The organism is Methylomonas sp. PHL2-19 (assembly GCF_059331595.1).
Genome location: NZ_CP196839.1, coordinates 4,093,530 through 4,554,902, shown reverse-complemented (window position 1 = coordinate 4,554,902; position 461,373 = coordinate 4,093,530). Strand labels below are relative to the sequence as shown.

General features: G+C 52.2%; 420 protein-coding genes, 9 tRNA genes, 4 pseudogenes and 1 CRISPR repeat array (2 of these 434 running past the window's edge). Of the genes and pseudogenes, 208 read left to right on the top strand and 225 right to left on the bottom strand.

Annotated features, from left to right (window positions below):
• Positions 1-2,773, top strand: partial view of a DUF3683 domain-containing protein gene (locus ACR02O_RS20985; protein WP_494522352.1) — the 3' portion only. 1,139 nt of this gene lie to the left of the window's left edge; 2,773 of the gene's 3,912 nt are visible here — the last part of the coding sequence; its start codon lies beyond the left edge, outside the window; it ends in the stop codon at positions 2,771-2,773.
• Positions 2,774-2,916: 143 nt separating this feature from the next.
• On the opposite strand, the gene ACR02O_RS20980 is transcribed toward ACR02O_RS20985, so the two are convergent.
• The 9 genes from ACR02O_RS20980 to aqpZ form a co-directional block, all read right to left on the bottom strand.
• A tRNA-Gly gene (locus tag ACR02O_RS20980) sits at positions 2,917-2,992 on the bottom strand.
• A 12-nt stretch (positions 2,993-3,004) separates the two neighbouring features.
• Positions 3,005-3,078 (bottom strand) — tRNA-Cys (locus ACR02O_RS20975).
• Positions 3,079-3,126: 48 nt separating this feature from the next.
• Positions 3,127-3,202, bottom strand: a tRNA-Gly gene (locus ACR02O_RS20970).
• 50 nt (positions 3,203-3,252) lie between these two features.
• Positions 3,253-3,798: a hypothetical protein gene (locus ACR02O_RS20965; protein ID WP_033157127.1), complete on the bottom strand. Its 546-nt coding sequence runs from the start codon at positions 3,796-3,798 to the stop codon at positions 3,253-3,255.
• Between the two features lie 467 nt (positions 3,799-4,265).
• On the bottom strand, positions 4,266-4,868 hold the full coding sequence (locus ACR02O_RS20960) for a hypothetical protein (protein WP_494522351.1): 603 nt from the start codon (positions 4,866-4,868) through the stop codon (positions 4,266-4,268).
• Positions 4,869-4,885: 17 nt separating this feature from the next.
• Positions 4,886-5,398 carry a hypothetical protein gene (locus ACR02O_RS20955; RefSeq protein ID WP_494522350.1) on the bottom strand — a complete coding sequence of 171 codons (513 nt, stop codon included), beginning with the start codon at positions 5,396-5,398 and terminating at the stop codon, positions 4,886-4,888.
• A complete protein-coding gene (locus tag ACR02O_RS20950; RefSeq protein WP_494522349.1) occupies positions 5,380-5,646 on the bottom strand; it encodes a hypothetical protein in 267 nt (88 codons plus the stop codon). The genes ACR02O_RS20955 and ACR02O_RS20950 overlap by 19 nt, the downstream gene beginning before the upstream one ends.
• A 223-nt stretch (positions 5,647-5,869) precedes the next feature.
• Positions 5,870-6,124, bottom strand: coding sequence for a hypothetical protein (locus ACR02O_RS20945; protein WP_458138214.1), 255 nt, complete (start codon positions 6,122-6,124; stop codon positions 5,870-5,872).
• Between the two features lie 176 nt (positions 6,125-6,300).
• Positions 6,301-6,990, bottom strand: coding sequence for an aquaporin Z (gene aqpZ / locus ACR02O_RS20940; RefSeq protein ID WP_458138213.1), 690 nt, complete (start codon positions 6,988-6,990; stop codon positions 6,301-6,303).
• Positions 6,991-7,291: 301 nt separating this feature from the next.
• Here aqpZ and ACR02O_RS20935 point away from each other — a divergent pair, with 301 nt between their 5' ends.
• The 12 genes from ACR02O_RS20935 (at position 7,292) to ACR02O_RS20880 (ending at position 17,911) form a co-directional block, all read left to right on the top strand.
• The gene (locus ACR02O_RS20935; protein WP_458138212.1) at positions 7,292-8,098 is read left to right on the top strand and encodes an NAD(+)--dinitrogen-reductase ADP-D-ribosyltransferase; all 807 of its coding nucleotides are present in this window, start codon (positions 7,292-7,294) and stop codon (positions 8,096-8,098) included.
• Positions 8,095-8,970, top strand: coding sequence for an ADP-ribosyl-[dinitrogen reductase] hydrolase (gene draG / locus ACR02O_RS20930; RefSeq protein ID WP_494522348.1), 876 nt, complete (start codon positions 8,095-8,097; stop codon positions 8,968-8,970). The genes ACR02O_RS20935 and draG overlap by 4 nt, the downstream gene beginning before the upstream one ends.
• Before the next feature lie 206 nt (positions 8,971-9,176).
• Positions 9,177-10,109: a hypothetical protein gene (locus ACR02O_RS20925; protein WP_319960495.1), complete on the top strand. Its 933-nt coding sequence runs from the start codon at positions 9,177-9,179 to the stop codon at positions 10,107-10,109.
• A gap of 177 nt (positions 10,110-10,286) precedes the next feature.
• Complete coding sequence (gene acpP / locus ACR02O_RS20920; RefSeq protein ID WP_013820083.1) at positions 10,287-10,520, top strand: acyl carrier protein; 234 nt, start codon at positions 10,287-10,289, stop codon at positions 10,518-10,520.
• 90 nt (positions 10,521-10,610) lie between these two features.
• Complete coding sequence (gene fabF, locus ACR02O_RS20915) at positions 10,611-11,855, top strand: beta-ketoacyl-ACP synthase II (protein ID WP_458138210.1); 1,245 nt, start codon at positions 10,611-10,613, stop codon at positions 11,853-11,855.
• A 27-nt stretch (positions 11,856-11,882) separates the two neighbouring features.
• Positions 11,883-12,704, top strand: a complete 822-nt coding sequence (gene pabC, locus ACR02O_RS20910) for an aminodeoxychorismate lyase (RefSeq protein ID WP_458138209.1) — start codon at positions 11,883-11,885, stop codon at positions 12,702-12,704.
• Between the two features lie 2 nt (positions 12,705-12,706).
• Positions 12,707-13,696: an endolytic transglycosylase MltG gene (gene mltG / locus ACR02O_RS20905; protein ID WP_308441626.1), complete on the top strand. Its 990-nt coding sequence runs from the start codon at positions 12,707-12,709 to the stop codon at positions 13,694-13,696.
• The gene (gene tmk, locus ACR02O_RS20900; protein WP_033157116.1) at positions 13,693-14,319 is read left to right on the top strand and encodes a dTMP kinase; all 627 of its coding nucleotides are present in this window, start codon (positions 13,693-13,695) and stop codon (positions 14,317-14,319) included. The genes mltG and tmk overlap by 4 nt, the downstream gene beginning before the upstream one ends.
• On the top strand, positions 14,319-15,320 hold the full coding sequence (locus tag ACR02O_RS20895; RefSeq protein WP_458138208.1) for a DNA polymerase III subunit delta': 1,002 nt from the start codon (positions 14,319-14,321) through the stop codon (positions 15,318-15,320). The genes tmk and ACR02O_RS20895 overlap by 1 nt, the downstream gene beginning before the upstream one ends.
• Before the next feature lie 4 nt (positions 15,321-15,324).
• Positions 15,325-15,678 carry a PilZ domain-containing protein gene (locus ACR02O_RS20890; protein ID WP_033157114.1) on the top strand — a complete coding sequence of 118 codons (354 nt, stop codon included), beginning with the start codon at positions 15,325-15,327 and terminating at the stop codon, positions 15,676-15,678.
• 48 nt (positions 15,679-15,726) lie between these two features.
• The gene (locus tag ACR02O_RS20885) at positions 15,727-16,527 is read left to right on the top strand and encodes a TatD family hydrolase (RefSeq protein ID WP_033157113.1); all 801 of its coding nucleotides are present in this window, start codon (positions 15,727-15,729) and stop codon (positions 16,525-16,527) included.
• 250 nt (positions 16,528-16,777) lie between these two features.
• Positions 16,778-17,911 (top strand): methyltransferase, encoded by a 1,134-nt coding sequence (locus ACR02O_RS20880; protein WP_458138207.1) that lies wholly within the window; start codon positions 16,778-16,780, stop codon positions 17,909-17,911.
• 1 nt (position 17,912) lies between these two features.
• On the opposite strand, the gene ACR02O_RS20875 is transcribed toward ACR02O_RS20880, so the two are convergent.
• From ACR02O_RS20875 to ACR02O_RS20835, 9 genes are all read right to left on the bottom strand, one after another.
• On the bottom strand, positions 17,913-18,776 hold the full coding sequence (locus ACR02O_RS20875; protein ID WP_171696422.1) for a glycosyltransferase family 2 protein: 864 nt from the start codon (positions 18,774-18,776) through the stop codon (positions 17,913-17,915).
• Between the two features lie 85 nt (positions 18,777-18,861).
• Positions 18,862-19,629: a hydroxyacylglutathione hydrolase gene (gloB, locus tag ACR02O_RS20870; RefSeq protein ID WP_458138206.1), complete on the bottom strand. Its 768-nt coding sequence runs from the start codon at positions 19,627-19,629 to the stop codon at positions 18,862-18,864.
• Between the two features lie 130 nt (positions 19,630-19,759).
• A complete protein-coding gene (dxs, locus tag ACR02O_RS20865) occupies positions 19,760-21,622 on the bottom strand; it encodes a 1-deoxy-D-xylulose-5-phosphate synthase (protein ID WP_458138205.1) in 1,863 nt (620 codons plus the stop codon).
• 2 nt (positions 21,623-21,624) lie between these two features.
• A complete protein-coding gene (locus ACR02O_RS20860) occupies positions 21,625-23,256 on the bottom strand; it encodes a copper resistance D family protein (protein ID WP_458138204.1) in 1,632 nt (543 codons plus the stop codon).
• Between the two features lie 5 nt (positions 23,257-23,261).
• Positions 23,262-23,621, bottom strand: coding sequence for a copper resistance CopC family protein (locus tag ACR02O_RS20855; protein ID WP_033159609.1), 360 nt, complete (start codon positions 23,619-23,621; stop codon positions 23,262-23,264).
• A gap of 10 nt (positions 23,622-23,631) precedes the next feature.
• Positions 23,632-25,017: an aspartate aminotransferase family protein gene (locus tag ACR02O_RS20850; RefSeq protein WP_064036956.1), complete on the bottom strand. Its 1,386-nt coding sequence runs from the start codon at positions 25,015-25,017 to the stop codon at positions 23,632-23,634.
• A gap of 83 nt (positions 25,018-25,100) precedes the next feature.
• Entirely contained in the window at positions 25,101-25,805 is a 705-nt protein-coding gene (locus ACR02O_RS20845) for a phosphorylase family protein (protein WP_033159607.1), read from the bottom strand.
• Complete coding sequence (gene shc / locus ACR02O_RS20840) at positions 25,802-27,760, bottom strand: squalene--hopene cyclase (RefSeq protein WP_458138203.1); 1,959 nt, start codon at positions 27,758-27,760, stop codon at positions 25,802-25,804. The genes ACR02O_RS20845 and shc overlap by 4 nt, the downstream gene beginning before the upstream one ends.
• 9 nt (positions 27,761-27,769) lie before the next feature.
• The gene (locus ACR02O_RS20835; protein WP_033159605.1) at positions 27,770-28,861 is read right to left on the bottom strand and encodes a phytoene/squalene synthase family protein; all 1,092 of its coding nucleotides are present in this window, start codon (positions 28,859-28,861) and stop codon (positions 27,770-27,772) included.
• 439 nt (positions 28,862-29,300) lie between these two features.
• Here ACR02O_RS20835 and hpnH point away from each other — a divergent pair, with 439 nt between their 5' ends.
• From hpnH to ACR02O_RS20820, 3 genes are read left to right on the top strand one after another with little or no spacing between them, the layout of a single operon-like run.
• Entirely contained in the window at positions 29,301-30,404 is a 1,104-nt protein-coding gene (gene hpnH, locus ACR02O_RS20830; protein ID WP_494522347.1) for an adenosyl-hopene transferase HpnH, read from the top strand.
• Positions 30,405-30,451: 47 nt separating this feature from the next.
• Positions 30,452-31,057 (top strand): ABC transporter substrate-binding protein, encoded by a 606-nt coding sequence (locus ACR02O_RS20825; protein ID WP_101053361.1) that lies wholly within the window; start codon positions 30,452-30,454, stop codon positions 31,055-31,057.
• Positions 31,058-31,078: 21 nt separating this feature from the next.
• Positions 31,079-32,107: an MlaA family lipoprotein gene (locus tag ACR02O_RS20820; protein ID WP_494522346.1), complete on the top strand. Its 1,029-nt coding sequence runs from the start codon at positions 31,079-31,081 to the stop codon at positions 32,105-32,107.
• A 32-nt stretch (positions 32,108-32,139) separates the two neighbouring features.
• On the opposite strand, the gene ACR02O_RS20815 is transcribed toward ACR02O_RS20820, so the two are convergent.
• The 4 genes from ACR02O_RS20815 to ACR02O_RS20800 form a co-directional block, all read right to left on the bottom strand.
• The gene (locus ACR02O_RS20815; RefSeq protein WP_101053357.1) at positions 32,140-32,655 is read right to left on the bottom strand and encodes an adenine phosphoribosyltransferase; all 516 of its coding nucleotides are present in this window, start codon (positions 32,653-32,655) and stop codon (positions 32,140-32,142) included.
• A 15-nt stretch (positions 32,656-32,670) separates the two neighbouring features.
• Positions 32,671-34,530, bottom strand: a complete 1,860-nt coding sequence (gene dxs, locus ACR02O_RS20810; protein WP_129871349.1) for a 1-deoxy-D-xylulose-5-phosphate synthase — start codon at positions 34,528-34,530, stop codon at positions 32,671-32,673.
• A 118-nt stretch (positions 34,531-34,648) separates the two neighbouring features.
• Positions 34,649-35,542: a (2E,6E)-farnesyl diphosphate synthase gene (gene ispA, locus ACR02O_RS20805; protein WP_033157107.1), complete on the bottom strand. Its 894-nt coding sequence runs from the start codon at positions 35,540-35,542 to the stop codon at positions 34,649-34,651.
• A complete protein-coding gene (locus ACR02O_RS20800; RefSeq protein WP_033157106.1) occupies positions 35,535-35,768 on the bottom strand; it encodes an exodeoxyribonuclease VII small subunit in 234 nt (77 codons plus the stop codon). The genes ispA and ACR02O_RS20800 overlap by 8 nt, the downstream gene beginning before the upstream one ends.
• Before the next feature lie 676 nt (positions 35,769-36,444).
• On the opposite strand from ACR02O_RS20800, the gene ACR02O_RS20795 reads away from it, so the two are divergent.
• On the top strand, positions 36,445-36,942 hold the full coding sequence (locus tag ACR02O_RS20795; RefSeq protein WP_033157105.1) for a phage tail protein: 498 nt from the start codon (positions 36,445-36,447) through the stop codon (positions 36,940-36,942).
• A gap of 234 nt (positions 36,943-37,176) precedes the next feature.
• Entirely contained in the window at positions 37,177-39,066 is a 1,890-nt protein-coding gene (parE, locus tag ACR02O_RS20790; protein ID WP_033157104.1) for a DNA topoisomerase IV subunit B, read from the top strand.
• A gap of 44 nt (positions 39,067-39,110) precedes the next feature.
• On the opposite strand, the gene ACR02O_RS20785 is transcribed toward parE, so the two are convergent.
• Positions 39,111-39,623, bottom strand: a complete 513-nt coding sequence (locus ACR02O_RS20785; RefSeq protein ID WP_033157103.1) for a hypothetical protein — start codon at positions 39,621-39,623, stop codon at positions 39,111-39,113.
• A 242-nt stretch (positions 39,624-39,865) separates the two neighbouring features.
• Here ACR02O_RS20785 and ACR02O_RS20780 point away from each other — a divergent pair, with 242 nt between their 5' ends.
• Positions 39,866-40,705: a CvfB family protein gene (locus ACR02O_RS20780; protein ID WP_033157102.1), complete on the top strand. Its 840-nt coding sequence runs from the start codon at positions 39,866-39,868 to the stop codon at positions 40,703-40,705.
• 54 nt (positions 40,706-40,759) lie between these two features.
• On the opposite strand, the gene ACR02O_RS20775 is transcribed toward ACR02O_RS20780, so the two are convergent.
• From ACR02O_RS20775 to ACR02O_RS20760, 4 genes are all read right to left on the bottom strand, one after another.
• On the bottom strand, positions 40,760-41,242 hold the full coding sequence (locus ACR02O_RS20775; protein ID WP_174843446.1) for a cytochrome P460 family protein: 483 nt from the start codon (positions 41,240-41,242) through the stop codon (positions 40,760-40,762).
• A 239-nt stretch (positions 41,243-41,481) separates the two neighbouring features.
• Positions 41,482-42,030 carry a formaldehyde-activating enzyme gene (fae, locus tag ACR02O_RS20770; protein WP_033157100.1) on the bottom strand — a complete coding sequence of 183 codons (549 nt, stop codon included), beginning with the start codon at positions 42,028-42,030 and terminating at the stop codon, positions 41,482-41,484.
• Positions 42,031-42,082: 52 nt separating this feature from the next.
• Complete coding sequence (locus tag ACR02O_RS20765) at positions 42,083-42,739, bottom strand: pyridoxamine 5'-phosphate oxidase family protein (protein WP_033157099.1); 657 nt, start codon at positions 42,737-42,739, stop codon at positions 42,083-42,085.
• 129 nt (positions 42,740-42,868) lie between these two features.
• Positions 42,869-43,555, bottom strand: a complete 687-nt coding sequence (locus tag ACR02O_RS20760) for a DUF4336 domain-containing protein (protein WP_051670071.1) — start codon at positions 43,553-43,555, stop codon at positions 42,869-42,871.
• A 361-nt stretch (positions 43,556-43,916) separates the two neighbouring features.
• Between ACR02O_RS20760 and ACR02O_RS20755 the strand changes: the two genes are divergently transcribed.
• On the top strand, positions 43,917-44,960 hold the full coding sequence (locus ACR02O_RS20755; RefSeq protein WP_494522208.1) for an IS110 family RNA-guided transposase: 1,044 nt from the start codon (positions 43,917-43,919) through the stop codon (positions 44,958-44,960).
• 105 nt (positions 44,961-45,065) lie between these two features.
• On the opposite strand, the gene ACR02O_RS20750 is transcribed toward ACR02O_RS20755, so the two are convergent.
• The 5 genes from ACR02O_RS20750 to gshA form a co-directional block, all read right to left on the bottom strand.
• Positions 45,066-45,305 carry a hypothetical protein gene (locus ACR02O_RS20750; protein WP_033157098.1) on the bottom strand — a complete coding sequence of 80 codons (240 nt, stop codon included), beginning with the start codon at positions 45,303-45,305 and terminating at the stop codon, positions 45,066-45,068.
• A 328-nt stretch (positions 45,306-45,633) separates the two neighbouring features.
• Positions 45,634-46,014: a hypothetical protein gene (locus tag ACR02O_RS20745; RefSeq protein ID WP_129871350.1), complete on the bottom strand. Its 381-nt coding sequence runs from the start codon at positions 46,012-46,014 to the stop codon at positions 45,634-45,636.
• Positions 46,015-46,018: 4 nt separating this feature from the next.
• A complete protein-coding gene (locus ACR02O_RS20740) occupies positions 46,019-46,468 on the bottom strand; it encodes a hypothetical protein (protein WP_033157096.1) in 450 nt (149 codons plus the stop codon).
• A gap of 139 nt (positions 46,469-46,607) precedes the next feature.
• On the bottom strand, positions 46,608-47,330 hold the full coding sequence (locus tag ACR02O_RS20735; RefSeq protein WP_494522345.1) for a phosphoadenylyl-sulfate reductase: 723 nt from the start codon (positions 47,328-47,330) through the stop codon (positions 46,608-46,610).
• 4 nt (positions 47,331-47,334) lie between these two features.
• Positions 47,335-48,921 carry a glutamate--cysteine ligase gene (gene gshA / locus ACR02O_RS20730; protein WP_033157094.1) on the bottom strand — a complete coding sequence of 529 codons (1,587 nt, stop codon included), beginning with the start codon at positions 48,919-48,921 and terminating at the stop codon, positions 47,335-47,337.
• A 241-nt stretch (positions 48,922-49,162) separates the two neighbouring features.
• On the opposite strand from gshA, the gene recQ reads away from it, so the two are divergent.
• Positions 49,163-51,295 carry a DNA helicase RecQ gene (recQ, locus tag ACR02O_RS20725; protein ID WP_033157093.1) on the top strand — a complete coding sequence of 711 codons (2,133 nt, stop codon included), beginning with the start codon at positions 49,163-49,165 and terminating at the stop codon, positions 51,293-51,295.
• Here the strand turns inward: recQ and ACR02O_RS20720 are convergent.
• The 3 genes from ACR02O_RS20720 to ACR02O_RS20710 are packed head-to-tail and all read right to left on the bottom strand — an operon-like array spanning position 51,264 to position 52,471.
• Positions 51,264-51,728 carry a DUF1249 domain-containing protein gene (locus ACR02O_RS20720; RefSeq protein WP_033157092.1) on the bottom strand — a complete coding sequence of 155 codons (465 nt, stop codon included), beginning with the start codon at positions 51,726-51,728 and terminating at the stop codon, positions 51,264-51,266. The genes recQ and ACR02O_RS20720 overlap by 32 nt on opposite strands.
• 2 nt (positions 51,729-51,730) lie before the next feature.
• Positions 51,731-52,135, bottom strand: coding sequence for a 6-pyruvoyl trahydropterin synthase family protein (locus ACR02O_RS20715; protein WP_458138197.1), 405 nt, complete (start codon positions 52,133-52,135; stop codon positions 51,731-51,733).
• Between the two features lie 36 nt (positions 52,136-52,171).
• Positions 52,172-52,471 (bottom strand): PilZ domain-containing protein, encoded by a 300-nt coding sequence (locus tag ACR02O_RS20710; RefSeq protein ID WP_033157090.1) that lies wholly within the window; start codon positions 52,469-52,471, stop codon positions 52,172-52,174.
• Between the two features lie 249 nt (positions 52,472-52,720).
• Between ACR02O_RS20710 and ACR02O_RS20705 the strand changes: the two genes are divergently transcribed.
• The 6 genes from ACR02O_RS20705 (at position 52,721) to ACR02O_RS20680 (ending at position 59,524) form a co-directional block, all read left to right on the top strand.
• Positions 52,721-53,734, top strand: coding sequence for a tryptophan--tRNA ligase (locus ACR02O_RS20705; RefSeq protein ID WP_458138196.1), 1,014 nt, complete (start codon positions 52,721-52,723; stop codon positions 53,732-53,734).
• A 106-nt stretch (positions 53,735-53,840) separates the two neighbouring features.
• Entirely contained in the window at positions 53,841-54,599 is a 759-nt protein-coding gene (locus ACR02O_RS20700; protein ID WP_458138195.1) for a YdcF family protein, read from the top strand.
• Between the two features lie 91 nt (positions 54,600-54,690).
• Entirely contained in the window at positions 54,691-56,508 is a 1,818-nt protein-coding gene (locus ACR02O_RS20695) for an ABC transporter ATP-binding protein (RefSeq protein WP_458138194.1), read from the top strand.
• Between the two features lie 347 nt (positions 56,509-56,855).
• Complete coding sequence (locus tag ACR02O_RS20690; RefSeq protein ID WP_494522344.1) at positions 56,856-57,902, top strand: IS110 family RNA-guided transposase; 1,047 nt, start codon at positions 56,856-56,858, stop codon at positions 57,900-57,902.
• A gap of 253 nt (positions 57,903-58,155) precedes the next feature.
• Positions 58,156-58,842, top strand: coding sequence for a DUF5677 domain-containing protein (locus tag ACR02O_RS20685; protein WP_494522343.1), 687 nt, complete (start codon positions 58,156-58,158; stop codon positions 58,840-58,842).
• 109 nt (positions 58,843-58,951) lie between these two features.
• Entirely contained in the window at positions 58,952-59,524 is a 573-nt protein-coding gene (locus ACR02O_RS20680) for a GNAT family N-acetyltransferase (RefSeq protein ID WP_494522342.1), read from the top strand.
• Between the two features lie 294 nt (positions 59,525-59,818).
• Here ACR02O_RS20680 and ACR02O_RS20675 read toward each other — a convergent pair whose 3' ends face one another.
• The 4 genes from ACR02O_RS20675 to ACR02O_RS20660 all read right to left on the bottom strand — a co-directional run bounded on the left by ACR02O_RS20675 (position 59,819) and on the right by ACR02O_RS20660 (position 66,240).
• Positions 59,819-60,307 carry a peroxiredoxin gene (locus ACR02O_RS20675; RefSeq protein ID WP_458138191.1) on the bottom strand — a complete coding sequence of 163 codons (489 nt, stop codon included), beginning with the start codon at positions 60,305-60,307 and terminating at the stop codon, positions 59,819-59,821.
• Between the two features lie 232 nt (positions 60,308-60,539).
• Positions 60,540-61,970 carry a TolC family protein gene (locus ACR02O_RS20670; RefSeq protein ID WP_494522341.1) on the bottom strand — a complete coding sequence of 477 codons (1,431 nt, stop codon included), beginning with the start codon at positions 61,968-61,970 and terminating at the stop codon, positions 60,540-60,542.
• Positions 61,960-65,133 carry an efflux RND transporter permease subunit gene (locus tag ACR02O_RS20665; RefSeq protein ID WP_033157084.1) on the bottom strand — a complete coding sequence of 1,058 codons (3,174 nt, stop codon included), beginning with the start codon at positions 65,131-65,133 and terminating at the stop codon, positions 61,960-61,962. The genes ACR02O_RS20670 and ACR02O_RS20665 overlap by 11 nt, the downstream gene beginning before the upstream one ends.
• A gap of 21 nt (positions 65,134-65,154) precedes the next feature.
• On the bottom strand, positions 65,155-66,240 hold the full coding sequence (locus tag ACR02O_RS20660) for an efflux RND transporter periplasmic adaptor subunit (RefSeq protein WP_033157083.1): 1,086 nt from the start codon (positions 66,238-66,240) through the stop codon (positions 65,155-65,157).
• Between the two features lie 454 nt (positions 66,241-66,694).
• Here ACR02O_RS20660 and ACR02O_RS20655 point away from each other — a divergent pair, with 454 nt between their 5' ends.
• From ACR02O_RS20655 to ACR02O_RS20630, 6 genes are all read left to right on the top strand, one after another.
• Positions 66,695-67,369 (top strand): response regulator, encoded by a 675-nt coding sequence (locus tag ACR02O_RS20655; RefSeq protein WP_101052184.1) that lies wholly within the window; start codon positions 66,695-66,697, stop codon positions 67,367-67,369.
• Positions 67,362-68,759: a sensor histidine kinase gene (locus tag ACR02O_RS20650; RefSeq protein WP_415880032.1), complete on the top strand. Its 1,398-nt coding sequence runs from the start codon at positions 67,362-67,364 to the stop codon at positions 68,757-68,759. The genes ACR02O_RS20655 and ACR02O_RS20650 overlap by 8 nt, the downstream gene beginning before the upstream one ends.
• Positions 68,760-68,858: 99 nt before the next feature.
• On the top strand, positions 68,859-69,485 hold the full coding sequence (gene can, locus ACR02O_RS20645) for a carbonate dehydratase (RefSeq protein WP_458138185.1): 627 nt from the start codon (positions 68,859-68,861) through the stop codon (positions 69,483-69,485).
• 169 nt (positions 69,486-69,654) lie between these two features.
• A complete protein-coding gene (locus ACR02O_RS20640; RefSeq protein WP_458138184.1) occupies positions 69,655-69,966 on the top strand; it encodes a hypothetical protein in 312 nt (103 codons plus the stop codon).
• A 116-nt stretch (positions 69,967-70,082) separates the two neighbouring features.
• On the top strand, positions 70,083-70,439 hold the full coding sequence (locus ACR02O_RS20635; RefSeq protein WP_458138183.1) for a hypothetical protein: 357 nt from the start codon (positions 70,083-70,085) through the stop codon (positions 70,437-70,439).
• 47 nt (positions 70,440-70,486) lie between these two features.
• A complete protein-coding gene (locus ACR02O_RS20630; RefSeq protein ID WP_458138182.1) occupies positions 70,487-70,912 on the top strand; it encodes a hypothetical protein in 426 nt (141 codons plus the stop codon).
• 76 nt (positions 70,913-70,988) lie between these two features.
• Here the strand turns inward: ACR02O_RS20630 and rpiA are convergent, their stop codons facing one another.
• The 3 genes from rpiA to ACR02O_RS20615 form a co-directional block, all read right to left on the bottom strand.
• Positions 70,989-71,666 (bottom strand): ribose-5-phosphate isomerase RpiA, encoded by a 678-nt coding sequence (gene rpiA / locus ACR02O_RS20625; protein ID WP_458138181.1) that lies wholly within the window; start codon positions 71,664-71,666, stop codon positions 70,989-70,991.
• A 92-nt stretch (positions 71,667-71,758) separates the two neighbouring features.
• Positions 71,759-72,787 carry a UDP-3-O-(3-hydroxymyristoyl)glucosamine N-acyltransferase gene (lpxD, locus tag ACR02O_RS20620; protein ID WP_033157076.1) on the bottom strand — a complete coding sequence of 343 codons (1,029 nt, stop codon included), beginning with the start codon at positions 72,785-72,787 and terminating at the stop codon, positions 71,759-71,761.
• A gap of 8 nt (positions 72,788-72,795) precedes the next feature.
• Positions 72,796-75,024, bottom strand: a complete 2,229-nt coding sequence (locus ACR02O_RS20615; RefSeq protein WP_494522340.1) for a spermidine synthase — start codon at positions 75,022-75,024, stop codon at positions 72,796-72,798.
• A gap of 223 nt (positions 75,025-75,247) precedes the next feature.
• Here ACR02O_RS20615 and ACR02O_RS20610 point away from each other — a divergent pair, with 223 nt between their 5' ends.
• From ACR02O_RS20610 to ACR02O_RS20600, 3 genes are all read left to right on the top strand, one after another.
• Positions 75,248-75,592 (top strand): hypothetical protein, encoded by a 345-nt coding sequence (locus ACR02O_RS20610; protein ID WP_336643868.1) that lies wholly within the window; start codon positions 75,248-75,250, stop codon positions 75,590-75,592.
• Between the two features lie 252 nt (positions 75,593-75,844).
• A complete protein-coding gene (locus tag ACR02O_RS20605; RefSeq protein WP_033157073.1) occupies positions 75,845-76,153 on the top strand; it encodes a hypothetical protein in 309 nt (102 codons plus the stop codon).
• Positions 76,154-76,277: 124 nt separating this feature from the next.
• Positions 76,278-77,531, top strand: a complete 1,254-nt coding sequence (locus tag ACR02O_RS20600) for a glutamate-5-semialdehyde dehydrogenase (protein ID WP_033157243.1) — start codon at positions 76,278-76,280, stop codon at positions 77,529-77,531.
• Positions 77,532-77,579: 48 nt separating this feature from the next.
• Here the strand turns inward: ACR02O_RS20600 and ACR02O_RS20595 are convergent, their stop codons facing one another.
• The 4 genes from ACR02O_RS20595 to ACR02O_RS20580 all read right to left on the bottom strand — a co-directional run bounded on the left by ACR02O_RS20595 (position 77,580) and on the right by ACR02O_RS20580 (position 81,224).
• Positions 77,580-78,512, bottom strand: a complete 933-nt coding sequence (locus ACR02O_RS20595) for a hypothetical protein (protein ID WP_033157072.1) — start codon at positions 78,510-78,512, stop codon at positions 77,580-77,582.
• Positions 78,513-78,781: 269 nt separating this feature from the next.
• Entirely contained in the window at positions 78,782-79,231 is a 450-nt protein-coding gene (locus tag ACR02O_RS20590; RefSeq protein ID WP_165786281.1) for a hypothetical protein, read from the bottom strand.
• Between the two features lie 120 nt (positions 79,232-79,351).
• Positions 79,352-79,777: a VOC family protein gene (locus ACR02O_RS20585; protein WP_494522339.1), complete on the bottom strand. Its 426-nt coding sequence runs from the start codon at positions 79,775-79,777 to the stop codon at positions 79,352-79,354.
• Between the two features lie 82 nt (positions 79,778-79,859).
• Entirely contained in the window at positions 79,860-81,224 is a 1,365-nt protein-coding gene (locus ACR02O_RS20580; RefSeq protein WP_494522338.1) for a cytochrome P450, read from the bottom strand.
• Positions 81,225-81,628: 404 nt separating this feature from the next.
• Here ACR02O_RS20580 and ACR02O_RS20575 point away from each other — a divergent pair, with 404 nt between their 5' ends.
• The 5 genes from ACR02O_RS20575 to csb2 all read left to right on the top strand — a co-directional run bounded on the left by ACR02O_RS20575 (position 81,629) and on the right by csb2 (position 89,978).
• Positions 81,629-82,600: a helix-turn-helix transcriptional regulator gene (locus ACR02O_RS20575; protein WP_494522337.1), complete on the top strand. Its 972-nt coding sequence runs from the start codon at positions 81,629-81,631 to the stop codon at positions 82,598-82,600.
• A gap of 462 nt (positions 82,601-83,062) precedes the next feature.
• The gene (cas3g, locus tag ACR02O_RS20570; RefSeq protein WP_494522336.1) at positions 83,063-85,855 is read left to right on the top strand and encodes a type I-G CRISPR-associated helicase/endonuclease Cas3g; all 2,793 of its coding nucleotides are present in this window, start codon (positions 83,063-83,065) and stop codon (positions 85,853-85,855) included.
• On the top strand, positions 85,852-86,706 hold the full coding sequence (gene cas8g2, locus ACR02O_RS20565; protein WP_165786280.1) for a type I-G CRISPR-associated protein Cas8g2: 855 nt from the start codon (positions 85,852-85,854) through the stop codon (positions 86,704-86,706). Before cas3g ends, cas8g2 begins: the two co-directional genes overlap by 4 nt.
• The gene (cas7g, locus tag ACR02O_RS20560) at positions 86,703-87,854 is read left to right on the top strand and encodes a type I-G CRISPR-associated RAMP protein Csb1/Cas7g (protein WP_101052170.1); all 1,152 of its coding nucleotides are present in this window, start codon (positions 86,703-86,705) and stop codon (positions 87,852-87,854) included. The genes cas8g2 and cas7g overlap by 4 nt, the downstream gene beginning before the upstream one ends.
• 3 nt (positions 87,855-87,857) lie before the next feature.
• Positions 87,858-89,978: a type I-G CRISPR-associated protein Csb2 gene (gene csb2 / locus ACR02O_RS20555; RefSeq protein WP_101052169.1), complete on the top strand. Its 2,121-nt coding sequence runs from the start codon at positions 87,858-87,860 to the stop codon at positions 89,976-89,978.
• 5 nt (positions 89,979-89,983) lie between these two features.
• Here csb2 and ACR02O_RS20550 read toward each other — a convergent pair whose 3' ends face one another.
• Positions 89,984-90,328, bottom strand: a complete 345-nt coding sequence (locus tag ACR02O_RS20550; RefSeq protein WP_201799019.1) for a type II toxin-antitoxin system PemK/MazF family toxin — start codon at positions 90,326-90,328, stop codon at positions 89,984-89,986.
• Entirely contained in the window at positions 90,325-90,633 is a 309-nt protein-coding gene (locus ACR02O_RS20545; RefSeq protein WP_033157063.1) for a ribbon-helix-helix protein, CopG family, read from the bottom strand. Before ACR02O_RS20545 ends, ACR02O_RS20550 begins: the two co-directional genes overlap by 4 nt.
• Positions 90,634-90,706: 73 nt before the next feature.
• On the opposite strand from ACR02O_RS20545, the gene ACR02O_RS20540 reads away from it, so the two are divergent.
• The 4 genes from ACR02O_RS20540 (at position 90,707) to ACR02O_RS20525 (ending at position 99,583) form a co-directional block, all read left to right on the top strand.
• Positions 90,707-90,910, top strand: a complete 204-nt coding sequence (locus ACR02O_RS20540) for a hypothetical protein (RefSeq protein WP_033157062.1) — start codon at positions 90,707-90,709, stop codon at positions 90,908-90,910.
• 24 nt (positions 90,911-90,934) lie between these two features.
• Positions 90,935-92,656 (top strand): CRISPR-associated endonuclease Cas4/Cas1, encoded by a 1,722-nt coding sequence (locus ACR02O_RS20535; protein ID WP_033157061.1) that lies wholly within the window; start codon positions 90,935-90,937, stop codon positions 92,654-92,656.
• Positions 92,656-92,952 carry a CRISPR-associated endonuclease Cas2 gene (gene cas2, locus ACR02O_RS20530; protein ID WP_033157060.1) on the top strand — a complete coding sequence of 99 codons (297 nt, stop codon included), beginning with the start codon at positions 92,656-92,658 and terminating at the stop codon, positions 92,950-92,952. The genes ACR02O_RS20535 and cas2 overlap by 1 nt, the downstream gene beginning before the upstream one ends.
• Positions 92,953-93,161: 209 nt before the next feature.
• A CRISPR array of direct repeats spans positions 93,162-95,360; the repeat unit is 36 nt; unit sequence GCATTCCCCGGCCTCCCGCCGGGGCCTCATTGAAGG.
• A 326-nt stretch (positions 95,361-95,686) separates the two neighbouring features.
• On the top strand, positions 95,687-99,583 hold the full coding sequence (locus ACR02O_RS20525; RefSeq protein WP_494522335.1) for a PAS domain S-box protein: 3,897 nt from the start codon (positions 95,687-95,689) through the stop codon (positions 99,581-99,583).
• A gap of 32 nt (positions 99,584-99,615) precedes the next feature.
• On the opposite strand, the gene ACR02O_RS20520 is transcribed toward ACR02O_RS20525, so the two are convergent.
• Complete coding sequence (locus tag ACR02O_RS20520; protein WP_494522334.1) at positions 99,616-99,891, bottom strand: hypothetical protein; 276 nt, start codon at positions 99,889-99,891, stop codon at positions 99,616-99,618.
• On the opposite strand from ACR02O_RS20520, the gene ACR02O_RS20515 reads away from it, so the two are divergent.
• Positions 99,890-101,152: an alpha/beta hydrolase gene (locus tag ACR02O_RS20515; RefSeq protein WP_494522333.1), complete on the top strand. Its 1,263-nt coding sequence runs from the start codon at positions 99,890-99,892 to the stop codon at positions 101,150-101,152. The two genes, ACR02O_RS20520 and ACR02O_RS20515, sit on opposite strands and share 2 nt — an antisense overlap.
• 105 nt (positions 101,153-101,257) lie before the next feature.
• On the opposite strand, the gene ACR02O_RS20510 is transcribed toward ACR02O_RS20515, so the two are convergent.
• The gene (locus ACR02O_RS20510) at positions 101,258-101,881 is read right to left on the bottom strand and encodes an NUDIX domain-containing protein (RefSeq protein ID WP_319961257.1); all 624 of its coding nucleotides are present in this window, start codon (positions 101,879-101,881) and stop codon (positions 101,258-101,260) included.
• On the bottom strand, positions 101,878-102,987 hold the full coding sequence (locus ACR02O_RS20505; protein WP_319961256.1) for a PQQ-dependent sugar dehydrogenase: 1,110 nt from the start codon (positions 102,985-102,987) through the stop codon (positions 101,878-101,880). Before ACR02O_RS20505 ends, ACR02O_RS20510 begins: the two co-directional genes overlap by 4 nt.
• 112 nt (positions 102,988-103,099) lie before the next feature.
• On the opposite strand from ACR02O_RS20505, the gene htpX reads away from it, so the two are divergent.
• Positions 103,100-103,975 carry a protease HtpX gene (gene htpX / locus ACR02O_RS20500; protein ID WP_494522332.1) on the top strand — a complete coding sequence of 292 codons (876 nt, stop codon included), beginning with the start codon at positions 103,100-103,102 and terminating at the stop codon, positions 103,973-103,975.
• Positions 103,976-104,017: 42 nt separating this feature from the next.
• Positions 104,018-104,245 (top strand): DUF2835 domain-containing protein, encoded by a 228-nt coding sequence (locus ACR02O_RS20495; RefSeq protein ID WP_033157240.1) that lies wholly within the window; start codon positions 104,018-104,020, stop codon positions 104,243-104,245.
• 173 nt (positions 104,246-104,418) lie between these two features.
• Here the strand turns inward: ACR02O_RS20495 and ACR02O_RS20490 are convergent, their stop codons facing one another.
• Together ACR02O_RS20490 and ACR02O_RS20485 are read right to left on the bottom strand one after the other, a co-directional pair.
• A complete protein-coding gene (locus ACR02O_RS20490; protein ID WP_494522331.1) occupies positions 104,419-104,928 on the bottom strand; it encodes an RNA polymerase sigma factor in 510 nt (169 codons plus the stop codon).
• A gap of 258 nt (positions 104,929-105,186) precedes the next feature.
• Positions 105,187-107,721 carry a TonB-dependent siderophore receptor gene (locus ACR02O_RS20485; RefSeq protein ID WP_494522330.1) on the bottom strand — a complete coding sequence of 845 codons (2,535 nt, stop codon included), beginning with the start codon at positions 107,719-107,721 and terminating at the stop codon, positions 105,187-105,189.
• A 326-nt stretch (positions 107,722-108,047) separates the two neighbouring features.
• Here ACR02O_RS20485 and ACR02O_RS20480 point away from each other — a divergent pair, with 326 nt between their 5' ends.
• Both ACR02O_RS20480 and ACR02O_RS20475 read left to right on the top strand, forming a co-directional pair.
• Complete coding sequence (locus ACR02O_RS20480) at positions 108,048-108,293, top strand: type II toxin-antitoxin system Phd/YefM family antitoxin (protein ID WP_494522329.1); 246 nt, start codon at positions 108,048-108,050, stop codon at positions 108,291-108,293.
• A 5-nt stretch (positions 108,294-108,298) separates the two neighbouring features.
• Entirely contained in the window at positions 108,299-108,706 is a 408-nt protein-coding gene (locus ACR02O_RS20475) for a type II toxin-antitoxin system VapC family toxin (RefSeq protein ID WP_494523477.1), read from the top strand.
• 51 nt (positions 108,707-108,757) lie between these two features.
• On the opposite strand, the gene ACR02O_RS20470 is transcribed toward ACR02O_RS20475, so the two are convergent.
• From ACR02O_RS20470 to ACR02O_RS20455, 4 genes are all read right to left on the bottom strand, one after another.
• A complete protein-coding gene (locus ACR02O_RS20470) occupies positions 108,758-109,816 on the bottom strand; it encodes a FecR family protein (RefSeq protein ID WP_494522328.1) in 1,059 nt (352 codons plus the stop codon).
• 48 nt (positions 109,817-109,864) lie between these two features.
• Complete coding sequence (locus ACR02O_RS20465) at positions 109,865-110,386, bottom strand: RNA polymerase sigma factor (RefSeq protein WP_033157047.1); 522 nt, start codon at positions 110,384-110,386, stop codon at positions 109,865-109,867.
• A 286-nt stretch (positions 110,387-110,672) separates the two neighbouring features.
• The gene (locus ACR02O_RS20460; protein ID WP_494522327.1) at positions 110,673-111,179 is read right to left on the bottom strand and encodes an RNA polymerase sigma factor; all 507 of its coding nucleotides are present in this window, start codon (positions 111,177-111,179) and stop codon (positions 110,673-110,675) included.
• 322 nt (positions 111,180-111,501) lie between these two features.
• Complete coding sequence (locus ACR02O_RS20455; protein ID WP_494522326.1) at positions 111,502-113,949, bottom strand: TonB-dependent siderophore receptor; 2,448 nt, start codon at positions 113,947-113,949, stop codon at positions 111,502-111,504.
• A gap of 229 nt (positions 113,950-114,178) precedes the next feature.
• Between ACR02O_RS20455 and ACR02O_RS20450 the strand changes: the two genes are divergently transcribed.
• Positions 114,179-114,469: a BrnT family toxin gene (locus tag ACR02O_RS20450; RefSeq protein WP_494522325.1), complete on the top strand. Its 291-nt coding sequence runs from the start codon at positions 114,179-114,181 to the stop codon at positions 114,467-114,469.
• The gene (locus ACR02O_RS20445) at positions 114,456-114,761 is read left to right on the top strand and encodes a BrnA antitoxin family protein (protein ID WP_415880060.1); all 306 of its coding nucleotides are present in this window, start codon (positions 114,456-114,458) and stop codon (positions 114,759-114,761) included. Before ACR02O_RS20450 ends, ACR02O_RS20445 begins: the two co-directional genes overlap by 14 nt.
• 22 nt (positions 114,762-114,783) lie before the next feature.
• Here ACR02O_RS20445 and ACR02O_RS20440 read toward each other — a convergent pair whose 3' ends face one another.
• Genes ACR02O_RS20440 through ACR02O_RS20430 form a run of 3 tightly spaced genes read right to left on the bottom strand, consistent with a single transcriptional unit; the run spans position 114,784 to position 116,468 of the window.
• On the bottom strand, positions 114,784-115,749 hold the full coding sequence (locus tag ACR02O_RS20440; RefSeq protein WP_494522324.1) for a FecR domain-containing protein: 966 nt from the start codon (positions 115,747-115,749) through the stop codon (positions 114,784-114,786).
• Between the two features lie 6 nt (positions 115,750-115,755).
• Positions 115,756-116,265 (bottom strand): sigma-70 family RNA polymerase sigma factor, encoded by a 510-nt coding sequence (locus tag ACR02O_RS20435; protein WP_494522323.1) that lies wholly within the window; start codon positions 116,263-116,265, stop codon positions 115,756-115,758.
• A 35-nt stretch (positions 116,266-116,300) separates the two neighbouring features.
• Entirely contained in the window at positions 116,301-116,468 is a 168-nt protein-coding gene (locus ACR02O_RS20430) for a hypothetical protein (protein ID WP_494522322.1), read from the bottom strand.
• A gap of 206 nt (positions 116,469-116,674) precedes the next feature.
• Here ACR02O_RS20430 and ACR02O_RS20425 point away from each other — a divergent pair, with 206 nt between their 5' ends.
• The gene (locus ACR02O_RS20425) at positions 116,675-117,967 is read left to right on the top strand and encodes an MFS transporter (RefSeq protein ID WP_494522321.1); all 1,293 of its coding nucleotides are present in this window, start codon (positions 116,675-116,677) and stop codon (positions 117,965-117,967) included.
• Positions 117,968-118,123: 156 nt separating this feature from the next.
• Here the strand turns inward: ACR02O_RS20425 and ACR02O_RS20420 are convergent, their stop codons facing one another.
• The 4 genes from ACR02O_RS20420 to ACR02O_RS20405 form a co-directional block, all read right to left on the bottom strand.
• Complete coding sequence (locus tag ACR02O_RS20420) at positions 118,124-118,333, bottom strand: hypothetical protein (protein WP_494522320.1); 210 nt, start codon at positions 118,331-118,333, stop codon at positions 118,124-118,126.
• 34 nt (positions 118,334-118,367) lie between these two features.
• A complete protein-coding gene (locus ACR02O_RS20415; RefSeq protein ID WP_415880065.1) occupies positions 118,368-118,892 on the bottom strand; it encodes a hypothetical protein in 525 nt (174 codons plus the stop codon).
• Between the two features lie 76 nt (positions 118,893-118,968).
• Complete coding sequence (nhaD, locus tag ACR02O_RS20410) at positions 118,969-120,411, bottom strand: sodium:proton antiporter NhaD (RefSeq protein ID WP_494522319.1); 1,443 nt, start codon at positions 120,409-120,411, stop codon at positions 118,969-118,971.
• A 127-nt stretch (positions 120,412-120,538) separates the two neighbouring features.
• Positions 120,539-121,075, bottom strand: coding sequence for a MarR family winged helix-turn-helix transcriptional regulator (locus tag ACR02O_RS20405; RefSeq protein WP_319961251.1), 537 nt, complete (start codon positions 121,073-121,075; stop codon positions 120,539-120,541).
• A gap of 665 nt (positions 121,076-121,740) precedes the next feature.
• Here ACR02O_RS20405 and ACR02O_RS20400 point away from each other — a divergent pair.
• From ACR02O_RS20400 to ACR02O_RS20390, 3 genes are all read left to right on the top strand, one after another.
• Positions 121,741-123,231: an HAD-IB family phosphatase gene (locus ACR02O_RS20400; RefSeq protein ID WP_494522318.1), complete on the top strand. Its 1,491-nt coding sequence runs from the start codon at positions 121,741-121,743 to the stop codon at positions 123,229-123,231.
• A 637-nt stretch (positions 123,232-123,868) separates the two neighbouring features.
• Positions 123,869-125,275, top strand: coding sequence for a H(+)/Cl(-) exchange transporter ClcA (clcA, locus tag ACR02O_RS20395; protein ID WP_494522317.1), 1,407 nt, complete (start codon positions 123,869-123,871; stop codon positions 125,273-125,275).
• The gene (locus ACR02O_RS20390) at positions 125,272-126,501 is read left to right on the top strand and encodes a cation:proton antiporter (RefSeq protein WP_494522316.1); all 1,230 of its coding nucleotides are present in this window, start codon (positions 125,272-125,274) and stop codon (positions 126,499-126,501) included. The genes clcA and ACR02O_RS20390 overlap by 4 nt, the downstream gene beginning before the upstream one ends.
• Before the next feature lie 42 nt (positions 126,502-126,543).
• Here ACR02O_RS20390 and ACR02O_RS20385 read toward each other — a convergent pair whose 3' ends face one another.
• The 10 genes from ACR02O_RS20385 to ACR02O_RS20340 form a co-directional block, all read right to left on the bottom strand.
• Complete coding sequence (locus ACR02O_RS20385) at positions 126,544-127,893, bottom strand: glycoside hydrolase family 5 protein (RefSeq protein ID WP_494522315.1); 1,350 nt, start codon at positions 127,891-127,893, stop codon at positions 126,544-126,546.
• A gap of 183 nt (positions 127,894-128,076) precedes the next feature.
• Entirely contained in the window at positions 128,077-130,032 is a 1,956-nt protein-coding gene (locus ACR02O_RS20380) for an alpha-amylase family glycosyl hydrolase (protein WP_494522314.1), read from the bottom strand.
• A gap of 166 nt (positions 130,033-130,198) precedes the next feature.
• The gene (locus ACR02O_RS20375; protein WP_494522313.1) at positions 130,199-131,053 is read right to left on the bottom strand and encodes an HAD-IIB family hydrolase; all 855 of its coding nucleotides are present in this window, start codon (positions 131,051-131,053) and stop codon (positions 130,199-130,201) included.
• Positions 131,054-131,068: 15 nt separating this feature from the next.
• The gene (locus ACR02O_RS20370; protein ID WP_494522312.1) at positions 131,069-133,207 is read right to left on the bottom strand and encodes an HAD family hydrolase; all 2,139 of its coding nucleotides are present in this window, start codon (positions 133,205-133,207) and stop codon (positions 131,069-131,071) included.
• A gap of 193 nt (positions 133,208-133,400) precedes the next feature.
• A complete protein-coding gene (locus ACR02O_RS20365) occupies positions 133,401-134,483 on the bottom strand; it encodes a cation:proton antiporter (protein WP_494522311.1) in 1,083 nt (360 codons plus the stop codon).
• Between the two features lie 14 nt (positions 134,484-134,497).
• Positions 134,498-135,913: an OpgC family protein gene (locus ACR02O_RS20360; protein WP_494522310.1), complete on the bottom strand. Its 1,416-nt coding sequence runs from the start codon at positions 135,911-135,913 to the stop codon at positions 134,498-134,500.
• 241 nt (positions 135,914-136,154) lie between these two features.
• Entirely contained in the window at positions 136,155-137,153 is a 999-nt protein-coding gene (locus ACR02O_RS20355; RefSeq protein WP_494522309.1) for an HD-GYP domain-containing protein, read from the bottom strand.
• Between the two features lie 8 nt (positions 137,154-137,161).
• Complete coding sequence (locus ACR02O_RS20350; RefSeq protein WP_494522308.1) at positions 137,162-140,899, bottom strand: response regulator; 3,738 nt, start codon at positions 140,897-140,899, stop codon at positions 137,162-137,164.
• A 564-nt stretch (positions 140,900-141,463) separates the two neighbouring features.
• The gene (locus tag ACR02O_RS20345; protein WP_033157035.1) at positions 141,464-142,681 is read right to left on the bottom strand and encodes an MFS transporter; all 1,218 of its coding nucleotides are present in this window, start codon (positions 142,679-142,681) and stop codon (positions 141,464-141,466) included.
• 84 nt (positions 142,682-142,765) lie between these two features.
• Positions 142,766-143,878, bottom strand: coding sequence for an NADH:flavin oxidoreductase/NADH oxidase (locus tag ACR02O_RS20340; protein ID WP_494522307.1), 1,113 nt, complete (start codon positions 143,876-143,878; stop codon positions 142,766-142,768).
• A 214-nt stretch (positions 143,879-144,092) separates the two neighbouring features.
• On the opposite strand from ACR02O_RS20340, the gene ACR02O_RS20335 reads away from it, so the two are divergent.
• The 5 genes from ACR02O_RS20335 to ACR02O_RS20315 all read left to right on the top strand — a co-directional run bounded on the left by ACR02O_RS20335 (position 144,093) and on the right by ACR02O_RS20315 (position 148,292).
• Positions 144,093-145,331 carry a glutamate-5-semialdehyde dehydrogenase gene (locus ACR02O_RS20335; protein WP_494523476.1) on the top strand — a complete coding sequence of 413 codons (1,239 nt, stop codon included), beginning with the start codon at positions 144,093-144,095 and terminating at the stop codon, positions 145,329-145,331.
• Complete coding sequence (nadD, locus tag ACR02O_RS20330; protein ID WP_494522306.1) at positions 145,331-145,972, top strand: nicotinate-nucleotide adenylyltransferase; 642 nt, start codon at positions 145,331-145,333, stop codon at positions 145,970-145,972. The genes ACR02O_RS20335 and nadD overlap by 1 nt, the downstream gene beginning before the upstream one ends.
• Positions 145,973-146,314 carry a ribosome silencing factor gene (gene rsfS, locus ACR02O_RS20325; RefSeq protein WP_101051849.1) on the top strand — a complete coding sequence of 114 codons (342 nt, stop codon included), beginning with the start codon at positions 145,973-145,975 and terminating at the stop codon, positions 146,312-146,314.
• A 114-nt stretch (positions 146,315-146,428) separates the two neighbouring features.
• On the top strand, positions 146,429-147,121 hold the full coding sequence (locus ACR02O_RS20320) for a hypothetical protein (RefSeq protein ID WP_494522305.1): 693 nt from the start codon (positions 146,429-146,431) through the stop codon (positions 147,119-147,121).
• Positions 147,111-148,292 carry a flagella assembly protein FlgT middle domain-containing protein gene (locus ACR02O_RS20315; RefSeq protein ID WP_494522304.1) on the top strand — a complete coding sequence of 394 codons (1,182 nt, stop codon included), beginning with the start codon at positions 147,111-147,113 and terminating at the stop codon, positions 148,290-148,292. Before ACR02O_RS20320 ends, ACR02O_RS20315 begins: the two co-directional genes overlap by 11 nt.
• On the opposite strand, the gene ACR02O_RS20310 is transcribed toward ACR02O_RS20315, so the two are convergent.
• Together ACR02O_RS20310 and ACR02O_RS20305 are read right to left on the bottom strand one after the other, a co-directional pair.
• Entirely contained in the window at positions 148,282-148,788 is a 507-nt protein-coding gene (locus ACR02O_RS20310; RefSeq protein ID WP_033157028.1) for a glutathione peroxidase, read from the bottom strand. The two genes, ACR02O_RS20315 and ACR02O_RS20310, sit on opposite strands and share 11 nt — an antisense overlap.
• Positions 148,789-149,082: 294 nt before the next feature.
• The gene (locus ACR02O_RS20305; protein WP_494522303.1) at positions 149,083-149,778 is read right to left on the bottom strand and encodes a hypothetical protein; all 696 of its coding nucleotides are present in this window, start codon (positions 149,776-149,778) and stop codon (positions 149,083-149,085) included.
• Positions 149,779-150,536: 758 nt separating this feature from the next.
• On the opposite strand from ACR02O_RS20305, the gene ACR02O_RS20300 reads away from it, so the two are divergent.
• From ACR02O_RS20300 to ACR02O_RS20285, 4 genes are all read left to right on the top strand, one after another.
• Positions 150,537-151,247, top strand: coding sequence for a PEP-CTERM sorting domain-containing protein (locus ACR02O_RS20300; protein ID WP_494522302.1), 711 nt, complete (start codon positions 150,537-150,539; stop codon positions 151,245-151,247).
• Positions 151,248-151,531: 284 nt separating this feature from the next.
• A complete protein-coding gene (locus ACR02O_RS20295; protein ID WP_494522301.1) occupies positions 151,532-153,349 on the top strand; it encodes a S8 family serine peptidase in 1,818 nt (605 codons plus the stop codon).
• Between the two features lie 219 nt (positions 153,350-153,568).
• Entirely contained in the window at positions 153,569-155,356 is a 1,788-nt protein-coding gene (locus tag ACR02O_RS20290) for a S8 family serine peptidase (protein ID WP_445366808.1), read from the top strand.
• A 270-nt stretch (positions 155,357-155,626) separates the two neighbouring features.
• Positions 155,627-156,394: an HAD family hydrolase gene (locus ACR02O_RS20285; RefSeq protein WP_494522300.1), complete on the top strand. Its 768-nt coding sequence runs from the start codon at positions 155,627-155,629 to the stop codon at positions 156,392-156,394.
• Between the two features lie 10 nt (positions 156,395-156,404).
• On the opposite strand, the gene ACR02O_RS20280 is transcribed toward ACR02O_RS20285, so the two are convergent.
• Genes ACR02O_RS20280 through ACR02O_RS20265 form a run of 4 tightly spaced genes read right to left on the bottom strand, consistent with a single transcriptional unit; the run spans position 156,405 to position 160,421 of the window.
• A complete protein-coding gene (locus ACR02O_RS20280; RefSeq protein ID WP_494522299.1) occupies positions 156,405-157,586 on the bottom strand; it encodes a molybdenum ABC transporter ATP-binding protein in 1,182 nt (393 codons plus the stop codon).
• A 55-nt stretch (positions 157,587-157,641) separates the two neighbouring features.
• Entirely contained in the window at positions 157,642-158,070 is a 429-nt protein-coding gene (locus ACR02O_RS20275) for a TOBE domain-containing protein (protein ID WP_033157025.1), read from the bottom strand.
• Positions 158,071-158,127: 57 nt separating this feature from the next.
• Entirely contained in the window at positions 158,128-158,898 is a 771-nt protein-coding gene (gene modA, locus ACR02O_RS20270; RefSeq protein WP_319961226.1) for a molybdate ABC transporter substrate-binding protein, read from the bottom strand.
• A gap of 26 nt (positions 158,899-158,924) precedes the next feature.
• On the bottom strand, positions 158,925-160,421 hold the full coding sequence (locus ACR02O_RS20265; protein WP_494522298.1) for an alginate export family protein: 1,497 nt from the start codon (positions 160,419-160,421) through the stop codon (positions 158,925-158,927).
• Between the two features lie 218 nt (positions 160,422-160,639).
• On the opposite strand from ACR02O_RS20265, the gene ACR02O_RS20260 reads away from it, so the two are divergent.
• From ACR02O_RS20260 to ACR02O_RS20245, 4 genes are all read left to right on the top strand, one after another.
• A complete protein-coding gene (locus ACR02O_RS20260) occupies positions 160,640-161,479 on the top strand; it encodes a TOBE domain-containing protein (RefSeq protein ID WP_171696338.1) in 840 nt (279 codons plus the stop codon).
• Positions 161,480-161,733: 254 nt separating this feature from the next.
• Entirely contained in the window at positions 161,734-162,309 is a 576-nt protein-coding gene (locus ACR02O_RS20255) for a hypothetical protein (protein ID WP_171696337.1), read from the top strand.
• Positions 162,310-162,344: 35 nt separating this feature from the next.
• Positions 162,345-162,653: a rhodanese-like domain-containing protein gene (locus tag ACR02O_RS20250; RefSeq protein WP_033157021.1), complete on the top strand. Its 309-nt coding sequence runs from the start codon at positions 162,345-162,347 to the stop codon at positions 162,651-162,653.
• Positions 162,654-162,663: 10 nt separating this feature from the next.
• The gene (locus tag ACR02O_RS20245) at positions 162,664-163,371 is read left to right on the top strand and encodes a dinitrogenase iron-molybdenum cofactor biosynthesis protein (RefSeq protein ID WP_033157020.1); all 708 of its coding nucleotides are present in this window, start codon (positions 162,664-162,666) and stop codon (positions 163,369-163,371) included.
• 89 nt (positions 163,372-163,460) lie between these two features.
• On the opposite strand, the gene ACR02O_RS20240 is transcribed toward ACR02O_RS20245, so the two are convergent.
• On the bottom strand, positions 163,461-164,108 hold the full coding sequence (locus ACR02O_RS20240) for a DUF2959 domain-containing protein (RefSeq protein WP_494522297.1): 648 nt from the start codon (positions 164,106-164,108) through the stop codon (positions 163,461-163,463).
• 375 nt (positions 164,109-164,483) lie between these two features.
• Here ACR02O_RS20240 and ACR02O_RS20235 point away from each other — a divergent pair, with 375 nt between their 5' ends.
• Positions 164,484-164,645 (top strand): hypothetical protein, encoded by a 162-nt coding sequence (locus ACR02O_RS20235; RefSeq protein WP_165385922.1) that lies wholly within the window; start codon positions 164,484-164,486, stop codon positions 164,643-164,645.
• Between the two features lie 231 nt (positions 164,646-164,876).
• Here the strand turns inward: ACR02O_RS20235 and ACR02O_RS20230 are convergent, their stop codons facing one another.
• Positions 164,877-166,187 (bottom strand): replication-associated recombination protein A, encoded by a 1,311-nt coding sequence (locus tag ACR02O_RS20230; RefSeq protein ID WP_494522296.1) that lies wholly within the window; start codon positions 166,185-166,187, stop codon positions 164,877-164,879.
• An 88-nt stretch (positions 166,188-166,275) separates the two neighbouring features.
• Here ACR02O_RS20230 and accA point away from each other — a divergent pair, with 88 nt between their 5' ends.
• The 17 genes from accA (at position 166,276) to ACR02O_RS20145 (ending at position 183,292) form a co-directional block, all read left to right on the top strand.
• Positions 166,276-167,250, top strand: a complete 975-nt coding sequence (accA, locus tag ACR02O_RS20225) for an acetyl-CoA carboxylase carboxyl transferase subunit alpha (protein ID WP_033158825.1) — start codon at positions 166,276-166,278, stop codon at positions 167,248-167,250.
• A gap of 66 nt (positions 167,251-167,316) precedes the next feature.
• Positions 167,317-168,645: a tRNA lysidine(34) synthetase TilS gene (gene tilS / locus ACR02O_RS20220; RefSeq protein WP_494522295.1), complete on the top strand. Its 1,329-nt coding sequence runs from the start codon at positions 167,317-167,319 to the stop codon at positions 168,643-168,645.
• Between the two features lie 31 nt (positions 168,646-168,676).
• Positions 168,677-168,871 (top strand): hypothetical protein, encoded by a 195-nt coding sequence (locus tag ACR02O_RS20215; protein ID WP_101051834.1) that lies wholly within the window; start codon positions 168,677-168,679, stop codon positions 168,869-168,871.
• Positions 168,872-168,873: 2 nt separating this feature from the next.
• Positions 168,874-169,071, top strand: coding sequence for a hypothetical protein (locus ACR02O_RS20210; RefSeq protein ID WP_033158828.1), 198 nt, complete (start codon positions 168,874-168,876; stop codon positions 169,069-169,071).
• Between the two features lie 13 nt (positions 169,072-169,084).
• Entirely contained in the window at positions 169,085-170,557 is a 1,473-nt protein-coding gene (locus ACR02O_RS20205) for a diguanylate cyclase domain-containing protein (RefSeq protein ID WP_494522294.1), read from the top strand.
• A 128-nt stretch (positions 170,558-170,685) separates the two neighbouring features.
• Entirely contained in the window at positions 170,686-172,323 is a 1,638-nt protein-coding gene (pyrG, locus tag ACR02O_RS20200) for a CTP synthase (protein WP_494522293.1), read from the top strand.
• Between the two features lie 12 nt (positions 172,324-172,335).
• Positions 172,336-173,169 (top strand): 3-deoxy-8-phosphooctulonate synthase, encoded by an 834-nt coding sequence (kdsA, locus tag ACR02O_RS20195; protein WP_205453532.1) that lies wholly within the window; start codon positions 172,336-172,338, stop codon positions 173,167-173,169.
• 9 nt (positions 173,170-173,178) lie between these two features.
• A complete protein-coding gene (eno, locus tag ACR02O_RS20190) occupies positions 173,179-174,462 on the top strand; it encodes a phosphopyruvate hydratase (protein ID WP_458138142.1) in 1,284 nt (427 codons plus the stop codon).
• Between the two features lie 102 nt (positions 174,463-174,564).
• Positions 174,565-174,834, top strand: coding sequence for a septum formation initiator family protein (locus tag ACR02O_RS20185; RefSeq protein ID WP_101051831.1), 270 nt, complete (start codon positions 174,565-174,567; stop codon positions 174,832-174,834).
• Between the two features lie 3 nt (positions 174,835-174,837).
• Positions 174,838-175,533 (top strand): 2-C-methyl-D-erythritol 4-phosphate cytidylyltransferase, encoded by a 696-nt coding sequence (gene ispD, locus ACR02O_RS20180; protein ID WP_458138141.1) that lies wholly within the window; start codon positions 174,838-174,840, stop codon positions 175,531-175,533.
• Positions 175,530-176,003: a 2-C-methyl-D-erythritol 2,4-cyclodiphosphate synthase gene (gene ispF, locus ACR02O_RS20175; protein ID WP_445366795.1), complete on the top strand. Its 474-nt coding sequence runs from the start codon at positions 175,530-175,532 to the stop codon at positions 176,001-176,003. The genes ispD and ispF overlap by 4 nt, the downstream gene beginning before the upstream one ends.
• A gap of 141 nt (positions 176,004-176,144) precedes the next feature.
• Positions 176,145-176,432, top strand: coding sequence for a hypothetical protein (locus tag ACR02O_RS20170; protein ID WP_101051828.1), 288 nt, complete (start codon positions 176,145-176,147; stop codon positions 176,430-176,432).
• Between the two features lie 206 nt (positions 176,433-176,638).
• The gene (gene truD / locus ACR02O_RS20165; protein ID WP_458138140.1) at positions 176,639-177,676 is read left to right on the top strand and encodes a tRNA pseudouridine(13) synthase TruD; all 1,038 of its coding nucleotides are present in this window, start codon (positions 176,639-176,641) and stop codon (positions 177,674-177,676) included.
• 111 nt (positions 177,677-177,787) lie between these two features.
• Positions 177,788-179,938, top strand: a complete 2,151-nt coding sequence (locus tag ACR02O_RS20160) for a type I secretion system permease/ATPase (RefSeq protein WP_458138139.1) — start codon at positions 177,788-177,790, stop codon at positions 179,936-179,938.
• Between the two features lies 1 nt (position 179,939).
• Positions 179,940-181,298: an HlyD family type I secretion periplasmic adaptor subunit gene (locus ACR02O_RS20155; RefSeq protein ID WP_458138138.1), complete on the top strand. Its 1,359-nt coding sequence runs from the start codon at positions 179,940-179,942 to the stop codon at positions 181,296-181,298.
• A gap of 21 nt (positions 181,299-181,319) precedes the next feature.
• Positions 181,320-181,967, top strand: coding sequence for a response regulator transcription factor (locus tag ACR02O_RS20150; RefSeq protein WP_165786264.1), 648 nt, complete (start codon positions 181,320-181,322; stop codon positions 181,965-181,967).
• A complete protein-coding gene (locus ACR02O_RS20145) occupies positions 181,964-183,292 on the top strand; it encodes a TolC family outer membrane protein (RefSeq protein ID WP_051670413.1) in 1,329 nt (442 codons plus the stop codon). Before ACR02O_RS20150 ends, ACR02O_RS20145 begins: the two co-directional genes overlap by 4 nt.
• Positions 183,293-183,440: 148 nt before the next feature.
• Here the strand turns inward: ACR02O_RS20145 and ACR02O_RS20140 are convergent, their stop codons facing one another.
• The 5 genes from ACR02O_RS20140 to ACR02O_RS20120 are packed head-to-tail and all read right to left on the bottom strand — an operon-like array spanning position 183,441 to position 189,404.
• Positions 183,441-183,629, bottom strand: a complete 189-nt coding sequence (locus ACR02O_RS20140; RefSeq protein WP_276308146.1) for a formate dehydrogenase subunit delta — start codon at positions 183,627-183,629, stop codon at positions 183,441-183,443.
• Positions 183,630-183,656: 27 nt separating this feature from the next.
• On the bottom strand, positions 183,657-184,496 hold the full coding sequence (gene fdhD, locus ACR02O_RS20135) for a formate dehydrogenase accessory sulfurtransferase FdhD (RefSeq protein ID WP_033158840.1): 840 nt from the start codon (positions 184,494-184,496) through the stop codon (positions 183,657-183,659).
• 14 nt (positions 184,497-184,510) lie between these two features.
• Positions 184,511-187,363 carry a formate dehydrogenase subunit alpha gene (gene fdhF / locus ACR02O_RS20130; protein WP_101051824.1) on the bottom strand — a complete coding sequence of 951 codons (2,853 nt, stop codon included), beginning with the start codon at positions 187,361-187,363 and terminating at the stop codon, positions 184,511-184,513.
• 20 nt (positions 187,364-187,383) lie between these two features.
• Positions 187,384-188,928 carry a formate dehydrogenase beta subunit gene (locus ACR02O_RS20125; protein ID WP_033158842.1) on the bottom strand — a complete coding sequence of 515 codons (1,545 nt, stop codon included), beginning with the start codon at positions 188,926-188,928 and terminating at the stop codon, positions 187,384-187,386.
• Positions 188,928-189,404 (bottom strand): formate dehydrogenase subunit gamma, encoded by a 477-nt coding sequence (locus ACR02O_RS20120; protein ID WP_033158843.1) that lies wholly within the window; start codon positions 189,402-189,404, stop codon positions 188,928-188,930. The genes ACR02O_RS20125 and ACR02O_RS20120 overlap by 1 nt, the downstream gene beginning before the upstream one ends.
• A 238-nt stretch (positions 189,405-189,642) precedes the next feature.
• Between ACR02O_RS20120 and ACR02O_RS20115 the strand changes: the two genes are divergently transcribed.
• Entirely contained in the window at positions 189,643-189,846 is a 204-nt protein-coding gene (locus ACR02O_RS20115) for a (2Fe-2S)-binding protein (RefSeq protein WP_458138134.1), read from the top strand.
• 83 nt (positions 189,847-189,929) lie between these two features.
• Here ACR02O_RS20115 and ACR02O_RS20110 read toward each other — a convergent pair whose 3' ends face one another.
• From ACR02O_RS20110 to ACR02O_RS20090, 5 genes are read right to left on the bottom strand one after another with little or no spacing between them, the layout of a single operon-like run.
• Positions 189,930-190,910: a peptidylprolyl isomerase gene (locus ACR02O_RS20110; protein ID WP_415880105.1), complete on the bottom strand. Its 981-nt coding sequence runs from the start codon at positions 190,908-190,910 to the stop codon at positions 189,930-189,932.
• Between the two features lie 14 nt (positions 190,911-190,924).
• Positions 190,925-191,188, bottom strand: coding sequence for a BolA family protein (locus tag ACR02O_RS20105; protein ID WP_020482975.1), 264 nt, complete (start codon positions 191,186-191,188; stop codon positions 190,925-190,927).
• Entirely contained in the window at positions 191,185-191,487 is a 303-nt protein-coding gene (locus ACR02O_RS20100) for a YciI family protein (RefSeq protein WP_494522292.1), read from the bottom strand. The genes ACR02O_RS20105 and ACR02O_RS20100 overlap by 4 nt, the downstream gene beginning before the upstream one ends.
• Positions 191,487-192,029, bottom strand: a complete 543-nt coding sequence (locus tag ACR02O_RS20095; protein ID WP_033158845.1) for a septation protein A — start codon at positions 192,027-192,029, stop codon at positions 191,487-191,489. The genes ACR02O_RS20100 and ACR02O_RS20095 overlap by 1 nt, the downstream gene beginning before the upstream one ends.
• A 26-nt stretch (positions 192,030-192,055) precedes the next feature.
• Entirely contained in the window at positions 192,056-192,385 is a 330-nt protein-coding gene (locus tag ACR02O_RS20090) for a hypothetical protein (RefSeq protein WP_494522291.1), read from the bottom strand.
• A gap of 112 nt (positions 192,386-192,497) precedes the next feature.
• Between ACR02O_RS20090 and ACR02O_RS20085 the strand changes: the two genes are divergently transcribed.
• The 4 genes from ACR02O_RS20085 (at position 192,498) to ACR02O_RS20070 (ending at position 196,221) form a co-directional block, all read left to right on the top strand.
• Complete coding sequence (locus tag ACR02O_RS20085; RefSeq protein WP_171696314.1) at positions 192,498-192,803, top strand: DUF1244 domain-containing protein; 306 nt, start codon at positions 192,498-192,500, stop codon at positions 192,801-192,803.
• A complete protein-coding gene (locus ACR02O_RS20080) occupies positions 192,800-193,531 on the top strand; it encodes a class I SAM-dependent methyltransferase (protein WP_494522290.1) in 732 nt (243 codons plus the stop codon). Before ACR02O_RS20085 ends, ACR02O_RS20080 begins: the two co-directional genes overlap by 4 nt.
• Positions 193,532-193,594: 63 nt before the next feature.
• The gene (locus ACR02O_RS20075; RefSeq protein ID WP_494522289.1) at positions 193,595-195,319 is read left to right on the top strand and encodes an SPOR domain-containing protein; all 1,725 of its coding nucleotides are present in this window, start codon (positions 193,595-193,597) and stop codon (positions 195,317-195,319) included.
• Between the two features lie 2 nt (positions 195,320-195,321).
• Positions 195,322-196,221: a 5'-nucleotidase gene (locus tag ACR02O_RS20070; RefSeq protein WP_033158850.1), complete on the top strand. Its 900-nt coding sequence runs from the start codon at positions 195,322-195,324 to the stop codon at positions 196,219-196,221.
• Here ACR02O_RS20070 and ACR02O_RS20065 read toward each other — a convergent pair.
• Positions 196,199-197,707 carry a cyclic-di-GMP receptor FimW-related protein gene (locus ACR02O_RS20065; RefSeq protein ID WP_033158851.1) on the bottom strand — a complete coding sequence of 503 codons (1,509 nt, stop codon included), beginning with the start codon at positions 197,705-197,707 and terminating at the stop codon, positions 196,199-196,201. The two genes, ACR02O_RS20070 and ACR02O_RS20065, sit on opposite strands and share 23 nt — an antisense overlap.
• A 102-nt stretch (positions 197,708-197,809) precedes the next feature.
• Between ACR02O_RS20065 and lnt the strand changes: the two genes are divergently transcribed.
• Genes lnt through ACR02O_RS20050 form a run of 3 tightly spaced genes read left to right on the top strand, consistent with a single transcriptional unit; the run spans position 197,810 to position 200,918 of the window.
• Positions 197,810-199,366: an apolipoprotein N-acyltransferase gene (lnt, locus tag ACR02O_RS20060; protein WP_494522288.1), complete on the top strand. Its 1,557-nt coding sequence runs from the start codon at positions 197,810-197,812 to the stop codon at positions 199,364-199,366.
• Between the two features lie 45 nt (positions 199,367-199,411).
• Positions 199,412-199,870 (top strand): alkaline phosphatase, encoded by a 459-nt coding sequence (locus ACR02O_RS20055; RefSeq protein ID WP_494522287.1) that lies wholly within the window; start codon positions 199,412-199,414, stop codon positions 199,868-199,870.
• Positions 199,821-200,918, top strand: a complete 1,098-nt coding sequence (locus ACR02O_RS20050; protein ID WP_494522286.1) for an alkaline phosphatase — start codon at positions 199,821-199,823, stop codon at positions 200,916-200,918. Before ACR02O_RS20055 ends, ACR02O_RS20050 begins: the two co-directional genes overlap by 50 nt.
• Before the next feature lie 598 nt (positions 200,919-201,516).
• On the opposite strand, the gene ACR02O_RS20045 is transcribed toward ACR02O_RS20050, so the two are convergent.
• Complete coding sequence (locus tag ACR02O_RS20045; RefSeq protein WP_020482963.1) at positions 201,517-201,645, bottom strand: hypothetical protein; 129 nt, start codon at positions 201,643-201,645, stop codon at positions 201,517-201,519.
• A 556-nt stretch (positions 201,646-202,201) separates the two neighbouring features.
• On the opposite strand from ACR02O_RS20045, the gene ACR02O_RS20040 reads away from it, so the two are divergent.
• The 3 genes and pseudogenes from ACR02O_RS20040 to ACR02O_RS20030 form a co-directional block, all read left to right on the top strand.
• On the top strand, positions 202,202-202,366 hold the full coding sequence (locus tag ACR02O_RS20040) for a hypothetical protein (protein ID WP_494522285.1): 165 nt from the start codon (positions 202,202-202,204) through the stop codon (positions 202,364-202,366).
• Between the two features lie 288 nt (positions 202,367-202,654).
• A complete protein-coding gene (locus ACR02O_RS20035; RefSeq protein ID WP_494521800.1) occupies positions 202,655-203,926 on the top strand; it encodes an IS256 family transposase in 1,272 nt (423 codons plus the stop codon).
• Between the two features lie 39 nt (positions 203,927-203,965).
• Positions 203,966-205,150 (top strand): annotated as a pseudogene (locus ACR02O_RS20030) (IS256 family transposase); the annotation flags it as partial.
• A gap of 190 nt (positions 205,151-205,340) precedes the next feature.
• On the opposite strand, the pseudogene ACR02O_RS20025 reads toward ACR02O_RS20030, so the two are convergent.
• From ACR02O_RS20025 to ACR02O_RS20010, 4 genes and pseudogenes are all read right to left on the bottom strand, one after another.
• A pseudogene (locus ACR02O_RS20025) lies at positions 205,341-206,382 on the bottom strand (IS481 family transposase).
• A gap of 136 nt (positions 206,383-206,518) precedes the next feature.
• Positions 206,519-207,073, bottom strand: a complete 555-nt coding sequence (gene rimI / locus ACR02O_RS20020) for a ribosomal protein S18-alanine N-acetyltransferase (protein WP_458138124.1) — start codon at positions 207,071-207,073, stop codon at positions 206,519-206,521.
• Between the two features lie 4 nt (positions 207,074-207,077).
• Positions 207,078-207,884 carry a uracil-DNA glycosylase gene (locus ACR02O_RS20015; RefSeq protein WP_494522284.1) on the bottom strand — a complete coding sequence of 269 codons (807 nt, stop codon included), beginning with the start codon at positions 207,882-207,884 and terminating at the stop codon, positions 207,078-207,080.
• Positions 207,885-207,897: 13 nt separating this feature from the next.
• Positions 207,898-209,442: a 2-isopropylmalate synthase gene (locus ACR02O_RS20010; RefSeq protein ID WP_033158855.1), complete on the bottom strand. Its 1,545-nt coding sequence runs from the start codon at positions 209,440-209,442 to the stop codon at positions 207,898-207,900.
• A gap of 417 nt (positions 209,443-209,859) precedes the next feature.
• On the opposite strand from ACR02O_RS20010, the gene ACR02O_RS20005 reads away from it, so the two are divergent.
• Entirely contained in the window at positions 209,860-210,675 is an 816-nt protein-coding gene (locus ACR02O_RS20005; RefSeq protein ID WP_458138122.1) for a capsular polysaccharide synthesis protein, read from the top strand.
• Positions 210,676-210,724: 49 nt separating this feature from the next.
• Here the strand turns inward: ACR02O_RS20005 and ACR02O_RS20000 are convergent.
• The 8 genes and pseudogenes from ACR02O_RS20000 to ACR02O_RS19965 all read right to left on the bottom strand — a co-directional run.
• Positions 210,725-211,226 (bottom strand): annotated as a pseudogene (locus tag ACR02O_RS20000) (IS5 family transposase); the annotation flags it as partial.
• Between the two features lie 129 nt (positions 211,227-211,355).
• Positions 211,356-212,180: a CHAD domain-containing protein gene (locus ACR02O_RS19995; RefSeq protein WP_458138121.1), complete on the bottom strand. Its 825-nt coding sequence runs from the start codon at positions 212,178-212,180 to the stop codon at positions 211,356-211,358.
• A gap of 3 nt (positions 212,181-212,183) precedes the next feature.
• Entirely contained in the window at positions 212,184-212,924 is a 741-nt protein-coding gene (gene pssA / locus ACR02O_RS19990; RefSeq protein ID WP_033158857.1) for a CDP-diacylglycerol--serine O-phosphatidyltransferase, read from the bottom strand.
• Positions 212,925-213,166: 242 nt separating this feature from the next.
• Positions 213,167-213,607, bottom strand: coding sequence for a DUF6678 family protein (locus tag ACR02O_RS19985; protein ID WP_458138120.1), 441 nt, complete (start codon positions 213,605-213,607; stop codon positions 213,167-213,169).
• Positions 213,608-213,729: 122 nt separating this feature from the next.
• On the bottom strand, positions 213,730-214,509 hold the full coding sequence (locus ACR02O_RS19980; RefSeq protein WP_458138119.1) for an outer membrane protein OmpK: 780 nt from the start codon (positions 214,507-214,509) through the stop codon (positions 213,730-213,732).
• Between the two features lie 66 nt (positions 214,510-214,575).
• Positions 214,576-215,592: a ketol-acid reductoisomerase gene (ilvC, locus tag ACR02O_RS19975; RefSeq protein WP_033158860.1), complete on the bottom strand. Its 1,017-nt coding sequence runs from the start codon at positions 215,590-215,592 to the stop codon at positions 214,576-214,578.
• 32 nt (positions 215,593-215,624) lie between these two features.
• A complete protein-coding gene (gene ilvN / locus ACR02O_RS19970) occupies positions 215,625-216,116 on the bottom strand; it encodes an acetolactate synthase small subunit (protein WP_101051816.1) in 492 nt (163 codons plus the stop codon).
• On the bottom strand, positions 216,117-217,853 hold the full coding sequence (locus ACR02O_RS19965) for an acetolactate synthase 3 large subunit (RefSeq protein WP_033158862.1): 1,737 nt from the start codon (positions 217,851-217,853) through the stop codon (positions 216,117-216,119). It abuts the gene before it with no gap.
• Positions 217,854-218,119: 266 nt separating this feature from the next.
• Here ACR02O_RS19965 and ACR02O_RS19960 point away from each other — a divergent pair, with 266 nt between their 5' ends.
• From ACR02O_RS19960 to ACR02O_RS19925, 8 genes are all read left to right on the top strand, one after another.
• A complete protein-coding gene (locus ACR02O_RS19960; RefSeq protein WP_458138117.1) occupies positions 218,120-219,547 on the top strand; it encodes a DUF3375 domain-containing protein in 1,428 nt (475 codons plus the stop codon).
• Between the two features lie 720 nt (positions 219,548-220,267).
• On the top strand, positions 220,268-221,383 hold the full coding sequence (locus ACR02O_RS19955; RefSeq protein ID WP_458138116.1) for an N-acetylmuramidase family protein: 1,116 nt from the start codon (positions 220,268-220,270) through the stop codon (positions 221,381-221,383).
• A 2-nt stretch (positions 221,384-221,385) separates the two neighbouring features.
• Positions 221,386-221,982 carry an SH3 domain-containing protein gene (locus ACR02O_RS19950; RefSeq protein WP_494522283.1) on the top strand — a complete coding sequence of 199 codons (597 nt, stop codon included), beginning with the start codon at positions 221,386-221,388 and terminating at the stop codon, positions 221,980-221,982.
• Between the two features lie 264 nt (positions 221,983-222,246).
• Complete coding sequence (locus ACR02O_RS19945) at positions 222,247-222,879, top strand: DUF4194 domain-containing protein (RefSeq protein ID WP_458138115.1); 633 nt, start codon at positions 222,247-222,249, stop codon at positions 222,877-222,879.
• A 175-nt stretch (positions 222,880-223,054) separates the two neighbouring features.
• A complete protein-coding gene (locus ACR02O_RS19940; RefSeq protein WP_494522282.1) occupies positions 223,055-226,432 on the top strand; it encodes an ATP-binding protein in 3,378 nt (1,125 codons plus the stop codon).
• The gene (locus tag ACR02O_RS19935) at positions 226,429-227,637 is read left to right on the top strand and encodes a Wadjet anti-phage system protein JetD domain-containing protein (protein ID WP_101051813.1); all 1,209 of its coding nucleotides are present in this window, start codon (positions 226,429-226,431) and stop codon (positions 227,635-227,637) included. The genes ACR02O_RS19940 and ACR02O_RS19935 overlap by 4 nt, the downstream gene beginning before the upstream one ends.
• A 2-nt stretch (positions 227,638-227,639) precedes the next feature.
• On the top strand, positions 227,640-228,440 hold the full coding sequence (locus ACR02O_RS19930) for a 4'-phosphopantetheinyl transferase family protein (protein WP_240348225.1): 801 nt from the start codon (positions 227,640-227,642) through the stop codon (positions 228,438-228,440).
• A gap of 272 nt (positions 228,441-228,712) precedes the next feature.
• On the top strand, positions 228,713-229,129 hold the full coding sequence (locus ACR02O_RS19925) for a hypothetical protein (protein ID WP_225893035.1): 417 nt from the start codon (positions 228,713-228,715) through the stop codon (positions 229,127-229,129).
• A gap of 98 nt (positions 229,130-229,227) precedes the next feature.
• Here ACR02O_RS19925 and ACR02O_RS19920 read toward each other — a convergent pair whose 3' ends face one another.
• Together ACR02O_RS19920 and ACR02O_RS19915 are read right to left on the bottom strand one after the other, a co-directional pair.
• On the bottom strand, positions 229,228-229,896 hold the full coding sequence (locus ACR02O_RS19920; RefSeq protein WP_458138111.1) for a response regulator: 669 nt from the start codon (positions 229,894-229,896) through the stop codon (positions 229,228-229,230).
• Complete coding sequence (locus ACR02O_RS19915) at positions 229,893-231,245, bottom strand: histidine kinase (RefSeq protein WP_458138110.1); 1,353 nt, start codon at positions 231,243-231,245, stop codon at positions 229,893-229,895. Before ACR02O_RS19915 ends, ACR02O_RS19920 begins: the two co-directional genes overlap by 4 nt.
• Before the next feature lie 193 nt (positions 231,246-231,438).
• On the opposite strand from ACR02O_RS19915, the gene ACR02O_RS19910 reads away from it, so the two are divergent.
• Together ACR02O_RS19910 and ACR02O_RS19905 are read left to right on the top strand one after the other, a co-directional pair.
• Positions 231,439-231,591, top strand: a complete 153-nt coding sequence (locus ACR02O_RS19910; RefSeq protein WP_171696295.1) for a hypothetical protein — start codon at positions 231,439-231,441, stop codon at positions 231,589-231,591.
• On the top strand, positions 231,588-232,100 hold the full coding sequence (locus ACR02O_RS19905) for a DUF2380 domain-containing protein (protein WP_458138109.1): 513 nt from the start codon (positions 231,588-231,590) through the stop codon (positions 232,098-232,100). The genes ACR02O_RS19910 and ACR02O_RS19905 overlap by 4 nt, the downstream gene beginning before the upstream one ends.
• 70 nt (positions 232,101-232,170) lie before the next feature.
• Here ACR02O_RS19905 and rpsI read toward each other — a convergent pair whose 3' ends face one another.
• The 8 genes from rpsI to def form a co-directional block, all read right to left on the bottom strand.
• On the bottom strand, positions 232,171-232,560 hold the full coding sequence (gene rpsI, locus ACR02O_RS19900; RefSeq protein ID WP_033158870.1) for a 30S ribosomal protein S9: 390 nt from the start codon (positions 232,558-232,560) through the stop codon (positions 232,171-232,173).
• Between the two features lie 15 nt (positions 232,561-232,575).
• On the bottom strand, positions 232,576-233,004 hold the full coding sequence (gene rplM / locus ACR02O_RS19895; RefSeq protein ID WP_020482941.1) for a 50S ribosomal protein L13: 429 nt from the start codon (positions 233,002-233,004) through the stop codon (positions 232,576-232,578).
• Positions 233,005-233,077: 73 nt separating this feature from the next.
• Complete coding sequence (locus ACR02O_RS19890) at positions 233,078-234,439, bottom strand: sigma-54-dependent transcriptional regulator (protein WP_033158871.1); 1,362 nt, start codon at positions 234,437-234,439, stop codon at positions 233,078-233,080.
• Positions 234,436-236,592 carry a sensor histidine kinase gene (locus ACR02O_RS19885; RefSeq protein ID WP_458138108.1) on the bottom strand — a complete coding sequence of 719 codons (2,157 nt, stop codon included), beginning with the start codon at positions 236,590-236,592 and terminating at the stop codon, positions 234,436-234,438. Before ACR02O_RS19885 ends, ACR02O_RS19890 begins: the two co-directional genes overlap by 4 nt.
• The gene (locus tag ACR02O_RS19880; RefSeq protein WP_458138107.1) at positions 236,574-237,140 is read right to left on the bottom strand and encodes a DUF4390 domain-containing protein; all 567 of its coding nucleotides are present in this window, start codon (positions 237,138-237,140) and stop codon (positions 236,574-236,576) included. Before ACR02O_RS19880 ends, ACR02O_RS19885 begins: the two co-directional genes overlap by 19 nt.
• Positions 237,115-238,410 (bottom strand): 16S rRNA (cytosine(967)-C(5))-methyltransferase RsmB, encoded by a 1,296-nt coding sequence (gene rsmB, locus ACR02O_RS19875; RefSeq protein WP_458138106.1) that lies wholly within the window; start codon positions 238,408-238,410, stop codon positions 237,115-237,117. Before rsmB ends, ACR02O_RS19880 begins: the two co-directional genes overlap by 26 nt.
• Positions 238,407-239,333: a methionyl-tRNA formyltransferase gene (gene fmt / locus ACR02O_RS19870; protein ID WP_458138105.1), complete on the bottom strand. Its 927-nt coding sequence runs from the start codon at positions 239,331-239,333 to the stop codon at positions 238,407-238,409. Before fmt ends, rsmB begins: the two co-directional genes overlap by 4 nt.
• 12 nt (positions 239,334-239,345) lie before the next feature.
• Complete coding sequence (def, locus tag ACR02O_RS19865; protein ID WP_458138104.1) at positions 239,346-239,849, bottom strand: peptide deformylase; 504 nt, start codon at positions 239,847-239,849, stop codon at positions 239,346-239,348.
• A gap of 280 nt (positions 239,850-240,129) precedes the next feature.
• Between def and ACR02O_RS19860 the strand changes: the two genes are divergently transcribed.
• The 4 genes from ACR02O_RS19860 (at position 240,130) to topA (ending at position 245,141) form a co-directional block, all read left to right on the top strand.
• Complete coding sequence (locus ACR02O_RS19860; RefSeq protein ID WP_458138103.1) at positions 240,130-241,161, top strand: LysM peptidoglycan-binding domain-containing protein; 1,032 nt, start codon at positions 240,130-240,132, stop codon at positions 241,159-241,161.
• A gap of 68 nt (positions 241,162-241,229) precedes the next feature.
• Positions 241,230-242,327 (top strand): DNA-processing protein DprA, encoded by a 1,098-nt coding sequence (gene dprA / locus ACR02O_RS19855; RefSeq protein ID WP_458138102.1) that lies wholly within the window; start codon positions 241,230-241,232, stop codon positions 242,325-242,327.
• 8 nt (positions 242,328-242,335) lie between these two features.
• Positions 242,336-242,803, top strand: coding sequence for a Smg family protein (locus tag ACR02O_RS19850; RefSeq protein WP_458138101.1), 468 nt, complete (start codon positions 242,336-242,338; stop codon positions 242,801-242,803).
• Positions 242,804-242,819: 16 nt separating this feature from the next.
• Positions 242,820-245,141, top strand: coding sequence for a type I DNA topoisomerase (gene topA, locus ACR02O_RS19845; protein WP_458138100.1), 2,322 nt, complete (start codon positions 242,820-242,822; stop codon positions 245,139-245,141).
• 2 nt (positions 245,142-245,143) lie between these two features.
• Here the strand turns inward: topA and ACR02O_RS19840 are convergent, their stop codons facing one another.
• The gene (locus ACR02O_RS19840) at positions 245,144-245,602 is read right to left on the bottom strand and encodes a DUF192 domain-containing protein (protein WP_458138099.1); all 459 of its coding nucleotides are present in this window, start codon (positions 245,600-245,602) and stop codon (positions 245,144-245,146) included.
• Positions 245,603-245,671: 69 nt separating this feature from the next.
• On the opposite strand from ACR02O_RS19840, the gene ACR02O_RS19835 reads away from it, so the two are divergent.
• The 15 genes from ACR02O_RS19835 (at position 245,672) to ACR02O_RS19765 (ending at position 263,168) form a co-directional block, all read left to right on the top strand.
• Positions 245,672-245,755 (top strand) — tRNA-Leu (locus ACR02O_RS19835).
• A gap of 108 nt (positions 245,756-245,863) precedes the next feature.
• Positions 245,864-247,159, top strand: a complete 1,296-nt coding sequence (tig, locus tag ACR02O_RS19830) for a trigger factor (RefSeq protein WP_415880132.1) — start codon at positions 245,864-245,866, stop codon at positions 247,157-247,159.
• A 46-nt stretch (positions 247,160-247,205) separates the two neighbouring features.
• Positions 247,206-247,811, top strand: coding sequence for an ATP-dependent Clp endopeptidase proteolytic subunit ClpP (clpP, locus tag ACR02O_RS19825; protein ID WP_171697797.1), 606 nt, complete (start codon positions 247,206-247,208; stop codon positions 247,809-247,811).
• Positions 247,812-247,914: 103 nt separating this feature from the next.
• Positions 247,915-249,192 carry an ATP-dependent Clp protease ATP-binding subunit ClpX gene (gene clpX / locus ACR02O_RS19820; RefSeq protein ID WP_020482927.1) on the top strand — a complete coding sequence of 426 codons (1,278 nt, stop codon included), beginning with the start codon at positions 247,915-247,917 and terminating at the stop codon, positions 249,190-249,192.
• 172 nt (positions 249,193-249,364) lie between these two features.
• Positions 249,365-251,782 carry an endopeptidase La gene (gene lon / locus ACR02O_RS19815; RefSeq protein WP_458138098.1) on the top strand — a complete coding sequence of 806 codons (2,418 nt, stop codon included), beginning with the start codon at positions 249,365-249,367 and terminating at the stop codon, positions 251,780-251,782.
• 207 nt (positions 251,783-251,989) lie between these two features.
• On the top strand, positions 251,990-252,262 hold the full coding sequence (locus ACR02O_RS19810) for an HU family DNA-binding protein (RefSeq protein WP_020482925.1): 273 nt from the start codon (positions 251,990-251,992) through the stop codon (positions 252,260-252,262).
• A gap of 13 nt (positions 252,263-252,275) precedes the next feature.
• A tRNA-Val gene (locus ACR02O_RS19805) sits at positions 252,276-252,351 on the top strand.
• A 6-nt stretch (positions 252,352-252,357) separates the two neighbouring features.
• Positions 252,358-252,434, top strand: a tRNA-Asp gene (locus tag ACR02O_RS19800).
• Positions 252,435-252,532: 98 nt separating this feature from the next.
• On the top strand, positions 252,533-254,401 hold the full coding sequence (locus ACR02O_RS19795) for a SurA N-terminal domain-containing protein (RefSeq protein WP_458138097.1): 1,869 nt from the start codon (positions 252,533-252,535) through the stop codon (positions 254,399-254,401).
• Positions 254,402-254,760: 359 nt separating this feature from the next.
• The gene (gene fabV, locus ACR02O_RS19790; RefSeq protein WP_494522281.1) at positions 254,761-255,951 is read left to right on the top strand and encodes an enoyl-ACP reductase FabV; all 1,191 of its coding nucleotides are present in this window, start codon (positions 254,761-254,763) and stop codon (positions 255,949-255,951) included.
• A 174-nt stretch (positions 255,952-256,125) separates the two neighbouring features.
• Positions 256,126-257,979 carry a peptide-binding protein gene (locus tag ACR02O_RS19785; RefSeq protein ID WP_494522280.1) on the top strand — a complete coding sequence of 618 codons (1,854 nt, stop codon included), beginning with the start codon at positions 256,126-256,128 and terminating at the stop codon, positions 257,977-257,979.
• Between the two features lie 15 nt (positions 257,980-257,994).
• Complete coding sequence (locus tag ACR02O_RS19780) at positions 257,995-259,071, top strand: ABC transporter permease (RefSeq protein WP_494522279.1); 1,077 nt, start codon at positions 257,995-257,997, stop codon at positions 259,069-259,071.
• Positions 259,064-260,245 (top strand): ABC transporter permease, encoded by a 1,182-nt coding sequence (locus ACR02O_RS19775; RefSeq protein WP_494522278.1) that lies wholly within the window; start codon positions 259,064-259,066, stop codon positions 260,243-260,245. The genes ACR02O_RS19780 and ACR02O_RS19775 overlap by 8 nt, the downstream gene beginning before the upstream one ends.
• Entirely contained in the window at positions 260,242-262,215 is a 1,974-nt protein-coding gene (locus ACR02O_RS19770; RefSeq protein ID WP_494522277.1) for an ABC transporter ATP-binding protein, read from the top strand. The genes ACR02O_RS19775 and ACR02O_RS19770 overlap by 4 nt, the downstream gene beginning before the upstream one ends.
• A 59-nt stretch (positions 262,216-262,274) precedes the next feature.
• Entirely contained in the window at positions 262,275-263,168 is an 894-nt protein-coding gene (locus tag ACR02O_RS19765; protein WP_494522276.1) for an AbiTii domain-containing protein, read from the top strand.
• A gap of 1,035 nt (positions 263,169-264,203) precedes the next feature.
• Here the strand turns inward: ACR02O_RS19765 and ACR02O_RS19760 are convergent.
• The 9 genes from ACR02O_RS19760 to ACR02O_RS19720 form a co-directional block, all read right to left on the bottom strand.
• Positions 264,204-265,598: a sigma-54-dependent transcriptional regulator gene (locus ACR02O_RS19760; RefSeq protein WP_494523475.1), complete on the bottom strand. Its 1,395-nt coding sequence runs from the start codon at positions 265,596-265,598 to the stop codon at positions 264,204-264,206.
• A 91-nt stretch (positions 265,599-265,689) separates the two neighbouring features.
• A complete protein-coding gene (locus ACR02O_RS19755) occupies positions 265,690-267,114 on the bottom strand; it encodes a sensor histidine kinase (protein WP_494522275.1) in 1,425 nt (474 codons plus the stop codon).
• 58 nt (positions 267,115-267,172) lie between these two features.
• Positions 267,173-268,195, bottom strand: a complete 1,023-nt coding sequence (locus ACR02O_RS19750) for a PIG-L deacetylase family protein (protein WP_494522274.1) — start codon at positions 268,193-268,195, stop codon at positions 267,173-267,175.
• A gap of 20 nt (positions 268,196-268,215) precedes the next feature.
• Positions 268,216-268,371 carry a carbohydrate porin gene (locus tag ACR02O_RS19745; protein WP_458139187.1) on the bottom strand — a complete coding sequence of 52 codons (156 nt, stop codon included), beginning with the start codon at positions 268,369-268,371 and terminating at the stop codon, positions 268,216-268,218.
• Between the two features lie 77 nt (positions 268,372-268,448).
• Positions 268,449-268,775: a P-II family nitrogen regulator gene (locus ACR02O_RS19740; protein WP_033157971.1), complete on the bottom strand. Its 327-nt coding sequence runs from the start codon at positions 268,773-268,775 to the stop codon at positions 268,449-268,451.
• Positions 268,776-268,784: 9 nt separating this feature from the next.
• A complete protein-coding gene (locus ACR02O_RS19735; protein WP_494522273.1) occupies positions 268,785-271,853 on the bottom strand; it encodes an efflux RND transporter permease subunit in 3,069 nt (1,022 codons plus the stop codon).
• Positions 271,854-271,874: 21 nt separating this feature from the next.
• On the bottom strand, positions 271,875-273,044 hold the full coding sequence (locus tag ACR02O_RS19730; protein WP_494522272.1) for an efflux RND transporter periplasmic adaptor subunit: 1,170 nt from the start codon (positions 273,042-273,044) through the stop codon (positions 271,875-271,877).
• A 19-nt stretch (positions 273,045-273,063) separates the two neighbouring features.
• Complete coding sequence (locus tag ACR02O_RS19725) at positions 273,064-274,410, bottom strand: TolC family protein (protein ID WP_494522271.1); 1,347 nt, start codon at positions 274,408-274,410, stop codon at positions 273,064-273,066.
• 405 nt (positions 274,411-274,815) lie between these two features.
• The gene (locus ACR02O_RS19720; RefSeq protein WP_494522270.1) at positions 274,816-276,684 is read right to left on the bottom strand and encodes a sigma-54-dependent Fis family transcriptional regulator; all 1,869 of its coding nucleotides are present in this window, start codon (positions 276,682-276,684) and stop codon (positions 274,816-274,818) included.
• Positions 276,685-276,952: 268 nt separating this feature from the next.
• Between ACR02O_RS19720 and ACR02O_RS19715 the strand changes: the two genes are divergently transcribed.
• From ACR02O_RS19715 to msrQ, 7 genes are all read left to right on the top strand, one after another.
• Positions 276,953-277,231 (top strand): BufA1 family periplasmic bufferin-type metallophore, encoded by a 279-nt coding sequence (locus tag ACR02O_RS19715; protein WP_445366736.1) that lies wholly within the window; start codon positions 276,953-276,955, stop codon positions 277,229-277,231.
• Between the two features lie 134 nt (positions 277,232-277,365).
• Positions 277,366-278,247 carry an MNIO family bufferin maturase gene (gene bufB / locus ACR02O_RS19710; RefSeq protein ID WP_494522269.1) on the top strand — a complete coding sequence of 294 codons (882 nt, stop codon included), beginning with the start codon at positions 277,366-277,368 and terminating at the stop codon, positions 278,245-278,247.
• Entirely contained in the window at positions 278,231-279,007 is a 777-nt protein-coding gene (locus tag ACR02O_RS19705) for an HvfC/BufC N-terminal domain-containing protein (protein ID WP_494522268.1), read from the top strand. The genes bufB and ACR02O_RS19705 overlap by 17 nt, the downstream gene beginning before the upstream one ends.
• A 3-nt stretch (positions 279,008-279,010) precedes the next feature.
• Complete coding sequence (locus ACR02O_RS19700; RefSeq protein ID WP_494522267.1) at positions 279,011-279,532, top strand: DoxX family protein; 522 nt, start codon at positions 279,011-279,013, stop codon at positions 279,530-279,532.
• Positions 279,529-280,251, top strand: coding sequence for an SDR family NAD(P)-dependent oxidoreductase (locus ACR02O_RS19695; RefSeq protein ID WP_494522266.1), 723 nt, complete (start codon positions 279,529-279,531; stop codon positions 280,249-280,251). Before ACR02O_RS19700 ends, ACR02O_RS19695 begins: the two co-directional genes overlap by 4 nt.
• Positions 280,252-280,297: 46 nt before the next feature.
• A complete protein-coding gene (gene msrP / locus ACR02O_RS19690; protein WP_494522265.1) occupies positions 280,298-281,230 on the top strand; it encodes a protein-methionine-sulfoxide reductase catalytic subunit MsrP in 933 nt (310 codons plus the stop codon).
• A 3-nt stretch (positions 281,231-281,233) separates the two neighbouring features.
• Positions 281,234-281,863, top strand: a complete 630-nt coding sequence (gene msrQ, locus ACR02O_RS19685) for a protein-methionine-sulfoxide reductase heme-binding subunit MsrQ (RefSeq protein ID WP_494522264.1) — start codon at positions 281,234-281,236, stop codon at positions 281,861-281,863.
• A 435-nt stretch (positions 281,864-282,298) separates the two neighbouring features.
• On the opposite strand, the gene ACR02O_RS19680 is transcribed toward msrQ, so the two are convergent.
• The 6 genes and pseudogenes from ACR02O_RS19680 to ACR02O_RS19655 form a co-directional block, all read right to left on the bottom strand.
• A complete protein-coding gene (locus ACR02O_RS19680) occupies positions 282,299-283,000 on the bottom strand; it encodes a hypothetical protein (protein WP_445366728.1) in 702 nt (233 codons plus the stop codon).
• Between the two features lie 138 nt (positions 283,001-283,138).
• Entirely contained in the window at positions 283,139-283,444 is a 306-nt protein-coding gene (locus ACR02O_RS19675) for a hypothetical protein (RefSeq protein WP_445366727.1), read from the bottom strand.
• A gap of 26 nt (positions 283,445-283,470) precedes the next feature.
• Positions 283,471-284,352: an HAD-IC family P-type ATPase gene (locus ACR02O_RS19670; protein WP_445366726.1), complete on the bottom strand. Its 882-nt coding sequence runs from the start codon at positions 284,350-284,352 to the stop codon at positions 283,471-283,473.
• 28 nt (positions 284,353-284,380) lie between these two features.
• Positions 284,381-284,599: pseudogene (locus ACR02O_RS19665) on the bottom strand (cation-transporting P-type ATPase); the annotation flags it as partial.
• A gap of 50 nt (positions 284,600-284,649) precedes the next feature.
• Complete coding sequence (locus ACR02O_RS19660) at positions 284,650-285,363, bottom strand: DUF2490 domain-containing protein (protein ID WP_494522263.1); 714 nt, start codon at positions 285,361-285,363, stop codon at positions 284,650-284,652.
• 150 nt (positions 285,364-285,513) lie between these two features.
• Entirely contained in the window at positions 285,514-287,160 is a 1,647-nt protein-coding gene (locus ACR02O_RS19655) for a SulP family inorganic anion transporter (protein ID WP_445366724.1), read from the bottom strand.
• Positions 287,161-287,486: 326 nt separating this feature from the next.
• Between ACR02O_RS19655 and ACR02O_RS19650 the strand changes: the two genes are divergently transcribed.
• Together ACR02O_RS19650 and ACR02O_RS19645 are read left to right on the top strand one after the other, a co-directional pair.
• The gene (locus tag ACR02O_RS19650) at positions 287,487-290,060 is read left to right on the top strand and encodes a YbcC family protein (RefSeq protein WP_445366723.1); all 2,574 of its coding nucleotides are present in this window, start codon (positions 287,487-287,489) and stop codon (positions 290,058-290,060) included.
• Positions 290,057-291,934 carry a proton-conducting transporter transmembrane domain-containing protein gene (locus ACR02O_RS19645; protein ID WP_494522262.1) on the top strand — a complete coding sequence of 626 codons (1,878 nt, stop codon included), beginning with the start codon at positions 290,057-290,059 and terminating at the stop codon, positions 291,932-291,934. Before ACR02O_RS19650 ends, ACR02O_RS19645 begins: the two co-directional genes overlap by 4 nt.
• 508 nt (positions 291,935-292,442) lie before the next feature.
• Here ACR02O_RS19645 and ACR02O_RS19640 read toward each other — a convergent pair.
• The 5 genes from ACR02O_RS19640 to ACR02O_RS19620 all read right to left on the bottom strand — a co-directional run bounded on the left by ACR02O_RS19640 (position 292,443) and on the right by ACR02O_RS19620 (position 297,580).
• Positions 292,443-292,748 carry a hypothetical protein gene (locus ACR02O_RS19640; RefSeq protein WP_494522261.1) on the bottom strand — a complete coding sequence of 102 codons (306 nt, stop codon included), beginning with the start codon at positions 292,746-292,748 and terminating at the stop codon, positions 292,443-292,445.
• A gap of 271 nt (positions 292,749-293,019) precedes the next feature.
• Positions 293,020-294,747, bottom strand: coding sequence for a bifunctional protein-serine/threonine kinase/phosphatase (locus tag ACR02O_RS19635; RefSeq protein WP_494522260.1), 1,728 nt, complete (start codon positions 294,745-294,747; stop codon positions 293,020-293,022).
• A gap of 28 nt (positions 294,748-294,775) precedes the next feature.
• On the bottom strand, positions 294,776-295,075 hold the full coding sequence (locus ACR02O_RS19630; RefSeq protein WP_494522259.1) for a hypothetical protein: 300 nt from the start codon (positions 295,073-295,075) through the stop codon (positions 294,776-294,778).
• Between the two features lie 80 nt (positions 295,076-295,155).
• Positions 295,156-296,631, bottom strand: coding sequence for a NarK family nitrate/nitrite MFS transporter (locus ACR02O_RS19625; protein ID WP_494522258.1), 1,476 nt, complete (start codon positions 296,629-296,631; stop codon positions 295,156-295,158).
• 607 nt (positions 296,632-297,238) lie between these two features.
• Positions 297,239-297,580: a zinc ribbon domain-containing protein YjdM gene (locus ACR02O_RS19620; RefSeq protein ID WP_494522257.1), complete on the bottom strand. Its 342-nt coding sequence runs from the start codon at positions 297,578-297,580 to the stop codon at positions 297,239-297,241.
• Between the two features lie 857 nt (positions 297,581-298,437).
• On the opposite strand from ACR02O_RS19620, the gene ACR02O_RS19615 reads away from it, so the two are divergent.
• The 13 genes from ACR02O_RS19615 (at position 298,438) to ACR02O_RS19555 (ending at position 308,136) form a co-directional block, all read left to right on the top strand.
• Positions 298,438-298,629, top strand: coding sequence for a hypothetical protein (locus ACR02O_RS19615; RefSeq protein ID WP_033157950.1), 192 nt, complete (start codon positions 298,438-298,440; stop codon positions 298,627-298,629).
• 161 nt (positions 298,630-298,790) lie between these two features.
• Positions 298,791-298,982, top strand: a complete 192-nt coding sequence (gene csrA / locus ACR02O_RS19610) for a carbon storage regulator CsrA (protein ID WP_020482891.1) — start codon at positions 298,791-298,793, stop codon at positions 298,980-298,982.
• 10 nt (positions 298,983-298,992) lie between these two features.
• Positions 298,993-299,083 (top strand) — tRNA-Ser (locus tag ACR02O_RS19605).
• Between the two features lie 56 nt (positions 299,084-299,139).
• Positions 299,140-299,216, top strand: a tRNA-Arg gene (locus ACR02O_RS19600).
• Positions 299,217-299,239: 23 nt separating this feature from the next.
• Positions 299,240-299,315, top strand: a tRNA-Asn gene (locus ACR02O_RS19595).
• A gap of 264 nt (positions 299,316-299,579) precedes the next feature.
• The gene (locus ACR02O_RS19590; protein ID WP_494522256.1) at positions 299,580-302,000 is read left to right on the top strand and encodes a DEAD/DEAH box helicase family protein; all 2,421 of its coding nucleotides are present in this window, start codon (positions 299,580-299,582) and stop codon (positions 301,998-302,000) included.
• A complete protein-coding gene (locus ACR02O_RS19585; RefSeq protein WP_494522255.1) occupies positions 301,997-303,124 on the top strand; it encodes a restriction endonuclease subunit S in 1,128 nt (375 codons plus the stop codon). Before ACR02O_RS19590 ends, ACR02O_RS19585 begins: the two co-directional genes overlap by 4 nt.
• A complete protein-coding gene (dinD, locus tag ACR02O_RS19580; protein WP_494522254.1) occupies positions 303,121-303,978 on the top strand; it encodes a DNA damage-inducible protein D in 858 nt (285 codons plus the stop codon). Before ACR02O_RS19585 ends, dinD begins: the two co-directional genes overlap by 4 nt.
• A 24-nt stretch (positions 303,979-304,002) precedes the next feature.
• Positions 304,003-304,233, top strand: coding sequence for a hypothetical protein (locus tag ACR02O_RS19575; protein WP_033157925.1), 231 nt, complete (start codon positions 304,003-304,005; stop codon positions 304,231-304,233).
• Positions 304,234-304,620: a type II toxin-antitoxin system VapC family toxin gene (locus ACR02O_RS19570; RefSeq protein ID WP_319962893.1), complete on the top strand. Its 387-nt coding sequence runs from the start codon at positions 304,234-304,236 to the stop codon at positions 304,618-304,620.
• A gap of 8 nt (positions 304,621-304,628) precedes the next feature.
• Complete coding sequence (locus ACR02O_RS19565) at positions 304,629-306,560, top strand: class I SAM-dependent DNA methyltransferase (RefSeq protein ID WP_494522253.1); 1,932 nt, start codon at positions 304,629-304,631, stop codon at positions 306,558-306,560.
• A gap of 182 nt (positions 306,561-306,742) precedes the next feature.
• Positions 306,743-306,931 carry a hypothetical protein gene (locus ACR02O_RS19560; RefSeq protein ID WP_033157922.1) on the top strand — a complete coding sequence of 63 codons (189 nt, stop codon included), beginning with the start codon at positions 306,743-306,745 and terminating at the stop codon, positions 306,929-306,931.
• Positions 306,932-307,578: 647 nt separating this feature from the next.
• Positions 307,579-308,136, top strand: coding sequence for a DUF2799 domain-containing protein (locus tag ACR02O_RS19555; protein WP_165385930.1), 558 nt, complete (start codon positions 307,579-307,581; stop codon positions 308,134-308,136).
• 157 nt (positions 308,137-308,293) lie between these two features.
• Here the strand turns inward: ACR02O_RS19555 and ACR02O_RS19550 are convergent, their stop codons facing one another.
• From ACR02O_RS19550 to ACR02O_RS19535, 4 genes are all read right to left on the bottom strand, one after another.
• Positions 308,294-308,422, bottom strand: a complete 129-nt coding sequence (locus ACR02O_RS19550) for a hypothetical protein (protein WP_256438968.1) — start codon at positions 308,420-308,422, stop codon at positions 308,294-308,296.
• Between the two features lie 169 nt (positions 308,423-308,591).
• The gene (locus ACR02O_RS19545; protein WP_033157921.1) at positions 308,592-309,704 is read right to left on the bottom strand and encodes an inorganic phosphate transporter; all 1,113 of its coding nucleotides are present in this window, start codon (positions 309,702-309,704) and stop codon (positions 308,592-308,594) included.
• Positions 309,705-309,714: 10 nt separating this feature from the next.
• Positions 309,715-310,344 (bottom strand): DUF47 domain-containing protein, encoded by a 630-nt coding sequence (locus ACR02O_RS19540; RefSeq protein WP_033157920.1) that lies wholly within the window; start codon positions 310,342-310,344, stop codon positions 309,715-309,717.
• A 129-nt stretch (positions 310,345-310,473) separates the two neighbouring features.
• Positions 310,474-311,919 carry a flavin monoamine oxidase family protein gene (locus ACR02O_RS19535; protein ID WP_494522252.1) on the bottom strand — a complete coding sequence of 482 codons (1,446 nt, stop codon included), beginning with the start codon at positions 311,917-311,919 and terminating at the stop codon, positions 310,474-310,476.
• A 196-nt stretch (positions 311,920-312,115) separates the two neighbouring features.
• Between ACR02O_RS19535 and ACR02O_RS19530 the strand changes: the two genes are divergently transcribed.
• Positions 312,116-313,498, top strand: a complete 1,383-nt coding sequence (locus tag ACR02O_RS19530) for an ethanolamine ammonia-lyase subunit EutB (protein ID WP_494522251.1) — start codon at positions 312,116-312,118, stop codon at positions 313,496-313,498.
• Between the two features lie 2 nt (positions 313,499-313,500).
• A complete protein-coding gene (eutC, locus tag ACR02O_RS19525) occupies positions 313,501-314,277 on the top strand; it encodes an ethanolamine ammonia-lyase subunit EutC (protein ID WP_494522250.1) in 777 nt (258 codons plus the stop codon).
• Between the two features lie 281 nt (positions 314,278-314,558).
• On the opposite strand, the gene ACR02O_RS19520 is transcribed toward eutC, so the two are convergent.
• Positions 314,559-315,209 carry a hypothetical protein gene (locus ACR02O_RS19520; RefSeq protein ID WP_494522249.1) on the bottom strand — a complete coding sequence of 217 codons (651 nt, stop codon included), beginning with the start codon at positions 315,207-315,209 and terminating at the stop codon, positions 314,559-314,561.
• A 350-nt stretch (positions 315,210-315,559) separates the two neighbouring features.
• Here ACR02O_RS19520 and ACR02O_RS19515 point away from each other — a divergent pair, with 350 nt between their 5' ends.
• The 3 genes from ACR02O_RS19515 (at position 315,560) to ACR02O_RS19505 (ending at position 319,757) form a co-directional block, all read left to right on the top strand.
• Positions 315,560-317,347, top strand: coding sequence for an alkaline phosphatase D family protein (locus ACR02O_RS19515; RefSeq protein ID WP_494522248.1), 1,788 nt, complete (start codon positions 315,560-315,562; stop codon positions 317,345-317,347).
• 223 nt (positions 317,348-317,570) lie between these two features.
• The gene (locus ACR02O_RS19510; protein ID WP_319962902.1) at positions 317,571-318,479 is read left to right on the top strand and encodes a hypothetical protein; all 909 of its coding nucleotides are present in this window, start codon (positions 317,571-317,573) and stop codon (positions 318,477-318,479) included.
• Positions 318,480-318,590: 111 nt separating this feature from the next.
• Entirely contained in the window at positions 318,591-319,757 is a 1,167-nt protein-coding gene (locus ACR02O_RS19505) for a hypothetical protein (RefSeq protein WP_494522247.1), read from the top strand.
• Positions 319,758-319,814: 57 nt separating this feature from the next.
• Here the strand turns inward: ACR02O_RS19505 and ACR02O_RS19500 are convergent, their stop codons facing one another.
• The 13 genes from ACR02O_RS19500 to ACR02O_RS19440 all read right to left on the bottom strand — a co-directional run bounded on the left by ACR02O_RS19500 (position 319,815) and on the right by ACR02O_RS19440 (position 330,658).
• Positions 319,815-320,264, bottom strand: coding sequence for a hydrogenase maturation protease (locus tag ACR02O_RS19500; RefSeq protein WP_494522246.1), 450 nt, complete (start codon positions 320,262-320,264; stop codon positions 319,815-319,817).
• Positions 320,261-321,772: a Ni/Fe hydrogenase subunit alpha gene (locus tag ACR02O_RS19495; RefSeq protein WP_494522245.1), complete on the bottom strand. Its 1,512-nt coding sequence runs from the start codon at positions 321,770-321,772 to the stop codon at positions 320,261-320,263. The genes ACR02O_RS19500 and ACR02O_RS19495 overlap by 4 nt, the downstream gene beginning before the upstream one ends.
• Before the next feature lie 11 nt (positions 321,773-321,783).
• Positions 321,784-322,323: an NADH-quinone oxidoreductase subunit B family protein gene (locus tag ACR02O_RS19490; RefSeq protein ID WP_033157914.1), complete on the bottom strand. Its 540-nt coding sequence runs from the start codon at positions 322,321-322,323 to the stop codon at positions 321,784-321,786.
• Positions 322,313-323,152 carry a 2Fe-2S iron-sulfur cluster-binding protein gene (locus ACR02O_RS19485; protein ID WP_494522244.1) on the bottom strand — a complete coding sequence of 280 codons (840 nt, stop codon included), beginning with the start codon at positions 323,150-323,152 and terminating at the stop codon, positions 322,313-322,315. Before ACR02O_RS19485 ends, ACR02O_RS19490 begins: the two co-directional genes overlap by 11 nt.
• A gap of 1 nt (position 323,153) precedes the next feature.
• Positions 323,154-324,935 (bottom strand): NAD(P)H-dependent oxidoreductase subunit E, encoded by a 1,782-nt coding sequence (locus ACR02O_RS19480; RefSeq protein WP_494522243.1) that lies wholly within the window; start codon positions 324,933-324,935, stop codon positions 323,154-323,156.
• A gap of 333 nt (positions 324,936-325,268) precedes the next feature.
• A complete protein-coding gene (locus tag ACR02O_RS19475) occupies positions 325,269-325,532 on the bottom strand; it encodes a hypothetical protein (protein ID WP_494522242.1) in 264 nt (87 codons plus the stop codon).
• 156 nt (positions 325,533-325,688) lie between these two features.
• On the bottom strand, positions 325,689-325,895 hold the full coding sequence (locus tag ACR02O_RS19470) for a hypothetical protein (RefSeq protein WP_494522241.1): 207 nt from the start codon (positions 325,893-325,895) through the stop codon (positions 325,689-325,691).
• A gap of 64 nt (positions 325,896-325,959) precedes the next feature.
• Positions 325,960-327,012 carry an ACR3 family arsenite efflux transporter gene (gene arsB, locus ACR02O_RS19465; protein WP_494522240.1) on the bottom strand — a complete coding sequence of 351 codons (1,053 nt, stop codon included), beginning with the start codon at positions 327,010-327,012 and terminating at the stop codon, positions 325,960-325,962.
• 21 nt (positions 327,013-327,033) lie between these two features.
• On the bottom strand, positions 327,034-327,480 hold the full coding sequence (locus ACR02O_RS19460) for an ArsI/CadI family heavy metal resistance metalloenzyme (protein WP_494522239.1): 447 nt from the start codon (positions 327,478-327,480) through the stop codon (positions 327,034-327,036).
• Between the two features lie 138 nt (positions 327,481-327,618).
• Positions 327,619-329,430, bottom strand: coding sequence for an arsenical pump-driving ATPase (gene arsA / locus ACR02O_RS19455; RefSeq protein ID WP_494522238.1), 1,812 nt, complete (start codon positions 329,428-329,430; stop codon positions 327,619-327,621).
• A 17-nt stretch (positions 329,431-329,447) separates the two neighbouring features.
• Positions 329,448-329,804: an arsenite efflux transporter metallochaperone ArsD gene (arsD, locus tag ACR02O_RS19450; protein WP_494522237.1), complete on the bottom strand. Its 357-nt coding sequence runs from the start codon at positions 329,802-329,804 to the stop codon at positions 329,448-329,450.
• Positions 329,805-329,822: 18 nt separating this feature from the next.
• Positions 329,823-330,302, bottom strand: coding sequence for an arsenate reductase ArsC (locus tag ACR02O_RS19445; RefSeq protein ID WP_101051724.1), 480 nt, complete (start codon positions 330,300-330,302; stop codon positions 329,823-329,825).
• Positions 330,299-330,658: an ArsR/SmtB family transcription factor gene (locus ACR02O_RS19440; RefSeq protein ID WP_494522236.1), complete on the bottom strand. Its 360-nt coding sequence runs from the start codon at positions 330,656-330,658 to the stop codon at positions 330,299-330,301. Before ACR02O_RS19440 ends, ACR02O_RS19445 begins: the two co-directional genes overlap by 4 nt.
• A 189-nt stretch (positions 330,659-330,847) precedes the next feature.
• Between ACR02O_RS19440 and ACR02O_RS19435 the strand changes: the two genes are divergently transcribed.
• The 3 genes from ACR02O_RS19435 to ACR02O_RS19425 all read left to right on the top strand — a co-directional run bounded on the left by ACR02O_RS19435 (position 330,848) and on the right by ACR02O_RS19425 (position 335,244).
• Positions 330,848-332,488: a choice-of-anchor I family protein gene (locus tag ACR02O_RS19435; RefSeq protein ID WP_494522235.1), complete on the top strand. Its 1,641-nt coding sequence runs from the start codon at positions 330,848-330,850 to the stop codon at positions 332,486-332,488.
• Between the two features lie 209 nt (positions 332,489-332,697).
• Positions 332,698-334,311 (top strand): alkaline phosphatase, encoded by a 1,614-nt coding sequence (locus ACR02O_RS19430; protein WP_494522234.1) that lies wholly within the window; start codon positions 332,698-332,700, stop codon positions 334,309-334,311.
• A gap of 183 nt (positions 334,312-334,494) precedes the next feature.
• On the top strand, positions 334,495-335,244 hold the full coding sequence (locus ACR02O_RS19425) for a hypothetical protein (RefSeq protein WP_494522233.1): 750 nt from the start codon (positions 334,495-334,497) through the stop codon (positions 335,242-335,244).
• Positions 335,245-335,334: 90 nt separating this feature from the next.
• Here ACR02O_RS19425 and ACR02O_RS19420 read toward each other — a convergent pair whose 3' ends face one another.
• Both ACR02O_RS19420 and ACR02O_RS19415 read right to left on the bottom strand, forming a co-directional pair.
• Positions 335,335-337,110 (bottom strand): bifunctional metallophosphatase/5'-nucleotidase, encoded by a 1,776-nt coding sequence (locus ACR02O_RS19420; protein WP_494522232.1) that lies wholly within the window; start codon positions 337,108-337,110, stop codon positions 335,335-335,337.
• Positions 337,111-337,122: 12 nt separating this feature from the next.
• A complete protein-coding gene (locus ACR02O_RS19415; protein WP_494522231.1) occupies positions 337,123-337,677 on the bottom strand; it encodes a hypothetical protein in 555 nt (184 codons plus the stop codon).
• 853 nt (positions 337,678-338,530) lie between these two features.
• Here ACR02O_RS19415 and ACR02O_RS19410 point away from each other — a divergent pair.
• The gene (locus ACR02O_RS19410) at positions 338,531-339,145 is read left to right on the top strand and encodes a hypothetical protein (protein ID WP_494522230.1); all 615 of its coding nucleotides are present in this window, start codon (positions 338,531-338,533) and stop codon (positions 339,143-339,145) included.
• 385 nt (positions 339,146-339,530) lie between these two features.
• Here ACR02O_RS19410 and ACR02O_RS19405 read toward each other — a convergent pair whose 3' ends face one another.
• From ACR02O_RS19405 to ACR02O_RS19395, 3 genes are all read right to left on the bottom strand, one after another.
• Positions 339,531-340,175, bottom strand: coding sequence for an energy transducer TonB (locus ACR02O_RS19405; protein WP_494522229.1), 645 nt, complete (start codon positions 340,173-340,175; stop codon positions 339,531-339,533).
• Between the two features lie 345 nt (positions 340,176-340,520).
• Positions 340,521-341,489, bottom strand: coding sequence for a FecR family protein (locus ACR02O_RS19400; RefSeq protein WP_494522228.1), 969 nt, complete (start codon positions 341,487-341,489; stop codon positions 340,521-340,523).
• A 73-nt stretch (positions 341,490-341,562) separates the two neighbouring features.
• Positions 341,563-342,081 (bottom strand): RNA polymerase sigma factor, encoded by a 519-nt coding sequence (locus tag ACR02O_RS19395; RefSeq protein WP_494522227.1) that lies wholly within the window; start codon positions 342,079-342,081, stop codon positions 341,563-341,565.
• Between the two features lie 575 nt (positions 342,082-342,656).
• Here ACR02O_RS19395 and ACR02O_RS19390 point away from each other — a divergent pair.
• Positions 342,657-345,041, top strand: a complete 2,385-nt coding sequence (locus tag ACR02O_RS19390; RefSeq protein WP_494522226.1) for a TonB-dependent siderophore receptor — start codon at positions 342,657-342,659, stop codon at positions 345,039-345,041.
• A 427-nt stretch (positions 345,042-345,468) separates the two neighbouring features.
• Here the strand turns inward: ACR02O_RS19390 and ACR02O_RS19385 are convergent, their stop codons facing one another.
• The 4 genes from ACR02O_RS19385 to ACR02O_RS19370 form a co-directional block, all read right to left on the bottom strand.
• Complete coding sequence (locus ACR02O_RS19385) at positions 345,469-346,008, bottom strand: hypothetical protein (protein ID WP_494522225.1); 540 nt, start codon at positions 346,006-346,008, stop codon at positions 345,469-345,471.
• A gap of 323 nt (positions 346,009-346,331) precedes the next feature.
• Positions 346,332-348,857 carry an ExeM/NucH family extracellular endonuclease gene (locus ACR02O_RS19380; RefSeq protein ID WP_494522224.1) on the bottom strand — a complete coding sequence of 842 codons (2,526 nt, stop codon included), beginning with the start codon at positions 348,855-348,857 and terminating at the stop codon, positions 346,332-346,334.
• A 252-nt stretch (positions 348,858-349,109) separates the two neighbouring features.
• On the bottom strand, positions 349,110-349,904 hold the full coding sequence (locus ACR02O_RS19375; RefSeq protein ID WP_033157894.1) for a UDP-2,3-diacylglucosamine diphosphatase: 795 nt from the start codon (positions 349,902-349,904) through the stop codon (positions 349,110-349,112).
• Entirely contained in the window at positions 349,901-350,122 is a 222-nt protein-coding gene (locus ACR02O_RS19370; protein WP_494522223.1) for a hypothetical protein, read from the bottom strand. Before ACR02O_RS19370 ends, ACR02O_RS19375 begins: the two co-directional genes overlap by 4 nt.
• 72 nt (positions 350,123-350,194) lie before the next feature.
• Here ACR02O_RS19370 and phoU point away from each other — a divergent pair, with 72 nt between their 5' ends.
• Positions 350,195-350,923 (top strand): phosphate signaling complex protein PhoU, encoded by a 729-nt coding sequence (gene phoU / locus ACR02O_RS19365; RefSeq protein WP_171694553.1) that lies wholly within the window; start codon positions 350,195-350,197, stop codon positions 350,921-350,923.
• 95 nt (positions 350,924-351,018) lie between these two features.
• Here the strand turns inward: phoU and ACR02O_RS19360 are convergent, their stop codons facing one another.
• Positions 351,019-351,792 (bottom strand): ParA family protein, encoded by a 774-nt coding sequence (locus ACR02O_RS19360; protein ID WP_033157892.1) that lies wholly within the window; start codon positions 351,790-351,792, stop codon positions 351,019-351,021.
• A gap of 58 nt (positions 351,793-351,850) precedes the next feature.
• Complete coding sequence (locus ACR02O_RS19355) at positions 351,851-352,339, bottom strand: zinc ribbon-containing protein (RefSeq protein WP_020482673.1); 489 nt, start codon at positions 352,337-352,339, stop codon at positions 351,851-351,853.
• A 91-nt stretch (positions 352,340-352,430) separates the two neighbouring features.
• Here ACR02O_RS19355 and leuS point away from each other — a divergent pair, with 91 nt between their 5' ends.
• From leuS to holA, 3 genes are read left to right on the top strand one after another with little or no spacing between them, the layout of a single operon-like run.
• Positions 352,431-355,019 (top strand): leucine--tRNA ligase, encoded by a 2,589-nt coding sequence (gene leuS / locus ACR02O_RS19350; RefSeq protein ID WP_494522222.1) that lies wholly within the window; start codon positions 352,431-352,433, stop codon positions 355,017-355,019.
• Positions 355,020-355,041: 22 nt separating this feature from the next.
• Positions 355,042-355,545, top strand: a complete 504-nt coding sequence (locus tag ACR02O_RS19345; RefSeq protein WP_240348239.1) for an LPS-assembly lipoprotein LptE — start codon at positions 355,042-355,044, stop codon at positions 355,543-355,545.
• Between the two features lie 2 nt (positions 355,546-355,547).
• Positions 355,548-356,576 (top strand): DNA polymerase III subunit delta, encoded by a 1,029-nt coding sequence (holA, locus tag ACR02O_RS19340; RefSeq protein WP_494522221.1) that lies wholly within the window; start codon positions 355,548-355,550, stop codon positions 356,574-356,576.
• 53 nt (positions 356,577-356,629) lie between these two features.
• Here holA and pepA read toward each other — a convergent pair whose 3' ends face one another.
• The gene (gene pepA / locus ACR02O_RS19335; RefSeq protein WP_319962486.1) at positions 356,630-357,454 is read right to left on the bottom strand and encodes a flocculation-associated PEP-CTERM protein PepA; all 825 of its coding nucleotides are present in this window, start codon (positions 357,452-357,454) and stop codon (positions 356,630-356,632) included.
• 556 nt (positions 357,455-358,010) lie between these two features.
• On the opposite strand from pepA, the gene cysK reads away from it, so the two are divergent.
• The 3 genes from cysK (at position 358,011) to ACR02O_RS19320 (ending at position 359,949) form a co-directional block, all read left to right on the top strand.
• Positions 358,011-358,961 carry a cysteine synthase A gene (gene cysK / locus ACR02O_RS19330; RefSeq protein WP_415878889.1) on the top strand — a complete coding sequence of 317 codons (951 nt, stop codon included), beginning with the start codon at positions 358,011-358,013 and terminating at the stop codon, positions 358,959-358,961.
• Positions 358,962-359,101: 140 nt separating this feature from the next.
• A complete protein-coding gene (locus ACR02O_RS19325) occupies positions 359,102-359,518 on the top strand; it encodes a YeeE/YedE family protein (protein ID WP_494522220.1) in 417 nt (138 codons plus the stop codon).
• Positions 359,519-359,532: 14 nt separating this feature from the next.
• Positions 359,533-359,949 (top strand): DUF6691 family protein, encoded by a 417-nt coding sequence (locus ACR02O_RS19320; protein ID WP_494522219.1) that lies wholly within the window; start codon positions 359,533-359,535, stop codon positions 359,947-359,949.
• Positions 359,950-359,973: 24 nt separating this feature from the next.
• Here the strand turns inward: ACR02O_RS19320 and ACR02O_RS19315 are convergent, their stop codons facing one another.
• From ACR02O_RS19315 to ACR02O_RS19285, 7 genes are all read right to left on the bottom strand, one after another.
• Positions 359,974-361,332, bottom strand: a complete 1,359-nt coding sequence (locus ACR02O_RS19315; RefSeq protein WP_494522218.1) for a DASH family cryptochrome — start codon at positions 361,330-361,332, stop codon at positions 359,974-359,976.
• Between the two features lie 61 nt (positions 361,333-361,393).
• Positions 361,394-361,939: a glutathione peroxidase gene (locus ACR02O_RS19310; protein WP_240348241.1), complete on the bottom strand. Its 546-nt coding sequence runs from the start codon at positions 361,937-361,939 to the stop codon at positions 361,394-361,396.
• Positions 361,940-362,010: 71 nt separating this feature from the next.
• A complete protein-coding gene (gene ureG / locus ACR02O_RS19305) occupies positions 362,011-362,628 on the bottom strand; it encodes an urease accessory protein UreG (protein WP_319962491.1) in 618 nt (205 codons plus the stop codon).
• A 240-nt stretch (positions 362,629-362,868) separates the two neighbouring features.
• Positions 362,869-363,912 carry an IS110 family RNA-guided transposase gene (locus ACR02O_RS19300; protein WP_494522208.1) on the bottom strand — a complete coding sequence of 348 codons (1,044 nt, stop codon included), beginning with the start codon at positions 363,910-363,912 and terminating at the stop codon, positions 362,869-362,871.
• Positions 363,913-364,197: 285 nt separating this feature from the next.
• Positions 364,198-364,872 (bottom strand): urease accessory protein UreF, encoded by a 675-nt coding sequence (locus ACR02O_RS19295; RefSeq protein WP_494522217.1) that lies wholly within the window; start codon positions 364,870-364,872, stop codon positions 364,198-364,200.
• Positions 364,862-365,293 carry an urease accessory protein UreE gene (gene ureE / locus ACR02O_RS19290; protein WP_101051699.1) on the bottom strand — a complete coding sequence of 144 codons (432 nt, stop codon included), beginning with the start codon at positions 365,291-365,293 and terminating at the stop codon, positions 364,862-364,864. Before ureE ends, ACR02O_RS19295 begins: the two co-directional genes overlap by 11 nt.
• A gap of 406 nt (positions 365,294-365,699) precedes the next feature.
• Entirely contained in the window at positions 365,700-367,367 is a 1,668-nt protein-coding gene (locus ACR02O_RS19285; RefSeq protein ID WP_101051695.1) for a hypothetical protein, read from the bottom strand.
• Positions 367,368-367,925: 558 nt separating this feature from the next.
• On the opposite strand from ACR02O_RS19285, the gene ACR02O_RS19280 reads away from it, so the two are divergent.
• Complete coding sequence (locus tag ACR02O_RS19280) at positions 367,926-368,282, top strand: hypothetical protein (protein WP_494522216.1); 357 nt, start codon at positions 367,926-367,928, stop codon at positions 368,280-368,282.
• A gap of 85 nt (positions 368,283-368,367) precedes the next feature.
• Positions 368,368-368,937: a hypothetical protein gene (locus tag ACR02O_RS19275; protein WP_494522215.1), complete on the top strand. Its 570-nt coding sequence runs from the start codon at positions 368,368-368,370 to the stop codon at positions 368,935-368,937.
• Between the two features lie 94 nt (positions 368,938-369,031).
• Here ACR02O_RS19275 and ureC read toward each other — a convergent pair whose 3' ends face one another.
• From ureC to ACR02O_RS19225, 10 genes are all read right to left on the bottom strand, one after another.
• Positions 369,032-370,735 (bottom strand): urease subunit alpha, encoded by a 1,704-nt coding sequence (ureC, locus tag ACR02O_RS19270; RefSeq protein WP_494522214.1) that lies wholly within the window; start codon positions 370,733-370,735, stop codon positions 369,032-369,034.
• The gene (locus tag ACR02O_RS19265) at positions 370,732-371,049 is read right to left on the bottom strand and encodes an urease subunit beta (protein WP_494522213.1); all 318 of its coding nucleotides are present in this window, start codon (positions 371,047-371,049) and stop codon (positions 370,732-370,734) included. The genes ureC and ACR02O_RS19265 overlap by 4 nt, the downstream gene beginning before the upstream one ends.
• A gap of 9 nt (positions 371,050-371,058) precedes the next feature.
• Positions 371,059-371,361 (bottom strand): urease subunit gamma, encoded by a 303-nt coding sequence (gene ureA / locus ACR02O_RS19260; RefSeq protein WP_026601519.1) that lies wholly within the window; start codon positions 371,359-371,361, stop codon positions 371,059-371,061.
• Between the two features lie 470 nt (positions 371,362-371,831).
• Complete coding sequence (locus tag ACR02O_RS19255) at positions 371,832-372,995, bottom strand: HEPN domain-containing protein (RefSeq protein ID WP_071155234.1); 1,164 nt, start codon at positions 372,993-372,995, stop codon at positions 371,832-371,834.
• A 723-nt stretch (positions 372,996-373,718) separates the two neighbouring features.
• Entirely contained in the window at positions 373,719-374,564 is an 846-nt protein-coding gene (locus ACR02O_RS19250; RefSeq protein WP_494522212.1) for an urease accessory protein UreD, read from the bottom strand.
• A gap of 21 nt (positions 374,565-374,585) precedes the next feature.
• Complete coding sequence (locus ACR02O_RS19245; protein WP_494522211.1) at positions 374,586-374,897, bottom strand: GIY-YIG nuclease family protein; 312 nt, start codon at positions 374,895-374,897, stop codon at positions 374,586-374,588.
• 195 nt (positions 374,898-375,092) lie between these two features.
• A complete protein-coding gene (locus tag ACR02O_RS19240) occupies positions 375,093-375,866 on the bottom strand; it encodes an ABC transporter ATP-binding protein (RefSeq protein ID WP_494523474.1) in 774 nt (257 codons plus the stop codon).
• Positions 375,866-376,675 (bottom strand): urea ABC transporter ATP-binding protein UrtD, encoded by an 810-nt coding sequence (gene urtD / locus ACR02O_RS19235; protein ID WP_494522210.1) that lies wholly within the window; start codon positions 376,673-376,675, stop codon positions 375,866-375,868. The genes ACR02O_RS19240 and urtD (ACR02O_RS19235) overlap by 1 nt, the downstream gene beginning before the upstream one ends.
• Complete coding sequence (gene urtC / locus ACR02O_RS19230) at positions 376,672-377,796, bottom strand: urea ABC transporter permease subunit UrtC (RefSeq protein ID WP_494522209.1); 1,125 nt, start codon at positions 377,794-377,796, stop codon at positions 376,672-376,674. Before urtC (ACR02O_RS19230) ends, urtD (ACR02O_RS19235) begins: the two co-directional genes overlap by 4 nt.
• Positions 377,797-378,130: 334 nt before the next feature.
• Positions 378,131-379,174, bottom strand: coding sequence for an IS110 family RNA-guided transposase (locus ACR02O_RS19225; RefSeq protein WP_494522208.1), 1,044 nt, complete (start codon positions 379,172-379,174; stop codon positions 378,131-378,133).
• Between the two features lie 427 nt (positions 379,175-379,601).
• Here ACR02O_RS19225 and ACR02O_RS19220 point away from each other — a divergent pair, with 427 nt between their 5' ends.
• Positions 379,602-379,853 (top strand): hypothetical protein, encoded by a 252-nt coding sequence (locus tag ACR02O_RS19220; RefSeq protein WP_494522207.1) that lies wholly within the window; start codon positions 379,602-379,604, stop codon positions 379,851-379,853.
• Between the two features lie 177 nt (positions 379,854-380,030).
• Here the strand turns inward: ACR02O_RS19220 and urtB (ACR02O_RS19215) are convergent, their stop codons facing one another.
• From urtB (ACR02O_RS19215) to fmdA, 10 genes are all read right to left on the bottom strand, one after another.
• A complete protein-coding gene (gene urtB / locus ACR02O_RS19215; RefSeq protein WP_494523473.1) occupies positions 380,031-381,695 on the bottom strand; it encodes an urea ABC transporter permease subunit UrtB in 1,665 nt (554 codons plus the stop codon).
• Between the two features lie 155 nt (positions 381,696-381,850).
• Positions 381,851-383,149 carry an urea ABC transporter substrate-binding protein gene (urtA, locus tag ACR02O_RS19210; RefSeq protein ID WP_319962504.1) on the bottom strand — a complete coding sequence of 433 codons (1,299 nt, stop codon included), beginning with the start codon at positions 383,147-383,149 and terminating at the stop codon, positions 381,851-381,853.
• Between the two features lie 26 nt (positions 383,150-383,175).
• Entirely contained in the window at positions 383,176-384,426 is a 1,251-nt protein-coding gene (locus tag ACR02O_RS19205; RefSeq protein ID WP_458138019.1) for a putative porin, read from the bottom strand.
• 448 nt (positions 384,427-384,874) lie between these two features.
• On the bottom strand, positions 384,875-385,564 hold the full coding sequence (gene urtE / locus ACR02O_RS19200) for an urea ABC transporter ATP-binding subunit UrtE (RefSeq protein WP_445366519.1): 690 nt from the start codon (positions 385,562-385,564) through the stop codon (positions 384,875-384,877).
• Positions 385,565-385,610: 46 nt separating this feature from the next.
• Complete coding sequence (urtD, locus tag ACR02O_RS19195) at positions 385,611-386,354, bottom strand: urea ABC transporter ATP-binding protein UrtD (protein ID WP_319962507.1); 744 nt, start codon at positions 386,352-386,354, stop codon at positions 385,611-385,613.
• A complete protein-coding gene (gene urtC / locus ACR02O_RS19190; RefSeq protein ID WP_458138018.1) occupies positions 386,351-387,505 on the bottom strand; it encodes an urea ABC transporter permease subunit UrtC in 1,155 nt (384 codons plus the stop codon). Before urtC (ACR02O_RS19190) ends, urtD (ACR02O_RS19195) begins: the two co-directional genes overlap by 4 nt.
• Positions 387,506-387,516: 11 nt before the next feature.
• On the bottom strand, positions 387,517-388,434 hold the full coding sequence (gene urtB / locus ACR02O_RS19185; RefSeq protein WP_319962509.1) for an urea ABC transporter permease subunit UrtB: 918 nt from the start codon (positions 388,432-388,434) through the stop codon (positions 387,517-387,519).
• A gap of 105 nt (positions 388,435-388,539) precedes the next feature.
• Positions 388,540-389,790: an urea ABC transporter substrate-binding protein gene (urtA, locus tag ACR02O_RS19180; RefSeq protein ID WP_458138017.1), complete on the bottom strand. Its 1,251-nt coding sequence runs from the start codon at positions 389,788-389,790 to the stop codon at positions 388,540-388,542.
• Between the two features lie 103 nt (positions 389,791-389,893).
• Positions 389,894-390,250, bottom strand: a complete 357-nt coding sequence (locus ACR02O_RS19175) for an FmdB family zinc ribbon protein (RefSeq protein WP_319962511.1) — start codon at positions 390,248-390,250, stop codon at positions 389,894-389,896.
• 26 nt (positions 390,251-390,276) lie between these two features.
• Complete coding sequence (fmdA, locus tag ACR02O_RS19170) at positions 390,277-391,500, bottom strand: formamidase (RefSeq protein ID WP_319962512.1); 1,224 nt, start codon at positions 391,498-391,500, stop codon at positions 390,277-390,279.
• Positions 391,501-391,773: 273 nt separating this feature from the next.
• Here fmdA and ACR02O_RS19165 point away from each other — a divergent pair, with 273 nt between their 5' ends.
• The 3 genes from ACR02O_RS19165 to ACR02O_RS19155 all read left to right on the top strand — a co-directional run bounded on the left by ACR02O_RS19165 (position 391,774) and on the right by ACR02O_RS19155 (position 396,999).
• A complete protein-coding gene (locus tag ACR02O_RS19165; protein ID WP_319962513.1) occupies positions 391,774-392,535 on the top strand; it encodes a hypothetical protein in 762 nt (253 codons plus the stop codon).
• A gap of 160 nt (positions 392,536-392,695) precedes the next feature.
• On the top strand, positions 392,696-396,073 hold the full coding sequence (locus tag ACR02O_RS19160; protein ID WP_494522206.1) for a hybrid sensor histidine kinase/response regulator: 3,378 nt from the start codon (positions 392,696-392,698) through the stop codon (positions 396,071-396,073).
• On the top strand, positions 396,070-396,999 hold the full coding sequence (locus tag ACR02O_RS19155) for a response regulator (protein WP_458138015.1): 930 nt from the start codon (positions 396,070-396,072) through the stop codon (positions 396,997-396,999). Before ACR02O_RS19160 ends, ACR02O_RS19155 begins: the two co-directional genes overlap by 4 nt.
• 69 nt (positions 397,000-397,068) lie before the next feature.
• Here ACR02O_RS19155 and fabG read toward each other — a convergent pair whose 3' ends face one another.
• The 6 genes from fabG to ACR02O_RS19125 all read right to left on the bottom strand — a co-directional run bounded on the left by fabG (position 397,069) and on the right by ACR02O_RS19125 (position 401,655).
• Complete coding sequence (gene fabG / locus ACR02O_RS19150) at positions 397,069-397,797, bottom strand: 3-oxoacyl-ACP reductase FabG (RefSeq protein WP_458138014.1); 729 nt, start codon at positions 397,795-397,797, stop codon at positions 397,069-397,071.
• Positions 397,790-398,746 (bottom strand): ACP S-malonyltransferase, encoded by a 957-nt coding sequence (fabD, locus tag ACR02O_RS19145; RefSeq protein WP_458138013.1) that lies wholly within the window; start codon positions 398,744-398,746, stop codon positions 397,790-397,792. Before fabD ends, fabG begins: the two co-directional genes overlap by 8 nt.
• Positions 398,747-398,748: 2 nt before the next feature.
• Entirely contained in the window at positions 398,749-399,717 is a 969-nt protein-coding gene (locus tag ACR02O_RS19140; RefSeq protein WP_458138012.1) for a beta-ketoacyl-ACP synthase III, read from the bottom strand.
• Positions 399,714-400,742 carry a phosphate acyltransferase PlsX gene (gene plsX / locus ACR02O_RS19135; RefSeq protein WP_319962519.1) on the bottom strand — a complete coding sequence of 343 codons (1,029 nt, stop codon included), beginning with the start codon at positions 400,740-400,742 and terminating at the stop codon, positions 399,714-399,716. Before plsX ends, ACR02O_RS19140 begins: the two co-directional genes overlap by 4 nt.
• Positions 400,743-400,952: 210 nt before the next feature.
• Positions 400,953-401,135: a 50S ribosomal protein L32 gene (rpmF, locus tag ACR02O_RS19130; RefSeq protein ID WP_033158926.1), complete on the bottom strand. Its 183-nt coding sequence runs from the start codon at positions 401,133-401,135 to the stop codon at positions 400,953-400,955.
• Position 401,136: 1 nt separating this feature from the next.
• The gene (locus tag ACR02O_RS19125) at positions 401,137-401,655 is read right to left on the bottom strand and encodes a YceD family protein (RefSeq protein ID WP_494522205.1); all 519 of its coding nucleotides are present in this window, start codon (positions 401,653-401,655) and stop codon (positions 401,137-401,139) included.
• A gap of 69 nt (positions 401,656-401,724) precedes the next feature.
• Between ACR02O_RS19125 and ACR02O_RS19120 the strand changes: the two genes are divergently transcribed.
• A complete protein-coding gene (locus tag ACR02O_RS19120) occupies positions 401,725-402,303 on the top strand; it encodes a Maf family protein (protein ID WP_494522204.1) in 579 nt (192 codons plus the stop codon).
• Between the two features lie 43 nt (positions 402,304-402,346).
• On the opposite strand, the gene ACR02O_RS19115 is transcribed toward ACR02O_RS19120, so the two are convergent.
• The 10 genes from ACR02O_RS19115 to ACR02O_RS19070 all read right to left on the bottom strand — a co-directional run bounded on the left by ACR02O_RS19115 (position 402,347) and on the right by ACR02O_RS19070 (position 410,390).
• Positions 402,347-403,210, bottom strand: a complete 864-nt coding sequence (locus tag ACR02O_RS19115; RefSeq protein ID WP_494522203.1) for an HDOD domain-containing protein — start codon at positions 403,208-403,210, stop codon at positions 402,347-402,349.
• Entirely contained in the window at positions 403,211-403,786 is a 576-nt protein-coding gene (locus tag ACR02O_RS19110) for a lytic transglycosylase domain-containing protein (protein WP_033158930.1), read from the bottom strand.
• A 24-nt stretch (positions 403,787-403,810) separates the two neighbouring features.
• Complete coding sequence (gene purT, locus ACR02O_RS19105) at positions 403,811-405,007, bottom strand: formate-dependent phosphoribosylglycinamide formyltransferase (protein WP_494522202.1); 1,197 nt, start codon at positions 405,005-405,007, stop codon at positions 403,811-403,813.
• Entirely contained in the window at positions 405,004-406,596 is a 1,593-nt protein-coding gene (locus ACR02O_RS19100; protein ID WP_494522201.1) for a MutS-related protein, read from the bottom strand. Before ACR02O_RS19100 ends, purT begins: the two co-directional genes overlap by 4 nt.
• 32 nt (positions 406,597-406,628) lie before the next feature.
• Positions 406,629-407,612, bottom strand: a complete 984-nt coding sequence (hemH, locus tag ACR02O_RS19095) for a ferrochelatase (RefSeq protein ID WP_494522200.1) — start codon at positions 407,610-407,612, stop codon at positions 406,629-406,631.
• 2 nt (positions 407,613-407,614) lie between these two features.
• A complete protein-coding gene (gene folE, locus ACR02O_RS19090) occupies positions 407,615-408,160 on the bottom strand; it encodes a GTP cyclohydrolase I FolE (RefSeq protein ID WP_033158934.1) in 546 nt (181 codons plus the stop codon).
• 39 nt (positions 408,161-408,199) lie between these two features.
• Positions 408,200-409,204: a tRNA dihydrouridine(20/20a) synthase DusA gene (gene dusA / locus ACR02O_RS19085; protein ID WP_494522199.1), complete on the bottom strand. Its 1,005-nt coding sequence runs from the start codon at positions 409,202-409,204 to the stop codon at positions 408,200-408,202.
• Between the two features lie 129 nt (positions 409,205-409,333).
• Positions 409,334-409,507: a hypothetical protein gene (locus ACR02O_RS19080; protein ID WP_494522198.1), complete on the bottom strand. Its 174-nt coding sequence runs from the start codon at positions 409,505-409,507 to the stop codon at positions 409,334-409,336.
• A 181-nt stretch (positions 409,508-409,688) separates the two neighbouring features.
• Positions 409,689-409,997 carry a hypothetical protein gene (locus ACR02O_RS19075; RefSeq protein ID WP_494522197.1) on the bottom strand — a complete coding sequence of 103 codons (309 nt, stop codon included), beginning with the start codon at positions 409,995-409,997 and terminating at the stop codon, positions 409,689-409,691.
• Positions 409,998-410,201: 204 nt separating this feature from the next.
• Complete coding sequence (locus ACR02O_RS19070; RefSeq protein ID WP_494522196.1) at positions 410,202-410,390, bottom strand: hypothetical protein; 189 nt, start codon at positions 410,388-410,390, stop codon at positions 410,202-410,204.
• A 695-nt stretch (positions 410,391-411,085) separates the two neighbouring features.
• Here ACR02O_RS19070 and ACR02O_RS19065 point away from each other — a divergent pair.
• From ACR02O_RS19065 to ACR02O_RS19050, 4 genes are read left to right on the top strand one after another with little or no spacing between them, the layout of a single operon-like run.
• On the top strand, positions 411,086-412,105 hold the full coding sequence (locus tag ACR02O_RS19065) for a hypothetical protein (protein WP_494522195.1): 1,020 nt from the start codon (positions 411,086-411,088) through the stop codon (positions 412,103-412,105).
• Positions 412,102-412,560 carry a hypothetical protein gene (locus tag ACR02O_RS19060; protein ID WP_033158938.1) on the top strand — a complete coding sequence of 153 codons (459 nt, stop codon included), beginning with the start codon at positions 412,102-412,104 and terminating at the stop codon, positions 412,558-412,560. Before ACR02O_RS19065 ends, ACR02O_RS19060 begins: the two co-directional genes overlap by 4 nt.
• The gene (locus ACR02O_RS19055; RefSeq protein WP_494522194.1) at positions 412,557-415,205 is read left to right on the top strand and encodes a response regulator; all 2,649 of its coding nucleotides are present in this window, start codon (positions 412,557-412,559) and stop codon (positions 415,203-415,205) included. The genes ACR02O_RS19060 and ACR02O_RS19055 overlap by 4 nt, the downstream gene beginning before the upstream one ends.
• Positions 415,206-415,247: 42 nt before the next feature.
• A complete protein-coding gene (locus ACR02O_RS19050; protein ID WP_494522193.1) occupies positions 415,248-417,035 on the top strand; it encodes a sigma 54-interacting transcriptional regulator in 1,788 nt (595 codons plus the stop codon).
• Positions 417,036-417,041: 6 nt separating this feature from the next.
• Here the strand turns inward: ACR02O_RS19050 and lolA are convergent, their stop codons facing one another.
• Both lolA and mrcB read right to left on the bottom strand, forming a co-directional pair.
• Entirely contained in the window at positions 417,042-417,668 is a 627-nt protein-coding gene (gene lolA / locus ACR02O_RS19045; RefSeq protein ID WP_445366498.1) for an outer membrane lipoprotein periplasmic chaperone LolA, read from the bottom strand.
• Between the two features lie 2 nt (positions 417,669-417,670).
• A complete protein-coding gene (gene mrcB, locus ACR02O_RS19040; protein ID WP_494522192.1) occupies positions 417,671-419,998 on the bottom strand; it encodes a penicillin-binding protein 1B in 2,328 nt (775 codons plus the stop codon).
• Between the two features lie 159 nt (positions 419,999-420,157).
• Between mrcB and ACR02O_RS19035 the strand changes: the two genes are divergently transcribed.
• Both ACR02O_RS19035 and ACR02O_RS19030 read left to right on the top strand, forming a co-directional pair.
• On the top strand, positions 420,158-421,411 hold the full coding sequence (locus ACR02O_RS19035) for a glutaredoxin family protein (RefSeq protein WP_494522191.1): 1,254 nt from the start codon (positions 420,158-420,160) through the stop codon (positions 421,409-421,411).
• Between the two features lie 86 nt (positions 421,412-421,497).
• On the top strand, positions 421,498-421,767 hold the full coding sequence (locus tag ACR02O_RS19030) for a PilZ domain-containing protein (RefSeq protein WP_020482610.1): 270 nt from the start codon (positions 421,498-421,500) through the stop codon (positions 421,765-421,767).
• Here ACR02O_RS19030 and ACR02O_RS19025 read toward each other — a convergent pair whose 3' ends face one another.
• Both ACR02O_RS19025 and queG read right to left on the bottom strand, forming a co-directional pair.
• Entirely contained in the window at positions 421,768-422,289 is a 522-nt protein-coding gene (locus ACR02O_RS19025; protein WP_494522190.1) for a putative metalloprotease CJM1_0395 family protein, read from the bottom strand. It lies immediately after the preceding gene.
• A 233-nt stretch (positions 422,290-422,522) separates the two neighbouring features.
• Positions 422,523-423,602 (bottom strand): tRNA epoxyqueuosine(34) reductase QueG, encoded by a 1,080-nt coding sequence (gene queG / locus ACR02O_RS19020; RefSeq protein WP_494522189.1) that lies wholly within the window; start codon positions 423,600-423,602, stop codon positions 422,523-422,525.
• Between the two features lie 238 nt (positions 423,603-423,840).
• Between queG and ACR02O_RS19015 the strand changes: the two genes are divergently transcribed.
• From ACR02O_RS19015 to ACR02O_RS18990, 6 genes are all read left to right on the top strand, one after another.
• Complete coding sequence (locus ACR02O_RS19015) at positions 423,841-424,536, top strand: DUF3047 domain-containing protein (protein ID WP_084153484.1); 696 nt, start codon at positions 423,841-423,843, stop codon at positions 424,534-424,536.
• Between the two features lie 2 nt (positions 424,537-424,538).
• Positions 424,539-425,501 carry an arsenosugar biosynthesis radical SAM (seleno)protein ArsS gene (gene arsS / locus ACR02O_RS19010; RefSeq protein ID WP_458137999.1) on the top strand — a complete coding sequence of 321 codons (963 nt, stop codon included), beginning with the start codon at positions 424,539-424,541 and terminating at the stop codon, positions 425,499-425,501.
• Positions 425,502-425,525: 24 nt separating this feature from the next.
• Complete coding sequence (locus ACR02O_RS19005) at positions 425,526-427,676, top strand: dihydrolipoyl dehydrogenase family protein (protein ID WP_494522188.1); 2,151 nt, start codon at positions 425,526-425,528, stop codon at positions 427,674-427,676.
• Between the two features lie 3 nt (positions 427,677-427,679).
• A complete protein-coding gene (locus ACR02O_RS19000; RefSeq protein WP_494522187.1) occupies positions 427,680-428,297 on the top strand; it encodes a TIGR04282 family arsenosugar biosynthesis glycosyltransferase in 618 nt (205 codons plus the stop codon).
• Positions 428,298-428,617: 320 nt separating this feature from the next.
• Complete coding sequence (locus ACR02O_RS18995; RefSeq protein WP_033158946.1) at positions 428,618-428,953, top strand: DUF1508 domain-containing protein; 336 nt, start codon at positions 428,618-428,620, stop codon at positions 428,951-428,953.
• A gap of 56 nt (positions 428,954-429,009) precedes the next feature.
• The gene (locus ACR02O_RS18990) at positions 429,010-429,627 is read left to right on the top strand and encodes a hypothetical protein (RefSeq protein ID WP_494522186.1); all 618 of its coding nucleotides are present in this window, start codon (positions 429,010-429,012) and stop codon (positions 429,625-429,627) included.
• Positions 429,628-429,684: 57 nt separating this feature from the next.
• On the opposite strand, the gene ACR02O_RS18985 is transcribed toward ACR02O_RS18990, so the two are convergent.
• Both ACR02O_RS18985 and ACR02O_RS18980 read right to left on the bottom strand, forming a co-directional pair.
• Positions 429,685-430,197 carry a YgjV family protein gene (locus ACR02O_RS18985; protein WP_494522185.1) on the bottom strand — a complete coding sequence of 171 codons (513 nt, stop codon included), beginning with the start codon at positions 430,195-430,197 and terminating at the stop codon, positions 429,685-429,687.
• Positions 430,198-430,240: 43 nt separating this feature from the next.
• The gene (locus tag ACR02O_RS18980) at positions 430,241-431,983 is read right to left on the bottom strand and encodes an NAD-dependent malic enzyme (protein WP_494522184.1); all 1,743 of its coding nucleotides are present in this window, start codon (positions 431,981-431,983) and stop codon (positions 430,241-430,243) included.
• A 269-nt stretch (positions 431,984-432,252) separates the two neighbouring features.
• Between ACR02O_RS18980 and ACR02O_RS18975 the strand changes: the two genes are divergently transcribed.
• The 3 genes from ACR02O_RS18975 (at position 432,253) to ACR02O_RS18965 (ending at position 434,442) form a co-directional block, all read left to right on the top strand.
• Positions 432,253-433,599, top strand: coding sequence for a peptide MFS transporter (locus tag ACR02O_RS18975; RefSeq protein ID WP_494522183.1), 1,347 nt, complete (start codon positions 432,253-432,255; stop codon positions 433,597-433,599).
• Between the two features lie 359 nt (positions 433,600-433,958).
• The gene (locus tag ACR02O_RS18970; protein ID WP_458137992.1) at positions 433,959-434,144 is read left to right on the top strand and encodes a hypothetical protein; all 186 of its coding nucleotides are present in this window, start codon (positions 433,959-433,961) and stop codon (positions 434,142-434,144) included.
• Complete coding sequence (locus ACR02O_RS18965; RefSeq protein ID WP_458137991.1) at positions 434,131-434,442, top strand: type II toxin-antitoxin system RelE/ParE family toxin; 312 nt, start codon at positions 434,131-434,133, stop codon at positions 434,440-434,442. The genes ACR02O_RS18970 and ACR02O_RS18965 overlap by 14 nt, the downstream gene beginning before the upstream one ends.
• A 94-nt stretch (positions 434,443-434,536) precedes the next feature.
• Here ACR02O_RS18965 and ACR02O_RS18960 read toward each other — a convergent pair whose 3' ends face one another.
• Complete coding sequence (locus ACR02O_RS18960) at positions 434,537-435,649, bottom strand: hypothetical protein (protein ID WP_494522182.1); 1,113 nt, start codon at positions 435,647-435,649, stop codon at positions 434,537-434,539.
• Positions 435,650-435,773: 124 nt separating this feature from the next.
• Between ACR02O_RS18960 and ACR02O_RS18955 the strand changes: the two genes are divergently transcribed.
• Complete coding sequence (locus ACR02O_RS18955; RefSeq protein ID WP_458137989.1) at positions 435,774-435,974, top strand: toxin-antitoxin system, antitoxin component, Xre family protein; 201 nt, start codon at positions 435,774-435,776, stop codon at positions 435,972-435,974.
• Positions 435,952-436,302, top strand: coding sequence for a type II toxin-antitoxin system PemK/MazF family toxin (locus tag ACR02O_RS18950; RefSeq protein WP_458137988.1), 351 nt, complete (start codon positions 435,952-435,954; stop codon positions 436,300-436,302). The genes ACR02O_RS18955 and ACR02O_RS18950 overlap by 23 nt, the downstream gene beginning before the upstream one ends.
• Before the next feature lie 208 nt (positions 436,303-436,510).
• Here ACR02O_RS18950 and ACR02O_RS18945 read toward each other — a convergent pair whose 3' ends face one another.
• The 4 genes from ACR02O_RS18945 to ACR02O_RS18930 are packed head-to-tail and all read right to left on the bottom strand — an operon-like array spanning position 436,511 to position 439,984.
• Entirely contained in the window at positions 436,511-436,957 is a 447-nt protein-coding gene (locus ACR02O_RS18945) for a hypothetical protein (RefSeq protein ID WP_458137987.1), read from the bottom strand.
• A gap of 6 nt (positions 436,958-436,963) precedes the next feature.
• Positions 436,964-438,559, bottom strand: a complete 1,596-nt coding sequence (locus tag ACR02O_RS18940) for an RHS repeat-associated core domain-containing protein (RefSeq protein WP_494522181.1) — start codon at positions 438,557-438,559, stop codon at positions 436,964-436,966.
• A gap of 60 nt (positions 438,560-438,619) precedes the next feature.
• Positions 438,620-439,663, bottom strand: a complete 1,044-nt coding sequence (locus ACR02O_RS18935; protein ID WP_494522180.1) for a methyltransferase domain-containing protein — start codon at positions 439,661-439,663, stop codon at positions 438,620-438,622.
• Positions 439,664-439,699: 36 nt separating this feature from the next.
• A complete protein-coding gene (locus tag ACR02O_RS18930; protein WP_458137983.1) occupies positions 439,700-439,984 on the bottom strand; it encodes a hypothetical protein in 285 nt (94 codons plus the stop codon).
• Positions 439,985-440,388: 404 nt separating this feature from the next.
• Here ACR02O_RS18930 and ACR02O_RS18925 point away from each other — a divergent pair, with 404 nt between their 5' ends.
• On the top strand, positions 440,389-441,486 hold the full coding sequence (locus ACR02O_RS18925; protein ID WP_458137750.1) for an IS5 family transposase: 1,098 nt from the start codon (positions 440,389-440,391) through the stop codon (positions 441,484-441,486).
• A gap of 326 nt (positions 441,487-441,812) precedes the next feature.
• On the opposite strand, the gene ACR02O_RS18920 is transcribed toward ACR02O_RS18925, so the two are convergent.
• Complete coding sequence (locus ACR02O_RS18920; protein WP_458137982.1) at positions 441,813-442,253, bottom strand: cupin domain-containing protein; 441 nt, start codon at positions 442,251-442,253, stop codon at positions 441,813-441,815.
• A 345-nt stretch (positions 442,254-442,598) separates the two neighbouring features.
• Between ACR02O_RS18920 and ACR02O_RS18915 the strand changes: the two genes are divergently transcribed.
• Both ACR02O_RS18915 and ACR02O_RS18910 read left to right on the top strand, forming a co-directional pair.
• Complete coding sequence (locus tag ACR02O_RS18915; protein WP_458137981.1) at positions 442,599-443,255, top strand: methyltransferase; 657 nt, start codon at positions 442,599-442,601, stop codon at positions 443,253-443,255.
• A gap of 115 nt (positions 443,256-443,370) precedes the next feature.
• A complete protein-coding gene (locus ACR02O_RS18910; RefSeq protein ID WP_192394207.1) occupies positions 443,371-444,078 on the top strand; it encodes an endonuclease/exonuclease/phosphatase family protein in 708 nt (235 codons plus the stop codon).
• A 77-nt stretch (positions 444,079-444,155) separates the two neighbouring features.
• Here the strand turns inward: ACR02O_RS18910 and ylqF are convergent, their stop codons facing one another.
• Positions 444,156-445,103 (bottom strand): ribosome biogenesis GTPase YlqF, encoded by a 948-nt coding sequence (ylqF, locus tag ACR02O_RS18905; RefSeq protein WP_458137980.1) that lies wholly within the window; start codon positions 445,101-445,103, stop codon positions 444,156-444,158.
• 275 nt (positions 445,104-445,378) lie between these two features.
• Between ylqF and gap the strand changes: the two genes are divergently transcribed.
• Together gap and pyk are read left to right on the top strand one after the other, a co-directional pair.
• Positions 445,379-446,392: a type I glyceraldehyde-3-phosphate dehydrogenase gene (gene gap / locus ACR02O_RS18900; protein ID WP_020482577.1), complete on the top strand. Its 1,014-nt coding sequence runs from the start codon at positions 445,379-445,381 to the stop codon at positions 446,390-446,392.
• An 8-nt stretch (positions 446,393-446,400) separates the two neighbouring features.
• Positions 446,401-447,834, top strand: a complete 1,434-nt coding sequence (pyk, locus tag ACR02O_RS18895; protein ID WP_033158956.1) for a pyruvate kinase — start codon at positions 446,401-446,403, stop codon at positions 447,832-447,834.
• Positions 447,835-447,900: 66 nt separating this feature from the next.
• Here pyk and uvrD read toward each other — a convergent pair whose 3' ends face one another.
• Complete coding sequence (gene uvrD, locus ACR02O_RS18890) at positions 447,901-450,066, bottom strand: DNA helicase II (RefSeq protein ID WP_494522179.1); 2,166 nt, start codon at positions 450,064-450,066, stop codon at positions 447,901-447,903.
• A 101-nt stretch (positions 450,067-450,167) separates the two neighbouring features.
• Between uvrD and ACR02O_RS18885 the strand changes: the two genes are divergently transcribed.
• Complete coding sequence (locus ACR02O_RS18885) at positions 450,168-450,404, top strand: YgaP family membrane protein (protein WP_101051651.1); 237 nt, start codon at positions 450,168-450,170, stop codon at positions 450,402-450,404.
• A gap of 61 nt (positions 450,405-450,465) precedes the next feature.
• Here ACR02O_RS18885 and ACR02O_RS18880 read toward each other — a convergent pair whose 3' ends face one another.
• Entirely contained in the window at positions 450,466-450,906 is a 441-nt protein-coding gene (locus ACR02O_RS18880) for an FxsA family protein (RefSeq protein WP_494522178.1), read from the bottom strand.
• A 72-nt stretch (positions 450,907-450,978) separates the two neighbouring features.
• On the opposite strand from ACR02O_RS18880, the gene cutA reads away from it, so the two are divergent.
• From cutA to xrtD, 11 genes are all read left to right on the top strand, one after another.
• Positions 450,979-451,296, top strand: coding sequence for a divalent-cation tolerance protein CutA (cutA, locus tag ACR02O_RS18875; protein WP_494522177.1), 318 nt, complete (start codon positions 450,979-450,981; stop codon positions 451,294-451,296).
• The gene (locus ACR02O_RS18870; protein WP_458137977.1) at positions 451,278-453,497 is read left to right on the top strand and encodes a protein-disulfide reductase DsbD; all 2,220 of its coding nucleotides are present in this window, start codon (positions 451,278-451,280) and stop codon (positions 453,495-453,497) included. The genes cutA and ACR02O_RS18870 overlap by 19 nt, the downstream gene beginning before the upstream one ends.
• On the top strand, positions 453,494-454,021 hold the full coding sequence (locus ACR02O_RS18865) for a TlpA family protein disulfide reductase (RefSeq protein ID WP_494522176.1): 528 nt from the start codon (positions 453,494-453,496) through the stop codon (positions 454,019-454,021). Before ACR02O_RS18870 ends, ACR02O_RS18865 begins: the two co-directional genes overlap by 4 nt.
• A 114-nt stretch (positions 454,022-454,135) precedes the next feature.
• A complete protein-coding gene (gene aroQ, locus ACR02O_RS18860; RefSeq protein WP_101051646.1) occupies positions 454,136-454,597 on the top strand; it encodes a type II 3-dehydroquinate dehydratase in 462 nt (153 codons plus the stop codon).
• Positions 454,587-455,027 carry an acetyl-CoA carboxylase biotin carboxyl carrier protein gene (accB, locus tag ACR02O_RS18855; protein ID WP_171694616.1) on the top strand — a complete coding sequence of 147 codons (441 nt, stop codon included), beginning with the start codon at positions 454,587-454,589 and terminating at the stop codon, positions 455,025-455,027. The genes aroQ and accB overlap by 11 nt, the downstream gene beginning before the upstream one ends.
• 20 nt (positions 455,028-455,047) lie before the next feature.
• Positions 455,048-456,391, top strand: coding sequence for an acetyl-CoA carboxylase biotin carboxylase subunit (gene accC / locus ACR02O_RS18850; protein WP_458137975.1), 1,344 nt, complete (start codon positions 455,048-455,050; stop codon positions 456,389-456,391).
• A 65-nt stretch (positions 456,392-456,456) separates the two neighbouring features.
• A complete protein-coding gene (gene prmA, locus ACR02O_RS18845) occupies positions 456,457-457,341 on the top strand; it encodes a 50S ribosomal protein L11 methyltransferase (protein ID WP_458137974.1) in 885 nt (294 codons plus the stop codon).
• Between the two features lie 4 nt (positions 457,342-457,345).
• Positions 457,346-457,990 (top strand): zinc-ribbon and DUF3426 domain-containing protein, encoded by a 645-nt coding sequence (locus ACR02O_RS18840; protein ID WP_458137973.1) that lies wholly within the window; start codon positions 457,346-457,348, stop codon positions 457,988-457,990.
• A 6-nt stretch (positions 457,991-457,996) separates the two neighbouring features.
• Positions 457,997-459,193 carry a class I SAM-dependent rRNA methyltransferase gene (locus tag ACR02O_RS18835; protein WP_494522175.1) on the top strand — a complete coding sequence of 399 codons (1,197 nt, stop codon included), beginning with the start codon at positions 457,997-457,999 and terminating at the stop codon, positions 459,191-459,193.
• A 179-nt stretch (positions 459,194-459,372) separates the two neighbouring features.
• Complete coding sequence (locus tag ACR02O_RS18830; RefSeq protein WP_171694620.1) at positions 459,373-459,900, top strand: hypothetical protein; 528 nt, start codon at positions 459,373-459,375, stop codon at positions 459,898-459,900.
• Positions 459,901-460,085: 185 nt separating this feature from the next.
• Positions 460,086-461,373: the 5' portion of a VPLPA-CTERM-specific exosortase XrtD gene (gene xrtD, locus ACR02O_RS18825; RefSeq protein WP_494522174.1), read on the top strand. 314 nt of this gene lie beyond the right edge of the window; only the first 1,288 of its 1,602 coding nucleotides appear in the window; its start codon is at positions 460,086-460,088; its stop codon lies off the right edge, out of view.

Below are 461,373 nucleotides of genomic sequence, written 5' to 3'. Positions count from 1 at the left end.
TAAGGACGTGACCGACAAGTTTCTCGGGGGGTTGCCCGGTATTCAAAAAGAGGGTTGTGACGGCATTATCACCTCCGCACGCTGGATTCTGCACGAAATGCCGCCGGTTAGCCGCACGTTTTGTCTGGAATTCTTCGGGCAGGTGCGCGAGGCGGTGCCTTCTATCGTCGAAATTCGCGATTACCTGGCGGATTTGCCGAAAGAGGGCGCTAGCCGCGTGATGCTGGCTGGTTTGGAGCATCTGGACGAACGCTACGTCAAAGCAGTCGGCTATGCCACCAAAGCCAAACGCCACGGCCGGCCGAAAATGGTGCTGATCGGCGACATTGTCGGTGACGATGAAAACCAAGTCGCGATGGCGGCGTCCGAAGTTGTGCGCATATGTAATGCGCGCGGCGCCGAGGGCTTTATCGCCGTGAACCCGGAAACCCGCAAGAAATTCTGGCTGGATCGCGGCCGCACCGCGGCGATTGCCCGGCATACCAATGCCTTCAAAATCAACGAAGACGTGGTGATTCCGCTGCCGAGGATGGGCGATTATTGCGACGGCATCGAGCGCATCAACATCGAATTGTCACTGAATAATAAATTGCGCTTATGCAGTGCCTTAATTGAGCTGCTGGGCGGCGACTTACCGCTTAGAGCCTACGAAGAAGGCGTGAATAAAGCCGAATTGTTGGACGAGCGTCGGGCCTTGGCGTTGGATGCGGTAGACACGGTAAAGCAGCGCTGGCAATGGATTTACGATAATTTGGATTTGCCGTTGGCCGAAGCCGAAAAAGCCTTCGCGTCACAAGGTATCCAGGCCGGCGAACTGAGCAATCGTGCCGTCGAGCCGATTTTGTTTCATCGCTTGCAGGATAATTCGTTACGGGTGTCGTGGAAGCTGGAATTGCTGCCACGCTTGCGGGAAATTTTCGAAGGCGATAACTTCCGGCCCATCGTCGAGCGCATCGAGGCTTTGCATAAAGAGGTGCTGCGCGGTCGCGTATTCGTGGCTCTGCACATGCACGCCGGTGACGGCAACGTGCATACCAATCTGCCGGTCAACTCCGATCATTACGAAATGCTGCAAGAAGCCAATGCTGCCGTGGCGCGGATCATGGCCCTGGCGCGTTCATTGGGCGGGGCGATTTCCGGCGAACATGGTATCGGCATCACCAAATACGAATTCTTGACCGAGGACGAGTTGGCGGATTTTCATGCCTATAAAAACCGCATCGATCCGGAAGGGCGTTTTAATCGCGGCAAGTTGATGCCGGCTGCCGATTTGCGTTCGGCTTATACCACGTCGTTTAGTTTGATGGGTTTTGAGTCCTTGATCATGCAGCAAAGCGATATTGGCGCGATTTCCGATTCGGTGAAAGACTGTCTGCGTTGCGGCAAGTGTAAACCGGTCTGCGCCACGCATGTGCCGCCGGCCAATTTGTTGTATTCGCCGCGCAATAAGATTTTGGCGACTTCATTATTGATCGAAGCGTTTTTGTACGAAGAACAAACCCGGCGCGGGATTTCGATTACCCATTGGAAGGAGTTCGAAGACGTCGCCGACCATTGCACGGTCTGCCACAAATGCTTCAATCCATGTCCGGTGGACATCGATTTCGGCGATGTGTCGATGAATATGCGCAATCTGCTGCGCAAGATGGGCAAGCAAAGTTTCAACCCGGCCAAAACCATGGCCATCGCATTTTTGACGGCGTCCAACCCAAACACTGTCAAAGCGATGCGCACGGCGATGATTGATTGGACCTACAAGGCGCAACGCATCGGCAATACGCTGTTAAAACCGTGGAGCAAAGCGCAGATCGCGCAGCCGCCTGCCACGGTCGGCAAGCCGCCAGTGCGCGAGCAGGTGATTCATTTCATGAATCGGAAAATGCCTGGCGATTTACCGACCAAAACCGCGCGGGCGCTACTGGACATCGAAGACGGGCAGATTGTGCCCATCATTCGCGATCACGCTAAAACCCGCACCGATTCAGAGGCGGTGTTTTATTTCCCCGGTTGCGGTTCGGAGCGTTTGTTCTCGCAGGTCGGATTGGCGACGCAGGCGATGTTGTACGAGATTGGTGTGCAAACTGTGCTGCCCCCTGGCTATTTGTGCTGCGGCTATCCGCAACGCGCCGGCGGGCAGTTTGATAAGGCGCAGAAAATTACCACTGACAACCGGGTGTTGTTCCACCGGGTAGCCAATACTTTGAATTATCTGGATATTAAGACCGTGGTGGTCAGCTGCGGTACTTGCCAGGACCAGTTGCAGGATTATGAATTCGAGAAAATATTTCCCGGTTGCCGCCTGATCGATATTCACGAATATCTGCTGGAAAAAGGCGTGCGCTTGGAAGGCGTGAATGGCGCGCGTTATCTATATCATGACCCGTGTCATAGTCCGTTCAAGCAGCAAGACCCGATCAAAGTGGTCAATCAGTTGATTGGTGCGCCGGTTGTTAAATCTGAGCGTTGTTGCGGCGAGTCGGGTACTTTGGCTGTGGCGCGGCCGGATATTTCCACGCAGATTCGTTTTCGTAAGGCGGAAGAATTGCAGAAAGACACGGCTAAATTACGGTTAGACGGCTACGACGGCGCGGTGAAGATGTTGACCTCCTGTCCCTCGTGCATGCAAGGCTTACAGCGGTTCGAAGACGAAGTCGAGCAAATGGAAGTCGATTACATCGTCGTGGAAATCGCCAAGCATGTGTTGGGTGATAACTGGATGACCGGGTATTTGGATCAGGTCAGCAAAGGCGGTATTGAGCGGGTTTTGGTGTGAGTTAAAGAATTGGTTAGCCGGCGATTCTTCAGCCGGCTTTGCCATTTGTACGTCGTAAAAACTGGCTTTTACACCAGTCCGCAAGCTGTGGTTTGCTTATCTTCAGGCAATAAAAAGCCGCGATAAATCGCGGCTTTTAAATTTGGAGCGGGAAACGAGACTCGAACTCGCGACCCCGACCTTGGCAAGGTCGTGCTCTACCAACTGAGCTATTCCCGCAAAATATAGTAATGGAGGCTGCGACCGGAATCGAACCGGTATATACGGCTTTGCAGGCCGCTGCATAACCATTTTGCTACGCAGCCTTTATAAGGACAATAAAAAAGCCGCGATTTGCCGCGGCTTTTCAAATTTGGAGCGGGAAACGAGACTCGAACTCGCGACCCCGACCTTGGCAAGGTCGTGCTCTACCAACTGAGCTATTCCCGCTTGGCTTACTATCCTGCGTATTATAAAAAGATATTTTTTTGTGTCAACAGTTATTGCAGGTTTATTGCCGAAGTCCAGGCTTTTCGGCCCTGGCATTCGCCGGATTCAGTGATCTCAACTTCCGCCCACAGAACATTTTTGTCGGTGGTGTCAGCTTGAGATTGAATCAGTTTTACAGGGGTGTTAAGCGGCATGTGTTTGCAAGCGCCGTCGCGGTCATTTTCTTCGGTATCATCGTAAGCGGCCATGGAGCCGGGAACGGAGACCAATCTTACAGTTGCATTTGGATCATAAGTGTTGGGGCTTTTCAACACGTAGTTCTGACCGGGAACCATGGCTTTGGCTTGGTGAACAGGCAATTTGGCATCGGAGCCACCACCAAAAATCAAGGCGACCAAGACCAGCGCCGCAGCGCCCACGCCGCCAAAAAATACTTTAGGATTGGATTCTTTTAGTGCCAACAGGTTAGCGACAATATTTCCGGCCGCATCTTTTGCCGCTACGGCGGAATCAGCGGCTGAACTTGTTTCCGGTTGCTTAGGCTCTTCAGCTTGATTTTGGGCTTCAGTCTCGTTGTTGTTTTCGTCAAGGCTCATGCGATGTTTCCTCTTAAGCTAGTTATTATTATGGTTAAGTGGTTAAAGTTACCACGCCGTTCGAACATTTCAAGCATTCATTTTTTTAGTCATTGGGTCGTATCTTAAGGGGAACTGTAGCAAAAATGAACAGGCTGGGATAAAAAAGCTAATTGGATCGCTGGTTTGCTGTCTTTGCATGGGGTTGGTCGATGTGATTGTCCTGTTCGGAGTTACCGGTTTATATCTGGATTCTTTGACAGTGCTTGTTGTGGTACTCGGGGTTGTGATGATAGGAGTCAGATCTTTTTTGGTCCGATCATGAATGCGATTTTTGCTTTGACTTGTTTTTTTGGAGGCTATCTCGATGGTGTGTTTTTTGACTAATCGGGAGTTGGCTAAGGTTGTGGAGGCGGAAGAGTACGCTGGACTGGTTAATCTATCAATCTTGGAGGAAAACTGGTTTTCCTCCAAACCAATCTGCGGTCCTATTTCGATACCCAAGTTTCACCTTTTGCTTCTTCAATGCTTTTTCTAAAAAGGCTCAAAATATATTGTTTGTAAGTGTCGTTTTTCCAATCCACATCCATCGTTGATACCGCGCTTATCCATACATCCTTATTTGGCCTGTTGTAAAACCAATAGAATTCATTATCAAAGATCATGTTTTTAATCTTCTTTGGATAGATTTTAATTCGCTGAAGAATTTTGGCATCCTGTTCCGGAGAGTTATAAAAATACAAGGATATAATGCCGCCATAGCAAGTAAAATTTGCCAGGTTTTCATCTTTGGAAAGACAGGCTTTTTCAATAATATTTAGTGTTGTTTCTAAGGCATGAGAGGAGGAAATGGATTGGAGTGTTTTTTTTCCTTCCATAACCTCGTTATAAGCTTTCAAACATTGCTTGTCATTATATTGAATGCATCTATTTAAAATGTCTAATGTTTTAGGAAAGTCCAGGCCAAATTTGGCGAGATATATTTGCTCAAAGGATTTTGGTAAAAGAAGTTCAAGATTTTTTTGTTCGGTATTTACAGCATCGCAGCTGAAGCTAAGTATTAAAAACAGCGCGAAAATGATGGTTTTCACAAGGACTGTTATATACATTATTTGTATTCCGTCCAGTCTGGGTTACCGAGTGAAGTGGGTGTTTTTTCAATCCGTTCCATTATATTTGTTATGTTAGATGGAGTATCGACAACGCCAAAATCGATTTTATTTTTTGCCCCCGCGCTAGCTACGCCGAAAACTCCATTCCAGGTTTTTGCGAAGCCTTCGGTATAGCATCCATAAAACTTTGAAACCTGCTTGGGTTTTTTGATGAACTTCTTAACTAGGGCGCTATTTTTTAAAATATCTGCTTTATATATCATATCAGTAGCAAAGGCAGCCGCTTGACATGCCGAATTATGAGTAAGCGCTAGCATTAATCCATCCCCGCTAGCATGTCCGCTATACCAAACCCGGCTAATAGAGTTATCGCTCAGTGATAGCAGATAGCTCCAAAAGTCTTCTGGTTGATTAATTCCTTTGTATTGAATGCTGTAGGTTTTAGCAATAGTTTGAATTTTATTTATATAGCTGGTGCCGCCCGCTGCTATTAATTTATCTGTTGCCATTTTTCGGATACTGTGTAAGTTATATCCGTCATCCTCCTTTTCTTCGGCTTTGGTGATAACTGAGTCAGCTTTTTATAAGGCGGCTCGTATAATACCCAATGAATCAACTCCTTGGGTTGTTTATTGTACAAGTTCTTCATCGCAGCCAACTGTAATGGCACAATATAATTTGACCAACGCTGGTCATGAGCTTTATCACAACCCATAAATAAACCTGGGCCGCCAATCAATATAACAAAGTTTTCCATTTTACTTTTCCAATATTATTTGAGTGTTATTTTGTGCAGTGTATGTAGCAAGTAATGATGCAGTGTCTGTGCATCGCCCTAACCAGGGTGATATACAAGGCAGGTTCGAGTCGCCTGCTCAAATACGCTTTGTTATTGAAGCTCTTCCGGGTGGAAGTAGAAATATTCAAAGCGGGGCGTTTTTTACCTTATTTAATTCGAATCTAAAAACCGGGTATTTCCCTTAAAGCGCCACAGAAACGCATTGAAAGCTTTTCTTGTCCTCGCTCCCGTCGCTTAGCAGTATGATCTGGTTTTCATTATTCGGAAAAAAGAACGCGGCTTGGATATTCAGCTCTTCGAGATCGGCGGGATTTCGCGTCAGATGGTCGAGCACGCTTAGTTCGTTGTCTTCGTCGTCCGCAGTGATGAAGTAGCCGTCATTTAGCGCAATTGCGCCGGATACATTTGATCGGCCTTTGTAGATTTTTGTATCCATATCAGAATCGCTGGCGAAATGTTGATTTCAAGATAGCTGGCCGGCTGGCGATGCCTGATTAATCCGGCCCTAATATTGTCACTGACGCGCAGCAGGTAGCCCTGTTGCCAAAATGGATTCCCGCTTTCGCGGGAATGACGAAGGCTTGCTGAACCGCGCTGAAGTAAGCTCGGGGGTTACTCGTCCGGGCTGCTGATAAAGCGATAAATCAATGCGCCCAAAACCGCGCCAATAATCGGCGCCAGCCAGAACAGCCAAAGTTGTGCCAAGGCCCAATCGCCGACATAAACCGCCACACCCAGACTGCGGGCCGGATTGACCGAAGTGTTGGTGACCGGAATGCTGATCAAGTGAATTAAGGTCAGGCCCAAACCAATCGCGATAGGTGCCAGGCCGGCCGGGGCTCGGGTATCGGTGGCGCCGAGGATGATCAGTAAAAACATCATCGTCATGACCACTTCGGTAATCAACGCGGAGAGCAGGGAATAGCCGCCCGGCGAATGTTCGCCGTAACCGTTGGAGGCAAAACCTGCGGACACATCGAAACCGGCCTTGCCGCTGGCGATTAAATACAACACGCCGCCGGCGGCAATCGCGCCGATCACTTGCGAAACGATGTAAGGCAACAATTGATTGGCCGGAAAGCGGCCGCCCATCCACAAACCAACCGATACGGCCGGATTGAGGTGGCAACCCGATATATGGCCGATGGCATAGGCCATGGTCAGCACCGTCAAGCCGAACGCCAGCGAAACGCCAAGCAAGCCGATGCCCACATTCGGAAATGCGGCGGCTAATACCGCACTACCGCAGCCACCAAGAACCAACCAAAATGTCCCGAAGGACTCGGCTACATACTTTTTCATATGACTCTCCCGTGTGTTGTTATAGTTTTGCCTGTTATTGACCACTTATTTTTTGTTTAATAATCAATCGGCTAGCGCACTGTATTCCGGGTCTTTGTGTGATGTCAATCACAAAAAACGGCTAGATTCTTGCTTGGCGCTTGCTATTTTCAGCTAGCTACCCGGTTGCGTGGAATCGCGAGTGTTTTGTGGCACCGGCAATTCCGGAAGAATAGTTCGGGAAAGTTTATTTCGTATGGCTAATTTCCCTATTCGATGTGAGAATTAGGGCTTATCTGATTGCTCGACATTCTTCCACCTCGTGCCCGATATTTCCCAATACAGCCACAGCACCAATTTGATCGGCATGGCGACGGCTTGCGTGGCTAGCCATCTGTTTAACGACTATCCCAAACCTCTGCACATCGCTGGCACCCGCGAGTCGGCGCCGGGGTTGTTCGAGCAGTTGGCCGGCCAAACTACCTTGGCCGAATGTGGGCGCATATTTCAAGACTATATGTGCGTGGTATTCGGCTTCGAAACCGAGCAGCGTTTGCGCGACGATGCCGAGGGTAGGCGGCGTTATCGCAATAGCTATTTACGCTTGATTCAGGATTGGGGCTTGGATTCCAACAATGCGCAGGGGGCGGTGCTGAAGGGCTGGGTGGAGAGCCGCTTCGGTTTGTTTCCCAATTATCACAAGCACCAGCTCAATAGTTTTGTCAGCAAGGACTGGATAACCTACATCGAAGAAAAGATGAACAGCCGCTATCACAACAATTGCATCTACATGCAGCTGGATTTGCTGTACGAGTTTTGCCAGTGGGTGATCGAGCGTTTCCAGGTGCCGGCTGCCACTCACAAAATACTGTATCGCGGCGTCAATGCCTTGGACGATTGGGTCGTTACCGAGCAAGATAAGCAGCACAAGATCGTCCGCTTCAATAGTATCGTCTCGTTTACCGACCGCAGCACCATCGCCAGCGAATTTGGCGGGTATGTATTGGAAGTGGCGGTGCCGATGGTGAAACTGGTGTTTTTTAACGACTTGCTGCCGCACCACGCCTTGCGCGGTGAAGCCGAGTATTTGGTGATAGGCGGCGACTACCGCGTCAAGGTATTGCGATGAACGAGCAGTTAATGAATCGGGCCCTGGGTGCTTACCTGGGTTTTGCTTGCGGTGACGCATTGGGGGCGACGGTGGAGTTCATGTCGCCCAGGCAAATTCAACGGCGTTACGGCGTGCACACCGAAATGATAGGCGGCGGCTGGCTGGGTTTGGAGCCGGGGCAGGTGACAGACGATACGCAAATGTCGCTGGCCTTGGGGCGAGCCATCATTGAGCATCAAGGTTGGAATTTGAAGTCTGTGGCCGACAATTTTCTCGCCTGGTTGGAAAGCGATCCGCCGGATGTGGGCAATACTTGCCGACGCGGCCTCGTGCGGTATCGTGATGAAGGTGTATTGATGGGGTTGCCGCGTGAAGATGACGCCGGTAACGGCGCCTGTATGCGTAATTTGCCGGTGGTGTTGGCGACGCTAAATCGGCCGGATGATTTCGAATTATGGAGTCTGGAGCAGAGCCGCATCACCCATAACAATCCATTGTCCGACGCTGCTACGCTGGCATTGGGTCGAATGACTAACCGGTTGATTCATGGACAACCTGTTGAAGTCTGTTTGCTGGAGGCCAAACGCTTGATCAACCAATACAGCGAATTTGCCTACCACCCTTATCCGAGTAAAGCCTCGGCCTACATCGTCGATACCACGCAGACGGTGCTGCATTATTTCTTCAATACCGATAATTTCGAATCCTGCCTGATCGCTACGGTGAATCAGGGCGGTGATGCGGATACGACGGGGGCCTTGGCCGGGATGTTGGCAGGGGCCAAGTATGGATTGGCGCAGATTCCGGAACGGTGGTTGGGCCAATTGGATAGTCGGGTGGGTGCAGAAATACGCGGGCAGGTAGCGGCACTTATCAAGATGAATAACTGATAAGCACGCCGGCGGTTTTTGTGTCGTTAAATATGCAGATGGCTTGTCGTTAACCAAGTTAGTATGGTTATGTGGATAGTAAGCTGATTTCCGGTCGAGGCCGAGGATTGTTGTCGACTCAGAACAAGCTGGTTGGGTGCGTTATTTCCTGATTCGCGGCAATCGGCCTAGAATAGCCGGCTCATATCTACTGTCATTGGTCATCGATGAAAGATAAATCGTTTACTTTCGAACAAATTCATATCGAAGTCGCCCGCAATGCATCTGACGATTTCAACTTGTTTCACGACAAGCATAAATGGCTGCAGGTCACGCACAACCCGTTTAAAGGCCCGATCGTGCTGGGCTTTCAGTTAAATACTTTGATCGAATATCAGATGCGCTTATACCGGGAGGCGCATCACGAAGACCAGATTATCGCCGACAATCAGCTGCGTTTTAGTAATTATCAGATCATCTTTGTTAATGCCTTGCGGCCGCGGCAAGAGATGACGCTGGATATTAAAAAGACCTTGATTGCGACAATACCCGAGCTGACTTTGACCAATCGCATCGCGATCAAGTCGCAAGGCAAAACCATTTTGCTCGGTTATAAAAAAGAAACCAAACAGCCTTTGTTTTTAGCGGATACCGATTTAAGCGGCCTGCCGGATTTGAATGCGCTACCCGATAAAACCGTGGTGCCCGGCACCGAGTTTTTTTTAAAGCGCAAGTGGATGAATAACGGCAACGTGAAGAACTTTCTGTCGGGTTCGTTTGCGGAACAGTCGGATTATTTCGATGAGTTGTTGCAGGTGGCGCAGTATCCGGAAGTGTTCCCCTGCAGTTTGACGTCCGGCGCGTTGCTGGAGAAGGCGCAGTTGGAAAACCACGACTTCAAACGCAATCCGATGGTATACACCTCTCACGACATTTCAGTGGATCGCGTGCATCTGGCGACTTTGAAAAACAACGACAAGCTGCATATTCTGGTCAAGCAACTGCCGGAGTCCCCGGATAAAACCCTGAATCACACCAGTATCATGCTGCGTACCTACGAATGTTTTGGCGTGTTGGAGAACAAAGCGGTTTTGTTCCGGATCAAACTGAATTTGGTGCCTTTGGAAGAAATTATTAAAAATTTGAGCGGGAAAACATAGCCTCAGGCCGCGAATCGCCTAGTCGCGGGCGAATGTTGTGAATTTTTTGGAACATAAAGTATAATCCGCGCTGTCGTTAGGCAAGGCCAGTGACGAGATTGCAAATTCAATTAATACAACACTAAAGATAAGGTAAGTGCTCGCAGTCAGGCATTTGCATTGTTCGAGGAAAAAAATATGAGTAATATCGAAGAACGAGTAAAAAAGATTGTCGCAGAACAATTAGGCGTAAAAGAAGAAATCGCGAACGATGCGTCTTTTGTTGACGATCTTGGTGCTGATTCTTTAGACACAGTTGAACTCGTCATGGCTCTGGAAGAAGAATTCGAATGCGAAATTCCAGACGAAGAAGCTGAAAAAATCACCACAGTCCAATTGGCTATCGATTACATCAACGCCAATCTGCAGTAAGTTGTTTCCAAAAGTTAGTGGGTGCTTGCCATCCACTAGCCGGTTTATCTCCCTTCTCTGGTTGTCTTCTTTTTTTACCGGTAGTTTACTGTGAGCACACGTCGAGTTGTTATAACGGGCTTAGGCGCCATTACGCCGTTAGCCAATAATGTTGCCGATACCTGGGATGGCATTGTCAACGGGAAGAGCGGCATTAGTCCGATCGATTCATTTGACATATCCCCTTTTGCAACGACGTTCGGCGGTGTCATCAGAAATTTCAATATCGGCGACTATATTGCCGAGAAGGATGCCAAGCGCATGGACGGTTTCGTGCATTACGGCATTGCAGCGGGCTGCCAGGCGATTGAGGATTCCGGTTTTGAAGTCACCGAAGAAAATGCCGAGCGGATCGGTGTGGCTATCGGCGCCGGCATCGGCGGCATTACCGGTATTGAAGAATGTTATGCCACCTACGTGGCCGGCGGACCAAGACGGATTTCGCCTTTCTTTGTGCCGGGCAACATCATTAATATGATTTCCGGTAATCTGTCGATCAAATATGGTTTGAAAGGCCCCAACTTTGCCATCGTCACCGCCTGTTCGACGGGTACGCATAATATTGGCGACGCGGCAAGGCTGATCAAATACGGCGATGCCGATGTGATGGTGGCCGGCGGTGCAGAGCGCTGCACGACCTCGCCGACCGCGATGGGAGGATTTGCTTCGGCAAAAGCCTTGTCGCGCCGTAATGACAGCCCTACCACTGCTAGCCGACCCTGGGACCGTGACCGTGACGGTTTCGTACTCAGCGACGGCGCCGGTGTAGTAGTCCTGGAAGAACTGGAGCATGCCAAGGCGCGCGGGGCGAAAATTTACGCGGAGCTGGTTGGCTACGGCATGAGTGGCGACGCATACCATATTACCTCGCCGTCTGAAGGTGGCGAAGGCGCTGCGCGTTGTATGCGCAACGCGATGCGTGATGCTAAAGTTAATCCTGAAGACGTGCACTACATTAATGCCCACGGCACCTCGACGCCGGCTGGGGATATTGGTGAAACGCATGCCATGAAGTTGGCGCTAGGCGATCACGCTTATAAATTGGCCGTCAGTTCCACCAAGTCGATGATCGGTCATTTGCTAGGCGCGGCGGGTGGCATCGAAGCGGTATTGACGGCATTGGCTATCCAGCACCAAATCGCACCACCCACCATCAATTTGGAAAATCCCGATCCTGAGTGCGATCTGGATTACGTCCCGAATATCGCCAGAAACATGCAGATCGATGTCGCTATTTCCAACTCGTTTGGCTTTGGCGGTACCAATGGCTCTCTGGTTTTCAAACGTTACCAATAAGCGCTTCCGCTTCCGCAGTGTCTGGCTATGTTTTTATTAAACGGCGAGCACAGACACTGTGTCGATGTTTCTGACCGAGGTTTTCAATACGGCGACGGTCTGTTTGAGACCATCGAAGTCTTGCAGGGCAAGCCGCTGTTTTTTGACCGGCACCTAAAACGCTTGGCCGAAGGCTGTCGGCGATTGCTGATCCCGATGCCGGATAGCGCCTTGCTTGATGCTGAAGCCCGGCAATTGAGCAAATCCAGCGAGCGGGCCGTGCTGAAGTTGATCGTGACGCGCGGCAGCGGTGGTCGCGGTTACCGGCAGCCAGAGCAAGTTATCCCTACCAGGCTGTTCAGCCTACATCCTTACCCCGATTATCCCCTTCAGTTCCAAACAGATGGCATCGCCGCGCGTTTTTGCGAGCAGCGTTTGTCTTTGAATCCGAGCTTGGCCGGTATCAAACACATGAATCGACTCGAGCAAATTTTAGCCAGAGCGGAATGGCAAGATGATTCAATTCAAGAGGGTTTGATGTTGGATACTCAAGACCGGGTCGTGGAAGGCACGATGAGTAATCTATTCATCGTCAAGTCAGGCAGTTTATACACGCCGCCGCTAGGGCAATGTGGTGTTGCGGGTATTGTGCGGCAGTTGATTATGGCGTTCGCGCAGTGCAGCAAGCTACCGTTGTTTGAGCAAGCAATCGATCAAACTGCCGTTTTGCAGGCTGACGAGCTATTTGTCAGCAACTCGGTAATCGGTATCTGGCCGATTAAACGGCTGGAAGCGCAAGTTTTTAGTGTCGGCGCCATCACCCGGCGCTTGCAAGACTTGCTCAACGCAGCCCGCATGGCAGAGGTATAGCAGTGTTTAGAAGCATTATCGCATTTACATTATTGATGGTATTGGGTTTGGTGTCGATTTGGGCCGGCATGCACTATCAACTGATTCTAAAAAAGCCGGTCGTCATGACCGAAACCGTGATTGAAATTAAAAAAGGCGATACGCTGGAATCGGTGGTGAAAAATCTGCGTGCCCAGCAGGTGACGGTGAATCGCTTATGGTTTCGGTTGTTTGCCTATCGGAAAAATCTCGACCATTTGTTGAAGGTGGGTGAGTATGTGTTAGCGAAAGGTTCTACCGCCGCCGACATTCTGCAACAATTGACCGATGGTAAAACCCGCAAGTATTCGATTACGTTTCCGGAGGGTTGGTCCTTTAAGCAAATGTTCAATACCATCAAAAACAACCCCAACCTGCAACACACGCTGACCGATAACCAATTGGAAGACCTGATGGCGCAAATCGGTTCGGATAAGAATCATCCGGAGGGTTTGTTTTTTCCCGACACCTATTTCTTTGAAAAAAATACCTCCGATGTCGATTTGCTTAAGCGTGCGCATGATCGCATGCAAGCGGTGTTGAACGAAGAATGGCAAAAACGCGATGACGGCGTGCCCTTGGAAAACCCTTACGAGGCGTTGATTTTGGCGTCTATTGTCGAAAAAGAGACCGGCGCCGGCGAAGAGCGCAGAAAGATCGCCGGGGTATTTGCGCGGCGTTTAAAGAAAGGCATGTTGTTGCAAACCGATCCTACCGTCATTTATGGCATGGGCGACGATTACCATGGCGATATCCGGCATAAAGATTTGCGCGAACCCACACCCTACAACACCTATATCATCGAAGGCCTGCCGCCCACACCGATTGCAATGCCGGGCAAGCAGGCGATAGTAGCCGCCTTGCACCCGGATAATAGTGATGCTTTGTTTTTTGTCGCCCGCGGCAATGGCCGCCATGCGTTTTCTTCGACCTTGGCTGAACACGAAAAATACGTCGATCAATATCAACGATGACACACGGACGATTTATTACGCTGGAAGGTGGAGAAGGCGTTGGCAAGTCCACCAATCTGCAATTTATCAAACAGCTGCTGGAAGAACGAGGCATCCCGTTGGTACTGACCCGCGAGCCGGGTGGTACCGGCATTGCCGAAAAGATTCGCGGGATTTTGTTGGAACGGCAAGCGGAAAGTTTGACCGAGCAAGCCGAGTTGTTGTTGGTGTTCGCGGCTCGCGCTCAACATATTCAACAAGTGATCTTGCCGGCGTTGCAGCAAGGGCAGTGGGTGGTGTGCGACCGTTTCACTGACGCTACTTATGCGTACCAGGGCGGAGGCCGCCATATGGATCTACACACCATAGCCTGGCTGGAAAACACCGTGCAGGGCACGCTTCGGCCGGATTTGACCTTTGTCCTCGATGCGCCGATAGAAATCGGCATGCAGCGCGCCAAGCATCGGGGCGAACTGGACCGGTTTGAAACCGAACAGTTAGCGTTTTTCGACCGAGTCCGGCAAGCATATTTGCAACGTGCCGCGACGGATTTGCGTCGTTACAAAATTATCGATGCCAGTTTGCCGCTCAGCGAGGTGCAACAGCAGTTGCGCCTTGAGTTGGCAGGCTTGTGGGCCGATTGATGTCTACCCAAATGCAGGTTTACCCCTGGCAACAGGATAATTGGCGGCAGTTGCACGGTTATATCGAGCAACAACGCATCCCGCAAGCCTTGTTATTTTCAGGTGCGATCGGTCAAGGCAAGCGGGATCTGGCCGGATACTACGCCCGAACTTTGTTGTGCCATGCGCCGCTAACCGATGCGAGTGCGTGTGGTCATTGCGTTGCTTGTAAATTATTCGATGCACAAACCCATCCCGACTTTCTGACGATAGAACCTGACGAACCGGGCAAGGCCATCGGTATCGACAAAATCAGGCAGTTAATCGTCAAGCTGGCGTTGAAGCCGCAATATGACGATGCCTACCGCGTGGTGATTATTCAGCCGGCCGACGCCTTGAATACGGCTTCGGCGAATGCGTTTTTGAAATGTCTGGAAGAGCCGACCGAACGCACGTGTTTGTTGTTGATCAGCGAGCAACCGAGCCGTTTGCCGGCGACGATTCGCAGTCGTTGCCAGAAAGTCGATTGCCTAACCCCCGCCCACGAACTGGCAATCACTTGGTTGCGGCAGCAGCGTGTCGGAGAGCAGGCCGATCTGCTCTTAACTCTGGCCCAAGGCTCGCCGCTATTGGCTCAGCAATACGCCGAACTCAATATGATTCAGCTCCGGCAGCAGTATTTCGACGCCTGGTTGCAAGTGGCACAAGGCAAAGAGAATCTGTTAACCGTCGCCGAATTCTGGCAAAAGCAGGAAAAGATTGATTTGGCCGTGGTGTTACGCTGGATGGCAAGCTGGGTCGCTGATATTGTTAAATGCGCTTACCGGGCGGAATCGCTGGAACTTGCCAATCCGGATCTGAAAAATGCCTTGCAAGCCCTCGCCCAGCGGCTAGAATTGAAACGCCTCTATCGGTTTTACGATAATGTGCTTACCACCAAGTCGCAATTGAACACGCAACTTAATAAACAATTGATGGTCGAGCAGCTATTGATTAGCTGGTCGCAACTGAATAGACACTAAGCGTATGGCAGAATCAGCAGCACCCAGACAAGGTATCCTGTCCTTATCGATCAAGGATAAAAACGCGCTGTATGCGGCGTACATGCCCTTCGTGAAAAATGGCGGCTTGTTCATCCCGACCAAACGCGAATACGAGATGGGTGAGGAAGTGTTCATGTTGCTGAATTTAATGGACGAAACTGAACGCTTGCCGATTGCCGGTAAAATTATCTGGAAAACGCCGTCCGGCGCGGAAGGCTATCGCGCCGCCGGTATTGGCGTGCAATTCAGTGATCAGGATGGTGGTGCTGCGCGCAATAAAATCGAAACCTATCTGGCCGGTGCATTAGAATCTGATCGCTCCACGCACACCATGTAAACACTTTTGCGGGCGGACTTTGCCGCTTGTCTTTACTTTTCTAAACTCATGTTCATCGACTCCCACTGCCATCTTGATCGTATCGACTTGGCGCCCTACGCTAATGATTTCAATACCTTCATGCAAGCGGCACGCGCGGCCCAGATCAGCCATATGCTGTGTATTGCTATCGATATGGAAGCCTATCCGGCTATGCTGGAGCAAGTCATGCCGTATTCGGACATCTCCTTGTCGGTGGGCGTGCATCCAAATGTTCATGATGGGCGTGAGCCCACGCTGGATGACTTGCTGCAGTTGGCCGATAACGAAAAAGTGATCGCCATTGGTGAGACGGGGCTGGACTATTTTCGTAGCGAGGGCGATTTGGAATGGCAGTTTCAACGGTTTCGCACCCATATCGCCGCCGCCAAGACACTCAACAAGCCTTTAATTATCCATACTCGCGAAGCTGGGCAGGATTCCTTGGATGTGTTGCGGCAAGAAGGCGCGGACCAAGTGGGCGGGATTATCCACTGTTTTACCGAGGATTGGGCTTATGCGGAAAAAGCATTGGATTTGAATTTCTATATCTCTTTTTCGGGCATCGTGACCTTCAAGAACGCGGAAGCCATCAAAGATGTGGCGCGTAAAATACCAGCCGACCGTTTTCTGATTGAAACCGACTCACCGTATCTGGCGCCGGTGCCGTATCGCGGTAAACCGAATTATCCGACCTATGTGCGCTACGTGGCGGAACATATTGCGGATTTGCGCGGAACCTCTGTCGAAGCCATTGCCGAGCAATCGACCGAGAACTTTTATCGCCTGTTTGCCGGATCTTCGGCCGATAAGCTACGTCGGGCTAGCTAAAAAAAACGACCGGGTCCATGTTGCGATGGACCGGCCGTTCGGAGAGGTGGGGTATAACTCTCATTCCCCATAGGGGCGCATACAAGAGTTGCTTGCAGTTTACTGAAGCGACACTGTCCTGAAAATGTGGCATTTTGCCGCGTGGCAAATTGTCGCTGCCCTGGCGGTTAACCTAATTCCTTGAAGTGCCGTCATGACATCTATCTACCTTTTATGCCCTGGGGTATAGCAACTTTATTTTTCTCGGAATATGGATCTGGAATTAGCTAGTCCGCTAGGAGTTTTTCAACTCCAGCGCTTACCTTTTCGCAAAAATGAACTGCTGCGGGCTTGGGATGCTGCTGACGAATATCTGTTAAATCACCTGGCTGCCGCAGGTATTGCCGAGCATGGCAGTATCGTCATCCTCAATGACAGCTTCGGTGCGTTGGCAGTTTCGCTAAGCGCTTACCGGCCAACCGCTATGTCCGATTCCTGGCTTTCGCAGCAGGCGACACGTATTAATCTGGCATTGAATCGCATAGACCACGAGCGAGTGCGCTTGTTGGATAGCCTGTCGCTACCGGAAGCGGACATTGATTACCTACTGATTAAAATCCCCAAAACCATGGCTTTGCTGGAGTATCAATTGCATAGGCTTAAACCGTTGTTGAAGGCTGATTGTCGGGTAATCGCTGCCGGTATGGTAAAGACCTTACCGCCAAACACCTGGAAATTGCTGGAGCGCTTGGTCGGGCCCACGCAGCCCTCTTTGGCGGTGAAAAAAGCTAGACTGATTTTTGCCAGTGTGGATCAAAATCTGCAACTGCCGGAAAACCCTTATCCCACGCGCTATCAGTTGGAGAATAGCGATCTTTCGGTCTGCAATCACGCCAACGTATTTTCTCGCGATAGCCTGGATATAGGCACCCGTTTTTTATTGGAGCATCTGCCGCAAAACTCCGAGTACCGAGATTTTATCGATTTGGGTTGTGGTAACGGCATCGTCGGCGTGATGTTGGCAAAACAAAACCCAAATGCGCGAATAGGGTTTATCGACGAATCGTTTATGGCTATCGCCTCGGCCAAAGAAAATTTTGCGGCGGCTTTTGCCGATAGTCGGCAGGCCGATTTTTTAGTTGCCGACTGTTTGAGCGATTACCCGGAGAACAGTGCAGACTGCATAGTCTGTAACCCGCCGTTCCATCAACAGCACACCATAGGCGATCATATTGCCTGGCAGATGTTCCGGCAGGCACATAAGGTCTTGCGTAAGGGCGGTGAGTTACGGGTAATCGGTAATCGCCATTTGAACTATCATCTGGCGCTAAAGAAATTATTCGGCAATTGCCGGCAGGTGGCTGCAAATGCCAAGTTCGTGATTTTCAGCAGCGTGAAGGTTTGAGTTATTCGATATTTTTATAATGTAAGGATGAAATCTGTTCGGAAACGATGCCGATCAGAAAGATAAACAAGGACGACAAAAACAGTACCGCGCTCATATTGGTAAATCGGTTTTCGGTAAAATAAGTGTAGCCGTAATAGCCGGCGCCCAAGCTAAATACTATGCTGCTGATGGGTAAAAACAGCCGCATGGGTGAGAACAGCACCCCAATCCGTAAGATAATAATAAAAAATCGAAAACCGTCATGCATCAGCCGGATATGGCTTTTGCCGCTGCGTTTGCCGGCGTGGATAGGAATGTAGGCTACCGGGAAGCCGGAACGAAAAAACGCCATTGTGCTGGTGGTCGGATAAGAAAAACCGTTGGGTAAGAGGTAAAGAAATTTGCGGAATTTGTTGGCTCGGGCCGCACGAAATCCGGACGTAAGATCTTCTATTTTGTGCCCGGTCATCACTGATGCCAGCTTATTGTAGAACTTATTCGCCAGACGTCGGAATAATGAGGCATGGCTACCGGCGTTTCGGGCACCGACCACCATATCGTAGCCGTCGTTCAGTTTGTTAAGCAACGCCGGAATGTCGCCGGGGTCGTGTTGGCCATCGGCATCCATAAACACCAAAATATCGTTTTTTGCATGTCTGGCTCCGGTTTTAATCGCCGCACCGTTGCCCATGCTGTAAGGATGATCAATCACTGTGACACCGGCCGCGCGAGCGATGGCGGCAGTATCGTCCGTCGAGCCATCGTTTATCAGCAGAATCTCCGCATCAGGGTACAGCAGATGTAACATCGGTAAAAAGGACGGCAGATTTCTAGACTCGTTTTTCGCGGGGATGACGATGCTGATCGAGGGGATGTTATTCATGAAAATCCAAAGGTTGGCAAGGAAACATGCCGAAATGTGGACAACAGTCTAGCAGAATTAAAGGGTATCGACAGCTGGGGTCGATTTATCGAAACTGGTCTTTCAATAGGCGTAATTGCCTGAAAACCGCCAAGTCGGATTGGTCTGTCATGCCGATATTATTGCGAATACCTAGATCATCTGCCCTAAAAAAAGGGTTAGTTGCTAGTTCCAGGCCGATAGTCGAAGGAAGGGTGGGGCGGTTTTGTTGACGAAGTTCGGCGACTTGATCGATCCGCTGCCGTAGCTGCGGATTATCGGCATCGACTGACAGCGCAAAGCGGCCATTCGCGGCGGTATATTCGTGCGCGCAGTAGACGCGGGTTTCGGCCGGCAAGGCTTTCAGGTTTTCCAACGAATACCACATCTGTTCGGCGCTGCCTTCGAACAATCGGCCGCAACCCAGCGAAAACAAAGTGTCGCCGCAAAACAAAGCCTGGCTATCGGCGCTGTAATAAACGATATGCCCTACGGTATGGCCGGGTGTGTCGATGACCTGAAAGCACTGATTGCCGAGTTTAACTACATCCCCGTCGCCGAGCAGTATGTCAATGCCGGGGATACGCGCCTGGTCGGCTGCCGAGCCAACGATCTTGCAGCCGGTTTGCTGCTTGAGTTGTAAATTGGCGCCTGTATGGTCGCTGTGATGATGGGTATTAAAAATGTAATCAAGTTGCCAGCCTTGTTGCTGAAGTGTATCCAGCACCTGCTCGGGAACAGCTGGATCGACCACAGCTGTTTTGCCGCTGTTTGATTCGTGCAGCAGGTAAATATAATTATCGGTTAGGGCTGGGACGATAAGAATACTCAACATGGTATGAAGCCTAGCCTCGCTCAATAACGAAGTCTAACAACTTATCCGCACCTGTTTTCAATTTGCAGTGTGGGATTCTTAACCGGCAAGACGCATCAGTGCTAGAAGCTGATACGTCCATATCCGATATTTACGCACAAACCGCCTGAATCTTAGCCAAGATACCCTTCGTATCCAGGCCGCATAATGCCAGCAATTCCTCGCGGCTGCCTTGCTCGACGAAGCGATCCGGCAGGCCGATGTTCAACACCGGCATCAGAATGTTCTGTGCCTGCAAGAACTCGTTCACCGCACTGCCGGCACCGCCGGCAATCACGTTCTCTTCGACCGTGACGATCACATCGTGACTTTTCGCCATCTCTAAAATCAAGGCTTCATCCAACGGTTTCACAAAGCGCATATTCACCACCGTCGCGCCCAGCTGCTTGCCGGCTTCCACTGACGGTGTCACCATGCTGCCCCAGGCCAGAATCGCAATGCGGCTGCCTTGATGGCGGATTTCGCCCTTGCCGATGGGGAGTTCGGTCAAGGCCTTATCGACCGTGGCCCCCGGCCCCTTGCCGCGCGGATAGCGCACCGAAGCCGGGCCATGGTGCTTGAAACCGGTGGTCAGCATCTGCCGACACTCGTTCTCATCGGCCGGCGCCATCACCAGCATATTCGGAATACAGCGCATATAACTATAATCAAACGCCCCGGCATGGGTCGGACCGTCCGGTCCCACCAGGCCCGCTCGATCTAGAGCAAACAACACATCCAGATTCTGTAAAGCGACATCGTGGATCAACTGATCGTAAGCCCGTTGCAAGAAGGTCGAATAAATCGCCACCACCGGCTTCGCGCCCTGACAGGCTTGACCGGCCGCCAAGGTCACCGCGTGCTGCTCGGCAATCGCCACATCGAAATAGCGTTTCGGAAACTGCTGGGAAAATGCTACCAGACCTGAGCCTTCGCGCATCGCCGGGGTAATCCCCAGCAGCCGCTCATCCTGTTTGGCCATATCGCACAGCCAAGTCCCGAATACTTCTGTATAGGTCGGATGCGGCGACGGTGCGGCTTTGGGTAAATAATCCTTGCTCGGATCGAAAGCCGGTACCCCATGATAGGCCAAGGGATCTTTCTCCGCCGGTGCATAGCCTTTGCCTTTCTTGGTGACCACATGCAAAAACACCGGCCCGGATAAATCCTTCAACTTCTCTAAAGTCGAAACCAACATCGCCACATCGTGGCCGTCGATCGGCCCGAAATAATTAAAGCCCAACTCCTCGAACAGCGTGCCCGGCACAATCATGCCCTTAACATGCTCTTCCGTCTTCCGGGCTAATTCCCACACTGACGGCATACTGGCCAAAGCCTTCTTACTTTCCTCTCGTACAGAGGAATAAAACTTGCTCGACAACACCTTGGTCAGATAATTATTCATCGCGCCTACTGGGGGCGAAATCGACATATCGTTATCGTTCAGAATCACCAACAGATTGGCATTCACATCGCCGGCATGATTCATCGCCTCATAAGCCATCCCGCCGGTGATCGAACCGTCACCGATGATCGCCACCATCTTCTTATCTTCCCCGCGCAACTGCGAGGCAATCGCCATGCCCAGCGCCGCGCTGATCGACGTTGACGAATGACCGACCCCAAACGCATCGTACTCGCTCTCCGTCCGACACGGAAACGCCGACACTCCACCCAAGGTGCGAATCGTCGGCATCCGTTCTTTCCGCCCCGTCAAAATCTTATGCGGATAAGCCTGATGTCCCACATCCCAGACCAACTGATCCGAAGGCGTATCGAACACATAATGCAGCGCCACCGTCAGTTCCACCGTGCCCAGGCCTGCCGAGAAATGGCCGCCGGAGATACTGACGGTATGGGTCAGATAGCGACGCAACTCATCGGCCAGCGGCTCCAGTTGTTCAGGCTTCAGGGCCCGAACGTCGGCGGGGGTCTGGATGGTGTCTAGTAACGGAAATTCGTTAGTCTGTTTCATGATCAGTACAGGGGTTCACGATAGAACATCAGGATGACGCCTATCTGGAATAAAGCGAACACTGAAATAAATCCGGCTACGTTTTTACCGGGCGAATCTAATTTGAGTTCCAGCCAGCGGCCGCAAGCCAGGATCAGCGAGAATACGCCCATCATGGTATGGCCGACCTGAATCAGGAAGGCGGTTTTTGCCTCGAAACCGACATGCGAATGCGCCAACAGCATCATGCCGCCAAATGCCGCCAGCAACGGAAACATGTAAGGCATGAAGCCGCTGTTATTGTTGAGGCGGGCGCGCACTTCGATCAAGCCCAATACGAATACCAGTAAAGTGGCGATACGATGTTGCAGAATCTCGCCGTTGTTAAAGGTACTTTCCCAGAAACCGATAGGACCGAGCGGCCAGCTTTCGGCGTCGCTGCGGAAAAACAGGAACACGCCCAATGCCATGAAACCCACCGGCCAGAAACGGGCCCAACGGTGGAAGCGATCAGAAAACGACAGCATCGCGAAGAAGCTCATGGTCGCCAGGAAGATGCCGGAAATGTTGTGGTTGTAATCGGACCAGGCGGTAGCGGCTTCCGACGGGATTTGGCCGACGATGGCCACCCGTCCGGCTTCGCCGGCAATCAAGGCTTCGTGAGTCGGTGATTCCCAACGCGGTACGCGCGGATGGAACATGTTCAAGACTTCTTCGAAACTTGCCGTTAAATGCGGAATGTCGACTGCGGGCGGTTGCGAGGCCAAACTGGCGGCAGTGAACAGGATAGTCAGCAGTATCAGGGTTTCCGCTTCGATATAATAGGGTACGCGCGCGGTAAGAGAATACAGGCTGCGGCTGGTGAAATAGGCATTTACGGCTTGCCGGTTCAACCAGGCAAAGCCCAATGCCAGGCCCAGCATGATGATTTTTACCAATAACAGATTGCCGTAGCCTGCGCCGATGAAGCCTTGGAAAGTGCGGATGTAATACCAGGCTAGCGGTGTGCCGGTGACCAGCAATATGACGACTGCGCCAATGCCCACTGCCGAGAAGCGTTTCAGCAATAAAGGCCAAACTTCAACGGCTATGGCATTACGTTTTTTCAAGCCCCATAACGTCAGAATTTGAAATATGCCGCCCACCCAAGTGGCCGCAGCGATCTGATGCGTGACAGTTAACGTCATTAACAGGCCGCGATCCTCCAAACGACTCGCGCCGTGTACCAGCCAAGCTGCGGAAATGACCAGCGGCACAATAATCGCCGTGGACAGCACCCAGAATTGTTTGGAGCGTGGATTGCTTTTTAACGCTTGCCGGATGAACACCGCCAAAATAAAAGCGCAGGTAGCGCGCGCTAAACCGGCCTGGAATTGCACGGTTTGGAAAAACGCCGGGAACGGCGATTTGCCCAAGGTCACGGCCATCAGCCATATTTTCAGGCCGATTTTCGACAATTGGGTGATGACCAGGGCTTTACTGCCGAAATGAATCAGGTTGACGGTTTTGCTCAGTAAGGCCGAGTTATACAGCGCTTCTTCATGCCAGGGGCGCAGGACTAACAGTCCCCACAGCAAGCCACCGATGGTGATGGAATAAAACGTGAGATCGACGCCGCCTATCAGTGAGTCTAAATAATTTGCAATGCCTTCCATGCGGATCACTTAGCCTGTTTGACAAAAAAACGCAGCAGGTCTTCGCTGAGATGGCCGTCGGCGGCGAAGATTTTTAATTTGATGGCATATTCGCCGGGTTCCAAGGCTGGCAGATGCAGCAAGACTTGGCCGGGTTTTTCGCCCGGCGTGGCCGTAATGGTTTGCATTTTATCCCCGGCACTGACCAGGAATACTTCCGATAAATCCAATTCCACTTTGGAATTGAACGATAATTCCACGTCACTGGCCAGATTGACCGGCACGGGTTTGAGTTTTAAAGAATTGTGCGTGACAACGGCGTGGCCGAAAGCGCTGTTACTGGCGACCAGTGCCAAGGCGAACAAAGCGGGTTTGAAAAAATTCATGTAGGGCACCTTATTTTTTGTTTTTCAGGGCATGGCCGGCCAGGTTTTTACCCAGCGTCCAGATCGAACCGGTGACGTTATGCGTATCGGCGATGGTTTTTTCCACGGAATTGACGATCCAATCGCGGTCTTTTTGAGTCAGCGTCAGCGGCGGTAAAAATTTGACCACGTTCATGCCGTGGCCGGCCACTTGTGCCAGTACTCGGTGTTCCTTGAACAGCGGGATCAGGATCATCTGGCAGAATAGGCCTTTGTTGGCTGCTTCCAGCATGGCCCAAGCGGCTTTCAATCCCAAGCTTTTCGGGGCATGGAATTCGATGGCAATCATTGAACCTTTGCCGCGCGCTTCTTTCAGAAATTCGTATTTCGGCGCCATCGCGTTGATGGTGGCTATGATGTCTTCACCGACTTTAGCGCTGTTTTCCACCAGTTTTTCTTCGTGAACCACATGCAAGGCAGACAAGCCGGCCGCCATTGCCATATTGTTTTTCGAGAAGGTTGAACCATGCACGACGGCTCGGTCCATGCGGTTGAACACGGTGTCCATGATATGGGTGGTCATGGCGACGCCGCCGACAGGGATGAAGCCGCCGGACAAGGCTTTTGCCATCAAAATCATGTCCGGTTTAACGCCCCAGTGCTCGATGGCCCAGAACTTGCCGGTGCGGCCTATGCCGGTCTGGATTTCGTCGGCCACGAACAAGGTGCCGTATTTTTTGCACAAGCGCTCGACTTCCGGCAGGTAGTTATCGTCCGGAATGTTGACGCCTTTACCTTGTATCGGTTCGACAATGAAGGCCGCCACATCTTTGCTGCTCAAGGCTTGTTCCAATGCGGCCAAGTCATTGAACGGCACCGAAGTGCATTCCGGTAACAGTGGGCCGAAACCTTCGCGGAAGATGTGTTCGCCGGTCAGTGACAATGAGCCCATCGTCAGGCCGTGGTAGCCGTGGTCGCAATGGACGATGCGCGAGCGTTTGGTGGTGTAGCGGGCGAATTTGATCGCCGCTTCGACGGCTTCGGTACCGGAATTGCAGAAAAACATTTTTTCCAGATTGTCCGGGCAGGTCGCCAGAATTTCTTTGGCCAGCAGACCGCTGAGCAAGGATACATCCATCTGTACCAGGCTGGGTAATTCCAGCGTCAGGGTTTCTTGCAGAGCTTTGATGATGGTCGGATGGTTGCGTCCCATCGCAAACACGCCGAAACCGCTCAGCAAGTCCAGGTATTCGTTACCGTCTTCGTCGTAAAGATATTGGCCGATCGCTTTTTTATAGTTTCTGTCGTAACCAATGGTACGTAAGACGCGCACCATCTGGTTGTTAAGATAATGCTCATGCAGGTCGAATTTCTCGTCGAAATGCTGAGTAAAAAGATCGGCAATGCTAAAAGACATGTAATACCTCGTAAGTGCTTGGTCTATTTCCGGATTACGCTATGTTCCCGCTGCTTAACCCTTCAATAATTCACGGTTTTCTGCTAAAAAACGATGATTTCGTTTAGTTGTTTGGCAATGATTTTCAAGGTTTTTTGCGCGGCATGAAAATGTAAGCCCAACTTGATGAGGCTGGGCGCTTCCCATGGGTGGGTTGCCAAAAAACGCAAGAGTTTGCTGGTTTCTACCTGCCCCTGGCCATTTAAGGCTTGAGTAACCGCTTGGGGTAGGCTCATGCTTACCGGATCGGCAATCGTACGAATTGCTAAGCAAGGTAAGTTTGATTGCTCGGCAATTTTGGCCATGGCGCAGCTTTCCATGTCCAAGGCAATCGCACCGGTTTGTCGGTATAGTTTGTGCTTATCGCTACTGTTGCTGACGATATGGCTGCTTTCAGCCAACTTACCATTGGAAATCGGAAACTGCTTATCCAGCAACTCATGCAGACGCTTACGCCAGCGGGGATCAGTATCGAACACCTGTTGTTGCTCCGATAACAACTGCTCGGCCAGCATCAGATCGCCCGGTTTCAATTGCGGCGACAATGCGGCTGCGCAGCCCCAACTGATCAGTTTTTTAGCGCCTTTGGCGATTAACAGGCGCGTGGCCCGCTCCGCATTGACCGGTCCGGCACCGGCAAATGCCAGGAGAATGTTGTCGGCGATTCTGACGCAATCACCCTGGACCAATTTTAGGCGGGTCAGGGTGGAGAGCTCTTCCGGTAAGGCAACAAGAATTCCTATGGTCACTGTTTGGCTAATTCGTTACGGTATCTAGCCAATGCCCATAATGGGAAGAACTTGTCATAGCCGTGATACTTCAAATAAAACACCTTTGGAAAGCCTGGTGCGGTAAAGCAGGGGTCATTCCAAACCCCGTCCGCCTGCTGGCTGCGCAGCAAGAAGTCGATGCCGGCTTTGACTTCCTGGCTGTGGACTTCGCCGGCGGCGATCAAGCCCAACACGGCCCAAGCGGTTTGGAAGGCGGTGCTGAAATGGTAGCGGCCGCGAAATTTCTTATCGTCGTGATAACTCAGGTTGTCTTCGCCCCAGCCGCCGTCTTTGCGTTGGACGCTTTTTAGCCAGGCCGCAGCTTTAGTGTACATCGGGTCGGTTTTCGGAACATCGGTTTGCTCCAGGCCCAGCAAGGCAGACCAGGTGCCGTAAATATAATTGGTACCCCAGCGGCCGAACCACGAACCGTCGGCTTCCTGATCGCCGCGGATGTATTCGATAGTGCGTTTCAGGGCTGGTAAATATTCGTCGTGATCCTTCGCCACTCGGGCCATCAACATCGCGCAGCGGGCGCTGACGTCTACAGTCGGTGGGTCGAGCAGGGCGCCGTGGTCGGCGAATGGAATTTCGTTCAGATAGTAATAGGTGTTGTCGACATCGAAAGCGCCGTAGCCGCCGTTTTGCGATTGCATACCGACAATCCAGCGTGTCGCTCTGTGAATGGACTCGTCCAATTCAGGCAGATTGGAGTCTGCCATCGCAAAGCCAACAACCGCTGTATCGTCGACATCGGGGTAATGCGGATTGGCGAATTGAAACGCCCAGCCGCCACCGGCCAGATTAGGGCGGCGAACGCGCCAATCACCCGGTTCGTCAGACAGTTGTACGCTCTTGAGCCATTCGTAAGCTTTGCTTAGTTGCGGAGCGTTAGCGGTTTTGTCGGATTCCTGCAGAGCCAATGCCGCCAGTGCCGTATCCCAAACTGGCGATAAGCAGGGTTGGCAATAGGCGTAGTCATCTTTGATAACCAGCAGTTTATCGATTGATTGGCGAGCGATCACCACGTTAGGGTGATCGGCTGGAAAGCCCAGTAACAACATGGCTTGGTAGGCGTTAACCATGGCGGGGAATATGCCGCCCAAACCATCCTCGCCATTCAGGCGTTCGGTAAACCAATCAACGGCTTTTTGAATGGCGTGTTCGCGCATGCGTTGTGGAATCAACGGCTCGGTGACGCGGCCCAGTTTATCCAGGCCCAGGAAGAATTTATTCAGCAGAGTCCGTTCCGGAAAGTAATGTTTTTCCTCGTCCGGATGAACGACAAACAATTCCAAGACGTTGACCTTGTGCGGATTTTTGGCTTTAGCCTTTAGGGTGCACATGATGAACAGCGGTACCATCACGGTGCGCGACCAATAGGATACTTTGTCCAGATGAAACGGAAACCAGCTGGGCAGCAGCATAATTTCCACAGGAATATACGGCACCCCGCGCCAAGGTAATTGTTCGAATATCGCCAGTGCGATTCGGGTGAAGACGTTGGCGCGCGCTGCACCGCCTTGGCTGAGTATCCAGTCGCGTAATTTGACCATATGCGGCGCATCGATGGCGTCGCCGGCCATTTTTAAGGCGTAATAAGCTTTGACGCTACCGCTGATGTCGCCAGGGCCGCCGGTAAATAGCGGATAGCTGCCGTCTTCGGCCTGGCGGCTGCGCAGGTAAACGGCCATTTTGCGCTGCAATTCTTCGTCGATGTCGTCCAGATAGTGCATCATCATGATGTATTCGGACGGGATAGTGCAGTCGGCTTCCAGCTCAAATACCCAATAACCTTCCGGGCTTTGCAAGCTGAGTAGTTTGGCTTGGGCGCGTTCGATGGCGGCATGCAGTAAGCCAAGGCCGGCCGTTTTGCCGGTATTGGCATTGCTGATGTCTTGGCTGCTGGTATCTATATGGGCTTCAGTAAACATAGTGATTCCTTATTGTCCAGTGTGCGATATAGGTGAATAGTGCCAATCCGGCGATTTCAAATTACGGCTGGTCAGGTTAAACAGTAGGGATAGCAGCAAATTGCTGCGCACGGTCAATTTGGTCGCGACAATAGTGGCTTTCACACTATTGCGGCTGATTTTGACCTGATTCGATTCGTTGAAATTAAGGTTTGCCTTGATTTTCTTCAAGGTCAGTACGGCCATGCCCAGCGCCCAAAGGCAAAAGTTGCGGATGCCGGTTTCGTGGCTGGGCAGGAGCTGGGTGTAAGTTAATGCATTTTGCAAGTGCCCGTGAGCGATAGCCACCAGATGGCTCAGGCCGAGGCGGAAACGCTCGTCGTCGGTTTCCGGCGTCAGTTCGGCCAGATTGAAGCCGGTTTCGGTGAAAATGTCTTGCGGTAACCAGCACACGCCGCGTTTAGCGTCATCCCAAATGTCTTTCAGGATATTGGTCATTTGCAGGCCTTGACCAAAGGAGACTGAGAGTCTTAATAGTTCTTCGCGATGTGCGGCGATTTCCGGGGAATAATGGCAGAACAACTTTGCCAGCATCTCACCGACGCAGCCGGCTACGTAGTAGCAGTAGTCGTCCATGTCTTTCAGGGTTTTCAAGCCGGCATGTAAATCCAACGCCTGATAGACCGGCATGCCGTTCGCCATCGTTTCCACGCAACACGCCAGGGCTTCTATTTGCGGAGCGTCCAGTGAGCGGGTTATGGCAATCACGCGAGGCACCAGCTGGATCAGGCTATGTTCGGCCGGAATGGTTTGCTCCGAGAGCAGTGGAGCCAGCTCGGCGCTGAATACATCTGCGTTATTGCCGGTCTTGACTATGTCTATAAAAGCGCTGCAAAAGTATTTCTTTTGTTCGGCGCTAAGGGATATTTCGTCTTCTATGGTGTCGACAATCCGGCATAGCAAATAAGCATTCGCCACAGCCGGATACAGTTCATCCGGGAGTTGCGGGATAGTTAGCGCAAACGTGCGCGACACGCCTTCAAGCAAGGTGGCTTGCAGTTCGGCGTCGGCTAGTTGTCTGAGCAACTCCGGATTATTGATTAGTGTTTGAGATCCGTTCATCTGTATCAAGGCTAACTATTAGTTGCCCAAATGATAGACTGTTTGTTGGTGTTTTGCAAAGTGATGTTGCTTTATGGCAAATTTGTCGAAATGGTGCAGGCAAAAGCAATATATGAGTTGGTGTTTCTGATCTTTGTTGTTGTTTTAGAAAAATAATTATGGTTTTTTAGGGGTTAGGCTTTTTTGTGGTTGCTAAGCGGCTTTGTGTGGCTTTCAGGAAATGTGCGCATGTTCTTGTTGTTTTTTGCGTATTTTATCTGGAGTATGTTGTTGGAAAGTGGTATTCTGACCACATCTAATTGTGCGCCTCGAGCCTAATTGATGGTCTAAATTGGCCGCAGCAGGTGTCACTTCTAGGATGGTTATCGGTTTGCGGCTGTTGTTTTTTTGTAACAGCCGTGGTCGCTGGATGTCGTGATAGATTTTGGAGAATAATGCTGTGAGTGTTCCTTTACGTCAGCAATTGGCTGTAGGTAGTTATCTGATCAAGCAAAAGATCAAAGGTGTAAAAAAATATCCTTTGGTTTTGATGCTGGAGCCCCTGTTCAGATGCAATTTAGCATGCGCGGGCTGCGGTAAAATCGATTATCCCGATGAAATTCTCGACAAGCGGCTTTCTGTTGAGGAATGTTTGGCTGCGGTTGATGAATGTGGTGCGCCGATGGTGTCCATTCCAGGCGGCGAACCCTTGATTCATAAAGAAATGCCGCAGATTGTGGCCGGTATCGTTGCTAGAAAGAAGTTTGTTTATCTTTGCACCAATGCCTTGCTGTTAAGAAAACGAATTAACGATTACACGCCATCGCCTTATTTGACCTTTTCCGTGCATCTGGATGGTTTAAAAGAGCGGCATGATACTTCCGTTTGCCAGGAAGGCGTTTTCGACATCGCTGTCGAAGCGATCAAATTAGCCTTGAGTAAAGGTTTCAGGGTTACCGTCAACTGCACCCTGTTCCAAGGTGAAACCCCGGAAGAAGTGGCGGAGTTTTTGGATTACGCGATGGAGTTGGGTGTAGAGGGCGTCACTATTGCGCCTGGATTCAGCTACGAGCGCGCGCCTAAGCAGGACGTGTTTATTAAAGGTCTTGACGTTAAAAACCTGTTTCGCGGTATTTTCAAAATCGGCAAGAACCGTAAGTGGAAATTGAACCATTCGTCGCTGTATTTGGATTATCTGGCCGGCAATCAGAATTACGACTGTACGCCATGGGGTAATCCAACGCGCAACGTATTCGGCTGGCAAAAACCTTGCTATTTGTTGGCTGACGAAGGTAATGCTAATTCTTTTCAAGAGTTGCTGGATGACACGCCTTGGGACAAATACGGTACGGTGAAAAATCCTAAATGCGCTAATTGCATGGCGCATTGCGGCTACGAAGCAACAGCGGTTGAGGATACCTTGGCGCATCCATTGAAAGCTTTGTGGGCAGCGGTGCGTGGTCCCAAAACCTCCGGCGAAATGGTTGCTGAAAAGCAGCCTGAGTTTGTTGCTTCTTTCAAAAAGTCGGCAATTTCCGAGATTCCGGTAAAAGTAGAGTCTTAAGACTAACCCTGTAAGTCATCCTCAATTAACAGGTTTTTATAACGATTATGTTTAAAAAATTGTATTTCAGTCTTAGTTTGCTAATGCTTGTCTGTCTGTCGTCCTTGGCTAATGCTGAAGAGATTTCTGCTCGTCAGGTTGTCGAAGAGTTTCAAAATCAGCTGCTGAGCGTAATGAAAGCCGGCAAAGAGCTTGGCTTTCAAGGGCGCTACGACAAACTGGATGTGGCGGTAAAAAAGAGCCATGATTTGCCTAAAATCGCCAGAATCGTGGTGGGCAAGCAATGGGAAGAGTTGACAACGGAGCAGCAGAATAAACTGGAAAGCGTATTCAGCAAGCTTAGTGTGTCGGCATATGCTCATAACTTTAAAGACTATTCGGGCGAATCGTTTACCTTTGCTTCTGAAGAGGAGACCGGTAGGGGGGGTGTGGTGATTCATACCAACTTGCATATTCCCGGCGAAAAGGATGTCAAGTTCGATTATATGATGAAGAAAAAAGACGATGGCTGGCAAATTATCAATATAATAGCCGATGGCGTCAGTGATTTGGCATTGAAAAGATCGGATTACACTAGTGTATTAAGCCGTGATGGTTTTGATGCCTTGATCGTTAAAATCACTGAGAAAATTGAAAGTTACGCAAAGCAATAAGTTTGTTAGGAATCGTCAGTAATGTATAGCCCTCGTTATCAAGGCAGCAGCCAGGCATCCCTGTTTTGGGTGGTGTTATTTTCAAGCGCATTATCGGTAACCGGGTGTGCTACCACGGATAAGCATCCGGTCGATGCTAACAGAGCGTCTAAAGCTAAGTCAGACGCAGCGGATCCTTACGAGGGATTCAATCGCTCCATGTACGGTTTTAACATGGGCTTGGATAAGCATTTGCTGAAGCCTATCGCTAATGGGTATAAGACTGTAACGCCTAATTTCATGCAAACTGGAGTTAGCAATTTTTTTACCAATCTTAAAGGTATCAATGTTGTTTTGAACGATGTTCTGCAAGGTAAGTTTGAACAAGGGGCTTCCGATACTGGGCGGTTCCTGACCAATTCCACGGTGGGTCTGCTCGGTTTGTTTGATGTGGCCAGCGATCTAGGCTTGCAAAATAATGTTGAGGATTTTGGGCAAACGCTCGCGGTCTGGGGGGTCGATCAAGGCCCTTATTTGGTGCTGCCGGTTTTGGGGCCGACTACGGTGCGTGACGGCGCGGCAATTGTGGTGGATAAAGCCGCCAATCCAGGAACTTACGTGCCGGGTACCGGTATTGTAGAAGGGATTAACGATAGGGCGAATGCCGAAGGCGCGTTGAATTTTATCGACGAAGCAGCGTTGGATCCTTATGTGTTTACCCGTGAGTCATTTTTGCAATATCGCAAGAACCTGATTAATGACGGCAAGAGTAATTCGACTGACTACGATCTCGATATAGACGCGGATGTCGATGTTGGTGAAATTTCTTCAGCAAAGCCTAAAGAAACTAGTGCGACGCAAAAACCAAAAGCCGATACGGCCAAAAAACTACCCGGTCACGTGCAAAATGGCATTGAGGTAGTTCCTGGCAATGTAAAGCCCAGTAGTGCGGCGTTCGATAGCATGTCCAAATCGTTCGATAATGCTGCTTTGGAATTTGAAAAAGCCTCCGACAAAATGGACCAAATGAGTAAAAAAAAAGACCGCTTAATCGCCGTTAAATTTGTTTGAAGAGACGCAGGGAGGCGTCTCTGTAGTATTTCTCAGTAATGTAGCAAGGCATGCACTTCGTAGTTACCCAGTTTTTCCCGCCCTTGTAAGAAATCCAGTTCCACCACAAAAGCACAGGCTACCACGGTAGCGCCCAGCTTTTCGATCAGTTCGCAACTAGCCTTGGCGGTGCCGCCAGTGGCCAATAGATCGTCGATCAACAACACCTTGTCGTTACTGTCCACTGCATCGATATGCACTTCCAGTTCAGCCGAGCCGTATTCCAGGTCGTAAGAAACGCTTTGTACATCATAAGGTAGTTTGCCGGGTTTGCGGAGTGGGATAAACGGAATACCCAGTTCCCAGGCCACCAGCGAACCGAAAATAAAGCCGCGTGCTTCCATGCCGGCCACTGCGGTGATGTCGCGGCCTAAGAAAGGATGTAGCAGTTGATGGACCGCTAGACGTAATGTGGCTGGGTCTTTGACCAGTGGTGTTATATCTTTGAAGATAATGCCGGGTTTTGGAAAATCCGGAATATCCCGAATCTTGTTTCTCAATCTCTCCATTTCTAACCTCCAGATTTACGCACAAACCGCCTGAATCTTAGCCAAGATACCCTTAGTATCCAGGCCGCATAATGCCAGCAATTCCTCGCGACTACCTTGCTCGACGAAGCGATCCGGCAGGCCGATGTTCAACACCGGCATCAGAATGTTCTGTGCCTGCAAGAACTCGTTCACCGCACTGCCGGCACCGCCGGCAATCACGTTCTCTTCAACCGTGACGATCACGTCATGGCTTTTCGCCAGCTCTAGAATCAAGGCTTCATCCAGCGGTTTCACAAAGCGCATATTCACCACCGTCGCGCCCAGCTGCTTGCCGGCTTCCACTGACGGTGTCACCATACTGCCCCAGGCCAGAATCGCAATGCGGCTGCCTTGATGGCGGATTTCGCCTTTGCCGATGGGGAGTTCGGTCAAGGCCTTATCGACCGTGGCCCCCGGCCCCTTGCCGCGCGGATAGCGCACCGAGGCCGGGCCTTTGTGCTTGAAACCGGTGGTCAGCATCTGCCGGCACTCGTTCTCATCGGCCGGCGCCATCACCAGCATATTCGGAATACAGCGCATATAACTATAATCAAACGCCCCGGCATGGGTCGGACCGTCCGGCCCCACGAGACCCGCTCGATCCAGGGCAAACAGCACATCCAGATTCTGCAAAGCGACATCGTGGATTAACTGATCGTAAGCGCGTTGTAAAAACGTCGAATAAATCGCCACCACCGGCTTGGCCCCCTGACAGGCTTGACCGGCCGCCAAGGTCACCGCATGTTGCTCGGCAATCGCCACATCGAAATAGCGTTTCGGAAACTGCTGGGAAAACGCCACCAAGCCCGAGCCTTCGCGCATCGCTGGGGTAATCCCTAACAGCCGCTCATCCTGCTTGGCCATATCGCACAACCAAGTGCCGAACACTTCCGTATAGGTCGGGTGTGGCGAAGGCGCGGCTTTAGGTAAATAATCCTTGCTCGGATCGAAAGCCGGCACCCCGTGATACGCCAACGGATCTTTCTCCGCCGGTGCATAGCCTTTGCCTTTCTTGGTGACCACATGCAAAAACACCGGCCCGGACAAATCCTTCAACTTCTCTAAAGTCGAAACCAGCATCTCCACATCGTGGCCGTCGATCGGCCCGAAATAATTAAAGCCCAACTCCTCGAACAAAGTACCCGGCACAATCATGCCCTTCACATGCTCTTCTGTCTTACGGGCCAGTTCCCACACCGACGGCATACTAGCCAAGGCCTTCTTACTCTCTTCCCGTACCGACGAATAAAACTTGCTCGACAACACCTTGGTCAGATAATTATTCATCGCCCCCACCGGCGGTGAAATCGACATATCGTTATCGTTCAGAATCACCAACAGATTGGCATTCACATCGCCGGCATGATTCATCGCCTCATAGGCCATCCCGCCGGTGATCGAACCGTCGCCGATGATCGCTACCATCTTCTTGTCTTCCCCGCGTAACTGCGAAGCAATCGCCATGCCCAGGGCCGCGCTGATCGACGTCGACGAATGACCGACCCCAAACGCATCGTACTCGCTCTCCGTCCGGCACGGAAACGCCGACACCCCGCCCAAGGTGCGAATCGTCGGCATCCGCTCTTTCCGCCCCGTCAAAATCTTATGCGGATAAGCCTGATGGCCCACATCCCACACCAACTGATCCGAAGGCGTATCGAACACATAATGCAGCGCCACCGTCAGTTCCACCGTGCCCAGGCCAGCCGAGAAATGGCCGCCGGAGATACTGACGGTATGGGTCAGATAGCGACGCAACTCATCGGCCAGCGGCTCCAGTTGTTCAGGCTTCAGGGCCCGAACGTCGGCGGGGGTCTGGATGGTGTCTAGGAGCGGGAAATCAGAGGCTGTCATGGGTTAAAAAATTCCTTTATATGTTTGCGCCGCAATATTCCGCGCCAGCCCAGTAGACGCAAGCGGAAAACCGGAAGGATTGTGGCGCAAGAAGTATAAATCGTGCAGTTCGCTACGCTTAGTGTGTACGTTCGATGATATACAGCGACAAATCGCGTAACAAATCCGCTTCGCTGCCAAAGCCGGCTAGGCTGGCGACGGCTTGTTCATGCAGCTCCTGAGCTTTTTCCTTGGCGCCGGCCATTCCCAACAGTGCCGGGTAAGTCGGTTTGTCGTTATCGACATCTTTCCCTTGGGTTTTACCCAGTGTAGCGGTGTCGCTTTCAACATCCAGAATATCGTCTTTGACTTGAAAGGATAGGCCTATGCATTTGGCGTAGTGATCCAGTTTTTTTGCGACTTCGGCATCGAGATCCGGTTTGGATAGCGAAGCCAGATTGACGCTGGCGCGAATCAACGCGCCGGTCTTGTGGATGTGCATGTTTTCCAGTTCCGGCAGAGTCAGCTTGCGGCCGACAGAACCCAAGTCGATGGCTTGGCCGCCAACCATGCCTTGCGAGCCGCTGGCGCGGGTCAATGCCGCGATCATTTTGACTCGGGCTTCCGCGCCCGCTTGAATGGCTGGGTCGTTGGCTAATATGTCAAAGGCCAGTGCTTGCAAGGCATCGCCTGCCAAAATCGCAGTGGCTTCATCGTAAGCCTTATGACAAGTCGGTTTGCCGCGGCGTAAGTCGTCGTTGTCCATCGCCGGCAAATCGTCATGAATTAAAGAGTAAACATGGATAAATTCCACCGCGCAAGCCTGAGCGTCCAGCTGGTCTTCACTCAAGCCCAAGGCTTGGCCGGTGGCATAAGTCAGCAACGGGCGAGTGCGTTTGCCGCCGTCCAGTACGCTGTAACGCATGGCTTGATGCAAGGTTTGCGGCAGAATGTTCTCGCCGGGTAGCCGGGCGTCCAACGCCCGTTCGACGCGGTTCTGGCAGGCGGTAAGGTAGGCTTTTAAGTTACTCATCGGTGAATGGCTCCAAAGTTTGCTGGCCGTTTTTTTCTAATAAAATTTGGACTTTCTGCTCGGCGTCTTGCAGTGCTTGCTGGCAGGTACGAGTTAGTCTGATGCCGCGTTCGAAGGATTTTAAGGATTCTTCCAGGGAAATATCGCCGCGTTCCATCAGCTCGACCAATTTCTCCAGTTCTTCCATCGCTTCCTCAAATTGGGATGCGTTTTTACGTCTCGACATATTATAAAGTGGCTTGCGGTGCTCAAAAAATGACCAAGCATTATAGTATGAATTGCTCTGCCATTGAGTTTGGATTGCATCTGTTGTTTTCGATTTAGTGGCAGCAATTCGGTTCGTTCAGTTGTTCGCTAATACTGAGGCGTCAGCGGCTGCAGTTACAGTGACATTTTTGAGGTTGCCCAGGTTTGCCTGGATTCCAAGGCTCCAGCTTCCCGAGCCATTCACGTGCTCCGAACCTAAACACTTAGCGGGGGGGCATCCGAAATGTCACGTTGCAATTATCCCTATCCCGTGTCCACCTGAACCGCTCTCCGCTTACGCCCTTATGCGATAGCTTTTACGCCGCTCGGTACGAACCGTTCGCAAGCCAGACCAATTAACCTTTCGAAGTTTTACGATATTTCGTGCAAAAAACGATATGCCGTGGGCGATAGGCTGTATTAGCGGTGCTGTTTGTCGATGGCGGTTTAAAAATAATTGTTTTTATTCAATGGTTTATTTTGTTGTTACTTGGGTTTTTGGAAAGTGGCATTCCATTTGCCATTACAAGTCGAAGTTCATCGATTTTTACGACAGATTGTTTAAACATCGGATCGGTGGCTTTCTTCTAAACCAAATTATCGAACCGTTCGGCCGCCGTTTAGGCGCACCGAATCAAACTTTTTGAGGATATATCATGAAAACAACCAGCCGTTTTATCAGCGTTTTATTCGGTGCAGTCGTGGTCTCGTCAGCCAGCGGCGGCGCCGTTGAGAATGTCATAGACAATTCCGCCCCGTTGGTTTATTACGAATTCAGCGCCGGAGGAGTCACCACTTATTTCACCGATTGCAAAGGCATGGGTTCGCAGAACGAAGTGGAGCAAACCAGGGTTAGTGCGCGGGGAGAGAACCTTACAGTTAAGATACCCGGACGCTTATCGGCTAAAAATATTACCTGCAGTAAAGGTTTGACCAAGTCGATGGATCTCTGGACTTGGCGACAACAGTTTGTCAGCGGTAGGTCGGGCCGGTCGCGGGTCGATGCGACGCTGATAGCCTATGACCAGGCGATGACGCCCATCGCGGAGTGGAGCTTCAATGGCTTGTGGCCTGCTGCTATCGATTTCAACGAAACAACGTCCGGCAAAGAAACCATTGTGTTCGCCGTCGACCAAGTTCTACGTATGCGCTGATCGAAACCGGGGCTGGCGCCAAACAGTTGGCTTGTCGTCAAAAATCGGTGGCGGCGCCCTGGAAAACGGCGTGGGTCCGGCTTTTCCAGTGCTTAGGTAATTTCAGATGGCGCTTACGGAAGTCGAGGCATGGTGAGCCGGTTGATGAGGACCGGTGTTCCGGAGCCTCTCTGGCGCGCGTTGCTGACATATAATGGTCAGCCGACACACTGTTATTTCCTATTACGAGACATCATGACCCAAGAATATAACGCGGCCGCCATAGAAGTACTGAGCGGCCTGGACCCGGTGCGCAAGCGCCCCGGTATGTATACCGATACAACCCGCCCCAACCATTTGGTGCAGGAAGTGGTGGACAACAGCGTGGACGAAGCCTTGGCCGGCCACGCCGATACCATCAATGTTGTACTCTATAAAGACGGCTCGGTGCGGGTGGATGATAACGGCCGCGGCATGCCGGTGGACATACATCCCGAGCAGGGCATTCCCGGCGTGGAAGTGATCCTGACCCAACTGCATGCCGGCGGTAAATTCTCCAACAAAAATTATCAATTTTCCGGCGGTCTGCACGGTGTCGGTGTGTCGGTAGTGAATGCCCTGTCGGAAAAACTGCTGGTTGAGATCAAGCGTGGCGGCGGTGTTTATCAAATGGCGTTCGCCGGCGGCGACAAGGTTGGCGAGCTGCAGCAAAGCGGTACGGTCGGTAAAAACAACACCGGTACTAGCGTGCATTTTTGGCCGGACGGTAAATATTTCGATTCCAATCGGGTATCGGTCAGCAAGCTGAAACATGTGTTGCGCGCCAAGGCCGTGTTGTGTCCGGGCTTGAAAATTATTTTAAATTCCGAACTCAGCGACGAACAATTCGAATGGTGCTACCAGAACGGCTTGCAGGAATATCTGCTGGACCGGGTCGGCGACGCCGAAATCTTTCCGCAACCGCCGTTCATGGCCAACATGGCGGCCAGCAACGAAGCGGTGGAGTGGGGCATAGTTTGGACGCCGGACAGTTTGCCGGAAACCATCGCCGAAAGTTATGTGAATCTGGTGCCGACTGCCCAAGGCGGTACTCACGTCAACGGCTTGCGCGCCGGCTTGACCGAAGCGATGCGTGAGTTTCTGGATTTTCGCAATCTATTACCGCGCGGGGTGAAAATTGCCCCGGAAGACGTTTGGGAAAGCTGCCATTTTGTATTGTCGGTAAAACTGGAAGACCCGCAGTTTTCCGGGCAAACCAAGGAGAGGCTGAGTTCGCGCGAATGCGTGACCTTTGTATCCGGCGTCGCCAAGGATACGTTCAGCCTGTGGCTGAATCAGCATCCGCAGGAAGGCGAAAAGATCGCCGAAATCATCCTGGCTAGCGCCCAGAAACGCCTTAGAGCAGGCAAAAAAATCGTCCGCAAGAAAATCACCAGCGGCCCGGCTTTGCCCGGCAAACTGGCGGATTGTTCCGGACAGGACTTGAGTCGCACCGAACTGTTTTTGGTCGAGGGCGATTCGGCCGGCGGCTCGGCCAAGCAGGCGCGGGACCGAGAATTCCAGGCCATCATGCCGTTGCGCGGTAAAATTCTGAACACCTGGGAAGTCGATTCCGGCGAGGTGATGGCATCTCAGGAGGTACACGACATCGCGGTGGCGCTGGGTATAGAGCCGGACAGCAACGACCTGCAAAATCTGCGTTACGGCAAGATCTGCATCCTGGCCGATGCCGATTCCGACGGTAACCACATTGCGACTCTGATTTGCGCGCTGTTTTACCAGCATTTCAATGCCTTGGTCAGAGCAGGGCATGTGTTCGTCGCCATGCCGCCGCTGTACCGGATCGATGTCGGCAAGAAGGTATTTTACGCGCTGGACGAATCGGAGCGCTTGGGCGTGTTGGCGCGCATCGAAGCCGAAAAACTCACCGGCAAGATCAACATCCAGCGCTTTAAAGGCTTGGGCGAGATGAATCCCTCGCAATTGCGGGAAACCACGATGAATCCCGACACCCGCCGCCTGGTGCAGTTAACGGTAGCCGAAAACGACGATACCCGCGAACAGATGGATCTGTTATTGGCGAAGAAGCGTGCCGGCGATAGGAAAAGCTGGCTGGAAGATCGGGGTAACTTAGCGCAAATATAAGCGACACTCTGGCCGGAGTTAGAGGGCTCCGGCTGGCTTGACCGTCAAATATCCATCAACAGCATTGGAATGCCGTAGGTCAGTATGAAGTAACTAAATGCGTAAACTACGCTGACGCTGGTTGGGTAACTGAAGAAAGCCCGAAAAATATAGCTGACGATAGAGATATACCAGACAACCAAAAACACCGCGATGCCTATGCCAATTTCTTCGCGGTAGATATGGTGTTGCAATACCAGCCAATAGTCGAGAGCCTCGGCAGCGACAGCCAAGGTCATGATGAAATTCTCGCAGACGAAAATCGAGGTATACAGCTGATTAAAACAGCCCCATTTTTTTTCCATCAGCAATAAGATCGCCACCGAGCCGAAAGCCATGACGGTGCGGCCCAAAACTTCCAATGTGCCGTCCGCCGGATCGGAGATCAAGCCTTCAACAATCATCCCGGAAATCAGATAGAACGCCACGTTTTTCCACATAAACGAGTTGGGCGGGACTAACTCGGAGGGGTTGTTCAGAAACCAGCAAGAGGATAGATACTTCAGCAGTAGATTCATAGTCGACACTTATATTCGATAAAAGCAGGTTTTATCGAATTGAAAAAACCGTCCATTATAGACGGGCGCTAGCATAACGGGGTTTTGACTTCGTTTTAGGTGCGTATTTGGAGTATAAGGTGCCGCCGTTTAAGGAGATGCAGCCTGCGGTTTTACCGATTCGTTTGTATAATAGCCCTTCATTTCTCCGCGTGTGGCCAGCAAGTGCCAACGCTCATGCCCAATCAAACTCCGGAACCTTCATGATCGAACTAGGCAAATTCAACACTTTAACCGTCGTCAGCCAACGTGATAATCAGTATGGTCTGGATGGTGGGGCGCTTGGCGAGATTGGCTTGGCGGACAAAGATGCTGCGGATAATCTAAAGGTTGGCGATACTGTAAACGCCTTTGTCTTCATTGACGGTAAGAATCAAACTATCGCTACCCTGCAAACGCCGCTTGCGCAAGTCGATCAGGTAGCTTGGTTAAAATGTATATCGCTCAGCCATGCCGGTGCGTTTTTGGGATGGGGATTGCCCAAGGATTTGTTGTTACCGTTCAGCGAACAGAAGGGGAAAGTCGTCGAAGGCCGTTCTTATCTGGTGCGTCTGTTTTTAGACGAAAACAACCGCATCGCCGCCACGATGATTTTGGACGATTTCATTCAGGATCAGGCGTTTTATTACAAAGACGGTCAGGCGGTGCAACTCATTATCGCCGACGAAACCGACTTGGGTTTTAAAGCGGTGGTGGATAATCAATATTGGGGCGTGTTGTATAAAAGCGAGACTTTTCAGCCCTTGCAAAAAGGCCAGTCATTGACCGGCTATATTAAAAAAGTCCGCCCCGACAATAAGCTGGATTTGGTCTTGAGCCAGGAAAAATACGGCCAGAAAGTCGATGCCACGTCTGAGAAGATTTTGACGATACTGGCGAAGCGCGGTGGTTATGTGGCGCTAACCGACAAAAGTGCGCCGGAGATTATTTACGACACCTTTGGCGTCAGTAAAAAAGTCTTCAAGCAGGCCATAGGCGGCTTGTATAAACAACGGCGGATCGTCATCGAAGAAACCGGTATCCGTTTGGTCGATCAAGCTTAAAGAAAATGGAGAGACGCAATAGTTTGCGTCTCTCCCGAGGATCAGCTTTAGAGACTAAGGCCGATATTGCGAGAACACGTAATCGGTTTTTTGCTCCGATGCATGGCAGGCAAAGCAAGAAGTGCCGCCGTCTTTCACCAGCCGTTCGGTTTTGCTGTTGCCGGCAAAACCTTCAAAGCCCCAGCCGCCGGTCGCGGCAAATTTTTTCGCGTCTTTCAGCATCACGCCCACCAGCTTGCGTTCGCCTTCCTGGATGGTTTTATCCTTTTCCTGATATTGCAACAAGTCGAACACCAACACCGAGCCGTCTGCGTACTTACCGGTTTTCAAACCCGCTTCCGCTTGTTTATTGGCGTAGACATGGTGCAAGCCTTGAAACGGATTCTCCAGGGCGTGGCCGGGTTGAATCAGCATGCTTTTAGCGTGCAGCCAGTTGCGATAGCCCTCCGGAAACGGTACGGCCTGATCGGCCGCAAACGCGGTAAAGGCAACTGTGCCTAGCAGGCCCGCCATCAACAACGAAATGCTTTTTTTCATGATCGTATCCCCCATAAAAAGTAAAGACCCTATAATTTCGAATCGAAACTATAGGGTCTTTTTAAGCGGGTTTGCGGATTTTGTCAAACAAATAGTGATGCGCTATTAGTTTGCTTGGCGAAGCGCGGCTGAATAGTAGGTGCGGTGTTAAGCGGGAATGGCGGTTAAGACGAAAGCAGGGGAGGGAAAGATGGCGTGGCGTTGGGCTGCAAAGGCTTGCAACCCAAGTGACCAGCTAATTAAATCTTACCGTCCAACCCCATCTGAAAATATTTATGGGTGATTTTTTCTTGGTTTTCCAGCAGCCAATCAATATCCGGCGTGTTGGTCATGGCTTTATGAATGGCTTTGGCCATGGCCTCGCGGTGGATGTTGAACAAAATTTGATGATCCAGCTTGTCATCTTTGATCACGCTGGGATTCAACCATACCGAGCAAATAATCCCCAAGTCGTTGGCTTTTTCTTTGGGAATATCACCCGCGCGCACGGCATCCAATACGCCGTTAGCAATCGCTGCCTGCACGGTGCCCATTAAAATATTGGTATAACGGCTGTTCTTGACAGTGACCTTGCTGACCATCAGCGTGACCGGGCGCACCTGAATATCGGTATTTAAAATCGCGAATACCCGGGTGTGGCCCTGAACTTGATCGCCGGTTAAAGTGGCAATCGCGGTGCCGACCGGTCCGTCCAGTTCGCCGATGATGATTTCCGGTTCTGCCGCCGTACCGGCTGGGCCGCCCGCTACCAAGGCTTCGCCGGTGCGCATAATGATTCTTTCGCTCATGTGGGTCTCCAAATGTATGTTGAGGTTAGTAATTTTCCGGAGGGAGGGGGAGCTAGGCGTCACGGCTCAACACCATCGCCCCGTATTCTTCCGGTGTGATTATGCCGCCCAGACTTTCTGCAGCGTGACTATCGCAAGCCGGCAACACATCCTGCACCGCATCAATACGCTTCCATTGCGGCAACGGCGTGTCTTGATGGGCTTGCGGCACGTATTTCGAGCTGGCAAGCCGGCTCATGCGGTGGATATAACGCGGACAGTTGATGAATATCTCGCTAATCGCCACCCGCACCATCAGCTCGGCGCCAGGGTATTCGGCCAGCAGCGGATCGTTGGCTTCAATGCGGGCGTCGCCATGCACCCGAATCCGGTGCGGGGTTTCGAAGTCGATGAACAGCATGCCGATTTTCGAGTTGCCGTTGATATTGCCCATCGACAAAAACATGCCATTGCCGTCGTAACTGGGGAACGCCAGTTCCTGGGGATTAACCACCTTCACCAAGCCGGGATTGCCGCCCTTGTAAGAGCAAGTCGGGTAACCGCGCTGGTCTATCGTAGTCAGAAAGAAAAAATCCCGGCTCTCAATAAACGGCTGATGCTGCTCGCTGACTTGCTGTTCAACGATCATTTGTTCCAAACGATCCGCGAGCTTGACGGTGTCGTGTTGAGATTGCAATTGGCGGTGCTGCGGGCTGTAAAAGTCGCTCATGGGCGATGCTCCTTGATGGGATGGTGCGGCGATTCTAACAGGAATGCTGGTTAGTCAGGTTTTGCGGTTGCAAGAAACGGAACGCCTGGTCGGATTGCTACGAGGAGCGTGGGAACAATAAAAAACGCCTTATTTTCTCAGCCAATTGAACGCCGCGCTTAATTTGCGTTTGGCGTCGTTTTCGATGATTCGGTCATGAGCCAGCACAATCCGCTCAACATCCAACGCCAGCAGCGCATCGACCGAGCGCGCCAATGCGGTTTTATCTTTAACCAACAGTTTCATGGTTCGCGACATTGCCAGTTGATCGTAGACGCCGAGCAGTCTCGCTACAACGCGCGCTAATCCGATGTGTTCAGCGCCGAAGCAAAATAGCAGGTCGGTAAGAATCAAAGTACCCGTTGTGCTGTGAAACCAAGCCGTCTCGTTAATGATGGGTAGGCCTTCCACAAATACGGGGATTAATTCGGTCGTCCAGGCCGGCTTTTCCAATGGTGACAGCACCGGGTAAGCGCTAAGGTCCGGCCGCTTTTCCGCTAACCCTGGCGCGATATAGCCTTCGGCATTCGGGAACGCCTTCATGAATGGCGTAAAAAACAGGTGGTGGCTCTTGTTCGGTGCCAGCACATAACGCACTGGGCCGATTTCGGCAATTTCAGTCACCAGTTGGGCTGACGGCTCGATCGGCGAATGCACCCAAATCGATCCGTCCCGCAGTTTGACGAAAGTGGCTCTGGTGCTTAGATTTAACGGACCGAATTGAATGGCTTGCTGTGCATACCAGATTTGGCCGGGAACGAGAGTTTTTAGGACCACTTGAGCTTGGGGGGCTGGGTAAATCTGGATATGCTAAAAGACGAAAAGTACGATGTCAAAGCCTTGAATGGACTAGAAGAGTTAGTCCGCGTGGGCACAAAAACCGTGCCCACCCTTGTATGATGAATTTTAACAACCGATAGCCCAGAAAAACCGATTAAGCTGTGATTGTTCATTGGGAGGCCGTCCCACCCTGAGGACTGGTAGTTTACCAGAGCCTGTCGTGTAGATTGGCCCCCGCCCTATTCACCCATACCGTGGAGTATCCGAGGCTTAGAGCCTGCATACACAAGGAAGGTAGGTGCATGTGCAGGGTCGGGAACCGGTGAATAGTGTACTTCCCTTTAAACTGTATTTAAAAATGATGATGACGAACCGCTCGCTCAACACCCCCGCTGAATCTGTCCATCGCCTGTTTGCCGGCGTGGATGTCGGCGCCGACGAATTGGTTTTAGTGATCCGCAAGAACGGCAAGCCGTTCGACCCGCAAAAATATGCTAATACTCGTAGCGACCGTGCGCGTCTGGTGAATAAGTTGATCAAATTACCCGGCATCAAGGTCTGTCTGGAAGCCACCGGTATTTACCATTTCGATCTTGCTATTGCGCTACACGACGTCGGTGTACCTGTGATGGTGGTCAATCCCAAGGCTTCGCATCACTTCGCTAAGGTATTGATGAAAAACAGTAAAACCGACGCCGTCGATGCCAACACCTTGGCCGAATATGTCGAGCGCATGGATTTCGTCGCCTGGACTCGTCCTTCGAATCAAGCGCTGGCTTTGCGCGGCTATGCTCGCCGTATCGACGCGCTAACCGGTCAGAAGGCCGCCGCGAAAAATCATCTACATGCGCTGAGTGCGACCGAGGAAACGCCGAAGGCCCTACTACGCGATGCCAAATTGGCGATTAGTCAGCTGGAAAAACGCATCGATACGTTGGCTGGCGAGGCGCTGGCGTTGATCGACCAGCATCCGGAACTGCAACGAATATTCGACCTGTTGACCGGCATCAAAGGCATTGCCCAAACCAGCGCCATTGCCTTGATGGGCGAACTACTGCTATTGCCGCCCAACCTGTCGCATCGCGAATGGGTCAAGTTTGCCGGACTCGATCCCAAGGCCTTTGAGTCGGGCAAAAGCGTACACAAGAAAATGCGGCTATCCAAGGCCGGTAACCGGCATATTCGTTCGGCGTTGTATATGCCGGCCTTGAGTGCCAAACAGCACGATCCGCATGTGCGAGCGTATTTCCAGCATTTGATCGACAACGGCAAGAAACCTTTGCAAGCCGTCTGCGCCGTCATGCGTAAATTACTGCATGCGATCCATGGCATGTTGAAGCACGATCAGCCGTTCGATAACACACGGTTTTATGCCATCCCTGAATCCATCATCGCCGAGTAAAAAATGATGAAATTTGTTGCTTTTGAACAGAGTATCTACGCAGCTGGTTTTACAGTTGGATGACGCAGAGCGTATGAACGATAAATTAAAGTTAAGTTAGTCTATTCAAGAAAGTAGCTTCAAAAACATGACCACGGTGAATACCAAATTAACCCCGATTGTCCACTTGAGCGTCTTAAACTCCTGTTCCGTGTAGATTTGATATTTCAGCATCTGTTTCTGTACAAAATGCAGACGGTTTTCCTTGCTGTGCTGTTGGATGGCTTCCACAGCTTTGAATGCTTTACACTCGCTGACGCCAGCATTTTTAAGCAGTTCGTAGACTTCTGTGGCGATCTTTGACATGTTTTAACTCCGAAATCGTGCAGGGTTTTCTCCCGTATGCCGCGCCGAGTACCGCAGCTTTCGCCGGGAACAGCCCGAAGGGGCGATGCAGGGATGCATCGCGTTGCCGAAGGGGCAGGAAGCCCCTTTCGGCAACCCCCGGCGAAAGCGAGGAACGCAGGGCATAAGCGGCATCCGGGTGTCTTTTCTTTTGGATACTTTTCTTTGGACAAGCAAAGAAAAGTATCTCGGCTGTCGGTCCGAGAACCGACATTAAATTCAGCTTCGCTTTAGCGAAACATATTTCGAAGGAATGGATCGTATATGGCATTTATTAAGACATTTTGCTCTAAATTTCATCATCTAGGAGATCATCCAAAAGGTTATCAATTCCCGCAGATTTCTCTCTTACTGTATTCATCAAATCAATTAAAGCAGGCGAGTGGTCAGCACATTCCCATAGAACTCTGTCTTGGGCATCAAGGACAGCAAATACAATTCTTTCAGACCAGTAAAAAGACTCATTTTCAGGGTAGAAACTTTGATATCGTTGCTGATAAATTGCAACATATTTGTCTTTGTATTTTGCTTCAAAATATATTGGAACAATATCATCTGTACCTCTTGTGATAGAACTAGGAGGGTCTTTTATATTCCATTGGATTTTATTTTCATTGGTAAATCTAATTAATTTTGTTACCAACTGGGTTGCTTTGCTATGAAAACTCATTATGTCAATCCCATTGAGAATCTTTGACTAATTGTTGAAGGCTTGTGACTACAGTATTTAGATCAGTATATAGACTCCAGCCCTTATCTTCTGTAATTTCCGAAATACTGGATTTGAATACCATATATTTTCTAGGTTGAAGTTTCCTTAGAAATTCGTTAATTTTCTTTTGTTCTTCAATAGGTAGTTTAGTTTTGATATTTTCAAGTAGGGCTTTAACTTTTGCAAACATTTCTAAGGCTGGTCGTTCATTCGTAGACCAAGTTTTAAGTCTATTCGAAATCTCGGATGTGGCTTTTTCCAACTCTTTGGTAATAGTCGGAAGTCGAGCTCTACGCAAGAATGATCTACGAATGGTACGCGCCTCAAAAAATAGAAAAATAGTGATTATTAGACCGATAATAGAGCTTATCGAGCTAATATCTATAATCCATTGGGGGAGTAAGCTGTTCAACTAATTTGTCTCCAAGAACGCCTATTTGTTAATTGTAAAAATGCTAATTATCACAGTTAGAGGGGGCAGAATTAGGTAGCCGAGTTTTGTCAAAGTGATTAGCCAGAGATGCCAATCGGCTTACTCATGGCTCCATAGATTACGGCTTAACATTCCCCCCATGCAACCCACATTCCTTCTTCGCTGCATCCTCCCACCACCAACGTCCCGCGCGCTCGTGCTGATTAGGTAAAACCGGCCGGGTGCAAGGCTCGCAGCCGATGCTGATATAGCCGTGTTGGTGGAGTTCGTTGAACGGTACCTGATAGGCTTCGATGTAATCCCACACCTGCGCGGATGACCAGTTCAGCAGCGGGTTGAATTTGATCAGCTGTTTGCCGGGGGCCGAGAAGCCGGCGTCCAGTTGTACTTCCGGGATGTCGCCGCGGGTGTCCAGGCTTTGGTCTTTGCGTTGGCCGGTAATCCAGGCGTCTAGCGTCGCCAGCTTGCGCTTCAATGGCTCTACCTTGCGGATGCCGCAGCATTGTTGGTGACCGTCTTCGTAAAAACTGAACAGGCCTTTTTCTTTCACAAAGGCATCCAGTTGTTCGCGATCCGGACTCAAGATGTCGATGTTGATGCCGTAATGCTTGCGCACTTGTTCCATGAAACGGTAGGTTTCCGGATGCAAGCGGCCGGTATCCAATGAAAACACCTGGATGTCTTTTCTGATTTGCAAGGCCATGTCGATCAGCACGACGTCTTCTGCACCGCTGAAAGAGATGGCAATGTTATCGAAATTAGCCAGTGCGGCTTTTAAGATGGTGCGCGGATTTTTACCTTGCAGCTCGGATTGGGCGGTGCTTAAGTCGAATTCAGTCATGGATTTAGCTCTGGGCAAAGTAACGGGATAAATACTCGTCAAAGTCCAACTTGTCGTTGGCTTCGATGTCGGCTTGTTTTTGCAGGGACGCGGCAGCCATGTCCTCGAACTGCCTTTGGGTTTCATCGTCCAGCGGTTCGGCGTTGAAATAATGTTTATGCAAGGCCGAGGTATTGCTGGCAAAGCAGCCAAATTCCTGGCCATTTTCACGCATGCAGGCCAGGATGCGGGCTGACGGCGTCAAGGCCGGATTGTCAACGACCGCCAACTGGTGTTGCAAAGCCAGTTGATAGGGGCGTTCCAGGCTGCCTCTGTCCAGCACCGCGCAGATCGGTTGCATGGCGTACAAGATGCTGTGCGCCCATTGCTGTAAGGTGACGGTTTCGCCGTTGCGGTTTAATTGCAAACCGGGGCGGCGGCCTTGATTGGCGACCAGCAATTGGTTGCTGTTGTTAACCTGGAATTCGTCCGGGCCTTGCGGCGGGCTGTCCTGCAATAAACAATACAGTAAGAAGGCCTCGACAAAGCGGGCGGTGCTTTCGTCGATGCCGATCGGATTCAGCAGATTCAAATCCAGCGAGCGCATTTCCACATACAGCACGCCGCGCCGTTTCAGCGCCAGCGTCGGCTTCTCGCCGGATTTGGCGATCTGCTTGGGGCGCATGGTGCTGTAAAACTCGTTTTCGATTTGCAGAATGTTGGCGTTCAGCTGTTGGTACTCGCCGTCCACTTTCACGCCGATAGCTTCGTAGTCCGGATAAGGGGTGTTGATGGCTGCGCTTAGGCTGTCCACGTAGCCGTCCAGCGAGTTGTAATCGATCTTCAAGCCCGCCTGGTTCTTGCTCTTGTAACCGATGTCGCTCATGCGCAGCGAGGTCGCATAGGGGTGGAACACGGTGTGCTCGTCAAACTCCTTGAATTGCTCCATCAATTGCGGGCGGCTTTTGAAAAAAGTTTTGCAAATCGCCGGCGAGGCGCCGAACAGATACAAAATCAACCAGCCTTGGCGGTGGAAGTTACGGATCAAACCGAAATAAGCGTTGGAGATAAAGTCTTCCAGGCCTACCGTGCAGCCGCTTTGCTGGTACAGCGCCGGCCACAACGCTTCCGGCACCGAATAATTGAAATGGATGCCGGCGATGGCTTGCATGGTGCGGCCGTAACGGTGCCACAAACCTTTACGGTAAACGTGCTTCATCTTGCCGATGTTGGATTTGCCGTACTCCGCGATGGGGATGCTCAAGTCGCCGTCGATACCGCAGGGCATGCTGGTGGCCAGCAGCATTTCCTCGCCTAGATGCGGGTAGACAAACTGGTGGAGCTGGTGCATGTAGTCCAGGGTTTGGCGGATGTCGGCAAACGGCGGAGTGATGAATTCCATCAGCGCTTCCGAATAATCGGTGGTGATGTAAGGGTGGGTCAATGCCGAACCGAGCGCCGTGGGGTGAGGCGTTTGGGCGATCTCGCCATGCTCGGTGATGCGCAGGCTTTCTTTCTCGATGCCTTTCAGGCCTTGTTTTAACAGGTATTGTTGATCGTTATCGATCAAATATTTAAGACGGTCGGGTAAACGGCAGTAAGTAATGAGCATAGAAAATTAGGCGCCTTCCGCGGCTTGGGTAAGCGCGGCATTATATAGGGTGGATTTTGAATTGTTGAAATCGGCGTGCTGTACATTGAATTAAGGAGATTGGGGATGTGCGTTACTATTTCAAGGCGTAGAAGGCCGTAGCGGATTTCGCATGGATCGGGCGGTTGCGGATGATGGCCTGATCTATGGTCTAATACCTCGACAACTTTTTTGCCGGTTTAGATTTAGCAAGTAATGATTTATGACCAATAACCCCGCCCTGCAAACCCTGCGTAGCGTGTTCGGCTACGACAGTTTTCGCGGCCAGCAGCAACAGATTATCGAACAATTGATCGGCGGCCGGGATGTGTTGGTATTGATGCCGACCGGCGGCGGCAAGTCCTTGTGCTATCAGATTCCGGCCCTGGTGATGGACGGCGTCGGCATCGTCATTTCGCCGCTGATTGCGCTGATGCAAGATCAGGTCAGCGCCTTGCATCAAGTGGGCGTGCGAGCGGCCTATTTAAATTCGACGCTGGCGCTGGAGCAGGTGCGCGAGATCGAACAGAAGTTGCAGAACGGCGAGTTGGATTTGCTGTACATTGCCCCTGAGCGCTTATCCAACGCCAGAACCCAGGCCTTGTTCGCCCGCTGCAAGATCGCTTTGTTTGCCATCGACGAGGCGCATTGCGTATCGCAATGGGGCCACGATTTTCGCGCCGATTATTTGTTGTTGTCGGTGTTGCACGAACAGTTTCCGCAAGTACCGCGCATCGCTTTAACCGCCACAGCGGACGAGCGTACCCGCCAGGAAATCATTACCCGGCTGGCGCTGGAACAGGCTCAGGTGTTCGTCAGCGGTTTCGACCGGCCGAATATTCGCTATCGGATCATTCAAAAAGACAATGCCCGTCAGCAATTATTGACCTTTATCCGCAGCGAACACCCCGGCGACACCGGCATCGTTTATTGCTTGTCGCGTAAAAAAGTCGAGGAAACCGCCGAGTGGCTGAACGGTAAGGGCTTGAAAGCCCTGCCGTATCATGCCGGCATGGAGCATAGAGAGCGGCAGAAGAATCAACACCAGTTTTTGATGGAAGACGGTTTGATCATCGTCGCCACCATTGCTTTTGGCATGGGCATAGACAAGCCTAACGTGCGCTTCGTGGCGCATCTGGACTTGCCGAAAAGCGTGGAAGCCTATTATCAAGAGACGGGCCGGGCCGGCCGCGACGGCCTGCCGGCCAACGCCTGGATGGCTTACGGCTTGCAGGACGTATTGACGCTAAGGCAAATGCTCGGTTCATCCAATGCCGACGAGGCGCACAAGCGGATTGAATTGCACAAACTGGATGCGATGCTGGCCTTGTGCGAAATGGTCAGTTGCCGGCGGCAGGCGCTGCTTGGCTACTTTGGTGACGTTCTGGAGCAGGGCTGCGGCAATTGCGATACTTGCCTGGAGCCGGTGGAAACCTGGGATGGCAGCGTTGCCGCGCAGCAAGCCTTGTCGTGCATCTATCGCACCGGCCAGCGTTTTGGCGTGACCTATTTGATTGATGTGTTGCTGGGCAAAAGCGACGACCGGATGCGCCAGTTCGGCCATGACAAGCAGTCCACCTTCGGGATCGGTAAAGCGCTGGACGAAAAACAATGGCGCTCGGTGTTTCGGCAATTGGTCGCCAAGTCTTTGGTGGAAATCGATTTCGAAGGTCACGGTAGTTTGAAATTGACCGACGCCTGCCGGCCGGTGTTGCGGGGTGAGCAAACTTTGATGTTGCGCAAGGATGCGCAGATCGCCAAGACCCGCCGCGAAAAACCCGAAAAACGCCAACCGGGTGGCGCGGCGGACAGCGCCTTGTGGAATGCTTTGCGAGCCAAACGCAAAGAATTGGCCGACGAGCAGGACGTGCCGCCCTATGTGATTTTTCACGATGCGACTTTGATGGCGATGGTCGATGCTCGGCCGCGTAATCATCAGCAATTGAGCATGTTGTCCGGTATCGGCCAACGCAAACTGGAATTATACGGCGATGAGTTTTTGGCGGTGTTAGCCCAATTCGACGACGAGCCGCCGGTGTCAGCCACCGACACGGTTGCGGAAAGTCTGGATTTATTCAGATTGGGCTATAGCGTCGAGCAAGTGGCGAAACAGCGTGGCCTGAGCGAGGACACGATTTACAATCACATGGCCAAAAGTCTGGAACTGGGGCTGGTGGCGCTGGGCGATGTGTTGAGCTTGTCGCCGGCGGAAGTCAGTGAAATCGAAGCGGTGTTGTTAAGCTTGCCGGAAGAACAACGCAATGCCTTGAAGCCGGTCTACGAGCAACTGGGCGGCGCTTACAGTTACGGCGTGTTGCGTTGTGTCAGAGCGGCTTTACAGCAGCAGCTTGGTTGAGTTTGTCGTGCGTGAAGCGGTAATCAGTCTTAAGGCAATGATCCAGCCACTTTTGCAGGAAATAGTTTAAGCGCCATTTGTAGTTTCTGATTTCCACTAGACTGCCGGGATCTTGGTAAACCTTATCGACTGTCGGCCGGTCAATGTCGCGCAGCACTTCCGCCAATTGCGCATCCAGATAAATCCGAATTTTCACCGCCGGCACGATGTGCTCTGACAGTTGTTGGTCGAAGCAATGGCTAAGTTCTATCGTCAAGGTGTAGGGGTTACGCTCCAGCACTTGCAGATACAGCGCCGGTTTGTTTTGAGTCAGGCCCACGGCGGTTTTATCAAAAGAGCGCAGATTCGGAATCAGCCTGAACAACTTCTGATAGTTGGATTCGCAGATCTTTTCCAGACACAGCGCGGTATTGACCGGTTGTACCAAGCTCATGCTTAGTCTTCCCGATAACAAGCATTGGCGCTGGCGGTTTCCCACAACACCACTTGATCGACATTAAAGCCTTGTTGTTTGACGTGCTGGTAAATCATCTTGCTCAACACTTCGGCGGTGGGATGTTCGTCGATAGCCAAAAACTGCTCGTTGTTGGCGACCAGGGCCGGAATGATAGGGTCGTCTTTATGCAGCAAAAAGTTGTGATCCAGCACCTTATTGATAAATCTATCCACACAGTCTTTCACGTCGGAAAAATCGCAGACCATGCCCTGTTCGTTGAGGCTGTTTTGTTTGATGGAGATGCTGGCTTTGACGCTGTGGCCGTGCAGGTTGCGGCACTTGCCCGGATGGTTCATCAGGCGGTGGCCGTAGCAAAAATAAACTTCTTTGGTAATGATATACATAGCGTGCTACGTCCTTGTCAGGAATGGATGCTGTCCTTAATTGCCTTTGATGCTTTTGATTGAGGCGGCTATTTCAAAGCTGCCGTCGCCTTGTTTGACGCTGCGCACCACTTCGATGAAGGCCGTCATCGGCGGGGTGATTTGGGTTTTCGGCATGATGCTGACTTCCATGGCTAAACCGACATCGAACGGCCGGTTGGCAATAAACGAGACGCCGGCGCCGCTGAGCGTTGTGCATTTGCCGGTACTGACCTCGCTGGAATCGGCCAGCTTATAGGTAATGTCACAGTCCACATCCATACGGATGTAATCGCGTTTTTCATCATGATTCAGCATTGGCTTCCCCCGATTCGGATTGGCAGTGGTTGGGTAAAAAATCAGTCGCAGGGAGTTTACTATAAAAATCCGCCGCTCTGGGTAGGAAATAGTGGCTCATATTGCCGGAATCAGCGGATTTTTTGGGCGAGCTGTGATGCAGTTGGCATGCAGGCAATTGCCAGGTTCGGCGGTTTTATTGCCTGACTAAGCCAGGCGATTTGTGTAAAATTCCGCCACTTTTTCATTACAGACAGCGTAGGCAGCAGCATGAGTAAATCCATTGTCCTTACCGGTATCACCACCACCGGCACGCCGCATCTTGGCAATTACGCCGGGGCGATCCGGCCGGCGATCAATGCCAGCAAAGACGAGCAGGTCAGACCGTTTTATTTCCTGGCCGATTACCATGCCCTGATCAAATGCAACGAGCCTGCCAGGGTCAAGCAATCCAGCCTGGAAATCGCCGCCACCTGGCTGGCGCTGGGATTGGATACCTCCAACGCGGTGTTTTACCGCCAGTCCGATGTGCCGGAAATTCTGGAACTGACTTGGATGCTGACTTGCGTGACTGCCAAGGGCTTGATGAACCGCGCGCACGCCTATAAAGCCGCCGTCGCCGAAAACGAAGAAACCGAAGGTAATGATCCGGACAAAGGCATCACCATGGGCTTGTTCAGTTATCCCATCCTGATGGCCGCCGATATTTTGATGTTCAACGCCAATAAGGTGCCGGTGGGCAAAGATCAAATCCAGCACATCGAAATGGCCCGTGACATCGCCAGCCGCTTTAACCATATCTATGGCGAGCATTTCGTGTTGCCGGAAGCGGTGTTGGACGACAACGCGGCGACCTTACTGGGCCTGGATGGCCGCAAGATGAGCAAAAGCTACAACAACACCATTCCACTATTTGAGCCGGAAAAGAAGCTGCGCAAGCTGATCAACAAGATCAAAACCAATTCCCTGGAACCCGGCGAACCGAAAGATCCGGAAGGCTGCACGCTATTCGGTATCTACCAGGCATTTGCGAATCAACATGAACTCGATGCGATCCGTCAGCGCTATGCGGAAGGCATAGGCTGGGGCGAGATGAAGCAGGTGTTGTTCGAGAAAATCAACGATGAAATCGCCCCGGCTCGCGAGCGTTACGAAGCCTTAATGGAAGCGCCGGAGCATATCGAGCAGCAATTGCAGGAAGGCGCCGAGAAAGCCCGCGCCATCACTCGGCCGTTTATCAATACCTTGCGGGAAGCGGTGGGTATTTCCAGATTGGCGATATAACGGCGCTAAGCCTTAGAGACGCAAAATCTTGCGTCTCTAACTCACTCCTAATGTGGTTTGTCTATAGCCATATTGACTGATACTTGCTCAAGGATGATCGTGTCCCATGTCCATCATCGCTATCTACTTTATCAAGCTGCTGTTGTTGCCGCCAACCTCTTTGGCGATGCTGGCGCTGGTTGGCTTGCTTCTGCGCAAGCGTAAATGGGGGAAGAACATGGCGATAGTCTGTCTGGCACTGTTGTGGTTATTGAGTTTGCCGATTGTGGTTAAGCACTGGGCCATGCTCTGGGAACGGGTTCCGCCTCTTTCTACCGAAGCCGTGCAGCAATTCAAACCTCAGGCTTTGGTGGTGATAGGCGGCGGCATTGAAACGTCTGCACCGGAATATCCAGGGCAGGTCACTTTACATGTCAGAACCTTGCTGCGTGTGCGCTATGCTGCCAAGTTGGCCGGGCAACTGGATCTGCCGATTTTGGCGTCCGGGGGCGGTATGCTGGAACCGGATGACATTCCCGAAGCGGATTTGATGGCGCAAACCTTGCAGAGCGAGTTTAAAATTCCCGTGGCCTGGCGGGAGCCGCGTAGCAGGAATACCGCCGAAAATGCCCGTTTCAGCCGCGAGCTGTTAAAAGAGTTTGGCATCAATAAGATTGTTCTGGTCACCCAGGCCTACCATATGCCGCGCGCTGCTTTGGAGTTTCGCAAAGCCGGTTTTGAGGTATTGCCCGCGCCGACGGCCTTTATCGGCCACGCCGGCGAATCCCGCTGGCTGGATTGGTTGCCGTCTGCAACAGCCTGGTCCAACAGTTTTCTGCTTGCGCACGAAATGGTCGGTATGTGGTGGTATCGAATTCGTTACTGAGATAACGCTGCTCCACCTGGTCCTTTCATCAACGGCGCGGCCGCCGGGCAATTGGCTATAATGGCCGCCAGCTTTCTTACCTGACGCCATCATGTCCAAATCGCCCACCAAGGAAGGTCTCCGCCGCGCCGCGGAAGCGCCGCCGTTACCCGCCAACCCTTGGCGTTTTATCCTGTTTTGCTTGAAGCCGTTCCGCTGGCTGCTGCTGTTGATGCTGATACTGGAAACCGGTCAGGCCGCCGGCAGCATTCTGGTGCCGTATGCGATCAAAGCCTTGATGGACGCGGTTGCCAACCAGCCCGTGCCAGTGGGCGATTGGCTGGAGACTTTCAAGCAACCCTTGCTGCTGCTCGCCGGCCTGAATCTGGCCGAGATTATTTTCAGCCGCAGCAGCGGCGCGGTGCTGATCATCATGGGGCCGCGCTTGCGGCAAGGCACCGCACGTTCTTTATTTGCCTATCTGCAAAACCACGCGCCGCGCTACTTTGGCAACCATTTCGCCGGCGCGCTGGCGCATCGCATCAGCGAAACCGCGATGAGCGTCAATCACACCACCTGGTCCATCATCTGCGATTTCTGGCCGATAGCCGTGACGTTTACGGTGTCGGTCACGCTATTGCTGGGTGTGCATCAGGGCTTGGGCTTGTTCGTGGCCGGCTGGGTTTTGATGTATGTGTTGATTTCGTATTGGCTGGCAACCCGCTGCCAACCTTACGCACAGGATTTCGCCGCTACCCGCAGCATGGTCAACGGCAAGATCGTTGATGCGGTGACGAATATTCTCAACGCCAAATTGTTCGCCCGCTTGCAGCACGAACGCGAATACCTGGACGGCTTTTTGGATACCGAATTAAAAAGCGCCCGCCGCACCTTTTGGTACATGGAGCGGGTGCGTTGGTTTCAATTTACCGCTGCGGCCATTTTAAAGATCGGCACCATCGGCTACGCCTTGCAACTTTGGCAGGCCGGGGAAATCAGCGTCGGCGCGTTTGCCATGAGTACCGGCTTGGCGATTTTGGTGATCGGCGACGCCCGCAATCTGAGCCGGCGCTTTCTGGAGTTTTTTGAATACGTCGGCAACGTCGCCAACGGTGTGGACACCATCATCCAAAGCCACGAAATCATCGACCTGCCGGACGCCAAACCTCTGCACATCAGCCAAGGCCGCATCGAGTTTAAAAACGTCTGCTTTAGCTACGAGCCGGGCCGGCAGGTGTTCGATCAATTAAATGTGGTAATCGAGCCGGGGCAGCGGGTAGGATTGGTCGGCTTCTCGGGTTCCGGTAAATCCACCTTTGTGAACTTGATTCTGCGCAACTTTGAGCCGCAAGCCGGGCAGATTCTGGTCGACGGCCAGGATATTTTGTTGGCGACCCAGGATTCCTTGCACGCGCAAATCAGCCTAATTCCGCAAGATCCCAGCCTGTTTCACCGCAGCCTGAAGGAAAATATCGGTTACGGCCAACTGGATGCCGACGACGCGCAAATCAGCTTCGCCGCCAAACTGGCACATGCCGAAGAGTTTATCGCGGCGATGCCGGAAGGCTACGAATCGCTGGTAGGCGAACGCGGCGTGAAACTGTCCGGCGGCCAACGCCAGCGCATCGCCATCGCCCGGGTGATGTTGAAAGACGCGCCCATCCTGATCCTGGACGAAGCCACCTCCAGCCTGGATTCCGTTACCGAAAAAACCATCCAGGAAAACCTGGAGCGGGTCATGGGCCGCAAAACCGTCATCGCCATCGCCCACCGCCTCTCCACCATCGCCCATCTGGACCGGGTGTTGGTGTTCGATCAAGGCCGGATAGTCGAGGACGGTAGTCATCAGGAGTTGCTGGACAAGCAGGGCTTTTATTACCGGCTGTGGACCATGCAGGCCGGTGGTTTTTTGCCGGATGAGGTGGTTTAGTTGATTGAAATTGGAAATCAAAAGGGTGGGCTATGCTGTTGTGCCCACCGTTTCATCGGTGCAAGGTTAGTTCCGCGTAGGCACAAAAGGCGTGCCCAACCTTGTATGATGAATTTTAACAACCGATAGCCCAGAAAAACCGATTAAGCTGTGATTGTTCATTGGGAGGCCGTCCCACCCTGAGGACTGGTAGTTTACCAGAGCCTGTCGTGTAGATTGGCCCCCGCCCTATTCACCCATACCGTGGAGTATCCGAGGCTTAGAGCCTGCATACACAAGGAAGGTAGGTGCATGTGCAGGGTCGGGAACCGGTGAATAGTGTACTTCCCTTTAAACTGTATTTAAAAATGATGATGACGACGAACCGCTCGCTCAACACCCCCGCTGAATCTGTCCATCGCCTGTTTGCCGGCGTGGATGTCGGCGCCGACGAATTGGTTTTAGTGATCCGCAAGAACGGCAAGCCGTTCGACCCGCAAAAATATGCTAATACTCGTAGCGACCGTGCGCGTCTGGTGAATAAGTTGATCAAATTACCCGGCATCAAGGTCTGTCTGGAAGCCACCGGTATTTACCATTTCGATCTTGCTATTGCGCTACACGACGTCGGTGTACCTGTGATGGTGGTCAATCCCAAGGCTTCGCATCACTTCGCTAAGGTATTGATGAAAAACAGTAAAACCGACGCCGTCGATGCCAACACCTTGGCCGAATATGTCGAGCGCATGGATTTCGTCGCCTGGACTCGTCCTTCGAATCAAGCGCTGGCTTTGCGCGGCTATGCTCGCCGTATCGACGCGCTAACCGGTCAGAAGGCCGCCGCGAAAAATCATCTACATGCGCTGAGTGCGACCGAGGAAACGCCGAAGGCCCTACTACGCGATGCCAAATTGGCGATTAGTCAGCTGGAAAAACGCATCGATACGTTGGCTGGCGAGGCGCTGGCGTTGATCGACCAGCATCCGGAACTGCAACGAATATTCGACCTGTTGACCGGCATCAAAGGCATTGCCCAAACCAGCGCCATTGCCTTGATGGGCGAACTACTGCTATTGCCGCCCAACCTGTCGCATCGCGAATGGGTCAAGTTTGCCGGACTCGATCCCAAGGCCTTTGAGTCGGGCAAAAGCGTACACAAGAAAATGCGGCTATCCAAGGCCGGTAACCGGCATATTCGTTCGGCGTTGTATATGCCGGCCTTGAGTGCCAAACAGCACGATCCGCATGTGCGAGCGTATTTCCAGCATTTGATCGACAACGGCAAGAAACCTTTGCAAGCCGTCTGCGCCGTCATGCGTAAATTACTGCATGCGATCCATGGCATGTTGAAGCACGATCAGCCGTTCGATAACACACGGTTTTATGCCATCCCTGAATCCATCATCGCCGAGTAAAAAATGATGAAATTTGTTGCTTTTGAACAGAGTATCTACAAGGCTTTAGCGCCTAGAAGCCAAGTGCCAGGGATGGTATAGTTTTCTCTAAGTTTATGGGTGTCGTATTTTTCACCGCCACTTGTAATGTTAAATTTCCACTCACACTAAAAATCAATCATTTGAGCGCAAACAGTAAGAGTTATGCGTTAAATGCGCCCGTTTATTTGACAACTGATGTCATAGCTTACGTTAGTGATCACGTTCATACATCATGACAACTGCCACAACAGCACTGGACGAATTGGTTAGCTTCTTGAATGAGCAGGTTGCGCGACTCATTGCTGCATCTGAAATTGATGCTGTGGGGCAATTGGACCTGAGGGATGAAATTGCCCGCCAGCAACTAAGCCGCACAGCAGAACTAGTGCGCGGAGCTGCTGCATTGGGTGCTAACCATAATGCTGCTTGCTTAGGCATTATGGGGCGCTGTCTACTTGAGCAACTGATCACAGTCCTCTGGGCTATCCGTTCGATTGAAAATGCTCAAGAACATCAGAGCTCGGCAACTGCAGAACTCGCCAAAGCGCTCAAGATCAACTTGAAGGCCGGAACGGCAAAAATCAAGAACAGGCATACAGGAGAAGAAGCTACCGCAGAGTTTCTAGAAACCGAGCAAATGAAAAACATTCCCAAACGGAGGAGCTTAGAAGAGTTAGCCAGGGAAGCTGAGGTTTCGGATTTGTACACGGTCTTCTATCGGTTCATGTCACTAGAGACGCATGGCCATCATGACGTGTCTACGGAAGTCTCAGATCCAATCTCTCTATGCGAAATGCATCTCCAAAGCATTGGTGCTATCAGCCGAGCAATTGGGCAGGCCTGCGTTTGGTGGCTTTTGCATCGGAGCGGGCCAGACAATGAATCCATACGTGATGTTTTGGGGCTCAATAGCAAGTAGCCTCGATGGAATCGAGGTTTCGAAGGCCAATATCCTGCAATTGCCAATATGTGTTTGGTGGTCGTTAAGCCGACGCCCTCGATTCCGCTGACGCTGCATCGAGGCTACAATGGCTCATCGCTACGAAAAGATAGACTGGCAAACAACAACAACCTTATTCGTGATCTCGCCCATGTCGATACGTCTTGCTATTCCGGCCGATGCAAAAGCCATTGGTCAAATTCGCGTAGCGGCTTGGCGCGCTGCTTACCAGCCGTTCATGCCATCGGAGTTCTTGGCGTCATTAGATCCTTACGCAAACCTGGACGCACTAACAGAACGGTTAACTAATCCAACCAGAGAGTTCATGGTGTTCGTCGCCGAGGACAAAGGCAATACGGTTGGCTTTTCAATCATCGGCGCACCTCGCTATCCGACACAGGAGCTGACTGTTGAACTTTGGGCGCTCAATGTGTCGCCAGCCCATTGGCGCCAAGGATTAGGGAGAAAACTCGTTGATCATTCAGTGGCGGAATCATTCAATTTAGGTTTTGCCGGCATCGAGCTGTGGTGCATCAAAGGCAATTCCCCAGCCGAAGCCGCGTATGCGGGTTGTGGTTTTACACTCACCGATAAAGAGCGCACATCGTCGGCATTGACGGGACATTCATTGCACGAAGTTTTTTACTCAAAGATACTCTAAGATCACTTCGAAATGGATGTGACAGTAAAGTAACCGTCCACGCTGCTATCTAAAACAAGTAGCCTCGATGAAATCGAGGTTTCGAAGGTTATCTCCTCCCAATTACAGACAAGAGTTTGGCGGTCGGTAAGCCGACTTCCTCTTTCAGGGCTGTGGAAGTGTTGAACAGCGTTCGTGATTGCTCATGGGTGGAAATTTGGTATGAGATAAGCGCTATTTCTGGTCGGCTTGGCTGGTGGGATTCAATCTAGTAGGTCGGGATAGGCATAAGCCGCAACCCGACCTAGTCATCTTTTATGCCTCAGCCGGCGCGTTCAAGCCCTTGATAATATCCAACACCGCCTGCGCATGTCCTTCATGGTTAACACCATACATGGCTTCGATCAGTTTGCCGTCTTTGCCGATGATGAAAGTCGAGCGGACGATTTTCCATTTTTTCACGCCGTCTTTTTCCACTTCCTGCCAGACGCCGTAAGCTTCGCACAGGTCGCCGGAGGTGTCGGCCAGCAGTTGTACGTTCAGGCCGTATTTGGCGATGAAGTCGCGGTGGCTTTGGCAATCGTCTTTGCTGACGCCGATGATCACGGTGTCCTGGGCGTCGAATTCGCCGGCTAGCGCGGTAAAGTCGTTGGCTTCAATGGTGCAGCCGGGGGTGTCGTCTTTGGGATAGAAGTACAACACCACATTTTTTTCATCTTTGTAATCGGAAAGATAAATCAATTTATTGTCTTGATTGGCGGATCTAAAAAAAGGCGCTTCCTGGTTTTTTTGTAATTGTGACATGCGATTCTCCTCTTGTTTTTGGCCGGATAAGTTCCAGCACGCGGGCTGTTGGCATCGATTTAAAGCGGCGCCAGGTTTTTACGACCGGCGTCGTTGAAACCGAAAGGCTCTGCTGTAAAAGGCTGCTCTCGGCGATTATGAACCAGGTTTCCGGCGGCATCTACCACAAATATGGTGAGATTAAGGTTGACTGCAGTGCCGGGGTAACTTGAGTCTATCTCAACAAAATGCATTATGACTGCCAACCGCCGCCCAGCGCTTTGTAAAGTTCTACCATGGCGCTAATCTGCTTTTGCTTGGTTTCGATCAGTTCTTTTTTGGCTTCCAAGGCGTCGCGTTGCGTCAGCAATACTTCCAGATAATCGGCGCGGGCCGATATGAACAACTGGTTGGCAACGTCGATTGATTTCACCAAAGAATCGACTTGCTGGCGTTTGAGCTGGTAGTTTTTGTCCAGGTTATCGATGTTGGACAGTTGATTGGCGACTTCAGCATAGGCATTAATGATACTTTGCTCGTATTCATAGGCCGCCTGCACCTGCTTGGCGTTGGCGTTTTTATATTCGGCGGTAATCGCGTTTTTGTTGACCAGCGGTGCCACCAGTTCGCCGGCGACCATCGCCGCCAATGATTCCGGCGTGTTGATCAGATATTTCAAGGCAAAGGCTTGAAAGCCGACGCCGGCCTTGATGCCGAACGACGGGTAGAAATTAGCCCTGGCAACGTCGATATTCAGGTCGGCAGCCTTCAATTCCAGTTCGGCTTTGCGGATGTCCGGCCGGTTTTGCAACAGCTCCGACGGCAAGCCGGCGCTCAACGCCTTGGGCTTGATGCTCATGAAACCGGCCGACGAACGTTTGATAGGCTGCGGGGTTCGCCCCAGCAAGGTGTTGATACGGTTTTCTACAACGGTAATCTGCTGCTCGATTTCATATTGCCTGGCCTGGTTTTTCGCCACCTCGGCTTCGTAACGCTTCACTGCCAACGTATTGGTGCGCGCATAAATCTGCAATTGCCTGACTACCAGCAAGCCATTCTGCTGCAGCGCGATGTTTTGCTGCAAATTTTCCAACTGGTTATCCAGGGCCAGCAGTTCGTAATAGGCATGCGCCACTTCCGCGACCAGATGAGTCAACAGGAAATTACGGCCTTCACCCGAAGCCATATATTCGTAGACCGCTACCTGGGTGGCGTTCCTGAGCTTCTTCCAGACGTCGATTTCCCAAGTCGAGAACAAACCGAATTGGTAGTCGCCGAGGAAAGCCGGGAAGGCCTGGCCTTTGGCAATCTCCAAATTTTCTTCGACCGCGCCGTTGCGGGTGTGCTTTGCGGTTTTCTCGCCGCTTGCCGCCGCGCCAAGTTTGACGAAGGGCAAATATTCCCCTTTGCGGGCCTGGATTTCGTTTTCGGCGATGCTGATGCGTTGCAGTGCGATGTTGATTTCCTTGTTATTGGCAACGGCGGTATCGATCAAGCTCAGCAGATGCGGATCGTCGAAAAATTCTTGCCATTTCACGGTCGCAGAACTGGCCTGCTCAATGACTCCCGGCTTGAATTGGTCGGGCAGCTGCTTATCCGCCATCTTGGTGGTCATGTCCGGAATGCCGCAAGCTTGCAGCAGCAAGCCGGCTGCCACCGTTGCGGCTAAACATTTAATACTCATCGTCGTCTCCATAGTGATAATGCTCGGTTAACGGTTCGACGTCTTCGTTTTTGACCAATGACTTACCTTCGATTAGGTTGGCGAACAGGTAATAAAGCCCAGGGATCAGCACCACGCCGAACACGGTACCGAACAACATGCCGCCCAGTGCCGAGCTGCCTATGGTGCGGTTTCCGACCGAGCCGGCGCCGGTGGCCACCACCAAGGGGATCAAGCCGGCGATGAAGGCGAACGAGGTCATTAAAATCGGCCGGAACCGCGCCCTCGCGCCCTCAATGGCCGCGTCTTTGACCGACATGCCCTGGCCGTGTTTTTGCACCGCGAATTCGACGATCAATACCGCGTTCTTGCCCAGCAAGCCGATCAACATCACCAAGCCGACTTGGGCATAAATGTCATTGGCTAGCCCCAACGCTTTCAACAGAAAGAACGAACCAAAGATGCCGGCCGGCAACGAACACAACACCGCTAGCGGCAACACGAAGCTTTCGTACTGCGCCGCCAATACCAGATAAACGAACATCAACACTACGCCGAAGATGATCAGCGCTTCGTTGCCGCGCGCCGCTTCGTCAAACGACAGGCCTTCCCAGGCAATGTCATAACCGCGCGGCAAGGTTTTGGCCGCCACGTCCCGCACCGCGTCAATTGCCTCACCGGTGGTGTAACCAGCCGCCGGCTCGGCACGGATCGCTGCCGAGTTGTACAGGTTATAGCGGGTAATTTCGTTTGGGCCCTGGCGCTGCTTGATGGTCATGAACGACGAATATGGGACCATTTCACCGGCATCGTTTTTGACGAAAAACTTCAAAATGTCCGACGGAAACCGGCGAAACTCCGGCGAAGCCTGGGCATACACCTTGAAAAAGTTGTTGAAGCGGATAAAGCCCTGCTCATAAGTACTACCGATCATGATGTCCAGGTTTTCCATCGCCTTATCGATGGACACGCCTTTCTGCATCGCCAGTTGGTTATCGATGACCAGTTCGTATTGCGGGTAATTGGCAGCGTAAAACGTGAACAGTCCGGTCAATTCTTTGCGCTTGCCCAGCGCGGCCATAAAGTCCTGGTTGATCTTGTCGAACTTTTGATAATCGACATCTTCGGACTTATCCAGCAGACGTAAGGCCAGACCGGACGCCGCGCCGTAACCCGGCACCGGCGGCGGTTCGAAAAATTCGATCAAGGCGCCAAAATCCTTGGTTTTTTCCTCCAGTTCTCGAATCACGTCGTGCACCGACATTTTACGTTGCGACCAATCCTTGAGATTGATGATGCAGGTGCCGGCATTGGAACCGCGGCCTTCGGTCAATACTTCGTAGCCGGCCAGCGACGATACCGATTGCACACCGTCTATCGTCGTTGCCACACTTTGCAGCTGGCGCGCAACCTGGTTGGTCACTTCTAGCGTTGAACCGGGTGGGGTCTGGATAATGGCGTAAATCATGCCTTGGTCCTCACCGGGAATGAAACCGGCCGGCAAGGTTTGATTGACGAGAAAAATGCCGAACGAGAATCCACCCAAAGCCAGCAAAGTGACAATGCGCCGAGCCACCACGACGTTCAGCACTTTAACGTAGCGGCCGGTGACTTTTTCGAACAGATAGTTAAAACCGTCGATGAACAGGCCAATCGGGGTTCTGCGCTTCGGCTGGCCGTGGGTGTTTTTCAAAATCATCGCGCACAAAACAGGCGCCAACGATAAGGCGACAATCGCGGAAATCACGATGGACGATGCCATCGCAATCGAGAACTGCCGATAAAACACCCCGACCGGGCCCGACATGAAGGCAATCGGCACAAACACCGACGTCATGACCAAGGTGATCGCGATAATCGCGCCGCCAATTTCGCCCAAAACTTTTTGCGAGGCGACGTAAGGTGTGACGTGTTCCGCTTCCATCTTGGCGTGTACCGCCTCCACGACCACGATGGCGTCATCGACGACGATACCTATCGCCAGGACCAACGCAAACAGCGTGATCAGGTTAATCGACAAGCCAAAAGCCGACATCACCGCGAACGAGCCGATCAACGATACCGGCACCGCCAAAATCGGAATCAAAGTCGAACGCCAGTCGCCCAAGAAGATGAACACCACCAAGGCCACCAGCACGAATGCCTCGCCCAAGGTATGCAGGACTTTCTCTATCGAGGCATCGAGGAAGCGGGACACGTCGTAATCGATTTCGTAATCCATGCCTTCCGGAAACGAGGCTTTCAATTCCTCCATTTTGGCTTTGACGTCCTCGATTACCTGGCTGGCGTTGCTGCCGTAGTTTTGCTTGAGCACAATCGCCGCCGACGGGAACGAATCTTTGTTGGAATAAATATCGTAAAATTCGCTGCTCAGATCGACCTTGGCGATGTCTTTTAAATGCAGAATTTCGCCTTCCGAATTGGCGCGGATGATGATGTTTTCGTACTGCTCGGGTTTGTTATAGCGGCCTTGGTACACCAGCACATATTCTTTGGATTGGGCGGCGATACCGGTGCTTTGCCCAATTCGGCCCGGCCGGCCGATGATGCTCTGCTTGCCTATCGCGTCCATCACCTCGTCGATTGACACCTTGTAAGCGCGCATCCGGTCCGGATTCAGCCAAACCCGCATCGCGTATTGACGGCTACCCAAAATCTTGGCCTGAGCGATGCCGAACACCCGCTGAATTTCCGGGATGACGTTGACGTTGGCGTAATTGAACAGAAATTTCTCGTCGGCGTTCTTGTCCTTGCTGTACAAATTGACGTACATCAGCATGCTGGGTTGCACCCGTTCAACGACGACGCCTTCCAGTTGCACCAGCTTCGGCAACCGGCTCATCACCTGATCCAGGCGGGTCTTGACGTTGACCATTGCCAGGTTGGGATCGACGCCCAAGCCAAAAATGACTTGAATCGTCGCTTCGCCGGCGCTAGTCGCGTCCGAGACAATGTACTTCATACCCGGTACACCGTTGATTGCCCGTTCGATGGTGATCAGCGACGATTGCACTAACACGTCGGCGCTGGCACCGGGAAACGCTAACGAGACAATGACCCGCGGCGGCGCAATATCCGGGAACTGCGAGATGGGTAAGGATTTAATCGACAGCGTGCCCATGAACAGAAACAACAGCGACAATACAATGGCCATCACCGGGCGTTTGATAAAGATATTAAACATGGCTTATCCCCGACTGGCGAATTACTCGGTATACAATTCCAATTCGGAACGAATTTTTTCCGGCGGAATTAAATTAATCTCCACTTTTTCGCCGGCGTGGACCTTGCGCAACCCCTCTAATAGCACCTTGTCGTCGTCTTTCAAGCCCTCTTTTATAATAAATAAATGCGGCAATTCGGCTTCGATTTTGACTAGCCGTTGCTCCAATTTTCCCTCTGGATTAACGACATAAACGTAGGTTTTGTCGAGAATATCGAAGGTGGCTTTTTGCGGAATTAACAACGCATTTTTATAAGGCTTTGTCATTAATATGGTGCCGGTTTCGCCGTGTCTTAGAAGTTTATCCGGATTGGCAAAAGTGGCGCGAAATTCGATATTGCCGGCGGTATTGTCAAAATCAGCTTCTATGGTTTCTATAATACCGTTCTGATTGTAAACTTGGCCGTTGGCGAGCTTTAATTGCACCTTGGTTCGGGCGTCTTCATCCTTGTGTAATTTATAATCAAGATATTCCGCTTCCGGCACATTAAAATAAACCCACAATTTACTGATATCCGATAATGTGGTTAATAAGGCGCCGTCTTCCAGTAAGCTGCCGGTCCGCACATCCAGATGATCCATGATGCCTTCGAATGGCGCATTAATATTGGTAAAACCCAAATGGGTTTCCGCCAGCTTCACTTCCGCGTTAGCCTTGTCCAGCTTGGCTTTCGCCAAGGCTAGCTCATTGGGTGAGACGATTTTTTGATCTGCCAAACCCTTGGTGTTTAGGTATTCGATATTTATCGCATTGGCTTCGGCCTGGGCTTTTAATAATTCGGCCTGGTAAATATTTGGCATAATTTTGAACATCGGTTGGCCTTGATGAACCAACTGCCCTTCATCGACAAATATATTCTGCACATAGCCCCGTTCCAATGCGCGAATTTCAATATGTCGAAATGCGTGAATCTGGGCAACATACTCCTTAGTTACCGCAGTATCTTCGCGTAGCGGCATGGTCGCTTCCAGTTTGGGTATTTCTTCTGGATGCTCAGTATCGGAGTGATTGCATCCGCTTATTAAAGCGGCCAATAATCCCATAAATAAAGTTGTTTTATATTTCATTTTAAACTGCCTAATTTACAATACGTATAAAATATCTATTATTAATCTTTAATTTAATAGAGCGAATTAAGCCTGCGACTGAAATAAACGTAAAATATTCATTTGAAATCGACTAGATTTGAGCAAATTCGATGCCAGTATTTTTTTGTGCTATTGATCAGTGAATAAATACCAGCAACGTATAGGGGATTTACCTTTGGTCTTAGATATAGCGTGAGTTAGAGGCGCAAATACTCCGATTTAAGGGTGTTTGATTTTTGATAAGCTTTAAGCTCCTAGATTGGTTGTCTGGTTGAAATCCACCGGCCAAAGGTTTGCAGTCCGGCAGGTTGGGGGTTTCGTGATAAGGTTTTCAAACATGACTGTGTTCTTGGATACCATGGAGCGACGCCTGGCGCGCGGCTCACCCTGTTGATACCCGCAGTCATTAACCTTTCAAGATAGGAAACAAAGCATGCGAATTTTATTAGTCGAAGATGACGCCGCATTGGGGGACGGCTTGTCGCGAACCCTGAGCGATTGGGGCTTCGACACTACGCTGGCCAAGACCGGGAATTACGCCGGTAGCGCGCTGATGACGCAACCCTACGATCTGGTGATTCTGGATTTGGGCCTGCCTGACATCGACGGACGGGAGGTATTGCGGCAGTTACGGGCGCGCAAATCGGTGATCCCGGTGTTGATATTGACCGCCCGCGATGCGCTGAACGATAGGGTTAGCGGTCTGGAACTGGGCGCCGACGATTACATGACCAAACCCTTCGAACTGCGGGAGTTGGAAGCCAGGGTCAGGGCGTTGTTGCGCCGCAGTCACGGCGGCTTTAATCATGACATTCGTTTCGGGGCATTGACTTTGGATACCCGCAATCAGCAGATCAGCGCCAACGACATGCCGATGGCGCTGCCGCCGCGGGAATATGGCGTATTGGAGGCCTTGCTGTTGAGCAGCGGCCGGGTGGTCAGCAAGGACAATATTGCGCAACGGCTGGCGGCCCATGCCGAGGAACTGGCCGACAATGCCATCGAAGTGTATGTGCATAGGCTGCGCAAGCGTCTGGAACCCTTGGGGATCAATATCAGAACCCTACGCGGGCTGGGTTATCTGCTGGAGAAAAGTCAGGATGAATAAACCGCAAAGTCTTAGGGCCCAGCTGCTTTCCAAGCTGACTTTGCCCCTGCTTTTCGTGGTATTGCTGGATGCCGCTGCTTCTTATTTCGTGGCGATGCACTATACCGATCTGGCCTACGACCGCTGGTTGCTGGATTCGGTGAAGTCGTTGACGCAAGAGGTGCATGCCCAACAAAACCACGTCACTTTCGAATTGCCGCCCATCGCTGTCGAAGTATTTCGTTGGGACGACGTCGATAAAACCTTTTTTAAAGTGGAGTCGCAAGCAGAGGGCTTCATGGCCGGCGACGCCGACTTGCCCAGTCCAGCGATTAACACGTTAACCAGTAATGAACCGTTTTTTTCGAACGGCGAGATAGCCGGCCACGAAGTGCGGATTGTTTCGGTGCTGACCACGCCGACGCCAAGCTCGGAGCACGTGTTGGTGTCGGTGGCGGAAACTCTGAACAAGCGCCGCAGCATGATGACCGAGATTTTACTGGCCGTGGTGCCGCCACAATTTTTGCTGCTGTTCATCGTCGGTTTTCATGTCTGGACCGGCGTTAATCGCGGGCTCAGGCCGCTGAACGATCTGGCGGCGCACCTGGCCGAGCGTTCGGCTCGCGACTTTAATCCGATCCTGGATGCCGACGTGCCCTTGGAAGTACGCTCGCTGACGCATACCATCAACGATTTATTGCAACGGCTGGGTTCGACCTTAATCACCCAACAGCGTTTCATCGAAAATGCCGCGCATCAACTGCGTACACCGCTGGCAGGTCTAAAATTACAGGCCGAGCGTGCTCTCGGTGCCGACAACCCGGAAGCGATGAAAGCGGCGCTTGGACATATCAAAAATGCCGCCGACCGCGTTGCTCATCTCAGTACTCAATTGCTGGTTCTCGCCCGGTCGGAATCGGTGTCGCACAGTGCTCCGGAATTCAAACCGGTCGATTTGGTCAAGCTGGCACGGGAATCGTGCATGGATTGGGTGACCAGGGCTTTGGATCGCAATATTGAACTGGGATTCGACGCGCCGGATGCCTCCGTGATGGTCGCCGGCGACGCGGTCTTGTTACGCGAATTGCTCAGCAATCTGTTGGACAATGCGATTTGCTACGGCAACAGCGGCGGGCATATCAATGTTGGCGTTCGGGCCTTGCCGCATGTGGTGCTGATTGTCGAGGACGACGGTCCCGGCATTTCGATGTTCGAGCAGGAGAAGATTTTCGAACGCTTTTATCGAATCCAGGGCAGCCAAGGGGAGGGTTGCGGTTTGGGTCTGGCCATCGTCAAAGAAATTGCCGATTTGCATGCGGCACGGGTCACGGTAGTCAGTGGCGGCCAGGGTAGGCAGGGTACTCGCTTCGAGATTGTTTTTAATGCTGACGAAAGTGTATTAAATAGTTAGCAGATGCTTTTGGGATAGCCAGCCGTTCTTTGAAAGGTTGATGAAAGGTTAAGCCGTTAATTTAGCCTCACCATCAACTCAGTAAGGAATGTGCGTGCCATGCCCAACAAACTGCTTTTAGAAAACAGAGCCTGGTCTCAACAACTGGTAAACAGAAATCCGGACTATTTCCTCAATTTGGCCAAGGAGCAACGTCCCGAGTTTTTATGGATAGGTTGTGCCGATAGCCGGGTGCCGGCGGAGACCGTGGTCAACGCTCAGCCGGGGGAAATTTTTGTGCATCGCAACATCGCTAACCAAGTCGTTACCACCGACTTTAATTGCCTCAGTGTGTTGCAGTACGCGATTGAAGTGCTGAAAGTCAAACACGTGATTGTCTGCGGCCATTACGGTTGCGGCGGCGTTAAAGCGGCATTGCAAGCGCAAAATGTCGATTTGGCGATCACCAATAAGTGGCTGATGCATATCAAGGATGTCTATCGTCTGCATATGGACGAGTTGGATCATATCAATCCGGAGAAGCAGCTCGACCGGATGGTTGAGTTGAACATTATCGAACAGGTGTATCGCCTGGCGCATACCTCCATCATCCAATCGGCCTGGAAACAGGGCCATAAACCAACCGTGCGCGGCTGGGTGTATGGGCTTGACGATGGCTTGATTGAAGAGCTGATCAAGCTTGACCATAACACCCCGATCAACTCCATTTACCGTTACGCGGCTTGATTACGGCTGCTTTTTAAACAAAAAACCAGCGTTTGCAATGGCTAACTGATAGGAAGAAAGGCAATGGTGTTGCTATTAAGATAGCGATTCGCTATCTTAATGACGTGTGAAGGGGCATTTTCAAAAATCAAAACTGGGTCAGGCCAGATAACAACAGGAGCCGCAATTCATGTTTATTCCATTAGCTTCGGGAAAAAGCGCTGCACGGATAAGTGCCGCGTATTTAATCAGCGTTAGTTTGCTGATGTCCGCTTGTGCAACTAGGGAAGATGCCGAGTATCCCCATGCTGTTGGTGTGAAGACTGTCTTATCCACTGTGGCGTCATCCACAACGGCCGCTGACAGCACATCTTCGACGCCGCAAGTTAACGCACTTGCCGCAACGCTTACTCCGCATTCCGACGATATGCTGCAATCCTTTGGGCGAGCGTCGATGAAGATGGATCAATTGCATCCGCAAAAGGGCGAATGGAGTTTCTAACTTTTTTACTCCCTCGTACCTTTGCCGAATCAGGGAGTTGGTGAAGAGTGATTGTAAAAACAGCACATTGCATTAGAAAACATTGTGATCACAAATAATAAGAAAGGAGACCATCAATGAAAACTAAACACTTAGCATCGCTACTGATTGCCGTCGGATTGCTGTCTGCTTGTGCGACAGAGTCTGGCCCCAAGCCGCAAAGTTGGGCAAAAGCGGTACAGACCGCTGATACCCGAGATGCACATATACGTCTTGCAGATCATTACGAAGATGTGGCTAAAACGCTGGATGCGGACGCCCAGGAAGAGCGAGAAATGCTGGATCAATATATAGCCAAACCCTGGAAGTATGGAAAACGCATTCAGGATTTGAAGGCGCGCGCTGACGCGATGGTCAGAGATTTGGAGATGGCAGCTAAAGAAAGCAGGCAAATGGCGGAATACCACAGGCAGATGGCCGCGGAAGAACGCTAACCAGCCTGTTTTCACGTGTCTTCGAATCTAAATCCTGGAGAATTGAGATGATTAAAGAGCATCTTGACTTGGTTATCGTCGGGCTGATCGCGCTATCAATCGCCATGTATGACATGGTGATTGATTTGTTTCTGAATGTGCTGCATCTGTGTTTCGAGCTACTGCATTTTCTGTACGAATGGTTCGAGCTAGGTATAGAGCACACGGTTGAACACCTATTTCATACCTCCCGGCACGGTAGCCAGATCGTCACGTTCTATATTCTGTTATTGATCGCCAGTTTGTTGTTGTACGGCTTATGGCGGCTTATGCCGCGCCTGTGCCGGAAGTGTGTAGAGTGTTTGCGGTTGACTTGGGAGCGCCGAAAAACCGAATGCCACTATTACTGGTTGTCGCTGCCTTTGCTGAATAAAGTGAAGCTGATTTCCACGGCAACCGGGGTTTTTAGTTTGACGTTTTATTTCGTAACGTGAGGGTAAACCGCCGAATGGGTGATAACTTACCTATTCGGCGGGATTGCTTGGGGAGGCAGTTGTCAGCTCGCTGGCACTAAGCCCACTGCTCTTCAACCAGGCCGTCTTGACCGCAGAATACTGCGCGGGTCAGGCCGCAGAAAATGCCGTGTTCGACAATGCCCGGAATGGCATTCAGCTGCTCGTTCAGGGTTTTGCCGTCCGGATTGGATTCGAACGCCACGTCCAATACCAGACTGCCGTGTGAGGTAACCACCAATCCGTCTTGATTGGCAGTTTGCCGCAACGAGCCTTGGCCGCCAATCGCCGCAACACTGCGTTGCACCAGTCGCCAGGCAAATGGGCTGACTTCTATCGGAATAGGGAATTTCTCGCCGATGCGTTTGACTTTTTTGCTGGCATCAATCAACACCAGAAACTGATCCGCAGCCTTGGCCAACAATTTTTCTCGCACCAGGTCGTAACCGCGGCCTTTCAGCAAAGTCAGGTCGGGGCTTACCTCGTCCGCGCCATCGACATATAAATCCAAGCCGTCGATATGTTCCATGCCGAGTAAGGACAAGCCCAGTTGTTTGGCTTTATTGGCGCTAACCACTGAACTGGAAACCACCTTGAACTGCAGGCCTTCCTCATTTTGCCGACGCGCCAGCGCTTCGATGAAAAAATTGGCGGTGGAACCGGTGCCCAGTCCCACTATCATGCCCGGTTTGACATGTTGTACCGCGTGTTCCGCGACCCGCTGTTTGTCGTTCATGATTCTGTCCTGTTGAGTGGTATAGAAATGTGCCAAGTTGTAGGGGCGAATTGATGCGCTTTGGGCGATTTAAAGCGCCCCTACAAACCTGCTTACTCTTCCAGTTTGAGCACCCGCGCTTCCAGCGCCTTAAATTTTTGCAGCAACTCCGGCAATTTGGCCAAAGCGGCCAATTCTTTCCAGGCCACTTTGCGATCCTTGGCCGGGCTGCCGAACACTTGCGCGCCGGGATCGATGTCGCCGGAGATGCCGCTGCGGGCCATCACTACCGCCCGCGCACCGATTTTGACGTGGTCTGCCACACCGGTGCTGCCGGCTAAAATCGCGCCGTCTTCGATGGTGCAAGAGCCGGAGATGCCGGACTGGCCGCAGATAATCACATTGCGGCCGACGATATTGTTGTGACCGAGCTGTACCAGGTTGTCGATCTTGCTGCCCCAGCCGATTTTAGTGGCACCCAGCGCACCGCGGTCGATACAGGTGTTGGCGCCGATTTCGACGTTGTCGGCAATTTCCACATGACCGACGTGCGGTACTTTCACGTGCTGGTTGTCTCGGAATTTATAGCCAAAGCCATCGGCACCGATTACCGCGCCGGCGTGAATGATCACGTTGTTACCGATGATGCTGTGGTCATAGATGACAGCATTGGGGTGGATATGGCAGTGCTTGCCTATCATCACATGATTGCCGATGCGGGCGCCGGCTTCGATAGTGCTGCTGTCGCCGATGCTGCTTTGTTGGCCCACGGTAGCGAACGGCCCGACATGTACGTCAAAACCCAAAGTCGATGTTTCAGCCAACACCGCATGCTCGGACACTTGGCGTTTAAACACCGGTTCCGGGTGCAGCAGTTTTACCGCATTTAAAAAGCTGATTTCCGGGTCTTTGCAGACCAACAAGGTCAGATTTTCCGGAATCTCGCCATCTAGCAATTGTTCGGCGATAAAGCAGGCCGAGGCCTTGGAGTCTTTCAAATATTTTTTGTATTTACCGTCGCTAAGCACGGTGACTTGATGCGGGGTGGCTGACATGATGTCGGCCGCAGAATTAATAAAAGTGGTCGAGTCGCCGCCCTGGGCGGTGGCGCCGCAACGTTGGGCAAGATCCGTAATGAGCATGTCCTATCCTATTTCCAAATGCCAATAATATGAGTGAAGTCGTCGGTCCAAGGCTGCAGACCGAACGTCAGCGGCAGTTTCTGCCAATGCCCGAGCCGGCTTTGCTGCAAGCGTTGCAGGCGCTCGGGCTGTTTCGCGATCACTACCCAGTCGGTAGCGATGACCAGAGGGACATCGGTTTCCGGTTTAAATTCCTGCAACAAGGCCGCCAAATGCAATTGGTTGACATGATCGGCCATGACTTTTTTCAAGGCCAGATGGCGGTTGGTGATATGAAAGGCCAGCAAACCGTTGTCCTTCAGCTTGCTGAAGTATAGCTGCAAAGCCTCGCGCGTCAGCAGATGCGTGGGTACGGCATCCGAGCTGAAGGCGTCCATGATCAATAAATCGAAGCTGCCGTCGGCTTCCTTCAGTAGCGATTGCCGGGCATCGCCGACGATCATTTCCGCCTGCTTGTTGCAGCGGCTTAGGTAGGTAAACCAGGCCGGGTTTTGCGCGACTTCCACCACCAGTGGATCGATTTCATAGAATTTCCACAATTGGCCTTCCTTGGTATAACAGGCTAGGGCGCCTGCCCCCAAGCCCACCGCGCCGATATGCCAATGCTGATTTTCGCCGTCAAATTCCGCAAACAATTGGCCGATGGGGCCGGGGCGGCTGTAATAGGTTAATGGTGTGGTGACGTTGGCTGCGGTCAGGCGTTGCGCGCCGTGTTTGGTGGTGCCGTGGTACAACTCGCGGACTGTTTCCGGCCGCTGGTTTTCGTCGGGGATAATGGTGTCGCGCACCGACATCACCCCGAAAAAGCTGCGTTCCTGATAAATAGTGTTAGAGGCCATGCTGTGCAAGCCCAGCGTGAACAACAAAATCACCCCGGTCAACGCGCCCAAACCGATAGGGCTATGCCTTAGCGAATAACTCAGGCCGGCCAACAAAATCAGCGCGCCGCCGATCAAGTCCAGATAATCGAACAACTGTTGGGTAGTGAAATAAACCGTCAGGCCGGTGATTAAAACCAACACCGGGAAAATCGGCTGCAAAAACCAACGGCCGTTGAAAAAACCGGGGCGCAACAGCAAGGCGGCGACGATCATGATCGGATATTCGTAAACCGCGTTAAAGATAAACGGTGCGACGAAAGTATTGAACAAACCGCCCAACATGCCGGCGAAAGACATCACCAGATAAAAGCGGGTCAGATATTGCGGATGCGGCCGGCTTTTAGCCAGTTCGCCGTGGCAGACCATCACCGCCAGGAAGAAGGCCAGCAAATGCAGGATCAAATCCAGCCAGTAGGGCAATGTGGCCGGATTAATGAAGGAATATGCGATGAATACCGTCAATACTGCCGGTTGTGCAGCCAGCATCCAGGGTCGGATACGCTCGGCCCAGGTACTGAATACCAGGATGAAGGTCAGCAAATACAAGGTCAGCGGCACTATCCACAGCAAGGGTACGGCGGCGATGTCGGTGCTGATGAACTGCGTCAAGCCCAGTAGCAAGCTGGACGGTACGAAAGCCAGCGCCAGCCAGCGCAACTGCTCTAGCGTCGATGGCGGCTCGATGCCGGCATCGCTTAACACTTCGTCGTCTGCGTTCTCGGCTTGGCTGCGCCAGAAGCTGAGCGCGCAAACGACAATTAACGCGCAGAGGCCAATATAGCCGCCGCTCCAAATCAGTCTTTGGTTCGCCAAACCCAAATTCGGCTCTATCAAAAAGGGATAGCTCAATAAAGCCAACAGGCTGCCGGCATTGCTAGCGGCGTATAAGTAATAAGGGTCGTCGCTGCTGTGGTGGCCGCTATGCGAAAACCACTTTTGCAACAAAGGCGCAGTGGTGGATACCACGAAGAACGGTAGGCCGATAGCCAGAAACAAGGTCCACACCAGCCATAAGGTAGGGTCGCCTTCGGTGGGTGGTGCGGCATCCTGCGGCAGCGCCACGGGTAGTGCGATCACGCTGAAAACCAGCAAGGCGGTGTGAATCTGTATCTGCCGTTGACTGCCCAACCGCGAACTCAACCAATGCGCATACAAGTAGCCTAGAAACAGCAGCGTTTGGTAAAACACCATGCACGTGTTCCACACCGCCGGCGTGCCGCCCAGCAGCGGTAGCAATAGCTTGCCGAACATTGGCTGCAACACGAACATCAGTGTGGCGCTGATAAACAGCGTGGCGGCGAATAAAATGACGGGTGATATCAAAGGTTTGGCGGTGGGCTGCGGAGTGTTATTCATTGTAATTATGCGAGTTCCGTACGTGTCCTGGCCCAATGATAAAGCATTTGGCTTTTAAAGTGGTTTTGGATGAGGTTGGGCTGGTACTTTGGATATCGAACCGATCCGGTCTTTTACGACTCTTATTTGATCGACTGGTATATGTTGAAGCAGTTCGCCCTTAGGATCACACGAAACTATAACTCTATCGATTTGGGCGGATATACTAATCTCCTTCAGCCATTTGTCAGAGCAACATTCTATGAGGCAAGGATTAGACGATCACGAAGCTTGGCTTGATACTTTAGATAAAAAGCTATTTGTCTCGAACAGCGAGGTCAAAGTTGAATTTGATAACCCAATCTGTTTCCCGCTTGATGAATGTACAGACCTGAAAGACCTTAAGGGAATGGCTCGCACTCTAAGGTCTGTTCTCTCATGTAACGAAACACCTTTACCTCGCAAATATTTGATCGAACGATTTTTGAGACTCGTGATCCGTGAAAATAGACTACCTACAACAGTAGAAAAGGCCATGCGAGAATTGAGAATAGATTGGAATATTTCGAATGAATATCAAGATTGGTAATTGCTGTGGTCAGTAGGATGCGGTAAACACGGTGTACCGCATTGATCGCGATTGGTGCGTTTCTTAATTCACCCTACTTACTGGGAAGAGGGCATTCATTGCCATAGATGGTAAGCTTCTAGCTATCCATGCCATTTGGATTTCGACATTCCCCGCGTGCCCTTGGGTATGCCGAAATGATGATTTTGAGGATGAGCGACGCATTCAGCTGGAGCAGCTTGCGAAAAAGGAATATCTTTAGGACAGAAATAAATGAAACCTCTTGAACCAAAAATTTATATTCTCAAAGTATTTTTCAAGCAGTCCGATTTTCTGCAAGTTAAGCGTTTATGCAGTGATCTTGGGATTATGCCGGAGAATACAAATGAGATTGGTGAGGATGACTGGGGGCATCGCGGTTATCTTGAGCTGTGGTTTCAAGAGGTTACCGACAAAAGCATCACTTTGCATATTCAAAAACAGCGGAATAAAACTGCAAAAAAGTACATGGAAAATCTGCAACAATTTTTTGACGACTTGTATTCTCTGGAATATGTTGAATATCTAGTTTATCTAGATTAGTTGTTAATGAATAGATGTGGTAATCAATATCCATCGCACGGTATTTAAAGGCCTGGTTAATATTCCTGCGTCAGATAAAACCGATCAATATCAGCAGTTTGAAAAACAATTTTCCTTAAAAAACATGACTACCAACACCATCCAAACCATCGCCCAACAAAGTCGCGCCGCGTCGCGCCAATTAGCATCAGCGTCCGAATCTGCGCGCAATCTGGCTCTGGCGAAAATGGCCGAAGCGCTGGACTTGGTCAGGCAGCGAGTGCTGGAGGTCAACGCCCAGGAAATCGTCAAAGCCCGCGAAGAAGGCCAATCGGATGCCATGGTCAAGCGCCTGACGATAGACGACAAAACCTTTGATTACATGCTGTCGCGCCTGAAAAAAGTGGCGCAATTGCCGGACCCGTTAAACCGGATACTGACCGGGCATACCAATCCGGCCGGGCTGCGGGTTTACAAAAAATCGGTGCCGCTCGGCGTGATCGGCATCATTTACGAATCGCGCCCCAACGTCACCACCGATGCCGCCGGGGTGTGCATCAAAAGCGGTAATGCGGTGATTTTGCGCGGTGGTTCGGAAGCCTTGCAAACCAACGCGATACTCACCGATGCGATGATAGCCGGCGCGGTTGCTGCCGGTCTGCCGGAACATGCGATACAGATCATCCGCACCCCCGGCCACGAAGCGGTGGGCGAGTTGCTGAAAATGGACGAATATATCGACGTGCTGATTCCGCGCGGCGGCAAAGGCTTGATCAAGCGCATCGCCGAAGGCACGCGGATTCCGGTTATCAAGCATTACGACGGCATTTGCCACCTGTATCTCGCTACAGATGCCGATCCGGAGCAAGCCGTCGCGCTGGCGGTCAATTCCAAATGCCAAAGTGTGCAAGTCTGTAACGCACTGGAAACCTTGCTGGTGGACAGTGCATGCGCCGCACAACTGTTGCCGTTGCTGCACACCGCATTTGCCGAAAACCGCATCGAACTGCGCGGCTGCGAACAAACCCAAAAGCTGTTGCCCGGTGTTGTTCCAGCGATGGAAGAAGACTGGCATAGCGAATACCTGGCGCCGATACTGTCGGTGAAGGTCGTGGACGGCATTCAACAAGCCATAGACCATATCAACCGCTACGGTTCCGGCCATACCGACGGCATCGTCACGCAAAGCCTGAGCTTGGCCCGGCAATTTGAAGAGCAGGTGGATTCGGCGTCGGTGATGATTAACGCCTCGACTCGTTTGTCGGGCGGCGGCGATTACGGTTTGGGATCGGTGGTGGGTATCAGCACCGATAAACTCCACGTGCGCGGCCCGGTCGGGCCGGATGAACTCACTACCTACAAGTGGGTGGCGTATGGGGATGGACATTTGCGCGGCTAGGTAGCAAAGCTAGAGACCTGTCCGCGATGTAACTATAGGAAATGCCGATTATTTTTCTATCCTTAAACCAATACCCATGTGATCGGTAACAGCCGCTGTATATCTGCCGCCGCCGCTTACCGGCGTCGATTGCGACAGGTAGACGACTTCCGCCAATTTTAGGCTAGTCGTGTTAAAAACGGCTACATCGTATTTTTTGGTGGCCGTGCTGTTAGTGCCTTCAAAGCTGCGTTGATGCGAGTCGAAGGGGTTTATGCTGCCACCGGGGTGGGCGTCGCTAAATTTGATGCCCAACGCTCGGCTAAGCACTCTGGCGGTAAAATCGTTGGTCGGCTGATTCGTATCGCCCATTACCACGTCAATCGGCCCCAGTCCGGCTTGAATCACCACGCTGTTAATTTTTTGGTAATAGCTCATCAGGCTATTTTCATCTTTGGCGATGGAATTTGGCACGTGTACGAATACCACGATGATGTTGTAACACGCTATCGCCAGCCAACCGTCGCCTTCGCCCAGAAACTTGTTGGCCGCATCTTTAGTGGAATGGACGCTAAAGCAATTACAAGCCTTGGCAGGCGAGGATGTATGAATCAATTGCCCGGCGTTACTATGCAGGGATGTCCAGTCCGAATGGCTGCTGTCCAGTTCGCCGCATACCAGTAAATCGGCGCCGCCGAAAGCGCGTATCAGGTTTTGGTAAATTTGCCGGACCTTATTGGCAACCATACTCGAAAAACTGTCGTTGCTGTGTTGGCCTTTATCCATGTATCCGGACGACGCTGTCGAACGCAATTCGGCCGGACCTTGTACCGGAATGTCCGGCGAAATATCGGGCGCGGTCGGCAGAACCAGATTCCAGGGCGCCGAATTTTGCGCCATATGCTCATGTGTCATTCTCGTGAAGTACTGAGAATTGGAGGCGCTGATACCGTGCTCGGAACTGGAGTTAGAGTTAAGGGATTGGTACGCAATAATCGGCATGTTTAGGTCCTTAAATCCGCTGAGATTTTGTTTGGAAGCAAAGAGAATATCGCGCTGAGATAGATCAATGAGGATATTGTCCGCCGATGGTAGCAGTTTGTCAGGCGGCTCTCAACAGCCTGTTTGGCGGCATGGATAACCGGTCTTTGCGCAAATGGATTAACCGGGACTTTGCAGTCCGGAGCCTTTGGACCACGCCGCAATCCGGTATAGCCGCTGTGCTCCCGCCTGCGCGGGAGCGACGATATTGGCCTGGGCCGGATTAATAATCAGTTTTCGCCTCTACTGATATTATGCTGATGCTCAATAGATTCGGTTAAGTTATAGCCGTTGTCATTAAATAAATCGCCGGTAAAAAACAAGCGCATATCAATAATCCAGCCTATTTTTCTTTGTTTGTTATTTTCGACAATAATAGTCGCCAGCTTTTGGTTGTTATCAATAACCTGCGTCACAATGGTCTTTGGATAATCAGGATCTTCTTTTAAAGCGCCTGATACTATGCGCTGAGCCGATTCTATGGTTAGTATCTGGGTGATGTTAGGGGTTGCCGAGTTTTTATCGTTTATTAACGATTGCGCTTTAAAATAACCAATATCGTAAGCCAGTTTGGCAATCAGGCTAATGACAATAGCCACGCCCCAAACGGACAGGCCAATTTTTAATCGTCTTCTAACGCGAGGATGAGATAGTCTTTGCAGAAAAACTCTAAATTTCATTTTGATGTGATTATCCGGCCTTATCGGCCACTATTGAATATTAATGGTTGCAGTTTTTGCCCAATAACGCACGAGCAACTGATATAACGCCAGTGCAAGGCGGGTTATTGGAATCTTTGTTTAGTTCGGCAGTTGCACAAAGCCGTGTTGGTCGATTGGAAAAAAAGGATTGAAACAAACTTCCCAAAGAAAGCCGTCAGGGTCGGAAAAATAACCTCTGAAGCCGCCCCAAGCCGCTTTTTCGCCAGGACGAACCAGCTTTCCCCCAGCCGAAACCGCTTCAAGCAAGGTAGTGGTAACGTCTTCCGCCGATGCAACGTTGTGGGCCAGCGAAAACCCGGGAAAACCTGAGCCATTGGCCGATACCATCGCATCGTCTGCTAAAGCTTCGCGGCCGAACAACGCAAATGCCAGGCTCCCAACCTGGAAGAATGCCACTTCCTGCTGGCTGCCGGACGATTCTTGCCAACCCAGCGCCTTATAAAAACGCCGGCTTCTATCCAAGTCGGCTACGCCTAGTGTGACAAAACTAATGGTCTGTTTCATGACGCTCCCTGTTATTTAAAAAAGCCGTCTAGTCGGCCCGCGCGGCGCCGACTAGCTATAACCGTCAGCGCAGACCGTAAGCTTAACCAATTGGTTCCACTCTGCCAACAACCGGACGGTCCGGTTTCAGCGTAACGCTGAATGCTTCCTTGACGGAAATGTCGGTTTCAAACGTAAATGCCTTGAAAAAACTGGCTATGACCAACAGCATTTCCAGCTCCGCAAAATGACGCCCTATGCAATTATGCAAACCGCCGCCGAACGGAAAAAAGGCGTACTTGTGTCCGCCGGGCGTCGCGGTTTCCAGAAATCTGTCGGGATTAAACTCGTCCGGGCAGACCCAAAGCCTGGCGCTATGGTGAGTGGTGTGCATGCTCAATAACACGATGGTACCGGCGGGAATCGCATAATCGCCCAGCTCTATGTCCTGAATGGTTTGCGTGGACAGCGCCGACGTGGGCGGATACAGGCGCAGGGTTTCGTACAACGCGGCTTTGGTATAACTCAGCTGGCCCAAGTGCGCCGAGCTTAAAGTTTCGTTCGGCAAGCCGCGGATTTCGGCGGCGATCTTGTCGCGTACCTCCGGATGCCTGCCGGTTAAATAAAAAAACCACACCAAGGTATTGATGGTGGTTTCCTGACCGGCGAAGAACAGATTGACGGCTTCGTCTTGCAGCAAATTGTCGGGCATCGTGTAACCGGTGCTCCGGTCGCTGGATTGCATTAACTGCAATATCAGACTTTGTCCCGGATTCGTCCGCGTCTGCGCAATTTCCGCACCGATAAAAGTTTGCAGATAGTTCACGGCGGCGAGATAACGCTTGGATTTTAGCGGGATGAAGCGCTTCAAGCGGCGGCCAAGCACAATTTCGCTGCCCAACTGTACCGGCAGCTCCTGGCAGATGATTTCAATCACCTTGATCAGCTCCGCGCCGTTGCTCAACTGATCCACGGACTTGCCGAGCAGGATGCGGATGAAAATCCGCTGAATCAGCCACTTAATCGCCGTGCTTAAATCAACTTGGCCGGACGCCGCCTTTTTCAACTCTTCAGCCATCGCCGCCGCTTCTTCGACCATGATCAACTCATAGTTTTTAACCGTGTCCTTGGTAAACAACGGTTGCATCAAGCGGCGCTGTTTACTCCAAACCTGGCTTTCGCTATTGACCAAGCCGTTACCGAACAGCGATTTCTTGGCGCCATAAAGAAAATTACGGTTCAACTGGCCCTTGCCCTCCAGATTGAAAATCTGCTCTATATATTCCGGGTCGCAGACGAACAGAATTTTTCTGCCCAACAGCCGTCCCAACACCAGCTCGCCGTATTGCTTATGAATCCGGGCCAGCGTCGCCAGCGGCCGCCAGATCAACTGCATCATCGGTAAAAGCACCGAATGTTCCGGTGGCGATGGCTTTCTCGAGCGCTTTAAAGAAGTCGTGTTTTCCATGGTTTCAATTGATCCTGGATCGCGATATTAACGAGCATTCAGCCCGCATCAGTAGGTTAAGGCGGTGACCTTGAAGCCCCCCTATTTTGCAAGTGGCTGGTCTATGAGGAGAGTACAACAAGGTTAACGCTTTGTTGAGCCCATTTTCACCTGCGTCTCCCAAAGAGCAAGGGCAATGCCAGTGCTTGAATGTCTTAGGCTAGCTCGTCGGCAAGGCATCGCCTTGCTGGAAAAGGATGCGCCTGCGTTATCGCCCCGAGAAGTTTAGCGGCTTATCGTATCCATGCCGCTAGCTTTACCGGGTTTGGACGAACTCAGTCCGGCCCGCAAAGGTCAGCCCGGTCACGATTGAAAAACTGGTCTAAGCTGTTAGTGAAAAATCATCAGGGATAGAGATTTCCGCCATGCAACACCTCGACAAGATCGTCAAGCTTCACAGAGTACTCAAGCACCGGCGCACGCCGATTTCCGGACCGCAAATAGACAAAGAACTGGGTTGCTCCAAAGCCACGCGCCAGCGCTTGGTGGACGACTTGCGCGACCGTTTGAACGCGCCGCTGGTCTGCGACCGCCGCGCCGGCGGCTACTACTACGACCGTGACGACCCGCGCTATCCTTTCGAACTGCCCGGCATCTGGCTCACCGCCGCAGAACTGCAAGCCCTCATCGCTTGCCAACACCTGCTCGGCAACCTGGCGCCGGGATTATTGCAAAATGAAATCGGCCAACTCCGCGACCATCTGCAAAAGCTGCTGGACCGCTCGCCGGGCGTCAAAACCCCGCAATTGGGCCGCATCAAAATCCGCAGCCAAGCCTACCGCAGCCGCAACGACGACTTGTTTCTGACGCTGGTTCAAGCCCTATTCAATCAACAACGGCTAATCATTCATTACCACGCCCGCAGCGACGACCTAACCAGCGAAAGACCGGTATCGCCGCAAAACCTGGTTTTGTACAAAGACAACTGGTACCTCGACGCCTACTGCCACCAGCGCAACGAACCGCGTACCTTCGCGCTGGACCGCATCAGATCGGCAACCGCCAGCGGCGAACCGGCGCAACTGCTGGACCCGGCCACGCTGCAACAACATTTTGGCTCCTCCTACGGCATCTTCGCCGGCACGCCCAAACACACCGCCATCCTCAATTTCTCCGCCAAAGCCGGCCGCTGGGTCGCCGACGAAACCTGGCACAGCCAACAAGAATCCGAGTGGCTAACCGACGGCCGCTACCAACTGCGCATCCCCTTCAACCGTCACGAAGAGCTACTGATGGATATTTTGAAATACGGCGCCGAGGTGGAGGTAGTGGAGCCGGGGTTTTTGCGGGAGTTGGTGGTTAACGAGATAGCGAGGTTGAAGGATATATATTTTTAAAAATCTTTTCTCTTGAACTATTTTTGCATTTATCGTTATCTTGACCTATCATCTCACACGAACCCACTCAAGTACCGGAGGATTACGTGTTCAAAAAAGCTTTGGATTTTCTTATGGACTTCATCTTCGAGAAGTTGAAAGGCAATCCCAAAACCAGCTCTGGCAATGACGAAATCGAGATAAATATTTCGGTCAAGCTCAAATAGCCATTCTTTGATTCAGTTCTGAATCATCTACTGCCCCAGGATTTATGCAAGGAGGTTCTTGCCTTGGGCCTCATTGAAGCAAGAGCAGAGATTTTTATCCCTTCAGTCTCTGATTTATTTTCCGTGGCACTTAGGTGCCACGGCCTCATAGGCATTAACTTAAAAAATAAAAATTCTCGGTATCGGGTTTTGAGACCGAGACGTTGTAAGTTAGAACGCAGAGCACCCACGCATTAACCACCAAACTAGGTACGGTATGGCTATTGACGAAAAATTAGAGACGTATTTTCAAGAAATAACCAACTTTCCGATGTTGCGCTGGCAACGCCGGTTATTTCGCGAATTGACTGAAAACCGTTTGCGGGAGGCTCTGGATTTACCGACCGGCTTAGGTAAAACCTCGGTCATGATTTTGTGGTTGTTGGCGCGAGCCGTTAATCCGGCATTGCCCAAGCGGCTGATTTATGTGGTTGACCGGCGGGTGGTGGTCGATCAGGCCACAAAAGTTGCCGAGGACTTACAAGAAAAACTAAAACAATTGCCGGAACTAAAGGCATGGCTTGGTCTAGGTGAAAAAGAACCCCTAGCCGTCTCGACTTTGCGCGGTCAATTCGCCGACAACCGCCAATGGTTGGCCGATCCGACCAAGCCGGCGATCATCGTCGGCACCATCGACATGATAGGCTCGCGCTTGCTGTTCGAAGGCTATGGCGTCTCGCGCAACATGCGCCGCTACCATGCCGGCTTTCTGGGCGCCGATAGTTTGTGCGTGTTGGATGAAGCGCATCTTTGTTTGCCGTTCCAAGCCTTGTTGCAGAGCATTGGTGCCGATAAAACGCTACATCCAATCGACGGTAAGCAGTCTTTGATTCCGCCTTTTAAATGCTTGTCGCTGTCGGCCACAGGCAAACGAACCGACAATCAGGCCTTTGGCTTGGAAGACGAAGACTACACCGACAGCGAAGTCGTCAAACGTTTAAATGCCAAAAAAGAACTTTCTCTCGAAATCGGAAACGAAGGCGATCCATTGCCGGAGCTGCTAAGCGAAAGCGCTTGGCAACTCAAAGACAGCGGCAAGCGGATTTTGATTTTTTGCCACAAACGGGAACACGCTCAAAAAATCAAGGACGATCTGGATAAGCGCATCAAGCAAGACAAAGCTAATCACCAAACCAATCTGCTGGTTGGCGGCTGCCGGGTGGAAGAACGGCGAACTTTGGCCAATTGGCTGACGGCCAAGGGCTTCCTAGCCGGAGATCAAGCTCCACCCGATACCGTCGCCTTTTTAATCGCGACTTCCGCCGGCGAAGTCGGCATCGATCTGGATGCCGATCACATGGTGTGCGATTTGGTGGCTTATGAGCGCATGGTGCAGCGGTTTGGCCGGGTCAATCGGCGCGGCGAGAAGCAGGCGCAAATCAAGGTGATTGCCGTACCGCCGAAACAGCCCAACATCAAGCGCCCGCTAAATCCGGATTTAATCGAGCCGCAACCGCCTGCAATTCCGCCGGAAAACGCCGATAAAACGCTGCTGAAGCAATACAAACAAGACCAAAAAGCCTTCGAGAAGGCACAAAAAGACTATTTGAAAGCGCAAGAAGATTACGCGCAGCAACTCGCCGCTTACCAACAATCGACCAAAGCATTTCAAAGTTACCAGGCGCAACTTGGCGTCATAAAGCGATTAGAAGCTGATGCCAGCCCAGGTGCAATTGTCGCGTTAAAAAATGCCATCCCCGTTGACGAATTAAATCGTGCGCTTTCGGAAGAACCTTTGCGACCTTCGTTAACCCGCGCTGTAGTCGATGCGTGGTCAATGACCTCGTTGGAACAGCATAGCGCTCGCCCGGACATTCAACCTTGGCTGCGCGGCTGGCAATCCAGCGATGAACCTGAAACCACGCTGGCGTGGCGCGAATGCTTACCCTGGCGCGAAAGCGATACCTTACCGAATGCGGCTGAAGTGGAAGTCTTTTTCGAAAGCGCGCCGATTCATCTGAGTGAAACGCTCGAAATACCAGTTCGCGAGGCAATGAAAACCCTGCTCAAACGCGCGCAAAAACTATTGAAGGAAAACCAGCAGGATTCGGATAAGCCGGCACTGATAGTCCTTAACCGATCCGGCGAATTGATGCGTAACAGTGCCTTAACGCTCCGGCAACTAGCGGAACAAAGCACCGACGAGTTGAAAGTATTGCTGACAAATCGCCATGCCGTCATCGCGCGCTGGTTAGGTGGCCTTAAAGACGGCCTGCTAAACGACGCTGCCGACAGCGAGGAGTTAACGACACTCGACTACCAGTGGACTGGTGACTTGCAAACAACCATTGGTTATCGAATTCAAAACGATGCCGAAGCAGAGCAGGACAACGCCGATTGGCATACCGTTTACCGTTTCATCGCCAAAACCGACACGGAAAGCGATGCGGCGGAAATTTGGCGAATCCAGGTTTATCGCGGTGCCAATTCCCAACGCCAGGGCGATCCGGCTGTTTCGCGATTCACACAAAGCCTGGAGAAACAGCACGAATTAGCGGGCCGGGAAATGGCGGCGATTGCTCAAGGCCTATCGCTCTCTACGGAATTTGTCGATTTGATCGTCGCAGCCATGCGCCGCCACGACCTGGGTAAACAGCGTGACCTTTGGCAAACCGCGATGAATGCGCCGCAAGACGGCCGCCCCTACGCTAAAACCTTGGGCGGTGGCAATCCGCGCCTGCTAGCAGGCTATCGGCACGAATTCGGTTCATTGGCGGATGTCGCCAACGATGCCGAACTGAACCAGCTACCTGCCGAGTTACAGGATTTAGCCCTGCATCTGATCGCCTCCCATCACGGATACGCCTGCCCGGTGATTGCGCCGGTCGATCCGGGCGCGCCGCCGTCGGTTTTGGCCGAACGGGCGCAACAAGCGGCGCTACGTTTTGCCCGCCTGCAACGACAATGGGGGCCATGGGGCTTGGCCTGGTGGGAAGCGGTGTTTCGTGCCGCCGATCATCGCGCCTCGCAAATCAGCGACGAACAAGCGGAAATGGAGGGCAAGGCATGAGTATTTACGCAATACCGGTTGATTTGACCAACCCCGGCCAAGTGTTGGCATGCATGGGTTTTTTGGAGGCATCCGAAGCCTTGTTGGGCTATACCGAAGCGCGTTTCGATTGGCAACCGGCAACCGGTACACAGTTTCAGTTGAGAACGGAAATTTCGGAGAATCCATTTACCGACGTGCTTGCTTTTTTGGTCGATGCCAAAGCCATTGCCATTGCGCCCCGGGATTGGCTGGTGCCAAGCAAAATAACCGAATTCACGATTGCCGATACCTTTCCCGCGCTTGAGGCCGACGCAACTTCGCTACCGATCCTGTTACGAGACGCAACGGGGCATAGTGCTTTGTTAAGCCATTGGGCCGATGGCGGCGTGGATGAAACCTTCAAGTTGTATGCCGGCAATCGTAGCGCGCAGAAAATCGCCAACGACATGTTGCGGGAAATTACCACGCTCTGGAACACGAGGCACGACGCACTGTTACTCGATCCGCTCAATGTGCTGTGCAGCATGGGCGGCAGTTTCAATTTCGACCCGAGAGGCGCATGGATGGGCCTGGATGTCGGTTACTCGATTAACGATCTGAAAAGCGTTAAAGAGCTGGAGCAAAAAGTTGTTGCTTCGCCAGTCGTCGAGTTAATGGCGGCATGGGGGCTACAAAACGCTCGTCCATTTGAGCTGTCGCTACGCCAATACCGCTATGCCGTTTGGAACGACTGGTTGCCACCACAATTGGCTCGGCCTGCTTTGAGCGGGCAACTGCCTATGGCGCGCAAGCGTCAATACCAATTCGCGCTCGATTTGTCGGGCAAAAACAAAATCGTCTGTTACGCCATTCAGGAGAATACGCCATGAGCCAAACCCAAGCACTCAGCCACGACATCATCGACCAATGGGCGGACAATCCCAAAGGCCCGGTGGCATTGATACTCAAGCAAAAACTGTTGCCGGTGGACGGCGAAGGTGGCGTGATTTTTCCGCCCACCTACGCCGATATTGGTTACTCGATAGACACCTTGTCGGACGGCACTAAAGTCGCGCAAATCGACTCTGTACCTTCGCAGGCCAACCGCAGCGAACCGGTCTTTATGGATGAAGAGTACAAACAGTTGGTGCCGCAAATTGAAATCAACTTGGGCAACAAGGACGACCCGGAACGCAAGGTTTCGATTCTGGAACTGGCGCACCGGGCCGGTGATGCCGTGGTCAGGTCCACCGACAAATTGGCCGGCGAAATCGACGAGGCGTTTAAAACCCTGTTACGAACGCATAACGCCGTGCCACTGGCAAAACTGGCGCCGACTTCGTTGGTCTTCGGCGCCTGGGATTCCAGAGGCACCCAAGTCAAACGTCCGCGCTTGATTCGCTCCATTATCCGTGCCGAGGATGTGGAAGTCTTACACAATGCTTCGCAGTACAACAGTGTTTGGAAGTTATTAGACGACAACCAAAAAAAGGCGCTCTCTGAAGAAGCAAAAAAACAAAAAATGAAATTATCTGATAAAGGCTATAACGACGTGCCTGCCGTTTTCCGCAAAACCAATTTACCTAAATTGACCAGAGACGGACATTTCAACGATGACGCGAGGACACTAGGCGGCATTATTGCCCGTGGCCCCATTACCCGCCAGGTCACCATCAACCTGATTGCCTTGCAATCGATCAAAGGCGACAGCGAAGAATCCACCCGGCAACTAAAACGCTATTTGCTCGGCTTGGCACTGGTCGCCGCGACGGCCGAAACCGAACTGTATTTGCGCGAAGGCTGTTTGTTGCGTTGCGCCGATGACGCGGACATTTGGGAAGCGGTGGCCAGACGCGGCGCTTCGCAGTTTTATAGCTTGTCGGCGGATCAAGAACGCTTGCTGATTAAAGATTACGCGGAGCAAGCGGCGGCTAACTTCGGCATCGAACAACCGGAAAAGACCTACCAATTCAACATCAAAAAAGCCAAGGAATTACTCGCGAAAAAAGAAGAAGCGGACAGCGATGCCGGAGACTAAGCCATGAACGATCAAGCCTTGCTTATTTCCGTTCGCTTGTTGGATGACCGCTATCACGGAAACGGCACTTGGCCGCCGTCGCCCTTCAGGTTGTTTCAGGCCTTAGTCGCGGCGGCTTTTACCGGCCGCACCGTTTCCGACGCGGAGGCAGCGGCGTTGCGCTGGTTGGAACAATTGCCGCCGCCGGTGGTACTGAGTCCAACTTACCAGCAATCGGCATTGACCACTTATTACGTACCGCGTAACGGCGCCGATGCGCAACAAGGCAATTTGGCGGCGGCCGCGAAAAAGCGCGATGCCAAGCTAGCCAAGCCTTGGCTGTTCGAGAGCCAACAGCCGTTGCATTACGTGTGGTTCTTTCCCGAGCCAGCCGAGGAAGCACAAACACTGGCTGAACTAAGCGAACGCCTGTATCAGCTTGGTCGTGGCGTCGATATGGCGTTTGCCTGGGCGGAGCAACTCACTGCCGATCAAGCCAAACAAATCATTGTTCAACATGCCGGTCCGGTGTTTAGACCTACGCCGCAAGGCGTCAGTGATACGCTGGATTGTCCGATTCCCGGCCAATCGTTCGATTCCTTGTTAACCCGTTACCAAGGCCAATTAAAACGACTGCGCAACGGCGAATTTCACAAGCCGCCGCTACCGATATTCCAGCCCACCGGCTATAACTGCCCATCGTCGTTGCTGTTATTCGACATTCAAAATGAAAAAGGTGCGTTGACCGCGCAAGCTCTAACCGATGCGGGCCGACTAACCCAGCGTTTGATAGAACTGGCAAAAAATCGTTTGAAGCCGCATTTTCCGGAGTACTCCGAACGTCACTTGGCCGGCATTGGCGCTAACGACGCGGACAAAGCCTTGCGCATTCGCGTGATTCCGTTGCCGTCGATAGGTCATGAACACACTCAACCCGACATTCGCCGGGTGTTGGTCGAAGTGCCGGCCGATTGCCCGCTGCAATTGGCTGACGTTGAATGGGCATTCGCCGGCTTGCCGCTGGAAGTCGATCTGGAAACCGGGGAAATCCTCACCTCATTAGTAAAATCCATCGACCGCAAAATGCTTGACTACTACGGTATAGGCAAGCAAAAAGCAGCGCATGTTTGGCGAACCGTGACGCCGGTTGTCCTGCCGCTTGAACAGAGTCTTACAGCCCAATCCGGCGCCGAGCGGGTTTTGAAACAAAGCCAATTGCATCACGCCGCTCGTCAAGCGTTGCGGCATTGCGGCATTACCGCGCCGGCGCAAATCCTAAGAATTCAACGCGAACCTTTCGACAGCACCGGCACCTTGGCCGAGGATTTTGCGTTCCAGCGCTTCGATCGCTCTCGGCTTTATCATCTGGAGCTGGTGTTTCCCGAGCAGGTGGCCGGCCCGCTGGTCATCGGTAACGGACGCTATGTTGGACTCGGTTTACTGCGGCCAGCGGCCGAGTCGCATCGTTCGGTTATAAGCTTTGGCATCAATCCAAGCAATCGACCGACGCTGCAAAGTCGGTCGGACATGCTGCAAGCCGTTCGTAGAGCGTTGATGAGCTTGGATCGGCAATTGTTCGGGCAAGCAAGCCGCCTAATCTCCGGTCATGAAAAGGACGGTTCCACTGCCCGCTCCGGGAATCACCGGCATATTTTTTTAGCGGCGCATGACAACGATGGCGACGGTTTGCTGGACCGTTTGCTGGTCGTGGCTCCTTGGGAGGCCGACCGCAACGCCAAACCGGCGAGCACCGAGCGGGAACGCTTCGAAAGGGTGGTTAGCCGATTGACGACTGTTCGGGCCGGTGCGTTGGGAGTTTTCGACTTGCAAATGCAGGGCGACAGGCCTAACCAAAACGATCCACTGATGGGTTCGGTAAGACGCTGGAAAAGTATCTCTGCCTATCGGCCCACCCGCTGCCCTAAAACGTTAGCTCAAGCGGACGAAACCATACGCGCCGATGCGGTTAACGAATGCCTTCGCCGTGGTTTACCCGAACCCAAGGTGGAAATTTTGAGTATGCGCCAAGGCCCCAAAGGCGGCATCAAAGCCCGTCTCTGTCTAAGTTTTGCAGTCGCCGTCAACGGACCGCTGTTACTTGGCAAAGACAGCCACGAAGGCGGCGGATTGTTCGGAGCGGACTGATGTTCTCACCACAACCCCATCACCCCGCGCAAACTCTTCTCCACCGCCGCCAGTTCCTCGGCGGTGACGGTGGCGAGGGGGCCTTCGCCGAATCGGGAGCGGTCGATGGCGCGCAGTTGTTCGGCCATAACGTAACTGGCGGCTTTCAATCGGCCTTGCGGGGCAATCGGTATCCGCAACGGCGCCAGGTTTGGTCGAAACTGGCTGGTCAGCGGCACCACCACGATGGTGGGCAGGCCGCCGGTAATCAGCGTATCGTCCTGCAACACCAGCACCGGTCTAATTTTGCCGATTTCGGCGCCCTTGTTGGGGTTCAGATTGGCGGTCCACACCTCGCCGCGTTTCATCATTCCCACCATTTTTCGTCGGGGTTTATGCCGGCGGCGCGTTCATCAGCAATTATTCGGTCGAGACCATCGTCCACCGCGTCGAAATCCGCGGCAATTTGTAGCGCTTCCGCTCTGGCTTGCGGATCGTTGGCCAAGGCGCGCGCCGCGGCCACCATTTCCGCCATAAACCGCTCGCGTTCGCGGCGGGCCAAGTATTCGGTGATCGCCAGGCGGGCGATTTCCGATTGGCTTTTGCCTTCCAATTGGGCTTCGGCTTTGAGGTTGGCTTCCACATCGTCGGGTAAACGCAGGCTGATGGCGGGCATGGCGGGCTCCTTCAAAAGACAAAATGACAGACAAATTGTATGACAAAACGTATAACAAGCCTGGTTTTTTAACATGTGCGATGCAACGACAAGCGATTGGCCCGAAGACGCGCCTGTGCCCTTAGATCATCCGGAGATTCCGCCGTTAATCCTTGAAGCCGTTTTACAGTATTGGCAACCGGGGTATGTCTTGCATCGAATGGTCACAAAGCAAGGCTTGGAGTGGTGGCTGCTCGATACCGAAGGCGGGTTGATCGAAGCGTTTTGGCTTAACTAAATTTTAAGAGCAATCGAGCGAATCATGTCCGACGACCAAGTACCCATCCAGCTAGAGCTACCGCTACCGTTCCCGGAGCTATCCGGCGACATGCCCTTGTTGCCGGCGCGGATGATCAACGAATACCAGTACTGCCCGCGCTTGGCTTATCTGGAATGGGTGCAGGGCGAATGGGCGGCGTCGGCGGACACCGTGGAAGGCGACCACGCACATCGCCGGGTGGATACGCCGTCCAAAAGCTTCCCGGAAGCGGACGAGTTGGAGGAAACCGATAAGCTGCATGGCCGCTCTATCACGTTATCGTCTAACCGTTTGGGTCTGATCGCCAAGCTGGATTTGATTGAAGCCGAGGATGGCTTGGTCACGCCCATCGATTACAAACGCGGTAAACGTCCGCATGTGGCGCGCGGCGCTTACGACCCGGAACGGGTACAGCTTTGTGTGCAAGGCATGGTGTTGCAGGAACACGGTTATGTCTGCGAGGAGGGCGCCTTGTACTTTGTGCAAAGCCGCGAGCGGGTGCGGGTGGCTTTCGACGAAGAATTGAAGCAACTCACTGCCAATGCCATCAACGGTTTGCGCTTGATTGCCGCCGGTGGCCATATTCCGGAACCCTTGCAGGACAGCCCCAAGTGTTCGGGCTGTTCGCTGGTGGGTATTTGTCTGCCGGACGAAGTCAATTACCTGCGCCACGCCGACCTCGAACCCCGGCCGCTGGCGGTGATGCGCGACGAAGCATTGCCGGTTTACGTGCAAGCCTGGAAGGCCAAGATCGGCAAAAAGGGCGAGGAGCTGGAAATCAGCATCGACGACGACAAGGTGCAAACCGCGCGGCTGGTGGACACTTCGCAAGTGGTGGTAATGGGCAACGTCTACATCACTACGCCGTGTTTGCAAGACCTGATGAAGCGCGAGATTCCGGTCAGTTGGCACAGCTACGGCGGCTGGTTTGTCGGCCACACCATCGGCACCGGCCATAAGAATGTCGAGTTGCGCACCGCCCAGTACAAAGCCAGTTTCGACGACAAAACCTGTCTGGCGATAGCACGCAACCTGGTGCGCGCCAAAATCCAGAATTGCCGAACCCAGGCCCGGCGCAATTGGCGCGCCGACGAGCCGGTGGAAATGTTGCTGGAACCGCTGAAGTCCCTGGCCGACAAATCGCAACGTGCGCTGGATTTACCGCAATTGTTGGGTATCGAAGGCGCGGCGGCGGCCTTGTATTTCGGCGCGTTCGATAAATTGATCAAAAAGCCGGACGACAGCAAACAGATGAGTTTTGACTTCAACACCCGCAACCGCCGCCCGCCCACCGATCCGGTCAACGCCTTGCTGTCGTTTGCGTATGCCATGCTGGTACGCACCTGGACCATGAATCTGAGCGCGGTTGGCCTGGACCCGTATCGCGGCTTTTACCACCAACCGCGTTACGGCCGCCCGGCGTTGGCGCTGGATTTGATGGAACCGTTTCGGCCCATCATCGCCGATTCCACGGTATTGCAAGTCATCAATAACGGCGAAGTGCGGCCCACCGACTTTATCTGTGCCGCCGGCAGCGTGGCCCTGAACGAGGGCGGCCGCAAGCGCTTCATCACCGCCTTCGAACGGCGCTTAAGCCAGGAAATAACCCATCCCATCTTCGGCTACAAGGCCAATTATCGGCAGGTGTTCGAGATTCAGGCGCGCTTGTTCGGCCGCTATTTGCTTGGCGAATTGCCGGAATATCCCAACTTCACCACCCGCTGATGGCTGCCCTCGAACACCTGTATATCGTGACTTACGACATCAGCGATACCAAACGCTGGCGGCGGGTGTTTCGGCTGATGAAAGGTTATGGCGATTGGCTGCAATTGTCGGTGTTTCAATGCCGGCTGAGTCGTAAGCGCCATGCGGAATTAATCGCGCTGTTGGATGGCATCATCCATCATAGCGACGACCATGTTCTGATCATCAATGTCGGGCCGGCGGAAACGGTGAAGCCCTCGGTGGTCAGTTTGGGGAAGGATTTCGATGTGGTGGAACGTCAGCCGGTCATCGTCTGATGTGGATTTTCCGCCGCCGCTTTGCGAGCGCTGTAGTGGCGCGCAAAAACCGGTCAGCTCTCGCAAGCTGGCAGCTCTTTAACAATCAAACACTTAGCAAGTTGGATTGGCGCGGCGCAAACTTTTCCGCTAAAGTTGAGCGGCCGTTTTACGCAGTCCTCGCAAACGGCCCGCGCAGGCCGCGCCAATCATGGCCTCCAGCCCGCGCTGCATTCCCCGGCCTCCCGCCGGGGCCTCATTGAAGGGCACTGGCCCGCATCTTGAAGACATAGGCGCCATTGGCATTCCCCGGCCTCCCGCCGGGGCCTCATTGAAGGAGGACAACAACGCAAAAAGTAAGCAGGTCAATTCCAGGCATTCCCCGGCCTCCCGCCGGGGCCTCATTGAAGGACCTTGATGCACTCCCGAAACGACCGACCGACCGACGCATTCCCCGGCCTCCCGCCGGGGCCTCATTGAAGGCAGGCTGACGGTGCTATAAAAGCCCTTAATTCAGCTTGCATTCCCCGGCCTCCCGCCGGGGCCTCATTGAAGGTACCGGCACCAGGGCGACCAGTAACAACAATCAACTGCATTCCCCGGCCTCCCGCCGGGGCCTCATTGAAGGTTCCGTTGTATAAGTCGGCGACGATACACGTTAAGGCATTCCCCGGCCTCCCGCCGGGGCCTCATTGAAGGGATGTTAATCGTCACATGCTGAGCAGGGCTGCGCCGGCATTCCCCGGCCTCCCGCCGGGGCCTCATTGAAGGTTGATGTTGCGCTTGGCTTCGTAGAGATCGTCGAACAAGCATTCCCCGGCCTCCCGCCGGGGCCTCATTGAAGGTGCCGATTCGTCGCTTAGGCCTTTTGTGTCCGGAAGCATTCCCCGGCCTCCCGCCGGGGCCTCATTGAAGGACTCCGTGCCGTTGTCGGCGATTGATCCGCCAAATAGCATTCCCCGGCCTCCCGCCGGGGCCTCATTGAAGGACAACATCATCAACGATACCGCGCAAGCGCTGAATATGCATTCCCCGGCCTCCCGCCGGGGCCTCATTGAAGGCAACCGCCAATTTACCGCCAGACATATCGGTATTATGCATTCCCCGGCCTCCCGCCGGGGCCTCATTGAAGGGATTTAACCATCACCGATATTTTACGCAGCGACGAGGCATTCCCCGGCCTCCCGCCGGGGCCTCATTGAAGGAAACATGTTCGTGATCCTGTGTCGGATGGGGTGAAGGCATTCCCCGGCCTCCCGCCGGGGCCTCATTGAAGGTTAGGGGCATAAATTAACGATTGACCAAGTCTTGCGCATTCCCCGGCCTCCCGCCGGGGCCTCATTGAAGGCTTAGTTTTTGATGGGTTTTCGCCGTCCTTGGGCTGCATTCCCCGGCCTCCCGCCGGGGCCTCATTGAAGGCCCTTCTCTCGTGCTGGATACCGGTTCGGCTTGGTTTGCATTCCCCGGCCTCCCGCCGGGGCCTCATTGAAGGAGCTTAGGACTTGGTTTGCGCGTTTGGCATGATAAAGCGCATTCCCCGGCCTCCCGCCGGGGCCTCATTGAAGGATGAAGGCGCGGCCATTCGAAATCCCGAAAGACATGCATTCCCCGGCCTCCCGCCGGGGCCTCATTGAAGGCTGCGAATATCGGTAATCACCCCGCCCGCCGAAATAGCATTCCCCGGCCTCCCGCCGGGGCCTCATTGAAGGGTAAGCCAAATCTTGCGCGTCGGGCTGACGGAACATTGCATTCCCCGGCCTCCCGCCGGGGCCTCATTGAAGCATGAAAACGGCGTCTTTTTCGCCAGTAACTGTGTTGAGCATTCCCCGGCCTCCCGCCGGGGCCTCATTGAAGCTTACCGGTGCATGTTCTGTTGGTGCCGGCTCGTTATGCATTCCCCGGCCTCCCGCCGGGGCCTCATTGAAGCACATAGCCCAGGCCGATAATCGCCAGCTTTACCGGCGCATTCCCCGGCCTCCCGCCGGGGCCTCATTGAAGCTCGTCCGGTTTGGCGCTGAATTTTGCCTCCAGTGCGCATTCCCCGGCCTCCCGCCGGGGCCTCATTGAAGCTAGCCCGCGCGGTGTCCGGCGAAGCGGGCGTACCGGCATTCCCCGGCCTCCCGCCGGGGCCTCATTGAAGCATGTGCGCCGATAGTAATGGCGTTTGGGCGCGTCGGCATTCCCCGGCCTCCCGCCGGGGCCTCATTGAAGCTCCAAGCTCGAGCCCTAGGTAAAAATCACCTAACGAGCATTCCCCGGCCTCCCGCCGGGGCCTCATTGAAGCAACGGCGGTGCAATCAACGATAACAGTCTATGCACAAGCATTCCCCGGCCTCCCGCCGGGGCCTCATTGAAGCTCAGATACAGCAGTTGGCAACAGCAGTATATGCCTTGCATTCCCCGGCCTCCCGCCGGGGCCTCATTGAAGCATCGGTCCTGTCTGGCGAATCGAACCCCATAACCCAGGCATTCCCCGTCTTCCCGCCGGAGCACTCAGCCCGAACGGCATACCCGTGATAAATAGGGCCGGGTCAATAATCCAAGCGTATTCCCCCCAACCATCTACCTGCTGCCAGCATTTAATTCCACATAAAAAGTGGCTAAACCTTACGCTGTTTGGGCTAGCTGCTATGTTTAGTTGTATCGGATTTAGAGAATCCAAATGCGGGTTATGCGTTAGCTAACGGATACGGGGCGACGGTATGTCGTTCAAGTTCCCTAAATCGTGCAAATCACTATTACCGATCTTCCTGCCATGAATGACATTCTAAAGTTCCTGACCGACAATAATTTTATGCCGCATGGCTATTGCCTGAGCTGGTCGCCGGGTTTGTTGTGGACCTTCGTGATTAGCGATGGCTTGATATTCCTGTCCTACTTTTTGCTGCCGGTTGCCTTGGGTTATTTCGCGCGGCATCGGCAGGATTTTCCGTATGTCCGGGTGTTGTGGTTGTTTGTGGTGTTCATTCTGGCCTGCGGTACGACGCATCTGATGGATGTCGTGGTGATTTGGGAACCACTTTACGGACTCGATGCGTTTGCCAAAGTGGTGACGGCGATAGTTTCGGTGATAACGGTGGCGGTGCTGATACCGCTGATTCCCAAAGCGCTGCAATTGCCCAGTCCGGCGCAGTTACGCGAGGCCAACGCCCAGTTGCAGCAGGAAGTGGCCGAACGTGAGCGGGTCGAGCAGGCTCTGAAGGCGGCGAACGTATTGCTTGAGCAGGGCTTGGTGGCGGAACGTACCCAGTTGGCGGCGCTGGTCAATTCTTCCGACGATGCGATTATCGGCAAAAATTTGGACGGAATCGTTACCAGTTGGAACCCCGCGGCCGAACGTATTTTCGGTTACAGCGCCGTTGAAATTATTGGTCAGCCGATCACGCTGCTGTTTCCCGCCGAACTGGTGATCACGGAAGCCGACTTGCTCCAGCGGATTTTAAACGGCGAGCGGATCAGCAATTACGAAACCCAGCGGGTGCGTAAAGACGGCAGCCGGATCGAGGTCGCCTCGACGATTTCGGCTATCAAAGATGGCGACGGCAAGGTCATCGGCGCGTCGAAGATCGTCCGCGACATCACTGAGCGTAAGCGTATCAAGGCGGCGCTGCGGGAAAGCGAAGCTAATTTCCGTAAATTGTTCGATGTGGCGCCGGTGCCGATGGCGCTGGTCGCCGCCGACGGTACTATGCTGGCTTTGAACCAGTCTATTGCCCGGACCTTTGGTTATACCTTGTCCGACATCCCAACCGTCGAGGATTGGTGGCAGCATGCGTATCCCGATCCGGTTTACCGGCAAACAGTTTTCGACACCTGGCAGAATTTGCAGCAGCGCGCGGCCGAGCAGCAGGCACCGATAGAATCTCACGAATATCAAGTGACCTGTAAAAACGGCGACGTGCGCACCGCCATCATCTCCGGGGTGACGATAGGCGACAATTTACTGGCAACGTTGATGGACATCACCGAGCGTAAGCGTGCGGAGGAGACGCTGCGCAAATTATCCTTGGTAGTCGAGCAAAGCCCGGAGAGCATCGTTATCACCGACCTGGATGCGCGCATCGAATACGTCAACGAAGCCGTGATCCAGACCACCGGCTACACGCGCTCCGAGCTGTTGGGCCAAAAAGCCAGTCTGTTTAAATCGGGCAAAACCAAGCCGGAGTATTTTGCGGTGCTTTGGGATAATTTGACGCACGGCCGGTCCTGGCAGGGCGAGTTTATCAATAAGCGCAAGGATGGCCGCGAGTTTGTGGAATCGGCTATCGTGGCGCCGATTCGCCAGCAAGACGGGCGGATTAGCCATTACATGGCGATCAAGGACGACATCAGCGAGAAGAAGCAGATGCTCCTAGAGTTGGAGAGCTATCGCGAGCATCTGGAAGAATTGGTGGTTGAACGCACCGAACAATTGGCCGATGCGATGCAAGCAGCGGAAGTGGCCAATGTGTCGAAAAGTGCATTTTTGGCGAATATGAGCCACGAAATCCGCACGCCGATGAACGCGATTATTGGTTTGACGCATTTGCTGCAAAACACCACGCTGGATGCCAAGCAACGTGAACAGCTGGCGAAAATTTCGGTCGCTGCCCAGCATTTGCTGGGCATCATCAACGACATTCTGGATTTCTCCAAGATCGAAGCCGGCAAATTGGTGTTGGACATCGGCGATTTCGATCTCGACCAGGTTTTCAAAAGTTTGAACGACCTGATTTGCGACCGCGCCGCCGAGAAAGGTTTGGAAGTGATTAACCGTATCGACCCGGCGCTACCGGCGGTGTTACGCGGCGATGCGCTGCGGCTGGGACAAATTTTGCTCAATTTTGCCAGTAATGCCGTCAAGTTTACCGACGCCGGACACATCGTGTTTCGGGCTAAATTGCTAGCCAAAAATCCGGTGGGGATTGTGGCTCGATTCGAAATCAGCGACACCGGCATCGGCATGAATGCCGAGCAATGCAGCCGTTTGTTTCAAGCCTTCGAACAAGCCGATTCCACCACGTCGCGGCGTTTCGGCGGCACAGGTTTAGGCCTAGCCATCAGTAAGCGTCTGATCGAAATGATGGGCGGCACGGTGGGTGTGCAGAGCAACTTGGGGCAGGGCAGTACGTTTTGGCTGGAATTGCCGTTCGAGTATGCGGTGGGTTCTGCGCTGCAATTGCCTAAGCCGGATATTCGTAAAGGTTTAAAAGTATTGGTGGTAGACGATGTGGCCGAGGCCCGCGAAGCCATCGCCCACATGCTGACGCGGTTCGAGGCGCGGGTGAGCGTCGCCGATTCCGGTTTGGCGGCCGTGCAACAGGTTGCCGATGCCCGGCAAGCCGATGCACCGTTCGATCTGGTGCTGATGGACTGGATGATGCCGGGGGTGGACGGCATTCAAACCGCGCGCCGGATGGGCGAAATCCTCGGCGAGGCCTTACCGAAAATTGTCTTGGTGACCGCCTATAGTTACGACGGCAGCGCCGAGGACTTGTACAGCGTCGGGATTGTGGGGCATCTTGCCAAACCGGTGACGCTGTCGGCCTTACACGATACGATTGCCGGCGTGCTGTCGGGATGGCGGCAAAAAGCGCCCGCGGATGCGCGGCATCCGGATTTATCCCGCCTAAAAGGCCGACGGGTGTTATTGGCCGAAGACAATCTGATCAATCAGGAAGTGGCGTTGGAGTTGTTGCAAGACGCCGGTTTGGTAGTCGATTTGGCCGAAAACGGCCGGATCGCTTGCGATATGGCCGCCAAACAGTTGTACGACCTGATTCTGCTGGACGTGCAAATGCCGGAGATGGATGGTATGGCCGCCAGTCTGGCGATCAGGCGTATGCCGGGGCGGGAAAAGACGCCGATATTGGCCATGACCGCCAATGCCTTCGACGAAGATCGGCGCGCCTGTCTGAGCGCTGGGATGAATGACCATATTCCCAAACCGGTGAATCCGGAGGTGCTGTACGACGTGATGTTACGCTGGATGCCGCCTTTGCCGCCCAGCCCGCCTGCCCGCGGTCATAAAACCCCGGATGAGCAAAACGACGGCAACGCGGCGCTGCTCGAGCGTTTGGCGAACATTCCGGGCCTGGATTTGCAGGCCGGTTTACACAATCTGCAACACAAGCTGCCGTTTTATTTGCGCCAGTTACGCCATTTCGCGCAGCGGCATGCAGCCGAAGTCGACAATATCCGGCATTTATTGGCGGTGGGCGATGGGGAGTCCGCACAAAGAGCCGCGCATTCCTTAAAAAGCAGTGCCGCAACCTTGGGAATAACCCACATCCGGGAGACCGCCGAGGGTATTGAGATCACGTTAAAACAGCGCGCGGCCGCAGCGGCCGAGTCCTTGCAAATTCCGCTCAAACAATTGACGGAGCAACTCTCCTGGTTTATTGCGCAGATTCTCGATGTGTTGCCGGCTGAACCTGCGCTTCAAGACATTTCGCCGCCCACCTATTCCGAGGAAGCGCTGCGTGCGGTGGTCGAAGGCCTGCGGATATTACTGGAGGAGGGCAATATTCAATCGCAAGTTTATGTACAAAACCATCGGGAGCAATTACGGCAAGCTTTTGGCGACGAGGGTGTCGCATCGTTGCTGCGGTATGTCGAGGCGTTTGCTTTCGACCAAGCCTTGGATGTTTTGCGGCGCGATCCGCATCTTTAGCCGGCTCAGACGGGTTTACCCATTTTTACAATTTACCTGCGCCGCTTGATACCGCTGTCGGCGATAATGCCGCTCTCGAACCTGTCGCCGATTTTTTGCCGGAGTTGCAAAGTCATGTCCCAAGCTAATAAATTTTTTATGAATCCGGCCCTGTTTATCACGGGTATGCCGTTCCGGCTGAGTGCGTCCAAGCCCAGGCGGCGGCGTCCTTCGATAAACTCCGTACCTTCAAGGGCATTAAGGCTAACGGGATTTGAGGGCTGGGTTAGCCATAAAGCGTGCCGATTGCTGTTGGCCGGTGCGCTCATGCTGTTAGCGGCTTGTTCTTCCAGGCCGCCGCTGCCCAGTCAGGAAGATCAGCAAGAAAAATTGAGTGAAATATTGAGCAATGGCGGCTACAAAACCGCGCGGAATTTTCCGGTGGATGTTACGCACGACGTCTGGATTTATCAGCAAACGGAACTGGAAGTAGAGCTGGTCGGGCCGAGTGCGCCGGGAAGCTATCCGTTGATTATTTATCTACCCAGCTTGGGCGAAGATGCTAAAGCCGGGCGTTTGTGGCGGGAAACCTGGGCCAAGGCCGGCTATCTGGTGTTTAGCATGCAGCCGATGCCGGTCAGCCAAGCCTTGAAGGCCTTGGAGGCGGAGAGACGCTTCGATGATCCGGAGGAGATTCCGGACGACGAAAATGCGGAGCTGGCGGATGAAAATATGGCGTTGCGACCTGAGCCGACTAGCGGCGGTTGGTTTGGTGACAAGCCTCGTCGGCAATCGCGGACGGCTAGGGAAAGCGAATTGCGTTATGTCGGTCATCAATACTTTGGCGTGGAGAATCTGAAAACCCGCTTGGCGCAACTATTTTGGGCCTATGCGCAACTGCAAACGCGCGCCGGCTTACGACAACCTTTGTATGCGTCTGCCGATTTCAGCAAGGTGATACTGGCGGGCTACGACCTGGGTGCGCAAACCGTGACGGCAGCCTTGGGCGAGAATTTTGGTAGCGGTTTGCCGCGCGCAGACCAATTGAAGCCGGTGGCTGCGATGGTGTTGAGTCCGTCGGTGGATTTGGCGGAAGGCAACGTGCGCAGCCGGTTTCAAGCTTTGCGTCTGCCGATGCTGACGATTACCGGTAGCGAGGATAACGATCCTTACGCGATTAGTTCCGCCGCCGTGCGTACGGCGGTTTGGGAACAGGCCCCGGCCGGCGGCAAATATCTGTTGTTATTGCGCGGCGCCGGGCATCGCTTGCTGTCAGGCAATGAGTTGGGTGGGCGGTTTGGCTTAAGCGGGGTGCGGCGCGGAGACTTCGGCATGGATTCCGGCGGCGGTCCGGGCGGACATAGTGGCGGCGGGCGGCGCGGCATGAGCGCTGGCGGTGCAGGCGGCGGCTTATTTGGCAAAACAGAGCGCCGCGATCCTAACTTGGGTTATAAACAAGTGGCAGCCATCGCCAGTGTGTCCAGCGCATTTTTGGATATGCTGATTAAAAAAGACGAGTTTGCCCAAGCCTGGCTGAATGAAAAAGCCGGCAAATGGCTGGATAGGGCAGGTACTTTACAAGCGCGATAGCCGGCAAAACCTGGGCGTATCGCCTGTTGGCTTTGCCAGTGGACGCGGGCTAAAGTTTGCCCGACCGCTGTGTTTTGCGGACTAGAGCCCGGTTCACTGTGGCAGTTACCACGCGGGCGAATTAAGTCCGGCCAACCAGCGGGCACGTAATTGCTCACGATGAATATACAGCCATTGAATGGCAAGGATGGGGATGCCGGATTCGATCTTGCCGTCTTCCAGCATTTGAAATGCCTCGTCGAATTTGACGGCTGTGACGCGAATGTCTTCATCTTCCTCGTCCAGGCCGTGAATGCCGCCGACCCGGCTGCTATCGACCCGGCCGCAGAACAGGGTAATCCACTCCGATGAGCCGCCTGGGGTGGTGAAGAACTGTTTGATTTCGATCAGTTCTAAAATCTCGCAGCCGGCTTCCTCGCGCGCTTCGCGATAAGCGACGTCTTCAGCGGTTTCACCTGCTTCAATCGCACCGGCCACAATTTCCAGCTGCCAAGCCCGTTCGGGTTGCAGGACCGCGCCGACGCGGAATTGTTCTATCAACACCACTTCGTCGCGGTCCGGATCGTACAGCAGCACGGCCACGCAATTGCCGCGGCGGAACAATTCGCGCTTTAAAGGGGGGCTCCAACCGCCGTTGAACAGCGTGTGTTTCAGGGTGTATTGCTCCAGCCGGAAAAAGCCTTCATACACTACCTGCGTATCCAGTATTTGAAATTGTTTGTCGCTCATCGGCCGTAGCTTACCCGGTAGATGACGCCCAAACTGTCGTCGCTGATCAATAAGCTGCCGTCCGGCATTTGCAGAATGTCGTTCGGCCGTCCCAGTACTTGGCCGTCCGCTGTCAGCCAACCGCTGATGAAGGGTAGTTCGTTATAGGCTTGGCCTTCGCGGAATTTGACCACATTGACCTGGTAACCTTGCGGCACAGTGCGGTTCCAAGAGCCATGTTGGGCGACGAATAATTGCCGGAAATAAGTGTCCGGAAATTGTTTGCCGGTATAAAAACGCATACCGAGCGGGGCGATGTGGGCTTTATATTTCCAGGCAGGCGCTTTAAATTTGTAGCATTGTTTATCGCCGATATACTCGGGGTCGGCAAGGGTGCCGGCGTGGCAATAAGGGAAACCGAAATGCTCGCCTTTTTGATTCCATTCGTTCAATTCGTCGGGCGGTAAGTCGTCGCCCAGATAGTCGCGGCCGTTGTCATTGAAAAACAGATGGCCGCTGCGGGTTTCCCAATCGAAACCCACGGTGTTGCGAATGCCGCGCGCCAGGATTTCCATATCGCTGCCATCCGGGTCCATGCGAATCAGCGAGCCGTAAATCGGTTTGTCCGGGTCGCAGACGTTACAAGGCGCGCCGACGGCGGTGTATAACTTGCCGTCGGGTCCGAAGCGCAAATATTTCCAGCCATGGTGGCGGTCGGAGGGAAACTGGTCGAATACTGTGACTGCTTTGGGCGGGCTGGCCAAACGCTGGCCAACCTCGTCGAAACGAATGATGCGGTGAATTTCAGCGACATATAACGTGCCGTCTTTGTAAGCCACGCCATTGGGTAGATTGAGCTGTTGAATGATCAGATATTTTTGTTCGGCAACACCGTCGCCATCCTTATCCTGTACCGCATAGACGCTGCCTTGCCGGGAACCGACGTAGACCACGCCATTGTCGCCCAGCGCCATTTGCCGGGCGTTGGGAACGTCGTCGGCGAATATTCTGATATTAAAACCCGGCGGCAGGCGCAATTGTTTTAGCACGGCTTCTTGTTCGGGGGTGGCTGCCAGGCATAGCGGTGTAGCGGCAAACAGCATCAATAGCGACTTTATAATTCTCATTTTTATGTCCCTCAAGTAAACTTTGGCAGATGTTAACACTCTATAGCCTTGAATTTAATCTTTGGGCTCCCCAGATTAAACCCACTTTATAACAACACAGGAAAGTTACGCCATGATGAGAATATTGCTGTTTTTGGCTACCAACGTGGCCATTATGATTGCGATCAGCATCATATTTAGTATATTTGGCTTGCAAGGCGCACTGGATGCTCAAGGCGTCAACTTGAACATCGAAGGCCTGCTGGCGATGTCGGCGGTTATCGGTATGACCGGTTCGGTGATTTCATTGTTCATGTCCAAATGGTCGGCTAAAAGCTCAATGGGAGTGCATGTCATCGAGCGGCCGCAAAATCAAACCGAACAATGGTTGATCAGCGTGGTCGAGCGCCAAGCTCGTCAGGCTGGAATCGGCATGCCGGAAGTGGGTATCTTCGATGCGCCGGAAGCCAACGCCTTTGCCACCGGCGCCAACCGTGACAATGCCTTGGTGGCGGTCAGTACCGGTTTGCTGCGCAGCATGAATGCCGATGAAGTGGAAGCAGTGGTCGGCCACGAGATTAGCCACGTCGCCAATGGCGATATGGTGACGATGGCCTTGATGCAAGGCGTGGTAAATACCTTCGTGTATTTCTTTGCCACCATCATCGGCTATGTGGTGGATCGGGTCGTATTTAAAACCGAACGCGGTTACGGTCCGGCGTATTACGTGACGCAAATGGTCGCGCAAATCGCCTTGTCGATTTTGGCTTCGATGCTGGTGATGTGGTTCTCCCGTTACCGCGAATTTCGCGCCGATGCCGGTGGTGCCAACTTGGCAGGTCGGCAAAAAATGATAGGTGCGTTGCGCGCCTTGCAACGTGCGCATGAACCCGCCGAATTGCCCGGCGAATTGGCGGCATTTGGTATCAATGGCGGTGGCGTGCAACGCTTGTTTATGAGCCATCCGCCTTTGGAAGAGCGCATCGCCGCTTTGCAAAACATGCGTTAGAACGCTCCCTTGCCGCGCCGGGTCAACCGGCGCGGCTTTTTTATGGCTAATCAATTCATACGCTTCAAACTTGATTTAAGTTACGACCAATATCTCGCGGTCTATCAAGGCGTCGCCAAAACCGTGGTGACGATTGCCGATGACGGCCGGCGCATCGTCTTTCCTGCCGGCAATATTCAGCGGTATCTAAGCAAATCCGGCATCCAGGGCCATTTTGAAATGGAGTTGGGGGCGGGCAATAAGTTTGTCGGCATCAAAAAGCTGGCGTGACGGCTTAAATCTTAGCCATGTTCGCGTTAATCGTTGATGTCGTCCCGGCGGACTGGCGGGACCCGGAGACCACCGAGAGCACTGGATTTCGGCAATCCATGCCAATGACGGCGTTGACGATCCTTCAATGGCTAACGCAAACATTGCTTAAATCTTTCCGCTATCCCCTCAAGTTAACCATCATCCAAGTTCGCGCCGGCCAACATGCGTCCGGTTTGGTACAGCACCCGCTCGACCTGGCGCTCCGAGATCTGTAATTCGGCGGCAATGTGCTGATGGCGCTTGCCGTCTAGCCGACGCAAGCACCAGATTTGCCGATTGAGCGCGGGTAAGCCGCGCAGCCAGTTTTCGGCTGCCAACCATTGCTGCTCGCCTTGCACCATCCGCTCAGGTAAAGGACAGGGACATTGCCAGTCCTGGTCCAACGCCCCGCCGTCCCGTGCTTGTTGCCGGGCTTGGCTGCGCAGATAATCCAAAGCCAGATTGCCCGCCACCCGGTACAGAAATGCCCGGCAATTGGTGATGGCATCCTGCCCTGCATAGTCGGCAATATGCAAAAAGGTATCTTGCAGCAAGTCGGCTGCCGCCTCCCGGCAATTGACCTGGCGCAGCAGAAATTGCTGCAGCTCGGTTTGGTGGCGTAAATACGCGGCAGTTAAGGATGGATAATGATCGTTCAACATTGGGCATGCCTAATTTTGCCGCATTTATAGCTGTACGTTGACGCTCGTGAGCACCGAGCGACTCTATTCGGTTGGTGAGCAAGCCACCGGCAACCTAACAGTGATTTAAAAATGATCCCTTCCTGATGGGCGATCAGTAGGGTGGATAAGCAGTGCGCATCCACCAAGATTGCCGGATAATTTTCTTTTTTGCGGGGCGTAGGTTGGGGTGAGGTAACGAACCCCAACACGACAACTACTGTCCTCAACGGTACATGGTCAGTATTCTAATTTTACAGACCCCATAACTGTGATTGGCTCACTCGGTAAATTCCAAGCACGATTTGCATAATAAGGTGCTCCGGTAAAATAATATCTTTTATCAAAAATATTATTTACATTAAGCTGCGTAGTTAGTTTTGTTGGGCCAATATTCGTTGTATAACCTGCAAAGGTATCTACCCTCACATATCCTGGTAATTTATAGCTATTTGCATTATCTCCTTCACGAGTTCCGGCAAGATAGCTACCAATACCTACACTTAAGCCTTTTAACGATGATTGTTGAAAAGCATATTTTAACCAAGCGCTTCCAGAATGTTCCGCAACATTAGGCAAACGCTTTCCAATATTATTTCCGGGCGCCCCACCGTCGGCTGTAATGCGTGCATCCGTGAAAGCGTAACTGGCAATAAGGCTAAGTCCGTCTGATAAACGACCGGCGATGTCAACCTCAATTCCTTGACTACGAGCCGCACCAATTGTGTCGTAAATTCCGCCATCACTAACAAGTGTCAGTACATTCTTTTTATCAATATGGAAATAAGCAGTACTTGTTGTTAAGTTTCCATCAAACCATTCTGTTTTAAACCCAGCCTCATACTGTTCGGTAGTTTCTGGCTTTAATGGCTGTCCATTTCCAGACCTTCCATTATTTGTTCCAAATCCTTCTGTCCTATTACCGAATACAGATAGCCATGTCCATGGGCGATACAGAACACCTACACGCGGGCTAAAGAATCCCTCATTTTGCTTTGCCAATGCAATGTTATTAAAGCTCGGTACGTAGCCATTGTAGTTGCCATTTATATCCTCTGAATTTGTATATGAATTAGATGATCCTGAGGCAAGATGTGCCCAATCATAACGACCACCTCCTAATATTTGTAATTTGTCATCAAATAAGGAAATTTGATCTTGGAAATAAAGGCCATACCAAGATGTTTGACTAACGTAGAAATTGTTTGGATGATTGATTCGCTGATTTTCATAAGCGTTGAAATCTAAATTTGGATAAGTTGGGCTATAAAGATTCACTCGGGAGAATGCAAAGCTTCCTCCGCCAAAATCTCCCGGCATTTTATACGGGCTATCGAAAGGCGCATTTGTAGCGCTGAATCCAAAAAAACCACCCGATCTTGTTTCATCAGAATAATAATCACCTCCCAATAAAACGTTATGATTTACTTCGCCTGTTTTAAATTTACCGTTCAAATTAAAATAGGTAAGGTAGGTTTCTTGTGAGTCATCAGTAAATTGAGACCCTCGCCTTACCTTCATCGGATCAGCACCTTGCTCTAATAAAGGCTGAAAAACTGCCACTAAGACTTTACGGTAATGCAAATTAGCCCAGTTGCCGACAAAGCCATTTTGTATCTTCCAGTTATCATTAAATGAATGAGACCAATTAAAATCTAATAAAGTGCTGTCACTTGGGTCTTCGTTAAATTTAAATCCTGGCTGCCCATAATTGGTATTAATTGGAACATTAGCTACCCGATTGCCAATTGCAGGAATACCTGTGTCATAAGGTAGTTTTCGATCCGTGTATTCAAGGCTTAAATTGAATTCGGTTTTGTCACTGGCTTGCCAATGCAATGCCGGTGCGACAAAAATCTGATTTTGACTAACAAAGTCACGAAAAGAATTCCTATCGGTATAGCCAAAATCCATACGATAGGTTAGTGACTTGTCACCAGTCAGGGGGCCAGTTGCCTCCGCAACAGTGCGGTAAAAATCATAAGAACCGAATTGCTGTTGCAATGAATAGTGAGCTTCATCCCGTGGCTTTTTAGTTACAACATTAACCATACCGCCGGGCTCAACCCTACCGTACAACATCGCCGCAGAACCTTTCAAAACCTCAACTTGTTCTACGTTGGCCATATCAGTATTGAAGTTTGAAATTCTTTGCCCGTTTCTAAATCTTGTATAACGTGTACCAAAGCCGCGAATCACGAAATCTTGCCCATTGGCTTCACCGTTCCACACACGCTGAACACCACTTACATTTTTGGTGGCGTCTTCAAGTATTGTCGCCTGTTGGTCACTTAATACTTGCTGAGGAACGACTTGGACGCTTACGGGAGTATCCATCAAGGGCTTATCGGTCTTTGTTGCAGTAATGGAATTTCCGACTAAATAGCTTTCAGTCGAATCATAAACCGCCTTCCCAGCAACCGTCACCGCCGGCAAAGTCGATGCAGCATTGCTTCCGGTTTCTGCAGCCTTAACTGCCACCGCATCCTCCGCCGTAAAGGTATAGGTCAACCCCGTGCCGGCCAGTAACTTTTGCAAGGCTTCCCGCGCGGTAAAGTCACCTTGAATGCCGCTGGTTTGCTTGCCTTTCAGCGCGTCACCATCACTAAAGATTTGGATGTGGGTTTCCGTTGCCAGTGCTTTCAAGGCATCACTCATGCTTTGCGAGGCAATGCTCAGGTGATGGGTCTGCGATTCGGCAAGTGCTGTGCCGGTTGCAGACAGGATTGCCAGTGCCAGCAGGCTGCGACGCGGTTTCCATGTGAATTTTTTCATTCTTGATCCTCTGGTTGCTGAAAGGTCTGTGCCGTTTATTCCGGCTCACTAAGTAAGACAGCTCAGCTTCGAAAATCTGGTCAGCTTGGCTTAGGAGTTTTGAAAAAATTTTGTTTGGTATTTGTAGTCAATGCGTGATTAATGATTCGACTTAGGAACGCCAACCAACGCAAGTCTTTCATCGTTACCAACAGTTTTATTTGCGTTGACCAATGAAGCCAGGCAACGGTTTATGGCTACACATGTTTTGATGGTTGTTTAGCGTTTTGACACACCATTTTATAAAGCTCATACTCATAACTGGTATGACTGGACAGGAGAGATAGATGCATACTTGGCAATTACAAGAGGCGAAGAGCCGATTCAGCGAGGTGGTGGAGCTCAGCCTGAAAGAAGGCCCACAACTGGTGACTCGACGCGGTGAAGAGGCTGTTGTCATCTTGGCCGTTGACGATTATCGGCGCTTAAGCGGTCAATTGCCGCGTTTGAAGGACTGCCTGTTCAATGCGCCACGCGGTGAGGCCTTAGTGTTGGAACGATCCACAGAAGTGATTCGGGATCTGGCTTTGTGAAATATATGTTGGATACTTGTGCGTTCTCTGAGCTAGTCAAGAGTAAGCCCGATGCCAAAGTCCTACAGTGGTTTGAAGCTAGCAAAGCGCACGAGCTTTGCATCAGTGCGATGACTTTGGCTGAATTGCAGCGTGGTGTGAACCGGTTGCCAGAATCAAAGCGCCGATCTGAGCTTACGCTATGGCTACAAGAGTTGGAGATCGGTTTTGAAGATCGAATTCTGGTATTTGACACTAGGGTTGCAAAGGTGTGGGCGCAAATGACGGTTGAGGCAGAGGCACAAGGGAAATCTCTAGCTGCCTTTGACTCGATCATTGCCGCGACTGCCCGAACGCATGGCTGTCGATTGGTTACTCGTAATGTTCGAGACTTCAGCAACGCAGGTATTGAAGCGCTTAATCCTTGGCTGTAAACATGATGGGCTAATCAGCCTCTTGGGACAAAGGGCTGGTTTGTATGCCTGTCAACCTCGGTTCGCAGAAACCACAATCTTGCCACCTTGCAACTGCTGAGTTTTGATCGGCAATGCCGCCTGCAGGGTATTCAGTATTTTGGGCAGGTTGTCGATTTCGAAGCTGGCCGATACCCGAATTTGTTTAAGTGCTTCGCCGCTGTATTGGAAGCTTATTTTGTGATAACGCTGCACCTGATTTAACACGGTTTCCAAAGGCGCCATCTCAAACACCAGCCGGCCACTGCGCCAGGCCATGATGTTGGCAGCATTGGTGGCAATCGGCGCATAGACTTGGCCTTGGTCGTTGTAGCTAATTTGCTCGCCTGCTACCAATGCAGGGTTTTCCTGGTTTTTCGGCGTGCTGCTCAGGTGCAGCCAAAATGCTGATCGGCTGATCACATGATCCAGCCAACGCGCTCCGGTTATTTTGCTGTCCGGAATGATCTGTACTTGTCCTTCAGCGACGGTAACTTGCGTTGTGTTGTTGGCCGAATAGACATTAAAGCGCGTGCCAATATCATGAATACGGCCATTGCCGGCTATCACATCGAAAGGCCGGTCTATTTCATGGGCCACACTCACGTAAACCTCGCCTTTTTCCAGACCAATCAGCCGGCGGTTGCCGGTCATTTTGACGGACAGTTGGGTATCGGTATTCAGGGTGATTTGCGAGCCATCGGCCAAATCAATCGACTTGCGTTCACCGACTGCGGTGGCATAGTAATCGGTTAGCCGATAGTCATTTAAACCAAAAGTCGTGGTCAAAACCAGTAAACCCATCAACCCGGTTGTTTGCGCTTTGCGGATACGTTGTTTGCGCTGGATGCGCTTCGCCCGAGTTTCCTGTGCCGCTTGCCGAGCCGGAAAAGTGGCTGGTTTTAGTTGATCCAGCTGTTGCCAAAGCTGGAGCGCGCGCTCGTATTCAAAGCGGTTGCTGTCATTTTGTGCCAGCCAATCCTGTAGCTGCTGTTCTGCAGCCGTCGTCCACTCGTCCGAATGTTGAGTAAACACCCAAAATCCGGCTTGTTCCTGTGGCGTACCGCTGAGTTTGTAAGTTTTGGATTTCATCTGGCCAGTCTTGTTTGCGCTTTACCTAATAAGACAGTTGAGCCCTGCTTATCGTGTCAGATTATCGCCCAAAAAATCATGCCCCAGATGCTGAATAAGATGTTGCCAGGCTTTGAACACATAGCGTTGCGCCGATTTGCTGGAAATGCCCAGCGCTTCGGCAACCTCTGGGTAACTTAAACCATCCAGTTTGCTCAAGATGAAGGCGTGCTGTACGACTTCCGGCAGTTGCAGCAAAACCGATAGAAAACGCTCCAGTTGCTGCTGGATTGCGACCGTTGTTTCCGGTGCAGGCAGTGGGCAAACCAGTTGCTCCAGCTCTACCGGTTCGTCTGGCGTATACCGCAACCTGACCTGTTCGTGATCGTAGGCGTTTTTGCTGAGATTGGCGGCGGTTTTGAACAAATAGGCCCGGTGGTTTTCGATGGCCGTCAGATTGGGATGTTGCATTAGTCGCAAAAAAGCTTCCTGGGTAATATCTTCCGCGATTGTGACATTGCTTTGGCGTTCAGTGAATGCCAGAAGCTCCTTGCCGTGTCTGCGGAATAGTTTGTCCAGTAATGTATTCATGCATTTTTGATCGAGGCAGGCTTAACGCGGTCAATCGGGTTGGTTTTTTGGGTAGAAAACCTTGTCGGGCAGCAAAAAATATTCCATTTAACTGGCTTCGGGTTTTAGCATGGCATGTGTTTTTCATAAAATATCAATATATTCATTCGGTTAGATTATCGCTAAAACTCTAGTCAAGCCGATATTTTGACAGCGCACCCAGTGCTGGTAAGTAATTTTTTAAGAAAAATCGTGGCATATGACTTATTTTTTGTCCGAATAAGTGAAATCTCATATCCGATAGATATCAGCAATCGTCCAGGCGGGCTCCTGCCAGCAATTTTCCGGTTCGGTACAAGAGGTGTTCGACCTGACGTTCCGAAACGCAAAGTTCCGCTGCGATTTGCCGCTGGTGTTTGCCGTCCAAACGGCGCAGCCACAAAATCTGTCGGTTGAGTAACGGTATGCTATGGAGCCAATTTTCTATTGCCAACCATTGTTGCTCGCTCTGCACAAACCGCTCAGGTTGGGGAGAAGGGCAGAGCCAGTCCTCGTCCAAATTACCGCCGTCCCGCGCTTGTCGCCGGGCTTGGCTGCGCAAATAATCCAAGGCCAGATTACCGGCCACCCGGTATAAAAATGCCCTTTGGTTGGTGATTTGTTTTTGCTCTGGATATTCAGCGATATGCAGATAGGTATCTTGTAGCAAGTCCGCCGCCGCTTCCCGGCAATTGACCTGGCGCCACAGAAATTGTTGTAGCTCGGTTTGGTAGCGGATGTAGGCGGCAGTTAAGGGCGGGTAATGGTTGTTCATCGACTTGTATCAAAAAATTTACCGCTTTTAAAACTGTGCCTCAGCACTTGTGCGCGCCGAACAAATCCATTCGGCTGGAGCGTAAGTCATCGGCAACGCGGCAATGATTTAAAAATAATCCCTTTTGGACGAACGTAGGTTGGGGGGAGGCACGAACCCCAACACGACAAGCGCCCAGCCGCCAACCGACCATGGAAGAGAGATATTAGGTTCAATGGTAGTCAGGGGGCAAACCGGTCAAAATGTTGGGATTCGTTATTTCAAGCCAACCTACGGTCCTACCCAGCGCGAGTAGTAAACGAGCAAACAGATGATTTTGGAGCTAGTAATCCAATCGTAATGATCCGATAAATGAGATAGGTTCTCCCGGCAAGGCTCCAGTGCTATCCTGCACCCGTGAACCCCGGAAATAATCCTTATCCAATAAATTGTCGACATTGAATTGAGTGGTCAACTTCGAACCGCCGATTTTCCAGTTATAAGACACCATGGCATCCACGCGCACAAAGCCGGGCAATTCATAGGTATTATCATTGTTGCCGGCGCGCTGGCCTTGGGCAAACATACCGGCACCGATTTTAAAGCGCTCGTCAGGATGAAAGGTCAGCCACAAGCTGCCTGAGTGTTCTGGGACATTGGGTAAACGATTCCCTTGTTTGGATGTCACCCCCCAGGGTGCAAAGTCATTGTCTTTAGTAAAGATCGCATCGGTATAGGCATAAGTGCCGAGCAGGCTCAAGTAATCGGTGAGCTCGCCGGTCAGGTCAAGCTCTATCCCCTGGCTTCTTGCCTCGCCAACAGGAATTCTATAGGGCAGGCCCGGCACGCCGGTCAACATGTTTTCCTTGGTTAAATGGTAGTAGGCGAGATTCGACGACAAACGGCCGTCGAAAAACTCGGTTTTAAATCCAATTTCATATTGAGTGCCAACTTCCGGCTTATTGACCGTTTTGGTGGGGGTTAAGCCGTTATTGGTACCGATGGATTCCACGTAATTGCCGAACACGGATAGCCATTCCCACGGTTGATAAACGATACCGAATCGGGGATTCAATCGGTTGTCTTCTCTATCATCAATACTGATTGGCTCCGAGCAACAACCGGTACCATAGTCCAGGATGTCGTAACGCGCGCCGACCAAGAAATGCAATTTATCCCATAGGGTGATTTGGTCCTGTGCGTAAACACCATACCATTGATCTTTTTCCTGCCACCAGAAGTCGTTTGGTACGGCGTTGATCGCATTGGCATCCAGCATGTGATTATTAGGATTAAAAATATCCAGCGCCGGTATCACACCATAGGTCCAATGGTTGTCATAGGTATCGGTGGTAAGCTTAAAGTAATCGCCCCCTATCAAGAGCTTATGCTTTAGGCCGAAGGTGTCGAATTCGCCGGAAATATCCAGATTGGTGGCAAAACTTTCCCTGTCTGTTGGCCCCGTCATCAAGGCTCGATTGATCGTTTGCTTGTCGGCATTGATGCTGCCCGCCGGGAAAATCGAGTTGAATTCGTGTGTCCATTCATGCCAATTGAATTTGTGTTCTATCTTCCAATGGTCATTGAAGCGATGCGAAATAATGGTGGCGATTTGATTGCTATCCATGGAGCTATTGTTAACCGCCGCATCGCCGACAAAAAAACTTTTGGGAACCTGCGCAGGACGGTTGCCGACGGCAGGAATACCAAAATCCATCACATAGTCGTCATGTTGGTGTTCGAGCTGCACCGTCATCTCGGTTTGATCGGAAAGGCGCCAAGTCAAGGATGGGGCGACATAAATCCGCTCGTTCTCGTTGTAATTGCGGAATGAGTAGTTGCTCGAATAGGCAATATTTAAACGGTATAGCAATGATTTATCGTCGTCAATTGGGCCTGTCGCATCTGCCGTTGTGCGATACAAGTCGTAAGAACCGAACTGTTGTTGCAGAGAATAATGCGCTTTATCCAGTGGTTTCTTGGTAACGTAATTAACCAAACCTCCGGGCTGGGTACGACCATAAAGCATGGCCGCTGCTCCTTTTAGAACCTCAACCCGCTCCATGCCAGCAGGCTCGAAGTAGCCCGTGTTTTGCCTGAGACCATCCCGGTAAATGTTTGCTCCTAAGCTAAAGCCACGAACAATAAAGCCTTGGTACAAATCGCCGAAGTCGAAATTGCGCTGTACGCCGCTTACATTCCGGATAACTGCGTCGTCAAATACGACAATTTGCTGATCATCCATCACAGCTCTAGGCACAACCTTGATAGACATCGGCGTTTCCATGATCGGCGTATCTGTCTTGGTTGCCGTGGATGCGTGAGATCGGTTGTAATCAGGGTTGTAGGGATCGGTCGAGTCATAAACCGCCTTCCCCAAAACCGTCACCGCCGGCAAAGTCGATGCCGCATTACTCCCCGAATCCACCACCTTGATAGCCAGCGAGTCCTCACCGGTAAAGCTATACGTCAGACCGCTGCCTGCCAGCAGTTTTCTAAAACCTTCTTCCACGGTGTACTCGCCATCCAGCCCGCTAGTGGTTTTGCCATCGGTCAATGTGGCTTCTGCTGAAAATAACAGTCCGGAACTCGTCGCAAACTGCCTTAAGGCCTGACTCAAGGAGCCGCCGCCAATATGGTAGCTGCGCTTAATGCTGGCGTGGCCGTTACTGCTTTCCGCATGGACGGGAGCGGATACGGTTAATGCGGAGGCCAGTAGAATGCCTTGTATAGCCAGGTGCAGTCGAGAGGGCTGTAAGTCGTGCTTGCTGATGTGAAAGGTCGATGACATCGGTTTTATCTCCTTTAAAAAATGCGGTTGTCATCACCTATGTCAATCGAGACTGAAAAAGCGGAACTCGAACTTGAAAATATTTTTTAAATAATTTTTAAGTGGCTGTTTTCGTTAGGAAGAAATTGGTATTTTTTGCAGTCGGCGCAAAGAGAGCAAATAACATTGTGGACCGAGTATCAAGCAGTGATGCGCTTGTGTACATACAAAAAAGTTATACAATGCTTGCATGGAGCGATATTTTGAGTGGGATGACAAGAAGGCGGCAATTAACTACCGCAAACACGGCATCCGGTTCGAAGAGGCCGCGCTGGCCTTCGATGACCCGCTTGCCGTTTCAGAGCAAGACCGTATCGAGAACGGTGAGCAGCGTTGGCAGACCATCGGCATGACGAGTGGTTGTCTACTGCTATTGGTGGCGCACACAGTGCGCTTTGAAGACGAGGGTATTGAGGTGGTACGCATCATCAGTGCCCGTCGCGCGGATCGCAAGGAACGGAGGCGTTATGAGTATGGTTAGATATAAGCAGGGCGAGTTGCCGCCTTTGACCGAAGAACGTAAGGCAGAACTCAAGGCGCTGGCGGAAATGCCGGACAGTGAAATTGACTACAGTGACATTCCGCCGCTGGATGAATCCTTCTGGAAAAACGCCGTGCGTAATCCGTTCTATAAGCCTACCAAGACCTCTACCACGGTGCGTGTGGACACTGACGTGCTGGCCTGGCTGAAGAGTCAGGGCAAAGGCTATCAGACCCGCATCAATGCCATTTTGCGCGAAGCTATGCTGCGGTCATTGCATGATAAGGGTTGAATACAGCGCAGCAACAATTAGCTTAACGCGGCAAAACTTTTACCCAGAAAGGCAGCGGATAGGAGAGTTTGACCGGCAAGTTGGTAGCCAACGAAGCCAGGATTTTGTCGGTATCCTTGAGCGGGAAGGAGCCGATGATGCGCATGTCGGCAATTTCCGGCGCGCAGGTGACGTAACCTTGCCGGTAACGATTCAGTTGTAGCAGAAACTCGCTGAGTGGGATGTCGTCGGCGACGATGACGCCTTGGGTCCAGGCGGGTTTGTCGAGTTTGTTTGGCTGTATGGGTTCGATGCGATCAGCTGCAAACCGGGTATTTTGTCCGGCATGTAGCTGCTGTTTTGGGCTGTTAGGATGGATTGGCTGAATCTCTACGCTGTCGGCAAACACCGTGACCTCGCTGCGGTCGGCTTGCTGGCTGACGCTAAAACGGGTGCCCAGCGCCCGAACTCGGCCATCCTGGGTATCGACCACAAAAGGTCGCTGCCAAACCGCGTTATCCTTGGCGGTCTCGATATAAATTTCCCCGGAGACCAGTTGCAAGCGCCGCAAATCAGCGCCGAATGCCAAGTTCAAGGCGCTGCCGCTGTCCAGCGCCACTGTCGAGCCGTCCGCCAAGGTGATTGTTTGGATTTGGCCTTGGGCGACTTGGTAATCCGCCGTCCAGGCTTGCCAATAGCCGGCACGCGAAAACTGCCAGCTCGCCAAGCCGACGCCGCCGAGCAATACCAAATGTTTGATGGCGCGTCTGCGCTGCAAATCCGGCGCCGTCAAGGCGGCTAACGCGGCTTTGGGTGGCAGCGATTTGAAGCGATCGATATGAAATTCCACTCTGGACCAAGCGGTTTGATGGTCAGGATGTGCAGCTAACCAGGCTTGCCATTGCGCGGTTTCATTGGCTTGCACTTGTCCGGAGCGGAACAACGCAAACCACTCGGCCGCTTGGGCCAAGATACGTGGGTCGATTTCCGAGTGGCGTGTGTGCTGCATCGGGGTTTAATAGCCGGCGCTCAGGCACTGAAACATGGCTTGCGCCATGTATTTTCTGACCATGCGGTCACTGACGCCCAATTCCCGACCGATTTCGGCATAGGTGCGGTCGTCGAGTTGCGCCAACAAAAAGGCCTTACGCACTTTTGCCGGTAGTTGATTGAGTAATTCGTCGATTTCCCGCAAGACTTCGAGCACGATGGCGCTATCCTCCGCCGAAATGACCCGCTCCTCGGGATAGGCCGCGAGTCTCGCCAGGTAAGCCTGTTCAATGCTGTTGCGCCGCCAGTGATTGATCAGCAGGCGTTTGGCGATAGTGGTCAGGTAGGCGCGGGGTTCGTTGAGACTTGGTGTGTCTTTTGCGGCGATGACGCGCAGAAATGTATCTTGGGCATGGTCTTCCGCCTGCAGGCGGTCCTGCACCCGTTTTTCCAACCATTGCAGTAGCCAGGGGTGGTGGTCCTGATACAGGCGGGTGAGGTCTTGTTGGCCGTCGTCAATACACTCTGTGCTCATCGATTTAGTTTTACATGCCCAGGTTACAAAAGGTCTTACGCTTTGCCGTTAATGCTTTCGGCCTTAGCGGCCCCGCTTTTTTTTGCAAACTCAAAACTAAGCAAGAACTGCTCCGAAGTCGTTAATTTAGTAGGCTTGTCTGTTTGGGGTTTTGAAAAAATAAATAAAATCATTTTCTTACAGTTGCTCACGCTAATGCGCATGGTCGAGCCGGGGAGTGCGCTGCTTCGAAACCGGATGTCTAAAATGCGTGATTTGGCGTATTTTGTTTGGGAATGCGTGAAATCACCTAAATCCCCCGCGCCCCGCCGTTGAGGTATGGATCGGCTCTGTTACACGCCATCGAAATGGGTGTGGTTCAACGGGGGGCGTAAGTTAAGATGTGCAAAAACTCATCGGCTTAAACGACATGTCTCATTCCAATGCCCCGCACTCGGAAACAAGGCGGCTGTTCAATATCTTCAGCGGCTCGGTTGGCAACCTGGTGGAATATTTTGATTGGGCCATTTACGCCGCGTTTGCCTTGTACTTTGCCCCGGCTTTTTTCCCGGAAACCGATCAAACTGCCCAGTTGTTGAATAATGCGGCGATATTTGCGGTGGGCTTTATTTTTCGGCCTTTGGGCGGATGGTTGCTCGGCAGTCTGGCAGACCGCAAAGGCCGCAAAAGCGCTTTGCTGCTTTCGGTCAGCTTGATGTGTTTAGGATCCTTAATCATCGCTTGCACGCCGGGCTATGCGGTAATTGGTATGTGGGCGCCGGCCTTGTTATTGTTCGCCCGCATGTTGCAGGGCTTTAGTATCGGCGGCGAATACGGCAGCTCCGCCACTTATCTAAGCGAAATGGCCGCACCCGAGCGGCGCGGCTATTACTCCAGTTTTCAATACGTCACCATCGTCTTGGGGCAAATTCTGGCCCTGGGTTTATTGATGCTCTTGCAAAAATGCCTGTTGAGCAGCGCAGAGCTGCATGATTGGGGTTGGCGTATCGGCTTTATCGTCGGCGGCTTGCTGGCGGTGGTGGCGATGGGCTTACGCGGCAATATGGCCGAGACCACGGCTTTTGTCGAACAACAGACTTTTCCCGGCCAACGCGCCCAGCTACGGGAACTGCTGAACTATCCCAAACCGGTAATGACGGTGGTGGCTTTGACCGCCGGCGGGACCTTGTCGTATTACACCTTCACCGTCTACATGCAAAAGTATCTGGTCAACACCACCGGCTTTAGTAAGGACGATGCCACCACAATCTGCACGCTGGCTTTGATCGTGTTCATGTTGCTGCAGCCGTTGTTCGGATTAATTTCGGACTACCTCGGCCGTCGCACGATGCTGATTGCTTTTGGTGCCGGTGCAACCCTGTTTACCGTGCCATTGCTTGATCTATTGGGCCACGCGCAAACCATGGCTTCGGCGTTGGGTTGGTATGTTTGTGCATTGCTGATTGTCTCGGGCTATTCGTCAGTTAACGCCATCGTCAAAGCCGAGCTGTTTCCGGTGCATATTCGAGCTTTGGGGGTGGGGTTTCCCTATGCCTTGACCGTAGCGATATTCGGCGGCACCGCCGAGTATCTGGCTCTGTGGCTGAAAAGCCTGGGACACGCGGAATGGTTTGCATACTACGTTAGCGCATGCGCGGCCGTATCGATGCTGGTGGCCTTTACGATGAAAGAGCCGATGCGGGGGTCGCGCTTGGATTGCTGACTTATTAGATCGTCCGATTGCTAAATAACATACAGGGGCGATGAATCTGCATGTTTCGAAGCGGGCTTTTTAAAAATAGCGAGCCCTTAGATCGCGCAGGGGCTCAAGTATAACTCATGGAGTCCCGCCTTCGCGGTCAAGAGTCGGATGATTCGGTTAAAACCATTTCCTAACCCAAAAGCGCTGTCCCCAGTACAACAGCAAGGGAAAGATGCCCCACGATAGAAAGTGTTCAAGCGGCCCACCGGCTTCGCCGCCATACGGGACAACGAAGAATGGAATGGTGATAGCCCACAACAACGACACAGCATATTCAATGCGGTTTTTGGTGCTCAACGCGCCAAACCAAGCGCTTAGATTGTTCATGAGTTGCCCTTATTGTTTGCAAATACGCTCAAAGCTAATCTTCCTCATGGAGCGATAAGCCTCTTAACAATGCGCCGACAATCACTACCACGGCAAGCGCGACGCATGCCCACATAAACGGATCAACATAGCCAATAATGATGGTGCAGCCGATCAGGAAAAGTCCAAGCATGCTGAATTGCCAACCAATGTGGTAGCCATCCAGCATGGTGGACAATCCTAAAATCAATAAAATGACCAAGTCTGCGCTGAGGCCCTGCAGTTGCCCGGATTTATTCAATAAAGCCGCGGCACCGACCGCAATAATCGTATGAAACCAATGCATGCCCTGGGCTTTGAGAATATCGCCAAAATCCAAGTCTTTATGCGTGGTTTGCAGCCAGGACACAAAAACTGATACCAAACCAAACACGAATACCATCAACAGCCAGTAGCCGTAACCATCATCGGGTGAAAAATCAGTTATGAAAATTCCGCCAAGCGACAACAGGATGAGCACTACAAATACGCTGCCTTCGATTCCAAAGTGGCGTCTTTTTGGACTTCCATCGTCATACATTTGTTTGATTCCTAAGTGGGTTTAAGCCAATGGTTGTTTTAATGGGATGAGTGCGGAATCCTGAGTAGACAATCGCTTAAAAAAGCTCGGAATTCATCAAAAAGTGCGCGGCCACGCTGCCTAAATACCCCAGGGCAATTACCGGCGTCCATTTTAGATGAGTCATGAAGGTGTAAATGCCCTTGGCTTGGCCCATCAGCGCCACGCCCGCTGCCGAGCCGACCGATAACAAGCTGCCACCAACACCCGCCGTCAACGTTACCAGCAGCCATTGGCCTTCCGACATCTCAGGACGCATGGCCAAAATTGCAAACATTACCGGGATGTTGTCTATCAACGCCGAAATCAGGCCGACTAGCATATTCGCGGGCGTTGCGCCGAGTTCGCCATACAGAAACTCGGATAAATGGCGTAAATAGCCGAGAAAATTCATACCACCCACGCATAACACCACGCCGTAAAAAAACAGCAAAGTGTCCCATTCCATGCGCGCTAAATGATGAAAGACGTCGAAGCGCATACTATCCTCGCCGTCGGCAGTGGGGTTTTCCTCGCCGGACATCGGATCCAAGCCCAACTCCGGTTCGTCGCGGTGAGTAATATGCAGAAAATAGCCGAAAAATTGCAGATAGGTCAGGCCAGCCATCATGCCCACCGCTGCCGGCATATGCAGGCTATTCTGAAAGCCGACTGCCGTAAGAACGGTGAGCAGAAACAACGCTACGATACGCTTGGCGCCGCGACGCGTGACAACCTGGGCATGAAGAGGCGCCGGCAGGGTTTTCGGAATGGCAAAATGCATGATGGCAGCGGGAATCAGGAAGTTAAGCACCGAAGGCACAAACAACTTGAAGAACGCCCAGAAATCGATGATACCTTTTTGCCAGACCATCAAAGTGGTGATGTCGCCGAACGGGCAAAACGCACCGCCGGCATTGGCGGCTACCACCGTGTTGACGCAGGCGATGCCGACAAACTTGGGATTGTCCTTGCCAACCGCCATGACGACCGCGCACATCAGCATCGCGGTCGTCATGTTGTTGGACACCGAGGAGATGAAAAACGCCAAGACTCCGGTCACCCAAAACAGTTGGCGATAACTCAAACCTTTGTTAACCAGCCAGGCCCGCAAGCTATCAAAAACCCGTCTTTCTTCCATGGCATTGATGTAAGCAATCGAGACGATCAGGAATAGCAACAATTCACCATAATCCAACACATCGTGCCGAATCGCCGTTTCCGCGACCCGAGACATGCCTTGGTCTTTATAAACCAGGGCAATCGCCACCCAAATCAGAGCCGCAGCCAACATCATCGGTTTGGATTTGCGTAATTCCAAGACTTCTTCCAGCACTACCAGCAGATAAGCGATCACAAACAGGCCGACACATAGATAACCTACCCAATGTCCGCTCAAGTCCAGGGATTGAGATAAGCTCTCCGCCAGCACATTGGGCGACGATAACAATAGTCCGGCACCCGTTAAACAACCGAGCAAAATCTTGTTTAATTCTTTCATACAGTCTTCTATTTCAGTTACGCAGCGATTGTCTTCTGAGCCACTGGTTATTCTCGGGTATCAATATTCCGTATTGATGTCACAAAAGCAAACCCTGTTGCTATAGCTGCGGGATAGGTCGAAATGCTCATGCCTTCTTTCTAGGGGAAAGCGGTTTTTTAGGCAGCGCGTTAATCGGCAGCATAGCCGCCTCGTCATCCTTGATTTTCATCTCTTGAACAAGGACATCCAGATTCTTGGCCAGAGACTTGAGAACATTTTCCGGTAAGTCAAATAAGGCATGTTGCAGTATGCCCTGAGGCGGCGTTGGCACTTGGTTTAGTAATTCAATACCCTCCTGGGTCAAAGTCACCGTGACGACCCGCTGGTCCTCACTCACGCGTTCTCGCAGGATCAAACCTTTCTTGGCGAGTTTATCGAGCATATTGCTGGCGGTGGAATGATGAATCGACATCGCTTTAGCCAACTCAGTGACTTTCAATCCAGGCGTTTTTGACAATTCCCAAAGTGCCCACAGTTGCGCGCTGGTGACACCGCAATGCGTTTCGACCCATTGGGAATGTTGTTGGACAGCCTTAAAAATCAGGCGAAACTGTTTCAAGACCTCATAAGGCCATTGTTTGGAGTCGTCGGTTTTCCGAGTTTGCAGTGCGGTTTTGTCCATTGCGTTACGATTTATCTTCGGCAAAATTGCCATTAAAAGACATCATTATCCACCAAAGCGTTAATGTGGTCAGGTTGATTCCAAGAGTTTGTGCGTAGTTTGTGGTTACCTGCTAAAACACAATTCATGGAGAAAACAAGGATTTCTAAGGTTGTCTTTATATGTTTACACAAACATTGTTTGCATCAACATTATGCGGTTATTATAATGCCCTCGGCAAGTCTAAGAGCCGATCAACCGTTGTGAAAAGGCTTGATGTGGTTTCAAAAATTTAACCTGAGTTGATCTGTGTCACTTAGCTTGCCAACTAACTTTTTGAGTTGACGCGAAACAGAAAGACAAATGCTGTTTCGCGCTTGCTCAAGTCCCCATGGTTTCCGTAGCAATACTTACAAAGCAGCATAGAATCCGAAACTAGAATGTTTTCAAAAAATCACATGAGACGGCTTATCTACTGGATTTGCCTTGCCTCCCTATTGTCGCTGGCATCCTGTTGCGCTCGACATGATGCGGTCCCTATCGATCAATCTTCGTCGACGACTGCCTAGAGCTCGATAAATTGTGCCGATGTCCGGAATGTCACTGTGGCCGCAGGGATAAGCTGAGTAGGGATTGCCTAAAATCGTGGTATCAACTGCGAGGCCGCAAATGACTAGGAATAACGTATGAAATCGAAATATGGTCACCGGGTATCCGTTAAGAGACAGAAATCCAATCGAATCTATCTCCCCCGCGAAGCGAACGCCTGCGCCACCGTCGTGATACCGGCTTTGAACGAAGCCAAACGCATTCGGGAAGTGGTCGCTTACGCCCTGGCCGATCCGGCAACGGCCGAAGTGATTGTCGTCGACGATAGCTCCATAGACAACACAGCGATATTGGCGCAACAGGCAGGCGCCCAGGTTCTGACCAGCAGTATGCTAGGAAAAGGCGCGTCGATGCGTGACGGTGCGGCGGCAGCCGCTCATGATCTGGTCGTTTACCTGGACGGTGATCTGAGGAATTTGCGTCCCGGTATTGTCACCAGCCTTTGTTTGCCGCTGCTCAATGAAAGCGCGGACTTTGTCAAAGCCCGCTTCGGTCGTGGCGGTGGCCGGGTGACGGAACTCACCGCCAAACCGATGCTAAAGGTCTTTTTTCCCGAACTAGCTTATCTATCCCAACCGCTGGGCGGCATCATCGCTGCGCGCAAATGCCTGCTGCAAACGCTAAGCTTCGAAGATGGTTATGGCATGGATGCCGGTTTATTGCTTGACGCGCATTTGGCCGGTGCCCATCTGGCAGAAGTCGATATCGGTTCGTTAGAACATGATAGCCAGCCGCTGCAAGACTTATCGCTGATGGCCAATGAAGTCAGCCGAGTCATTTTTAACCGCGCCAAACTGGCGGGACGTCTGCACGTTGAACAGGTGATAGCCATGTATGAGAGCCAACGCCAAGTCGCGGCTAGCATTGACTATGTACTGACCTTGCGCAAGGGTCGGCGCTCCCTGGTCTTGCTGGACATGGACGGCACCATAACGCCCTCGCGCTTTGCGCTGGAACTGGCGCGCAATACCGGAAATGAAACGGCACTGATGCAATTGCTGGATACGCCCCACGACGATGCCATAACCCGTAGCGAGCGGATAGTCGAGTTGTTTCGCTTTGTTCACAAGCAGCAATTCGAACAGGTGGCTCGTACAATGGAAATTCGTCCTGGCGTCATCGAATTCGTCAAGCAGGCAAGGCGAGCCGGTTTCATGGTCGGCATAGTCAGCGACAGCTATTTTGTTGCTGCCGATATCATCAGACGCCGCATATTTGCTGATTTTGCCTTGGCTCATACCTTGACCTTCGAGGGAAGCGTCTGCAATGGGCAACTTCAAATCAATCCGGCTTTCTTGCCTGACGAAAGTGATGCAGTGACTTCCATTTGTAAAAGCAATGTTTTGCGTTGCTTCTTGACTGATAAAACACTGCCCCCTGTCGAACTGATCTGGGCGGTCGGCGATAACCTTAATGACCTGGAAATGTTGCGGCTAGCGGACAATGCCTTCGTCATCGATCCGAAGTTGCCCAAACTGCTTGAGGAGCCCGGTATCACACTGATCACTGAGTTCAATGATTTAGTGGAATTGTTAGTCTACGAGGCGTCGGAAAGTAAGGAATCCTAATGGTAGCCGAGTTTAGTTGTTTTTAATGGTGTACCTAATATCGCGATTACTCAGCTAGTCCGAACGTCACCAAACCCTTGGTGTTTTTATGAGCCACATGCTTTATGTTGATGTGCTATTTCTTGTCAGTTTGCTATGTATCTTCGGTTGCGAACAGCACAATCCGCAGCCAGTAGCTCAATCTAGTCAATCAAAACGCCTTGCTGACAGTAACAAGCAAACGCACGTACATTGCCCTAAGTCGCATCCCTATACAATCAGCTCCGATAATTCAACCCGAAGTATCCGCGGACATGATTTTGAAACGGACCCGCATAGATTGTCTTGCTCAGACATTTATTATCGCAATCAGGGGCGAGTGGCTCGACACCCTAATACTCTAAAATAGGCGACAAAATATCCTCTTGCGATGTTGTTCTGTCCCCTGGCAACACCATTCACAATAAGCTGTAGAAGACGATAGTCTCCGCAATACACATGATTAGGATAGGTGATTTTTTGCGGCAATATGTTCATGCAAACATTGTTTGCTTCAACATTGAGTCATCACTAAAATGCTAACGGCCTGATCGATTTCTGCTGCTCCTCAATGCATTTAAAAAGACCAGGATTATCTAAAACCCGAGCCGCAACCTAATTGACGGCCATTGGAAATTACTTACTGTGTCGTGAGCCCGATAAACGTAAATTCCCCCACCTGAACCGGAGAAGGTTGTTGAAATGTGACTTATCAGAACACCAGCCGGCGTCAGCGGCGGAGCTTAACCGGCAGCGGAACCGTTTGATACCCCAAGCAATCGTTCTCGGCTTACTGACCGGCGGAACTTCGGTAGCATTTCATTTTGCGATGAATAGCGCCGAAGCATTTCGACATAAATTTTTCGACTTTTCCCATCAGAACAGCCACCTTGGCATCGGCATGGTTCTGGGGTTAGCGCTAGTCACCGTGAGTATCTCAGCCGGAATGGTCAGGCAATTTGCACCCGAGTCAAGCGGTAGTGGCATTCCCCATATTAAGGGGGTATTGATTGGGCACCGGCACTTCCGTTGGGTACGGGTGCTGCTTACCAAGTTCTTCAGTATGGTCATTGGCAGCGTTGGCGGCCTAGTGGTTGGCCGGGCCGGTCCCTGTGTGCACATGGGCAGCTCTATAGGGCAAGGGTTAGCCGATATTTGGCCTAAAGATGGTAAGCACTATCATACGATTTTGATCGCTGCCGGCGGCGGTGCCGGCCTCACGGCGGCATTCAATGCTCCGCTTTCCGGCTTGACCTTTGTACTGGAAGAACTTGAAAGGCGCTGCTCGTCGCTTGAATTCATTACCGCCGCCATTGCCTGTCTGACCGCTGATATGGTTTGCCGCGTAGCACTTGGGCAACAATCAGTCTTCCATTTCGCCCATGTCGCTGCTGCGCCGCTTAGTCAGCTCATTGCCTTCGTAGCTTTGGGCTTGTTATCAGCCCTGTTGGCTGGCTTGTTTACCCATACTTTATTGTGGGGACAGCGCTTGATCACCCTGGGACCTTGGTCAAGATCGATCTGGTGGCTAATCTTGGCTGGTGGGTTGACTGCCACAGCTTGGTATGCACCGCAGTTATTGGGCGGTGGGCATGATTTCGTGAATGATATTCTCGTCGGTCAAGAACTCACATTGCAGACCATCGGACTGTTATTTATCAGCCGATTCGTGTTGACTATTGGCAGTTCCTGCTCAGGCGCGGCCGGGGGAATTTTTATGCCGATCCTGGTGCTGGGTGCGCTGTTGGGGTGGGGTGTCGGTGTGTCCACCCAACTGGCTTTCCCCGCATTAGATGTAGACCCCAGATTATTTGCCGTAGTCGGTATGGCGGCGTATTTTAGTGGCGTGGTGCAAGCGCCCTTGACCGGCATTGTGTTAATCATCGAGATGACCGGTGATTACGCGTTGATTTTGCCGCTATTCACCGCCTGTTTTACCGCATTGCTAATCGCGAATTGGTTGGGGTGCCCGCCCGTTTATGAAGCGTTGTTGGAAAACGATTTGCGAAAAGAACGGATTCAGTGAATGGTTCATTGAAAACGCTTGATACTCCCGACATTGCCAACCCGCCCCATCAGGAGACAGTTATGGAATCTTACCGAATAGCGCTATTTGTCATTGCTTTGGTGGCGGCTTTCGCGCCTTTGCTCGCCAGATTACCCACTCGCCTGCGTATGCCGGTGGTGGTGGTGGAAATGCTTTTGGGAATGCTGATTGGCCCGCATATTTTCAATTGGGTATCCCCTGACGGTTTAGTGGGCATGTTGGGCGAGCTAGGCCTGACGTTTTTGCTGTTCATGGTGGGCATGGAAATTAATCTCGGCGAAATTCACGGCAAACCCTTAGCGCTGGCGATTGGTGGCTGGTTTCTGTCGTTTACGGTAGCCATGGTGTGCATGTTTTTTGTGCATGCCATCGGCCTGATACAGGCTCCACCCTTATTGGCTGCCATCGCCTTGTCGACCACTGCGCTGGGAATATTGGCGCCAATCCTGCGCGACGAGGGCATTTTGAATTCGGACTTTGGCAAGCTGCTTCTCTCGGCTGCGGCGATGGGAGAATTCGGCCCGCTCATGGTTGTCTCCTTACTGATCATCCCGACCCATAGTACCTTTTTGCATACTGTGTTCATTGTGGCCTTCGTGGGGATTACCTTTGTGATTGCGGATACGGCTATCAATGCGCGATCCTCCGCTTTAATCAATCTCCTGGCTCAAACCATGCAAAGCAGTGGCCAACTGCCGGTGAGAATCTGCATTGCGCTCCAAGCGTTATTAGTGGTTTTGGCCGGCGAGTTCGGGCTGAATGTGGTGATCGGAGCCTTCGCGGCCGGCATGGTGGTCAGCCTTGCCAGCCAAGGCGACCATGGCGTGATTCTGCGTCAGAAATTGGATGCCATCGGTTATGGCTTTTTAATCCCCATCTTCTTCATCGTCTCCGGGATGAAATTTGATGTCAGTGCGCTTTGGGCGAATCCGTTGGTTCCCGTGCAGATTATCTGTTTATTGGGCCTGCTGATCCTGATTCGTGGCGCTCCGATACTGCTTTACCATCAAGTTTTATCAAAAAAAGACAGGCTGCCTTTTGCCCTTTATTCCGCCACTGGCCTGCCCATGATTGTCATCATCACTGAAATTGGGGGCTCTTCCGGCTTGATGTCTCCGGATCGCGCTGCGGTTCTGGTCAGTGCTGCGATGATTTCCGTTATGCTGTTTCCTCTCCTCGCGGAAAGGATAAGAGTGCACTCGTAGGGTGGTATGCAAACACCATCGATATCCCGGCCCGTTTCAAGCTCATTCCGTTACCGCTATATTTAAATTAACGCCGGAAATAATCTCGTGCTCAGCCTGATTTTCTGATTTAGCGGTAACGGTTTGCGTGGGCCGTTTCAGGTTTCGGCCTAAGGTGGCTTTTTGCATGGCTTCGATCACTGTGGGATTGGGCGAGAAATAGTCCGGCGTGTTCCATCGACTCCATTTGGACTTGATCGTGTTGAAATCATCCGTAGCAATATCGGCAACATTGCTATTCTGCTCTGCGGTGTTGTACATGCCCCAATTATTGCGGCCCAATACCTTATACGACCAGGTAGTCCAATGGCTGCCGGATTCCGTAAATTGCTGAAGGCCGTAATTCCAGGATTCGGCATTGCCGAACAACGTGAACTCTCCTATAAAATGCGGTACGTTATATTCCGCACCCCATTTTTTCGCGTCCTGAATCCACCCGTCCACGGCATTCTTCATGACCATGAAGTCTTCATTGTTTTGCCATTGGTAATAGTGCAGAGAATAGACGACGTTCTCCCAGTTTTTTTCTTGAGGATTCGGCAGGGTGTTCCACCACCAGATGGCTTCCATAATGATGATATGGTCGGGATCAATCGCCCGGATAGCGTGATACAGGCGATCATATAGAGTGACCACCTCAGACCCCATCCCGCCGGGAAAGGTTTCCGAGGGTTCATTTAGCAGGTCATAACCGGCTACACCCGCATTATCTTTAAAGCGCATGGCAAGGGTTTCCCAAAATTCCACCAGTTGATTCTGATAGAGCGGAGTGGAATAAAGCAGCGTGCCGTTTTGCCGGCCTGAGTGATGGGCTCCGTTTTGTGAACCCGGCGCACCATGCAGATCAAGGATGGTGTACAGCCCATATTCCCGAGCTTTGTTGACCGTCCACTCAATCCTGGATAAATCAATGGCGCCGGTATCGTCCAGTCGCCAGTTGCCTCCGTCATCCATATGGTTTAGCGCATAGATGGGCAATCGGATACAGTTGAGACCGGCGGCGGCGATGTTCTTAAAATCGGTTTCGGTGATCCATGAATCCCAGTAAGCGTGGTAGAGCTCCCAGACGGCATCCTTACCAAAACGCTTGTTAAGAATATTTCGCGCGTCCCATTCATTTGACGCGCCGGCTAATGGCGACATCCAGGGTTCATGCCCCCGCCAGCCGCCCAGGTTGGTGCCGTAAAGATGAACCTCTTTACCCCTACCATCATTGTCTTTGATGGTTACGCCATCCACTTTTAGAAAGTCCGCAGCGGAACGACCTACAGGCGACCACAGCAGCAGCGTGCAGAGTAAGACAGAAATTTTCGGTAAGAGTGGGAGAAAAACAAGGTTCAGTTTCATAATCATCACTATAGCTTGGTGGGCTCCGTCCCTTGGGTTTTAACATCGAACAAGCGTCCGTTTATTCTCGAGCTAACGGTCAAAGCGTGGGCAACATAATCCGCATCATTCGCGATGTAACTCCAGATTTTACAGGCTATTCAGTCAATATACGCGATCATGTTCAGTCAATGCCGGGTGATCTAATGATTATACTTCCGTCAACCAATAGAACTGATAACCCTGCAACACGATTCGCCTATCATATTGCGCCGGCTTGCCGCCGCTGTACACATCGACGAATTGCCCAAAAGGATCGATGCCCCGACTCCTGAGCAGATATAAATCGAGATATTGCGGGTTGGCGTCGAAATTGGCGACGACCAAAACGCGTTCCGATGGCCGGTCGTGATTGAAACGAATAAAGCACAGCAAATGCGGGTTATCGACCTCGACTAGTTCCCGGTTGTTGAAGTCGGCGAACGCCGAGGTTTCCTTGCGGATTGCTATCATTTTTTTCATGGCATTAAACAAGCTATATTCAGTGGTGCCCAGTTTTTTTCGCAATTCCGCTCGGTCCCAGTTGATTTTTGGGCGATGTATCCAACGGTTGTCGTCGCTTTTGCCAGGGTCGTCGCGGTAGCCATAATCGTTAATGACGCCGAGCGCATCGCCGTTGTAAAGTAAGGGAATACCGCCAAAAGACAATATCAGGCTATGCAATAACAGAATTTTTTTGATCGCGGTATCGAGCAAGCCCTGGTCATTCATTTCCTGACCCGCCTCCAGTCCCGCCAGGGACGCCAGCGAGCCACTGATACGGGCATCTCCGGTGGTTTCGTTACGCATGAACACCATCCCTCTGGCTGGCGACGCTTCGAACTGGCCGCTGAAATAATTGACTAGAAACTGCCGGTGCGCATAGGGATCGTATCCTGCGGCCCGGATGTCGTTGTCGTCAAAGCCAAAGCCTATATCATCGTGGCAGCGCACATAATTCAGCCAAGTGGCTCGTTCCAGTTTCGCCGGCAGGTTTTTGACGCCTTGATAAAGCAATTTGGTATTTTGCGTGGCGATGGCATCCCACAGCAAGGCCATCAAGGTAGCGTTGTAGGCGATCTCGCATTCCTTGGCGATGATCGCATCCTCGCCGAAATATTTGATGACTTCGAGCGGCGTGACGATGGCTTCGGCGATGAACAGCACACCCGGCGCGGTAACCTGGCAGCAATCCTTCATCAACTGCAGGATCAGATGGGCATTGCGCTCGTTCTGGCAGGAAGAACCGATTTTCTTCCACAGGAAGGCGACGGCATCCAGACGCAGGATGTCCACCCCCTGATTCGCCCAGAACAGGATGATATCCAGCATTTCGATGAAGACTTCGGGATTGCTGTAATTCAAATCCCATTGGTAATCGTGAAATACTGTCATCACCCATTTCTGCATCTGGGCATTCCAGGTGAAGTTGCCGGGGGCCGACTCCGGGAAAATTTGCGGCATGGTCTGCTCGAACATGTCGGGAATTTCCCGATTGTCGAAAACAAAGTAGTAATCCTGATAACGCTTATCGCCCTCGACCGCCTTGGCAGCCCAGTCGTGTTCGTCGGAGGTATGATTCATGACGATGTCCAACACCAGCAGGATATCGCGTTTCCTGAATTCCTCAGCCACCCGCCGCAGATCATTCAAATCGCCCAACCTGTCGTCGATTTGCCGAAAATCGCTGACTGCATAGCCGCCGTCACTCTTACCGGTCGGACACATCAGAATCGGCATGATATGCACCAAATTGATGCCAAGTTCCTGAAAGTACGAGATCTTGGTGGCCAGATCAGCCAGATTGTCCGCGAAACCATTGGTATACAGGGCCATGCCCACCCATTTCTGCGACAGAAACCAGTTGTGATCCTGTTCGCGTTCGATGTCGACCCGTTCCAACTCGGCGGATCGATCAATATAGCCCTTGGCCATGGTTTCCACCAGTCGCAGCATTTGTGCCTTGAAATCCTCGCGGTGACCATATAAGTTGAAAAACAGCGAATAAATCGCATAAAAATTAGCACCCAGCCGGGTGTAGAAGTGCCGAAGATCCTGGCGCCGAATCTCCGGCTTCAGATCATCCAGAATGGCGTTCAAGAGCGAGTGGGAAACTTGTTCGTACATGACCGTAACCTGTTCGAGTTAATGTGGCAACATGGCGTAACGAATGCGAAACTGGGATGTGCATTGGCGCCCATTGCGAGCTTAGTAGCCCCGCAGCAATTGTTGCATCATGCCGTTGTCTGCAAGACGCTTGAACTGTAAGGTGCAGAAAACGGCCATACTGCGATCAATCTTCATGGGTCTCCATCATCCAGTACCGGGTTTTCGGAAGATAATGGGCGATGCCTTCGAGTATACCCGCACTGTAATTGCCATTCATGCCCAAAAAGCCGCCTCGCGCCAGATAAAAAGCCACCTGGTTGCTGTTTTGCTCAACCAAGATTTGCGCCTGTTCGACCACGGCACGGTCAGCATTGGCGACCAGCACCGACGGTATCCGGCTGACAATCACCGGCAGATCGTTGCCGCTGTCGCCGGCAAATACCGTATCGCCAATATCGAAGCCCTGATGCCGCATCAAAAATTCCACGGCGTGCAGCTTGGTGGCGCGGGCCGGCAGCACATCCAGCAAACCGGTCGCCGAGGCTTCGTCCACGCTGTAAATCAGGCTGGCCGCCAGGTTTTGAGCCTCCAGCCGACTAGCCATTTCCTGGCGCAAAGCCTCAGTATCACACTGCATCGACAGATAATAACTAAGTTTGAAACGGTTTTGTTTGGCCTGTTCCTGCACGCGCAAATCCGGCAAATCGTCAAACAAGGGCCGCAAGTCCTTGGCCATCAGACCACGCCAGTCGCTGTTGATATTGTCTTCCCAGGCGGTCCAATGCTGCCATTCTGTGGAGCCCGCTCTGTAGATCGTGGTGCCGACGTCGCCGATGACCCAATCCGGTAACGGCAAATCGTATTCGAGCATGGCTTCCTCGACCAGTTCGCGGTGCCTGCCGCTGACATAGGCCAACGTCACCTCGGGGCGCGCAACCAAGCGCCGGAAAATATCGCGCGCACCCGGCGATTCCGGCTGGCTGCCGTTGGGCAAAAGGGTACGATCCAAGTCGGTGCAAATCAGGATACGCGTCTGCATGACACTGGCGCTTTGTCAGAGATTGAAGAAATCATAATGTTCGATGGCCTCCAGTATGCCCCAGGCATTTGACCGCTCGGCGAAATAGACTTGTTCTATGTCGGACAAATTCGCCAATTCCTCGCGATGGCGGTTGGCGACCACCACGCCCAGCGTATTGCCTGCCACCATGTCGCAATCGCCGCCGGAGCCGCCCGTCGCCAGGATGCGCTCTAGTGGAATATTCCATTGCCGGGCAACATATCGCAATGCCTGTCCTTTCGAGGCTCGCGCCGGTACGATGTCCAGAAACTGCCCAAATGACAGGGTGGGATTCACCGACAATTCCTTTTGACGCAACAAGGTCAGAATCTCGTCCATCGGCGGCGCACGCTCACTATCGTAATAATAGGAAATCTTGAAGCGGCTTTGTTCTCGCTTGGGTTGCGGTGTCAAACCGGGCAGACCACTGAGAACACGGCGCAGCACCTGTGGCGTCCACAGATGATCGATATGATAGCTCCAGGCTATATCGGCAATCAGTTGTGACGTGAAATAGATTTCGGTACCCAAGCTGGTGATCAAAATATCCGGCTTGGGAATCCGCTTTTGCTTCAAAATCGCCAAAACTGCATCCAGCCGGCGTCCGGTGGCGATACCGAACAGACACTTTCGTCGCTTCTCCCTGATCAAGTTGACGAATTGTGCCAATCCCTCGTCATCCCCCAACAGCGTGTTGTCCATCGCCGTAAAAATCGCCTGCCGCCGCAGCCGGCCCACTTTTCCCACCGGCGGCGTTTTCGGCAGACGTTCGAAATGTTGCAACAGCGGCTGCAGTTTTTGTAGATAGGCTTGAGTATGCGCCTCCCAGGAATAATAGCGGGCTACATTCCGTAGTCCGTTGGCGGACAGTGTCCGCCAGCGCTCGGGATTGTCTAGTATGCTCAGCAAGGCCTCGGCAATCGCGGTTTTGTCCAGCGGGTCCACTAACAACCCGTTATGGCAGTTGCCGATGATGTCGACCGGGCCACCGTTTTCGGTGGCCACCAGCGGCAGGCCGCTGGCGGCCGCTTCCAGCAGTGTCAGTCCAAACGGTTCGGTCAGGGCTGGATTGATGAAAATCCCCTTGGCTGCCGCCGCCAGACGATAAATCTCCGCGACCTCGTCCGCGCTGTGGTGCTTGGGTAGCGCAACCCGGCCGTACAGATCATAACAATCGATCACCAGCAACAATTCGGTCAACACGCCTTGCGCTCCGTCGTTCATTTCCCGGATGTCGTCACGGTTGCCGGCGACGATCACCAGGTTAGCCATCGCCTGTAAACGCGGCGATTCGCCGTAGGCTTCCAATAAGGTGACAATATTTTTGCGTTCGTCGGGTCTGGACAAGGCCAAAATCATCGGCTTATCCGTTTCGTACAAGAATTTATTGAGTGATACGGCAAACGCCGAATCCGCGGTTTTGGCGCTGGGCGGGTGAAATTGCTGGAGGTCCGTGCCGGGCGGAATGACCGCCATCTTCTCCGGGGTGTAGTAATCGTAAAGTTCGTATTGGTCTTCGATTTCGTTGCGGGTACTGGTGATGATCAACTCGGCATTGCTCAGCGTATCTTCTTCCGCATTAATGCGCCGGGAAATGTGATAACGCTGCTCGATTTCCTCCATTGCCAGGCCCAGTGCCAACAACCTACGGCACTTGTCCCGCCCCAAGGAATGGCCGGTATGAATCAACGGCAAACCTGTCAAATGCGCCAGTCGCACGCCAACATAGCCGGCGTCGGCATAATGGCTGTGCAACACATCCGGCCAGCGCGACTGACTATGCAGCCAACTCAAAAGATTATCCGCGAAGCTGTCCAGATGATCCCAAAGCTCTTCCTTGCGGATATAGCCTTCCGGACCGGCATCGATACGCACGATCTGCGCGTTTTCCGCCAATGCTTCGACGGCTTCGGCGTAATTGTCGCTGACGTCGCTGTCGACGATGCGCCGGGTAATCAAGTCCACCCGCTCGACCTGTGGCTGTTTTGCCAAGGCTTTGGCTAATTCCACGACATATTTGGTCTGCCCACCGGTATCGGCGTCGCGGCCCAATTCCAAATCATGCCCACGTATCAGGCCGTGGATGCTGATCAAGACGATATGCAGGCGTCCGGTATCTCCGTGTTCTAGCATGGTTCGCTCCGTGGACGACGTTGGTTTGCTCCGTCGACCTGGGTTAATACCGCTAAGAAATAGAGCAATCGACTTATTTCACGTAGCGGTAAAAACCTTTTAATAACATGGGCGCAAACAGGGCGGTCATGGCTATGACAATAATCAGCGCCGCGTAAACTTCGTTGACCATAATAACTGATGTGCGGCCGAGCTAGGCAAAAATCAGGCCGACTTCGCCGCGTGGAACCATGGCAATACCGATAGCCAGGCGCTCAGTCCAAGGTCCGCGCAGCACTAAGGCACCCAGCATTTTACCGAGTATAGCCACAGCCAACAGGCTGGCGGAAAACCACCAAATGAACGGCGAGGCCCAATCGATTTCACGCAGATTCAACGAAAGCCCGACCATCACGAAAAATATCGGCACGAATAATTGGATGATAGGCCGCATCTGAGCTTCGATACGCCCGGTAAAATCCGGATCTTCATGCAACGCCATAGCAAACGGCAGAAAAAAGCGCCGTGAAAGCGCTAGTCCCGCGGCAAACCCGCCCAACAATTCCGGGGCGCCCATTTCGTGGGCTAACCAGGCGAAAAACAGCACAAGAGAGACAATCAGCGTGGGGATGAGTCCGTCGGTCTGGCTGATTTTGGCAAATTGCCGGATCAGCAAGGAAATAGCTTTAGCAAACAACGGCGCCAAAACAAAGAACATGGCGATAAAGCCGATGACTTGCAGGGCATTGGCTGTGTTGATTTGTCCGACCTGCGAAAAATCGTACAGTACGGCCAGCAGCACGACGCCGAGTATGTCTTCAATCACTGCCGCGCCCAATACCACCTGTGCTTCCCGGCTGTGCTGACGTTTTAAATCGGTAAGCACGCGGACAGTAATACCGATACTGGTGGCGGTCAGGGTGCCGCCGATAAATAGCGATTCCAGCAAGTTACGATCAAACAGCCAATGGCTGAGACTGAAACCGAACACGAATGGCCACAGAAAGCCGCTGACCGCGACGAACAAAGCCTGCCAACCGCTTTTTGCTAGTTGGCGTATGTCGGTATCCAGCCCGACTTCAAACAACAGCAAAATGATGCCGATTTCCGCCAATAATTTGATGACCTGACTAGGTTCCATCCAACCCAGAAAACTGGGGCCAAGAAGAACACCGGCCAACAGTTCGCCTACGACTGGTGGGCTTTTAAGCCGCGCGAACGATTCGCCAAACAGCCGAGCGGTCAGCAGAATAACCATTAACTGCAAGAAAAACTGATGAACGGCTTGGGCTTCCATGAGCTTAAAATCGTTTAAAGCTGTTGCCGGCTGTCGATCACTTTATCGGCTTCGGTTTCTGGTGACAGCGTTTCCACTGGTTGTAAAGCCTCCTTATCAGGCTCCCGTAACTGCACGGCAAGGTCTGGTGTGGCCACAATGCCGGACGGTTGTGAGTGGGTCAACATCGCTGGCAGCGCCGCTATACCGATCAAGCAGGGCAGTGCTAAAGCTTGGTTAACCCAGCGATACCGGGGCATAAATGGCTCGAAATAGTAGCTGTTATCGCTTTGGGCCAATCTTTCCGGCTGAGAAACTTTCCAGGGCTTGGTATCCAGCCAGGACATCGTTTGGCCGGCCAGCAACATCAGTCCTAAGCCGCTGAGATTGACCAAGGCCGCAGCGGACCATTCGTCGCGCCCAAGGTGGTCCAGCCAGATGCCCCCCGCATACGAGAGCACCATGGAACACAGGTAAATCGGTAAAGATTGTTGACCCATAATGACAACGGCGCGCGGCACCGGACTGTGTAGCCACTGTGATCGCCAATGGCACAAGCGATACATCAGATAAGCCAGCGCGAGTAAATGCAACCAACGCAACACCCCCAAATGACTTTTGTCCAGCCAGGGCGTCAAGTTAGCGCGAAGCTCGCCCCAGAATTTAATCCGGGTATACGTGGCCTCATGCTCCAAAGGAATTGAAACCAGGACTAGCCCGAGGCAAACCGCTAACAGCCAGCCGTGTTTTACACTGACCTTGGCCCAGCCGGCGCCGAAGGCGTAACCGGTAAAAAACATCAGTTGCCAGTTATAGGGATTGAAATACCATTTTCGTCCACTCACTGGGTCGGCACTCAGTTCCCATCCGTAGTAATAACTGGCCCAATACAGGGTGACCGAACACGCTAAAGCCATACCGACATGCAAACGGGATACTAGCCAGAATATAGGCAGCCAAACGATCACTAGTAGATACAGCGGTAGGATGTCGAAATAATTGGGTACATATGCCAAGGTGAACAAGTCATACAGCGCTTGTTGGGTGGCGTCGAAAAAATAGGCAATGTTCAGGCGTTGAATATCATCCATTTCCGGCACCCAGCGATTACCAACTACGCAAACCAAAGCCAGCAGCACAAAAGAGGCCAGATGTGCGCTGTAAATTTGCACGCATCGGTGCAGGACGCGAACCAGTCCCAGCCAGAGTCCGGCGCGTTCAAAGCAGCGGCCGTAGGCCAGCGCGGAGGCAAAGCCGGATGAAAACACGAAAACCTCCGCCGCATCGCTGAGGCCGAATCGCGAAGGGGTATACCAAAACCAGGGGTTATCCGGCATGTGGTTAATAAAAATCACCATCAACGCCAAACCTCTAAAAAAATCCAACGGCAAATTCCTGCTTTGCAGTGACGGGTCCGGCAATGCCATATAGGTCCTTTTATCCAATAACATCGGTTGTGTGAATGACGCATTTCAGCTAAATCTTCCTGATTATAAGAATATTTCAAGTATGCCGTCATTCCAGAGAATGCTGGAGTCCCAAACCGGGAAGTCAATCCAGACTATTGGGATGTGCCTGACACTGGATTTTTTGAGGCTTTCGGATCTAGACAACCCTTGGCGAGGTAATAATTTTGTTATTTCAATGACAATACCCGCTTGGTCAGTTCGCAGATCGATAAATGCGCAGTTATCACACCCTGGACGTGGCCTCGCATTCGGACCATTTGGCTTGAATCGCTAAGATCTCGGGTAGAACGGCAATAAAGACCTCGATCATCGCTGGTTGAAAATGGCTGCCGCTTTCCGCTTGAATGGTGGCTATTGCTTGCTCGTTAGGCCAAGCTTCTTTGTATGGACGTTTCATCGTCAGCGCGTCGAACACATCGACTAAGGCTGCGATACGCGCCGATTCGGGAATTAGCTCGCCAGCCAGTCCATCGGGATAACCACTGCCATCCCAATGCTCATGATGGTGTAAGGCAATCTCCGCTGCCATCTTAAAGACCGGTGCATCACTTTTGCTGAGGATGTCGTAGCCAATTCTGGGGTGGGTTTTCATGATTACCCAGTCCGCCGTATCCAATGCGCCGGATTTCTTCAGAATCGCATCCGGGATGCCTATTTTGCCGGTGTCGTGCATCGGGGCCGCCAATTCGATGAGCCGGCATTGTTCTTCTCCCCAGCCTAGGGCACGTGCCAAGGCGCCCGCATAATCCGCCATGCGCCAGATATGCACCCCGGTATCGTTGTCATTGTAATGGCCGGCTTCACCGAGCATGTAGATGGCGTCGCGATGACTTTTTTCCAGATGGATCGCGCGTACCAAGGACAGGTGGGTTTGTACGCGCGCCCTTACTGTCGGTGATGAAACCGGTTTAACGATGTAGTCCACCGCGCCGGCCTCAAAACCAGTGACTTCATCATCGGCATCCGCCAAACTCGTGATAAAGATCACCGGAATGCTTTCGGTAAGCGGATCAGCTTTTAACTGCCGACACACCGTATAACCGTCCATATCCGGCAGTTGAATATCCAATAAAATCAGAGATGGTCGAAATTTACGTGTAGCCGCCAGCGCCTCATGGCCGTTGCGAGCAAACACCAACTTATATTTGCCTGCTAAGATTTGCTCCAGCACCCGCAGATTTTGCGGCTCGTCGTCAATAATTAAGATAGGACCGTTAGGCATGGCAATGCTCACAGAGTAATAGAATGTTCAGCTGCAAGTGTCCTGACTTCTGCTTCCGCAGTTCGAAAATCATAGTTCTCGATGGCTCGGTTTAATGGTTCAAGGCTAGTAGGTCCGACCGTCTTATCAAGTTCAAGCAACAGCGGCCTAAATTCCACCATGTCATCGTTTGCCAATATAGCGAGCATCTGCGCAAGGAGTGCTGTCAGTTGTTGCCGGTCTATCGTTTTTGCTTGGGTGTTGTCCACAACGTGTTTGTCGGGGGCATATTCAGCAATCGAATCCAGTGCTTTGTCTAAAGCAGACTTTAAAATTCGCAAGGGTCCAGTCATTTCCGCGCCCCTAACTAGCTGCTGTTCGACTTCTGCCGCTTGTTTGCCAAGTTCTAGTAGGGCCAGGGTGGTCGCAACACCCTTCAGCTTATGAAGAAACGCCCGTGCTTCAGCGGTGTCCGCGAATTTGATAGTGTGTATGCTGTCGGCGTAATCCCGGGCAAACTTACGTAAATATTGTTGGTAAGTACTTACATCCGGGAAAAGTTTTAGGCCGCGTTCGACGTCCAAACTCGGTAGCTCGAGATCTGAAGTATTGGGCTGTATGGCAAGATGGGGTTTATACATCGGCGCAATTTGACGAGTTCCGCCGGTCAACTTGATAATCAGGGCAATGGCGGCGTCCACATCAAACGGTTTGGCGATAAAGCTGGTCATGCCGGCGGCTTGCGCCAACTCTTGTTGTTCCATAAACGCGCCGGCGGTCAGCGCCACTATGGGGAGATCGGCTAAGGCCGGCATACGGCGGATGTGCTGGGTAGCTTCGTAGCCGTTCATAATCGGCATCTGCACATCCATCAGCACAATATCTATGGTGTTGTAATGCGTCTCCAGCCATTCAAGGGCCTGGCGACCATGATGGGCCAATTCGACATGCGCGCCTTCACCTTCCAGAATACGTTGTGCCACCTCGCGATTGATGTCGCTGTCATCCACCACCAAGATGCGTAAGCCGGCAAGGCGCTGCTGGGCATGTTTAGGTCTAAACGGCTCGCCGCCTTGGCGCACCCGTAATGCTCGCGCCACTGTGTTATAAAGTGCCGAAGCGGTGACCGGTTTGGTCAGTAAAGCATCGACGTGGCGCATGTCAGCGTGGGTTTGCAAGGCGTTACTGGTGTGAGCAGTGACCATGATGATAATCGGGTCGTGATGGTCTTTGAGTTCGTTGCGGATTTTATTCGCGACCGTGAAGCCGTCCACGCCTGGGGTTTTGTAGTCCAGCAGCAGAACTTGATTGGGCTCTCGCCCCAGCAAGCGGCTTTGGATATGTTGAAGGGCGGCCGAGCCCGAACCGACCGCTGTTGCGTTCCAGCCCAATCCGGCCACAATATCTGCCAACACTTCGCGGGCGATTGGATTACCGTGCGCCACCAATACCGGGAGATTCGCCATGTCCGGTGCGGCCAGCCAAACGTCTTGGCCGCGTTTAAACGTCAAGTTAAACCAAAACTCGCTGCCGCTGCCCGGGATGCTGGTGACCTGCAATTCGCCGCCCATAGCCGCAATTAAACGTCGGCAAATACTCAAGCCTAAGCCGGTGCCACCAAATCGACGGCTCGTCGAACTGTCGGCTTGAGAAAATGGCGAAAAAATGTCCTGCTGTATGTCCGCCGGAATGCCGATGCCGGTGTCGCGCACTGCAAATCTCAAGGTTATCTGCTGGTCGTCTTCGGCGGTCACTGCGATCGCTAGTTCCACATGACCTTGCTCGGTGAATTTAATCGCATTGCTGGTCAGGTTAATCAACACCTGTTCTAGCCGCAGCGCGTCACCATAAAGTTGTTTGGTTTTGCTGGGTGGCTGGGCGATGATCAGTTCCAGTTCTTTCTCGCCGGCGTTCGTGGACATAATGGTCGATAAATTATCCAGCACATCTCCCAGGCGAAACGGTGCGTGTTCGATTTCCAGCTTGTCCGATTCAATTTTGGAAAAGTCCAGAATATCGTTGATGATGCCCAACAGCGAACGTCCGGCCATGCGAATTTTGCTGACCAAATGGTTCGCATCGCCCGGCAATTCGCTTTTTTCCAGCAAATACGCCAAACCCAGTATGGCGTTCATCGGAGTGCGAATCTCGTGGCTCATGTTGGCCAGGAATGCGCTTTTGGCGCGGGTGGCGGCCTCGGCCGCGCTGCGAGCGGTTTCTAGTGATTGTTCGGCTAACCGGTGCGGGGTAATATCCGTGTAAGTCAGTAAGGTCCAGCCATTACTGATGGGCTGGCCGCAAATCTCCAGATAAATGCCATTGGCTTGTTGACGTTCAAAACACACGGTTTCGCGCGTTGCCATCATATCGATGAAGCCGTTTAGGACGTCATCAAACGTGCGATTCGGATAGTCGCCCCGGTCGAAATTGAAGCGAATGGCATCGGCAAAATACAACGGTTCTTTTTCGCACAGCTCGGGGGGATAACTTAAAAGTTTGCCAAACAAGCTGTTACGGAAAACGGCTTTATACGACTCGTCGTAGACCACCACACCGAAGGGCAGCACTTCTAATACTTCGTTGAGAAATTTGTTCAGGTCCTGGAGCTTTTGTTCGCGGGCTTTACGTTCGCGGTCATCCACCAAGGTGCTACTGGAGTAAAGTCCGTTACCTTCAGCGTCACAGATTAGGGTAGCGCTCACTAGAAAGGGGCGGACGCTGCCTTCCTTACATATAAAGTCCATCTGAAGATCGCGCAGACTCCCGGAATGGATGAACTCGGTAAAGAATTGCTCAAACCTGTCAATACAGTCGGGGGCCAAGAATTCTTTGATATGGTGTCCGACGAACTCCTCCTTGGCATAACCGAGCAGTGTCAGTTCGGTCTGATTGACGCGCAGGATCGTGCCGTCCATGGCCAGCGAATGGTAGCCGCAAGGTGCTTGGTTGTAGAGATCGAAAAATTCTTTGGTCCTTGCTTCGACTTTATCTTCGAGTTCTTGCGTGAGTTGCTGAAGTGCGTGTTCAGTTTGTTTGCGGTCAGTGATGTCGATCACCACGCCGCGATAAAGCAGGAGTTCTCCGTGCTCGTCCAACAGCGGCTGGCCGCGCGACAGCAAATAGTGGGTGTGGCCGTCCAGCTTGGAATGCACTCGCCACTCTAACAGGACGTCGGCTTTTTGTTTGAGTGCTTGGTCCATTGCTTCGTGTGTTGTCGCTCTGTCTTCTTCGGCGATGGTGCTTAGCCAGTTGTCGTAGGAGGCCTGGCAACTATTTTTTTTAAGACCGTAGAGCCGCCATAAGCTCTCGCTCCAAAACACTTCGCCGCTGGGGACGTGCCATTCCCAGATGCCAGCGTCGGCGACACTGAGCGCTTGGTCCAGCCGCTGTGAATAGCTATTGACTTCAAAACTTGACAAACGTTTGACTGCTAGCAGAGAGCGATGCAGTTGCTCGAAGACAATGCTGAACAGTATGCCCATCGAGAAAAATATACACATCGAATAGATGCTGCGAGTTTCTGCAATGTAAAAGGTAAAGCTTGGTGGGATAAACAGAAAATCGGCTAATGCCACCGCTATCAGCGTAGCCAGCAAGCCGCCGACCAGACCACCCACGGCGGCGCTTAAAAATACAGAAGGGTACAGAAAAATCCAGATGGTCGGTTTTAGGATGTCCCACAGATGATATTGGAAGACTGCACCGCAAATCGGAATGACCATCGACAGCAGAATTCTGAGTGTGCGATGTTGGACGAACGGCGGCATGGGATAGCTCCTGATGCTAATGCAAAAGGGGCATCAGCGGTTTGGCTACGTTTATTGTTATTCCCATTTTAACCAGGCGATTCGAATAATTTCTACACGCAGGATATGGAAAGGGCGGGTGTCCTTTTGGTCGGTCGCAGCTTATGCAGCCGGACTAAATTTTAGTGCATCACTGGAATTTTTGCGCCGGCGCTTAAATACCATTTGTCCTGAGCCCGCCGAGCAAGGTTGCCTTAATTTACGGGGCAGGCCAATAGTGTCAACGGGAGGCTTGGTAGCCAGTCGTGCTAATAAAATTAGACAAGGTTGAATTGCAAGGTAAATTCCTTAGCTTGAGTCAGCTTGTCCGCCTGAGAGCTGATAATTAAGCAAAAAATAGGGGGAGGAATTATGGGTCCGTATTACAGAGGCACGTCGCAAAGCACCGGTGCATTTTTTGACATGTTTTATCAGCATCCTATCTTGATGTTGGTTTTAGTGGTAGCCACGATTGGCGCAGGTTTTTTACTGATGCGCGGAAAAAAGTCTGAATAAAACCGCTGCTTTTGGCAATTTACACGAAGATTACTGGAGCTGATCAAGCTCCAGCCTGCGTAGTTTAGGCGCGTATTTTGCCGTAACCGCCACCACCAACAGCGTCATAGCACCGCCAAACACTACTGACGGCACCAAGCCCAGCAGTCGCGCGGCAACCCCGGATTCAAACGCGCCAAGCTCGTTAGACGAGCCGATGAATATGCCGTTAATCGCCGCTACTCTGCCGCGCATCGCGTCTGGTGTGGCCAATTGCATGATGGTAGTGCGCATCACCACCGATACCCCGTCGCAAATTCCAGACAACAGTAAAGCCAGGCCTGCGACCCAAAAATTCGTCGATAGTGCGAAGCCGATCATGCACAAGCCAAAGCCGGCCACGGCTATCAATAACCAGCGCCCGGCGTGCTTGTTGAGGGGATGCCGGGCCAGAAACAAGCCGGTCATCACGGCGCCAACGGCCGGTGCGGCGCGTAAAATCCCCAGGCCTTCCGGGCCGTAATGAAATATGTCGTGGATAAACGCCGGCAGCATGGCGACCGCGCCGCCAAACAACACTGCAAACATGTCTAGCGACTGCGCGCCGAGGATGATCTGGTTATTGAATACAAAGCGCAGGCCTTCGGCGATGCTGGTAAAAATCGGCGCGCTTTCCGCTGCCGGCGGTTCCTTGATGCGTAAGGACAGCAAAGCCAGTGCGGCCAGTACGCATAAACCACCGGAAATGCCATAAGCCACGGTTTTGCCGGCCCAGCCGACCAGAATCCCACCCAGTGCCGGGCCGGCGACTAAAGCAAACTGAAACACCGAGCTTCCTAGGCCGGCAGCGCGCGCATACTGTTCGCGTTGCAAAACCAGGGCGAACAGTGCGCTGTAAGATGGGCCGATAAAAGCCCGCGCCACGCCGGTGACGGCTATGGAGCCGTACATCAATACCAGCGGATTGTCGGGAATCCATTGCGCCGCGATGGCGGTCAAGGTCAGGGCGTTGAGGCATAACAGCAAACACGCTGAAATCGCGAACCAGCGCCTTGAATAATGATCGACGGCATAACCGGCGAACAGCGCGCTGCAAAAATACGGGATCACTTCGGCCAGGCCTATCAGGCCCAAGGCCAGCGGGTCGTGCGTCAGTTCGTAGATATGCCAACCCACCACAATCGCCACGATTTGATAGGCCAGCACGATCAGTACGCGAAACGTCAACAGTTTTAGAAAAGCGGGGTTTGAAGTGCCTAAAAAATGCATGAATCTCCAATGTTGAAATACAGCCGGTTACAGCTGCATGGTCAAATTTATTATGTGACTGACTTGGTTAAGCCAGTCAAAGTCTTAGCGCTGCCGAAAGCGAATGTCGCCGAATAAAGCCTTTTGCTCGCGGGGCTGGCAGCGCCAGTATTGCGGTGGCGCTTCGACTTGGGCGCCCAATTTGGCGGCGGCATGCCAGGGCCAGCGCGGATCGTAGAGTATGCCGCGCGCCAAGCCCACCATATCGGCCTGGCCCTCGGCGACGATGGCTTCTGCGTCTTCCGCTTCCGTGATCAGGCCGACGGCGATGGTAGGCAGGCCGGTTGCTGCGCGGATGCTCGCCGCCAGCGGCACTTGGTAATGGGGGCCGACCGGGATTTTTTGCAAAGGCGATAAGCCGCCGCTGGAGACGTGGATAAACGCGCAGCCGCGTGCTTGCAAGGCTTTGGCAAAGATCACGCTTTGCGCCAAGTCCCAGCCGCCGTCCACCCAATCGGTCGCGGAAATTCGCACGCCGATGGGCATGTGCATAGGCACGGCAGCCCGCATCGCGTCGAATACCGCCAACGGGAAACGCATCCGGTTTTCCAGCGAGCCGCCGTATTCGTCGTCACGCTGATTAGATAAGGGCGAGAGGAATTCGTGCAGCAAATAACCGTGGGCGGCATGTATCTCGATGGCGTCCAGCCCTAGCTTATGCGCGCGCTTTGCCGCAGATACAAACGCCTGCACGATGCGTTGCAATCCGCTGGTATCGAGCGCGGTCGGCGCGGGGTCGTCCGGCATAAAAGGCAGTGCCGACGGTGCCACGGTCTGCCAGCCGCCCTGTTCGATATTGACCAGGCCACCACCGTCCCAAGGCGCGGCGGTGGAAGCCTTGCGGCCGGCGTGCGCCAGCTGAATCGCTATGGGTATGTGCGAATATTTTCGCACCGCAGTTAAAACCCGGGCCAAAGCGGCTTCGGTTGCGTCCGACCAGAGGCCGAGATCGGCCGGTGAGATGCGGCCTTCCGGCTCCACGGCCGTAGCTTCGATAATCAACAAGCCGGCGCCGGACATCGCCAAATTGCCCAGGTGCATTAAATGCCAATCGCTGGCTTCGCCGTTGACTGCCGAGTACTGACACATCGGCGCGATGACGATACGGTTGGGCAGCGTAACCGTGCCGAGGGAATACGGCGAAAAAAGCTGACTCATATCAGGTTACCTTTGATTAAAGTTTGTTAATCCAGGCTTGCAGTCTACGAGCTCGGTTCCGGCTTGGCAATGGGAAGGGCTCGCATTTAAGCCTGTCGCGCAGGGTCGAATAATGGGTGCTGAATTTGCTGCATTCGTTGTAACTTGGAACGGCTTGCTATAATGCCGACTTTTCCAATTCATCGGGTCGATAATTGTGGACGTTAAACAATACATGCAGCAATTGGGGCAACAGGCCAGGGTAGCCGGCCGCGAGATCAGCAAGGCCGAGAGCGGGCGGAAAAATAGCGCTTTATTGAAAATTGCCGAGGCTATTGCCGCCGGTAGCGCCGAGATAGCCAGCGAAAATCGCAAAGACTTGGCCGCCGGCAAGCAGAACGGTATGGATCCGGCGTCGTTGGACCGTCTGGAACTGACACCAGCCCGCATCCAAGCCATGATAGATGGTCTGAAGCAGGTTGCCGCTTTGCCCGATCCGGTCGGAGAAATTACCAACCTTAATTATCAGCCCAGCGGGATTCAGGTAGGGCAAATGCGCGTGCCCTTGGGCGTGATTGGCATAATTTACGAATCTCGGCCTAACGTTACTGTCGATGCGGCGGCTTTGTGCTTGAAGTCGGGTAACGCCTGTATTTTGCGTGGCGGTTCCGAGTCGATTCATTCCAATCGGGCGATTGCGGTGTGCATCGCCAGCGGTTTGGCCGCTGCCGGATTACCGCAGCAGGCCGTGCAAGTGGTGGAAACCACCGATAGGGCCGCAGTCGGCGAGCTGATTACGATGAAGGATTATGTTGACGTGATCGTGCCGCGTGGCGGCAAAAGCCTGATCGAACGGATCAGTGGCGAAGCCACCATCCCGGTCATCAAACACCTGGACGGCATTTGCCATGTCTACATCGACGGTAAGGCCGATCTTGATAAGGCCGTGGCGATAGCGATTAACGCGAAAACCCATCGCTACGGCGTTTGTAATGCGATGGAGACTTTGTTGGTGGCGGAAAGCATCGCCGCAACGGTGTTGCCGATTCTAGCCGAACAATATGCGGCAAAAAACGTGGAACTGCGCGGTTGCTTGAAAACCTGTTCTCTGATCAAAAACGCCGTACGCGCGACAGAAGAAGATTGGCATACTGAATATCTGGCGCCGATTTTGTCCATCAAGATTGTCGCCGACATTGACGAAGCGATAGCTCATATCAATACTTACAGCTCGGCTCATACCGAGGCCATCGTCACCGAGGATTACACCTTGGCGCGGCGCTTTTTGCGGGAAGTGGATTCCAGCTCGGTGATGGTCAATGCTTCTACCCGTTTTGCCGACGGCTTTGAATACGGTTTGGGTGCGGAGATTGGCATCAGTACCGATAAATTGCACGCGCGCGGTCCGGTTGGCTTGCATGGTCTGACCTCGTTGAAATTCATCGTGCTGGGCGACGGGCATATCCGCCAATAATGATCGGGGTTTACGGCGGCACGTTCAATCCGGTCCATTACGGCCATTTGCGCACCGCGCTGGAAGTGAAAGAGCTGTTCGAACTAGAGCAGCTGCGCTTGATTCCTTGCCGGGTGCCGGCGCACCGAGACGAACCCGACGTGCCGGCGCACTTACGTTTGCAAATGCTGGAAGTCGCCGTCGCCGATACTCACGGCTTTAGCGTTGATCGGCGCGAGTTGGATAGGGCGGGACCATCGTATATGGTGGATACGCTGCATTCCTTACGCAACGAAATGGGCGATACGCCTTTGCTGTTGTTTATCGGCGCCGATGCCTTTGCCGGTTTGGAGCGCTGGCATCAATGGCAACGCTTATTCGATTATGCACACATCGTGGTGATGACTCGACCGGGCTATGCCGGATCGGCGCTATCGGCGTTTTTGCAGCAGCGAATCGCCGAAGACCGAGCCCAATTAAGCCGGCAGAGTGCCGGACTGTTAAGCTTCCAGGAAGTCACCGCGCTGGCGATTTCCGCTACTGCAATTCGCGAACTGGTGGCTGTCGGGCGCGATCCACAATTTTTACTGCCCGACCGGGTCATCGAATTGATTCGCAGGCATCATTTATATCAACCCCTCATTCATCACACAGGAAATTGAATGCAAACAGAAGCATTACTTAAGCTGGTCGAAACCGAGCTCGACGACCGCAAAGGCCTTAACATCAAGACTATCGATGTGCGTGGCAAAACCAGTATTACCGATTATATGGTCATTGCCACCGGTACCTCGTCTCGGCACGCCAAATCGCTGTGTGATTATGTAGTGGAAAAGGTCAAGGAGCAGGGGCAGCAGCCGCTGGGATTGGAAGGCGATCAAAGTTCTGACTGGATTTTGTTGGATTTGGGTGATGTGATCGTGCATGTGATGACCGGTCAGGCCCGCGAACTGTATCAGCTGGAAAAACTCTGGTCAGTGGCCGGCGACAAGACGCACAGTTAGTTTTTGCCGCGATTTGCTAAAAGCAATTTCAACCGGCTCAAGGGCATAATTTGTCATCCGCCCTCAAGAAAAAGCCCAAGTAGTCGATGACTTAGGCGAGTAGGAGGAGGGGTTATGAAAGCGTTTAAGACAATCTGTTTGCTGTTGATAATGGCAGTCGCGACGGGGTGCGCGTCCGTGGGCGGTAAAAGTGCCGAGGCGCCGTCGCCGTCAGCCGGCAAAACCCTGCGCGCTGCCGGTTATAGCCGTTTCGACGATAGCGGCAAGCTGGCGGTCAATCAACGCTGGTTACAAGCGCAACAAGCTGCCAAACTGGATGCCTATCGCGGCTTGGCGGATTTGCTGTATCAAGAAAAATTGGGCAATCAAACCACGGTCGGCGCTCAAGTGATGCGCGACGAGGTCTACCGGGTTTATCTGGATAGTTATTTACGCGAAGCGCGTGCCGCCGATTACCGGACTGTCAGAGACAATTTAAAAACGACGCTGGAATTGCGTCTTAGCCCGCGTTTTTACCAATGCATGTCCGGCGATACCTATGTCGTCGGCCAGTGTCTGCAGGAAGATAACAAGCTGGCGTTTACCCGGCTGGGCTATAAAGCGGCAACGGTGACTTCGGCCAACCTGGCCTGCGGCGCACGCGATTGTAGCGATCAATATTATGTGTCTGGCTTTTCCAAAAAGCCCAATGTCGTGGACGATACTTTGCTGGAAGCCGGTCTGTACGATGTGGAATGGATAGCCAACACCGGCTTGCGGACGATATTTCAGTATTTGTTGATCAACGGATTTTATAGTGCCTTATAAAAACTTGCTAACAGTGTTACTGATCGCTTTGCTGGCTGCATGCAGCAGCGGTAATAGTAAGCGGGGCGGCGATGAGAATGGCGTTGCCGTGTCCGGCCAACAGGTCAGCGTGCAAGGCAGTGCGCCAATCGTTGGCGGCGGTATCGAAGCAGCCCGCCGCGCAGCTATCGACGATGCGGTACATCAGGCATCTATGCAGCTTAAACGCAACAATAACTCGGCGATGCTGGTTAGTGATATTAAGGTGGTCGACGAATGGCAGGATGCCGATGTTTATCATGTGCAGGTGCTGGCAGTGTTGTCTGATAAGCAGCGCTGCGGTTCGCCGTATCGGAAAAAAATAGTCGCCACCGGTTTTCCGGTCATGAATGCCGATCAAATCAGCGGCACCGAAAGCCAGGATTTATACAGCGGCATTCCCCGGGAAATTAATAACCAGCTGATGGAAACCGGCGATTTTATCGGCCGCAATCTGACCAACACCTCTTTATTCAGCCGCCCCGATATGGCGCCGGAGATTCGCTTTGCCGAGGGCACGCCTGAATCGGTGATTCTGAATATCGCCAAACAGCAGAACGCTCAATTTGTGTTGTCTGGCGTGATTCGCGATTTTCGGGTGGAATCCACGGAATATGTGCGCGGCAGCGGCGCGTTGGCGGATTTGAAATCCATGGTCAGGGATTTTGTCGCCCGCCGCAGCGTCGGGATTGACGTATATGTTTATGATGGCTTTAGCGGTGCCTTGCTGTTTCAACATCGTTATACCGATTCTATCCTGGGCGACGTCTCGCTGCCGAGCGGCTACACGGTGGGTAGCGAGCGTTTCAACTCCACGTCGGCCGGTCACGCCATCAGTGAGATCATTCAGCAGGCCAGTGAAGATATTCACAAATTATTCGGCTGCTATCCCTTTACCACCCGGGTGATACAAGCCGGCAACAACCGGATCGTGATTGCCGCCGGCGCCCAGGATAAAATCAGAGTCGGTGATAAGCTGATGATTTATTCGGCGTCCGCCGGCGGTACGGCGGGAGCGGGTTTGGGTGAGTCGCAAGGTATCTTGACGATAACCGAGGTTAGTGCTGCTACGGCGGCGGGTACCCTGGATTCAACGGCGGTTGCCGGTGCAGTAAGGCCGGGCGACTGGGTGAAAAGTTTTGCTACGCCTTAACGGGGGCGTCGCTCAAACTCAGTAAGCGTTCTATGTCTTTACTGATACCTGCCGGCGTGTCTATCGGCGCATAGCGTTTAAAAACCTTGCCATCTCGGCCGACCAGAAATTTGCTGAAATTCCATTTAATGGCATTTAAACCCAGGATGCCCGGGGCTGAGGTTTTCAAATACTCGAACAGCGGATGTGCGTGGTTACCGTTAACGTCGATTTTTTCGAACATGGGGAAGCTAACGCCATAGTTCAGTTCGCAAAAACTGGCAATTTCTTGGCTATCGCCGGGTTCCTGCTGGCCGAATTGATTGCACGGAAACCCCAGGATCACTAAGCCGCGGCTTTTATAGGTCTGGTACAGCGCTTCCAAGCCACGGAACTGTGGGGTAAAGCCACATCGACTGGCGGTGTTGACGATTAGCAGCACTTTTCCGCGGTAATCTGCCAAAGCGACAGTTTCGCCGTTAATGTTAGTCGCCGAGAATTGGTATATGTCATTCATGCTGATGCCGGTCAGTTATCGAATTACTTGTGCTTGTCGTAAACGTTGGGATGGCGCTTCTTAAAGCCTATGTATCCCCATCAAGATGCATAGACAAACATTCGCGCAGCATACCGTTATTCATCGGATTGTCAAAAATCTGTAGTGCCAACATACCCATATTTGCATGGGGGCTTACCAGGAATTTTAATGGGCTTTGAAGGTATACCGCCTAGGCCATTCTTTCGCGGGACGACCGCCCATAGCGTCCTGGCGTACGGGCGGCTGTTGAAACCTGCCGAGATTTCTCGGTGCCTATTGTGAGGCTAGCCGTTGTTGCAGTTTGGTTTGCAGTAAGCTGTCATAGTGGCGTTTCAACACTGAGTCGGTAGGCGGTGTTGGCAATTCGGCTGCAATTTCGCGGCGTAATTGCTCAAGGTCCTGCGTCTGCACTGACGAATCTTCAGGCGGAACCGCTTCTACAGGGCTGGCTGGCTGGGCCGCAGCTTCCGGCTGGGAGGGCGCCGATTCGTCCACCGCTTGTGAATGCTGAGGCGATGTGATTTTGTGCAGCGTTTCGTAGTGACGGCGCAGCACGGAGTCGGTGGGATAGGGATTGCTGAGGGCCTCTTTCTCCGCTTGCAATGCTGCCAGATAATGGCGTTTTAATACTGAATCTTCCGGTATTTTGATTGCCGGCTCTTCTTTCGTCGGTGTTCTCGGCTCTTCGATAACGGCTGTGACGATTGGCGCCTGTGGCGCGGGTTCGACAATTGGTTCAGGCGCTTGGATGGGAGGCTCTACCGGGGGCTCGATTTCTTGCGCTATTGGAGTGGTTGGCGACGCGGTATTCGGTTGCGAAGGGGAATTGGCTGCACGGGAAGCTGCAGGTTGAGGTGGTGTCGCCTGTTTATTCTCCGGCGTCTTGCCAATTGGCTTGAGTTTTAGTTTGCCTTTCCAGACCAGCCAACCGACTACTGCCAGCCCTAAGATTACCAGAAGTTCTATCATGATTTGTCCCCCTCAATATTGTTATTAATCCAAAACTAACTAACACCTACAGCGTTACCGATTGGCTTTCTAGGCATAGCTTCCGCGGCTTGTATTCCAAAGCATGATGGAAGCGCTACGATTAAATCGCAGCGCTTTATACCATAGATCGTTGAAATAGTTGATGTGTCGAGTCGCAAGGCGTGCGCTTGGGCAGCACTAGCCAAGGCGCATTCTCCCTGGTAGGTTTTCTGTATTAAAAAAAACGAAGTTTCAATTTTTCGATTGGGTCAATTGATCATGACTGGCAAAACATTCAACAGCGCAAGTGTTTTGTCAGTTTTTTTTACAGGCAAAAATGCTGAATTTCCAAATGAAAATTGTGGTTCGGGGTGTTGTTAAATTTTTATGACAATGTGTCGGGATTTTTTCCTGAAATTGCTTTGTAAAAGCGCTCTGGCATTGGATTTGCAAAAAAACTCTTAATGAAAATCCCTGGGGAAAAACCGATTAAGTTGATGCCACGACGCAGTTTTTCTTAGTTGATGCTCAGGTAGGTTTGAATTGTAATGCACGGTAATGTAAGCAAATACTGACGAAAAAATTTACAGGCTGTGTTGTTTTTTGGGGGGTATTTGTTTTTAAGTATATGTTTTATAGCATAAATTTTTTATGGTCTACTATTTGCTTAGGTATTTTCAGGGTTTTGTGCCTTTTTCACGAAATCATAGTCAAAGAAATAGTTCGACGTTTTACAAATTTATTTGCGGGGGATCATCATGGAAACCAAAATTAAACACATGCTTTTGGCGGGATTATTGTCGTCAACGGCAATTTTCGGGGGCGGCGCTCAAGCGGCTTCATTTAGCGTAGCGGGTAGCCTAACAGGCGATCCCAGAACCAATAATCCGGACAATCTGTTCATCAACGTCGGCATTAATGTCGTAGACACAGTCGCTAGTTGGACAGTGGATATCGCTTCGCCTTTACATCCGAATGCAAAGCTTGACGAGTTCTATTTCAACTTGGGGTCGTTGGTCAACGTCGCGGATGTAACTTTTGGGGGATACAATCCAGTTGGCTGGGAGATTCAATCTCCTGCAACAGTTCAAGGTGGAGGGAGTTTCAATCCTTCGTTTTCATTTCAAGCACTCGATCCGGCAGGCCAACCCAATGCTGCGGACGTAACAAATACCGTGAATTTGTTATTTACAGCAACCTTAAACCGCAATTGGACTTTGGATGACTTTTATTCCGCAGCGGCACTACAGAGCTCGGAAGCTACGTTACCTGCCGGTCAATTGGGTGCGCATTTGCAATCACTAAGTACGGCGGGTTGTGCAGGTTGCTCGGATAGTGGCTTCCTGATCGGTAACTATACACGCGACGGCGGTGGCGGTGGTCAAGGCAGCGTGCCTGAGCCAAGCGTTGTAGCTTTGCTGGGCATGGGCTTGTTGGGCATGGGTTTGTCACGTAAACGCAAAGTCTGATTGTCCGACTTGTTTACACACCTAAAAAACGCCGGTTAAACCGGCGTTTTTTTTTCCAGAAATTGTCTGGTAGCTTTAGCAATATGTGTTACCCCATTGTTGTTATGGTGATTCTGAAAGCAAAGTCACAGTAATGGCAGCCCAGTTTTTTTAGACTTTCTTCCAAGCAGAAAGCTGATTCCGAACATTCAAATTAGCTTACGTTCAGAAAGCCTCAAGGCAAAGAAGCCAAGGATGAGGTGTTTAAGATTTGGACATTCAAAATAAAAACGAGGGGAACAGTCATGAACAAAAAAAATTTATACATCACTTTAGGCGTAGCTTTATTGGCAGTGCCCGCAATCATTTATCTTGATAAATACTTGCTCGACCAGGAAATTTTGCAAATAAATCAGGATATGCAACAGTTGCCGGCGTCAGCTGGTAACGTCGCCAAAACCTGGAAACCAGGGCAAATTTTAGTTAAACCCAATGCGGGTTTGTCGGATGCGGAGTTTGAAAAAATTCTGCGGGGCAATCAAGGTAAAAGCAGCGAAAAGATCGGCAATTTGCCGGTTCATATCGTTAGCGTTCCTGAACAAGCGGAAGAAGCGGTGGTGCGGGCGCTATCAAAAAATCCCCATATCGAGTTCGCTGAGCTGGATATGGTTCAGCCCATGAGTACGACTACCCCTAATGATCCGAATTTTGCCGGTGCGTGGCATTTAGCAAAAATACAAATGCCTGGGGCTTGGGATGTTTCCAAAGCCGATGGTATTACGATAGCAGTATTGGATAGCGGTGTTGATGGTTCGCATCCGGATTTGGCTAATCATATGATTCCGGGCTGGAATGCCGTGGACGGCGGCTCTGATACCTCTGACATCAATGGTCATGGTACGGCTGTTGCCGGTACAGCGGCGGCTGTCACCGATAACGCTATTGGGGTTGCCGGCGTGGCCTGGAATGCTAAAGTGATGCCGGTGAGGATTACTAACGATTCTACGGGATACGCTTATTGGAGCGATATAGCTAGGGGTTTGAGTTGGGCGGCAGATAATGATGCCGATGTCGCGAATATTAGCTACGGTGTGAGTGCTAGCTCGGCCGTGTCATCGGCAGCGCAGTATATGAATGCCAAAGGCGGATTAGTGGTTGTTGCAGGCGCCAACGACGGAGTCGATCCCGGATATACCGATAATCCCTACATGATTTCTGTTTCAGCAAGCGATTGGAATGATGCGAAAGCCAGTTGGTCCAATTACGGCGCCTTTATTGATGTCGCCGCTCCCGGCACTTCTATTGCCACGCTTTTGAGAGGTGGCGGGTATGCCAATTGGAACGGAACCTCATTTTCTAGCCCGGTCACGGCGGGTGTTGTCGCGTTGATTCAAGCGGCAAATCCCAATTTGGTGCCTGCGGATGTTGAAAAAGTGCTGAAAGATTCTGCCGATAAAGTATCCGGCGTTAATTTTGATCCAAACTATGGCTATGGGCGTATTAATGCTAACGCCGCGGTGCAATTAGCGCTCAATACCGTGGCTAGAGATACTCTCGCGCCGACCGCTACCATTTCATCTCCAACCGCTGGCGCTGTGGTCAGTGGTTTGACCTCTGTGGCTGTTAACGCTAATGATAATGTCGCAGTAAGCCAGGTTTCATTTTACGCAGGGGGTAAATTGGTCGGAACAGATGGCACTGCGCCTTACACATTTAGTTGGGATTCCACGACTGTGGCAAACGGCAATATCAATTTAACGGCGGTGGCGACTGATTCTTCCGGAAACCTAGGTTCATCAAGCGCCGTGACTGTGAACGTACAAAATCAAACCACGGTAAGCACCACGGATCAAGCGGCGCCGACCGTGACTATTTCTAACCCGATTAACGGTGCGAAACTGAGTGGTAGCGTGGTGAGTATCTCTGCTGCTGCTAATGACGACGTTGCCGTCGCTAAAGTGCAGCTTTATATCGATAACAAGCTGGTGTCGTCTACGACTAACAAAACCTTGAGCTATAGCTGGAATGTCAAGAAAGTGGCTGCCGGCAGCCATTCGATAAAAGCGGTTGCCACCGATACCGCCAATAAAACCGGTACCGTCAGTATTCTCGTCAGTAAGTAGCCTTCGTATTCGGAAAACTGCCAACAGTTTTGTTGGCGGTACTGAAAGGCAATAAAAAACAGGGGTGTATTTCGCCCCTGTTTTTTATTGTACAAGTCGGCTAAACAAATCCTTGCGAGACAACTCGCGTATGTTCCCCAGAAGTTTTAATGTGCTCTTAATAAAGTATTTGCCCTAAGCCCCTTACAATGGCCTTTTTGTTATATGAATGGGATTGTAATGTTAAGAGTTAAGGATGTTGTGGTTGTCAGTTTGTTCAGTTTGCCTACCGGATTTGCTTATGGGCAAGCTTTTCCGAATACCGCAACGAATTTACCAGCCGGCAAAACGTGGAAATCGGGACAGATTTTAGTTCAACCCAAGGCAGGGTTACCAAAAACCGAGTTTGAAAAAGTGCTTCATTTCAACGGCGGTAATATTGCAGAAAAGATCGGTAGTTCGGCTATTCATGTCATCAATGTCCCGGAAAATGCTGAAGTAGCTGTGGTGCGGGCCTTGTCAAAAAATCCTCATATCGAATTTGCCGAATTCGATATGGCTGTGCCATTGAGTGCTATTCCGAACGACCCACAATTTGCCAACGCCTGGCATTTGTCTAAAATTCAGAGCCCTAACGCATGGGATGTCTCAAAAGCAGACGGCATTACCATTGCGATACTTGATAGTGGGGTAGATGGTTCACATCCAGATTTAGCGGCACATATAGTGCCTGGCTGGAACGCGGTAGATAGTGGTTCGGTGACTACTGACATTAATGGACATGGTACTGCCGTGGCGGGTGCCGCCGCTGCTGTTACCAACAATGCCAGTGGTGTGGCAGGCGTAGCGTGGAACGCCAAAATCATGCCTATCAGAATTACAAATGATGCCAGTGGTTATGCCTATTGGAGTGATGTTGCACGAGGCTTGAGCTGGGCTGCGGATAATGGTGCTGATGTCGCTAACCTTAGCTATGCCGCAAGCGATAGTGCTGCAGTAGTCTCTGCTGCTCAATACATGCGCAGTAAAGGCGGTTTGGTATTGGTGGCTGCCGGCAATGATGGTTTGGACCCTGGGTTTGCAGATAATGTAAATCTGATTGCTGTTTCCGCTACAGATACCAACGATGTGAAAGCAAGCTTCTCGAATTTCGGTAAATACATTGATGTTGCCGCACCGGGCGTATCCATCGCGACGACCAATAAAGGCGGAACTTATGCTGCTTGGTACGGTACTTCGCTCGCCACTCCTGTTGCCGCTGGTGTTGTCGCACTGATTCAGGCAGCCAATCCCAAACTTACGCCTGACAATGTCGAGAAAATATTGAAAAGTTCTGCCGATAAGGTCTCCGGTGTTAATTTTGACTTGAACTACGGCTATGGGCGAATCAACGCGGCTAATGCAATAAAAACAGCTATCAATACCGTTTCAGTGGACACTCAAGCACCGACAGCGGCTATTATGTCGCCAAGTGCCGGTAGTGTGGTTAGTGGGTTGGCCTCTGTAGCGGTGTCCGCTAGCGATAATGTGTCCGTCAGCCAAGTCTCGCTTTTTGCCAATGGCAAGTTGGTCGGAACCGACGGTGTCGCGCCTTATCAATTTAGTTGGGATACCAGTAGTCTAGCCAATGGCAACGTTAGCCTAACTGCTGCCGCAATCGATTTGGCTGGCAATACGGGTTCATCTGCTGTCGTGGCTGTTAGCGTACAGAATCAAAATGCTACCGGCGGCACTACTGGCAATACAGCCACTGCTGATTTGATCGCACCCACGGTTAATATTTCTAACCCAGTGAACGGGGCTAAAGTCAGTGGTTTGGTCGCGGTTTCTGTTTCGGCAAAAGATAATGTAGCTGTTGCCAAGGTGCAGATTTATATCGATACCAAGTTGGTTGCTTCCACGACCAGCAGTAGTTTGAGTTATAACTGGAACGCCAAAAAAATCTCAGCAGGCAACCATGTTATCAAAGCGATTGCAACTGATACATCTGGTAATTCAGGCACTGTCAGTATACAGGTGACAAAATAAGCTTATCCGTCAGGGGATTCGTATCGCGTACTTCCGGCGCAATATTTGCTCAAACCTCAGGCAGACAGCAAAATCGACACAGTCCAGAATTGGACCAGTCAAAGGCGAGCGCAGGTAGTTACGCGACTGAATCACACTCGGCATCGACTCTAGTTTTGATAATTGCGAGTGGCACGATTCCTGGCGGGATTTGCGACGCAATCAAGATTATCCGCCGCGCCATCCGTTACAATAGTCGCCATCTTCCGTGAACCTTAGCTTCCCTTTCAAATGAACGATTCCATTATTTATGCGCTGGATTTTGATGGCGTTGTCTGCGACAGCGCGATTGAAACCGCGATCACCGGCTGGAAAGCCGGCACTACTATTTGGAAAGACATGCCTGACGCAGTACCTCAGGCTATCGTTGAGCAGTTTCGCGAAGTGCGGCCGATTATAGAGACGGGTTACGAAGCTATTCTGATCATCCGCCTCATGTATTTGGGCAAGAGCACTGCCGCTATTTACGCCAACTACGCCGCTAAAGTGCAACGGATGCTGGATGAAATCCATTTAAGCATCGACGATTTGAAAAAGCTGTTCGGTGATACTCGCGACAATTGGATTGCCAGTGATCGTGCCGATTGGATAGCCAAGAATCCATTATATCCGGGGGTTGCGGAAAAATTGCGGCGCTTGGGCCAGAGGCATTTGTGGTGTGTGATTACGACCAAGCAAGAACGCTTCGTCAAGGAAATCCTCAGAGCCAATGACATTGAATTGGCCGACGAAAGGATTTTCGGGATGGACCGCAAGCTCAGCAAACCTGACGTTCTGAAAGGATTGAAAGCTCAGCATCCGGGCCAGCCGATTTATTTCACTGAGGATCGCCTACCGGCACTCGATGGGGTGCAAAAACATCCGGAGTTGGCGGATGTGAAATTATTTCTCGCCCTCTGGGGTTATAACCTTGCCGCAGACCATGCCGTTGCAGCGGGGCAAGCAATCGCGCTGCAACAGTTAGATACTTTTCTCAACGACAGTTTGGGTGCCGTTTAAACCGCCGAATTCAGTAGCGGTATTCTAAAACACTGTGGGTGTCGACGCCGGCATTGTTCAAATAATAATAGCCGTCGCCGTGGCTGACAATGCGTTGGTAGGGTAGGGTGTCCATCTCGGTCAAATAAACGATGGCGTGAGTTTTAATCAGGCAATACACCACGTCGCCTTCCCGCAACGCCATGCTCTGACAGGCGCCCGGCGTAATTTCCACCAATAAAGTCCCCCCGCAATCGACTTGCACGATCAGGCTTTCGCCGCTGGGAATGATCGCGCAGATCCGGCCTTTCAGTTGATTCTGAATGGAGATGCCATCAATGTAGGCCCGAGACAGAGCGATGTCGTTGGCGCGTATCGATACCTGGCTGTGGCTGCCGATTGCAAACTGCGGGCGTAGCGGCAATGCCAGCGGCAGACCGAAACTGTCCGCCATACTGCAACCCGCCTGTGCATCGTGACTGCGAATACTGATCGGCAAGATGTTGTCGATCTGGCGAATACCAAGGTAACGCAAGATACCTTGTTGTTTGGCCACTTCGCGCAAGGAGCCGCTGCGCAGCACCTGACCATGTTCCAGCACGATCAGCTGGTCGGTCAATTCCAGGATTTCGCCCAGCGACTGGCTGGCATACAGTGCCGGCAAGCCGAATTCGTCTTGCAAGCGTTTCAAAATCGGCAGTAGTTGCGAACGGTAACCATGGCCGATGGCGGCGAAGGTTTCGTCCAACAGTAATAGTTTTGGCGATTTCAGCAGGGAACGGGCTAGCGCCACCCGCTGGCGCTCACCAACCGAGAGCCGTTCGATAGGCTGGTCCAGGTTGGCGCCCAGTTCCAGTAAGTTGATTAGATAGTCCGGTTTGAATAGCCGGCGCTGTTTTAGGGTTCGGTAATAGGCGGCGCTTAAATTGTCGCGCACGGTTTCGCTGGCGTCGGCGCAATCGATTTGCAATACAGCGCCTATCGGCCGTTGTTCGCGCGGCATTACGATGCCTTTGCGGCTGTCGAACAAAATCTTGCCGTCCAATGCGATATGCCCGCTTTGCGGCTGGATAGTGCCGGCGATCAAGCCCAGTAAGGTGCTTTTTCCGGCGCCGGATTGCCCGAACAGGCCAACGCTGATGTCGCCCACCGAACATTGCGTGCTGAGGTCGAAATGACCGCGACGCAGTTTGACATTCATTTCCAGCAGCATGACCACCTCCGGTGGTTAAAGCCAACCCGGCTTGGTGGCCGGGTCGCGCATTTTATTAGCCTTGCACGCCAAGAATCACCGCGCCGGCCTTGAATATTGCCGTGGCCGTTTGGCCTTTACGCAGCCCCAGGGTTTCCACGCTATCGTTGGTAACGGTAGCCGCAATTTTGTCGCCGCCGGGCAGGGCAATATCCACTTCGGTGTTGACCGCGCCGGGCTTGACGTCAGTTATCGTGCCTTCCAGCTGGTTGCGCGCCGAAATCCGGTAACCGCCGAAATCGGTGACGACGATCACTTGTGGCGCTTTAACCAACGCGATGACTTTCTTGCCGGTTTCGATGGCCAAGTTTTCAACGGATTCTTTGGTGATCGAGGCGACGATGGTTTCGCCGCCTTTTAAGCCAACATGTACCTCGGCGTTGACGGCACCGATGATGACTTGATTAACGGTGCCGGAAAATTGGTTACGTGCGCTGGTTTTCATAGTAATTCCTCGTGAAGTGTGGGGGGAGTCCGTCTCATAACGGTATTGCGTGGAAAATTAATTGACAGCCGGTAAGGCATAGCCGTATTTCTCGATGATCGCTAATGCCGACGGTGATTTTAGAAACGCCAGCAAAGCCTGCGCTGCCGGATTTTCGGCGCCGGTTTTCAGCAGCACCGCATCTTGCAGAATGGGAGTATGCAGATTTTTCGGGACGATCCAGCCGGAGCCCGAACCGATTTTGCCGTTTTCGATCACTTGCGATAAAGCCACAAAGCCCAGCTCGGCGTTGCCGGTACTGATAAATTGATGAGTTTGGGCGATGTTTTCGCCTTGCACGAATAAGGGTTGCAGTTTTTCCAATAAACCTTGGCTTTTCAGGACTTCCACTGCCGCTGCGCCGTAAGGTGCCAGTTTCGGATCAGCCAGAGCCAGATGTTTGAAGTCACCTTTGCTGAGAATTTGGCCTTGCTCGTCCACATAACTAGGGTTGCTGGACCACAGTACCAGCTTGCCGATGGCATACGTAAAGCGGGTGCCAGCCACCGCCAAACCGGATTGCTCCAGTTTCAGCGGGCTTTTGTCATCAGCCGATAGAAACACCTCAAACGGCGCGCCGTTCTCAAATTGGGCGACGAATTTGCCGGACGATCCGAAGGAAAGCTTGGCACTGTGGCCGCTGGCTTTTTCAAACGCCTCGGCGATTTCCGTCATTGGCTTGGTAAAGTTAGCCGCCACCGCGACTAAAGTCGTTTCGGCTTGCGCTATCGCGCTTAGCGCGGCCAGCGATAGGGCCAGAATAATTCGGTTTAAAGCGATAAACGACATGCTATTTCTCCTTAATGATAAAGCGTTTAAAACCGTAATTGGCTCTGCACGTAAACGTAATCGACGTCGTCTTTAACAGTCGGTGCCGACGGTGCGTTTTTGGCGAATTCGCCCTTGAACAAATGTGCCCAGCCGGTTTCGAAATTCAGGCTGCTGTTGAAATCCCAACGCGCAGTCAATTCCAATTGTTGGCCGATAAAATCGCCGCTACGGCCGCTGCTATCTTGCAAACCGGCCGCCGTCCAACTGTCTCTGGCCGATGCCAGCCAATAGAAACGGTGACTCAGTCCAAGCTGCACATCGCTGCGCGGCGCGGCGGCGATTCTGTAACCAGGCGTGCTGATATTGCTGCGGGCGAATGCGCCATACATACCCGTCGCGCCGAACTCGAAGCGCCGTGCGCCGTACAAGGTGTCGAAGCGTTGGTCTTGATTGTCGTTTGGGTTTTCGTCACCGCTGGCATAGTCGTATTCCAACGCAAAACGCGGTGACCAAGGGGCATCGAAGGTATAGCCGAAATCGGCATGTTGGTACCAGGCCGCGTGCTCCAAATCGCGGCCATTGCTGGCGGCAGTACTGGAACGGACGGTGCCTAGCTGGCCGATTGTTTCGGTTTGAAAGTCGAAATTGGCCTTCTTGGGTTTCAGGAAAAATCGCACACCGGGTGTGAAATAGCGGCGATTGCGGGTGGGGTTGCGGATGCTGTCGCCTTCGTCGAGATGATATAGATAAACTTCGCTGTTGACGCCCCAGGCCAAGTTGTACAGTTCCAAAAAGCCGCCGGAAAACCAGGTGCGGGTGTCTTCTTCGTCGAACTCGTGGACCTCGTTGAGAATATCAGCTGAAGCGGTCGGGTAGCGGTTGACCGGCATCGTTACAAAGCCGGTAAATTGCCATTGATCGTAATTAAGCAGCCGCAGTTTTACGCCGGTAAAACTGTTGATGTCGTTGCGCATCGCATTGCGAGCAATTAAGCGGCGACTGCCCAAGTTCAGTGTTTGCCGCCCCGCCACAATTTCAGCGCCGATGCCGCTGTAAAAAATGTTTTGATCTGCCCAGGCCAGATAACCTTGAATAAAGTCCGCTGCATCTGCGTGGGTGTTATTCACGCCGGAACCACTATCGGCGCCTAAGGCGCGGGCATCGAGAAATTCCGCACCTATCCTGAATTTAGCGATGTGTGCTTGTAGCCATAGCGCAGTTTGCAAGGCGATTTGCTGATCACCACCCCGGCCGTTGGCCTTGAAGTTGCCGTCCATCGTTTCGTAACGGGTGCGTTGCTCTACAGACGCATCCAGCCATTTTGGCAGATTTAGCGCATCGTGCAGATTCCAGACCGGCTTTTCGAATTTATCGTTGCCCAGCAGGGCGTCCTGCATCTGACTGGAAAATGCGGCCATGGGCGGTTTGCTGTAGGTTTTATTTTCCGCCGCTTCACTTACGTCAATATAGAGGCTGTTCGTTGTGATCACACTCATTGCCGTGAGAAAACAGACTTTGCGATAACGGTTTTTGAGGGCCATGGTTTACCTATTAAGCGGGTTATATGCCTTGGGTTTATGATAATGTCCTGGCTTTTGTATGACTTTGCTATGGTGTTCATCACGGCCAAGGAATGTTGGCAGTCTACTTTTCGTTATGTACAAAAGTAAATAACGAAAAACAAAAATAACTTATTTCAATGTGGGAAATAGTGTTTGTTGCCAATCCGTTTTGTTCAAATCAGATAAATAATTGAATAATGTCTACACCAGAGAAAAATCCAAAGGCGCTAGAACTCCCTTGGCTTGAAGGTGAATTGCGTCTAGCCGGCATTTTGGATCGGCGCATGATCAGCTTGCTACGGGCAATAGAGCAAAGCGGATCTATCAATCAAGCCGCCAAACAGGCTGGATTAAGCTACAAAGGTGCGTGGCAGATGATAGAGCGTGCAAATAATCTGGCTCCGAAGGTTTTAGTAGCCACCGCGACGGGCGGCAGCAAGGGAGGCGGTACCAAGCTAACGGCGGCGGGTTTGTCCTTGCTCAAGCTATTTGCCCGCCTAGAGGATCAGCATCGCGCCCTTTTGCAGCAGCTCAATCAAAGCTTGATCGACGATCCGGATGTAATGCTTTTGTTGAAACGTCAGGTGATTAAAACCAGTGCCGGAAACCAGCTGTTCGGAACGATTGCCAAGATCCATTCTGGCGCAGTAAACGTCGAAGTATTTGTGTCACTGAAGGGGGGAGAGCAAGTTGTTGCCAGTGTGCCGTTGGCAACATGTGTAAATTTGCAATTGAAGGTAGGCGGCGACGCCGTGTTATTGGTCAATGCGCCGGATATTTTGGTGTTGGGTGATGATGATCTTGGGTTTCATGGATTGTCGGCGCGGAATCGTCTGGCTGGTCGTGTGATTCGCATCCATTTTGATGGTGTGGATTCTGAAGTGATTATCCAATTACCCAGTGGCGAAACCATTGCCGCTACTATCACCCAGATTAGCGCTGAGGCTCTTACACTCAAACCGGGCGCCAATGCGACAGCCGTGTTTAAGAGTAATGCCGTGATCTTGGCTGCATTGGTGCCTACCGGCGACTGTTAGCTAGGCCGATAAAGATATTCGTTATAAATCCTACAAATCTTAAATAATCATCATTCGATAATTGTCGCGTTTGCGACATTGTCGGGTCGCTTCGCCGCCAAACTGCCGGTTTCCGCGAATGATTCCCATCAGAAAACCAAGCAAAAACCGTCTCAACCATGGGTTTGGTGTGGTTTTAGTCGTCCTGGCAAGTGTTTTGCTTGCATGCTGTTAACGACTTTTCATTCATTACCTTTCATTGGGGATTTAAGCAGATGCTACTTGAAAAATACGACAGCCAAGGGCTTTTATGGATCACAACCTTAGTTGGCAAAACCAGCAAAGCCGGCATTTCGGCGTTTCGCGGCGACTTGGTGTTGGTCGAAGGCGAGTTGCGAGAAGGGTCGACGAATATTCGGGACCGGAAAACCCCGGAGCTGGTGATCAATCAATCAGCGATATTAGCCGACAGCGACAAAATTCTGTTTATCAACGGCCTGTTTTTTCAATTGGAGGATCTGCCGGTATTCGTTGAAAAATATAAGGATGCCTTGACTCCTGAAACCGTCACACTGTTTTACGTGCAAAACATCGCCAAACCAACGCAAATCGTTTTAGACGGCGTTGTCTTCAATTTATTGCCGCATCAGGAAGGCATGGTTTGGAATTTGATGCTGGAAGAGCTTTATATCGAAAAATCCGATCTGAAAGGCCAATCCGGCGAAGACAAGGTCATCACTGCATATGAGGCAGCCAAGGGCTATAAAATCAAAGCCGAGCCTATCAGTTTGGAGACAGCTTTATCGCAAACTATTGAGGTTAAGAAAGATTTAGCCGTTGGGCCGGTTTAAGTTGGGTTCCGCGGACCTTTTTTGGGGAATGCGCCATGAAAAATTTTAAAACTATTTCCGCTGTCGATTCCGAAAAGCTGATCGCTGAACAGCAACCGATGATATTGGATTGCCGCGATCTCAAGGATTATCGGGCCGGGCATATCGACAATGCCATGCATGTCCACGAGCAATTGCGCGATTCGCTGTTAAAAAAAGCCGACAAGGCCAAACCTTTGCTGATTTATTGCTATTACGGCCATGCCAGCGAGCATTTGGCGGAAATGTTCGGCGATTTTGGTTTTCAACAGGTCTACAGCATGGCCGGCGGCTATGCCGACTGGAAAGAACAGCACAAACTTTAAGGGTGACGCTATGGAACAATTATCACGAGATCTGGCTTTGCGTATTGCACTGGCTTCGCGGATTTTGCCGGGTGTAGATGTACCGAAGTTGATCGGTGTGTTGCACGAAAAAGTCGGCTCGCCGTTGGATGACGAGAAACTGAAATCGATTACCGTTACCAATTTGAAGACCGGCATCGGAAGTCTGGATGGCGAGGAAGACGGCGAAGATATTGGCATCGGTCTGGAAAACATCAAGCTGGCGGTCCGGTATTTGTGGGGCGAGGAAGACGAAGATGAGGGGCTGCCGGAAATCATGCCTTATAAAGAGGGTGATATTCCGGAGTCGATCCGGGTGGCGATTGCCTCCAATAGCGGGCAGCTATTGAACGGTCATTTTGGTTCCTGCATCCGGTTTTTGGTCTACCAATTGTCCCGATCTGATATGCGCTTGATCGATATTCGCTCGACAGTGGAAGCCGACAGCGCCGACGACAGAAATCTGTTCCGGGCCAATATGATCAAGGATTGCCACGTATTGTTTGTGCAATCCATTGGTGGGCCGGCGGCCGCCAAGGTGATCCGTGCCGATATTTATCCGATCAAGGAACCCGATGTGATCGATGCGGTGGAGAAACTCACCGAGTTTCAGAAAGTGTTTGACGCTGCGCCGCCTTGGATGGCGAAGGCTCTCGGTAAAAGTGCCGAGGAGCGGAAGCGTTTCGCTCATCAGGAATAAGGTTCTGAAATTGTGCGTCTTACCCTTTCCGTGGAGAGGGTAAGTTTTGTTCCGCTTAGCTTTGGCCGTAATAATTCAATCGCGGAGCGTTATTGCTTTTCCATCGTTTTGATAAACGCATCCGCCTCGTTAATCGACTTTTCCATTTCCACTACCAAAGCCGATACATCCGATTTAACCGAGTCCAGCTGACCTTTTAGCGAAGCAATGGCCTGGGCATTCAGATTGTGTTTCAGATACAGCACCTGATCGCGAAATACGCTGAGTACCGGCTCGATTTTGGTTTCGGCTTTGCGCATTGCCGCTAGCAATTGTTGATAGTGCGCTTTGGTGGCCGTCAACTTTTGCTGGCTGTTCCGTCTTAGTGAAACATTGCTGTATTGGGTTAGTTCGGTTTCCCATTCGCTGAATAGTGCGTTGGAGACGTCCTCTATATCAGCGATGCGCTTGTTCACTTCCGCCGCTTTCTTGACGCTGGCCTCATATTCACCGTTCAGTTTGTTGTAGGTGGCTTCCAAATCGCCGCCTTTGAAATTGGTCATCACGGTGAATTGTTCGAGCGCCGACTTAAATTGTTGCTTGGTTTCCTCTTGAGTATCCCGGGCTTTTTCCACGCGATGCACCATCACTTCGCGTTTGGGTATGCCAATTTTCTCCAGGCCGCTGTAATAGGCGCTGGAGCAGGCGGCTAAGTCAAACATCAACAAAAACAAACTAAATCGTGAACTGAATTTCATAAAAGCTCCGTGGGTTGGTGGATGCATTATAAGCCCGTGTTCGTGTACTTCAACTTCGGGTGCTTACCGGGTTCTGACGCAGCTAGACTGAGTGTGGACGTTCGATTGTGAATATATTCACATATTCGACTTGGTGTTTTAAAACGCAATAAACATCAATAAGCAAACTCCAGATTTAATCAGGGTTACAGTAGATATGGATATTGTTGAGAGTAAAATAATGCGATAGCTATTCAAAATTTATCGATTGCCGGTGGCGGATGATTCGATTTTAGGTTTTACTTAAGCCACGTTTTCGAACAGGGCATTGAAGATTTGGGATGATTTAAAAACTATTAAATTTTTAATTATTATTTTTTATATTAGGTGGCGCAAATGAACGAATTAAAAAAAGATGTATTTATCGGTTCTGTATCATTTTTAGGTATAGTCGCTTTTGTTTCCGGGCAATTTATATTGTCAACAATGATGTTTGGGGTGGCGGCATTATGGAGTACGATTCTATTAAATAATCGTGTGCAAGCAGTTAAGAATTGAAAGTTTTTCAATATAGTCAGAGACTTGCAAGCGATATTTTTCATTATTCGCTTGTGTTCATACTCCCGTAGTCTCATGGGTCTACGGGAGTTTTTTTTTGCCTGGATGATATTAGTGGTAAGAGTTAGAAAGTGCCGCTGTCGATAATATCAAAGTTGTCATCGTTTTTATGATCTATTCCGCATTGGCCAATTTTAGCTACGCCAGTAGATTGCGTGCGGGTTTGAATTTTTATAACTTCCTTAAAAATCCCAGTTTCTCTTTTATTTTTATCTCCAAACCGTGCTCCACCGGAAAATAATACTGCCTGTTTTTTAATGATTCAGGGAAGTAGTTTTCGCCGGCGGCATAAGCATTTTTTTCGTCATGGGCATAGCGATACTCCGCACCGTGTCCCAATTCCTTCATTAATTTGGTCGGCGCGTTGCGCAAATGGATGGGGACTTCCAGCGAGCCGCTATTGCGGGCGTCCGTCATCGCGGCTTTATAGGCGACGTACACTGCGTTGCTTTTGGGAGCGCAGGCCAGGTAAACGATGGCTTGTGCCAGCGACAGTTCGCCTTCCGGGCTACCCAGACGCTCGTAAGCGTTTGCGGCATTTATGGCTAATTCCAGGCCGCGCGGGTCGGCATTACCTATGTCTTCGGATGCCATGCGAATCACTCGGCGGGCGATATACAAAGGATCGCAACCACCGTCCAGCATTCTGGCAAACCAATAAAGAGCGGCGTCCGGATCGGTGCCGCGTACCGATTTGTGTAAGGCCGAAATCTGGTCATAAAAAATATCGCCGCCCTTATCGAAGCGGTTCGCATGGCCCAGCAGCACTTCGTCCAGCACTTCCCGATTCACTGTTTCCCGACCGTCGAGGTTTTCAGCCAGGTCGGCGGCGATTTGCAAGATGTTCAGACAGCGGCGGGCATCGCCGTCGGCGGCTTTGGCGATCATCGTCAATATATCGTCTTCGATCAGCAAATTGCGGTCACCCAGTCCGCGTACTTTGTCGGTCAATGCGTTGTGCAGCAAGGCTTGCAGATCTTCGGTTTCGATACTGCGCATCACGTAAACCCGCAAGCGCGACAACAAAGCGTTATTCAATTCGAACGAAGGATTTTCGGTGGTGGCACCGAATAAAATAATCGCGCCGCTTTCGATGGGGGCCAGCAAAGAATCCTGCTGGCTTTTGGAAAAACGGTGAATCTCGTCGATAAATACCACGGTATTCAGATTGCGACTTTGTTTGACGTCTTCCGCCTCGGCCACTGCTGCCCGGATTTCTTTCACGCCGGCCATGACTGCCGACAATTCGATGAAATGGCAGTGTGCGCTAGCGGCAATGATTTTGGCTAAAGTGGTTTTGCCGACGCCGGGCGGCCCCCAAAAGACCAGCGAGTGAGGGGCGCCTTGTTCAATTGCCACGCGCAGCGATTTGCCCTTGCCCAACAGGTGCTGCTGGCCGATGAAATCGTCCAGCGTAGTCGGTCGCATTCTGGCCGCAAGCGGCGCATAGGCGGTATTGTCAAAGGCGGTAGCATTCTTCATTTGCGGGGACTCGGTAAAACAAATAGGCAATGGCGGCATTTTTCATTAGAATTGCCGACCATTTTATTGATTCTAATGCCGGATTGACATGGATTTAAAATTCTTAGATTTCGAACAGCCGATTGCCGAACTACAGGCCAAAATAGAAGAGCTGCGTAAGGTCGAACTCGACAACAATTTTGACATTTCCGAAACCTTGAAGCAGCTTGAGCAGAAATGCGAGAGTTTGACGGAAAGCATTTTCGCGGATTTGTCGGACTGGCAAATTTCGCAATTGTCCAGACATCCGGGCCGGCCTTATACGCTGGATTATATCGATCTGATATTCACCGAATTTCACGAACTGCACGGTGATCGCTCCTACGCAGACGATCCGGCCATCGTCTGCGGCATGGCTCGCCTGGAAGGTCAGCCGGTGGTAGTAATTGGCCATCAAAAAGGCCGCGATACCAAAGAAAAAATTTATCGCAACTTCGGTATGCCGCGTCCGGAAGGTTATCGGAAGGCGCTGCGGGTGATGAAGCTGGCCGAACGCTTCAAACTGCCCATCATCTGTTTAATAGATACCCCAGGCGCCTATCCGGGTATAGGTGCCGAAGAACGTGGCCAAAGCGAGGCGATTGCCCGGAATCTGTTTGAAATGTCCAAATTGCGCACCCCGATTATTTGTACAGTAATCGGAGAAGGTGGTTCAGGTGGCGCGTTGGCCATCGGCGTGGGTGATAGATTATTGATGCTGGAATACAGCACCTATGCGGTTATATCGCCGGAAGGTTGTGCTTCTATTCTATGGAAAAGTGCCGATAAGGCCCAGTTGGCGGCGGAAGCGATGGGCATCACTTCAGACCGCGTACGCGAACAAGGTTTTCTGGATGAAGTGATCCGCGAACCCGTTGGCGGCGGTCATCGCAATTTCGAAAAAATTGCCGCTAATCTGCAAGAGGCGTTGTGCAGACATCTGAACGAACTTCAGCAACAGGCGGATAATATGGACCTGCTGCTGGAAAGACGCTATCAACGCATTATGCGTTTTGGTTCGTACATCGAAGAGCCAGTCAAATAAAGCCGTCAGTTAATTTAGTTGTTCGATAAAAGGCCGAGTCAAATCGGCCTTTTTTATGAGTAAACCATGCCCGATCTCAATTCTCAGGTCATCGCTGCATCCTTACCTGCCGCGTATCGGAAAGTGTTCGTTGCCTATAGCGGCGGCTTGGACTCGACGGTGCTGCTGGATCTATGCGTTGGCTTGCCGTCGCTCGCCGGCAAAATTATTGCCGTTTATGTCGATCACGGCTTGCAAGCCGAGTCGGCGGGATGGGGTGAGCATTGTCGCCGGCAAGCAGAGCGCTTAGGTGTAGATTTTCAATTGTTAACGGTTGATGCGAGGGCCAACAACGGCGAAAGCCCGGAGGCGGCGGCACGAGAGGCCCGTTATCGGGCGCTACGGGAATTATTGGCTGTCGACGATATTATCCTGCTGGCCCAGCACCGCGAAGATCAGATGGAAACCTTGCTGTTGCAATTGTTCCGAGGTGCCGGCGTGTCCGGCTTGGCCGGCATGCCCATTGCGAGCGATTTTGGGAATGGACAACTGCTGCGACCGCTATTGGACGTGGCTAAAGTTGATATACAGCGGTATGCGCAAAAGCATCGTTTGCAATGGGTGGAAGATCCCAGCAATCAAAGCAACGATTTTGACCGCAACTATCTGCGTAACGAAGTTCTGCCTGTATTGAAACAGCGTTGGCCGGTGCTGGATAAAACGGTTGCGCGTTCGGCAAAACTCTGCGGCGATGCCGCGCAGATGATAGAGGCTTGGGCGAAGCAGGCCTTGCTGGCGGTTGTCGATCCGACCGATGGTAGTTTTAATATCGCCGATTTATCAGCCGTCACAGCGATGCAACTGAATTGCCTTTTACGGCAATGGTTGGGGTGCATGGGTTTGAAGCCGCCGAGCCAGGCGGTGTTGCAAACGCTGGTTGAGCAGTTGATTGGTGGGCGTGCCGATGCGTTGCCGCAAATTAATATTCAAGGCCATTCCATCCGAAAATATCGGCAAAAATTGTATTGCATCCCTCTGCAACGTTTACAAAAAGAAACTCAGGCAAAGCCGTGGAACCAAGAGCAGGAGCGGATAACCTTAGGCAATGGCTATGTATTGACCAGAAGCACTGCATCGGCCGGGCTATCTAAAAACTTGTGGAATAATGCGATAGTGACAGTGGAGCCCAGGCGGGGTGGCGAAACCCTTAAAATACCTGGTCGAGCCGGACATCATTGTCTAAAAAAGCTTTATCAAGAGGCTGGGGTTCCGCCTTGGGAAAGAGAAATTCGGCCTTTGATTTATTTAAATGGTCGCTTGGCTGCGGTAGCAGGCTTATGGGTAGCGGAATGGGCTTGGCTCAGCGCGGCGGACGCTTGTTACCAATTGGATTGGCGCGCATCCGAAAGCGTGTAATGATAGGCAACGAAAACTGTTAGGAGGTGTCATGTTGATGTTTCCCGAGATACTCCAGGCCATGATCGTGGGCATGATGATCGCGATTCCGGCGATCCTGATCTATAAAAAAGCCGGGCTAAACCCAGCGTGGGCGGCGCTAGTGTTTTTGCCGGTATTTGGATTATTGATCGTGTTTTTGCAATTGGCCTTCCAAGAGTGGCCGAACACAAAACAGGAGCGCTAGCCATGGAACTATTTTTTGTGTTGTTACCGGTATTCATGCTGTTTTGCCTGTGGTTGGGCTATCGGATTTTGGAAAAAGCCGGATTCGATGGGCGCTGGGTCCTGGTTTTGTTGGTGCCGATACTCAACGTCATCATGATTTGGGTGTTTGCATTCAGTACGTGGCCCAAGTTACAAAGTGGCGTAGATCAGGGCTTATAAGCGGCCGCCTGACATGACCGAAAAGACCCGCGGCAAGCTTCCGGCGATTTTCATTCCGGTGGTGTTATTCATCGTATTTGATGCGGTGGCGCTGGGGCTTAATTTTTGGATTTCTGCAAAGCTGGAAAAGAGTGCGTTGGCTATTAATTTGTCCGGCCGCCAGCGCATGTTGTCGCAGCGCATGACCAAATCCCTGCTGATGTTGCATGTCGCGCAAACCGACGCGGAAAAGCACAACGCTTTTAGCGAATTTTCCGATGCCGTCGATTTGTTCGATAAAACCTTAAACGGATTTTTGCAAGGCAGCATGACCAGTAGCGGTGATGGCAAACCGGTTTATCTGGCTGCCACCGAAGCCCCCAATACGCAAATGATTACGGTCTCGGCGTCCCAGCTTTGGACTTTGATCCACAAACGTTTATTGCCGGTTGAACAAGGTGGTGCAGGGGTTGATGTCGAGGTTTTGCGGCCGGCATTAAATACATTGTTGATGCATAACTCGCAATTGCTGGGTTTGATGAATGAACTTACTACAGCATTGCAGCAGAACGCTACCAAGGAAGTGTTCTACTTGCGTACCTTGCAAGCTAGTCTGTTATTACTGGCGCTGTTGAATTTTGCTCTGGTCTGCAAACGCTTGCTGGCGCAAATCAAGCAATCGCAGGGTAATGTGCAGGCCTTACGCAATATTATCGATTCCATCGAGACCGGTATCGTTTTGTATGGCCGAGACGAAAGTGTGCTTTCCGTCAATAAGGCCGCCAATCAGTTGTTCGGATATGGCGATCAGGTCTTGATCGGCAAGCCTTTAAAAGAATTGATTATTGCGGACAATGCTCGAATGCTGGGGCTGCGGCGCGACAATTCCACCTTTGTCGCCAAAATCAACACTCAAACCCTGTTCGAGTTTAACGATCAGATTAGTTTGTGCACGATTACCGATGTCAGCGAGCAGGAGCGCAAGGAAAAACAATTAATGCATTTGGCGTTTCATGATCAACTCACCGGTTTGCCGAATCGTGGTTTGTTGATCGAGCGCTTGCGGCAAGACTTGCTGCGCGCCAAGCGCGATTCGACATTTTTGGCAGTACTGTTTTTGGATTTGGACGGTTTCAAGGATGTCAACGATGAAATGGGGCATGATGCCGGCGACGAGTTACTGCAAGCGGTGGCTAGACGTTTTGAACAATGTTGCCGTGAAGTCGATACCGTCGCGCGTTTGGGCGGCGATGAGTTCGTATTCGTGCTAACGTCGCTGCACTCGGTGCTGGCGGCCAAGCAAGTGGCGCTAAATGTGTTGAAAGCGATCAATCAAGCATTTTTAATTCATGGAAAGACTGTCAAAATTGGTGCCAGTATCGGCATTGCCATGTATCCCACCGATCATTTCGAAGCCGAATTGTTGATTAAATGTGCTGACGATGCGATGTATCTGGCAAAGCAACGCGGCAAAAATCAGTTGGCGTTTACTGCCGAATCTCGTTGATGTTTTTCAATAATCGAGATCCCTGCTCAGCTTGCTTTGGCAATTAAAAAGGCAATTGCACCATAAAACTGTTAGAATTTGCCGCTTTTCGACCCCCTTGCTATTGCTTAACAGGGCGCCAAACGTTCATGACAAAATTCATATTCATCACCGGCGGAGTGGTTTCATCCTTGGGAAAAGGGATAGCCGCTTCATCGTTGGCAGCCATCTTGGAAGATCGCGGCCTGAAAGTTACTCTCACCAAACTCGATCCTTATATCAACGTCGATCCCGGCACCATGAGCCCGTTTCAACACGGCGAGGTGTTTGTTACCGAGGATGGCGCGGAAACCGATCTGGATTTAGGCCATTACGAGCGGTTTTTAAAAACCACGATGGCCAAGAAAAACAACTTCACTACCGGCCAGGTTTACGAGCAAGTGCTGCGTAACGAGCGTAAAGGCGAGTATCTTGGCGCGACCGTACAGGTTATTCCGCATATCACCGACGAAATCAAACGCCGTGTCTACGCCAGTGCGGAAGGTACAGATGTGGCTCTGATTGAGGTCGGCGGCACCGTCGGCGACATCGAATCCTTGCCGTTTCTGGAATCCATCCGGCAAATGGGCGTGGAATTGGGTCGGGACCGGGCGGTATTTATCCACCTGACTTTGGTGCCTTACATTAAGTCTGCCGGCGAGATTAAAACCAAACCGACGCAGCATTCCGTAAAAGAGCTGCGCACCATCGGTATTCAGCCGGACATTTTGATTTGCCGTTCCGAGCAGCCGATTCCGGCCAGTGAGCGTAAAAAAATCGCCTTGTTCACGAATGTCAACGAGAAAGCGGTTATTTCCGCGATTGACGCCGATACCATCTACCGCATTCCACTGTTACTACGCGAACAAGGATTGGACGACATCGTGGTAGCGCAACTGCGCCTCGACGTGCCGCCGGCTGATTTGTCGGCTTGGGAGAAAGTGGTCGATGGCCTGACTCACCCCACCGATGAAGTCAATATTGCCATTGTCGGTAAATATGTCGATCACACCGATGCCTACAAATCCTTGAATGAGGCTTTGATTCACGCTGGGATCCACACCCGTCACAAGGTGCAAATCACTTATATCGATTCCGAAACCATCGAAGCCGAAGGCACCGCAAAGCTGAAAAATGTCGATGCGATTCTGGTGCCAGGCGGCTTTGGTGAGCGCGGCGTAGAAGGTAAGATTTCTACGGTACGCTTCGCCCGCGAAAATAAGATTCCATATCTGGGTATTTGCTTGGGCATGCAGTCCGCGGTTATCGAGTTTGCTCGCGATGTGGTCGGTTTGGAAGGCGCGCATAGCACCGAGTTTTTGCCGAATAGCCCGCACCCCATCATCGGCTTGATTACCGAATGGATGGATGAAGCCGGGCAGTTAAACGTGCGCGACGAAGACTCCGACATCGGTGGCACCATGCGCTTGGGCGCGCAGAAATGCCGCTTAAAATCCGATTCATTGGCATTCGAGTTGTACCAAAAAGATGTGATTACCGAGCGCCATCGTCACCGTTACGAATTTAACAATCAGTATTTGAAGCAATTGGAAGCCGCAGGCATGCGTTTTTCCGGTAAGTCGCTGGATGGCCGCTTGGTAGAAATTATTGAGCTGCCCGATCATCCCTGGTTTTTGGCCTGCCAATTCCATCCTGAATTCACCTCGACACCGCGTAACGGTCATCCGTTGTTCTCCGGCTTCGTCGAAGCGGCCGCCAAACACAAGAAATACCCTTTAGGGGCATAAACAAGGTTAAACATGCAATTATGTAATTTCGAAGTTGGCCTGGATAAGCCGTTTTTCCTGATCGCCGGTACTTGTGTGATCGAAAGCGAACAAATGACCATGGATACCGCCGGTAAATTGAAAGAAATAGCCGACGAGTTGGCTATTCCGTTTATCTACAAATCCTCGTTCGACAAAGCCAACCGTTCTTCATTGGGCAGTTTTCGCGGTCCGGGCCTGGAAAAAGGTTTGCAGATCCTGGAAAAAGTGAAGCAACAATTAAGCGTGCCAGTATTGACCGACGTGCATGAAGACACGCCACTGGCGGAAGTGGCGGCGGTGGTGGATGTATTGCAAACCCCGGCATTCCTGTGCCGCCAGACCAATTTCATTCAAAGCGTCGCGGCTTTGGGCAAGCCGGTGAATATCAAAAAAGGCCAGTTTTTAGCGCCTTGGGATATGGCCAATGTCGCCGCCAAAGCCAAAGCCACCGGCAATCAGCAAATCATGGTTTGCGAGCGCGGCGTGTCGTTTGGCTATAATAATTTGGTTTCGGACATGCGTTCGCTGGCCGTAATGCGCGACACCGGTTGCCCGGTGGTATTCGATGCCACCCATTCCGTGCAGTTACCGGGCGGGCAGGGCAATGTCTCCGGTGGTCAGCGAGAGCACGTGCCCGTGTTGGCGCGCGCCGCAGTCGCTGTGGGTATCGCCGGGCTGTTCATGGAATCGCATCCCAAACCCGAAGAAGCGTTGAGCGACGGTCCCAATTCCTGGCCCTTGCACCGCATGAAAGAATTATTGGAAATGTTAGTAACGATAGACCGGGCTGTTAAATCCACCAGCCTGATTGAAACCACACTATAGGGCAAAATAATGGCAAGAATAGTAGACGTAAAGGCAAGAGAAGTTCTGGATTCACGCGGTAACCCAACTGTAGAAGCGGAAGTGTATTTGGCATCCGGCATCGTCGGTACTGCGATGGTGCCATCCGGCGCCTCCACCGGCGAACGCGAAGCGATTGAGTTGCGCGACGGTGATAAAGCCCGTTATTTGGGCAAAGGTGTGTTGAAAGCGGTTAACTTCGTCAACACCGAAATCCGTGAAGCTGTGGTGGGTATGGATGCCAACAACCAAGCCGCATTGGACGAAAAAATGATTGCCTTGGACGGCACTCCTAGCAAAAGCCGCATTGGTGCTAACGCCATTTTGGGCGTTTCTATGGCTGCTGCCCGTGCTGCTGCGCAAGAAGCCGGCGTACCCTTGTACAAATTCCTGAACAAATCCGGCGAATTCATTCTGCCTGTACCGATGATGAACATCATCAACGGCGGCTCCCACGCCGATAACAGCGTGGATTTGCAAGAGTTCATGATTCTGCCTGTTGGCGCCCCCACTTTCCGCGAAGCGATCCGTTACGGCGCTGAAGTATTTCATAACCTGGCCAAGGTACTAAAAAGCCGCGGCTTGGCTACCACCGTGGGCGATGAAGGCGGTTTCGCGCCTAACCTGTCTTCTAACGAAGAAGCTATCGAAGTCATCCTGGAAGCGATCGAAAAAGCCGGCTATAAAGCGGGTGAAGACATCTACTTGGGTATGGATGCAGCGGCTTCCGAGTACTTCGAATACGGCAAATATGTGTTGTCTGCGGAAAATCGCAGCTTTAACTCCACGGAAATGGTCGACTTCCTGGCTGCCTGGGTAGATAAATACCCCATCATTTCGATCGAAGACGGTTTGGATGAAAACGACTGGGACGGCTGGAAATATGAAACTGAAAAATTGGGCGGCAAAATTCAATTGGTCGGCGACGATTTGTTCGTGACCAACCCTGCCATCCTGAAAGAAGGTATCGAGAAAGGCATCGCCAACTCCATTCTGATCAAAGTCAACCAAATTGGTACCTTGACCGAAACCCTGGCGGCCATCGATATGGCTGCTGCTGCGGGTTATAGCGCCGTGGTTTCTCACCGTTCAGGTGAAACCGAAGACACCACCATTGCCGACTTGGTTGTGGCGACCGGCACCGGCCAAATCAAAACCGGTTCATTGAGCCGTTCCGACCGTGTTGCCAAATACAACCGCTTGATGAAAATCGAAGACGAGTTGGGCGAAAAGGCTAAATACGCCGGCCGTAGCGCGTTCAAAATGCTGAAATAAAGAAGCGTAGGTTGGGTTAGGCGCAGCCGTAACCCAACGAATTGCTTTATTGTTGGGTTGCGTTCTTCTAGACGCAACCCATCTTACAGATCGAGAGTAGCCATTAAAACCCTGATCGCCATCATCATCCTGTTAATCGTTCACTTCCAGTATCGGTTGTGGCTAGGTGATGCCAGCGTCTCGCAGATTAGCGATTATCGGGAACGCCTGGAAACCTTGACCAAGGAAGCCCAGGAAAAAAAGGAACGCAACGACTCCTTATATGCCGAGGTACTGGATTTGCGCCGTGGCTTGGAAACCATCGAAGAACGCGCCCGCTACGAGCTGGGCATGATCAAGGAAAACGAAACCTTCTTTCAAGTGCTTGAGTAGAGCATGAATCAAACTCCTAAATGCTGGGCAGTTGTCCCGGCAGCCGGCGTCGGCAAACGCATGCAAGCCGACCGCCCTAAACAATATCTGCCGCTGGCCGGCAAAACCGTCATTGAACATACCTTAGACCGATTATTGCAGTCCGGCGCTTTTCAAGCCGTGGCTGTAGCAATATCCATTGAAGATCCGTATTGGCCGGAGTTGGATGTGTCTAAACATCCGCAGGTGATTACCGCACCTGGCGGGAAAGAGCGGGCCGACTCGGTACTATCGGCGCTGAAGTCTTTGCAAGGCCAGGCCGCCGAAGACGACTGGGTGTTGGTGCATGACGCCGCCCGGCCTTGTCTGACTGCCTCCGATATTCATCTGCAAATCGACACGCTAAAAGACGATGCGGTCGGCGGCATACTGGCGCTGTCTTCACACGACACGCTGAAGCACGTCGACGGCGACACGATTACTGCAACGATAGATCGCAAACATGTCTGGCGGGCGTTGACCCCACAAATGTTCAAATACGGCATGTTGCGCGACGCCTTGCAGCAAACCGAAGGCAATCCGGCCATTACCGACGAAGCCAGTGCGCTGGAATTGTTGGGGTTCCTGCCGAAAATTGTCGAAGGCCGTCCCGATAACATCAAAATCACCCGGCCGGAAGATCTGGCGCTGGCGCAATTTTATATGGAGCAACAAGCATGATCCGAGTCGGCCAAGGCTACGACGTCCACCGTTTCAACGACGGCGACCACATCATTTTGGGTGGCGTAAAAATTCCCTACGAAAAAGGCCTGGAAGCCCATTCCGACGGCGACGTGGTGCTGCATGCACTAGCTGACGCCATTCTCGGCGCGGCGGCTTTAGGCGACATCGGCAAGCATTTTCCAGACACCGACCCCGAATTCAAGGGCGCTGACAGCCGCGTATTGCTACGCCACGTCTATAAAATCGTTCAGGAAAAAGGCTACAAATTAGTCAACGCCGATGTGACCATCATCGCCCAGGCACCGAAAATGCTGCCGCACGTGCCGGCCATGCGCGCCAACATCGCTGCCGACTTGGCTGTCGATGTCGATTTCATCAACGTCAAAGCCACTACCACCGAGAAACTGGGTTTCGAGGGGCGCAAGGAAGGTATTGCGGTGCAGGTGGTGGTGTTGATTGAGAAATAAAAACCTTATTAGTGGCTGATCTAGCCAGAAGGCACTCACCGCGCACCTTCTGGCTAGTGTCTTCGTTACGGCCTTCGTTCGGTATGCGGTGCGTCCCCTCAGATTTTTGGTGTTGATGCTCTGTAAATTAAGGAGTCGACTATGAGTAGAAATGACGCCATAAGCGAATTTATTGCTTATGGCTTCGAGCACTATGGCGACGGCTTCGGAATTGTGCTTTTTGGTATCACTATCCTTATTAGCTCCGGGATGATTCCTTGGCTAAGCGGCAGGCAAAAAAGGGGAGTTAAAGGGTATTTAGACGCGCAAAATGACTCACGTCCGCCAACTACGGAGGAAGAGTATTATCACTCGCACTACCTTACCTTTAAGGTTGGAATCTTCTTTGTTGTGTTAGGTGTTTTTTTTATACTTTTTCAACCAAGCTAATTTTCTGAACATTTTGGTTTGTTGCGCGATACGCTGAAGCAGGGCAACGAAAATTTTGGTTAGGTCGGCCAGGGGGCGCGTAGCGTTTCCGGATAATTTATTGGTAACAACCCTGATATGTCGGGTGCCGTCTCGGCAACAGCTCCTGTGGCGCTATACCTCCCGCATCCATGCACTCGTATTGCAACAACTTGACCAAATCTCCCATGACAGAATTTAGTTTACCCGAATGGCCTTACGCCTACGGTGGCCCGTCCGGTACCGGCGCCATCAAAACCGAGCCTGAGGATTTCGTCGTCGAAGAAATTCTATCGTTTGAGCCCGAAGGCAGTGGCGAGCATATATTCCTGCATATCCAAAAAATCGGCGAAAACACCGAATATGTGGCACGGCAGTTGGCTCGCCATGCCGGTGTCAGACAGCACGATGTCAGCTACGCTGGTCTGAAGGATAGACACGGTCGCACCCGTCAGTGGTTCAGCGTGTGGTTGCCGGGTAAGGCTGATCCGGATTGGTCAGCTATCGAAACCGACCGGTTGCAGGTTTTGCAAACGGTCCGGCATGCCCGGAAACTGAAGCGCGGCGTATTGGCCGGCAACCGCTTTACCTTGCTGATCCGCAATTGGACAGGCGATCAAGAACTTGCCGAAAAGCAGTTGCAACACGTCAAAGCCCAGGGTTATCCGAATTACTTCGGCCCGCAGCGTTTCGGGCATCATGGCCAAAATATCCAGCGCGCGCTGGCCATGTTTGCTGGTGCCAAGGTCAAGCGGGAACAGCGTTCCCTATATTTATCAGCGGCGCGTTCGTATTTGTTCAATTTGATCTTGGCCCGGCGCGTCGAGCAAGCCAATTGGCAGCGTGCGATAAGTGGCGATGTATTCAAGCTAGACGGTAGTAATAGCTGTTTTACCGGCGATACCAACGACGCCAGTCTGTCGGCTCGCGTCGAACAGGGTGATATTCATCCCACCGGGATCATGTGGGGTCGTGGCTGTAAGACGGCTACGGCTGAGGCCGGTGCGATAGAAAGTGCCGTGATTGCCGCTAATGCATCCGTAGCCGACAGATTGCTTGCGTTTGATCTGGAAGCAGATCGTCGGGCCTTGCGCTCATTGCCGCAAGATATGGAGTGGCAGTGGTTGGACAATCAACTCAAGTTGAGCTTCAATTTGCCCGCCGGTAGCTATGCCACCGCCTTGTTACGGGAAATTATCGGTGATGCACCTAGTGCCGGTGATTGAATTTGCTTTGATAAAATTGCTTTTTAAGTTGTAATGGCAGCGCTTTATAATACTTAAGTACAGTAGCGCGTTTCAGCGTTATAAGAACTATAACTTCTACTCACATCCTCCATGCCTGATAGCGGCCAGATATCCGGACCAGCAGATTCCACGTTTGACGATCCTTTATTGTTGGCTTTGCTGTCGGTCTGCAAGTTGTTGCATATCCCGCAAACCGCCACGGCCTTGGTGGCCGGGCTGCCCTTAGTCGATAATAAATTAACGCCGGCCTTGTTTACGCGAGCCGCTGAACGCGCCGGTTTGACCAGCCGCTTGTTGCGCAGGCCCTTGCAGAAAATTTCCAATTTGGTGCTACCGGCGGTGCTTTTGCTTAAAGATGGCAACGCCTGCGTGTTACTCGCCAAGAATACTGACAGCTATACGGTAGTGTTGCCGGAAACCGAGAGCGGCAAAAAGACTGTCAGCTTTGCGGAGCTGCAAGCCAGTTACAGCGGTTCGGCTTTTTTTGTGCAATTACAGCATCGCTTTGACGGCAGAACCGCGGAATCGGCGGTGCCTAAGGTCAAACATTGGTTTTGGGACGTCCTGTATAAATCTTGGCCGATTTATGCGGAAGTGTTGGCGGCCTCGGTATTAATCAATCTGTTCGCTTTGGCGGCGCCGTTATTTTTCATGAATGTGTATGATCGCGTGGTGCCGAATCACGCGCTGGAAACCTTGTGGGTCCTGACGGTAGGCGTGCTGATCGTGTTTGGCTTTGAATTGGCGATGAAGCTGCTGCGAAGTTATTTTATCGATGCGGCCGGTAAGCGCGCCGATATTATCTTGTCGGCGAATATTTTTGAAAAACTGATGAATATTCGCATGGAAGCCAGGCCGCCATCGGTGGGTGCATTTGCCAACAACCTGAGCGAATTCGAATCGTTTCGCGAGTTTTTGACCTCGGCGACGCTGGTGACATTGATCGACTTGCCGTTTTTGTTTTTGTTTTTAGTGATTATTTATGGCGTCGGCGGCAGTTTGGCTTTGATTCCGTTGGCGATTTTACCGTTGGCCATGTTGATTGGTATCGCCTTGCAGGCGCCGTTAAAGAACACGATCAACGCCATGTTCAAATTCGGCGGCGAGAAAAATGCCACACTGGTGGAAGCGCTGTCCAATCTGGAAACTATCAAAACGGCCGGTGCGGAAGGGCAATTGCAGCGCCGTTGGGAACAGAATGTCGGCGAAATTGCCCGGCTGGGGTTAAAGTCGCGGTTTTATGCCGGCTTAACCGTCAATTTGACTGCTTTCCTACAGCAATTGGCATCGGTATTGGTGGTGGTGGCCGGTGTCTACCAGATTACGGATGGCGATTTGACGACCGGCGGCTTGGTGGCTTGCACAATGTTGACCTCGCGGGCCTTGGCGCCGGTGGGGCAGGTCGCCGCACTATTGACCCGTTACCATCAAGCTGTGACCGCCTTGGGGTCGTTTAACCGCATGATGGCCTTACCGGTGGAACGCGAGAGTGGTAAGGACTATTTGCATAGGCCGGGTTTCAAGGGCGAGATAGAGTTCAAGCACGTCCGTTTCAGCTATCCGCAGCAACCGGTCAAGGCCCTGGACGGCATAACGTTTAAGATCAAGGCTGGTGAGCGCGTGGGGTTTATCGGCCGCATCGGTTCCGGCAAGAGTACGTTGGAAAAATTGATGCTGGGTTTATATCAGGCGCAAGAGGGTTCGATATTGATAGACGGCACCGATATTCGCCAAATCGATCCTTCCGATTTACGCCGGCAAATCGGCTATGTGCCGCAAGATATTGCCTTAATGTTTGGCAGCGTGAAGGACAATATTGTCTTGGGTTCACGCTACGCCGATGACGCTGCGGTGTTAAAAGCGGCGGCGATTGCCGGTGTGGATCAATTCGTCAGTAAACATCCTGCGGGTTTTGATTTGCAAGTGGGCGAACGCGGTGCATCCCTGTCCGGTGGGCAGCGGCAGAGTATTGCGCTGGCTAGAGCTTTGCTGTTGTCGCCATCCATATTTATTATGGATGAGCCGACCAACGCGATGGACAACAGTAGCGAGGAGGCGTTTAAACAGCGGTTTGCCGCGCAATTGGGCGAACAGACTCTGATACTGGTTACGCACCGCATGTCGTTGCTGAGTTTGGTGGACAGATTGATCGTAATGGACGGCGGGCATATGGTCGCCGACGGTCCCAAGGATCATGTGCTGGAAGCCTTGCGCCAAGGACAGATCAAGGTGGCTATTTGATATGTTGAAAAAAATAGCCGAGTGGCGCGCTGAGCATCGCTATCGAGCCGAAGATCAGGGCTTTTTAAGCGACGTCAACGCCGCCAATCTTTACGAATTACCCTTGCAAAGCCATTTAATCCTGTGGTCCTCGGTGGCATTTGTGGTGGTGGCCTTGGTTTGGGCTGGATTTGCCAGCTTGGACGAAGTCACACGTGGTGACGGCAAGACCATACCGTCCAGTCAGGTCCAGGTGGTGCAGAATCTGGAGGGTGGTATCGTTTCGGAAATATTGGTTCAAGAAGGCCAATTGGTGGAAAAGGATCAAGTGTTGCTGCAACTCGATCAAGTCCGTTTTGCTTCCTCGTTTAAGGAAGCCAAGTTAAAGTATTACGAGTTACTGGCGAATACCGCGCGCTTGAATGCCGAAGTCAATGGCACGCCCTTGGCGATTCCGGAAGAGGTTTTGAAAAACGCGCCGCAAATTGCCGAGAATGCCAGGCAATTGCTGGTTTCCAAGCAGAGCGAAATAAGATCGAATAGCGACATTTTCGCCGAGCAGGTACGGCAGAAAGAGCAGGAAATTATTGAAATTCAATCGAAAAGTGACCAGTTGGCGCGTAGCTACAAATTATTGCAAGACGAAGTGAAGATGTCTGAACCGCTGGTGGCTGACGGGGCGATGTCGCAAGTTGAATTATTGCGTTTGCAGCGTGCTGCCAACGATTTGAAGGGCGAGCTGAATTCTGCCAATCTGGCGATGCCGCGGCTACGTTCGTCATTGGACGAAGCGCGTAACAAATTAGCGGAGATCAAGATTCGTTATAAAACCGAAGCCTTGAAAGAGTTGAACGAGGTGAAGGCGGAACTGGATCGTACATCCGAATCTGCCGTTGCTTTAGAAGATAGGGTTAGCCGTACTAGAGTGCTGTCGCCGGTAAAAGGCACGGTAAAACGCATCAAGGTGGCTACGGTGGGCGGTGTTATTCAACCCGGCATGGATTTGCTGGAAATCGTGCCGCTGGAAGATCAGTTGTTGATAGAAGCGAAAATTCGGCCGGCGGACATTGCTTTTCTTCGCCCTGGGCAGAAAGCTGTGGTAAAACTAAGCGCTTATGATTTTTCGATCTACGGCGGCCTGGAGGCCTCTTTGGAACATATCAGCGCCGACAGCATACCCGGCGAAAAGAAAGATGAAGACAGTTACTACTTGATTCGTTTGCGCACCGCTAAAAATTACCTGGAAAAGGGCGGCGAACGCTTGGAAATCATTGCCGGGATGACCGCGGAAGTTGATATTTTAACCGGAAAAAAAACAGTGCTTGATTACCTCTTAAAGCCGATATTGAAAGCCAGGGATAGGGCTTTAAGAGAACGATAACTCATAACAACAATTACATTTGTGGCTAACATACTGATTTATTCCAATAATCCTCAGCTGACGGCGCAGTGGACTCATGCGCTGATCGCGGAATATAACGTTAGTATGCTGCACAGTATCCGCAGCGAATATACGGCCGATGCAGTGATTTTCGATGCAAAAAAACTGGATGACGATGCCAGTTTGTTAACGGTTTTTGCTAACAAAAAGGTCCGGTTTCTGGTGATGGGTTGCGATTGGCCGGAACATAAGCAGATCGAGGTGCTGATTAACGGTGCCGCCGGCTATTGCGAACAATCCGAAGCGTCGGAACTTTTAACTCGTGCGGTAGCTTGTATTTTGGCGGGCGATATTTGGATTCGTCGGGCTTTGGTGCCCAAGGTCATTGGTGTGTTGACCAGTGCCAGGCGTCCACAACTTGCACCTAATACTGTCGATACCGAACTAAAGCTAAAGCAACTGGCTAGTTTATCCGCGCGCGAAGTGGAAGTGGCGGACATGATACGGCAGGGCGAAAGTAATAAGCGTATTGCTTTTGCGATGAATATTTCCGAGCGTACTGTAAAAGCGCATTTATCGTCGATTTTTAGGAAATTGAATGTCGACGACCGATTGAGATTAGCCCTATTGTTAAAAGAAATCGACCAATATCAGAGAGGAATGTTATGAGAGTCAGCAGGAGTTTGAGTTTAGGAATAGCCATGCATTTGGCCTGTGTATCCAGCAGCCAGGCGTTGAGTTTGCAAGAGTCTATTCAGAAAGTATTGGATGAAAATCCCCAAGTCCAAGCTGCCAAATCAGAACGCCGCGCGGTTGAAGAGGAAATCGGCCAAGCCAAGGCCGGCTATTTTCCAACGGTGGATGTCACAGCCGGCATCGGCTGGGAAGAATCGAATAACCCTACCACTCGGGGCCGCGGTGACGGCTCGGTTTTTTATCATAGGGAGGAAGGGGCGATTCTGGCCAGGCAAATGTTGTTTGATGGTCTGGCTACTCCGAATGAAGTGGAGAGACAGGAAGCTCGCACCGACTCAAGAGCCTACACCGTATTTGGCCGGTCGGAAATAACCGCGCTTGATGGTGTTGAAGCCTACATCAAGGTGTTGCGACGTCAGGAGTTGTTGAATCTGGCTAAGGAAAATCTGCAACGTCATCAAGGTACCAACGATCAAATCAAACTGCGTAGTGAACGCGGCGTGGGCAAACGGGCTGACGTCGACCAGTCGATGGGCCGGGTAGCCTTGGCGGAAAAGAATGTGTTGTCCGAAATCGGTAATTTGAAAGATGCCGAGACCAGTTTCTTGCGAGTCATAGGTATGCTGCCGGAAGGGATTCAGCCGATTCAGTCCCCTGAAGCCGCATTGCCTCAGACGCTTGATCAAGCCATAGAGGAAGCGTTGGCCGACCATCCTATTCTGAAATCGGCCAATTCCGATATCGATTCGGCATTTGCTCAACATGCTACGGCAATGGCGCCTTATTTTCCGCGTTTTGATATTGAGACCGGCGTCAGTCATAACTACAATCTGGACGGTATTCGCGGTACCAACTCGGATATGACCGCGATGTTACGCATGCGCTATAACATTTTTAACGGCGGTAAGGATGTGGCCCGTCGCGAGCAAACCGCGCAGTTGATCAATCAGGCCAAGGATATTCGCGATAATACGCATAGGCAGGTGATTGAAAGCATGCGTTTGTCGTGGGTGGCTCACCAAACCGTGAAAAGTCAGCTGGAGTTTTTTAAACAGCACGTCGATTCCAGCGAGAAGACTATCAGCGCTTATCAGCAGCAATTCAATATCGGGCAACGGACGTTATTGGACTTGTTGGATACCTTCAACGAAGCCTATATCGCCAAAAGTTCGTATATCAATGCCAAATATGACGAGTTGTTTTCGCAATTCCGGATTTTAGCGAGCAAAGGCCAATTGAATAAGTATTTGGGTACGACCTTGCCAGCCGAAGTTCAACCGCTTAGTGCCGCTGACTAAGGCGATCAATCGTTAATAGTTAAGGCTAGGTAGAGACTTAGACTTCCCCCCAAATTGAACCTATTTGGGGAGAAGTTTTCAATGAGGCTGATGAGCCGTTTGGAGCGCTGGTCGATAAACTGATTCAATACAATTTGACCAGCTAGAGCTACTTGGCAATACGCAATACCGCTTCCGACACTATCTCCATCAACTCTTTACCACCTTGTTGCACGTATTCTACAATCGCTTTACGCATGCGCGGTTCCCAAAAGTTGCGGATATGTTGTTCAACGCCTTTAATGGCCAATTCCCGATCGGGTTCGGATTTAAAAAAAGCGCCAATGTTATTGGCCATTTTAATGAGATTATGGTTATCCATGTTCTATGCGGCTGATTCTTGGTAATGTTGTAAACGATGAGGGTGAGTGTAGATCATGTGATTCTCGTGACGGGCGAAGCCGACCAGAGTCAGTCCGCACTCTTCCGCCAATTGAATCGCTAATGCGGTAGGTGCGGATATGGCTGCCAGCAGTGTGATGCCAACGCTGGCTGCTTTTTGTACCATTTCGTAACTGGCGCGGCTGGTCACTAGCAGCCAGCCATTTTCAAAATTGCAGTTGGCTTTGGCTAATGAGCCGATCAGTTTATCCAGTGCATTGTGGCGGCCGACATCCTCCCGTACCGCAACGATGCCGCGTTCCGGATGCAGCCACGCTGCCGCATGGACCGCGCCGGTCAATAAATTCAGAGATTGTTTTTGCGCCATATCGGCGAAACCGCTGCTCAATAGATGTGCACTAAGCGCTAAACCTTGGCCGACATGATGCGGGTGGCGGATGGCTTGTTCCAACGTAGTGGCTCCGCACAAACCGCAACCGGTTCTGCCGGTCATGTTTTTTCCCTTGCCGTGCAGTTTCTCGAATCGGGCTTCCGGAATCGTCATTCTGACTTCCACGCCTTTGGAGCGTTGTACGACACGTATCGATTGCAATTCGGATGGATGACCGATGATTTCCTCGGTCAGGCTGAAACCCAGCGCAAAATCTTCCAAATTAAGGGGCGTTGCCAGCATCACCACATGCGGAATGGTGTTGTAGACCAACACCACCGGCACTTCTTCGGCGACATAATCTTCCTTCGCGGTATGAACAGGCCCGCGCCAGCTATCGAACGTGCCGGTTCGATAGCTGGTCCAGCCCAGTTCGCTTGAGACTGCATCCATAAATCGGTTGCGGTTTACTCGTTGACCGCGATGCGGTTTTCCAGCAAAGACAACTGGTTGTCGGAAAAGTCTTGGTATTCCTGTTGCCATGCCGACGGTTGCGCGACTTTTGCAACATGCACCGCTGTAACCTTGTATTCCGGACAGTTGGTTGCCCAGTCCGAGTTATCGGTGGTTATAACGTTGGCGCCTGAATGCGGGAAATGGAAAGTGGTATAAACCACGCCCGGCTGCATGCGGTCCGTGACCTTGGCGCGCAATACCGTTTCGCCGGAGCGACTTTTCACGCCGCACCAATCGCCATCGCTGATGCCTAAGACTTCGGCATCGTGCGGGTGCAATTCCAGACGGTCTTCTTCATGCCAAGCAACGTTTTCAGTGCGGCGGGTTTGCGCCCCAACGTTGTATTGCGACAAGATTCGGCCGGTGGTCAGGATCAATGGATACTTGCTACTGGTGCGTTCTTCGGTTGCAACATATTCGGTCAGCATGAAACGACCTTTGCCGCGGACGAAGTGATCGGCGTGCATGATCGGTGTACCGTCCGGGGTTTCGTCGTTGCAAGGCCATTGGATGCTGCCCATTTCGTCGATTTTTTCGTAACTGACGCCGGCAAATTGCGGCGTTAGAGCCGCGATTTCATCCATGATTTCCGAAGGATGATTGTAATTCATCGGATAACCCAGGGCGTTGGACAAGTCCTGGGTTACTTCCCAGTCTTCCTTGCCGCCTAGTGGGGTCATGACTTTGCGAACTGGTGAAATTCGGCGTTCGGCATTGGTAAAGGTGCCGTTTTTTTCCAGGAACGAGGAGCCCGGTAAAAATACGTGGGCGAATTTGGCCGTTTCGTTCAGGAAAATGTCTTGTACCACCAAGCATTCCAGTTCGCGTAGCGCGTGGTGAACGTGCGTTATGTCTGGATCCGACTGAGCGATGTCTTCACCTTGTACGTACAAGCCTTTGAAACTGCCGTCGATAGCGGCGGCAAACATATTCGGGATGCGTAAGCCGGGTTCGGATGACAGCGCTACGTTCCAAGCTGTCTCGAACTGAATGCGGGTTTGCGAATCGGAAACATGGCGGTAGCCGACGAACTCGTGCGGAAACGAGCCCATATCGCAAGAGCCTTGCACGTTGTTTTGTCCGCGCAATGGATTGACGCCGACGCCGTCGCGGCCGATATTGCCGGTAGCCATCGCTAAATTGGCGATACCTATGACGGTCGTCGAGCCTTGGCTATGTTCGGTAACGCCCAAGCCGTAATAGATCGCACCATTACCGCCTGTTGCGTACAAGCGGGCTGCTGCGCGCATGCTCTCGGCAGGCACGCCGGTCAATTCGGCAACGGCTTCAGGTGAATGCTGAGGCAGCGCAACGAAGGTTTTCCATTTGTTAAACGACTCGACATCGCAACGTTCCAACGCAAATTTTTCGTCCGCCAGGCCTTCGGTGACGATGACGTGAGCCAATGCAGTGACGACGGCAACGTTGGTGCCGGGGCGCAGTTTCAGATGATAGTCGGCTTTTACATGCGGGCTATTGCTCACCAAATCGATGCTGCGTGGATCGACCACGATTAGTTTTGCGCCTTGGCGCAAGCGGCGTTTCATCATCGAGCCGAAAACCGGGTGGCCGTCAGTCGGATTGGCGCCGATTACCATAATCACATCGGACTGCATCACCGAGTCAAAGGTTTGGGTGCCGGATGACTCACCAAATGTGCTTTTCAATCCGTAGCCGGTCGGTGAGTGGCAAACGCGGGCGCAGGTGTCGACATTGTTGTTACCGAAGCCGGCGCGGATTAATTTTTGCACCAGATAGGTTTCTTCGTTGGTGCAACGCGATGAAGTAATACCACCGATTGAGTCTTTACCGTATTTGGCCTGGATACCTTTCAATTTGTTGGCAGCAAAGCTAATGGCTTCTTCCCAGCTGACTTCGCGCCAAGGATCGGAAATTTTTTCCCGGACCATGGGAGTGGTGATGCGGTCTTTGTGCGTGGCATAACCAAACGCGAAACGGCCTTTGACACAAGAATGACCATGATTGGCTTGGCCGTTTTTGTCAGGCACCATGCGCACCAGTTGTTCGCCTTTCATTTCGGCTTTGAATGAGCAACCGACACCGCAATAGGCGCAGGTGGTGATGGTGCTGTGCTCAGGCACGCCATTGTCGATCACCGATTTTTCCATCAGCGTCGCGGTAGGGCATGCTTGTACGCAGGCGCCGCAGGATACGCATTCGGATTCCATGAAAGGCTGGTTTTGGCCTGGAGAGACTTTGGAGTCGAAGCCTCGCCCGTCGATAGTTAGGGCGAAAGTGCCTTGCACTTCCTCGCAAGCGCGCACGCAACGCGAGCAAACGATACATTTCGAAGGATCAAAGCTGAAATAAGGATTGCTGGTGTCTTTTTCGGAATTCAGATGGTTTTCGCCGTCGAAGCCGTAGCGGACTTCACGCAAGCCAACTTGACCGACGGTGTCTTGCAGTTCGCAGTCGCCGTTGGCGGCACAGGTCAGACAGTCTAAAGGATGGTCGGAGATATACAGTTCGGCGATGCCGCGTCTGATGCTGGCCAACTTATCGTTCTGGGTACAGACCTTCATGCCGTCCGCGACTGGCGTCGTGCAGGAAGCTGGATAGCCGCGCGCGCCTTCGATTTGTACCAGACACATCCGGCACGAGCCGAAGGGATCGAGGCTGTCGGTGGCACACAGTTTAGGGATGCTGATCCCAGCTTCGGCGGCGGCGCGCATTACGGAACTGCCGGCATTGACAGTGACCTTATGGCCGTCGATTTCCAGAGTGACTTGATTTGCAGACGAACTCGCGGGAGTTCCGTAATCTATTTCGTTATTGGCAGACATATTTATCTCCTGGTAATCGATCAGGCTTTGGCGGCTTCGAGGCCAAAGTCTTCAGGGAAATGATTCAGCGCGCTCAACACCGGGAATGGTGTCATGCCGCCCATCGCACACAAAGATCCGTAAGTCATGGTGTCGCATAAATCGCGCAACAACACGGTGTTTTTATCCTTTTGCACGCCGTCGACAATGCGGTCTATTACTTCGACGCCGCGTGTCGATCCGATTCGGCAAGGTGTGCATTTGCCGCAGGATTCTTCCACGCAAAATTCCATTGCATAACGGGCCATGTCGGCCATGTTGACAGTGTCGTCGTGAACCACGATGCCGCCATGGCCTAATACCGCTGATATTGCCGCGAAGGCTTCGTAATCCAACGGGGTATCGAACTGGCCTTCGTGCAGATAGGCACCCAATGGACCACCCACCTGAACCGCGCGTATCGGCCTGCCGCTGGCGGAGCCGCCGCCGTAATCGTAAAGCAGCTCGCGCAAGGTCATGCCGAAAGCCACTTCAAACAACCCTGGATGTTTGATGTTGCCAGCCAGTTGTAGGGGTAGGGTACCGCGCGAACGCCCCATGCCGTAGTTTTTATAATATTCGCCGCCTTTGTCTAGGATCACCGGGATCGAAGCCAGCGAAATGACGTTGTTGACGATGGTGGGTTTGCCGAACAGGCCGACGATAGCGGGAAGCGGCGGCTTAAAACGCACTAATCCGCGTTTGCCTTCCAAGCTTTCCAATAAAGATGTTTCTTCGCCGCAGATATAAGCGCCCGCGCCGCTACGCACTTCCAAGTGGAAGGTTTTGCCGCTACTTTGAATGTTTTCGCCCAGATAGCCGTTTTTGTAGGCGGCTTCGATGGCTTGATTCAGTGCGATTTTGGCGTGCGGATATTCGACGCGCAGATAAATATAACCTTGGGTAGCGCCCACCGCCAAGCCAGCGATAGTCATACCCTCGATCAATACGAAGGGGTCGCCTTCCATGATCATCCGGTCGGAGAAGGTACCTGAGTCGCCTTCGTCGGCGTTGCAGACGATGTATTTCTGGTCTGCAGGCGCGTTTAACACCGTATTCCATTTGATCCCGGTTGGAAACGCCGCGCCGCCACGACCGCGTAAGCCTGAGTCAGTTACTTGCTTGACGATCTCGGTTGGTTGTAAGGCCAGCGCATTTTTTAAACCTCGGTATCCATCGTGAGCCAAATAGTCGTCGATATTGACTGGGTCGGTTATGCCAACGCGGGCAAAGGTAAGACGGTTTTGATTTTTGAAATAAGCTATTTCTTCAATGTTGCCTAAATAGAGTGGGTGTTGCTTCCCTTCTAGCAAGCCGGCATCGAGTAAAGATGCCACATCTTCTGCTTGCACTGGGCCATAGGCAACTCTGCCCTGGCTGGTTTCGACTTCTACGAGGGTTTCCAGCCAGAACAATCCGCGCGAGCCGTTGCGGACAATTTCTACTGATAGGTTTTTGCTGGAGGCTTGCTGTGCTAAGGCCTTGGCAACTTGCTCCGCACCTAAGGAAAGCGCGGTGGAGTCGCGGGATATGAATACGCGGGTCATTATTTGGCACCTTTATAAGTGGCTAGCAATCGGTCGAATTTTTCGGTTGTGACGCGGCCAATCACCTCGTCGTCTATCGTGATTGATGGCGAGCAAGCGCAGTTACCCAAACAATAAACAGGTTCTAATGAAAAAATTCCGTCGGCTGTTGTTTCGTGAAAGTCGATGCCAAGCTGTTGTTTGGCATGGGTTTCCAATGCTTTACCGTTCATGGCTTGGCATGATTCGGCCCGACAAATCCTTATCGTGTGCTCTCCGGGCGGAGTTTCCCGGAAGTAATGATAAAAACTAATAACCCCGTGGACTTCCGCTTGGGAAAGGTTGAGTGATTTGGCAATGTCTACTACGGCAGCCGGCGGGATGTAGCCCAGTGTGTCCTGAATACCATGCAATATGGGCAGCAGATTACCCGGCATCGCTTGATGAGTGTCCAGTATTTCCAACACGGTGGGTTTTTGGGTTTGATAGTCTTGCATCATTGGCTCTGTAATAAATGACGAAAAGGTTATCGTTCTATTTAATCATGAACAAACCCGGGTTTGCAATTCGGGTTCATGCCTCAATCCCGCGTATTTCCTAAGCAAAGCAAGGTAATTGCATCTTCGGACTCTGATTGGTTCCGGAAGTTCGCGTGGAAAAAAAGTGATGGTGGATGCTTTACTTTTAAATGATAATTGTTATCATTAATGTGCATATGATTTAAGAGAGGGTGTCATGTACGTATGTGTGTGTAAAGCGGTCACCGATAGGCAGGTCAGGCAGGCAATTAGCCAAGGTGCGTGCAATCGCAGGCAACTAATGCAGTGCACGGGGGCGGGCGGTGTATGTGGAAAATGCACAGCCAGTATTAAAGCTTTACTGGATGAAAATACGCAGAATCGGAAGATGCACGCCCGAGTTCAAGTCCAAGCGGCATAGTTATTTAGAAAGCTGAGCTTATAGCAATATAAGACTTGTACTATAAAAAGACAGGGCGGTTGGACCGCCCTGTTGGGTGTGCGTTATTTAGCTGTAGCCGCAGGTTCGGTGGGTTTTACGTCTGCGTTAGGTGCGGCGCTGGCCGGTTCGGCCGGAGTGGTCTCCGCAGTAGGAGCTGGTGCAGCCTGATCAGCTGGCGCTGCTGGTTGAGCCTCTTCTTGCTTTGGCGGTGTCGGCGGCAGCAAGACTTCAACTTTGGCGTTTTTACGCAAATTTTCGATCATGGCTTGCGCTTTTTGGCGCTGTAACATTGGGCGAATTTGTTCTTTGACGGAATCAAATGGCGGTGGTGTCAAAGCTCTGGACTCTTCGCGCAGAATCACGTGCCAGCCAAATTGAGTTTGTACCGGTGTTTTGCTGAATTTGCCGTTCTCCAGTGCAACCACTGCTTCAGAGAATGGCGGAACCATACGGTCTGCGGTAAACCAACCTAAATCGCCACCTTCGGAGCCCATTGGATCGATAGAATGCTTTTTAGCCAGCGCGGTAAAATCCCCGCCTTTTTCCAGTTCTGCAATCAGTTTTTTTGCTTCGTCTTCGGTTTTAACCAAAATGTGACGGGCTTTGTATTCGCTGCCCATGTTAGCCATTTTGGAGTCATATTCCGCTTTGATTTCTTCGTCGGTGACCGGATTGGCTTTCAGGTAATCTTGTAACGCTGCTTGCGACAGCAAGGAGTTTCTGACAGTTGCCATGCGTTCGATCACTTCCGGCGATTTATCCAGTTGTTTTTGCACTGCTTGTTGAATCAGCAATTCGCGTTGAATCAGTTCTTCCAATAGCTGTTCTTTTGGGAATGTTTGGCCTTGGCTGCGTTCCGCAATTTCCTTTTCCAAAGTTTCCAAGGTTTTCTTGCTGATATAGGTGCCGTTAACCGAAGCAACCGCGTCCTCTTTGCTGACAGTCGGCGCTGCTGGTGCGGCGGCTTCCTTAGCTTTTTCTTCGAAGCAACCGGGTAACAATACGCTACTGGCTAGTATCAGGGGAATAAGTTTCAGTTTCATCTTAAGAATTTCCTTTAGCTGTTTTCAGAGGGGGTTAAAGCGTTAATGCCCAGGGCATGGATTTCATCCTTCATCATGTCGCCCAAAGCTTGATAAACCAGCTGATGTCTTTGTACCAGGGATTTACCTTCAAATTGAGTGGATATGAGGGTGACATGGAAATGACCGCCGCCTTTGTTGCCGGCATGACCGGCGTGCGCAGCGCTATGGTCGATGATTTCGATTAATTCTGGCTTAAAAGCTTCTTCCAGCTTTTGTCTGATATGGTCGGCTGTCATTGGGGAAATACTTGTTTGAAAGGTTTAACGGTAACACGAGCATATACGCCCGCGGAGATATATGGATCGGCATCGGCCCAGTCTTGCGCATCCTGCTGACTGGCAAACTCGGCAACAATCAGGCTGCCGCTAAATCCGGCGTCGCCGGGGTTATCACTATCTATCGCAGGATGCGGTCCGGCCAAAACCAAGCGGCCTTGGTTTTGTAATGCGGTTAATCGTTTCAGATGCTGTGGGCGGGCGGCCAGGCGTTTACTCAAGCTGTCCGCGACATCTTCGGCAATGATGGCATACAACATTACTCTTTAGCCTCTGGTGCGGGAATAAACTTATACAAGAACACTATTTGTACGGCAATAAAAATAAGCATCAGGCCTGGAACACCGAAAGTTTTAAAACTGACCCAGTCGTCGGTGCTGTAGTTCGCCATTACGTACAAATTTAAACAGCCGACTCCGATAAAAAACATGGACCAGCTCATGTTAAGGCGTTTCCAGATGCGATCAGGCAATTCCAGGTTTGCGCCCATCATGCGTTCTATGAAAGTCTTTTTGCCAACGAATTGGCTGACTAAAAATGCACCCCCGAATAGCCACTCAATTATGGTCAGTTTCCACTTAATGAATTGCTCGTCTTGTAAGTACAACGTTGCTCCACCCATGACCAAAATCAACCCCAGCGTAATCCACTGCATGGTTTCCACTTTACGATATAGCAGCCAATAGCTGATGACCTGCACAACCGTGGCGGCGATTACGACGGCGGTGGCAATGTAAATGTCGTACAGTTTATAAGCGACAAAAAATAGAACGATTGGGAAAAACTCTAAAAGCGGTTTCATGATTGGTGTTGAAAGATGGGAGGGAGTTAGACGTAAAGATCGATACCGGAAATGATCTCGGCAACCCGGTTTTGAGCGGGTTGATTGCGGTTTTCTGTGTAGGCGTTCAATGCTTTCAAGGTGCGCGAATTATTTGGTTGGTCGTTATTGCTTACGGTCAATCCGTTGTCCGCCAAAGCGGCCTTGATTTGAGCGGTTGACGATGTTTTAGCTAAATCAGGATTCTGCCGAGGTATCCCGGTTTCGTCATTATTAGGCTTTTGCTTTTGTTCAAGATTATTATCCGGCCGTGCGGCTCTCGGCTGGTTATAGCCGACCGGATAAAAAGCCAAGGATGAACTATGTATTGTGTTCACAAAGCGCGATTAGAGCCCAAGTATCAATTACTTCATTGTAGAATCTTTGGCTGCAATTGTACATGAACCTAACGGCTTTGCTGCTAAAATGCCGGTTTTAAAGGAGGATTTCATGATTCAGTCCAATAACGTCGAGCTGGAAGCCGCGGCTTTCAGAAAATTGCTGGTCCATTTGCAACAGCATCCCGAAGTCCAAAATATCGAACTGATGGTGCTCGCCGATTTCTGCCGGAATTGCCTGGCTAAATGGTATGCAGCCGCGGCAGCCGAGCGTGAAATTGACATCAATTACGAGCAAGCGCGGGAGATTGTCTACGGTATGCCGTACAGTGAATGGAAAGACAAACATCAACGCGAGGCCACGCCTGAACAACTGGCAGCGTATGACGCAAAGCAAAAATTGAAAGCACAACCATGACAGACGAAAACCGCTTCGATGCGATGTTCTCCAGCGTGATGGGTCAAGAATATCAAATGTTAAATTTGATCTGCCCATTTGCGACGGAAATGAGTCGCTTGGTCGGTGAAATTGTTGGCAATTACTGTGAGGAGCAAGGCAGGCCGCAGGCAGTGGTTGAGCTCGGGGGCGGCACGGGGATTACTACGCTGGCGATCCTGACCGCCGCGGACAACCTTAATATATTGAGTGTCGATAACGAACCCACCATGCAAAACCAGGCGAAGCAGAGTTTGCGCGATTGGGTTGCCGCGGGCAGATTGCGTTTTTCCGGCGAGGATGCGTTGACGGTGTTGCAGGGTTTAGCGAGCAACAGCGTCGATATTTTGGCGTCGGCATACACTTTGCATAATTTCCATAGCGATTACCGGCGGCAAGTGTTGGCAGAAATATATCGGGTATTAAAGCCGGGTGGAAAATTCGTCAACGGCGACCGGTATGCTTTGGATGATATTAGCGCGCATACCCGCAGCATTCAGAGAGAAGTCGGCGGCTACTTTAAGGTGTTTACCGAAATCAACCGCTTGGATTTACTCGAACATTGGATAGTCCATCTGTTTAACGACGAGTCGGAAAATCACGTGATGCGCGAATCCGTCGCGTTGGCGCAGATGGCTGAGGCGGGTTTTCGGGACATCGAATTGCAGCAACGCATGGAGGTCAATGCCTTGGTCACTGCGCTTAAATGATATTTTGTGCTGTACTACAAATCAGGATTTGCTGAACTGTGTGCAGCTTAAACGAGAAAAAACATGGCTGAATCGACTGCTAGTAAAAATAAAAAAACCTTGGATGCGTTTGCCGACGATCTGGATGCCATGCTTAATATTGGCGACCCCTCCGAACAACAGGTTGGCACGATAGATGATGACGAAGCCATTGATCGTTTGCTGGTGGGCGACGAGACATTCGAGCCGGATGCGCAACAGGAAATCGACGAGTTCGCGGATATCGATGAATTACTGAGTGCGAATGAACCTAAGGCTGCATCAAGTTTGGCAGACGATATTGACGAGTTTGGCGACGATTTGGCGGTTGATTTAGGCATTAATCCCGGACGCGAGCAGCAAGTAGTTGACGATGATTTTGTCGATATCGTCGATGCCGTCAATCAGCAGGACCTTTTGGAGGTGCCGGTTGATGACGTGTTTGAAGAAGTCGCGGAGTTAGAAAGGGTGGGGCAAATCGACGATTTCGCCGAGGACGCACCGGTGGCCGCAGTCGGTTTGCCGGAAACTGTGGTGGACGACCTGGAGAATATGGCTGAAATAGACGAGTTTTCCGATGACGCTGACTTGGCAGGCGGTAATGCCGATTTTCTAATTGCGGATTTCGATATTTCGGCTGATGACGAATATGCATCAGCAGCAACGCCAATTGTCGACGAGTTCGCCGATTTGGAGGAACCCGATAATAGTGTCCAACCAAGCGTGCCGGAACCGGAGCCAGATTTGGATCAGATATTGGCGGCGGCTGTCAGTGAGCAAGAAAACGAGGAAGAATTAGTCGTTGTCCAGGCTAACGAGCCGGAAGCAGCGCCGATTGCCGCAGCGGCCGAACAAGTTCAAGCAAGCCCGGTGCCGCAGGTACAAGTCATCGATCATAGCAGCGAAATTGCCGCTTTGAATCGGAATATCGTCGACCTCAAGAAGCATCAGCAGCAGATGCGCCACGATTTAACCGAGGCGGCGGGTAAAAATGAGCTGCTGGGTTGTCTGGATAGTCTGGAAAGCGTGCAGACCGAACAGAAGAAAACCAAACGGGCCGTGGAGGCCTTGGCGGCGAAAAAACCGGTAGCTGCCTATGTGGCGAACGGCATCGCGGTGGCGGCGCTGCTGATTGGCACTGGGTTAGGCATACAAGGCATGATTGCCAAGTCGCAAGTCGGCGAGTTGGTGACTATTATCGGGAAATTGCAGGAGCAAGTGAATGCCGCGCCCACCAGCGATGCCGCGGACAAGGAAATGTTGCGCAAACAGCTGGATGAATTGACGGTCAGCAATGGTGTGATGGCCACTCAGATCGCTGAATTAAGTAAGGCTGGGCATGCTGACCCGGGTGCGGCAAAGGCCAACGGTGATCAAGCCAAGCCTTCTGCCGAAATCAGCAGCCAGATCATGCAAATAGGCGCAACCATAGAAGCCTTGCAAAACAAGGTGAGTGCCTTGGAAAAAGGTCGAGCGCAAGCTGCCGCGCCGGCCCCTAAACCGGAGAAGAAAAAGCCGGAACCGGTGGAAGAAAATTGGGCGGTCAATTTAATTGCGTTTAAACAGGATTGGTACGCCAAGAGTAAAGCCCAAGAATTCGCGGGCAAGGGCGTCCCTGCCAAGGTAGTCAAAACCGAATCCAAGGGCGAGAACTGGTATCGTTTGTTTGTGGACGGTTTTAAAACCCAATACGAAGCGGCGGCTTACGCAGCAAAAATCAAGAAAACCCTTAATCTCGATTCGGTGTGGGTTACCCGCAATAAAGAATAGTCATGGATAATCAGAAACTGGTAGTTGCAGTATCGTCCAGGGCCTTATTCAATCTGGATGAATCGCATGCGATTTTCGAAACCCAGGGCAAGGAAGCCTTTTGTCATTATCAGATTGAACACGAAAACGAAATTCTGCCGCCGGGTTTCGGCTTTTCCTTGGTGAAGAAGTTTCTGGATATCAACAAAGCTTTTCCCGGTGCGCCGCTGGTGGAGATTATCCTGCTGTCGCAAAATAGCGCGGATACCGGCCTGCGTATCTTTAACTCAATCAACCACTACGATTTGGCGATTAGCCGGGCGGCGTTTACCAGCGGCGTATCCCCTTACGAATATATCCCGGCCTTCGGTGCGCATTTGTTTCTATCCGCCAATGGTGAGGATGTCAGAAAGGCCTTGGCTGCGGGCTATGCCGCCGCAACCATTGTCTCCGGAGCGGTAGCCAATCCTTCTCCGCAATTGCGGATCGCTTTCGATGGTGATGCGGTGCTGTTTTCCGACGAATCCGAGCGCATTTATCAGCAACACGGTTTGGCGGCTTTTGCGGCCAACGAGCGTAACGAAGCGCATAAGCCTTTATCGGACGGGCCATTGAAAGAGTTTTTAAGTGCTTTGCACCGCATTCAAACCCATTTCGATCAAGATTTGTCGCCAATTCGCACCGCATTGGTCACCGCACGGGCCGCGCCCGCGCACGAACGGGTCGTCAGAACCTTGCGGGCTTGGGGAATCAGGATAGATGAAGCCTTGTTTTTAGGCGGCATGCCCAAGGGGGCGTTTTTAAAAGCGTTTGGCGCCGATATTTTCTTCGATGATCAAAAAGGCCATTGCGATTCCGCGGAGTCCCATCAAATTGCAGCAGCTCACGTCCCGCATGGCGTCACAAATCAACACCGACCTTGAAGCGCACTAACCAGGGCGTACTTTCCACGCAAGCTTTCAAATACAAGGTGTTGCCGTATAGCAGTTTGATTTTACTGCCTACCGTGTATTTGCTGTTGGCTAACAACACTTCAGGTTGAGCGGTTTCCATCCCGATGACTATCGCTTTCTGGCTGTTACTGTCACCGGCATTTTCGATATCGTGGATGGTAATGTTGCCGATTATGGGTTCCAGCAAAATTAGTGTCACATCTTCATAGAGCGTTTGCTGGCGAACTATCACCAGTTTGGCGGGTTGCTGCTCCCGGCAAAGTAAGCCAATATCGCCTGTTGAACAATTGGGTGCGGGGCTTTCCGCTACCAGAAATTGTTTACTGACATTGCGCAACAGACTCAGACTGGTGCCATGCTCGGGAAAACTGATTAGCGAAGAATTTAACGGTTTGTAGAAGCTTTTTTCATGTTCCAACGGCACTAGAGACATATCGCGAGCCAGGGATCTTCCGCGCGATAACTGCGAGCTCAGGTTCATGATTTTCGATAATTTTTCTTCACCTTGTAGATGGGCGCTAACCGCAACGAAGCCCTCGAGTAAGTGTGCCGGCATCGGCGGGCCGATGGCCACCGATGCGAAAATATTGCTGTATCCCGTCAAGTGCAAGGCCAGTTTGGTTTGCATGTTTGAATTCAGTTCGGTCTCGATTTCGCCAAGTTGCAAGGCATGGCCGAAGTTCTGGCAACTGATGTACACCGAGCCGCGTGGCAATGTGCTGTTAGTACGCGGCATAGGGCTTGGTTCACTGCCCAGATTCCAAATAAAACGGCAATCCGGATTGGGTGTTTTGCTGATCTCCAGGCGATCCTGATGCCGACTGACCAACTGAAATAATTGACTGATTTCAGTTGTTGAATATTGGTTGGGTTTGCTGAGTGCAAACAATAGGTTGCGCTTGATGACTGCTTCAATGGTGCTTTGTAACTTGAATTCCTGCGGTTTGGACGAGACTGGCTTTTTTAGCAGTTGCAGTTCGCCGGCTATGGTGTAAAGCAGGCCGCTCTTTTTCCACAAGGTCGTGGACGGCATTTCGTAAAACAGCGCCGTGCTGCGCAGACAATACCCCGCGAGCTGCAAGGCATAAAATATCGCTTGTTGGGTTAGCGATGTATCGAGTTGTTTGGTCTCGACCGTGCGGCAAAAAGCCAGGCTCAAATGTCTGAGTAACTGGATGGCTAGTTTCGCAATTTTCAGCGCTTTGGTGTTGGTGGCAATGTCTGTTTCGGAACGCGCCGCGTTGGTCAAGCCATTGGATAAATGCAATGTCAGCGGGGTTAAGTTTACGAGTATCGGCAATACGTTTGCGGCTGTGCCGTTAAAGCGACTCAGTTGTTTAAGGACCAGATTCAACTGGTTTGCCGCGTTCGCCGCGGGTAGCGCGCTTAGTGAATTAATCCATCCGCCGAGGGATTCCGTTGACAGCTCAAAAGGCAGTGATGCGTTATCGGTCATGTACTTGCGAGTTAAGATGTGTTGAAAACATAAACTCAGTTTAGTTCAGATTGACGGCTATAGGCAGTTGCCGATTTTACGAAACCTCGGCAGCTGCATAAAATGCCGATTCCATCGAATAAACACAGCAGAGTAATGAAGCGAATATTGAATTGTAAATGGGAACTTGCCGCCCCCGTTTTTGGAGCATTGCTCACCATGGCCTTTGCGCCATACGATTATGCTTACGCCGCAATCGGCGCTTTAGCTTTTATTTACTGGATTTGGCAGCGGCAGGCGCCGAACAGGGCTGCTCTTAGTGGTTATTTGTTCGGTTTGGGCTTGTTCGGATCGGGGATTTGGTGGACGTATATCAGTATTCACGATTTCGGCGGCGGCGACCCGTATAGCTCGATAGCGTTGACGGCTCTGCTGGTAGCGGTTTGGGCCTTATTTCCGGGCTTAACCGGCTGGTTTATCGCCAAAACCTCAATCTGTTCCGGGGCTTGGCTACGCATAATAGCTGCCGCTATTACTTGGGTAGCCGTCGAGTATTTTCGCGGTTATTGGTTGTTGAACGGTTTTCCGTGGTTGCAAATCGCTTACAGCCAACTATCTACGCCGTTGGCCGGTTACGCTCCACTGGCCGGGGTTTATGGGGTCGGGTTTTTGTTGGCGGTATCGGCTTTTTCCTTAGTCGAATTAGTGCGTGGCAAATTGCCGGCTTTGCCGGGGCTGCTGGTTTTAGGGGTAATTTGGGCAGGCGGAGGCTATTTGCAAACGGTGGCGTGGACTCAAGCCGTCGGCGCGCCGATCAAGGTCACCTTGGTGCAAGGCAATATCGGCCAGGATCAGAAGTGGCAGAAAAATCAGAAACTCAATACACTCAGACTATATCAGGAACTTACCGAACAGCATTGGGATTCCGACGTGATTATCTGGCCGGAAACCGCAATTCCGGCCTTTCTGTCGCAAGTAAAAGAGTTCTACATCGATCCGCTACAAACTGCCGCGCAAGCGCATGGGGTTGACTTGGTGGTTGGGCTACCCAGTAGCGGGCAGGGTAAGGATTATTACAACAGCGTCATGACCTTAGGCGAAAAACAAGCCCTGTATCATAAAAATCACTTACTGCCATTTGGCGAATATTTACCGCTTCAGCCTTTATCGGGTTGGGTATTGGATAAATTGCAAATACCGCTGGGCGATTTCGCGGCCGGTAGCGACCGGCAAACGTTGTTGACGGCGGGCGGTCATGCGTTTGTCACCACGATCTGTTATGAAGATGCCTTCGGCGAGTTGGTTGCCAGGCAAGTGGCGGATGCAGCGTATATCGTCAATATGACTAACGACGCTTGGTTTGGCGATTCCTCACAGCCGCATCAACACATGCAAATGGCGCAAATGCGGGCGTTGGAAACCGGCCGCTATCTGGTTCGCGCGACCAATACCGGTGTGACCGGTTTTGTTGGTCCGGACGGGGCATTACGTAAGGAAGCGCCTTTGTTTACCACCACGACTTTAACCGATTATATAGTGCCGATGCGTGGTCTTACGCCTTACGTCATCTTTGGCGACAAAGGTTTTTTCGGGCTCTTGGCGGTATTGCTGCTGGTGACGTATGTCAGGCATCGCAGATTCGATGCGGGTATTGCCAAACAAGGCGTTGAAGCCGTTTAGAAATGTGGTGCTTGATTTAGAAAACATCCCTCATCAAAAGCTCTTATGATCCTCAAGCACTGTAAATCCTCAATCCTGATTAGCACACTGACCTTGGCTTCCGGAGCATCCCCCGCTGAACCAGTTTTAGAAACGCCGGCATTCTGGTTGGAATCTGGGCAAAACCGTATCGAGGCGGCTGAGCAACTGGAATCTAATCGAGCATTCGCCAAAAACGTCATTCTGTTCATTGGTGACGGTATGGGCATCTCGACTATTACCGCCGCGCGTATTCTGGAGGGGCAGCGCAAACCCGGCAATCGCGGTGGCGAGGAGAATTCGCTGAGTTTCGAAGCCGCGCCGTATGTGGCGCTATCGAAAACCTATAGCGCCAATCAGCAAACTCCGGATTCTGCGCCGACCATGTCAGCGATTATTACCGGTGTGAAAACCAATGATGGCGAATTGTCGTTGCATGCAGGTGGCTCGCCAGGAAAAGAGTGCAGAGGTCGTCAATACCTATAAGGTGAAAACCTTGCTAGAGCAAGCAGAGGAAAAAAGCCTATCAACTGGCGTGGTCTCTACTGCCCGAGTTACGCATGCCACGCCGGCTGCTTGTTACGCCCACACCTCTGAACGCGATTGGGAGTCCGATGCGCAAATTCCTGCGGGCGCCACCGTTCGCGATATTGCCAAACAATTACTGGATTTCGAATACGGCAATGGCCTGGAAGTGGCGTTGGGGGGCGGGCGTAGCATGTTTTTGCCTGAAACGACACCGGATCCGGAAGATAATGATAAGTTTGGTAGCCGCAAAGACGGTGTCGATTTAACCCAGCGTTGGTTAACCCAGTATCCGAAATCCGCCTATGTCTATAACAAAGCCGGCTTCGATGCGATAGATCCTAAGCAAACCGAGCATTTGCTGGGGCTGTTCGAACGTTCGCATATGGAATACGAGCATGATCGGTTTGGTGACAAGGGTGGCGAGCCGTCTTTGACCGAGATGACCGAAAAAGCCATAGAGATATTGTCGAAAAATAAAAAAGGCTATGTGCTGATGGTGGAGGCGGGCCGTATCGATCATGCCCATCACGCCGGTAATGCTTATAGAGCTTTGACGGAAACCATCGAGCTCTCTAATGCGGTACGCAAGGCGTTGGAAAAAACCAATCATCAGGATACGTTAATCATAGTTACCGCCGACCATAGCCATACCTTCACCATCGCCGGCTATCCGCAACGCGGTAATCCGATCATGGGCTTGGTAAAACAAACCGGCGAAACCGGTTTTGCCAAAGACAGTAACGGATTGCCTTACGCGACGTTGGGATACGCCAACGGTCCGGGTTATCGAGGTCAAAAAGGCCGCCCCGATCTAAGCGCCGTCGATACCACGCATCCCGATTTCCTGCAGGAAGCCGTTGTACCGCTAGGCAGTGAAACTCACGGTGCCGAAGATGTGGCCATTTTCGCGTTCGGTCCCAAAGCGCATTTATTTCATGGCGTACAAGAGCAAAGTTACATCTATCAAGTGATGGCGCATGCCTTGAAGTTTAAAGCCGGGCGGTAAAGTCTCACCAATCGTGAACACGGGATTCTCGGCGCAATTTGGGCTGCAGATAAGGCATTAAGACCGATTAAGCGTAACGAGCCAACTATGTCGGCAAATTTAAAAATTCATGGCAAATTAGCGCGTGGCCGGATTTGCTCGGGCCACTAATAATGCAATCTTAATTTACACATAATCTAGATTTAAGGAAGTCTGAATAAAGTACCGACATACGAATCTAGCTTAGACGGTTATAAGGAAAAATTATGGACAATTTAAAAGCGATACCAATAACCAGCAATACAGACGGCAATTATTGCGACCACTCTAACTTGACCATGGAATTCGCCTATGGGTCGCCAACCGGGAATTTTATCTGTACGGAATGCGGGCGACTGTTATCTAAATCGACGTACCGACAGCCGGCATTTGTCTCAAGTAGCGTGCCAATAAAAACCATGCCGCCTTCAATATTACCCATATTTATAGTTTAGATACGTGCACGAGAAAACCACGAATACAAAAAAGCCGGGTATTGTTCCCGGCTATGATTGTCTAGTTGACAATTTAATGCGGTTTTGAAAACTGAATAGATCGGTCTGACTGATATTAAATAAAATTATCTTCCTATCTCAACGTCACGCCATGCCTCAACGGCGAATTCCGCCAATTCTTTGATTATTCCAAGTATGAATAACGCAAGACCATAAGTAAGTCCGGCGAGTATCAGTACTGCAAGTATTTTCATAAGACCTCCCAAAAGCTATCGGCTGGACCGATTCTGCCACCTTTTTGCTAAAACTCAACAGCGTGTTGCTCACTCTCGTAGATGGCGTGCTTCCGAAAAATTGGACAAAATCATCCAAAACAAACCCTTGGTTCGCTTTCTTAAAGTCAATTAAATTTTACAAATTTATTCATTTGAACTGCCATAGCTTGGTGGTGGCGCTATGTTTGTGCAATCAAACGATCTCGTCATCAGCCTAACAGATTAGCTTTTGGCTTTGGCGCGTCGACGTATGGGGCAAAGATAAGCGATCTTTTGCGTTACTGACCAAAAATGTCAGGTAACTGTCACTTATGGCAATACTGCGCTGAAAAAATTTTCTTATTTACGCAGATCGTTCGAGCAGGCGAAGGCCATTCCGTTGCCAGAAAATGGTGTGATATTTGCTCTGTACCTCTTGCCAAATGTTAGCAACCTACATTTTCGGTACGACTAGTTACTTTTCTGAGCAGTATTTGTAAGCTAACGAATTCAATTGCTTGTGAGGATTAGACAAGCTTCAAATTAGGGAATTACGATGAAAACTAAATTCGGTAAATCCAACTCGCTTAAAACCCGTGATGCTGGTTTTCAAGCAAATCCAATATATCTTTACGAAATTGACCTCAGAGTCCAAACGGTAAATTGGTTGAAGCAAGAGACCCAGCAATTGAAAAATAGATTGAAAAAATATGAGTTATAACTAAATCTGGTGTACGGCCCGACTTGATGAAAGGTGGCGCCCTCTGCTGAAATGAGATTGTCGAGATCGAATAACAGCAAAATGAGAGACGCCATGAACAAAGATAATGCAAAAGACTGGAATAATGCCAGTGGGATTAACGATCCTTTGACGGATTTGTTGAAGACGGGTGCTAGAGCCTTGATCGAGTTATAACTAAATCTGGTGTACGGCCCGACTTGATGAAAGGTGGCGCCCTCTGCTGAAATGAGATTGTCGAGATCGAATAACAGCAAAATGAGAGACGCCATGAACAAAGATAATGCAAAAGACTGGAATAATGCCAGTGGGATTAACGATCCTTTGACGGATTTGTTGAAGACGGGTGCTAGAGCCTTGATCCAACAAGCCGTTGAGGCGGAGCTACAGGCTTTTCTGGGCGAATACGCCAAGGTTACCGATTTACGGGGCCGGCAAACCGTGGTGCGTAATGGCTATTTGCCGGAGCGGGAGATCGTGACGGGCGTGGGTAACGTGACGGTCAAAATCCCCAAGGTTCGAGACCGTTCCGGCGGCAGGATCAAGTTCAACTCGTCGCTGGTGCCGCCGTATGTTCGCAAGACAAAACGGGTGGAAGCGGCCTTACCCTGGCTGTATTTGCGCGGCATTTCCACCGGCGACATGCAGTCGGCCTTATCGGTGTTGCTGGGTGACGATGCCAAAGGCTTGTCACCTGCCGTGGTTAGCCGCCTGAAAGCCCAATGGGCCGAGGATTATCTGGCCTGGAATCGGCGAGATTTATCGAAGGAGCGCACTGTGTATGTCTGGGCCGACGGCATCTATTCGACCCTGCGTGGCGAGGATGATCGGCTGTGCCTATTGGTCATCATCGGAGTCAACGAACAGGGTGAAAAGCGCTTGCTGGCCTTATCGGACGGTTATCGGGAATCGAAAGCCTCGTGGCTGAGTGTTTTGCAGGATTTACAAACGCGAGGTCTACAGGACGCGCCGAAACTGGCTACCGGCGACGGCGCTTTGGGTTTCTGGGCAGCCATCAACGAAGCTTGGCCCACCACACAACACCAGCGCTGCTGGGTGCATAAGACGGCGAATGTGCTGGCGACGCTACCCGATTCAATCCAAGGCAAGGCCAAGGCGGGGCTGAAAGAAATCTGGATGGCGGAAACCAAAGCCCTGGCCAATCAAGCCTTCGACACGTTCTTGCGTGACTTTGAAGCCAAGTACCCCAAGGCGGTGGGCGTGTTGGAAAAAGACCGTGAATCGCTATTGGCCTTTTACGACTTTCCCGCCGAGCACTGGATACACATTCGGACGACAAATCCGATCGAATCCAGCTTTGCGACGATTCGCCATCGGACCACCCGCACCAAGAACTGCGTGTCCCGCAATACCTTGTTGGGCTTGGTGTTCCAATTGGCGTTAACCGCCGAGAAGAGTTGGCGCAAGATACGCGGCTTTAAACGATTGCCGGATGTGATTGAGGGCATTCGTTTTCAGGACGGCATGGCTGTCATTATGGAACCGGAGAAAACAGAAGAAACACAGCAGATGGCCGCCTGATTCAAATCAGCCATACACCAGATTTGACTATTTCTCGCCTTGATCCAACAAGCCGTTGAGGCGGAGCTACAGGCTTTTCTGGGCGAATACGCCAAGGTTACCGATTTACGGGGCCGGCAAACCGTGGTGCGTAATGGCTATTTGCCGGAGCGGGAGATCGTGACGGGCGTGGGTAACGTGACGGTCAAAATCCCCAAGGTTCGAGACCGTTCCGGCGGCAGGATCAAGTTCAACTCGTCGCTGGTGCCGCCGTATGTTCGCAAGACAAAACGGGTGGAAGCGGCCTTACCCTGGCTGTATTTGCGCGGCATTTCCACCGGCGACATGCAGTCGGCCTTATCGGTGTTGCTGGGTGACGATGCCAAAGGCTTGTCACCTGCCGTGGTTAGCCGCCTGAAAGCCCAATGGGCCGAGGATTATCTGGCCTGGAATCGGCGAGATTTATCGAAGGAGCGCACTGTGTATGTCTGGGCCGACGGCATCTATTCGACCCTGCGTGGCGAGGATGATCGGCTGTGCCTATTGGTCATCATCGGAGTCAACGAACAGGGTGAAAAGCGCTTGCTGGCCTTATCGGACGGTTATCGGGAATCGAAAGCCTCGTGGCTGAGTGTTTTGCAGGATTTACAAACGCGAGGTCTACAGGACGCGCCGAAACTGGCTACCGGCGACGGCGCTTTGGGTTTCTGGGCAGCCATCAACGAAGCTTGGCCCACCACACAACACCAGCGCTGCTGGGTGCATAAGACGGCGAATGTGCTGGCGACGCTACCCGATTCAATCCAAGGCAAGGCCAAGGCGGGGCTGAAAGAAATCTGGATGGCGGAAACCAAAGCCCTGGCCAATCAAGCCTTCGACACGTTCTTGCGTGACTTTGAAGCCAAGTACCCCAAGGCGGTGGGCGTGTTGGAAAAAGACCGTGAATCGCTATTGGCCTTTTACGACTTTCCCGCCGAGCACTGGATACACATTCGGACGACAAATCCGATCGAATCCAGCTTTGCGACGATTCGCCATCGGACCACCCGCACCAAGAACTGCGTGTCCCGCAATACCTTGTTGGGCTTGGTGTTCCAATTGGCGTTAACCGCCGAGAAGAGTTGGCGCAAGATACGCGGCTTTAAACGATTGCCGGATGTGATTGAGGGCATTCGTTTTCAGGACGGCATGGCTGTCATTATGGAACCGGAGAAAACAGAAGAAACACAGCAGATGGCCGCCTGATTCAAATCAGCCATACACCAGATTTGACTATTTCTCAAAAAATATCCGGCTGTATAACGTGTTAAACGCCCAATGTACGGCCCTAATCGGATTGGTTACCGTTTACGAGGAATAGTGTTGGCGGGATAATTTAGGTGTATTAGCTCAGACCTGATCTGACAGTTACCGTTTTTGCGGGGTGTCTGTCAGATTAGATTTGGTTCAGATTTTTTTGAGCCCAAATCTGTTTTCCATCCAGCAAGGTATCCATCGGCGTTCTGCCGTTGCACATTTTGCCCTGATGAGTTCGATCATTGTTGTAATAAACCAGCCATTCGTCCAGATCTTTTTGGAGTTCATCCAGGTCGCTATAGAGCTTTTTGCGGAACGTGACCTGATAGAACTCCTGCAAGATGGTCTTGTGGAAGCGTTCGCAAATCCCATTGGTTTGCGGCGACATGGCCTTGGTTTTGGTCTGGTCGATGTCGTTGATCGCCAGGTATAGCTGATAATCATGCTGTTCGACCTTGCCACAATATTCTGTGCCGCGATCCGTCAGAATGCGTAGAACGGGTAATGCGTTGGCTTCATAGAACGGCAATACTTTGTCATTCAGGATGTCCGCGGCAGTAATCGGCGTTTTGGTGGTGTACAGTTTGCAGTGAGCGACTTTGCTGTAGGTGTCCACGTAAGTCTGCTGGTAAATCCGCCCAACCCCTTTGAGGTTGCCAACGTAAAAGGTATCCTGCGAACCCAGGTAACCGGGATGGGCTGTTTCGATTTCGCCGCAGGCTTGATCATCCTGCTGCTTTTTCTCCAACGCCGCAATCTGCGCATCGCTCAGCATTAACCCTTCGGCGGCTACCTTGGCTTCCAGTGCTTTAAGCCTCTTTTTAAAGTTCTCCAGGTCATGCCCGTAACCAGATGGAGCGAACGCCGCTGCCGGATACGAATACCCCTTGTTTACGCAGTTCATGACTGGTTCGATGCTGTCCATGCGCTGGCCACTCAACCGCATAGGCTTTCACTGCTAGCTCAATGCTTTCATCGACGCGATTCTTCAGATTCGGAGACCGGCGGTTTTTGTCGATTAAGGCATCAATGCCACCTTCGGCCACAAGCTCTTGATAACGATAAAACGTATCGCGCGAGACACCCATCACCTTGCAGGCTCTGGAGACGTTATTCAGTTCTTGGGCTAAATTTAACAGCCCCGCTTTGTGTTTAATGATCGGATTGTTTGTATGGATCATGAGAGTTACCTTTTGTGTTTTGTGTAAGGATTCGACACCCCTATCAAAACCGGTAACTCTCATCTTTTCAAGTCGATGTGTCAGATCAAGTCGTGACTAATACAATTTAGGCCGACAGTGAGTCTACATAACCCTGCTAGAGCATAGGCACCAGATCCAACTCAAACATAATCGCGTCCTCGCGACCGTTTTTGGCTGGATAATAATTCTTACGGGTGCCGATTTCGCGAAAACCGGTTTTTCGATACAAATTGATGGCGCCAGGATTACTGGGGCGCACCTCAAGGAATATTTTCTCAGCGCGGGGCCGGGCGTATTCGATTAAGTGTTCCAACATTTTGCGGCCGGCTCCCTGGCGTTGAAAGGTGGGGTTGACGCTGATGTTCATAATGTGAGCTTCGCCAGCAGCCACATTGATGATGCAGTAGCCTACGATATTGTCATCTGGCGCCTCGCAAACCCAACTGGTGTAAGTCATGGTGCGGAAACAATCTTTAAATATCCCTTCCGACCACGGAAATTCGTAATTTAACTCTTCTATCTTCAAGACGCTGGTTAAATCAGCATGATCCATTTTGCGTATCCGCATTAAGTCTTTGCTATCTACCGAGTCTGGAAACACCTTGGCGTAAAACTCGCGGTCCGCGTCGTAAATCACTGCATCTTTCAGTTTATGTAACAGTTTCCACATGGTTTTATTTTTCTAGTTTTTGATAGACCGACAACGCAAACTGCAAGTCGCTCCAGGCTTTAGCCTTTTCCAGTAGCGAGCGCAATAGGTAAGCCGGATGATGAATGACAATCAGCGGAATATCGTGTAATAGGTGCTGAACGCCGCGTAATTTTGCCAGAGGTTGTTGGGTGGTTAGCAAGCTTTGCGCAGCAATCCGGCCTACCGCCAAAATTATTTTCGGTTGTATCAATTCGATTTGCTGCTGCAGAAAGCGATGGCAGGCGGCGACTTCTTCGGCTTGCGGATCACGGTTATTCGGCGGCCGGCATTTCAATATATTGGCTATATAGACTTCTTCCCGCTTTAAGCCTATCGCCCGCAACATTTCGGTTAATAATTGGCCGGCTTTGCCGACGAACGGTTCGCCTTGTAAATCTTCATTCTGCCCGGGCGCCTCACCAATCAGCATCCAGCTTGCTTGTTTATTGCCGACACCGAATACGGTTTGGGTGCGGGTTTTACACAGCGAGCAGGCTTCGCATAAAGAAACCTCGTGTTGCAGGTCTCTCCATATTTGATCGTTGGCGGGGGATGATGGCGACGAAGCAGAATGTCGCGGAAATTCGATATTAACGGTTTCGATGATGCTTGATACCGTTTGCTCGGAAGGCTCAACTTCGTGGGCTGCAAAGGGGGTAGCTGGTACTACGTGTTCGATTGGACTTTCACAATGAACGGCCGCTTGCGGAACTGCGATGGGTAGACGCCTAGGTGTCCAGACGTCAATGCCCATCGCCTCCAAGTACTGCAAGCGGGTCGCGTTATCCATGGTGGCTCAAAAATCAGACATCGCCTTTTTGCGGATGCTGACGTTGGTCGGGCGTTTGCAGTTTGTTAACCGCGTTAATGTAAGCCTTGGCCGAGGCGATCACGATGTCGGTGTCAGCGCCGGAGCCGTTAACGATACGGCCGGCATTTTCCAGTCGGACGGTGACTTCACCCTGAGCATCCGTGCCGGTGGTGATGTTGTTAACCGAGTACAACGCCAAAGTCGCGCCGGTTTTCACTAGGCTTTCTATCGCTTTCAAGCTGGCATCCACTGCACCACCGCCTTGCCCGCTGCCGGTGACTTCCTTGCCATCGACACGTATCGTGACGGTGGCGTTAGGGACTTCGCCGGTTTCGGAACAGACTTTCAAGGCGACTAACTTGATGTGTTCGTCTTCAGCTTCGAAGCCTTGCTCGGAGATTAAGGCCTGCAAGTCTTCGTCGAAAATATCGTGCTTTTTGTCGGCCAATTGTTTGAAGCGGAAAAAGGCATCGTTTAAATCGGCTTCGCCGGCAAAGTCCACGCCCAGCTCTGCCATTCGGGTTTTGAAGGCGTTGCGTCCGGAATGTTTGCCTAAAACCATGCGGTTGGTGGTCCAGCCCACATCCTCGGCGCGCATAATTTCGTAAGTCTCGCGGTTTTTCAATACGCCGTCTTGATGAATGCCGGATTCGTGGGCAAAAGCATTGGCGCCGACGATGGCCTTGTTAGGCTGCACCGGAAAGCCGGTGATGGATGACACCAGTTTCGAGCATGTGACAATCTCGCGTGCATCCAAGCCGGTATCGCAGCCGAAGAAATCCTGGCGGGTGCGCACCGCCATCACCACTTCCTCCAAAGAGGCATTGCCCGCGCGTTCGCCCAAACCGTTGATCGTGCATTCTACCTGCCGCGCGCCGTTCATCACCGCCGACAAGGAGTTGGCAACCGCCAAGCCCAAATCATTGTGGCAATGTACTGAGAAGATAGCCTTGTCGGAATTGGGGATGCGCTTGATCAAATTGGCGATAGTCGCACCGAACTGCTGAGGCATGCTATAGCCGACCGTGTCCGGGATATTAAGTGTCGTCGCTCCGGCATCGATCACAGCTTCCAGGATTCGGCACAAGAAATCTTCTTCCGAACGGCCGGCATCTTCCGGGGAGAATTCGACGTTATCGGTGTACTGGCGGGCGCGCTTTACTGCCCGAACTGCGTATTCGATGACCTGATCCGGCTGCATATTCAACTTCTTTTGCATATGGATCGGCGAAGTCGCGATAAAGGTATGGATGCGCGAGCTGTTTGCGCCTTTCAAGGCTTCGCCAGCCCGGTCGATGTCTTTGTCCAGCGCCCGCGCCAAACCGCAAACTGTGCTGTCTTTAATCGCATCGGCGACTGCTTGCACTGCTTCGAAATCGCCTTGGCTGGCGGCTGGAAAGCCGGCTTCGATGACGTCGACTTTCATGCGTTCCAGTGCGCGGGCAATACGGACTTTTTCATCGCGGGTCATTGAGGCGCCTGGGCTTTGCTCACCATCGCGCAAAGTTGTGTCGAATATAATTAATTTATCTTTCATGAGAACTCCGTTCATGAAATGTTCGGCGCTGAGGCCGAGGAACAGAAAAGGGTGGTATTGTTTAAATGAGGATAGAGTGCGCCCCTCAGGGCAGCAATCTTAAAGACAGGCCGAACAATTGTCTGCCAATGGCTGGCATGAACACTAAGTGACTATGAAATTCGTTTTTCTGATTGTTCATGGTTAGAAACTATACTTGATTGCCGACTGAGGCTCAAGCTCGGTATATTATCATTGGTGTCACAGAGGCAAAGCGGCTCGGTCTGGCTAGCGATAATCGGACTTTTGACGCCGAATCTGGAGCAGTTTTTTTAAAATATATGAAGTTTGCCAAGTAGTATGCGGTGTGTTTAAATTTTGAATAGGGCCTAGATTTAAGGCGTTTGCCAAAAGAACTGTTTCGCAGCAGGAGACTAAATGAATAATATCTGGATGTATTGGGAAAACCAGCAGCCGGAATACATAAGATTATGTATTCAAAGTGTCAAGGAAAAGAAAGGAAATCTTACGTTGCACCTGCTTGACCAAAACACTGTTCAACAGTATTTGCCCGATCTTCGTCCAGAATGGTTTAAATTAAGAAAAGCTGCGCATAAGGCTGATTACATCAGGACTCGGCTGGTTTATCAATACGGTGGCATTTGGCTGGATTGCGATATGGTGGCATTGGATGCAATTGAGCCGCTTATTGATTTTCCGGAGAATTATGATTATGCATGCCAGGATGTCGGCTCCAGCATAGGTTGTTTTGTAGGGAGGCCCGGATGTAAAGTTCTGGAGAAAATAATTCAGGAACAGGACCGGATAATTGACGAAAAAAATATTTATTTTGAATGGAATGACATCGGCAATAATTTGCTGAAAAAACACGGAAAAGACTATCCATATTATAGATGGGACGAATGGGTTCTGGACGAAATTTACGGTGGTAAAAATATTAAGTTAATTTCCAGGCACGAAGAAATAGCAGATAACGTCAGTCATAATGCGGTGGTATTTCATCTGTGCAATGAAGACTCGGGTATTTTGTTCAAAAAATATTTAAGAGATTCGCGGTTGTTGACCTCAAATATGCTGGTGTCAAAAATCTTTAGAAAATCGTTCGGGATTGTTGAAGCGCCAAGTAGAAGCCCCGATTTGATTGAGTTTTTTCGGGATTACAACTTCAAGCAACAGCTCAATATTAGGAACATCATGCGAAAATCAAAATCCTTGCTAGGTAAGGTCTTCTAGATAGTGTCGTCATAAGATAGTCGTCCAAAGTGCGACACAGCGGATGTGTATCTGCCAACAGATGTAGAGCATCCAGCCCATCGATCAAGGTTGAATCCTGTGAACAATCTGCTGTGGTACCTGCCGTAACAAGTATTCTGACCGGCATACCATGCGCATCTACGGCCAAATGTCTCTTACTGTTGAGCCCTCTTTTGTGAGCCCCATGTCCTGATTGCAGCCTTTGGCTCCCGCCGCATGCGGATGAACCTTGATGTGGCTGGCATCGATCATCAGCCATTCATAATTGGGCTCAGTCACCAGTTGCTCTAACAACGTTTCCCAAATGCTGTTATCTCTCCAACGACAAAAACGGCGATGGGTGTTTTTCCAATTGCCATAGTCGGGCGGCAAGTCGCGCCGGTGCGTAAAATCCAGAAAACCGCATTGATAAACAAGCGGTTATCACGCGCTTTGCCACCCCAAGCGCCTTCGCGTCCAGGCAAGTGGGGTTCCAATAATTGCCAAACGCGATCCGATATATCGTGTCGGCGATGCGCTGCTTCTAGCATCTTTTTCCTTCAGAATTATTAAGATAGTCCGATTATCTCATAATCTTGTGACGGCACTATCTAAGGACTACTGCCGTTTCGGAGGAAGAGTTTCTAAATTTTTAGATATTTCCTGAAGTTGGCACAGCGTCAAACTGCATAGCGACGTTGGAAATCCAAAATATCAGCTAAGTGGGCGGTATAAGCCTCTATCAGGGCTTGCTGTTTGCATTGGTAATGCTGCTTAATTTCTTCCGGTATCTTGTGCTGAAAAAAAGTGTCTAAGGCATCTAGTAGTACCAGGGAGTTTTGAATATCCCCCATGTCGGTGCAAGAGTTTTGCAGTTTTTTCAAGTAGTCTATCGGTAGGTCAAGAAATTTAGCGGGTACGGCGAGCAACGTGTAGCGGAATTTTTTGGCAGCGATACGCAGGTGATGGAAGCTGGCAAGATCAGCTGGATTAAGCGCTTGATAGCGGCCAACAACCTCAGCATACATGGCGTCGACTACGCTTTGGATCGCCACTCTCAAATCCGTACCGGCGATCTCGGTTTTAAAGCGTTTGGCGGCTTTTTGGATTTTGCGTCGCGTCTTCGTTCGATAGATAGCGACGATATGCGCCCTGCTGTTTATCAATAGATGTTGCTCGCGCTGATGTATAAAAGCCAGGAATGGTTCTAATCCCGGCAATATCGCCATGGATCCGGCCGCCTCGAACAGCATGACTTGCGTGTCTCGCAATTCGTCGAAACCGTCGAGTTGCTTTTTCAAAACTTTGCGAATGCTTAGTAATGTGGGTTGTGGCTCCAAGGCATGTAGCAATTCTATCAGCGCCAGCAAGCGCCGGGTGCTAATGCGTAATTCGTGGACGTTATCTTCGCTGGCGGTTTGGCGGCAGGCTTTCAAGTGTTTGCGATATTGGCGCCAGTGTCTTTCCAAGGCGTCGAGCAACGGTTTGCCGCCGGTATTTTTCATCCGCTAACTTTTACGGCTTTGCAGCTTACGTTTGCGCAAAACCAAGGTAACTATAGGGCCGGATATGGCATAACCGACCGATAGCAGGAACAGCATTCGCTGTGGTTGCGCCATTATGAAGCTGATAACCAGCATCGCGATAATGGCAACGATGAATGGCACCTTGTTTTTAAAATCGATTTCTTTGAAGCTGGAGTAACGGAAGTTGCTGACCATTAGCAAACCGGTAGTGATGGTGGTTAGTAATACCAGATACTTGATGTTTTCCACGTCATAACCGTTTTCCACGCAGAACCATAATCCACCGGCCAAAATAGCCGCCGCTGCCGGGCTGGGTAGGCCTTGAAAATAGCGTTTGTCGGCCACTTCCACTTGCGTGTTGAAACGCGCCAAACGTAACGCTCCACCGGCCATATGCACAAATGCGGCGAACAAGCCTGCTTGGCCCATGGTGGATAGAGTCCACAAATACATGACAATAGCCGGAGCAACGCCAAACGAAACCATATCGGACAAGCTGTCGTACTGCACGCCGAATTCGCTTTGGGTGTTAGTCAGGCGGGCAACTCGGCCGTCCAAGCCATCCAGTACCATCGCAATGAACATGGCAATCGCCGCTGTTTCGAAACGGCCGTTAATTGCCGAGGTGATTGCATAAAACCCGGCAAACATGGCGCCCGTGGTGAACAGATTGGGCAATAAGTAAATGCCACGATGACGAGTAAGCGGTTGCTTCTTGATCATAATGTGTCTACAAAGGTTGAAAAGTTGGCGGCATTGTACATGCTGAATATGACAGATGCTTAACTAATGTGGCCCGTTTCGTGGGTATGAGAGAAGGCTTGTGATTATTGAGATTGTAGCCCGTATGCCGCGTAGCGATATACATCGGTGATGTATTGCCACTATTGATAACGTTTGATTTTCAACCTGGATTTCCGCTGCGCTTCATCCAGGCTACGCTGACTGTCACGTTGACCGGAAGGTTAGGCCAATTTCTGGGGCGGGAAGTCTTCATATGACTTTGGAAAATAGCCCCAGATTCGTGCGACATCCCCCTTTACCTCATAATCAAAGCCAATGCTGGAAAGTTTTGAAGCAATCTCAGTGCTGTGATCAATAATCCTGGGCGGCGTTAAATGCCCCATGAATTTATGCTGATGCAGCCCAATATCAAACCACTCTACGCCAACAAATGGAAATGGCAGATGGTAATGCCACTCGGAATCCCATTCGGAGATATGACCATTTATCCATTTACTTCTATACGAAGGCCGCCAGCCCGGCTTTTGCCGAAAGTAATTGATTAATTCATTCCACTTTGTGTCATTGGCAAGTGCGCCAAAATACTTGCATTTAGCTTGGAAAATGATCTTGTCTCGGTCAGAACCAAGCGGTGTTGCCGTGGCGTCGGGAAGTTCGCGCATCGAATTAGCCTACCGTAATGTTAATCGGCGCGGCGCTGTTTGCCGCGTCCGGTGGAATAAAGTGCTATATGCATGCTAACCAAATAATTAATTGCCACGGCTGCTGTTCATTTTCATTTACCTCAAAACTTCCAAACCACCAACGCCTGCGGCACCCTGTCAAGTAAGCCCTTAATCCCGTATTTATTATGCCAATACTGGTATTCGAGGCCGATATACAAATGGTTGCTATGGCCCCATAAGTCGCCGAGGTCTAATCTAAGTTGCGGTTGCGCCAGAGCTTGGCGGGCGGCGGTGTGGTTATGGTCGATGAAGTCGGCAAAGCCTTCAAAGCTCCATTTTGTACCGGCAATTTCGAACGGCAGTTTCCACGCCGGGGTAATCTGCCAGGAGGTGCCGATGTCGGCGGTTTCGGTGACGCGCTGCCGTAAAAAGTCGATGTTGAAATAGTCGAAGCCCGGCAGGTCAAAATCAACGGTCACGCCATAAAGCCACGCGCGAAAGCCGCTGCGCGAGCTGTTCATGTTTTCCCCGAGGTTGACGCCGGCGGTTACGCCGAAATCTTTGAAAATGCCGTAAGACAAATCCAAGCCGATGACTTTACCGAGGCTGAAGGTGCTGTATGCCTCGCCGTAAAGATTGGTTTGCGCGGTTTGGCCGGATTCGGTAAACAGCGTATCCATGAAGAAGAAATTGCGGCCGTAAGCCCAGCCGTGGGCATGCGTGACGGTGATGATGGACTGGCTGACGTTGTTGGGGTTGAACGGTTCCTGGTAGTTGCCGCCATGCAGATATTGGATCTCGCTGTTACTCCATTGCAAGAATTCAGCGGGGCAGGGCTGGGCCAAGGCTGCGGTGATGATGCCGAGATAAAGCGGGTTGAAGCGAGTATGATCGGGCATTTGGCAAAATCCAGCGGGCAAAAAAAAGCCCATCGTGTAGATGGGCTTTAATCCTAGCCGATAAGCTTAGTTTTTGCTTTTATCGACGATTTGGTTGGCTTTGATCCAAGGCATCATCGCCCGCAGTTTAGCACCGACGGTTTCGATAGGATGCTCGGCATTCAGGCGGCGTCTGGCGGTCATTTCAGGGTAGCCGGTTTGGCCTTCCAGGATAAATTGCTTGGCGTATTTGCCTTGTTGAATGTCTTCCAGCGCTTGTTTCATCGCCCAACGGCTTTCTTCGTTGATCACTTTCGGGCCGGTGACGTATTCGCCGTATTCCGCGTTGTTGGAGATCGAGTAGTTCATGTTGGCAATGCCGCCTTCGTACATCAAGTCCACGATCAATTTCAGTTCGTGCAGGCACTCGAAGTACGCCATTTCCGGTGGATAGCCCGCTTCGGTCAGGGTTTCGAAACCGGCTTTCACCAGTTCCACCGCGCCACCGCACAGTACCGCTTGTTCGCCGAACAAATCGGTTTCGGTTTCGTCGCGGAAAGTGGTTTCGATGATGCCGGAACGGCCACCGCCGATGGCTGATGCGTAAGACAAGCAGATGGCTTTGGCCATGCCGGACGCATCTTGATGAATCGCGATTAAATCTGGAATGCCGCCGCCTTTAACAAACTCGGAACGCACGGTGTGGCCAGGCGCTTTTGGGGCGATCATGATTACGTCCAGATCTTTGCGAGGCACGACTTGGTTGTATAGAATCGCAAAACCGTGAGCGAAAGCCAGCGCCGCACCTTGTTTGATGTTGGGTTCGATTTCTTCTTTGTACAGCTTGGATTGGAACTCGTCCGGAGTCAGAATCATCACCACGTCGGCGCCGGCGATGGCTTCCGGTACGTCTTTGACAGTCAAGCCGCTGGCTTGAGCTTTGGCGACTGACGCTGAATTGGCGCGCAAGCCGACGACGACGTCAACGCCTGAGTCTTTCAGATTGTTGGCGTGCGCGTGGCCTTGTGAGCCGTAGCCGATGATCGCTACTTTTTTGCTTCTGATAACAGAAAGGTCGGCGTCTTTATCGTAATAAACTTGCATAGGTTTTCTCGTTGCTGGGTAAATAATAAATGTTACAGGTGTAAGCCTTTCTCGCCACGGGAGATGCCGGTCGGACCGGAGCGCACCACTTCGATGATGCTGCCTTCTTCAAAGCCGTGGATAAAGGCGTCCAGTTTGCTGGATTGGCCGGTCATTTCCACCACGTAGCTGTTGGCGGTGACGTCGATAATCTTGCCGCGGAAGATGTCGACCATGCGTTTCACTTCTTCGCGGGTATCGTGGCTGGTTTTGATTTTTACCAGCATCAGCTCGCGTTCGATATGTGCGGATTCCGCCAAATCGATCAATTTCACCACGTCGATCAACTTGTTCAGTTGCTTGGTGATTTGCTCGATAATCTCGTCGCTGCCGCTGGTGACCAAGGTCATCCGCGACAGGCTGGAATCCTCGGTGGGGGCCACGGTCAAGGATTCGATGTTGTAGCCACGCGCGGAAAATAAGCCCGCGACGCGCGACAAAGCACCGGATTCGTTTTCAATCAGGATTGAAATGATGTGTCTCATTTATGACAACTCCCTGTCTACCGGGGTGCCGGGCGCGACGCGCAATTTCATGTCGTGATGGCCTTTTCCTGCTTCTATCATGGGGTAAACGTTTTCGGTGCGATCAGTGATGAAATCCAGGAATACGGTTCTATCCTTCAATGCGAAGGCTTCTTCCAGAGCGCCACGCACGTCTTCAGGTTTCTCGATCAACATACCGACGTGACCGTAAGCCTCTGCCAATTTAACGAAGTCGGGGATGGTATCCATGTAGGACTGCGAATACCGGCTTTGATAAGAGAACTCCTGCCATTGCCTCACCATGCCCATGTAGCGGTTGTTCAGGTTGATGATTTTCACCGGCGCGTTGTATTGCAGGGCAGTGGATAGCTCCTGGATACACATCTGGATGCTGGCTTCGCCGGTGATACAGGCGACATTGGCTTCCGGAAACGCCAGTTTCACGCCAATTGCAGCCGGCAAGCCAAAGCCCATCGTGCCCAGGCCGCCAGAGTTGATCCAGCGCCGAGGTTTGTCGAAGTGGTAGTACTGCGCCGCATACATTTGATGTTGGCCCACGTCGGAGGTGACGAATGCTTCGCCGCCAGTGACTTGATACAGCTGCTCCACGACATATTGCGGCTTAATGACGTTGCTGGTGCGGTCATAATCCAGGCAATGCACATCCCGCCAACTGCCTATCAATTGCCACCAGGATTCAAGCGCTGACTTCGACGGCTTGGTTTTGCTGTCTTTGATCAGTTCTATCATTTGCTCCAACACCGGTTTGACTTCGCCGACAATCGGCACGTCGACTTTAACGGTTTTGGAAATCGAGGCGGGATCAACGTCGATATGGATAATCTTGGCGTACGGGCAAAACTCAGCCAGTTTGCCGGTAACTCGGTCGTCGAAGCGCGCGCCGACCGCCAGAATGACGTCACTCTCATGCATCGCCATATTGGCTTCGTAAGTACCGTGCATACCCAGCATGCCGACGAACTGTTTGTCGGTGGCCGGATAGCCGCCCAAACCCATCAAGGTGTTGGTGATCGGGTAACCCAGCAATTGGGTCAGTTCGGTTAGTTCTTTATGGGCTTCACCAAGAATCACGCCGCCGCCGGAATAAATCATCGGCCGCTGCGCGGTTAACAATATATCTACCGCGCGTTTGATCTGGCCCTTGTGGCCGCTTACCACCGGGTTATAAGAACGCATGCTGATCTTTTTCGGGTACTTATAAGGCACCTTGATGTTTGGATCGGTTATGTCTTTCGGCACGTCGACCAATACCGGGCCGGGGCGGCCGGTGGTTGCCACGTAAAAGGCCTTCTTCATGGTTTCGGCCAAATCGTTGACATCCTTGACCAGGAAGTTGTGCTTAACGCAGGGCCGAGTAATGCCCACCGTATCGACTTCCTGGAACGCATCGCTGCCTATTACCGGCGACGGCACTTGGCCCGAGATGATCACCATCGGGATAGAATCCATATACGCGGTGGCAATGCCGGTGACGGCATTCGTCGCGCCTGGGCCCGAGGTGACCAGCACCACGCCCGGTTTGCCGGTGGCGCGCGCATAGGCGTCAGCCGCGTGGGCCGCCGCTTGTTCGTGGCGGACCAGGATATGTTTCACTTCGTCTTGATGGAAAATGGCATCATAGATGTGCAAAACAGAGCCACCCGGATAGCCAAATACAAATTCGACACCTTCATCTTTAAGACATTGGACAAGAATATGTCCGCCACTGAGTTCCAATTTTACGTCCTCAAAAAACTAATCGATCGGGGGAAATGCAGATTTTACAAAAAAGGTTGGATAAGCTACTGTTTTTGACCCTTTTCGTCAAGGAAAACCAAGGATTTCACTTGGGTTTTCTTGCCTACAGATGGGTTTTTCCGTTGGAAATTCGCGCAAATTTACAATTGCCGGAGCGGGACAGCTGCGTTGTTTTAAAGTTTAAGCCATGCCAACGAGTGGCGAGCACATAAAGGATATTCAAACTGGATTACCGTACTCTCGATTTGCTCAAACAAAATCATCCGGCATGGCGGCTACTTAATTCGCCGCATGCGCCACTAGTTGCCGGCTTTTTGAACCGGGTGTTTGTCATCCCAAACCAGCGCTTGATTGCCCAGGCCGATCTTGCCGAGGCCTTGGAAGACGAATTATTCGGTTTGCGTGAACAGTTTGGTAACGACATCTTTCCGAAATCGGCGCTGGACTATCTCAATGATTGGGCCGGCAACGACAAGGGCTGGCTGCGCAAATTCTATCGCCAAGGCTCGGACGAACCCTATTTCGACCTGACTCCGCCCACCGAAAGAGCCATCGCCTGGTTGAGTAGCTTGACCGAACGCAGCTTCGTCGGCACCGAGTCGCGCTTATTAACCTTGTTCGAACTGCTCAAGCAAATCAGCGCAGGCAGCGAGACCGATCCCGAGACCCGCATCGCCGATCTGCGTAAGCGCCGCGCCGACATTGACGCCGAAATCGCCAGAGCCGAAGCCGGCGAACTGACCTTGCTGGACGACACCGCATTGAAAGACCGCTTTCTGCAATTCACCGCGCTGGCCCGCGAACTGCTCGGCGACTTTCGCGAGGTCGAGCACAACTTTCGCGGGCTGGACCGGCGGGTGCGCGAGCGCATCGCCTTGTGGGAAGGCGGCAAGGGCGAATTGCTGCAAGACATCATGGGCGAACGCGACGCCATCGCCGATTCCGACCAAGGCCGCAGTTTCCGCGCCTTTTGGGATTTTCTGATGTCCAGCCGCCGCCAGGAAGAATTATCGGCCTTGCTGGAAAAAGTGCTGGCCTTGCAACCGGTGGCAGAACTGCGCCCCGAAGCCCGCTTGCGTCGGGTGCATTACGACTGGCTGGAAGCCGGCGAACATACCCAGCGCACCGTCGCGGAACTCAGCCGGCAATTGCGCCGTTTCCTCGACGACCAAGTCTGGCTGGAAAACCGCCGCATCATGGAAATCCTGCACGGCATCGAGGCCAAAGCGCTAAGCCTTCGCGAAAGCCAACCGGCCGGCGAAGTGATGGCTATCGCCGAAGCCGCCGCCGACATCGAATTGCCGATGGAGCGGCCGCTGCACATCCCGGCCGTCAAACCGCGAATCGATAGCATCGTCCCGGAAACCGGCGACGGCGACCTGGACGCCGCCGCGCTATTCTCGCAAATCGTCATCGACAAGGCGCAACTGGCCCGCCACATCCGCCACGTCCTGCAAGACAAAACGCAAATCACCCTGGCCGAACTCTGCCGTAGCCGCCCCTTGCAACACGGTCTGGCGGAACTGGTCGCCTATCTGCAACTGGGCGGGGACAGCTTCAACACCACCGTCGACGAAACCGCCGAAGACGTCATCGTTTGGCAAACGACGGACGGTGAAGGGCGGGAAGTGAGCAAACAGGCGCGCTTGCCGAGGGTGATTTTTGTCAGGTGACGCGAGCGGCACAGGATGTTCTTATCGAATACGGGGGGCGGAAATCTTTCCAAAATTTAGGCCTATGCTAGGATAGGTGGGTGCTACATGCTGGCAATTAGAGTGGTTGTAGACACAAATGTCCTGGTTGCCGGCTTGAGCGGCGGTAAAGGGCCAAATTGAGAAGTTCTTCGCCGCAGCCTCCAAGGCGGTTTGCAGTCATCTAGTCCGCGTCGAACTCTCCGCAGGCATGCTGAAACGAGTCGGCGAACTCTGTACGATGATCTGGCGGACGCGGAACTCTGTCACTAGCTGGAAAACCATCCCGGTAGGTTCGATGTCAGTGTTTCCGCCGACACCTTCCTCTATTTTGGCCAACTCGAATCCTTGCTTACCGCTGCCGCGATGAAACCGGCAGGAGTTTGGGGTTTAACTTGGAGCATGCTGTCGATGGTGCTCCGGCTTGCTTCGTGCGGTTTGACGTGCATGGGCGTTATGCTCACGGCAAGGACTATGTTGTGCACGCGCTAGCTTGGCTGGATTGAATAGTAACAGCCGCGGTGACGAATCCTTCCGCAGAGCAGCCGGCGCATGGACACCTGGATTGCTGGTCTTGGCGGTGAAACACTGATTAAGGGCAGTGGTAGCGTGTAAATTTAAATTTAGCTGGAACGGGGGCATCAAGGCGGGCAATCTAAATACAAGATCGATAGTTCACCCATTAACTCGCAAGGAGAAATAATGAAGCGAAGAAGTACGAAAGAAAACCTTTTGAAGGCATCTGTGGGAGAAGGCGCAGCCAACGATCCCAAGGACGTCCTAATCGTCGAATATCTATTCAATATCTGCAACAGCGTCATTCGCCGGCCGTTTCCGGAAGCCGGGCGTTGTTCCACTGATTTGATCATGGAAATTCGCCGCTTTCAGCGCAACGAGCTTAGATATCCTCATGCCGACGGGCGCGTCGATCCGGCGGGTAGAACTCTCCACGCCTTGGTCGAAAAGGCGCGGACGCTACGGCCTAAACGTACCGATCTGAACAAATCGTCGCGCCCCTATCTGGCCGGAGGTTCTTGGTGCGGTCCCAGTGGTGAGGTCGCCGGATTATTGGAATTCTTGGAATTTAAAAGGCCGCCTGCCAGCCAGCAAACGCAAGAGCCCGGTACAGCGCACCGCGCGGTTGTTGATAGCTATTTGTCCTTGCGGGAGCGCGCTGCGGCCGGAAAGCTTCACCGTCTCAAAGCGGCCGTCAATAGTGGCGGTTCATTTTCCAAGTTGACCGATGCGGATTTTCAGGCCGCGTTGGCGGCTCTGGGTAACGGCATTACCCTGGCCATGGTCAAGGCCTTTGCCGAAGTGGAGTCGGGCGGGAAAAGCGGATTCGGCCCCGCCGGCCTACCGGTCATTGCCTTCGAAGGGCATTGGTTTAGGAAATTGACGAATAAGAAATACGACCAAACGCATCCCATGCTGTCTTACAAATATGTCAAGAAAGCGGGGCCGGAGTGGCAAGCCAATAATAAGGATCAGGAAACCGCCTGGAAAACCCTCAACGACGCCATCGCCTTGGATTCCGACGCCGCGTTGCAGGCTTGTTCGTGGGGTATGTTTCAAGTAATGGGCTTCAACTTCAAAGATTGCGGCTTTAGCAAAGTTGAGGACTTTGTCACATCCATGAAAGCGGGCGAACGCGGGCAACTCGATGCTTTCGTTGGCTGGTGCAAGGCCAAACCTGCTCGCTTACAAGCCCTTAAAGACAAGAAATTCGCGACCATTGCGACCTTATATAACGGAGAGGATTATGGAAATTATGATGTTTTGCTTGAACAAGCCTACAAGCGCCACGGGGGAAGCTGATCATGTTTAATCGTTTTGGTTTCATCATGGCAATATTGATGGCGACCGAAGTCGGAGCCGTCGAAACCAACCAATTTCACTCGGGTGTTTATGAGCAACTCCGCGTGGCGGTGGCGCCGGACGGCCAAATTACCGGTTACTATCGTGAAGAGCAAGGGGAAGGCGTGAGCAAAACCTGCAGCTTTTACCTGCGTGGACAATCAAATGGAGATTCGGCCTCGCTGACGACATGGAATGTCGATCACTTTCCCGGCGAACTCCGCATCCAAGCCGCCGGAGTCAATTTGAAGGTGGAGCACGGTAACGAACATCCAGGATGCGGAATGCTGTTGCCACCGGCCATCGAACAAGGCCTGAATTACGATAAGGTGACGGAAACTCAATGGACAGAGTTGAGGGTCATATCGAGTCCCAAGACTTACTTCCATTCCGAACCTAAGGCTGATGCCAAGCTCAAGTCTTATTTGGTGAAAGGGGATGTTGTTGGCGTGGTGGGTGCCGAGGGAGACTGGCTGCAGGTTGAGTACCCAGGGACAAAGAAAATGATCCGCGGCTGGATCAGTAACAGTGATTTAGCCGTATTTAAGTCAGGTCAATAGTCGTAGGCAAGATTCCCCTCTACGAGGCGGGTTTTGCTATCCGGCCATAAACATTTAAATATGGTCAAAGCAGCCATACCCGTTTACAGCCGGTTGAAAAACCCGTCTGAAGATTCATGGGGTTTTGTTTGTTAAGCGCGTAAAATTCCGTTTTTCCAGTCCAGTTGGTCATGGATAGTGGCATCAGCAGATTATCTCTGTTGGTTTTAGTTTTGCCCTAAAATACGCGCAATTCAACGCCTGCTCAATCAATACGAGATAAACATGACGGAAACCGACCTAGAGATGGCGCCGCAATACGACCTGTCGGCCTTGGTCATTCCGTTATTGAAAGGCGTGATCTACCAGGAAACCGACGGCGGCCTTTGGAATGCCTTGCTGAATCTGCAAGCCAGGGTGCGGGATTACGTGGCGGTGTTGGGTTTGGAGTTGGTGTTGGATGAGGCCGAGAGTTATGCGTTTTTGCGTTCGCGGCAGGCGGATGCCGAAGACGACGAAGCGGTCGCCAAGTTGCCGCGTTTGATCGCGCGGCGGCCGTTGTCGTTTCCAGTCAGCCTGCTGTTGGCCTTGCTGCGCAAGCGTTTGGCCGAGTTCGACCGCGGTGGCGGCGAGACTCGGTTGGTCTTGTCGCGCGAGGATATCGTCGAGTTGATCCGGGTGTTTTTGCCGCCACGCAGCAACGAGGCGCGGCTGATCGATCAGATCGAAACTCATATCAACAAGGTGGTCGAACTGGGTTTCTTGCGCAAACTCAAGGCGGCTTCCGGGCAGTCGGCCAATTACGAAGTCAGGCGGATATTGAAAGCTTTCGTCGATGCTCAATGGCTGTCGGAATTCGACGCCCGGCTGGCGGAGTATCAAACGCAGTTAGTTAGCGGCGGGGAAGGCGGAGAGTGATTGTTCGTAGATTGATCCCCGCCGCTCTTTCTCGTCGGGACAATACCGTTAGGTATATCGTGGTTTGTCCCCCTCTTTTGCAAAGAGGGAGGCTCCTTAACCTAAGCGGCATTCGCGCAGGGAGGGAGTACGTCCATTCCGTTTTACAGCGTCTTGACCAAAATTCCGCCGCGCCATGACCGCCACTAACGACCTGCAATTCTCCCTGGACTTCGTCGACGATGACGCCTTGTCCGGCTTTCGCTTGCAACGCCTGGAAGTCTATAACTGGGGAACTTTCGACGGCCGGGTTTGGGTCTTGAATTTGAACGGCCGCAACGCGCTGTTGACCGGCGACATCGGTTCCGGCAAATCGACGCTGGTCGATGCGGTGACCACTTTATTGGTGCCGGCTCACCGTATCGCCTACAACAAAGCCGCCGGCGCGGATGCCAAGGAGCGCAGCCTGCGATCCTACGTGCTGGGCCATTACAAATCCGAGCGCAACGAGGTCAGCGGCAGCGCCAAACCGGTGGCCTTGCGCGGCGACAACAGTTATTCGGTGATCTTGGGCGTATTCCACAACGCCGGCTACGACCAGACCGTGACTATCGCGCAGGTGTTCTGGATCGCCGACCGCCAGGGCCAGCCGGCGCGGCTGTACGCCGGTTGCGAACGCGACTTGAGTATCGCCCGCGATTTTTCCGATTTCGGCAGCGACATAGGCCAATTGCGTAAAAAGTTGCGCGGCCTTGGCGCCGATTTGCACGACAGTTTTCCGCCCTACGGTGCCTGGTTTCGCCGCCGCTTCGGCATCGACAACGAGCAGGCGCTGGAATTGTTCCATCAAACCGTATCGATGAAATCGGTCGGCAATCTGACCGATTTCGTGCGCAGCCACATGCTGGAACCCTCAGAAGTCGCGCCGCGCATCACCGCGCTCATCAACCATTTCGACGACCTGAACCGCGCCCACGACGCGGTTTTGAAGGCCAAGCGGCAGATGAGCCTGTTAACGCCGCTGGTTGCCGATTGCCAGCGCCACACGCAACTCAACGAGCAAGCCGAAACCCTGCGTGCCTGCCGCGAAGCCTTGCGGCCGTTTTTCGCCGGCCTCAAGCGCGGCTTGCTGGAAAAACGGCTGGCCGGTTTGGACGAGGAATTGGCCAAGCAGAACGCCCAACTCGAGCGGCTGAACCAGCGCAAGCGGCAACAGCAACTCGAAGAGCGCGAATTGCAGCGCAATATTGCCGCCAACGGCGGCGACCGCATCGCGCAATTGGGATTGGAAATCGAGCGTTTGCAGGACGAGTTGGCGCGCCGCCGCGACAAATCCGGCCGTTACCAACAGTTGCTGCAAAGCTTGGATTTGCCGGCACCGGCAGACGCCGAAGCCTTTCTGGCCCAGCAAATGCGTTTCGCGGAACTGCGGGAAAGCGCCACTGCTCGCGAAGCCGATTTGCAAAACCAGGCCAGCGAAATTGGCGTGGCCTTCGCCCAAGGCCGTAGCGAGCACCAGGACTTACAAAACGAGCTGATTAGCCTGAAGGCGCGGCGCAGCAACATCGAAGACGCCCAAATCAAAATGCGCCAGGCGCTGTGCCGGGCGCTGAATCTGGCCGAGGACGAGATGCCGTTCGCCGGCGAATTGATCCAGGTGCGCGACGAGGACAAGGATTGGGAAGGCGCCGCCGAACGCTTGCTGCGCAATTTCGGTTTGTCGCTGCTGGTGCCGGATGCGCATTACGCGGCGGTGGCCGACTGGGTGGAGCAAACCCATTTGCGTGGCCGCCTGGTCTACTTCCGGGTCAGGCCGAACCAGCGCGGCGAGCTGCCGGAACTACACCGCGATTCGTTGGCGCGCAAATTGGCGATCAAACCCGATTCGGCGTTTTACGATTGGTTGGAGCGGGAAATCGCCCACCGCTTCGACGTGGCCTGCTGCGCGACCCAGGAGCAATTCCGCCGCGAGCAAAAAGCCATCACCCGCGCCGGCCAAATCAAGGCGCCCGGCGAGCGCCACGAAAAAGACGACCGCCACCGCCTCGACGACCGCAGCCGCTACGTGCTGGGCTGGAGCAACGCCGCCAAGATCGCCGCGTTGGAGAACAAGGCCAAGCTGCTGGAAAAGCAGCTAGCCGATTCAGCTCGTCGCTTGGCCGACATCGATAAAGCGCAAAAGGCGGTCAAGGCGCAATTGGAAACCTTGACCAAGCTGGGCGAATACCGCGATTTCCGCGAACTGGACTGGCAACCTTTGGCTACGGAGATTGCTCGGCTGGAACACGAGAAACGCGAGCTGGAAGCGGCGTCCGATCTGCTCAAGCAACTGACGGAGCGGCTGGAAACGCTGCAACGTGCTTTGGCCGATACTGAGCACGCGCTGAATGACAAAATCAAGGAAATCGGCGCTACCGAACAACGCAAACAGGCCGCCGAAGCGTTGTTGACGCAGACCGCCGACATTCTTAGCGAAGCCGGCGACGCACACGCCGCGCAATATCCTACTTTGGAAGCGCTGCGCGGCGAAGTGCTGGCCGAGCGGCAAGTCACGGTGGAATCCTGCGACAACCGCGAACGTGAGATGCGCGATTGGTTGCAGACCAAAATCGAAAACGAGACCAAAAAACTCAATTATTTGCGCGACAAGATCATCGACGCGATGCGCGGCTATTGCGCGGCCTTCCCGTTGGAAACCCAGGAAGTCGACGTCGGCATCGCCGCTGCCCACGAATATCAAACCATGCTGGAAGGTTTACAAAGCGACGACTTGCCGCGCTTCGAGGCTCGCTTCAAGGAATTGCTCAACGAAAACACCATCCGCGAGGTCGCTAACTTCCAGTCGCAACTGGCCCGCGAGCGGGAAACCATCAAGGAGCGCATCGCCCTGATCAACGAGTCCTTGACTCAGATCGACTACAACACCAACCGCTTCATCGTGCTGGAAGCGCAACCGACGCCGGACGCCGACGTGCGCGACTTTCAAAGCGAGTTACGCGCCTGCACCGAGGGCGCGCTGACCGGTTCCGACGACGAGCAATATTCGGAAAACAAGTTTCTGGAAGTCAAAAAAATCATCGAGCGTTTTCGCGGCCGCGAGGGCCAGGCCGAGCAAGACCGGCGCTGGACAGCCAAGGTTACCGACGTACGCAATTGGTTCAATTTCGGCGCCAGCGAGCGCTGGCGGGAAGACGGCAGCGAACACGAGCATTATTCCGACTCCGGCGGTAAATCCGGCGGCCAGAAGGAAAAACTGGCCTACACGATACTGGCCGCCAGTCTGGCTTATCAGTTTGGTTTGGAATGGGGCGCGGTGCGTTCGCGTTCCTTCCGCTTCGTGGTGATCGACGAGGCCTTCGGCCGCGGCTCCGACGAATCGGCGCAATACGGCTTACGGCTGTTCGAAAAGCTCAATCTGCAATTGCTGATCGTCACGCCGCTGCAGAAAATTCACATCATCGAGCCCTACATCGCGGCGGTCGGCTTCGTGCATAACGAGGAAGGACGTGCGTCCAAGCTGCGCAATTTGAGCATCGAAGAGTATCGTGCCGAACGCGCGGCACGCGGCGGATGAGCAAGCCGGCCTGGACCTCGCCGGCCGAGTTGCGCGGCGAACTGGACAAACGCTGGCAGCGCGGGCAAATCCTGACGGAAAGCTTGGCGCCCAGCGGATTGTTTCCGCTGCGGATTCCGTTAAAACCACCCAGCCCGGCGCAACTGGCCGCCGATTTCACCGCCGTACAGGTTTGGGTGGAGCCTTGGTTGGCCGTTGACGCCAAGCATTTTGCCGTCGAATGGCGCGACATCAATCATCGGCTGTCGGGGCGCAACCGTTTGCCGGCGGCGGTGGTTTTCGACAAGCCGGACGACGCGGCGGCGTATTTGAAAAAAGCCAAGGAATTGGCGGTTTTCGGGCAATTGGCGGCATCGCTGGTTGACGATTTCGCCGCCCTGCGGCCTTGGTTATTGAAATATCCGTTACGTGTCTTGGAGCACGCCGACGAATGGCAAAAATTGTTGAGCGTGGCTGGCTGGGTCGTAAAACATCCTCGGCCAGGCATTTATCTACGCCAAACCAGCCTGCCCCGTATCGACAGCAAATTCATCGAAAGCCGCAAGAAGTTGCTTGGCGAATGGCTGGATTTGCTGTTGCCGGCCGCGGCGATCGATGCTACGCAAACCGGCGTCGCCGGCTTCGAGTTGCGCTACGGCTTTTTGGCGAAGCCGGCGACGATTCGTTTCCGCTTACTGGATAGCCGGCTGCGGATTGCCGGCTTGAGCGATCTGACGGTGACCGCCGGGGAATTCGCGACTTTGAATTTGCAGGTCAAGCGGGTATTCGTCACCGAAAACGACATCAACGGCCTGGCGTTTCCGCCGTTTGCCGATAGCATGGTGATCTTCGGCAGAGGCTACGGGTTCGATGCCTTGGCGCAAGCCGAATGGTTGAAGGATAAGGAAATTCACTATTGGGGTGACATCGACACCCACGGCTTCGCTATCCTCAGCCAGTTTCGCCAGCATTTTCCGCAAGCCCAATCCTTGCTGATGGACGAGGCCACTTTAATCGCGCATCGCTCGCAATGGGTCGAAGAAGCTAGCCCGATTAACGCCGAATTGGCTTATTTGACAGTGGACGAGGCGGCGCTATACGACGTGTTGCGGGATCATCGTTATGGCCGTGGGCTGCGCCTGGAACAGGAGTATGTCAGCTTTGCGCTACTGTCGGAACGGCTGGCGGCGCTGGATTTGCTAACGGCTGGCGGCGAGGGCGCGTAGCGGTGAGTGCGTATTTCGTGGATGTTTGGCAAGGCAGATTGAGCGTATCTGCCGACACATTAGCGCGATTGGCGTCGCGATTATCGGACGACGAAATGTTGAAGGCGCAAGCGATCAAGCTTCCAACCTTACGTGATCGCTACGTTGCCACGCGCGGCATGTTGAGAGAAACGCTGGCCGGCTATTTGGCGGCCGATCCGGCGACGTTAAAATTCGTGTCCGGCCCCTACGGCAAGCCGGGTTTGATTGATGAGCCTTTACAATTCAATATCTCGCATACTGCTGATTTATTGTTAATAGCCATCGCTAATTTTGCTGACATTGGAATTGATGTGGAGACGGTTAAGCTGCGGCGCAATTTTGAAAATTTGGCGCAGCGTTGCTTTTCCGTGCGGGAGTATCAAGATTGGTGCGAACTGCCGGTGGAGTGGCAGGCGGACGCATTTTATCGGTTATGGACCAAGAAAGAGGCCTTTGTCAAAGCAGTCGGTCGCGGAATTGCTTTGGGCTTGGAGCAATGCGAGTTTGCAGTGGAGGCGGGTGGGCAGTTGCGAACTATTCCCGACGAGTATGGTTCGGCCAGTGCGTGGCTGGTTCACGAATTGAGTGTTGCTGCTGTTAATTCGGCCCTTAGCGTTTCGTGTTCCGGCGGTGGCTTGAGTTTGGCTCCTGAATTAGAGTCCGGATTTGGCGGTGATGACGGCTCTGGAGTATTGCAGAACCGAGTCGGCAACAACTGCGCGGCATTGGTTACGCCGGCCCGGTGCTATGCTTTGCGGCGGTTGTTGCTGCAAGCCGATTGAGGCTTACTGAAGCCTCGCAATCGGCTTGCAGCGATCGAAAACCCTTTGTGGTTTGTCCCGTCTATGTGGTTGCATTTGCCGGCTATGTGGGTTTTGTAACAAATATCTCTTCCTGTTATTAACGCGCCCCTCTGAATAATTGCCTTTGTTGAGCCACACAGGGCGCCGGATTGCTCACTAAAAGCGGTTTGCCGGCTTTGTTGCTGTCAATTAGTAACTTGGAACGGGATTTGCTGAGTAGACTAAAAAACGGACTATTTAGTGAGGTTGATATGACTATACACATTGCATCCATGATGCCGGACCGTGCGCTTGACGAGAGTGTCATCGCCAAAGCTATTACGAAAATTGCCGTTGATTTGGCAAGATTTCGTGATGAGCCGATACAAAAACGGACGCCGATCCTGGACTTGATATTTCTATTACCCAGCCGCCAGGAGAGGGCTGATTTCGAGGGTTTGCGTTTGCATTCGTTCGATAAAACCTCGCAGACTTTGCGGATAGAATGTGCCGTACCGGAAAAAATGGTGGCATCCACTCACGCTGAGCGTTTTGTGGTCGCGGTGATAATGGACACCATTGATGCCGCTGCAGAATTTTTCACCGAGCAGCGCATATTGTTTAATGCAGCCGGGCATTTGGCATTGGCGGAGGCGCTGGTGGTGCGTGAACACTATGCGATCAATTAATCGATAACTGAGTTTATCGAAGGAAACGCCAGCCTGTGTTTCGACGAGGTAAGCCCGAGCGGAATATCCATGATAAATAGGGCTGGGTTAAGGTAGGCTTACGCCGGGTCGGTCAAGTCCAGCAAGCTAACCACATTTAGTTTGATCGCTAACCGCGTCAACTCGATGTCGCTGTTCACTCCCAGCTTGTTTTTGATCAGGTAATGGCAGTTGCCGACGGTTTTCCGGCTAATGTTCAGCGTATTGGCAATGTCGTCTTGCGTGTTGGCTTCGACCAGTAGGCGCAGAATTTCGAATTCTCTGGCGGTTAAACTATTCAGTGCTATCGAATCATTGCCGAGTTTTTCCAACGCCAACGCTTGGGCGATGTCGGTGCTGAGAATGTGTTTGCCAAGATAGACGTGCCGTATCGCCTGCAACAGCAAATCCGGTGTGCTGCTTTTGGTGACATAACCCAAAGCGCCGGCACGGCAGGCTTGGCGGGCAAAGCTGGGGTTTTGATGCATACTGAAAACCAGTATCCTGGCTTTGTGGTCGCGTTGTTTGAGGCGGCCTATCAATTCCAGGCCGCTTGAGCCGGGCAGGGTTAAATCGGTTACGACCACGTCGGGTTGGCATTCCTTGTATAGGCAATAGGCGTCTACGCCGTTCGCGGCTTCGGCAATGACCTTTAAGTCTGTTTGTTTGCTGATCAGTGAGCGGTAGCCCTCCCGGACTATTGCGTGATCGTCTACCAGCAAAATACTGATAGTGGTTTGCTTGGTCATTGGGCGCTCTCCGACTGCGCTGTTGGCAAGCGGGCTTCGATTATCAGGCCATGCGGCTTTGCTATGCTTAAATTGAATTTGCCGTTTAAGGCAAGGATGCGTTCGCGCATGCCCAGCAAGCCTATGCCGTCGCCCGGCACAAACGGCAAAGTGATGGCGTTGCCGTTGTCTTGTATGGTGATCGATGTCTCGGTGCTGTTGATTGTTAGTGTAATATCGGCTCGGCTGGCAGAGGCATGTTTGGCGATATTGCTGACGGCCTCTTGGGTGATGCGAAACAGACTGATTGCCAGCGATTCCGTCAACGTTCTGCAATCGCCGATGATGCGCAGGCTAAAGTGCGTCTTGCCCAGACGGTTCCAGTTTGCTATCAGGGCGCGCAGGCTGGCGTCCAGGCCTAATTCTTCCAGCTCCGCCGGGCGTAAGCGAGTCAATAAGTTCCGCACACTTTGTTGCATGGCTTGGGTAAAGCGGGATATTTGCTCGGCCTCTGTGACTAGCTCAGGACAATTTTGCTGCGCCGTTTGAGCGATGACCGTCGTGACGGCTTGGATTGCAGTCAAACATTGGCCTAATTCGTCGTGAAGTTCCCGTGCCAGGCAGCGGCGTTCCTCTTCCTGCAAGTTCATCAACATCACAGCCAGTTTTTGCCGTTCCGTTAAGAGTTGTTGCTGATTGTCGGCGAGTTGGTTGATTGCCGTGGCGGTAAGCTGCCATTCCACTAAGTCGAACACGGGTAGTCGGAACGCCAAATCACCTGTACTGAGCCGGTTTAATCCCGCCACAATAGTCTGAGCGGGAAGTAAGGCCCGGCTGGTGACCAAGTAAACCAGCAAGCAAACCGCTGTGATCGTTACCGCCGACAACGCCAGTAAATCTCGGACGTCATCCCAAGCGCGGGTTATCGACAACTCTGCGCTAACCGAAACAGTTAATACGCCGTAAGCCTGGCCGTTGTAAGTTATCGGCCGCTGCCAGTCGAAGTGCGGTCCAAAAATTCGTCGATATAATTCGGCAAAATACTCAGGATAGTGATGGGTGGATAAGTCGATGCCTTTGCAGTAGTTCCGCATCGTTTCGCCGTCATTAGCCAGATAGCTGGCGCAAATGCCCGGTTCGCTAGCGGTCTGTTTCCATAAGTCAAAATCCGGGAAGGGGTTGGCCGGGTTTTCGCCCGCGCTGGCTTTGAATAACTGCAACTCCAGTTGTTTGCCCAGCGCGGCTAAAGTGTTTTGTGCTTGCGCTGCCGATTGTTGAGCGCTGCGATGCAGCACATAGGTCAGCGTCGCGAGTAAACACAGTAAGGCTACCCCCGCAATGCGGGTTAATAAATACAGTTTTAGATTCATGATCGATTCGTGGCGCGCTGATAGTCGGTGGATGTTGCTGAAAAGGCATTTTAGGTAGTTGAGTGGGTGCAGAATAGCTTGATAGCGAGATGCGGGCAATTTGCCCGAGTTTGCCGGGTGAATGTCGGCTTACGGGCGGCAGTTGCTTACTTAAGCTGAGATCCTCTAAATCGGCTCAATTGGGAGGCCCAACATGCTTAAAACAGTGACTGTCAGAAATATTATGGCTATACCGCGCGAAGCGGTATGGTCTGCGATGGCCGGTATTGGGGGTCTGGGGCGATGGTTTCCGGTGAGTCGTTATCTGGGTTCGGAGGCGTCAAGCTTGGGTGCGGAGCTATTATGAATATTGTCAGCTTGATTAAATGCGTGTCGTTGGTTGTGGGTATGTCAACCGCAGAGGTCAACGCCGCCCCGCGGATAGCGGTTTTGGATTTTGAATTGAACGACATAACGTCGCTGCCGAACACGTCGACGGAAATTAGCCGCACTTCCTGTATGGCGCCTTTGTTGATGGCAGCCTTAAGCCGGTCGGGTGCTTATCAAATCGTTGCTGTCGATGCGGAAAGTCAGAAAACCGCCAACAGTGGCTTTGGCTACTTGTTTCGCTTTCACGATTTGGCAGCAGACTTGGGGCAGCAGCGGGGTGCGGATTGGGTGCTGGTTGGTCAACATAGCAAACCGAGCTTTTTGTTCTCGTATCTGTGGGTATATTTGATCGACGTTAATAAGCGGGCGGCGGTAGCGCGTTATGACATCGAGTTGAAGGGTAGTCATCAGAAAGTCACTCAGCACGCTATCGATACCTTGGCTGGAAAGATCAGAGCTACGCTCACCGAGTACAGCATCAATTAGTTTTACGGTTGCAATAGGCATAAAAAAAGCCGCTGAGTAGCGGCTTTTCTTTGTTCCCAATAAGAAACGTTTAACGTTTTGAGTATTGAGGACGTTTTCTGGCTTTGTGCAAGCCGACTTTTTTACGTTCAACTTCACGAGCATCGCGAGTAACGTAACCGGCTTTTCTCAATGGTGGTCTCAAGGCTTCGTCGAAAACCATCAATGCACGGGTCAGACCGTGGCGAATGGCGCCAGCTTGGCCTGAAGGGCCGCCGCCGGTAACGACGATGTTGATGTCGAAATCACCGGTTTTACCCAACAACTCCAGCGGTTGTCTGGCAATCATTTCGTCGGTTTTGCGGCCGAAATATTGTTCAACAGGGAGTTTGTTGATGGTGAATTTTCCTGAACCGACTGTGGCGTAGACGCGAGCGATTGCGCTTTTGCGACGACCTGTTCCGTAGTATTGAGCTGCCATAAACTATCTACCTGCTTAGAATTCTAAAACTTTAGGTTGCTGAGATTGATGATTATGCTCAGAACCTGCGTAAACTTTCAATTTTTTGAACATGGCGCGGCCCAATGGATTTTTGGGCAGCATGCCTTGTACGGCGGTGGTGATGATCCGGTCCGGGAAAGTTTGTCTTAACTTGCCCAAGGAAGCTGACTTCATGTTGCCGACATAACCGGTATGGCGGTAGTACATTTTGTCTTTTTCTTTGTTGCCGGTCACGCCGATTTTTTCGGCGTTGATGACGATAATGTAATCGCCGGTGTCAACGTGTGGTGTGAATTCGGGTTTGTGTTTTCCGCGAAGACGTCGTGCAATTTCAGTAGCAAGGCGACCTAATGTCTTTCCTTCTGCATCAATCACGTACCAATCGCGCTTAACTTCTGCGGGCTTTGCACTAAATGTTTTCATCTTTGCTTTTTAGTCTGTTGAGGCTATAAAAACCGTGAATTGTACTTAATAGGGGCGTTAACTTCAAGTCCAATTAAAGCTTAATTTTCAGGGAGTGCAATTTTCGGTATAAGTGCGTGCGTTCCATGCCGATAGCCGATGCCAGTTTGGCGACGCTGCCGCCGGTTTTTTCGAAATGATACTCCAGGTAGGATTTTTCGAAATGATCGCGGGCTTCCTTTAGCGGCAAATTGAAAAACTCCGGTACATTCAAACCCAATTTGGGTTGTTCTGCAATCGAACCCAGTGCGGTTTTGACTTCGTCCAGCTCGATGTCGTCACCGGCACCGAGTATCATCAGGCGCTGTACCAGATTACGCAATTCGCGCACATTACCCGGCCAGCTGTAATTACGCAAATAATTTTGCGCTGCCATAGAGAAACGCCGGAACGGCAGCTTTTCCTGGGTAACGAAATGATCGACATAAAAATTCAACAGACTGGGTACGTCTTCACTGTGTTCGCGTAGCGGCGGAATCTCCAGTGTCACGACGTTCAGTAAATAGTAAAGATCCTGACGGAAGCGGCCGCTGTTGACTTCTTCTTCCAATGACATACGGGTGGACGCGACGACTCGTACGTCAACGCGCACCGCCTGACTGCCGCCAACCCGCAGGAACGAGCTGGATTCCAGTGCACTCAGCAAGCGAGTTTGAGTTTCCGGGTCCATGCCGCCGATTTCACCCAGAAATAGCGTGCCGCGATGGGCTTGTTCCAACAAGCCGCGATAAACCCGGCCATTATCTTCGCGGCCGAAAAATTCCACCGCCGAGTTTTCCGGCGAAATACTGCCGACCGACACATCAACAAACGAGCCGTCGCGCCGCGAACTATTGTTGTGCAAATAGCGGGCGAACATTTCCTTACCGACCCCGGCTTCACCGACGAATAACACTCGGGCGTCGTGCTGCGCCAGGCGCTTTAACTTATCCTTGGTACGTTCCACCACCGCGCTTTTGCCGACCGGGTCCACGCCTATCATCAGCTGTTGTTTCAAACCGGCGTTTTCGCGCTGCAAAGAGCTGGTCTCCAGTGCGCGTTCGACGATCAGCAGCAACTTAGCCAGCGATAATGGCTTTTCCAAAAAGTCATACGCGCCAAGCCGAGTCGCTTCCACGGCTGACTCCACTGAGGCATGTCCGGACATCATAACCACCGGGCATAGTGCGTCGTCTTCGCTGACCCATTCCCGCAGCAGCGTGATTCCGTCGCTGTCCGGCATCCAGATGTCCAGCAGGATCAGATTAGGCGGGCGCTGATTTTTCAGGGCTTTAGCTTCCGTGGCGTTTTCCGCCATGGCGACATCGTAACCTTCATCCTCAAGAATTTCCGACACCAACTGACGAATGTCCTGCTCGTCATCGACCACCAAAATATACGGTGCTTGCTTATTCATTTAAAGTTCCCAAATTCAAAAACCGGCAGCTGGAGTAAAAACCCCGCGCCGCCATTATAAGACGTATCCACCCAAATCACCCCGCCATGTTCTTCCACGATCTTTTTGACAATAGCCAGGCCCAGGCCGGTACCTTTGGCCTTGCTGGTTACGTAGGGGTCGAAAATGGTTTCAAGCTGTTCCGCGTTCAAGCCGTTGCCATTGTCGTAGATGCCCAATTCGACATAGTCGGTGTTGTTCCTGCTGACTTTGGCGATTTTGATCTCGATGCGGCAGGGCGCCGTAGTGGCCTCTTGGGCGTTTTTGATCAGGTTGTGCAGTACTTGACGCAGGCTGACCGGATCCGCTTCGACCAGCACTCGGTCGCTTGCAAACTTGGTGCTGAACACAATGCCGGAGGGCAGGTATAAAGCCACGACTTCCTGAATCAGGTCAACCAGATTGATTTTTTCCACTTGTTTCTTGGACGGGCGGGCGTATTCGGAAAAATCGTCCACCATGCGTTTCATCGCTTCCACCTGTTGGACGATGGTGCGAGTGCCGCGTTGCAGAAATTCGGCGGAGCCATCCTGTAATTCCTTGGAGAGCTTGTGCTGCAAACGCTCTGCGGACAGCTGGATCGGCGTCAACGGATTTTTGATTTCATGCGCCAGACGCCGCGCCACTTCGCCCCAGGCTGCGTTTTTCTGTGCCTGAATCAGGTCGGTGACATCGTCGAACACTACCACCGCACCGGTGCGGGCGCCGTGCTGCGAGAACAGCGGCGTACCTCGGCACAACAGTTCCTGACGGCCGTTGGGGCCGAGAAACACGATGCGCTGCTCCCAAATATCGTCGGCTTTTTCCAGCAGGCTTTGGATTGCATTCAGTACATCGGCCAGTTCGTTGTGCAGGGTCGCCAAAGTCGGTAAAGTCTCGCCGACGAAATGGCTGACCGGGATATGTAAAATCCGGTAGGCGGCCTGGTTGGCGGTACGGATGTAAAAGGCGGCGTCAAAACTGATCACCCCGGCCGTGAGATTGGCCAGGATGGTTTCCAGATAGGCTCGCTGGTTTTCTACTTCCAGGCCAGCAACACGGGTTTCGTCGCGAGAGCGGGCGATGCGCCGGGTCATCTGGTTGAATGATTCCACCAGAAAGCCCAAATCATCCTGATTCATAACCGGCAGCTGTTGTTGATAATCGCCGTCGGCGACCGCTTGCGTGCCTTTTACCAGTTCTTTAACCGGCGCGACGATGTTGCGAATACTGATAAAAGCCACCCAAATAGCCGCGAGTAGGCTGAGCAGCAACACCAGCAGCAGGATTAGCGAGAAGCTGGTTTTCAGTGAGTCGCGCAGGAAATTCATTTCCTGGTAACGGATGAAGGCAAATTCAATCGAGTCGGCCAAGTCGGTTACCCGCACCGGAATCGGAAACAAGGCTTGCAAAAATCGGCTTTGATCCGCTTCGATAGCCACGATGATACGCACCAGCATTTCATCGTTATCGCCGGGATCGAAAGCAAAATATTCCTTATTCTGCCGCAGCTGTAGCCAGATTTGTTCATCGGGAAGGTGCGGCAAAATATCGCTGGGGTTGACGCTGCTGGAGGCCAATACCCGGCCTTGGTTGGAAAATACCGCAATCTCCAATGCCCCGGATTCCGCCCACAGCGAGCCAACTTCCATCGCGATCAGGGCCTCCGATTTGTCGCGGAGTTGATCGGCCATTTGCTTGGTTTGCTTGATATGCCAGTTCATGCGTTGATTCAGCGAGGACTGGCTCAACTCCAGTGCATCGTCCATCGCCCGGTCTATTTCCACGTTAAACCAGCTGTCTATGCCTTGATGCAGAAATTGCACTGAGAAATAAAACACGATGGCCGCCGGCGCCAAAGCCAGCAAGACGAACAAGGACACCATGCGCGTGGTCAGCCGGGAGCCGGCCTCCTTTTTCTTTAACTCCCGCACCAGCGAATAGGTGTTGAACGCCACCAAGCCCAGCAAAATCACCGATCCTAGCGTGTTGATGACCAACAGCCAGGAATACATTTCGCCGAGTTCCGATGATTCTTGGGTGGCGCTGCTCATCAATTGCAGCGACAGCAATACGAAGCCGAACAGCAGGATAATCGAGGCGCTGGCCGGTAATTTTATTTTTGAATGGGCCATGTGTGCCAGGCGCTAGAAAGAAACCACTGGTTGTCCAGATAGGCGACTGGACGCAGCGGTATTGGCAACTGCTCGCGGTTGAATTGAGTTTTTACCGCCAGCAGGTAAGGCGTGCCGCCCACAACAAGTTCTGCGGGAATTGGCATGCTGTCATGCACGGCCGCCATGAAATTCATGGCCGCGCTCAAGGTTAAAAACATTTCGCTGCGGTCGAACGGGGTTTGCACCACATATTGATTCAGCAAGGCATGGAATTGCAGGCTGTAAGTCAGTTTGTGTTTATGGATTATCGTATCCCACAGCACCCCGGGTTGGCGCAGTTCTATCGCGACGTCCCAGGTTAAGCGCACACCTTTGTGCAGCGCTTCTTTGGCAGTCGGACTGAGCCGGTAGTCGATATGAGCCTGCACGTCATAACCGTCATCGACACGATCCAAATCGGCATATTCGATGCGCGCGGCATATTCTCCGGCTTCAGCCACGCCTGGCGCAATGTGCAGGCAGAGCATCAATGCCGCGTAACTAAGGGGCTTTGTAAAGCTTGGCATAATAAAAGCCGTCCATTTGCCGGTCACCGGTGATGATTTGCCGGCCGTGCGGACGTGACATGCCCCAGTGCGCCTCGATATGAATTTCGCTGGCATTGCTGTGTCGGGCAAGGAAAGCGGCGATTTGCGCCTCGTTTTCTTGCTTCAATACCGAGCAGGTGGCGTACAGCAAGATGCCGCCAGGTTTTAGTAATTGCCAGGCGTTATCAAGAATCTTGGTTTGCAGCGCTTGCAGGGCGGCAATATCGTCGGCGCGGCGCAGTATTTTGATGTCGGGATGGCGGCGGATCACGCCGAAGCCGGAGCAGGGCGCGTCCAGCAGTATCCGGTCAAATTGGCGGTCGCCAGTCCATGATCCGGATTGACTGGCATCGGCGGCTAAGGTTTCGGCTTGTAAGTGTAAGCGCTGTAAATTATCGGTCACGCGCTGCAGGCGTTGTTGATCGACATCGACCGCCAATAGACCGCCCAAAGCGGGTTGGCGCTCCAGAATCGCCGCGGTCTTGCCGCCCGGCGCGGCGCATAGATCCAGCACCTGTTGGCCGGGTTGCGCATCAAGCAGTTCTGCGGCCAGTTGGGCGGCAGTGTCCTGTACTGAAACTCGGCCTTGACTAAAGGCGGGCAATTGCTCGACGGCCAAGGCTTGGTCTAGTCTTATCGCCGTCTCGCAGCAGTCTACCGGTTGGGCGGCGATGCCTTGCGCGGCAAGTTCGTCCAGATAAGCGGCTCGGTTGCCTTGCAACAGGTTGACACGCAAAGCCATCGGCGGTGCCTGGTCGTTGGCGTGTAGGATTTTTTCGTAATGTTCCGGCCAGTCTTGCTTGAGCACATCCACTATCCAGTTCGGATGGTTGTAGTGGGCTTGGGTGTCCGCAGCGCAGGCTTGCTGCAAGGTTTCGGCCTCGCGTAAATATTGTCGGAGTATCGCGTTAACCAAAGACTTGGCCCAAGGTTTATGGCTGGTGGCGGCGACCGTTTCCGACACGGCGGCGTGCGATTTAACCCGCATGTGTTGCAGTTGATACAGGCCGATTAGCAGCAGGGCTTTAATGTCGCCATCTTTTTGTTTGAGCGGCTTGCTGAGCAAGCGGCCCAGCATAAAATCTAGTGCGTAGTAATGGCGGATGACGCCGTAGCACAAGGCTTGGACGAAAGCCCGGTCTTTGACATCCTTGATTTTGGGCAGGCCATGCTCCAGGGCGGCGGTCAGCGATTGGCCGTCGTTGAGAACGTGGGCGAGGATCTGTGCCGAGCAGCCGCGCAGATTCATGAGCCAAGCATAACGCGGTCAGAGGGGTGGGCATTCATAAAGTCTTTGCCGGCTATGCGTTTGCCACCGGGGAGTTGCACTTCCAGCAGGCGCAGCACACCGTCGCCGGTGGCGACATCAAGTGCATGTTCCGCGCAACTGATGGTGCCGGGTGCTTGTTCTGCCCGTCGATTAAGTACCTGGCTGCGCCAGACCCGCAATACTTGGCCTTGATACAGGGTTTGCGCCACCGGCCAGGCATTCAGGCCGCGGACTTTACGATCCAGTTCTACAGCAGAGTTTTGCCAATCCAAGTTGGATTCCTGTTTTTCCAGTTTGTGGGCGTAAGTAACCAGCGCTTCGTCTTGCGGTTGGGCTTGCAACGAGCCATTGGCTATCTGGTCGACCACTTTAACCAGCCCTTCGGCGCCCATTTGCGCCAATTGATCGTGCAGGCTGCTGGATGTGGCGTCGGCGCTGATCGGGCATTCGGCTTTGTATAGCATGTCGCCGGCATCGAGTTTTTTTACGACTTTCATAATGGTGATGCCGGTTTTAGCATCGCCCGCCATGACGGCCCGGTGAATCGGTGCCGCGCCGCGCCAGCGCGGCAGCAGCGAACCGTGCACATTGATACAGCCTTGTTTAGGTATATCCAATACCGCTTGCGGCAGAATCAGACCGTAAGCCACGACGACCATTAAATCGGCATCCAGTGCCGCTAATTGGGCGATAGATTCGGGGCTTTTGAAGTTTTCCGGTTGATACACCGGAATGTTGGCGGCTACGGCCAGGGCTTTGACCGGGCTGGCGGTCAGCTTGCGGCCGCGTCCGGCGGGGCGGTCGGGCTGAGTATAAACCGCGCAGACTTGATGCGGCGAATCCAGTAAGGCCTGCAAGGTAGGAACCGCAAAATCCGGCGTACCGGCGAACACGATTTTCATGAAATGTCCTGATTAGCCTTGCGACTTGTGAATTTTATCCAACTTGGCTTTGATACGGTTGCGCTTGAATGCCGAGAGATAATCAACGAATAACTTGCCTTCCAGATGATCCATTTCATGTTGAATGCAAACCGCCAGCAAGTCACGCGCTTCCAGTTCAAAGCTTTCGCCGTCGCGGTTTAACGCCTTGACTCTGATATGTTCGGCACGGCTGACTTTTTCGAAAAAACCTGGCACGGATAGGCAGCCTTCCTCGGATTCCTCAACGCCGTCGCGTTCAATAATTTGCGGATTGATCAAGCAGATCGGTTCGTCCTTGTTCTCGCTGACATCCATCACGATCACGCGCTTATGTACGTTTACCTGGGTAGCCGCCAAGCCCACGCCCTTGGCGGCATACATGGTTTCGATCATGTTATCGACCAAGGTTTTGATGCTGTCATCGACTGTGTCCACCTCGGCCGCGACGTTGCGCAACCGTTTATCGGGAAACTCCAGAATTTTAAGAATACTCACCCATCACTCCACTTGCGAACTGTAATAGTGGGATTTTATCCGAAATTGCCTTGGGTTTGAATGTGAAGACTAAATAGGGCCGGGTTTAGTCTGGAACGGCTCGTGCTGGCATAATGCCCGAATTAATCTAAACTGTGCGGCAAATCGATGGTTGATTTTTTACGCATTTGTTTCAAATTGGACTGGGCGGCATGCAAAGCAGCGGCGCTTGCCGATTTTGCATTTGGACGCTTCGTCCGGCGGATTTTGAACGGTTTTATAAGCTCTGGCAGGATAAATTATGTTTTTTCGCGCGATACTGGGAATATTGATACCACTGGTTTTTGCCGCAGTGGCTTGGGCCGACGAGCTGAAAATAAACCCCAATCATCCCGATCAGTACACGGTTGTTAGAGGTGATACCTTGTGGGACATTTCCGGGAAGTTTTTACAGCACCCCTGGGAGTGGCCGCAGCTTTGGCATAACAATCCGCAAATCAAGGATCCGCATTGGATCTACCCGGGCGACACCTTATATTTTTCCTACGTGAACGGTGTGCCGCGCTTGAGCTTCTCACCGGATGGTAATGACGAAAAACTGTTGCCGCGCGTGCGCGAGTCCGATATTGATCAAGCCATTAAAATGATTCCCAGCGATGCCATCGTGCAATTCTTGAATTCGCCGAAAGTCGTCACAGCGGAGGAGTTGCAGCAGGCGCCTTATGTCATCGGCTTTGTCGGTGAACATTTGATCGCCGGGGCAGGGGACGGTGTTTACGTTCGGGCCATCGAAAACCCGTCGGGCTTGGGGTATACCATTTATCGGGCAGGCAAGGCCTATGTCAGTCCGGTCACCAAGGAAATTTTGGGTTACGAAGCGCAATATATCGCTGATACCACGCTACAGGAACCGGGTGATCCGGCCACCTTGCTGATTAATAAATCCGATATGGAAATCCAGCGAGGCGACCGCTTGATGCCTACTTCCGAGGGTGAGTTAGCCTTAAATTATTTTCCAAGACCGCCCAAACATCAGGTAGTGGGCAACATCATCCAGGTGAAGGGCGGTGTGTCGCAGATCGGTCAACACGATGTGGTGGTCATAGATAAAGGTACTGCCGACGGTTTGGAAGTGGGGCATACCTTGGATGTGTATCGCAAAGGGCATGTCATCGTGGATAGGTATCAATCCCAGGAAGCTGTGGCGGTGAAAATGCCGGATGAGCTGGCTGGTGTGTTAATGGTATTTCGGCCGTTCGAACGGGTGAGCTATGCGTTAGTGATGCAGGCAACCGCTGCGATGCACACGTTGGATAGAGTGCAGACGCCCTAATGGATGCCCGAGCTAACGATATTCAATCGGGTTGGTTTAAGCCGCTCCGGTTTGTTCTTTAACCTGTTTTGGAAGCCGCGCTCAATCCGCAAATCAAGTACTGGCTGGCGATGCTGCGTAGTCCCGGCGTCGGCAGTCAGGCCATTCAGCGCTTGCTGGCACATTTTGAGCCAGAACAGATATTCTCGGCGTCGCGAACCACTTTAACTGGCTTGGGTTTCAGCGAAAAGCTCATCAATGCGCTGCAAAAACCGGATTGGCAAAAGGTCGAAGACGATATTGGCTGGCTGGAGCAAGCCGGAAATTATGCGTTGACCTTGGACGATGCCGACTATCCGGCGCAACTGAGAGAAATTGCAAATCCTCCCCCGGTTTTATTTGTCAAAGGCAATCCTGCATTGTTGCTTGAGCCGCAATTGGCAATAGTCGGTAGCCGTAACCCTTCTCCCGTCGGCGTCAGTACGGCAATTCAATTTGCAGAGGCATTGGCTGCAGCCGGGTTTGTCGTAACCAGTGGCTTGGCCTTGGGCATCGATGCCGCGAGTCACCAAGGTGCTTTAAACGTAAATGGGCAAACCATAGCCGTGGCCGGCACCGGTTTGGATCGGGTCTATCCGGCTTGCCATAAGCAATTGGCTACCCAAATAGTTGAGCATGGTGCGCTGGTCTCCGAGTTTCCACCCGGTACTGGTGCCAAAGCCAATCACTTTCCCAGGCGAAACCGCATCATCAGCGGTTTGTGCGTCGGATTATTGGTGGTCGAGGCCGCCCAGCAAAGCGGTTCGTTGATCACCGCGCGCTTGGCGCTTGAGCAGAATCGTGAAGTTTTTGCGATTCCCGGTTCGATTCACAACCCTTTGGCGCGCGGTTGTAATGCGTTAATTCGCCAGGGAGCCAAATTAGTTGAAACCGCGCAAGATATTTTTGAGGAATTAGGTCATTATAATCAAAGGTATATGCGATCCGAGTCAGAATTGGCGCAGACTTCGCTTGACCTGGAGCAGCAAAATCTATTGAAATTGATTCCGTACAGTCCCACAACGGTCGATACTCTGGTGCAAGATAGCGCTTGGTCGGCGGAAGAAGTTTCCTCGACGCTACTGGTGTTGGAGTTACAAGGCTACATTGCCGCACTTGCCGGTGGTGGCTACCTCAGAGTCAAATAAAGGTTCTAATGAAAGAAGATATTTTCGATGTGCTCATTTATCTGTTTGAGAATTATCTGGATGGCGACAGCGATAACTATCCGGATACTGCCGTGATTGCCAGCGAGTTGCTGGATGCGGGTTTTCAGCAGCCTGATGTGAATAAGGCGTTTGACTGGCTGGAGTCTTTGGCCGAAATTGAGAGCATCACACCGGCGGTTTCCTCATCGTTCCGCATTTTTAGCGGTCAGGAAATCTCCGTATTCGACATGGAGTGCCGGAATTTCTTGATGTATCTCGAGCACAGCGGCATCTTGACACCGATGAACCGCGAAATAGCGATTGATCGGGCGATGGCCTTGAAAGACGAAAATATTACGCTGGATAAATTGAAATGGATTGTATTGATGGTGTTATTAAGTCAACCCGGCGATAGCGCCGCTTTCTCCCGAATGGAAGACATCGTTTACGATTTGATACCTACTTCTTTACATTGATTTTTCTACGGACAGCATGAGCAAAAGTTTAGTCATTGTAGAGTCACCGGCAAAATGTAAAACCATAGAAAAGTATCTGGGAAAGGACTTCCAGGTGCTGGCCTCTTACGGCCATGTCCGCGATTTGATTCCCAAAGAGGGGGCGGTCGATCCGGAAAACGGTTTTGCGATGAAATACCAGGTGATTGATCGCAACCAACGCCATCTGCAAGAGATCGGTAAAGCCATCAAAAACGTCGATACACTGTATCTGGCGACTGACCCTGATAGGGAAGGTGAGGCGATTTCCTGGCATGTGTTCGAGCATCTCAAGGAAAAAAAGCTGCTAAAAGATAAGGAAGTGCTGCGGGTGGTGTTTCATGAGATCACCAAAAAGGCTGTTACTGAGGCTATCGCCCATCCCACCGAGTTATCTAATAATCTGGTCAATGCGCAACAGGCGCGGCGAGCTTTAGACTATTTAGTCGGTTTTAATTTATCGCCGTTGCTGTGGAAAAAAATCCGTCGCGGATTATCCGCTGGTCGCGTGCAAAGCCCGGCGTTGCGGATGATCGTCGAACGCGAAATGGAAATCGAGGCGTTCAAGACTCGTGAATACTGGTCGCATACCGCCGAAGCCAGCGCGCAAGGGTTGCCGTTTAAAGCCAAATTAACGCATTTCAACGGCGAAAAACTGAATCAATTCAGTTTTACCAACGAAGCGCAAGCGACTGAAGTCAGGCAAAACTTATTGGAAGCCGCCGATGGTCAGCTGATCGTCGCCAAGCTGGAAAAAAAGCAACGCAGTAAAAATCCGGCGCCGCCGTTTATCACTTCGACCTTACAGCAGGAAGCAGCTCGCAAGCTGGGTTTTACCACCAAGCGAACCATGATGGTGGCGCAACAGCTTTACGAGGGTATCGATTTGGGCGGTGAAACCGTCGGTTTGATTTCCTATATGCGTACCGACTCGGTCAATTTGGCCGAAGAGGCACTTGCCGATATTCGGGCGCTGATCGCGGAAAAATATGGCGCCGATGATGTGCCGAAAGAGCCGCGCCGATTCAAAACCAAATCTAAAAATGCTCAGGAAGCTCATGAGGCGATTCGGCCAACGTCCGTGCAGCGCTTGCCTGAACTGGTGAAAGACCGGCTCAGCGCCGAGCAATTCAAACTTTACGATCTGATCTGGAAGCGTACCGTTGCTTGCCAGATGATACATGCCACTTTGAATCAGGTGGCTGTCGATCTCAATTGCGGCAGCGATAAAAACGTATTTCGTGCCACCGGCTCTACGGTAACCAATCCCGGCTTCATGAAGGTGTATCTGGAAGGCGTGGACGACAGCAAGGAGGCAGCCGACGATCAGGATAGCCTGTTGCCGCCGATGGAAGAAGGGCGGCCTGTTGTATTGAATGAAATTGCAGCTACCCAGCACTTCACCGAGCCACCTCCGCGTTACAGCGAGGCGAGTCTGGTAAAAGCCTTGGAAGAACATGGCATCGGCCGGCCGTCCACTTATGCGACGATAATCTCGACCTTGCAAAACCGCGAATATGTGACGATCGACAACAAGCGGTTTTATCCGACCGACGTGGGGCGTATCGTGAATAAGTTCTTGACCGAGCATTTCACGAAATACGTCGATTACAGTTTTACCGCTAATCTCGAAGACGATCTGGATGCCGTGTCACGTGGCGAGAAGGATTGGATTCCGTTGATGAACGACTTCTGGCGGCCGTTCACGCAGTTGATCACCGAGAAAGAAGAGAGTGTGCAGCGCAAGGATGTGACTCAGGAAAGTATCGACGAAAAATGTCCGGAGTGCAGCAGTTCGCTGTCGATTCGTTTGGGGCGGAATGGCCGTTTTATTGGATGTACCAATTATCCGACGTGTTCGTATACACGAAATTTGGGGGATGACAATGCCGGCGCTACGTCTGCGGAACCGGAAGTGGTGGAAGGACGGGTGTGTCCGAAATGCGAGTCGACGCTGGTTATAAAGACTGGCAAGTATGGCAAGTTTGTCGGTTGTAGTGGGTATCCTAAATGCAAACACATCGAGCCCTTGGAAAAGCCTTCAGATACCGGGGTTGAATGTCCGCAGTGCAAGAATGGGGCGATCCTAAAACGCAAGGCGCGCAGCGGGAAGATTTTTTATTCTTGCTCGGAATATCCAAAATGCGATTATGCCTTGTGGGACGCACCGATCAAGGAAAGTTGCCCAGATTGTAATTGGCCGATTTTGACCTTGAAAACCACCAAGCGTCGTGGCACCGAAAAAGTCTGTCCGCAGAAAGAGTGCAAATACGCAACACCGTACGAGGGTGATCCGGACGACGCAAACGGACCGGCTTGAGCCTAGGGTAGTGCTACTGTTTGCCCGACCTGAATTGCGTGTTTGTCTATAAAGCCGGCTGGTAGTTCCAGTATGTATCTGGCCGGGACTTTGGAATCATAAATTCGGCACGGGTCTTTTGCGCAGGGCTGTAAATCTTTTAACAGCCCTACAATTTGGCCGCCACCCGCTAAAAACACCACATCCAAAGCCAGTAGGGTATTTTTCATCCATACCGCGCGATGGGTCTGATCCGGATAGACAAACAGCATGCCCTGGTCCTCGGCAAGTGTCTGCCGAAACATCAGTCCGTGCTCGCGTTCGCTTTCGTTAGCGGCGATAGCCGCGTAGACGATACGTTGTTGATCTACAAATCTGATGGGGTGGTTGAACTCGGTAAACCCGTTTGCTGAAGCCCGCGCGCTGTTGAGCGTCATAATAAAAGCGATGCCGAAAATGGTGCTGGAAAGATAAGAGTGCATGCGCGATGTCAGTAATATAAGGTTGTCTTTAAAGATGCGGCTGATTATAATGCCGCGTTCAATTATTTAGCGAGCGTGGCGAAATTGGTAGACGCGCTGGATTTAGGTTCCAGTGGTAACCCCGTGGGAGTTCGAGTCTCCCCGCTCGCACCATATCCTGCGTTATTCGTAACGATACGACCTTAAGTTCCCCAGATCTAAACATCGCCGGCCGGTCTCCCAAAATATAAAACCGTATTTTTAATTTTTTGAGGTAATGCAATGCAAGTTTCTGTCGAGAAGACATCAGAGTTAAGCCGAAAAATGACTGTTAGCATTCCTGATGCCGTGGTTCAGGAGAAAATGGAAACTCGCTTTAAAAAACTCGCGCGCGAAGTCAAAGTGGACGGATTCCGTCCGGGTAAGGTGCCCGCGAGCATGGTAAAAAAGTTGTACGCCGATAGAGTGAGAAACGAAGTAACCGGTGACTTGATTCAATCGACTTATTTTGAAGCGTTGCAACAACAGGATTTAAACCCCGCCGGTCATCCGCATATCCATCCTACCGAGAAAGCCGAAGGTTTTGAATATATCGCCGAGTTCGAAGTTTATCCGGAGATCGTTCTGGACGGCGTTAGCGCATTGAAAGTGGATCGCCCCTCAGCAACTGTGGAAGAGGCTGATGTCGATAACATGATTGAAAAACTGCGTCAGCAAAAGAAAACCTGGAATACGGTCGAACGCGCTTCGCAGGATGCTGACCGGGTAACCATTCATTTCTCCGGTGTCGCCGATGGCGAGAATTTTACCGACGGTAAGGTCGAAAATTACCAAGTGGAAATCGGCGGCAAACAAATGATTCCCGGTTTTGAAGACGAATTGAAAGGCTTGGTCGCCGGTGCGAGCAAAACCTTTTCTGTGACCTTCCCAGAGCAATACAACAGTGAAAAATTAGCTGGCAAAGTGGCCGAATTTGAGATCGAATTGGTTAAAGTAGAAGAGCCGGTTTTACCTGTCGTCGATGCGGAATTTATCAAGGCTTATGGTGTTGAAGACGGTGATGCGGCCAGTTTCCGTAGCGATGTTCGGGCTAACATGGAAAGAGAGCTGAACCAAGGTCTGAAAAACAAGTTGAAAAATGCGGTGATGGATGCGTTATACGAGAACATTGTGATAGCGATGCCTAACGCATTGATCGATCAAGAAATTCAAGCGTTGATGAAGCCTTATGCCGAACGCGCGAAAAACATGCGTTTGAAATTGGAAGACCTGAACTTGCCTAGGGATGCATTTGAAGCTCAGGCCAAGCGTCGAGTGGCCTTGGGTTTGATTCTGGGTGAAATCATCCAAAAGAATGACATCAAGGTCGATGCCGATAAAGTGCGTGCGGTCATTGATGATATGGCGAAGAGTTATGAGCGCCCCGAAGACGTTGTGAACTGGTATTATGCCGACAAGGCCAGGCTAAATGATGTGCAGCAGATGGTCTTAGAGGACCAAGCTGTTGCATGGATTGTCAGTCAGGCTAAAATCACCGACGTAACAGTTGGTTTTGATGATGTCATGGAAAAACAGTAACGAATGAGGGCTAAACGTGTTTAACCAAAATGTGATGAGCGAAATGATGGCGCCGCAAGCGGCGGGCGGTCTAGTGCCTATAGTGGTTGAACAAACAGCCCGTGGGGAAAGATCGTTCGATATTTATTCCCGTTTGCTGAAAGAGCGGGTAATTTTTCTAGTTGGTCAAGTGGAGGATTACTCGGCTAATCTGGTAGTAGCGCAATTGCTGTTCCTGGAGTCCGAGAATCCGGATAAGGATATACATTTGTATATCAACTCTCCCGGTGGCTCAGTGACAGCAGGGATGTCGATTTACGACACCATGCAATTTATCAAGCCGGATGTCAGCACCATGTGTATCGGTCAGGCCGCCAGTATGGGGGCGCTGCTGTTAGCGGGTGGTGCGCAGGGTAAGCGCTATTGTTTGCCTCATTCCAGGGTGATGATTCATCAGCCTTTGGGGGGGTTTCAAGGCCAAGCCTCGGATTTTGATATTCATGCCCGGGAGATTTTGGCTATTCGTGAGCGGTTGAACAAAATCCTGGCCCATCATACCGGGCAACCGTTGGAAAAAATTCAGCAAGATACGGATCGAGATAACTTTCTGAGTTCTCAGCAAGCGGTTGATTACGGTTTGATCGACAAAGTATTGACTAGTCGTATTGCCTGATAAGTGTCGCGTCGCGTCGTCAAGACTGCGACGTGATTTGAATGTTGGTTTTTGATATATTTCATCGCCATGACGAGGTAATGTATCACGGTGGAGTCTGTCTATGAGTAGAGACAAGAAAGGTAAAGACGATGAAAAACTTCTTTACTGTTCTTTTTGCGGTAAAAGTCAAAATGAAGTCAGGAAACTGATTGCAGGTCCATCCGTTTATGTTTGCGACGAATGTGTGGAATTGTGCAACGACATCATCAGGGATGAGTTGCTGGAAGATGAAATGTCCGTGGCCGGTGGTGCGCTGCCTAAGCCGAAGGAAATCAAGCAAGAATTGGATGGTTATGTCATCGGTCAGGAAAATGCCAAAAAAATTCTGGCCGTGGCTGTTTACAATCATTACAAGCGCTTGCGCAGCAACAGCAAAAAGAACGAAGTCGAGTTGGCGAAAAGTAATATCTTGCTGATTGGGCCCACGGGTTCCGGTAAAACCTTGTTAGCCGAAACCTTGGCCAGATTGCTGGATGTGCCTTTCACCATAGCAGATGCCACCACGCTGACCGAGGCTGGTTATGTCGGTGAAGATGTTGAGAACATCATTTTAAAGATTCTGCAAAAATGCGATTACGACGTGGAAAAAGCGGAGACCGGGATCGTTTATATCGACGAAATCGATAAAATCTCTCGCAAATCCGATAATCCGTCGATTACTCGCGACGTTTCCGGGGAAGGTGTGCAGCAGGCCTTGCTGAAGCTTATCGAAGGCACTGTGGCTTCTGTGCCGCCGCAAGGCGGTCGAAAGCACCCGCAGCAGGATTTTTTGCAGGTGAATACTGCCAATATCTTGTTTATCGTGGGTGGTGCTTTTGCCGGTTTGGATAAAGTCATCAAACATCGTACCGAGAAGGGCGGCATCGGTTTTTCGGCGGAAGTTAAAACCAAGGACGATAAACGCAACGTCGGCGAGATTTTTGCCGATGTGCGTTCCGAGGATTTGATCAAATACGGCTTGATTCCGGAGTTTGTCGGTCGTCTGCCGGTTATCGCTACGCTGGACGAGTTGGATGAAGCGGCGTTGATTCAAATTCTGACGCAACCTAAAAATGCTTTGATCAAGCAGTACAAGCATTTGTTTGAAATGGAAGGTGCGGAGCTAGAGTTTAGAGATGATTCGTTAGCGGCGATTGCCCGCAAATCGATGGAACGAAAAACCGGTGCCAGAGGTTTGCGAACAATTGTCGAGAATGTGTTGTTGGATACGATGTACGAACTGCCTTCCAACGACAAAATATCGAAAGTTGTCATCGACGAAAACGTCATTTTGGGTAATTCGGAGCCAATTTTGGTTTACGAAGCAGAGCAAAAGCTGGTGGCTTCGGACGCTTCTTAGATAAGGGGCTTTGAACGTTTCTCGCGCTCTCGCGAAGAAATAACCAAAAAAGGGGGCTTTTTCAATAAAGCCCCCTTTTTTTTGCCTGAAATTAAAGATACTTGTTTTCTGGGAGTTCATCCTCATATAGGATGACATCTAATGTTTTGAGCTGCTCAAGGGAGCAAATGAAATGACCGAGTTAAAAACCAAAGATGAATTAATTCCTGTCTTGCCGTTACGGGACGTGGTGGTCTATCCGCATATGGTGATTCCATTGTTTGTCGGTAGAGGTATGTCGATTGATGCCCTTGATGCCGCCATAAAACAAGACAAACAAGTGTTGCTGATTGCCCAGAAACAGGCCGATGTCGATGAACCGGGTTTTGATGACTTATACAGGGTCGGGACCTTGGCCAACATCCTACAACTGTTGAAATTGCCGGACGGTACGGTGAAAGTATTGGTTGAAGGCAGTCAGCGCTGCTCCGTAACAAAATACCAAGAAGTTGATAATTATTGCGCGGCCAGCGTCGTCGAGTTGAGTGACGAATTAAATATTTCCGAACAGGAAGCGGAGGTTTTGCAGCGCACGGCGATTAATTCATTCGATCAGTATGTGAAATTGAACAATAAAATTCCGCCCGAAGTGCTTAATTCGCTGGCGGGTATCGACGACCCAAGCCGCCTGGCCGATACGATGGCGGCGCATATGGCTTTAAAAGTTGAAGAAAAACAGCTGATGCTGGAAATGGTCGATGTCGCCAAACGTCTGGAAAATTTGATGACCTTGATGGAAGGTGAGGTCGATATTTTGGAGATGGAAAAGAAAATTCGCGGCCGCGTTAAAAAGCAGATGGAAAAAAATCAGCGCGAATATTATTTGAATGAGCAAATGAAGGCTATTCAAAAAGAGCTGGGCGAGATGGACGAAGCCAGCAATGAGATCGAAGAACTGGAGCGAAAAATTGCCGCGGCCGGCATGTCCGCCGAAGCGAAAACCAAGGCGACGGCCGAGTTGAATAAACTGAAAATGATGTCGCCGATGTCCGCGGAAGCCACGGTTGTGCGCAATTACATCGATTGGATGGTCAACGTGCCTTGGAAAAAGAAAACCAAGGTTCGGCACGATTTAAAAGTCGCCGAAGAGGTGTTGGAAGCCGAACATTACGGCCTGGATAAAGTAAAAGAGCGGATACTCGAATACCTTGCTGTGCAACAACGTGTTAAAGCGTTAAAAGGGCCTATTCTGTGTTTGGTCGGTCCTCCGGGGGTTGGTAAAACCTCTCTCGGCCAGTCGATTGCACGGGCCACCAATCGCAAGTACGTGCGGATGGCGTTAGGCGGGGTAAGAGACGAAGCGGAAATTCGCGGGCACAGACGTACTTATATAGGTTCGATGCCGGGTAAGATTCTGCAAAATCTGTCGAAAATCAAAACCCGTAACCCCATGTTCTTGCTGGACGAGATCGACAAGATGGCGGCAGATTTTCGCGGTGATCCCGCTTCCGCGTTGTTGGAAGTGTTGGATCCGGAGCAAAACCATACTTTCTCGGATCATTATCTGGAAGTCGATTTCGATCTATCCGACGTGATGTTTGTGGCTACCGCGAATACGATGAATATCCCGCCCGCCTTGATGGACAGAATGGAAATAATCCGTTTGGCCGGCTATACGGAAGATGAAAAAATCAACATCGCCATGCGCTTTTTGATTCCGAAGCAGATCAAAAACAACGGTCTGGCAGAGTCGGAAATTTCTATCTCCGAATCAGCGGTCAAGGATATTATCAGGTACTACACGCGGGAAGCGGGTGTGCGCGGACTGGAACGGGAAATTTCGAAAATTTGCCGGAAAGTCGTGAAAGACCTGTTGTTGAAATCCCGCAAAAGTCGAACCTCGGTTACCGAGAAAACACTGGACAAGTATCTCGGCGTCAGACGCTTTAGCTATGGCATGGCCGAAGACAGCGATCAAATTGGTCAAGTAACCGGTTTGGCATGGACTGAGGTCGGCGGTGAGTTGTTGACGATTGAAACTGCGGTAATGCCGGGTAAGGGCAAACAGCAAACGACCGGTAAGCTCGGCGATGTGATGAAGGAGTCGATTGAAGCGGCGGTCACGGTGGTCAGGAGTCGAGCTAATATCTTGGGAATCGACAGCGATGTGTTCCAAAAAAATGATATTCACATTCACGTTCCGGAGGGTGCGACCCCAAAAGACGGGCCTAGTGCCGGTATTGGCATGTGTACCGCCATTATCTCCGCTTTGACCAAAATCCCAGTGCGTGCTGATGTGGCGATGACCGGAGAGATTACCCTGCGCGGCGAAGTACTGCCGATTGGCGGACTGAAAGAGAAATTGTTGGCTGCGCATCGCGGCGGCATTGCGACAGTGGTGATTCCGGCGGAAAACGAAAAGGACCTCGCCGAGATCCCGGAAAATATCAAACGTAATTTGGCGATTAAGTGTGTCCGTTGGATAGATGAAGTGTTGGAGTTGGCTCTACAGCATATGCCCACCCCCATTGCTGCAATCCCGGTGGCAGAAATAACTGAAACAGCTACCAGCAAAGTAGAGGTAAAAAAGCCGGGTGTTGTTGCCCATTAAAAGTTGAGTCGGGTCGGCGGAAACCATCAGCGTCGTGGCTTCCGCGGACTTCTGTGCTTGACATCGCTTGCAGGCGATTGATATAAATGTCGACCTCTCGCACCAGGAGAGGCTGTAAATCGGGTTGGTGGAAAACCGGTTAGTGGACAAATCGAAACATTTGTTTGCTGAGCATAATTAATACAACGACATCCTAAGGGGAAATAAATGAATAAATCGGAACTTATCGATGCAATCGCCAGTGCGTCCCAGTTAACTAAAGCTGATGCAGGGCGGGCTTTAGATGGTTTTATCAAAGCAGTAGAAGATGCTTTGAAACAAGGCGATTCCGTTGCCTTGGTTGGCTTCGGCACATTCGATGTTAAAGAAAGAGCAGAGCGTAAAGGCCGCAATCCGCAGACCGGTGAAGAGATCACCATTAAAGCCGCGAAAATTCCTTCATTTAAAGCTGGCAAATCTTTAAAAGATGCTGTAAACTAGCCGCTCTTTAGTCGGGTGCTTAGCTCAGCTGGGAGAGCATCGCCCTTACAAGGCGAGGGTCGGGGGTTCGAACCCCTCAGCACCCACCAGACTTTGGAGCGGTAGTTCAGTTGGTTAGAATACCGGCCTGTCACGCCGGGGGTCGCGGGTTCGAGCCCCGTCCGCTCCGCCAAAACAGAAACCTCGGGCCGTATGGTCCGAGGTTTTTTTTTGCCTGTTAATTTTACGGCCTGAAGCATTCGGGTTTAATACTGTTTAAGGACAGCGTTTATGCTTTTAGAGATTAGAGAAAAGGTGCACGGTCTGTTTGCATCAATCATATTGATTTTGATTTGTGTGCTTTTCGGATTGTGGGGCATCCAAAACTACCTTGGCGGCGGTAAAGAGGCCCCGGTGGTGTCTGTGGGAGACAAGGAGTTTTTTCAGCGGGATGTCAGTCAGGCCTATCAGCAATATGCGCAAAATCTGGCAGGCATGAAATTCGACGAAGAGACGATAAAAAAACAGGCTTTGCAAAAGCTGGTTCGCGACGAGGTGTTGTTGCAATACGTTCAGGATCAAAACCTGTTGGTTAGCGATGAGACGGCCAGGGACTTCATACAAACTCTCGAGTATTTTCAAAAAGACGGAAAGTTCGATAAGACGCAATACCAAACCATGCTCGGTTCGCAAGGCATGTCTTCCGCCGAGTTCGTCAATCGCATCAAAAAAGCTTTGGTGATGGAGCAATTCCAAAGAGCCGTGGTAGATAGCAGCTTTGTCACGCCGGCGGAAATCAACAACTTCTTTAAAATCCAGAACCAAACCCGCGATGTGGAATATTTGACCGTGCCGTTAACGGCTGTCAGTCAACAGCCCGGCGAAGAGGAAATTACCGCTTATTATCAGCAGCACCAGGATGCGTATCAGACTCCCGAGCAGGTGGCTATCGAATACGTTGAATTATCATTGGATAAATTGGCCGCAGATATTAGCCCTACCGAAGAGCAGTTAAAGGCTTACTACGAAGAACAAAAAGTCCAATTCACTACGAAAGAGCGCAGAAAAATCAGCCATATTCTGTTCGCGTTCAACAAGGATAAAACGGCCGACGATTTAGCGCTGCAAAAAGCCCTGAAAGCCAAACAAGATTTGAAAAACAAGGATTTCGCTGCCTTAGCCGCCGAAGTGTCCGACGATAAATTAACCGCTAAAAATGGCGGCGACCTGGGTTTATTTAATGTTGGCGTGATGGAGAAAGCCTTTGAAGATGCCGCAAGCAGCTTAAAACTGGGCGAAGTCTCCGAGCCCGTTAAATCGGCTTTTGGTTATCATTTAATTAAAGTCACCGAATTGATACCGGGCGACGTAAAGCCTTACGAAGCGGTAAAAGCCGAAGTCAGCAAGGCTTATCAAAAAGCGCAGGCCGAAGCCAAATTTAATACCTTGGCCGAGAAAGTTGCCGAAGTCAGTTATGAAAATCCTGATAGTTTGGCTGCGGTTGCTCAACTGTTGGGTGGAGCGACCAGCAAGACCGAAGCGTTTACTCGCACCGCGGGTGAAGGTATCGCTGCCGATGAAAAAGTTCGGGCGGCTGCGTTTTCCGAAGATGTGTTAAAAGGCAGCAACAGCGAGCCGCTGGAAATTGGCGGCGACAAAGTCGTGGTGTTGCGTATGTTATCGCATCAACCTGCCGCCAGCAGAGAGCTCAAGGAAGTTAAGGCTGAGGTCATTGCCGCGATTCAGCAAGATAAAGCAAAACAGCAGGCCGTCGCTACTGCCGATAAAGTTAAGCAGGAATTGACGGGCGGCAAAACGCTCGCGCAAATCGCCGAAGCGCTGCATTTGCAGACCAAAAAAATCAATGGCTTGACACGCACTGCCAGCGAATTGCCGGCGGCTGTTACTCAAGAGATTTTTAGAACAGCCAAACCAAAGGCCGGTCAGCCTAGCGTGGCAGTAATCGACGAAGCCAAGGGTGGTAAATTGGTGGTTAGCGTCAACAATGTACACGAGGGTGTCATGTCGGATAGCGACAAGAGCAAACAAGCCTTGATTGCCAAAAACATCTCGGCCGCCTTTGGTAAGGCGCAGATGGAAGCCGTATTGAATGCGTTGCAGACTAAAGCCGAGATCGTTATGAATACGCAAAAACAGTAAACCGTTAGGTGGACCTGCAAAAAGGGAGCTTAGCGCTCCCTTTTTTTTGCTTGATTAAGCGGTTAGCTGCTTAGCAAAGAGGATGTTGTTGCGGATTCTAGGCAAAGACTTCGGGTCATCCCGCTATAACCGTTGCCCGGTGCGTGAATAGCTAGCAGCGTTTAACCCACATTGGCTTTTAGGCTGACGTTTATTAACATAGTCGCGGATAGCCGAATAAGGCGATTTTTCGCTTCGGATACCATCGATATTATTTTCCTGTTCAGCCATATCATGGGATAAACTTTAAAATTTGTAACAAACATCGCTGCGAAAGCGACACTCGTCTTAATTTTTAATAGCTTGATTTAAGGATCAACATGATTATCAAACCTCGCGTACGCGGTTTTATGTGCGTCACCACCCATCCGGTCGGCTGCGAAGCCAATGTCAAACAGCAGATCGACTACGTCAAAAGTTTCGGCGCAATCGCTAATGGTCCAAAGAATGTGCTGATTTTGGGCGCTTCTACCGGTTACGGTCTGGCATCTCGGATTGTCTCGGCTTTCGGTGCCGGTGCGAAAACCCTGGGTGTGTTTTTTGAGCGCGAGGGTACGGCCGATAAGCCGGGTACTCCCGGTTGGTACAATTCCGCGGCGTTTCATAAATTCGCCGAAGCCGAAGGCCTATATGCCAAAAGCATAAATGGCGACGCCTTTTCCGACGAGATCAAACAAAAAGCCATAGAGACGATCAAACAGGATTTGGGTAAAGTCGATCTGGTGATATACAGCTTGGCCGCCCCGCGCCGTACGCATCCAAAAACCGGGGTCACGCATAATTCTACGTTGAAACCGATAGGCAAGGATTTGGTGCAAAACGGTATCGATACCGACAAAGAGATCATCAAGGAATTCACCCTGCCGGCAGCTACCGAAGAAGAAATCACTAACACCGTCGCGGTGATGGGCGGCGAAGACTGGCAAATGTGGATCGATGCGTTAGCCGATGCTGGCGTCTTGGCGGAAGGCGCCAAAACCACGGCCTACACCTATCTGGGCGAAAAAATTACCTGGGATATTTATTGGGACGGCACCATCGGCGCGGCCAAAAAAGATTTGGACAAACGTGTCATCGATATCCGCAGCAAGTTAGCTGCCTTGGGTGGCGATGCCAGGGTGTCGGTGCTAAAAGCCGTTGTAACCCAAGCCAGTGCCGCGATCCCGGTCATGCCTTTGTATTTGGCCTTACTCTTTAAAACCATGAAGGAAGCGGGGACGCATGAAGGTTGCATCGAACAGGTCAATGGCCTATTCCGCGATAGCCTCTACGGCGCCAATCCCCATTTGGATGACACCGGTCGTTTTCGTGCCGATTTAAAAGAACTGCAGCCGCAAATTCAAGACACGGTCAACGCTTTGTGGTCACAAATAAACAACGACAATATCAACGAATTGAGCGACTTTGCCGGCTACAAACACGAGTTTCTCAAACTGTTTGGTTTTGAGGTGGCCGGTGTGGATTATGATGCCGACGTTAATCCCGAGGCACCCATCGCCAATTTGCTTTAGCGTCGAGCCCCGGTAGCGAGGGGCGGCGCCTCTCTACCGGGCTAAAAGGCTGGATAGCCGGCGTTTTTGCCAAGACGGTGTTCTGAATAAAGCTCAGTCGTTTTAAGAAGAACACCGGCCCGCGGCAGAAGCGCCGCTCACGTTTCTGTTTAATTTCTGCGAAACACTGGAAACATGCAAACACCATCAACTACCCGAGATTGGATTCTCTACTCGCTACTTGGTTTGACTATCTTGCTGATCGTATTAGCGATGTATCAAATCGACCGGCAATGGCTGAAATTGACTGAAATGCAAACCGCGCTGTCCGAGCAAGCCAAGGATATGCGCGAGTTGCGCGGGGCGATTAGCTCGGGCGCGCTTGCCGCAAACGCATCTAGCAACTCGACCAATAGCGGTGAGGTGGCGCAAGCCTTTCAACGTGCGTATGTCGCCAGCCGGCAGCCCGATTACGCTCAGGGCGACTGGAGCGTGGAAGCCTTTGGCACCAACCTGAAAACCATCACGCCACTGGTGTCCAGCGATGCCTACGCCTCCAACGTCCAAAGCTATGTGTTGGAAAGCCTGATCACCCGCAACCCCGATACCTTGGAGTGGGCGGGGCTGGTGGCAAAAGATTGGACCATCAGCGAAGACGGGCTGGTGATTACCTTCCGGATGCGCGAGGACGTGAATTTCTCGGACGGTCAACCGCTGACTGCCGACGATGTGGTGTTCAGCTTCGATTTCATCATGACCGATGCGATCCAAGCCCCGCGCGAACGCGCCTATCTGGAAAAAATTAAAAGCGTCAAAGCCAACGGTAAATACCAAGTGGTGTTCACCTTCAAAGAACCTTACTTCGAAGCGCTGTCTTTGGCCGGTGGCATAGGCATTCTGCCCAAGCATTTTTACGAGCCGTATTTAAAAGAACCGCAAAAATTCAACGAGTCCAAAGGTTTGTTATTGGGTAGTGGTCCTTATCGATTAAACGATCCGAAAAACTGGACGCCGGACAAGGGCAATATAGAACTGGTCCGCAACGAGCGTTACTGGGGCGACGTGCAACCGTCTTACCATCGCATTCTCTGGAAAATCATCCAAAACGATAGCGCCCGTTTAACCACCTTTCGTAATGGCGATATCGACTCTTACTCCGCTAGACCGGTCGAGTATCAAGAGCTGAAAAAAGACCCACAAATCCAGGCCAAGAGCCAAAACTTCGAATACATGCCGCCGGTCGTCGGCTATAGCTACATCGGCTGGAACCAGGAACGCGGCGGTAAGCCGACCCGTTTTGCCGACAAGCGCGTGCGCCAGGCCATGACCTATCTCACCGACGTCAGCCGGGTGATTAAAGATGTGATGTTGGATTACGCCGAGCCGGCCGTCAGTCCGTTCAGTAAAACCAGCAAACAGCATGATGTGGCCTTGCAGCCCTATCAAGCCGATTTGGATAAGGCCAAAGCCTTGCTCAAAGAAGCCGGTTATCAGGATAAAAATGGCGATGGCGTATTGGAAGATAAGGCCGGTGCGCCCTTTGAATTCAAACTGACCTACTTTCAAGCCAACGAAGACACCAAACGCATGGTGCTTTTATTGAAAGATCTCTACGCCCGCGCCGGCGTCAAGCTAATTCCAACCCCGCAGGAATGGCCGGTGATGTTGGAAAATCTGGATAAAAAAGATTTCGATGCCATTACCCTGGGTTGGACCAGCGGCATCGAAACCGATTTGTACCAAATCTTCCATAGCTCGCAAGCCGTCAGCAAAGGCGATAACTACGTCAGTTACAAAAATCCGGCTTTGGATAAATTAATCGACGACGCCCGCCGCACCGTTGATGAGAGCAAACGCATGCCTCTCTGGCAGCAGGCCGAGCACATTCTCTATGAAGACCAGCCTTACACGTTTTTGATGCGCCGCAAAAGCTTGTTATTTGTTGATAAGCGTATCCACAATCTGCAAATGACCAAATTGGGATTGAACTTTGGCGGCTTGCCACTGGAAAATTACGTGCCGCTGGCGCAGCAAAAATACAGCCAATAGGCCTGGGATTCATCGATGTTTACCTATCTGCTGCGGCGCTTGCTGTTGATGATTCCCACCTTGCTGGGAATTACCATACTGGTGTTTAGCGTGATGGCCATGTCGCCGGGCGGCATCAGCGCGCAGACGTTGATCGGCGGCATGGACATGAAGCCGCAAGAAAAACAGGCTTTGCTGGACTATTACAATAAACGCTATGGCCTAGATAAACCGGCGCCGGTGCAATATCTGCGCTGGCTGAACAATGTCTCGCCGATTGGTTTTGTTACCGACGCCCAAGGCCAGCGCGGCGAATTTTCCTTCAGCAAAGGCATGGATCTGGGCACCAGCTTTCAATACGGTCGGCCGGTGTCCGACATTCTGGTGGAACGGATTCCGATCACCCTTTTGCTGAATCTGGTCACGTTGCCGTTTACCTATATCATCGCCATCATGGTCGGCATGAAGGCTGCGACCCAACGCGGCGGTGCGTTTGATGTCGGTGCCGGCATGTCGATGCTGGCATTATGGTCGATACCCACCATGTTGGCCGGCGTGTTACTGCTGGGCTTTTTTGCCAATGTTCAGCATTTTCAGTGGTTCCCCACAGCCGGCATCAGTAGTCGAGAAGCGCAGGATATGCCCTTCCTGCCGCATTGGGACGAGGGCGGCTTTGTAAGAGGTTTCTTGTTGGACAGAGTCTGGCATTTGATTTTGCCGGTGATCTGTTTGTCCTACGGCGGTTTTGCGGCGCTGACCAAATTGACCCGCACCTCAATTCTGGAAAATCTGCATGCCGATTACGCCCGCACCGCGCGCGCCAAGGGCCTTGCTGAGAACGATGTGCTGTGGAAACACGTATTCCGCAATAGCCTGCTGCCCTTGATTACCGTCTCCGCCGGTTTACTGCCCAGTTTGCTGGCCGGCTCCTTAATCGTCGAAAATATTTTCAGCATCAACGGTATGGGGCAATTGGCGGTGGAAGCGGTGAAAGGCCGCGACCGGGAGTTGGTGCTCTCGATTACCTGGATCAGCGGTTTTCTGACGCTGATTGGTTATTTGATTGCCGACTTCTGTTACACCCTCGCCGATCCAAGGGTGAGTTATGACTAAGCCCGTGATTAGTCGCGAATCTTTTTCTGCGCGTATCTGGCGCAAAACGCTGGCCGGCGTCGGTGTCAAATTTGGCTTGGGCTGGGTGGCGCTGTTAGTGTTCTGTGCCGTTTTCGCGCCGTTTCTGGCCAACTCCATGCCCTTGTTGATGAGCAAGGACGGCGTGATTTCCGCGCCGGTGTTGGAATATTTGTCGGTAGAAGACGCTTGGATTCTGGCTAGTTTTTTCATCGCCATGCTGGTGTTCCGGCTTAACATCGACGGCGGTAAACAGATTTTGCTATTTTTGCTGGGCAGCGCCCTGGCTGCCGTGCTGGTGAATAGCCTCGTCAAACCGCCGGCACTGGTAATTTACGACGATTTCCGCAGTGCCGCTTACACGCACGTGGATTGGAAAATCATGCCACCCGTTCCCTATGCCCCGGTCGATTATCTGCGCGACTTGGGTAGCAAGGGCCTGGAAGCCCCGTTCGCTACGGAAGGCCACACGCATTTAATGGGCACCGAAGAAAACGGCGCCGACGTGTTAAGCCGGATGATCCATGCCTGCCGGATTTCCTTGAGCATCGGCCTGATCGCCTCTGGCATTGCTTTGGCTATCGGTATCGTGGTCGGCGGCTTGATGGGCTATTTTTCCGGTATCGTCGATATGCTGGGCATGCGCCTAGTAGAGATTTTCGAAGACATTCCCACGCTGTTTCTACTGCTGACTTTCGTGGCCTTCTTTGGCCGCAGTTTGTACATGATGATGGTGATCATTGGCGTGACGGGTTGGTCTGGGTATGCCCGTTATGTGCGCCAGGAATTTTTGAAATTACGCAAACAAGATTACGTGCAAGCGGCGGTCGCCAGCGGTTTGCCCTTAAGCTCGATCTTGTTCCGGCACATGTTGCCCAACGGCGTCGCGCCTTTATTGGTGGCGGTCAGCTTTGGGGTGGCCGGGGCGATTCTGTCGGAAGCGACCTTAAGCTTTTTGGGCTTGGGCGTGGTCGATGCGCCATCCTGGGGGGCAATGCTGGATCAGGCCGTCAAATCCTCGACCTTTAACTGGTGGATGGCGGTATTTCCCGGCGGCTCGATTTTTATGACGGTGTTTGCTTACAACCTGATCGGCGAAGCGTTTAGGGATGCCATCGACCCGCGCTTGTCCGATAAGGCCGGGGTCAAATCATGAGTCTAGCCTTATTGGAAGTCCGCAATCTGCGCACTTATTTGCGGTCTGGCGGCGGCGAAGTGCGGGCGGTAGACGACATCAGTTTCAGCATCCCCAAAGGCGAAACCTTTTGCCTGGTCGGCGAATCGGGCAGCGGCAAGTCGGTTAGCGCCTTGTCCTTGATTCGCTTATTGCCGGACGGCGTGGCCTCGCACCCCAGCGGCGAGATTTTGCTGAACGGGCAGGACTTGCTAACCCTGGATGATCCGGGCATCCGTGCCGTGCGCGGTTTACAAATCGCCATGATTTTCCAGGAGCCGATGACCTCCTTAAATCCGGTGATGAGCATCGGCGAGCAAATCACCGAGGCCTTGCAATTGCATCATGCCGATATGGACGACGCGGAAGCGATGGAACGTACCATCAAGGCCTTGGACCAGGTGCAAATCCCCAACGCTTCCAGCCGTTTTGCCGACTACCCGCATCAACTCTCCGGCGGTCAACGCCAGCGGGTCATGATCGCGATGGCGCTGGCCTGCCAGCCGCAATTATTGATTGCCGACGAGCCGACCACCGCGCTGGATGTGACCGTACAAGCTGAGATTTTGCGCCTGATGCGCAAACTCCAGGACGACACCGGCATGAGCATGCTGTTCATCACCCACGATTTCGGCGTCGTCGCGCAAATGGCGCATTGGGTAGGAGTGATGCAGCAAGGCAAACTGGTGGAAGTTGGCGAGTGCAAATCAGTACTGCGTAATCCTCAGCATCCCTATACCCAACAATTGCTGGCTGCGGTGCCGGAAAATCTGGCCAAACCGGGCCGGGCGGTTAGGTGTGTGAATCCGTCTGCTCCCGAAACCGCCGAATCGCCAAGCGAGGAAGATATCCCTCTGCCAGAGGAGCCCGTCGTAAAAACGGAAGCAGAACCCTCTCCCCCCGGGAGAGGGCAGGGTGAGGGGATGCAAATCGATGCTTCACCTTATTCGCCCCCTCTGTCGGATGAGTTGCTGAGTAAGAGCGATAAAAAACTGCTTTCCGTACTGGAGCGCGCCGGCTTAAGGCTACAGTCAACGCAAAACGTTTCGATGAACTCCCCTCACCCTAGCCCTCTCCCGGAGGGAGAGGGGACTACCAGCTCGGCTCGGATAGATGGGGATAGTCATAAGAGTTCCTCCCAGATAATTGTTAAGGAGGGCGAACCGCTGCTGCAAATCCGTGATTTGAAAGTCTGGTTCCCCATCAAAATAGGTTTGTTCCGGCAAACCGTCGATTATGTAAAAGCCGTGGATGAAGTATCGCTGGATATCCCGCGCGGTGAAATCGTTGCCTTGGTCGGCGAGTCCGGCTGCGGTAAAACCACCTTGGGCCGGGCGGTGTTGCAGTTGGAATTGCCGACGGCCGGCAGTATCCGCATCGACGGCCAGGAACTCACCGGCCTGTCAGCGCGCGAACTGCGGCCGCTGCGGCGCAAGATGCAGATTGCCTTTCAAGACCCGCAATCCTCGCTCAACCCGCGTTTGCTGGTGGAAACCACCCTGACCGAACCGATGAAAGTCCATGGCATCGGTGCCAATCAAGAACAGCGTATCGAACTGGCCGGGCAACTGTTGGAAGACATGCAACTCAGCCGCGAATCGCTGTGGCGCTACCCACACGAATTTTCCGGTGGCCAACGTCAGCGCATCGGTCTGGCGCGGGCCTTGGCCTTGAATCCGGAATTTGTGGTGTGCGATGAAATTACCAGCGCGCTGGATGTGTCGGTGCAGGCGGAAATACTGCAATTGCTGCTCGATATTCGCCGCCGGCGGAATCTGACCTTGTTGTTTATTACGCATAATATTGGGGTGGTGGAGTATCTCAGTGATCGGACGGTGGTGATGTATAAGGGGAAGGTTGTAGAAGAAGGTTTGACTGCTAAGGTTTGTGGGGCGCCGGAGCATTCTTATACGCAGAAGTTGTTGGCGGCGGTGCCGAGGTTGGTGGTATAGGGGATTTTTGTGGTGATATACCTAAACTATTTAATAAATAAAAGGGAGTCTTTATACAAATGTCTGGTTTAGTATTAGAGCTTCAAAAAGATGCTCTTGATAAAAAGGTTGATGTTTCCGATTTGCTAAGGAAAGCAATGGTTGTTTCTAAGAAATTAGGAGTTTCTGAAATACAAAGTTGGATTGAACAGGAGTTATCGGGGTACTCTTCCGATGAAAGTTCAATTCCAGGTTATCGTGAAGTTACGGGTTCCGTGCGAGTATATAACCCATATCATGGTTGGCAACCATTGCATTTTGAAAATGCGGCTTTGGGAGAGGAGCTTTCTAAAAGAAAAATATCCCAAGCTATTGGCGAGCTAGTGGTTTTTGCAACAGATAGGAATTCCTCAGACTTACAAGTACCTTTTAATCAGCACACTAAAAACTATCTAATGAAACAAATGGGGGTTCCTCTTGAACCAACTTTAATTGTAAGTGATGCATCAATATTTGGTATTTTAGATGCTGTTAGAACTGAAGTTTTAAATTGGGCATTAGAGCTAGAGTCCAAAGGAATAATAGGAGATGGCATGAGTTTTTCTACAGAAGAAAAGAAAGTTGCTTCCCAGGTAACATACCAAATCACTAATAACATTGGTAGTATGCAAAATTCGCAACTTCAGCAAGATTCAGCAGGCGCTTATCAAACACAGAATATTTCTCATGCGGAAACAGATATATCCTCATTTATCCGAGACCTCAAAGCATCAATGCAAAACCTAGAGCTTAATTCAGAAAAGCTTTTAGAGTTGGAGGCGGATGTTAATTCGGTAGAAAATCAATTAACTTCACCGAATCCAAAACGAGTGATAATTATTGAATCGTTAAAATCTGTAAAAAATATTCTGGAAGGAGCAACCGGAAGTATTTTGGCAACCGGTTTGCTAGCTCAATTTCCGAGTTTGTTGTAAAAAATTACACAATTATTGGGTTGACTAGGCCATAGGATGTGCTGAACAAAGTGAAGCGCATCGGTCGCCTGTTCGTTGCCATCGTGTTGAATTGCCACGACCTATTTTAATGTCGGGTCTCGGCCCGACAGCCGAGGTACTTTCTTTTGTTTGGCCAAAAGAAGGTATCCAAAGAAAAGGCCACCCGGATGCCGCTTGTTCCCTGTGCTCCTCGCTTTTGAACGGGGTTGCCGAAAGGGGCTTCCTGCCGCTTCGGCAACGCGCCGCATCCCTGCGGCGCCCGGGCTGCTCACTCGGTACATCCCTGTACCTCGCCCTCACGGGTGCTGCGCATGCAAATCGGCTATCCTGCCGATTTGTCCGTTCAAAAGCTCCGGTGCTCGGCGCGGCATACGGGGAGAAAACCATCCCAGTCGCACGTGGGTCTGGAACGGCCGAGCTTTTTTCTCGACTATTCTCCAAATTAACTCGGACATTCTCATGGCGAGCTCCAACATTGGAGTTATTTTGTCCAATGGCCGAGTTCTGAGTGAGAACGGCCGACAAATTTTGTCGAACGCTGCGGTTCGCTGGCAGAACGGCCAAGCTTTTTTCTCGACCACTCTCCAAAATAGCTAGGGCATTCTCGCGGCGAGCTCAAACGTTGGAATAATTTTGTGCAACCGCCGAGCTCCGAGCGAGAACATCCGACAAATTTTGTAGAACGCTACTGTTCGCTGGCGCAGCCACCCACGGTTTTTCATGTTGGCTGTTCAAATGTGCTTTTTATCTGAGCCATCCTGGTGCATTTCAGACAAATTCCGGTTGCATCTGGTGCAAATCTACCGGTCTTTTATCAGTCATAAACATCACAAATCCAGCAAAATCAAGGAATCGGCTATTTGGCATCAACCTTGCTTTACTTAGCTTGTGTTGTTACTCCTACCTGTTCTCATGTGTGGACGTGGCGCTCTGGTCGGTCGAAGTGATTCGGGTAGTCAGGGCGCATTTTTTTGTCCGCGATAAAGCTATCCCCGCTTAACCAGCCCGCTTCGCTTAAAATTTACATTTCAAATGATACTTCTGCACTCGGTAGCGTAGAGTTTCCCGAGTCGTGCCGAGCATGCGCGCCGCGCCGGTTACGTTGGCGTCGTTGCGATTCAGGGCTTCCTGGATAATGAATTTCTCCATTTCGTGCAGGCTGATGCTGCCGTCCAGCGGGATGAATACGCCTTCCTGATTGACTTTGGCGTTGTGTGTGGCCGTCGTCGCTTGCGGGGCTTGTAGCTGCAACCATTCCACCGGCAAATTATGATCGTTGGACAACAACACGCAGCGCTCCAGCACATTGTGCAGCTCGCGGATATTGCCGGGCCAATCGTAGCTTTTCAGCATCTGCCAGGCTTGCTCCGGAATGTGGCTGACCGACTTGGCCGATTTGCGATTGCATTCGGCGATGAATTGCGGCACCAATTGATCCAGGTCCTGCTTATGTTCGCGCAGGGCCGGCATGCGGATGTTGATGACGTTTAAACGATGGTACAAGTCGCGGCGAAATAAGCCTTCGGCGACTTTTTCCACCAGGTCCAGATTGGTGGCGGCGATGATTTGTACATCGATATTAATCTCCGCTTCGCCGCCCACCCGGCGGATGCGTAAATCTTCCACGGCTTTGAGCAGTTTGCTTTGTAAATCCAGATCCATTTCGCCGATTTCATCCAGAAACAGTGTGCCGGTGTGCGCTTGCTCGAACAGGCCGCGATGGCGTTTTTTCGCACCGGTAAAGGCACCGGCTTCGTAACCGAATAACTCGGCTTCCAGCAGTTCGCGCGGCAGCGCGGCGCAGTTAATTTCCACCAAGGGCGCGGCGGCGCGGCTGCCGGAATAGTGCAGAATCCGGGCGATCATGCCTTTGCCGGTGCCGGTTTCGCCGCTGACGATCAGGCTGGAGAACGGTACGTTGGCGATTTGTTTCAGCATGGCCCGCAGCTGGTTCATGGCCGGGCTGGAGCCGATCAAGCTGTCGATGCTGTATTGATGGTTCTGCGAAGCGGTTTGCTGCTCCAGGCGGCGTTGGGCGCGGGCGCTGCGGGCGGCGCCTTCCACTAACAGATTCAAGCGGTCCAGCGAGCAGGGTTTTTCGATAAAGTCGTAAGCGCCCAGGCGCACCGCGCGCACCGAATCGGCGACGCTGCCGTAGCCGGTCAGAAACACCCATTCACTGCTGCCGATTTCCGGTTTGAGTTTCTCCAGCAAATCCAGGGCGTTGCCGTCCGGCAGGTTCATATCCGATAACACCACCAGCGGGTCCAGCGCTTGTCCGCTGAGAAACTGTTCGGCTTCTTGCAGGGAATGGGCAATGCTGACTTCCCACCCACCCTTGCTAAAGTAACGGGCCAATTCGGAGGCTAACAGGGCTTCATCTTCAATAATTAACAGGGTATTGGTCATCATGGTTATGGCTGGTTTGCGAGTTACGGCATTGTATGCGATTGACGGGTATTCGCCGGCGCATTGCTGGAGTTTGTGCGGGTGTGTCGTTTCAAGTCAAAGGTAAGCTCAGGCTGACCCGGCCGTGGCCGGCGGCATCGTTGTCCAGTTTGAGCTGGCCGCCCAGGTCTTTGGCGAAGCGTTGCACCATCACCAATCCCAAGCCGCTGCCTTTCTCCTTCAAGCTGACAAACGGACGAATGCCTTGCCGCAAAAAGGCCTCATCGAAGCCGTCGCCGCTATCAACCACAGTCACCGACAGGCGTTGGGCGTCTTGGGCAATCTGCACTGCTACGCTACCGTTGCGGGTGCCGATGGCCTGCACAGCGTTTTGCAACAAATTTAACAGGGCTTGGCGGAATTCGATTTCCGGCAGCATCAAGGAACTGTCGGCTTTGCCCTGCACCGTAAATTGGATTTTATCGGTGGCCTGGTATTTGAATAGCGTGATTAAGTCGTTGACGACTGCATTCACATCGGTAGGCTGAGCAATTTTATTGCCATGGCGTGCCGAGCTCAGCAGGTCATTCAGGTGGTTGGTCAAGCGTTGCACTTCGCTATGTAGTAGACCGATACGCTGGCGCAGGTCCGGGTCGATGGCTTCTGACAACAAATTTTCCAGGGCAAATTGAATAATCGCCAGAGGATTACGCAATTCGTGGGCGGTGCTGGCGGCCATTTCGGTCAAGGCCGCCAAGCGCTCGGCTTTGGCCAGGCGCTGGCTTTGCTCGAGTAAAGCGTGACTGGTCTGCCGCACTTGTTGCTCCAGGCGATTGGTGTAATGCAGATGCTCCTGTTCCAATTCGATCAAATGGTCGACCAAGTGATTGTAGCGGTCAAACAAGTCCCGCAAAATTGGATCGGCCGTTTCGCGTGTGATCGGCTGCTTCACGCCTTCCGCCAGGCCGGACAATAAATCGCGTAGCGCATCCAGCGGCTCTAACACATTGTTGCGAAAAAAATAATGGCCTATCCAAAACAGCAGCAGCGGCAAAATCACCGCAAGTTGCAGTTCCAACTGGCTGTCGTCCTCAACCCCGATCAGCATTTTCTCTTCTTCGTTGGTTTGCCGATCCAGGACTTGCCGGATCATATTCACGGAATCGATCAGCGCCTGCGGGTCGCCGTTGCTGGCGGCGGCGAATTTGGCTTGCAAGGTGTTTAAATCGACCGAGACCGTGAAATCAGTGCCGTTGTTGTGGGCTTGCAGTAAATCCAGCAGTCGATCTTGTATGTCATTCAGGTGTTCGGCCGACAGGTCAGGATTGCTGCGATGCAAGGCCAATTGGGATTGCAGCTCCAGCAATTCGAAGATCGTTTCTTCCAGGTGGTGGCCTTTGCCGATGTCGGTTTCTATGGTCTGGATGCGTTGATGATTGCGCCAGGTCAGGCGGCCAATGGCCAGCAGTTCGCCTATCACCAATATGCTCATCACGATCGTGACGAAAATGACCGGACGCAGCAAAAGTTTTAGCATATTCGAGATCTCAGGTTGTTGACGGCCAAGCACGGCGCCAGTTTGCGGGCAGGTCCGTTCAAATTTTACGCCGACTCAGGGGATGATTATCAAATGTCTTGCGTACCTGCCGCCAATGCGCCAAAACCTGTTCGATACGGTTGCCGTCGTTGGGCTTGAGTAGGGTAAAGCACTCGCTGCTGCGCACGAAGGCCGACAAAAAATCGCCCATGATGCGTTGCTGAGTTTTGTATTCGGCCAGCGCAGCCCGCTTTAAGTTGATTTGCGCGGGCGATAAATTGACGCAAGCCCGGCTATGGCCGCGTAGCGGCAAGTCAGCGGGCAATAACAGCGGTTGATCGCTCCAGTCCTGCGCAATGCCCCAGTTGGAACCGGTAGGCCAGCCGTGTTGCCAGTGAATCAGATAGGCCAGTAATTTGGGCTGTGGGCGCGGTGTCGGGGTTTCCAATAGCCATTGATGGACGGCCAGCAGCGTAAACATACCCAAGCCGGCATGGTCGGAATCGTTTTCCATCACATCCGGGAAGGCGATGATCGTCGGCTTGCTGTCGCGCAGAATGGCTACCAGCTCGTTGAGTAGATCCTGGCCGTCTTGGGCCAGTCCCCGATCTTCGGCTTCCCGGTAGGGGACGTGGTCAAAGCCAGTATATTCGGAGCGCATCGGCTGGTTGCGCCGCCAATGCGAGATCAACGCCGAATAGATGCTGCCATCCGAGAATCCGAGTAAATCCAGATGGATAAAGCCATTGCCGAGTAGTTGCGCCGCGCGCCGCGATTCCTCCAGCCGTTTTTCGCCAAAGTCCAGATAATCCGCTGCCGACGGGTTGCGTTTCCCGCTGTCCAGCATCACCGCGCCGACGTAAGCATCGCCGGCGGTGACGACCGAGCTGCGCACTGTGCCGCCGTTTTGCAATACTTGTTGAATCAGGCCGGCCGCACTCAAACTTTCGTCGTCCGGATGCGGAGCCAGCACCAGCAGGCGTTCACCCTCGCCAATTGCCAAAGATTGTTCCGCGACGCTGATGTGCGGAGTAAGCAGTAACAGCAGACAAATGCTTAGATGCTTTAAAGAGGGGGGCATGGGAACTCCTAAAGTTTTGCCTAGAACTCAAAATGCGCTCTGACGCCATAGACATCAACCGGTCCGCGGTCCGCGTTATAGGCCGGATTGGCAATGTGCTGGTAATCCAGGGTCATCCAGGCGGACGGCAGCAGGCGCAGTTTGTAATAAATGTCCACTACTTGTTCGGAGTCGATTCGTGCAAACCGTGATCGACCAGTAACCGTATCAAGGAAAATAGCCGTCTGTGGCAGTGAGCTCGTGTTCCTCGGCTTCAGCCCAAATCCTTATCCCGTTCGCCGCTGCTGACGCGGCCGCCTTCCAGCACGTCCAGAATATACACCTTGCCGTCGCCATGATGCCCGCTATGGGCCGTGCGCATGATAGTCTCGAAAATAATCTCCACTAAGTCGTCGGGTGCGAAGATCTCTAGGCGTTTTTTCAAGAGAAACGGCTTGTAATCTTGGCTGTGCTCGGTCCGCTCGCGGCCGAAGCCTTCGCAATCCATGATCGACATTCCCGGAAAACCCGGTATTTCCAGTAATGCCATCGTGATCTGGCTGAGCTTGTGCGGCTGCACGTAGGCGCGAATTTCTTTCATAGTAGTCCCCTAAAGCTCGTCAGGCTCGGCAAAATAACGATACAAAGCGGGTAGCAAGGTTAAGGTTAAAATCGTGGCGGTGATCAAGCCGCCGATGATGACGATAGCAAACGGTTTGGCTGTTTCCGAACCGACGCTGGTGGACAGTGCAGCCGGAAATAAACCCAGCATCGCCATTAAGGCTGTCATCACTACGGGCCGTAAGCGGCTCACGGAGCCGTTGACGATGGCATCATGCAATTTTTGGCCGTCCCGGCGCAATTTGTTCAATTGAGAGACCAAAATCACGCCGTTCTGTACCGCAATCCCAAATAAGGCAATAAAGCCGACCGCGGCCGATACGCTCAAATTAATGCCGGTTGCTAATAAAATCAGTAAGCCACCTATCATCGCAAACGGCACGTTCATCACGATCAACAAGGCATTTTTAACCGACATGAACGCCCAGAACAGCAACACGAAAATGAGTCCCAAACTGATAGGTACGATGATGGCCAAACGTTTCATCGCTCGTTGTTGGTTTTCAAACTGGCCGCTCCAAACGATGTGATAGCCGGGCGGCAAATCGACTTGCGCAGCGACTTTTTGTTGGGCCTCGGCCACGAAGCTGCCTTGATCGCGGTCGATTAGGTTACATTTGATGGCAATTCGCCGCATATTGTCTTCGCGGCTGATACGGGACGCACCTTGGTTGATTTTGATGGTGGCCAGCTCGGAGAGCGGAATGCGTTGGCCGGTTGGGGTTTGCACCGTCAAACTTTCCAGATTGGCCACCGAATTGCGGGCGCTGTCCTCGTAACGCAAGGTGATGTCGAACCGGCGTTCGCCTTCCAAAAACTGCGACGCCGCCTTGCCGCCCATGCCGATTTCCATCACCCGCTCCACATCGGCGACATTGATGCCGTAACGCGATACCTTAGCGCGGTCGATGTCCACGATCACTTGCGCCAAGCCGGCCTGCTGCTCGGCCGCGACATCGGTGGCCCCCTGTATGCCGGCCAGGATATGCGTGACTTGATCGGCTCTGTCCTGCAAGGTTTGCAAATCGCTACCGAAAATTTTGATGGCGATTTCGCCCTTCACGCCGGAAATGGCTTCTTCGACGTTATCCTGAATCACCTGGGAAAAGTTGGTGAGTATCCCCGGAAAAATAGCCAGCGCCTTGTCCATGGCTTGTACCAGATCGTCTTTACGCTGATACCGCCAGGTATCCTTGGGTTTCAGGTCTATCAATACCTCCAGGTTGTTAAAGCCTTTGGGGTCGGTGCCGTCTTCCGGGCGGCCCAGCTGGGTGATGACGGTTTTGGCTTCCGAAAACGTTTCCAGGGTTTCCCGCACCTGCCGCTCCAGTTGTTTGGCCGTAGTCAGTGACACCGGGGTTGGTAGGGTGATAGTCAGCCAGATATTACCCTCGTCGAGTTTGGGCATAAACTCGGTGCCGATCAGTTTTACGGACATGAAGCTCAGCACCAGCGCGGTGATCGCGCTAATAAATACCGCCCGGGCATGCCGTAACACCCACTCCAGCACTTGACGGTAACGATGTTCCATCGCATGCACCAGCGGATTGTGTTGCTCGGCCAGCTTCGGGCCCAGCAAATAGGTCAGCATGGCCGGCATAAAAGTCAGGCTGAACAACATGGACGCCACCAGCGCAAAACTCAGGGTGTAGGCCATCGGCGAAAAGATTTTGGCTTCCACGCGCTGGAAGGTAAAAATCGGCAAAAAGGCGATGATGATAATGGCTTTGGAAAACAGAATGGGCCGGCCCATTTCTTTGGCGGTGGTCAGCAGCGATTGCCGCAGATGCCGCATATCGGCATTGCGCTGTAAATCCAGCGTAACCTGTACCATCACGGCTTCGACCAACACCACCGCGCCGTCGACGATGATGCCGAAGTCGATGGCGCCCAACGAAATTAGATTGGCGGAAATGCCGCCGAGGTCCACCAGGATGAAGGCGAATAGCAGGGAAAGCGGAATAATCAGCGTAACCAGCAAGGCCGCGACGAAGCGCCGTAAAAATACCAGCAGGATAATCAGGATCAATACCGCGCCTTCGATCATATTGTGTTCGACGGTATGGATGGTATGGCCCACCAGTTCGGTCCTGTCGTAGAACGGGGTGATTTTTACGCCGGGGGGTAAACCAAACTCATTGAGTTCCTGGATTTTCTGTTTCACACCATTCAGGACATTGACTGCATCCCGGCCCTTGATCAACAGTACGATGCCCTCGACCACATCGTCGCGCTGGTTCATGCCCACCATGCCGTTACGCGGCTGCGGCCCGACGCTGATGTCCGCGACGTCTTTGATGCGCACCGGTACGCCGTCGTTGGTGGTGATGACGATTTCGCCGATTTCTTCCGCAGACTTTAACAAGCCGGTGCCGCGCACCACCAAGGCTTCGTCGCCGTGTTCGATATAGCCGCCGCCGGTGTTGGTATTGTTGGCGGCAATCGCCTGAAACACCTGATTGAGGTCGATGCGATAATTTTTTAAGCGGTCCGGCTTGGCGGCGACTTTATATTCTTTCACGCCGCCGCCGAATCCAACCACGTCGGCGACACCTTGCACCGAGCGCAAGCGCGGTTCGATAATCCAATCCTGTAACGCACGCTGCTCGACCAAGGGTAAATTTTTGGCGTCGATCACGTAGCGCAAAATTTCGCCGACGCCGGTGGACAAGGGGCCCAGTTGCGGCTTGGTATCGTCGGGAATGTCCGCATATTGCAGCCGTTCCAGGACTTGCTGGCGCGAGAAATAGTCCTCGGCGGCATCGTCGAAAGTCAGCGTTACCACCGACAGACCGAAGATGGATACCGAGCGCATATTCAGCAGATGCGGCAGGCCGTTCATTTCCCGCTCGATGGGCAGCGAAATCTGTTTTTCCACTTCTTCCGGGGCCTGGCCGGGAAACTGGGTGACGACCTGCACAAAGACGTTTTGTACGTCAGGAAAGGCTTGTACCGGCAGATTTTCGAACGCGATGATGCCGGAGACGGCAATCGCCAGCGTGGCGCCGATGACCATCAGCCGTTGTTGCAAACAAAACGCGATAAGGCGCTCGATCATGTGATTGTCCCGGTTATGGCGCTAGGGCTGGTGAGTACTTTCGGTTTCGACTTCTTCTTCGGCGCGCAGCATCAACGCACCTTCGGTTACCAATTGTTCGTTGGCATCCAGGCCTTGCGTGATGACCGCCCGGTCTTTCAAACGCAAGCCGATCTCGACCCGGCGCTGCCAGTAGCGGTTGTCGTCTAAAGCCGTGAATACATAATCGGCGTCACCTTCGGTAAACACGGCTGTCAATGGAATCACGAAAGCTTTGTCGTCCGCAGTGCTTTCCACGCTGATGGTGGCATACATACCCGGTAGCAGGCGGCCATTCGGATTGTCTAATTTGCATCTGACTTGCACGGTGCGGGTGGTTTCGTCCAGCACTTGACCGATGTACTGCACCGTCGCCGTAAAGGTCTCGCCGGGGTAGGCGGGTACCGACACGGCGACTTGCTGCCCCAGTTTGATTTTGCCGATGTTGATTTCAAACACCTCCATCAGCACGGTCAAATGTTTGAGGTCGGAAACCACAAACAAAGGCGTATCCAAATCCGGGCGTACTTCCATGCCCGGATTGACGTTGCGTTCCACGACGATGCCTGGCAGTGTCGCCCGCAGCGCGAAGCGGCCGTCGGCTTGGCGGGCGGACAAGTGCAAGTTTTTCAAGCGGTCGGTAGCGCGTTGCAGGTCGCTACGGGCGCTGCTCAAATCGCTCTGCGCTTGTTCCAGTTCCTTGCGAGAAATGGCTTTGCCGGCGTACAGCTCCTGTTGTCGATTGAAAGCATGATTGGCGAGAGTGGCCGCTGCTTGTGCCTTGGCGAAATCGGCTTCCGCGTCGGCGACATCCGGGCTGTCGAGTTCCAATAAGGTCGAACCGGTCTGCACCGGTGTGCCCAGGGCAATCGGCGTGGTGACAACCCGGCCGGCGACCGGCGAACTGATGCGCGAGGTCAGGCTTTCGTCGTACACGATTTTGCCGGCCAATGGTTCCAGCAAAGGATGTTGCGACAAGGTCAAATGCGCAGTTTTGACGTAGGCTTTTTTCGGGGAGTCGGGCGCCAGGACCACTTCGCCGACGGGTGTGGGCGGTTTGGGCGGTGCAGGTTTAGGGTCGGCCGAGTCCGAACAAGCCGACAACAGTTGCGCGGCCAGCACACAACAGCAGAACAGCGATATTTTGGTAAAAGTTGGCACGGAAGTATTCATATCGGTTATTCGTTCAAGCTTATGGTAATTGAGTAGGTGCCTGGGCCTTATTGTTTGCGGTGTTGTTACCGACGTCCTCGCCCAAGGCTTTGGCCAGATCGTAATAGGCATTGGCGCGGTTGATCATGGCCTGGCTGTAATCGCGCATCACGTTTTTATAGCTGCGTTGCGCTTCGATAAAGTCCAGTACGCCGGTAGCGCCCTTGCTGTAGGCCAGTTCCGCGCTGTTGCGCACCGCCAGAGCATCGTCAAGCAAGCCGCTTTGGAAACGCTGGACGATTTTGTCCGCGCTATTCCAAGTGGCTAGAGCATTGGAAACATCATTGCGAATACTCAGCTCGGTTTGCTCGACCGCCAGTTGGTTTTGGTTTAACGCGACCGCCGCCTTGTCCGATTGGCCTTGATATTGATCGAACACTGGCACCGGTACGCTGACGCCGACAAAAAACGAATTGAGTGCGTTATTGCTGGGGTCGCGCGCATAGCCGGCATTGACGGTGACATCCGGGTATTTCAGGCGCCTGGCCAATTCCAGTTCTCTTTCCGCCTGGGCGGCCCGTTGTTTGTCGGCCAGTAAATCCGGACGCTGTTGTAGGGCTTTGTTCATCAACTCGTCTTTGGACAGGTTTTGGCTGATGTCTTTAATGTCCGGCCATTGTTCCTTGGCTTCGAAATACAGGCTTTCACTTGGCCAGCGCAAGATCACTGCCAAAGCGGCTTGCGCCTGTTCTACGGCGGTTTGCGCAGTATCCAGATCGGAGTGGGCGCGCATCGCTTCCATTTTTACCCGCAGAAAATCGGATTCGGCGATGTCGCCGCTGTTCATTCTGAGTTGGTTGGCTTTGGCAATGGTTTGGTAATGATCGACGATTTCCTGCGCCAACCAGCGGTTCTTTTGCGCCAGAAGCAGGTCGTAATAGGCGTCTTCGACCATGTTGGAGAAGATCCGCACTGCATCGCGGAAATCGCTTTCCGCCGCCTGAGTGGCGAAGCCGCTGCTTTGGATGCGCAGGCCGCGTTTGCCAGCTACTTCAATTAGTTGGCTGAAGGAAAAATACTCCGCCGGGCCGCAGGAGACGTTAACATCGTGATTGCAGCCCGTGGCATTTGAACCCATGTTGGGCCGGTTGCTGATTTCGGAAATCTGCACGCCCAGGGTTGGATTGGGTATTGCTGCAGCAATCACCGCTTCAGCGCGTGATTGGTCGATGTTGTATTGCGCGGCGATTAAATCCAGGTTGCGCTGGTAAAACAGAGTCAGCGCCTCATCCAGGGATATGGGCACATTTTGGGCGTGGACCTGGGAAGTCAGCATAGCACCCAGCAAGCCGAGTGCCGCACTGTAGATGATACGTTTAGTTTGCATGGTCTATCCCGGAGTTGTGCAATTGATCGTGCTTGGTAAGCACTCAAAGCAAGTAGTCTGCCAAAGCCAATGTGAGATCGACAGGCCTGGAAATTTGGCTTATTTCAACCTTATTTATCGGCGGGGATTAGGATGTTAGCGGTTCTATTGACTAGAAACGGTTTATATAAACCAATTAATATCGGCGCGTGGCCGAAAAAATTCTAAGCCTGATATGCCTGAGCGGTTCTGAGGCACGCTAGTTGAAGCTGCGGATTGCCGGCAAGCAGGGGATGCCGAAATGTCGGAGATACCCTGGGGCAAGTTTTTTATCAGTCTTATTCAGCATTCCTGCTGATTGGGGGGGCGACGCCGCCGCTCAGCCCGAAAGGCCTGAGGGATAGCGTTTTCTCGAAACGGCCATCGCTAGCGACTGGTTTTGGCGATCCCTAATTTTTGCATGCGGTAACGTAGGGTGCTTGGTTTTAAATTGAGGCGTTGCGCGGCGCCATTGGGGCCTTCAATGACCCAGCGGGTTTGTTCCAGGACGCTGAGGATGTGCTCTTTAGCGATGCTATCCAGGCTGGTGTCGCCGCCTGCTGCCACGAGTTTTAGGCCGGCGTCGGCCGTCGCGGGCAACTGTTCCGGGCCGATGTCCAATATCGGCGTATCGGTCAGGATCACGGCCCGTTCGATGATATTTTCCAGCTCGCGGATATTGCCCGGCCAGCGATAACTCTGCAAACGCTGCATCGATCTGGCACTGACGCCGGTTATTTTTTTACCGATTTTCGGCGCGAATTTAGCGATCAAAAAATTCACCAACAGCGGAATATCTTCCAGCCGTTCCCGCAGCGGCGGCGTGGTCAGCGGAAACACATTCAGACGGTAAAACAGGTCTTCGCGAAAATTCTTTTCCGCTACTTCCGTCAGCAGATCCCGATTCGTCGCGGTAATCACCCGCACATCCATCTTGATGGGTACTTGCCCGCCCACCCGCTCGAATTCGCGTTCTTGAATCACCCGCAATAATTTGACCTGCACATCCAGCGGAATCTCACCGACTTCATCAAGGAACAGCGTGCCGCCCTCAGCCAATTCGAAGCGGCCGATGCGTTTGTTGATAGCGCCGGTAAATGCGCCTTTTTCGTGACCGAATAATTCGCTCTCAATCAAACTGGACGGCAATGCCGCGCAATTGACTTTAATCAACGGCCGGTTTTTCCGGGGACTGGCGGCGTGAATGGCGCGAGCGATCAGTTCTTTACCGGTACCCGATTCGCCTTGGATCAATACCGAGGCGTCAGTCTGCGCGACGCGCTGGACTTGGTTTAGTAAGGATTGCAGCGCCGGACTGCGGCCTATGATGTCGTCGAAATTATGTGTCGATTTAATTTCTTCCTGTAAATACAGATTTTGCGCTTGCAGTCTGGCTTGTTCCCGTTCCATCAACACCCGTTCGGTAATGTCGATAAACATGGTGCGCATGTATTGCCGGCTGGGGTCAAGTTTGGACCACCACTGTATCCAAATCGGCTGATCGTTATCCCTGCGGCGCAATTCCAGCACGACGCCATCGCTATTCGTACCGTCTTCGATGGATTTTAGCGCTAGCTGCAAGCGCTGTTGTGCTTCCACTGTGTCGGGTATAAACGAGCTGCCAATAAGACCCGGCACTTGTTCCGGCGTGATGCCCAGAATGCGCATGGCGGCCTGGTTGGCGGCCTGGAAGCGGGTATCGGTGTCCTCGTGCACATAAGCAATCGGCGCTTCGTCGAACAAATCCTTATAGCGCTGTTCGCTCTGCTGCCGCAGTTCTTCTACCCGAATCCGGTTCAGCTCCGCCGCCGCCCGAGCCGCGAAAATCTTGAAGGTATAGAGCAAGCGGGGTTCTTCGGGCATTGCCCGTTCGTCGAATATCGCCAGGTGGCCGAGGATTTGGCCGTCGGCGTCTTGTAAGGGCACGCCGAGATAACTTTCTATGCCTTCTTCCTTGGGGAAGATTTTCGCCAAGTCCGACGGGTAATGGCACAACTTGCCGGCCAGCACATCGACGCAGGGGGTGCCGGCCAGTTCCCATTCCTGATTGTCTATAAATTGACCGTGCTCCCAGAAGGCCAAGGATCGTATCCGGGTTTTGTCGCTGGTGAATTCGGCGATAAAGCCGTTCGCTACTCCAATGGCCGTGCACAGACTACGCACCAGCGATCTTAAAAAATCCTCGCCGGTGGTTTGCACGGTGCCTTCCACCAGCGCCCGCAGTATGGCCAGTTCCGACGAGTCGACAGTTTGCATGAGTGAAATGGTCCGGTTGCTTGCATTGAATAGCATTCTAACCAGCGGCCGCCACAACACCAAGCCGCAACTATTCGCGGCATCCACAACTATTGGTGGATTTTCGGCGATTGGGATACGGCTTGAATTTGCTTGGTAATTTATAAGTGTTTGTTTTTATTTGCATGTTTTATTTTAAAGCGTTTTGGCATGCCGCTTGCCATTAGTTAAGCGTCTGCCGGGAAATCGGTGGACTCCACTAAATCATTTAACGACTAGGAAAAGACTGATGAAAAACGTAAACACTGTTGTATCGACCGCCATGGCTTCTTTGATTGTATTAGGGGCGTCAGGCTTGCCATCGCTAGCCTTTGCCGCCGACAAAAAAGATATGGAGAAATGTTACGGCGTAGCCAAAGCCGGCAAAAACGACTGCAAAACGCTGTCTAATGCCTGTGCCGGACATTCCACCGCCGATAATCAAAAAGATGCCTTTATCGCCGTGCCTGCCGGCACTTGCGAGCGCATCGTCGGCGGCAGTATGGAAGCGCCCGCGGACATGAAATAAGGGCACAGGCGCCGGTTACTAGGCCGCGCGAACCGTTAAAGAGCGCAGTCATGCCGGCAGCGATTGCCGGCATCCCGCTCACAAGGTTCTGCGCTGTTTAGACGACACCCTTTCACCATTAAATCGAGTACCACATGACTCTCACGAAGCCACTTGCTAAACAGGTATCAGTGAGCTCGGCGATTCCGGCGCAAGCCGGAATCGGCCTTCGCTCTCAGCATCACCGGGATTCCCTAAACCACCCCGTCCGGCCGGCATGGTTGGAAGTCCATAGCGAAAACTACTTTGGCAACGGCGGTATTCCGTTACGCGACTTGGAAGCTATTCGAGCCGATTATCCGATCAGCTTACATGGGGTTGGTATGTCGCTGGGTTCTGTTGACCCGTTGAATCGGCAACACTTACGGCAACTGCGCGATCTGATTCGGCGGATCGAACCGGGACTGGTGTCCGAGCATTTAAGCTGGAGTGCTTTTGGCGGCAGGTACTTGAACGATCTGCTGCCTTTACCCTATACCGATGAGACATTGGCCCATTTAGCTGCGCGCATCTCGCAGGCACAAGATTTTTTAGGCAGACCGCTGTTGATCGAGAATCCTTCCAGTTATTTGGAATACGGCTTTTCCAGCTATACGGAAAGCGAATTTCTCAACGAACTTACCCGGCGTTGCGGCTGCGGGATTTTGTTGGACGTGAATAACCTTTACGTGTCTTGCGTAAATCACGGCTGGCAGGCGCTGGCGTATTTAAACGACATAGCTGCCGACAAGGTCGGCGAAATTCATTTGGCCGGGCATACCGTCAATCAATTCGGCGGGCAGAGCATTCTGATCGACACACACAACGCGCCGGTCAGCGATGCGGTCTGGCAACTCTATCAAACAGCCATACAACGTTTCGGTAGCCGTCCGACTTTGATCGAATGGGATGCCGATCTGCCGCCCTGGCCGGTGTTGGTGGCGGAAGCCGCAAAAGCCGACAGGTTTATGGAGCAGGCTTATGCACAGGCTGCATGAATTACAACGGGATTTTTCCCGTTTTGTGTTGCAAGAATCCCAGCAGCTGCCGGCGGGCGTTAAGTCGATGGGTCTGAGTGCCGAGCAACGGCTGGCCATTTATCGAAACAATACCCGGCTTGGTTTAACGGCAGCATTGCGCGACAGCTATCCGGTCGTGAATCGTCTGGTCGGCGAGGGCTTTTTTGCCGGGCTGGCTGCTGCTTACATCAAAAGCTACCCGCCGCAATCGGCGTGTCTATTGGCATACGGCGCGCATTTTTCCGAGCTGATAAGCGGGTTTGCCGCCGCGCAAAGCTTGGCTTATTTAGCCGATGTCGCCAAGCTGGAGTGGCTGTGGCACGAAGCCTACCACGCCGCCGATGCGCCGATACTGTCCGCTACAGCGTTGGCGCAGATCGATCCAGCTGCCTACGGCCGCTTAGTTTTCAGGCTGCATCCCAGCGCACGCTTCATCGCCTCGGACTATCCGATAGCCCGGATCTGGGCCAGTAACCAGGCCGATGACGCCGGCCGGGAATACATCGATTTGCGTATCGGTGCTTGCCGTTTGCTGCTGTACCGTCCGGGTCGGCAAGTCGAAATCGATAATCTGGATCAGGCGGAATATCAATTTTTACAGCTGTTGGCCGTCGGCACTGCGCTGAGTGCCGCCGTCGAAACCTTACTTACCGATCACCCCGATGCAAACGTGCCTGCCCTGTTGCAACGCTGCTTGCTTAAAGGCCTGTTAACCGATTTTTATTTCGCGGATGCCTAACACATGCATACACACATCATTGCCAAATTATTAGCGCCGTTTTATCGGCCGCAAAGCTGGGGCCGTCGCTGCGGCCTGTTACTGGACAGTTTGACCCCGTTGAGCAGTTTGCTGCTGCGCAGCTGGGTAGCTTATGCGTTCTGGATTTCCGGACTGCTGAAACTCCAAAGCTGGGACAGCACCTTATATCTCTTCGAAAACGAATACGCGGTTCCGCTATTGCCCGCCGGGTTGGCAGCGGTGCTGGCGACCGCAGTCGAACTTATCGGTCCGGCCTTATTGGCCCTGGGTCTTTGCGGGCGCGCCGCGGCAATAGTGCTGTTTTTATTCAATATCGTCGCGGTGATTTCCTACCCGGATTTGGGTAGCGTCGGCATTGAGCAACATAAACAATGGGGCGTCATGTTGTTGGTTTGTTCCTTGCAAGGGCCGGGCAAACTGTCGCTCGATGAATTAATCTGCCGCTACTTGTTCCCGGTGAATGTTGGCGCAGTCAGGTCGGCGTTAAAACGGGAGAATGCATGAACGTCCCGAACGGCGGAGCGCCGCTATCGGGGCAAACCGCGTTGGTGGTTAGCGGCGATTGCGGCATTGGCGCCATGGTGGCGGAGACGTTTGCCGCTGCCGGTGCCAAGGTGTTGCTCAATTATCCGCACGAAAACCCGGCAGCGGACCGCATTGCCCATCGGATTCGGGCTAAGCAGGGACAAGCCATGATATTTCAAGCCGATCTTAGCCGAGAAAGCCAGGTTAACAGTATGTTCGATGTACTCGCCGCCTATTGGGGTGGCTTGAATACATTAGTGACGAATGCCGATCTGGCGCTTGCTGTGCCGGCTGGCAATATGGATCGGGAGCAATGGCGGGAAATTTTGCGGCAAAACCTGGTCGGGCAGTTTTTATGCGTCAGACAGGCGCTGCGAGAGTTTGCCGGACGCGGCGCGCAAGCCGCTACAGCATTGGCACCGACCAACATCATCTGCGTATCCACTTTCCTGGGCGGCCCAGGCGATAACGCGCAACCCTACTATGCAGTCTGTAAGGCCGATATGGCCGGATTATACAAGGCTTGGGTTTCTGCGCATGGCCAAGAAAATGCGGACAAATCAGGCGGTTTGCCGACCGCGAAACATTTGATTGAAACTTGGAACGGCCAGTTGGCGCCGGACTCGGTAGCGCTGGTGTCAGCCGATCCGGAGCAAATAGCAAAAACCGCGGTCGGCTTGGCCGTGCCCGCAGCTTAAGTCCGCTGGCGAATCACAGTAATTAATAGAGCAGAGGCTCATTGAAATGAAACCCTACAAACCACTCGCTATCCCTTCCTCGGAAATCACGCCGCAAGCCCTGTTCCAGGCACGGCGAAAATTTATGCAAACGGCAGGTGGTGCCGCGCTGGCGGCCGTGTGGCCGCAGACACTATGGGCGATGGATAATTTAGGCGGGCTTGGAAAATCTAAATACAGCGTGACGGATGAACTCACACCTCGGCAGGCTGTTACCGAATACAACAACTTTTATGAGTTCGGCACCAGCAAAGATCAGCCGGCCATCAATGCCGGTAGCCTGCAAACCCGGCCTTGGACTATTACGGTAGAAGGCGAAGTGAAAAAATCCAAGGTGTTTGATATTGACGAGTTACTGAAAATGGCGGCGTTGGAAGAGCGGGTTTATCGTCTGCGCTGTGTAGAAGCCTGGTCGATGGTAGTGCCGTGGGTTGGTTATTCGTTGGCGGAATTACTCAAGCGGGTGGAGCCGACCGGCAATGCCAAGTTTGTCGAATTTGTCAGCCTGCACGATCCGGCCCAAATGCCGGGACAAAAGGCCGCAGTGCTGGATTGGCCCTACCGAGAGGGCTTGCGGATGGATGAAGCCATGCACCCTTTGACGTTATTGACCTTTGGTTTGTACGGGCAAGTTTTGCCCAAGCAAAACGGCGCGCCGGTCCGCATCGTCATGCCTTGGAAATATGGATTTAAAAGTGCCAAATCCATCGTCAAAATCCGGCTGGTTGAGCAGCAACCTCTGACCAGTTGGATGAAAGCCGGGCCGGGTGAATACGGCTTTTACGCCAACGTTAATCCCGAGGTCGATCATCCGCGCTGGAGCCAGGCCAAGGAGCGGCGCATCGGCGAGTTTCTGAAACGCAAAACCCTGATGTTCAACGGTTATGCCGACGAAGTGGCGGCACTGTACGCCGGCATGGACTTGCAGCGGAATTTTTAAGCCATGACGATCAAAAATCTCGACAACCGTGTACTGCTCCGGGTGAAAGCGGCCGTATTTCTGACGGCTTTGCTGCCGTTCGCCAAATTGGCCGTCGCCGCTTATGCGGATGAATTGGGCGCCAATCCCATTGAAAAAATGACCCACGTTACCGGGTTTTGGGCTTTGAGTTTTTTGCTGATCACTTTGGCGATCACGCCGCTGCGGCGTCTGTCGGGCTGCTTATGGCTGATGCGCTTGCGGCGCATGCTGGGTTTGTTTGCGTTTTTTTATGCCGGATTGCACTTTGCTATCTACTTGGTTTTGGATCAATTTTTCGATTGGCAGGCAATCGCTAAAGACATCCTGAAACGGCCGTATATCACCGTCGGTTTTAGCGCATTTGTGGCGCTGATTCCGCTGGCATTGACTTCAAATGACGCCATTATCCGCCGCCTGGGCGGCAAACGCTGGCGGGCATTACATCGCTTAACTTATCCGTGCGCGATTGCCGGCGTGGTGCATTTCGGCTGGTTGGTGAAAAAAGATCTAAGCAGACCCATGATATTTGCGCTTGTACTGGCTTTGCTGCTGGGTATGCGCGTGGCTTACCGCTTGGCCGATAACCGCACTGCACATCAAAAGGCTGTTTAGCGGGTCTTGAAGGAATGTGTTACACCAGTAATGAGTGACACTATTTGCAGGTTTGAAGCGTTGGGATTGACGCAGAAGAAGGCGGTTGGTCAAACGTCCAAATGACCTTTAATGAATAACAAGCTGAATCTGCGTTTGTGGACATAAGCTGGATTGAATGATAATGAAACCCAGCTTGGCACGGAAACCCTTAAATGACTTGCTGTTAGGTATATCGACGAATCAAGCAGCGCTCGTCGCTATAGCAAACGCCACCGCCCAATGTCATTAACCCGGCCCTCAATACCTTTCATCCTGAGTTTATCGAAGGGTGCGCCAAATCAGGCTTCGACCAGCTCAGCCCGAACGGAATATCGGTGATAAATAGGACCGGGTTAATAGTGACGCCATACTGTTACTGCCGGGACATTTACAGGGCATGGCGCTTATTCTTATTTACGGTAAGGTGCAAGTGCCGTTGCCGCCGTCTCTAATGTAGTAGTCGGTGGAAACCGTGCCATTGGCTGCCGAGATTACGTTCAAACCCGACCCCAGAAACACGGGTACTGATTTTCGGGTGGTTCCGTTCAATTGGGTTAACGGCGTGCCATTGACAGATACGTTTAATAGGTAACTGCCATTATCGAACAGGTTGACGAAGTACTGGGTATTACCGCTAGCCGGGTTTAAGGCACAGCCTGGGGTGACGGTGGTATAAGATTTTCTACTGGCAGCGTATTCGAGAACGCCGTCAGCGCTGAAAGTGTTAGCTGACGTATCGGGTAGATCGCAGAAGCCCGGTTGTACGGTGAAGGCGTAGGTATCAGCTGTTCTTCTAGACAGGGCGACCACAACAGAGTTATTACCATCAACAAGCCAGACAGCGACATCGGGTTGCGACGCGGTAACTTTGGTCACAATTCCGCCATTGAGAGTAATCGTGGCCTTATCTTTTGACCTTGGGTTGAAGAGGCCGGTTTGAACGGTTGCCGCTTGCAGGCCGGTGGCTGGATTTACCGCACACTGAACCATAGACGAGGCAAAGGTTTTTCCGCTTGGGCCGATTTGAATGGTCGTTGCAGCCTCAACCCTAGGGATTGCAGATAAGACCGAGAGAATTGCCAATAGCTGTATTGACAAGCTTTTTATCGTTTTCATATTCCAAATGCCTTTAGATTAATTAGAGCGGTCTAAATTACTATTTGGCGATGAATTGAATGTTAATTCCACATTAGGGTTAAGTTAAATTTCGCTTCGAAGCGAGTCTGCCGCATTCGCAGGGAAAGCGAAAATCAATCATACAATTTCGAAAGAAAAAATGAGGGCAATGACTGTCATCGACACCAGCACAATGATAAAAAGCACTTCCGCCCAGCGTTCCAAACCTATGGTTGAGCGCTCCAGCCGAATCGACAAAAACGATAACAACGCACTGATGGTGAATAGCAAACTGTCTATTGCCAACGCCTTGTCGATCACGTAACCGACCATGCCTGAAGGCTGACTTTTGACGATGCTGATGACCATAATGCAAACACCTACCATCGTGGCCGAATTGGGCAAAATGTGGTGGGAAAGGTCGTTATTGAGAGCGTGTTTCATTGAATATTTTTTAAGCACTATGGTGGCTATAGGTTTACGTGGCGATAGAAAATCCGTTTCGCCAATTCCGCGGTCAGGATGTAAAGCAATACGATCAAACTCAGCCAACCGATAATCGCCGTCGGCAGCGGTTGAAAGCCTATGAACGGCGCCAAAGGCGTATAAGGCAATGCCGACGTCAGCGCGACGATGGTGGCGGTGGTGAGCATTAAATATCGGCCGGGACGATTGCTGAATAAGCTGTTTTGGCTGCGCACCACGAACACGATCAGCGCAGCGGAAATCACCGATTCGCAAAACCAGCCGGTGCGGAATTGCTCGACCGGTACTTGCAGCCACAACAACACGCCGAAGGTCAGGTAATCGAACACCGAGCTGATAATGCCGAAGGTAATCATAAATTTGCGGATAAAGGAGATATCCCAGCGGTGCGGCTTGCCGAGCATTTCCGGATCGACGTTGTCGGAAGCGATGGTCATTTCCGGAAAATCGGTCAGCAGATTGGTCAGCAAGATTTGCTTGGGCAGTAGCGGCAGGAACGGTAAAAACAGTGACGCGCCGGCCATGCTGAACATATTGCCGAAGTTGGCGCTGGTGGCCATGAACACATACTTAAGGGTATTGGCAAAGGTCGTGCGGCCTTCGCGTATCCCCGCCAGCAACACCCGCAGATTTTTTTCCAGCAACACGATTTGCGCGGTCTGCTTGGCGACGTCGGCGGCGCTGTCCACCGAAATACCTACATCCGCAGCGTGCAGCGCCGAGACATCGTTAATGCCGTCGCCCATGTAACCGACCACGAAGCCGGCTTTCTTTAGCGCGACGATGATGCGCTCTTTCTGATTGGGCTCGATTTCGGCGAATAAATTGACTTGGGCCACTTGATTGATCAAGGCTGTTTCGCTCATCCCGGCCAGATCGGCCGGTGGCAAACAGCAGGATCAGAATAATCGAACTTTTGAATTGCCCGAAAAATAAGCTGACGGTGCTGGGAGGCTTGTGATTTTGTAAACGGTTATCGCCGTAGTGTTTCAGACGCGATGCGGCTTCCTGCTGGGTCAGACCGTGTTCATCGGCTTGCAACTGCTGGAACAATTCCGAAATCGGATTATGCCAAAACGGTTTTGTTTGTTTGGGGGCGACTTTGCTGGGCATCTGCGACCTCGATAATCGGTTGAGCGGACCTTGTGTTTAACGTCCGCTGCTTAAAAATTAACAAACACCGACGCCATGCCCAAATGCCGCATCGTTGCCGCCGTGTGATTGGCGTTATCGAGATATTGGTTCATGTAACCCAATTCGGCCCTAACGTTTTTGTTGAAGCTCCAACCGAAACCGGCAAACGCGCGGTTTTGATCAAACCCGGACTTGCCGCCGAAGGTGGTGGAATTGACCCGGTAAAAGGCTTCGTCCCAAGCAATCAAGCTCAAGCGCGGTTCGAACTCGAGGGGATGCATGAATTTGATCATCTGCCGGGGACGTTCGCGTAATTGGCTACCGTTTAAAAAGTTGGTTTCCCACATCGTGCGGAAGGTAAAAGTGCCTATCTCCGTGGGCAATACATAACGAAACGCCGGCCAAATATCCTGTTGCGAGACATAAGATTTACCGATGTTTTGAGTCGGTAGCCAAGTGTAACCGGCCCAGAGTGTGGCTCGGTCGCTTAGGGCATAACCGGCCGCCGTGCGCACCATGCCTTGATACCAATGACCCCATTCGCCATCGAAGCGCGATTGGCCTTCCAGCCAAACCCGGCCGTTTTTCAGGCTGGGATCGATAAAGCCCATGCTGCCTTCGGCCACGGCTTGTAACCAGGCGCCGGAGTCTTCAAGCAATTCAGTAGCGTTTACAGCGGTCGAAGTAACCAGTAGCGAGCATACGCAGCAGGAATACCATAATGTTCGCGATAGTGTGTGCATGACGATTCTCCAAAATTTAAGCAAAAGCGTCTGTATCTCCCGGTGTTATCGGGAGAGGAACGGGCTTTTGGCGGGGTTGTTAAGGTGTGGTGCTGAGGACGGCTGGGGCGTCACGCGACTGTTGTTGCTGTCGCGTGGGCCTAAGCTGGGTCAAAGTGCTATTTTTCGGCGTGCCGCGAGATGATGGTCGGAATAACTTTCGTGATCGTCCAAGCCGACGATTTGGCAGCGGCCGCCGGCTTGGTTGTAATCTTCGGCAAAGTGGTGGATGAATTCCATGACCGTATGGTCGATTAAATTGGCTTCGGTCAAATCAAAAAATACCGTTTTCCGTTGCGGAAAATCGGCCAGCAAGCTTTTCAAGGTGATGAAGTTGGAAAACACCGCTGCGCCGGATACCGCAATATGATGGGTATCGGCATCGGTTTGACGCACATGAAAAGCCATCGAAAAGGCGTTGCGCAGCTTGAGGCCACGGCTGACGTGGATCGCCAATTCCACGCCGATGCCGATTGCCACGCCAACCAGCAAGTCGGTCGCCAACACACCGAGAATCGTGATGACGAAGACGGCAAAATTATCCACACCCACGGCCAGGGTTTTCGCAAATTCTTTGGGTGAGGCCAAGCGAAAACCGGTGAACACTAACAGGGCAGCCAGAGCCGACAACGGGATTTCGTGAATCAGTTTGGGAAACAGCGCCACGAAGATTAGCAGAAATAAACCATGAAAGAAGTTGGACCAGCCGGTTTTCGCACCGTTGTTGATGTTGGCGGAGCTACGGACAATCTCGGCAATCATCGGTAAACCGCCGCACATGCCGGCAATCACGTTGCCGATACCGACTGCGGTTAAATCGCGATTCAGGTTGGAGCTGCGCTTAAACGGGTCGAGTTTGTCCACGGCCGAGGCGCTTAACAAACTTTCCAGGCTACCGACCAGCCAGATGGTTAATACCGCCAGCCAGAATTCGCCGGTGGCGATTTTGGAAAAGTCGGGCAGATAAAAGCCGGCCAGAAAATGTTCCGGTACCGCTACCAAAAATGACGGGCCAACGCTGAATTCATGGTGCGGCAGAATCGCGGCATCCGGCAAAAACAGGTATTGGTGGATATGGTCTAAATCAAAATACTGACCCAAGGCTAAGCCGAGTAATACCACCAGCAGCGGGGCGGGGATCATTTTTAAAGTGGGATGTTTGATTACCGACCAGAGTATCAACAGCAACAAGCCGAGCAAGCCGATCAGCGACACTTCCGGATTCATGTCCATCAGCGAGTGCGGGATTTCGGCGATGGTCCCCAATAGGCTTTTCGCTTCCGGTTTAACCCCCAGCAAGGTATGAATTTGCTTAGCCATGATGATGATGCCGATGGCGGCCAGCATGCCGTGTACCACGGATGAGGGGAAAAAGGCGCTGAGCTTGCCGGCCTTAAACACGCCCAGCAGCACTTGCAACACGCTGGCGATGACGATAGCGGCGAGTGTGTAGCGGTAGCCGGCCATCGCATCACCTTGGCCCAGCGCTTGAACGGCATCGACGATCACCACGATCAAACCTGCTGCCGGGCCGTTGATCGTGACATACGAGCCATTGATTCGGGAAACCACCACGCCGCCGATAATCGCGGTGATGATGCCGGACATGGGCGGAAAGCCCGACGCCATGGCGATACCCAGGCACAAAGGCAGGGCAATCAAAAATACTAAAAACCCGGATAGCAGATCGCTACGCCAGTTTTCGATTAAACCGGGGAGCCCGGATTTAGGCAAGGTGGCCGAAGAGGATGTGGTCATGGTCTTTCTCAAGTAGCCTAGGAAAACCAAAGTGCAGCGAGAAACATGCCAGTTTTGCATGAACTGCGTCAGTGCAGGTATATCAAGGGTTGTGGACGTGGTTGCTCGGAAAATGGTTGTCGATTTGATTGATTGGCCTGGTTGATTCGTCAGCTTCAACCAATTGGGTGGTTTATTTGCACCGATGGGGCTTAGCTTGGGGTTTAAATAATTAGCTGGAAACGTTGATATGCCAGGGTTTAGGGATTTGGCACGCACTATGCTGTGTGAAGCATAAGAGGCTGTTCGCCTCAACTTCTGTTTGACTAGCGAGGTTTAAGTTACAGATGTCTGCTTCTGCCCATCACAATGTTCACAAAGCTGCGTTCGATCTCAATGCGGCTATCGACCACATCGCCCATTGGCTGCCCAGCCAGGGGCCTATTAAGGATTTTATTCACCACAACACCTTGCATGCCGTGCAGGACTATCCGTTTCACGAGGGGGTGGCGGTGGCGGCTCAGGTATATGGCGCGAAAAGCTATTTGCCTTTGGCCGATTATCTGAAACGCTATGACGAAGGCCGGATCAGCGATCAAGCACTGGAATGGGCGATTACGCAGGCCAATTGCAGCGTCTATCAAGAGCAGTCGTTGCGGTCATCTTTGTTTGAGCCGGACGGTCACAGTCATTATCCGCCGCAGTCCTTGGCTAACCACGGTATCCGCACTGCTTGGCTCAATCACCTGGAAATCGACTTGAACGGTATGGTGCATCCGGTGATGTTCAGATTGTTAAGTAACTTTCTTGATCAGGGTATAAGCCGTTGGGCCATGCCCAAGCCGGACGAGCGTTTCTGGGATTGCGTGTTACGTTTGGTGCAAAACAGCCTGTTACCTCTGTATCCGTTTCATCAGCCGGTGGTGCGGCAAATGCTGGACGCCGGGCCCGATCAGGTGATTTTGAATTGTTTAAGCAAAATCGTCGGTGACGAAACCTTGTACGGCCAATATCTATTGGAAGTATTGCTGGCCCATCCCGGTTGGTCGGGGATGGTGCGGATAATCGAAACCCAGCCGAATGTGTTGCTGGCGCCACGGGCTATTTCGCTGAAAGAATTGTTAGCGGTGGAACTGGCTTGCGAGTTGGCGTTTATCGATAAAAAGCACGGAGGTCGGTTTTTACAGATCGCCCAGCTACCGAATTTACACGCTATTCCTTTACTGGAGCGCGATGCCACCCAACCCCAGGTACCGCTGAAAATGCGGGTGTGGCACGAGGCAATGGAGTGGTCGCTGCATTCTGAATTACTCATAGCCTTGCGCGAGCAAGCGCCGATTAACCCGTCGGCGGAGCAAGTGCCCAAAGTGCAGGCGCTATTTTGCATAGACGATAGGGAATGTTCGCTGCGCCGCTATCTGGAAGAAATGGATCCGGGTATTGAAACCTTCGGCGCACCGGGATTTTTTGGTATCGATTTTCTCTACCAAGGCTTGGATGATGTGTATCCGGTGGCGCAGTGTCCGGTGGTGATCAAACCCAAACATCTCATTTTGGAATCGACCGATACGCCGCAGTCCGACAAACCCGAGAAGGGCGAGTCGCTGTCGATCCTGCATTTTGGCGCGCATTCCATGTTCCGTGGTTGGCTGTATACGCAAACTTTGGGCTTGGCCTACGCCTTAAGACTGGGCTGGAGTGTGTTGCGCCCCGGTGGCCAGTTGCCGGGCATCCAAAGCTTGAGCGAAGTGGAGGCGCATGGTCATTTACATCTATTGCGGGAGAGCGACGAACCGAATGAGGACGGCTACCTGCTGGGGTTTTCGTTGATGGAAATGGCGGATAGGGTGAGCGGTTTGTTGCGCAATATCGGCCTGACTAAGCAGTTCGCGCCCTTAATCGTGGTGGTGGCCCACGGCTCCAGCAGCGTCAACAATCCGCATTTCGCCGCTTACGATTGCGGTGCTTGCTCCGGTAAGCCGGGTGCGCCCAATGCGCGGGCCTTTGCCTGGATGGCCAATCACCCGCAGGTACGAGAGATTTTGCGGGAGCGCGGCATCGATATTCCCGCCAGCACCCATTTTGTGCCGGCCTTACACAACACTAGCCGTGACGAGATCAGTTATTTCGATCAACAGGAACTGGATAAAGCCGCGCGTCACGAGTTTCACAGTTTCCAACACAGTATGCAGCATGCCTTGCAGCGCAACGCGCGCGAACGCTGCCGCTGGTTTGAATTGGGGCCGAAATCGCATAACAACGCGGAAGCGCATAGTCATGTGGTGGCGCGGGCCTCGTCGATTTTCGAGCCGCGTCCGGAATTGAATCATTCCAATAATCTGTATTGTGTGGTGGGGCGGCGCGACTTGACCCGGCATCTATTCTTGGATAGAAGGGCGTTTCTGCAATCCTACGACCCCAACAGCGATAGCGACGGTTCGATCTTGGTCAAGGTGCTGTCGGCGGTCATTCCGGTATGCGGCGGTATCAATCTGGAGTACCTGTTTTCGCGCATCGACAATTCGGTCTACGGCGCTGGCACCAAGCTGCCGCACAACGTGATCGGTCTGTTAGGCGTGGCCAACGGAGTGGAAGGCGATTTACGCACCGGCTTGCCGTCGCAAATGATTGAAGTTCATGAGCCGGCGCGCTTGCTGATGGTGGTGGAGCAAACCACCGCGATTGCCGATCAGGCTATTGCGATGTTGGGCGGCTGGCGGGAATGGTTGGATAACGAGTGGATTCGCCTGGTGGCTTGCGATCCGGTGAGCCGCGCCCTGTATTTGTACAGCAGCGATGGCTGGAAAGTGGCCGAACCCGCGGCTGGCAGACCGTTGCCGGTTGCCAGCCATTCGGAAAAAATTATTGTCGGACAAACCCGGACCATTCCGGTCCACGCATTAGAAAGGAGACAGGCGTGAGTGCTTTATTATTGGCGTGTGTATTATTGCCATTGCTTGGATTTTTGCTGATTTTTTTCAGCCCGGACAACGAACATCGAATTGCCGCGATCAGCCTGTGGATGACCCGAATCAAAGGGGTGGCTGTGCTAGGTTTACTGGCTGCATGGGCCGCCCATGGCTTTGCCAACTTTGAATATCAATGGCTGGTATTGTATCAACACGATGATTACCAGTTTCCTTTGTTGTTTTTTCTGGATAGGGTCGGCGCCGCGTATTTGTTCGTGGTGTGGGCGGTATTCTCGGCCATTGTTAAATATTGCCGGGTCTATCTGCACCGGGAAGCGGGCTACAAACGCTTCTTTCAGGCTATTTTTGGATTTGCCTTTGGGTTAAATCTGATCGTGCTGTCCGGCAGTATCGATATGCTGTTTGCGGGTTGGGAAATTGTCGGCATCTCCTCATTCTTGCTGATCGCCTTTTACCGCCATCGGCCGCAACCCGTGCGCAATGCCTTACGCGCTTACACGATTTATCGGTTTTGCGATGTCGGCTTGCTGGTGGGTACCTGGATGAGCCATTTGCTGTTTCACGAAAGTCAGCATTTTAGCCAGTTGTTGACCATGTTCGATCCTAACAACATTCCTCCCGCAGGGTATGCCTCCTTGGCCATTTTATCCTGGCTGATTATTTTGGCTGCTTCCGGCAAATCGGCGCAGTTTCCATTCAGTTTCTGGCTGCCACGGGCCATGGAAGGGCCGACGCCGTCCAGCGCGATTTTCTACGGGGCGCTATCGATTCATCTGGGCGTGTTTCTGTTATTGCGGACCATGCCGATCTGGAGTTATCACTACCTGCCGCGTTTGATCGTATTCAGTATTGGCGCGTTGACGGTGTTTGTTGCCACCTTGGCGGAGAAAACCCAGTCCAATATCAAAGGCCAAGTGGCTTACGCCTCCATCGCGCAAGTCGGGATTATGTTCGTCGAGTTGGCATTGGGTTTGGAAGATTTGGTGTTGCTGCACTTTATGGGTAATGCCTTTTTGCGCTGCTATCAGTTGTTGGTATCGCCATCCATCGTGGCGCATTTACTGCGGGTGGAAGGCAATGTCGATAGCGATTTTTATATTAAAAACAATGAACAACTGATGTTTTTGCCGGCGTCGATTCGCGATTCCTTGCCTGACGTATTGCAAAATACCTTGTATGTCTTTGCCTTGCAGGAAGGACAGTTGGAATTGTTGGTGAAGAAAATCTTGTGGGAGCCCTTGAAAAACCTGGGCCGGCAATTGAACGGGGTGAGTCTGTGGATCAAAATTTTGGCGGGCCTCGCGCTGTTGGCGATCATTGCCATCGCCGCGTCCGGCGTAAGCAGCGTGGCCAGAATCTATTTGTCCATGCCGATCTCCCTGGCGATGGCGGTCGTGTCTTTAAGCGCATTTAGCAACAAACGCAGCCCGTTCCAGGTTTGGCACAGTGTGGCCTTGAGCAGTATTTTGGCCGGCGTGGCGGTGTGGTTGATGGTGCCTGCCGCTTGGTACGATGTCGCCTTATTTTTCAGCGGCATCATTCCCTCCTGGGCTTTGGGTATAGTGGCGCTTAGCGTTTTGTTGAGACATTACCATTTCGCCGACGAACCTTTTGTATTTCGCGCCTTCGCCGAAACCCGGCCCGGTTGGTCTTTAATGTTGTTTTTAAGCTTTTTGGGTTTGGTCGGTTTCCCGATAACACCAGCATTTTTAGGCGAGGATTTACTCTTGTCGCATGCCAGCAGCCAACATCCCTGGTTTGCCGCGCCGATTACCGTGTCGTTTGTGATTAATGGTATCGCCATCGCCAGAGTGTATTTACGGCTTTGCATGGGGCGGCCGGTAGAACTGCGGGGGGCGGTTTGAGGTTTGTTGGTTCTCAACATTTACGAAGGTGGGCCGACGAGAGTGGTCAGAACTGGGCTGTTGGGCTTCCTTCCTTCCTTTCTGTCCGGTTCTGAGCCTAAAACGCTCGATCAAATGCTAATTGCATATCAGATGTAGGGTACGCACAGCGTACCATTTAATGGCTTTTTTGGCAGCTCAAGCCAAAAGGTACGCGGTGCGTACCCTACCGGGCTTCGGCTTTATTGATCGCAGTGGAATGGATATCCTCTGAGATTGCAAGTCCGGGGTAGGTTTTGTGTAGCCTCGATGCAGCGTTAGCGGAATCGAGGGTGTCGGCCCATCATCAGACTAACATCGGCAAATTTTAAGAGTGGTGGCCTTCGAACCCTCGATTTCATCGAGGCTACTGACTGACGAGAGCGGCTAAAAACGGACTATCGCGCTTCGGTTTTAGATGTAGGGTACGCACCGCATACCGTTTAATGGCTTTTTGGCGGCGCAAGCCAAAAGGTACGCGGTGCGTACCCTACCGGGCTTGCTCCGGTGTGCTATAGACCAAAATGGCATCGCCTTTTTCAAGTGCGGACAAATAGCAGGAGCGTTCAGGCTCTCCCTTTCGCTCCGCTGTATCAAAGGGCAAAGTTCCAGCTTTTAATATCTCAACCTGAGACCACCCGCAATTTAGCGCCACGAGTTCTGCCGCCTCCCAGTCGTGAGCGGAGCCAAGCGACTGCCGTACGTAGATATGCATTGCGTGACGCTGACCAGTAGGAAAGCGTTTTACATCTGACGAAGTGGCTTTTGCCAAAAAGATATGGACTTCAGCTGTCATGACACATAACTATTGATTATCAGGCAAATCTGCCTATATAAGTTGATATTAACAGCCTTTTCAGGCGCTTTTGCCCACGTTCGTTTTGCCACTGACTTTATCAGGTAGGTGTTTTATGTCAAGCCCGTGCCGTTTGGCGATGCGCATAGAGGACGATGGCTTTGAAATGTGCGATTACGCAAGCTAACAGTATCTAAATTTTGAATGCCAGCAGGAACAGACTACGACATGCACGCCAATTGCCAGCCGTTCATTCTTTTTATGCAGGCCGCTATTTCCGGCTCAGCAAGAACAGTAAAACCACGCTGATCAGAAAGAACAGCGCTGTTGTGCTTTTCCAGAACAACAGTGGATTGCGTTCTATAAGCGGAATCTTGTCTTCCGCTTTCAGGAATTGCGGGTTGGGGGTGGAAAGGTCGTGCAGGAATTCGGACAATTCGTCGTAGCGGGATCGTGGCGAAACGGTCGTGGCCTTTTTCAGGGTGCCGTCTATCCAGATCGGCACCATTTCGTTGCGGCGGATGCTGGGAATGTAAACCAGGCGCTCGAGATTGTGGCGATTGGGTTTTTCCGGCATGTTGGCGAATGGCAGGCTGCCGTTGAGCATTTCGTAACAGATGACGCCCAACGAGAACAAATCCGACTTTACCGTGCCGGTTTGCCCCAGGTGATACTCCGGCGCGGTGTAGTTCAGTGTGCCGAGAATATTCTCGGTCTGATGCCGGTCAAGCGGGGTGATCTCGGCGATGCCGGCGATTTTCACCGAACCGAAATCGATGATCTTCACCGTGCCGCTGTTGTCAATCATGATATTTTCCGGCTTCAAATCCTGATGCAGCATTTCCATGCGATGAAAGGCGCGTAGCCCTTTGGCGATTTGTTCGATCAGGGCGCGTACCCGCTTGATCTCCGGCTTGGGGTTCTGAGTGATCCATTCTCTTAAGGTTTGCCCCTCGATAAATTCGGTTACATAGTAAAGACAGCTTTTAGCACGGTCGGATTCGAGCACTGTCAAGACGTTGGGATGGTTGAGGCGTTTGCCGGCCCATTCTTCGTGCAAAAAATGCTCGATATAATGGGTGTCGTCGTTATACAGCACCGATGGCGTTTTCAAAATCACCCGGCGGTTATGCAGCGTATCGAAGGCTTGGTAAATTTGCGTGCGTTTGCTGGCATGCAATTCCGCTTCGACCCGGTAGCCATCCAGCAGCATGCCGGGTGACAGCGGCGGTGGGAACGGCAAATGCCCATGGTGCCGCAATATTTCGTCTTCGCGCAGTTGCGGCAAGTCGTCGATGCGAACCAGTTGGCAGGTTACATTGTCGTCGCTGCCGTTAGCCAAGGCGGTTTTGACCAAAATTTCCGCAAGGGTTTGCAGATCGGAATCCTGCGAGAGCAGCGTTTTTAGGTGGTGCTCGCTAATAAAATCGTGGAGCCCGTCCGAAGTCATCAAGAATAAGTCGTTTTTTTCGACGGTCAGCGATTTGTAATCCACTTCCAAATGCGGTTCGATACCCATCGCCCGATTCAGATAGCTTTTGTCGTTGGACACCCAAAGCCTGTGGTCGCGCGTGAGTTGCTCCAGCCCATGTTGTCGCCATAAATAAATCCGCGAATCACCGACGTGCAGAATATGGGCGGTGTTGGATTTAAGTACCAGCACACTGAGCGTGCTCACCATGCCTTTAACCGAGGCATAGCGGATTTGTCCCTGGCTGTGCAGCCAGGAGTTGGTGGCAGAGAGGATTTTTTGTCCGGCCTTGGCCACCGACCAGGAATCCGGCGTGCTGTAATAATCTTCCAAAAACGCGGTAATGCAGCAATGGCTGGCTTCCTTGCCGGCTTCACTGCCGCTCATGCCGTCCGCAATGCCCGCTACGATGCCTTTTAGGGTGAGTTGCGGTTCCTCGGGGACGACAGCCCCCCAGCAATCTTCGTTTTCGGGTTTCACACCTTTGTCGCTGTGCGAACCGAGCTTGACTGATAAGGTTTTGCCCATAGTCTGCCGAGAACTGAGGTTGCGCGGCTTAGCAGGCGCGGTAATGGCGCAATTCCGCCAGGCGCTGGTCCAGTTTACTCATCAGCAAAGCTTGGTGATGGCGCAGTAACACCGAGTCGCTGGGGCGCGGGGGTAGGGTGGCTTCGATTTCGTGGTGGACCAGGGAAATGACATGCCGCCTCAGAACGGCATCTTCAGGCAAAAAAGGGTGGCTTTTGGATTGGTCGAGTTGTTGTGCAGCGTGGTGTTCTCCGGCGGATGCCTGGCAAACGCCGCGCCAGCAAACAATTAAAGTCAGGGTTAGGACGGCTAATAATGCTTCGATCATGGGTATTACTCCAAATATAACTAAATATTAAAAATTGCTACAACAATACTTCGGCGGATGACGCCGGAATGCTCTGTTGCTTAAACCACTTCGATCATGGCTACGGTGCCGTCTTCCATGACTTCTGCCATGTGGCCGGCGGGTTCCTCGATAAATTGCACCGCCAGTGCAACCACGACAGCCGTACCGGCGATGGTCAGAAAAAAGGCTTCCGGTGTGACGAACGACAAGACTGTTAGAAAGGTGACGCCGCCCACATTGCCGTAAGCGCCGACCATGCCGGCAATTTGCCCGGTCATGCGGCGCTTGATTAAGGGCACCATCGCGTAGACGGCGCCGCATCCGGCTTGGACGAAAAATGAACATAAGAATGTCACGGCAAACGCCAGGGCAATCGGCCATGCCGAATTGATTTGCGACATAGCGGCATAGCCCAGCGCGCAACCGATCACGCACACGCTCAGCGACAACTTGCGTCCGAACTTATCGCTCAGCCAGCCGCCGCCAGGCCGGGCGACTAGGTTCATGAACGCGAAGCTGGATGCCAATAGGCCGGCTTGCACCGGGGTGATACCGTTCTGTTTGAAGGTTTCGTGGAAAAACAGCGGCAGCATGGAGACCACTGCGAGTTCGGAGCCGAAGGTCACCAGGTATGCCAGATCCAGAATGGCAACCTGCTTAAACTTGTATTGGTGTATCGGTTCAATGGGTTGGGTGAGATGTTCCTGATTAACGTGCACGATTTTGTACAAGTTGTAGAGAAACAATAGCCAAATCGCTATGTAAATGCCGATGGTGGTGTCACCGGATAACAACTTCATGCCGGTTGGCGACAGTTTCCAAGTCAGCAAGCTTAACGCTGCATACAAGGGAATGGTCATCAGGATGTAGAAGAACAGATCCCAGATGCTGGTGACTTCCATGGCGCCGGCTTTCTTGGGTTTGAAATACGTTGAACCTTTAGGCGTATCGCTGACGCTGAAAAAATAAATCACCGAATAGAGCAAAGCCATGATACCGGTGCAGGCAATCGCATAACGCCAACCGTTTTCGCCGCCGAATGCCAAGGCCAATGACGGTAGGGCGATGGCGGCCGCGGCTGAACCGAAATTGCCCCAGCCGCCGTAGATGCCTTCGGCAACACCCAGTTGTCTGGCCGGGAACCACTCGCCGACCATACGGATGCCGATGACAAAGCCGGCGCCGACAAAACCCATTAAAAATCTCGCCAGGGCCAATTGCTGGAAGTCGTCGGCGGCGGCAAACATGAAGCAGGGAATGCTGCTGATCGCCAATAACGTAGAGTAGGTGCGTTTGGGGCCAAATTTATCCACCAAAATACCGATGGCAATCCGCGAAGGGATGGTCAATGCCACGTTTAATATCAGGATGGTTTTAATTTCGGCTTGGCTGAGTTTAAGGCTCTCGGCAATCGCCAACATCAGCGGTGCATGGTTGAACCAGACCACAAAGCTGATGAAAAACGCCAGCCAGCTCATGTGCAAAATCTGCATTTTGCCGGTAAAGCTAAAAAGATTGAGTTTGCTCGAGGACATAACTTACCTTTGAAAAGTGGAGGATAAAATGAATTCCGCTGGCCGGATCGAGCGTCGGAAATTCGTATCAAGTAGCTTGTATGTACAAGCTATTGCTCCCCTTGAAAAGGGCTTATTTACTCATGAAGTGTGGGTGTCCTGAAACGAGCGAAGGCAAGGCACAACAGACGAGTAAATCGCTTAGCTGAAGTTGAATCAGCCTATTTCCAACGTCGTTGTTGAAGGGAGCAGAAGGTGCAGCGTTGCACGGACTATATGATAGCACCCATTATGCCAAAGTATTCAATTCCGCTGTTTGGCGTGAATGCGGAATGAGCCGGCTAAGCAGTTTTGCAGACCCTAATCGTGGAGGGGTTTGGCTCCGAGTATCAAAATGCCGAAGTGGGTTCAGGCCGCTTCGGCGGGTGTCTGTGAGTCGCGAGTGGCTGGTGTTCAATCAGCTTAGCAACCCGGCCCTTTTTACCAGGGGTATTCCGCTCGGGCTGAGCTCGTCGAAGCCCGGGCTGGTGCGGCCTTTGGTAAACTCTGTATCTTCAACGGCGTTGAGGCGAACGGTATTTAGGGCCGGGCGAATGAGCTGCACACGTTTTGCGATTATTAGCTGGGATCAGACTTTTTTCACAAATTCAGATTTCAACTTCATCGCGCCGATGCCGTCGATTTTGCAGTCGATGTCGTGGTCGCCGTCCACCAGACGGATGTTTTTAACTCGGGTGCCGACTTTGACAACGAGTGAAGAGCCTTTCACTTTCAGGTCTTTAATCACGGTGACGGTATCGCCGTCTTGCAGCAGGTTGCCGTTGGCGTCCTTGACTACTTTCGCCTCATCGTCGCTGTCACTGGCGGCATCGGCTGACCATTCGTGGGCGCAGTCCGGGCAAATATTCATGGTGCCGTCGTTATAAGTGTATTCAGAGCCGCATTTTGGACAGTTAGGTAAATCGTTCATGGTTGTTCCGTTGTTTTGATTAGCTGCGAGACAGTAGGTTTAATATAAAAAATCCAGATTAGCCGCATCCTTTAAATCATAAACTCCATTATGCCAGCCGGGATAAGAGCATCGACAGGCAGTGATCACTATTTTCGAGCTATTTTAGGTTTGGCTATCAACCTTTCCGGCACCCGGCTGAAAGGTTGATTTATAACGCAAGCGGCTGTAACGAGTTCTTTGCTCGGTCTAGCGGCTGCCATTTTCTGGAATGACGAATCCTGGGTATTTAAGCTAAAGCGACGAGTATCCGGACGTTCAGTCCGGTATTGGAACCCGCTGGCTTTGTGCAGTCGAATATGTACTTTGCTTAATACCGGGATTCGACGGCAAATCATAACCCGGCTTTAGGGATTATTGGTATCTCGCGTCGATTTAGTGCTGGGAAGCCGGTTTCAGGCTATGTTGCATTTTTGGCGAAACCATAACTCATCGAAACGCGAATGGTCGACCAGCCAGGAGCTGACGGCGCGGAGAATGATAACGGTAAAAACGCATCTGTTTGGCCCATTGCCGAAAGTCTGACATGTCGGTGTTTTAAGGTTGCGACAAATCGTCGCACTTTTTCTGGACAAAGCGATTTAAGTGCACTAGAATGCGCCCACCTTGACTTAGGTCAATACGAGCTGAAAAGCTTCGTATCTATTGGGGGAGGGAATGCGACCGTGTAACGGTACAACAATAATAAAAGCGCAAGCTATTAACCTGCTATCACAGATAACAGGCGTCCAAAAAACATAAAAATAACACCGGACGAAGCCCACTTAATCGTGGGCTTTTTTATGCGCCAATTACCATAAACCTGTTTGTTATTTCAGATGGCCGAAAAATCAGATTCGCTTCCACAAGATATTATGGAAGCAGAGCGTTTCATTGATGAACTAATGAACGACACCAAGCACCCGGTTCACAATCATGCTCATCCTTTACACAAGGAATCGGTTAAAGCATTAGATGAGTTGATGCAGAGTCTGGATGCAATGCGCCATGAGTGGTTGTCTAAGGGATAGTTCAGAAAAACGCACGGATTTGTTTATTCTGACGTCCTAGCTGTTCGTATGCTTTTCTTTATGGCTAGCAAATATATCTTTATTTTTTCTCAAAAACGGATATAATCGTCGGTTCGAGTATGTTGCAGTAACAAAGCGCATTAATAGTGTAGGGAGATAGTATGCTTATCTTGACTCGTAGAGTAGGAGAGACCTTGATGATTGGTGACGATGTGACTGTTACAGTTCTCGGGGTAAAAGGAAATCAAGTTAGAATTGGCGTAAACGCACCAAAAGATATATCTGTTCATAGGGAAGAAATCTACGAGAGAATTAAGAAAGAGCAGTCTGAAGCAGGGAGTACGGAAGGCTGATTAAGTTATAGGAGAGATGGCCGAGAGGCCGAAGGCGCTCCCCTGCTAAGGGAGTATGTGCCAAAAGCGCATCGAGGGTTCGAATCCCTCTCTCTCCGCCACTAAATTAAAGTTTGACAAAGAATAACAAAAATAAGACAATAAGCGGCTCAGATAAGCGCCCGTAGCTCAGCTGGATAGAGTACACGGCTACGAACCGTGCGGTCGGGAGTTCGAATCTCTCCGGGCGCGCCATTTGAGTAAATTACCGAAATTAATCCCCTGTAGCTCAGTCGGTAGAGCGGGTGACTGTTAATCACTAGGTCGGCGGTTCGAGCCCGTCCGGGGGAGCCAAATAATTAAGGCCTCACATGTAAATGTGGGGCTTTTTTTTGCCCGCTCCGGACCTCCGCTGATCCGAGGGACGTCTAGCTTCATCCAGTTCTGTCTATCTGATTCGAATATCCAAATTCGGTTTGGAATCAGATCAGCAACCCATTCAACTTGAAATCGACCTACTGATAAAATCCAGGGCAAGGATTTTTTAATGGGTTTGATAGACTATTACCCATCGGACGCCGTTTCCAATTAATTCTAAGATAGGGAAAGTCACCAAAAATGAGCTACAACGAAGCTGAAACCCGTTATTGGTTGATCGATCCCGTTCTGCGCGATAAAGGCTACGACGACGCCGGCAAGCTAAAATTGGAAACACCTGCACCGGTGGAAGCCATCGGCCACAAAGGCCGCAGACGTCCCGGCGGCGGTCGCACTGATTATCTACTTTGCGTACAAACGCCCGATGCCACCAAACCGCTACCCGTCGGTGTGCTGGAAGCCAAAAAGGAAGAGGCCGACCCGCTGCAAGGCATGCAGCAAGCCAAGGCCTACGCGGAATGCAGTCGCTTTCATGTGCAATACGTATTTGCCACCAACGGCCATCGTTATGGTGAGTTTGATAAAACTACCGGCCTACAAACCGGGCCGCATGCGTTCAAAGAACACTTTCCAACGCACACTGCGCTAACCCAGCGCTACCTCAACGACACCGGCATCGACCTGCATAAACCGGAAGCGGCGCTGTTATTCACCGCCGACAGCAAAGCCTATCCCAAGAGCCGCTATTACCAGGATGCCGCGATTCGCGCCGTGTTCGAGAAGATCCTGCATTGCGAACGGGCACAAAAGCCGTGTCGTGTTTTGCTGGCACTGGCCACCGGCGCTGGTAAAACGGTGATTGCCGCCAACTTGCTGTGGCGCCTGCAACAAGCCCAACGCCTGACCAAACCCGCATTATTTTTGTGCGACCGCGACGAACTGCGCACCCAAGGCTATAACAAACTGAAAGCGGCCTTTGGCGATAGCGCCCGCATCGTCCAAACCGCCAACGGTCAAAACGCCGCCAAAAACGCCCGCGTGCATATCGCCACCTATCAAACCTTGGGTTTGGATGATGAAGAATCCGGCGCCAGCAGTTTTTTAACCGATCACTATCCGCCCGATGCCTTCAGCGTCATCATCATTGACGAATGCCATCGCTCCGCCTGGGGCCGTTGGTCGGAAGTCTTGCTGCGTAATCCTAATGCGGTGCAAATCGGCTTGACCGCCGCGCCGCGCCAGTTGCGCGAATCCAAACAGCAAACCGCCGACGATGCGGCCATCACCGCCAACAATCTCAAATACTTCGGCGAACCGGTCTACGAATACACCCTGATCCAAGCGCAAGAAGACGGCTACCTCGCCGCCTGCGAAATCGTCAAACGCCAGGCCAGTATCGACAACATCAGCTATACCAAGCAACAAATACTCGACCTCAAACCCACCGACCTTCACACCGGCAAAGCCATTTGCGAGACGGATTTAAAAAAAGACCTCTACACCGCCAAAGACTTTGACGACGAAATCTTTATCGAACTGCGCACCCCCACCATGTGCGCAGACTTGTTCGAGCAACTCTGCCGCCACGGCGGCCCCGAGCAAAAAGTGATTATTTTCTGCACCCGCGACATTCATGCTGATCGCGTCGTGCAACAGATGAACAACCTGTACAGCCAATGGTGCAAACAGCACGGCAAAACCCCGAAAGACCTGTACGCCTTTAAATGCACCAACAAAGGCGGCCGCGACCTGATCCAGCCCATGCGCGGCTCCGGCGAACGGGCTTTCATCGCCTGCACGGTCGATCTGCTGGCAACCGGCGTCGATATCGAACGCCTCAATGCCGTGGTGTTCTTCCGCTACCTGGAATCCAGCATCTTGTTTTACCAAATGGTCGGACGCGGCACCCGCATCGACGAAGACACCCAAAAATACAAATTTTGGCTTTACGACTACACCGGCGTCACCGACTTATTCGGCACCGATTTCATCACCGCGAACAGCTCGGGCAAAAAGCAAAAGCCGAGCGGCGATGAAGATGACGAGGATGACGACGGCGGTGATGAGGGCGATGGCGGACAAGGCCATCAGTCCTCGGTTGCAGAGATCAAAGGCCAATACGTTAGCGTCACCCCGCAAGGCCGTTACATTCTGACCCGCCGCGACGGCCGCGACGTGCAAATCCCCAGCGACGAATATCGTCGGGAAATCCTGCAACGTGTGGTCAGCGAGGCACACGATCTCAATCAGTTTCGCCAATTGTGGATAGAAGCCAAAAAACGTCGGCAATTGATCGACCATCTGCTGGGGGACCATTACTCGCCGGAAGTACTGCGCGAACTGGAAGACATGCAGGATTTTGATTATTACGACATCTTCGCCCACCACGGCTACCGCGCCCAAGCCTTGAAGCAACCGCAACGCGGTCAGGCGTATATCGACAGCAATCAAGCCTGGTTCGACGCCATGCCAAGCGACAGCGCCATGGTGTTGCGCGGCTTGGGTCAGCAATTCGCGTTGGGTGGCACCGAAGCTTTGGAAACGCCGACGCTGTGGGACGTGCCGGATATTCAGCAGGCGGGTGGTTTGGAGGCGTTGAAGAAACTGGGGAAACCGGTGGAGGTGATTTTGCAGGCTAAGGGAAGGTTGTTTGGGGTATGAGTTTGAAAACAAATAGGCTAGAAAAGTTAGCGACCATAATTATGGGGCAGTCACCTTCAGGTGATACGTATAACGATTCTGGGCAAGGACTACCTTTTTTTCAAGGTAAGGCAGAGTTTGGAGATACTTATCCAGTCGCCCGTAAATGGTGCAGTTTTCCAATAAAGATTGCTGAGGCAGAAGACATTCTTATTTCTGTGCGTGCACCAGTTGGCTCTATAAACCTGGCAAACCAGAAATGTTGTATTGGAAGAGGACTTGCAGCGATTAGAGTAAATCGAGAGTTTTTGGATCGAGATTATCTTTGGCTTTTTCTCCGCCATTCGGAATCTTATCTTATTAGCAAGGGGCAAGGCTCTACCTTTGAGTCAATCAATGCGTCAGACTTATCTGAATTGGAAATCCCTTTTTCCGATCTTAACTCTCAGCGCAATGTGGCGACGCAACTCAAAACCCAACTCGCCGAAGTCGAAACCGCGCGGCAGGCTTTAGAAATTCAACAGCACGAAATTGTCAAACTTGCCAATGCCTATATTCGGCAAGGCATCGAGCATTCCAAGATTAGCGAATGCCCGTTAGGTGATGTTCTGGATGAAGTGAAAAAGGGCATTGGTGAACGTTGGGCCGATTACCCGGTATTGGGTGCAACCCGTGAGGGCTTGGCCCCGGCCAAGGAGCCGCCGGGCAAACAACCGCAACGTTATAAACCGGTTTTCTCCGGCACCGTGTTTTACAATCCAATGCGTATCCTGATCGGCTCGATTGCCTTTGTCGATGACGACGATCAGCCCGGCATCACCAGCCCGGATTACGTGGCGTTGCAGGGCAAGCCGGGAATAGTCGACTCCCGCTGGTTTTATTACTGGCTACGTTCGCCTTACGGTGTGCAGTGCATCAATTCGCTGGCGCGCGGTGCAGTGCGCGAACGGATGTTGTTTAATCGCCTTGCAGAAGGCTTCATTCAACTGCCACCATATTCCGAGCAAGTCCGAATATCCGCTGCGCTGAAACAATTGCAACCGGTCAAGGCGGCCATTAAACAACAGCTCGACGACTTGAATAAAATCCCGGAACGGTTGCTGGCTAAGGCCTTCGATTTTAATCACGAAAGGAGATCGTCATGACCACCAAACATATCGCCGAACAGCACCATGCAACCTTCGAGAGCATTCGTCACTTGGATGACGACGGCAATGAGTATTGGCATGCTCGTCAACTGGCTGTTGTGTTGGAATATTCACAATATCGTCATTTCTTGCCGGTTTTAGAACGCGCCAAGGAAGCTTGTAGGAATAGCGGGCAAGACGTTGCCGACCATATTGAGGATGTCCTCACAATGGTCGAAATCGGCTCTGGCGCAAAACGGGAAGTAGCGGATGTACGCTTATCACGCTATGCCTGCTATCTGGTGGTGCAAAACGGCGACCCCAGCAAGCCGGTGATTGCCAATGGCCAAACTTATTTTGCCATGCAGACTCGGCGGCAGGAATTGGCGGATGACGAACAGTTCGCCCGGCTTTCCGAAGATGAAAAACGTTTGGCCATTCGTAATGAGCTGGCTTTACATAACAAACAACTGGCCGCCGCGGCCAAGGATGCCGGGGTGGAAACATCGCTGGATTACGCCATTTTTCAGGATCATGGCTATCGCGGCTTGTATGGTGGGTTGGCGGCCAAGGATATTCACGCTCGTAAAGGTTTGAAAAAAAGCCAGAAAATTCTGGATCACATGGGTAGCACCGAATTGGCCGCAAACTTGTTTCGCGCCACCCAAACCGAAGAAAAACTGAAACGCGACCAAGTCAAAGGTAAACGGCAGGCCAACCAAACGCACTTGGAAGTGGGTAAAAAAGTCCGTCAGACCATTAAGGATTTGGGCGGGACAATGCCGGAATCACTACCTACGCCGGGAAAAAGTATTAAACAAATTGAATCGGCGCGGAAGAAACTGATCAAGTCCGACGATACTAATGAGTAATTTGAATCTATGAGGATAGAAATTATGTTGCAACAACAGCTGATTGAAGAAATCAAACAAATTCCCAGCGATAAGCTGGGCGAGATTTACGATTTGGTGCATTACTTTCGCCTGGGTTTGGAGCGAGAAGCATCGCAGCCTGCCGCTACCGGACAACGACGTCCCATAGGCCTGGCCAAAGCCAGTTTTAAAGTGCCGGATAGTTTTTTTGCACCGTTACCAGCGGATTTGCTGGATGAATTTGAAGGGCGCTAAGTGAAAGTTTTATTGGATACCTGTGCTTTTCTCTGGTTGGCCAGCGATGACGCGGCATTGAGCGAAAAGGCCAAGACCGTGTTTCAAGATCCTGATAACACGGTGTTGTTAAGTAGCGTGTCGATTTGGGAAGTGTTGGTCAAGCATCAGTTGGGAAAGTTGCCACTACCCCTGGCACCCGAAGCGTTTGTTCGCCAACAATGCCGCGACCATTTGATCGATTATTTGCCGCTGGATGAAAAGGCCGTTTTCCAATTAAGTCGTTTGCCAACCTTACACCGCGATCCTTTTGATCGCATGTTGATATGCCAAGCGATGGCACATGATTTGGTCATTTTGACTGCCGATGGTCTGATTAGCCAGTATCCCGTCGCGACGTTGTGGTGAGAAAAAACATGCTTGAAAAAGTTAAATCGGCACGCCGCGCCAAAGCCCCCAAAGCCATCGCCTCCACGCAATCGCTGTCGTCTTTCGTCAAAGCCATTTGCGACGTGATGCGCCGTTCCAACTGCGCCAGCGCCTTGCAGTACGTGCCGGAACTAACTTGGATTCTGTTTTTGCGCATTCTCGATGCTCAGGAGCAAAAAGCCCTGGAACAAGCCGAAGCCTTGGGCAACGACTATTCGCCGGCTTTGCGGGCGCCGTATCGCTGGCAGGATTGGGCGGCGCCGTATTCCGAGAAGCCGGATGCGCCGAAAACGCCGGAAGGTTATCGGTTTGGTTGGAAGCGGCAAGCCTTGTTCGAAGCCGGTGAAGGCAGTCTGTTCGATTTCATCAATAACCAATTGCTGCCGCATCTGCATCGGCTGGATGTCGATCCGCGTACTCAACTGCCTAATGCCAGCGCCAGCCCCAAGCAGCGCGTGATTGGCCGCATCATGACGGCGGTGGAAAAGGTGCGCGTGGATAGCGAAACCAATCTGTGCGACATTTTCGACAAGGTGCATGAAATCCACATCGATCATATCGACGACACCCATTTCTTTACCCTGTCGCAAGTCTATGAAGATTTGCTGCTGAAAATGGGCGAAAAGAACTCGGACGGCGGCCAGTTCTTCACGCCGCGCGAAGTGATTCGGGCGATGGTGAATGTGCTCGATCCGCAGCCGGGCGAAACGGTGTACGACCCCTGTTGCGGCACCGGCGGCTTTTTGGCGGTGGCTTACGAGCATATCGCCCATCAACTGGGGCAGTCGCCGGCCTCGACGGTGTTGGAAACGCTGAAGCACGATACGTTTTTCGGTCGGGAAAAGGAAAATCTGGTATTCCCCATCGCCTTAGCCAATCTGATTTTGCACGGCATAGACCAGCCCAATCTCTGGCACGGCAACACGCTGACCGGCAAGCAAACCTACGACGGTTTATTCGAGCAAGCGCCGGCGACGTTTGATGTGATCCTGACCAATCCGCCGTTTGGCGGCAAGGAAGGCTCGGACGCGCAGAAAAACTACGATTTTGAAACCGGCTCCACGCAAGTGTTGTTTGTGCAGCATATCCTGGACGAATTGAAAGCGCCGCTGGACGGTAAGCCGGGCGGACGCTGCGGTATCGTGCTGGACGAGGGTTTGCTGTTTCGCACCAACGAAAGCGCCTTCGTGGAAACCAAACGTAAATTGGTGGATGAATGCGATTTGTGGTGCATCGTTAGTTTGCCGGGTGGGGTGTTTTCCACCGCCGGCGCGGGCGTTAAAACCAATCTGCTGTTTTTCCGGAAAGGCAGCAAAACCGAGCGCATTTGGTATTACGATTTGTCGCAAGTCAAAGTCGGTAAAAAGTCGCCGATGACGTTGGCGCATTTCGGTTTTGATCGACACGGCGGCCTATTGAGCGATGCCGAATTGCCGTCCACACTGACGGCCGACTGGCTGGCGGTGGAAGAAAATAAAGACAAGCTGTTTCCATCATTTGCCCGTTTGCTGGCGAAACACGGCACGCCGGAGGCCGACAGCGATTTTTCCTGGACGGTCGATTTCGCCGCCCGCCGCGCCAAAGCCCGGGCAGACCTACAGCCCTTTATCGACGAAGCCAACCGGCTAACCGAAGAACTTTTGCCGTTACGGGAAATGTTGAAGGCATTGAAACGCGACAAAGCCGGCAAGGACAAAATCGCCGCTGCGGAAGATGCGATTAAAACCAAGGAAAAAGCCATCCGCGAAGCCCAGGCCAAAGCCAGCGACATCGACGCCGCCGTTTTCGACCTGAAAGCTGTGAATCCGCACGCCAAAGCCGTTATTGATACCCGTACCGTGCAGCAGATTATCGACAACATCAATCATCAAGGTGAGATAGTCGCGCGGGCTATGGCGAATTTAGCAGCCATGATCTAACGCTGTGTCGTTCCGAATGCATGGTAATAACCTGGGTTTGTAACATCGAACGAAGGACTTGTGCATTTTGCTCAAGTGCTAGGAATTTTTGTAAATGCTGTTGAACTCGCTTTTTGTCACATTGATGTCATAAGGTATTTGTAAGCTAAAGCTTCAAATAAATAAAAATATGAGTCAGGAAAATGAGCGAATTTTTCAACAAGAAGCCGATGGAGCTTTTGGAGATTGAACAAGTGGTTAACGAATTGATGGAAGACTTGAGCCACCCGGTGAATAACAAAAGACATCCTTACCATCGAGATTGTGTTCAAGCGTTTAATGATTTGATGGCACATGCGGACACTATTCGGCAGCACTGGGCTTCTCATTAGAACGATCTCAAGGCTCTACGGTCATCGGCCATGCTCACGCCAGAAGTAAAGCGCCCGGTTTTGGAGTGGCTGTCGCGTAGGTATAGGATTACGCTAATGATTGTTGTAGATCAAAAAATCCTTTATTTTTAAGGCTATAGTGGCTGCGTCTTCACAGCACAATAGGTTCAGAAATACGATGACGGCAGAGCTGCAACTTAAACGTTACCATGTCTTTTTTGAAGATCTTACGCACCCTGGATTCGGTTGCCATCGCGATGAATCCGGCGTCGTAATGATCACGCTTTATCGATTGCGCTTATCTATTTATGGTCGGACATTCAACCGCCGTTGGAAGTAATCTCTTATCGCACGCTGGACAGCTTCTGCACATCTCGTAGAGGCCATGGCGTGTTGCAGTTCTTGAATCGTGGTATTTAGGGCTTTCAGTTGATGGTTTTGACTGGCTTAGCCATCCCAACTTTCCCGGTAGTAGTCATTGGCTTTTGGCCTGAATCGATTTTTGCCGTGGGCCGGCATCTGTTCGTCTAATTTTCAATGTTGACTATAATTTCCAGCGATTCCAGTTCAGTTTCAGGATACCTGGGGCTTCAAGCCATTGCGGCTGTTCTGGCGGTGCGGCGAATCTTTATTGGGAAGACAAAATCATGGTGAAGCGCTTAACGGGGTATTTATGTGTTGTGTTTTTTACCGGCTGTGCAACGCTTAGCCAACAAGACTGCAAGCGGGGTGATTGGTTTGGTTTAGGGGTTCAAGACGGCCGTTCTGGAGAGGCGAGTGAGCGGTTGAGCGAACACCGAAAGGCATGCTCCGAATACGGTGTGGCGGTTAATGATTCGCAGTATTTTGCTGGCCGCGAACAGGGTATAAGAGAATACTGTCGTATCGATAACGCTTTTGAAGTGGGGTTGCAAGGCCATGATTACCGCCATGTTTGCCCGCCATCGATTGATGGTGTATTCAGCCGTTACCACGCAGCGGCTTACGCTGTACATAGAGAACGCGCCGAACTGGATAGGATAGATAACGAACTTTCCAGCAAAGAAATCAGCTTGGGGGATAACAAGTTAAACGACAAAGACCGGGCCAGAATTCGTAACGATATAAGTCAACTGCGGCGTAACCGAGATCGGGCTCGGGATGATCTTTACTATCACGAACGGCAACTCAACGAGTTCCGCCATGAGTCTCAGTCTTATCGCTGAGTGGCTTCTTGGGATTCGGGACGATTCGTTGCAAGTATCCGGATTAAGCACAGATAATTCGTTAGCAAAACGCGGTATCTGTTAGGCAAGCTAGGCACTGATAATTTTTTGAATTAACTCTGCCTTTAAGTTGCCTGGCAGCGTCTTTGTCTTTAACTCATTCTCTCGGTTCGGGTTTGCCGTCGTTCAGTCTTTCCTGCTTGTCTTTCTCAAACTCGTGTTTAACGAAAAACAGGCCACCCATCAAGCCCAACAGCATTACGACTTCCAGTATTTCTCTCATCATTTCAGCCACCTTTCGTTTAGGAAAAAGCCTTGTTACTTCAGTGGGGTGACTAATGATTTTTTGGACGGGCTACAAGAATAAGGTTTTTACAACATTAGTTTCCCTCGTCAGACAGATTACCCTGGGAATTTGCATAGTCAATGATGAAGCTGATAGTCAAATTAGCGGCTTACTGCAACAGCGGCAATAAACTCACCATGCCCCAGGCTATGCCGCCGGCGGCGGGAATCGTCAGAACCCAGGCCCAAACAATCCGTTCGATCACGGAAAGTTTCAGGGTATAGGGATTTTTGGCAAAACCGACACCCATGATTGCTGTAGAGATACTATGCGTGGTGGAAACCGGCATGCCGAAATGTGCGGCGGCCAATAGAATGGTGGCGGAGCTGGTTTCCGCCGCGAAGCCGTTGATTGGGTGCAGTTTGACCATTTTGTGGCCAAGGGTCTTGATAATCCGCCAGCCGCCCACCGACGTGCCGAGCGCCATGATCAAGGCGCAACTGAACACGATCCAGGTGTCGATGTCTTTTTCGCCGCCGTCCGGACGCAGGAACTCCGCCCAACTGGGCAGCTGATCGAGCGTGCCGGCGTTATTGGCCGCAAAAATGGCCAGCGCAATGATGCCCATGGTTTTTTGTGCATCGTTACTGCCGTGGGCAAAGCCCATATAACCGGCCGATAGCAATTGTGCTTTTCCGAACAGCGCATTGATCCATCTCGGCCGGGAGATTTGCGCCATGACACCGCCGGCGGAATTCATGCCGCTGATGATCGCCATCAACAAACCCATGATCAAAATGCCCAAGGTGAAGCCGGCAATTGGCGAGCTGATCATCGGGATCACCACTTTCCAGAGCAGGCCTTTGTTTTCGGTCCACACCAATGCGGTTTTCGACCATATCAACACATCGGGATTATTGTGCCCCGCCGCCAGAGCTGCGCCGCATAAGCCGCCGATCAAGGCGTGGCTGGAAGAAGAGGGCAAGCCCAAGGCCCAGGTGATCAGATTCCAGATAATCGCCCCGGTCAGTGCGCAAATCAACACTTCGGAGGTAATCGTCACCATGCCGGTATCGACCAGCCCTGAGGAAATGGTTTTGGCTACCGCGGTGCCGGATAAGGCGCCGACCAGATTGGTCACGGCAGCCAGGATCACCGCCTGGGTGGGGGTTAATACTTTGGTGGCGACTACCGTGGCAATCGAGTTGGCCGTGTCGTGGAAACCGTTGACGAACTCGAATATCAGTGCCGCCAGAATGACCAGCAAAAGCAATGTCAGCATGACGGAGCCACTAAGAATTTTTTAATACGATGTGGTAAACCACGTTGCCGGCATCGCGACAGCGGTCAATGGCTTTTTCCAGGATTTCGAACAAATTGGTTTTTACCAGATAACGGATCGGATCGGTTTCGTTGGCGTAGACGTCGCGATACAGCTCAAGTATCTGTTCGTCGGCTTCCGCTTCAATCGTTTGCAGTTGATCGTTGAGTCTTTTGACTTCGTCCAAATCCATGCCTTTGCGCAGTTGACCAACCATTTGTTCCAAAACTTGGCAGGCTTGTTCCAGCATGACAGCGCGGCTGTTGAAATCGACATCGCCGATCCGCTCCGATGCCAGCGTATAACGCTCGGCAAATTTTTCGACGACTTTCGGAATCTTATACAGCGCGCCGTTTAGGGCTTCGATATCCTCGCGGTCCAGGACGGTCACAAAGGTATTGACTAATTCCTCGCTGATTTGGCCGAATAAATTCTTTTCCCGGCGCCGTGCCTGTTTAAATTTTTCTAATGACTGTTGGGTGGTGGGTGTGCTTAGCAGTTCTATCAAGGCTTTGGCCGAGGCGTGTGCCGATTCCGCACTAGCTTCAAGCAATCCATAAAATTTATCGCCTTTGCCAAAGATGGTTTGTAGAGAGAACATGGTGTACCTTAATTGTGACGGTTTTGTTGCATATTGTATAACAGCGTGGCGGCATGTGCAGAAACTGTCGGCAATTTGCCGACCGCATGCGTAGCGGATGTCATCCGGCGCTAAACTGCCAAACGCGGGTTAATCGCGTTTTTGCAAAATGTCCTTAACCGCGCGTATTGCCGATTGGCTGGCGCCGTTGGAGTGGCTGTCCTCGGTAAAGTCTCCGGCAAAATAGACGCGGCCCTGCGGTTTTCTTAACGACTCAGACAGGCTATCGAAGCGTGACCGGCCGACCGGCCATGATGCTATCGCGCGCGGATGGTAACGGTAAAAATTCATCCGTTTGACCGACTCCCGGAAGCCCGGCCACTGTTTGTCAAACGCCGCCAGCAAAGCTTCTCGAATCTGGTCCGGATCGCTCATCCGCGAGTTAAACCGTTCTGCGTCCGCACCGCTAACCAATAAATTCAACAGCGCATCGGCGCCGGATTTTGATCCGCCCTCATAAATTACCCCCAAAGGACTGTCGGTCATAATCGGCAATATGCTGTCGCCGTCGCGGGTCCAGAAGCTGCTGGCGGCCTTATCCACCGTGACGTGCGCCGTAAAGTAGGCGCCGGCCGATTGGGTTTGGATAGCCTGTTTTCGCTCGGCGCTCAACGGCGGAGCGAACTGAATGTCGTTGAGCCGGAATAATGGAATGGCAGTGATCACGTATTTGGCGCGGAATAGCTTTTGCCGCAGACTGCTTTGGTCGGACGTAAGCACTTCCACATTTTTATCGGTGGCGGTGATATGAGTGACTTGCTGGTTGAGCAGGATGCGGTCCCGGCCGATAAAATCGGCCAGCGCCCGCACGGCGCGTTGATTGCCGCCGACTACATGGCGTGGCGCCAGACCGTCGCCGGAAAAATAATGCCATTCGGCAATGCCGTCCAGCGCGCTGATTTTTCGCCAGGAGGTGGCGTATTCCGGTTCGGTTTCAATGCGCACCAGTTCTTGAGCCTTGGGTGAGAGGCCGCTGGTGCTTTCGATCCAGTCGGCGAAGGAAATTTCTTGCAGCGCCAGCATTGCCTGGGGCAAGGGTCGTAAACTCAATTGCCGGTAAAGCTCGGCCATTTTGGCGTCCCAGCGTTGATAGGCTTGCAATTCGCCGCTATCCAGCACCGATGCCAGAAACTCCTGGTTGGTATTTTGCGTAAACGGATACAGCTTGCCCTGGTAATAAAAACTGGAAAAACTGCTGTAAGCCGTTTCCATCGGCACATGTAAATCCCGGAAAATCTCGACAGCCGGGTTATTTTCCCAAAACTCTTCCAGACCCACTTCGGCATGCGTGCCGTCCGGGTAAGTAGCGGTGCGGATACGGCCGCCAACACGCGGACTCATTTCCAAAATCACGGCGGTTTTGCCGGCTTTCTTTAAATGATAGGCCGCACTCAAACCCGACAGGCCGGCGCCGACGATCAACACATCGGCGGTAAGTGGTTCGGCGGCTAAGGTAACGGAGCGTAGGCCTAGCGACAGGGCCAACGCAATGAAATAGATGGAACGGTTGAGTTGCTTGAGGGATAGGGTGGTCATCTGCGTCGCCTCTGCGTGTTTATGGGTTGCCAGCCGTTTGCCGTTGGAATTGGCAGCGAATTCTCGCTACGGTACGAGCCAAATATTGCAGGCAAATGACTTGATGGTAACTAAAGGTCTGCTGCCGGCTATGTCACATAATAGTCACAAACTTGTCGTATTCTCGCGTTTTACCCCATCGTAAGCTGCCCGACTGATGAAATATTCCGCAACCGCACACGGCAAAAGCTTTCATTTTCGCGATTTGCGTACCTTGCTGGCCAAGGCTACGCCGCGCCGGGCAGCGGATGAGTTGGCCGGTTTGGCGGCGGATTCCGAAGTGGAGCGGGCTGTTGCTCAGCGAGTTTTGGCCGACGTACCCTTAAGGCGGTTTATCGAAGAGCCTTTGATTGCGCCGGAACTGGATGAAGTCTCGCGCTTGATTCTGGAACGGCACGATGCGCAAGCGTTTGTGCCGATTGCGAGTTTAAGTGTGGGCGAGTTTCGCGATTGGCTGTTAACCGAGCAGAATGATTTGGCGGCAATCTCGGCCGGGCTGATGCCGGAAATGGTGGCCGCGGTCAGCAAAATCATGCGCAACCAGGATTTGATTGCCGTGGCGCGCCGTTGCCAGGTGGTTACCCGCTTTCGCAGCACGATCGGCTTGCCGGGCCGCTTATCTACCCGCCTGCAACCCAATCATCCGACCGACGATCCGCGCGGCATTGCGGCAAGTATTTTGGATGGCTTGCTCTACGGCAGCGGCGATGCGGTGATCGGCATCAATCCTGCCACCGACAATCTGCACAACGTCCACACCTTGTTAAATTTGCTGGACGAGATCATCGCTCAGTACCAAATTCCCACCCAATCCTGCGTACTGGCCCACGTGACTACCAGCATGGAGTTGATGCGGCGCGGTGCGCCGCTGGATTTGCTGTTTCAATCTATCGCCGGTACCGAAGCGGCCAATTGCAGTTTCGGTATCGATCTGGCAATGCTCCGCGAAGCGAAGGCCATGGCGGAAAATTTGGGCCGTGCGAGTGCCGGCCAGCAGTTGATGTATTTCGAAACCGGGCAGGGTAGTGCCTTATCCGCCAATGCCCATCACGGTATCGATGCGCAAACCTGCGAAGCGCGGGCTTATGCGGTCGCCAGGGCGTTTGATCCGCTCTTGGTCAACACTGTTGTCGGCTTCATCGGTCCGGAATATCTCTACGACGGCAAGCAAATCATCCGCGCCGGTCTGGAGGATCATTTTTGCGGCAAGCTGTTGGGTGTGCCGATGGGCTGTGATATTTGTTACACCAATCATGCCGAGGCCGATCAGAACGATATGGATACCCTACTGACGCTACTGGGAGTGGCCGGCTGCAACTTTATAATGGGCATCCCCGGTGCTGATGACGTGATGCTGGCGTATCAAAGTACCTCGTTTCACGATGCGTTGTATCTACGGCAAGTATTGGGCTTGCGGCCGGCGCCGGAGTTCGAGGTTTGGTTGCAGCGCATGGGTATTTTCGACGGTCAAAACCGCTTGGCCGCGGCGCGCAACGCCACACCATTGCTGGCCAACTTTCATGGCTTGCCGCGGGCTTAACGATGAATGATCCTTGGATTAGCTTACGGCAATTTACTCAGGCCAGAATTGCCCAAGGCCGCGCCGGTTGCAGCTTGCCGACGGCAGCCCTATTGGAGTTTCAATTGACCCACGCGGCCGCGCGCGATGCGGTGCATCAGGCTTGGGATGTGGCGGCATTGGCCAAAGGTTTGGAAAGCGCGGGATTGGAGCCCGTGGTCCTTGCCACGCCGGTCGCCGGCAGAGCCCAGTATCTGCAACGTCCCGATTGGGGGCGTTGCCTGGCCCCGGACAGCCGGGAACAACTGACGGCGCGCAAACAATCCGCAGTCGACGTAGCTTTGATTGTCAGCAATGGCTTGTCATCCGCTGCACTGGATGCGCACGGCTTACCGTTGCTTAACGCCATCGTTGCTGCTTACCGGGCCGCCAAGCTGCGGTTGGGGCCCGTGTGTTTGGTGCCCAATGGCCGGGTGGCCTTGGCCGACGAAATCGGTGGATTATTGAACGCGCGCCTGGCCGTCATCATCGTCGGCGAGCGGCCCGGTCTAAGCGCCGCTGACAGCCTGGGGATTTACCTGACCTACGCCCCGCAAGTCGGCAACACGGACGCCGAACGCAACTGCATCTCCAACATTCGTCCGCCCGCCGGCCTGAGCTACAGCGCCGCGGCTGCCAAACTGGTTTATTTGAGCAAGCAGGCGCTGCAACTGGGTTTTTCGGGAGTAGCGTTGAAGGACGATATGCCGGCGCAGTGGCTTACTGAGATTGGCGGCGCGGAGTTGTTAAACAAACTCTGAACCAGTTGATTACGCCAAGGCAAAAGTGGCCCGGCAGCTGCTCCCGCATCCTGACAGTCGATACAATGTGCCATTTTCTGTTCGAATCGGCGGAAGATTTCATGGCCGCTTTCATGTCGCATGCCGCTCAATAACGTGTTGATTTCGGCGCAAGCCGGCGACTCGACGAGACTTGATCAATGATGGCCGGAGAGATGATTGGCCGATTGGGCTGTAATAGCTCGCTGAACCTGCGCTTTCGTAGCAATGCGATTGGCCGCTATTGCAGTTGGAGCGGGCGGCTAGAAAGGGTCCAACAACACCGGCGCTTTGCCGAACTCGGTCTTGTATTCGCCGTTTGGCACGTACCAACCGGGGCCTTGAGAGCCGTTCATCCAAGCCACGCGCTTGCCTTCCGAGGCCCATTTCTCAAGTTTCTCGCCGCTTTTGGTCAGGTAGTCGGATGCGTAACAAACGGTATTCAGCCAGGGGTCGATGATTAGCCAGGATTGGGCGATCTTGCGGTTGGTGAAATCGGCCATCGAAGCATAGTCTTGCGCCGAATCGGGGATTGCTTCCTGGGAAACCAGGCAAAAGGCGTGGTCGCCTTTGTCGTGAACGTAGCAGATATAGAGTAAGTCGCGTTTGATATTGCAGATTTTCTTAGCGTAATAAGCGCTCAAGACTGCCATCTCTTCGCAGTTGCCTGATCGATCCGCAATAGTCATCTTGACCAATTTCTCGGCCAAGTCCAAGTGTGATGTACTGCCGTTGAGCCTGTGTTTGCCAGACTCACGCGCTTGCTGATATCGGGTCTTGCCTTTAGCGCTCATACTCACTAGAACGGCATGCCCGGCAAGGTCCACGTCGTAAAGCTTGTTACTGGATTTATGGCCTTTTTTAAAGAACTCTCTGACTAGAACCTTGATTTTTTCGCCTTCGTCCACCAGCATGGTTGTACCCTCTAGAGTTTGATTCTTGGCAATTGCTAGCGCCCCGCTTTCCGCTGTCCCGGTGGGCAAACGGGCGGGCCTCACGCCGGGTATTGCGTTCTAGGCGTTGTCTCGTAAGTATAGTTGAAACCCGAATGGTTTATAGTGATCTCTAAAAGTCCACGATTGTTTTGGTAAGCGGTTCGGGCAGATTTACCGTTGATTCGTCCTTCACGAGTTCGTTTACCGTTATCGATAACACCCCAGGTTATCGAGCCGTCACACCATTCATCAAATTGTCACCGAGCGGATTTAGACTCCGGCGTTGCCGACTCGTTCACGTTTTTTGTCTTAAAGCCTTGGAGACCCTCATGAAATTCAAAGTAGTTCGATTAACCGCCGTCGCGACGCTGGTCGCTCTGGGCGGTAAAGCGCAAGCGGCATTGCCCAACGGCGTGGCCGCGGGCGACGTCAGCCAAACTTCCGCCGTACTGTGGGGAAGGTCCAATACCGCCGGTGATTTATATTTCCAGTACGCGACCGATAGCGCTTTTACGCAGAATGTCGGTTCCAGCTTTAAGACCGTGAATGACCCGCTGGCGCCGGTCAAATGGGATGTCTCGGGCTTGTCCGCGGATACTACCTATTACTATCGTGCTATCGATAGCGTTGGTGCGATAGCCCGCGGCCAATTTAAAACCGCTGCGGCATTGGGTAACACCACTGGTCTGCGCTTTGGTGTATCCGGCGATTGGCGCGGTGAATTACTGCCGTATCCGGCCGTGAAAAACGCCAGCCAGCGAAACCTGGATTTTTTTGTGGCGATGGGCGATACCATTTACGGCGATGTGGCCTCCAACGCCAACGCCGGCCAACAACAAGCGCAATCCCTGGCCGAGTACCGCAACAAGCACGCGGAAGTGTATAGCGCCAAGGGCGGCATGAACGGCCTGGCCGATCTACGCCAATCCACCGCCGTATTCGCGACGATAGACGACCACGAAGTGACCAACGACTTCGCCGGCGGCGCCGATGTCGCCACCGACGCGCGTTTCAATGCCGATCCGGCCGGCACTCGGATCAATGACAGTACCTTGTACAACAATGGTATCCAGGCTTTTCAGGAATACAATCCGCTGCGCAACGAGACTTACGGCGCCACCGGCGACATTCGCACGGCCGGCGAAGTCAAACTGTACCGCAACCAAACTTTCGGCAATGACGCGGCCGTGATGGTGTTGGATGCGCGCTCGTTTCGCGACAAAGAACTAGCCGATGCGAATCCTTTAAGCCAAGCTTCGGTTGGCGGCTTTTTGGCCAACTCGTTCGACCCGAGCCGGACCATGCTGGGCAAGCAGCAAATCGCCGACCTGAAAGCCGATCTGCTTTCAGCGGAGCAAAATGACGTCACCTGGAAATTTATCGCTGTCCCTGAGCCAATGCAAAACCTGGGGGTGGTTGGCGCTGGCGACCGCTTTGAAGGCTATGCCGCCGAACGTACCGAAATCCTGAAGTTTATCGACGACAACAAAATCGATAACGTGGTGTTCCTGTCGGCCGACATTCACGGTACTTTGGTGAATAACCTGACTTATCAACTCACACCGTTCGGTGAGCAAAAAGCCACCAACGCCTTCGAAATCACCACCGGTTCCGTAGCCTATGACGCGCCGTTTGGCCCAACAGTCGCGCAATTGGCGGCCGCGGTAGGTTTATTGACGCCGCAACAAAAAGCCTTCTACGACACATTGCCCAGCATTGCCGCCAAGGACAGTTTCATCAAGTCGGTAACCAATGGCGCTTTGACGCCGCTGGGTTACGACCCGCTGGGCTTGGATGCCAATCTGGCTAGCGCCGACGGCAAAATCCAGGCCGAATTGCTGCAAGGCGATTACGTCGCCACGCACACCTTTGGCTGGACCGAGTTTGAAATCGATCAGGTCACTCAACAACTGCTGGTCACCACCTATGGCATTCCCGCCTACAACGTCGGCGATATTGCCAACGATTTGAGCGGCATCGTCAACCGCACGCCACAAATCGTCAGCCAGTTCAGAATCACGCCAAGCTCTGTACAACCCGTACCGGTTCCCGGCGCGGCCTGGTTGTTTGGTAGCTCTTTATTGGGTCTGGCGTTTGGCAAACGCAAAAAAGCCTAGTTAAGTGGGCGGCAGGGGATGTCTGTCAGTTGCCGCATTATCTGCAACAGCAACTGCGGATTGAGGTTTTTCGCAGAACATCAGCTGTTTTGCTGGGGACTAGTGTATCGAAGCACATGCGGTGGTGGATTGACTGCTGGCGCGGATGCCTCGGCGATATGGTCTTAATGTTTTGTCTGTATATATTTGGGGCTCAGCCTTGTAATTAGACTCGAAATTTAGCATGGATAAATTGATCAGAAACTCCTCAAACACGCCAGTGCTGTTGAAGGTCTGTGTTCTTTTGTTGTTATTGATTAGTTCGCCGGCTGAAGCCAGAAGAGTTCACGTTTGCTTTGGTATTGAGGATCATTTTTACGATTTGGGTGAATTAAAAGCCTCGGATCAACAGGTTAAAAAAACAGGTATGCCGGCCGAATGGGCTTCCGATGGGTATCTATTTGGTATTCATTTACAGGATCACTGTTTGCTTGTTCCGACTAAAACAGACGTGGTCGGTTATGCCGTCTATGCCAAAAATTCAAGCCAATACTGGGTTTTGGACGAAACTACCATTCAATCATTGCAAAAATCTGGGGTGCTGCCAAACCCCATGCCGCCGCTGCAGGTGCCGTGGGATGACACTGTTGGCGGCCAGTGGCTTTGGGGCCTGGCTATCTTGGCTGGATTGGTAGTTATTGTTGCCCTGGAAGCTTTTTTGTCCGGCAAGCTGCAACGACGTGTCGTCGCTAAAGTTGATAAAGTCTTGCATGGTAGTTTTGTGCTGTTATTGCGCGAGGTGTTAGTCGATGTTGCGCGTATAGATCGGAATTTTGATGCTAATAAATTACATGCCATACTCGCTATTATGCAGCGGCTGGGGATTGCTGTTAACGACCTCGCTAAGCTTAACCCCGAGGATATGCCTGCAGGGAAATTATCAAGAAAGCTATTGATTGCTTATATCAAGGCGGTCGCTGGCAATCTCAACGATCAGCAAAGAAACATTTTACTAACCGGGATTGCGACCGTGATGTCGGTGGAAGGTAAAGTAGGTAGAAACAAAAAAGCCGTGTTTCGGCAATACATCATCGCGTTGGGTTTTCCGGACAATCAGGCGGAAAAGATCATGGAGATGGTTCTCAATGCTTAATTGGACGGTTTGGCCTCGTACTTACTCAAGCCAAGTCAGTACGGCTGTGGAAAAGCGGTCAAACCACCCGCTTTTTGACACTCATAAATCCACGTTAGTCTGGAGATTATCATGAAAATAAAAACCTTCGGTTTACTCTCGTTGTGTCTTGCCTCGGTTAACGCTCACGCCACCCAGCAAATTTCCTATAAAGGCCATATTATTTTTAGCGACGGCAATGTGGCGAATATTGGCGATTCGTTCTCGGGCCAGTTTTTGTTCAATCCCGATCAACCGGATGGTAGCCATTTTAATCCGGCCACTCCGCCTTATACCGAATGGGAAAGTGGTTTTTGGAACAATACTTATCTGTCCACGGCAATTCAAAATAAGTTTTCTTTTGTTAGCAATAAAGGTATTGGGGCTGCATTTCAAGACAATCAAAACATCACCCAAACTGAGATCGATGTAAACGGTTATCACGGCTATGTAAATGCGGGAAATTACGATGTAGTCTCTTTCGAGGCGATTAACCTTGGCAATGACGAGCAAACTGTTACTGGAACCGAATTTTCCATTACCGCCTTATTCGATCCATCTCGCTTCAATATTGCTTCGTTTCAATCCGAAGACCTGAGCAGCATATTCCAGTCGCAGCCACTTAAATTTGGTTATTCCATCAACAAAGTCACCAACGGTTTATTGGATTTTCGTATTAGCGGCCTGATCGATACCTTTAATATCAGCACGCCAACGTCTCAGGTCGCATTGCCTTTCGCGCCGGTTTTACCGACGCCAAGCAATGATGGATTTACATTCAGTACACCGCCCATGCCGGTTTTGGATGGTAACGGAAATCCAAAATCAGGCGGGTTTTACGACCCGGATGTGGCGGTGGCTTACACCTATGAAGCGTTAAATGCCGACACCTTATTCGGCGATGTGATGATTCCCAACCAATACGGCGACGGTAAATTCCAACTGCTGATTTGGGATGAGACCAGCGGTGAATACGTCGACAGCGGTATCCGCTTGTTGGCGGGCGTTTGGTTTAATTTCGGCGAATTGGGTTTTCAAAACGGCGTTGGCAAGTTCCGCATAGCCGGCATCGAAACTTCCGCCATGATCGATCCCAGCGATCCGCTGGGTTTTGTTACCGGTTTGACGTTTACCGGAAGTGGTAGTGCTTTCAAAATGACGCCTTTAGCGGCTCCCGTTCCGCTGCCTGCAGCGGTCTGGTTGTTTGGCAGCGGTCTACTCGGGCTATTGGGAAGCCGAAAATTCCGGGCATCGCGCTAGCCGCTTAGCTTTCAAACTTTAAGGCTGAAAGACGTTTCGCCGGACTTGGAAAACGCCTTACGGCCTTTGTTTTAAAAACGCCGCTATAAACCGGCAGGCCTCCGCTAAGTTGGCCGAGCAGCGTTCGCTTAACCCGCTGCCCAGTTCGAAGGCTTCAGCTTGAATGCTTAATAAATAGCAGGGTGGCGGTGCTTGTTTGCCGACGGCTGCATAGACTGACAGCAGCGCGGCTGGGCTCAGCGCATGGCTGGAGTAACTGTGGTCTTGGGCTGGGGTTAACGGGGTAAATGTGAAACTTTCCGGGCAATCTACCGCTGCGTCCACAAACACCACCAATTCACGGCCTTGTATATCCAGCGCATGTTCGATTTGTAACTGAAAATCGCTGAGTAGTTCGATATTGCTGAGGTCCAGATGCTCGGCCAGATAATCCAACAGCAAAGGACCAACGGCATCGTCGCCACGGCTGGGGTTGCCGTAACCGAACACCAGGATGGGTTTAGTCATGCGCTACCGTGAATGAATTCGCCGCTGCTGTGCCGAATCAGTTTATCCACCAACTTGCCGTCAGCATCGACCAGTTCCAGCTGCAACGGCATTTTGCCGACCGCATGCGTGGCGCAGGACAGGCAAGGGTCGTAGGCGCGAATCGCCACTTCCAGATTATTCAGCAAGGGTTCGGTCAATTCGCGCCCCGACAGATATTCCGCCGCGACTTGCCGTACCGATTCGTTCATCGCCGTATTGTTGCTGGTGGTGGAAACGATCAGATTGGCTTTGGTGACAATGTCGTTTTCGTCGATTTGATAATGATGAAACAGTGTGCCGCGCGGCGCTTCGATCACGCCTATGCCTTCGTAGCGTTTTTCGCCTTTGGCAAGCAGATCGTTACTCAGCAGGTCCGGATCGTCCAGCAGGATTTGGATGCTTTCTGCGCAATGCAGCAATTCGATCATCCGCGTCCAGTGAAAAGCCAGCGTGCTGTGTACCATCGCGCCGCCGCCGTGCTGCTTGAATTCGACGCGCGCGGCTTCCGCCAGTGGTGTGTCGATAAAATCGCAATTGTTGACCCGCGCCAACGGTCCCACCCGATACCAGCCATCGGCTTTACCCTGCGCCGTCAGGTAGGGGAATTTCATATAGGTCCAGGAACGGACTTCTTCTCGGATCAAGTCCGGATAGTCGCAGTAATCGTAATGATCCACGAGGGTGTCGCCTAGCGGGTTCTTCACCCTAATCCCGCCGTGATAAAGCTCCAGCGCACCGTCAGGCTTGGTCAAACTCAGGTAGTTGCTGCGGATGGTGGCAAAGTCGTCGTAATAGGGCAGGTTGGAGGTGTGGACTTTTGTGACCAGTTGCAAAGCGCCTTGCGCCCAACTCACGATTTGGCCGATGTCTTGTTTTAGATAATCGCGCTCGTCTTTGCTCAGCGCTTTGTTCATGCCGCCAGGAATCGCGCCGGTGCCGTGGATGCGCTTGCCGCAGACCATGCGGATCACTTCCTGGCCGTATTTGCGCAGTTTTACGCCTTGCAGGCCAATATCCGGATAATCCGCCAACACGGCGACGATGTTGCGTTTGCCGATCTCGCTTTCGAATCCGAACAGCAAATCCGGGCTGGACAGGTGGAAAAAATGCAAGGCATGCGATTGCAAGACCTGACCGAAATGCAGCAAGCGCCGTAATTTATCTGCAGCCGGCGGCAAATTGGCCGGATCGACGCCGACCAACTGGTCGATGGCTTTGGCTGCGGCCAGATGGTGGCTGACCGGGCAGATGCCGCACAAGCGCTGCACCATCACCGGTAGTTCCCAGTAAGGACGGCCTTGGATGAATTTTTCGAAGCCGCGAAATTCGACGATGTGCAGGCGGGCTTGCTTGATCTGATTGTTTTCGTCGAGCAGCAGCGTGACTTTGCCGTGGCCTTCCACGCGGGAAACCGGATCGACAGCGACCCGTTTTAACTTGCCGGCTTCGACCAAGGCCGGATCGGCGGTTTCAAGATATTCGTACACGGGTTCCTCCGTTAGTCGTAATGGACTAACTCGTAAGGTAAAGTCGGGTCGCGGCCTTCGATCAATGCGCTCAGGTAATGCCAAAACACATCGGCGGACGGCGGGCAGCCGGGCATAAAATAATCGATCTTGACGATCTCGTGGACCGGTCGCACTTTGTCCAGCAGCAAAGGCAATTCCGGGTCGCTGGGTATCTGCGGATTATCGACGCCGATGCCGTCCTGGTAGGCTTCCAGCAGGCAGTCTTCCAGCTTGAAAAAGTTGCGCAGCGCCGGCAGGCCGCCGTTGATGGCGCAAGCGCCGACGGCGATCAGAATTTTGCAGTTAGCGCGAAACTCGCGCAGCACATGCACGTTTTCAGAATTGCAAACCCCGCCTTCGATCAGGCCGATGTCGCACGGGCCGCAGTGTTCGATGTCGGTGAGTGGCGAGCGGTCGAATTCGACGATGTCTGCGAGTTTCAGCAAACGCTCGTCTATGTCCAGAAACGACATATGGCAGCCAAAGCAGCCGGCCAGCGAGGTGGTGGCGATTTTAATCTTAGCGGCCATGTTTGATGTCCGGAGCGGACGGCATGGTCGCCGCGTAGTGGGAGTCCTGGCCACCGTTCTGCTGAGCTGACTCCGTCAGCTTGGTAGGGTCGCAGCTTGGGTAGCCGCTTGCCTCGCCGGCTTTGATAACCGCTTTTTCGCAGGCGACTTCGTTGATGGGATGCCCGTCGTAGATGCGTTCACCAATCGGCGCCAGGTAGGCGCTGCGTTTGACCAGAATCGCGCCGGTCGGGCAGACATGGGCGGCCTCGTCGTCGACACTAATCTCGCTGTCTTTCAGCTTGCCGCTAGGCGAGTTGATGACCAGGCGTTTGTGGATGCCGCGCCCGGCGATGCCGAATACATCTTTACCGTCTTTTTCCCTGCTGGCGCGCACGCACAAATTGCAGAAAATGCAGCGGTCGTGGTCAATCAAAATATCCGGGTGCGAGGCATCCAGTTCCCGCTGGGCATAAAAATGCGGGTAGTGGTTATCCAGCATGTTCTGGTGGTAGGCCACGGCCTGCAACTGGCAATTGCCGGATTTTTCGCAGGATGGGCAGAAATGGTTGCCTTCCACGAACAGCATTTGGGTGATGCGCTGGCGGTCGTGTTGCAGATCGGGGCTGTTGCTGATGACGGTCTGGCCGTCGGCAGCCGGCAGGGTGCAGGCGGTATTGGTGCGGCCGTTGACTTTCACTGTGCATAATTTGCAACCGCCGTACGGGGCGTAGCCCGGCCGGTGGCACAGATAGGGAATGTACACGCCGGCACTACGCGCGGCTTCGATAATGGTTTGGCCGTCGCTGAACGGCACGGCGATGCCGTCGATGCAAAGAGTGCCGCTCATGTCAGTTCTCCACTTGCGATAAATGCGCGGCGTCGTCGTCGCGCTGCGCCATACGGCGGGCCACGGCCAGGGTGGCGTCCAAGTCAAAACCCGGGGTAAAACTGCTCTGCTTTAATTGCTTAAGATACAGCTCCGGATAGCTGGCCAGGGTACTTAGAATCGGATTGGCGGCCGAATCCCCCAAACCGCAATGGCTGTTGTTTTTGACGACCAGGCATATCTCGTTTAGTTCTTCCAGGTCGACCGCAGCGCCGTTGCCTTCGACAATTTTCCGCAGCTGATTTTTCAACAGTGTGGTGCCGACCCGGCACGGCGTGCAAAAGCCGCAGCTTTCATGGGCGAAGAAATCGGTAAAGTTTTGCACGATGTCGAAAATATTGCGGCTGTTGTTGAACACCATAAACGAGCCGGCGGTGGATAGGTCCTCGAAGGCTATGCGCCGTTGCAATTCCTTATTGGAAATAAAGGTGCCGGACGGCCCGCCGACTTGCACACCCATGACGTCACCCGCACCGCAGTCTTGCAAAATCTCTTCAATTGATGTGCCGAAGGGGTATTCGTAAATGCCTGGCCGTGCGCAGTCGCCGCTGATGCTGAGCAGTTTGCTGCCGGTGGATTGCGGGGTGCCGACTTCCGCAAACCATTGCCCGCCTTGTATGGCGATGTGGGTGGCAGCAAAAAAAGTCTCGACGTTGTCCACCACGGTGGGTTTGCGTTGATAGCCGCAGATCACCGAGTTGGGCGGCTTGACCCGCGGTATGCCGGGCTTGCCTTCCAAGGACTCGATTTGCGCGGATGCCTCGCCGCAGATATAGGCGCCGGCACCCATGCGGATTTCGATGTCAAAATCAAAGCCGTCGTGACCGAGAATATTGCGCCCCAGCAAACCGCTATCGCGGCGGCGCTTTAGCACGCGCTGCAATTGCTCGTAGAGGAATAAATACTCGGCGCGCAGATACAGCAAGCCCTGATCCGAACCGATAATCGCCGCGCACAAGGTCATGCCTTCAAAGACTTGGTCGGCATACAGATCGAGCAGCATCCGGTCTTTAAAGGTACCCGGTTCGCCCTCGTCGGCGTTACAAATGACGTAGTGCGGTGTGGCAGTTTGTTGAGCGCAGGTCCGCCATTTCAACGCGGTTTTAAAGCCCGCGCCGCCGCGGCCGCGCAGATTGGAACTGTCCACTTCCGCCAGGGTTTCCGTCAGGCCGCGGGCAAAGGTGGCTGCTATCGCCGCGCCGTTTTCGAATGGCTGGTTGAGCAATAGGCCGGGTTTGCGGAGCGGCTCTTCCACCGCAAAGAACTCCGGCGGCCAATCGCTTAACGGCGCTTGTTGTTCGATCAGTTTGGCGATGACATCGATTCTGGCAGGGTCCAGACGGGTCAACGCATAGCCGTTAACCAAACCGGCCGGGCCTTGGTCGCACATGCCGGTGCAGGAGGTATTATTAAGACTGACCAGGCCGTCGGTGCGGACTTCACCCACTTTGACGTGCAATTTTTCCGCCAGGTAATTCAGCAATTTTTCCTTGCCTAGCATTCGATCAGTAATCGAGTCGCTGATATGAATGTCGTAACGGCCTTGCGGCGTCAGGTGCAGGAAACTATAGAATTCCGCGACGGCAATAATCTGGGTACGGGGAATATGCAAAGCAGCGGCCAATTGTTCGATAGCCGCCTGGGGAACATGCAGGTACTGAGCCTGTACGGCCCTTAGCATCTGCAAGAGCCTTTCGGGTTTATAGTCCGCCTGTGCCAGTACGGACTCAATAAAAGTATTCATCGTCGAGTTACTGGGCAGTTATGTTGAATCGTCGTGTCCCATTGCAATTGAAAAATCATGAGCCACCCCACACACCATTCTTAAATCGGCGCTAGATTTTTCAAATCGTTCACTGGCAGTCTACCTGGAAGAGCGCCCCACAAGATTAGTTGTGGGAGTCGATACATTCCGCTTGCCAAGCGAAAGTGCCTGCCTTGTCTCTCTATGCGTCAATACACACAACTCAGCAGCGCAATGCCTATTGTTCTCGCTGCGGAAGATGCGCAAATTCGCCGTCATCCATGGCGCAATACTAAACAAATAAGCCAGGCGTGGACAGCAAAATATTGCCGGTTAAAACCGGGCAATAGCGGCGAAGGGGTTGCGGCGTTGGCAAGAAATACGCTTTTTACCGGGCTCCCGCTCACAGTCATGCTTGCGGGTTTGGTAACAAAGTGCGCAACGGTTCAAGCGGCGCTGGTAACGGCCATAGGCACTGAAAATCAAACGCTCCAGGCGATCCAATGCCGTAAGGTTGGGAGCCAACAGCCCAATCTGTCTGGCATGCAATGCCGCATAAAGCTGCCGGGCTTGATCGATTAAAATGTCATTGTCCATAGTCATAACCTGACTTAATCGCTGATGAGTCCAAAAAAACCGCGTTGGCATGTGCGATTGAACATGTCCGGCTGAATTATCAAACAGGCTTGTTCTGATAGCTTTGACTTTAATCAACGCCGCTTAAAATTGTTGGTGATTTTGATCCGGCTGACGCTAATTGGCTTCCTCTGAGTCGGCAGCCAGGCACTGCTCGACGACACGGCGGCTTAACACTTCATCTTGCAGCATGATATTCACCATACACGCCACCACCATACGGGTTTTTAAGCCGTTAAAGCGGGAAAAGTTTTTCAGTTGGTCGTAAGTGGGTTCTTCCACCGCAATTTTCTTTCTATCGTTTTTCGATTTATCGGCAGCCATGAGCGCGTTCCTTAGTAAGGTTGAGGTTGGTTGAACGAGTCGTTGGGTAAATGTTTTGCTATTTTTAAATCATCCCCTGTTTACGGAAAAAGAAAGCCACATTGACTAGGGCGATCATCACCGGCACTTCGATCAAGGGTCCAATCACCGCGGCAAACGCCGCGCCGCTATTAATACCAAACACCGCCACCGCCACCGCAATCGCCAACTCAAAATTATTGCTGGCGGCGGTAAAGGCCAGTGTGGTGGTTTTGCCGTAACCGGCGCCGATGGCTTTACCCAGCCAAAAGCTCAGTAAAAACATCACCACAAAATAAATCAACAGCGGTATCGCAATCCGCACCACGTCCAGCGGCAATTGCACGATTAAGTCGCCTTTCAGCGAGAACATCACCACGATGGTAAACATCAGGGCGATCAAGGTCAGCGGGCTGATTTTCGGGACGAAATGTTGGTGATACCAATCCTTGCCCTTGGCTTTGACCAGCAAGAAGCGCGTACTAAAGCCGGCCAGAAACGGAATACCCAGATAGATGAATACGCTCTTGGCGATTTCGCCAATCGTAATATCAACCAGACTACCTTGCATGCCGAACAAGGGCGGCAGTGCGGTGATGAACAACCAGGCATAGACGCTGTAAAACAAGACCTGGAATACGCTGTTAAATGCCACCAAGCCCGCCGCGTATTCGTTGTCGCCGTTTGCAAGCTCGTTCCAGACGATGACCATCGCGATACAGCGCGCCAGTCCGATCAGGATCAGACCCACCATATAGTCGGGATAATCGCGCAGAAACACGATAGCCAATACAAACATCAACAGCGGGCCGAGCAGCCAGTTTTGCAGCAAGGACACCGCCAATATCCGCCAGTTGCGGAATACGTCGCCGAGTTCTTCGTGACGGACTTTGGCCAGCGGTGGATACATCATCACGATCAAGCCGATAGCTATCGGAATATTGGTGGTGCCGACCGATACCGCTGCGTTGAAATCGGATACTTCAGTGGGAAATATAAAACCGATGCCGATCCCGAGCGCCATGGCGATGAAAATCCATAGCGTCAAAAAACGGTCGAGAAAGGATAAACGGGCGTTGGGGCAATGTGGGGTGCTCATTTAAATCTCCAAGTCAGCTACTTACTGTGCAGCTTTATCGGCTGCCGGTGGTTTGCAGCAACTGCTGGCGGGTTCAAGTTGCAACACTTGATCGTCGCCAAATAAGGGAATGGTTTGCAAGGAGTGGAAAGCCTCCCAGGCGATGCCTTGCGGATCGACGGTCCAGTATTTGTCGGACTGGGCATAGCAACAGTTGGCTTGTTTTTGCGCCGCGACCGGCAACTCGGCGGCGGCCAGGTTTTCCTGAACTGCTTCCAACTCCTCACCCGATTCGACTTGTATTCCAAAATGATCCAACCCCGGCTGGCGGCCGCGGCTGGAAATCGCGAAATTGACGCGCGGATCGTCCAGCAACCACTTGGCGTAATCGGCTTCGCGCACGCTCGGTGTGCTTTGAAACAGTGCACTGTAAAAGTCGATATTTTTTGCCAGATCATCGACGGCGAGATGGATATGCAGGCGTTTCATCGCGTTTGCTCCGGGGTAAAGAGTGAATGAGATTGGAGATTAGCTAGCATTGTTTAGTGGGGACCTCTGAAAATTCCCTCTCCCTCAGGGAGAGGGCTAGGGTGAGGGATGTAAATAACTGATTTTAATCCCCTCATCTCAACCTTCTCCTTTATGATCCGTAGGTATTAAAGGAGAAGGAGTTTGGCCGCCGGCCAATGCCAGCAAGCGTTCCACACCTGTCGGTTCTTCTCGCAACAAGGGCACGAGCGCATAACGCTGGGCGTGTCGATCCACTACCTCGGCAATTTCCGCCAATTCATTGGCCGCGCGGTGGCGTAACAGCGCCGAATGCACGGTGGTCGCCGCCACGCTGTTATTAATCACCCAGGCCCAAGGTTGGATGCCGGCCCGGCGCAGATCGTCTTGCAAATGAGCGGCTTCCAGCACCGGCGTGGTTTCCGCTAAAGTGACGATCAGCACCTTGGTTTGACGCGGGTCCTGCAACTGCATCATCGGCGTGGTGAAATGCTGATTGGAATCGCCCATCTGCCGCGCCACCTCGCGATGGTAAGCGCCGGTAGCGTCCAAGAGCAGTAAGGTATGGCCGGTAGGGGCGGTATCCATCACTACAAATTTCTTGCCGGCTTCGCGGATGATGCGGGAAAAGGCTTGAAATACCGAAATTTCTTCGGTACACGGCGAGCGCAAGTCTTCTTCCAGCAAGGCGCGGCCTTGTTCGTCCAGTTTGGCGCCTTTCGTGGCTAGCACATGTTGGCGATAGCGTTCGGTTTCCGCATACGGATCGATTTTGCTGACTGTCAAGCCAGGCAAAACGCCGTTTAGCGTGTCCGTTAAATTGGCGGCTGGGTCGGAGGTGGTCAGATGCACCGGCAAACCGCGTCGTGCCAGTTCCACCGCCAATGCGGCGGCCAGGGTGGTTTTGCCAACGCCACCTTTGCCCATCAGCATCACCAGACCATGACCGTCGGCGGCAATCTCGTCCACAAGTGTCGATAGATTGGCTGCGGGTAGGGCTGGCATCACTTCACTGTCAGGCATTGCTAGCGGTGCGGCATTGCTAAGCAATTGTCTGAGAGCCGTCAGTCCAACCAGATTGAAGGGCTTTAATGCAATGCGGTCCATCGGTAGGCTATTTAACGCTGCCGGCATGTCGGCCAAAGCATGTTGCTCGCGTTGGTAGATGGCATTCGCCAGCGGGTCTTGTGCGGTGGCGCTTTCCGGCAAGATGCCATTGATGGCCAAATATTGTTGCGTTAAGCCGATGGCGTTTAATTCCTCATGGGTACGAGCCACTTCGCGCAAGGTCGATAGTTGGGCGCGGGCGACCAGGATCAAACGGCTGCGTTGCGGATCTGCCAAGGCGGCGACGGCGGCTTTATATTGGCTACGCTGTTTTTCCAAACCAGCCAGGGGGCCTAAGCAAGAGGCATCGCCTTTGCCTTGCTCCAAAAAGCCGCTCCAGGCACCCGGCAATTGCAACAGGCGGATGGTGTGGCCGGTCGGGGCGGTATCGAACACGATATGATCGTAGCCGGCGGTCAAATCAGAGTCGATTAATAGTGAGGTGAATTCGTCGAATGCCGCAATTTCCGTGGTACAGGCCCCGGACAATTGTTCTTCTATGCCTTTAACGATGCTGTCCGGCAACACGCCGCGTACCGGGCCGACGATACGGTCGCGATAGGCTTGCGCCGCCGCTTGCGGATCGATTTCCAATGCTGTCAGGCCGGACACCGCCGGAATGGCGGTGACCTGATTGCCGATGGCGATGCCAAATACCTGGCCGACGTTCGAGGCCGGGTCGGTACTCACCAACAACACCTGTCTGCCGGCATCCGCCAATTTTACGGCCGAGGCGCAAGCGATAGAGGTCTTGCCCACACCGCCTTTGCCGGTAAAAAATAGAAAGCGTGGCGCTTGATCGAGAAATTTGCAATCGCTGCTCACGGCACGATCACCAGAAGTTAACAACAGCTGCTGCCGCTACAACAGCCCGACGGGGCTTGCTGTTCCGCTACGCTAATGGCTGCCCAACGCGCCAATTCGGTTCGATTCGGATAGCGGCCCGCCAAGGCGACTTCACCATCCACCAAAATCAACGGTAGGGCATCGGCGCCGGAACGCTCCAAAAACGCCTTAACCACCGGGTTTTCGGCAAATGCCAACGGGGTTTGCGCCAGATTGAAGCGCTCAATGGCGGCGCCGTTTTGCTTGGCCCAATCGACATCGGCGGCAAAACCCACCAGCTGCTGATCGACTTCCACACCGCAAACGCCGGTGCTGCAACACAATGCAGGATCAAATATTTGAATACTGGTCATAAGGAAACTCCTTAACAACTAAGGCAACAAGGTGCCGATGCGATCCAGTTCGGCTTTCAGACGCTCGGGATCGTTTTTTAACTCTTCCAACGGTAAAGCAAAAAACTGCTCGATGCGATGGCGCAGAATCCGATACGCGACCATGAAGGCCGCGTCGATTTCCTCGTCGGTACCCTCGACGTGAGCCGGATCTTCAACGCCCCAATGGCTGCGCATGACCGGGCCCAGGTAGGCGGGGCAGGTTTCGTTGGCGGCATTGCCGCACACACTCAGCACAATGTCCGGCGTCACCGGCAGGTCATTCCAGGACTTGCTGTAATAACCCTCGGTGGATATGCCTTCTCTGGCCAGCAAAGCCAATGATCGCGGGTGGATCTTGCCGGTGGGTTTGCTGCCGGCGCTCAGGCCACGCCAGCCTGCCGGTGCCAAATGATTGAAAGTGGCTTCGCCAAGGACGGAACGGCAGGAATTGCCGGTACACAAAAACAATACGTTCATGATGGAGTGTCGGTCGGGTTTGAGGGTAAAGATTCGTTATTGGCGGAACAGGCTGAGAGCGATAGACAGGGATGGCCGTCGCAACAGTTCTCAGTCAGGAAAGCCAACAGATCGTTCATCGCGGAAAAATTGGCCGTATAAATCACGAAGCGGCTTTCGTTGCGCGAGTTCACCAGATTGGCGTAAGTCAATTCCTTCAAATGAAACGACAGGGAAGACGGGGCAATACCGGTGGCTTCACTGATTTTTCCGGCGGCCAAACCTGCCGGGCCGGCTTGCACCAGCGCGCGGTAAATTGCCAGACGGGATTCTTGGGCCAATGCGGCCAGTGCGATAACAGCAGTTTTATTTTCCATATTTCAACAATAATTGAAATATGGAAACAAGTCAATTTTCCGGGCGTTTGCGATGCGGCTGTCGCGTAACGCTACTGTCATAAAGGCTATTTACCATTCGCAAGACTACCGTTCCGACGCTGTCGGTGCGCTGGAACTCAGACATCCTTTTTTCAAACACCAAACGAATAGTGCCTCAGGAGCATTTTTATGAAACTCACTTCAATCGCCGCCGCCGTCGCTGCTGTGCTGGCCTCTGCCAATGCCAGCGCTGCGGGGGATTTTCAATGGTCGCATCAATGGACCTTCAATCACACTGCAGCGAATGGTTCCAGTGCCATGGGCTCGGAAATCGTCTCTTTCGATGCGGTTAACAACCGCTTGTGGGTAGCGGGAACCGATGCCAATCAGGCCAATATCGGCCAAGGCGGCATCGACGTGTTGGATATGAGCGGCAATTTGCTGCAAAGCATTTCCACCAGCGCGCTCGGCGGGATCAACAGCGTAGCAGTAAAAAACGGCCAAGCGGCCATTGCTTTGACTGCGCCGACGAAAACCGATGCGGGTTTGGTGCGTTTCTACAATGCGGCTGACTACACATTACAGCAAAGTGTCACCGTGGGTGCCAACCCTGACGCAGTGACATACACGCCCGACGGCAGCCGCTTGCTGGTGGCGAATGAAGGCGAACCCAGCAGTTATTTGGTGGGGCCAAGCGGCGATCCGGAAGGCTCGGTGAGTATTATCAACACCAACACCTTTGCCGTCCAAACGGCCGGATTCTCTAATTTCAACGGTGCGGCGGCGGCTTTGAAAGCCAGCGGCGTGCGTCTGACCGGCCCGAACGCCAGCGTCGCGCAAGATTTGGAACCGGAATACATTGCGGTCAGCCAGGACGGTAGCAAAGCCTATGCGACGCTGCAAGAGGCCAACTCGGTTGCCATCATCGATATCGCCAGCGCCACCGTCACTGACATCAAGGCGTTGGGTTTGAAGGATCACAGTTTGGCCGGTAACGGTCTGGATGTCTCGGATCGCGACGGTCCCGGCACTGCGGCTTTGAAAGGCAATATCCAGAATTGGAATGTGATGGGTATGTATATGCCCGACGGCATCGCCAGCTTTAGCAAAGACGGCAATCAATATTACGTGACCGCCAACGAAGGCGACTCTCGCGAGGATTGGCCGGGCGGTGCAGAAGAAGTGCGGGTGGGCGCAGCGACTATCGATCCCGTCTTGAATGCCACTATGACAGCCTTGCATGGCCCTGATTGGGCTACGAACAATGACAAGCTGAATCGACTGACGGTTTCCACAAGCGGCGATTTGGACAACGATGGCGACTTGGATCAATTACAAGTCTTCGGCGCCCGCTCGTTCTCGATTCTGGATGCCAATGGCAGCATGGTGTTTGATTCCGGCGACAAACTGGAACAAACCATCAAAGCGTTGATTGCGGCGAACCCTGGTAACGCGGCTTTCGCAGCCTTATGGGACGATGGCCGTAGCGACAACAAAGGTCCTGAGCCGGAAACTGCGGTGGTGGGTAAAGTGGACGGCCGTGACTTGTTGTTCCTGGGTTTGGAGCGTTCCAATGCGGTGATGGTTTGGGATTTGACCGACCTGAACAGTCCGACGTTTTTGGACATGTTGTTCACCGGCGGCGACATCGGTCCCGAGGGGTTGAGTTTCTTCAGCAATGCCCAAGGCAGTTATCTGGCGGTGGCCAACGAGGTAAGCGAAACCACTTCGCTGTACAAAGTGTCTGCCGTGCCGGTGCCGGGCGCGGTTTGGTTGTTCGGTTCCGCGCTGGTGGGTTTGATAGGGATGAAACGCGGCCGTAAACATTAAGATCCGCAGTGATTAACCCGGCCCTTAAATACCGTTCGTCCTGAGCGCAGCCGAAGGGCTCAGCCCGAACGGTGTACCCATGTGAAATAGCGTCGGGGCAATAAGGCAGGTTAGCCAAGCTTTATCGGCTAAGCTGTTTTATCCCGTAATGCGCTTGTCATATTCAATCGCTAATGTTGCCGCTCCATAAACCGCTCTCGGGGCAACACATGAAAAAAACACATCCACAAAAATTGGTGGCAGTCGCTGTCGGCGCCTTCGGTTTTACCTTGTCGGTAGCCGCAGTCGCCCATGACCATGCCGACCGCGATCATCAGGATTCTCATAAACCTGCGCAAACCAGCCAAGTACCGACGTCGGGTGTTGAATGGTTCAAGGCCGGTGAAGCTGCGGTGTTGGTCAATAAAAGAGACGTGGCACAACTGCGCAAAGCCAAAAACGTCATCTTGTTCGTCGGCGACGGCATGGGCGTATCTACTGTCACCGCCGCGCGGATTTTGGAAGGCCAAATGGCTGGACGCGACGGCGAATTCAACCGTTTGGGTTTTGAAAAATTCAACAATATCGCTCATTCGGTTACTGCCAGCGCCAACCAACAAACCTCGGATTCCGCACCTACTGCTACTGCGATGGTCGCCGGTATCAAAGCCAATGATGGTGCGATTTCCGTCGATCAAACTATCAACCGCACCGAGCCCAGCGCGGAAGTTACTGCCGCGAAAAGCGTGAAAACCATCCTGGAACGCGCTGAAGAACGCGGCATGTCCACCGGTGTCGTCACAACCGCGCGCTTTACCCACGCCACGCCCGCCGTGAATTACGCCCACATTTCCAACCGCGATTGGGAAGCCGACAGCAATCTGCCTGCCGGCGCTACTGTGAAGGATATTGCTCGCCAGTTGCTGGAGTTTCCTTACGGCGACGGCTTGGAAGTGGCATTGGGCGGTGGCCGCAGCTATTTCATGCCTAATAACATTGCCGACCCTGAATACCCCACCCAAAAAGGCCGCCGTACCGATGGCCGCGACCTAACTTTGGAGTGGACATCGCAATACAATAATTCCGACTATGTCTGGAACAAAGCGCAGTTCGACGCGGTAAATCCCGCGTCTACCGATCATTTGTTGGGTTTGTTCGAACGTTCGCATATGCGCTATGAAGCCGACCGCGCGCAAGACGCCGCCGGTGAACCGTCTCTGACCGAGATGACCGAAAAAGCCATCAAAATTCTGGAAAAAAACCGTAAAGGTTATTACCTGATGGTGGAAGCCGGCCGGATCGACCACGCTCACCACGCCGGCAATGCCTACCGGGCGCTGACCGATACCGTGGCATTGTCGGATGCGGTGAAAAAAGCCAAACAACTAACCCGCGATGAAGACACCTTGATCCTGGTCACCGCCGACCACAGCCATGTATTCACCATCGCCGGTTATCCGTCGCGCGGCAACCCTATCTTGGGTAAAACCGCGGTAGACGGCGTTGTTACTAAAGATTCTTTAGGTTTGCCTTACACGACGCTGACCTATGCTAACGGCCCAGGCTGGACCGGCGGTTTGCAACGCAAGGAATTTAATCCCGCTAACGAAGGCACCGTGGCCGCGGCTTATGCAGGCAGCAAATTGCGTCCGGATTTGACAACGGTCGATACCGCCAATCCAAACTACATGCAGGAAGCCACCGTACCGATGAGCGCGGAAACCCACGCCGGCGAAGACGTGGCGATCTATGCGGACGGTCCGGGTGCTTATCTGGTACGCGGTACGCTGGAGCAAAACGTGATTTATCATGTGATGGCGGATGCGCTAGGCATGCGTAAATAGTCCGGGGGCCTTTCCCAAAGCCGAATCAGGGACGCTGGCCGTTCCTGATTTTTTGGAATTATTCACTGCGAAGTACAAGAATCCCTCTCCAGCGGGAGAGGGAGCAATTTCTCGGCGATTGTCAGAGTTTTGCAATTCACTGAATAATTACATTTTTTTGAATACCGCTAAAGTGCAGGATCCATGTCCAACACCCATTTCAAATTTTTACCCAAACTGCTTGGTCTCAATTTATTAGTCGTTTTGGCGGCTTGCAGCCATGCATCGGCCAAGCATGTCGCCAACACCCAAATTATCGAACTATCTGCGGCAAACTTGCCGGCGGTAGCCGCCGAGTTTGTCACCACCCGTACCGGTGCAGAGCACGAACACGAAGAGCACCAGGCATTGCCGGCGGAAGTGAGTTGGCGCTTCTGGCGCGATAGCCGGCAGATCACAATAGAAAGGCCGCAACTGGGCGTTGGCGAACTGTGGCAGCGTGACGGCCATGAGCTGATTCACCGCAAGCTGTATCACCAAGACCAGCGGGCAATCGAATTTCAGGCCGGCGATCTAAGGATGCTGGACATCACGCCGTCCTGGCAAAAATTGGCGTTGCTGCTGGATAGCCAGCTGCTCGACAAACTGACTGCCGGAGAAATAGAATGGAGCGACGGCATCCCAACCCGCGAATACCACGGCCAAGTCGCGGATACCGAATGGCATGTGGTGATGCGCCTGGACATGGCCTTACCGACGTTGATCGAACGCCGGCATGGCGAGTTTTCCGAACGCACCGAACTGTTGCAGGCTTATTCTTTAACCGCCGCGCCCTGGCAACCGACCCCCATTTACAGCTACGATGTGATCGATTTCGCCGATTTGGGCGACAAGGAATCCGACCCGTTCGTGATCAAGGTGCAAGCGCAAATGGGCCACGAGCATCACCATTAAACCTTGGCCGGCCAGGCAAAAAAAAGCCCGCTGTATCGCGTACCAGCGGGCCCGAATACCACTACAGAGCTTACAACTAATCCCTAAAACTTACGGAGCCGGCAAAATCCGATTTTGCGGGCCGGGGGCTACAGTACCGTTAGCGGTAAAGTAGTTTTCCAACGCATCCAGATCCAGCGCGCCGCCCAGGCGGTTGGTGCCTTGCGTCAACACATAGTATTGATCGCCACCGTCGGCCATGAAGTTATTCACGGTGACCCGATAGCTGGCGGCGGGATCGACGACCACACCATTGATCTTGATGCTGGCGGGATCGACGTTATCGCAAGCCGTGCCTTTTTCTTTCCATTCGTAACTAAAGCCATTAGACACTTGCATGATACGGTTGAACGCTTGGCCCGCAACTGGTGCACTGGCCGGATAGCCGACGGTACAACCGGTGAATTGTTGTTCCAGCAAAGTGTGGATTTGCGCGCCGGTCAACGTCAGTGTTACTAAGGTGTTGCCGAAGGGTTGTACGGTAAAGGCTTCGGCGTAAGTGACCTTGCCGTCGCCTTCCGCAGCAGAGCTGGACGGAAAGGTCAAATCGGCGCGGATGCCGCCGGGGTTCATGAATGACACCACTGCTTCGCCAAAACCGACGTTTTGTGTCGCCAGCAATTGCGCATCGGCAATCACGTCGCCCAAGGCGGATTCGCCGGCCGAGGTGGAGGTTCGGGTGATCGCTGCGCTGATATTGCCTATCACCCGGTTAGCGATGGGCGTGGACAGGGCTTTGTAATTATCGACGATGGATTTAATCGCCGCGTTGGGGGTGATGGCGGTGTTGCTACGATCAACGACGATGTTCTCGGCGCTGACGCTGCTGACTTCGCCGTTAACGGTGTTGATGGCCACGTCGATGTCGGTCAATACCCGGCCTTGCGAATTGGCGCTGGTCACCGAAATCAAGCGGCCGGCCTTGTTGGCGATTTGGCAGTTATAGGCTTGATGCGTGTGGCCGGAAATCACCAAATCCACTTCGTCGTCCAATTGGTTGACGATGGTTTTAATCGGCGAACCGTCCAAACCGCCATCGCAGTTGTTGATGGTAGATTTGCTTTGGGTGACCGGTATCGTGCCGCCTTGATGAATCAATACCACCACGGCTTCCACCCCGCGCGCCCGCAATTTCGGAATCAACGCATTTACCGTGGCCGCTTCGTCTTTGAATTCCAGGCCGGCCACGCCGGTGGGGGTGACGATGGTGGGGGTTTCTTTTAAGGTCATGCCGATAAAGCCGACCCGCACGCCGCCGATGACTTTGATCGCGTATTGCGGAAACAAGGTTTTGCCGGTAGCGGTTTCGACTACGTTCGCGGCCAGGAATTTGAAATCAGCGCCTTCAAACGGCACCGGCGTGCCAACTGAAGCGCCTTGGCAGGAGTTAGGGTCGGTCGGATGACAGCCGCCGTTTTGCATGCGTTTTAATTCAGTCTTGCCTTCGTCGAACTCGTGATTGCCGACCGCGTTGAATTCCAGACCCAGGCGGTTCATGGTTTCGATGGTCGGTTCGTCATGAAACAGCGCGGACACCAGAGGCGTGGCGCCGATGATGTCGCCGGCCGAGACCACTATAGTGCTGGGGTTTTGGCTTTTCAGATTTTCGACATAACCGGCCATCCAGTCCACGCCGCCGACCGGAATATTGGTGGATGCCGCGCTGCTGGGCGTTTGCCGGAATGTGCCGGGAGATTCCAGTTGTCCGTGAAAATCGTTGAACGCGACGATTTTAATGGTAGTGGTGGGAATGCTGGTCACGGCATGAGCTGCACCCAGTGTGCCCAAACCCAAGGCAATACCTAAGGTAAGTTTGTTTAATTTCATGGCTTATATACCTTATTTAGTGGATTGGCGGCGGCGAGATACCAGGCCCAGCAGGCCGGCCCCGGCTACATATAAACCGGCAGCAGCAGGCAGAGGTACGGCGGTCAGACTGACAGCGCCTACGGTGGCGTTAAGCTCGGTGGAGGTATCGTCCAGAGCGGATTGGATCAGCAGACCGCTGATTTGATAACTACCGGCACCCAGCAAAAATTCGCCGCGGCTGTAGGCTGAGTTGGCGTAAGCCAAATCAAAATCGCTGTATACAGAAGTGGGATAATTGTTAACGGCAGCCGAGGTCTCACCAAGTACGCTGCTAGTGTTAAAAATTCTGAATCTGTCACCCGCAAAGCCGGCGTCCACTACGCGCAAAATGGCCGATCCGGTTAAGGTGAATTCAAAGCTTAAAGCATTGTTATCCAGGTCTATCCATTCCAAGTCACCGGAATTAGACACCGAATTGTCTACGTCAAACGCATGCCAAGCGCCGTCGGTATTAAGGGTAATCGCCTCGGCTTGCGTGCAGATTGCCGACAGCAAAGCCATGGCAAGAACAGATTGTTTGATCATTTAGAGTGCTCCGATAAAGACAGCGCGGGCGTTTTTGTTATAGGCCGCTGGCTGCTCGTTCATTTGGGGTTGAGAAATTTCCATCGCTATGGGTAAAGCAAGTACAGCCTAAAGAAATTTTGTGATGAACTTGTGATTGCTAAATGAAGATTTCGTGAAATGTAATACACGGGTGTTGCGGGTTTTATTCTGGCGCTGACTCTGGCTTGGGTGGCTAGAAGGCAATCGATGAAATTCGCGGAATAAGGTATCTCGGGATGTAGTTAGTCCGGCTTGGTTTTCGACTGTTTGAGCTCAGAGCTCGGCTGCTGGACAAAATAACTCCAGTGATGGGGTTCCGAGCATGAATGATGGAGAAAACTTCCAGGTTGCTCGGGATCGAAGCTGGGTTATTAGGATTGGTGTCGCTATCGCGACGGTTGTTTTGAAGTCGGTTCTCGCACCGACAGGCGAGATACTTTTCTTTGCTCCGCCAAAGAAAAGTATCCAAAAGAAAGGCGGCCCGGATGCCGCTTGTTCCCTGCGCTCCTCGGGTTTGAACGGGGTTGCCTGAAGGGGCTTCCCAGCCCCTGCATGCAACGCGCCGCATCCCTGCGGCGCCCCTTCGGGCCCATCCGTCCAAACCCTCCGGTGCTCGGCGCGGCATACGGGAGAAAACCCCGCCGCGAAGTTTGAAATCCAGCTAATATTTGCGCAGTTTTGTAGGGCGCATTAGCGATAGCGTCATGCGCCGAATGATTTAAGGCCAACATACGGCGCAATACGACTGCGCCTATTGACGCCCTACGAATTGCGCCTTACGGCCTTAAATCGCTCCATCCGGAAAAAAGTCACCAATAAAGGGATATAAATTATGATTAAAAACTCATTCTTAAAAGCGCAAGAATGGTTCACTAACAATTCAGAATTATCAATAACAGTAACATTTATTTTGTTGTTATGTTTTGCATTTTTCGATGCGGCGGCAGCATCCGCAGCAGCTGTAGGATTTTGTGCATTTCTTGCTACTTACTGGCAAGCAAAAATAAGCCGAGAACATAATATGTTGTCAGTAAGGCCAAAAGTTCAATTCGAGAAAACAATAGATCCCGATAATGGTTCAATCTGTTTTGGAATAGTTAATCATGGCCTTGGTCCCGCTATATTAGATGAAATAATATTGACCATTCACAGCCAAAAAGGACTTTTTGCGAATAATGAAATGCAATCCGAATTAAAAAGACTGTGCAGAGAAAACGGCTTTACATATACTCCTTTTTTTCTGCTAAAGAACAGTAATTTACCTATAAATAAGAAATACGATTTAATGAATTTTACGAGCCCTACAGACAATCCCTTGTGGCATCAAAATGTCGATAGATTAATGCGGACAGCGTTGAATTTCGAATTCAAATATAAGTCAATGTATGGTGAAGAATTTAAAGTAATATTATATGAAACACAACCTGTCATTGAAAAAGTTCGGTAGGCCGGGTAACAGTCCGTAGTTTGGGGCAGTCTGGTGGGTGGGCACGGTTTTTGTGCCCACGCGGCATTAAATATATACCGCGAATGGTGGGCAAAAAAGCGTTGCCCGCCCTACGTTTTTTGATTTTTCGTTAGATTTTGGGAGTGGTTTTCTCCCCCCATTAAAACGCAGGGTGAACGCGATAAATATTTTTTTGAATGACACGTGTGTTTTCGAAATGAATGGTAAACGTGTGGGTAAAACAAAATTTGCTGATTTGAGATAAAACGCTGCTAAGCGGTCCACTCCTTCGGGTTTGAATCCGCTGTTTTTAACATTAATCAATTTGACTGGAAAACCCGCGACCGCCTGCTGTTTCCAGCGTACTGCAATACTGGCGGAAAATCTAAAAAGCCGGCGCTTGGTCTTGCAGCGTAAAAATGATCGGCACCAATACCGCGCTGGCGACATTGATTTCAGCGCGTTTGGCCGGTACGAAGCGCCATTGTTTGACGGCTTCGGCCGCGGATTCGTCCAGCGCTTCGTGGCCACAGCTTTGTTCGACGGCAACGCCCACTACCTGGCCATCCTCGCTGACTTCCACGCGCAAAACCACTTTGCCCTGCCAGCCTCGGCTGCGGGCGATACCGGGGTACTCCGGCTTGGGATTGTGTTGGTAAGCGGCATTCAGATACGCCTCGGTAAACGTCGGACTTGGATTTTCGGCGGTTACTTTCTCGGGGATCGACGGCTGAGTGGCATCGTCGATCAGCCGCGGCTGTTGATCAAAAACTTGTTCCTGCATTGAAAAATCGGACGGCGGCGCCTGCGGCGTCACTTTTTTCAACCGGGGTTTGAGTTGCGGCTTTTTAGGTTTGGGTTGGGCAACGCTGGGCGGCGGTGGTTGGGTTCGCTCAAGGCTTGGCTTGCTGGCCGGAATCGTGATCGTCGACACTTCCATTTTAAGCGGACTGGCTTTTGCCTCCGGCAGGTCGGGGCACAAGAGGCAGCTGACCCCGGCCAAGTGCAGCAACATAACGGTAACTAACATCAAAAATAGCACGGAGATGTTACGCGAACGTTCTTTGTTGCGGGTTGGTTTTAGCAACACCGCGCGGCCGGTTTCGACGCCGACGGATGCATCAAGAAAAGATGATGCCGGATTTTGAGCAATAACAAGTCCGATTCGATTCGCTCTAATAAATGGCACGGGTTTTTAGGATTGGCGGTTAAACATGCGGCGGCGTCCCTGAGCTGGCGTGATTCTTCCAAACAACTAAATTCGCCAAGTTAAGACGATTTAAAATTAATTATGACAAAAGCCTTGCCGCCAGGAATGCGGCCAATTGCCGCAGCGGCGGTTCGGTAATACAGTCCGGCCGATTCTGTTTTCGCATCAAGAATGCAAAATCACCAGCCACGGTCCCAATGCGGTCTGACGCAGTGCCAAAGATTTTTGCAAGGCATCCAGCATCGCCAAACCGTCGGTCGGAAATACCCCGCTAACCCGCAATTGCTTGACATCCTCACCATTCAGAATGATTTTGGCTTTGGAATAGCGGTTTAACTCTGTCACCACGTCAGCCAGTGCCTGATCGTGAAAAATCAACTTGCCGCGTTTCCAGGCATTTAGCTGGTTAAGATTGGCTGGTGCCGGCTTATTCAACCCACCACCAGCGGAATACGTCAATTGCTGGCCTTCCTCCACCCGTATCGCGGCGACATCGGCTTGATCGGTCAAGCGCACGGCTACCGCATGCTCGGTAACATTGACTTCAACCTTATCGGCGCCAGGGCGCGCCACATCAAACACTGTCCCCAAGGCCCTAACCGCCGTATCGCCGGCTACCACTTCAAAGGGTCTGTTGGCATCGCTGGTAACCTTGAACTCGGCTTGGCCTCTGAGCAATACCACGCGCCGTTTGTCCGCCGACCAGTCTATGTCCAACGCGGTATCGGTATTCAGCAACACGCTGCTGCCGTCGGCCAATTGAATCTGTTTTTGCTCGCCAACGGCGGTTGCATAATCGCTGAACAACCAATCGTGCAGCCTATCCCGGCCCAGCAACAACCCCAGCACCAACGACGCGGCCATCGCCAAACCGGCTCGCCGCGGCAAACGCGGAACGGCATGAATTTGCTTTGGCTGGAAATTGGCGGGCGGTGTGGTTTTAACGGCTTGCGCGACGGAACCCCACAGCGCTTCGGCCTCGGCGTAGGCTTGCCGGTTGGCGTCGTTTTGACCATACCAGGCCTCGAATTGGTGGCGCACGGCGTCTGTAACCGAACCGGAACGCATCAGCACCAGCCAGTCTATCGCCTGGTCGGCCAAGCTTTCATTGGAGTTGTCGGGGTCGGTGTTCATCAAGGCTGCTGAAACGGGGAAGGAGAGGGCGAACGATAAAACAATGTTGCCGGAAAATAAACCGCAGGCCAATTCAGCGTTGCTCGCGACGGTCACGGCAATGCTTCAAAGTTTTGGCAATGCGTTTGGCGATGGCCCGTTCGGACACGCCCAAACATTCGCCAATTTGCGCGTAAGTCAGGCCTTCGATGGCGCTTAAGTAAAACGCCGCCCGGCACTCTTCCGGCAATTCATTCAGGGCCGTATTGACCGTATCCAGATCCTGCCATGCCATTAACTGTTTTTCGGCGTCCGGATCATTGCCGGCAACCGCCTCCAGTAGTTCGGCCGGCATCTCCTGGCTTGGCGCATAACGGGCGCGTACCGATTCCTTGCGTATATGATCGACCACCAAATTGCCGGCGATAAAAAATGCCAACGCCCGCCTATCCTGAGTCGGCGTCCGCTGTTCTGAGAACAATAGCCGCACAAAGGTTTCTTGGGCCAAATCCTTGGCGGTATCGGGACAATGCAGGCGGCGCAGAAAAAAACCGATTAAATCGTCCCGATTTTCCCGAAAGAAATGATCCAGTGTGTCCGAAACAGCAGTCATCAGTCGTTTTTGAAAGCGATACAAGTGGGTTATCTATCAAGACGTTTGACGAAGCAAAATCAGCGCCAATGGCCTTTATTCCGTATCAATTTAGGCACGCGGCCGGGCAGCAACGGCCGTGATAGGCGCTATTAATGCGGATTTAGCGTCTTCAAAAATCCAACATTTGACCGCCGCCGGGATACGTTAAATGCCTATGTTGGCCTGAATTTGCATCAACAGAGCTGTGTGAAATGCCGTATAAGTCGTGATATGACACACTGCAAGCAGGCCAATATTGCTCTACGCAATGGACTGAAGACGTTCCTCGTTGTTTTTCAAAGCATCAGAGGCATAAAGTGGATCGGCGAGCATTTATTCGGAAAATCTCCCCGGCCCTATTTATCACCGGTATTCCGTTCGTACCCTCAGGGGGACAAAGGCTGCGTTCGTCGAAGCTCAGGCTGGCGTGCCCTTCGGCAATACCGGCCATATGTTGAAAAATTTTTAAGGTAGTGTTCATGATTTCTTCCCTGAAACGTTGTGAAGAGTAACGCCGGTTATCGGCGCCGCCATTCACGCAATCAGGAGATTTTATGAGGACACCCGCATTCGCGCCCTTAAGTGCGCCATTCGCCGTGACAGCCCTGGCGCTGAGCATTGCCAGCTATACGGCCTACGCCGAGCCCATGCAACAGGAAGCACGGACTTATGCCATCGCTGCCGGCGGTTTGACCGAAGCGCTGACCGCTTTCGCCGACCAGGCCAATCTAAAACTGGTATTCAACGCTGAGTTGACCCGCGGTCTGAGCGCGCCGGCCTTGCATGAAACGGTCACCGTCGAACAAGGACTGAACAAATTGCTGAAGGACAGCGGGTTGGGTTATCGCTTGGTGGGTAACGGTACGGCGATTATCGAAGCCAAACCGGTGGTCAATAACAGCGAGCCGCAGTCGGCAGCTACGATGCCGGCGGTAACGGTGCTGGGTAAGGCGGCGTATGACGCGAACGATCCGTATAACAAGGACTATGCGCTGCGCGATTCTGCGACGGCCACCAAAACCGATACGCCGTTGATGGAAACGCCGGTGAATATTCAAATCGTGCCGAAAGCGGTATTGAACGATCAGCAAGCGATCACGATAGAAACCGCGTTAAAAAATGTCAGCGGCGTAACCCTGGGCGCGGGTTCCGGGGGGCTGTCCGAAGATCTCTATCTGCGCGGCTTTCGCAGTTCGGCACTATTTCGCAACGGCTTTCGCTACGACTCCGAGTTCAGTTCTTGGGGCAAACGGCAGATGGCCAATGTCGAGCGGGTGGAAGTGGTCAAAGGCCCCGCATCCATTCTTTACGGGCGGATGGAGCCGGGCGGCATGGTCAACGTGGTGACCAAGCAGCCGCTGAATACCCCTTATTACGCCTTACAGCAGCAGTTCGGTTCGTTCGATCTTTACCGCACCACAATGGATGCCACCGGTCCGCTGACGGACGACGATACCTTGTTATACCGGATGAATGCCTCGTACGAAAACAGCGGCTCTTACCGCGAGTTGGTCGATAGCGAGCGCATCTTTCTGGCGCCGGTGCTGAAATGGAATATCAGCGCTCGAACGCAAATCACCTTCGAGATGGAATACAAACACGACAATCTGGTCAACGACACCATGGTTTGGCCTTACGTCGACGGCCGCTTCATCGATATGCCGCGCGGGCGCAATTTAATGGAAAAGACCCCGGAGAATCACGACGACATTTTGTTGGGCTTCAATTGGTCGCACCAATTTAACGACGACTGGAGCATCAGCCACCGTTTCGCCACCGAGCGCCGGGACACGCCAAACAGCGTAGCGATGCTGGGAGACGGACTGACGGGTAGCCAGTTAAATCGAATCGTGGTCGCCAATCCGGCCGACATCAATACTTATTACACGACGCTGGACTTGACCGGCCATTTCAATACCTTTGGGTTAAAGCACACACTGTTGGTGGGCGGCGACTATTACAACAACCGTTCGACCGGCCAATATTATTACGGCGATCCCGCGACCGGCATCGACATCTATAACCCTATCCACACCGGCTATAGCTTTCCGACCGGATTTGACCGCTACGACACCGACACCGACTTCTACGGCTTGTACGCCCAGGATCAAATTCAGTTGCCGCACGGGATTCACGTGATGGGCGGTTTGCGTTACCAGGTGGTCGATCAAGCCGACAAAGTGGCGCAATCCAAGCTTTCCGCGGATGCCGTGACCCCGCGGGTCGGGGTATTGTGGCAAGCGCAAGACTGGTTGAGCCTTTACGGCAATTATGTCGAAAACTTTGGCGCCACCAATGGTTTGGGTCAGGGCGGCAAGCCGCTGCCGCCCGAGAGCGCGCAGCAATGGGAATTGGGCGCCAAGAGCGAGTTTTTCGACGGCCGGCTCAGCGCCACGCTGGCTTATTTCGATTTGACCAAACAAAACGTCGCCACCACCGACCCCAACAATCCCTTGTATTCCATCGCGGTGGGCGAGGTGCGTAGCCGTGGACCGGAGCTGGACATCAAGGGCGAAATCCTGCCGGGCTGGAATATGATCGCCACCTACGCCAACCTGGACACCCGCGTTACCAAAGACAACGACGGCCGAGAAGGTCGGCGGATGTTCGCGATCCCCAGAAACGTCGGCACGTTTTGGAATACTTACGACTTTCAACAGGAGTCATTGAAAGGGTTTAAAGTCGGCGGCGGCATCACTATGCGCGATGCCTCCACCAATGTGCCGAATACCTATAATGTGCCGGGGTTTATTACGGTTGATTTAATGGCTGCCTACAATCTGAAAGTCAGCAAATCCAAAGTCACTTTCCAGCTGAATGTAAACAATCTGTTGGACAAAAATTATCTGCAAGACGTGATTCCCGGCGTCGGGCCGAACTCGCGGGTTAATATCGGTACGCCAAGAACGCTGCTGGGATCGGTAAAGGTGGAGTTTTAAGCCAGGAGGCCGCATATCTTTGGGCTCGTTCCTGTGCGCTACAGCTCGTCCGATTAGCGTAGCGTAATCGGACGCATGCAATCCTGAAACTTGTGCCCAAATACGTGCGATTACGCTTCGCTAATCGCACGTAAGCGGATTTTCTTTGGACGTGGCTCTTTCCGACTCGCTGCGTGGAACCTCAAAAACAAAAGAACGTTCCGATCCTGCCGGCAACGACCTACAAAACCGTCTGCACCAGTAGCCAATATGCCGGGTGGGCACGGTCTTTGTGCTTACCTGGCATAAGCCTATACCGATAATCGGTTTGCAGAGATGCTCACCCTGCGTTTTGTTTTCTCTTGATTTTGGTAGTGGTTTTCTCCCGTTATTCCGCGCCGAGCATCGCAGCTCTTGTGCCCCGAGGGTATTTGGCGAGAATAGTCCGTCAGGGGCGATGCAGGTATGCCGCGCGCTTCCGAATTCCCCCAAAACCCACCACCAAGCCACTCACAAACAGCAACAAAGAGGGCGGTACCGGCACAGACGTGATGTTGAGGCCGACGCTGGCACTGATTGCCAGCGGCCCTTGATTCAAAAAGATCAAACCTTGGTTGAGATCATGCAAATCGCTGGTAATCGCGATATTCAAGTCACCTGTCGCGACGGCCTGAAAATGCAAAACCGCCAGAGAAATGAATGAGCCCACGTCATTTGCACTCAAGCCCGGAAAGGCCAGGCCGGCAGCGGCTAAATTCACGCCATCCTGTGTTGAAATGTCGGTGAACAACGGGTTAATGCTGCTACCCAAAAACTGCGCAGCGCCCGTGCCACCTAATAGCGTGTTGAAACCAAAGCCCAACACCAGTTCGTCCGGGCTGGCGTTAGCCAAAGGCGCGAGAGCCAGCACTTCAATATCAAAATGATCGCCAATATGGGTAAAGCCTGAGGTCTGCGGCAGCGCCAAAAATGTGGGTTCGGTGGGCAAGACAATGGTTAACGATGAAATTGATCCCGAATTGGTTGGCGTTGGTCCCGCTTGGCTTGCAATACTACCTCGAGGCAAAATTTGAATGTCACCCCCTGTAATAAGTGGTGGTTGTTTGGCTTGCAGATTTCCTGGGGTCTGACTCGTTTGGAGGTCTATATTGCCGCCAGGGTAAATTTGAATATCGCCGGATGTGCTGAGCGTACTCGCTTGGTTGACACCAGACCAAAATGCCAACGCCAGTGTGAGGCAATGACGCCATGTCATATTTTTCATAAAACCTTCTTTAACAAATAAAAATTAATCGGCAATGTGTGCGGCCGTTACGGCTTGCTGATAGCCGCGTAGTTATTGAAATAACCGTACCAAATCCGGTAGTCGGTAATGCTGACGCAACCGGTCGCGTCATAATCCGCTTCCCGGTTAAAACCCACTTTGCCGCTGCATTTACCGATTTGCGCCTTGATCAAATTGGCATCGCTACCATCCACATCACCGTCGTTATCCAGGTCGCCCGGCACGAATAACTTGATCAACAGCGGATCGTGATCCGATGAGCGATAAGCATCGGCCGCGTAGAAGCTGCTGATTTGATTGGCTGATTTGAACTCGGTGTTGTAATCCAGAGAGCGTGGTTCGTCGGCGTTGATGTGCCATTCGCCGGCACTTTTAACTTGCGGCGCGAGTGCTGCATTCGCTAGGCCATGATCCAGATAACCGGCCGCGCCAGCGAATACGTAACTGTAAGCGGCCTGATTGCCGACGAAAGTTTCCAGCAGGTTCTGGTAACCGGCGTTTTTCAAGGCTGTGATCGGGTCTTCTTGGGCATAGCTGTTCAGGTCGCCGATGATCAGGGCATTGTTGGCGCCGTTGTGGGTAGGATCGCCAGCCAACCAGGTGGCCAAGGCTTGCGCAGCATTGGTGCGGGTTTGGTTGCAATTGCCCTGGCCGTCGCCGGTGTCGGGATCATTGACATCGTCACAAGCCGAACCTTTGGATTTAAGATGGTTGACGGCCACGGTCAGCAACTTGTTGGAAGCCTTATCCAAGAAAGTTTGGGCCAGGGCAGGGCGGTTTTTGGTGTCGATAAATAAGGGGTTTACCGAAGAATCCAATATTGCCACCGCGCCGACCGGCGTGGTTTTAGCCGGTTTGTAGATGATGCCAACCGCGATCTCATCGGTGCCGACTTTGCTCAAGCGCGGATTGATATAGGCATACGTGCCGGCGCCGGCCAGTTGATTCAAACCATTCACCAGATCGGCGATGGCGCTGCTGCTGCCGTAGCCGTCGTTTTCGATTTCCATCAAACCTACCACATCGGCATTTAAGGCATGGATGGCCGGAATGATTTTGCCGCGCTGGCGGTTGAATTCGACCAGGGTATTAGCGCCGCGAGCCGTGGGGAAGCCGCCGCCGACACCGTTACCGTTGAAGTAATTCAACACGTTGAAGCTGGCGACTTTTAACGAGCCCAATGTCGATAAGATCGGCGCCGCGCCGCGCGCGTTGTCGGCGATGAAAGTCAATGGCTGAGTCGGTTGCAGGCGGTACACGCCAAAGTCGTAAGCCAACACGCCGGCAGCGCCAACCACCGCATCGCCGCTACGCAATGGTGTGGCCGCGTTCAAACCGGTCGGCTGTGGGTAAATCACCGGGTCCGGGTTTTGGATGTTGGAGCCATCGTCTACGGTCAGCTGATTCAAGCCATTTTGCGCCGCAGCATCGATAGCCGCTTGACCGGGCGTGGCGACTTGGGTCGGAGTGAATAAACGGCCGCCGGACGAAAGTAAAAACTCGCCGAATCGACCCAGATTGAAATTTTCGCTGACTGTCAGGGTTTGCGGCAGATGGATCAACATGCCTTCCCAGCGTTCAGCGTTATTGTCGGCGTTGTCGAAGGGTAAATTCACCTCAACCGTTGTCGGTAAGGCGTTACCGGTGGCGCAAATGTCCACTGAGCTGACGTTTTCCAGGCGGGTCATATTGAAGGTTTCGGTGACGGTGCCGACGATGTGGACTTTATCGCCGACATTAACCGGCAAGCTGGAGGCGACGAACAAGCCTTCGGAAGTCGCCGGATTGGCGTCGGCACCATCGATTTGCTGTACAAAAAACCCATTCAAGTTGCCGCTGCCTTGGAAGTCGGCGCTGACCACAGCTTCGACGTGTTGCACGCTGCCGCTCAACGGACTGACGCCGCTACTGCCTTGGATGGCACTGATTAGGGTTGCCGTTTGGCCGCATTGGGATACCGGGGGAGGCGGGGTGACGCCGCCGAAGTTTTGGCTGTTGTTGACCGCGCCAAATGAATTTGTGGCTGGGGCGTTCCAGGTAAAGTTTTCGTAGCTGTTGCCGGTGCCTTTCAGTTGTAAGGATTGGCCGATGGGAGTTGAGTTAGTTTCCGCTACGCCAATATCCACGCTGGTCATGCCGTTAGCCGGGCCACCCACCGCTGTAAAAGGTGAGGGCTCGTAACTTAAAAACTGCACCACCGTGCTGCCGTTGACCAAGGCAATGCCGTCCGGAGCGCCGTTTTGAATGCCGTCTGCCGGATAGCTGAAGCTCAGCGTGCCGAAGCCGGTGCCGGTTTGATCGGCTATTACGCCGCTTAAGGCTTTGCTGTTATAGCTGGCGCCACCGTTGCCGTTATAAAGCACCAACGACCAGCCGCTGAGGTTGGTGCCGGCCGGGCCGGCGATTTCGATGGCCTCGCCGCTATCGGTGCCGGCATTGTCGTAGTGAATTTCGTTGATAAACACCGGTGTGGCTGCCTGGGCGTTGCCGAAGCAGCTCATGGCACTTACTGCGGCCAGCAGCTGGTAGCTGCGGATATGCTTTGCGATCATGGTCGGATGGTCTCTGTGCTTAAAAATCAGTAAGCAGGCCTTGAGCCTGAGCTGACTCGCAGAAAAACGCGCTCATCGGCCTAAGGGGATAGGCGACGAGCGCGTCATTGGGTAACTTCCCAAAATTCTGCAAGCCCGCTCACATTTTCCGGGATTACGCTTGGAGGAGGGTTAAGAAACCGTGACGGTTTGGCGAAGTTTTTGTGACATGTAATACAAAGCTAAGTAGGCCGGTTCCGGCAAGGTTTGGGGTTAACCAGGATGCGGCAATTCTCCATCGTGCTGCTGCGTCAATTGTGGCGCTTCCTGGGCCAGCCAGCGGATTAATTCCAGTCTGCCGTCTTGATGTTCGACAATGGCCGTGCAACTCTCCACAAAGTCGCCAGTATTGACGTATAAGAAGCCTTCTATTTCCTTGATTTCGGCATGATGTATATGTCCGCAAATCACGCCGTCCAGGCCTTCGTTTTTCAGGGTGCGGACAATGCTTTCTTCGTAATCGGAGATAAATTGCACCACATTCTTGACTTTGAATTTCACAAACGCCGCCAAGGAGAAATGCGATTGCCTGCCGAATAGGCGTCTGAACAAGCGCAGGAAGCGGTTGATTTCAATCAGCCAGTCGTAACCCAGGCTGCCGATTTTTGCCAACCATTGGTGATGTTTGGCGATGGTGTCGTATTCGTCGCCGTGGACGATCAGGAAGCGTTTGCCGTTTACCGTGGTGTGAATATCCGAGTTTTTGACGACGATGTCGCCGAACACGTAATCGTCGTAATCGCGGACGTTTTCGTCGTGGTTGCCGGGGACGTAGATAATTTGCGTGCCGTGTCTGGCTTTACGCAGGATTTTTTGAATGATGGTGTTGTGATCACGCGGCCAGTACATTTTTTTGGACAATGCCCAAAAGTCGATGATGTCGCCGACCAGATAGAGTTTTTCGCTGTCGTTATGTTTTAAAAAATCCAGCAGGGCATCGGCCTGGCATTGGGTCGAGCCAATGTGCAGGTCGGAAATCCAGATGGTGCGATAGAAAGAGGTATTCATAAGCAAACGCCAAATATTGGTATCGGACGAGGGCTATTTTTGTCTGCATTTATGACAGCAGCATGACAGAGCAGGCTTGTCGCTTCTTTGCCGAGTAATGCGGGCAACGGATTATTTTTGGCGTTTTGTGCAGACTTTAGATCGTCGGCTCTATAAATATATTGTTTAAAAACAATGGCTAACGCGCCGGGTTTTGCGTGTCTATCGGGTTGTGTCACATTCCTGTAATCTGCTTGTTCTAAGGTTTGCTTATTACCGAGACCCTGGCCAAACAAGCAAGAGAACTGCCGATGACGAAGCAAACAGACACTCCCAATAATGTGCATACCTTGCATGCGTATGACACCGATTTAGGGCATATGCACAGTTTGATGCTGGATATGACAGACCTTTTGGTTTACCAACTGGAACAGGCGATGCAGGCGCTGGACTACGGCGATGCCGAATTGGCGCAAAAAGTCGTATCGAGGCATAAAAAGGTCAAGCACTTTGAAAGCAAGATTGACGGCGAGGTATTGAACATCATTGCCCGGCATAGTCCGGTGGCAAACGATCTGCGCTATGTGTTATCGACGTCGAAAATCGCCGTAGAGCTAGAAAAAATCGGTGTCGAGATTGTCGAGTTCGCCAAACTGATTACGGTGTTGTTCGACCCGAACACCAGTGACCCTAATCAAAAGCTGTTGGCTGACATCGTGAAAATTGGCGGTTTAATCAAGCTGATTTTGGACAAGTTGATGGTGGTTTTCGAAAGTCGGGATACCAAGCAGGCATACGCCTTGTTGGAATGCGACAGGGATTGCGAGTCGGAATTGCAGGAGGGTATCAAGCACCAATTGACTTTGGTATTGCACGACGCCCGAATGATTCGCAGAGCCTTGGATGTGATGCAAATGATGAAAGCCATGGAGCGTTGCGGCGAGCATTGCCGGAACATTGCCGAGCACGCCATTTTTATGTTGGATGGTATTGATGTGCGGCATGGTGGGCTGGCGACTCAGGCTAGTCTTGCTGGTTAAGCATTTGCGCGCGGCTGCCTCTTCGGTGTTTGCCGTCATTTAAAAACAAAGAAGCCGGCATTGCCGGCTTTTTAATGAGGGTAAATGCCAAACCGTTATTTGTGGATTTCCAAATGCAAGGCCCGGTATTCTTCGGTCAATTTGTGGGTTGGCGCGTAGTGAATCAAGGGCTGGGCATCGCTGTGCGATTCGCGGACTTTCACCGAGGTGGAGATTTTGGTCTCCAGGACCGGCAAACCCTCGGCGATCAGGTCTTCCACCAACTGCCGCGGCAGGTTGGCCTGCTTTTGATATTGGTTGACGATGACGCCTTCCACTTCCAGTCTGTCGTTATGATCGGCTTTGACTTCGGCGATGGCGCGCATCAATGTGTACAGGGCTTCACGAGCGAAGGTGTCGCAGTCGAACGGAATCAGGCATTTTTCGGCGGCGATTAAAGCTGATAGGCTATAAAAATTTAAAATCGGCGGGGTGTCGATATAGATTTGCTCGAAGCCTTCCAGTTTTTCCAACGCTTCTTTTAATTTGTAGATTTTATGCCGCGATTCCAACCGGCTTTGCAAACCTTCCAAATCGCTATGAGATGGCAATACGAAAAGGTTGGGGAAGGGGGTTTCATGAATCAGACCGTCCAAGCCTTCCTTGCCGCCGCCGAACAGGCCGAGGCCCAGGCTATCCTTAAAAAAATGGGCGATGGTCTTGTCGGAATCGGCGACTTTATTGCCCAGCAAATACTGGGTGGAATTGCCTTGCACATCGAGATCGATCACCAGGGTTTTTTTACCCTCTACGGCGCTGATGGCTGCTAGGTTACAGGTAATGGTAGATTTACCCACGCCGCCTTTCTGATTGAAGATCACCCTGCGCATAATCGCCCTCGATTGCTAAAAAATAAAAGCCAGCATTATAAGGTTAAAGCCTGCAATATCAAACGCGCGAGAAACTGTCGCCCTTGCATTCCGGGCAGGCCGGTATCACGCTGGTGGATTTGAAGGCGATTTGTTTACCGCAGGCATCGCAGACAAAAGTGCCGGGGCCGGCTACCTCACCGCTTTTATACGGATGATAGAGTTTGGCTTCCATCTCCAACGCGGCTAGTTTGACCTTGGTTTTGTCGGCGATGTCCATGAAAGCGTCCAAAGCAAAGTTCTCGATCAAATCGATGTCAAACTTCAACCATTCGGACAACGAATTGCTGTCGTTTTGTTGCGACGGCGCGGTGGCGACGTGTTCTACATCGCGCATCACATAGTCGGCGATTTTATTGATTTCTTCTTGCGTGTGGCCGCCCAGCGCGCTGGTTTTTTCCTTGGCTATTTCCAATGCGTCGGCGACGGTGTGTAAGGTATCGTCCAGGGCTTCGTAAAGATGGCCCATCAGATCGTCATACGCTTTGATCAGTTTGTTTTCGCCCATGGCTGCTCCTTGTGTTGTTTTAATTTTCACGCTTTAGCTTTAAGCGTCTCTAAGGTATTCTAGCGCCTTTTTACAGCAAAAGACGAATAGGATGGAAGAGCATTACAAGCCGTCGGAAATAGAGCAAAAAGTACAGGCCGACTGGGAAAAATCCGGGGTGTTTACCGCTTCTGAAGACACCGGCAAAGAAAAATACTATTGCCTGTCGATGTTTCCTTATCCCAGCGGCAAGCTGCACATGGGCCACGTTCGCAACTACACGATAGGCGACGTGATCAGCCGTTTTCAAAGGATGCAGGGCAAACATGTGTTGCAACCGATGGGTTGGGACGCCTTTGGTTTACCGGCCGAAAATGCGGCCATGCAAAACAAGGTGCACCCGGCCGACTGGACCTATTCGAATATCGATTACATGCGCGACCAGCTGAAACGGCTGGGTTTTGGTTACGATTGGAGCCGCGAACTGGCGACTTGCGATCCGAGTTATTACCGGTGGGAACAATGGTTTTTCATCCGCTTGCTGGAAAAGGGTCTGGTTTATAAAAAAACCGCGCCGGTCAATTGGTGTCCGCACGACCAAACCGTGCTGGCAAACGAACAAGTCATCGACGGCTGCTGCTGGCGTTGCGATACCCAAGTCGAGAAAAAAGAAATTTCCCAGTGGTTTTTAAAAATCACCGCTTATGCCGACGAGTTGCTGACCTCGCTGGATAAACTACCGGGGTGGCCGGAACAGGTTAGAACCATGCAGGCCAATTGGATAGGCCGCTCCGAAGGCGTGGAGATGGATTTCGCAGTTGAGGGATTCGATTCGCCGATTCGCATCTATACCACCCGCCCGGACACCGTGATGGGCGTGACTTATGTGGCGGTGGCCGCCGAACATCCCTTGGCCTTGAAGGCCGCCGAAACCAACGCCGACATCGCCGCCTTCATCGAATCCTGCAAGCAGATGGAAACCTCCGAAGCGGCGATGGAAACCATGGAAAAACGTGGCATCGCTTCCGGTTTCCACGCCATTCATCCTTTGACCGGCGAATCCGTACCGGTATGGATCGCCAATTTCGTGTTGATGAGCTACGGTACGGGCGCTGTGATGTCGGTGCCGGCGCACGATCAGCGCGATTACGAATTCGCTAAGCGATATGGCATTGCCATCAAGGAAGTGATTGCCGCCGCGGATGGCTCTGACGACAGCGTTGCCGAAAAAGCCTTTACCGATAAAGGTGTGTTGAAAAACTCCGGAGAATTCGATGGCTTGAATTTTAAACAAGCCTTCGACGCCATCGCCACCAAACTGGCCGGCTTGGGCAAGGGCGAACGCAAGACCAATTTCAGATTGCGCGACTGGGGTGTCTCGCGGCAACGCTACTGGGGTGCGCCGATTCCGGTGATCTATTGCGACGACTGTGGCACAGTGCCGGTGCCCGACGAGCAATTGCCGGTGACCTTGCCGCGCGATGTGGTGCTGGACGGCTCCCAATCGCCGTTGGCCGCGCATCCGACCTTTCCACACACCGATTGTCCGAAATGTGGCAAGCCGGCGCGGCGCGAAACCGATACATTCGATACCTTCATGGAATCGTCCTGGTATTTCGCACGTTATGCCAGCCAGGATTGCGACACTGCGATGCTGGATCAGCGCGCCAATTACTGGTTGCCGGTCGATCATTACATCGGTGGCATCGAACATGCGATTTTGCATTTGCTGTATGCGCGTTTTTTCACCAAGTTGTTGCGCGATGAAGGTTTGGTGGTGTGCGACGAGCCGTTCAAAAACTTGCTGACGCAAGGCATGGTGATCGCCGAAACCTTCTATCAAATCGACGATCACGGCCACAAACGCTATTTCAATCTGACCCAAATCGATGTCGAACGCGACGCCAAAGGCAAAATCATAGGCGCCAAATTGCTGGAAGATGGTTCGCCGGTCACCGTCGGCGCCGTGGAAAAAATGTCGAAGTCCAAAAACAACGGCGTCGATCCGCAGGTCTTGATTGATAAATACGGCGCGGATACGGTGCGTTTGTACACGATGTTTACTTCGCCGCCGGATCAGTCGTTGGAATGGAATGACGCCGGTGTGGAAGGTGCATTCCGCTTCCTGAAACGTTTGTGGCGGCAAGTCTATTTGCATGTCGAAGCCGGATTGCCTCAGCAAGCGCTGGACAAGGCGGCCTTGAGCGATGATCAAAAAGTGTTGCGCCGCCAGTTGTATCAGGCGTTGCAAAAAGTCACCGACGATATGGCCCGTCGCCATACCTTTAATACCGCGATTGCGGCCAACATGGAGCTGGTCAACGCGCTGAATAAATTTGAAGACAATAGCGATAATGGCAGGGCAACCCGTCAGGAAGTGTTGGAGGCTATCGTCTTGATGCTGGCTCCGATTATTCCGCATGCGGCTCAAGCATTGTGGAATCAGTTGGGGCATAACGATGACATCGTGCTTGCCGCTTGGCCACTGATCGACGAATCCGCATTGCAACAGGACGCCATCGAAATGGTCGTGCAAGTGAACGGTAAGCTGCGCGGTAAATTATCCGTTGCGGCAACGGCGTCCAAGGAGCAAGTCGAAGCCTTGGCCCTGGCCGACGACAATGTGCAGCGTTATCTGGACGGTAAACCGGTGAAAAAGCTGATTGTGGTGCCGCAGAAACTGGTGAATATCGTTGTTTAAACGCTGGGTTTTCGAGAAGCAAATGATAAATCACTTGAGCCGAATGGTTTTGTTTGGAACTTTGGCGCTGCTGCTTGGCTGCGGATATCATCTGCGCGGTTCGATAGAGATGCCGGAAGTGCTGAAAAACATGTATGTGTTTGGTGCTTCCACTCCGCTTCAGGGTGAGCTGCAGTCCATCATGAAGGCATCGAAAGGCAAAATAGTGGGTTCTCCCAATGATGCCGGCGTGGTGGTCAAGGTGCTTAGGGAAGACATGCGTAACCGGGTACTGACCATCGGTTCAACCGGTAAATCCAGCGAGTCCGAGCTGGAATATTATCTGCGCTTTCAATTTTTCGACAGCAAGGAAAATGCGCTGATGGACGAGCAAGTGATCGAAATTTCCCGGGAGTTTTTTAACGACCAAACGGCGGTACTGGCGAAAGGCAACGAAGAACAATTGATTCGCAACGAAATCTATAAACAAGTGGCGCGGATGATATTGGCTAGAGCCAGGATAGCCGTCGATACGCAGAAAAAATAAGTATGCGTTTAAAGCTTGACCAGTTGACCGCTGCCTTGCAGAAAGAGCTGGCACCGGTTTATCTGCTGAGCGGTGACGAGCCTCTACAACTTGGCGAAGCGGCGGACGACATTCGGCGTGCGGCTCGTACTGCAGGTTATCTCACCCGCGAAGTGATTGCCATCGATACCGGTAACGAGTGGCCGCAATTGACGCTCGAAGCCGAATCCCTTTCCATCTTTTCCGACAAAAAACTCATCGATTTACGCTTGCCTTCCGGCAAGCCTGGGTTAGAAGGCGGCAAAGCCCTAAGCGCGTATTGTCAGCGTCCCCCCGAAGATACCGTTTTGCTGATCACCGCCGGCAAGCTGGATAGCGCGGCGCAGAAGTCGCAATGGTTTCAGACCTTGGATAAAATTGCGATCACCGTGCAGGTCTGGCCATTACAAGGGCCGGAGTTGTTGCAATGGTTGCAGCGCCGCGCGGAACGTAAGGGCATGCATCTTGACGCGGAGGCGTTGAAAAGCCTGGCCGTGCGAGTCGAAGGCAACTTGCTGGCCGCGGCTCAGGAGCTTGAAAAACTATATATCTTGCACGGGGCTAACCGTATCAACAAAGCCATGGTTGAGGGCGATGTGGCTGACAGCGCTAGGTTTGACGTGTTTAAGTTGATGGATGCTTTGTTGTCGGGCAAGGTGAATCGATCCGTTAAAATTCTTGCCGGGCTCAAAGCGGAAGGCGTCGCAGCGCCGGTGGTGTTGTGGGCTATCAGCCGCGAAGCCCGAACCCTGGTCAGTATCAAGACTGAATTGAAACGCGGTGGTAACCCGGACGTTCTCTACAAAAAATATCAGATCTGGGACAAGCGCAAGCAGTTGGTGCATGAGGCCTTGCAGAGGTTGAAGAGCAAGGAGCTACAGGGTATTTTGCAAGCAAGCGCTAATGTGGATTGCCAAATCAAAGGCCAGATTAACGGCGACGAATGGGAGGGCTTGTTTAGGATTTGTTTGTTGTTTTCGAAGGGCTCAGGTATCCGCGCAGTGGAATATTAAAGCTACTGTCCAAAAGAAATTTGAGCGGTAGCTTTAAGATGGAATTGAATGCCTTAACCAGTGATTTTTTTACGTTTGCCGGTACTGAGTAAACCAAGCAAACCGCTACCAAATAACCATACGGCGGTTGGTACGGGTACCGCTGTCAGTTGCATGTAACCGTCGGATACAAATTTTTGACCGTCTGCATGTCCCTGAACGCTGTTAAAGTTAACACTTTGCAGTCCTTTAGTGGTAATGGAAAAGAATGCGTCTGCACCGCCGATTGTATTTGGACTATACACAGCCTGGTCGGAACCCGATGCAGCACCAGCAAAATTCAGGGTTAGTTCTTGGCCTCCAGTACCTTTGAACAAACTGCCGTTTCCGGAGTTTATACTCCCCCAAAGAATTCGTTGTGAGTTAACGTCAGAAAAACCGGTGTCGTTGATGAAGCTGTGATCAGGAGTAGTGTCAAAATACAGTGCTACGTCGCCTGTCATGTTGTCCACCGACTGGGTATTACCGTCGATGCTGTTGGAATAGTTACCAAAAAAATGAGCAACCGCAGTCAATTCATAAGTTGATCCAAGATTACCGTTTGAGACGCCAACGAAGCCTAGGTCGTGTGACCTCACATAGGATTGATACCAACCCTCTACCGTTCCAGATGTGGCACTATTGGGTGTGAATTTTATCATGGCGGCGCCAGGGGCAAAGTCGTAGCTGTCAAACGGTCCAACTGCGGGTCCTTCATCGCCGGCAGCGTTTGGTGCTAACTTATAATCTGCAGTACCAACCCATTGTGTACTCGCCATCGCAGCAGGGGCGGCAATAACCAGTCCTGCCGTTAAAATTGCATTTCGCTTGAGATGCTTGCTTAAAGTTTTACTGCTCATTGCTGTACCTCATAAAAGTTAGATTGTATTCCCCCAAAATGCGGTTATAGCTGATTTTGTGAACCAACACAAATTACAGTTCTATTACTGAAACTCCCCGAATGGGCTTTCAGTTTAGTCGCAATGGAAAGCGTAAATCATCTGAGCCGGGGCTCACTACAAATTCGTGTGCAATGTTCAATAAAAACAGCGTCCTGCTTGTACAAGATTTTTCTGGAAAATGCCCGCTAGAAGTCGTGGGAAGCTTGATAAAAGCCGGTTGTTCTAAAAAGCAAATGATCGACGATACACTGAATCGTCGGAATCTTTACGCCGGGTGTTCTGGGGCAATTAATGATTTCCCAAGGTGTCGATGGCGACGATTGTTGGTATTGTTGTTAAATGGGCCCAAAATGACGAAGCCAGGAAATTTGGCGGCGTTACTAAACACAAACACCAACGCAACTGCAGCCATTTTGTTTGAAAGACTATCCGTTAATCGTCTTAGAATCCGTCACAATAGCCCGGATCATTTTTTTCATGCAAAGTAAACCCCTTATCCTACAGGAAACCCTCGATGCCCGCTTGGTACGCAGATAATTCCCAATCGATAGGCCGGACACCTTTAGTACTCATCAATCATATTAGCCAAGGATTGAACGCGACCTTGTTGGTGAAAATTGAAGGCCGTAATCCGTCTTATTCGGTGAAATGCCGGGTCGGTGCGGCGATAGTCTGGGCGGCGGAGCGCCAAGGCCTATTAACGCCGGGTAAGACTTTATTGGAAGCCACCAGCGGTAATTCCGGTATTGCGTTGGCTGCGGTGGCCGCAGCGCGTGGCATCCCTATCACATTGACGATGCCGGATAACATGAGCCAGGAGCGCCGCACGTTGTTGTTGGCGTATGGCGCGAACCTGCGGTTGACCGATGGCGCGCTCGGTATGCGCGCGGCGGTAGAGCAGGCCGCGGCGATTGCCGCGGCCGACCCTGAACATTATCTATTGCTGGAACAGTTTAAAAACCCGGCCAATCCGGCGATACACGAACAAACCACCGGCCCGGAAATTTGGCGCGATAGCGGCGGTCAGGTCGATATATTCGTAGCCGGCGTCGGCACCGGCGGCACGATTACCGGTGTGTCGCGCTACCTGAAAAAGCATTGTGGCAGACCGGTACTCAGTGTCGCAGTCGAGCCGGCTGGCAGCCCCGTATTAAGCCAGACTCGCGCCGGGCTGCCTTTGCAAGCCGCGCCGCATGGCATTCAAGGGATAGGCGCCGGCTTTGTGCCGCAGAATTTGGATTTGTCGTTGATTGACTTGATCGAGCCGGTAGAAGACGCTGAAGCCATCGCCTATACACGACGCCTCGCCAAGGAGGAAGGGATTATGGCCGGTATTTCCAGCGGTGCGGCGCTTGCGGTTGCTGTTCGTCTGGCCAAGCGTTCGGAACACGCAGGTAAAGTCATCGTCGCCGTGTTGCCGGATTCCGGCGAGCGCTATTTGAGCTCGTCATTGTTTGGTGAATAACGAGAGCCGGTTGTTAATGCGAACAAGCAAATTACTAAAAGCGGCTGGGCTGGATTACTTAAATCGGGCGTTAAAGCTAGTAAATCTGGTTTGGTATTGCGGTTTCTGCTTCAATAGCCCATTTTTGGCAAGAATGACGCATGAACGATTTGACGATTTTATCCGCGCTGGCCGGGGGAGCCATGATTGGGCTGGCTGCCGCTTTGCTGTTGTTTACCCATAAGCATACCGCTGGGATTTCCGGCATCGCCGCAGGCATGCTACCGCCTTGGAACGAGAGCAGTGTCTGGCGCGGCTGGTTTCTGGCCGGCCTGCTGGCGAGTGGGCCTCTTTATCGCTTAAGCGGTGCAGACATCGCGCTGGATTTGGCAGCCTCGCCTGGTTTGCTGGCAATTGCCGGCCTGCTGGTGGGTTACGGCACCCGGCTAGGTGGCGGCTGCACTAGTGGGCACGGTGTTTGCGGTATCGCCCGCTTGTCCATGCGATCCATCGTCGCGACGCTGACTTTCATGCTGACAGCCGGCATTACGGTATTTATTGTTCGGCATCTGCTCTAAACCGGAAATTCTCGATGAAAAATACTGTTTATTTATTTGCCTACGGGCTGTTGTTTGGGCTGGGCTTGATCGTGGCAGGTATGAGCAACCCAGCCAAAGTACTGGCGTTTTTGGATGTAGCCGGGGCGTGGGACCCCAGTTTGGCCTTGGTCATGGCAAGTGCCTTATTGACGCTGGGGCTGGCGCGCTACTTGATGCATCGCAACAACGACACGGCGGATCGCGAGCAAGAGCCTTCGGCTATTGTGCCTGCCGGGATTGATGCCAAACTGATTGCCGGAGCGGCGATATTCGGCGTGGGCTGGGGCTTATCCGGTTTTTGTCCGGGGCCGGCTTTATTGGGATTGAGTGCCAGCGTGTTGGGTAATTATGCGTTTGTTGTGGCGATGTTTGCCGGATTTTGGTTGTTTCGCTTGTTGCATCAACGCTAACAAGCCACTCCTATCAGTTAAGGATTAAGCCCTTAGGATTGATGCCAATTTTGCGTCAGCCGGGTCTACGGGCCAATCTGCGGCATCAACAGAATCCAATGGCAAATTGCGGACTTCAGCCTGCCACTTACGGATAAACTGGCCGTCCGGATCGTAAAGCCGGGTTTGTTTTTCCAGGTCAAAATGCCGCTGGCCGCGCGGATCAGCACCCACCCCGGCCAGATATTGCCAATTTCCCCAATTGCTGGCCACATCGTAATCCAGCAACTGTTGTTCAAAGTAAGCCGCGCCGAAACGCCAATCCACTGCCAATTCATTGACCAAACAACTGGCGACGATTTGCCGGCCGCGATTGGACATATAACCTGTCGCGTTCAGTTGTTTCATGCAAGCGTTTACTAATGGATAGGGCGTGTAACCGTGACACCATTTTTGAAAACGTTCCGGATAAAAGCAGGTTAAAGGTTTGCGTGGTTTAATGCCGCGAAACGCAAACAGCCGCTTGCCGTGCTGGTGGGCGTACCATTGAAAATACTCTCGCCAGAGCAATTCAAAATACAGCCAATAGGTGGATTCATTGGCGCCATTCTCCTCTTCGTAACGGCGCAAACTGGAATAGATTTTTCGTACCGACAGATTGCCATGGGCCAGCCAAGGCGAAAACTTGCTGGAGTTTTCCCAACCGTCCAACTCGTTGCGCAGGTCTTTATAGCGGCTGGGGTAGTTGCTAAGAAAATACGCTTTAAGCTGTTTTTTACCGGCGGTCTCGCCGCCATGAAACGCCAACTCCGCATCGAGCGCTGAAATGGCCGGCAAATACACCGGAAAATTCAATAACCAATCCGATTTGGGTTCCGGGCTGGGGGGCAGCGCATCGGGCGGCAGCAAAGGATGATCGACCCGCAACTGCTCGACGATTTCCTTGAATGGCGTGAAGTACTGCTGCAATTGCGTAAATGGCAACTCGCGCAGGTTGAACAAGGTTTGCGTATCCGATTCGACAAAACGTAAGCCCGGCAAATGTTTTTGCAGTGCCAGCCATTGTTGCCGCTCCTGAAAACCAGCATGGCGGCTGCGATAAATCACCGATACGCCATGCTTGGCGACTAGCCCACCGATGGCCGCAAGCGGTGTTTCGTAACAAACCAGCAGATGTTGTCCAACTTGCTGAAGATTTCTATCCAGATCCTGTAAGGCTTCTTTCAAAAACCGCCAACGCTGGGTCGACAGGTTGGCCATGCCGTACTGGTTGGGCGCCAACCAGGCAGGGTCCAGACAATACACGCAAAGCAACTGATCCACGGCTGCGCTGGCTTGTTGCAGGTTGGCGTTATCATGCACCCGCAAATCATTACCAAACCAGTAAAGTCCAATTCTGCGCATTGCCGTCTCGTCCTGATAAAAAATGCCGGCATGCCGCCGGCGAGAGCTGAGGTTTACAACCCTATTTAGCTGATAACAAGGCGCTGATCTTAGAATCCAGCTGTTCCGGTGTCACAGCGCTGGGGAAGGCCGCCACGCTGTTGCCGCTGCGATCAATCAAATATTTGTGAAAATTCCAGGCCGGCGCCTGACCGGTGGCTTTAATCAGTTTTTGGAAGAAACCGTTCGCTGCCGCGCCTTTCACCTGACTTTTTTCCAGCATGGGGAACGTGACGCCGTAATTGATGTAACAGACGTTTGCAGTTTTTTCCGCTTCGCTGAACTCCTGATTAAAATCATTGGACGGAAAGCCCACCACCACCAAACCCTGATCCTTATATTTTTGATATAAGGCTTCTAGGCCCTTGAATTGCGGGGTGTAGCCGCAGTTGCTGGCGGTATTGACGGCCAGGATCACCTTGCCTTGAAACGCCTGGCAAAAATCGATTTGCTCGCTGGAACGAAGCTTGGACATCTTGTAATTCAGCAATTCCGGGCAAGGCTCGGCGCCGGCTACCGACACGGAGCACGCCCAGAGGCTGGCGACTAAAAACGCGGTTTTCATCATGGTTCCTCCTGATTCGTTATCCTTGAGCATACCAGTACTGGTTAAAAGTCAACCTTGGCTGACTATCGCCATTAATGCGTTTGCAGCATGCCTTGCTTGACAATAAAGTCAGCGACGGCTTCCAAGCCATTGCCGGTTTTGATGTTGGTAAACACAAATGGTCGTTCGCCGCGCATCTTTTTGGCATCCCGGTCCATCACTTCCAGCGACGCGCCGACGTAAGGCGCCAAATCAATTTTATTGATCACCAATAAATCCGAACGGGTGATGCCGGGGCCGCCTTTACGCGGTATCTTGTCGCCGGCAGAGACATCGATCACGTAAATCGTCAGGTCAGCCAATTCCGGGCTGAAGGTCGCGCTGAGATTATCTCCGCCGCTTTCCACCATCACAAAATCCAGCTCAGGCCAGCGTTCGCACAACTCGTCCACCGCCGCCAGATTCATCGATGCATCCTCGCGGATGGCGGTATGCGGACAGCCGCCGGTTTCCACGCCCAGGATGCGCTCTTCCGGCAGCGCCTGGCTGCGAATCAAAAACTGCTGGTCTTCGCGGGTGTAAATGTCGTTGGTGACCACCCCGATTTCGTAATCGTCGCGCATCCTCTTGCACAAGGCATCCACCAGCGCAGTCTTGCCGGAACCCACCGGGCCGCCGATGCCTACTCTTAAAATTTGTTTGTCGTTCATATTGTCTCCAGTTGCCCCCGTCACTATCCGGGATTTAAAAATGCCAAACCTCGATTCCACTGCGCTGCGTTGAGGCAGCGTTTATCGGTTGGTGCGAATTATTTCCAGCCTTTAAAAACCGTTTGCCCTGAACCTGTCGAAGAGCCTGCCACCTAGGGCTTTGACAAGCTCAGCCCGAACGGAATATCTGCGATAAAGAGCGTAGATACTCTGTTCAAAAGCAACAAATTTCATCATTTTTTACTCGGCGATGATGGATTCAGGGATGGCATAAAACCGTGTGTTATCGAACGGCTGATCGTGCTTCAACATGCCATGGATCGCATGCAGTAATTTACGCATGACGGCGCAGACGGCTTGCAAAGGTTTCTTGCCGTTGTCGATCAAATGCTGGAAATACGCTCGCACATGCGGATCGTGCTGTTTGGCACTCAAGGCCGGCATATACAACGCCGAACGAATATGCCGGTTACCGGCCTTGGATAGCCGCATTTTCTTGTGTACGCTTTTGCCCGACTCAAAGGCCTTGGGATCGAGTCCGGCAAACTTGACCCATTCGCGATGCGACAGGTTGGGCGGCAATAGCAGTAGTTCGCCCATCAAGGCAATGGCGCTGGTTTGGGCAATGCCTTTGATGCCGGTCAACAGGTCGAATATTCGTTGCAGTTCCGGATGCTGGTCGATCAACGCCAGCGCCTCGCCAGCCAACGTATCGATGCGTTTTTCCAGCTGACTAATCGCCAATTTGGCATCGCGTAGTAGGGCCTTCGGCGTTTCCTCGGTCGCACTCAGCGCATGTAGATGATTTTTCGCGGCGGCCTTCTGACCGGTTAGCGCGTCGATACGGCGAGCATAGCCGCGCAAAGCCAGCGCTTGATTCGAAGGACGAGTCCAGGCGACGAAATCCATGCGCTCGACATATTCGGCCAAGGTGTTGGCATCGACGGCGTCGGTTTTACTGTTTTTCATCAATACCTTAGCGAAGTGATGCGAAGCCTTGGGATTGACCACCATCACAGGTACACCGACGTCGTGTAGCGCAATAGCAAGATCGAAATGGTAAATACCGGTGGCTTCCAGACAGACCTTGATGCCGGGTAATTTGATCAACTTATTCACCAGACGCGCACGGTCGCTACGAGTATTAGCATATTTTTGCGGGTCGAACGGCTTGCCGTTCTTGCGGATCACTAAAACCAATTCGTCGGCGCCGACATCCACGCCGGCAAACAGGCGATGGACAGATTCAGCGGGGGTGTTGAGCGAGCGGTTCGTCATCATCATTTTTAAATACAGTTTAAAGGGAAGTACACTATTCACCGGTTCCCGACCCTGCACATGCACCTACCTTCCTTGTGTATGCAGGCTCTAAGCCTCGGATACTCCACGGTATGGGTGAATAGGGCGGGGGCCAATCTACACGACAGGCTCTGGTAAACTACCAGTCCTCAGGGTGGGACGGCCTCCCAATGAACAATCACAGCTTAATCGGTTTTTCTGGGCTATCGGTTGTTAAAATTCATCATACAAGGGTGGGCACGATAAGTGCCCACGCGAAACCTCATGGCATCACGACCGAAACAGCCGTGAATACTGCATTTCGTGCCGGCTGCTGGCCAGGGCCAAGCCAAAACAACTGCCGCCGATTTCATCGTCTTTCAATTGTGATGCGCTCTCGACCAAGCCTGGCAACTCGCCGGCCAGACCTTGTAACAACTGCTGTCCGGCCACCTGGCCCAGCGGTACCAATTTAATCGCGCCTAACACCTGATTTTCCAGCCAGCCCCATAAATAACCGGCTATCGCATCGGCCTTGTCGATTTGCCAACGCACCGCAGCCAACGCAAACATGTTTGCCAACGTAGTATCGGGCCGTTTTTGCCAAACCTGCGCTTCCGGCATCTCTAACTTGACCAACAAGCGCGCCAAGGCCTGCCCGGTTTGCCGATCTTCGGCGCGTAATTCGGCAGTTTCGCGGTAAGCGGTTAGGGTTTGACTCCAATGCATGACAGCCTCGATGTCATTAGTCTGCCAAGCGTCGTACAGCCGCGCCAACAACGGTGCGTCGACCTTGCCTAAACCGTTGCGCAATAAACCACGCAGCCAATCGCCGGTTTGCTCGGCATTGGTTACCCAGCCGTCGTGCACCGCAGTCTCCAGACCCTGTGAATAGCTGTACATTCCAATCGGCAAACTGGGGCTGACCAGTTGCAGCAGCCGCAGCAGGCTTAAATTAGTGACCATGACTATGGTAAGCGCCGGCTTCCGGCTCGAACGGCAGGGTGTCGTGCTCGACGGCCAAACCCAATCCGATCAGCATCTGATCCAGTACATAGTCGGTCAAAAACCGCAGCTCGCCGGGCAGGATTTGCAAGGCCACGTGACGATTGCCCAAGTGATAACAAGCGCGGGCAAACAGCAAGGGATCGGTGCATTTCACTACCGACAGTGGTTCCGGCGCGGCGTTGATTCGCACTTTGAAGCCCTGGCCGTTGGTGAGAATTGCGCCGTGTCTCAGGGTTTGGCCCCTTGGCAGGAACACGCCGACTTGAATACCACCTTGGGTGGTGGCGGGTTGCCGGGATTTCTGCCGGGCCTCGAAGGGGAGGGTGAGAGTGTCATCGGGGGATTCTGAGGTTTGGGTGGTTTCGGTAAGTTTTAGCATTTGTGTTTGGTTGGATTTTACTTGTCATTCTGGTTCCCAAGCTCCAGCTTGGGAACGATGTCTTGAAAGCTTTAGCTTTCTTTGAATAATGTGTGTCGCTGTCGCGACGGGTGTTTGGGCGTCGGGTCTCGGCCCGACAGCCGAGTAACTTTTCTTTGCTTGGCCAAAGAAAAGTCACCAAAAGAAAGGCCACCCGGAATTCCGCCTTTATCCTGCGCTTCTCGCTTTTGCCGAGGGTTTTCGGAAGGGCCATCCCTGGCCCTCCGAAAACGAGCGGCATCCCTGCCGCTCCCCTGCGGGCTATTCTCGCCAAAAGCTGCGATGCTCGGGGCGGAATAACGGGACCAAAACCATCCCAAATTCATAAGTAGATCGTAAAAACGTAGAGGCCGGAACTCGCATCGACTTAACTATAATCGACCGAGTCATCCAACAGAACTAAAACCGTAGTTAAAATACCGGTTAACATAAAAGCTGATTTTTCAGTTCGTATCAATTCCTTGTCTAAATAGGTATGGTGAGCAAAATAGTTTCTTGCTAAAAGACAGGATAAGAATGCTTTCAACAAACAATTGCTCCTTTCATCGGCGCATTCAATGTTCATGATTTCACCGATAGGGTCGTTCGATTTTTTTGGTTGAGTATATTGGCCGGCTTTTGTATATTTTCGCCGGTTATCATTTGTTTTCTGCTCGAAATAATCAACGACGCTATCAGATATATTTCTTTGTCTAGCAAGTTCTCTTATGTAATCAGTCAACCCTTTTTTATCATTCTCTTCCGAAATATTTTCCTCTCGGTCATAACCCAGCGCGTAACGAAGACAACTTTCGGCTCGTATCGCCAGTAACGAGTAATAATCAAGTGGACGTAATGTTCTAAATTCCAAATTACCTTTTTGTTTTGGGTTACGTTCTAAGTTTTCGTGAAGCTGACGAAATGCATTTAAAAAACTACCAAAAAGATAATTAGCCGATTGCAACCTATCTACCAAATTCTTGAGTATTTGATCTGTTGGAAGTACATATTCATAATGTTTTTTATAAAAAGGCAAATAACGTAAAAAATATCGTTTATCTTCAAAAAACTCATAGGGTAAAACTCTACTTAACTCTGCCCATTCTCGTTCACCAAAAGACGAATAGGCCCATTTATCCAAATAGAAGGCGAGGTCATTATCGTTCAGAATGTAAAGCCATTCCAAAGCAAGCCTAATGTCTTTCTGAAGATAAGGCCAAGCTTGGAGAGTCCATTTACTGTGCTTTTCGTTAGCCCACAACCAACGTTGTGCCAACCTAAGTAATTTTGTTTCGATAGCTTCTTCAAGTATTTCTGCATTGATACCTAAATGCTCAGCTAATTGTTTCGCACCTTTTATTTGTAGATTTTGATCGTCATTGCCACACAAAGCGTCGCGAAACGCGCGGTAATGAGAGAGCCATGTCATCGGCTCAGCCAATCCACCCCAGTGATTAGACTCACTGAGTACATCAGTAGGCTTTATATCGTTTTGCTTAAGTTGTGTAGCGTACCGTATAACGGATTCGGCACGTTCTTCAATATCTGGTGTATTGAGAATAGGCTGAAAATAATCGGCTCTACATACAACGTCAATCAGTGCATAGGCTTGCCAATGAAAAAAATAGTCAGCATAGGGAGTTATTGAGATCGAACGATAGGGATGAACAAATGCGTCTGGTATTGGTGTGGTTCGGTAATTATTTTTACGAAGCAAATCATAACTCGAAGCGGTAGCTTGGAAAAAAGGATGCAAAAACCAAAGCGGGCTTTGATCTTTTTCAACGCACCATTCCGAAGCCCACAAGCAATCTTCAGTATCAAATGCAGGTTTCGTAGAATCTATTTCAGCAGGACATAAAGGGAAATTTTGCCAAGCTAAAAAATACCCAACTGGAAAAACAACTCGGTGTTGGGGTACAAGCCATCCCCACTCTTCTAGCTTTGACAATGGATGGTTTTTCAGAAAATCTTTAAGACCTAGGTCTTCTAACCAGGATACAAACGTACCTTTCGAGCCTTGCTGAATAGTAAGAAGTGGTGGTTTAGCAAACATTTAAATCCTACAAATTATTCAATAACCATTCATACAACGATGGGTTTACTCCCGTTATTCCGCCCCGAGCATCGCAGCTTTTGGTGAGATTAGCCCGATAGGGGAGCGGCAGGGATGCCGCTCGTTTTCGGAGGGCCAAGGATGGCCCTTCCGAAAACCCTCGCCGAAAGCAAGACGCGCAGGATTAAGGCGGAATGTCGGGTGGCTTTTTCTTTGGATACTTTCTTTTGGCCACGCAAAAGAAAGTATCGCGGTTGTCGGTCCGCGAACCGACATATAAAACATCCGTCGCGACAGCGACACCAACCCCAGCAAAGCCACACTCACATAAAACTGTGAAAAACCTCACACTTCTTCAGCCAGAAAGTTAACAGAGAAATCCCTTCAGTTTCCCTAAATTATCACCGTCCCCGCTAATTACGCCGCCGGTAAAACCACAGCGTAAATGCCTAAGGACACGCTGCCCTTGAATTTTCAGGTAGGCCAATTTTTTACCCGAGAAGCAAGTACAGCGTTAACTCATCAACTCTCGTGTTTAATTTACAAAAGGTGAAGGTCATGAAAACTATCAAAAATCTGTTTCTAATGTTGTCTGTAATTACTGCTTCCATGTTTGGCGCCGGTGCTGCCAACGCGGCGAGTTGCAGCGGCGGTTGGACTTACGTGTCCGGCGTCTACGAATACAATGTAAACGGTACGACATACGGGTATATCTACACCGTGCCCGAGCACAACGTATTGCCGGCCTATACCAACTATTTCGTCACCTACAACAAAGAGGCTTTGATTCAGGCCAAAATGGCGCTGCAAAACCATCAAAGCTTGTGGTTGTACGGTGACTCAGGTACTGCTGCCTGCCCAACCTCCGGCTCTTTCCGCTACCTGGGTACTGTAACCTATCTGTACGAGTATTAATCGCTGCATCCGATCATGCGGAATCTTTGGTCTGATTGATCCGACCGAGATTCCGCTCCGAACCAACTCAACCTAGGTCACGATCATGAATAAACTTGTCTCAATACTGGGTGTGGCTAGTGTTTTTGCGAGCGGATATTTTGCCGGTCAGCAATTCCCCGGTCGCGGCGACAGCCATCCGGCGGCCCTGCCAGAGAATACCGCATCAGTTTCCGCGCCTGTTATCGCGGTCGGCGCGAACAGAAAATTTGATATTTCGCCGACAAACGTCCCAATATCTAAGGACATTCGGTTGCCCCCTCACGAGCAGCAAGGGCGGGCGCTTGCCAATAACTTGTCGCCCGAGGATGAGGCGGCGCGTAGCGAAGCGAATGCCGATTTGATTGCGTCGATGCGAGCCAATCACTTACCGGAAGAGCAGGTCGCTCAATTGGAGCAGACTCTGAAAGATCAAGAGTCCGCCGCGGCTGTTCAGCCTGAAGAACCGGTATCCGAACGAACCAACGCGGAATTGAGCGCCGAGCTGCGTGAAAGCCTAAAGCAATCCGGTGCTCCGCCGGAAATCATCAATGCCATGGCTCAGCCACTCGAAGCCGGCGCAACCACCACGGACGAACCGGTTCTACCGCACAAAAACAATATCCCAGGTTCCTAGTTTTAACGGGTGGCAAATGCCGCCATCGCTTCAGTTGCATACAGTTTGTTTTCGGCAGGGCCACGGATGGCTCTACCGAAAACCCTGATCCTTCTCAAAACAAAAAATACCGCTGCGCCATCGGCAACACCACCGCCGGCTCGCAAGTCAACAACACTCCATCAGCCTTGACCTGATAAGTCTGCGGACAAACCTCCATCACCGGCTGGTAGTCGTTCAACTTCATATCCGCCTTGCCTATGTTGCGAGTATTGCGAACCACCCCAACCCGTTTTTGCAAGCCCAATTCCCCAGCCACGCCGGTCGACACCGCCGCTTGCGGCAGGAAGATCATCGAGGTGTTGGCGGCGGTGCGGCCGAAGCTGCCGAACATGGGCCGGTAATGCACCGGTTGCGGGGTGGGGATGGAGGCGTTGGCATCGCCCATCGGCGCGGCGGCGATCAGGCCGCCTTTTAGGATCAAACTGGGTTTAACGCCAAAAAACGCCGGTTGCCACAGCACCAAATCAGCCAGTTTGCCGGCTTCGATGGAACCCACTTCATGGCTGATACCGTGGCTGATGGCCGGGTTGATGGTGTATTTGGCGATGTAGCGTTTGATGCGCTGGTTGTCGTTGTTCGCCGGGTCGCCGGTCAGCGCGCCGCGTTGCGCCTTCATCTTATGCGCGGTCTGCCAGGTACGGATCACCACTTCGCCGACTCGGCCCATGGCTTGCGAGTCCGATGAAATCATCGAAAACGCGCCCAGGTCGTGCAAGATGTCCTCGGCGGCAATGGTTTCGCGGCGGATGCGCGATTCGGCAAAAGCCACGTCTTCCGGGATGCTCGGATCAAGATGGTGGCAGACCATCAACATATCCAAATGCTCGTCGACGGTGTTGACCGTGTAAGGTCGGGTCGGGTTAGTCGACGACGGTAAGACATTGCTCAAACCGCAGGCCTTGATGATGTCCGGCGCATGTCCGCCGCCGGCGCCTTCGGTGTGGTAGGTGTGGATGGTGCGGCCCTTGAAGGCGGCGAAAGTGTCTTCGACAAACCCCGATTCGTTCAAGGTGTCGGTGTGGATCGCCACTTGCACGTCGTAATCGTCGGCCACGCTCAGGCAGCAATCGATGGCCGCCGGCGTGGTGCCCCAGTCTTCGTGCAGTTTCAAGCCCATCGCCCCGGCCTGAATTTGTTCTGCCAACGCACCGGGCAGGCTGGCGTTACCCTTGCCCAGCAAGCCAAAGTTCATCGGCAAACCGTCCAACGCCGTCAGCATCTGTTGCAGATGCCACGGCCCCGGCGTACAGGTGGTGGCGTTGGTGCCGGTGGCTGGCCCGGTGCCGCCGCCGATCATCGTCGTCACCCCGGAGCACAGCGCTTCCTCGATTTGTTGCGGGCAGATGAAATGGATGTGGGCGTCGATGCCGCCGGCGGTCAGAATCTGGCCTTCGCCGGCGATCACTTCAGTACCAGGACCGACGATGATGTCGACGCCGGGCTGAATATCGGGATTACCGGCCTTGCCGATCTTAAAAATCCGCCCCTGTTTGATGCCGACATCGGCTTTGACGATGCCCCAATAATCGATGATCAGCGCGTTGGTAATCACCAGATCGACGGCCTGATCGTTACCGAGCTGGCTTTGGCCCATGCCGTCGCGGATCACCTTGCCGCCTCCGAATTTCACTTCGTCGCCATAGACGGTGTAATCGGCTTCCACTTCCAGAATCAAATCGGTGTCGGCCAGACGCAGGCGGTCGCCGGTCGTGGGGCCGAACATGTCGGCGTAAGCCGCTCTCGAAATCTTGCTCATGCGGTTTTCTCCAATGCGCCCATCACCTCACCTCTAAAGCCATATACCTCGCGCTTGCCGGCAAAAGCCACCAATTGCACCTCGCGTTGCTGGCCCGGCTCGAAACGCACTGCGGTGCCCGCCGGAATGTCCAGCCGAAAGCCCAAAGCCACGCTGCGGTCGAAATGCAAAGCCGGGTTGGTTTCGTAAAAATGATAGTGCGAGCCAACTTGTATTGGCCGGTCGCCGCTGTTGGCGACCAGGACTTTGACCGTCGCGCGGTCGGCGTTGAGTTCGATGTCGCCAGCGGCGGGGAAGATTTCTCCGGGAATCATGCTTTGCTCCTATACGATGGGGTCGTGTACGGTGACTAACTTGGTGCCGTCAGGGAAAGTCGCTTCCACCTGCACCTCGGTCAGCATCTCGGCGATGCCGTCCATCACATCGTCGATGCTCAATAACGTTCGACCATAAGCCATCAACTCGGCCACGGTCTGACCGTCGCGCGCGCCTTCCATGATCGCGGCGGAGATATACGCCACGGCTTCCGGGTAGTTAAGTTTCAAACCTCTGGCTTTGCGGCGCTCGGCGAGGAGGGCGGCAGTGAAGAGGAGGAGTTTGTCTTTTTCTCTTGGGGTTAATTGCATGGCGGTGCTTTTGTTTGTTTGTGTTTGGCTTAGTTTGTGTCGCTGCCGCGACGGTTTTTTACATGTCGGTTCGCGGACCGACAACCGCGATACTTTCTTTTGTTTGGCCAAAAGAAAGTATCCAAAGAAAAAGCCACCCCATGCCGCTTTGATCCTGCGCTTCGAAGGGTTTGAACGGGGTTTTCGGAAGGGCTATCCCTAGCCCTCCGAAAACGAGCGGCATCCTTGCCGCTCCCCTGCGAGCTGATCCGTCCAAACCCTCCGGTGCTCGGCGCGGCATCAGGGGAGAAAACCGTCCCGAATTTTGAAGTCAAAAAATGAAATTCGGTAGGTCCGATTAGCGAAGCGTAATCGGACGGATGTTTAAATAATAAATTTATTGAATGCCTTATAAAAATATATAATATCAAAAAGTCAAAATTAAACTATTCAATAAATTCATTCGTCCGATTACGCTTCGCTAATCGGACCTACGGCGCCTGAGCAGCCAGTAATAGACTTCGGGTTCGGGTTTCAAAGTCTTCAGAAAATTCAGATACTTTCAAATTTTCAATTAGTTTTATGACTTGTTTACATTCTGTATAATTGAAGTTTGATCGTAACCATAAAAAACTCAGTATTAGCCAAGAGGAGTATTTGCATAAGTCTCTTAGGTCATTGCAATTAATTTGAACTCCATGACCTTCATGAACGATTTTAGACCGAAGATCATAAAGGGCATTAATGCGCTTAGATAACCAGCGAACATTAGGTCTATCACTAAACTCGTGTCCACAATACCATATTAATATAGGCATACCGTCAACAAGATTTCTTGTTATTCCATTTTGAGAATGAAGTCCCGTTGTTAGTAAGCTTTCAATTGAAATCCAATACTTAACGAACGCAGAGTCTGGTTTAAAATCGTTTTGAGCTTCTCCAATCCAATAGATAGCAGATTTAACTGCCTTTTCATAGTTATTGTAAGGATGAAAAATAAAATCACTTATTTCATTTAAGTAGCCATTTTTCTTTATATCGGAAAAGTTTCTGCTATAAATGTCGAAGGCAAATAATGGAGCTGCGCCTCGATGATTAGATAAGGAAATGTGGTCGGATTCTACATAAAAAAAGTCCGAATTATTTTCAGGCCATTCGTTTTCAATAGAAATCTTAACTAAGCCTTCTTTTACACGATCATGGTGCAAGACACAAAATATGAATCTAAAATAAGAAATTACTGAATTTGCCTTCTCTCTGGCAACTAGTTCAGATAAATCTCTACAACCAAAAACACTTACTATTAGAGTAGTTTTGCCAATGAACTTTTTATACAAGGTTGAGTGTAAATATTCTGTCCATTGGTAATTGTTACTCTTGTTTTCATCAAGGAGTCGGTCAGCTAACGCCTTGTCAAATAAAACTATAGATACTTCGCCGAATTCCTCATGTAAACTATCCTTTAGCATCAAGCCGTGTACGGAAAAATAAAATCTATATTTATGTAGTTTTGAGTTAATTTTCTCAATCCACGTAGAAGTAAAAAAATCAAAATCAAATTTATTTTGCTCAATAAAATGCTCGTCAAGCGAATCTGAAAATGCCCAAAAAACAGTGTCTAGGCTAGCAACTCCAGCAATGTCATCCCAAGACATAAGCTTTTTGCAAAAATCTAAAAATAAATCGCATGTCTCGCGTGAATACGCGCGCCTAGATTTATGGAGATGGTTTGGGTAATTTTTGAGGTCGTCTAAACTGGTTGGTATTATAAAGTTTTTCTTGTCGGTAATAGATGAAAAAGAGCATTGTAGTTTTTTGCATAATTTCCTAGGTATATTTTTGAAGATAATTTTCATTGAATATCTTTGTTTTTATCTCATAGGGTTCACAATGTGAAACGCATTCTGCGCGATAGATGCGCCGCCTATTGTCAGCAGCATCCTACAATAGAACTTGAAACCCAAATTGCAAAATAATCCAACAACATTTCTTCTCGTGACGGGGTTATTGCCCCTGATGCCGCGCCGAGCACCGGAGGGTTTGGACGGATCAGCCCGCAGGGGAGCGGCAGGGATGCCGCTCGTTTTCGGAGGGCTAGGGATAGCCCTTCCGAAAACCCCGTTCGAACCCTTCGGCGCGCAGGAAATAAGCGGCATGGGGTGGCCTTTTCTTTGGATACTTTCTTTTGGCCAAGCAAAAGAAAGTATCTCGGCTGTCGGGCCGAGACCCGACGTTAAAATAAAGCAGTCGCGTTAGCGACACCAAATCCAAACTCGAAGCCATCCATGGCTTCTGGATTCCGGCAATCCATGCCGGAATGACGTGTTCATTTAGACCGCTCCAAATCGATAAGACGACACCAGACAAAACAAACATGGTTACGTCGCCCAAATCCTCGGCGCACAAACGGCCTTGCCAACAACATCCCCCCGCACCAACCCCCAAACCCTCTCAAAAAACCCCTTCAACAAATCCGCCCGCCTATCCAACCCACGACATATCAACAAACCCTCAATCAAAGTCACGCCGCGATTAGCCTCTTCCCCAATCAATTCCTGCACCGCCGCCAACTGCAAAGCCGTAGCCGGATAAACAAACAGCGTCCCGCATGCCGAATGCCCAAACAAACCCCAGCGGGCTTGGAAGGCTTCGGTATCCAGGCGCAATCGTTCCAGGTAAAGCAAGCGCCCGTTATGGTTGATGCGCCAGTTCAGTGTCGCGGAGCCGTTGTCGAAGCCTTCGCCGGCGGCCGGGCGGCCTAAGGCCAATACTTCCCAGCCGATGAAGCTGGCTTGTTCGGCCAAATCGATATTCATGCTCGAATTTAAGCGAGCACCCTCGTAAACGATGGTTTCCTGCGGTAGCCATTCCAGGCTGGCGTTTTCAGCAACCGAGAGGTTGACGGTCTGACACGCCTCGCCGCCGCCGCTGCGATAAAACTTACCGGCGGCAGGGGTGGTGATGAGTGCTTGGGCATCGGGTTCGACATCTGCGGCAATGCTTAGCTGGTCGCCAGCCACGACGCCGCCGGGTGGATGCAGCAAATACACATGGCAGACGCCGCCTTCCGGATAAAAAGGGCGTTGCACGGTCAAGGGGCCGCGATGCTCGCGCCCGGCCAACACGGTTTTGTCGCCGCACCTGTTAAAACCTAGAGTAAGTTCGGCTTCCCAGTTACTAGACGGGGACGTGTAAGAATTATCCACAGAGACTTGAGAATGCATTTAAAAATCCTAAGCTTAAAGTCAATCCGTTCGTCCTGAGCTTGTCGAAGGATGAATGGATTGACTTTTCGCAAGCCGGCTAACTTCCGCCCAATCACCTCTCATCATGGCTTCTTTCTTTTTTCGACTCCAACCCTTTATTTGACGCTCTGCCGATAGTGCCTCTTCTCGCGTGTTGGTTTCCTGTGACCAGATAAACTCTACGGGAAGACGAGATGCGGTATAACCGCTACATTCGCCTGCTTGGTATTGCGCCACTCGTCGTTCAAGATTATCAGTATGGCCTGTGTAATAACTACCATCGGCACAGCGGAGGATATAAACCCAAAACATTTTGCCTCTCCATTAGACGGGGGCGGCAAGTTGATATTCCGTTCGTCCTGAGCTTGTCGAAGGGCGAATGGAATAGCTACTACCTAAAATTTCAAGGCTGTTAAGCCGTTCATGGTTCGACAAGCTCACCACGAACGGCTTAACTTAACGGCATCCTTAAATTCGACGTTAGCTTAAGAGCCTATAAACGGAATACTACACCGTCAAATACCGCTTCACCATATCGTCCGCCAACTCGTCCATCGCCCCGACCGCCACGTGCCTACCCCGGTCCATGATGCAAAACTGATTAGCCACCTTGCGGGCGAAGGGTAGTTTTTGTTCCACCAACAACACCGTCACCCCAAGCTCTTTATGGATACGGTCTATAGCTTGATGAATTTCGCCGGTTTCCGGTTTGGGAGTCGGTGTCGCTACGCCGCGCGATTTATTCAGGCGAATGATCACATCGCCGATTTCGCTGACGATATTGGGCTGGATGCCTTCGGTCGGTTCGTCCAGAATCAGCAGGCGCGGATTCAGCACTAAGGCCCGGCCGATGGCTAATTGCTGTTGCTGGCCGCCGGACAGGTCGCCGCCGCGGCGTTTCAGCATTTGTTTCAGTACCGGGAAGATTTCGAAAATGCTGTCCGGGACTTTTTTGATGCCGTGTTTGTGGGCCGCGCGCAGGCCGGTTTTCAGGTTTTCTTCCACGGTCAGCAGTGGAAAGATTTCCCGGCCCTGTGGCACGTAGCCGATGCCCAGTTCGGCGCGGGATTCGGCCTTGGCTTTGGCCAGTTCCACGCCGTCGAATTGGATGCTGCCGTCGGCCACCGGCAGCAGGCCCATGATGGCTTTCAGTAGCGTGGTTTTGCCGACGCCGTTGCGGCCCATCAAGCAGACGCAAGCGCCTTGCGGCACGCTTAAATCCAGGTCCCATAAGGTGTGGCTGGCGCCGTAGTATTGTTGCAGTGCGCTAATGTTTAACATCATCCCCCCAGGTAAACTTGAATCACGCGCGGATCGTTTTGGACTTCGTCCATGGTGCCTTCGGTCAGCACCGAGCCTTCGTGCAGCACCGTAACCTTACGGGCGATGCTGCGGACAAATTCCATATCGTGCTCGACCACGACGATGGAATGCTGGCCTTGCAAGGACAGCAGCAACTCGGCGGTACGCTCGACTTCCTGATGCGTCATGCCGGCGATGGGTTCGTCCACCAGCATCACTTTCGGGTCCTGCATCAGCAACATGCCGATCTCCAGCCATTGCTTCTGGCCGTGCGACAGCGCGCCTGCCAATTGCCGTTGTTGAGCGGGCAGGGCGATAGTTTGCAATACATCCTGGATGCGGTCGCGTTGTTCGCCGTTTAATTTATGAAACAAGGTCGGCCAGGTGCTTTTGTCGGTTTTTAAGGCCAGTTCCAGGTTTTCGAATACGGTCAAGGCATCGAATACGCTGGGCTTTTGAAACTTGCGGCAAATGCCTGCCTGGGCGATGGCCGGTTCGTCCAGTTCCAGTAAATCGATGGTCTGGCCGAAGAATACCGAGCCGCTGTCGGGTTTGGTTTTGCCGGTGATGACGTCCATTAAGGTGGTTTTTCCCGCACCGTTGGGGCCGATCAGGCAGCGCAATTCGCCGTCGTCGATGTACAGCGATAAATGGTTCAGCGCCCGGAAGCCGTCGAAGCTGACGCTGACGTCTTCCATATACAGTATCGGGCCGTGGCGGGCGTCGACTTCGCCGGCCAAGGGCAGGCTGGCGCCGCCTTCGGGTGTGGATGCAGCCGAGATCATCATGCCGGTTGTCCTCCGGTAGCGTTAGGAGTGGATTCGGATTTAGGTTTGGCGCGGCGGCGTAGCAGGCCGACGATACCGTCGGGCATTAATAAGGTGACCAGGATGAAGGCACCGCCCAGGCAAAACAGCCAGGCGTCCGGCATCAAGCCAGTCAAAACGGTTTTGGCGTAGTTGACCAGCACCGCGCCGATGATGGCGCCGTACAAGGTGCCGCGGCCGCCGACCGCGACCCAGATGACGATTTCCAGGGAGTTGAGCGGCGAGAATTCGCTGGGGTTGATGATACCGACCTGCGGCACGTAAAGCGCCCCGGCCAGCCCGGCCAGCATCGCCGCGAAAACGAACACCCAAAGTTTGAACAATTCCACCCGGTAACCCAGGAAGCGCACCCGCGATTCCTGGTCACGAATCGCCGTGACCACCCGGCCTAGTTTGCTGTTCACAATCCAGCGGCATAAGAGCAAGGCGCCGATCAGGCTGAGGCCGGTCATCAGTAATAACACCGAACGAACTGCTTCGGATTGGATGTTGAAACCGAGGATATCTTTGAAATCGGTGAGGCCGTTGTTGCCGCCGAAACCCATTTCGTTGCGGAAGAAGGCCAGTAGCAGCGCGTAAGTCAGCGCTTGGGTAATGATGGACAAATACACGCCGGTCACCCTTGACCGAAAAGCCAGCCAACCGAACACGAAGGCCAGCAGACCGGGCGCGAGGAAAACCATCAACATCGCGAAACCGAAATTCTCGAAGCCGTACCAGTACCAGGGCAGTTCGGTCCAGTTCAGGAACACCATGAAGTCGGGTAATTCGGCGTTGCCGTAAACGCCGCGGGTGCCGATTTGCCGCATCAGATACATGCCCATCGCATAGCCGCCCAACGCAAAGAACGCGCCTTGGCCGAGGACCAGAATGCCGGCGTAGCCCCAGACCATATCTAGTGACAAGCCGAGCAGGGCGAAGGTTAGGTATTTGCCGATTAGGGAGACTGAGTAAGCCGAAAAGTGCAGGGCCGAGTCTTCGGGGAAGATTAGGTTACAGAGGGGGATTAATAGGGTGACGCTTGCTAGGGTGATTAGCACTGAAGCGTAGGTTTTGTCTTGGGTCAGATTGCTTATATTCATTTGACTACCGTTGTTTGGTGTCGCTGTCGCGACGGCTTATTTGATGTCGGTTCTCGGACCGACAGCCGAGATACTTTTCTTTGCTCCGCCAAAGAAAAGTATCCAAAAGAAAGGCGGCCCGGATGCCGCTTTGATCCTGCGCGCCGAAGTTTTTATCGAGGGTCGGCAGAAGGGGCTTCCCAGCCCCTCCGCCGACGTGCGGCATCCCTGCCGCACCCCTTCGGGCTTATCTCGATAAAAACTTCGGTGCTCGGCGCGGCATACGGGGTTAAAACCGTCAGCCGCCCAAATTTGCGTAGATACTCTGTTCAAAAGCAACAAATTTCATCATTTTTTACTCGGCGATGATGGATTCAGGGATGGCATAAAACCGTGTGTTATCGAACGGCTGATCGTGCTTCAACATGCCATGGATCGCATGCAGTAATTTACGCATGACGGCGCAGACGGCTTGCAAAGGTTTCTTGCCGTTGTCGATCAAATGCTGGAAATACGCTCGCACATGCGGATCGTGCTGTTTGGCACTCAAGGCCGGCATATACAACGCCGAACGAATATGCCGGTTACCGGCCTTGGATAGCCGCATTTTCTTGTGTACGCTTTTGCCCGACTCAAAGGCCTTGGGATCGAGTCCGGCAAACTTGACCCATTCGCGATGCGACAGGTTGGGCGGCAATAGCAGTAGTTCGCCCATCAAGGCAATGGCGCTGGTTTGGGCAATGCCTTTGATGCCGGTCAACAGGTCGAATATTCGTTGCAGTTCCGGATGCTGGTCGATCAACGCCAGCGCCTCGCCAGCCAACGTATCGATGCGTTTTTCCAGCTGACTAATCGCCAATTTGGCATCGCGTAGTAGGGCCTTCGGCGTTTCCTCGGTCGCACTCAGCGCATGTAGATGATTTTTCGCGGCGGCCTTCTGACCGGTTAGCGCGTCGATACGGCGAGCATAGCCGCGCAAAGCCAGCGCTTGATTCGAAGGACGAGTCCAGGCGACGAAATCCATGCGCTCGACATATTCGGCCAAGGTGTTGGCATCGACGGCGTCGGTTTTACTGTTTTTCATCAATACCTTAGCGAAGTGATGCGAAGCCTTGGGATTGACCACCATCACAGGTACACCGACGTCGTGTAGCGCAATAGCAAGATCGAAATGGTAAATACCGGTGGCTTCCAGACAGACCTTGATGCCGGGTAATTTGATCAACTTATTCACCAGACGCGCACGGTCGCTACGAGTATTAGCATATTTTTGCGGGTCGAACGGCTTGCCGTTCTTGCGGATCACTAAAACCAATTCGTCGGCGCCGACATCCACGCCGGCAAACAGGCGATGGACAGATTCAGCGGGGGTGTTGAGCGAGCGGTTCGTCATCATCATTTTTAAATACAGTTTAAAGGGAAGTACACTATTCACCGGTTCCCGACCCTGCACATGCACCTACCTTCCTTGTGTATGCAGGCTCTAAGCCTCGGATACTCCACGGTATGGGTGAATAGGGCGGGGGCCAATCTACACGACAGGCTCTGGTAAACTACCAGTCCTCAGGGTGGGACGGCCTCCCAATGAACAATCACAGCTTAATCGGTTTTTCTGGGCTATCGGTTGTTAAAATTCATCATACAAGGGTGGGCAACTTTGCCCACCGTTGGCTGTTATTCCGCGTGGGCACTTAATCGTGCCCACCCTGCGGCTAATCCCTTAGTTGTGTCATGTGCTACAAATTTACATTTAAAAACAAATACTTGCATGATATTTGCGATTTTGATAGATTGCAGTTTTTAAAACAACTTCGAAGGAACATTAAATGACTTCCGCTACTTTCAACCGCGATACGGCAGCTGAGTTTTCCGCTCAGCATTACATTGACACCACCCCAGAAAAACCACTTGAGGGAATTGATTACCTAAAAATTGCAAAAAAAGTTCTGAACAAATCTGCCGAGAAAATTGAGCGGGACATAATGATTTGTGCAGGTCTACAGTGGGATCTTTATAAAACCGATGATCTCGACGAACACTTGCAATTGAAAATGCGTGAGTGGTTAGCTACTCCTTAAATTCGAATATCATTGTTTCTCTCGCTTCATCCCAATAATAAGGGACTGGCTTTGTCTCGTTCCCGCGCGTTGCGTGGGAATGCGGTAGTTCCGCGCCTGCGGTGAATTTCTTGCCGCAGCGCGGCTAACCCGGGTTCCCACGCAGCGCATGGGAACCAGCAAACCCCGAAAATCAACTCACGACTCCGCCGCACGCCCTTTCTGCGGAAACAACCCCCGGGGCTTCTTCTGAATAAACAAAATAATAAACACCAACACCAAAATCTTCGCCAACACCGCCCCGGCATAAGGTTCTAACACCTTATTGGCAATCCCCAACGAGAACCCGGCGACCAACGTTCCGAACAAATTACCGACCCCGCCGAACACCACCACCATGAACGAATCCACAATATAGGCTTGGCCCAAGTTAGGCCCAACATTGGTGATCTGGCTCAAGGCCACGCCGGCCACACCGGCGATGCCGGAGCCCAAACCGAAGGTCATGGCGTCGACTCGCGAAGTCGGGATGCCCATCGCTCTTGCCATGCCACGATTTTGCGCGACGGCACGGACTTCCAGGCCAAGCTTGGTGCGTTTCAAAATTTGCAACAGCGCGGTAAACACCAGCAGGCAGAAGATCAGGATGTAAAAACGATTCCACGTCAGCGACAGGAAGTCGTTGATTTGCCAGGAGCCGCTCATCCAATCCGGCGTGGCGACGCTGCGGTTCAGCGGCGAGAAGATCGAGCGCACGGCTTGTTGCAGGAACAGGCTGACGCCAAAGGTCGCCAACAAAGTTTCCAACGGCCGGCCATACAGGAAGCGGATGATGCCGCGTTCGATGGCGATGCCGACCAGGGCGGCGACCAGAAACGCCATCGGAATCGACAGAATCAACGCGGTGCCTAGGTTGTTGGGCATGATTTGTTGCATCACGTAAGTGGTATAAGCGCCCAACATCATCAGTTCGCCATGGGCCATGTTGATGACGCCCATCACCCCAAAGGTAATCGCCAAACCAATCGCGGACAACACCAGTACGGCGCCCAAACTTAAACCAAAGAACACGGTTTCGGCGGCAGCGTAGGCTTGCATGCGTTCGCGGATTTTAATCAGGGCTGCTTCGGCCAGGTTGCGCACGTCGCTGTCGGCTTCCAGGAAATTGCCGTCGGCATCCTTATCGATAATGGCTTGCAACTTGTTGACTACGTCCTGGCTGTCCAAATCTTTTAACGCGCCGATAGCGGCGATGCGTTGGTCCTTTTCCGGGCTGTTGATGTCTTGCAGTAACAGCATTTTGTTGATGGCGGTTTTGATCTCGGCGTCGGTTTCGGTTGCCAGATGATCGCGCAGCAAAATTACCGCTTTGTCGTCTATGTCGTTGGCCAATGCTTGTACCGCGATCAGACGCAGCACTGGGTCAGTATCGTTTAATTGCAATTGGGCGATGGTTTTGCGCAGCACGCCGCGGAGTTTGTTGTTTAAATTGATTTTGCCTACCGCGCCGCGCTCGACTTCCGCGATGGCTGCGCCGCTGAGCGGATCACTGAGTTGGTAACCGGCCGGGCTTTCCTGCGCAAACACCAATTTGCCTTCGGCTTTGAAGTCGAACAATTTGCCGTCTTGCAGGGCTTGCAATAGTTTCAGGTTATTGCTGTCGCTGCCCAGGGTTGCGATGGCTTGTTCGCGTTCGGTCATGCTGCCGGTGCGCAGTTGTTCCAAGGCGCTGCCGGCGTCTTGGGCCATGGCGGGTTGCGCGGCGAGGAATATCACCACCAGCAAATAGCCGGCAAGTTTTGGAAGCCGTTTAAAAACGCCGCCGGCTCTAATTCCGGCCTGAGTAGAAGCTGTAGTCATCATGCTCAAGAAGCTGTCCTTGGGGGAACGGTTGGCCGGGCGCGAGCCGGGCGGCGTTTTTAAACGGGTTCTGAAACGGGGTGCGTGCATCGTCTGTCCTCTTTTGGGGGGCGAGGCCCACGGCATCCTGCCGTGAACCTCGCGGGTAACATCCGCTGTTAATAGTTCTGTCCTGAACACTTTTTGGTTTTAGTGTTGTAGTTGCCGCAACTGATAGGCGCGGTCCAGTCGGCGATGATCGGTTTGCTGTCCGGCAGGAAGTCCGACCAAGCGTCGCCATCGACCAGTTTGTTGGTTTGCCAGACGGTGACGAATTGGCCGTCGTCTTGAATTTCGCCGATCAACACCGGTTTGCTGATGTGGTGGTTAGGCAGCATTTTCGACATGCCGCCGGTCAAGTTGGGGTACTCGACGCCAATCAGCGCTTTTTGTACCGCGTCGGAATCCGTGGTGCCGGCTTTCTCGACTGCTTTCACCCACATGTTGAAACCGATGTAATGTGCTTCCATCGGGTCGTTGGTGACGCGCTTAGGATTCTTGATGTAGTCCTTCCACTGTTGGATAAAGGCCGCATTTTTGGTGGTATCCACGCTCATGAAGTAGTTCCAGGCCGCCAAGTGACCCACCAGCGGTTTGGTGTCCATGCCGGATAATTCTTCCTCACCCACCGAGAAGGCGATGACCGGAATTTTTTCCGCGGAGATGCCTTGGTTGCCCAGCTCTTTATAGAACGGGATGTTGGCGTCGCCGTTGATGGTGGAAACCACGGCAGTTTTCTTGCCGGCCGAGCCGAATTTTTTAATGTCGGCGACGATACTTTGCCAATCGGAATGACCGAATGGGGTGTAGTTGATCATGATGTCCGCCGGTTTAACCCCTTTGGATTTTAAGTAAGCTTCCAGGATTTTGTTGGTGGTGCGCGGATAGACGTAATCGGTACCGGCCAAGACCCAACGTTGTACTTTCAGGTCGTTCATCAGGTAATCGACCGCCGGAATGGCTTGCTGATTCGGCGCAGCGCCGGTGTAAAACACGTTTTTGGAAGACTCTTCGCCTTCGTATTGCACCGGGTAGAACAGGATGCTGTTCAACTCTTCAATGACCGGTAACACCGATTTTCTGGAAACAGACGTCCAGCAACCGAAGATGGATGCCACTTTGTCCTTGGTGATCAGCTCGCGGGCTTTTTCCGCAAACAAGGGCCAGTTGGAGGCCGGATCGACCACCACGGCTTCCAACTTCTTGCCGAGCAAACCGCCTTTTTTGTTTTGCTCGTCGATCAGCATCAGCATGGTGTCTTTCAGCGTGGTTTCGCTGATCGCCATCGTACCGGACAGCGAGTGCAGAACGCCGACTTTGATGGTGTCTTCGGCATTGGCTGCCTGGCCGCCGATCAGCAGCGACGAAAGCGCCGCCCCCAGTGCCAGTTTACGGAATGTGTTACGCATTAATTTCATCTTGATAGCCCTCTGTTATTAGTATTTTAGATTTGCCATTGGAAGCCGACCATAACTTGGCTGGCGTTCTCGCCGGTGACGTTTGATCTGTAATCCAGGAGGCCCTTGGTCAACAAATCACCGTATTGGTAGGACGCAAAAATTTTCGCATTATGGCCGTCGATGACGTAGTTGACGCCGCCTTCGTAGACTTCACGACTGGCGCTGGTGCTGGGTTCGACGTTGACATAACGCAGGTAAGGCTGGAATTGGCCGATACCGACTTTTTGCGGGAATAAATACATGCCGCTAACGTCGTACGCATTGCCTTCAAACATCGCAAAAACGCCATTGGAAAACGGCGCCACCGCATCACGTTGGGCCTGGCCAAAACCATTCGATAGACCATAGTTTTTGTACTCGCCGTTAAATGTCACGACGCCGCCGCCAGGTAATACTTTTTCCATTAACAAGTCTACGGTGGTGCCGCGGAAATTGGCGGGGTTGGCTGCTGTGCCGGCACCGTCTTCTTGATACTGGTTAGCTACACCGACGGTCAGGATGTCGCCGCCTTTGCCGTGGTAGGTACCCGAGGTGTAATAGCCGGGGTTTTTCTCAACTTCCCAAAAGTTATAGGCCACGCGTTGCGCATAGAGAATGTTGTCGTCGACGTTGGCGCCGCCTCTTAGACCACGGAAGAAACCGACAGAATATTGCAGTCGTCCGTCCAGAACCGCACCCCAGAAAGTGGCACCGTCGTCACGGCCAATAGAGCCGGCTGAAGTACCGTTGTTTTGGATAGTCAGGTTGTAATCAGACGGTTGGAAAGGGGTGCCAGCAGAGAAGATGTTGTAAACCGCACTGTAGAAAGGACCGTTCAACTCCCGGCGTTCGGCGGGTACCAGCATCCGGCCTACCCATAAGTTGGCGTAAGGGGTGATTTCGAATTTACCCACCGCGTCCAGCACATGTATCTCGCCGCCGCTGCCGCACATCGGACATTCGGTGTTGAACTCGACTTTTAGATATTTATGAATTTGACCATTCAAATACAAACGAATGTTGTCCAGATTGAAGTTGTTGCTCCATTTGTCGCCGTTAGCGCCCGCTCCACTTTCCTGGGCCCGGAAGCTGGAACGTAAACCCGCACCGACGCTGATCCATTTGGTGTCGTCGATTTTAAACGTGGCACCTGCCTGGCTCTCCGCAGCGTAGCCTATGGCCAGTGCGGCGATCGCAGAGCTGAGGAAGAGTCGCGTGTTCAGCGAGCTTGCAGGATGTTCAATATAAGCTTTCATGTAAAGTCCCCTAGTCTAAAAGCACAAATGATTAAGCATGCCCGGACGAGCGATGCGGCAGAATCTAGCGAGGACGATTGTTAAATTTGTGGCGATTTTCAACAATCCGTCAGATGACTCATCAGTCATTTGACGTATGGCTGCCTACAACGAGTTTTAATCTGATTAAGCTATTGATTAAAAATGGTTAATCTTAGGTTTGGCGGAATGGCTACGTGTGAAATACCGTGGGTGGAATTGTCAGAAAACGGCGCCGATACGGCTAGATTGGGCCTAAAAAATCGGTTTTGCTGAGCCTGAATTTGTCAAAGCAGAGCGGATTTCTGTTTCAGCGTGAGCGGCTTGAATCAGAAAATAGGCCGGGATGGCCGCTGATAGTTTTGGTGTTCACAAAACCATCAGGGCAGATGGGAGCGTTTGGGGAGAGAAGTCGGCGCGGGTTTAGCTACTAAACCGATAAATAGCCTTTAATCTTGGCGGCGTCGACGTCGCCGCGTTTGTCTTCATGAATAAATTTACCTTTGTCGATCACAATGATGCGGTCGGCCACTTCCATGGTAAAGCTCAGCACTTGTTCGGAAACGATGATGGTGATTTCGCGCATTTTGCGGATTTCATTCAGCACTTTTGCTATGTCTTTAATAATCGAGGGCTGAATGCCTTCGGTGGGCTCATCCAGTAGCAGCACTTTGGGGTTGGTGACCAAAGCCCGGGCAATCGCCAACTGTTGCTGTTGGCCGCCGGACAGATTGCCGCCTTTGCGTTTGCGCATATCGTACAGCACGGGAAATAGGGCATAGATGTCGTCCGGGATTTCCCGAAATTTGGAGCTTTCCAGGCCGGTTTCGATATTTTCTTGCACGGTCATGGTCGAGAAAATCATCCGACCTTGTGGCACATAGGCCAAACCTTTGGCGACTCGTTGATAGGTGTCCACGCCGTTCAGGTTTTCCCCGTCGACGGTGGCCTTGGCGGCTTTGCTGGGCAAGATGCCCATCAAGGATTTGAACAGGGTGGTTTTGCCCATGCCATTACGGCCCATGATCGCCAGGGTCTCGTTTTTTTCTGCGGTAAAGCTCAAGCCGTGTATGACTTGGCTTTGCCCGTAACTGACTTGCAGATCCGAAATTTCAAACATTGTCTATTTCCTCTTGTTAGGTGCTGGCAGTGCGGATGGCGTTAGCTTAGTGGCCCAAATAAACCTCAATCACTTTTTCGTCGGCCTGTACTTTCTCCATCGATCCTTCCGCCAGGATTTTGCCCTGATGCAGTACCGTCACTTTATGCGCGATCTTTTTTACGAATTCCATGTCATGCTCGATCACCAATACCGAGCGGTTTTTGCAAATTCGATTCAATAAGTCGGCGGTTTGATCGCGTTCCTTGGCGCTCATGCCCGCTACCGGTTCGTCGAGCATCAATAACTCCGGGTCTTGCATCAACAGCATGCCGATTTCCAACCATTGTTTTTGACCATGGCTGAGCAGGGCGGCTTCCATTTGCAATTGCTCGGTCAACAGCACTTCAGCGGCGATTTTATGCACTTGCTCGACGACTTCTGGAGTGCGTTTGAAAGTCAGGCTGCCCCACACCGATCGGCCCACCGGATAGGACACTTCCAGGTTTTGATAAACCGTCAGGTTTTCGTAAATCGACGGGGTTTGAAACTTTCTGCCCACGCCGGCACGGACGATTTCGTGCTCCGGTAATTTGGTCAGTTCTTTGTTCTTAAACTTGATCGAGCCGGAAGTGGATTTGGTTTTGCCGCAGATGAGATCCAGCACCGTGGTTTTGCCGGCGCCGTTGGGGCCGATGACCACCCGCAGTTCATTGCTGTCGATGTACATATTCAGGGCGTCAACCGCTTTGAAGCCATCGAAAGACACGGTCAGGTCTTCAATTGCCAGTACGAAATCAGGATTGCTCATGGTTTTTCTCCTACTAATTCGTCTGCTACCGCGGTTGATTTAGTGAATTTAGCAGTGAGTTTGGAAAATTTGCCGGCCAGATTGAACTTGCTTGCATAGTTTTCGTAGATGCCGGCCAAACCGTCGGGGAAGAACATCACCACCGCAATGAACAAACCGCCCATCAAGAACAGCCACAACTCCGGGTAGGTTTCGGAAAACATGGTTTTGCCAAAGTTCACCAACAGGGTGCCGTACACCGCGCCGATCAGGGACATTCGGCCGCCGACCGCGGCAAAGATCACCATCTCAATTGAAGGCACAATGCCGACAAAGCTGGGTGACATGAAACCCACTTGCAGCGTAAACATCGCTCCACCGATTGCCGAAATCATCGCGGCGATGCAAAAAATGAAGATTTTGAAATTGGAAACATCGTAACCGGAAAAGCGCACCCGCTCTTCCTTGTCGCGCATCGCTAGCAGCAGCATGCCAAACTTCGAGGTGAGAATGTAACGGGCCAGCAGCATGCAGGCGATCAACAGCCCGGCGTTGGTAAAATAGAGAATATATTTGGCGCTATCGGTTCTGATGTCCCAACCCAGCATGGTTTTCAGGTCGGTGATGCCGTTTACCCCGCCGGTATAGCCTTGCTGGCCGACGATCAGAATGCTCAAGATAAGGGCGATGGCTTGGGTGATGATGGCAAAGTAAACCCCGCCCACCCGGCGTTTGAACATCGCAAAGCCGATGATGAAGGCCAGTAAAGTGGGCACGATCAAAACCAACAGAATCGTCAGCGTCAGGCTTTTAAACGGTTCCCAAAACCAGGGTAGGGCGGTGAGCTGATTCCAGTCCATGAAATCGGGGATGCCGGGGGTGGTTTGGATTTTGGTGCTGATCGGATCGGAGGCTTCCAGCTTCAAAAACATCGCCATGCAATAGCCGCCCAAACCAAAAAACATGCCTTGGCCCAAACTCAAGATGCCGCCGTTACCCCAGAGTAGCACCAAGCTGATGGCCACAAAGGCGTAGGTGACGTATTTGCCGATCAAGCCCAGCCGGAACAGGTCCAACCACAGCGGGAAGATGACAAACAGCAGCAGAGACAATATCGCCAGCCCAATCGCCCCCTGTTTGCCGCCTAATAATTTCTCTGATAGTAGCTTCATGATATATCCCTCTATTTACGTACTTTGGATGCAAACAAGCCTTCCGGACGCATCATCAAGATGATGACGATGGTCATCAAGGTCGCCACTTTGCCCATTGAACTGGTCATAAAAAATTGCAATATCGATTGGGCCTGGGCGATGCCGAAGGCCGAAGCGATGGTGCCCATCAGGCTGGCCGCGCCGCCGAATACCACCACCATGAAACTGTCGACGATGTATAAAGAGCCGGTCGTAGGGCCGGTGGATGCAATCGTGGTGAAGGCTGCACCGGCGACGCCGGCAATCCCGCAACCCAAAGCAAAGGTCAAGCGGTCCACTTTTTTGGTATTGATACCCACCGCACCCGCCATCACCCGGTTCTGCATGGTCGCCCGGACGCGCAGGCCCCAACGTGAGCGGTACATGAACAGGTAGACGCCGACGGTGACGATCAAAGCCAATCCCATCACGAACACGCCGTTAATCGGAATGTCGATATCCTCGGTGGGCTTGAAGGAACCCAACAGCCATTCCGGTAATTCGGCGCTGACTTCCTTGGCGCCAAAGGTGGAGCGAAAAATCTGTTGCATGACCAGACTTAAGCCCCAAGTCGCCAACAGCGTATCCAAAGGCCGTTTGTAAAGATGGCGTATCAACACATATTCAATGAGATAGCCGATCAAAAAGGCGAGGATGAAGGCCGCGACGATCGCAAATACAAAATAGGAATTGACGATGTCGTATGACACCGCAATTTTTGACATAAATACCGTGGTGTAAGCGCCGACGGCCATGAATTCGCCGTGGGCCATATTGATCACACCCATCTGCCCGAAAATAATGGCCAGGCCCAACGCCATCAACAGTAGGACGCTAAACAGGCTCAATCCGGAGAAGCCCTGCATCACCACGATGTTGCCCACTTCTTCCATCGAATATCCAAACATAAGGCCTCCCGCTAACTTACTGACATGAAACAACTCGCGTTTAAAACACCGTGGCAACCGCCAAATTGCGGGTTGCCACGGTTGGCTCGCTTAGCGCCTTGGCGCTTATTGGTAACCTTTAGGGAATGGGTCGGGCGCGATCAAATCAGACTCGTACACCACATCGGCTTGACCGTCTTTCCGCCATTGACCGATCCGCAACTTACTATGCAAGTGGTGGTTAGGATCGACTTTGACGTAGCCTTCCGGCGCGGTTGTCAACTCGTAACCGGGTAAGGCCGCCACGGCTTTGTCGACATCAAAGCTACCGGCGCGTTCGACCGCTGCTTTCCATAGCCAGGGGCCTAAATAGGCGGCTTGGGTGACGTCGCCAATGACGGCAGCGTCGCCATAAGCTTTCTTGAAGTCGGCCACGAATTTCTCGTTGTTAGGATTTTTCAGGGACTGGAAGTATTTCATCGCGGAATAGAAGCCTTCCAGGTTCTCGCCGCCGATACCCAGTACCTCGTCCTCGGTCACGGAGATGGTCAGCATGTTTTGCTTTTTGGCGTTCAGACCGGCTGCGTTCAATTGCTTGAACCACGCCACGTTACTGCCGCCCACCACCGCTGCGTAAATCACATCCGGTTTTTTCAGTTTGATTTTGTTGATAACAGAACCGAACTGGGTGTCGCCCAAGGCGATGTATTCCTCACCCACCACGGTGCCGCCCAGGTGTTGCTCGATGTGTTTCCGGGCAATTTTCATGGAGGTACGTGGCCAAATGTAATCCGAACCAATCAGATAAAAGGTTTTGGCTTGTTTCTCTTTGGCGATCCAATCCAGACCCGCGAGAATTTGCTGAGTAGCTTCCTGGCCGGTGTAAAACACGTTTTTCGATTGCTCCAAACCTTCGTAGAAAGTTGGATAGAACAGCAGGCCGTTATCTTTTTCAAACACCGGTAATGCCGCTTTCCGTGACGCCGAGGTCCAGCAGCCGAATACGGTGGCTACTTTGTCGTTTTCCAGCAGCTTCTTGGATTTTTCCGCGAAGGTGGGCCAGTCGCTGGCGCCGTCTTCCTGGATCACCTCGATTTTTCTGCCCAAAACGCCGCCCATTTCGTTAATTTGGGCAATCGCCAATTTTTCCGCCTGGATGGAGCCAGTTTCGCTGATGGCCATGGTGCCGGTGGCGGAATGCAAAATGCCCACCTTTACCGTGGTATCGGTGACGGCCAGGCCAGTGGTGTTGACCGTCGCAGTCGGAAAATCGGCGGCGTTGGCGACATTGATGCCAATCGGCAAGCCCAGTGCTAGCGATACGGCGACTAAAGCCGTGGTCTTTTTCATAAATTGTCGTCTATCGGAATTACTCATTTAGTTTCTCCACATTGATAAATCAAACTCTCCGGATTTGCCGAATAGACAAATCCATTTACCGCGTCACACGTTGTTAAATCTCTCTTCAATTACAAAACGGCTAGTGGCCGAGCATCCAAGGTCTTGCGGTTTTCTTGGTTTGCATCTGGAAGCCGTTTGCTTGGTCTTTGTTACCGTTGCTACTGGCCTTTGTAGTGTCCTTACTCGGCTTACAGGTATGCGCACCGCTGCATCCGCAACTGGAGCGGCGTACCGATTTAGGTTCGTGCGCCGATCGTTCGTTGGTTTCGTGAGCCTGGCGTTGCGCCTTGCCCAACAATGCAAAATGCGGCGCGGAAATCACCCGCTCGCTGACTGCTCCGCACTGCGCGCAAATGGCGGGACTGGCGGATTCACTCATTTTCCGGATTGCGGTAAACGGCCCGCAGTCGTGACAGTGATACTCGTACAAAGGCATAGCCAAACTCCCTATCAATTGCCGAACTAACTGGTGAATGCCATATCGGTAGTACCGGTGATAATTTTGCTCGGCCCATCGGCATTCGGTTTTAGGTCAAAATCGAAGATCTCGGTCGGTAACCACAAGGTCGCGCAGGCGTTGGGGATGTCGACGATGCCGCTGATATGGCCTTCGACCGGCGCGGTACCGAGAATCGACAAGGCCTGCGCGCCGCTGTAGCCGAATTTTTTCAGATACTCGATGGCATTCAGACAGGCTTGGCGGTAAGCCACATGCACGTCCAGATAATGTTGCTTGCCTTGCTCGTCGACCGAAATGCCTTCGAAAATCAGGTAGTCGCGATACGCCGGTGACAGCGGGCTGGGTTGGAAGATCGGGTTTTTGATGCCGTATTTTTTCACGCCCTCTTTGATCAAGCTGACCTTGATGTCCAGATAGCCGGCCATTTCGATCGCGCCGCAGAAGGTGATTTCGCCGTCGCCTTGCGAGAAATGCAAGTCGCCCATGGACAGACCGCCATCCTTGACGTAAACCGGGAAGAATACTTTGGAGCCTTTGGTGAGGTTTTTAATGTCGCAGTTACCGCCGTGGTCGCGCGGCGGCACGGTTCTGGCGCCTTCCGCCGCGGCTGCGACGGCAGCTTCGCCGGTTAAGCGGCCCATGACGGCTGATTGCGGGTTGGGGGGCAGCGCCAAGGCCGGCACCCGGTCCGGGTCGGTCGCGATTAACGCCGCTTCCCTGGCGTTCCAGTTTTCCAGCAATTCCCGGGACGGTAAGCAACCAATCAAACCGGGATGCATGATGCCGGCAAACTTAACATTGGGAATATGGCGGGAGGTGGTGTAGATGCCGTGAAAATCCCAGATGGATTTGCGCGCTTCCGGATAATGGTCTGTCAGGAAGCCGCCGCCGTTTTCCTTGGCGAATAGGCCGTTGAAGCCCCATTGATAGTCGTCCAGGGTGCCGACATCCAGAATTTCCACGACCATCAAGTCGCCGGGTTCCGCGCCTTCCACGCCTATCGGGCCACTTAAATAGTGTACCTGGGTCAAATCCACATCGCGGACGTCGTTGGCACTGTCGTTGTTGCCAATCTGGCCGCCGGTCCAGTCCATGCATTCGACGCGAAATTCGTCGCCGGGTTTGACCATGGCGACCATCGGCAGGTCCGGATGCCAGCGGTTGTGGATCAGACCATCCTGTTCCCAGGGCTTTTTGTCTAAATCTAACTTAATTAACGTTTTCATGCGGCCTCCTCAACGGTGAATTTCAATGACAAGAAATTAATGCTGCGGTTAAAGCCCTTGCGATAACACCATTCATATAAAATCCCCTTGTTTTGCGTAATCTCGATGGAAATAAAGGCAGTCTTTTGTAAGGCGTGTTAGCAGTTCTGCCGGGGTTCATTGTTAAATTCGCCGACCGTTCCCACAATTCGTCAGATGACTCATTAGTCATTTGACGTATGGCAGGCAACGCAGGGCTTCCGTAGAGTGAACTTGAACCGTTAGGAGAGTATTGTGAGTAGGTATAAGCTGTTTTTAAGACATATCCGCGCCGGGTTATGGGTATTGCCCTGGTGTTTTCTGGGGCAGGCAGTGGCCGCCAGCGGAGTGGAGGCCATCGATCGGGCGTCGATTAGCGGCATCGTGATTGATGTGGCTGATCAGAACCTCGGGCAGTTTGGTTTCAAACTGTCGCCCAGCTTGATTGCCGAGCAGGTCGGCAAGAATTTGGCGGAGTGGCAGTATCCGGTCAAGTCAAGCCGTGTGGATAGCTCGCATACGCTGCTGATCAGTTTGGGGAAAGCGGCCACCGGCGATACCCCGGTCGGTTTTTCCTGGACTAGCGGTGATTCGGACCCGCGTGGCCTGGGGTTTCAAAAAGCCAAGGTGCTGCCGATCAGTTGCCATCTAAAAAAAATTGGCAGTGACGAAGCCAGTATCGAAAACAAGGCGACCGTCAGCGCCCATCAACTCATCGATGAATCCAACCAAAGCAAAGTCACTGACAAAGTCATCGATCATGTCAGCACCGTGTGTTTTGATTTGTTGGATGAACTCAAGCTGCCTGCGACGGGACACCGTATGGATACCCACACCTTCAAACCGGGCTGGATGCCGGATGTGCAAGTGGAAGTAAAACAGGTGCCGGCTCTATCTAAACCTGAAGATCCGGCGGCCACGCGGGTCGAGGAGGTCGGCGGTGAGACCAAGAAGCAGATCATTATTCACAATCAAGGATCGCCGGTAATCCTTGAGTTTGGCTACGAGCGTAAGTGATTCGTGTGGCTGTTGATACGCCGTCGGGGGCGATTGCCTAATCCTGGGTCTGGTCAGCAGTCATCCAGGATGTTAAAAGGTGTTGCGCTGCGATGGTAGCGTTTAATGCTGGTTCGCGCCGACATCTAAAATTCGCCGGCGCGTTAGATACTCCTGAGCCATGAAAACCATTCATCAAAACATCACCAAAATCCGCCGGGAATATAACGGTCTGGTCGCCAACGAGACACTGGAAGACTATGCCTTGCGTTTTGCGCCGCGCCGGTTCCGGAAATGGTCGGAGTTTGAGGTTGCCAATACGGCTTTCGGTTCTACGTCGTTTTTGGTATTGGAGGCGATCGGCGGATTCCTGTCCATCAATTATGGTTTTACCAATGCCGTTTGGGCCATCGCCATCGTTGCTGTCGTCATCTTTATCGTCAGTTTGCCCATCGGCTATTACGCGGCCCGCTACCATATCGACATTGATCTTTTAACTCGCGCCGCCGGTTTTGGCTATATCGGCTCGACGGTGACCTCGTTGATCTATGCGTCCTATACGTTCACGCTGTTCGCACTGGAAGCCTCAATCATGTCGTTGGCCATCGAGCTGTATTTCAATATACCGCTGGAGGTTGCCTATATCGTCAGCGCCGTGGTGGTGATTCCGCTGGTGACGTTTGGGATTACCACGATTAGCCGAATGCAGCTGTGGACGCAACCGCTTTGGTTGTTGTTGCTCGTCGCACCCTATATCGCGGTGGCCTTGCGGGAGCCAGAAGCACTAGAAACCTTGAGTACTTATTTCTGGATCGCCGGCAGTGGGCAAGGCTTCAATTGGTTATTGTTCGGTACAGCGGCGACGGTGGCGTTTTCCATGGTGGCGCAGATTGGCGAACAGGTAGACTTTCTAAGGTTCATGCCGCAAAAAAACCAGGCAAACAAAACCCGCTGGTGGCTGGCCATGGTGGCTGCAGGGCCTGGCTGGATTGTGTTTGGCGCATTAAGGCAACTGTTGGGGGCGTTGCTGGCGCATTTGGCGATCCGCCATGGTATCAGTCCCGCGCATGCCCACGAACCGACGCAAATGTATCTGGTAGCGTATAACGAATTGTTTGACGATCCAAAATGGGCGTTGGCGGCTACCACTCTATTTGTGATTGTCAGTCAAATCAAGATCAACGTTACCAATGCCTACGCCGGCTCCTTGGCGTGGTCCAATTTCTTTTCGCGATTAACCCATAGTCACCCGGGGCGTGTGGTGTGGTTGTTTTTCAATGTGCTGATTGCGCTGTTGCTGATGGAGTTTGGCGTGTTTGGCGCCTTGGAAAAAGTGCTGGGCTTGTTTTCGCATATGTCGATTGCCTGGATCAGTTCCATCGCCGCCGAGTTGATGATCAACAAGCCTTTTGGCTTAAGTCCCAAAGTGGTGGAGTTCAAGCGCGCGTATCTGTCGGATTTAAATCCGGTAGGCATCATTTCCACGTTTTGCGCGTCCTTGCTGTCTATCTTGGCCTACGCCGGGGTATTTGGGGTCTATCCGCAGGCGTTCTCGGCGTTTATTGCCTTGGGATTGGCGTTTGTATTGGTGCCGGCGATTGCTTACTTATCGGACGGTAAACATTATCTGGCGCGGAATCGGGAGGAGAATAATCGTAAATCGCACAACAAATGTTCGATCTGCGAGAACGAGTTTGAACACGAGGATATAGCCTATTGCCCGGCTTATGCCGGCAGCATCTGTTCCTTGTGTTGCACCTTGGATGCGCGCTGTCTGGATGGCTGCAAAGTAGGTTTTCGTTTTGAAGACTATCTGGAAAAACTCGCTCGATGTTGCATGCCGGCGGCGATGAGTTTGGACGCCCGCCTGAGGTTGCTGCGCTTTACCTTGATGTTTTTGTTTTTGTCGGTGTTGAGCGGCATTTTTGTCAGCATTATTTACTATCAGGATTTGCTGAGCGTCGAACACGACATGGGGGCGTTTCAGTTACTGCTGAATAATTTTCTAAAGATTTATGCGTCGTTGCTGGTGTTTATCGGGCTGTGTACCTGGTGGTTGATTCTGAATGCAGAAAGTCGCCGCGTCGCGCATGAGGAAACGGCCAAGCAAACCCAGTTGCTTTTGATGGAAATCGAAGAGCATAAACAGACGGATGGCAAACTGCAACGGGCTTTGAAAATGGCGGACACCGCCAATCAAGCGAAGAGTCGATTCCTGAGCAATATGAGCCATGAAATTCGTTCGCCCTTGAACAGTATCATCGGCTACGCGCATATCCTGCATCAAGATCCCAGTATTCCGGCGCACCGCCAGCAAGCTGTGGAAACCTTGAAACGCAGCGGTGAGCATTTATGCGCGCTGATTGAGGATATACTGGATATTGCCCGGATCGAAGCCCGAAAATTTGAATTGAAGTACCAGCCTATTCATTTTCCGGATTTTATTGATCATTTGGTACACACCTATAAATTGCAGGCCGAAGACAAGGGTCTGAATTTTGTCTGTCAGATTTCTCATACCTTGCCACAGCGCATCCGGGGCGACGAAAAGCGGGTGGGGCAGATCTTGATCAATTTGCTTAGCAATGCGGTGAAATTTACCTCGGCTGGGGACATCGTGTTTCGGATTGGTTACAGCGGTGGCGTGGCCAATTTTCAGGTGAGCGATACCGGTAGCGGTATCGACGAAGAGCAGTTGCAGGATATTTTTCAGCCCTTCACCCGCTTGCATAATCCCACCGGCAACGCGGTGGCCGGTAGCGGTTTGGGCTTGACGATCAGCAAGATTCTCACCGAGGTCATGGGTGGGGAGTTGACGGTGAAAAGCCAAATCGGCCAGGGTTCCACCTTTACGGTGCGCTTGTTGCTGCCCAGTCTGGGGGCGGAGGCGGATGCCGATCCCAAAGCGGCGATTATTGGCTACCAGGGTCCGCGCCGAAAAATCTTGGTGGTAGATGACCAACGCGATCACCGCGAGTTATTGCTGTCCATGCTGGAGCCTTTGGGTTTTTATTTGAGTGAGGCGTGTTCCGGCGAAGAGTGTTTGCTCAAAGTGCCGGAAAATCCACCCGACATCATTTTGTTGGATATTTCGATGACCGGAATCAGCGGTATCGAAACCGCGATGCAGTTGCGTGATCAGGCATGGACCATGCCGATCCTGGTACTCAGCGCCAACGCTTATCCCAGCGATCGCTTGGCGGCTTTGAATGCCGGTTGTAACGACTTTTTATCCAAGCCGATTCAAGTGCCGCAGTTAATGAAGAAATTGAAGTTGTATTTGTCGTTGGCTTGGTTATATCAGAACGAGGTTGCGCCAGCTGCCACGGAAAAAGCAGCCGAGCCGCTGATAATGCCGCCGCCTGAGTTGTTAACTGGGTGTGTGGAATGCGTGCGGATTGGCGATTTATTAGGTTTGAAAAAGGTCTTGGAACAGCTTGCCGAAACCGAGCCGCGTTACGGTGCTTTTTTTGCCAAACTGATAGCGTTGGCCAGTCAATTTCGGATAGGCGAAATTAGAAAACTATTGAATATGCACAAACAGGAGGTGTCCCGATGATGGCAGCATCTGTCGTAAACGGTACGGTATTGATTGTCGATGACACGCCAGGCAATCTGGCCTTGTTGTCGGATACCTTGTCGGAAGCCAACTATCGGGTGTTGGTGGCAACCGATGGCTGTTCGGCGATTGAGCAGATTCAATACATTAAGCCCGATATCATACTCTTGGACGTGATGATGCCCGGTATTGATGGCTTTGAAACCTGTAACCGCTTGAAGGCGGATCCGGATACCGCGCCTATCCCGGTGCTGTTCATGACCGGGTTAAGCGAGTTGGAAAGTTTGCTGCGCGGCTTTGGCGAGGGTGCGCTGGACTACATCGTCAAGCCGATTCGGCCAGCCGAGGTGTTAGCGCGGATTGAAGTGCATTTAACCCAAACCCGCAATTTGCGGCGCGCCCAGAGTTTGTTGGATCATCATGATTTTGCGGCAGTCGCCATCGACGGGATGGGGCGTATCGTTTGGTTGACGCCGGCAGCCAGCGAATGGCTGGAAGATTTTGCCGAATTACAGGGGGTTGGGCAAACAGCCGACGATGTGCTGCCGGAATCCTTGCAAGGTTGGTTTCAGCGCTGGCTGCGGCAAAGTGGTAAGAGTGATATGGAAGCCGATGCAGAGCCGTACCGCCTTGCGCCGGGTTTTACGCTTCGAGTCAGCGCCTGTCAAAACCCGGACGAATACCTGTTGTTATTGCAGCGCGAAGACGCGCAATGGACGCCGGAAACCCTGCGCGACAAGCTGAAGCTGACCTTTCGCGAGGCCGAGATTTTGATGTGGATTGCCCGCGGCAAGACTAATAAGGAAATCGGCATCATCCTCACCACCAGTCCCAGGACCGTGAACAAACATCTGGAGCATATCTTTGAAAAGCTCGGCGTTTCCACGCGGGCGGCGGCGGTGGCGATGGTGTTGCAGCGGGGGTGATTAGGCAATAAAAAAGGCCGGCAACTTTGGGTTGCTAGCCTTTTTTTGTTTGAAGCAATGTGCCGGGCTTTACGGCATATACATGCCGCCATTCACATGCAGCGTTTCGCCGGTGATGTAGGAAGCTTGTTCGGAGGCCAGGAACGATACGGCATGGGCAATTTCTTCCGGCTGACCCAAGCGGCCCAGCGCAATTGAACCCAGCAGTGCATTCTTGATGTCTTCCGACAGTTCCTTGGTCATGTCGGTATCGATAAAGCCCGGCGAGACCGTATTGACGGTAATGCCGCGTGAACCCGCTTCTTTGGCCATGGATTTGGCAAAGCCGATCATGCCGGCTTTGGCTGCCGCGTAGTTGGCTTGGCCGGCGTTGCCGGTGGAGCCGACCACCGAGGAAATATTGATGATGCGGCCGTAACGGACTTTCATCATGCCGCGCAAGACGGCTTTGCTCATCCGGAAGATCGAAGTCAGATTGGTGCTGATGATGTCGTCCCATTCCTCGTCTTTCATCCGCATCAACAGGTTGTCGCGAGTGATGCCGGCGTTGTTGACCAGTACTGCCGGTGTGCCGTAAGCGTCGCCGGTGGTTTTGATAAAGCTGTCGATGTCGGCAGCGTCGGCGACGTTTAATTTGTAGCCTTTGCCGTTGTCGCCCAGATAAGCGGAAATAGCCTCAGCGCCGCTATCGGAGGTGGCGGTGCCGACCACAAAAAAGCCGTCGGCGACTAATTTTTCGGCAATGGCCCGGCCTATGCCGCGGCTGGCGCCGGTAACAATGGCGAGTTTTTTATCCACGGAGTTGCTCCACAACGTTGTCAATGGTTTCGGGGTCGTAAATGGTGTAATGCGTTGCATCAGGCGCTATGCGTTTGTTTAAACCGACTAATACTTTGCCGGGCCCGCATTCAACAAAAGCGGTGACGCCTTGTTCGTGCATGAATTTGACGCTTTCCACCCACCGCACTGGTTTGAACAATTGTTCTTTTAGCGCGTAGCGAATCACTTCCGGCGAGCCGTGCGATTTGACGTCGGCGTTGTGGATCAGCGTGCTATTGGGCATCTCGACGTTAAGGCTTTGCAATATTTCGTTTAATTTGTCGGAAGCCGCTTCCATCAATGCGCAGTGGGACGGCACGCTAACCGGTAGTTTTAATGCACGTTTGGCGCCCAGCGCTTTTAAGGCTTCCATCGCTCTTTCCACTGCGGCGGTTTCGCCCGCAATCACCACTTGGCCTGGGGCATTGAAATTGGCGGCCGCAACGATTTCGCCATTGGAGACTTCGGCACAGGTGTTAACGACTTGATGATCTTCCAGGCCCAGAATAGCCGCCATCGCGCCTTTTCCGGCTGGTACCGCTTCCTGCATCAGGCGGCCGCGCTCGGCGACCAGGCGAATGGCGTCTTCATAACCCAGCGCACCGGAACAGACCAGGGCGGTGTATTCACCCAAGCTATGGCCGGCCATCCAGGCGGGTTTGATGTCGGTTTTTTCGCACCACGCCCGCCACACCGCAACGCCGGCCGCCAGCATCGCCGGCTGGGTGTTATGGGTTTGATTTAAGTCGGTGTCCGGGCCGTTGGCGACCATATTCCACAGATCGAAACCCAGCACGTCGGAAGCTTGTTCGAAAGTCTGCTTGACCAATGGGTTGGCGGCGGCCAGCGTGCCCAGCATGCCGACAGCTTGTGAGCCTTGTCCGGGAAATACGAATGCCAGATTGTAACTTTGTTCTATCGTCGTCATGTTTAGTACCTGATTAATGCGGAACCCCAGGTAAAACCGGCTCCAAAAGCTTCCATTAATACGGTTTGTCCGCGTTGAATACGGCCGTCGCGCACGCCTTCGTTAAACGCCAGTAACACGGAGGCGGAGGAGGTGTTACCCTGGTTCTCCAGGGTCAGAATCACTTGATCCATGGACATGCCCAGCTTTTTGGCGGTGGCGGCGATGATGCGCGTATTGGCCTGATGCGGCACCAGCCAATCGATGTCGCTTTGCTGCAAGCCGTTGGCTTCCAAGGTTTCATCGACGATGCGACCCAGCGTGTTGACTGCCACCTTGAATACTTCGTTGCCGCGCATGCTGATGTAGGCGGCTTCGTTTTGTTTGGCGACTGCCGCAACCTGAGGATTGGGGCAATATAATAAATCTTCGTAGCCGCCGTCGGAGTGGATATGCGTGGACAAGATGCCCGGCTTATCGCTGGAGGTCAGCAAAATCGCGCCGGCACCGTCGCCGAACAGAATACAAGTGCCGCGGTCGGTCCAATCGACGATACGCGAGCAAATTTCCGTTCCGACCACTAACACATTTTTGGCAAAACCGGTTTTCAAGTATTGATCGGCGATGCTGAGCCCATAAACGGAACCCGAGCAGGCGGCCTGAATATCGAAACCGACGCATTGCTTGATGCCCAGGCGTTCCTGCAACAGGCAGGCCGTACTGGGATAGACGCGATCCGGTGTGCCGGTGGCGACGATGATCATGTCGATCTCGTCAGCTGCAATTCCGGCTGCGTCAATGGCTTGTCTGGCGGCGATTTCCGCCATGCTGGAAGCGGTTTCGTCGGGACCGGCTATGCGGCGGCTTTTGATACCGGTTCTTTCGTAGATCCAGCTGTCGGATGTGTCCACCGTGGCGGATATATCGTCATTGGTGCGGATGGTTTCGGGCAGATAGCCGCCCGTACCGATAACATGAGTCCAGCGTGTCATTCATCAACCTTTTGGGCCAGCGCGAGTTCTAGTTTTTCGCTGATTTTACGAATAAGGCCCTGTGCGACTTCGACTTCCGCCAGATGAATGGCGGTTTCGAAAGCCAGAGCGTCGGCGCCGCCGTGGCTTTTGATCACCAAGCCGCGTAGGCCGATGAAACTGGCGCCATTGTAGAGGCGCGGGTCTATACTGTCTTTGAAGCGTTTCAGAACAGGATACGCGATCAATCCGGCTAATTTGGTCAGCCAGTTTTGCGAAAAACTGTCTTTCAGTTTGCTGCCTATCATTTTCGCCGCGCCTTCGATAGATTTTAGGGCGATGTTGCCGACGAAACCGTCCGAGACGATTAAATCGACTTTGACGCTGCCGGCGTTAATCGAATTGCCTTCCACGTAACCGATGTAATTCAGTCCGGAGCTTTCCAGCAATTTAGCGGCGGCTTTGACTTGTTCGTTGCCTTTCATGTCTTCTTCGCCGATGTTCAACAAACCGATACGAGGGCGTTCGATTTTTTCCACGGCCTTGACCACTTCTTCGCCCATGACGGCAAATTGGTAGAGTTGTTCGGCGCTGGAATCGACATTGGCGCCTAAATCGAGCATGTGGGTGTGGCCGAAAGTAGACGGTAGTGTGGAAATAATCGCCGGGCGTTCGATGCCGGGAATCATTTTCAGTACGAAACGGGCTGTTGCCATTAATGCGCCGGTGTTACCTGCGCTGACACAGGCGTCGGCCTTGCCTTCCTGTACCAGATTTATCGCCACGCGCATGGAAGAATCTTTTTTGTTCTTCAAGGCTTTTTGCGGCGCTTCGTCCATCTCGACGACTTGCGAGGCGTGTTGAATACTGATCCGACCTTTGAACTCGACCAGCGCTTGGGATAGCAGGTTACCAAGAACCGCCTCATCGCCCACCATGATCAGATTTAAGTCCGGACTTTTTCGTAAACAGGCCAGTGAAGCAGGTACGGTCACTTGAGGACCGAAATCCCCGCCCATGGCATCAATTGAGAGAGTTGAGCTCACGCTTAGGACTAACTCCAGAAGTTGAAAGGAGCCAACAGCTGTCCAGCGACGTGTTGGCTTACTCAGAGACTATCAATAAATCAAATATTACTGCCCGTCGTGCTGACGATTGCGCGGGAAAACGCGATGCTTGCGGCCCGTCTTTGACTAAGGGCTGCTCGACTCGATTTGCGAATGAGTTACGAGTCGGCCTATGGCAGTTTAAAACGATTAATCTTCGTCGTTGCCGGCAATGATTTGACGGCCTTTGAAGAAACCGTCCGGCGTCATGTGGTGACGCAGATGGGTTTCGCCGGTCAACGGATCCTGAGACAGGGTTTTACCGACTAATGCATCGTGTGAACGACGTTGACCGCGTCTGGAACGCGATACTTTGCTCTTTTGTACTGCCATTTCAATCTCCAGTTTTTTTAAGTTTTGCTAAAACAGAAAAAGGGTTGTTAGCCTTAGTCTGACTATCTGTTGCGCTGTAATCGGCATCTTCCGAACGGTTGTGGGCGAGACAATCGTGTTCATGCCGAGGGTAGTCGGGCAATGCCAGCAGGATTTCGTCTTCGATCACGGCGTTTAACGATACGGTGTCGCCGTCCAGCAATAGCGGTTCGCAATCGTCCAGTTGCTTTGCTTCCTGTAGCGAAGCAACAACAGCCAATTTAAAATCGATATTCAGCGGCCAGGCCAGTGCTTGCAAACAAGACTGACACACCAATTCCACAACACCCTCGATATGGCCGGCAACGACAATGCGTTTACCTTCCTTACCAAATTCGATCTTGGCGCTAACGCTGCCACCATGATCGATCACGCTACCAGACAAGCGCTCGAGCGCAGCGATTTTTATATCCCCGGAAAACGCGCCGCGTCTTTCGGCGAATAATAAGGGATCGATAAGGTCGGGAAACTTGTCTGACATAACTGTACAATGATACAGATAACTAACTGTTGCGTCAAACGCACACCGACTCAAACCACTACCTAGCCGATGACCGCCATAGTCCTTGCTTCGAGTTCGAAATACCGTTGCCAGTTGTTGGAAAAACTGGGTCTTGCTTTTTTAAGTTGCAGCAGTGACGTCGATGAGAGCCCGCAAGCCGGCGAATCGCCCGATGCTTTGGTGCGCAGATTATCGCTGGCGAAGGCTGAAGAAGTCGGCAAAACGTACCCTAATCATTTAATCATCGGTTCCGATCAGGTTGCCGTGCTGGACCAAGAGATATTGGGAAAACCCGGCGGGCGCGACGCGGCAATTCAACAACTTGCCAAGCAATCCGGCCGGACCGTGCAATTTTATACTGGAGTCTGCGTTTTTAATAGCGTATCGGGCCGGCACCTGAGCGATATGGATGTTTGTAGTGTGCACTTCAAAACGCTAACCTCGTCGCAGATTGAAAAATACATTGATTTGGATCGGCCCTTCGACTGTGCCGGCAGCTTCAAATCCGAGGGTTTAGGGATTGCGCTATTTAGTAAAATTGTCGGCGAGGACCCCAATGCATTAGTAGGGTTGCCCTTGATAAAATTGGTGGCTTTACTCGACAAGTTTGGGGTCAATATTCTCTGATTTACCGTGACTTACGGTAGCAGAAAATGCTTGCCAGTACCGTTTAGTGAAATTTTTTGTTCGGTCCGAGTAATTCAAACATCTGCAAAAACTCCTCTTCCACCTGCTCCATTATCGAGATGGTTTGCTCTCGTGTCAGACGCACCAGCGTTAACGATTGGTTAGAAAATTCCGCTACGGCTATTTCCAAGCCATCAGCTTGTTGGCCGCTATCGACCAAGCGCGCCGCCATATGCAGCAAATGCGCGTCCAGTTTGTGTATTTGCGCATCGGCCGGGTTCAGATAACAGCCTATGGTTTCGTAGAGGGATTCCGGTAAGCCCCAGATTTTTAGTAATTCCCCGCCGACCTCAGCATGAGTGAAACCAATCAGTTCTTGTTCGAAACCGGCCAACAAAGCGCGGTTGTGGTCTGCGGCAAGCAATACGCTTAGATATTGCTCGGGCATTTTTTGACTGAGTATCAGTGAGCCTATGTCGTGTAAAAGGCCGGCCAGAAACAGTCTTTCGGTATGCAGCACGGCGCTGGCTTTTGCCAGCAGCCGCGCAATCACCGCGCAATGAATGCTGCGCATCCAAAACGAGGTCATGTCGATCAGTTCGCCGGGGATTTTTCCAAAGCGATCAACGACCGTGGTTGCCAATACCAGGTTGCTCAAGTCGTCGATGCCTATTACGGTAACGGCGCGGGAAATGGTGTCGATTTTGGCTTGAAAGCCGTAGAAAGGGCTATTCACCACACGTAATAAGCGCGCACTCAGCGCCGGATCCTTGGCGATAACCTTGCCGATGTCGGCCAACGAGAAACGCGGGTCGCGGATCATCTCGCTGAGTTGGAAATAAATGTCGGGCAGGGAGAATAGTTCGGTCGAGCCGGCAATCAATTGCTTGATGGCAGCGGCTTTCAATTAACTCTTCCGATACAGCGCCATGACGTGCTGCACATAATTACGGGTTTCGGGATAGGGCGGCACGCTATTATTGTATTTCATCACCGCGCCTTCGCCGGCATTATAACCGGCTACCGCCAAGGTTAGATTGGAGTTGAACATCGCCAGTAAATCTTTCAAGTAGCGGGTGCCGCCATCGACATTCTGTTCGGCATCGCGCCGGTCGGTCACGCCATAGCGGCGCGCGGTATCCGGCATTAACTGCATCAAGCCCACCGCGCCGGCCGAGGACACCGCATTGGGGTTATAGGCCGATTCGGCTTGAATCACCGCGTGCAGCAGTTTTGGGTCCATTTGATGTTTGGCCGCGGCCTTGGCGACTAAGTCGTTGAACTTGAGCTTGTTGCCCGACATGAACTTTAGGTCGTGTTTATAAGTACGCGGTCGGGTGCGAATGATCAAGCGGTAATCAAAGCCCTTTTTCGGTTCGTCGGTGTAATACACCCGACCGCTAGGATCGGTGTATTTAAAAATGTCGGCCCCCGCATCGGTGATGAGCGCTATCGATAGTGTGGCAATCAACAGGGGTTTCATCGCGTCACCTTTTACCGATTGGACTCATTCAGTCACACGAATTAGGCTGGCGGCCTGTAACGCTTTAGCGCGAGCATCATTGACGTTGTCGGCCGTGGCGAGCGCCACACCCATGCGCCTTGACACGAAAGCCTCCGGTTTGCCGAACAGGCGAATGTCGGTGTCTGCGACCGCCAATGCTTGTGCCAAGCCTGCATAGCTCACGGCTTTGGCGTCTATGCCACCTAAAATCACCGCGCTGGCGGCGGTTTTATCTAGCGCCGTGTTGACCGGCAGGCCAAGAATGGCGCGGGTATGCAAATCAAATTCGCTCTGCCGCTGGCTGGCCATCGTCACCATGCCGGTGTCGTGCGGTCTGGGGCTGACTTCGCTAAACCAGACTTGATCGCCGGCGATGAATAATTCCACACCAAATAAACCTAATCCACCTAACGCTGTGGTGACTTTATCGGCGATTTGCTGAGATAACTCAATGGCCTTGCTGCTCATCGCCTGTGGTTGCCAGCTTTCCCGGTAGTCGCCGTTCTCCTGGCGATGGCCGATCGGTTCGCAGAAATAAGTTTTTACTTGGCCGTCGCTGTTCAGGGCGCGCACGGTGAGTAAGGTGATTTCAAAATCAAAATCGATCTTCGCTTCGACGATCACCTTACCCGTATCGGCCCGCCCGCCGGCCATGGCGTAATCCCAGGCGGCTTGTAATTGGTCCGCGCTTTTTACCATGGACTGGCCTTTGCCGGAAGACGACATCGTTGGCTTGATAAAGCAGGGGTAGCCTATGCCGCTATCAACTGCGGCTTTCAATTGCTCGAAGGTTTCGGCAAAAGCGTATTTCGATGTCGGTAGACCTAGTTCAGCGGCTGCCAGCTCGCGGATGCCTTCACGATTCATAGTCAATTGAATCGCCCTAGCATTAGGGACAATAGTGGTTTCACCTTGAGCTTCAATCTCCGCTAAGGCCTCGGTGGCAATCGCTTCGATTTCGGGGATGATGTAATGCGGCTGTTCGCGGGCAATCAGGGTTTTTACTGCTGTTGCGTCGGTCATATCAATCACGTGGCTGCGATGCGCCACTTGCATGGCCGGGGCGCCGGCATAGCGGTCAACCGCAATGACTTCCACGCCATAGCGTTGCAGCGAAATGGCGATTTCTTTGCCTAATTCGCCGCTGCCCAGCAATAAAGCTTTGGTGGCGCTGCCGCTGTCAGGGGTGCCGATTTTCATGATTTTGCTAAATAGTTATCAATGTCTTGTTTGGAGAAACCAATTTTCTTCGCGACCCGGTCGGCGTGGCTGACTCTGGAAATGCCGGCGATCAATTTAAAAGTTGGCAAGTCGTCGGCAAATTCCACTTGTTTAGGCACGGCGATTTTTCGTTTCACGAATTCATCCACCAATTGATGGTTGTGGGTAATCAAAATAGTACTGTTACCTTTGCGGTAAAAACCGTCCAGCACGTCGATAGACGACTGCATCTTCTCTTCAAAAGTAGTGCCTTCCGCCATTTCGTCAAGCACCACCAAGCTTTTTGCGCTGCTGGCCAAGAAAATATCGCGGGTACGTTTCAATTCCGTACCGAAACGGCCTTCGCCGTCATCGAGATGGCTGATCTCCGGGCATTGATAGAAAATGCGGTCCGCCACGCTTAAATTGGCAGCCTGAGCCGGCACGAAACAACCGATCTGCGCCAACAATTGAATTTGCGTGATGGTTTTGCAAAATGCGGTTTTGCCGCCGCTGTTGGGGCCGGTCACGCACACCAGACGTTCGTCGTCCATGCTGAAATCGTTGCCGACGTAGGCGGGATTTTTCTGGCCCAGTACCGGATTTTTTGCCGCGACCAATTTGATAGTGTGACGTTCGCCGGCGTTCAGTTCCGGCAGCACCATTTCGCTGCCGAAGTCTTCGGCGTATTTAATAAAAGCCAATAACTCATCCAACTGTCCCAGGCCGTCCAGCATATCGCCGAGCGCCTGCGAATTTTTATAAATGTTACGCAGGGGTATGATGCAGTTGTCTCTATCGTAGCCGCCAATGACCGGAATATAAGCCAAGGCTAAGGGCAGGAAAAACACCGAAGCCACCGACAAACCGTCACGGGTGACCTGGAACATATCGGTTGGGAAAATCTGCATCAAGCCCCAGATGGCGGCGATCAGTAGAGCGATCAACATCGGTTTGAACAGGGTGGGGCGGAAAATCGTCGCCGGTGAGAAGGAGTTTTTGCGCTCTTCTTTGCTTTGCAGGCCTTTTTCGCTGTTGTAGACCGGGCCGACCATCAACGAATATTCGTTACTGTGCGAAAAATTGCCGATTTTCTCGAACACGCTTTGCAGATAAGGGCTTTGCGGCTTGCCGGAGTTGTAGATCGCACCGACCAGATTCAAGACCACGCGCACACCACGCACGTATTGTTTGTAGCCGTAACCTTCGATTTGATTATCCTCTCGAGCCGTGCCGAAACCGCCGAGAAACTCGCCGAACAATAACAAGTAAAGCCGGTTTTCCGACGCGGCGGCATTGGCGATAATGTTTTCCACGTTGGCGCGGACATCGGGATTGTCTTGAATTTCCCGCACTGCGGCTTGTTTGGCGGCTATCGTCTCCAGATTATCCAAGGGTTGGCTTAGCGAACGATACAGCACCGATTTACCGGCGGTGGTGCTGGCGTAGTTGACGTAATCGAACAGTTCGTCCACTTCTATGGTGTTAAACGCGCCTTGGTCGATGACGCCTTCACCGGTGGGCAAGGGGTGGCTCGAGCGCACTGTCGGCCATTCGTCGTTCCAGCTTTGTAAGATGTTTTGTTGCATATTACCCCCGGTTTTTATGTGCCGCGCTTTATTCAGTGCGCGGTTTTGATTAAATCAAGCATCACCTCGACATGAGCGTCGCTGTCGTTTAAACACGGAATATAACGATACGTCTCGCCGCCGGCTTCCAGAAAAATCTCCTGGTTGGCGATGGCGATCTCTTCCAGCGTTTCCAGACAGTCTACCGAGAATCCCGGACAAATCACGTCGACATTTTTGACGCCTTGCTGCGGTAGTTCTTGCAACACTTCCACGCAGTACGGTTTCAGCCATTCGGCTTTGCCGAAGCGCGATTGAAATACCAATTTCCATTGTTGGTCTTTGAGGCCTAATTGCTCGGCAAGCAGGCGACCGGTGGTTTGGCATTGATAGAAATAGGGGTCGCCCCATTCGGTCAGTTTGGCCGGTAAGCCGTGAAATGACAGCAACAGCAATTCCGCTTGGCCGTTGGCTTGCCAATGCTGGCGCACCGATTGCGCCAGGGCTTCGATGTAACTGGGGTGTTCATGAAAGTCGCTGATGAAGTGCAGGCCGGGCATGTGCCGCCAACTGACAAATTCCTCGGCCACCACATCGAAAATCGAGGCGGTCGTGGTGGAGGAATATTGTGGATAGAGCGGCAGGATAACGATTTCGTGGACACCTTGCTTCTGAAAGTTTTGCAATTTTTCCCGCAAGGCCGGTTTGCCGTAGCGCATCGCGCAATCAATGATTAAATCGGCGTCGTCTACACCGGTAAAACCTTGCAATTTGGCGGTCAGCTTTTCGGTGAATACGATCAAGGGCGAGCCTTGCTCGGTCCAGATCGATTGATAGGCATGCGCCGATTTTTTAGGGCGAAACGGCAGCACGAACAAATTCAGGATCAGCCACCACAAGGGCCTGGGCAGATTGACCACCCGCGGGTCGCCGAGAAATTCGCGCAGGAAGCGGCGTACGTCGCCGGTTTTTGGGGAGGCGGGCGAGCCCAGATTGACCAGTAACACCCCGATCTTTTTTTGGCCGGTTTCAGTCATGGTTACTTGCGATTGATCAGGTTCAGGAATTCGGAACGGGTGCTGATTTCTTCTCTGAAGATACCCAGCATGACCGATGTGGTCATCACCGAGTTTTGTTTTTCCACGCCGCGCATCATCATGCACAAGTGCTTGGCTTCGATGACTACCGCTACGCCGCGGGCGTCGATGGCGGTTTCCACCGCTTTGGCGATTTGCCGAGTCAATTGTTCTTGAATTTGCAGCCGCCGACCGTACATATCAACGATACGGGCCAGTTTGGACAAGCCCAAGACTTTGCCTTTAGGCAAATAACCGATGTGGCATTTGCCAATAAAGGGCAATAAATGATGCTCGCACAAAGAGTAAAGCTCGATGTCTTTTACAATTACCATGTCTTCGGTATCGGCTTCAAATATCGCGCCGTTCAATACTTCTTCCAGGGTTTTTTCGTAACCGTTATTCAGGAATTTGAAGGCTTTAGCGGCACGTTTCGGCGTGTCCCGCAAACCTTCCCGATTCACATCTTCGCCTATTGCTTGAATGATTTTGGAGAAATATTCTTCCATTGCCGCCCTCGAGTAAAAAAATGTCGTGAGTATACAGCATCAAACTGTAAATTCTAAGGCGTCCAAAACCACCTGGCTACCGGCGCCAAAACGGGTGGCGTTTTCGCTGAGATGCCGGCGCCAGGCCCGCGCGCCATCGACCCCATGAAACAGCCCCAGCATGTGTCGTGTGATGCAATGCAGTCTCACGCCTTGTTGTAATTGCTGCTCTATATAAGGCAACAGGGCTAATACCGTTTCTTGCCGCGACGGGATGGAATGCTCGTCGTTAAACAAGCGCCGGTCTACTTCTGCTAGTAGATAGGGATTGTGATAAACCTCCCGGCCTAGCATGACGCCGTCAAGTTGCTCTAATAAATCCAGCGAGCTATCCAAGGATTCGATGCCGCCGTTGATAACTATATTAAGCGCAGGAAAATCTTGCTTCAATTGCAACACCACATCATAACGTAGCGGCGGTACGTCGCGATTTTGCTTTGGTGAAAGCCCGGATAGCCAAGCTTTGCGGGCGTGCACGATAAAGGTCTCGCAACCGGCCGCCGCTACAGTGCTTATGAAGTGTGTCAGTTCTGCGTAAGAATCGCGATCATCGATACCAATCCGCGATTTCACCGTCACCGGCATCGATACTGCCTGGCGCATGGCTGCCACGCATTCGGCTACCAGTTCGGGTTCTGCCATTAAGCAGGCGCCAAAGCGGCCATTTTGCACGCGATCACTGGGACAGCCGACGTTTAAATTGATCTCGTCGTAACCATAGTCGGCGGCGATTTTGGCGCATTCCGCTAGGTCCGCAGGATTGCTGCCGCCCAGTTGCAGAGCCAGTGGGTGTTCTGCTGAGCTGAACTGTAAATGCCGGTCGCGGTTGCCATATAAGATGGCACCAGTGGTGACCATTTCCGTGTATAGCAAGGCATGATGGGATAAAGTACGGTGGAAATACCGACAATGTCGGTCAGTCCAATCCAGCATGGGGGCCACTGAGAATCGGTAGGCCAGGTGTTTGTCAGCTTGGGGGGCGGTATGGTCGCGGTCAGCGGTCATGGGTGGTTCTGGTGGTTGGGAATCAGGATTCAAATTGGTGAGTTTATTATACTTTGCCGGGCTGAATAAAAACCGCAGTAGGAAATCAGCCCGTGCTGAAGGCTGAAGCAGGAAGGCGATAGGAGAATATCAGTCTGCTTTATCGGCGTAGACTTTGTTGGTCAGTTCTTTAAACCAACGCGGCCTGAAAATCACTACGTATAAACCGATGCTGCTGGTAATCGGGATGGGGCCGATGCTAAACAGCATAAACACGATAAAGACAATCGCACATTTGATTCTGGTCAGGCTGGTCGGATGCATATTGGCCCGCTGCTATTAGATGAAGCTAAAAGTTAACACCTTTCATCTAAATGTTGCAGATAGATCAAAAAAAGCCTTGGTGCCGTGTTGACGCCGCCTTGACGAGTGACTTGGGATTCGGGATGGCTATCTGGGTTGTCCGCGCGGACGATTCAAAATTATACGGATTGCCGAAAAACACTCATTTGTATTGTTTGCTAGCTTTGTTTTCGGCCAGGCTACCAACGCATTTACTGTAAGTTTGTTTGGTATGAAACTGATGGAGCGAGTTGCTAACCGGCTGGACCAATGCACGAGTGCCGGGTTTTAGGGGGCGAGAGGCAAGTGCGTTAATCGTTTCCATGCTGCCTATGCATTGCTTGGGTTTTGGCATGGTTGCGGCGGGGGCGTTTTGGGTGGCCAGAAATACGCCGATTATGATCAGTACGAAGCTTATGCCGCAGCGCTTCAGTTCGCGTATACACGTTTTCAGGATGTCTTCGGAATTCATAGTTTGTCTCCTTATGTTGGGGTTATAAAAACTTAGCGAGCTGATGCGCATGTTTCAGGTATTCGCGCCAATCGGTTTGCTGTGGGCAGCTAAGGCGCTGAATAACGACGCCATTTCGCGATCCGGTTGAACGTGGCCTCGAGCCTACGATGGTTATCGGCAAACTTTCATTGTGGCGCGGCCAGCCTTATAACAAGGCCATGCTTAAACCAATCTGAAGTGAATTTTTGCCACGCGGATTTTTGCATGTATTTCTTGGTGAATTTCCAGTGCTTCACTACGCATCTGGGCGCAAAATGCACAGAGGCCTTCGTGGGCGGTATGTGACTTTTCATGGGCTGACAATAAGTCGCCGCACCTTTTGCAACGAGTAATCTGCTGGAATGTTTTCATGGTGATCGCCTCGTAATCGGAATGTGTGAAAATAATGCGCTATGGGTTTGTTCGGTATCCGGCTCTTTGTAATTGCAGAGCTACGCTACACATCGCAAAACCAATGCCACTAGAAAATCGGGTGCGCCGTAATTATTCTAGGTAATTGTTTATGCATTATTTTATGGGCTGATCATTCTGAAAAATAGTGAAAAAATGCACAAGAAATTGTTGATTTCAGCACTAAATATCGTATCGCTTACGAAATGTCGTACAAGGTGTCAGCGTCAGTCGATGATTCAGGGGCGTTAGACGCTTTTGCAGGTTTAAAGTTGGTATGAGTTTTTAGGTTAATGGCTGTCGCTACTGGGGTAGCTCCAGCGCTGGCTCGAAGATTTGTAATCGGCGGGCAAATGCGGGTTTAATCAAATCTACCTCTGTCTTGAATGATGCTGCTCAGGTGCTTGATCTGCACTTAAGTTTTGACGAAATATCGTCAACCATTCAAAAATATGTGATACATTTCGCTTTAAACGTATCGGGAAAATATTCCCAATTAACTAGGTAGTATGAGTGTGCTACCGATGAAATGCTTGAGAGTCCGCATGCGGCAACGATACTATCCGGCCATATTCAAAACGCTAAACGCTGCTATCGTTTCCTATGTCTGCGCACTCGCAGCCCTAGTGCCTGCCTCTGTAGTTGCCGGGGGCCATATGGGACATATGCCCAGCCATGGCACCACCGGGTTGCCGGGTGATTTGTTGTTGTTTCCGGCTGTGACCGGCATCGAGCGTTTCGATCAAGAACCGCAGAAAAAACTCAGTACAGGTGACGTTATCCCCGAGATTAACGTGTTTTACACCACCGACTATCAGCGCTTCCGCTTTCTCGGCGAATGGCTGGTCAGCACCAAAACCCATAATCTGGAACGCTTTCAATTAGGCATGCATGTTGGCGACGAAGCCACGCTGTGGTTGGGGCGCTTTCATAACCCGATCGGCTATTGGAACATGCAGTTCCACCACGGCGCGTTTCTGCAAACCACGATCAGCAGGCCCGGTATTATGGCTTTCGAAACGGCGGGAGGCGTGATTCCCAATCATTTGACCGGGTTTTTATGGGAAGGCGTCCACGATCTGGGTGAGGGCGGCTTGTATTACACGGTTGGCGCTGGTGCGGGCCCGCAAATTAATAAAGGTTTGGAAGCGTTCAATCTGGTGGAGCCGGGAGGTTCCCGCCGGCCTGGTGTGTCGTTTCGGTTGGGCTACCAACCTATCAGCTACGGGGTCGATGAGTTCGGTATTTCCGGGGCCTACAATCAAATTCATTCCGACGAACTGGCCGTTAAAAACGTTAATCAGTTCGTCGCCAGTGCCTATGCCGCTAAGCAAATCCAATCGCTCAGATTATTAAGCGAAATTGTCTATGTGAACAATACCTTGGAAAGCCCGTTGGGCGGCAAAACTTACGACGATTTTCTCAGCGCTTACGGGCAAGTGGAATGGGACCTCAATCCAGCCTGGACTTTGGTGGGCAGGGTGGAAGGCAGCTTTGGCGCTAGCCACGACCCGTATCTGGCAATGTTTCCCAAATTTGTGGAAGATAGATTTCTCGGTGGCATACGCTACAAACTCAACCACACGAATTCCCTAAAGATTGAAGCCTCCCGCGATCATTTACGCGACGATCATTTCGGGCAAGTGATGTTTCAATGGAGCGCGGTGTTCCCATGAAGCTGCTACGCGGTCTTTGCATCATTGTTTTGCTATTGCTGCTTGGAGCGCAGAGCCTATGGGCTATCACTCGCCATTCTCTGGTATTGGCCACCAGCGCCAACTCGTCGATGCCGGCTCTAACCGTGCAAGAAGCCAGAAAATTGTTCTTGGGCGTGCCGCTGGAGAAGGGCGGCGAACACCCCGTGCCCTTATTGAATATCAGCGATCCGTTAATTTTCGAAGTATTTCTGCAAAAAGTGGCTTTCATGTCGGCTAATGCCTATGAAAGTCAAACCATATCGGTGGTTTTCCGCCTCGGCGGTAAGCGTCCGGAGAGTTTTAACGATCTGAAGAGCTTGGTCGATACGCTGCAACAAAATCCGGGTACGGTGACCTATTTGTGGGAAGATCAAGTCCGGGCCAATCAAGGCCTGAAAGCGGTTAACGTGTTATGGCAGGGAGCCCTGGAATGAGTCGGTTTTTTCATAGTTTTAACGGCCGAATGATTCTGGCGGTTGTCGGCATTCATTTACTGCTGGTGCCGGTGTTGTTGTTCGGCATTTATCGGGTAATCAAACCCAGTTTGGAAGCGCAGTTTGTCAATTACGTCCGCTCCGATGCCTTGCTGTTCAGTAATCTGGTGACACCGCGCCTGCAACACAGTAAGGCCGGCGAATTGCAAGGCTTGTTAGGGGAGTTTCTGTTGAATGGCCGTTTGGCGTTTGCGGAAATCGCCACCGAGCGCGGCAATATTCGCGCCGACATCGAACTGAATGCGCAGCAGCAATTTCAGGAAGATTTTTTCTTCGGCGAGCACGACGACGATATTTATTTTTTGGCCGTACCGATTTTGAATCCTGAAGACGGCTCTTTGGCGATGCTAAGACTGGGTTACGACGAGCGGCAGATTCAACGCGACATTGCCACGATCTATCAGCGTAGCGCCTATTTTGTCGCGGTTTACATGGGCTTGACGCTGCTCGTGGTGGGATTGTTCGGGCGCAAACTGGTTATGCCGCTGGAACGTTTACGCGACGAAGCCGAACAAATCGCCGCCGGCAATCACACCGGGCAATTTAATTCCGGCACCAAAATTACCGAAGTAGCGGCGTTGGCCGAGCATCTGGAAAAAATGCGCCAAGCCTTGCTGTCCGCCCGCGACGCGGCATTGCAGGCCGCCGGCGCGAAGAGCGAGTTTCTGGCTAATATGAGCCATGAAATCCGCACGCCGATGAACGGCATCATCGGCATGATAGGCTTGGCCTTGCGCACCGAACTCACCCCGCAGCAGCGCGAGTTTCTGGGGATGGCGAACAGCTCGGCGGATGCTTTGCTGCGCATCGTCAATGACATTCTGGATTTCTCCAAGATTGAGGCGCGTAAGCTCGAACTCGATCATGCACCGTTTAAAGTCCGCGAAAGCCTCGGCGACACCTTAAAGCTGCTGGCCGGCCATGCCCATGAAAAAGATCTAGAGTTGATGTTGCGCATCGACCCGGAAACCCCGGACGATTTGCTGGGCGACGTTGGCCGTTTGAATCAAGTCATCATTAATCTGGTCGGCAATGCCATCAAATTTACCCAGCACGGCGAAATCGTGGTGCAAGTCAAACCGGAATCGGTCGATGAAAACAAGGTTTGTTTGCAGATTGCGGTCAGCGACACCGGTATCGGTATTTCCCCCGATAAACAACAGCTTATTTTCGAAGCCTTCGCGCAGATAGACGCATCCTCCACGCGCAAATTCGGCGGCACCGGCCTGGGTTTGTCGATTTCTTCGCGCTTGGTCGAGTTGATGGGCGGGCATTTGTCATTGGAAAGCGAAGAACATAAAGGCAGCACTTTTTTCTTTACCGCCGTGTTTGACCGGCACACTAAAAGCGAGGCCGACGCGCCATTTCAGCCACTGATAGACGTGAAAAATCTACCGGTGTTGATCGTGGACGACAATGCCATCAATTTACGGGTGTTCTCGGAAATCTTGAACCATTGGGGCATGCGGCCCACCACGGTGGATAGCGGCGAGGCGGCCATCACCGCATTGAAGAGTATGGCGGAAACCGGCGAAGCCTACGCTTTGATTTTACTCGATGCGATGATGCCGATCATGGACGGATTTATGGTGGCGCAAGCCATCAGAGAGGATCAACGCTTCGAGCCGGTAACCATCATGATGTTGTCGTCTGCCGACCGGCCGGACGATTGCGAACGTTGCCACGATTTGGGCATCAATCTGTATGTGCGTAAACCGGTCAAACATTCGGAATTGTGGAATGCCATTCAATCGGCGTTGGGTAAATCCGCCAAAGCCGCAGAAGCCGCGCTGACAGTATTGGCCGAGCCGCTGCGTAAATTAAGAATTTTGTTGGCGGAAGATAATCCGGTTAACCAATACATGGCCGTGGTGTTGCTGGAAGAGCGCGGCCACACCGTGAAGGTGGCCAACAACGGCCAGGAGGTGCTGGATATATTGGCTACGGATATTTTGTTCGATCTGATCTTAATGGACGTGCAGATGCCGGTAATGGATGGTTTTCAGGCTACCGAAGCGATTCGGGCCAGCGAGCGCGACACCGGTAAACATATGCGGATTATCGCGATGACCGCACACGCCTTGAAAGGTGATAGGGAACGCTGTTTAGCCGTTGGTATGGACGATTACATCGCCAAACCCGTGCAGGAGCAGGATTTGTTGGCAATGGTGGAGTGTTGGAATATGGCGGGAACAGAACAAGCGGATAAGCACAGCATGGCGTCGGCGCTGTTGGCTGAGCCGGCGCTGGATTGGCAACAAGCCTTAAGCCGGGTGCGCGGTAGACAGCAGATGTTGTGCAAAATGATGACTTTATTTCAGGAACAGTCAGCGCCGCTGCTGAATGACATGGCCGATGCGATACAGCGTCAGGATGCCGAATTGTTACGGCTATCCGCACATACCCTGAAAAGCTCGGCTAACAGCATCGGCGCCTTCCCGTTCGGCAAGATAGCCCAGCAGCTGGAGACGATGGGCCACGAGGCTGCCTTTACTGATGCGGCCGCCAGTTACGAGTTACTGCAACAAGCCAGCATTCGGCTGGAGCCGGCTATTCAGGAATATTTGCACGAGTTTCAGGAATGATGCTGCCGCCGGTGGTTGGGATAGGTTAAGAAGGAGATAGGCATGACTCATAAGCGCCAGCGCGATAAACCGTTAATCTTGATGCTGGACGACAATCCGGTTAACTTGGAAGAGTTGGCAGGCTTGGTCGATGAAGCCGGCTTTGACGTATTGCGTGCGGAAACGGGCGAAATTGCCTTGGTCCAAGCCGTGGCCCAATTGCCAGACCTGATTCTGTTGGACGTGCTGATGCCGGGCATGGACGGTTTTACCGTCTGCCAGACCTTGAAAACCATTCCGACGACGCGCGATATTCCGGTGTTATTCATGACAGCCTTGGCCGATACCGCCGATAAATTAAAAGGTTTTCAAGTCGGGGCGGTGGATTACATCACCAAGCCGTTTCAATACGAAGAAGTGCTTGCCCGCGTGCAAACCCATCTGACGCTGCAAAAGTTGAAGCTGGAGTTGCAAGAAAAAGAGCAGCGCCTGTCGCGGATTTTCGAGAACGCGATGGATGCGATTCTGACGCTGGATGACGTCGGGCGGATTACCTTATTCAACGCGGCGGCCGAACAGATGTTTCGCTGTAAAGCCGCCGACAGCATTGGCCGGGCGGTGGATAGATTTTTGTCGCCCGAGCTTTACAAAACGCTAACCAATTTTCGCAACGGCGTGCCGGCCGAGCAGGCCATTTGGGTGTCGGAAGGCATGAGTGCGGTACGCGCGGATGAGAGCACTTTTCCCATTGAAGCCACCATTTCCCGCGTGGAAGCCATTGGGCAGAAACTGTATATCCTGATTTTGCGTGACATCAACGAACGTAAAGCCCGGCAACAGGCCGAAGCGGAATGCAACACCCTGCGCGGCATCAATCTTTATCTACAAGAAGAGGTATTAGCCAGCCGCGATGGCGAGGAATTGATCGGCAATTCTCCGGCATTGCATCAAGCGATGGATCTGGTCAGGCAGGTAGCCAACACCGACGCAACGGTGTTAATCACCGGTGAAACCGGTACCGGCAAGGAATTGATTGCTCGGGCGATTCACAATCTCAGCGCTCGCAAAGACAAAACCTTGGTGAAATTGAATTGCGCGACGATCCCGGAAAATCTCGCCGAAAGCGAGCTGTTCGGTCACGAAAAGGGCTCGTTTACCGGGGCGATTGCTCGCAAATTGGGACGTTTTGAACTGGCTAACGGCGGTACCTTGTTTCTGGATGAAATCGGCGAATTGCCGTTGGAGATGCAGGCCAAATTATTGCGGGTGCTACAGGAAGGCGAATTCGAACGGGTGGGCGGCACGCAAACCCTGACCTGCGATGTGCGGGTCATCGCCGCCACCCATCGGGATTTGGCGCAGTTTTCGCAACAAGGTAAATTTCGGGCCGACTTGTATTACCGTTTAAATGTGTTTCCCATTAATTTGCCGCCGCTACGCGAGCGTAAGGAAGACGTGCCGTTTTTGGTGAAACATTTTATCGATAAGTACGCGGCAAAATTCGGCAAGAAAATTCAGTCTATTCCGGAACGGATGATGGCCGATCTGCAAAGTTATTTCTGGCCCGGCAATATTCGCGAGCTGCAACATATCATCGAACGTGCGGTGATTTTAACTAAAGGCAGTCAACTGGCCGCCGTGGATTGCGTGAATGTGATGGGGGCCGGCGGCGCGCCCAACGCTGCACCGATTGTCACGCTGGACGAAGCCGAGCGCGCGCATATTCTGAAAGCGCTGGAAGCCACGTCCTGGCGAATTGCCGGTAATCAGGGGGCGGCGAAGATTTTGGGGGTGCCATCCACGACTTTGCGGTCGCGGATGGAAAAGCTGGGGATTAGTAAACCGGCCTGACGGGGGCTAGTTTTCAAACACATCTACGCCTTTCGGCGCTTTGAAATTAAACAAGGCGTCGTCCAGCTTGGGATTGAGCTGGATGTTGGAAAAATAAATTCGGGTTAATTGTCCGAAATTGTCGCTTAGCTCCATACCGCCCAATTGGTTGCCGTTCAGGCCGATCAAAATGTACTTGAACCCGCTTTCTTCATTCTTGGGTGATAGCTTCACCCAGTTCATGCCGTCGTCTTCCTTGCCTTGTTCCTGCAGGATGAATTTTTCCTCTATATCCACTTCGCCGGTCAATAACAATGCTGGCGTGGAACCCAGCGAATCGTCCAACTGTTTGACGGTTACTTGCTCCAGATCAGCATCGTAAAACCAGACTTTGCCGGTATTGGACACAATCTCTTGCACAAAGGGTTTTTGGTAGTTCCAACGAAATTTGCCGGGTCGGCTCAGATAAAATTTACCGGTGCTGTTTTGCGCGGGGCGGCCGCTTTTATCGAAACTGGTTTGCTTGAAATCCGCCGTCAAGGAACTGCTGCTGGCTAAAAAGCTTTTCAGCCGAGCAATCGGCGCATCGTCGGCCCAGGCTGACGGGGTGGTGGCGATCAGGAAAATCAGAGCAAAAATGTGTTTAAGCAACATAGTTAAAATGGGTTCAGGTTATTAAGCCAGCTTTCGCCGGATTCCGGGTTTGCTCCGCAGTCGGCAAATTGGCTGGGTCCGGAGCCATCCACGAACGGCATGAGTTTGGCGCCGGGGCAGCCTTCATTGCTGAGCAAACCGCTGGCAGCGTCTATCCAGGTCATCTGTACATTATCCGGTGGTACCAGACTGACCGGCTTCTTCGACACTTGCCGCATCAACTCGGACCAGATTTGCAAGGCGCCGGTTCCGCCGGTCAAACCGGTTGGTTTGTTGTCGTCACGGCCCACCCACACCACCGATAGAAAATCGCCGCTAAAGCCGGCAAACCAGCTGTCTCGTAATTGGTTGGTGGTACCGGTCTTGCCGACTAAAGCCATGTTCTGCGGCAGATAGTTATACGCAGAATGGCCGGTGCCGGCATACATCACTTCCTGCAAAATGGTGTTGGTGATAAAGGTAGCGGCAGGATCAACGGCTTGACGCACGGTAAACGGATAACTTTGCAGGGCCTTGCCGTCAGCGGCATTGACCGCGCGGATCGAGCGCAGCGGTGTGGCAAAACCGTCGCCGGCCAAGGTTTGGTAGAGCTGGGTGACTTCCAGCGGCGTCAGCGGTTGCGCGCCCAGCAGGAAGGACGGAAATAAATCCACCGGCCGGCTGACACCCATGCTTTTTAAGGTGTTGGCGACTTTGGCTAAACCGACGTCCATGCCAATCCGCACCGTCGCCATATTGTAGGAGTGGGCCAGGGCGCTATGCAGCGGCACGACGCCGTGTTCCTGATTGTCGTAGTTGTCCGGCGACCAGGTTTTACCTCTTTCGGCGGGAATTTCCAGGCGGGTATCGCTGATCGGCGTGGCGATGGTGTAGCGGTCCGGATATTCCAGTGCGGTCAAATACACTACCGGTTTAATCAACGAACCTATCGGTCGTACCGCGTCCAAAGCGCGATTGAATCCGGTGTCCTCGGCGTCGCGGCCACCAGCGAGGGCGACAATTTCACCACTGTCACGGCGGGTAACGATGGCGGCGGTTTCCAAATCGTTACTTTTCGGACTTTTCTCCAGATGTTTCAGCTTGCTGGCGATGGATTTTTCCAGTGTGTCCTGGATACGGGTGTCCAAGGTTGTGACGATGCGCAAGCCTTCCGAGGTCAAATCGTCTTCTTTATATTCCTGTTTCAGTTGGCGTTTGACCAGATCGATAAAACCCGGATAGCGGTTGGCGGAGCGATGAATCACCGTGGCTACCCCTAACGGTTGTTTTTTGGCTTCGCTCAGTTGCTGTGCGTCGATAAAACCTTCGGTGTGCATCGCATCCAGCACGATGTTGCGGCGTTCTAACGTGTGTTCCGGATTGCGGCGCGGATCATACTCGGACGGCCCGCGTACCAAGGCCACCAGCGTGGCGACTTGATGTAAATTCAGAGTTTTTAACGATTGGCCAAAATAAAATTCGCTGGCCAAACCAAAGCCATGCACCGCGCTGGCGCCGTCTTGGCCCAGGAAAATTTCGTTCAGATAGGCTTCCAGAATTTCGTCCTTGCTGTAGCGATATTCCAGAATAAACGACATCAAGGCTTCTTTAAGCTTGCGGCGTAGCGTGCGTTTGGGATTCAGGAAAAAGTTTTTCACCAACTGCTGGGTGATGGTGCTGCCGCCTTGCACCATGCCGCCGGCTTTCACGTTGGACCACATGGCACGAACGATGCCCTTGGGCGAGATGCCGAAATGGTTGTAAAAGTCCTTGTCTTCGGTGGACAGCAGGCCTTGCACCAGGGTTGGCGGCGCTTCGTCCAGTTTGATCAGAATTCGGTCTTCCTTACGGGTGGGGTAAAAACTGCCGATTTGCACCGGGTCCATGCGGACAATGGCCAAACTCTCGCCGGTGGCGGCGTCAGTAATACCGGCGATGCCGCCGCTCGTGAAACTCACGCTGATATTGCGGCTTTCCTGAGGCGTATTGCCGAAATTAAAGGCGCGGGTGCGGATGTTGATCTGGCCGCCCTTAATGGAATAGGAGCCTTCGCCGGCCAGTTGATTATCCTGCCGGTAATGCAGTTCCAGCAGCAAGTCTTCCAGATTTTTGCTGGAAATTTCGTAGCCGGCGTAAAGCTCGACGGGGCTGGCATACACGCGGGCCGGAATCGACCAACGCTTGCCCTCGAATTGCTGGCGTACCGTGTAATCTAGGTAGCTAACATACACCGCCAATACGAAAGCCCCGATCAGCAGCAGTGAAACCAACGCGCGTTTCAGCCACGATGCCTGGGGTTGCGATTTTCTGCGTCTAACGGTCGATTTGCTGCTTCTGGGTCGTCTAGGCATTAAGTCGGTATCTGATCTCGCCAGCGGCAGTTAGCGGCGGCTGTGTGAATGGGGCGAAGATGGCACCTGCTGGTTCGGCGCAGTTCATTTAGCTTGCTATTATCTAATAAAATGCCCACTTCCGCACAGATTGCTGGCGTTATTGAGGAGAATAGGCGAGTGTTGATACTGAAACTGTTTCCCGAATGCTTGGTCCAGCTACCGTCGACACTGATGCGTTTTGGTTTGCTGCTGGTGCTTGTGCTTGCGCTTGTGCTGGCAACCATGCCGAGTGTCGGAGCGGTCGAAAACCGGATCGATATCGAAGCTTTTGTACGTAACGGTTGTCCACATTGCCAACAATCCGAGCATTTTTTGGCGGCGCTGCAAGGCGAGCAACCCGGTTTACGGATCGTTATTCGCAATATCTCAGCAGAGCCAACCGCCTTGGAGCGATTGCAGCAGATTACCGAATCCCGGCAAGCCGGGCCAATCAGGTTGCCGACATTTCTGGTGCATGGCGAATACATCGTCGGTTATTCCGCAGAAGCCGGTAGTAGCAGTTTGATTAGGAATGCCTTGCGTGCCGGTGCGCTGCCGAGTGAAATGTCCGGCGCAGAAGCCGGTAGCTGTGAAGTGCAAGTCAGCGAGTCGTGCGATGTGCCGGTTAGCCAGACGGCGCCGACCGAACCTGCGGTGTTTGCCGTGAATTGGTTTGGCAGGCGCATCGGTCTTGATGAGGTTGGTTTGCCGGCTTTTACACTAGCCATGGGCTTGCTGGACGGTTTTAACCCTTGTTCGATGTGGGTGTTGATTCTGATGATTTCGATGCTGGCGCCCATGAATAATCGCCCTCGGATGTTGGCGGTGGCCGGCACGTTTGTTGTCGTCGAAGGGATGGCTTACTTCGTGTTTATGGCCGCCTGGTTGAATCTATTTTTACTGATAGGCTTATCGCGAGCTTCGGAATTGGCTATCGCCGGCATTGCCGTGTTGGCCGGCGCGATCAACCTGAAAGATTTTTGGGCGTTTGGCAGGGGGATCTCGCTGTCGATTCCGGTTGCCGCCAAACCCGGTATCTACAACCGGATTCGGCGCATCCTGCAAGCCGAGAATTTGGCGGGGGCGATGTTGGGGGCCGTGGTACTGGCTTTGCTGGTCCAGATCGTCGAATTGTTGTGTACCTCCGGATTTCCGGCCCTTTACACACGCATACTCACCTTGCGGGAATTAAGCGGCTGGGACTATTACGGTTATTTAATGTTGTACAATCTGGCTTATATGCTGGATGACGTCGTTGTGCTGGGTGTGGGAGTCGTGACCCTGAGTCAGCGTCGTTTGCAGGAAAAAGAAGGTCGTTGGCTGAAATTGCTTAGCGGCTTGGCGATGGTAAGTTTAGGGTTGTATTTAATATTGCGCGGTTTAGGCGAGTAGATGGCCGGTTGGCGTGGGGCGCTGATTAACAGCACTTTTCTTTATCACTACACGTGCGATAGAACCGAAACGAGATAGGAGAATTCGTGATTGATAACAAGCGCAGGCACCCGCGCCTAAAGCACCGTGCCAAAATCAGGATGACGGTGCCGGCATCGGCTGAAGCGGTCGTGGTGGATATGCGGGACTTTTCCGAGACTGGATTGTTTTTACTGTGTGCCAACGAATTAATCCCGCCGATTGGCGCGCTAGTGGAAGTGCAAACCACCGAATTCGACGATGCGCCGATACAAACTGCTATTGTGGTGCGGGTAGAGCCGGACGTGGGGTTTGGTCTGGAGTTTGCGCCGCGTTGATCAGGCAGTCAGGTCGAGGAGCTCTCCGTTACGGCTGGGTTGCTTTTGCGAATTTAACAATTCTCCGCGAGCTTTATTAGCCATCGCCGCTGCCTTGGCGGCGATGCTTTGATCCGGGCCTGAGGGACTGGCCGGCGCTAATGCGGCACGGCGGATAGTCTCGGCTTTGCGCAGAGTCGCTTCCGGATCGCCGGCAACCTCTGACACATCAATATTCACTTCACCGCCGGTGGCGTAACGTTGGCCATCCGGCCCCGTCACAAAAGTAAAACGCGCACCACTGACAGCGATACCGCCGGCGGCACTTAAATGAGCTTGCTCGTGCGCCCGAACTTCCTGGTCGCGGGCTTTAAGCTCGGCAATTTGGCTTAGCTGTTCCGGACTGTATTGGCCGGATTGGGCGCTTCCGCTTTTCGCGGCTTGGGCGAGGGGTTCGGCAGACGCTTGTGCGCCGGTCGCGGCTAGGCTGCGGCCGGTCAGCCGATATAGCGAGGTTTGATTGGAAGAGGCGGTGACCAGCATGTTTGGCCTCGAGCGGATTCTGTTAGCTGGGTCTAAGAATACACCTTGACTTCATTTGACTTCAAGTAATCAAAGCATGTTTAGCCTGAGTTTTTGCGGTAAGGGGCGGCTATCAGTCTAGTGTGTTAATCTCTCGTACTCGCCATTTCTGGGGTTGTGGGCATCCCGTTTGTTAATTGCACTGGGCTCCTGCTTGTGCTGGAAAGACGATTATGAATTATCAGAAGTTCCCGCTAAATGCTCAGACTGGCCAATTTCTGCAAAGCCCATTGTGCATGCTCGCGCACCATCTCCGATTCATCACTCAATCTGCCGGCCAATGCCGTCTTAGCCGCATCAGTGGCTTTGCCATTACCCAGCGCCACAGCGATATTGCGCAGCCAACGCTGATGACCGATGCGGCGAATCGCCGAGCCTTCGGTTTTTTGCAGAAACTCCGTTTCGGTCCAATTGAACAATTCAAGCAAAGTCGCCTGGTCCAAGCGATGGCGGGGTTTAAAATCGCTTTCCGCGCTAAGTTTGGCGAAACGGTTCCACGGGCACACCAATTGGCAATCATCGCAACCGTAAATCCGATTGCCCAGCAAGGGGCGCAATGCCACTGGAATGCTGCCGTGCAATTCGATAGTTAAATACGAGACGCAACGGCGGGCATCAACCTGATAGGGGCCGACGATGGCTTGGGTCGGGCAAATATCCAAACAAGCCCGGCATTGTCCGCAGTGGTTGCTGACGGGCTGATCGCTGGGTAAGGCCAAGTCGGTATAAATTTCCCCGAGAAAAAACCAGGAACCGGACCGGCGATTGATCAGGTTGCTGTGCTTGCCTATCCAGCCCAAGCCGGCTTTCTCGGCGATGGCTTTTTCCAAAACAGGTGCGCTGTCGACAAACGCCCGATAACCGAACGGGCCAATCTCCTCGGCGATTTTGTCCGCGAGCTTTTGCAAACGATTGCGTAACAGTTTGTGGTAATCACGTCCCAAGGCATACCGCGATACGAAGGCGGCGGCCGGGTCTTCCAATAATTGTTTGCTGGTTGCCGCAGGTTCCGGCAAATAATCCATTCGCGCCGAGATAATGCTGCGTGTGCCTTCCTGCAATAACGCCGGCCGGCTGCGTTTTAAACCGTGTGCGGCCATGTATTGCATCTCGCCGTTAAAGCCTTTATCAAGCCAGTCGTGCAGATGCCGTTCGGCATCACTTAAATCCGTGCCGCTGATGCCTATCTGCTGAAATCCCAATTCCTCGCCCCAGTGCTTGATGCGTTGGACAAGTGCGTTAAGATCTTCGGCTTGGGTTAAAGGCGTGTGCAATTTACGGAACCTTGGGAAATAGTAGGGGAGATCGTCGTGGCCTTGTAAGGAATGGCTCGCGAATAGCTGGATAAGCTAACCGTATCAAACATGAAGATCAACCGTTAAGCTGTTCAAGTCACTGGTAAGAAATCCCTGCCAGTCACGAAGGATTACGTAGAAAAGCTAAGCGGGGCGTTTTATGATCGACGGCAAAAAAGCGCGACATCCTTATCAAGCAAAACTTGGACGACCGATTATGACAATTCCGCTGTATCCGGCGCATACCAGTGCCACATGGACAATAGTGAAGCATAAACTATTGCTGTGCCTGGCTATGTGGTTGCCGCATCACCCAGTGCTTGCTGATAACAAACTGCCTATCGGCGAGTTTAGGCAGAATCGTCTAGACGGTTGGGAACATAAAAGCTTCAAAGGCGAAACCCAATACCGATTGCAAGCAATCGACGGCGTGACAGCACTGGTAGCCGATAGCCGAGCAACCGGTTCCGGTCTGTTTAAGGAACAACGCATCGATCTAACCCAAACGCCATTCCTGAACTGGTCGTGGCGCATCGGCAATCGTTTATCCGGCTTGAACGAACAAAGCAAGGCTGGCGATGATTACGCGGCGAGGGTTTATGTGGTGGTCAAAGGCGGGCTGGCGTTTTGGCAAACCAAGGCTGTTAATTATGTCTGGGCCGGGAACAGCAAACGGGATAGCGTCTGGCCGAATGCTTTTGCCGGCGATCATGCGATGATGATGGCTTTACGCGATCAGGAAGCACCGTTGAATGTCTGGGAACACGAAAAACGCAATATTAGGGCCGACTTCAAGCAACTATTCGGTGAAGACATCATCGCTATCGATGCCGTCGCCATCATGACCGATACCGACAACAGCGGCGGCCAAGTTTTTGCTGTGTATGGCGATATCTGGTTTTCCAAGGATTAAGCATGCACGACACCAAACCTCTGCTGGCCAACAGCGACTTTCCGGCCATTTTTCGCAAGCCGTTGGAGATTTTGCAAATCAATCTGGGCTATCGGTGCAACTTGAGTTGTGTGCATTGCCATGTCAACGCCGGCCCCAAACGCACTGAAATGATGAGTCGGGAGACTATCGATGAAATATTGGCGCTGGCCGACGCCGCTAACATTCACACGCTGGATCTGACAGGCGGCGCGCCGGAAATGCATCCGGATTTTCGCTATTTGGTGCGAGCCGCGCTGGATCGTGGCATAGCGGTGATCGACCGTTGCAATCTGACCATTCTGGAAGAACCTGAATACGCCGATCTCGCCGCGTTTCTGGCCGCGCAGCAGGTCAAGATCGTCGCCTCTCTGCCGTGTTATCTGGAAGAAAATGTCGACAAACAACGCGGCAAAGGCGTGTTCAAAGACAGCCTGGCGGCCTTGCAGCGTTTGAATCGGCTGGGTTATGGCCAGCCGGACAGCGGACTGGAATTGAATCTGGTGTTCAACCCGCAAGAGGCAGTATTGCCGCCCGATCAACATAATCTGGAACGGGCTTATAAACAGCATTTGCAGCAACATTACGGCATCTTCTTCAACCGCCTGTTTGCCATCGCCAATATGCCGATTCAGCGCTTCGGCAGCACCTTGGTCAGTCTCGGCTGTTTCGAATCCTATCTGGCATTACTGAAAGACAGTTTTCGGGCCGACAACCTTGAAAACCTGATGTGCCTGAATACCCTCAGCATCGACTGGCAAGGCTATGTCTACGATTGCGATTTCAACCAGATGCTGGGTTTGCCCTTGGGCGCTGCAGCCAACCCCCAAACCCATATCAGCGAGTTGCGACTGGACCAACTGCAAGCCGCCCCCATCGCCACCGCCGCCCATTGTTACGGTTGTACGGCCGGCCAAGGTAGCAGTTGCGGTGGGGCTTTAGGATAAATCCAAGGGCATGCCCACCCTCTCATGAAACCGTCAAGACTCATCTTACTACTGATAATGGCGGGATTGATCGGGCTGTTTTTCAGCTTTGATCTCGAGCATGAGCTAAGTCTGGGCAACCTAAAATTACAGCAAGCGGCGATAGCGGATTATCGCCAAAACAATCCGCTATCAGCGCTTACCCTGTATGCCGCGCTGTACATCACGGTCACTGCGTTGTCATTACCGGGGGCGACGATATTGACGCTGGCCGGCGGCGCGGTGTTCGGTTTGCTCTGGGGCACGCTGATCGTCTCGTTTGCCTCCAGTATCGGCGCAACGCTGGCGTTTCTGGCCGCGCGATTTCTATTTCGCGACTGGGTCAAATCCCGCTTCGGCAGCCGTTTGCAGGCCATCGACGACGGCCTGAGCCGCGACGGAGCTGTTTATTTGTTTACCTTGCGTTTGGTGCCTCTGTTCCCGTTCTTCATGATCAATCTGGCGATGGGTTTGACGCCCATCAAGACCAGAACGTTTTACTGGGTGAGTCAGCTAGGCATGCTGGCCGGTACCCTGGTTTACATCAATGCCGGCACCCAGTTGGCAAAAATCGACTCCCTGTCCGCTATTCTCTCTCCCGCTTTGTTGGCTTCGTTTGCCTTGCTCGGTGTGTTTCCATTAGCGGCGAAGAAAATGCTCGAAGTCATTCAACAGCGCAAAGTCTACGCGCGCTGGACCAAACCGGCGCGTTTCGACAACAACCTGATCGTCATCGGCGCCGGTGCCGGTGGTTTGGTGTCGGCTTATATCGCCGCAGCCGTCAAAGCCAAAGTTACGCTGATCGAAAAGCACAAAATGGGCGGCGACTGTCTGAACACCGGTTGCGTGCCCTCCAAGGCGCTGATCCGTTCGGCCAAATTGCTGTCGTATATCAAACGCGCAAAGGAATTCGGCATTGCCAAAGCCGAAGCCGAGTTTGATTTTGCGGAGGTGATGGCGCGAGTACAACAGGTGATCAAAACCCTAGCGCCGCACGATTCCATCGAACGTTATAGCGAGCTGGGCGTGGATGTGATTCAAGGCAGCGCCAAAATCGTTTCGCCCTGGGCGGTGGAAGTCACCACAGCCGACGGAGTTAAAACCCTCACCAGCCGCGCCATGGTTATCGCCGCCGGTGCTAGTCCCGTAGTGCCGCCGATACCAGGACTGGAAAACATCGATTATCTAACCTCGGATAACATCTGGGACTTGCGTGAATTACCCAAACGCCTGTTGGTGTTGGGCGGCGGGCCTATAGGCTGCGAACTGGCACAAACCTTCGCCCGCTTGGGTAGTCAGGTTACGCAGGTGGAAATGGCGCCGCGCATTATGCTTCGGGAAGATCCGGAGGTATCGGACATGGTCCAGGCTCGTTTCCAGGAGGACGGCGTGGAGGTCAAAGTTCAGCATACAGCCAAGGAATTCATCGTCGAAAACGGCGAACAAATTCTGCTGGCCGAACATGTCGGCCAGACGGTCAGGATTGCCTTTGATAAGGTGCTGGTGGCGCTTGGCCGCGCGGCCAATGTGCAGGGTTACGGCGTGGAAGAGCTGGGCATCACGCTATCGCCGCGCCGTACTTTGGACACCAATCCATTTCAGCAAACCAATTATCCCAACATCTACGCGGTCGGCGACGTGGCCGGGCCGTACCAGTTTACCCACACCGCGGCGCATCAAGCCTGGTACGCGACGGTGAATGCGCTATTTGGTCCCTTCAAAAAATTTCGCACCGATTATTCGGTGATTCCCTGGTCGACCTTTACCGATCCGGAGGTGGCCCGCGTGGGTTTGAACGAACAGGAGGCGCAAGCACGGAACATCGCGTATGAAGTCTCTACCTATGGCATCAATGACCTGGACAGAGCAATAGCCGACGGCGAAGCACACGGCTTCGCCAAAGTGCTGACCGTGCCGCGCAAGGATAAAATCCTCGGCGTCACCATCGTTGGCGAACATGCCGGCGACTTACTGGCTGAATTTGTGCTGGCGATGAAACACGGTATTGGCTTGAATAAAATCCTGGGCACTATTCATATCTATCCCACCCTGGCGGAAGCCAATAAGCATGTGGCGGGCGTCTGGAAGCGCAATCATGCCCCGCAAGGTCTGCTGAAATGGCTGGGCCGTTATCACGCTTGGCGGCGCAAGGTTTAAGCCATGCCAGCGATCTATCCCGACAGTGTGCTTATGATTTTTTGCAAAGCGCCGATTCCCGGCCAAGTCAAAACCCGGCTGCAACCAGCCTTAAGTGCGGAACAGGCTGCCGCAGCACATCGGCAATTGACTTACATGACCCTGGATCGCGCCTTCCAGCAGTCTTTGTGCGCGGTTGAACTACACTGCGTGCCGGACACTAACCATGATTTTTTTCAGGATTGTGCGCGGCGTTATCCGTTGACGCTCAAAGAGCAATACGGCGCCGACTTGGGTGAGCGCATGCACAGCGCCTTTAACGATGCGTTAGGCAGATACCGCCATGCCTTGCTGATGGGTTGCGATTGCCCCAGTCTGTCTAGTGACGATTTGCTTCGCGCATTAGTGGTCTTATACGAAGGTCACGATGCGGTTATCGCACCGGCCGACGATGGCGGGTATGTGCTGATCGGCTTAAACAAAACGCAACCGGGACTGTTCAGTGACATGAGTTGGGGCCATGATCAGGTCATGGCCACCACTCGCAGTCGGGCAAATGAAATGGGTTTGAACCTTTACGAACTGGACAGCCAATGGGATGTGGACACTTACTCCGACTGGTTGCGTTATTCGGCTATGTAAACATTATGGGCAGAACCTAGCTTGATTCGCGTTATTGCCGGGAGGGGGGCGGAATTCAGGCATAGGCTGGAAAGCGAGAGCCCATGATTGAAGAGAACAGTTCACTGGCGATCGGCTCGTCGTCAATGTTGTGTAGCAAACCCGACAATTGAATCCTTGTTGAGCTGTTTCTGGCTGATTTTTAAGGATTTTTTATTGGCATAACGCTTGCTTTTGGATTTATAGCCTCTGCCGGTCACGCTTTGGCTCTTCTGTAGTCGGGAGATTGAAATTTGATCGGCGATGAACTTCCATTCAACTGTTAACTTCCGGGACAGAATATGCCAGCCACTTTTCAACTTAAAACCAACGATGACAATCAGTATTCCTTTTCGTTTGTGAACAGTAAGGGCGAGCTGATTCTGATCAGCGGCGATTACGACAACAAAGAAGAAGCTCTCCAGGGCATTAAAGAAGTGCGAACCGGCTCCTTAATGAGCAACCAGATTGCCGCCAGCAAGGTTCCTGAAGGCGATACTTTTTTTGTGATTAAAGATGCGGCCGGTGCCATCATTGTCAAAAGCGTTTTATTTAATTCAAACATGGTATTCGACAATGCGCTGCACACGGTTAAAGACAATGCCTGCGTTGCCGAAATCGTCGATCTGACACTGTAAACTTGGGCTGAAAGCGCTGCTTTAATTTTTACATAGCGAAAATAGGTAAAGACAATATGGGTGTCGAGCTAAAAATTGTTCGAGAATTGGCCACGGTATGCGTTACTGCAAGCGAACTGGTGGCGATTGAAAATCTGATTAAAGGCGAACTGGCCAAGCCGGCATTCATCGAGCAATTCGACAAAATGGCAAATTCCATCAAGGAGTGTTACGGCGTAAGTACCGCGAGTTTGCAGACTTGGCTGGCGATGACCACCGAAACCGAATTTTGCGAACAATTCGATGCCGCCTATGCCCACCACAAAGCCACTTACCTCAGTATCACCAACCGGCCACGGGTGGCATCGGAGCGGGCTTACCTAGATTACATGCTGCTCCGGGAATTTAAGGAAACTCAAACCGCTTATCCGCTGCTAAAACTGACCTTCGCACGGCTGGATGAGTTTATCGATAAATGGATAACCAACGATGCCTGGCTGGCGATGTCCATCGAGAATTTGGTAAAAATGCTGTATCGATTTCTGACCGAAGTCGCCGAGCTTAAGCAAAAAGACCCAACCGATGCATTCACTATTTATCAAACGCTGATGGCCTCGCTACGTCCGTATTGCGCCTTGCTTGAAAATAACTGGATAGTCCTGGAAGAACCCGTTGGGCAGACTGAAACGGCATAAAGCCATTTCAGAAACGCCGTTATGGGGTAGGGGACGGCATATTTAAGGGGCGCGTTGTTATTGGGCAAACAGCTTGCGTATCGTCCGCAGATTAATGCCCATCGCCACGGTCTCGGCCACAAATGCCGGCCAGGCTTGCCAGATGTAATCGTTGCTTATCCATGCAAGACTGGAAGCCAACAGCGCAACGCGCATGCGGCGATTGTTTAGGTAAAACAATGCCAGTGTAGTGTTGATCACCGCAAAGGCCGGCAATAAAAAGACAGGGCCTTGCCAAGAGCATGCCGTAAGCCCGCTAAACAAAGTCACGAAGCCGGCCGCCGCCCAGTGCTTGCGCACACTTTTCTGCAAACGGCTGGAGATCAGGGTGCGCAGGGCGGTGCTGGCCATGGTCAAGCCGGCGGTCCAGGCATCCAGCAACAGGTACTGCGCGGCCCACAGCACGGCCCCGGCCGCGGACCAACGCCGAAACGCCACGCCATCCGGCAGACAATAAGCCCGCCATTCCACCAGAACGCCAATCCCGCCTATCAGGTAGGCGAGATGTAACAGATTCAAATCCAGTCGCAAGCGCTAAGCCTTACCGCTGAGCTTTGTAAGCGGGGAAATTCGATTAATGCGTTGCCGTTGCCCCGGCATATTTGAAAGGCAGGTACTCGGCTTTCCAGAGATTGGCTTTAACGTAAGCTTCCAGATCGATGCCCACTAAATCCTGCCGGGTCGCGGAGCCGTCTTCCAGTGCTTTAGCCAACACCCGATTAGCCACAAATAAACTGACTTGCTTCAGATCGCCCACCGGCGGGAAAATCAGGTCGGCAGCCGAACATTTCTCCACGATGTAGTCGGCCAAAGCATAGGCAGACTCCAAGACCATTGCGTCGCTAATCCGGCTGCACTCGCCCAACACCGCGGCAAAGCCCAAGCCCGGAAAAATAAAGGCATTATTGCCCTGACCAATCGGATAACGCCGGCCTTGATATTCTACGTCGGCGAATGGGCTGCCGGTCGCGACCATAGCTGTGCCTTGCGTCCACGCCAAGATGTCTTCCGGCGTGGCTTCGCAATTGGCGGTGGGGTTGGATAAAGGGAAAATAATCGGCTGAGCGTGGTTCGCCGCCATGGTTTTAATCACAGTCTCGGTGAACAATCCCGCCACACCGGTTAGCCCGAGTAATACCGTCGGTTTGGCGTGAGTGACCACCTCCAGCAGATTGGGCACTCTATCATCCGGAATATCCCAGTCGTGATAACTTTCCTGAGTATGCGATAGCGGTAATTTGTAGGCCTCGGTCGTAGCTTCCTTGACCACCAGACCATGCGCGTCGACCACGAAAATCCGCTGCAAAATTTGCTCCATGGTTAAACCTTCGCGCAGCATGCCTTTTTTAATGGTACTGGCCACGCCGAATCCGCCGGCACCGGCGCCCACCACCACCACGGTTTGTTCTGCGAGGGTTTCGCCTTTTTTATGGCAAGCCGAGAGTAGGCCGGCCAAGGCCATCGCTCCGGTGCCCTGGATGTCGTCGTTAAAACAGGGCAATAGATCTTTGTATTTGGCCAACAAATCGAAGGCGATGTTTTTCGCAAAATCTTCCCATTGGATAATGGCTTTGGGCCAGACTGTTTGTACCGCGTTAACAAATTTATCGACCAAATCGAAATAAGGCTGGTCGTGCAAGCGCTTGCTATGCGCGCCCAAATAGAACGGATCGTTCAGCAATTCGCTGCGGTTGGTGCCCACATCCAGATTGACCGGCAAGGTTTGAAACGGGCACATGCCGCCGCCGACGGTATACAGCCCCAGTTTGCCGATGCAAATCGCCAAACCGCCCATGCCTTGGTCGCCGATACCCAAAATCGATGAGGAATCGGTCACCACAATCATGCGAATATCGTGTAACGGGTAGTTTTGTAAAATGGTTTCGGCCCGGTCTATGTTGGCTGCCGAAAAAGTCAAACCGCGCGTGCTGGTGAAGTTGGAACTGAATTGTTGCACCGCCAAGCCTATGGTCGGGGTGTAGACGACAGGCACCATTTCGTCCAGATGCTGCTCCAACAGCGCGTAAAACAGCACCTCGTTACGGTCCTGCAGAGCCCGGAGAAATTGATACTTGGAAATATCGTTCGCTTGTTTTTGATAATTGACATACAAGCGGTCTAGTTGCTGAGCCATATCCGTGACTTGCGGCGGCAGCATGCCATCCAAGCCCAGTTCGATACGTTCCTGCACACTAAACGCCGTGCCTTTATTGGTGGCCGGTAGCCTGAGTAAGGTCACGCCCCGAATCGAAACCTCTACATATTTATTACCGTCGGCATCTAGCCGGTAGTCGAAATAATCGCTTAGCGTTGTCATTAAGTTTCCTTGAAAATATTTAATCGAAATCCCAGGGCGAACCAGGAGCTCGAATAGCACAAACTATGGCGCGTGTTCCCTTTATAACAGCCTAATCGGCGATGCGGTAGCCGAAAACACGCTGAATCGGCACTTTTTTTGTCGCTTATAGTTGCCGTGTTTCAAGGCGGTGCAATTACTGAGTGTTTACCGCAAAAATGCCCCAGATTGGCGCTTGTGAGATGATGTTCAGCAGGCTTAGCAAAGAAACTTAACAACACTTTTCCTACGTGAATCAAAAAACTCTGTTTGGTCATCCCATCGGCTTGTACGTGCTGTTTTTCACTGAAATGTGGGAGCGCTTTTCCTATTACGGCATGCGCGCTTTGCTGGTGTTGTATATGACCCAGCATTTAATTCGAGCCGCGCAAACCGATACCTTGGTATTCGGATTTGCGATGCTACGGACTGGTTTGGAAGCCTTTTTCGGGCCTTTATCCACGCAAGCCCTGGCCTCGCAGATTTACGGTTTATATACCGGCTTGGTGTACTTCACCCCGCTGTTCGGCGGCATTTTGGCGGACCGGGTGTTGGGGCCGCGCAAATGCGTGATAATCGGCTGCGTGTTGATGGCTATCGGCCATTTTTTGATGGCTGTCGAAGCGTTTTTCCTGTTGGCACTGCTGTTTTTGATTTTAGGTAACGGCTGTTTCAAGCCCAATATTTCGACGCAGGTCGGCAGTTTATATGCGCCCGGCGACCCACGCCGCGACGGCGCGTTTACGATTTTCTACATGGGAATCAACTTAGGCGCCTTTTTCTCGCCGTTGATCTGCGGCACCTTGGGGCAACGCTACGGCTGGCATTACGGTTTCGGCGCCGCCGGCGTTGGGATGTTGTTGGGTTTGCTGGTGTATTTGTTTGGGCAAAAATATCTGGGTGCGAATCAATTTGTTAAACCGGCGGCTGACGTGATCAAGCCTGAGCCGCTGACTATCAAGGAGTGGCAGGCCCTAGGTGGATTAATGGCTTTAGCGGTACTGAATATCCTGTTCTGGGCAGTTTATGAGCAACAAGGTAATACTTTGCAACTGTTCGCCGAGCACAATACCGATTGGCATATCCTCGGTTGGGAAATGCCCTCCACCTGGTTTCAATCCCTGAATCCGGCCTTTATATTCTTGTTGGTACCCTTGATTGACCGCGTATCCCGGTACCGCACCAGTCAAGGCCGGCAAACTTCCAGCGTCGCCAAAATGGCATTCGGCTCGATATTGTTGGGCGCATCATTCCTGGTGCTGATTTTCGCGATTAGCGGTGTGCAATCCACCGAAAAAATCAGTTTCCTGTGGCTGGCGTTATGTACCTTGATTTACACGCTCGGCGAACTTTATCTGTCACCGGTTGGCTTGTCGCTGGTCAGCAAAGTCTCTCCGCCGCGCTTGGTAGGCATGCTAATGGGCATGTGGTTTCTGTCGACGTTTTTTGGCAATTATTTGTCTGGTTACATCGGCAGTTTTTACGAGCAAATGCCCAGACAGGATTTCTTTCTGTTATTGGCAGTGATCGGCGGCGCTACTGGCTTAGCTACATGGGCGTTCAAACCGCTATTAAAAAGGGCGGTCGGGTCGGATTAACCATCACGTATCAGTGTAGACCGACCACTTGCGATTGACAGGTTTGGTGACTGGCTGCGTTTAGCCGCTACCTGGCAATTTTTTGATTCTTCTCAGGATTCTTTATCCAATCGGTTTTGCAGTTGTCGGTATGGCGATGCGCGGCTTTATTGCGGCAATGCGAGCACATCACCATATGAATGCCAATCGCTAGTCGTTCGCTCAAACAGAGCTGATTGGTCAAACCTGTTGAGGTCAATATCGGTCTGCCGAACCAAGGAGACCAGTTTCTCAACACCGAAGGCATCCGGTAGAATGTCTAAATGCCAGCTTACGAGCAGAACACCGAGATCCGATCAGACTCATGAGGACAACTCACTATGCAAACTGTTAAACAAATTGTCCACGATATTGCCGACCACCTGACCGAACAGGCTACCTTTGACGATGCCATGTATGCCATCTATGTGCGGCAGAAGCTTGAGCAATCGTTACACGCAGCAGCGGAAGGTAAAGTCACATCACAGGAAGATATGGAAAAACGCTATCTACATGATGCGAGTTGAATGGTCTGATCTGGCTCGAGACGATCTTGACGATTTAGTCCGTTACATTAGTCGCGATTCGTCCTTTTATGCCCGTCGCTTCGGCCAAAAAATCGTGCTTGCCACGCGACGACTGAAGGATTTTCCAGAAAGCGGTAGGTTGATTCCAGAAGCTGACGATAAATCTATACGAGAAATTATTGTGCAGAGCTATCGCGTCATGTACCGTTTGGAATCGAATCGCGTGTTGATTCTTGCCATCATGCACGGCCGCCGTGATGTCGCTGGACACGAGGAAAAGCCATGGGACGACGCTTAAAAAGGGTATTCGCGGTTGAACCTAATCCCCAAAAGCCGAAAGTGATCTTTGTGATTTAGAACATCGCGGTATGAAGATTAGTGGCCGCGATTGGTTAAAACCTACGCCGAGACAGGTCGTCGTAGGCATAGCTGGCCAGGCTGACGGTGCCATTCTCCAGCAGCGCGGTCGGCCGGTTGAGGGCGTCGTAGCTGGCCGTGATGTAGAACGCGGTCGCTTCCGGCCAGGTGGTGCGGTTGCCGGCCGGGTCGTATTGGTGGGCCAGGGTTTTACGGCCGACCAGGTCGTACCCTAAAGGGCATAAATAACTGAAGCTGATGTTGTCGGCGGCAGTCGGATAGGTCCGGCTCAGCAAACGGTTGAGGTTGTCGTAGGCCAGGGTGATGCTTTGGCCGTTACGTTTGCGCAAGCTGGTGACGTTGCTGTTGGCGTCGTAGGCCACTTGTTCGAAGTCGGTGGCCGAGGAGGCACCGGCGGTGACTTTGTCCGGATACAGGGTTTTCAGTTTCCGGTCGTGACCGTCGTATTGATAGGTGGTCAGCTGGTTTTTGGCATCCTTGACGGTGAGCGGCAGGCCGTTGTTGCTGTAGGTGTAGGTCGCGTAGTTCTGCGCGATACTGCTACCCACGGCTTTTTTGAGGATCTGCACGCTGTCGTCGCTGTTGTAGACGGTCTGAGTGACACGGTTGCCACCGTCGGCCGCCGGCAGGTTTTCGGTCAGGGTATTCAGACGGTCCAGGTTGTCGTAGACGTAGTCGGCGACGGTGACCGGGGCGGCCGCAGCCGGACAGGTGGTGTCGGCCGTGGTGGTGCCAGGGCCCCAGGCTTTCAGCAGTTTGCCGCTCGGGGTGTAGCTGCTGCAGGACACCAGCCATTGGGTACCGATCTGCGCGGCGCTGCGGATCAGGCGGCCGTCGGCGTCGTAAGCTTGCTTGGTGAGTTTGCCCAGGGCGTTGGTCAGCTGCGTCGGCCGCCGTTGGTTGTCGTAAGCGGTGGCTACGGTGTCGGTGACGTCGGTGCGTGGGCCGTTGACTTGGGTCAGGTTACCGACCGCATCATAAGTATAAGTGCTGGTCAGGTTGAGCTTACCGGTACCGGTACCGGTACCGGCATCGGCATCGGCATCGGCATCGGCATCGGCATCGGCAACCACGGTTTGCGGCACGTATTTGTTGGTGGCGTGGTGGGTACAAGACCAGTTTCCCAACGATGGTAGTCACGACGTCAAGCTTGTAGAATAATGTCTCAAAAAGCACGCTAATGCCCACTACCAGTTGCGCTCTGACCAATACCAGACAAGCCTGTCGTCAGCTACTAAACGAGGATTAAATATGCAACCGCAAGTTCAACATATGGTGGAGAAACTGGAACACCTCTCGCCGGATCGTTTGGCGGAAGTGGACGATTTTATTGACTTTTTACAACAACGCGATCAGGACAACCGTTTACGGCGGGACTTCGCCCACCTCTCCGAAACCGCGTTCGCAAAGCTCTGGAACAACGACGAAGATGCTATCTACGACCAGCTATGACTTCGGCGATGTGGTTTTGGTAGCCTTTCCGTTCACCAATCTGCAAGCCACCAAGAAGCGTCCCGCCGTGATCGTCAGCCGCCAAAGCTATCAACAGAACCGGCCCGATGTGATTTTGATGGCCATCACCAGCCAGATCAGGCAACCTCTGACCACCGGCGAAGCCATTCTGCAAGACTGGCAGGCAGCGGGGTTGGCCAAACCTTCGGTGCTCAAGCCGTTGCTCGTTACCTTGGAGCAAACTCAGATCGTCAAGGCGATGGGGCGCTTGTCAATAACTGATCGTGAAGTGCTGGGCAAAGTACTTCAGACGATTTTGGGTGAGTAATGCGATGACGCCCGCGTAAGGCTCGCAACAGCCGAGTGGGTTTTAGCGTAGTGGCTTCCGTCAGGCTGCGTGGCGGGTGCCTGACGAAATGGACTAAAACATACGGCGCAATACGGCGTTGCCTATTGACGCCCTAACGATTGCGACTTACGGCCTTACCGATTGCGGCTTACGGCCTTTTTTTAAGTCCGGTAAACGCGCATAGGAGTTACTTAGGAAGTGTTAAACCCCTATTTTCTAGCACTTCTTTATCTTCTGGATGAAGATAATATTCGGTAGGAGAGGTATAAGCTCTACCAGCATAATCAACCACCCTGCCATTAAGTTCGCGAGCCAACTCGATCATCCAACTCAAGGTTGTTGAGTCAGGATTTTTGATCATACATTCGCCACTGTTCAAATAGAGTTTGCCTTTGGCTTTTCCACTGGGATCAACGACCAGAGTATCCTTTTCCTGTTTGGAACCAGTTTCGCTTGGCCGTAATTCCAGATCATTGCGAACCTTGGCTAGATCAATAAATTGTTCCCTGGTTGGAGGCAAAAGTCTGTAGCTTTTTTTTCGACCAAGAAACCACGGCGCATAGCGAGTTTCTCGGCCAACGATTATCCAATAAAGCCCTTTTCTTACTGTCTTGGCCTTATCCTTATCGTTCATAAAAAGCTACTTCATCAATTTGTTTGCTGCTATGCCAAATCCTAGACCGGCGTCTAATTTCCAAGCATTGGTCAAACCCTGGCCGCGTTCATAAATCAAAGGGATACCAGAACCTGCGCCATATTGTCTTTCATGCTTCGCCCATTGACCTGCGGTAGTAAGGTCTGCCCACAAATTAGTACCGGACCAAGAGATATCAGCTCCCCCTCTAGCCCTATTTGCCCCTGTAAAAGCATTGGTCGCTCCGGAACTCAAGATATTGCCGTCGTTCAGGATATTTCCGACCATATCGTGATAGCGCGATCCTTGCACCGCCGCATTTGACGTTGTTGGCGCCATCCGCGTGACTTGATGCGCTACGTCGGCAACTTGAGACACATCGTATCCGATTTGAGCGGATGTTCGAATTGAATTCCCAGCTTCCAAGGATTTCAAGCCTGCACTGACGCCTGCCGGCAAAAACGGTATGGCCGTTGCCACGCTATCGTAAACAAGGCCTACCGTATCCAAAGTCGCCCATCCCCAATTGCCTTGGCTAACATTCGCGGCAAGCGATGTGGCCCCCAAAGCGATATTCGCAACATCCCAGGCAGTTTCGAGAAATAAACCGCTTGGATCGCGACGATTAAACGGATTATTCCCCACATAGGCATACAGGTTCAAGCCGTCTTGATAGCCAATCGGATCGGTCTGCAAGAACCGGCCGATGGCGGGCGAGTACATTCTGGCTTTGTAGTAGTACAGGTTGAGCGGTCCCAGCAGCTGCTGGCCGGTGTAGCGGAAGCGGACGCCGGTGGTGGCATTCGGTTCGCCATAGGGGCCGTAGCTTAAGGTGGCGGTACTGGTGCCGGCACTGTTGGCGGTGGCGACGATGCTGCCTTGGTGGTCGCTGTACAGCCAGGTTTTGTTGGTGGTGACGGCGCCTTCGTACCAGACTAAGGGTTGGTCAACGCCAGGGCCGTGTACGTAGCGTCTCAGCAGGGTGCCGGTGCTGTTGTATTCGGCCACCAGGTCGCTGCCGTCGTAGCTCAGGTTGGTGACGACGCCGGCCAGGGTGGTTTGGCTCAAGCGGCCGGCGCCGTCGTAGGTCAGGCTGTTGGCCGAGCCGGTTTTGTTGGCGCTGGTCAGCTGGTTGTCGAGGTTGTACCCTAAAGGGCATAAATAGGCGTAAGTCCACACGCCGTCACCACCCAGGTTGCCGTTGGCGTCGTAGCTTAAGGTGCTGCCGGCGGCTGTGGCGTATTGGTTCAGGCCGTTGGCGGTGTAGCTGCGGGTGCCGTTGGTGTAGCCGGTCCATTGGTAGCTGTTGTTGGTCCAGCTGGCGGCTTTGATGTCTTGCACCTGGTTGCGGGTGTAGCTCCAGGTGTTGTCCTGGGCGGTGCCGGCCAGGTTTTGGGTCAGGCTGGCCAGCGCCGACTGGCTGTCGTAGCCGGTGACGGTGGTGGTGCCGTTACCCAGGGTGACGGTGGTGCGCTGCGACAGGTCGTCGTAGGCGTAGCTGGCCAGGCTGACGGTGCCGTCCAGCAGCGCGAGTAGGTTCGAATAACGAAGCGTATTCGGACGTATGTCGTTATAAAGCCGCCTGACCACCGCCGGCGGCAAAACCCTGGCCTACCAATAAGACCCGGCCGGCAACCTCATGCCTGACGGCATAATTTCATCTCAGCAGCAGGCGCTGTCAGCCTTGGCTGATTCGCTGCCGGGTCCGGGTGAGCAGTCGAATAGGCCGAAATGCCGGGTTTTGTCGCCCAATATTTGAAAGTGTTCGCCATAGCGGCTACCTGCCAGCATGTCGGCGGTGTTTCCGCAGACTCTTAACGGCCGGCCGGTTTCGAAATGATGATGATCGTCCAAATCAAAACTGTGCGGGTGTTGTTCAATAGTGCCCAAATACGTCGCGACTTGGCCGAAGTCCTCGCAACGGTCTTCCAGGGGCATTTTAAAGGCGCGCACCGTCACCGAATCGAACTTGACCATGCCGATTTTGGCGAACACGTCCGGGTCGTCGATGCTGATGGGGTTTTGCTTGACCTTGCGGACATCGGGGCAGTCTAGGTCCTGCAATATGCGCCGGAAGTCTTCCCAATACAAAGCACCGCCCAGACATTCGCCTAATAGCACCGGGTCCTGGCGCAGTTCGAACGGGATGCGGCGATCGGCAAAAACATCGGAAAAATACAGCTCGCCGCCGGGCTTCAACACCCGGAATATTTCCGCCAGCACGCTGGGTTTTTCCGGCGACAGGTTGATCACGCAATTGGAGGCCACCACGTCGACACTGTTGTCGGCGATACCTACGGTGTGCAGGTTTTCGATGTGACCGTGCAAAAACTCAACATTGGCAAACCCAAAGCGTTCGGCGTGCCAGTTGCGATGACGCACGGCCACTTCTAGTTGCTCGGGAGTCATGTCTACGCCGATTACCCGTCCTGACGCGCCGACCAGCTTCGACAACAGATAGCAATCGCGGCCGGTGCCGCAGCCCAAATCCAGCACGGTTTTACCCGTTAATGCGGGGGGGAAGGGGGAGCCGCAGCCGTAAAACCGTTCCAACACTTCGGGATGCAGGTTGGTCAGCAAGGCTTTTAAATAGCTTGGCATGGCGTCGATGCTGCAACAGGCGCTGGTTTTCAGATCGTTGCTGGATTGCAAGACCTGACCATAATAATGGCGGACCGATTCGCTGATTTCGATACTGGTAGTCATGGAAAGCCTCGTGTTTTTTATTATTGAAGATAAGTGCTAAGGGCGTTTTAAATGGCTGCGGCACAGATAGCCGCGCAGGGTAGGGCCCGCAGCCAGGATAAGGCAATCGATGCAATCACTCCAGTATTGGCCTAGCCGCTGCCAAGTCGATACCGAATTGGTTTGTGTGTCCGGAAAGCTGTGACGGGGCGTCAGAATCACCGGCATTCCGGCATAAGCTGTGAAGGCAATTCTGAACGGTAATGTACGTATCAACTCGTCCGGGAAATTGGCGGTACTGCTGCTGAATAGAATAGGGGGAGCATCGGAAATTTCCTTCATCGGATCGGTGACACGCTCTAAGTTGTAAGGGTTGGCTTAATCCTTACAACAATATTCCACAACAGATAAATCGCTGCTTGGTTCTGATGATAAACGCAATGCCATTAAGTTCAGCTTGGGCATTGTTCATGCCGTATAAGCCCCATCGATCCTCTTTTTAAAAGGGGAAGAGCTTAAATTTGATGTTATTGATGATGACGCCCCTGTGAACGGAAAGACTGATTCTTTCAGGCACTGCTTGACAAATAATCATAGAATCTCAGCTCCAACGGCATACCCACGGTAAATAGGCTCGGGTTAATAAATAGTTAACAGGCTGGTGAAAAACTCGAAAAGCCAAGTAAGCTAAGGCATAGATGAGCGGCTAACTGTTAAAATAGGCTACCTAAATTTGGAGCCTTTCAATGCGCGGACACGATGCCATTCAAAACAGCTGGTTCAGCTATGTTGGCCTGGAAGACCGTATTCCCAAACAGCATCCGTTGCGTCGTTTACGGCTACTGGTTGATGGCGTATTGGCCTCGATGGATGCCGTCTTTGCCGAGCGTTACTCGCACACAGGCCGTCCCTCGATTGCCCCTGAAAAACTGCTGCGCGCCTTGCTGTTACAAGTCCTGTATACGGTCCGTAGCGAGCGTCAGTTGATGGAACAACTGGACTACAACCTGTTGTTTCGCTGGTTTGTCGGTCTGGGCATCGACGACGCCGTGTGGGAACGCACAGTGTTCAGTGCCAACCGCGAACGCCTGCTGTCCGAAGCCCTGAGTCGCGAATTTTTTGAGCGGGTACTGGCCATAGCCGAATGGCAAAATCTGGTGTCCGACGAACACTTCAGTGTCGACGGTAGCCTCATTGAAGCCTGGGCCTCGCACAAAAGCTTCGTCAAAAAAGATGGTAGTGGTCCCGATAAACCCGCCGGCCGCAATCCCGAGATCGACTTCAGTGGCGAAAAGCGCAGCAACGCCACCCATCAAAGTACAACCGATCCCGAAGCCCGGCTTTACAAGAAAGGCGAATACACCGAGGCCAAACTGCGTTACATCACCCATGCCTTGTCCGAGAATCGCAACGGCCTGATTGTCGATGTCGAAACCACTCAAGCCACCGGCACCGCCGAAATCGAAGCCGCGCAAAAAATGATCAAACGCCGCGTGCCCCAAGGTGGCAGCGTCGGTGCCGACAAAGGCTATGACCAACCGGCGTTCGTCAACGGACTCGAGTCCCGTGATATCAAAGCCCATGTGGCCCGCAAAAAGATTGGCAGTGCCGTCGACGGCCGCACCGCGCGCGGCAAAGGTTACGCCCAAAGTCTCAAGCGCCGCAAAATCGTCGAAGAAGCCTTTGGCTGGGTCAAAACGGTCGGCGGCCTGCGCAAAACCCGTCACATCGGCTTAGCCAAAGTCGCGGGTCAGGCCTTGTTTTGCTTTGCCGCCTACAACCTGACGCGCATGCTCAACCTATTGGTGTTCACGCCGAAACCGGCGTGGAGTGCACCCGCCTAGGGTGAAGTTCGCCTGAAAACCGTCCACAGACGGCTTCAGGCGAATAAAAAGCCCTTGAAACCGGGGCAAAACGCTTGAAACTCGATGTCATGACCGATTTCAACTCGAAAAAATCACGAACATCGTGGGTAAGGGGAAATATCGGCGGGTTTTTCACCAGCCTGTTAAAGCCCAAGCCATGAATAGACGGCCGAGCTGAGATGATAGTAGTAAAGTCTGGCGCTACTGGATAGTGCCGGTACAGCTCAATTTCTGAGCAAACAGTAACGGAGCGGAGAGCGAGGTTTTCATTGCACCCGTTCAGAATGACCGGGATTGCGTGATTTTTATCCCGTTTGCCCGGACTGTGCTTGGTGTAATGCCACGAAGTCGGACATCGTCAGGCTACCAATAACGTTGGCATCGTTGTCCAGTATGTCGTAAAGCACCCCGGTGCTGCGGATGCTGAACAACAGGATGACGGCAATGTCGCCGCCGCCTTCCCGGTGCGGCACCTCGCTGGCTGGGCTGAGGGTGTAGCTGCCGACAGGTCTGATCTCCTTCAAAGTGCCGTCGGCGTGGTAGATTCTATGTTCGCCTTGGATGACGAAAATGTGGTTTGGGGCTTTGTGACGGTGCAGCACTATTTGTTGGCCGGCGGCAAATTTGAACAAGACGTCGGCAATGTTGGCGTCGGTGTCGATGTTCAGAATGAAATAGCGTAAATGCTCGAAGCCCTCCAGGGTTTGCCAATCGATACGGCGGTCGTCGAAAAGATATGTGTTCATGGTGTGTTCTCTGCTTGATAGTGGCTGGGTATGCAGGCTGTGTTTGGGCTCTGAATATCGCGGACAGTTGCAGTGTAGGTGAGGCGGTGGCCTGGGTAAGCTGATATTTGCCCGAAAAGGGCGGGCAAATTGCCCGCTCTTACGTGGTGGTCGAACCGCGTGGCCGACATCAAAGGCAGGCAGTTGGTCACTGATGCAGGCCTGGCACGGTGGGCAATAACTGCACAGGGTTTGGTTTCCCGCCGCTGTTTGTTGTAGGATTCAAGTATGAACCGGCCAGCCGTTGGCGGGCTCCTGAAACAATCGCGTCCAAAAGCGTGGCGCCATTCAACTCTATCGTAAATTATGAAACAGCCGGATATGAGCATCGATGCTCGCAAGCAGGAATTGGCCCACTATTTGGAAAAACAACCCTATATGACGGAGTTGGATGGCATCACTTTGAAGATTGCGAAAAATGTGTTTCCGTCCGATTTTGGGTTGACCAGCTCATTTTTTGGGAATTTCATTCTGCAACAACCGCCCGCCGAAATGGCTTTGGATATGGGCTGCGGCAGCGGCTATTTCGCGTTTTTGTTAAAAAAAATAGGCTGCGAAAGCGTCATGGGTGTCGATTTTAATCGGGACGCGGTAGATTGCACCCTGGAAAACTCGCGCTTGAATCCTGACTTGGCACCTATCGATTTTCTGCATAGCGATTTATTTGCCGATGTGCCGCACACGCTGTTCGACCTGATCGTTTTTAATTTCAATTATTATCCTTCCGACGGCACCTTCGGGCTGAACGAAGACGGTGGGCGCGATATATTGAAACGGTTTTTCCATCAAGTGAAAGACTATATTACCGAGCACACGCGGATTTATATTCCCTACTCAGATTTCGTCGGCGAGGAGCACGATCCGAAAAACATTGGTCCGGATTTCGGTTTTTCGGTTACCGTGGAAGAAAGCACCGTTAACCATGCCGGCGCGCATCATATTTATAAGGTCATGAAAGCGTAATTATTGTGGCGTCTGTCATGTCATTTTCGATGGCACGGGTCCTGCGTTTAGCGATAACGGTTTGCTAGGTGCTTTTAGGAATTCTCTTAACGTCTTTTTAACTAATGGTGGAGCAATGATTGTCGCTAGCTGGAACATCGAAAAAAACGGGCAGGGCTCGGCCATAGAGAAGCAGGCTTTGGTTTCAAGTTTTATCGACAATATGCTCAAACCTGCCATAGTGGATGTGCTTTTTATATGCGAGGTACACGGGGCTCGTGAAGATGCTTATGTTAATTTCCTCGATAAAGTATACAACCAGACCGATTGGCCTAGTTATTGTGTACAGTGCTTACACGGTGGGCATAGCAATAGCTATGTCGTGGCGATTCGCCGTAAACCTGGCCTGGACTTTGGTTTTCAGGGGGATTTTCTAGGCCTGAACCGAGGGTTGTTTTCGGTCCACGCGCATGCATTCGCTCACTATAACGGTTACCTTCATTTTGGTCACTTCAAGTCCGGTCAAACCGGATTGACAAAGTATCAATTGAAATCAGCCGCAAGTATGCAGGATGCAACCTGGGCGATCACCGGGGATTTGAATTGGGAAATCGGTAACCACGCGAATTTGGACATTCAGGGATCTCATTCGCACGATGTCTGGCAGGGGCAAGGTACGCATAAAGCCAATAGCGGATTGGTTAACACCTTAGACTGGGTTTTGGCCAGCAATTTGGTGCGGATTGAGCCGATTCCGCTCGATCCGAGAGTTTATGATATGGAGGCGCCCGATCATCGGCCGTTGCTCTTCAATATAACCTCTGCTGACCAGCTTATCTTCTAAGGCGCCGGTATCCAAAATATGTGGCTTGTAGATTCGAGATGGATAGTTCCTGTTTTCGGCGTTGAACATCTTGCGGTCTATTTTTTCGGTGATTCTATGTCGGTGGGGCTAAATGATGGGGCCCCGCGCCGTCTGGCTGCTTGTTTAGCGGCCTTTTGCTCGCGGATGGCGGCCAGTTCCAGCATTTCCGCTTCTATCATCTCGGGGGTTTCCAGGGTGATTTGACCCAAGGTGCCGGCGCGCAATTCATTCATTAATAGTTTGGCGGCTTTGTCCAATTCGACGATGCCGCCGCTACGCAAACAGCCGCGCTTTGCGCCGATGGCTTGTAATAGCGCGAGCGGTTCTTCTGGCAAAGGTGCCAAACGATAGCGCTGGCTTAACTGCTCTGGGTAGGCTGTACGCAGATATTCCAAGGCATACAGTGCGATGTCGTCGTGTTGGAAAGCGGTATCCTTGATCGCGCCGCTTACTGCCAGTCGGTAGCCGCTGTGGCGGTTTTCCACATTGGGCCAGAGTACGCCAGGGGTGTCGGATAGTACGATGTTATTGGCCAAATTGATGCGTTGCTGCTGTTTGGTAACGGCAGGTTCGTTGCCTGTCTTGGCGATGGTACGGCCGGCCAGCACATTAATAATGGTGGATTTGCCGACGTTAGGGATGCCCATGATCATGGTGCGGATGACCTTGTTGGCGGCGGTTTTCTCCGGCAGCATCTTCGCGCACAAGTCGATAATCTGTTTGATTTTTTCCGGTTGTTGGGTAGTGACGGCCAGAGTTTTCACGGCCTGTTCCCGTTCCAGATAGGTTTGCCATGTTTTAGTCAGTTCCGGATCGGCTAAATCGGTTTTGCTGAGGACGCGGATGGTGGGTTTGTCGCCGCGCAGACTCGCCAGCATCGGGTTTTGGCTACTGTAAGGAATGCGGGCGTCGAGTATTTCGATCAGCAAATCGATGTCGGGCAAGGCGTGCTTGATCTCCTTGCTGGCCTTGTGCATGTGGCCGGGATACCATTGAATTTGCATGGGTTGTGCTGCGGTAAGTGGAAAAAATAGAATTGTACCTTTTATCCGGCCGGCGCTATTGATTACTGGTTTGTCTTTAGGGCTTATAGGTGCAGGATGGTAAGCGCCCTTTAACAGGGGCAGCGCCCTGATATGTTTAAGGCGGGATTTCTGCGCGCCGTAGCGCGCCGCGGCGGTAGACGTAGAGGGCCGGTTGTTGCTACAATCCAGTCTATTTTTGGTGCTTTTGGCACATCTCGACGCAAGTCTTTCACACTCATCCCGGAGAAAACTCTATGGCAATTAAAGTTGCAATTAACGGTTATGGTCGTATCGGTCGCAATGTCATGCGCGCTTTGTACGAATCAGGTCGCACCAACGAGATCCAAGTGGTCGCTATCAACGATTTGGGCGATTCCAAAACCAACGCACACTTGACCAAATACGACACCGTACATGGTAAATTCCCGTTTGATGTGTCTGTCGACGGCGATTACATTGTGATCAACGGCGACAAAATCCGGGTATTTGCTGAAAGAGATCCCGCTAAATTGCCTTGGGCGGAATTGGGTATTGATGTTGTGCACGAGTGTACCGGTTTCTTTACCAGCAAAGCTAAAGCGTCCGCGCACATCACTGCCGGCGCAAAAAAAGTCATCATTTCTGCTCCTGGAGGCAATGATGTCGATGCAACCATTGTTTACGGTGTTAACCACCAAACCCTGAAAGCATCCGACACCGTTATCTCCAATGCCTCTTGCACCACCAACTGCTTGGCGCCTTTGGTTAAACCGTTGATGGACACCATCGGTGTTGATCACGGTTTGATGACGACCATCCACTCGTATACTAACGACCAAGTGTTGACCGATGTATACCACAGCGACTTGCACCGCGCGCGCTCCGCTACGCAATCCATGATCCCCACCAAAACCGGTGCAGCTGCGGCGGTTGGTTTGGTATTGCCGGAAATGAAAGGCAAGCTGGACGGTTTTGCGATGCGCGTACCCACCATCAACGTTTCTGTGGTGGATTTGTGCTTCCAAGCCTCACGTAACACTACTAAAGAAGAAATCGACGGCATTTTGCGCGAAGCGGCTGCCGGTCCATTGAAAGGCATTTTGGCGATCAACGACGAGCCATTGGTGTCTATGGACTTCAACCACAACCCACATTCTTCAATCTACGAAGCAGGTCTGACCAAAGTCACCGGCGGCAATTTCGTGAAAGTCCTGTCCTGGTACGACAACGAATGGGGTTTTTCAAACCGTATGCTCGATACCACGGTTGCTTTGTTCAACGCTAAATAAGGGTTTACATGCTGCTACGAAGAACGAAAATCCTGGCTACGCTGGGACCTGCTACGGACAAGCCCGGTGTACTTGAAGAGTTGTTCGAGGCTGGAATCGATGTTGTAAGGCTTAATTTCTCGCACGGTTCGGCGCAGGATCATATTGATCGCGCCAACCGAGTTCGCGAATTAAGCAAGAAAACCGGCCGCAGGGTCGGTATTCTGGCCGATTTGCAAGGTCCGAAAATCCGTATCGAGCGGTTTAAAGAGAACAAAGTCTGGTTGGAAGAAGGTCAAGCTTTTGCTTTGGACATTAATCTAGGCAAACTGGATGGCGACAACACCCAAGTCGGCATCAGCTACGAGCCGTTGGCGCGTGAAGTGAAACCGGGTACACGGTTGTTGCTGGACGACGGGCGGGTTGTATTGGACGTGGTCAATGTTGAAAACAACACCCGCGTCAATACCACGGTAGTAGTTGGCGGCGATTTGTCCAACAACAAAGGCATCAATTTGTTGGGTGGCGGTTTGTCCGCGGCAGCTTTGACTGACAAAGACAAGGAAGACATCAAAACCATTGCGGTGATTCAAGCCGATTACGTGGCGATTTCCTTCCCGCGTACGGCAGCCGATATGAATGAAGCTCGTGAGCTGTTGCAAGCGGCTGGCTCCTACGCCGGTTTGGTTGCCAAGGTAGAGCGTGCCGAAGCGATGGAGGTCATCGACGAAATCATCTTGGCCTCCGACGCGATTATGGTCGCGCGTGGCGACTTGGGTGTGGAAATCGGCGACGCCAATTTGCCGGCTGCGCAAAAACTGCTGATCAGCCGTTCGCGCGAGTTGAACCGGGCGGTGATCACGGCTACGCAAATGATGGAGTCGATGATCGAGAATCCGATCCCGACCCGTGCAGAAGTATTCGATGTGGCCAACGCCATTGTCGATGGTACCGATGCGATCATGTTGTCCGCTGAAACCGCCTCAGGCAAGCATCCGGTGAAAACCGTGCAAGCCATGGTTCGCATTTGTTTGGAAACTGAAAAGCAACCGAGCGTGACCAAGTCCATGCACAGGATGACCGACAAGTTCGAACGGATGGACGAAGCGATTGCGATGTCTGCGATGTATATGGCCAACCATACCAAAATTGCCGGTATAGCGTCTTTGACCGAGTCGGGTTCTACTCCGCTTTGGATGTCGCGGATCAGCTCGGATATTCCTATCTTTGCCTTCAGCAGTCAGGAGCGCACTTTGGGGCGTGTGACTCTTTACAAAGGTGTGTTTCCGATTCCGTTTGCTAAGGAGAAAATGGAGTCGGCCAGCGTGACCGACAGCCTGATCAAGGCTTTGAAAGTCCGTGGTGTCGTAAAAGCGGGCGATGCACTGATCCGCACCAAAGGCGACTTGACCGGCGCCAGCGGCGGGACTAACTCCCTGAAGGTCATTACTGTCACCGACTAATTTTTTAGTCGGCTTGTCCTGTTTCGCGGCGTTCGGTTTATCCGCACGCCGCGTTTTTAATATATTCTAAGCAGCATCCAGTTTGGCGTAAGCCAGCATCAGCCATTTGATGCCCGCGTTGCGGAAATTGATTTGCACCCGCTCTTGTTCGCCTTCGCCTTCCATTTGTAGTACCACGCCTTCGCCGAATTTTTCGTGCCTGACAGGCTGTCCGAGTTTGTAAGTACCCTTGCTGCCCAAGCCTTTGGACTGCGATGCGCTATTGGTAGAAGGTCTGCTGACATTGGCGCGCAACCTGATTTCCTGAATCGAATCCGGCGGCAGTTCGCGCAAAAACCTAGAGGCGCGGGGATAACTGTCTTTACCATATAGGCGCCGCGACTCGGCGTGCGTCAAGTAAAGTTGTTGCATGGCCCGAGTGATGCCGACGTAGCAAAGTCGGCGTTCTTCCTGTAAGCGGCCCGCATCGTCCAGCGCTTGTTGCGAGGGAAACAGGCCTTCTTCCAAACCCACCAGAAACACCAGTTTGAATTCCAAGCCTTTAGCCGAATGCAGCGTCATCAACTGTACGCAATCTTCATCGACTTCGCCTTGCATTTCGCCGGCTTCCAATGCGGCGTGCGCTAAGAACATGTCCAACTCGCCCAGGTTTTCGGCGTTTTCGCTGTCGTAATCAAATAGTCTGGCGGCGTTGACTAACTCCTCCAGGTTTTCCACTCTGGCTTCGCCTTTATCTTGTTTTTCTTTTTTATACAGCTCGATCAAGCCGCTGGTCTCGACGACTTGTTTGACCGTTTCATGCAGACTCAAATCTTTAGTCGTTTCGCCGAGCGCGATAATTAGGTTTAAAAAGCCACGCAGGGCATTGCTGGCGCGGGCAGGTAGTTGATTGCTTTCCAACATAGCCAACGCGGCTTGCCACAGTGATAGTTGCTGTTCGCGGGCCAAAATGCGCATATCGTCCAGGGTTTTGGCCCCAATACCGCGTGTTGGCGTATTCACTACCCGTTCAAACGAAGGGTCATCGTGCGGGTTGGTAGATAAGCGCAAATAGGCGAGGGCGTTTTTGATTTCCATTCGCTCGAAAAAGCGCAAGCCGCCGTATACCCGGTAGGGTGTGGCGGTGGTCATCAAGCGTTCTTCAAACTGCCGCGATTGGGCGTTGGAGCGATAAAGAATTGCCGTTTCGCTGCGTAGGCCGCCGTCTTTCACCCATTGCCGAATTTTCTCGACCACGAAATAGGCTTCATCTTGCTCATTAAATGCGGAATACAAGGAAATGGCCTGACCTTCGCCGGCAGCAGTCCATAATTCCTTGCCCATCCGATTGTCGTTATTGGCGATCAAGGTGTTGGCGGCTTTCAGAATGTGGCCGGTGGAGCGGTAGTTTTGTTCCAGACGGACGATGCCGTGCTCGGGATAGTGCTTTTGGAAATTAAAAATATTCTCGATTTTAGCGCCGCGCCAGCCGTAGATCGATTGATCGTCGTCACCGACCACGAACAGATTGTTGTTGCCTTCGGTAAGCAGGCGCAACCAGGCATATTGAATGGTGTTGGTGTCTTGAAACTCGTCAACATGCACTTGCTGAAAGCGTTGCTTGTAAAAAGCCAGTAAATCCTCGTTATCGCGCAACAGTTCATGAGCTCTCAGTAATAGCTCGGCAAAATCCACCAAGCCGGAGCGTTGGCACACGTCTTCATATGCCTGGTAAACTTCCTTCATCTGCCGGTTATAAAAATCGCCGCTGTCCTGCATGTGCTTGGCACGGATACCTTCGTCTTTTTGGGCATTGATAAACCACTGAGCCTGCTTGGGCGGCCACTTGCTGTCATCCAGATTCAGGTTTTTCATCAGCCGTTTGATGATACGCAATTGATCGTCGCTATCCATCACCTGAAAGGTTTCGGGTAGATTGGCTTGCTTGGCGTGCTGCCGCAATAAGCGGTGCGCCAGGCCGTGGAAAGTGCCTATCCACATGGCGCGGGCCGGAGTTTCCAGTAGCTCTTCGATACGGTTGCGCATTTCGTTGGCGGCTTTATTGGTAAAGGTCACCGCCAAGATGTTATAGGGCGAAATTCCGTTTACTTGAATATGCCAGGCGATGCGATGGACCAATACCCGGGTTTTGCCGCTACCGGCCCCGGCCAATACCAGCATGGCTTGCATGGGAGCGGAAACGGCCAGGCGCTGGTCGTCGTTTAAGGAAGTGATGATAGAGGAGACGTCCATTTTTTATAGCTTGCAGATTTTGAGGAGCTGTGTATATTTGCTTGCCTTTAAGGGAAAGCCGTGCGTCGGGACTAATAACTACAACACAGAGAGGATTGGAAATGAGCTTCGATTATAAACGTTTGATCAAATTTGAGCACAACATCGGCGAGAAAGATAAGAAAGTTCGCATGGTTTCTGGCGTGGTGTTGCTCAGCGTATCGCTGTTTACCGCCAGCATCCTGATGTTGTTGGTTGGCTTGGTCTTGGTTGCGACCAGTTATTCCGGCTGGTGCCCGGTATATTCCGGTATGGACAAAAATACCTTGGGTGCCGATGCAGGGTCTACCGGTCAATAACTGCTAGTGGCTAGCTCCGAATCTGCGCCTTTGGCGCGGATTCGGATTCAAAAAAACCTTATTAATCTTGTTTGTTGTACTCGCCTTCGATAATGGTTTGCGAGTCTCGTGCCTGTTTAAACACAGAGCCCATCTGAGTTTGCAGCAAATGATGCTCGATAATGTACTGAGCAATCTTTCTGCGTAAGGTTGGAATCAGACAAGCGAAACCCAACAGGTCGGTGAAAAATCCCGGCGTCAATAACAGCGCTCCACCTACCAGCAATATCGGTCCTTCGATCATTTCATGAGCCGGAATTTCCCCTTGTGCCAACCCGGACTGGAAGCGCTGCCAGGTCGCGAAACCTTGCCGACGTAATAGCGAAGCGCCCAGTACAGCAGTAAAAACCACCAGCAAAATAGTGGGAAAAGCGCCGATCAAGCCGCCGACTTGCAGCAGCACGTATATTTCCACAAACGGCACGATCAAAAAAGCGATAAACAGAGTTTGCATGGTTTTCATGGTGAGTCCGGTTGCGGTAAAAAGCCGCTAATACTAAGAGCATCTTGGAGTAAATTCCAGGATAATATCGCTATGTATCAATTGATTCTTTGTTCCTGCCCGGACCTAGAGGTTGCCGACAAACTGGCCGGCACTCTGATAACCCAAAAATTAGCAGCCTGCGTGAATATCCTGCCAGGAGTGCGCTCGGTCTATGAATGGCAAGGTGAAATTGAAACCGCTCAGGAACATTTGCTGCTCATCAAAAGTCATCAAGACCGCTATGCGGCCATTGAAGCGACGCTGAAAAGCCTACACCCTTACCAACTCCCGGAAATTATTGCGGTCGCGATAGAAAGCGGCTCGCTGGATTATTTGAAATGGATAGACTCATGCCTTGGCATCGACTGATTTTATTATGTTTATTCGCTGTTTTTTGGCGCACTGCGGCGGCGCTGGACAGCCAGGATTTTTTGCCCCCGGAGCAGGCATTCAAGTTAACTGCTACGGCCGAAACTGCCGATAAAGTTGAATTGCATTGGCAGATAGTCGAAGGCTACCACCTGTATCGCGATAAGACCAAGTTCCAGTCACAAACCGAATCGATTCAGCTGGGCCAGGCGAGTATGCCGGAAGGCGTTACCGAGCATGACCCAAGTTTGGGTGACGTGGTGGTGTATCGTAATACCTTGGATGTCGTGTTGCCGCTGATTAAGCAAGGCCGTGAAACCCAATTAAAGCTGCTGGTTAAATACCAAGGTTGTGCGGATGCCGGGGTTTGTTATCCGCCGCAAAAAGTGCTGCTGGATGTGGCGCTCCCTGCAGCTCCGCCTTCTGCAAACAGTGGAGCGCTTAACCAGTTTGTCAAAGGTCTAAAGGGCTGGTCTCCCGGTTTGTTTTCCGAAGAGTTATTGCCGGCGGAACAAGCTTTTCAGTTTTTCGCCACTTTGAAAGATCCGCATACTGTGCAAGCAACCTGGCAAATTGCCGAGGGTTATTACCTCTATAAGGATAAGTTGTCGGTTAAAGCGGAAGGCTCCACCCAAACGCGGCTGACGCCGTTGCAACTTCCGGAAGGGGCTGCTTACCACGACGCTGAGTTTGGTCAGGTGCAAATCTACCGAAACCAGATCAGCGTCGATATACCGCTGTTACGAGATAGCAAGGCCGCCGAAACCATTGAGTTGCTGGCAAAGTTTCAAGGTTGCGCCGACCGCGGTGTGTGCTATCCGCCCATGCAAACTAAAGTGAGCCTTGACTTGCCGCCCACTGATGTATTGCCGCAAGCCAAACCGGCCGCGGTTGCCGAGTTGTCGGAGCAGGACAAAATCGTCAATGCTTTGCGGCATGATAGCTTGGCACTGACTTTATTCAGCTTCTTCGGGTTCGGCTTGTTGCTGGCCTTTACCCCCTGCGTGTTTCCGATGATTCCGATTTTATCCGGGATCATCGTCGGCCATGGTGATCAAATCGGTACGCGCAAGGCCTTTTTGCTGTCCTTGAGTTATGTACTGGCTTCGGCGTTGATGTATACGCTGTTCGGTATCTTGGCCGCTTTGTTCGGCAGCAACCTGCAAGCGACTTTTCAAGAGCCTTGGGTAATCGCCGTGTTTTCAGGATTATTCGTGCTGTTATCGCTGTCGATGTTTGGTTTTTACCATTTGGAGCTGCCTAAATCGCTGCAATCCGCCTTGCATCACTCCAGCGATAAGCATCGCGATGGGTCTTACCTTGGCGCCGGTATCATGGGGGCGCTGTCGTCGCTGATCGTCGGGCCCTGCGTGGCGGCCCCGCTGGCAGCGGCATTGATTTACATCGGTCAAACCGGTGATGTGGTGTTGGGCGGTTTGGCGTTGTTCATGATGGGCCTTGGTATGGGTGCACCGTTATTGCTGTTGGGCGCATCAGCTGGAAAACTGCTGCCCAAGGCCGGCGATTGGCTGAATGCCACCAAAGCCGTATTCGGCGTGGCGATGCTGGCCGTGGCGGTGTGGATGTTATCGCGGATTCTGCCGGCTGCGGTGACGATGTTTTTGTGGGCTTTGTTATTGGTTATTCCGGCCATATTTCTCGGGGCAATCGATTCTTTGCCGGAAGCGGCTTCCGGTTGGCGTAAACTGTGGAAAGGTTTGGGCATTATCATGCTCGTATTTGGCGTTCTGCAGTTGATCGGCTTGAGCGCCGGAAACGACAATCCCCTAAAGCCCCTGCAAGGCATGGGTTTCAATGCGCAAGCGCAGGAACCGGTTCAGGGGCTTAGTTTTCAGCGGGTGGCATCGGTGGCGGAATTGGAGCAACGCATCCAGCAGGCAACGGCCAGCGGCAAGCTGGTGATGCTGGATTTCTATGCCGATTGGTGCATTTCCTGTAAAGAGATGGAGGCTTACACCTTCACCGATCCGCAGGTTAAGCGACAATTGGCTGATTTTGTGCTGCTCCAGGCCGACGTGACCGATAACAATGAGGCAGATAAAGCCTTGTTAAAACGCTTCGAGCTAGTTGGGCCGCCGGGCATCATATTTTTCGGTGCCGATGGCCGTGAACAGGCGGCGCGGCGCGTGATCGGCTACCAGGATGCCGCTACTTTTTTAAGAACCTTGCAACAACTATGAATAAAAAAATCATACTGATAGTCACCGCTATTGCCTTTGTTGCGCTGGCGGCTGGTCTGTTTGTCAGACAATATTTCGCAGCCCCCGAAGCCGGTAAGCCGACTCCGCAAATCAATTTCAGCTTGCCTGACCTGGCGGATACGCCGCAATCGGTCACGCAATGGCAAGGCAAAATATTGATTATCAACTTCTGGGCAACCTGGTGTCCGCCCTGTTTGAAGGAAATTCCCGAGTTCATCAAGCTTCAGGATGAGTATAAAGATCAAGGCGTGCAGTTTGTCGGCATTGCCATCGAAGACAAGCAACAGGTAGAAGACTACCTTAAACGTATCAAAATCAATTATCCGGTGTTGATTGGCGGCGAAGGTGCAACGATGTTGGCTCAACAGCTGGGCAATGTCATCAACACCGTGCCATTCACGGTGATCATTAATCAACAAGGGCAAATTGTGCATCATCAATTAGGCGAATTGACCCGAGACAAAGTGCTGGAAGTGATTGCACCGTTGTTGACGGCAAAATGACTGAAAAATCGCTAAAACGCAGGCTAATGAAGTGAAAAACGGTTTATCTGGACAAAAACCTACAAATTAGGCAGAATTCGTTCTTATTTAGCTAATTTTTGTTCGACACCGGCAATGGCAAACCTCACGGTTCTCAATGGACCCAATTTAAATCTGTTAGGCGTCCGGGAACCTGGGCTTTACGGTAGCAAAACATTGCAAAGCATTCAGCAGGGGATGGAGCGGTTGGCCCAAACATTGGGGCATCAATTAAATTTCCTGCAAAGCAACGCCGAGCATGAAATTGTTGAACAAATTCATCAGGCTTATCGGCAGGGCGTCGATTTTATCATTATCAATCCCGCCGCATTTACCCATACCAGCGTGGCTATTCGCGATGCCTTGCTGGCAACCAAGATTGCATTCATAGAAGTACATTTATCGAACGTGCATGCCCGTGAGCCTTTCAGGAAGCATTCGTATTTTTCGGATATCGCCGTCGGCGTTATCTGCGGATTGGGGGCGAACGGTTACGAATTGGCTTTGCAAGCCGCTCATCAGATATTACTAGAGAGAACTCAGAACAATGGATATTAGAAAAATAAAAAAACTGATTGATCTTATCGAGGAATCCGATATTGCTGAAATAGAGATTCGCGAAGGCGAAGAATCAGTGAAAATCAGCCGTTATTCGGCGGCTGCGCCGGTGCAATATGCTGCCCCGGTGGCTTCGGCACCGGTAGCGGTTGCTGCAGCCTCCGCCGCGGTCGCGCCAGTGGAAGAGAAAGTCAGTGGTCATGTTGTGAAGTCGCCGATGGTCGGGACATTTTATCGCTCTGCATCGCCTGGTTCAGCGGCATTTGTCGAGGTAGGTCAGTCGGTTAGCAATGGTCAAACCTTGTGCATCATCGAAGCGATGAAGATTTTGAATCAGATCGAAGCGGATAAAAGCGGCAAAATCAAGCAAATTCTGGTTGAAAACGGCCATCCGGTCGAATATGGCCAACCTTTGTTCATCATTGAATAACGGACAAAGGGGCTGGACTAATGTTTGAGAAAATTGTTATCGCCAATCGCGGCGAGATTGCTTTGCGCATTTTGCGGGCCTGTCGCGAATTGGGCATTAAAACCGTGGCTGTGTATTCCGAAGCGGATCGTGACTTAAAACACGTCAGACTGGCCGATGAAGCAGTCTGTATCGGTCCTGCTGCGTCGGCCGCCAGCTATTTGAATATCCCGGCGATTATCAGCGCCGCCGAAGTCACCGATGCCGAAGCCATCCATCCCGGTTACGGTTTCTTATCCGAAAATGCCGATTTTTCTGAGAAAGTGAGTCAAAGCGGCTTTGTATTTATCGGTCCAAGGCCTGACACCATTCGGATGATGGGCGACAAAATCGCCGCAAAAAAAGCCATGCAGGCTGCCGGTATCCCTTGCGTCCCGGGTAACGGCGATCCTTTGGGGGATGAAGAGGAAACCAATCTGAAAATGGCGCGGGAAATTGGTTATCCCGTGATCATTAAGGCTGCTGGCGGCGGTGGCGGTCGCGGTATGCGCACCGTGCATACCGAAAGCGCACTGCTAAATGCCATTGCGATGACCAAGGCCGAGGCCGGCACCGCGTTCGGCAATAGCACCGTCTATATGGAAAAGTTTCTGGAAGATCCGCGGCATATCGAGTTTCAGGTGTTGGCAGATTCCCACGGTAATGCGATACATCTGGGTGAACGCGATTGTTCCATGCAGCGCCGTCATCAAAAAGTGGTGGAAGAAGCGCCTGCGCCGGGTATTACCGAAGAGCAACGCAAACAGATGGGCGAGCGTTGCGCGCTGGCTTGCCGGGAAATCGGTTATCTAGGTGCCGGTACTTTCGAGTTTCTCTATGAAAAAGGCCAGTTTTACTTCATAGAAATGAATACGCGGGTGCAGGTCGAGCATCCGGTCACCGAGATGATTACCGGCTTCGATATTGTGAAGGAACAGTTGCGGATTGCTGCCGGCGAGCCTTTGTCGATCACGCAAGACCAGGTGAAATTTACCGGCCATGCCATCGAATGCCGTTTGAATGCGGAAGATCCGAAAACCTTTATGCCAAGCCCTGGTGTAATCGATCAATTCCACATGCCGGGTGGCCCGGGTATCCGTTGCGAGACGCATATCTATAATGGCTATAAAGTGCCGCCGTACTACGATTCCATGATCGGCAAGCTGATTGCACACGGTGACGATAGGGCTAGCGCGATTGCCCGGATGAAGACCGCACTGAGTGAAATGGTGATAGACGGCATCAAAACCAATATCCCCTTGCAACAGAGCATTATGGCTGACGCGGCGTTCGCTCTGGGTGGGCAAAATATCCATTACCTCGAAAAGAAATTGGGTATCCATTAATTCGGTATGGGCGAGGAGATGACGAAAATGGTGTCTCCTTTCCCTGCTAAACGTTTTATATAACTATGGCCTGGCATCAGCTTTCCGTTATCACCGACGAAACCACCGCTCCGGACATATCGGAGTTTTTCAGCGAATTGGGCGCGGTCTCGGTGACTTACAGCGATGCCGATGATGAGCCGGTTTACGAACCGGCCATTGATCAAACCAAAATCTGGACTCGTACTCGGGTCACGGCTTTGTTCGAGCTCGATACCGATCCGGATATTGTTCGCAACTTGTTGTTCAATCAGTTTATCGGTCAGCCTTTGCAGGAATGGGTAGCCGAGGTTTTGCAAGATCAAGCCTGGGAGAGGGCGTGGATGGAGCATTTCCAGGCGATGAAGTTTGCCAATCGTTTATGGATTTGCCCCAGCGGCCAGGAACAGCACGAGCCGGGTACGGTTTGCATGACTTTGGATCCCGGCTTGGCATTCGGTACCGGAACTCATCCGACGACTGCATTGTGTTTGGAGTGGTTGGCCGGTAACGATATTAAGGATAAAGTGTTAATCGACTACGGTTGCGGATCGGGGATTCTTGCCGTGGCGGCGTTGTTACTTGGCGCCAAGCGAGCGCATGCGGTAGATATTGATCCGCAGGCCTTGACCGCCAGTCATTACAACGCCGAAAAAAATCAGGTTCAGCAACGGATCGATTATTATCTGCCCGAACAGTTTTCCGGGTTTGCAGCTGATTTGGTACTCGCCAATATTCTCGCTAAACCGCTGATTGAGCTAGCCCCAACGATTGGTGCATTGGTCAGGCCGGGCGGGCAATTGATTTTGTCAGGCATCTTGAACGAACAAGCCGAGTCTGTAGCGGCAGCTTATCGAGAGCAGGGGTTTGTTGTGGCGCCGCCGGTCAGCCAGGAAGACTGGTGTCGATTGGATGCCCATAAACCCGACTGAATAGATGTTTAGCCGGTGTCCGCATTGCGCTGAGCAACACGAAGTTACCGTCGAGCATTTGCGGCAATCGCGTGGCTTGTTGGATTGTTCGGTTTGCGGTAAATCTTTCGATGCGTTGCGCTTCCTTAGTGAAGATAAAGATTCGCGACTGAACGACGACTTGCCGTATCCAGACCACCAAACTTTAGACCAGGGGCCGCAGACTCGGCGGGTTTGGTTTGTTGCCACCAGCTTAGTGGCATTGTTATTGGTGGCACAAATACTGTATTTCGAAGGTTATCGTTTAACTATGCAGCCTCAGCTCAGAGCACATTTAGATAAAGTTTGTGCGACATTATCTTGTCGGTTACCGCCATATAAAAATCTTGAGGAATTGAGCGTTTCGCATAGCGATTTGCGAGTTCGAAGCGATAACAGTTATTTGTTTAGCGCCGCACTTAGCAATCAGGCGCTTTTTGCGCAAGCTGCGCCGGATTTGAAGCTAAGCGTGTTGAATTTTAATGGACAGGCCATTGCGGAACGGGTGTTTAGTTCTGCGGATTACCTTCTAAAACCCACAACACTAGCCCCAGAGCAAACGGTCGAAATCCGTTTGGCTATCGTGGCGCCTGCCGCGTCAATTGGCGGTTACACCTTTACCTTACTTTAGGGCAATATGAGCTACCCGGAACTGTTTCTGAAAAAAAACGAAGACAAACGCCTGCGGCAAGGGCATTTGTGGGTGTTCAGTAACGAGGTCGATACCCAGCGCAGCCCTTTGGAGCAGTTTGCGGCAGGCGACGTAGTCCTTGTTCACGATTCTGGCGGTAAAGCTTTGGGGATAGCGTATCTGAATCCTCATGCACTCATTTGCGCGCGCTTGTTGACACGCAAAACCAATATCAAAATCAATGAAAGTTTTTTTAAAGCGCGCTTGGCCCAAGCTTTAGGGTTGCGTGAGCGTTTGTTCGATAAGCCCTATTATCGCTTGGTGTTCGGCGAAAGCGATGGTCTACCCGGCTTGGTAATTGATCGCTTTGGGGTTGTGCTTTCCGTGCAAATTACCACTGCCGGAATGGAGCGGTATAAGGATGTGCTGGTCAAGATCCTACTTGAGCTGCTGGCGCCAACGGCTATTCTGCTGAAAAATGATAATAGTCAGCGGCAGTTGGAAAGTCTCTCTTTGGAGCCTGAGCTGGTTTACGGAGAGTTGCCTGAGCAATTGCTGATTGAAGAAAACAACGTGCGTTTTATCGTTAATGTGGCAGAGGGTCAAAAAACCGGTTGGTTTTACGATCATCGCAACAGCAGGGCGCAGTTTTCTAAAGCTTGCCATGGTTTAAGGGTGCTTGATTTATTCAGCTATGCCGGTGCTTGGGGTATACCTGCCGCAGTGGCGGGCGCTGCGGAAGTGTGTTGTGTGGATAGCTCCGAGAGTGCGTTAGCTTTAGCTTCCGCTAGTGCCGAGTTGAATCAGGTGCAGGGCAAAATGCAATTCGTGCGCAGTGACGTGTTCGAGTTTTTGAAACAAGCCCGTGAACAGCAACAACATTACGATGCGATCATCCTGGATCCGCCGGCGCTGATTAAACGTAAAAAAGATTTCAAAGCCGGGTACGAAGCCTATCGGCGCTTGAATCATTTGGCGCTACAGGTTTTGTCGAATAATGGTATTTTGGTGTCGGCATCATGCTCGCATCATTTGAGTAGAGATAATTTGCATGAAATATTGCGTTCTTCGGCGCGGCACATTGACCGGCACTTGGTGTTTTTCGGTGCCGGCGCTCAAGGCCCGGATCATCCGATTCATCCGGCCTTGCCTGAGACCGATTATTTGAAAACCTTTTTTTGTGCAGTATCGAGCCGGCTATAGTCAATTATGGTGGACTCCAAGCCCCAATGCGGTCTGTGCGGTCAGCGGGTGTTGATTCCCGGATTTGAGCTCAACACTTTGCTGGGCGAAAAAAAATTCTGTTGCGAGGGTTGTCGCAGCATTTTTCAACTGCTCCATAGCGAGCAAATAATAATAACGACTCCAGAGGAGAAATAAACATGAAAGCCTGCGAATCTTGTGCAGACCGCGTCAATATCGGTTGCCATCATAAACAAATGCCGGTTATATCCAGAGCTATTGGTTTGCTGTTTATCTATTTGCCGATTTTGACCTTGCCGTTTGTGATTACCAGCGCTTATTTGACGTATTTCAGCCTGAAATTGGTCGGTGCGGAAAATGTTAAAAAATGGAGTGATTTTCTGCCGGCCAGGGCGAGCCATCGGTATGATTTAAAGAATCAGATTACGATGGACGGGTCATTCAAATTCAGCATGGCGCAATCGAAATTATTCTGGATATTGAATTGCACCTGGTATTGTCCGGTGAGTGTGGGCTTATTCGAATGGCATGCTTACTTGGTGAAAGTGGTGGAAAACTGGTGGTGTCCATTTACCCATGATCGTAAAAACAGCTATACCGACGGTGCTATCGATCAATCTTTTTGGCATATTTATCCTGAAGAAAAAGCTAAATTGCATGAAGACGACAAAACAAACCCGATTTTTACTGCCGATCCCGAAGCCTAAAAGTGTTATTTGTCTGTCATGATGTGTCACTCGGCTTTAATAAAGCTCGGGGATAATGGTTGGATTTACCGGTCAGGGCTATTGCGATTGATCGGGTTAGTAAGTAGGACAAAATTTCCATGCCGCATAACAAACAGTGCCGGTATGGGGGAAATTTAAACATCAATTCTTATTTTCGACACGGAATGAATACAGAGAATACGAAACCGGCCATTGTCTGGTCATTATGGGGTGCGGCTTTATTGCTGCTGTGCGTGGTGTTCAGGGATAGCCTTGTCGAAATGGCGACGACATGGACGAACGTTGAGGAATACAGTCACGGGTTTTTTATACCTATCATCACTATTTACCTGCTTTGGGTGCGGCGCGGCGAGCTAGTCTTGGTTCAAGGATTTAAAGCGTCGCTGCCCGGTATCATCATTATCTGCTTAGGGTTGATTCTTTTTATTCTGGGCGGGTTGGCAACCATAAAAACCATGGAGCAGTATGCTTTTCTGGTGGTTTTGACAGGCATGTTTGGCAGTGCTTTCGGGCTGCGCGGGTTGCGGGTTGGGGCTGTCCCGCTGTTGTTTTTAGTCTTCATGGTGCCGTTTCCATCTTTCATACTGAATAACCTGTCGTCAAAGCTGCAATTGATTTCTTCCTGGTTGGGCGTGGAATTTATACGCGCTTGCGATATCATGGTTTACCTGGAAGGGAATGTTATCGATCTAGGCAGCTATAAGTTGCAAGTGGTTGATGCCTGTAGCGGATTGCGTTATTTGTTCCCTTTGGCCAGTCTGGCTTTCCTATGCGCTTATCTGTTTAAAGGTCCATTCTGGCAGAAGTTGCTGATTTTTCTGTCGTCGATGCCCCTGACCATTTTCATGAACAGCTTTCGGATTGGTGTCATCGGGGTCCTGGTCGATAACTGGGGGACTGAGATGGCTGAAGGCTTTTTGCATGATTTTGAAGGCTGGGCGGTATTTTTGCTGTGCATGTTTCTGCTATTTATCGAGATGTGGGTTTTTAGCCGAATTAGTGGTAGGAAACTGGCAATGGGCGAACTGGTGCAGATTCCGGAAGAATGGAGCCACACGGCGCGTCGAGATATTGTCGCGATATTGAATAAATCGGTTTTCGCGGTGTTGCTATTACTTTGTATAGGTGCAGGCGCTTCAGAGGTCTTTAAGGGGCGGGAAGACATTATTCCAGCGCGAAAAGCGTTTTTAACATTTCCGACGACGTTGGGAAATTGGCAGGGACGTAATGACTATTTAACGCAATTTTATCTAAACGAGTTGAAATTGACGGATTATGTTATCGTCAATTTTGTTCAGCCTGAAACCCGGAACAGCGTTAATTTTTACAGCGCGTATTACCAATCGCAACGCAAGGGCGCCGTTGTGCATTCGCCGCGCAGTTGTATTCCTGGGGATGGTTGGCAGATCAGCAGTTTCGAACAGCGCGAGTTCACAGATTTGCAACTGGACG

Bases quoted from the DNA above. Each gene is read 5' to 3' on its own strand.
- ACR02O_RS18910 (WP_192394207.1), top strand. From the start codon at position 443,371: ATGATTGTCGCTAGCTGGAACATCGAAAAAAACGGGCAGGGCTCGGCC.
- accB (WP_171694616.1), top strand. From the start codon at position 454,587: ATGGATATTAGAAAAATAAAAAAACTGATTGATCTTATCGAGGAATCC.
- ACR02O_RS19420 (WP_494522232.1), bottom strand. From the start codon at position 337,110: ATGAAATTAAACAAACTTACCTTAGGTATTGCCTTGGGTTTGGGCACA.
- ACR02O_RS18865 (WP_494522176.1), top strand. From the start codon at position 453,494: ATGAATAAAAAAATCATACTGATAGTCACCGCTATTGCCTTTGTTGCG.
- ACR02O_RS20275 (WP_033157025.1), bottom strand. From the start codon at position 158,070: ATGAAAACCAGCGCACGTAACCAATTTTCCGGCACCGTTAATCAAGTC.
- ACR02O_RS20140 (WP_276308146.1), bottom strand. From the start codon at position 183,629: ATGGCCAATAACATTGGCGCTTTTTTTAAATCCGAACCCGATCGGGAA.
- ACR02O_RS18840 (WP_458137973.1), top strand. From the start codon at position 457,346: ATGTTTAGCCGGTGTCCGCATTGCGCTGAGCAACACGAAGTTACCGTC.
- ACR02O_RS18920 (WP_458137982.1), bottom strand. From the start codon at position 442,253: ATGAACACATATCTTTTCGACGACCGCCGTATCGATTGGCAAACCCTG.
- ACR02O_RS20100 (WP_494522292.1), bottom strand. From the start codon at position 191,487: ATGTTGTATGCCATCATTGCCGAAGATGTCGCGGACAGCTTGAGTAAA.
- ACR02O_RS19670 (WP_445366726.1), bottom strand. From the start codon at position 284,352: ATGAGCGAAACAGCCTTGATCAATCAAGTGGCCCAAGTCAATTTATTC.
- ACR02O_RS19955 (WP_458138116.1), top strand. From the start codon at position 220,268: ATGAAGCGAAGAAGTACGAAAGAAAACCTTTTGAAGGCATCTGTGGGA.
- ACR02O_RS19265 (WP_494522213.1), bottom strand. From the start codon at position 371,049: ATGATTCCCGGAGAAATCTTCCCCGCCGCTGGCGACATCGAACTCAAC.
- nhaD (WP_494522319.1), bottom strand. From the start codon at position 120,411: ATGAAAGAATTAAACAAGATTTTGCTCGGTTGTTTAACGGGTGCCGGA.
- ACR02O_RS20880 (WP_458138207.1), top strand. From the start codon at position 16,778: ATGGATCTGGAATTAGCTAGTCCGCTAGGAGTTTTTCAACTCCAGCGC.
- ACR02O_RS19055 (WP_494522194.1), top strand. From the start codon at position 412,557: ATGAGTCGGTTTTTTCATAGTTTTAACGGCCGAATGATTCTGGCGGTT.
- ACR02O_RS19575 (WP_033157925.1), top strand. From the start codon at position 304,003: ATGTTGCAACAACAGCTGATTGAAGAAATCAAACAAATTCCCAGCGAT.
- ACR02O_RS19075 (WP_494522197.1), bottom strand. From the start codon at position 409,997: ATGAATTCCGAAGACATCCTGAAAACGTGTATACGCGAACTGAAGCGC.
- accC (WP_458137975.1), top strand. From the start codon at position 455,048: ATGTTTGAGAAAATTGTTATCGCCAATCGCGGCGAGATTGCTTTGCGC.
- cas7g (WP_101052170.1), top strand. From the start codon at position 86,703: ATGAGCCAAACCCAAGCACTCAGCCACGACATCATCGACCAATGGGCG.
- ACR02O_RS19640 (WP_494522261.1), bottom strand. From the start codon at position 292,748: ATGACAGCTGAAGTCCATATCTTTTTGGCAAAAGCCACTTCGTCAGAT.
- ACR02O_RS20105 (WP_020482975.1), bottom strand. From the start codon at position 191,188: ATGACAGCCGACCATATCAGACAAAAGCTGGAAGAAGCTTTTAAGCCA.
- eno (WP_458138142.1), top strand. From the start codon at position 173,179: ATGGCAAGAATAGTAGACGTAAAGGCAAGAGAAGTTCTGGATTCACGC.
- mrcB (WP_494522192.1), bottom strand. From the start codon at position 419,998: ATGCCTAGACGACCCAGAAGCAGCAAATCGACCGTTAGACGCAGAAAA.
- nadD (WP_494522306.1), top strand. From the start codon at position 145,331: ATGATCGGGGTTTACGGCGGCACGTTCAATCCGGTCCATTACGGCCAT.
- ACR02O_RS20125 (WP_033158842.1), bottom strand. From the start codon at position 188,928: ATGACCCGCGTATTCATATCCCGCGACTCCACCGCGCTTTCCTTAGGT.
- ACR02O_RS19765 (WP_494522276.1), top strand. From the start codon at position 262,275: ATGTCTGGTTTAGTATTAGAGCTTCAAAAAGATGCTCTTGATAAAAAG.
- ACR02O_RS20050 (WP_494522286.1), top strand. From the start codon at position 199,821: ATGCAGGTGGCTCGCCAGGAAAAGAGTGCAGAGGTCGTCAATACCTAT.
- ACR02O_RS19490 (WP_033157914.1), bottom strand. From the start codon at position 322,323: ATGGCCGCTAAGATTAAAATCGCCACCACCTCGCTGGCCGGCTGCTTT.
- ACR02O_RS19750 (WP_494522274.1), bottom strand. From the start codon at position 268,195: ATGCCCCCCTCTTTAAAGCATCTAAGCATTTGTCTGCTGTTACTGCTT.
- ACR02O_RS20595 (WP_033157072.1), bottom strand. From the start codon at position 78,512: ATGCCGATTATTGCGTACCAATCCCTTAACTCTAACTCCAGTTCCGAG.
- urtB (WP_319962509.1), bottom strand. From the start codon at position 388,434: ATGTTTGGATATTCGATGGAAGAAGTGGGCAACATCGTGGTGATGCAG.
- cas3g (WP_494522336.1), top strand. From the start codon at position 83,063: ATGGCTATTGACGAAAAATTAGAGACGTATTTTCAAGAAATAACCAAC.
- modA (WP_319961226.1), bottom strand. From the start codon at position 158,898: ATGTCGTTTATCGCTTTAAACCGAATTATTCTGGCCCTATCGCTGGCC.
- ACR02O_RS19675 (WP_445366727.1), bottom strand. From the start codon at position 283,444: ATGAAACACGCTCTCAATAACGACCTTTCCCACCACATTTTGCCCAAT.
- ACR02O_RS20440 (WP_494522324.1), bottom strand. From the start codon at position 115,749: ATGCAGCACACACGCCACTCGGAAATCGACCCACGTATCTTGGCCCAA.
- rpmF (WP_033158926.1), bottom strand. From the start codon at position 401,135: ATGGCAGTACAAAAGAGCAAAGTATCGCGTTCCAGACGCGGTCAACGT.
- ACR02O_RS19620 (WP_494522257.1), bottom strand. From the start codon at position 297,580: ATGAACGATTTACCTAACTGTCCAAAATGCGGCTCTGAATACACTTAT.
- urtB (WP_494523473.1), bottom strand. From the start codon at position 381,695: ATGATGACTACAGCTTCTACTCAGGCCGGAATTAGAGCCGGCGGCGTT.
- ACR02O_RS19000 (WP_494522187.1), top strand. From the start codon at position 427,680: ATGCCAGCGATCTATCCCGACAGTGTGCTTATGATTTTTTGCAAAGCG.
- ACR02O_RS20160 (WP_458138139.1), top strand. From the start codon at position 177,788: ATGCCTGATAGCGGCCAGATATCCGGACCAGCAGATTCCACGTTTGAC.
- ACR02O_RS20300 (WP_494522302.1), top strand. From the start codon at position 150,537: ATGGAAACCAAAATTAAACACATGCTTTTGGCGGGATTATTGTCGTCA.
- ACR02O_RS19880 (WP_458138107.1), bottom strand. From the start codon at position 237,140: ATGCCAAGCTTTACAAAGCCCCTTAGTTACGCGGCATTGATGCTCTGC.
- ACR02O_RS20795 (WP_033157105.1), top strand. From the start codon at position 36,445: ATGAAAACAACCAGCCGTTTTATCAGCGTTTTATTCGGTGCAGTCGTG.
- urtD (WP_319962507.1), bottom strand. From the start codon at position 386,354: ATGAGCAATCCTGATTTCGTACTGGCAATTGAAGACCTGACCGTGTCT.
- ACR02O_RS19915 (WP_458138110.1), bottom strand. From the start codon at position 231,245: ATGAATCTAAAACTGTATTTATTAACCCGCATTGCGGGGGTAGCCTTA.
- ACR02O_RS19635 (WP_494522260.1), bottom strand. From the start codon at position 294,747: ATGGGCAAAACCTTATCAGTCAAGCTCGGTTCGCACAGCGACAAAGGT.
- ACR02O_RS19680 (WP_445366728.1), bottom strand. From the start codon at position 283,000: ATGAAAACGATAAAAAGCTTGTCAATACAGCTATTGGCAATTCTCTCG.
- ACR02O_RS19740 (WP_033157971.1), bottom strand. From the start codon at position 268,775: ATGAAAGAAATTCGCGCCTACGTGCAGCCGCACAAGCTCAGCCAGATC.
- ACR02O_RS19920 (WP_458138111.1), bottom strand. From the start codon at position 229,896: ATGACCAAGCAAACCACTATCAGTATTTTGCTGGTAGACGATCACGCA.
- ACR02O_RS19940 (WP_494522282.1), top strand. From the start codon at position 223,055: ATGACCGCCACTAACGACCTGCAATTCTCCCTGGACTTCGTCGACGAT.
- ACR02O_RS19005 (WP_494522188.1), top strand. From the start codon at position 425,526: ATGAAACCGTCAAGACTCATCTTACTACTGATAATGGCGGGATTGATC.
- rplM (WP_020482941.1), bottom strand. From the start codon at position 233,004: ATGAAAACATTTAGTGCAAAGCCCGCAGAAGTTAAGCGCGATTGGTAC.
- ACR02O_RS19100 (WP_494522201.1), bottom strand. From the start codon at position 406,596: ATGCAACAAAACATCTTACAAAGCTGGAACGACGAATGGCCGACAGTG.
- ACR02O_RS19410 (WP_494522230.1), top strand. From the start codon at position 338,531: ATGATTAAAAACTCATTCTTAAAAGCGCAAGAATGGTTCACTAACAAT.
- ACR02O_RS19140 (WP_458138012.1), bottom strand. From the start codon at position 399,717: ATGACACGCTGGACTCATGTTATCGGTACGGGCGGCTATCTGCCCGAA.
- rpiA (WP_458138181.1), bottom strand. From the start codon at position 71,666: ATGAACGACAAACAGCGGGTCGCGGAACACGCGGTACAACATGTCAAA.
- ACR02O_RS20400 (WP_494522318.1), top strand. From the start codon at position 121,741: ATGAAATCGAAATATGGTCACCGGGTATCCGTTAAGAGACAGAAATCC.
- ACR02O_RS19565 (WP_494522253.1), top strand. From the start codon at position 304,629: ATGCTTGAAAAAGTTAAATCGGCACGCCGCGCCAAAGCCCCCAAAGCC.
- ACR02O_RS20155 (WP_458138138.1), top strand. From the start codon at position 179,940: ATGTTGAAAAAAATAGCCGAGTGGCGCGCTGAGCATCGCTATCGAGCC.
- fabV (WP_494522281.1), top strand. From the start codon at position 254,761: ATGATTATCAAACCTCGCGTACGCGGTTTTATGTGCGTCACCACCCAT.
- ACR02O_RS20850 (WP_064036956.1), bottom strand. From the start codon at position 25,017: ATGTCTTTTAGCATTGCCGATCTTTTTACTCAGCATTTCGACGAGAAA.
- ACR02O_RS20685 (WP_494522343.1), top strand. From the start codon at position 58,156: ATGACAACTGCCACAACAGCACTGGACGAATTGGTTAGCTTCTTGAAT.
- parE (WP_033157104.1), top strand. From the start codon at position 37,177: ATGACCCAAGAATATAACGCGGCCGCCATAGAAGTACTGAGCGGCCTG.
- ACR02O_RS20630 (WP_458138182.1), top strand. From the start codon at position 70,487: ATGATTAAAGAGCATCTTGACTTGGTTATCGTCGGGCTGATCGCGCTA.
- ACR02O_RS19430 (WP_494522234.1), top strand. From the start codon at position 332,698: ATGAAAAAAACACATCCACAAAAATTGGTGGCAGTCGCTGTCGGCGCC.
- ACR02O_RS19240 (WP_494523474.1), bottom strand. From the start codon at position 375,866: ATGTTAAACATTAGCGCACTGCAACAATACTACGGCGCCAGCCACACC.
- ACR02O_RS18950 (WP_458137988.1), top strand. From the start codon at position 435,952: ATGCTATCTACGACCAGCTATGACTTCGGCGATGTGGTTTTGGTAGCC.
- fabD (WP_458138013.1), bottom strand. From the start codon at position 398,746: ATGACGACGATAGAACAAAGTTACAATCTGGCATTCGTATTTCCCGGA.
- ACR02O_RS18880 (WP_494522178.1), bottom strand. From the start codon at position 450,906: ATGAAAACCATGCAAACTCTGTTTATCGCTTTTTTGATCGTGCCGTTT.
- ACR02O_RS18935 (WP_494522180.1), bottom strand. From the start codon at position 439,663: ATGACTACCAGTATCGAAATCAGCGAATCGGTCCGCCATTATTATGGT.
- arsD (WP_494522237.1), bottom strand. From the start codon at position 329,804: ATGACCAGTATTCAAATATTTGATCCTGCATTGTGTTGCAGCACCGGC.
- fdhD (WP_033158840.1), bottom strand. From the start codon at position 184,496: ATGGATGCAGTCTCAAGCGAACTGGGCTGGACCAGCTATCGAACCGGC.
- ACR02O_RS20245 (WP_033157020.1), top strand. From the start codon at position 162,664: ATGGAACAATTATCACGAGATCTGGCTTTGCGTATTGCACTGGCTTCG.
- ACR02O_RS20945 (WP_458138214.1), bottom strand. From the start codon at position 6,124: ATGGATACAAAAATCTACAAAGGCCGATCAAATGTATCCGGCGCAATT.
- ACR02O_RS20690 (WP_494522344.1), top strand. From the start codon at position 56,856: ATGATGATGACGACGAACCGCTCGCTCAACACCCCCGCTGAATCTGTC.
- ureG (WP_319962491.1), bottom strand. From the start codon at position 362,628: ATGAACGACAAACAAATTTTAAGAGTAGGCATCGGCGGCCCGGTGGGT.
- ACR02O_RS19485 (WP_494522244.1), bottom strand. From the start codon at position 323,152: ATGAGCGGCACTCTTTGCATCGACGGCATCGCCGTGCCGTTCAGCGAC.
- ACR02O_RS19540 (WP_033157920.1), bottom strand. From the start codon at position 310,344: ATGTTCTCTCTACAAACCATCTTTGGCAAAGGCGATAAATTTTATGGA.
- ACR02O_RS19315 (WP_494522218.1), bottom strand. From the start codon at position 361,332: ATGCGCAGAATTGGACTTTACTGGTTTGGTAATGATTTGCGGGTGCAT.
- ACR02O_RS20470 (WP_494522328.1), bottom strand. From the start codon at position 109,816: ATGAAATCCAAAACTTACAAACTCAGCGGTACGCCACAGGAACAAGCC.
- ACR02O_RS20430 (WP_494522322.1), bottom strand. From the start codon at position 116,468: ATGCGCATTAGCGTGAGCAACTGTAAGAAAATGATTTTATTTATTTTT.
- ACR02O_RS20385 (WP_494522315.1), bottom strand. From the start codon at position 127,893: ATGATTATGAAACTGAACCTTGTTTTTCTCCCACTCTTACCGAAAATT.
- ACR02O_RS20895 (WP_458138208.1), top strand. From the start codon at position 14,319: ATGTCTACCCAAATGCAGGTTTACCCCTGGCAACAGGATAATTGGCGG.
- ACR02O_RS19695 (WP_494522266.1), top strand. From the start codon at position 279,529: ATGAACGTCCCGAACGGCGGAGCGCCGCTATCGGGGCAAACCGCGTTG.
- tilS (WP_494522295.1), top strand. From the start codon at position 167,317: ATGCCCGATCTCAATTCTCAGGTCATCGCTGCATCCTTACCTGCCGCG.
- ACR02O_RS19415 (WP_494522231.1), bottom strand. From the start codon at position 337,677: ATGATCAAACAATCTGTTCTTGCCATGGCTTTGCTGTCGGCAATCTGC.
- ACR02O_RS20670 (WP_494522341.1), bottom strand. From the start codon at position 61,970: ATGAGTATTAAATGTTTAGCCGCAACGGTGGCAGCCGGCTTGCTGCTG.
- ACR02O_RS20260 (WP_171696338.1), top strand. From the start codon at position 160,640: ATGTCTACACCAGAGAAAAATCCAAAGGCGCTAGAACTCCCTTGGCTT.
- ACR02O_RS20800 (WP_033157106.1), bottom strand. From the start codon at position 35,768: ATGTCGAGACGTAAAAACGCATCCCAATTTGAGGAAGCGATGGAAGAA.
- ACR02O_RS19560 (WP_033157922.1), top strand. From the start codon at position 306,743: ATGAGCGAATTTTTCAACAAGAAGCCGATGGAGCTTTTGGAGATTGAA.
- purT (WP_494522202.1), bottom strand. From the start codon at position 405,007: ATGAAAATCGGCACCCCTGACAGCGGCAGCGCCACCAAAGCTTTATTG.
- ACR02O_RS20110 (WP_415880105.1), bottom strand. From the start codon at position 190,910: ATGAAACTGAAACTTATTCCCCTGATACTAGCCAGTAGCGTATTGTTA.
- ACR02O_RS19840 (WP_458138099.1), bottom strand. From the start codon at position 245,602: ATGCACTCTTATCTTTCCAGCACCATTTTCGGCATCGCTTTTATTATG.
- ACR02O_RS18945 (WP_458137987.1), bottom strand. From the start codon at position 436,957: ATGAACGATAAGGATAAGGCCAAGACAGTAAGAAAAGGGCTTTATTGG.
- ACR02O_RS19615 (WP_033157950.1), top strand. From the start codon at position 298,438: ATGGCCGAAAAATCAGATTCGCTTCCACAAGATATTATGGAAGCAGAG.
- ACR02O_RS20290 (WP_445366808.1), top strand. From the start codon at position 153,569: ATGTTAAGAGTTAAGGATGTTGTGGTTGTCAGTTTGTTCAGTTTGCCT.
- ACR02O_RS20280 (WP_494522299.1), bottom strand. From the start codon at position 157,586: ATGCTGCTGGAAATGAATGTCAAACTGCGTCGCGGTCATTTCGACCTC.
- ACR02O_RS19275 (WP_494522215.1), top strand. From the start codon at position 368,368: ATGAATAAACTTGTCTCAATACTGGGTGTGGCTAGTGTTTTTGCGAGC.
- ACR02O_RS19360 (WP_033157892.1), bottom strand. From the start codon at position 351,792: ATGCGCAGGGTGATCTTCAATCAGAAAGGCGGCGTGGGTAAATCTACC.
- msrP (WP_494522265.1), top strand. From the start codon at position 280,298: ATGAAACCCTACAAACCACTCGCTATCCCTTCCTCGGAAATCACGCCG.
- ACR02O_RS18930 (WP_458137983.1), bottom strand. From the start codon at position 439,984: ATGAAGGAAATTTCCGATGCTCCCCCTATTCTATTCAGCAGCAGTACC.
- lpxD (WP_033157076.1), bottom strand. From the start codon at position 72,787: ATGCTCATTACGGATCTTGCCCAACGTTGCGGCGCCACCGCCCAGGGC.
- ACR02O_RS20085 (WP_171696314.1), top strand. From the start codon at position 192,498: ATGATTCAGTCCAATAACGTCGAGCTGGAAGCCGCGGCTTTCAGAAAA.
- ACR02O_RS19325 (WP_494522220.1), top strand. From the start codon at position 359,102: ATGAACGATTTGACGATTTTATCCGCGCTGGCCGGGGGAGCCATGATT.
- ACR02O_RS19065 (WP_494522195.1), top strand. From the start codon at position 411,086: ATGGGACATATGCCCAGCCATGGCACCACCGGGTTGCCGGGTGATTTG.
- ACR02O_RS20925 (WP_319960495.1), top strand. From the start codon at position 9,177: ATGAAAGATAAATCGTTTACTTTCGAACAAATTCATATCGAAGTCGCC.
- ACR02O_RS19910 (WP_171696295.1), top strand. From the start codon at position 231,439: ATGCTTAAAACAGTGACTGTCAGAAATATTATGGCTATACCGCGCGAA.
- ACR02O_RS20360 (WP_494522310.1), bottom strand. From the start codon at position 135,913: ATGTTATTGGATAAAAGGACCTATATGGCATTGCCGGACCCGTCACTG.
- ACR02O_RS20240 (WP_494522297.1), bottom strand. From the start codon at position 164,108: ATGAAATTCAGTTCACGATTTAGTTTGTTTTTGTTGATGTTTGACTTA.
- ACR02O_RS20455 (WP_494522326.1), bottom strand. From the start codon at position 113,949: ATGTCATCGACCTTTCACATCAGCAAGCACGACTTACAGCCCTCTCGA.
- htpX (WP_494522332.1), top strand. From the start codon at position 103,100: ATGATGAGAATATTGCTGTTTTTGGCTACCAACGTGGCCATTATGATT.
- ACR02O_RS20010 (WP_033158855.1), bottom strand. From the start codon at position 209,442: ATGAAAGATAAATTAATTATATTCGACACAACTTTGCGCGATGGTGAG.
- ACR02O_RS19300 (WP_494522208.1), bottom strand. From the start codon at position 363,912: ATGATGATGACGAACCGCTCGCTCAACACCCCCGCTGAATCTGTCCAT.
- can (WP_458138185.1), top strand. From the start codon at position 68,859: ATGCCCAACAAACTGCTTTTAGAAAACAGAGCCTGGTCTCAACAACTG.
- ACR02O_RS20340 (WP_494522307.1), bottom strand. From the start codon at position 143,878: ATGAGTCAGCTTTTTTCGCCGTATTCCCTCGGCACGGTTACGCTGCCC.
- ACR02O_RS18955 (WP_458137989.1), top strand. From the start codon at position 435,774: ATGCAACCGCAAGTTCAACATATGGTGGAGAAACTGGAACACCTCTCG.
- msrQ (WP_494522264.1), top strand. From the start codon at position 281,234: ATGACGATCAAAAATCTCGACAACCGTGTACTGCTCCGGGTGAAAGCG.
- ACR02O_RS18995 (WP_033158946.1), top strand. From the start codon at position 428,618: ATGCCAGCCACTTTTCAACTTAAAACCAACGATGACAATCAGTATTCC.
- ACR02O_RS19295 (WP_494522217.1), bottom strand. From the start codon at position 364,872: ATGGTCACTAATTTAAGCCTGCTGCGGCTGCTGCAACTGGTCAGCCCC.
- ACR02O_RS19060 (WP_033158938.1), top strand. From the start codon at position 412,102: ATGAAGCTGCTACGCGGTCTTTGCATCATTGTTTTGCTATTGCTGCTT.
- ACR02O_RS20540 (WP_033157062.1), top strand. From the start codon at position 90,707: ATGTGCGATGCAACGACAAGCGATTGGCCCGAAGACGCGCCTGTGCCC.
- ACR02O_RS20035 (WP_494521800.1), top strand. From the start codon at position 202,655: ATGAACAAAGATAATGCAAAAGACTGGAATAATGCCAGTGGGATTAAC.
- ACR02O_RS20835 (WP_033159605.1), bottom strand. From the start codon at position 28,861: ATGAACGGATCTCAAACACTAATCAATAATCCGGAGTTGCTCAGACAA.
- pyk (WP_033158956.1), top strand. From the start codon at position 446,401: ATGCTGCTACGAAGAACGAAAATCCTGGCTACGCTGGGACCTGCTACG.
- ACR02O_RS20605 (WP_033157073.1), top strand. From the start codon at position 75,845: ATGAAACCTCTTGAACCAAAAATTTATATTCTCAAAGTATTTTTCAAG.
- ACR02O_RS19015 (WP_084153484.1), top strand. From the start codon at position 423,841: ATGACAATTCCGCTGTATCCGGCGCATACCAGTGCCACATGGACAATA.
- ureA (WP_026601519.1), bottom strand. From the start codon at position 371,361: ATGCAATTAACCCCAAGAGAAAAAGACAAACTCCTCCTCTTCACTGCC.
- ACR02O_RS19945 (WP_458138115.1), top strand. From the start codon at position 222,247: ATGACGGAAACCGACCTAGAGATGGCGCCGCAATACGACCTGTCGGCC.
- rsfS (WP_101051849.1), top strand. From the start codon at position 145,973: ATGCAAACAGAAGCATTACTTAAGCTGGTCGAAACCGAGCTCGACGAC.
- ACR02O_RS19550 (WP_256438968.1), bottom strand. From the start codon at position 308,422: ATGATGAGAGAAATACTGGAAGTCGTAATGCTGTTGGGCTTGATGGGT.
- ACR02O_RS19590 (WP_494522256.1), top strand. From the start codon at position 299,580: ATGAGCTACAACGAAGCTGAAACCCGTTATTGGTTGATCGATCCCGTT.
- ACR02O_RS19110 (WP_033158930.1), bottom strand. From the start codon at position 403,786: ATGAAACCCCTGTTGATTGCCACACTATCGATAGCGCTCATCACCGAT.
- ACR02O_RS18965 (WP_458137991.1), top strand. From the start codon at position 434,131: ATGATGCGAGTTGAATGGTCTGATCTGGCTCGAGACGATCTTGACGAT.
- ACR02O_RS19205 (WP_458138019.1), bottom strand. From the start codon at position 384,426: ATGAAAGCTTATATTGAACATCCTGCAAGCTCGCTGAACACGCGACTC.
- ACR02O_RS19995 (WP_458138121.1), bottom strand. From the start codon at position 212,180: ATGAAAAATACCGGCGGCAAACCGTTGCTCGACGCCTTGGAAAGACAC.
- ispA (WP_033157107.1), bottom strand. From the start codon at position 35,542: ATGAGTAACTTAAAAGCCTACCTTACCGCCTGCCAGAACCGCGTCGAA.
- ACR02O_RS20775 (WP_174843446.1), bottom strand. From the start codon at position 41,242: ATGAAAAAAAGCATTTCGTTGTTGATGGCGGGCCTGCTAGGCACAGTT.
- ACR02O_RS19440 (WP_494522236.1), bottom strand. From the start codon at position 330,658: ATGGAAAATAAAACTGCTGTTATCGCACTGGCCGCATTGGCCCAAGAA.
- ACR02O_RS20545 (WP_033157063.1), bottom strand. From the start codon at position 90,633: ATGCCCGCCATCAGCCTGCGTTTACCCGACGATGTGGAAGCCAACCTC.
- cutA (WP_494522177.1), top strand. From the start codon at position 450,979: ATGTATCAATTGATTCTTTGTTCCTGCCCGGACCTAGAGGTTGCCGAC.
- ACR02O_RS20295 (WP_494522301.1), top strand. From the start codon at position 151,532: ATGAACAAAAAAAATTTATACATCACTTTAGGCGTAGCTTTATTGGCA.
- ACR02O_RS19730 (WP_494522272.1), bottom strand. From the start codon at position 273,044: ATGAATACTTCCGTGCCAACTTTTACCAAAATATCGCTGTTCTGCTGT.
- ACR02O_RS20120 (WP_033158843.1), bottom strand. From the start codon at position 189,404: ATGCAAGACTATCAAACCCAAAAACCCACCGTGTTGGAAATACTGGAC.
- ACR02O_RS20590 (WP_165786281.1), bottom strand. From the start codon at position 79,231: ATGAAATTTAGAGTTTTTCTGCAAAGACTATCTCATCCTCGCGTTAGA.
- dusA (WP_494522199.1), bottom strand. From the start codon at position 409,204: ATGACCGCTGACCGCGACCATACCGCCCCCCAAGCTGACAAACACCTG.
- pabC (WP_458138209.1), top strand. From the start codon at position 11,883: ATGTTTTTATTAAACGGCGAGCACAGACACTGTGTCGATGTTTCTGAC.
- ACR02O_RS20490 (WP_494522331.1), bottom strand. From the start codon at position 104,928: ATGTTGAACGATCATTATCCATCCTTAACTGCCGCGTATTTACGCCAC.
- ACR02O_RS20890 (WP_033157114.1), top strand. From the start codon at position 15,325: ATGGCAGAATCAGCAGCACCCAGACAAGGTATCCTGTCCTTATCGATC.
- ACR02O_RS20485 (WP_494522330.1), bottom strand. From the start codon at position 107,721: ATGAAAAAATTCACATGGAAACCGCGTCGCAGCCTGCTGGCACTGGCA.
- urtA (WP_319962504.1), bottom strand. From the start codon at position 383,149: ATGAAATTAATGCGTAACACATTCCGTAAACTGGCACTGGGGGCGGCG.
- ACR02O_RS20115 (WP_458138134.1), top strand. From the start codon at position 189,643: ATGTACGTATGTGTGTGTAAAGCGGTCACCGATAGGCAGGTCAGGCAG.
- eutC (WP_494522250.1), top strand. From the start codon at position 313,501: ATGAATGATCCTTGGATTAGCTTACGGCAATTTACTCAGGCCAGAATT.
- recQ (WP_033157093.1), top strand. From the start codon at position 49,163: ATGACCAATAACCCCGCCCTGCAAACCCTGCGTAGCGTGTTCGGCTAC.
- topA (WP_458138100.1), top strand. From the start codon at position 242,820: ATGAGCAAAAGTTTAGTCATTGTAGAGTCACCGGCAAAATGTAAAACC.
- cysK (WP_415878889.1), top strand. From the start codon at position 358,011: ATGCCCGCTTGGTACGCAGATAATTCCCAATCGATAGGCCGGACACCT.
- ACR02O_RS20750 (WP_033157098.1), bottom strand. From the start codon at position 45,305: ATGTCAAAGATCGCCACAGAAGTCTACGAACTGCTTAAAAATGCTGGC.
- ACR02O_RS18980 (WP_494522184.1), bottom strand. From the start codon at position 431,983: ATGACAACGCTAAGCGATTATTTCGACTACCGGCTAGATGCCGACGGT.
- ACR02O_RS20075 (WP_494522289.1), top strand. From the start codon at position 193,595: ATGGCTGAATCGACTGCTAGTAAAAATAAAAAAACCTTGGATGCGTTT.
- ACR02O_RS19500 (WP_494522246.1), bottom strand. From the start codon at position 320,264: ATGACTAAACCCATCCTGGTGTTCGGTTACGGCAACCCCAGCCGTGGC.
- ACR02O_RS19050 (WP_494522193.1), top strand. From the start codon at position 415,248: ATGACTCATAAGCGCCAGCGCGATAAACCGTTAATCTTGATGCTGGAC.
- ACR02O_RS20435 (WP_494522323.1), bottom strand. From the start codon at position 116,265: ATGAGCACAGAGTGTATTGACGACGGCCAACAAGACCTCACCCGCCTG.
- ACR02O_RS19480 (WP_494522243.1), bottom strand. From the start codon at position 324,935: ATGAATACTTTTATTGAGTCCGTACTGGCACAGGCGGACTATAAACCC.
- ACR02O_RS19405 (WP_494522229.1), bottom strand. From the start codon at position 340,175: ATGTTAGTTACCGTTATGTTGCTGCACTTGGCCGGGGTCAGCTGCCTC.
- ACR02O_RS19160 (WP_494522206.1), top strand. From the start codon at position 392,696: ATGAAAACCATTCATCAAAACATCACCAAAATCCGCCGGGAATATAAC.
- ACR02O_RS20675 (WP_458138191.1), bottom strand. From the start codon at position 60,307: ATGTCACAATTACAAAAAAACCAGGAAGCGCCTTTTTTTAGATCCGCC.
- ACR02O_RS20815 (WP_101053357.1), bottom strand. From the start codon at position 32,655: ATGGAGAGATTGAGAAACAAGATTCGGGATATTCCGGATTTTCCAAAA.
- ACR02O_RS19660 (WP_494522263.1), bottom strand. From the start codon at position 285,363: ATGCACACACTATCGCGAACATTATGGTATTCCTGCTGCGTATGCTCG.
- ACR02O_RS20265 (WP_494522298.1), bottom strand. From the start codon at position 160,421: ATGGCCCTCAAAAACCGTTATCGCAAAGTCTGTTTTCTCACGGCAATG.
- ispD (WP_458138141.1), top strand. From the start codon at position 174,838: ATGAATCAAACTCCTAAATGCTGGGCAGTTGTCCCGGCAGCCGGCGTC.
- ACR02O_RS20055 (WP_494522287.1), top strand. From the start codon at position 199,412: ATGATCCTCAAGCACTGTAAATCCTCAATCCTGATTAGCACACTGACC.
- ACR02O_RS19950 (WP_494522283.1), top strand. From the start codon at position 221,386: ATGTTTAATCGTTTTGGTTTCATCATGGCAATATTGATGGCGACCGAA.
- ACR02O_RS20665 (WP_033157084.1), bottom strand. From the start codon at position 65,133: ATGTTTAATATCTTTATCAAACGCCCGGTGATGGCCATTGTATTGTCG.
- pyrG (WP_494522293.1), top strand. From the start codon at position 170,686: ATGACAAAATTCATATTCATCACCGGCGGAGTGGTTTCATCCTTGGGA.
- ACR02O_RS19850 (WP_458138101.1), top strand. From the start codon at position 242,336: ATGAAAGAAGATATTTTCGATGTGCTCATTTATCTGTTTGAGAATTAT.
- ACR02O_RS19515 (WP_494522248.1), top strand. From the start codon at position 315,560: ATGAAATTCAAAGTAGTTCGATTAACCGCCGTCGCGACGCTGGTCGCT.
- rimI (WP_458138124.1), bottom strand. From the start codon at position 207,073: ATGTGGAAACTGTTACATAAACTGAAAGATGCAGTGATTTACGACGCG.
- ACR02O_RS20475 (WP_494523477.1), top strand. From the start codon at position 108,299: ATGTTGGATACTTGTGCGTTCTCTGAGCTAGTCAAGAGTAAGCCCGAT.
- ACR02O_RS20705 (WP_458138196.1), top strand. From the start codon at position 52,721: ATGAGTAAATCCATTGTCCTTACCGGTATCACCACCACCGGCACGCCG.
- ilvC (WP_033158860.1), bottom strand. From the start codon at position 215,592: ATGCAAGTTTATTACGATAAAGACGCCGACCTTTCTGTTATCAGAAGC.
- ACR02O_RS20145 (WP_051670413.1), top strand. From the start codon at position 181,964: ATGAGAGTCAGCAGGAGTTTGAGTTTAGGAATAGCCATGCATTTGGCC.
- ACR02O_RS19475 (WP_494522242.1), bottom strand. From the start codon at position 325,532: ATGGACAATGACATTTTAATCGATCAAGCCCGGCAGCTTTATGCGGCA.
- ACR02O_RS20250 (WP_033157021.1), top strand. From the start codon at position 162,345: ATGAAAAATTTTAAAACTATTTCCGCTGTCGATTCCGAAAAGCTGATC.
- dxs (WP_129871349.1), bottom strand. From the start codon at position 34,530: ATGACAGCCTCTGATTTCCCGCTCCTAGACACCATCCAGACCCCCGCC.
- ACR02O_RS19760 (WP_494523475.1), bottom strand. From the start codon at position 265,598: ATGACCAATACCCTGTTAATTATTGAAGATGAAGCCCTGTTAGCCTCC.
- ACR02O_RS20825 (WP_101053361.1), top strand. From the start codon at position 30,452: ATGTTTAAAAAATTGTATTTCAGTCTTAGTTTGCTAATGCTTGTCTGT.
- ACR02O_RS20860 (WP_458138204.1), bottom strand. From the start codon at position 23,256: ATGGAAGGCATTGCAAATTATTTAGACTCACTGATAGGCGGCGTCGAT.
- ACR02O_RS19070 (WP_494522196.1), bottom strand. From the start codon at position 410,390: ATGAAAACATTCCAGCAGATTACTCGTTGCAAAAGGTGCGGCGACTTA.
- ispF (WP_445366795.1), top strand. From the start codon at position 175,530: ATGATCCGAGTCGGCCAAGGCTACGACGTCCACCGTTTCAACGACGGC.
- ACR02O_RS20510 (WP_319961257.1), bottom strand. From the start codon at position 101,881: ATGAGCGACAAACAATTTCAAATACTGGATACGCAGGTAGTGTATGAA.
- ACR02O_RS20580 (WP_494522338.1), bottom strand. From the start codon at position 81,224: ATGGAAAACACGACTTCTTTAAAGCGCTCGAGAAAGCCATCGCCACCG.
- arsS (WP_458137999.1), top strand. From the start codon at position 424,539: ATGCACGACACCAAACCTCTGCTGGCCAACAGCGACTTTCCGGCCATT.
- leuS (WP_494522222.1), top strand. From the start codon at position 352,431: ATGGAAGAGCATTACAAGCCGTCGGAAATAGAGCAAAAAGTACAGGCC.
- prmA (WP_458137974.1), top strand. From the start codon at position 456,457: ATGGCCTGGCATCAGCTTTCCGTTATCACCGACGAAACCACCGCTCCG.
- ilvN (WP_101051816.1), bottom strand. From the start codon at position 216,116: ATGAGACACATCATTTCAATCCTGATTGAAAACGAATCCGGTGCTTTG.
- ACR02O_RS19155 (WP_458138015.1), top strand. From the start codon at position 396,070: ATGATGGCAGCATCTGTCGTAAACGGTACGGTATTGATTGTCGATGAC.
- ACR02O_RS18885 (WP_101051651.1), top strand. From the start codon at position 450,168: ATGAGCTTCGATTATAAACGTTTGATCAAATTTGAGCACAACATCGGC.
- ACR02O_RS20210 (WP_033158828.1), top strand. From the start codon at position 168,874: ATGGAACTATTTTTTGTGTTGTTACCGGTATTCATGCTGTTTTGCCTG.
- ACR02O_RS20635 (WP_458138183.1), top strand. From the start codon at position 70,083: ATGAAAACTAAACACTTAGCATCGCTACTGATTGCCGTCGGATTGCTG.
- ACR02O_RS19310 (WP_240348241.1), bottom strand. From the start codon at position 361,939: ATGATGAAAACCGCGTTTTTAGTCGCCAGCCTCTGGGCGTGCTCCGTG.
- ACR02O_RS20080 (WP_494522290.1), top strand. From the start codon at position 192,800: ATGACAGACGAAAACCGCTTCGATGCGATGTTCTCCAGCGTGATGGGT.
- csb2 (WP_101052169.1), top strand. From the start codon at position 87,858: ATGAACGATCAAGCCTTGCTTATTTCCGTTCGCTTGTTGGATGACCGC.
- ACR02O_RS19125 (WP_494522205.1), bottom strand. From the start codon at position 401,655: ATGTCAGACAAGTTTCCCGACCTTATCGATCCCTTATTATTCGCCGAA.
- ACR02O_RS20495 (WP_033157240.1), top strand. From the start codon at position 104,018: ATGGCTAATCAATTCATACGCTTCAAACTTGATTTAAGTTACGACCAA.
- uvrD (WP_494522179.1), bottom strand. From the start codon at position 450,066: ATGGACGTCTCCTCTATCATCACTTCCTTAAACGACGACCAGCGCCTG.
- ACR02O_RS19655 (WP_445366724.1), bottom strand. From the start codon at position 287,160: ATGACCACATCCTCTTCGGCCACCTTGCCTAAATCCGGGCTCCCCGGT.
- ACR02O_RS20520 (WP_494522334.1), bottom strand. From the start codon at position 99,891: ATGAGCGCACCGGCCAACAGCAATCGGCACGCTTTATGGCTAACCCAG.
- clpX (WP_020482927.1), top strand. From the start codon at position 247,915: ATGAGTAGAGACAAGAAAGGTAAAGACGATGAAAAACTTCTTTACTGT.
- ACR02O_RS19935 (WP_101051813.1), top strand. From the start codon at position 226,429: ATGAGCAAGCCGGCCTGGACCTCGCCGGCCGAGTTGCGCGGCGAACTG.
- ACR02O_RS20420 (WP_494522320.1), bottom strand. From the start codon at position 118,333: ATGAACAATCTAAGCGCTTGGTTTGGCGCGTTGAGCACCAAAAACCGC.
- ACR02O_RS18990 (WP_494522186.1), top strand. From the start codon at position 429,010: ATGGGTGTCGAGCTAAAAATTGTTCGAGAATTGGCCACGGTATGCGTT.
- pssA (WP_033158857.1), bottom strand. From the start codon at position 212,924: ATGATCAAGAAGCAACCGCTTACTCGTCATCGTGGCATTTACTTATTG.
- ACR02O_RS19080 (WP_494522198.1), bottom strand. From the start codon at position 409,507: ATGCATCCGACCAGCCTGACCAGAATCAAATGTGCGATTGTCTTTATC.
- ACR02O_RS20460 (WP_494522327.1), bottom strand. From the start codon at position 111,179: ATGAACAACCATTACCCGCCCTTAACTGCCGCCTACATCCGCTACCAA.
- lon (WP_458138098.1), top strand. From the start codon at position 249,365: ATGACCGAGTTAAAAACCAAAGATGAATTAATTCCTGTCTTGCCGTTA.
- ACR02O_RS20375 (WP_494522313.1), bottom strand. From the start codon at position 131,053: ATGCAGACGCGTATCCTGATTTGCACCGACTTGGATCGTACCCTTTTG.
- fdhF (WP_101051824.1), bottom strand. From the start codon at position 187,363: ATGTCTGCCAATAACGAAATAGATTACGGAACTCCCGCGAGTTCGTCT.
- ACR02O_RS20720 (WP_033157092.1), bottom strand. From the start codon at position 51,728: ATGAGCTTGGTACAACCGGTCAATACCGCGCTGTGTCTGGAAAAGATC.
- ACR02O_RS18835 (WP_494522175.1), top strand. From the start codon at position 457,997: ATGAGCTACCCGGAACTGTTTCTGAAAAAAAACGAAGACAAACGCCTG.
- ACR02O_RS20600 (WP_033157243.1), top strand. From the start codon at position 76,278: ATGACTACCAACACCATCCAAACCATCGCCCAACAAAGTCGCGCCGCG.
- ACR02O_RS19425 (WP_494522233.1), top strand. From the start codon at position 334,495: ATGTCCAACACCCATTTCAAATTTTTACCCAAACTGCTTGGTCTCAAT.
- ACR02O_RS19755 (WP_494522275.1), bottom strand. From the start codon at position 267,114: ATGCTAAAACTTTTGCTGCGTCCGGTCATTTTCGTCACGATCGTGATG.
- ACR02O_RS19120 (WP_494522204.1), top strand. From the start codon at position 401,725: ATGACCGCCATAGTCCTTGCTTCGAGTTCGAAATACCGTTGCCAGTTG.
- ACR02O_RS19860 (WP_458138103.1), top strand. From the start codon at position 240,130: ATGTTTTTTCGCGCGATACTGGGAATATTGATACCACTGGTTTTTGCC.
- ACR02O_RS20745 (WP_129871350.1), bottom strand. From the start codon at position 46,014: ATGAGTTTTCATAGCAAAGCAACCCAGTTGGTAACAAAATTAATTAGA.
- ACR02O_RS19720 (WP_494522270.1), bottom strand. From the start codon at position 276,684: ATGCAAACTGTCGACTCGTCGGAACTGGCCATACTGCGGGCGCTGGTG.
- ACR02O_RS19380 (WP_494522224.1), bottom strand. From the start codon at position 348,857: ATGATCGCAAAGCATATCCGCAGCTACCAGCTGCTGGCCGCAGTAAGT.
- ACR02O_RS19625 (WP_494522258.1), bottom strand. From the start codon at position 296,631: ATGTCCTCGAGCAAACTCAATCTTTTTAGCTTTACCGGCAAAATGCAG.
- ACR02O_RS20780 (WP_033157102.1), top strand. From the start codon at position 39,866: ATGATCGAACTAGGCAAATTCAACACTTTAACCGTCGTCAGCCAACGT.
- ACR02O_RS20285 (WP_494522300.1), top strand. From the start codon at position 155,627: ATGAACGATTCCATTATTTATGCGCTGGATTTTGATGGCGTTGTCTGC.
- ACR02O_RS20715 (WP_458138197.1), bottom strand. From the start codon at position 52,135: ATGTATATCATTACCAAAGAAGTTTATTTTTGCTACGGCCACCGCCTG.
- cas2 (WP_033157060.1), top strand. From the start codon at position 92,656: ATGGCTGCCCTCGAACACCTGTATATCGTGACTTACGACATCAGCGAT.
- ACR02O_RS19770 (WP_494522277.1), top strand. From the start codon at position 260,242: ATGAGTCTAGCCTTATTGGAAGTCCGCAATCTGCGCACTTATTTGCGG.
- ACR02O_RS19400 (WP_494522228.1), bottom strand. From the start codon at position 341,489: ATGAACACCGACCCCGACAACTCCAATGAAAGCTTGGCCGACCAGGCG.
- ACR02O_RS20550 (WP_201799019.1), bottom strand. From the start codon at position 90,328: ATGATGAAACGCGGCGAGGTGTGGACCGCCAATCTGAACCCCAACAAG.
- ACR02O_RS20215 (WP_101051834.1), top strand. From the start codon at position 168,677: ATGTTGATGTTTCCCGAGATACTCCAGGCCATGATCGTGGGCATGATG.
- ACR02O_RS19980 (WP_458138119.1), bottom strand. From the start codon at position 214,509: ATGCCCGATCATACTCGCTTCAACCCGCTTTATCTCGGCATCATCACC.
- ACR02O_RS19510 (WP_319962902.1), top strand. From the start codon at position 317,571: ATGGATAAATTGATCAGAAACTCCTCAAACACGCCAGTGCTGTTGAAG.
- ACR02O_RS20515 (WP_494522333.1), top strand. From the start codon at position 99,890: ATGCTGTTAGCGGCTTGTTCTTCCAGGCCGCCGCTGCCCAGTCAGGAA.
- ACR02O_RS20875 (WP_171696422.1), bottom strand. From the start codon at position 18,776: ATGAATAACATCCCCTCGATCAGCATCGTCATCCCCGCGAAAAACGAG.
- ACR02O_RS19780 (WP_494522279.1), top strand. From the start codon at position 257,995: ATGTTTACCTATCTGCTGCGGCGCTTGCTGTTGATGATTCCCACCTTG.
- ACR02O_RS20855 (WP_033159609.1), bottom strand. From the start codon at position 23,621: ATGAATTTTTTCAAACCCGCTTTGTTCGCCTTGGCACTGGTCGCCAGT.
- rpsI (WP_033158870.1), bottom strand. From the start codon at position 232,560: ATGGCAGCTCAATACTACGGAACAGGTCGTCGCAAAAGCGCAATCGCT.
- ACR02O_RS19255 (WP_071155234.1), bottom strand. From the start codon at position 372,995: ATGTCTTGGGATGACATTGCTGGAGTTGCTAGCCTAGACACTGTTTTT.
- ACR02O_RS18970 (WP_458137992.1), top strand. From the start codon at position 433,959: ATGCAAACTGTTAAACAAATTGTCCACGATATTGCCGACCACCTGACC.
- ACR02O_RS19375 (WP_033157894.1), bottom strand. From the start codon at position 349,904: ATGAATACCTCTTTCTATCGCACCATCTGGATTTCCGACCTGCACATT.
- ACR02O_RS19985 (WP_458138120.1), bottom strand. From the start codon at position 213,607: ATGCGCGAACTTCCCGACGCCACGGCAACACCGCTTGGTTCTGACCGA.
- bufB (WP_494522269.1), top strand. From the start codon at position 277,366: ATGACTCTCACGAAGCCACTTGCTAAACAGGTATCAGTGAGCTCGGCG.
- ACR02O_RS20700 (WP_458138195.1), top strand. From the start codon at position 53,841: ATGTCCATCATCGCTATCTACTTTATCAAGCTGCTGTTGTTGCCGCCA.
- ACR02O_RS19925 (WP_225893035.1), top strand. From the start codon at position 228,713: ATGACTATACACATTGCATCCATGATGCCGGACCGTGCGCTTGACGAG.
- ACR02O_RS20065 (WP_033158851.1), bottom strand. From the start codon at position 197,707: ATGACCGATAACGCATCACTGCCTTTTGAGCTGTCAACGGAATCCCTC.
- ACR02O_RS20785 (WP_033157103.1), bottom strand. From the start codon at position 39,623: ATGAATCTACTGCTGAAGTATCTATCCTCTTGCTGGTTTCTGAACAAC.
- ACR02O_RS19245 (WP_494522211.1), bottom strand. From the start codon at position 374,897: ATGTTTTGGGTTTATATCCTCCGCTGTGCCGATGGTAGTTATTACACA.
- ACR02O_RS20535 (WP_033157061.1), top strand. From the start codon at position 90,935: ATGTCCGACGACCAAGTACCCATCCAGCTAGAGCTACCGCTACCGTTC.
- dinD (WP_494522254.1), top strand. From the start codon at position 303,121: ATGACCACCAAACATATCGCCGAACAGCACCATGCAACCTTCGAGAGC.
- ylqF (WP_458137980.1), bottom strand. From the start codon at position 445,103: ATGCAAATTCAATGGTATCCCGGCCACATGCACAAGGCCAGCAAGGAG.
- ACR02O_RS19735 (WP_494522273.1), bottom strand. From the start codon at position 271,853: ATGATCGAGCGCCTTATCGCGTTTTGTTTGCAACAACGGCTGATGGTC.
- ACR02O_RS20255 (WP_171696337.1), top strand. From the start codon at position 161,734: ATGCTACTTGAAAAATACGACAGCCAAGGGCTTTTATGGATCACAACC.
- ACR02O_RS20380 (WP_494522314.1), bottom strand. From the start codon at position 130,032: ATGTACGAACAAGTTTCCCACTCGCTCTTGAACGCCATTCTGGATGAT.
- ACR02O_RS19890 (WP_033158871.1), bottom strand. From the start codon at position 234,439: ATGAATAAGCAAGCACCGTATATTTTGGTGGTCGATGACGAGCAGGAC.
- ACR02O_RS20950 (WP_494522349.1), bottom strand. From the start codon at position 5,646: ATGGAAAACTTTGTTATATTGATTGGCGGCCCAGGTTTATTTATGGGT.
- pepA (WP_319962486.1), bottom strand. From the start codon at position 357,454: ATGAGCAGTAAAACTTTAAGCAAGCATCTCAAGCGAAATGCAATTTTA.
- ACR02O_RS19470 (WP_494522241.1), bottom strand. From the start codon at position 325,895: ATGGCTGCCGATAAATCGAAAAACGATAGAAAGAAAATTGCGGTGGAA.
- tig (WP_415880132.1), top strand. From the start codon at position 245,864: ATGCAAGTTTCTGTCGAGAAGACATCAGAGTTAAGCCGAAAAATGACT.
- ureE (WP_101051699.1), bottom strand. From the start codon at position 365,293: ATGCTAAAACTTACCGAAACCACCCAAACCTCAGAATCCCCCGATGAC.
- ACR02O_RS19395 (WP_494522227.1), bottom strand. From the start codon at position 342,081: ATGACTGCTGTTTCGGACACACTGGATCATTTCTTTCGGGAAAATCGG.
- lnt (WP_494522288.1), top strand. From the start codon at position 197,810: ATGCCGATTCCATCGAATAAACACAGCAGAGTAATGAAGCGAATATTG.
- folE (WP_033158934.1), bottom strand. From the start codon at position 408,160: ATGGAAGAATATTTCTCCAAAATCATTCAAGCAATAGGCGAAGATGTG.
- ACR02O_RS19390 (WP_494522226.1), top strand. From the start codon at position 342,657: ATGAGGACACCCGCATTCGCGCCCTTAAGTGCGCCATTCGCCGTGACA.
- arsB (WP_494522240.1), bottom strand. From the start codon at position 327,012: ATGAGCACCCCACATTGCCCCAACGCCCGTTTATCCTTTCTCGACCGT.
- tmk (WP_033157116.1), top strand. From the start codon at position 13,693: ATGACACACGGACGATTTATTACGCTGGAAGGTGGAGAAGGCGTTGGC.
- ACR02O_RS20205 (WP_494522294.1), top strand. From the start codon at position 169,085: ATGACCGAAAAGACCCGCGGCAAGCTTCCGGCGATTTTCATTCCGGTG.
- gap (WP_020482577.1), top strand. From the start codon at position 445,379: ATGGCAATTAAAGTTGCAATTAACGGTTATGGTCGTATCGGTCGCAAT.
- ACR02O_RS20405 (WP_319961251.1), bottom strand. From the start codon at position 121,075: ATGGACAAAACCGCACTGCAAACTCGGAAAACCGACGACTCCAAACAA.
- ACR02O_RS20015 (WP_494522284.1), bottom strand. From the start codon at position 207,884: ATGGATAACGCGACCCGCTTGCAGTACTTGGAGGCGATGGGCATTGAC.
- urtA (WP_458138017.1), bottom strand. From the start codon at position 389,790: ATGAGTAATTCCGATAGACGACAATTTATGAAAAAGACCACGGCTTTA.
- ACR02O_RS19320 (WP_494522219.1), top strand. From the start codon at position 359,533: ATGAAAAATACTGTTTATTTATTTGCCTACGGGCTGTTGTTTGGGCTG.
- ACR02O_RS20450 (WP_494522325.1), top strand. From the start codon at position 114,179: ATGGAGCGATATTTTGAGTGGGATGACAAGAAGGCGGCAATTAACTAC.
- ACR02O_RS20965 (WP_033157127.1), bottom strand. From the start codon at position 3,798: ATGAGCCTTGACGAAAACAACAACGAGACTGAAGCCCAAAATCAAGCT.
- ACR02O_RS19355 (WP_020482673.1), bottom strand. From the start codon at position 352,339: ATGGGCGAAAACAAACTGATCAAAGCGTATGACGATCTGATGGGCCAT.
- ACR02O_RS19225 (WP_494522208.1), bottom strand. From the start codon at position 379,174: ATGATGATGACGAACCGCTCGCTCAACACCCCCGCTGAATCTGTCCAT.
- ACR02O_RS19885 (WP_458138108.1), bottom strand. From the start codon at position 236,592: ATGGCCCATTCAAAAATAAAATTACCGGCCAGCGCCTCGATTATCCTG.
- kdsA (WP_205453532.1), top strand. From the start codon at position 172,336: ATGCAATTATGTAATTTCGAAGTTGGCCTGGATAAGCCGTTTTTCCTG.
- ACR02O_RS20655 (WP_101052184.1), top strand. From the start codon at position 66,695: ATGCGAATTTTATTAGTCGAAGATGACGCCGCATTGGGGGACGGCTTG.
- fmdA (WP_319962512.1), bottom strand. From the start codon at position 391,500: ATGAAAACGTTAATTAAGTTAGATTTAGACAAAAAGCCCTGGGAACAG.
- ACR02O_RS20345 (WP_033157035.1), bottom strand. From the start codon at position 142,681: ATGCATTTTTTAGGCACTTCAAACCCCGCTTTTCTAAAACTGTTGACG.
- ACR02O_RS19555 (WP_165385930.1), top strand. From the start codon at position 307,579: ATGGTGAAGCGCTTAACGGGGTATTTATGTGTTGTGTTTTTTACCGGC.
- ACR02O_RS20695 (WP_458138194.1), top strand. From the start codon at position 54,691: ATGTCCAAATCGCCCACCAAGGAAGGTCTCCGCCGCGCCGCGGAAGCG.
- gshA (WP_033157094.1), bottom strand. From the start codon at position 48,921: ATGCTCATTACTTACTGCCGTTTACCCGACCGTCTTAAATATTTGATC.
- gloB (WP_458138206.1), bottom strand. From the start codon at position 19,629: ATGTTGAGTATTCTTATCGTCCCAGCCCTAACCGATAATTATATTTAC.
- ACR02O_RS18830 (WP_171694620.1), top strand. From the start codon at position 459,373: ATGAAAGCCTGCGAATCTTGTGCAGACCGCGTCAATATCGGTTGCCAT.
- ACR02O_RS20235 (WP_165385922.1), top strand. From the start codon at position 164,484: ATGAACGAATTAAAAAAAGATGTATTTATCGGTTCTGTATCATTTTTA.
- ACR02O_RS20650 (WP_415880032.1), top strand. From the start codon at position 67,362: ATGAATAAACCGCAAAGTCTTAGGGCCCAGCTGCTTTCCAAGCTGACT.
- ACR02O_RS19250 (WP_494522212.1), bottom strand. From the start codon at position 374,564: ATGCATTCTCAAGTCTCTGTGGATAATTCTTACACGTCCCCGTCTAGT.
- truD (WP_458138140.1), top strand. From the start codon at position 176,639: ATGACAGAATTTAGTTTACCCGAATGGCCTTACGCCTACGGTGGCCCG.
- rsmB (WP_458138106.1), bottom strand. From the start codon at position 238,410: ATGAATCTGCGCGGCTGCTCGGCACAGATCCTCGCCCACGTTCTCAAC.
- aqpZ (WP_458138213.1), bottom strand. From the start codon at position 6,990: ATGAAAAAGTATGTAGCCGAGTCCTTCGGGACATTTTGGTTGGTTCTT.
- ACR02O_RS19630 (WP_494522259.1), bottom strand. From the start codon at position 295,075: ATGATCGAAGCATTATTAGCCGTCCTAACCCTGACTTTAATTGTTTGC.
- ACR02O_RS20640 (WP_458138184.1), top strand. From the start codon at position 69,655: ATGTTTATTCCATTAGCTTCGGGAAAAAGCGCTGCACGGATAAGTGCC.
- ACR02O_RS19280 (WP_494522216.1), top strand. From the start codon at position 367,926: ATGAAAACTATCAAAAATCTGTTTCTAATGTTGTCTGTAATTACTGCT.
- ACR02O_RS19025 (WP_494522190.1), bottom strand. From the start codon at position 422,289: ATGCTGGTCACCGCCTCTTCCAATCAAACCTCGCTATATCGGCTGACC.
- ACR02O_RS19435 (WP_494522235.1), top strand. From the start codon at position 330,848: ATGAAACTCACTTCAATCGCCGCCGCCGTCGCTGCTGTGCTGGCCTCT.
- ACR02O_RS20095 (WP_033158845.1), bottom strand. From the start codon at position 192,029: ATGAAACCGCTTTTAGAGTTTTTCCCAATCGTTCTATTTTTTGTCGCT.
- ACR02O_RS20070 (WP_033158850.1), top strand. From the start codon at position 195,322: ATGGATAATCAGAAACTGGTAGTTGCAGTATCGTCCAGGGCCTTATTC.
- phoU (WP_171694553.1), top strand. From the start codon at position 350,195: ATGACGAAGCAAACAGACACTCCCAATAATGTGCATACCTTGCATGCG.
- ACR02O_RS19530 (WP_494522251.1), top strand. From the start codon at position 312,116: ATGAAATATTCCGCAACCGCACACGGCAAAAGCTTTCATTTTCGCGAT.
- ACR02O_RS19505 (WP_494522247.1), top strand. From the start codon at position 318,591: ATGAAAATAAAAACCTTCGGTTTACTCTCGTTGTGTCTTGCCTCGGTT.
- lolA (WP_445366498.1), bottom strand. From the start codon at position 417,668: ATGTTGCTTAAACACATTTTTGCTCTGATTTTCCTGATCGCCACCACC.
- dxs (WP_458138205.1), bottom strand. From the start codon at position 21,622: ATGAAACAGACTAACGAATTTCCGTTACTAGACACCATCCAGACCCCC.
- ACR02O_RS19705 (WP_494522268.1), top strand. From the start codon at position 278,231: ATGCACAGGCTGCATGAATTACAACGGGATTTTTCCCGTTTTGTGTTG.
- ACR02O_RS19175 (WP_319962511.1), bottom strand. From the start codon at position 390,250: ATGCCTTTGTACGAGTATCACTGTCACGACTGCGGGCCGTTTACCGCA.
- fmt (WP_458138105.1), bottom strand. From the start codon at position 239,333: ATGAAAATCGTGTTCGCCGGTACGCCGGATTTTGCGGTTCCTACCTTG.
- clpP (WP_171697797.1), top strand. From the start codon at position 247,206: ATGGCGCCGCAAGCGGCGGGCGGTCTAGTGCCTATAGTGGTTGAACAA.
- ACR02O_RS20425 (WP_494522321.1), top strand. From the start codon at position 116,675: ATGTCTCATTCCAATGCCCCGCACTCGGAAACAAGGCGGCTGTTCAAT.
- ACR02O_RS20310 (WP_033157028.1), bottom strand. From the start codon at position 148,788: ATGAATGACATATACCAATTCTCGGCGACTAACATTAACGGCGAAACT.
- ACR02O_RS20320 (WP_494522305.1), top strand. From the start codon at position 146,429: ATGAAAGCGTTTAAGACAATCTGTTTGCTGTTGATAATGGCAGTCGCG.
- hemH (WP_494522200.1), bottom strand. From the start codon at position 407,612: ATGACTGAAACCGGCCAAAAAAAGATCGGGGTGTTACTGGTCAATCTG.
- shc (WP_458138203.1), bottom strand. From the start codon at position 27,760: ATGTTTACTGAAGCCCATATAGATACCAGCAGCCAAGACATCAGCAAT.
- ACR02O_RS20415 (WP_415880065.1), bottom strand. From the start codon at position 118,892: ATGTATGACGATGGAAGTCCAAAAAGACGCCACTTTGGAATCGAAGGC.
- ACR02O_RS20480 (WP_494522329.1), top strand. From the start codon at position 108,048: ATGCATACTTGGCAATTACAAGAGGCGAAGAGCCGATTCAGCGAGGTG.
- ACR02O_RS20335 (WP_494523476.1), top strand. From the start codon at position 144,093: ATGCAGCAATTGGGGCAACAGGCCAGGGTAGCCGGCCGCGAGATCAGC.
- ACR02O_RS20735 (WP_494522345.1), bottom strand. From the start codon at position 47,330: ATGACTGAATTCGACTTAAGCACCGCCCAATCCGAGCTGCAAGGTAAA.
- ACR02O_RS20765 (WP_033157099.1), bottom strand. From the start codon at position 42,739: ATGAGCGACTTTTACAGCCCGCAGCACCGCCAATTGCAATCTCAACAC.
- ACR02O_RS20370 (WP_494522312.1), bottom strand. From the start codon at position 133,207: ATGCTAGAACACGGAGATACCGGACGCCTGCATATCGTCTTGATCAGC.
- ACR02O_RS20615 (WP_494522340.1), bottom strand. From the start codon at position 75,024: ATGAATAACACTCCGCAGCCCACCGCCAAACCTTTGATATCACCCGTC.
- ACR02O_RS20465 (WP_033157047.1), bottom strand. From the start codon at position 110,386: ATGAATACATTACTGGACAAACTATTCCGCAGACACGGCAAGGAGCTT.
- ACR02O_RS20885 (WP_033157113.1), top strand. From the start codon at position 15,727: ATGTTCATCGACTCCCACTGCCATCTTGATCGTATCGACTTGGCGCCC.
- ACR02O_RS20660 (WP_033157083.1), bottom strand. From the start codon at position 66,240: ATGAAATATAAAACAACTTTATTTATGGGATTATTGGCCGCTTTAATA.
- ACR02O_RS20365 (WP_494522311.1), bottom strand. From the start codon at position 134,483: ATGGAAGCCCAAGCCGTTCATCAGTTTTTCTTGCAGTTAATGGTTATT.
- ACR02O_RS19650 (WP_445366723.1), top strand. From the start codon at position 287,487: ATGTCTGCTTCTGCCCATCACAATGTTCACAAAGCTGCGTTCGATCTC.
- ACR02O_RS20525 (WP_494522335.1), top strand. From the start codon at position 95,687: ATGAATGACATTCTAAAGTTCCTGACCGACAATAATTTTATGCCGCAT.
- urtE (WP_445366519.1), bottom strand. From the start codon at position 385,564: ATGTTTGAAATTTCGGATCTGCAAGTCAGTTACGGGCAAAGCCAAGTC.
- ACR02O_RS20045 (WP_020482963.1), bottom strand. From the start codon at position 201,645: ATGAAAATACTTGCAGTACTGATACTCGCCGGACTTACTTATGGTCTT.
- ACR02O_RS19345 (WP_240348239.1), top strand. From the start codon at position 355,042: ATGATAAATCACTTGAGCCGAATGGTTTTGTTTGGAACTTTGGCGCTG.
- ACR02O_RS20005 (WP_458138122.1), top strand. From the start codon at position 209,860: ATGAATAATATCTGGATGTATTGGGAAAACCAGCAGCCGGAATACATA.
- ACR02O_RS20955 (WP_494522350.1), bottom strand. From the start codon at position 5,398: ATGGCAACAGATAAATTAATAGCAGCGGGCGGCACCAGCTATATAAAT.
- ACR02O_RS20305 (WP_494522303.1), bottom strand. From the start codon at position 149,778: ATGATAGAACTTCTGGTAATCTTAGGGCTGGCAGTAGTCGGTTGGCTG.
- ACR02O_RS20585 (WP_494522339.1), bottom strand. From the start codon at position 79,777: ATGAAACAGACCATTAGTTTTGTCACACTAGGCGTAGCCGACTTGGAT.
- ACR02O_RS19795 (WP_458138097.1), top strand. From the start codon at position 252,533: ATGCTTTTAGAGATTAGAGAAAAGGTGCACGGTCTGTTTGCATCAATC.
- ACR02O_RS19545 (WP_033157921.1), bottom strand. From the start codon at position 309,704: ATGCTGACATTGCTTTTGCTGGTCATTCTGGCGGCACTGATATTCGAG.
- ACR02O_RS19725 (WP_494522271.1), bottom strand. From the start codon at position 274,410: ATGCAAACTAAACGTATCATCTACAGTGCGGCACTCGGCTTGCTGGGT.
- ACR02O_RS18870 (WP_458137977.1), top strand. From the start codon at position 451,278: ATGCCTTGGCATCGACTGATTTTATTATGTTTATTCGCTGTTTTTTGG.
- ACR02O_RS20040 (WP_494522285.1), top strand. From the start codon at position 202,202: ATGAAAACTAAATTCGGTAAATCCAACTCGCTTAAAACCCGTGATGCT.
- aroQ (WP_101051646.1), top strand. From the start codon at position 454,136: ATGGCAAACCTCACGGTTCTCAATGGACCCAATTTAAATCTGTTAGGC.
- ACR02O_RS18925 (WP_458137750.1), top strand. From the start codon at position 440,389: ATGCGCGGACACGATGCCATTCAAAACAGCTGGTTCAGCTATGTTGGC.
- ACR02O_RS20230 (WP_494522296.1), bottom strand. From the start codon at position 166,187: ATGAAGAATGCTACCGCCTTTGACAATACCGCCTATGCGCCGCTTGCG.
- ACR02O_RS20355 (WP_494522309.1), bottom strand. From the start codon at position 137,153: ATGCCTAACGGTCCTATCTTAATTATTGACGACGAGCCGCAAAATCTG.
- ACR02O_RS19700 (WP_494522267.1), top strand. From the start codon at position 279,011: ATGCATACACACATCATTGCCAAATTATTAGCGCCGTTTTATCGGCCG.
- urtC (WP_494522209.1), bottom strand. From the start codon at position 377,796: ATGAATATAAGCAATCTGACCCAAGACAAAACCTACGCTTCAGTGCTA.
- ACR02O_RS19810 (WP_020482925.1), top strand. From the start codon at position 251,990: ATGAATAAATCGGAACTTATCGATGCAATCGCCAGTGCGTCCCAGTTA.
- ACR02O_RS19585 (WP_494522255.1), top strand. From the start codon at position 301,997: ATGAGTTTGAAAACAAATAGGCTAGAAAAGTTAGCGACCATAATTATG.
- ACR02O_RS19535 (WP_494522252.1), bottom strand. From the start codon at position 311,919: ATGACCACCCTATCCCTCAAGCAACTCAACCGTTCCATCTATTTCATT.
- cas8g2 (WP_165786280.1), top strand. From the start codon at position 85,852: ATGAGTATTTACGCAATACCGGTTGATTTGACCAACCCCGGCCAAGTG.
- draG (WP_494522348.1), top strand. From the start codon at position 8,095: ATGAACGAGCAGTTAATGAATCGGGCCCTGGGTGCTTACCTGGGTTTT.
- ACR02O_RS20680 (WP_494522342.1), top strand. From the start codon at position 58,952: ATGGCTCATCGCTACGAAAAGATAGACTGGCAAACAACAACAACCTTA.
- ACR02O_RS19775 (WP_494522278.1), top strand. From the start codon at position 259,064: ATGACTAAGCCCGTGATTAGTCGCGAATCTTTTTCTGCGCGTATCTGG.
- accA (WP_033158825.1), top strand. From the start codon at position 166,276: ATGGATTTAAAATTCTTAGATTTCGAACAGCCGATTGCCGAACTACAG.
- ACR02O_RS19220 (WP_494522207.1), top strand. From the start codon at position 379,602: ATGACTTCCGCTACTTTCAACCGCGATACGGCAGCTGAGTTTTCCGCT.
- ACR02O_RS18915 (WP_458137981.1), top strand. From the start codon at position 442,599: ATGAAACAGCCGGATATGAGCATCGATGCTCGCAAGCAGGAATTGGCC.
- urtC (WP_458138018.1), bottom strand. From the start codon at position 387,505: ATGAAGCTACTATCAGAGAAATTATTAGGCGGCAAACAGGGGGCGATT.
- ACR02O_RS20445 (WP_415880060.1), top strand. From the start codon at position 114,456: ATGAGTATGGTTAGATATAAGCAGGGCGAGTTGCCGCCTTTGACCGAA.
- ACR02O_RS19285 (WP_101051695.1), bottom strand. From the start codon at position 367,367: ATGTTTGCTAAACCACCACTTCTTACTATTCAGCAAGGCTCGAAAGGT.
- ACR02O_RS19445 (WP_101051724.1), bottom strand. From the start codon at position 330,302: ATGAACGTATTGTTTTTGTGTACCGGCAATTCCTGCCGTTCCGTCCTT.
- urtD (WP_494522210.1), bottom strand. From the start codon at position 376,675: ATGATGATCTCGGCTGCATCCACACCCGAAGGCGGCGCCAGCCTGCCC.
- holA (WP_494522221.1), top strand. From the start codon at position 355,548: ATGCGTTTAAAGCTTGACCAGTTGACCGCTGCCTTGCAGAAAGAGCTG.
- ACR02O_RS19520 (WP_494522249.1), bottom strand. From the start codon at position 315,209: ATGCTGGTGGACGAAGGCGAAAAAATCAAGGTTCTAGTCAGAGAGTTC.
- csrA (WP_020482891.1), top strand. From the start codon at position 298,791: ATGCTTATCTTGACTCGTAGAGTAGGAGAGACCTTGATGATTGGTGAC.
- ACR02O_RS20710 (WP_033157090.1), bottom strand. From the start codon at position 52,471: ATGCTGAATCATGATGAAAAACGCGATTACATCCGTATGGATGTGGAC.
- ACR02O_RS19905 (WP_458138109.1), top strand. From the start codon at position 231,588: ATGAATATTGTCAGCTTGATTAAATGCGTGTCGTTGGTTGTGGGTATG.
- ACR02O_RS20575 (WP_494522337.1), top strand. From the start codon at position 81,629: ATGCAACACCTCGACAAGATCGTCAAGCTTCACAGAGTACTCAAGCAC.
- acpP (WP_013820083.1), top strand. From the start codon at position 10,287: ATGAGTAATATCGAAGAACGAGTAAAAAAGATTGTCGCAGAACAATTA.
- ACR02O_RS19715 (WP_445366736.1), top strand. From the start codon at position 276,953: ATGAAAAACGTAAACACTGTTGTATCGACCGCCATGGCTTCTTTGATT.
- ureC (WP_494522214.1), bottom strand. From the start codon at position 370,735: ATGAGCAAGATTTCGAGAGCGGCTTACGCCGACATGTTCGGCCCCACG.
- ACR02O_RS19785 (WP_494522280.1), top strand. From the start codon at position 256,126: ATGCAAACACCATCAACTACCCGAGATTGGATTCTCTACTCGCTACTT.
- ACR02O_RS19460 (WP_494522239.1), bottom strand. From the start codon at position 327,480: ATGAAACGCCTGCATATCCATCTCGCCGTCGATGATCTGGCAAAAAAT.
- ACR02O_RS20350 (WP_494522308.1), bottom strand. From the start codon at position 140,899: ATGCCGCCGTTCGTCCAACATCGCACACTCAGAATTCTGCTGTCGATG.
- ACR02O_RS20505 (WP_319961256.1), bottom strand. From the start codon at position 102,987: ATGAGAATTATAAAGTCGCTATTGATGCTGTTTGCCGCTACACCGCTA.
- ACR02O_RS20820 (WP_494522346.1), top strand. From the start codon at position 31,079: ATGTATAGCCCTCGTTATCAAGGCAGCAGCCAGGCATCCCTGTTTTGG.
- ACR02O_RS20755 (WP_494522208.1), top strand. From the start codon at position 43,917: ATGATGATGACGAACCGCTCGCTCAACACCCCCGCTGAATCTGTCCAT.
- fae (WP_033157100.1), bottom strand. From the start codon at position 42,030: ATGAGCGAAAGAATCATTATGCGCACCGGCGAAGCCTTGGTAGCGGGC.
- ACR02O_RS20170 (WP_101051828.1), top strand. From the start codon at position 176,145: ATGAGTAGAAATGACGCCATAAGCGAATTTATTGCTTATGGCTTCGAG.